General features: G+C 70.2%; 438 protein-coding genes, 6 pseudogenes and 1 riboswitch (2 of these 445 running past the window's edge). Of the genes and pseudogenes, 225 read left to right on the top strand and 219 right to left on the bottom strand.

The window, feature by feature from the left end:
* The 4 genes in view from ACIBG8_RS02835 to narI are tightly spaced (at most 1 nt apart) and all read left to right on the top strand, a layout consistent with a single transcriptional unit that may run on beyond the window.
* On the top strand, positions 1–2,309 hold the 3' portion of the coding sequence (locus ACIBG8_RS02835) for a nitrate reductase subunit alpha (protein ID WP_397340749.1). 1,231 nt of this gene lie to the left of the window's left edge; only the last 2,309 of its 3,540 coding nucleotides appear in the window; its start codon lies beyond the left edge, outside the window; it ends in the stop codon at positions 2,307–2,309.
* 1 nt (position 2,310) lies between these two features.
* A complete protein-coding gene (narH, locus tag ACIBG8_RS02830) occupies positions 2,311–3,912 on the top strand; it encodes a nitrate reductase subunit beta (protein WP_397343886.1) in 1,602 nt (533 codons plus the stop codon).
* Complete coding sequence (narJ, locus tag ACIBG8_RS02825; protein WP_397340748.1) at positions 3,909–4,460, top strand: nitrate reductase molybdenum cofactor assembly chaperone; 552 nt, start codon at positions 3,909–3,911, stop codon at positions 4,458–4,460. Before narH ends, narJ begins: the two co-directional genes overlap by 4 nt.
* Positions 4,457–5,185: a respiratory nitrate reductase subunit gamma gene (gene narI / locus ACIBG8_RS02820; RefSeq protein ID WP_397340747.1), complete on the top strand. Its 729-nt coding sequence runs from the start codon at positions 4,457–4,459 to the stop codon at positions 5,183–5,185. Before narJ ends, narI begins: the two co-directional genes overlap by 4 nt.
* Here the strand turns inward: narI and ACIBG8_RS02815 are convergent.
* From ACIBG8_RS02815 to ACIBG8_RS02795, 5 genes are all read right to left on the bottom strand, one after another.
* Positions 5,148–6,608 carry a glycosyltransferase family 39 protein gene (locus ACIBG8_RS02815; protein WP_397340746.1) on the bottom strand — a complete coding sequence of 487 codons (1,461 nt, stop codon included), beginning with the start codon at positions 6,606–6,608 and terminating at the stop codon, positions 5,148–5,150. The genes narI and ACIBG8_RS02815 overlap by 38 nt on opposite strands.
* Positions 6,605–7,936 (bottom strand): CDP-glycerol glycerophosphotransferase family protein, encoded by a 1,332-nt coding sequence (locus ACIBG8_RS02810; RefSeq protein WP_397340745.1) that lies wholly within the window; start codon positions 7,934–7,936, stop codon positions 6,605–6,607. Before ACIBG8_RS02810 ends, ACIBG8_RS02815 begins: the two co-directional genes overlap by 4 nt.
* Positions 7,937–7,996: 60 nt before the next feature.
* A complete protein-coding gene (locus ACIBG8_RS02805; RefSeq protein WP_397340744.1) occupies positions 7,997–8,170 on the bottom strand; it encodes a hypothetical protein in 174 nt (57 codons plus the stop codon).
* 163 nt (positions 8,171–8,333) lie between these two features.
* A complete protein-coding gene (locus ACIBG8_RS02800; protein WP_397340743.1) occupies positions 8,334–11,771 on the bottom strand; it encodes a CDP-glycerol glycerophosphotransferase family protein in 3,438 nt (1,145 codons plus the stop codon).
* 11 nt (positions 11,772–11,782) lie between these two features.
* Positions 11,783–12,928 (bottom strand): glycosyltransferase, encoded by a 1,146-nt coding sequence (locus ACIBG8_RS02795; protein ID WP_397340742.1) that lies wholly within the window; start codon positions 12,926–12,928, stop codon positions 11,783–11,785.
* 157 nt (positions 12,929–13,085) lie between these two features.
* On the opposite strand from ACIBG8_RS02795, the gene ACIBG8_RS02790 reads away from it, so the two are divergent.
* Together ACIBG8_RS02790 and ACIBG8_RS02785 are read left to right on the top strand one after the other, a co-directional pair.
* Entirely contained in the window at positions 13,086–13,826 is a 741-nt protein-coding gene (locus tag ACIBG8_RS02790) for a hypothetical protein (RefSeq protein ID WP_397340741.1), read from the top strand.
* The gene (locus ACIBG8_RS02785; protein WP_397340740.1) at positions 13,823–16,156 is read left to right on the top strand and encodes a stealth conserved region 3 domain-containing protein; all 2,334 of its coding nucleotides are present in this window, start codon (positions 13,823–13,825) and stop codon (positions 16,154–16,156) included. Before ACIBG8_RS02790 ends, ACIBG8_RS02785 begins: the two co-directional genes overlap by 4 nt.
* Here ACIBG8_RS02785 and ACIBG8_RS02780 read toward each other — a convergent pair.
* From ACIBG8_RS02780 to ACIBG8_RS02770, 3 genes are all read right to left on the bottom strand, one after another.
* Positions 16,144–16,347, bottom strand: coding sequence for a hypothetical protein (locus ACIBG8_RS02780; RefSeq protein ID WP_397340739.1), 204 nt, complete (start codon positions 16,345–16,347; stop codon positions 16,144–16,146). The genes ACIBG8_RS02785 and ACIBG8_RS02780 overlap by 13 nt on opposite strands.
* Positions 16,348–16,381: 34 nt before the next feature.
* On the bottom strand, positions 16,382–17,023 hold the full coding sequence (locus ACIBG8_RS02775; protein WP_397340738.1) for a response regulator: 642 nt from the start codon (positions 17,021–17,023) through the stop codon (positions 16,382–16,384).
* Between the two features lie 67 nt (positions 17,024–17,090).
* The gene (locus tag ACIBG8_RS02770) at positions 17,091–18,182 is read right to left on the bottom strand and encodes a sensor histidine kinase (protein WP_397340737.1); all 1,092 of its coding nucleotides are present in this window, start codon (positions 18,180–18,182) and stop codon (positions 17,091–17,093) included.
* 113 nt (positions 18,183–18,295) lie between these two features.
* Between ACIBG8_RS02770 and ACIBG8_RS02765 the strand changes: the two genes are divergently transcribed.
* Entirely contained in the window at positions 18,296–19,270 is a 975-nt protein-coding gene (locus ACIBG8_RS02765; RefSeq protein ID WP_397340736.1) for a DUF418 domain-containing protein, read from the top strand.
* Here ACIBG8_RS02765 and ACIBG8_RS02760 read toward each other — a convergent pair.
* The 3 genes from ACIBG8_RS02760 to ACIBG8_RS02750 form a co-directional block, all read right to left on the bottom strand.
* The gene (locus ACIBG8_RS02760; RefSeq protein WP_397340735.1) at positions 19,212–20,138 is read right to left on the bottom strand and encodes an AraC family transcriptional regulator; all 927 of its coding nucleotides are present in this window, start codon (positions 20,136–20,138) and stop codon (positions 19,212–19,214) included. The genes ACIBG8_RS02765 and ACIBG8_RS02760 overlap by 59 nt on opposite strands.
* An 8-nt stretch (positions 20,139–20,146) precedes the next feature.
* Entirely contained in the window at positions 20,147–21,070 is a 924-nt protein-coding gene (locus tag ACIBG8_RS02755; RefSeq protein WP_397340734.1) for an NADP-dependent oxidoreductase, read from the bottom strand.
* Between the two features lie 93 nt (positions 21,071–21,163).
* Complete coding sequence (locus ACIBG8_RS02750) at positions 21,164–22,138, bottom strand: hypothetical protein (protein WP_397340732.1); 975 nt, start codon at positions 22,136–22,138, stop codon at positions 21,164–21,166.
* Between the two features lie 55 nt (positions 22,139–22,193).
* Between ACIBG8_RS02750 and ACIBG8_RS02745 the strand changes: the two genes are divergently transcribed.
* Positions 22,194–22,769, top strand: a complete 576-nt coding sequence (locus ACIBG8_RS02745) for a TetR/AcrR family transcriptional regulator (RefSeq protein WP_397340731.1) — start codon at positions 22,194–22,196, stop codon at positions 22,767–22,769.
* Here ACIBG8_RS02745 and gnd read toward each other — a convergent pair.
* From gnd to ACIBG8_RS02720, 5 genes are read right to left on the bottom strand one after another with little or no spacing between them, the layout of a single operon-like run.
* The gene (gene gnd, locus ACIBG8_RS02740; protein ID WP_397343885.1) at positions 22,766–23,776 is read right to left on the bottom strand and encodes a phosphogluconate dehydrogenase (NAD(+)-dependent, decarboxylating); all 1,011 of its coding nucleotides are present in this window, start codon (positions 23,774–23,776) and stop codon (positions 22,766–22,768) included. The two genes, ACIBG8_RS02745 and gnd, sit on opposite strands and share 4 nt — an antisense overlap.
* A 21-nt stretch (positions 23,777–23,797) precedes the next feature.
* Complete coding sequence (locus ACIBG8_RS02735; RefSeq protein ID WP_397340730.1) at positions 23,798–24,427, bottom strand: alpha-ketoglutarate-dependent dioxygenase AlkB family protein; 630 nt, start codon at positions 24,425–24,427, stop codon at positions 23,798–23,800.
* Positions 24,424–24,972, bottom strand: a complete 549-nt coding sequence (locus tag ACIBG8_RS02730) for a hypothetical protein (RefSeq protein ID WP_397340729.1) — start codon at positions 24,970–24,972, stop codon at positions 24,424–24,426. The genes ACIBG8_RS02735 and ACIBG8_RS02730 overlap by 4 nt, the downstream gene beginning before the upstream one ends.
* The gene (locus ACIBG8_RS02725) at positions 24,972–25,652 is read right to left on the bottom strand and encodes a 2OG-Fe(II) oxygenase (RefSeq protein ID WP_397340728.1); all 681 of its coding nucleotides are present in this window, start codon (positions 25,650–25,652) and stop codon (positions 24,972–24,974) included. The genes ACIBG8_RS02730 and ACIBG8_RS02725 overlap by 1 nt, the downstream gene beginning before the upstream one ends.
* The gene (locus ACIBG8_RS02720) at positions 25,649–26,125 is read right to left on the bottom strand and encodes a methylated-DNA--[protein]-cysteine S-methyltransferase (protein WP_397340727.1); all 477 of its coding nucleotides are present in this window, start codon (positions 26,123–26,125) and stop codon (positions 25,649–25,651) included. Before ACIBG8_RS02720 ends, ACIBG8_RS02725 begins: the two co-directional genes overlap by 4 nt.
* Before the next feature lie 156 nt (positions 26,126–26,281).
* On the opposite strand from ACIBG8_RS02720, the gene ACIBG8_RS02715 reads away from it, so the two are divergent.
* A complete protein-coding gene (locus ACIBG8_RS02715) occupies positions 26,282–27,967 on the top strand; it encodes an alcohol dehydrogenase catalytic domain-containing protein (protein ID WP_397340726.1) in 1,686 nt (561 codons plus the stop codon).
* Here ACIBG8_RS02715 and ACIBG8_RS02710 read toward each other — a convergent pair.
* Together ACIBG8_RS02710 and ACIBG8_RS02705 are read right to left on the bottom strand one after the other, a co-directional pair.
* On the bottom strand, positions 27,883–28,359 hold the full coding sequence (locus tag ACIBG8_RS02710; RefSeq protein ID WP_397340725.1) for a hemerythrin domain-containing protein: 477 nt from the start codon (positions 28,357–28,359) through the stop codon (positions 27,883–27,885). The genes ACIBG8_RS02715 and ACIBG8_RS02710 overlap by 85 nt on opposite strands.
* A 93-nt stretch (positions 28,360–28,452) precedes the next feature.
* Positions 28,453–30,828 (bottom strand): ATP-binding protein, encoded by a 2,376-nt coding sequence (locus ACIBG8_RS02705; protein ID WP_397340724.1) that lies wholly within the window; start codon positions 30,826–30,828, stop codon positions 28,453–28,455.
* A gap of 79 nt (positions 30,829–30,907) precedes the next feature.
* On the opposite strand from ACIBG8_RS02705, the gene ACIBG8_RS02700 reads away from it, so the two are divergent.
* The 3 genes from ACIBG8_RS02700 to ACIBG8_RS02690 all read left to right on the top strand — a co-directional run bounded on the left by ACIBG8_RS02700 (position 30,908) and on the right by ACIBG8_RS02690 (position 33,814).
* Positions 30,908–31,951, top strand: a complete 1,044-nt coding sequence (locus ACIBG8_RS02700) for a hypothetical protein (RefSeq protein ID WP_397340723.1) — start codon at positions 30,908–30,910, stop codon at positions 31,949–31,951.
* Between the two features lie 64 nt (positions 31,952–32,015).
* Entirely contained in the window at positions 32,016–32,675 is a 660-nt protein-coding gene (locus ACIBG8_RS02695) for a dihydrofolate reductase family protein (protein ID WP_397340722.1), read from the top strand.
* Positions 32,672–33,814: an alpha-amylase family glycosyl hydrolase gene (locus tag ACIBG8_RS02690; protein WP_397340721.1), complete on the top strand. Its 1,143-nt coding sequence runs from the start codon at positions 32,672–32,674 to the stop codon at positions 33,812–33,814. The genes ACIBG8_RS02695 and ACIBG8_RS02690 overlap by 4 nt, the downstream gene beginning before the upstream one ends.
* Here ACIBG8_RS02690 and ACIBG8_RS02685 read toward each other — a convergent pair.
* Positions 33,785–34,438 carry a TetR family transcriptional regulator gene (locus ACIBG8_RS02685; RefSeq protein WP_397340720.1) on the bottom strand — a complete coding sequence of 218 codons (654 nt, stop codon included), beginning with the start codon at positions 34,436–34,438 and terminating at the stop codon, positions 33,785–33,787. The two genes, ACIBG8_RS02690 and ACIBG8_RS02685, sit on opposite strands and share 30 nt — an antisense overlap.
* 87 nt (positions 34,439–34,525) lie before the next feature.
* Here ACIBG8_RS02685 and ACIBG8_RS02680 point away from each other — a divergent pair, with 87 nt between their 5' ends.
* The 5 genes from ACIBG8_RS02680 to ACIBG8_RS02660 are packed head-to-tail and all read left to right on the top strand — an operon-like array spanning position 34,526 to position 41,502.
* Positions 34,526–35,671 carry an FAD-dependent monooxygenase gene (locus ACIBG8_RS02680; protein WP_397340719.1) on the top strand — a complete coding sequence of 382 codons (1,146 nt, stop codon included), beginning with the start codon at positions 34,526–34,528 and terminating at the stop codon, positions 35,669–35,671.
* 9 nt (positions 35,672–35,680) lie between these two features.
* Positions 35,681–36,325, top strand: a complete 645-nt coding sequence (locus tag ACIBG8_RS02675; RefSeq protein ID WP_397340718.1) for a GNAT family N-acetyltransferase — start codon at positions 35,681–35,683, stop codon at positions 36,323–36,325.
* 15 nt (positions 36,326–36,340) lie between these two features.
* Positions 36,341–37,273, top strand: a complete 933-nt coding sequence (gene pip / locus ACIBG8_RS02670; protein WP_397340717.1) for a prolyl aminopeptidase — start codon at positions 36,341–36,343, stop codon at positions 37,271–37,273.
* A 59-nt stretch (positions 37,274–37,332) separates the two neighbouring features.
* A complete protein-coding gene (locus ACIBG8_RS02665) occupies positions 37,333–38,313 on the top strand; it encodes an NAD-dependent epimerase/dehydratase family protein (RefSeq protein WP_397340716.1) in 981 nt (326 codons plus the stop codon).
* A gap of 48 nt (positions 38,314–38,361) precedes the next feature.
* Positions 38,362–41,502 (top strand): ATP-binding protein, encoded by a 3,141-nt coding sequence (locus ACIBG8_RS02660; protein WP_397340715.1) that lies wholly within the window; start codon positions 38,362–38,364, stop codon positions 41,500–41,502.
* Here the strand turns inward: ACIBG8_RS02660 and ACIBG8_RS02655 are convergent.
* The 3 genes from ACIBG8_RS02655 to ACIBG8_RS02645 all read right to left on the bottom strand — a co-directional run bounded on the left by ACIBG8_RS02655 (position 41,484) and on the right by ACIBG8_RS02645 (position 44,147).
* The gene (locus ACIBG8_RS02655; protein WP_397340714.1) at positions 41,484–42,317 is read right to left on the bottom strand and encodes an ABC transporter permease; all 834 of its coding nucleotides are present in this window, start codon (positions 42,315–42,317) and stop codon (positions 41,484–41,486) included. The genes ACIBG8_RS02660 and ACIBG8_RS02655 overlap by 19 nt on opposite strands.
* Positions 42,314–43,318: an ATP-binding cassette domain-containing protein gene (locus ACIBG8_RS02650; RefSeq protein ID WP_397340712.1), complete on the bottom strand. Its 1,005-nt coding sequence runs from the start codon at positions 43,316–43,318 to the stop codon at positions 42,314–42,316. Before ACIBG8_RS02650 ends, ACIBG8_RS02655 begins: the two co-directional genes overlap by 4 nt.
* Positions 43,319–43,586: 268 nt before the next feature.
* Positions 43,587–44,147, bottom strand: coding sequence for a TetR/AcrR family transcriptional regulator (locus ACIBG8_RS02645; RefSeq protein ID WP_397340711.1), 561 nt, complete (start codon positions 44,145–44,147; stop codon positions 43,587–43,589).
* A 75-nt stretch (positions 44,148–44,222) separates the two neighbouring features.
* Here ACIBG8_RS02645 and ACIBG8_RS02640 point away from each other — a divergent pair, with 75 nt between their 5' ends.
* Positions 44,223–45,380: a cytochrome P450 gene (locus tag ACIBG8_RS02640; RefSeq protein ID WP_397340710.1), complete on the top strand. Its 1,158-nt coding sequence runs from the start codon at positions 44,223–44,225 to the stop codon at positions 45,378–45,380.
* Here ACIBG8_RS02640 and ACIBG8_RS02635 read toward each other — a convergent pair.
* Entirely contained in the window at positions 45,355–46,848 is a 1,494-nt protein-coding gene (locus ACIBG8_RS02635; protein ID WP_397340708.1) for an aminotransferase class V-fold PLP-dependent enzyme, read from the bottom strand. The two genes, ACIBG8_RS02640 and ACIBG8_RS02635, sit on opposite strands and share 26 nt — an antisense overlap.
* Positions 46,848–47,486 carry a TetR family transcriptional regulator gene (locus ACIBG8_RS02630; RefSeq protein WP_397340707.1) on the bottom strand — a complete coding sequence of 213 codons (639 nt, stop codon included), beginning with the start codon at positions 47,484–47,486 and terminating at the stop codon, positions 46,848–46,850. The genes ACIBG8_RS02635 and ACIBG8_RS02630 overlap by 1 nt, the downstream gene beginning before the upstream one ends.
* A gap of 97 nt (positions 47,487–47,583) precedes the next feature.
* Here ACIBG8_RS02630 and ACIBG8_RS02625 point away from each other — a divergent pair, with 97 nt between their 5' ends.
* From ACIBG8_RS02625 to ACIBG8_RS02595, 7 genes are all read left to right on the top strand, one after another.
* On the top strand, positions 47,584–48,498 hold the full coding sequence (locus ACIBG8_RS02625) for an NADP-dependent oxidoreductase (protein WP_397340706.1): 915 nt from the start codon (positions 47,584–47,586) through the stop codon (positions 48,496–48,498).
* Positions 48,495–48,899, top strand: coding sequence for a PPOX class F420-dependent oxidoreductase (locus tag ACIBG8_RS02620; RefSeq protein WP_397340705.1), 405 nt, complete (start codon positions 48,495–48,497; stop codon positions 48,897–48,899). Before ACIBG8_RS02625 ends, ACIBG8_RS02620 begins: the two co-directional genes overlap by 4 nt.
* Positions 48,900–48,986: 87 nt before the next feature.
* On the top strand, positions 48,987–50,195 hold the full coding sequence (locus ACIBG8_RS02615; RefSeq protein ID WP_397340704.1) for a hypothetical protein: 1,209 nt from the start codon (positions 48,987–48,989) through the stop codon (positions 50,193–50,195).
* 18 nt (positions 50,196–50,213) lie between these two features.
* On the top strand, positions 50,214–50,666 hold the full coding sequence (locus ACIBG8_RS02610) for a hypothetical protein (protein WP_397340703.1): 453 nt from the start codon (positions 50,214–50,216) through the stop codon (positions 50,664–50,666).
* 107 nt (positions 50,667–50,773) lie between these two features.
* Positions 50,774–51,097, top strand: coding sequence for a hypothetical protein (locus tag ACIBG8_RS02605; protein WP_397340702.1), 324 nt, complete (start codon positions 50,774–50,776; stop codon positions 51,095–51,097).
* Between the two features lie 270 nt (positions 51,098–51,367).
* Positions 51,368–52,279: a serine hydrolase domain-containing protein gene (locus tag ACIBG8_RS02600; protein WP_397340701.1), complete on the top strand. Its 912-nt coding sequence runs from the start codon at positions 51,368–51,370 to the stop codon at positions 52,277–52,279.
* Positions 52,280–52,284: 5 nt separating this feature from the next.
* Positions 52,285–52,650 (top strand): hypothetical protein, encoded by a 366-nt coding sequence (locus ACIBG8_RS02595; protein ID WP_397340700.1) that lies wholly within the window; start codon positions 52,285–52,287, stop codon positions 52,648–52,650.
* Here the strand turns inward: ACIBG8_RS02595 and ACIBG8_RS02590 are convergent.
* Positions 52,647–53,168 (bottom strand): dihydrofolate reductase family protein, encoded by a 522-nt coding sequence (locus ACIBG8_RS02590; RefSeq protein ID WP_397340699.1) that lies wholly within the window; start codon positions 53,166–53,168, stop codon positions 52,647–52,649. The two genes, ACIBG8_RS02595 and ACIBG8_RS02590, sit on opposite strands and share 4 nt — an antisense overlap.
* An 82-nt stretch (positions 53,169–53,250) precedes the next feature.
* Here ACIBG8_RS02590 and ACIBG8_RS02585 point away from each other — a divergent pair, with 82 nt between their 5' ends.
* Entirely contained in the window at positions 53,251–54,162 is a 912-nt protein-coding gene (locus ACIBG8_RS02585) for a LysR family transcriptional regulator (RefSeq protein WP_397340698.1), read from the top strand.
* Positions 54,163–54,169: 7 nt separating this feature from the next.
* On the opposite strand, the gene ACIBG8_RS02580 is transcribed toward ACIBG8_RS02585, so the two are convergent.
* The 4 genes from ACIBG8_RS02580 to ACIBG8_RS02565 form a co-directional block, all read right to left on the bottom strand.
* Positions 54,170–54,550, bottom strand: coding sequence for a CocE/NonD family hydrolase (locus ACIBG8_RS02580; RefSeq protein ID WP_397340697.1), 381 nt, complete (start codon positions 54,548–54,550; stop codon positions 54,170–54,172).
* Positions 54,547–54,780 (bottom strand): hypothetical protein, encoded by a 234-nt coding sequence (locus ACIBG8_RS02575; RefSeq protein ID WP_397340696.1) that lies wholly within the window; start codon positions 54,778–54,780, stop codon positions 54,547–54,549. Before ACIBG8_RS02575 ends, ACIBG8_RS02580 begins: the two co-directional genes overlap by 4 nt.
* Positions 54,781–54,835: 55 nt before the next feature.
* Positions 54,836–56,044, bottom strand: coding sequence for a serine hydrolase domain-containing protein (locus ACIBG8_RS02570; RefSeq protein WP_397340695.1), 1,209 nt, complete (start codon positions 56,042–56,044; stop codon positions 54,836–54,838).
* A 126-nt stretch (positions 56,045–56,170) separates the two neighbouring features.
* Positions 56,171–56,803, bottom strand: coding sequence for a hypothetical protein (locus ACIBG8_RS02565; protein WP_397340694.1), 633 nt, complete (start codon positions 56,801–56,803; stop codon positions 56,171–56,173).
* Positions 56,804–56,959: 156 nt separating this feature from the next.
* Between ACIBG8_RS02565 and ACIBG8_RS02560 the strand changes: the two genes are divergently transcribed.
* The 3 genes from ACIBG8_RS02560 (at position 56,960) to ACIBG8_RS02550 (ending at position 58,743) form a co-directional block, all read left to right on the top strand.
* Positions 56,960–57,505 carry a dihydrofolate reductase family protein gene (locus tag ACIBG8_RS02560; protein ID WP_397340693.1) on the top strand — a complete coding sequence of 182 codons (546 nt, stop codon included), beginning with the start codon at positions 56,960–56,962 and terminating at the stop codon, positions 57,503–57,505.
* Positions 57,506–57,587: 82 nt separating this feature from the next.
* Positions 57,588–57,956: a DUF1801 domain-containing protein gene (locus ACIBG8_RS02555; RefSeq protein ID WP_397340692.1), complete on the top strand. Its 369-nt coding sequence runs from the start codon at positions 57,588–57,590 to the stop codon at positions 57,954–57,956.
* Positions 57,957–57,966: 10 nt separating this feature from the next.
* Positions 57,967–58,743 carry an alpha/beta fold hydrolase gene (locus tag ACIBG8_RS02550; RefSeq protein WP_397340691.1) on the top strand — a complete coding sequence of 259 codons (777 nt, stop codon included), beginning with the start codon at positions 57,967–57,969 and terminating at the stop codon, positions 58,741–58,743.
* A gap of 47 nt (positions 58,744–58,790) precedes the next feature.
* Here the strand turns inward: ACIBG8_RS02550 and ACIBG8_RS02545 are convergent, their stop codons facing one another.
* Positions 58,791–60,020 (bottom strand): helix-turn-helix domain-containing protein, encoded by a 1,230-nt coding sequence (locus ACIBG8_RS02545; protein WP_397340690.1) that lies wholly within the window; start codon positions 60,018–60,020, stop codon positions 58,791–58,793.
* Positions 60,021–60,182: 162 nt separating this feature from the next.
* On the opposite strand from ACIBG8_RS02545, the gene ACIBG8_RS02540 reads away from it, so the two are divergent.
* A complete protein-coding gene (locus ACIBG8_RS02540) occupies positions 60,183–61,346 on the top strand; it encodes an alpha/beta hydrolase (RefSeq protein ID WP_397340689.1) in 1,164 nt (387 codons plus the stop codon).
* A gap of 11 nt (positions 61,347–61,357) precedes the next feature.
* On the opposite strand, the gene ACIBG8_RS02535 is transcribed toward ACIBG8_RS02540, so the two are convergent.
* The 4 genes from ACIBG8_RS02535 to ACIBG8_RS02520 form a co-directional block, all read right to left on the bottom strand.
* Positions 61,358–61,909 carry a methylated-DNA--[protein]-cysteine S-methyltransferase gene (locus tag ACIBG8_RS02535; protein WP_397340688.1) on the bottom strand — a complete coding sequence of 184 codons (552 nt, stop codon included), beginning with the start codon at positions 61,907–61,909 and terminating at the stop codon, positions 61,358–61,360.
* Between the two features lie 101 nt (positions 61,910–62,010).
* Positions 62,011–62,349 carry a hypothetical protein gene (locus ACIBG8_RS02530; protein ID WP_397340687.1) on the bottom strand — a complete coding sequence of 113 codons (339 nt, stop codon included), beginning with the start codon at positions 62,347–62,349 and terminating at the stop codon, positions 62,011–62,013.
* Positions 62,350–62,453: 104 nt separating this feature from the next.
* Positions 62,454–62,969 (bottom strand): MarR family winged helix-turn-helix transcriptional regulator, encoded by a 516-nt coding sequence (locus ACIBG8_RS02525; RefSeq protein ID WP_397340686.1) that lies wholly within the window; start codon positions 62,967–62,969, stop codon positions 62,454–62,456.
* Positions 62,970–62,988: 19 nt separating this feature from the next.
* Positions 62,989–64,137, bottom strand: coding sequence for a PP2C family protein-serine/threonine phosphatase (locus ACIBG8_RS02520; RefSeq protein ID WP_397340685.1), 1,149 nt, complete (start codon positions 64,135–64,137; stop codon positions 62,989–62,991).
* A 113-nt stretch (positions 64,138–64,250) separates the two neighbouring features.
* Here ACIBG8_RS02520 and ACIBG8_RS02515 point away from each other — a divergent pair, with 113 nt between their 5' ends.
* From ACIBG8_RS02515 to ACIBG8_RS02505, 3 genes are all read left to right on the top strand, one after another.
* Positions 64,251–68,456, top strand: coding sequence for a HAMP domain-containing protein (locus ACIBG8_RS02515; protein WP_397340684.1), 4,206 nt, complete (start codon positions 64,251–64,253; stop codon positions 68,454–68,456).
* Positions 68,457–68,476: 20 nt separating this feature from the next.
* Positions 68,477–70,771 (top strand): SpoIIE family protein phosphatase, encoded by a 2,295-nt coding sequence (locus tag ACIBG8_RS02510; RefSeq protein WP_397340683.1) that lies wholly within the window; start codon positions 68,477–68,479, stop codon positions 70,769–70,771.
* A 100-nt stretch (positions 70,772–70,871) separates the two neighbouring features.
* On the top strand, positions 70,872–71,264 hold the full coding sequence (locus ACIBG8_RS02505; RefSeq protein WP_397340682.1) for a hypothetical protein: 393 nt from the start codon (positions 70,872–70,874) through the stop codon (positions 71,262–71,264).
* 578 nt (positions 71,265–71,842) lie between these two features.
* Here ACIBG8_RS02505 and ACIBG8_RS02500 read toward each other — a convergent pair.
* The gene (locus tag ACIBG8_RS02500; RefSeq protein ID WP_397340681.1) at positions 71,843–73,354 is read right to left on the bottom strand and encodes a family 16 glycosylhydrolase; all 1,512 of its coding nucleotides are present in this window, start codon (positions 73,352–73,354) and stop codon (positions 71,843–71,845) included.
* Positions 73,351–75,345, bottom strand: a complete 1,995-nt coding sequence (locus ACIBG8_RS02495) for a DUF5107 domain-containing protein (RefSeq protein ID WP_397340680.1) — start codon at positions 75,343–75,345, stop codon at positions 73,351–73,353. The genes ACIBG8_RS02500 and ACIBG8_RS02495 overlap by 4 nt, the downstream gene beginning before the upstream one ends.
* A 137-nt stretch (positions 75,346–75,482) precedes the next feature.
* Here ACIBG8_RS02495 and ACIBG8_RS02490 point away from each other — a divergent pair, with 137 nt between their 5' ends.
* The 4 genes from ACIBG8_RS02490 to ACIBG8_RS02475 are packed head-to-tail and all read left to right on the top strand — an operon-like array spanning position 75,483 to position 80,610.
* Positions 75,483–76,799, top strand: coding sequence for an ABC transporter substrate-binding protein (locus ACIBG8_RS02490; RefSeq protein WP_397340679.1), 1,317 nt, complete (start codon positions 75,483–75,485; stop codon positions 76,797–76,799).
* 4 nt (positions 76,800–76,803) lie between these two features.
* Positions 76,804–77,691: a carbohydrate ABC transporter permease gene (locus ACIBG8_RS02485; protein ID WP_397340678.1), complete on the top strand. Its 888-nt coding sequence runs from the start codon at positions 76,804–76,806 to the stop codon at positions 77,689–77,691.
* The gene (locus ACIBG8_RS02480) at positions 77,672–78,517 is read left to right on the top strand and encodes a carbohydrate ABC transporter permease (protein WP_397340677.1); all 846 of its coding nucleotides are present in this window, start codon (positions 77,672–77,674) and stop codon (positions 78,515–78,517) included. Before ACIBG8_RS02485 ends, ACIBG8_RS02480 begins: the two co-directional genes overlap by 20 nt.
* Entirely contained in the window at positions 78,514–80,610 is a 2,097-nt protein-coding gene (locus tag ACIBG8_RS02475) for an alkaline phosphatase family protein (RefSeq protein ID WP_397340676.1), read from the top strand. The genes ACIBG8_RS02480 and ACIBG8_RS02475 overlap by 4 nt, the downstream gene beginning before the upstream one ends.
* On the opposite strand, the gene ACIBG8_RS02470 is transcribed toward ACIBG8_RS02475, so the two are convergent.
* The 3 genes from ACIBG8_RS02470 to ACIBG8_RS02460 form a co-directional block, all read right to left on the bottom strand.
* Complete coding sequence (locus tag ACIBG8_RS02470) at positions 80,583–81,284, bottom strand: GntR family transcriptional regulator (protein ID WP_397340675.1); 702 nt, start codon at positions 81,282–81,284, stop codon at positions 80,583–80,585. The genes ACIBG8_RS02475 and ACIBG8_RS02470 overlap by 28 nt on opposite strands.
* A 260-nt stretch (positions 81,285–81,544) precedes the next feature.
* Complete coding sequence (locus ACIBG8_RS02465) at positions 81,545–82,132, bottom strand: hypothetical protein (RefSeq protein WP_397340674.1); 588 nt, start codon at positions 82,130–82,132, stop codon at positions 81,545–81,547.
* 1,265 nt (positions 82,133–83,397) lie between these two features.
* Entirely contained in the window at positions 83,398–83,826 is a 429-nt protein-coding gene (locus tag ACIBG8_RS02460; protein WP_397340673.1) for a hypothetical protein, read from the bottom strand.
* A gap of 38 nt (positions 83,827–83,864) precedes the next feature.
* Between ACIBG8_RS02460 and ACIBG8_RS02455 the strand changes: the two are divergent.
* A pseudogene (locus ACIBG8_RS02455) lies at positions 83,865–84,098 on the top strand (cupin domain-containing protein); the annotation flags it as partial.
* Between the two features lie 640 nt (positions 84,099–84,738).
* Complete coding sequence (locus ACIBG8_RS02450) at positions 84,739–85,158, top strand: ATP-binding protein (RefSeq protein ID WP_397340672.1); 420 nt, start codon at positions 84,739–84,741, stop codon at positions 85,156–85,158.
* Here ACIBG8_RS02450 and ACIBG8_RS02445 read toward each other — a convergent pair.
* A complete protein-coding gene (locus ACIBG8_RS02445) occupies positions 85,109–86,071 on the bottom strand; it encodes a LysR family transcriptional regulator (RefSeq protein ID WP_397340671.1) in 963 nt (320 codons plus the stop codon). The genes ACIBG8_RS02450 and ACIBG8_RS02445 overlap by 50 nt on opposite strands.
* 347 nt (positions 86,072–86,418) lie before the next feature.
* Between ACIBG8_RS02445 and ACIBG8_RS02440 the strand changes: the two genes are divergently transcribed.
* Entirely contained in the window at positions 86,419–87,129 is a 711-nt protein-coding gene (locus ACIBG8_RS02440; RefSeq protein WP_397340670.1) for a DUF6328 family protein, read from the top strand.
* A gap of 159 nt (positions 87,130–87,288) precedes the next feature.
* Here the strand turns inward: ACIBG8_RS02440 and ACIBG8_RS02435 are convergent, their stop codons facing one another.
* Positions 87,289–87,600 (bottom strand): UBP-type zinc finger domain-containing protein, encoded by a 312-nt coding sequence (locus ACIBG8_RS02435; RefSeq protein ID WP_397340668.1) that lies wholly within the window; start codon positions 87,598–87,600, stop codon positions 87,289–87,291.
* A gap of 238 nt (positions 87,601–87,838) precedes the next feature.
* Between ACIBG8_RS02435 and ACIBG8_RS02430 the strand changes: the two genes are divergently transcribed.
* The 4 genes from ACIBG8_RS02430 to ACIBG8_RS02415 are packed head-to-tail and all read left to right on the top strand — an operon-like array spanning position 87,839 to position 89,224.
* Entirely contained in the window at positions 87,839–88,366 is a 528-nt protein-coding gene (locus tag ACIBG8_RS02430; RefSeq protein ID WP_397340667.1) for a hypothetical protein, read from the top strand.
* Positions 88,367–88,372: 6 nt separating this feature from the next.
* The gene (locus tag ACIBG8_RS02425) at positions 88,373–88,726 is read left to right on the top strand and encodes a hypothetical protein (protein ID WP_397340666.1); all 354 of its coding nucleotides are present in this window, start codon (positions 88,373–88,375) and stop codon (positions 88,724–88,726) included.
* A gap of 4 nt (positions 88,727–88,730) precedes the next feature.
* Positions 88,731–88,901: a hypothetical protein gene (locus tag ACIBG8_RS02420; protein ID WP_397340665.1), complete on the top strand. Its 171-nt coding sequence runs from the start codon at positions 88,731–88,733 to the stop codon at positions 88,899–88,901.
* Positions 88,838–89,224 carry an STAS domain-containing protein gene (locus ACIBG8_RS02415; protein ID WP_397340664.1) on the top strand — a complete coding sequence of 129 codons (387 nt, stop codon included), beginning with the start codon at positions 88,838–88,840 and terminating at the stop codon, positions 89,222–89,224. Before ACIBG8_RS02420 ends, ACIBG8_RS02415 begins: the two co-directional genes overlap by 64 nt.
* Here the strand turns inward: ACIBG8_RS02415 and ACIBG8_RS02410 are convergent.
* Complete coding sequence (locus ACIBG8_RS02410) at positions 89,191–89,598, bottom strand: universal stress protein (protein ID WP_397340663.1); 408 nt, start codon at positions 89,596–89,598, stop codon at positions 89,191–89,193. The two genes, ACIBG8_RS02415 and ACIBG8_RS02410, sit on opposite strands and share 34 nt — an antisense overlap.
* 56 nt (positions 89,599–89,654) lie before the next feature.
* Here ACIBG8_RS02410 and ACIBG8_RS02405 point away from each other — a divergent pair, with 56 nt between their 5' ends.
* Both ACIBG8_RS02405 and ACIBG8_RS02400 read left to right on the top strand, forming a co-directional pair.
* A complete protein-coding gene (locus ACIBG8_RS02405; protein ID WP_397340662.1) occupies positions 89,655–90,581 on the top strand; it encodes a serine/threonine-protein kinase in 927 nt (308 codons plus the stop codon).
* 68 nt (positions 90,582–90,649) lie between these two features.
* Entirely contained in the window at positions 90,650–90,805 is a 156-nt protein-coding gene (locus ACIBG8_RS02400; protein ID WP_397340661.1) for a hypothetical protein, read from the top strand.
* On the opposite strand, the gene ACIBG8_RS02395 is transcribed toward ACIBG8_RS02400, so the two are convergent.
* Both ACIBG8_RS02395 and ACIBG8_RS02390 read right to left on the bottom strand, forming a co-directional pair.
* The gene (locus ACIBG8_RS02395; RefSeq protein ID WP_397340660.1) at positions 90,777–91,091 is read right to left on the bottom strand and encodes a hypothetical protein; all 315 of its coding nucleotides are present in this window, start codon (positions 91,089–91,091) and stop codon (positions 90,777–90,779) included. The two genes, ACIBG8_RS02400 and ACIBG8_RS02395, sit on opposite strands and share 29 nt — an antisense overlap.
* A 401-nt stretch (positions 91,092–91,492) precedes the next feature.
* Positions 91,493–91,777, bottom strand: coding sequence for a hypothetical protein (locus ACIBG8_RS02390; protein ID WP_397340659.1), 285 nt, complete (start codon positions 91,775–91,777; stop codon positions 91,493–91,495).
* A gap of 502 nt (positions 91,778–92,279) precedes the next feature.
* Between ACIBG8_RS02390 and ACIBG8_RS02385 the strand changes: the two genes are divergently transcribed.
* The gene (locus ACIBG8_RS02385) at positions 92,280–92,648 is read left to right on the top strand and encodes an STAS domain-containing protein (RefSeq protein ID WP_397340658.1); all 369 of its coding nucleotides are present in this window, start codon (positions 92,280–92,282) and stop codon (positions 92,646–92,648) included.
* 167 nt (positions 92,649–92,815) lie between these two features.
* On the opposite strand, the gene ACIBG8_RS02380 is transcribed toward ACIBG8_RS02385, so the two are convergent.
* Complete coding sequence (locus tag ACIBG8_RS02380) at positions 92,816–93,229, bottom strand: helix-turn-helix domain-containing protein (protein ID WP_397340657.1); 414 nt, start codon at positions 93,227–93,229, stop codon at positions 92,816–92,818.
* Between the two features lie 43 nt (positions 93,230–93,272).
* Here ACIBG8_RS02380 and ACIBG8_RS02375 point away from each other — a divergent pair, with 43 nt between their 5' ends.
* Positions 93,273–94,538, top strand: coding sequence for an MFS transporter (locus ACIBG8_RS02375; protein ID WP_397340656.1), 1,266 nt, complete (start codon positions 93,273–93,275; stop codon positions 94,536–94,538).
* Here the strand turns inward: ACIBG8_RS02375 and ACIBG8_RS02370 are convergent.
* Positions 94,477–95,670, bottom strand: a complete 1,194-nt coding sequence (locus ACIBG8_RS02370; protein WP_397340654.1) for an RNA polymerase sigma factor — start codon at positions 95,668–95,670, stop codon at positions 94,477–94,479. The genes ACIBG8_RS02375 and ACIBG8_RS02370 overlap by 62 nt on opposite strands.
* Positions 95,667–95,996, bottom strand: coding sequence for a YciI family protein (locus tag ACIBG8_RS02365; RefSeq protein WP_397340653.1), 330 nt, complete (start codon positions 95,994–95,996; stop codon positions 95,667–95,669). The genes ACIBG8_RS02370 and ACIBG8_RS02365 overlap by 4 nt, the downstream gene beginning before the upstream one ends.
* A 79-nt stretch (positions 95,997–96,075) precedes the next feature.
* Here ACIBG8_RS02365 and ligD point away from each other — a divergent pair, with 79 nt between their 5' ends.
* Together ligD and ACIBG8_RS02355 are read left to right on the top strand one after the other, a co-directional pair.
* Complete coding sequence (gene ligD, locus ACIBG8_RS02360) at positions 96,076–97,008, top strand: non-homologous end-joining DNA ligase (protein WP_397340651.1); 933 nt, start codon at positions 96,076–96,078, stop codon at positions 97,006–97,008.
* Positions 97,009–97,065: 57 nt separating this feature from the next.
* Positions 97,066–98,262 carry an MFS transporter gene (locus tag ACIBG8_RS02355; RefSeq protein WP_397340650.1) on the top strand — a complete coding sequence of 399 codons (1,197 nt, stop codon included), beginning with the start codon at positions 97,066–97,068 and terminating at the stop codon, positions 98,260–98,262.
* Here the strand turns inward: ACIBG8_RS02355 and ACIBG8_RS02350 are convergent.
* The gene (locus tag ACIBG8_RS02350) at positions 98,177–99,127 is read right to left on the bottom strand and encodes a zinc-binding alcohol dehydrogenase family protein (RefSeq protein WP_397340648.1); all 951 of its coding nucleotides are present in this window, start codon (positions 99,125–99,127) and stop codon (positions 98,177–98,179) included. The two genes, ACIBG8_RS02355 and ACIBG8_RS02350, sit on opposite strands and share 86 nt — an antisense overlap.
* A 64-nt stretch (positions 99,128–99,191) precedes the next feature.
* Between ACIBG8_RS02350 and ACIBG8_RS02345 the strand changes: the two genes are divergently transcribed.
* The 3 genes from ACIBG8_RS02345 (at position 99,192) to ACIBG8_RS02335 (ending at position 101,197) form a co-directional block, all read left to right on the top strand.
* Positions 99,192–99,797 carry a TetR/AcrR family transcriptional regulator gene (locus ACIBG8_RS02345; RefSeq protein WP_397340646.1) on the top strand — a complete coding sequence of 202 codons (606 nt, stop codon included), beginning with the start codon at positions 99,192–99,194 and terminating at the stop codon, positions 99,795–99,797.
* 39 nt (positions 99,798–99,836) lie between these two features.
* Entirely contained in the window at positions 99,837–100,505 is a 669-nt protein-coding gene (locus tag ACIBG8_RS02340) for a winged helix-turn-helix transcriptional regulator (RefSeq protein ID WP_397340645.1), read from the top strand.
* A gap of 254 nt (positions 100,506–100,759) precedes the next feature.
* Complete coding sequence (locus tag ACIBG8_RS02335; RefSeq protein WP_397340644.1) at positions 100,760–101,197, top strand: ester cyclase; 438 nt, start codon at positions 100,760–100,762, stop codon at positions 101,195–101,197.
* Between the two features lie 26 nt (positions 101,198–101,223).
* Here ACIBG8_RS02335 and ACIBG8_RS02330 read toward each other — a convergent pair whose 3' ends face one another.
* From ACIBG8_RS02330 to ACIBG8_RS02310, 5 genes are read right to left on the bottom strand one after another with little or no spacing between them, the layout of a single operon-like run.
* Positions 101,224–102,288 carry a DUF917 domain-containing protein gene (locus ACIBG8_RS02330; protein ID WP_397340643.1) on the bottom strand — a complete coding sequence of 355 codons (1,065 nt, stop codon included), beginning with the start codon at positions 102,286–102,288 and terminating at the stop codon, positions 101,224–101,226.
* On the bottom strand, positions 102,281–103,798 hold the full coding sequence (locus ACIBG8_RS02325; protein WP_397340642.1) for a hydantoinase/oxoprolinase N-terminal domain-containing protein: 1,518 nt from the start codon (positions 103,796–103,798) through the stop codon (positions 102,281–102,283). The genes ACIBG8_RS02330 and ACIBG8_RS02325 overlap by 8 nt, the downstream gene beginning before the upstream one ends.
* 20 nt (positions 103,799–103,818) lie before the next feature.
* Positions 103,819–105,138, bottom strand: a complete 1,320-nt coding sequence (locus tag ACIBG8_RS02320; protein ID WP_397340641.1) for a purine-cytosine permease family protein — start codon at positions 105,136–105,138, stop codon at positions 103,819–103,821.
* Positions 105,139–105,166: 28 nt separating this feature from the next.
* Positions 105,167–106,465 carry a hydantoinase/oxoprolinase N-terminal domain-containing protein gene (locus tag ACIBG8_RS02315; RefSeq protein ID WP_397340639.1) on the bottom strand — a complete coding sequence of 433 codons (1,299 nt, stop codon included), beginning with the start codon at positions 106,463–106,465 and terminating at the stop codon, positions 105,167–105,169.
* Positions 106,462–107,496 carry a DUF917 domain-containing protein gene (locus ACIBG8_RS02310; protein WP_397340638.1) on the bottom strand — a complete coding sequence of 345 codons (1,035 nt, stop codon included), beginning with the start codon at positions 107,494–107,496 and terminating at the stop codon, positions 106,462–106,464. The genes ACIBG8_RS02315 and ACIBG8_RS02310 overlap by 4 nt, the downstream gene beginning before the upstream one ends.
* A 103-nt stretch (positions 107,497–107,599) precedes the next feature.
* Between ACIBG8_RS02310 and ACIBG8_RS02305 the strand changes: the two genes are divergently transcribed.
* Both ACIBG8_RS02305 and ACIBG8_RS02300 read left to right on the top strand, forming a co-directional pair.
* On the top strand, positions 107,600–108,862 hold the full coding sequence (locus tag ACIBG8_RS02305; RefSeq protein WP_397340637.1) for a PucR family transcriptional regulator: 1,263 nt from the start codon (positions 107,600–107,602) through the stop codon (positions 108,860–108,862).
* A gap of 72 nt (positions 108,863–108,934) precedes the next feature.
* Complete coding sequence (locus ACIBG8_RS02300) at positions 108,935–109,363, top strand: DUF6194 family protein (RefSeq protein WP_397340635.1); 429 nt, start codon at positions 108,935–108,937, stop codon at positions 109,361–109,363.
* Here the strand turns inward: ACIBG8_RS02300 and ACIBG8_RS02295 are convergent.
* The gene (locus tag ACIBG8_RS02295) at positions 109,360–110,301 is read right to left on the bottom strand and encodes an adenosine deaminase (protein WP_397340634.1); all 942 of its coding nucleotides are present in this window, start codon (positions 110,299–110,301) and stop codon (positions 109,360–109,362) included. The genes ACIBG8_RS02300 and ACIBG8_RS02295 overlap by 4 nt on opposite strands.
* Positions 110,302–111,213: pseudogene (locus tag ACIBG8_RS02290) on the bottom strand (RNA polymerase sigma factor); the annotation flags it as partial. It lies immediately after the preceding gene.
* Between the two features lie 143 nt (positions 111,214–111,356).
* Here ACIBG8_RS02290 and ACIBG8_RS02285 point away from each other — a divergent pair.
* Positions 111,357–111,956, top strand: coding sequence for a TetR/AcrR family transcriptional regulator (locus ACIBG8_RS02285; protein WP_397340633.1), 600 nt, complete (start codon positions 111,357–111,359; stop codon positions 111,954–111,956).
* Between the two features lie 407 nt (positions 111,957–112,363).
* On the opposite strand, the gene ACIBG8_RS02280 is transcribed toward ACIBG8_RS02285, so the two are convergent.
* The gene (locus ACIBG8_RS02280) at positions 112,364–112,927 is read right to left on the bottom strand and encodes a dihydrofolate reductase family protein (protein WP_397340632.1); all 564 of its coding nucleotides are present in this window, start codon (positions 112,925–112,927) and stop codon (positions 112,364–112,366) included.
* Position 112,928: 1 nt separating this feature from the next.
* A complete protein-coding gene (locus ACIBG8_RS02275; protein ID WP_397340631.1) occupies positions 112,929–113,510 on the bottom strand; it encodes a dihydrofolate reductase family protein in 582 nt (193 codons plus the stop codon).
* Between the two features lie 110 nt (positions 113,511–113,620).
* A riboswitch (TPP riboswitch) is annotated at positions 113,621–113,719 on the top strand.
* On the opposite strand from ACIBG8_RS02275, the gene tenA reads away from it, so the two are divergent.
* Positions 113,707–114,369, top strand: coding sequence for a thiaminase II (tenA, locus tag ACIBG8_RS02270; RefSeq protein WP_397340630.1), 663 nt, complete (start codon positions 113,707–113,709; stop codon positions 114,367–114,369). It overlaps the preceding riboswitch by 13 nt.
* Before the next feature lie 55 nt (positions 114,370–114,424).
* On the opposite strand, the gene ACIBG8_RS02265 is transcribed toward tenA, so the two are convergent.
* From ACIBG8_RS02265 to ACIBG8_RS02250, 4 genes are read right to left on the bottom strand one after another with little or no spacing between them, the layout of a single operon-like run.
* Positions 114,425–114,745 carry a hypothetical protein gene (locus ACIBG8_RS02265; protein ID WP_397340629.1) on the bottom strand — a complete coding sequence of 107 codons (321 nt, stop codon included), beginning with the start codon at positions 114,743–114,745 and terminating at the stop codon, positions 114,425–114,427.
* The gene (locus tag ACIBG8_RS02260; RefSeq protein WP_397340628.1) at positions 114,712–115,797 is read right to left on the bottom strand and encodes a winged helix DNA-binding domain-containing protein; all 1,086 of its coding nucleotides are present in this window, start codon (positions 115,795–115,797) and stop codon (positions 114,712–114,714) included. The genes ACIBG8_RS02265 and ACIBG8_RS02260 overlap by 34 nt, the downstream gene beginning before the upstream one ends.
* Positions 115,798–115,806: 9 nt before the next feature.
* A complete protein-coding gene (locus ACIBG8_RS02255; RefSeq protein ID WP_397340627.1) occupies positions 115,807–117,237 on the bottom strand; it encodes a wax ester/triacylglycerol synthase family O-acyltransferase in 1,431 nt (476 codons plus the stop codon).
* Positions 117,238–117,268: 31 nt separating this feature from the next.
* Positions 117,269–118,315: a winged helix DNA-binding domain-containing protein gene (locus ACIBG8_RS02250; protein ID WP_397340626.1), complete on the bottom strand. Its 1,047-nt coding sequence runs from the start codon at positions 118,313–118,315 to the stop codon at positions 117,269–117,271.
* A 9-nt stretch (positions 118,316–118,324) separates the two neighbouring features.
* Between ACIBG8_RS02250 and ACIBG8_RS02245 the strand changes: the two genes are divergently transcribed.
* Positions 118,325–119,512 (top strand): cysteine desulfurase-like protein, encoded by a 1,188-nt coding sequence (locus ACIBG8_RS02245; protein ID WP_397340625.1) that lies wholly within the window; start codon positions 118,325–118,327, stop codon positions 119,510–119,512.
* Here ACIBG8_RS02245 and ACIBG8_RS02240 read toward each other — a convergent pair.
* Positions 119,484–120,167, bottom strand: a complete 684-nt coding sequence (locus tag ACIBG8_RS02240; RefSeq protein WP_397340624.1) for an alpha/beta fold hydrolase — start codon at positions 120,165–120,167, stop codon at positions 119,484–119,486. The genes ACIBG8_RS02245 and ACIBG8_RS02240 overlap by 29 nt on opposite strands.
* A 62-nt stretch (positions 120,168–120,229) precedes the next feature.
* Here ACIBG8_RS02240 and ACIBG8_RS02235 point away from each other — a divergent pair, with 62 nt between their 5' ends.
* The gene (locus ACIBG8_RS02235) at positions 120,230–121,168 is read left to right on the top strand and encodes a tyrosine-type recombinase/integrase (protein WP_397340623.1); all 939 of its coding nucleotides are present in this window, start codon (positions 120,230–120,232) and stop codon (positions 121,166–121,168) included.
* Here the strand turns inward: ACIBG8_RS02235 and ACIBG8_RS02230 are convergent.
* Complete coding sequence (locus ACIBG8_RS02230) at positions 121,137–122,060, bottom strand: AraC family transcriptional regulator (protein ID WP_397340622.1); 924 nt, start codon at positions 122,058–122,060, stop codon at positions 121,137–121,139. The two genes, ACIBG8_RS02235 and ACIBG8_RS02230, sit on opposite strands and share 32 nt — an antisense overlap.
* Positions 122,061–122,130: 70 nt before the next feature.
* On the opposite strand from ACIBG8_RS02230, the gene ACIBG8_RS02225 reads away from it, so the two are divergent.
* The 12 genes from ACIBG8_RS02225 (at position 122,131) to ACIBG8_RS02170 (ending at position 131,821) form a co-directional block, all read left to right on the top strand.
* Positions 122,131–122,931 carry an SDR family oxidoreductase gene (locus ACIBG8_RS02225; RefSeq protein ID WP_397340621.1) on the top strand — a complete coding sequence of 267 codons (801 nt, stop codon included), beginning with the start codon at positions 122,131–122,133 and terminating at the stop codon, positions 122,929–122,931.
* Positions 122,928–123,275 carry a nuclear transport factor 2 family protein gene (locus ACIBG8_RS02220; RefSeq protein ID WP_397340620.1) on the top strand — a complete coding sequence of 116 codons (348 nt, stop codon included), beginning with the start codon at positions 122,928–122,930 and terminating at the stop codon, positions 123,273–123,275. Before ACIBG8_RS02225 ends, ACIBG8_RS02220 begins: the two co-directional genes overlap by 4 nt.
* Before the next feature lie 63 nt (positions 123,276–123,338).
* On the top strand, positions 123,339–125,423 hold the full coding sequence (locus ACIBG8_RS02215; RefSeq protein ID WP_397340619.1) for a CHAT domain-containing protein: 2,085 nt from the start codon (positions 123,339–123,341) through the stop codon (positions 125,421–125,423).
* 3 nt (positions 125,424–125,426) lie between these two features.
* Positions 125,427–125,876 carry a hypothetical protein gene (locus ACIBG8_RS02210; RefSeq protein WP_397340618.1) on the top strand — a complete coding sequence of 150 codons (450 nt, stop codon included), beginning with the start codon at positions 125,427–125,429 and terminating at the stop codon, positions 125,874–125,876.
* A gap of 137 nt (positions 125,877–126,013) precedes the next feature.
* Positions 126,014–126,214 (top strand): hypothetical protein, encoded by a 201-nt coding sequence (locus ACIBG8_RS02205; RefSeq protein ID WP_397340617.1) that lies wholly within the window; start codon positions 126,014–126,016, stop codon positions 126,212–126,214.
* Positions 126,215–126,278: 64 nt separating this feature from the next.
* On the top strand, positions 126,279–126,614 hold the full coding sequence (locus ACIBG8_RS02200) for a YciI family protein (protein ID WP_397340615.1): 336 nt from the start codon (positions 126,279–126,281) through the stop codon (positions 126,612–126,614).
* A complete protein-coding gene (locus tag ACIBG8_RS02195) occupies positions 126,611–126,985 on the top strand; it encodes a YciI family protein (protein ID WP_397340614.1) in 375 nt (124 codons plus the stop codon). The genes ACIBG8_RS02200 and ACIBG8_RS02195 overlap by 4 nt, the downstream gene beginning before the upstream one ends.
* Positions 126,982–128,163 carry an RNA polymerase sigma factor gene (locus ACIBG8_RS02190; RefSeq protein ID WP_397340613.1) on the top strand — a complete coding sequence of 394 codons (1,182 nt, stop codon included), beginning with the start codon at positions 126,982–126,984 and terminating at the stop codon, positions 128,161–128,163. The genes ACIBG8_RS02195 and ACIBG8_RS02190 overlap by 4 nt, the downstream gene beginning before the upstream one ends.
* Before the next feature lie 40 nt (positions 128,164–128,203).
* Positions 128,204–128,683: a hypothetical protein gene (locus ACIBG8_RS02185; protein ID WP_397340612.1), complete on the top strand. Its 480-nt coding sequence runs from the start codon at positions 128,204–128,206 to the stop codon at positions 128,681–128,683.
* Positions 128,616–129,200, top strand: a complete 585-nt coding sequence (locus ACIBG8_RS02180; RefSeq protein WP_397340611.1) for an NUDIX hydrolase — start codon at positions 128,616–128,618, stop codon at positions 129,198–129,200. The genes ACIBG8_RS02185 and ACIBG8_RS02180 overlap by 68 nt, the downstream gene beginning before the upstream one ends.
* A gap of 310 nt (positions 129,201–129,510) precedes the next feature.
* Complete coding sequence (locus tag ACIBG8_RS02175) at positions 129,511–130,170, top strand: lysophospholipid acyltransferase family protein (protein ID WP_397340610.1); 660 nt, start codon at positions 129,511–129,513, stop codon at positions 130,168–130,170.
* Positions 130,171–130,219: 49 nt separating this feature from the next.
* On the top strand, positions 130,220–131,821 hold the full coding sequence (locus ACIBG8_RS02170) for a penicillin-binding transpeptidase domain-containing protein (RefSeq protein ID WP_397340609.1): 1,602 nt from the start codon (positions 130,220–130,222) through the stop codon (positions 131,819–131,821).
* On the opposite strand, the gene ACIBG8_RS02165 is transcribed toward ACIBG8_RS02170, so the two are convergent.
* Positions 131,808–132,383 carry a TetR/AcrR family transcriptional regulator gene (locus ACIBG8_RS02165; protein WP_397340608.1) on the bottom strand — a complete coding sequence of 192 codons (576 nt, stop codon included), beginning with the start codon at positions 132,381–132,383 and terminating at the stop codon, positions 131,808–131,810. The genes ACIBG8_RS02170 and ACIBG8_RS02165 overlap by 14 nt on opposite strands.
* Before the next feature lie 83 nt (positions 132,384–132,466).
* Between ACIBG8_RS02165 and ACIBG8_RS02160 the strand changes: the two genes are divergently transcribed.
* Positions 132,467–133,897, top strand: a complete 1,431-nt coding sequence (locus tag ACIBG8_RS02160) for an MDR family MFS transporter (protein ID WP_397340607.1) — start codon at positions 132,467–132,469, stop codon at positions 133,895–133,897.
* On the opposite strand, the gene ACIBG8_RS02155 is transcribed toward ACIBG8_RS02160, so the two are convergent.
* On the bottom strand, positions 133,849–134,436 hold the full coding sequence (locus tag ACIBG8_RS02155) for a TetR/AcrR family transcriptional regulator (RefSeq protein ID WP_397340606.1): 588 nt from the start codon (positions 134,434–134,436) through the stop codon (positions 133,849–133,851). The two genes, ACIBG8_RS02160 and ACIBG8_RS02155, sit on opposite strands and share 49 nt — an antisense overlap.
* Positions 134,437–134,493: 57 nt before the next feature.
* On the opposite strand from ACIBG8_RS02155, the gene ACIBG8_RS02150 reads away from it, so the two are divergent.
* Positions 134,494–135,591, top strand: a complete 1,098-nt coding sequence (locus ACIBG8_RS02150; RefSeq protein WP_397340605.1) for a DUF5685 family protein — start codon at positions 134,494–134,496, stop codon at positions 135,589–135,591.
* Positions 135,592–135,606: 15 nt separating this feature from the next.
* On the opposite strand, the gene ACIBG8_RS02145 is transcribed toward ACIBG8_RS02150, so the two are convergent.
* A complete protein-coding gene (locus tag ACIBG8_RS02145; RefSeq protein WP_397340604.1) occupies positions 135,607–135,894 on the bottom strand; it encodes a DUF3040 domain-containing protein in 288 nt (95 codons plus the stop codon).
* A 132-nt stretch (positions 135,895–136,026) separates the two neighbouring features.
* On the opposite strand from ACIBG8_RS02145, the gene ACIBG8_RS02140 reads away from it, so the two are divergent.
* Positions 136,027–137,040, top strand: a complete 1,014-nt coding sequence (locus tag ACIBG8_RS02140; protein ID WP_397343884.1) for an Rv2578c family radical SAM protein — start codon at positions 136,027–136,029, stop codon at positions 137,038–137,040.
* Positions 137,041–137,055: 15 nt separating this feature from the next.
* Complete coding sequence (locus ACIBG8_RS02135) at positions 137,056–137,340, top strand: DUF4287 domain-containing protein (protein ID WP_397340603.1); 285 nt, start codon at positions 137,056–137,058, stop codon at positions 137,338–137,340.
* Between the two features lies 1 nt (position 137,341).
* Here ACIBG8_RS02135 and ACIBG8_RS02130 read toward each other — a convergent pair whose 3' ends face one another.
* Positions 137,342–138,238, bottom strand: a complete 897-nt coding sequence (locus ACIBG8_RS02130; RefSeq protein WP_397340602.1) for an MBL fold metallo-hydrolase — start codon at positions 138,236–138,238, stop codon at positions 137,342–137,344.
* A 92-nt stretch (positions 138,239–138,330) separates the two neighbouring features.
* Here ACIBG8_RS02130 and ACIBG8_RS02125 point away from each other — a divergent pair, with 92 nt between their 5' ends.
* From ACIBG8_RS02125 to ACIBG8_RS02110, 4 genes are all read left to right on the top strand, one after another.
* Positions 138,331–139,179, top strand: a complete 849-nt coding sequence (locus ACIBG8_RS02125) for a Scr1 family TA system antitoxin-like transcriptional regulator (protein WP_397340601.1) — start codon at positions 138,331–138,333, stop codon at positions 139,177–139,179.
* Between the two features lie 49 nt (positions 139,180–139,228).
* Positions 139,229–139,621 carry a hypothetical protein gene (locus ACIBG8_RS02120; RefSeq protein WP_397340600.1) on the top strand — a complete coding sequence of 131 codons (393 nt, stop codon included), beginning with the start codon at positions 139,229–139,231 and terminating at the stop codon, positions 139,619–139,621.
* A 279-nt stretch (positions 139,622–139,900) separates the two neighbouring features.
* Positions 139,901–142,990 carry a PDZ domain-containing protein gene (locus tag ACIBG8_RS02115; protein WP_397340599.1) on the top strand — a complete coding sequence of 1,030 codons (3,090 nt, stop codon included), beginning with the start codon at positions 139,901–139,903 and terminating at the stop codon, positions 142,988–142,990.
* A 153-nt stretch (positions 142,991–143,143) separates the two neighbouring features.
* A complete protein-coding gene (locus ACIBG8_RS02110; RefSeq protein ID WP_397340598.1) occupies positions 143,144–144,421 on the top strand; it encodes a glycosyltransferase family 4 protein in 1,278 nt (425 codons plus the stop codon).
* Here ACIBG8_RS02110 and ACIBG8_RS02105 read toward each other — a convergent pair.
* Positions 144,384–145,301, bottom strand: a complete 918-nt coding sequence (locus tag ACIBG8_RS02105; protein WP_397340597.1) for a S1C family serine protease — start codon at positions 145,299–145,301, stop codon at positions 144,384–144,386. The two genes, ACIBG8_RS02110 and ACIBG8_RS02105, sit on opposite strands and share 38 nt — an antisense overlap.
* Positions 145,302–145,409: 108 nt before the next feature.
* On the opposite strand from ACIBG8_RS02105, the gene ACIBG8_RS02100 reads away from it, so the two are divergent.
* Together ACIBG8_RS02100 and ACIBG8_RS02095 are read left to right on the top strand one after the other, a co-directional pair.
* Positions 145,410–146,120: an HNH endonuclease family protein gene (locus ACIBG8_RS02100; RefSeq protein WP_397340596.1), complete on the top strand. Its 711-nt coding sequence runs from the start codon at positions 145,410–145,412 to the stop codon at positions 146,118–146,120.
* Complete coding sequence (locus ACIBG8_RS02095; protein ID WP_397340595.1) at positions 146,111–146,392, top strand: hypothetical protein; 282 nt, start codon at positions 146,111–146,113, stop codon at positions 146,390–146,392. Before ACIBG8_RS02100 ends, ACIBG8_RS02095 begins: the two co-directional genes overlap by 10 nt.
* Here ACIBG8_RS02095 and ACIBG8_RS02090 read toward each other — a convergent pair.
* Positions 146,389–147,207 carry a GDSL-type esterase/lipase family protein gene (locus tag ACIBG8_RS02090; RefSeq protein WP_397340594.1) on the bottom strand — a complete coding sequence of 273 codons (819 nt, stop codon included), beginning with the start codon at positions 147,205–147,207 and terminating at the stop codon, positions 146,389–146,391. The two genes, ACIBG8_RS02095 and ACIBG8_RS02090, sit on opposite strands and share 4 nt — an antisense overlap.
* 185 nt (positions 147,208–147,392) lie before the next feature.
* On the opposite strand from ACIBG8_RS02090, the gene ACIBG8_RS02085 reads away from it, so the two are divergent.
* The gene (locus ACIBG8_RS02085; RefSeq protein WP_397340592.1) at positions 147,393–148,622 is read left to right on the top strand and encodes an isochorismate synthase MenF; all 1,230 of its coding nucleotides are present in this window, start codon (positions 147,393–147,395) and stop codon (positions 148,620–148,622) included.
* On the opposite strand, the gene ACIBG8_RS02080 is transcribed toward ACIBG8_RS02085, so the two are convergent.
* Entirely contained in the window at positions 148,597–149,235 is a 639-nt protein-coding gene (locus tag ACIBG8_RS02080; protein WP_397340591.1) for a YigZ family protein, read from the bottom strand. The genes ACIBG8_RS02085 and ACIBG8_RS02080 overlap by 26 nt on opposite strands.
* Positions 149,236–149,329: 94 nt before the next feature.
* Between ACIBG8_RS02080 and ACIBG8_RS02075 the strand changes: the two genes are divergently transcribed.
* Entirely contained in the window at positions 149,330–150,529 is a 1,200-nt protein-coding gene (locus ACIBG8_RS02075; RefSeq protein WP_397340589.1) for a serine hydrolase domain-containing protein, read from the top strand.
* On the opposite strand, the gene ACIBG8_RS02070 is transcribed toward ACIBG8_RS02075, so the two are convergent.
* Genes ACIBG8_RS02070 through ACIBG8_RS02055 form a run of 4 tightly spaced genes read right to left on the bottom strand, consistent with a single transcriptional unit; the run spans position 150,514 to position 154,221 of the window.
* Positions 150,514–151,404, bottom strand: coding sequence for a TauD/TfdA dioxygenase family protein (locus ACIBG8_RS02070; RefSeq protein WP_397340588.1), 891 nt, complete (start codon positions 151,402–151,404; stop codon positions 150,514–150,516). The genes ACIBG8_RS02075 and ACIBG8_RS02070 overlap by 16 nt on opposite strands.
* Positions 151,405–151,454: 50 nt before the next feature.
* A complete protein-coding gene (locus ACIBG8_RS02065) occupies positions 151,455–152,213 on the bottom strand; it encodes an ATP-binding cassette domain-containing protein (protein WP_397340587.1) in 759 nt (252 codons plus the stop codon).
* Entirely contained in the window at positions 152,210–153,211 is a 1,002-nt protein-coding gene (locus tag ACIBG8_RS02060; RefSeq protein ID WP_397340586.1) for an ABC transporter permease, read from the bottom strand. Before ACIBG8_RS02060 ends, ACIBG8_RS02065 begins: the two co-directional genes overlap by 4 nt.
* A 26-nt stretch (positions 153,212–153,237) precedes the next feature.
* Complete coding sequence (locus ACIBG8_RS02055) at positions 153,238–154,221, bottom strand: sugar ABC transporter substrate-binding protein (RefSeq protein ID WP_397340585.1); 984 nt, start codon at positions 154,219–154,221, stop codon at positions 153,238–153,240.
* 135 nt (positions 154,222–154,356) lie between these two features.
* Between ACIBG8_RS02055 and ACIBG8_RS02050 the strand changes: the two genes are divergently transcribed.
* A complete protein-coding gene (locus tag ACIBG8_RS02050; RefSeq protein ID WP_397340583.1) occupies positions 154,357–155,589 on the top strand; it encodes a phytase in 1,233 nt (410 codons plus the stop codon).
* Positions 155,590–155,624: 35 nt separating this feature from the next.
* Positions 155,625–156,260 carry a TetR/AcrR family transcriptional regulator gene (locus ACIBG8_RS02045; protein ID WP_397340582.1) on the top strand — a complete coding sequence of 212 codons (636 nt, stop codon included), beginning with the start codon at positions 155,625–155,627 and terminating at the stop codon, positions 156,258–156,260.
* On the opposite strand, the gene ACIBG8_RS02040 is transcribed toward ACIBG8_RS02045, so the two are convergent.
* From ACIBG8_RS02040 to ACIBG8_RS01990, 11 genes are all read right to left on the bottom strand, one after another.
* On the bottom strand, positions 156,249–157,019 hold the full coding sequence (locus ACIBG8_RS02040) for an HAD family hydrolase (RefSeq protein ID WP_397340581.1): 771 nt from the start codon (positions 157,017–157,019) through the stop codon (positions 156,249–156,251). The genes ACIBG8_RS02045 and ACIBG8_RS02040 overlap by 12 nt on opposite strands.
* On the bottom strand, positions 157,016–157,783 hold the full coding sequence (locus ACIBG8_RS02035) for an inositol monophosphatase family protein (protein WP_397340580.1): 768 nt from the start codon (positions 157,781–157,783) through the stop codon (positions 157,016–157,018). Before ACIBG8_RS02035 ends, ACIBG8_RS02040 begins: the two co-directional genes overlap by 4 nt.
* On the bottom strand, positions 157,780–158,523 hold the full coding sequence (locus tag ACIBG8_RS02030) for an HAD family hydrolase (protein ID WP_397340579.1): 744 nt from the start codon (positions 158,521–158,523) through the stop codon (positions 157,780–157,782). The genes ACIBG8_RS02035 and ACIBG8_RS02030 overlap by 4 nt, the downstream gene beginning before the upstream one ends.
* A complete protein-coding gene (locus ACIBG8_RS02025; protein ID WP_397340578.1) occupies positions 158,520–159,470 on the bottom strand; it encodes an ABC transporter ATP-binding protein in 951 nt (316 codons plus the stop codon). The genes ACIBG8_RS02030 and ACIBG8_RS02025 overlap by 4 nt, the downstream gene beginning before the upstream one ends.
* A gap of 56 nt (positions 159,471–159,526) precedes the next feature.
* Positions 159,527–161,356 (bottom strand): ABC transporter permease, encoded by a 1,830-nt coding sequence (locus tag ACIBG8_RS02020; RefSeq protein ID WP_397340577.1) that lies wholly within the window; start codon positions 161,354–161,356, stop codon positions 159,527–159,529.
* Between the two features lie 62 nt (positions 161,357–161,418).
* Positions 161,419–162,078 (bottom strand): DUF47 domain-containing protein, encoded by a 660-nt coding sequence (locus ACIBG8_RS02015; protein WP_397340576.1) that lies wholly within the window; start codon positions 162,076–162,078, stop codon positions 161,419–161,421.
* Positions 162,079–162,457: 379 nt separating this feature from the next.
* Positions 162,458–163,366: an inorganic phosphate transporter gene (locus ACIBG8_RS02010; RefSeq protein ID WP_397340574.1), complete on the bottom strand. Its 909-nt coding sequence runs from the start codon at positions 163,364–163,366 to the stop codon at positions 162,458–162,460.
* The gene (locus ACIBG8_RS02005) at positions 163,366–164,505 is read right to left on the bottom strand and encodes an ABC transporter substrate-binding protein (RefSeq protein ID WP_397340573.1); all 1,140 of its coding nucleotides are present in this window, start codon (positions 164,503–164,505) and stop codon (positions 163,366–163,368) included. The genes ACIBG8_RS02010 and ACIBG8_RS02005 overlap by 1 nt, the downstream gene beginning before the upstream one ends.
* A gap of 620 nt (positions 164,506–165,125) precedes the next feature.
* Complete coding sequence (locus tag ACIBG8_RS02000; protein ID WP_397340572.1) at positions 165,126–165,983, bottom strand: phosphotransferase; 858 nt, start codon at positions 165,981–165,983, stop codon at positions 165,126–165,128.
* A gap of 213 nt (positions 165,984–166,196) precedes the next feature.
* Entirely contained in the window at positions 166,197–166,847 is a 651-nt protein-coding gene (locus ACIBG8_RS01995; protein WP_397340571.1) for a response regulator, read from the bottom strand.
* A 167-nt stretch (positions 166,848–167,014) separates the two neighbouring features.
* Complete coding sequence (locus ACIBG8_RS01990; RefSeq protein ID WP_397340569.1) at positions 167,015–168,781, bottom strand: sensor histidine kinase; 1,767 nt, start codon at positions 168,779–168,781, stop codon at positions 167,015–167,017.
* Between the two features lie 134 nt (positions 168,782–168,915).
* On the opposite strand from ACIBG8_RS01990, the gene ACIBG8_RS01985 reads away from it, so the two are divergent.
* The 5 genes from ACIBG8_RS01985 to ACIBG8_RS01965 all read left to right on the top strand — a co-directional run bounded on the left by ACIBG8_RS01985 (position 168,916) and on the right by ACIBG8_RS01965 (position 173,986).
* The gene (locus ACIBG8_RS01985; RefSeq protein ID WP_397340568.1) at positions 168,916–169,833 is read left to right on the top strand and encodes an ATP-binding cassette domain-containing protein; all 918 of its coding nucleotides are present in this window, start codon (positions 168,916–168,918) and stop codon (positions 169,831–169,833) included.
* Positions 169,830–171,386 (top strand): ABC transporter permease subunit, encoded by a 1,557-nt coding sequence (locus ACIBG8_RS01980; protein ID WP_397340567.1) that lies wholly within the window; start codon positions 169,830–169,832, stop codon positions 171,384–171,386. Before ACIBG8_RS01985 ends, ACIBG8_RS01980 begins: the two co-directional genes overlap by 4 nt.
* On the top strand, positions 171,383–172,243 hold the full coding sequence (locus ACIBG8_RS01975; protein WP_397340566.1) for an ABC transporter permease: 861 nt from the start codon (positions 171,383–171,385) through the stop codon (positions 172,241–172,243). The genes ACIBG8_RS01980 and ACIBG8_RS01975 overlap by 4 nt, the downstream gene beginning before the upstream one ends.
* A 332-nt stretch (positions 172,244–172,575) precedes the next feature.
* Positions 172,576–173,391, top strand: a complete 816-nt coding sequence (locus tag ACIBG8_RS01970; RefSeq protein ID WP_397340565.1) for a class I SAM-dependent methyltransferase — start codon at positions 172,576–172,578, stop codon at positions 173,389–173,391.
* Positions 173,392–173,770: 379 nt separating this feature from the next.
* On the top strand, positions 173,771–173,986 hold the full coding sequence (locus ACIBG8_RS01965; protein WP_397340564.1) for a hypothetical protein: 216 nt from the start codon (positions 173,771–173,773) through the stop codon (positions 173,984–173,986).
* Between the two features lie 39 nt (positions 173,987–174,025).
* Here ACIBG8_RS01965 and ACIBG8_RS01960 read toward each other — a convergent pair whose 3' ends face one another.
* Positions 174,026–174,643 (bottom strand): GntR family transcriptional regulator, encoded by a 618-nt coding sequence (locus ACIBG8_RS01960; RefSeq protein ID WP_397340563.1) that lies wholly within the window; start codon positions 174,641–174,643, stop codon positions 174,026–174,028.
* A gap of 32 nt (positions 174,644–174,675) precedes the next feature.
* Here ACIBG8_RS01960 and ACIBG8_RS01955 point away from each other — a divergent pair, with 32 nt between their 5' ends.
* From ACIBG8_RS01955 to ACIBG8_RS01945, 3 genes are all read left to right on the top strand, one after another.
* On the top strand, positions 174,676–175,863 hold the full coding sequence (locus ACIBG8_RS01955) for a CaiB/BaiF CoA transferase family protein (protein WP_397343883.1): 1,188 nt from the start codon (positions 174,676–174,678) through the stop codon (positions 175,861–175,863).
* Positions 175,860–176,687 carry an HpcH/HpaI aldolase/citrate lyase family protein gene (locus tag ACIBG8_RS01950; protein WP_397340562.1) on the top strand — a complete coding sequence of 276 codons (828 nt, stop codon included), beginning with the start codon at positions 175,860–175,862 and terminating at the stop codon, positions 176,685–176,687. Before ACIBG8_RS01955 ends, ACIBG8_RS01950 begins: the two co-directional genes overlap by 4 nt.
* Positions 176,688–177,123: 436 nt before the next feature.
* The gene (locus tag ACIBG8_RS01945) at positions 177,124–177,864 is read left to right on the top strand and encodes a GntR family transcriptional regulator (protein ID WP_397340561.1); all 741 of its coding nucleotides are present in this window, start codon (positions 177,124–177,126) and stop codon (positions 177,862–177,864) included.
* A gap of 80 nt (positions 177,865–177,944) precedes the next feature.
* Here the strand turns inward: ACIBG8_RS01945 and ACIBG8_RS01940 are convergent, their stop codons facing one another.
* Together ACIBG8_RS01940 and ACIBG8_RS01935 are read right to left on the bottom strand one after the other, a co-directional pair.
* Entirely contained in the window at positions 177,945–178,577 is a 633-nt protein-coding gene (locus tag ACIBG8_RS01940; RefSeq protein WP_397340560.1) for a DedA family protein, read from the bottom strand.
* Between the two features lie 9 nt (positions 178,578–178,586).
* Positions 178,587–179,006, bottom strand: a pseudogene (locus ACIBG8_RS01935) (substrate-binding domain-containing protein); the annotation flags it as partial.
* Between the two features lie 77 nt (positions 179,007–179,083).
* On the opposite strand from ACIBG8_RS01935, the gene ACIBG8_RS01930 reads away from it, so the two are divergent.
* Both ACIBG8_RS01930 and ACIBG8_RS01925 read left to right on the top strand, forming a co-directional pair.
* Complete coding sequence (locus ACIBG8_RS01930; RefSeq protein ID WP_397340559.1) at positions 179,084–179,767, top strand: beta-L-arabinofuranosidase domain-containing protein; 684 nt, start codon at positions 179,084–179,086, stop codon at positions 179,765–179,767.
* Complete coding sequence (locus ACIBG8_RS01925) at positions 179,764–179,868, top strand: hypothetical protein (RefSeq protein ID WP_397340558.1); 105 nt, start codon at positions 179,764–179,766, stop codon at positions 179,866–179,868. The genes ACIBG8_RS01930 and ACIBG8_RS01925 overlap by 4 nt, the downstream gene beginning before the upstream one ends.
* Before the next feature lie 9 nt (positions 179,869–179,877).
* Here ACIBG8_RS01925 and ACIBG8_RS01920 read toward each other — a convergent pair whose 3' ends face one another.
* On the bottom strand, positions 179,878–180,354 hold the full coding sequence (locus ACIBG8_RS01920; protein WP_397340557.1) for a hypothetical protein: 477 nt from the start codon (positions 180,352–180,354) through the stop codon (positions 179,878–179,880).
* Positions 180,355–180,782: 428 nt separating this feature from the next.
* On the bottom strand, positions 180,783–181,532 hold the full coding sequence (locus ACIBG8_RS01915) for a hypothetical protein (protein ID WP_397340556.1): 750 nt from the start codon (positions 181,530–181,532) through the stop codon (positions 180,783–180,785).
* Positions 181,533–181,730: 198 nt separating this feature from the next.
* Here ACIBG8_RS01915 and ACIBG8_RS01910 point away from each other — a divergent pair, with 198 nt between their 5' ends.
* From ACIBG8_RS01910 to ACIBG8_RS01900, 3 genes are read left to right on the top strand one after another with little or no spacing between them, the layout of a single operon-like run.
* Positions 181,731–182,210, top strand: coding sequence for an RNA polymerase sigma factor (locus ACIBG8_RS01910; RefSeq protein ID WP_397340555.1), 480 nt, complete (start codon positions 181,731–181,733; stop codon positions 182,208–182,210).
* The gene (locus ACIBG8_RS01905) at positions 182,207–183,121 is read left to right on the top strand and encodes a YbgA family protein (protein WP_397340554.1); all 915 of its coding nucleotides are present in this window, start codon (positions 182,207–182,209) and stop codon (positions 183,119–183,121) included. Before ACIBG8_RS01910 ends, ACIBG8_RS01905 begins: the two co-directional genes overlap by 4 nt.
* A gap of 3 nt (positions 183,122–183,124) precedes the next feature.
* A complete protein-coding gene (locus ACIBG8_RS01900; RefSeq protein ID WP_397340553.1) occupies positions 183,125–184,579 on the top strand; it encodes an SDR family oxidoreductase in 1,455 nt (484 codons plus the stop codon).
* On the opposite strand, the gene ACIBG8_RS01895 is transcribed toward ACIBG8_RS01900, so the two are convergent.
* Entirely contained in the window at positions 184,560–185,450 is an 891-nt protein-coding gene (locus ACIBG8_RS01895) for a MerR family transcriptional regulator (protein ID WP_397340552.1), read from the bottom strand. The genes ACIBG8_RS01900 and ACIBG8_RS01895 overlap by 20 nt on opposite strands.
* A 69-nt stretch (positions 185,451–185,519) precedes the next feature.
* Here ACIBG8_RS01895 and ACIBG8_RS01890 point away from each other — a divergent pair, with 69 nt between their 5' ends.
* Positions 185,520–186,755: a cryptochrome/photolyase family protein gene (locus ACIBG8_RS01890; protein ID WP_397340551.1), complete on the top strand. Its 1,236-nt coding sequence runs from the start codon at positions 185,520–185,522 to the stop codon at positions 186,753–186,755.
* Here ACIBG8_RS01890 and ACIBG8_RS01885 read toward each other — a convergent pair.
* Positions 186,728–187,267, bottom strand: a complete 540-nt coding sequence (locus ACIBG8_RS01885) for a helix-turn-helix domain-containing protein (protein WP_397340550.1) — start codon at positions 187,265–187,267, stop codon at positions 186,728–186,730. The genes ACIBG8_RS01890 and ACIBG8_RS01885 overlap by 28 nt on opposite strands.
* Before the next feature lie 57 nt (positions 187,268–187,324).
* On the opposite strand from ACIBG8_RS01885, the gene ACIBG8_RS01880 reads away from it, so the two are divergent.
* Genes ACIBG8_RS01880 through ACIBG8_RS01870 form a run of 3 tightly spaced genes read left to right on the top strand, consistent with a single transcriptional unit; the run spans position 187,325 to position 190,155 of the window.
* Complete coding sequence (locus ACIBG8_RS01880) at positions 187,325–188,104, top strand: alpha/beta fold hydrolase (protein WP_397340549.1); 780 nt, start codon at positions 187,325–187,327, stop codon at positions 188,102–188,104.
* 34 nt (positions 188,105–188,138) lie between these two features.
* A complete protein-coding gene (locus ACIBG8_RS01875) occupies positions 188,139–189,653 on the top strand; it encodes an OmpA family protein (RefSeq protein WP_397340548.1) in 1,515 nt (504 codons plus the stop codon).
* Between the two features lie 52 nt (positions 189,654–189,705).
* Positions 189,706–190,155, top strand: coding sequence for a VOC family protein (locus ACIBG8_RS01870; protein WP_397340547.1), 450 nt, complete (start codon positions 189,706–189,708; stop codon positions 190,153–190,155).
* 1 nt (position 190,156) lies between these two features.
* Here ACIBG8_RS01870 and ACIBG8_RS01865 read toward each other — a convergent pair whose 3' ends face one another.
* From ACIBG8_RS01865 to ACIBG8_RS01845, 5 genes are read right to left on the bottom strand one after another with little or no spacing between them, the layout of a single operon-like run.
* A complete protein-coding gene (locus ACIBG8_RS01865; RefSeq protein ID WP_397340546.1) occupies positions 190,157–190,921 on the bottom strand; it encodes a DUF1295 domain-containing protein in 765 nt (254 codons plus the stop codon).
* Positions 190,921–192,090 carry a class I SAM-dependent methyltransferase gene (locus ACIBG8_RS01860; RefSeq protein ID WP_397340544.1) on the bottom strand — a complete coding sequence of 390 codons (1,170 nt, stop codon included), beginning with the start codon at positions 192,088–192,090 and terminating at the stop codon, positions 190,921–190,923. Before ACIBG8_RS01860 ends, ACIBG8_RS01865 begins: the two co-directional genes overlap by 1 nt.
* On the bottom strand, positions 192,087–193,304 hold the full coding sequence (locus ACIBG8_RS01855; protein WP_397340543.1) for a class I SAM-dependent methyltransferase: 1,218 nt from the start codon (positions 193,302–193,304) through the stop codon (positions 192,087–192,089). The genes ACIBG8_RS01860 and ACIBG8_RS01855 overlap by 4 nt, the downstream gene beginning before the upstream one ends.
* The gene (locus ACIBG8_RS01850) at positions 193,301–193,900 is read right to left on the bottom strand and encodes a DUF1365 domain-containing protein (RefSeq protein WP_397340542.1); all 600 of its coding nucleotides are present in this window, start codon (positions 193,898–193,900) and stop codon (positions 193,301–193,303) included. The genes ACIBG8_RS01855 and ACIBG8_RS01850 overlap by 4 nt, the downstream gene beginning before the upstream one ends.
* Positions 193,897–195,105, bottom strand: a complete 1,209-nt coding sequence (locus tag ACIBG8_RS01845) for an NAD(P)/FAD-dependent oxidoreductase (protein WP_397340541.1) — start codon at positions 195,103–195,105, stop codon at positions 193,897–193,899. Before ACIBG8_RS01845 ends, ACIBG8_RS01850 begins: the two co-directional genes overlap by 4 nt.
* 174 nt (positions 195,106–195,279) lie before the next feature.
* On the opposite strand from ACIBG8_RS01845, the gene ACIBG8_RS01840 reads away from it, so the two are divergent.
* On the top strand, positions 195,280–196,629 hold the full coding sequence (locus tag ACIBG8_RS01840) for a carbohydrate-binding protein (RefSeq protein ID WP_397340540.1): 1,350 nt from the start codon (positions 195,280–195,282) through the stop codon (positions 196,627–196,629).
* A gap of 103 nt (positions 196,630–196,732) precedes the next feature.
* Here the strand turns inward: ACIBG8_RS01840 and ACIBG8_RS01835 are convergent, their stop codons facing one another.
* Positions 196,733–197,266: a hypothetical protein gene (locus tag ACIBG8_RS01835; protein ID WP_397340538.1), complete on the bottom strand. Its 534-nt coding sequence runs from the start codon at positions 197,264–197,266 to the stop codon at positions 196,733–196,735.
* 335 nt (positions 197,267–197,601) lie between these two features.
* Here ACIBG8_RS01835 and ACIBG8_RS01830 point away from each other — a divergent pair, with 335 nt between their 5' ends.
* The 3 genes from ACIBG8_RS01830 to ACIBG8_RS01820 all read left to right on the top strand — a co-directional run bounded on the left by ACIBG8_RS01830 (position 197,602) and on the right by ACIBG8_RS01820 (position 199,002).
* On the top strand, positions 197,602–198,066 hold the full coding sequence (locus ACIBG8_RS01830; RefSeq protein WP_397340537.1) for a DUF2871 domain-containing protein: 465 nt from the start codon (positions 197,602–197,604) through the stop codon (positions 198,064–198,066).
* Between the two features lie 119 nt (positions 198,067–198,185).
* Positions 198,186–198,539, top strand: coding sequence for a DoxX family protein (locus tag ACIBG8_RS01825; protein WP_397340536.1), 354 nt, complete (start codon positions 198,186–198,188; stop codon positions 198,537–198,539).
* A 40-nt stretch (positions 198,540–198,579) separates the two neighbouring features.
* On the top strand, positions 198,580–199,002 hold the full coding sequence (locus tag ACIBG8_RS01820; protein WP_397340535.1) for a DUF4267 domain-containing protein: 423 nt from the start codon (positions 198,580–198,582) through the stop codon (positions 199,000–199,002).
* 66 nt (positions 199,003–199,068) lie between these two features.
* Here ACIBG8_RS01820 and ACIBG8_RS01815 read toward each other — a convergent pair whose 3' ends face one another.
* Positions 199,069–199,791: an SDR family oxidoreductase gene (locus ACIBG8_RS01815; RefSeq protein WP_397340534.1), complete on the bottom strand. Its 723-nt coding sequence runs from the start codon at positions 199,789–199,791 to the stop codon at positions 199,069–199,071.
* 82 nt (positions 199,792–199,873) lie between these two features.
* On the opposite strand from ACIBG8_RS01815, the gene ACIBG8_RS01810 reads away from it, so the two are divergent.
* Positions 199,874–200,437 (top strand): TetR/AcrR family transcriptional regulator, encoded by a 564-nt coding sequence (locus ACIBG8_RS01810; protein ID WP_397340533.1) that lies wholly within the window; start codon positions 199,874–199,876, stop codon positions 200,435–200,437.
* A gap of 393 nt (positions 200,438–200,830) precedes the next feature.
* On the opposite strand, the gene ACIBG8_RS01805 is transcribed toward ACIBG8_RS01810, so the two are convergent.
* Entirely contained in the window at positions 200,831–202,087 is a 1,257-nt protein-coding gene (locus ACIBG8_RS01805) for an MFS transporter (RefSeq protein ID WP_397340532.1), read from the bottom strand.
* 229 nt (positions 202,088–202,316) lie between these two features.
* On the opposite strand from ACIBG8_RS01805, the gene ACIBG8_RS01800 reads away from it, so the two are divergent.
* Positions 202,317–203,204, top strand: a complete 888-nt coding sequence (locus ACIBG8_RS01800; protein ID WP_397340531.1) for a LysR family transcriptional regulator — start codon at positions 202,317–202,319, stop codon at positions 203,202–203,204.
* Positions 203,205–203,528: 324 nt separating this feature from the next.
* Here ACIBG8_RS01800 and ACIBG8_RS01795 read toward each other — a convergent pair whose 3' ends face one another.
* Complete coding sequence (locus ACIBG8_RS01795) at positions 203,529–203,990, bottom strand: MarR family winged helix-turn-helix transcriptional regulator (protein WP_397340530.1); 462 nt, start codon at positions 203,988–203,990, stop codon at positions 203,529–203,531.
* 183 nt (positions 203,991–204,173) lie between these two features.
* On the opposite strand from ACIBG8_RS01795, the gene ACIBG8_RS01790 reads away from it, so the two are divergent.
* The 4 genes from ACIBG8_RS01790 (at position 204,174) to ACIBG8_RS01775 (ending at position 207,613) form a co-directional block, all read left to right on the top strand.
* Positions 204,174–204,611, top strand: coding sequence for an SgcJ/EcaC family oxidoreductase (locus ACIBG8_RS01790; protein ID WP_397340529.1), 438 nt, complete (start codon positions 204,174–204,176; stop codon positions 204,609–204,611).
* Between the two features lies 1 nt (position 204,612).
* A complete protein-coding gene (locus ACIBG8_RS01785; RefSeq protein ID WP_397340528.1) occupies positions 204,613–205,227 on the top strand; it encodes an NAD(P)-dependent oxidoreductase in 615 nt (204 codons plus the stop codon).
* Between the two features lie 117 nt (positions 205,228–205,344).
* Positions 205,345–206,511, top strand: a complete 1,167-nt coding sequence (locus tag ACIBG8_RS01780; protein WP_397340527.1) for an MFS transporter — start codon at positions 205,345–205,347, stop codon at positions 206,509–206,511.
* 439 nt (positions 206,512–206,950) lie between these two features.
* The gene (locus ACIBG8_RS01775; protein WP_397340526.1) at positions 206,951–207,613 is read left to right on the top strand and encodes a DUF4097 family beta strand repeat-containing protein; all 663 of its coding nucleotides are present in this window, start codon (positions 206,951–206,953) and stop codon (positions 207,611–207,613) included.
* 122 nt (positions 207,614–207,735) lie between these two features.
* Here the strand turns inward: ACIBG8_RS01775 and ACIBG8_RS01770 are convergent, their stop codons facing one another.
* Complete coding sequence (locus tag ACIBG8_RS01770) at positions 207,736–208,023, bottom strand: hypothetical protein (RefSeq protein ID WP_397340525.1); 288 nt, start codon at positions 208,021–208,023, stop codon at positions 207,736–207,738.
* Positions 208,024–208,347: 324 nt separating this feature from the next.
* Between ACIBG8_RS01770 and ACIBG8_RS01765 the strand changes: the two genes are divergently transcribed.
* Positions 208,348–208,629 (top strand): putative quinol monooxygenase, encoded by a 282-nt coding sequence (locus tag ACIBG8_RS01765; protein ID WP_397340524.1) that lies wholly within the window; start codon positions 208,348–208,350, stop codon positions 208,627–208,629.
* A gap of 513 nt (positions 208,630–209,142) precedes the next feature.
* On the opposite strand, the gene ACIBG8_RS01760 is transcribed toward ACIBG8_RS01765, so the two are convergent.
* The gene (locus tag ACIBG8_RS01760; RefSeq protein ID WP_397340523.1) at positions 209,143–210,288 is read right to left on the bottom strand and encodes a DUF3500 domain-containing protein; all 1,146 of its coding nucleotides are present in this window, start codon (positions 210,286–210,288) and stop codon (positions 209,143–209,145) included.
* A 137-nt stretch (positions 210,289–210,425) separates the two neighbouring features.
* Here ACIBG8_RS01760 and ACIBG8_RS01755 point away from each other — a divergent pair, with 137 nt between their 5' ends.
* Positions 210,426–210,911: a hypothetical protein gene (locus ACIBG8_RS01755; RefSeq protein WP_397340522.1), complete on the top strand. Its 486-nt coding sequence runs from the start codon at positions 210,426–210,428 to the stop codon at positions 210,909–210,911.
* Here the strand turns inward: ACIBG8_RS01755 and ACIBG8_RS01750 are convergent.
* A complete protein-coding gene (locus ACIBG8_RS01750) occupies positions 210,904–211,875 on the bottom strand; it encodes a GlxA family transcriptional regulator (protein ID WP_397340521.1) in 972 nt (323 codons plus the stop codon). The genes ACIBG8_RS01755 and ACIBG8_RS01750 overlap by 8 nt on opposite strands.
* A gap of 72 nt (positions 211,876–211,947) precedes the next feature.
* On the opposite strand from ACIBG8_RS01750, the gene ACIBG8_RS01745 reads away from it, so the two are divergent.
* Positions 211,948–212,595, top strand: coding sequence for an HD domain-containing protein (locus ACIBG8_RS01745; protein ID WP_397340520.1), 648 nt, complete (start codon positions 211,948–211,950; stop codon positions 212,593–212,595).
* Between the two features lie 448 nt (positions 212,596–213,043).
* Here the strand turns inward: ACIBG8_RS01745 and ACIBG8_RS01740 are convergent, their stop codons facing one another.
* Positions 213,044–213,934: a LysR family transcriptional regulator gene (locus tag ACIBG8_RS01740; RefSeq protein WP_397340519.1), complete on the bottom strand. Its 891-nt coding sequence runs from the start codon at positions 213,932–213,934 to the stop codon at positions 213,044–213,046.
* Between the two features lie 131 nt (positions 213,935–214,065).
* Here ACIBG8_RS01740 and ACIBG8_RS01735 point away from each other — a divergent pair, with 131 nt between their 5' ends.
* Together ACIBG8_RS01735 and ACIBG8_RS01730 are read left to right on the top strand one after the other, a co-directional pair.
* Positions 214,066–215,568, top strand: a complete 1,503-nt coding sequence (locus tag ACIBG8_RS01735; RefSeq protein WP_397340518.1) for an FAD-dependent monooxygenase — start codon at positions 214,066–214,068, stop codon at positions 215,566–215,568.
* On the top strand, positions 215,538–216,167 hold the full coding sequence (locus tag ACIBG8_RS01730) for a TetR/AcrR family transcriptional regulator (protein ID WP_397340516.1): 630 nt from the start codon (positions 215,538–215,540) through the stop codon (positions 216,165–216,167). The genes ACIBG8_RS01735 and ACIBG8_RS01730 overlap by 31 nt, the downstream gene beginning before the upstream one ends.
* Here ACIBG8_RS01730 and ACIBG8_RS01725 read toward each other — a convergent pair.
* From ACIBG8_RS01725 to ACIBG8_RS01710, 4 genes and pseudogenes are all read right to left on the bottom strand, one after another.
* Positions 216,122–216,406, bottom strand: a complete 285-nt coding sequence (locus tag ACIBG8_RS01725; RefSeq protein WP_397340515.1) for a DinB family protein — start codon at positions 216,404–216,406, stop codon at positions 216,122–216,124. The genes ACIBG8_RS01730 and ACIBG8_RS01725 overlap by 46 nt on opposite strands.
* Before the next feature lie 40 nt (positions 216,407–216,446).
* Positions 216,447–216,722, bottom strand: a pseudogene (locus ACIBG8_RS01720) (DinB family protein); the annotation flags it as partial.
* Between the two features lie 160 nt (positions 216,723–216,882).
* Complete coding sequence (locus tag ACIBG8_RS01715; protein ID WP_397340514.1) at positions 216,883–218,337, bottom strand: trypsin-like serine protease; 1,455 nt, start codon at positions 218,335–218,337, stop codon at positions 216,883–216,885.
* A complete protein-coding gene (locus ACIBG8_RS01710; RefSeq protein ID WP_397340513.1) occupies positions 218,334–219,884 on the bottom strand; it encodes a S8 family serine peptidase in 1,551 nt (516 codons plus the stop codon). The genes ACIBG8_RS01715 and ACIBG8_RS01710 overlap by 4 nt, the downstream gene beginning before the upstream one ends.
* Positions 219,885–220,104: 220 nt before the next feature.
* Between ACIBG8_RS01710 and ACIBG8_RS01705 the strand changes: the two genes are divergently transcribed.
* Positions 220,105–222,930 carry an ATP-binding protein gene (locus tag ACIBG8_RS01705; protein ID WP_397340512.1) on the top strand — a complete coding sequence of 942 codons (2,826 nt, stop codon included), beginning with the start codon at positions 220,105–220,107 and terminating at the stop codon, positions 222,928–222,930.
* Position 222,931: 1 nt separating this feature from the next.
* Here the strand turns inward: ACIBG8_RS01705 and ACIBG8_RS01700 are convergent, their stop codons facing one another.
* Positions 222,932–223,384, bottom strand: a complete 453-nt coding sequence (locus tag ACIBG8_RS01700) for a MarR family winged helix-turn-helix transcriptional regulator (RefSeq protein ID WP_397340511.1) — start codon at positions 223,382–223,384, stop codon at positions 222,932–222,934.
* Between the two features lie 62 nt (positions 223,385–223,446).
* On the opposite strand from ACIBG8_RS01700, the gene ACIBG8_RS01695 reads away from it, so the two are divergent.
* Positions 223,447–223,815, top strand: a complete 369-nt coding sequence (locus ACIBG8_RS01695) for a VOC family protein (protein WP_397340510.1) — start codon at positions 223,447–223,449, stop codon at positions 223,813–223,815.
* A 9-nt stretch (positions 223,816–223,824) separates the two neighbouring features.
* Here ACIBG8_RS01695 and ACIBG8_RS01690 read toward each other — a convergent pair whose 3' ends face one another.
* Both ACIBG8_RS01690 and ACIBG8_RS01685 read right to left on the bottom strand, forming a co-directional pair.
* A complete protein-coding gene (locus tag ACIBG8_RS01690) occupies positions 223,825–224,739 on the bottom strand; it encodes a formylglycine-generating enzyme family protein (RefSeq protein WP_397340509.1) in 915 nt (304 codons plus the stop codon).
* Positions 224,723–226,270, bottom strand: a complete 1,548-nt coding sequence (locus ACIBG8_RS01685; RefSeq protein WP_397340508.1) for an arylsulfatase — start codon at positions 226,268–226,270, stop codon at positions 224,723–224,725. Before ACIBG8_RS01685 ends, ACIBG8_RS01690 begins: the two co-directional genes overlap by 17 nt.
* 89 nt (positions 226,271–226,359) lie before the next feature.
* On the opposite strand from ACIBG8_RS01685, the gene ACIBG8_RS01680 reads away from it, so the two are divergent.
* Positions 226,360–227,235 (top strand): HAD family hydrolase, encoded by an 876-nt coding sequence (locus ACIBG8_RS01680; protein ID WP_397340507.1) that lies wholly within the window; start codon positions 226,360–226,362, stop codon positions 227,233–227,235.
* 2 nt (positions 227,236–227,237) lie between these two features.
* Here the strand turns inward: ACIBG8_RS01680 and ACIBG8_RS01675 are convergent, their stop codons facing one another.
* A complete protein-coding gene (locus tag ACIBG8_RS01675) occupies positions 227,238–227,666 on the bottom strand; it encodes an STAS domain-containing protein (RefSeq protein ID WP_397340506.1) in 429 nt (142 codons plus the stop codon).
* Positions 227,667–227,812: 146 nt separating this feature from the next.
* Between ACIBG8_RS01675 and ACIBG8_RS01670 the strand changes: the two genes are divergently transcribed.
* Complete coding sequence (locus ACIBG8_RS01670) at positions 227,813–228,133, top strand: helix-turn-helix transcriptional regulator (RefSeq protein ID WP_397340505.1); 321 nt, start codon at positions 227,813–227,815, stop codon at positions 228,131–228,133.
* Positions 228,134–228,163: 30 nt separating this feature from the next.
* Positions 228,164–228,397: a DUF4235 domain-containing protein gene (locus tag ACIBG8_RS01665; protein ID WP_397340504.1), complete on the top strand. Its 234-nt coding sequence runs from the start codon at positions 228,164–228,166 to the stop codon at positions 228,395–228,397.
* A gap of 27 nt (positions 228,398–228,424) precedes the next feature.
* Here the strand turns inward: ACIBG8_RS01665 and ACIBG8_RS01660 are convergent, their stop codons facing one another.
* Complete coding sequence (locus tag ACIBG8_RS01660; RefSeq protein ID WP_397340503.1) at positions 228,425–229,378, bottom strand: LLM class F420-dependent oxidoreductase; 954 nt, start codon at positions 229,376–229,378, stop codon at positions 228,425–228,427.
* Between the two features lie 118 nt (positions 229,379–229,496).
* On the opposite strand from ACIBG8_RS01660, the gene ACIBG8_RS01655 reads away from it, so the two are divergent.
* Positions 229,497–229,757 (top strand): hypothetical protein, encoded by a 261-nt coding sequence (locus ACIBG8_RS01655; RefSeq protein ID WP_397340502.1) that lies wholly within the window; start codon positions 229,497–229,499, stop codon positions 229,755–229,757.
* Between the two features lie 17 nt (positions 229,758–229,774).
* Here ACIBG8_RS01655 and ACIBG8_RS01650 read toward each other — a convergent pair whose 3' ends face one another.
* Together ACIBG8_RS01650 and ACIBG8_RS01645 are read right to left on the bottom strand one after the other, a co-directional pair.
* Entirely contained in the window at positions 229,775–230,191 is a 417-nt protein-coding gene (locus ACIBG8_RS01650) for a CBS domain-containing protein (RefSeq protein WP_397340501.1), read from the bottom strand.
* A 487-nt stretch (positions 230,192–230,678) separates the two neighbouring features.
* On the bottom strand, positions 230,679–233,108 hold the full coding sequence (locus tag ACIBG8_RS01645; RefSeq protein ID WP_397340500.1) for a penicillin acylase family protein: 2,430 nt from the start codon (positions 233,106–233,108) through the stop codon (positions 230,679–230,681).
* A 270-nt stretch (positions 233,109–233,378) separates the two neighbouring features.
* Between ACIBG8_RS01645 and ACIBG8_RS01640 the strand changes: the two genes are divergently transcribed.
* From ACIBG8_RS01640 to ACIBG8_RS01625, 4 genes are all read left to right on the top strand, one after another.
* Positions 233,379–233,978 carry a TetR/AcrR family transcriptional regulator gene (locus ACIBG8_RS01640; protein ID WP_397340499.1) on the top strand — a complete coding sequence of 200 codons (600 nt, stop codon included), beginning with the start codon at positions 233,379–233,381 and terminating at the stop codon, positions 233,976–233,978.
* Complete coding sequence (locus ACIBG8_RS01635) at positions 233,969–234,460, top strand: cupin domain-containing protein (RefSeq protein ID WP_397340498.1); 492 nt, start codon at positions 233,969–233,971, stop codon at positions 234,458–234,460. The genes ACIBG8_RS01640 and ACIBG8_RS01635 overlap by 10 nt, the downstream gene beginning before the upstream one ends.
* A gap of 78 nt (positions 234,461–234,538) precedes the next feature.
* Positions 234,539–234,748 carry a hypothetical protein gene (locus ACIBG8_RS01630; protein ID WP_397340497.1) on the top strand — a complete coding sequence of 70 codons (210 nt, stop codon included), beginning with the start codon at positions 234,539–234,541 and terminating at the stop codon, positions 234,746–234,748.
* Positions 234,745–235,452, top strand: coding sequence for an anti-sigma factor domain-containing protein (locus tag ACIBG8_RS01625; RefSeq protein ID WP_397340496.1), 708 nt, complete (start codon positions 234,745–234,747; stop codon positions 235,450–235,452). The genes ACIBG8_RS01630 and ACIBG8_RS01625 overlap by 4 nt, the downstream gene beginning before the upstream one ends.
* Before the next feature lie 36 nt (positions 235,453–235,488).
* Here the strand turns inward: ACIBG8_RS01625 and ACIBG8_RS01620 are convergent, their stop codons facing one another.
* Positions 235,489–236,424 (bottom strand): hypothetical protein, encoded by a 936-nt coding sequence (locus ACIBG8_RS01620; protein ID WP_397340495.1) that lies wholly within the window; start codon positions 236,422–236,424, stop codon positions 235,489–235,491.
* Between the two features lie 462 nt (positions 236,425–236,886).
* Here ACIBG8_RS01620 and ACIBG8_RS01615 point away from each other — a divergent pair, with 462 nt between their 5' ends.
* From ACIBG8_RS01615 to ACIBG8_RS01600, 4 genes are read left to right on the top strand one after another with little or no spacing between them, the layout of a single operon-like run.
* A complete protein-coding gene (locus ACIBG8_RS01615) occupies positions 236,887–237,027 on the top strand; it encodes a hypothetical protein (protein WP_397340494.1) in 141 nt (46 codons plus the stop codon).
* A gap of 15 nt (positions 237,028–237,042) precedes the next feature.
* Positions 237,043–237,231, top strand: coding sequence for a hypothetical protein (locus ACIBG8_RS01610; RefSeq protein WP_397340493.1), 189 nt, complete (start codon positions 237,043–237,045; stop codon positions 237,229–237,231).
* A gap of 12 nt (positions 237,232–237,243) precedes the next feature.
* Complete coding sequence (locus ACIBG8_RS01605; protein WP_397340492.1) at positions 237,244–237,687, top strand: MarR family winged helix-turn-helix transcriptional regulator; 444 nt, start codon at positions 237,244–237,246, stop codon at positions 237,685–237,687.
* A complete protein-coding gene (locus tag ACIBG8_RS01600) occupies positions 237,684–238,574 on the top strand; it encodes a hypothetical protein (RefSeq protein ID WP_397340491.1) in 891 nt (296 codons plus the stop codon). The genes ACIBG8_RS01605 and ACIBG8_RS01600 overlap by 4 nt, the downstream gene beginning before the upstream one ends.
* A 77-nt stretch (positions 238,575–238,651) precedes the next feature.
* Here the strand turns inward: ACIBG8_RS01600 and ACIBG8_RS01595 are convergent, their stop codons facing one another.
* On the bottom strand, positions 238,652–239,008 hold the full coding sequence (locus ACIBG8_RS01595; protein ID WP_397340490.1) for a PRC-barrel domain containing protein: 357 nt from the start codon (positions 239,006–239,008) through the stop codon (positions 238,652–238,654).
* A 58-nt stretch (positions 239,009–239,066) separates the two neighbouring features.
* On the bottom strand, positions 239,067–239,537 hold the full coding sequence (locus ACIBG8_RS01590) for a hemerythrin domain-containing protein (protein WP_397340489.1): 471 nt from the start codon (positions 239,535–239,537) through the stop codon (positions 239,067–239,069).
* 123 nt (positions 239,538–239,660) lie between these two features.
* On the opposite strand from ACIBG8_RS01590, the gene ACIBG8_RS01585 reads away from it, so the two are divergent.
* Together ACIBG8_RS01585 and ACIBG8_RS01580 are read left to right on the top strand one after the other, a co-directional pair.
* Complete coding sequence (locus tag ACIBG8_RS01585; protein WP_397340488.1) at positions 239,661–239,936, top strand: GlsB/YeaQ/YmgE family stress response membrane protein; 276 nt, start codon at positions 239,661–239,663, stop codon at positions 239,934–239,936.
* A 19-nt stretch (positions 239,937–239,955) separates the two neighbouring features.
* The gene (locus ACIBG8_RS01580) at positions 239,956–241,083 is read left to right on the top strand and encodes an aromatic acid exporter family protein (RefSeq protein WP_397340487.1); all 1,128 of its coding nucleotides are present in this window, start codon (positions 239,956–239,958) and stop codon (positions 241,081–241,083) included.
* On the opposite strand, the gene ACIBG8_RS01575 is transcribed toward ACIBG8_RS01580, so the two are convergent.
* A complete protein-coding gene (locus tag ACIBG8_RS01575; protein ID WP_397340486.1) occupies positions 241,058–241,426 on the bottom strand; it encodes a M28 family metallopeptidase in 369 nt (122 codons plus the stop codon). The two genes, ACIBG8_RS01580 and ACIBG8_RS01575, sit on opposite strands and share 26 nt — an antisense overlap.
* Positions 241,363–242,427 carry a M20/M25/M40 family metallo-hydrolase gene (locus tag ACIBG8_RS01570; RefSeq protein WP_397340485.1) on the bottom strand — a complete coding sequence of 355 codons (1,065 nt, stop codon included), beginning with the start codon at positions 242,425–242,427 and terminating at the stop codon, positions 241,363–241,365. Before ACIBG8_RS01570 ends, ACIBG8_RS01575 begins: the two co-directional genes overlap by 64 nt.
* Before the next feature lie 143 nt (positions 242,428–242,570).
* Between ACIBG8_RS01570 and ACIBG8_RS01565 the strand changes: the two genes are divergently transcribed.
* A complete protein-coding gene (locus ACIBG8_RS01565; protein ID WP_397340484.1) occupies positions 242,571–242,774 on the top strand; it encodes a hypothetical protein in 204 nt (67 codons plus the stop codon).
* On the opposite strand, the gene ACIBG8_RS01560 is transcribed toward ACIBG8_RS01565, so the two are convergent.
* Entirely contained in the window at positions 242,757–243,587 is an 831-nt protein-coding gene (locus tag ACIBG8_RS01560; protein ID WP_397340483.1) for a hypothetical protein, read from the bottom strand. The two genes, ACIBG8_RS01565 and ACIBG8_RS01560, sit on opposite strands and share 18 nt — an antisense overlap.
* 98 nt (positions 243,588–243,685) lie before the next feature.
* On the opposite strand from ACIBG8_RS01560, the gene ACIBG8_RS01555 reads away from it, so the two are divergent.
* The 3 genes from ACIBG8_RS01555 (at position 243,686) to ACIBG8_RS01545 (ending at position 245,056) form a co-directional block, all read left to right on the top strand.
* The gene (locus tag ACIBG8_RS01555) at positions 243,686–244,069 is read left to right on the top strand and encodes a hypothetical protein (RefSeq protein WP_397340482.1); all 384 of its coding nucleotides are present in this window, start codon (positions 243,686–243,688) and stop codon (positions 244,067–244,069) included.
* An 83-nt stretch (positions 244,070–244,152) separates the two neighbouring features.
* A complete protein-coding gene (locus ACIBG8_RS01550; RefSeq protein WP_397340481.1) occupies positions 244,153–244,764 on the top strand; it encodes a DUF6766 family protein in 612 nt (203 codons plus the stop codon).
* Between the two features lie 40 nt (positions 244,765–244,804).
* Entirely contained in the window at positions 244,805–245,056 is a 252-nt protein-coding gene (locus ACIBG8_RS01545) for a WhiB family transcriptional regulator (protein ID WP_397340480.1), read from the top strand.
* Here the strand turns inward: ACIBG8_RS01545 and ACIBG8_RS01540 are convergent.
* Complete coding sequence (locus ACIBG8_RS01540) at positions 245,053–245,883, bottom strand: alpha/beta fold hydrolase (protein ID WP_397340479.1); 831 nt, start codon at positions 245,881–245,883, stop codon at positions 245,053–245,055. The two genes, ACIBG8_RS01545 and ACIBG8_RS01540, sit on opposite strands and share 4 nt — an antisense overlap.
* A 64-nt stretch (positions 245,884–245,947) precedes the next feature.
* Here ACIBG8_RS01540 and ACIBG8_RS01535 point away from each other — a divergent pair, with 64 nt between their 5' ends.
* The 3 genes from ACIBG8_RS01535 (at position 245,948) to ACIBG8_RS01525 (ending at position 249,333) form a co-directional block, all read left to right on the top strand.
* Positions 245,948–246,898 carry a DNA topoisomerase IB gene (locus ACIBG8_RS01535; RefSeq protein WP_397340478.1) on the top strand — a complete coding sequence of 317 codons (951 nt, stop codon included), beginning with the start codon at positions 245,948–245,950 and terminating at the stop codon, positions 246,896–246,898.
* Between the two features lie 387 nt (positions 246,899–247,285).
* Positions 247,286–248,275 (top strand): aldo/keto reductase, encoded by a 990-nt coding sequence (locus tag ACIBG8_RS01530; protein ID WP_397340477.1) that lies wholly within the window; start codon positions 247,286–247,288, stop codon positions 248,273–248,275.
* A 473-nt stretch (positions 248,276–248,748) separates the two neighbouring features.
* A complete protein-coding gene (locus ACIBG8_RS01525; protein ID WP_397340476.1) occupies positions 248,749–249,333 on the top strand; it encodes a TetR family transcriptional regulator in 585 nt (194 codons plus the stop codon).
* A gap of 360 nt (positions 249,334–249,693) precedes the next feature.
* On the opposite strand, the gene ACIBG8_RS01520 is transcribed toward ACIBG8_RS01525, so the two are convergent.
* The 7 genes from ACIBG8_RS01520 to ACIBG8_RS01490 all read right to left on the bottom strand — a co-directional run bounded on the left by ACIBG8_RS01520 (position 249,694) and on the right by ACIBG8_RS01490 (position 255,162).
* Positions 249,694–250,176 carry an SRPBCC family protein gene (locus ACIBG8_RS01520; RefSeq protein ID WP_397340475.1) on the bottom strand — a complete coding sequence of 161 codons (483 nt, stop codon included), beginning with the start codon at positions 250,174–250,176 and terminating at the stop codon, positions 249,694–249,696.
* A gap of 280 nt (positions 250,177–250,456) precedes the next feature.
* Positions 250,457–251,155: a hypothetical protein gene (locus ACIBG8_RS01515; protein ID WP_397340474.1), complete on the bottom strand. Its 699-nt coding sequence runs from the start codon at positions 251,153–251,155 to the stop codon at positions 250,457–250,459.
* Positions 251,139–251,756: a TetR/AcrR family transcriptional regulator gene (locus tag ACIBG8_RS01510; RefSeq protein ID WP_397340473.1), complete on the bottom strand. Its 618-nt coding sequence runs from the start codon at positions 251,754–251,756 to the stop codon at positions 251,139–251,141. The genes ACIBG8_RS01515 and ACIBG8_RS01510 overlap by 17 nt, the downstream gene beginning before the upstream one ends.
* 20 nt (positions 251,757–251,776) lie before the next feature.
* Positions 251,777–252,199 (bottom strand): YkvA family protein, encoded by a 423-nt coding sequence (locus ACIBG8_RS01505; RefSeq protein WP_397340472.1) that lies wholly within the window; start codon positions 252,197–252,199, stop codon positions 251,777–251,779.
* A 292-nt stretch (positions 252,200–252,491) separates the two neighbouring features.
* On the bottom strand, positions 252,492–253,253 hold the full coding sequence (locus tag ACIBG8_RS01500; RefSeq protein ID WP_397340471.1) for a TSUP family transporter: 762 nt from the start codon (positions 253,251–253,253) through the stop codon (positions 252,492–252,494).
* A gap of 707 nt (positions 253,254–253,960) precedes the next feature.
* The gene (locus ACIBG8_RS01495; protein WP_397340469.1) at positions 253,961–254,584 is read right to left on the bottom strand and encodes an ATP-dependent Clp protease proteolytic subunit; all 624 of its coding nucleotides are present in this window, start codon (positions 254,582–254,584) and stop codon (positions 253,961–253,963) included.
* Complete coding sequence (locus tag ACIBG8_RS01490) at positions 254,581–255,162, bottom strand: ClpP family protease (RefSeq protein ID WP_397340468.1); 582 nt, start codon at positions 255,160–255,162, stop codon at positions 254,581–254,583. Before ACIBG8_RS01490 ends, ACIBG8_RS01495 begins: the two co-directional genes overlap by 4 nt.
* A gap of 137 nt (positions 255,163–255,299) precedes the next feature.
* On the opposite strand from ACIBG8_RS01490, the gene ACIBG8_RS01485 reads away from it, so the two are divergent.
* Together ACIBG8_RS01485 and ACIBG8_RS01480 are read left to right on the top strand one after the other, a co-directional pair.
* Positions 255,300–256,478 carry a sensor histidine kinase gene (locus ACIBG8_RS01485; protein ID WP_397340467.1) on the top strand — a complete coding sequence of 393 codons (1,179 nt, stop codon included), beginning with the start codon at positions 255,300–255,302 and terminating at the stop codon, positions 256,476–256,478.
* The gene (locus tag ACIBG8_RS01480; RefSeq protein ID WP_397340466.1) at positions 256,475–257,113 is read left to right on the top strand and encodes a response regulator; all 639 of its coding nucleotides are present in this window, start codon (positions 256,475–256,477) and stop codon (positions 257,111–257,113) included. Before ACIBG8_RS01485 ends, ACIBG8_RS01480 begins: the two co-directional genes overlap by 4 nt.
* Here the strand turns inward: ACIBG8_RS01480 and ACIBG8_RS01475 are convergent.
* Positions 257,083–258,183, bottom strand: a complete 1,101-nt coding sequence (locus ACIBG8_RS01475) for a LuxR C-terminal-related transcriptional regulator (protein ID WP_397340465.1) — start codon at positions 258,181–258,183, stop codon at positions 257,083–257,085. The two genes, ACIBG8_RS01480 and ACIBG8_RS01475, sit on opposite strands and share 31 nt — an antisense overlap.
* 88 nt (positions 258,184–258,271) lie before the next feature.
* Between ACIBG8_RS01475 and ACIBG8_RS01470 the strand changes: the two genes are divergently transcribed.
* Complete coding sequence (locus ACIBG8_RS01470; RefSeq protein WP_397340464.1) at positions 258,272–259,636, top strand: FAD/NAD(P)-binding protein; 1,365 nt, start codon at positions 258,272–258,274, stop codon at positions 259,634–259,636.
* On the opposite strand, the gene ACIBG8_RS01465 is transcribed toward ACIBG8_RS01470, so the two are convergent.
* Together ACIBG8_RS01465 and ACIBG8_RS01460 are read right to left on the bottom strand one after the other, a co-directional pair.
* Positions 259,633–260,484 carry a DUF2268 domain-containing protein gene (locus ACIBG8_RS01465; protein ID WP_397340463.1) on the bottom strand — a complete coding sequence of 284 codons (852 nt, stop codon included), beginning with the start codon at positions 260,482–260,484 and terminating at the stop codon, positions 259,633–259,635. The genes ACIBG8_RS01470 and ACIBG8_RS01465 overlap by 4 nt on opposite strands.
* A gap of 34 nt (positions 260,485–260,518) precedes the next feature.
* Complete coding sequence (locus ACIBG8_RS01460) at positions 260,519–261,259, bottom strand: hypothetical protein (RefSeq protein ID WP_397340462.1); 741 nt, start codon at positions 261,257–261,259, stop codon at positions 260,519–260,521.
* 66 nt (positions 261,260–261,325) lie between these two features.
* On the opposite strand from ACIBG8_RS01460, the gene ACIBG8_RS01455 reads away from it, so the two are divergent.
* From ACIBG8_RS01455 to ACIBG8_RS01415, 9 genes are all read left to right on the top strand, one after another.
* A complete protein-coding gene (locus ACIBG8_RS01455) occupies positions 261,326–262,327 on the top strand; it encodes an AAA family ATPase (protein ID WP_397340461.1) in 1,002 nt (333 codons plus the stop codon).
* On the top strand, positions 262,327–263,259 hold the full coding sequence (locus ACIBG8_RS01450) for a DUF58 domain-containing protein (protein ID WP_397340460.1): 933 nt from the start codon (positions 262,327–262,329) through the stop codon (positions 263,257–263,259). Before ACIBG8_RS01455 ends, ACIBG8_RS01450 begins: the two co-directional genes overlap by 1 nt.
* Positions 263,256–264,203, top strand: coding sequence for a VWA domain-containing protein (locus ACIBG8_RS01445; RefSeq protein WP_397340459.1), 948 nt, complete (start codon positions 263,256–263,258; stop codon positions 264,201–264,203). The genes ACIBG8_RS01450 and ACIBG8_RS01445 overlap by 4 nt, the downstream gene beginning before the upstream one ends.
* 11 nt (positions 264,204–264,214) lie before the next feature.
* A complete protein-coding gene (locus ACIBG8_RS01440; protein WP_397340458.1) occupies positions 264,215–264,805 on the top strand; it encodes a class I SAM-dependent methyltransferase in 591 nt (196 codons plus the stop codon).
* Positions 264,802–265,341, top strand: a complete 540-nt coding sequence (locus ACIBG8_RS01435) for a TrmH family RNA methyltransferase (protein WP_397340457.1) — start codon at positions 264,802–264,804, stop codon at positions 265,339–265,341. Before ACIBG8_RS01440 ends, ACIBG8_RS01435 begins: the two co-directional genes overlap by 4 nt.
* 48 nt (positions 265,342–265,389) lie before the next feature.
* Positions 265,390–266,190 carry a glycerophosphodiester phosphodiesterase gene (locus ACIBG8_RS01430; RefSeq protein WP_397340456.1) on the top strand — a complete coding sequence of 267 codons (801 nt, stop codon included), beginning with the start codon at positions 265,390–265,392 and terminating at the stop codon, positions 266,188–266,190.
* Positions 266,191–267,624 (top strand): MFS transporter, encoded by a 1,434-nt coding sequence (locus tag ACIBG8_RS01425; protein ID WP_397340454.1) that lies wholly within the window; start codon positions 266,191–266,193, stop codon positions 267,622–267,624.
* A gap of 171 nt (positions 267,625–267,795) precedes the next feature.
* Positions 267,796–268,386, top strand: a complete 591-nt coding sequence (locus ACIBG8_RS01420; protein ID WP_397340453.1) for a hypothetical protein — start codon at positions 267,796–267,798, stop codon at positions 268,384–268,386.
* A gap of 106 nt (positions 268,387–268,492) precedes the next feature.
* On the top strand, positions 268,493–268,837 hold the full coding sequence (locus ACIBG8_RS01415; protein ID WP_397340452.1) for an RNA polymerase-binding protein RbpA: 345 nt from the start codon (positions 268,493–268,495) through the stop codon (positions 268,835–268,837).
* A 177-nt stretch (positions 268,838–269,014) separates the two neighbouring features.
* Here the strand turns inward: ACIBG8_RS01415 and ACIBG8_RS01410 are convergent, their stop codons facing one another.
* The 4 genes from ACIBG8_RS01410 to ACIBG8_RS01395 form a co-directional block, all read right to left on the bottom strand.
* Positions 269,015–269,494 carry an FxsA family protein gene (locus tag ACIBG8_RS01410; protein WP_397340450.1) on the bottom strand — a complete coding sequence of 160 codons (480 nt, stop codon included), beginning with the start codon at positions 269,492–269,494 and terminating at the stop codon, positions 269,015–269,017.
* Positions 269,495–269,766: 272 nt separating this feature from the next.
* Positions 269,767–270,513 (bottom strand): polyprenol monophosphomannose synthase, encoded by a 747-nt coding sequence (locus ACIBG8_RS01405; RefSeq protein ID WP_397340449.1) that lies wholly within the window; start codon positions 270,511–270,513, stop codon positions 269,767–269,769.
* 2 nt (positions 270,514–270,515) lie between these two features.
* The gene (gene lnt, locus ACIBG8_RS01400; RefSeq protein WP_397340447.1) at positions 270,516–272,957 is read right to left on the bottom strand and encodes an apolipoprotein N-acyltransferase; all 2,442 of its coding nucleotides are present in this window, start codon (positions 272,955–272,957) and stop codon (positions 270,516–270,518) included.
* 596 nt (positions 272,958–273,553) lie between these two features.
* Positions 273,554–275,833 (bottom strand): HelD family protein, encoded by a 2,280-nt coding sequence (locus ACIBG8_RS01395; protein WP_397340445.1) that lies wholly within the window; start codon positions 275,831–275,833, stop codon positions 273,554–273,556.
* 220 nt (positions 275,834–276,053) lie between these two features.
* Here ACIBG8_RS01395 and ACIBG8_RS01390 point away from each other — a divergent pair, with 220 nt between their 5' ends.
* Genes ACIBG8_RS01390 through ACIBG8_RS01365 form a run of 6 tightly spaced genes read left to right on the top strand, consistent with a single transcriptional unit; the run spans position 276,054 to position 282,669 of the window.
* The gene (locus ACIBG8_RS01390) at positions 276,054–277,253 is read left to right on the top strand and encodes an ROK family protein (protein WP_397340443.1); all 1,200 of its coding nucleotides are present in this window, start codon (positions 276,054–276,056) and stop codon (positions 277,251–277,253) included.
* Between the two features lie 13 nt (positions 277,254–277,266).
* On the top strand, positions 277,267–278,610 hold the full coding sequence (locus ACIBG8_RS01385) for an ABC transporter substrate-binding protein (RefSeq protein ID WP_397340442.1): 1,344 nt from the start codon (positions 277,267–277,269) through the stop codon (positions 278,608–278,610).
* Between the two features lie 6 nt (positions 278,611–278,616).
* Complete coding sequence (locus ACIBG8_RS01380; RefSeq protein WP_397340440.1) at positions 278,617–279,555, top strand: carbohydrate ABC transporter permease; 939 nt, start codon at positions 278,617–278,619, stop codon at positions 279,553–279,555.
* Positions 279,552–280,439, top strand: a complete 888-nt coding sequence (locus tag ACIBG8_RS01375) for a carbohydrate ABC transporter permease (RefSeq protein ID WP_397340439.1) — start codon at positions 279,552–279,554, stop codon at positions 280,437–280,439. The genes ACIBG8_RS01380 and ACIBG8_RS01375 overlap by 4 nt, the downstream gene beginning before the upstream one ends.
* On the top strand, positions 280,436–281,695 hold the full coding sequence (locus ACIBG8_RS01370; RefSeq protein WP_397340437.1) for a 6-phospho-beta-glucosidase: 1,260 nt from the start codon (positions 280,436–280,438) through the stop codon (positions 281,693–281,695). Before ACIBG8_RS01375 ends, ACIBG8_RS01370 begins: the two co-directional genes overlap by 4 nt.
* Positions 281,695–282,669 carry an N-acetylglucosamine kinase gene (locus ACIBG8_RS01365; protein ID WP_397340435.1) on the top strand — a complete coding sequence of 325 codons (975 nt, stop codon included), beginning with the start codon at positions 281,695–281,697 and terminating at the stop codon, positions 282,667–282,669. Before ACIBG8_RS01370 ends, ACIBG8_RS01365 begins: the two co-directional genes overlap by 1 nt.
* Here ACIBG8_RS01365 and ACIBG8_RS01360 read toward each other — a convergent pair.
* The 3 genes from ACIBG8_RS01360 to ACIBG8_RS01350 form a co-directional block, all read right to left on the bottom strand.
* Positions 282,648–283,106: an Lrp/AsnC family transcriptional regulator gene (locus tag ACIBG8_RS01360; protein WP_397340434.1), complete on the bottom strand. Its 459-nt coding sequence runs from the start codon at positions 283,104–283,106 to the stop codon at positions 282,648–282,650. The genes ACIBG8_RS01365 and ACIBG8_RS01360 overlap by 22 nt on opposite strands.
* A 23-nt stretch (positions 283,107–283,129) precedes the next feature.
* Positions 283,130–283,714 carry a GTP-binding protein gene (locus ACIBG8_RS01355; RefSeq protein ID WP_397340433.1) on the bottom strand — a complete coding sequence of 195 codons (585 nt, stop codon included), beginning with the start codon at positions 283,712–283,714 and terminating at the stop codon, positions 283,130–283,132.
* Between the two features lie 205 nt (positions 283,715–283,919).
* Positions 283,920–284,546 carry a hypothetical protein gene (locus tag ACIBG8_RS01350; RefSeq protein ID WP_397340432.1) on the bottom strand — a complete coding sequence of 209 codons (627 nt, stop codon included), beginning with the start codon at positions 284,544–284,546 and terminating at the stop codon, positions 283,920–283,922.
* A gap of 136 nt (positions 284,547–284,682) precedes the next feature.
* Here ACIBG8_RS01350 and ACIBG8_RS01345 point away from each other — a divergent pair, with 136 nt between their 5' ends.
* Complete coding sequence (locus ACIBG8_RS01345) at positions 284,683–286,590, top strand: LamG-like jellyroll fold domain-containing protein (protein ID WP_397340431.1); 1,908 nt, start codon at positions 284,683–284,685, stop codon at positions 286,588–286,590.
* Positions 286,591–286,633: 43 nt separating this feature from the next.
* On the opposite strand, the gene ACIBG8_RS01340 is transcribed toward ACIBG8_RS01345, so the two are convergent.
* On the bottom strand, positions 286,634–287,767 hold the full coding sequence (locus tag ACIBG8_RS01340) for a M24 family metallopeptidase (RefSeq protein WP_397340430.1): 1,134 nt from the start codon (positions 287,765–287,767) through the stop codon (positions 286,634–286,636).
* A gap of 171 nt (positions 287,768–287,938) precedes the next feature.
* Here ACIBG8_RS01340 and ACIBG8_RS01335 point away from each other — a divergent pair, with 171 nt between their 5' ends.
* The 3 genes from ACIBG8_RS01335 to ACIBG8_RS01325 all read left to right on the top strand — a co-directional run bounded on the left by ACIBG8_RS01335 (position 287,939) and on the right by ACIBG8_RS01325 (position 292,529).
* Entirely contained in the window at positions 287,939–289,138 is a 1,200-nt protein-coding gene (locus ACIBG8_RS01335; protein ID WP_397340429.1) for a PP2C family protein-serine/threonine phosphatase, read from the top strand.
* Positions 289,139–289,587: 449 nt separating this feature from the next.
* Complete coding sequence (locus ACIBG8_RS01330) at positions 289,588–290,490, top strand: 5'-3' exonuclease H3TH domain-containing protein (protein WP_397343882.1); 903 nt, start codon at positions 289,588–289,590, stop codon at positions 290,488–290,490.
* Positions 290,491–291,092: 602 nt separating this feature from the next.
* Positions 291,093–292,529 (top strand): RNB domain-containing ribonuclease, encoded by a 1,437-nt coding sequence (locus ACIBG8_RS01325; protein WP_397340428.1) that lies wholly within the window; start codon positions 291,093–291,095, stop codon positions 292,527–292,529.
* A 179-nt stretch (positions 292,530–292,708) separates the two neighbouring features.
* Here the strand turns inward: ACIBG8_RS01325 and ACIBG8_RS01320 are convergent, their stop codons facing one another.
* Together ACIBG8_RS01320 and ACIBG8_RS01315 are read right to left on the bottom strand one after the other, a co-directional pair.
* On the bottom strand, positions 292,709–292,879 hold the full coding sequence (locus ACIBG8_RS01320; RefSeq protein WP_397340427.1) for a hypothetical protein: 171 nt from the start codon (positions 292,877–292,879) through the stop codon (positions 292,709–292,711).
* Positions 292,880–293,053: 174 nt separating this feature from the next.
* The gene (locus ACIBG8_RS01315) at positions 293,054–294,430 is read right to left on the bottom strand and encodes an MFS transporter (protein ID WP_397340426.1); all 1,377 of its coding nucleotides are present in this window, start codon (positions 294,428–294,430) and stop codon (positions 293,054–293,056) included.
* Between ACIBG8_RS01315 and ACIBG8_RS01310 the strand changes: the two genes are divergently transcribed.
* Together ACIBG8_RS01310 and ACIBG8_RS01305 are read left to right on the top strand one after the other, a co-directional pair.
* The gene (locus ACIBG8_RS01310) at positions 294,429–295,142 is read left to right on the top strand and encodes an HAD-IA family hydrolase (protein WP_397340425.1); all 714 of its coding nucleotides are present in this window, start codon (positions 294,429–294,431) and stop codon (positions 295,140–295,142) included. The two genes, ACIBG8_RS01315 and ACIBG8_RS01310, sit on opposite strands and share 2 nt — an antisense overlap.
* 92 nt (positions 295,143–295,234) lie before the next feature.
* Positions 295,235–295,612 carry a nuclear transport factor 2 family protein gene (locus ACIBG8_RS01305; protein WP_397340424.1) on the top strand — a complete coding sequence of 126 codons (378 nt, stop codon included), beginning with the start codon at positions 295,235–295,237 and terminating at the stop codon, positions 295,610–295,612.
* 529 nt (positions 295,613–296,141) lie between these two features.
* Here ACIBG8_RS01305 and ACIBG8_RS01300 read toward each other — a convergent pair.
* Positions 296,142–298,871 carry a DEAD/DEAH box helicase gene (locus ACIBG8_RS01300; protein ID WP_397340423.1) on the bottom strand — a complete coding sequence of 910 codons (2,730 nt, stop codon included), beginning with the start codon at positions 298,869–298,871 and terminating at the stop codon, positions 296,142–296,144.
* A 12-nt stretch (positions 298,872–298,883) separates the two neighbouring features.
* Complete coding sequence (locus ACIBG8_RS01295) at positions 298,884–299,513, bottom strand: TetR/AcrR family transcriptional regulator (RefSeq protein ID WP_397340422.1); 630 nt, start codon at positions 299,511–299,513, stop codon at positions 298,884–298,886.
* 62 nt (positions 299,514–299,575) lie between these two features.
* Between ACIBG8_RS01295 and ACIBG8_RS01290 the strand changes: the two genes are divergently transcribed.
* Positions 299,576–300,970, top strand: coding sequence for an MFS transporter (locus ACIBG8_RS01290; RefSeq protein ID WP_397340421.1), 1,395 nt, complete (start codon positions 299,576–299,578; stop codon positions 300,968–300,970).
* On the opposite strand, the gene ACIBG8_RS01285 is transcribed toward ACIBG8_RS01290, so the two are convergent.
* The 6 genes from ACIBG8_RS01285 to ACIBG8_RS01260 form a co-directional block, all read right to left on the bottom strand.
* Positions 300,963–301,838 carry a YegS/Rv2252/BmrU family lipid kinase gene (locus ACIBG8_RS01285; RefSeq protein ID WP_397340420.1) on the bottom strand — a complete coding sequence of 292 codons (876 nt, stop codon included), beginning with the start codon at positions 301,836–301,838 and terminating at the stop codon, positions 300,963–300,965. The genes ACIBG8_RS01290 and ACIBG8_RS01285 overlap by 8 nt on opposite strands.
* A 16-nt stretch (positions 301,839–301,854) precedes the next feature.
* Entirely contained in the window at positions 301,855–302,733 is an 879-nt protein-coding gene (gene tatC, locus ACIBG8_RS01280; RefSeq protein ID WP_397340419.1) for a twin-arginine translocase subunit TatC, read from the bottom strand.
* Positions 302,734–302,763: 30 nt separating this feature from the next.
* A complete protein-coding gene (gene tatA, locus ACIBG8_RS01275; protein ID WP_397340418.1) occupies positions 302,764–303,084 on the bottom strand; it encodes a Sec-independent protein translocase subunit TatA in 321 nt (106 codons plus the stop codon).
* A 65-nt stretch (positions 303,085–303,149) separates the two neighbouring features.
* Positions 303,150–303,338 (bottom strand): hypothetical protein, encoded by a 189-nt coding sequence (locus ACIBG8_RS01270; RefSeq protein WP_397340417.1) that lies wholly within the window; start codon positions 303,336–303,338, stop codon positions 303,150–303,152.
* Positions 303,335–304,297, bottom strand: coding sequence for a helix-turn-helix transcriptional regulator (locus tag ACIBG8_RS01265; protein WP_397340416.1), 963 nt, complete (start codon positions 304,295–304,297; stop codon positions 303,335–303,337). The genes ACIBG8_RS01270 and ACIBG8_RS01265 overlap by 4 nt, the downstream gene beginning before the upstream one ends.
* On the bottom strand, positions 304,294–305,238 hold the full coding sequence (locus ACIBG8_RS01260; RefSeq protein ID WP_397340415.1) for a helix-turn-helix transcriptional regulator: 945 nt from the start codon (positions 305,236–305,238) through the stop codon (positions 304,294–304,296). The genes ACIBG8_RS01265 and ACIBG8_RS01260 overlap by 4 nt, the downstream gene beginning before the upstream one ends.
* 39 nt (positions 305,239–305,277) lie before the next feature.
* On the opposite strand from ACIBG8_RS01260, the gene ACIBG8_RS01255 reads away from it, so the two are divergent.
* Both ACIBG8_RS01255 and ACIBG8_RS01250 read left to right on the top strand, forming a co-directional pair.
* Positions 305,278–306,336 (top strand): DUF3866 family protein, encoded by a 1,059-nt coding sequence (locus ACIBG8_RS01255; protein ID WP_397340414.1) that lies wholly within the window; start codon positions 305,278–305,280, stop codon positions 306,334–306,336.
* 57 nt (positions 306,337–306,393) lie between these two features.
* The gene (locus ACIBG8_RS01250; protein ID WP_397340413.1) at positions 306,394–307,536 is read left to right on the top strand and encodes a monooxygenase; all 1,143 of its coding nucleotides are present in this window, start codon (positions 306,394–306,396) and stop codon (positions 307,534–307,536) included.
* Here the strand turns inward: ACIBG8_RS01250 and ACIBG8_RS01245 are convergent.
* The 3 genes from ACIBG8_RS01245 to ACIBG8_RS01235 are packed head-to-tail and all read right to left on the bottom strand — an operon-like array spanning position 307,470 to position 309,844.
* Positions 307,470–307,961 (bottom strand): DUF3291 domain-containing protein, encoded by a 492-nt coding sequence (locus tag ACIBG8_RS01245; RefSeq protein ID WP_397340412.1) that lies wholly within the window; start codon positions 307,959–307,961, stop codon positions 307,470–307,472. The two genes, ACIBG8_RS01250 and ACIBG8_RS01245, sit on opposite strands and share 67 nt — an antisense overlap.
* Positions 307,962–307,973: 12 nt before the next feature.
* On the bottom strand, positions 307,974–308,615 hold the full coding sequence (locus ACIBG8_RS01240; protein WP_397340411.1) for a helix-turn-helix transcriptional regulator: 642 nt from the start codon (positions 308,613–308,615) through the stop codon (positions 307,974–307,976).
* Between the two features lie 17 nt (positions 308,616–308,632).
* Positions 308,633–309,844 carry a hypothetical protein gene (locus ACIBG8_RS01235; RefSeq protein ID WP_397340410.1) on the bottom strand — a complete coding sequence of 404 codons (1,212 nt, stop codon included), beginning with the start codon at positions 309,842–309,844 and terminating at the stop codon, positions 308,633–308,635.
* Positions 309,845–310,092: 248 nt separating this feature from the next.
* On the opposite strand from ACIBG8_RS01235, the gene ACIBG8_RS01230 reads away from it, so the two are divergent.
* Both ACIBG8_RS01230 and ACIBG8_RS01225 read left to right on the top strand, forming a co-directional pair.
* Positions 310,093–311,427 carry a protein kinase gene (locus ACIBG8_RS01230; protein ID WP_397340409.1) on the top strand — a complete coding sequence of 445 codons (1,335 nt, stop codon included), beginning with the start codon at positions 310,093–310,095 and terminating at the stop codon, positions 311,425–311,427.
* Between the two features lie 3 nt (positions 311,428–311,430).
* Complete coding sequence (locus ACIBG8_RS01225; protein ID WP_397340408.1) at positions 311,431–314,472, top strand: choice-of-anchor D domain-containing protein; 3,042 nt, start codon at positions 311,431–311,433, stop codon at positions 314,470–314,472.
* Here ACIBG8_RS01225 and ACIBG8_RS01220 read toward each other — a convergent pair.
* The 6 genes from ACIBG8_RS01220 to prcB form a co-directional block, all read right to left on the bottom strand.
* Positions 314,466–315,350: an FKBP-type peptidyl-prolyl cis-trans isomerase gene (locus ACIBG8_RS01220; protein WP_397340407.1), complete on the bottom strand. Its 885-nt coding sequence runs from the start codon at positions 315,348–315,350 to the stop codon at positions 314,466–314,468. The two genes, ACIBG8_RS01225 and ACIBG8_RS01220, sit on opposite strands and share 7 nt — an antisense overlap.
* 75 nt (positions 315,351–315,425) lie before the next feature.
* The gene (locus tag ACIBG8_RS01215) at positions 315,426–316,349 is read right to left on the bottom strand and encodes an FKBP-type peptidyl-prolyl cis-trans isomerase (RefSeq protein ID WP_397340406.1); all 924 of its coding nucleotides are present in this window, start codon (positions 316,347–316,349) and stop codon (positions 315,426–315,428) included.
* Positions 316,350–316,427: 78 nt separating this feature from the next.
* On the bottom strand, positions 316,428–317,786 hold the full coding sequence (gene pafA, locus ACIBG8_RS01210; protein ID WP_397340405.1) for a Pup--protein ligase: 1,359 nt from the start codon (positions 317,784–317,786) through the stop codon (positions 316,428–316,430).
* Positions 317,787–318,171: 385 nt separating this feature from the next.
* Positions 318,172–318,693 (bottom strand): hypothetical protein, encoded by a 522-nt coding sequence (locus tag ACIBG8_RS01205; protein ID WP_397340404.1) that lies wholly within the window; start codon positions 318,691–318,693, stop codon positions 318,172–318,174.
* 73 nt (positions 318,694–318,766) lie between these two features.
* Complete coding sequence (prcA, locus tag ACIBG8_RS01200; protein ID WP_397340403.1) at positions 318,767–319,546, bottom strand: proteasome subunit alpha; 780 nt, start codon at positions 319,544–319,546, stop codon at positions 318,767–318,769.
* Between the two features lie 20 nt (positions 319,547–319,566).
* The gene (gene prcB / locus ACIBG8_RS01195) at positions 319,567–320,430 is read right to left on the bottom strand and encodes a proteasome subunit beta (RefSeq protein WP_397340402.1); all 864 of its coding nucleotides are present in this window, start codon (positions 320,428–320,430) and stop codon (positions 319,567–319,569) included.
* Between the two features lie 227 nt (positions 320,431–320,657).
* Here prcB and ACIBG8_RS01190 point away from each other — a divergent pair, with 227 nt between their 5' ends.
* Genes ACIBG8_RS01190 through ACIBG8_RS01170 form a run of 5 tightly spaced genes read left to right on the top strand, consistent with a single transcriptional unit; the run spans position 320,658 to position 325,869 of the window.
* On the top strand, positions 320,658–322,025 hold the full coding sequence (locus tag ACIBG8_RS01190; protein ID WP_397340401.1) for an extracellular solute-binding protein: 1,368 nt from the start codon (positions 320,658–320,660) through the stop codon (positions 322,023–322,025).
* Positions 322,026–322,035: 10 nt separating this feature from the next.
* A complete protein-coding gene (locus tag ACIBG8_RS01185) occupies positions 322,036–322,968 on the top strand; it encodes a carbohydrate ABC transporter permease (protein WP_397340400.1) in 933 nt (310 codons plus the stop codon).
* The gene (locus ACIBG8_RS01180) at positions 322,965–323,783 is read left to right on the top strand and encodes a carbohydrate ABC transporter permease (protein ID WP_397340399.1); all 819 of its coding nucleotides are present in this window, start codon (positions 322,965–322,967) and stop codon (positions 323,781–323,783) included. Before ACIBG8_RS01185 ends, ACIBG8_RS01180 begins: the two co-directional genes overlap by 4 nt.
* Positions 323,780–324,823 (top strand): ABC transporter ATP-binding protein, encoded by a 1,044-nt coding sequence (locus tag ACIBG8_RS01175; RefSeq protein WP_397340398.1) that lies wholly within the window; start codon positions 323,780–323,782, stop codon positions 324,821–324,823. Before ACIBG8_RS01180 ends, ACIBG8_RS01175 begins: the two co-directional genes overlap by 4 nt.
* A gap of 11 nt (positions 324,824–324,834) precedes the next feature.
* Complete coding sequence (locus ACIBG8_RS01170; RefSeq protein ID WP_397340397.1) at positions 324,835–325,869, top strand: DNA polymerase IV; 1,035 nt, start codon at positions 324,835–324,837, stop codon at positions 325,867–325,869.
* On the opposite strand, the gene ACIBG8_RS01165 is transcribed toward ACIBG8_RS01170, so the two are convergent.
* Together ACIBG8_RS01165 and ACIBG8_RS01160 are read right to left on the bottom strand one after the other, a co-directional pair.
* On the bottom strand, positions 325,842–326,510 hold the full coding sequence (locus tag ACIBG8_RS01165) for an endonuclease VII domain-containing protein (protein WP_397340396.1): 669 nt from the start codon (positions 326,508–326,510) through the stop codon (positions 325,842–325,844). The genes ACIBG8_RS01170 and ACIBG8_RS01165 overlap by 28 nt on opposite strands.
* Before the next feature lie 350 nt (positions 326,511–326,860).
* A complete protein-coding gene (locus ACIBG8_RS01160; protein WP_397340395.1) occupies positions 326,861–327,070 on the bottom strand; it encodes a ubiquitin-like protein Pup in 210 nt (69 codons plus the stop codon).
* A gap of 148 nt (positions 327,071–327,218) precedes the next feature.
* Here ACIBG8_RS01160 and ACIBG8_RS01155 point away from each other — a divergent pair, with 148 nt between their 5' ends.
* Positions 327,219–327,623, top strand: coding sequence for a hypothetical protein (locus tag ACIBG8_RS01155; protein ID WP_397340394.1), 405 nt, complete (start codon positions 327,219–327,221; stop codon positions 327,621–327,623).
* 125 nt (positions 327,624–327,748) lie between these two features.
* Positions 327,749–328,621, top strand: coding sequence for a serine/threonine-protein kinase (locus tag ACIBG8_RS01150; protein ID WP_397340393.1), 873 nt, complete (start codon positions 327,749–327,751; stop codon positions 328,619–328,621).
* Between the two features lie 44 nt (positions 328,622–328,665).
* Here ACIBG8_RS01150 and dop read toward each other — a convergent pair whose 3' ends face one another.
* The 3 genes from dop to lysA form a co-directional block, all read right to left on the bottom strand.
* On the bottom strand, positions 328,666–330,177 hold the full coding sequence (gene dop / locus ACIBG8_RS01145; RefSeq protein ID WP_397340392.1) for a depupylase/deamidase Dop: 1,512 nt from the start codon (positions 330,175–330,177) through the stop codon (positions 328,666–328,668).
* 96 nt (positions 330,178–330,273) lie between these two features.
* Entirely contained in the window at positions 330,274–331,419 is a 1,146-nt protein-coding gene (locus ACIBG8_RS01140) for an acyltransferase family protein (RefSeq protein WP_397340391.1), read from the bottom strand.
* Positions 331,420–331,458: 39 nt separating this feature from the next.
* Positions 331,459–332,694, bottom strand: coding sequence for a diaminopimelate decarboxylase (gene lysA, locus ACIBG8_RS01135; protein ID WP_397340390.1), 1,236 nt, complete (start codon positions 332,692–332,694; stop codon positions 331,459–331,461).
* Positions 332,695–332,816: 122 nt separating this feature from the next.
* On the opposite strand from lysA, the gene ACIBG8_RS01130 reads away from it, so the two are divergent.
* Both ACIBG8_RS01130 and ACIBG8_RS01125 read left to right on the top strand, forming a co-directional pair.
* Positions 332,817–334,376, top strand: coding sequence for an amidohydrolase family protein (locus tag ACIBG8_RS01130; protein ID WP_397340389.1), 1,560 nt, complete (start codon positions 332,817–332,819; stop codon positions 334,374–334,376).
* Positions 334,373–335,077, top strand: a complete 705-nt coding sequence (locus ACIBG8_RS01125) for a serine hydrolase (RefSeq protein ID WP_397340388.1) — start codon at positions 334,373–334,375, stop codon at positions 335,075–335,077. Before ACIBG8_RS01130 ends, ACIBG8_RS01125 begins: the two co-directional genes overlap by 4 nt.
* On the opposite strand, the gene ACIBG8_RS01120 is transcribed toward ACIBG8_RS01125, so the two are convergent.
* The 3 genes from ACIBG8_RS01120 to ACIBG8_RS01110 all read right to left on the bottom strand — a co-directional run bounded on the left by ACIBG8_RS01120 (position 335,045) and on the right by ACIBG8_RS01110 (position 338,835).
* A complete protein-coding gene (locus tag ACIBG8_RS01120) occupies positions 335,045–335,968 on the bottom strand; it encodes a LysR family transcriptional regulator (RefSeq protein WP_397340386.1) in 924 nt (307 codons plus the stop codon). The two genes, ACIBG8_RS01125 and ACIBG8_RS01120, sit on opposite strands and share 33 nt — an antisense overlap.
* A 47-nt stretch (positions 335,969–336,015) precedes the next feature.
* Positions 336,016–337,779 carry a proteasome ATPase gene (gene arc, locus ACIBG8_RS01115; protein WP_397340385.1) on the bottom strand — a complete coding sequence of 588 codons (1,764 nt, stop codon included), beginning with the start codon at positions 337,777–337,779 and terminating at the stop codon, positions 336,016–336,018.
* Between the two features lie 204 nt (positions 337,780–337,983).
* Positions 337,984–338,835, bottom strand: a complete 852-nt coding sequence (locus ACIBG8_RS01110) for a tRNA (adenine-N1)-methyltransferase (protein WP_397340384.1) — start codon at positions 338,833–338,835, stop codon at positions 337,984–337,986.
* Positions 338,836–339,135: 300 nt separating this feature from the next.
* Between ACIBG8_RS01110 and ACIBG8_RS01105 the strand changes: the two genes are divergently transcribed.
* Both ACIBG8_RS01105 and ACIBG8_RS01100 read left to right on the top strand, forming a co-directional pair.
* On the top strand, positions 339,136–340,233 hold the full coding sequence (locus tag ACIBG8_RS01105) for a GNAT family N-acetyltransferase (protein WP_397340383.1): 1,098 nt from the start codon (positions 339,136–339,138) through the stop codon (positions 340,231–340,233).
* A 118-nt stretch (positions 340,234–340,351) separates the two neighbouring features.
* Positions 340,352–340,834 (top strand): hypothetical protein, encoded by a 483-nt coding sequence (locus tag ACIBG8_RS01100; RefSeq protein WP_397340382.1) that lies wholly within the window; start codon positions 340,352–340,354, stop codon positions 340,832–340,834.
* Positions 340,835–340,999: 165 nt separating this feature from the next.
* Here ACIBG8_RS01100 and ACIBG8_RS01095 read toward each other — a convergent pair whose 3' ends face one another.
* Both ACIBG8_RS01095 and ACIBG8_RS01090 read right to left on the bottom strand, forming a co-directional pair.
* Positions 341,000–341,353, bottom strand: a complete 354-nt coding sequence (locus ACIBG8_RS01095; protein WP_397340381.1) for a hypothetical protein — start codon at positions 341,351–341,353, stop codon at positions 341,000–341,002.
* An 8-nt stretch (positions 341,354–341,361) separates the two neighbouring features.
* Positions 341,362–342,390: a DUF4145 domain-containing protein gene (locus tag ACIBG8_RS01090; RefSeq protein WP_397340380.1), complete on the bottom strand. Its 1,029-nt coding sequence runs from the start codon at positions 342,388–342,390 to the stop codon at positions 341,362–341,364.
* A 142-nt stretch (positions 342,391–342,532) separates the two neighbouring features.
* Between ACIBG8_RS01090 and ACIBG8_RS01085 the strand changes: the two genes are divergently transcribed.
* On the top strand, positions 342,533–345,133 hold the full coding sequence (locus ACIBG8_RS01085; RefSeq protein WP_397340379.1) for an AAA family ATPase: 2,601 nt from the start codon (positions 342,533–342,535) through the stop codon (positions 345,131–345,133).
* A gap of 127 nt (positions 345,134–345,260) precedes the next feature.
* Here ACIBG8_RS01085 and ACIBG8_RS01080 read toward each other — a convergent pair whose 3' ends face one another.
* Both ACIBG8_RS01080 and ACIBG8_RS01075 read right to left on the bottom strand, forming a co-directional pair.
* Positions 345,261–346,757: an FHA domain-containing protein gene (locus ACIBG8_RS01080; RefSeq protein ID WP_397340378.1), complete on the bottom strand. Its 1,497-nt coding sequence runs from the start codon at positions 346,755–346,757 to the stop codon at positions 345,261–345,263.
* A gap of 169 nt (positions 346,758–346,926) precedes the next feature.
* Positions 346,927–348,054, bottom strand: coding sequence for a site-2 protease family protein (locus ACIBG8_RS01075; RefSeq protein WP_397340377.1), 1,128 nt, complete (start codon positions 348,052–348,054; stop codon positions 346,927–346,929).
* Positions 348,055–348,170: 116 nt separating this feature from the next.
* Here ACIBG8_RS01075 and ACIBG8_RS01070 point away from each other — a divergent pair, with 116 nt between their 5' ends.
* Complete coding sequence (locus ACIBG8_RS01070) at positions 348,171–349,031, top strand: RecB family exonuclease (RefSeq protein WP_397340376.1); 861 nt, start codon at positions 348,171–348,173, stop codon at positions 349,029–349,031.
* Positions 349,032–349,068: 37 nt separating this feature from the next.
* On the opposite strand, the gene ACIBG8_RS01065 is transcribed toward ACIBG8_RS01070, so the two are convergent.
* Positions 349,069–349,461 carry a hypothetical protein gene (locus ACIBG8_RS01065; protein ID WP_397340375.1) on the bottom strand — a complete coding sequence of 131 codons (393 nt, stop codon included), beginning with the start codon at positions 349,459–349,461 and terminating at the stop codon, positions 349,069–349,071.
* 193 nt (positions 349,462–349,654) lie between these two features.
* Between ACIBG8_RS01065 and ACIBG8_RS01060 the strand changes: the two genes are divergently transcribed.
* Complete coding sequence (locus tag ACIBG8_RS01060; RefSeq protein ID WP_397340374.1) at positions 349,655–350,800, top strand: sensor histidine kinase; 1,146 nt, start codon at positions 349,655–349,657, stop codon at positions 350,798–350,800.
* Positions 350,797–351,480 carry a response regulator gene (locus ACIBG8_RS01055; protein ID WP_397340373.1) on the top strand — a complete coding sequence of 228 codons (684 nt, stop codon included), beginning with the start codon at positions 350,797–350,799 and terminating at the stop codon, positions 351,478–351,480. The genes ACIBG8_RS01060 and ACIBG8_RS01055 overlap by 4 nt, the downstream gene beginning before the upstream one ends.
* A 48-nt stretch (positions 351,481–351,528) precedes the next feature.
* Here the strand turns inward: ACIBG8_RS01055 and ACIBG8_RS01050 are convergent, their stop codons facing one another.
* The 6 genes from ACIBG8_RS01050 to ACIBG8_RS01025 form a co-directional block, all read right to left on the bottom strand.
* A complete protein-coding gene (locus ACIBG8_RS01050; protein WP_397343881.1) occupies positions 351,529–352,515 on the bottom strand; it encodes an ABC transporter ATP-binding protein in 987 nt (328 codons plus the stop codon).
* A gap of 38 nt (positions 352,516–352,553) precedes the next feature.
* Entirely contained in the window at positions 352,554–353,582 is a 1,029-nt protein-coding gene (locus tag ACIBG8_RS01045) for an ABC transporter ATP-binding protein (RefSeq protein ID WP_397340372.1), read from the bottom strand.
* On the bottom strand, positions 353,579–354,592 hold the full coding sequence (locus ACIBG8_RS01040) for an ABC transporter permease (RefSeq protein WP_397340371.1): 1,014 nt from the start codon (positions 354,590–354,592) through the stop codon (positions 353,579–353,581). Before ACIBG8_RS01040 ends, ACIBG8_RS01045 begins: the two co-directional genes overlap by 4 nt.
* An 80-nt stretch (positions 354,593–354,672) precedes the next feature.
* On the bottom strand, positions 354,673–356,400 hold the full coding sequence (locus ACIBG8_RS01035; protein WP_397340370.1) for an ABC transporter substrate-binding protein: 1,728 nt from the start codon (positions 356,398–356,400) through the stop codon (positions 354,673–354,675).
* A 101-nt stretch (positions 356,401–356,501) separates the two neighbouring features.
* Complete coding sequence (locus tag ACIBG8_RS01030) at positions 356,502–357,497, bottom strand: ABC transporter permease (RefSeq protein WP_397340369.1); 996 nt, start codon at positions 357,495–357,497, stop codon at positions 356,502–356,504.
* 315 nt (positions 357,498–357,812) lie between these two features.
* Complete coding sequence (locus tag ACIBG8_RS01025; RefSeq protein ID WP_397340368.1) at positions 357,813–358,304, bottom strand: cellulose synthase; 492 nt, start codon at positions 358,302–358,304, stop codon at positions 357,813–357,815.
* Positions 358,305–358,353: 49 nt separating this feature from the next.
* On the opposite strand from ACIBG8_RS01025, the gene ACIBG8_RS01020 reads away from it, so the two are divergent.
* Positions 358,354–358,539 carry a hypothetical protein gene (locus ACIBG8_RS01020; RefSeq protein ID WP_397340367.1) on the top strand — a complete coding sequence of 62 codons (186 nt, stop codon included), beginning with the start codon at positions 358,354–358,356 and terminating at the stop codon, positions 358,537–358,539.
* 182 nt (positions 358,540–358,721) lie between these two features.
* On the opposite strand, the gene ACIBG8_RS01015 is transcribed toward ACIBG8_RS01020, so the two are convergent.
* Complete coding sequence (locus tag ACIBG8_RS01015; protein WP_397340366.1) at positions 358,722–359,369, bottom strand: HAD family hydrolase; 648 nt, start codon at positions 359,367–359,369, stop codon at positions 358,722–358,724.
* A 720-nt stretch (positions 359,370–360,089) separates the two neighbouring features.
* Positions 360,090–363,554 (bottom strand): methionine synthase, encoded by a 3,465-nt coding sequence (metH, locus tag ACIBG8_RS01010; RefSeq protein ID WP_397340365.1) that lies wholly within the window; start codon positions 363,552–363,554, stop codon positions 360,090–360,092.
* 69 nt (positions 363,555–363,623) lie between these two features.
* On the opposite strand from metH, the gene ACIBG8_RS01005 reads away from it, so the two are divergent.
* From ACIBG8_RS01005 to ACIBG8_RS00995, 3 genes are all read left to right on the top strand, one after another.
* The gene (locus tag ACIBG8_RS01005) at positions 363,624–364,082 is read left to right on the top strand and encodes a universal stress protein (RefSeq protein ID WP_397340364.1); all 459 of its coding nucleotides are present in this window, start codon (positions 363,624–363,626) and stop codon (positions 364,080–364,082) included.
* A 152-nt stretch (positions 364,083–364,234) separates the two neighbouring features.
* Positions 364,235–365,089, top strand: a complete 855-nt coding sequence (locus ACIBG8_RS01000) for a PAC2 family protein (RefSeq protein WP_397340363.1) — start codon at positions 364,235–364,237, stop codon at positions 365,087–365,089.
* A gap of 396 nt (positions 365,090–365,485) precedes the next feature.
* The gene (locus ACIBG8_RS00995; protein WP_397340362.1) at positions 365,486–365,830 is read left to right on the top strand and encodes a hypothetical protein; all 345 of its coding nucleotides are present in this window, start codon (positions 365,486–365,488) and stop codon (positions 365,828–365,830) included.
* A gap of 400 nt (positions 365,831–366,230) precedes the next feature.
* On the opposite strand, the gene ACIBG8_RS00990 is transcribed toward ACIBG8_RS00995, so the two are convergent.
* The 7 genes from ACIBG8_RS00990 to ACIBG8_RS00960 all read right to left on the bottom strand — a co-directional run bounded on the left by ACIBG8_RS00990 (position 366,231) and on the right by ACIBG8_RS00960 (position 376,157).
* Entirely contained in the window at positions 366,231–366,959 is a 729-nt protein-coding gene (locus tag ACIBG8_RS00990; RefSeq protein WP_397340361.1) for a sirohydrochlorin chelatase, read from the bottom strand.
* Between the two features lie 404 nt (positions 366,960–367,363).
* Positions 367,364–368,503 (bottom strand): uroporphyrinogen-III synthase, encoded by a 1,140-nt coding sequence (locus tag ACIBG8_RS00985; RefSeq protein ID WP_397340360.1) that lies wholly within the window; start codon positions 368,501–368,503, stop codon positions 367,364–367,366.
* An 11-nt stretch (positions 368,504–368,514) separates the two neighbouring features.
* Positions 368,515–368,853, bottom strand: coding sequence for a nitrite reductase small subunit NirD (nirD, locus tag ACIBG8_RS00980; protein WP_397340359.1), 339 nt, complete (start codon positions 368,851–368,853; stop codon positions 368,515–368,517).
* Positions 368,850–371,294 (bottom strand): nitrite reductase large subunit NirB, encoded by a 2,445-nt coding sequence (gene nirB, locus ACIBG8_RS00975; protein WP_397340358.1) that lies wholly within the window; start codon positions 371,292–371,294, stop codon positions 368,850–368,852. The genes nirD and nirB overlap by 4 nt, the downstream gene beginning before the upstream one ends.
* Positions 371,291–372,688: an FAD-dependent oxidoreductase gene (locus ACIBG8_RS00970; protein WP_397340357.1), complete on the bottom strand. Its 1,398-nt coding sequence runs from the start codon at positions 372,686–372,688 to the stop codon at positions 371,291–371,293. Before ACIBG8_RS00970 ends, nirB begins: the two co-directional genes overlap by 4 nt.
* The gene (locus ACIBG8_RS00965; protein ID WP_397340356.1) at positions 372,685–374,676 is read right to left on the bottom strand and encodes a molybdopterin oxidoreductase family protein; all 1,992 of its coding nucleotides are present in this window, start codon (positions 374,674–374,676) and stop codon (positions 372,685–372,687) included. The genes ACIBG8_RS00970 and ACIBG8_RS00965 overlap by 4 nt, the downstream gene beginning before the upstream one ends.
* A gap of 206 nt (positions 374,677–374,882) precedes the next feature.
* Positions 374,883–376,157, bottom strand: coding sequence for an MFS transporter (locus ACIBG8_RS00960; RefSeq protein ID WP_397340355.1), 1,275 nt, complete (start codon positions 376,155–376,157; stop codon positions 374,883–374,885).
* A 209-nt stretch (positions 376,158–376,366) separates the two neighbouring features.
* Between ACIBG8_RS00960 and ACIBG8_RS00955 the strand changes: the two genes are divergently transcribed.
* Complete coding sequence (locus tag ACIBG8_RS00955) at positions 376,367–376,840, top strand: peptide deformylase (RefSeq protein WP_397340354.1); 474 nt, start codon at positions 376,367–376,369, stop codon at positions 376,838–376,840.
* A gap of 2 nt (positions 376,841–376,842) precedes the next feature.
* On the opposite strand, the gene ACIBG8_RS00950 is transcribed toward ACIBG8_RS00955, so the two are convergent.
* Complete coding sequence (locus tag ACIBG8_RS00950; RefSeq protein ID WP_397340353.1) at positions 376,843–377,448, bottom strand: D-glycero-alpha-D-manno-heptose-1,7-bisphosphate 7-phosphatase; 606 nt, start codon at positions 377,446–377,448, stop codon at positions 376,843–376,845.
* A 131-nt stretch (positions 377,449–377,579) separates the two neighbouring features.
* On the opposite strand from ACIBG8_RS00950, the gene ACIBG8_RS00945 reads away from it, so the two are divergent.
* Positions 377,580–378,770 (top strand): glycosyltransferase, encoded by a 1,191-nt coding sequence (locus tag ACIBG8_RS00945; protein ID WP_397340352.1) that lies wholly within the window; start codon positions 377,580–377,582, stop codon positions 378,768–378,770.
* On the opposite strand, the gene mshC is transcribed toward ACIBG8_RS00945, so the two are convergent.
* The 5 genes from mshC to ACIBG8_RS00920 all read right to left on the bottom strand — a co-directional run bounded on the left by mshC (position 378,760) and on the right by ACIBG8_RS00920 (position 382,764).
* Positions 378,760–379,989: a cysteine--1-D-myo-inosityl 2-amino-2-deoxy-alpha-D-glucopyranoside ligase gene (mshC, locus tag ACIBG8_RS00940; RefSeq protein ID WP_397340351.1), complete on the bottom strand. Its 1,230-nt coding sequence runs from the start codon at positions 379,987–379,989 to the stop codon at positions 378,760–378,762. The two genes, ACIBG8_RS00945 and mshC, sit on opposite strands and share 11 nt — an antisense overlap.
* Positions 379,990–380,023: 34 nt before the next feature.
* Positions 380,024–380,677, bottom strand: a complete 654-nt coding sequence (locus ACIBG8_RS00935; RefSeq protein WP_397340350.1) for an NRDE family protein — start codon at positions 380,675–380,677, stop codon at positions 380,024–380,026.
* 13 nt (positions 380,678–380,690) lie between these two features.
* Complete coding sequence (locus ACIBG8_RS00930) at positions 380,691–381,455, bottom strand: SCO1664 family protein (RefSeq protein ID WP_397340349.1); 765 nt, start codon at positions 381,453–381,455, stop codon at positions 380,691–380,693.
* Positions 381,456–381,519: 64 nt separating this feature from the next.
* On the bottom strand, positions 381,520–382,068 hold the full coding sequence (locus ACIBG8_RS00925; protein WP_397340348.1) for a DUF3090 domain-containing protein: 549 nt from the start codon (positions 382,066–382,068) through the stop codon (positions 381,520–381,522).
* A 9-nt stretch (positions 382,069–382,077) separates the two neighbouring features.
* On the bottom strand, positions 382,078–382,764 hold the full coding sequence (locus tag ACIBG8_RS00920) for a histidine phosphatase family protein (RefSeq protein ID WP_397340347.1): 687 nt from the start codon (positions 382,762–382,764) through the stop codon (positions 382,078–382,080).
* A gap of 114 nt (positions 382,765–382,878) precedes the next feature.
* Between ACIBG8_RS00920 and ACIBG8_RS00915 the strand changes: the two genes are divergently transcribed.
* Positions 382,879–383,817: an aldo/keto reductase gene (locus tag ACIBG8_RS00915; protein ID WP_397340346.1), complete on the top strand. Its 939-nt coding sequence runs from the start codon at positions 382,879–382,881 to the stop codon at positions 383,815–383,817.
* A gap of 108 nt (positions 383,818–383,925) precedes the next feature.
* Positions 383,926–384,759 (top strand): hypothetical protein, encoded by an 834-nt coding sequence (locus ACIBG8_RS00910; RefSeq protein WP_397340345.1) that lies wholly within the window; start codon positions 383,926–383,928, stop codon positions 384,757–384,759.
* A 185-nt stretch (positions 384,760–384,944) separates the two neighbouring features.
* Here ACIBG8_RS00910 and fabI read toward each other — a convergent pair whose 3' ends face one another.
* Together fabI and fabG are read right to left on the bottom strand one after the other, a co-directional pair.
* A complete protein-coding gene (gene fabI, locus ACIBG8_RS00905; RefSeq protein ID WP_397340344.1) occupies positions 384,945–385,709 on the bottom strand; it encodes an enoyl-ACP reductase FabI in 765 nt (254 codons plus the stop codon).
* 2 nt (positions 385,710–385,711) lie between these two features.
* Positions 385,712–386,407, bottom strand: coding sequence for a 3-oxoacyl-ACP reductase FabG (gene fabG, locus ACIBG8_RS00900; protein WP_397340343.1), 696 nt, complete (start codon positions 386,405–386,407; stop codon positions 385,712–385,714).
* Positions 386,408–386,484: 77 nt separating this feature from the next.
* Between fabG and ACIBG8_RS00895 the strand changes: the two genes are divergently transcribed.
* Positions 386,485–387,978 (top strand): TldD/PmbA family protein, encoded by a 1,494-nt coding sequence (locus ACIBG8_RS00895; protein WP_397340342.1) that lies wholly within the window; start codon positions 386,485–386,487, stop codon positions 387,976–387,978.
* Between the two features lie 2 nt (positions 387,979–387,980).
* Complete coding sequence (locus ACIBG8_RS00890) at positions 387,981–389,351, top strand: metallopeptidase TldD-related protein (protein ID WP_397343880.1); 1,371 nt, start codon at positions 387,981–387,983, stop codon at positions 389,349–389,351.
* Here ACIBG8_RS00890 and ACIBG8_RS00885 read toward each other — a convergent pair.
* Both ACIBG8_RS00885 and ACIBG8_RS00880 read right to left on the bottom strand, forming a co-directional pair.
* Positions 389,335–390,333 (bottom strand): carcinine hydrolase/isopenicillin-N N-acyltransferase family protein, encoded by a 999-nt coding sequence (locus ACIBG8_RS00885; protein WP_397340341.1) that lies wholly within the window; start codon positions 390,331–390,333, stop codon positions 389,335–389,337. The genes ACIBG8_RS00890 and ACIBG8_RS00885 overlap by 17 nt on opposite strands.
* A 14-nt stretch (positions 390,334–390,347) precedes the next feature.
* Positions 390,348–390,560 carry a dodecin gene (locus tag ACIBG8_RS00880; RefSeq protein ID WP_397340339.1) on the bottom strand — a complete coding sequence of 71 codons (213 nt, stop codon included), beginning with the start codon at positions 390,558–390,560 and terminating at the stop codon, positions 390,348–390,350.
* 89 nt (positions 390,561–390,649) lie between these two features.
* Here ACIBG8_RS00880 and ACIBG8_RS00875 point away from each other — a divergent pair, with 89 nt between their 5' ends.
* On the top strand, positions 390,650–390,973 hold the full coding sequence (locus ACIBG8_RS00875; protein ID WP_397340337.1) for a DUF3099 domain-containing protein: 324 nt from the start codon (positions 390,650–390,652) through the stop codon (positions 390,971–390,973).
* 299 nt (positions 390,974–391,272) lie between these two features.
* Here the strand turns inward: ACIBG8_RS00875 and ACIBG8_RS00870 are convergent, their stop codons facing one another.
* The 4 genes from ACIBG8_RS00870 to ACIBG8_RS00855 form a co-directional block, all read right to left on the bottom strand.
* The gene (locus ACIBG8_RS00870) at positions 391,273–392,052 is read right to left on the bottom strand and encodes an NTP transferase domain-containing protein (RefSeq protein ID WP_397340336.1); all 780 of its coding nucleotides are present in this window, start codon (positions 392,050–392,052) and stop codon (positions 391,273–391,275) included.
* Between the two features lie 4 nt (positions 392,053–392,056).
* Positions 392,057–393,046 (bottom strand): GTP 3',8-cyclase MoaA, encoded by a 990-nt coding sequence (gene moaA / locus ACIBG8_RS00865; RefSeq protein WP_397340335.1) that lies wholly within the window; start codon positions 393,044–393,046, stop codon positions 392,057–392,059.
* 119 nt (positions 393,047–393,165) lie between these two features.
* Complete coding sequence (locus ACIBG8_RS00860; RefSeq protein ID WP_397340334.1) at positions 393,166–393,837, bottom strand: response regulator; 672 nt, start codon at positions 393,835–393,837, stop codon at positions 393,166–393,168.
* Positions 393,834–394,931, bottom strand: coding sequence for a sensor histidine kinase (locus tag ACIBG8_RS00855; RefSeq protein WP_397340333.1), 1,098 nt, complete (start codon positions 394,929–394,931; stop codon positions 393,834–393,836). The genes ACIBG8_RS00860 and ACIBG8_RS00855 overlap by 4 nt, the downstream gene beginning before the upstream one ends.
* A gap of 196 nt (positions 394,932–395,127) precedes the next feature.
* On the opposite strand from ACIBG8_RS00855, the gene ACIBG8_RS00850 reads away from it, so the two are divergent.
* From ACIBG8_RS00850 to ACIBG8_RS00835, 4 genes are all read left to right on the top strand, one after another.
* Complete coding sequence (locus ACIBG8_RS00850) at positions 395,128–397,389, top strand: MMPL family transporter (protein ID WP_397340332.1); 2,262 nt, start codon at positions 395,128–395,130, stop codon at positions 397,387–397,389.
* A 59-nt stretch (positions 397,390–397,448) separates the two neighbouring features.
* The gene (locus ACIBG8_RS00845; RefSeq protein WP_397340331.1) at positions 397,449–398,606 is read left to right on the top strand and encodes an RtcB family protein; all 1,158 of its coding nucleotides are present in this window, start codon (positions 397,449–397,451) and stop codon (positions 398,604–398,606) included.
* Positions 398,607–398,901: 295 nt separating this feature from the next.
* Positions 398,902–399,960: a LacI family DNA-binding transcriptional regulator gene (locus ACIBG8_RS00840; RefSeq protein WP_397340330.1), complete on the top strand. Its 1,059-nt coding sequence runs from the start codon at positions 398,902–398,904 to the stop codon at positions 399,958–399,960.
* Between the two features lie 206 nt (positions 399,961–400,166).
* Positions 400,167–400,370 carry a hypothetical protein gene (locus tag ACIBG8_RS00835; RefSeq protein ID WP_397340329.1) on the top strand — a complete coding sequence of 68 codons (204 nt, stop codon included), beginning with the start codon at positions 400,167–400,169 and terminating at the stop codon, positions 400,368–400,370.
* Here ACIBG8_RS00835 and ACIBG8_RS00830 read toward each other — a convergent pair.
* Positions 400,354–401,559 carry a hypothetical protein gene (locus ACIBG8_RS00830; protein WP_397340328.1) on the bottom strand — a complete coding sequence of 402 codons (1,206 nt, stop codon included), beginning with the start codon at positions 401,557–401,559 and terminating at the stop codon, positions 400,354–400,356. The genes ACIBG8_RS00835 and ACIBG8_RS00830 overlap by 17 nt on opposite strands.
* A 62-nt stretch (positions 401,560–401,621) precedes the next feature.
* Here ACIBG8_RS00830 and ACIBG8_RS00825 point away from each other — a divergent pair, with 62 nt between their 5' ends.
* From ACIBG8_RS00825 to ACIBG8_RS00805, 5 genes and pseudogenes are all read left to right on the top strand, one after another.
* Positions 401,622–402,701, top strand: coding sequence for an alpha/beta hydrolase family protein (locus ACIBG8_RS00825; RefSeq protein WP_397340327.1), 1,080 nt, complete (start codon positions 401,622–401,624; stop codon positions 402,699–402,701).
* A 380-nt stretch (positions 402,702–403,081) separates the two neighbouring features.
* Positions 403,082–403,594 (top strand): annotated as a pseudogene (locus tag ACIBG8_RS00820) (NAD(P)-dependent oxidoreductase); the annotation flags it as partial.
* A 33-nt stretch (positions 403,595–403,627) separates the two neighbouring features.
* Complete coding sequence (locus ACIBG8_RS00815; protein WP_397343879.1) at positions 403,628–404,041, top strand: NAD-binding protein; 414 nt, start codon at positions 403,628–403,630, stop codon at positions 404,039–404,041.
* Between the two features lie 313 nt (positions 404,042–404,354).
* Entirely contained in the window at positions 404,355–405,572 is a 1,218-nt protein-coding gene (locus ACIBG8_RS00810; protein WP_397340326.1) for a M24 family metallopeptidase, read from the top strand.
* Between the two features lie 47 nt (positions 405,573–405,619).
* Positions 405,620–407,029: an NAD-dependent succinate-semialdehyde dehydrogenase gene (locus ACIBG8_RS00805; protein WP_397340325.1), complete on the top strand. Its 1,410-nt coding sequence runs from the start codon at positions 405,620–405,622 to the stop codon at positions 407,027–407,029.
* On the opposite strand, the gene ACIBG8_RS00800 is transcribed toward ACIBG8_RS00805, so the two are convergent.
* The gene (locus tag ACIBG8_RS00800) at positions 407,019–407,639 is read right to left on the bottom strand and encodes a GntR family transcriptional regulator (protein WP_397340324.1); all 621 of its coding nucleotides are present in this window, start codon (positions 407,637–407,639) and stop codon (positions 407,019–407,021) included. The two genes, ACIBG8_RS00805 and ACIBG8_RS00800, sit on opposite strands and share 11 nt — an antisense overlap.
* Complete coding sequence (locus ACIBG8_RS00795) at positions 407,629–408,117, bottom strand: VOC family protein (RefSeq protein WP_397340323.1); 489 nt, start codon at positions 408,115–408,117, stop codon at positions 407,629–407,631. The genes ACIBG8_RS00800 and ACIBG8_RS00795 overlap by 11 nt, the downstream gene beginning before the upstream one ends.
* A 109-nt stretch (positions 408,118–408,226) precedes the next feature.
* Between ACIBG8_RS00795 and ACIBG8_RS00790 the strand changes: the two genes are divergently transcribed.
* The 11 genes from ACIBG8_RS00790 to ACIBG8_RS00740 all read left to right on the top strand — a co-directional run bounded on the left by ACIBG8_RS00790 (position 408,227) and on the right by ACIBG8_RS00740 (position 418,155).
* Positions 408,227–410,386, top strand: a complete 2,160-nt coding sequence (locus tag ACIBG8_RS00790) for a thiamine pyrophosphate-dependent enzyme (RefSeq protein ID WP_397340322.1) — start codon at positions 408,227–408,229, stop codon at positions 410,384–410,386.
* 1 nt (position 410,387) lies between these two features.
* Positions 410,388–411,530 (top strand): 2-oxo acid dehydrogenase subunit E2, encoded by a 1,143-nt coding sequence (locus ACIBG8_RS00785; RefSeq protein WP_397340321.1) that lies wholly within the window; start codon positions 410,388–410,390, stop codon positions 411,528–411,530.
* 64 nt (positions 411,531–411,594) lie between these two features.
* On the top strand, positions 411,595–412,116 hold the full coding sequence (locus tag ACIBG8_RS00780; protein ID WP_397340320.1) for a flavin reductase family protein: 522 nt from the start codon (positions 411,595–411,597) through the stop codon (positions 412,114–412,116).
* A gap of 108 nt (positions 412,117–412,224) precedes the next feature.
* Positions 412,225–413,283: an LLM class flavin-dependent oxidoreductase gene (locus ACIBG8_RS00775; protein WP_397340319.1), complete on the top strand. Its 1,059-nt coding sequence runs from the start codon at positions 412,225–412,227 to the stop codon at positions 413,281–413,283.
* A gap of 12 nt (positions 413,284–413,295) precedes the next feature.
* A complete protein-coding gene (locus ACIBG8_RS00770; protein WP_397340318.1) occupies positions 413,296–413,787 on the top strand; it encodes a DoxX family protein in 492 nt (163 codons plus the stop codon).
* Positions 413,784–414,545, top strand: coding sequence for an ABC transporter permease (locus ACIBG8_RS00765; RefSeq protein WP_397340317.1), 762 nt, complete (start codon positions 413,784–413,786; stop codon positions 414,543–414,545). Before ACIBG8_RS00770 ends, ACIBG8_RS00765 begins: the two co-directional genes overlap by 4 nt.
* The gene (locus ACIBG8_RS00760; RefSeq protein WP_397340316.1) at positions 414,542–415,315 is read left to right on the top strand and encodes an ABC transporter permease; all 774 of its coding nucleotides are present in this window, start codon (positions 414,542–414,544) and stop codon (positions 415,313–415,315) included. Before ACIBG8_RS00765 ends, ACIBG8_RS00760 begins: the two co-directional genes overlap by 4 nt.
* A complete protein-coding gene (locus ACIBG8_RS00755; protein ID WP_397340315.1) occupies positions 415,312–416,085 on the top strand; it encodes an ABC transporter ATP-binding protein in 774 nt (257 codons plus the stop codon). Before ACIBG8_RS00760 ends, ACIBG8_RS00755 begins: the two co-directional genes overlap by 4 nt.
* Positions 416,082–417,023: an ABC transporter substrate-binding protein gene (locus ACIBG8_RS00750; protein WP_397340314.1), complete on the top strand. Its 942-nt coding sequence runs from the start codon at positions 416,082–416,084 to the stop codon at positions 417,021–417,023. Before ACIBG8_RS00755 ends, ACIBG8_RS00750 begins: the two co-directional genes overlap by 4 nt.
* A gap of 14 nt (positions 417,024–417,037) precedes the next feature.
* Positions 417,038–417,460, top strand: a complete 423-nt coding sequence (locus ACIBG8_RS00745) for an ester cyclase (RefSeq protein WP_397340313.1) — start codon at positions 417,038–417,040, stop codon at positions 417,458–417,460.
* A complete protein-coding gene (locus ACIBG8_RS00740) occupies positions 417,457–418,155 on the top strand; it encodes a Crp/Fnr family transcriptional regulator (RefSeq protein ID WP_397340312.1) in 699 nt (232 codons plus the stop codon). Before ACIBG8_RS00745 ends, ACIBG8_RS00740 begins: the two co-directional genes overlap by 4 nt.
* A gap of 662 nt (positions 418,156–418,817) precedes the next feature.
* Here ACIBG8_RS00740 and ACIBG8_RS00735 read toward each other — a convergent pair.
* The 3 genes from ACIBG8_RS00735 to ACIBG8_RS00725 form a co-directional block, all read right to left on the bottom strand.
* Positions 418,818–419,303 carry a hypothetical protein gene (locus tag ACIBG8_RS00735; RefSeq protein ID WP_397340311.1) on the bottom strand — a complete coding sequence of 162 codons (486 nt, stop codon included), beginning with the start codon at positions 419,301–419,303 and terminating at the stop codon, positions 418,818–418,820.
* 150 nt (positions 419,304–419,453) lie between these two features.
* The gene (locus ACIBG8_RS00730) at positions 419,454–420,473 is read right to left on the bottom strand and encodes a hypothetical protein (protein WP_397340310.1); all 1,020 of its coding nucleotides are present in this window, start codon (positions 420,471–420,473) and stop codon (positions 419,454–419,456) included.
* Positions 420,474–420,540: 67 nt separating this feature from the next.
* Complete coding sequence (locus tag ACIBG8_RS00725; protein WP_397340309.1) at positions 420,541–422,376, bottom strand: AMP-dependent synthetase/ligase; 1,836 nt, start codon at positions 422,374–422,376, stop codon at positions 420,541–420,543.
* Between the two features lie 149 nt (positions 422,377–422,525).
* Here ACIBG8_RS00725 and ACIBG8_RS00720 point away from each other — a divergent pair, with 149 nt between their 5' ends.
* Genes ACIBG8_RS00720 through ACIBG8_RS00710 form a run of 3 tightly spaced genes read left to right on the top strand, consistent with a single transcriptional unit; the run spans position 422,526 to position 425,634 of the window.
* Entirely contained in the window at positions 422,526–423,986 is a 1,461-nt protein-coding gene (locus ACIBG8_RS00720; protein ID WP_397340308.1) for a peptide MFS transporter, read from the top strand.
* Between the two features lie 6 nt (positions 423,987–423,992).
* Positions 423,993–424,601: a trimeric intracellular cation channel family protein gene (locus tag ACIBG8_RS00715; protein WP_397340307.1), complete on the top strand. Its 609-nt coding sequence runs from the start codon at positions 423,993–423,995 to the stop codon at positions 424,599–424,601.
* 10 nt (positions 424,602–424,611) lie between these two features.
* The gene (locus tag ACIBG8_RS00710; RefSeq protein WP_397340306.1) at positions 424,612–425,634 is read left to right on the top strand and encodes a class I SAM-dependent methyltransferase; all 1,023 of its coding nucleotides are present in this window, start codon (positions 424,612–424,614) and stop codon (positions 425,632–425,634) included.
* Here ACIBG8_RS00710 and ACIBG8_RS00705 read toward each other — a convergent pair.
* A complete protein-coding gene (locus ACIBG8_RS00705) occupies positions 425,624–427,054 on the bottom strand; it encodes a PLP-dependent aminotransferase family protein (protein WP_397340305.1) in 1,431 nt (476 codons plus the stop codon). The genes ACIBG8_RS00710 and ACIBG8_RS00705 overlap by 11 nt on opposite strands.
* Positions 427,055–427,114: 60 nt before the next feature.
* On the opposite strand from ACIBG8_RS00705, the gene ACIBG8_RS00700 reads away from it, so the two are divergent.
* Positions 427,115–427,714, top strand: a complete 600-nt coding sequence (locus ACIBG8_RS00700; RefSeq protein ID WP_397340304.1) for a YitT family protein — start codon at positions 427,115–427,117, stop codon at positions 427,712–427,714.
* A gap of 376 nt (positions 427,715–428,090) precedes the next feature.
* Positions 428,091–429,848, top strand: coding sequence for a glycoside hydrolase family 15 protein (locus tag ACIBG8_RS00695; protein ID WP_397340303.1), 1,758 nt, complete (start codon positions 428,091–428,093; stop codon positions 429,846–429,848).
* Here the strand turns inward: ACIBG8_RS00695 and ACIBG8_RS00690 are convergent.
* Complete coding sequence (locus ACIBG8_RS00690; protein ID WP_397340302.1) at positions 429,845–432,439, bottom strand: DUF6493 family protein; 2,595 nt, start codon at positions 432,437–432,439, stop codon at positions 429,845–429,847. The genes ACIBG8_RS00695 and ACIBG8_RS00690 overlap by 4 nt on opposite strands.
* A gap of 118 nt (positions 432,440–432,557) precedes the next feature.
* Here ACIBG8_RS00690 and ACIBG8_RS00685 point away from each other — a divergent pair, with 118 nt between their 5' ends.
* On the top strand, positions 432,558–434,714 hold the full coding sequence (locus tag ACIBG8_RS00685) for a S41 family peptidase (protein WP_397340301.1): 2,157 nt from the start codon (positions 432,558–432,560) through the stop codon (positions 434,712–434,714).
* A gap of 65 nt (positions 434,715–434,779) precedes the next feature.
* The gene (locus ACIBG8_RS00680) at positions 434,780–435,277 is read left to right on the top strand and encodes a hypothetical protein (protein ID WP_397340300.1); all 498 of its coding nucleotides are present in this window, start codon (positions 434,780–434,782) and stop codon (positions 435,275–435,277) included.
* Between the two features lie 13 nt (positions 435,278–435,290).
* Here ACIBG8_RS00680 and ACIBG8_RS00675 read toward each other — a convergent pair.
* Positions 435,291–436,385, bottom strand: a pseudogene (locus ACIBG8_RS00675) (MFS transporter); the annotation flags it as partial.
* Positions 436,386–436,477: 92 nt separating this feature from the next.
* Between ACIBG8_RS00675 and ACIBG8_RS00670 the strand changes: the two are divergent.
* Positions 436,478–437,026: a CGNR zinc finger domain-containing protein gene (locus ACIBG8_RS00670; protein ID WP_397340299.1), complete on the top strand. Its 549-nt coding sequence runs from the start codon at positions 436,478–436,480 to the stop codon at positions 437,024–437,026.
* Here the strand turns inward: ACIBG8_RS00670 and ACIBG8_RS00665 are convergent.
* From ACIBG8_RS00665 to ACIBG8_RS00655, 3 genes are read right to left on the bottom strand one after another with little or no spacing between them, the layout of a single operon-like run.
* The gene (locus ACIBG8_RS00665) at positions 437,023–437,886 is read right to left on the bottom strand and encodes a hypothetical protein (RefSeq protein ID WP_397340298.1); all 864 of its coding nucleotides are present in this window, start codon (positions 437,884–437,886) and stop codon (positions 437,023–437,025) included. The two genes, ACIBG8_RS00670 and ACIBG8_RS00665, sit on opposite strands and share 4 nt — an antisense overlap.
* Before the next feature lie 42 nt (positions 437,887–437,928).
* Positions 437,929–438,810 carry an LD-carboxypeptidase gene (locus ACIBG8_RS00660; protein WP_397340297.1) on the bottom strand — a complete coding sequence of 294 codons (882 nt, stop codon included), beginning with the start codon at positions 438,808–438,810 and terminating at the stop codon, positions 437,929–437,931.
* Entirely contained in the window at positions 438,797–439,507 is a 711-nt protein-coding gene (locus ACIBG8_RS00655) for an SIR2 family NAD-dependent protein deacylase (RefSeq protein WP_397340296.1), read from the bottom strand. The genes ACIBG8_RS00660 and ACIBG8_RS00655 overlap by 14 nt, the downstream gene beginning before the upstream one ends.
* Positions 439,508–439,537: 30 nt before the next feature.
* Here ACIBG8_RS00655 and ACIBG8_RS00650 point away from each other — a divergent pair, with 30 nt between their 5' ends.
* Entirely contained in the window at positions 439,538–440,419 is an 882-nt protein-coding gene (locus ACIBG8_RS00650) for a sulfotransferase family protein (RefSeq protein WP_397340295.1), read from the top strand.
* Here the strand turns inward: ACIBG8_RS00650 and ACIBG8_RS00645 are convergent.
* The 4 genes from ACIBG8_RS00645 to ACIBG8_RS00630 form a co-directional block, all read right to left on the bottom strand.
* Positions 440,394–442,277, bottom strand: a complete 1,884-nt coding sequence (locus tag ACIBG8_RS00645; protein ID WP_397340293.1) for an ABC transporter ATP-binding protein — start codon at positions 442,275–442,277, stop codon at positions 440,394–440,396. The genes ACIBG8_RS00650 and ACIBG8_RS00645 overlap by 26 nt on opposite strands.
* Positions 442,278–442,316: 39 nt before the next feature.
* A complete protein-coding gene (locus ACIBG8_RS00640) occupies positions 442,317–443,126 on the bottom strand; it encodes an enoyl-CoA hydratase/isomerase family protein (protein ID WP_397340292.1) in 810 nt (269 codons plus the stop codon).
* A gap of 137 nt (positions 443,127–443,263) precedes the next feature.
* Positions 443,264–443,479: a helix-turn-helix domain-containing protein gene (locus tag ACIBG8_RS00635; RefSeq protein ID WP_397340291.1), complete on the bottom strand. Its 216-nt coding sequence runs from the start codon at positions 443,477–443,479 to the stop codon at positions 443,264–443,266.
* A 113-nt stretch (positions 443,480–443,592) separates the two neighbouring features.
* A complete protein-coding gene (locus ACIBG8_RS00630) occupies positions 443,593–445,191 on the bottom strand; it encodes an ABC-F family ATP-binding cassette domain-containing protein (RefSeq protein WP_397340290.1) in 1,599 nt (532 codons plus the stop codon).
* A 551-nt stretch (positions 445,192–445,742) separates the two neighbouring features.
* On the opposite strand from ACIBG8_RS00630, the gene ACIBG8_RS00625 reads away from it, so the two are divergent.
* Positions 445,743–446,957, top strand: coding sequence for a right-handed parallel beta-helix repeat-containing protein (locus tag ACIBG8_RS00625; protein WP_397340289.1), 1,215 nt, complete (start codon positions 445,743–445,745; stop codon positions 446,955–446,957).
* 21 nt (positions 446,958–446,978) lie between these two features.
* Here the strand turns inward: ACIBG8_RS00625 and ACIBG8_RS00620 are convergent, their stop codons facing one another.
* On the bottom strand, positions 446,979–448,318 hold the 3' portion of the coding sequence (locus ACIBG8_RS00620; protein ID WP_397340288.1) for an N-acetylmuramoyl-L-alanine amidase. 130 nt of this gene lie beyond the right edge of the window; only the last 1,340 of its 1,470 coding nucleotides appear in the window; its start codon lies beyond the right edge, outside the window — the gene reads right to left on this strand; its stop codon occupies positions 446,979–446,981.

Below are 448,318 nucleotides of genomic sequence, written 5' to 3'. Positions count from 1 at the left end.
ACCCCCTGCTGAGCCTGTACGGCGGGCAGTCCGTGCCGGTCGACCTCGCCAGGTTCGACGAGGGGCCCGGCAGCACGCGCCGGGGCGTGCCCGTCAGGGAGGTCGGCGGGCACCTGGTGACCACGGTGTTCGACCTCATGCTCGCCCAGTACGGCGTCGGCCGGGAGGGGCTGCCCGGGACGTGGCCGAGCGGCTACGACGACCCGGCCGAGCCGTACACCCCCGCCTGGCAGGAGCCGATCACCGGCGTGCGCGCCGCCGACGTCGTCAGGATCGCCAGGGAGTTCGCGCGGACGGCCGAGGAGACCGAGGGCCGGTGCATGGTCGTCATGGGCGCCGGGACCGCGCAGTGGTTCCACGGCGACACGATCTACCGGGCGTTCCTGACGCTGCTGCTGCTGACCGGGTGCCAGGGGCGCAACGGCGGCGGCTGGGCGCACTACGTGGGCCAGGAGAAGTGCCGGCCGCTGACCGGCTGGGCGCAGCTCGCCGGTGGGCTGGACTGGTCGCGGCCGACCCGGCAGATCCCCGGCACCCCGTTCTGGTACCTGCACACCGACCAGTGGCGCTACGACACCTTCGACGCGGGCGACCTCTGCTCCCCCGTCGGCGAAGGCGCGTTCGACGGGGTGCACACCGCTGACCTGGTGGCGCAGTCGGTGCGCAACGGATGGATGCCGATGGCGCCCGCCTTCGACCGCAACCCCCTGGAGCTGGGCGAGGCCGAGGACCCCGTGGCCTTCACCCGCGAGGAGCTGCGCGCGGGCCGGTTGAAGTACGCGGCGGAGCAGCCGGACGACCCGCGCAACTGGCCGCGCTGCCTGACCGTCTGGCGTTCCAACCTGCTGGGCTCCTCGGCCAAGGGCAACGAGTACTTCCTGCACCACCTCCTGGGCGCCGGCTCCAACCTGCCCGACCCGAGCCCGGAGGCGGTGGAGGGCAAGCTCGACCTGCTGCTCACCCTCGACTTCCGGATGACCTCGACCACGCTGTTCTCCGACATCGTGCTGCCGGCCGCGACCTGGTACGAGAAGCACGACCTGTCCTCCACCGACATGCACCCCTTCGTGCACGCCTTCAACCCGGCGATCAGCCCGCCGTGGGAGACCAGGACCGACTTCACCGCGTTCCACTCCATCGCGACCGCCTTCAGCGAGCTGGCCGGTCCGCATCTGGGGACGCGCAGGGACGTGGTGGCCCTGCCGTACCAGCACGACACCCCTGGGGAGACGGCCCAGCCGGGCGGGCGGGGGCCCGCCGGTCACGTGGAGCCGAACCTGGCCGTGGTCGAGCGCGACTACGGCGCGATCGCCGACAAGATGGCCGCGCTGGGGCCGCTGGCCGAGCAGGCCGGGATGCCGGTCAAGGGGCTCGCCTTCCACCCGGACGAGGAGATCGACTGGCTGGCGCAGCGCAACGGGACGGCCGCCCTGGGCGTCGCCAGGGGACGGCCGCTGCTGGACACCGACGCCAAGGCGTGCGAGGCGATCCTCGCCCTGTCCGGCACCACGAACGGGCGGCTGGCCGGTCAGGGCTTCGCGCAGCTCGCCGAGCGCACGGGGACCGACATGTCGGCGCTGGCGCACGGCGACCACCGCATCGTCTTCGCCGACACCCAGGCGGGGCCGACGCCGGTGGCCACCAGCCCGGAATGGTCGGGCAAGGAGGCGCACGACCGGCGCTACTCGCCCTTCACGATCAACGTCGAGCACGACAAGCCGTGGCACACGCTGACCGGGCGCATGCACTTCTTCCTCGACCACGACTGGATGCACGAGTACGGCGAGGCGCTGCCGGTCTACCGGCCCCCGCTGGACATGGGGCTGCTGTTCGGCGAGGGCCCGGAGGAGGGCGCGGTGTTCGTGCGCTACCTCACCCCGCACTCGAAGTGGTCGATCCACTCCGAGTACCAGGACAATCTGATCATGCTGACCCTGTCGCGGGGCGGCCCGACGATCTGGATGTCCGTCCAGGACGCAGCCGCGATCGGGGTGGCGGACAACGACTGGATCGAGGCGCACAACCGCAACGGCGTGGTGGTGGCGCGGGCGATCGTCTCCCACAAGATGCCGCGCGGGACCGTGTACATGTACCACGTGCAGGAGCGGGTGGTGGACGTGCCGCTGACCGAGCGGACCGGGCGGCGCGGCGGCATCCACAACTCGCTGACCAGGGTGCTCATCAAGCCGACCCACCTGATCGGCGGCTACGCCCAGCTCTGCTTCGGCTTCAACTACCTCGGCCCCACCGGCAACCAGCGCGACGAGATCACCGTGATCCGCCGCAGGTCCCAGGATGTGGAGTACTGACATGCGGGTGATGGCGCAGATCGCCATGGTGATGAACCTCGACAAGTGCATCGGCTGCCACACGTGCTCGGTCACCTGCAAGCAGACGTGGACCAACAGGACCGGCGTGGAGTACGTCTGGTTCAACAACGTCGAGACCCGCCCGGGGCAGGGCTATCCGCGCAGGTACGAGGACCAGGACAGGTGGCGCGGCGGCTGGAAGCTGGACCGGAGGGGCAGGCTGCGGCTGCGGGCGGGCGGTCCGCTGCGCAAGCTGATGACCATCTTCGCCAACCCCCTCCAGCCGACGATCCAGGACTACTACGAGCCCTGGACCTACGACTACGAGAACCTCACCACCGCTCCCCTGAGCGACAACATCCCGGTCGCCCCGCCCCGGTCGCTCATCACCGGCAAGCGCACCAAGGTGGGGTGGAGCGCCAACTGGGACGACAACCTGGGCGGCGGCCCCGAGCTGGCCAGGCGGGACCCGCTGGTGGAGAAGGTCGGGGAGAAGGTCAAGCTCGACTTCGAGCGGGCCTTCATGTTCTACCTGCCGCGCATCTGCGAGCACTGCGTCAACCCGGCCTGCGTGGCCTCCTGCCCGTCCGGCGCCCTGTACAAGCGGACCGAGGACGGGATCGTGCTGGTCGACCAGGACCAGTGCCGAGGCTGGCGCATGTGCGTGACCGGTTGTCCGTACAAGAAGATCTACTTCAACCACAAGACCGGCAAGGCCGAGAAGTGCACGTTCTGCTACCCGCGCATCGAGGTCGGGCTGCCGACCGTCTGCTCGGAGACGTGCGTGGGACGGCTGCGCTACCTCGGCGTCATGCTCTACGACGCCGACCGGGTCACCGAGGTGGCGTCGGTGCCCGACGACAAGGACCTCTACGAGGCCCAGCTGTCGCTCTTCCTCGACCCGGACGACCCGGAGGTGGTCGCTGCTGCGACGGCGAACGGCATCCCGGACGAGTGGCTGGAGGCGGCGCGCCGGTCGCCGGTGCGCGAGCTGATCACCCGGTTCCGGGTGGCGCTGCCGCTGCACCCGGAGTTCCGCACGCTGCCGATGGTCTGGTACATCCCGCCGCTCTCGCCCGTCGTGGAGGCGCTGACCGAGACCGGGCACGACGGCGAGGACGCGGACAACCTGTTCGGCGCGATCGAGGCGCTGCGCATCCCGGTGGAGTACCTGGCCGAGCTGTTCACCGCCGGTGACCCGGAGCCGGTCACCGCGTCGCTGCGCAAGCTGGCCGCGATGCGGGCGCACATGCGCGACGTCAACCTCGGCCGCGAGCCGGAGCCCGACCGGGAGATCGACGACATGTACCGGCTGCTGGCGCTGGCCAGGTACGAGGACCGGTACGTGATCCCGACGACCTACTCCGCCACGCCTGGCTCGATCGAGGAGATCGGCTGCAGCCTCGACTACGACGGCGGGCCAGGCATGAGCGGCCCCTTCGGCGAGGCGTCGGGCAAGCCGGTGCCGGTCTCCATCGAGACCTTCCACTCGCTCAAGCAGCGGCAGACCAGCGAGGACGTCACTCACCAGCGGAGGAACCTGTTGAACTGGGACGGCAAGGGCGCGCCCGATCACCTCTTCCCGAAGAAGGACGAGTCATGAGCGCGATCGTGTGGCAGGCGGGCGCGCACCTGCTCGCCTATCCGGACGAGCGGTTCTGGGGGCGGCTGCCGATGATCCGCGACGTGGCGCAGCCGCATTTCGGCGCGTTCCTGGACCAGGCCGACGAGCTGGGCGCTGGCGAGCTGGCCGCGCAGTACGTGGAGACCTTCGACCTCAAGCGCCGGTGCTGCCTCTACCTCACCTACTACACCGACGGCGACACCCGGCAGCGGGGCGAGTCGCTGGCCCGGCTGAAGGGGCGCTTCCGTGCGGCGGGCTGGGAGCTGTGCGAGGACGAGTTGCCCGACTTCCTGCCGGTGGTGCTGGAGTTCGCCGCGCTCGACCCGTCAGGCGCCGAGGTCCTGCGCGAGCACCGGGCCGGGCTGGAGCTGCTGCGTACGGCGCTGCACGAGTGCGGCTCGCCGTACGCCTCGGTGATCGACGTGATCTGCGGGACCCTGCCCAGGGTCACCGACGCCGAGCTGCGGGCGGCGGCGCGGCTGGCCGAGCAGGGGCCGCCGGCCGAGTCGGTGGGAGCTTACACATGACCTGGGCAGAGACCGCGTTCTGGGTCGTCGCGCCGTATCTGACGCTGGCCGTCTTCGTCGGCGGGCTGATCTGGCGGCACCGCTACGACAGGTTCGGCTGGACCACGCGCTCCTCCGAGCTCTACGAGAAGCGGCTGCTGCGGATCGCCTCGCCGCTGTTCCACTACGGGCTGCTGGCCGTCATCGCGGGGCACGTGATCGGCCTGTTCATCCCGGAGAGCTGGACCGATGCCGTCGGGATCTCCGACCGGCTCTACCACGCGATCGCCCTGGTCACCGGGGGCATCGCCGGTCTGTGCACGCTCATCGGCGTCGCCCTGCTGATCTACCGCCGCCGCACCACGGGCCCGGTCTTCATGGCGACCACGCGCAACGACAAGCTCATGTACGTCTTCCTGATCGCCGCCATCCTGGCCGGGCTGTCGACCACGCTGCTGAGCTTCTTCACCCACGAGACCGACTACCGGCTGACCGTCTCGCCGTGGTTCCGCTCCCTGTTCGTCCTGCAGCCCGACGCCGCGGCCATGAGCGCCGCCGGTCTGGACTTCAAGGTCCACGTCTGCGTCGCGATGGCGCTGATCTGCCTGTTTCCCTTCACCCGGCTGGTCCACGCGCTGTCGGCGCCCATCGGGTACCTCTTCCGGCCGCCGATCGTCTACCGCAGCAGGGAGAAGACGGCCGGGCAGGCTACCCGCGAACCGCGCCGGGGCTGGGGCGAACCATGAGCGTGAGCCGCATGCGTTTGCCCGGCCAGCGTCCTTGAACCGAGGTCAGGCCCGCCGCGCGCAGCAGCCTGATGCGCTGTTGCGCCAGCTCGCGCACCTGGGCGTTGCCGTTGAAGCGGCGGATCACCCAGACGCGGTCCGTCGCCGGGAGCCTGGCAGCGAGGGCCGCCTGGCCCACCTCGCGGCCGTGCAGGGTGCCGGTGCGGGCGCCGTCCGCGCGTAGCGCCAGGTCGCGCAGGCCGGTGAAGGCCTGCGGGTAAGCGCCGGCCAGGGCGCGCATCCCGGCGGGGAACACCAGGAAGCCGTCGCCGTCGCGGGCGTGCTGCTCCAGGGCCGCGACGGCCGGGGTCACGTCGTGCCACTTGCTGTCCGCCCGGCGCAGACCGGGCTGTACGGCCAGCGTCAGGGCCAGCAGAGCCACGCCCGCGCCGACGCCCATCGCCCTGGGCGGGGAGGCCAGCCCGGCGGCCACCAGCAGCGCCACCGCGGGCACGCACACCAGCAGGTAGCGGCCGACGAACATGGGCTCGACCAGGGAGACCGCGGCCAGGAGGACGGGCGGGAGCACCGCCCACGGGAGCGCCACCGCCACCAGCTCGCCGCGACGGCACCTGAGCCCCCAGGCCGCGACGGCGCCCGCGAGGAGCACCGACACCGTGCCGCCGGTCAGCCCCTGCGCCGACGACCACAACCGCGCCGCGTCCAGCTCGGGGATCCAGGCGACCGCGGACCGCTGCGTGACCGCCACCCCGATCAGGGGCGACAACACCAGGAGCGCAGCGCCGACCGTGACCGTCCAGCGGATCAGGTGACGGCGCTGGAGCAGGACCGTGACCAGGTGGGCGGCCAGGAGCAGCAGCGCGAACACGTGCAACGCGCCCAGCGCCACGATCGCCAGGCCGTACCAGGCGAACCAGCCAGGAGCCCCTGACCGCACCGCGCGCACGAGCGCCCACGTGGCGGCCACGGCGACCGCGGCGACGAGGGCGTAGGAGCGGGCTTCCAGGGCGTACTGGCTGACCACCGGCGTGAGAGCGTAGGCCGGCCCGGCCAGCAGCCCGGTCACGCCACCGGCCAGCGCGCGCCCGAGCCCGGCCACCAGCGCCGCGGCCACCACCGTGGCCAGGACGGACGGCAACCGCATCGCGACCGGGCCGAACCCGACGACCTCGCCCACGCCGTGCATCACCACGTAGTAGAAGCCGTGCACCGCGTCGACGTGCGCGAGCAGGTGCCTGATCTGGCCGAGCGACCGCCCAGCCACGTCGACCGTGACCAGCTCGTCGGTCCACAGCGACGGCCCGCCGGTCCCCCACAGCCCGAGCGCCAGCGCCACCAGCGCGGGCAGCCCGAGCACCGTCAGCCGCCCCGGCGACCTGCGGGTGGACCGTGCGTCCTGGCGCGACGGCGCGGTCTGGATCACGGGGCGAAGAAGCGCTCGGTGATCTCCTTGGCCGCGCTCCCCCGCTCGTGCTCGCCGTACTTCTCGACCAGCCTCCGTCGTGCCGGACGGTAGAGATCCCCCGTACGGCGGGCGTCGCGGACGGCGGCGGCCAGCGACTCAGCGTCCCGCACCACGGGCCCCGGCGGGTCGTCGAGCACGTCCACGTAGGCGATCCGCCGGGAAACAGGCGTGTACAGCACGACCGGCCGGTCCAGCAGCAGGAAGTCGAACAGCAGCGGCCCGACCCCGGTGACCAGCACGTCCGTGAGCCTGAGCAGGCTCGTCACGTCGTGCACCGCCAGGGCGTCGAAGTCGAGCACGGTGAACCCGGGGCCGGGAGCGGGCACCGGGACGCCCACGCAGAGGACGACCGTGTTGCCCGGAGCCAGCCCGAGGTGCGCGGCGAGCCGGTCCACCCGGTCCAGCGCCTCCCCCGACACCAGCAGGTCGTTGCGCGGGTTTCCCACCGGAAGCGGCTCCGCCCTGGCGCGCAGCGCCGCCTTCAGCGTCTCCGCCTCGTGCCCCGACCCGGCCACGAGGAAGTCGTAGCGGTTGACCGCCCGCCGCAGCCTGGCCTTGGCGGCGCGGGTGGCCAGCTTGGTCTCCGGGGCGTCGAAGCCCACGTAGTCGCAGGCCGTACCCGGCGGGGTGTAGATGGAGGTGGTGGCCAGCCGTTTGGCCAGCTCCTCGGGGAAGCCGTGGTCGTCGACCCAGTACTCGGCCCGCGCCAGTGCCAGGTAGTAGCCCCACGAGCCCCGACGTACCAGCGTGGCGTCCTTGGGGAACCCCGCGGGGCTGGTGGCGTACGACCAGGTGGCCCGCACCGGGTGGCCGCTCGCGCGGATCTGCTCGTAGACGGCGCGCGGGCTGCCGCCGTACACCGCGCCCTGCCCGCTCTCGAACACGACGCTGCCCCTGCGCACCGGCAGCCGCATCAACAGCCGGTGGTACACCGCCGTCCTGAACCTGCTGTCGTCGTCCGGCGCGGGATCGGGCGGCGCGGCCGGGCTCACGAGCAGGCGGTGCGGGAGGTCCACGGACGTGGCGGGCCGCGACTCCAGCAGGGAGGAGCGGCGGTAGAGCAGCCCAGACACCACGTCGGCGCCCGTCCGCTCGGCCGCGCCGAGCAGCGTCATGCACGCGTGCCGGTCCAGCTCCTGCCCCGCCTCCAGGAGGAGCACGTAGGGACCGGCGTCACTCAGGTCGTCGACCACCGTGACGCCCCCGAGCGTCTGCCCGGCCACCGACCGGAGCGTGCGCTCGCGCGCCTGTCCCGCCGGCCCGCTGACGATCACCGAGACTTCCACGCCACTATCTTGCGTAGCCGGCGCCCTGACCGTAACGCACCACTTCGCGGCCTTGTCGGGTCATGCCAGCGACTTGACCTCGTCCAGGACGACGGGCTCGGGCTCAGGCTCGGCACAGCGGCCCTGGCAGAAGCCGTTGGCCACGATCAGCCGCCCGCGGGCCACGCTGTAGGAGCCGGGCGGGGACGGTGTCACGACGCCCTGACAGGTCGGGCACAGATCGGTGTGGGTCATGCCGCCCTCCGTGAGCCGGCTGAAAAGGTCGGCACCTGCCCCAGAGGGACCCCCTCCCTCATGAGGCAGGGGCCGCACCCCCGAATACGGCGGGCATCGCCCGCCGCCACGACACAGCATAGAGTGTCCATTCGGACACGCGCAGTGTTTTCAAGCCTCCCGTTCACACCCCCGGGAACAGGAGCCGGTCCACCACCCGGGCGGCGGCCCCGCCGTCGTCGTGCGGGCAGAACGTGCGGGCGAACGCGGCCAGCTTCTCCGCCGAGGCCGCGGCGACCGCGTCGAGGTCGAGCAGCGCGTCGACGAGCTCGTCCGACGTACGGAGCACCGGCCCCGGCGCCCCCGCTACCAGGTCGTAGGCCAGCCCGCGCACGTCCCCCGAATACGCCTCCAGGTCGGGCGCGAAGAGCAGGATCGGCTTGCCCAGCCCGGCGAAGTCGCACATGGCCGAGGAGTAGTCGGTGACGAAGGCGTCCGCCGCGAGGAACAGCTCCCCGATGTCCGGAAATCTGGTGACATCACGCACGAACGCCTCGCATCCCGCCGGGATCGGCGCGTTCAGCAGGTGGTGGCGGCGCAGCAGCAGCACGGTGTCCTGGCCCAGCACGGCCGCGGCGCGCTCCAGGTCGAGGCCCAGCCGGTGGGCGCGCAGCCCCTCCCCGGCGGTCTGCAGGTGGTCGCGCCAGGTGGGCGCGTACAGCACGGCCCGCTGGTCGTCTCGCAGGCCCAGGAGCGCGCGGACGCGGGCCCGCACCCGGTCGTTGCCGGGGCGGTGGAGCAGGTCGTTGCGCGGGTAGCCGTACTCGAGCACCTCGCCCTCGAAGCGGAAGGCGCGGCGCATGACCTCGGTGCTGAACGGGTTCTGGGTCAGCAGGACGTCCCAGCGCGACACGTCGTCGGCCAGCTCGCGCCGCCGCTGGTCGCGGCGCTCCATGCGGGACCAGTTCATGTCGAACCCGACGCTCTTGATCGGGGTGCCGTGCCAGGTCTGCACGTAGGTCTGGCCGGGGCGCTTGCGGTAGGTGGTGGGCTGGGCCACGTTGTTGACCACGATCGAGGCGGCGGCGGTCACCTCGAGGTACTCGCGGCTGTGCCGTACCACGGTGCTGCCGCCATCGGGCAGGTGGAAGGGCTGGTCGCCGGTGACCCAGACCAGCTCGTGCCCGGTGTCGCGGCGGCGGAACTCCTCGTACAGGGCCTTGGGGTTGCAGGAGTACTGCCAGCCGAAGAAGCTCTCGAAGACGACCAGCTCGCGGCCGGGGCGGGCCAGGAACGCGGGGTAGTCGCGCTCGCGCAGCAGCCGCTGGGCGTAGGGGCCGCGCTCGTCGTCGGGCAGCGCCCGGCGCGCGGTGACGTGCAGCGACTCGCCGCCACGGGAGGGCCAGACCCGGTACTCGAAGCCCGACGCGCGGTGTGCGGGTGGCAGGTCGGCGAGCAGCTCGCGGGTGGGGGTGAGCATGCTGGTACGGCCCGGCCCGTCGACCCCCACCAGGTCCCAGGTGCCGCACGCCAGCGGCAGCGCCCCGGCGAGCGTGACCACCTCGGCCAGGTCGAGCGCGGCTTCGAACCGCGACCCCGCCCAGGTGATCGGGAAGTCGTGCACGACCCCGGTACGCCGGCGGCGGGCCTCGACGCGGCCGGGGCGCTCCTGCTCGGCTCCGCCGTACTCGCCCGAGATGACCAGGCGGTCGCCCTCCCAGCCCACGCGGTGGGCCAGCAGGCGGGGCGGTCCTGCGGCCAGGGTGGCGTTGCCGTGCCTGGTCCTGGTCAGCACGAGCCCGCCCTTGCCGGAGTCGGCGAAGTCGTCGGTCACCGCGACCCTGACCTTCGACTCGCCGGAGCGCACCCACAGGTCCCAGTGCAGCCGGTCGGGCGAGGTGAGGGCGTCGAGCGGCAACCGGCAGCGGTAGGTCTTCTCGCCGGACTTCTCCACCGGCAGCTCGACGGAGGTGCCGCGCTCCCGGCAGGTCAGAACGACGGTTTCCTGCGCGGAGTTCGCCCAGACGGTGATCTCGTCCGGGCCGTGCCCGGTCACCAGGGCGGCGACCGGGCGGAAGCGTACGACCACCCCCCGGTCGTCGGTCTGTACGGCCTGCACCCGGGTCTTGCCGAACAGCGTGCGGAACCTCGGCCACTGCGCGGCGGGACCGCAGCGGGTGACGGGCCCGCTGAGCTTGAGCCTGCCCACGCGCACGGTGGCGTGCAGCTTCCAGTCGGCCTTGCGCCAGCCGGGCACCGACCTGAGCGCCGCCGGGTCGATCTCGACCTCGAACCCGGACCCGTCGTAGCAGGCGGCCGCCTGCCCGGAGTTGGCGGTCACCTCGGGCCTGGCCGTCCTGCGCACCCGCAGCCGGTGCTTGCGCAGCCGCGTTCCGCTGTGCTGCAACCACAGCTCGATGCGGTCGTCCAGGCTCATGTCCAGGCCAGGGATGTAAGCGTGGCCGCTGAGGCGGATGGCCGGGCCGTCCCAGGTGATCTCGTCGATCTGGGCGTGCGGCCGCAGCTCGGCCGTCATGTCGTAGACGGCTGCGGGAACCGGGCGGTCGGGGTCGTCGCGGAAGGGGTGACCGGCGTACCAGCGCCTGCGCAGCAGCCCCGCCGTACGCGCCGGGGCCACCGGCAGGCCGGTGCGCTCGTACTCCCGCACGGCGATGAGGTCGTCCACGCGGTGCTCGCTGACGAGGTGGTACTTCAGCCGCTGCAACGACGGCAGGCGGGCCAGCAACTTCCCGTCGATCTCCCGCAGGTAGCCGCTGACGAGCGTGCAGAGCAGGTCGCGGAACTCCTCGTCGCCCTCCTCGACCACGTTGATGAAGATCATCAGGTCGTTGGCGAGGGTCAGCAGGTCGTAGCGCCCCTTGAGCGCGGGCGCGCGCCGCCCCAGGAACCGGGAGACGGCCTGCACGGAGGAGATGCGGTCGCGCAGGTTGGACGCCTCGGTGCGGCGCTGCGTGATCGACAGCTCGCCCGACTCCCTGCGCCGGTAGTGGTAGACGACGTCGCGCAGCACGTCCACGCCGGTGGCCAGCACGTGGGCTGGCAGCGTGACCGGCGCGTCCTCGTAGGCCCCTGTCGGGAAGGCGAAGGCGTGCGCGTCCCAGAACGAGCGGCGGAACACCTTGTTCCAGGCGGTCCTGTCGTTCAACAGCTCCGGGTCGCGGGAGACGTGCGTGCCCGTCCTGGTGGTCCTGAAGGCGTCGCCGTAGAAGGAGGCCCGCGAGGAGCGGGCCGAGTCGAAGGTGAGCACCGCGCCGGTCACCAGGTCGGAGCCGGACCGCTCCAGCGTGCCGACCATGCGCTCGTAGGCGTTGGGCGCCACCACGTCGTCGCTGTCGGCGAACGCGAGGTACTCGCCGCCCGCGTGCCTGACGCCGGTGTTGCGCGCCGGGCCGAGTCCCTGGTTCTCCTGGGTGACCAGCCTGAAGCGCGGGTCGCGGGTGGCGTAGGTCTTGGCGATCACCGCGCTGCCGTCCATCGACCCGTCGTCGACCATGACGACCTCCAGGTCGGCGAGGCTCTGCCCGGCCAGGGAGTCGAGACACGCCGCGAAGTCCGCTTCCACGTTGTAGAAGGGGACGACGACGCTGAGCTTGGGCGACATGCATCTGCCTTTCAGCGGTCGAGGAGGGTGAACAGCTCTTCCCAGCGGTCGGCGACGAGGTCGGGCGCGAAGCGCTGCACGGACTCGCGGGCGGCGGCGCCCATCTTGTGGCGCAGCTCCGCGTCGCCCATCAGGCGGCCCAGGGCTTCGGCGAAGGCGACGGTGTCGCCGTGCGGCACGATCAGGCCGTCCACGTCGTGGGTGATCAGCTCGCGGATGCCGGGGGCGACGTCGAACGCCACGCACGGCACGCCGTACGCCATGGCTTCGAGGATCACCATCGGGAAACCCTCCTCGCGGGAGGTGAGCGCGAAGATCGAACCGCCGCACAGCGCGGACTCGAGGTCGCTCGTGGGGTCGCGCCAGTCCACCGAGTCGGTCAGGCCGAGCTCGGCGGTGAGCTTGCGCAGCCAGCGGGCTTCCCTGCCGCCGGACTTGTCCGCGCCGTAGACGCGCAGCGACCAGTCGCCGCGCCGCGTCTTCGACCAGGCGTCGAGGAGCAGGTCCTGGCCCTTGTCGTAGTCGAGGCGGCCCAGCCGTACCACCACGGGCTCGTCGAGCTCGGCGTAGCGATTCGGCACGACGTGCAGCGGGTTGGGGACGAAGTCGGCGTTGCCCATGCCGTCGCGGGCGAACGCGTCGGCGTCCTCCCGCGTCAGGGCGAGGAACCGGTGCGCGTCGGCGAAGTGGTGCATGACCCGCTCGTACCGCCCGGCCAGGCGGCACGCGTCGTACGACTCGTGCACCATGCCGATCACCTTGAGGTGGGCGGGCAGCGCGCGCCGCACCCATTCCATGGCCCAGACCTCGGCCACGATGACCACCCCGCCAGGCCGCCCCTGCTCCAGGATCGCCGCCAGGCGCTCGACGCCCTTCCATCGTTCCTCGCGCAGGCGGCGTTCCCGCCGGCTCAGCCGTTCGAGCACGCCGTCCGGCTCCCACTGCCCGGCCGGGTAGCGCTGGTGCAGCACGGTGGTCTCGTAGGGGAAGGCGTCGCCGTGGTCGTGCATGAGCTTCGGATGCCTGACGCCTATCAGGTGCACCCGGTGACCACGCTGCGTGAACAGCCGGGCCATGTAGTGCACCCAGGTCTGCACGCCGCCGAGCGTCTCGTAGGTGTTGCAGACCAGGAACAGATCCTTGCTCTCTCGCGCCACACGCCCTGACATACCAGGCATGACGGCCGTCACTAACCCCGACATACGGCAAGCCTGCGTAAAAGGACGCCGAATCGTCCGGCCGCCTGGTTACACTCCGTGATCAGTTTCGATCGGAGGTGCGCTCATCGACCGGCTGAAGACACTGATCCTGCGGGTGACGCCTGGGGCCGTGGCCGACGCGCTGGTCCTGCACGGCGCGACGCTCAACGTCCGGGTACGGCTGCCGCGCTCCGGCGCGGTCGAGTCCGCGCAGTTGCTGATGGACGGGCGCGCCGCCGAGCTCCATCGGCGGGACGGGCGGCTGACCGGAGCGCTGCGGCTGCCCACCGCCGACGCGCCGTCGCGGCACCGGCTGGTGTTGCGGGTGGTGACCTCGGACGGGCGTACCCGCGAGCGTCCGGTGCGCGCGCCGTTCACGTCGGCGTCGGCGCGGTGCCCGGTCACCGGGGTGCGGTTCACGCTCGGGGCAGCGCCGTTCGGGGGGTTGCGGATCTCGTCCAAGCCGTCGGAGCCCTGCGCGCAGGTGACGGGGGTGGTGACGGGATGGACCGGGGTCACCGTGTCGGGCCGCCTGATCGGGCTGGCCGACCCTTGCGGGGCTCGGGTGGAACTGTCGTCCGAGGGGGCTCGCCGTCGGCTGCCCGTTTCCGTGCTCGGCGGGCGGTTCCGGTTGACCGTGCCGGCCGAGGTGCTCGGGGAGGGGAGCTGGCGGCTGACGCTGGTCACCGACGTCGGGCCGCGGTTGCCGATCGGGCGGCACGTGGACGATCCCGCGGTGCGGTACCCGGCGCGGCTGGTCGCGGTCGGGCCTGGGCGGTTGGTACGGATCCAGCCGCATTACTCGGAGCGGGGCCGCCTGCTGCTGTCGTGCTCGGATCATGAGGAAACCGCTTGAAGATCTGCTATCTCATGACGACCGGGTCCTCGTGGGAACGCGTCGTCCTGGACCAGCTCGGCGGTCTGGGTGTCGAGGTGGTGACTGCCGCCGAGGGCGCTGACCTGCTGGTCACCGCTTCGCCGGACGCCCTTGCCGTTTCCGGTGAGATGGTGCGTGTGCACCACTGCGACCTGGTGCCCGGGTCCGGCGCGTTGGAGAGGTTGGTGCGGGTCGACGCGGTCGTCACCACGTCCCTTTCCGCCGCCACGTGGCTGACCGATTCGCTGGGGCCCGCTTCGCCGGTCGTGGCTCCGCTCGCGCGGCGGCAGGAGCGTGGGCCGGGGCTGCGGTCGTCGCTGACGGCGCCGGTCGTGTCGGTGTCCGGCCGGGCGGAGCCCGGCCTGCGGGCCTTCGGGTTGGTCGCCGAGCGGTTCCCCGACTGGAGCCTCCAGGTGTACGCCGAGGGGGCGGCCAGGCGGGAGGCCCTTCGGCTGGTGGACGCGTTGGGGCTGCACGACCAGGTGTTCGTGTCCGCGCCGACGTCGTGCCTGGCGAAGTCGAGCGTGCACGTGGTGCTCGACGGGCTGGCTGAGCAGGCGCTCGACGCGGGGGTGCCGGTGGTGGGGTACGCGCGGCCCGAGTTGGAGGAGCTGGTACGGCACGACGTCAACGGGCGCCTCGTGGCGGAGGGGGACGTGTCCGCGCTGGCCGGGGAGCTCGCCGCGCTCATGGCGGACGAGACGACCCGAGTGAGGCTCGGCTCGGCCGACCAGGCTCACGCCTCCCTTGGCTCTGCGGGCGATCGCCTCATGGAGTTCTACGAGCGGCTGCATGCAGAGCGCGCCCAGCTCATCGCGGCGCGAACTGTCCGCCTGGCAGCGCACGCCGATCGGGCTGTAGGCGCTTTCGTCCCAGCGGCGGCCGCTCTGCCTGCGGTCGGCGGGTCGCGGAGGGCGTCGCGCGAGGTCCTTGTGCGTGACGATCTGGGGCCCTTTGACGTGGCGCGGTTCAATCGCGATGCCGTCATCGGCGCGCTGCGTGACGCGGGCGTGCCGTACCTGACAGTGCCCGACCCCGGGCTCAGGCAGCGGGTCGCCGTCACGGAGCCGCACCACGCGGACGCCGTCGCGGCCGTCGCCCGCCTTGCGGGGATGCGTGCGCAGCCCATCAAGCCCGCTCCTGGGACGCCGCCCTCGGGACGGGCAAGGGACGTCGGTGGGTGGCCTGCGCCGGGTGGGCTGCGGCTCTTCCACGTCGTGGCGCCTGCTGTACGGACCGTTGAGTATGGTGCGGACTGTGCCTGTGACCTGGAGTTCTGGACCGCCACCGAGGGCGGCTGGAAGTCGACGCGGCCTACCAGGCTCGGATCGGTCATTCCTGCCGACGCAGTGACCGACCTGCCGTTCGCCGACGAGGTGACCTTTCCCATCGACGCCGTCTACACCTGGGTCGACGGCTCGGATCCCGCCTGGCTGGCGCGCAAAGCAGCCACAGGCCTCGCTCCCAGCAATGCGGACGGCGGGCCGGGCCGCTATGCCAGCCGCGACGAGCTGCGTTACTCCCTCCGCTCCCTCGCCATGCACGCCCCGTGGATCCGTACGATCTGGCTGGTCACCGACCGGCAGACGCCCGCCTGGCTGGACACCGCGCACCCAGGGGTGCGGGTGGTGGACCACCGCGACATCTTCGACGACCCCGGCGCGCTGCCCACCTTCAACTCCCACGCCATCGAGACCCGGCTCCACCACATCGACGGGCTCGCCGAGCATTTCCTCTACCTCAACGACGACTTCTTCCTCGGCAGACCGCTCACGCCCGGCCACTTCTTCCACCCCAACGGCCTGACCAAGATCTTCCCGTCGTCCACCACGATCCCGCCCACACCCAGGTCCGGCACCGACCCCACGTGGACAGCGGCGGCGAAGAACAACAGGGCGCTCATCGAGCGGGAGTTCGGCCGCACCTTCGCCCGCGCCTTCAAGCACGCCCCCTACGCCCTGCGCCGCAGCGTGCTGAGGGAGCTGGAGGAACGGTTCCCGCAGGAGATCGCCGCCACCTCGCGCAGCAGGTTCCGCTCGGTACGCGACGTGTCGCTGGTCTCGTCGCTCTACCACTACTACGCGCTGTGCACGGGCCGGGCGACGATCGCGGAGCTGTCGGTGGACACCGTGCCGCTCAGCGACGGTGACGCGCTGGCCCCGCTCACCCGGCTGCTGACCCTGCGCGACCGAGACACTTTCTGCCTCAACGACATGGCCTCAGGCGACCTCAGCGAGGAGGACAAGGCCAGGGTCGTGCACGGCTTCCTGGCGGGCTACCTGCCCATCCGCAGCCCCTACGAGAGGTAGCCCGCCTTGCGCAGCAGCACCGCGCGTTCGCGGGCGCTGGCGCCAACCCGGTCGGGATCCCACGGCGGGTCCCCGAAGTCGCCGGTGTAGCGGGCGAGCGCGCTGACGATCCGCGCGGGCTCGATCCGCCAGACGGCCAGCCGGGCGGTCTCGGTCGGCGTGGTCAGAGCTGGCCGGTCCGCTCGCGCCACGTTCTCCTTCGCGTCCTGGGCCTGTCTCGACCTCTCACCCCAAGGTCGAACGGCGCAGCCGCGGATCGACACCCCGGTTCCCCCAGATCCAGGCGGCGATCTCGACGCGGTTGCGTGCGCCGAGCTTGGCCATGATGGCGGCGACGTGTCCCTTGACGGTGCTCAGCGAGATGCTCAGCTCGTCGGCGATCTCGTCGTTGGTGCGGCCGCCGGCCAGGGCGCGGGCGACCTCGCTCTCCCTGCCGGACAGCAGGGCGTGGCGGCGCAGCAGCCTGGTGGTGACCGCCGGGGACACCAGCGCCTGACCGGCGACGGCCGCGCGCACCGCCTCGACCAGCAGGCGGGGACCCGCGTCCTTGAGGATGAACCCGCTCGCCCCGCCCTGCAGCGCGCCGTAGACGTAGGCGTCGAGGTCGAACGTGGTGACCACGACCACGCGCAGCGGGTCCTCGACGTGCGGCCCGGCGAGGGCGTTGGTCACCTCGATGCCGTCCATTCCGGGCATCTCCACGTCGACCAGGCACACGTCGGGGCGCAGCTGCCGGGCCAACTCGACCGCCCGCACCCCGTCGGCCGCCTCGCCGACGACCTGGATGTCGGGTTGGTCCTCCAGGATGATGCGGAGGCTGGCGCGGATCATCGCCTGGTCATCGGCCACGAGCACCCTGATGGTCACGGCAGCAACCCCCTGGCGCTCACGGCAGCAACCCCTCCGGCGCTCACGGCAGCGATCCCTTGTGCGCTCACGGCAGCGGCACTGACGCGTGTACGGCCCAGCCACCTTCAGGTCGCGGCCCAGCGACCAGCGTCCCTCCGAGCGCCTCGACCCGCTCCCGCATCCCCAACACCCCGAAACCACCCCGCTCACGCAGCCCGTGAGCGCCACGCGCCTCAAGCCGCTCGCGCAGGCCACCACGTCGCGACGGTCGGGGCTCCGCGTCGTCGACGACCTCCACCACCACGGCGTCCCCGTCCTGGGTCACCGTTACCTCGACCGATGCCGCGTGCGAGGCGTGGCGCGCGACGTTGGTCAGGGACTCCCGCACCACCCGGTAGACGGTGCCCGTCACCTCGGGCGGCCAGTCGCGACCGTCCCCGGCCCTCAGCAGGACAGGCAGCCCGTCGAACCGCCCGACCAGGTCTTCGAGCCGCTCAGGCCGGACCGGCGCATCGTCACGCAGCAGACCGACGAGCGTGCGCATGGCGGACAGCGCTTCAGAGCCCGCGTTCTCGATGCCGTCCAGCGACCCGTCCACCTCCTCAGGCCGCCGGCGCGCCAGCACCCGGGTGGCCTGCGACTGCAGCACGATCCCGGAGACGTGATGCGCCACGACGTCGTGCAACTCCCGGGCGAGCTGGAGCCGCTCCTCCCGCCGCACCGTGTCCGCCAGGTGCTCCCGGCGCAACGCGAGCAGCCGCAACGCCACCCCGGTCCCCACGCCACCCACCCAGGCCACGCCGTTCGGCACCGTCATCGAGGAAGGCACCGCGACCATCACGAGCCCGAAGACCCCGACGGCGGCAGCCGTACGGACAGGAAGGACACGGACGGCCGAGCCGATGAGCACCGACAGGGCCAGCGCCATCCCCGGCCCAGGCTCGGCGGGAAGGTGGGCGAGCCACGCCGTGGCAATGGCCGCGCACGCGACGGCGAGCCCGCAGAACGCCGCCCACGCCCGGTTCCGCCCACGCAGCAGGGCCAGCACGCACACCACGGAACCCGCCGCGCAGTCGAGCACCCAGTAGCCGGGCCCCCAGCTGATCGCGATGCGCCACGCCGTGAAGGCGAGCACGGCGGCGAAGACGACGGCCAGAGCCCACTCCCGATGACGCACGCCGTACACGCTAGAAGATCGCGGACGCGGGCTGTACCGGCCGAAAGTACGGTCTCGAACCGTGCTTTCGACCCGTTACGCCGAGGAGCCGGAGCCGCCCAGGATGAGGCCCCATGAGAAACGAGACCTCCCGCAGGATCGGCGCCCTCGACGTGGTGCGCGGCTTCGCCCTGTGCGGGATCCTGGTGGCCAACGTGAAGCCGATCAGCAACCTCAGCGGCATCGTCATAGCGCCGGACACGCGAGGGCAGGACCTGACCGGATTACTGGTCTACGACCGGTTCTTCCCCATCTTCGCGCTGATGTTCGGCATCGGCTTCGCCCTGATGGTCAGGTCGGGCCGCGACCGGGTGGCGCTGCTGCGCAGGCTGCTCGTGCTGCTGGCGATCGGGCTGGCGCACATGTTCCTGCTGTGGCGCGGCGACGTGCTCACCTACTACGCCGTCTTCGGGCTGATCGCGCTGCTGCCGTCGTCATGGTTGCCGCGCTGGGCGGTGGCGGTCCTCGCGGGCGTCACCGGGGTCGTGACGCTGCTGTTCAGCGGCGGGTACGTGCTCGCGCTGCCGCTGATGCTCGCCGGTGCGGCGCTCGTCAGGTACGGGGTGATCGACCGGATCGAGACCTCCGTGCGCGGGCTCTGGATCACCGGGCTGGCCTTCGCGGCCGCCACCGTCCCGGCCGTGTGGGCGCAGGTCACCCTGTCGTCGAACCTGGTCTTCCCGGTGGCCGGGATACTCACCGCAGGCGTCTACGTGTGCGCCCTGCTGCTCCTGCTCAGGACGCCGCTCGGCACCCTGCTGCGCGGCTTCTTCGCGCCGCTCGGCCGGATGGCGCTGACCAACTACCTCGGCGCGACGGTCCTGGTGCTGGCCGCCGCGCACGCGCACGGCCACCCCGAGACGTGGTCGTGGACCGCGGTGCTCGTGCTGTCCGCCGCGGTCCTCGCCGTCCAGTGGGCCTTCTCCACGCTGTGGCTGCGCCACTTCCGCTTCGGCCCGCTGGAGTGGCTGTGGCGCTGGGCGACCTGGCTCAGCCGGCCGTCGCTGCGCGTCGATAGCCACCGGGAGCCTGGCCGTACTCTCGCTTGAACGCCTTGGCGAACGCGAACTCCGAGCTGTACCCGGCCCGCGTGGCCACCGTCCCCAGCGGCGCGTCCGACTCGCGCAGCAACCTGGCCGCCGTCGTCATCCGCCACCGCGTCAGGTACGCCATGGGCGGCTCGCCGACCAGCAGGTTGAACCGCCGCGCGAACGCCGCCCTGGACAGACCGGACCGTACGGCGAGCGACTCGACCGACCACTGCGCCGACGGATCCTCGTGGATCGCCGACAGCGCCGGCGCGACCGCCGGGTCGGTGAGCGCCGCCGCCCAGCCCTCGGCCTCCCCGCTGGGCCTGCTCTCCAGCCAGGCGCGCAGGATGTACAGCAGCAGCGAGTCGATCAGCGTCGGCACGATGCCCTCGGAGCCGATGCGCGGGTTCTCCAGCTCGATCCCGAGCAGGTGGACGGCCGCGCTCAGCTCGGGGTTGCGCCCCTGCCGGGTGGTCAGGTGGATCACCTCGGGCAGCTGGCGCACCAGCGGGTGCGGCCTGGCCTGGTCCAGGTGGTAGTTGCCGCACAGCAGGCTCGTCAGCGGCCCGTCCTCGCCGAGCCGCATCGCGCCGATGGGCGGGGCGATGGTGTAGCGCTCCGGTCCCGGCACCACGCACGGCGTGTCCGGCAGGTCGGCCAGGGTGTAGCCGCAGCTGTCGCGCAGGAACACCACGTCGCCGGTGCTCAGCGGGATGGGCTGCGCCCCCTCGGCGGGCACCAGCCAGCACGAGCCGTACAGCACCACGTGGAACCCGGCGCCCGCCACCGGGGGCAGCCGCAGCCCCCAGGGCGCGCGGCCGTCGGTGCGGATCGAGATCGGCCGCCCGGTCCGCATCGACTCCAGCGCCTCGCTCAGGATGTCCATGCCGTGTTTTATACCGTCAGCACGAGCTTGCCCTGGACCTGGCCCGCGTCCAGCACCTCGTGCGCGCGCGCCACGTCCTCGAACGCGAACGTCGCCTCGACGTGGGGGCGCAGCTTCCCCGCGTCGGCGAGCTCGGCGATCGCCTCAAGAGCGGCGTAGTCGGGCTCGACGGACACCCCGGCGAAGCGCCGCCCCGCCGCCTCGACCTTGGCGGCCAGCTCGGCGTTCCAGTGCTCCATGAGCGAGACGAGCACCCCGCCGGGCTTGAGTACGGCCAGCGAACGCTCGCCGTCGGCGTTGGCGTCGAGGACCACGTCGACGTCGCTCACCACCTCGGTGAAGTCGGCGTTCCGGTAGTCGATCACCTCGTCGGCGCCGAGCCCCTTGACGAAGTCGTGCCGACCGGCGCTGGCCAGCGCGATCACGTAGGCGCCGCGCGCCTTGGCGATCTGCACGGCCAGGTGGCCGACGCCGCCGGCCGCCCGGCTGATCAGCACCCGGTCGCCTGGCCCCACCTGGGCCAGGTCGACCAAACCCTGCCAGGCGGTCAGCGCGGCCAGCGGCAGCGCCGCCGCCTCCACGTGGTCGAGCGAGGCGGGCTTGCGCGCCACCTGCCGCGACGGCGTGGCCACGTACTCGGCGTAGCCGGAGGCCGCGCGGGGGAAGAACGGCATGCCGTACACCTCCTCCCCCACCTTGTAGCGGGCGCCGGGGCCCGTCTCCACCACGACGCCGGAGATGTCCCAGCCGATGGCGAAGGGCGGCTCGCCCAGCAGCGGGTAGGCGCCTGACCTGACGGCGGCGTCGACGGGGTTCAGCCCGGTGGCGCGCACCTGGATGACGACCTCGCCCGACAGCGGGGTGGGGCGCTCGGTCTCGACGATCTCCAGGACGTCGGGGCCGCCAAAGCTGTTCTGCGTGATTGCTCTCATGCATTCGACAGTAGAGAGCTCGGGCGAGCGGCTGAATGCCCTGGCGTCTCGCTTTCATATCCGAGCGTCTTGCCGCCGAGCCCTCTGGGACAACTACCGGTAGAGGTCGGCCAGCGCGGCGAAGGCCGCCTTCGGCTGCCAGGACAGGTCGTCGTACACCTTGACCACCCCGTAGCTCGACCGGTCCAGGTCGTCGCGCGGCTCGGCGCGGTGCGGCAGGTGGTAACCGGCGAAGGTGTTGGCGAACGTGTACGCGACACCCTCCCAGGCGAAGACCGCGTACACCTCGCGCAGGTAGGTCGCCTGCTCCTCCTCGTCGCGCGGGTAGTCGCCGTCCAGGCGCAGCGGCGTGCCGCCGTCCCACTCGACGATCATCCCGCCGCGCGCGCCCAGATCGCCCGCGCCGCTGAAGGTCGCGCTGCCGAACTCGGTGATCGCGACCGGCTTGCCCTGCTCGACGAGGGTACGGACGGCCCCCTCGAAGAGGTGCGCGATCTCGGCGGCCCGGTAGAAGTCCACGGAGACGATGTCGAACAGGCTCCAGTCGACCCCCTCGAACGGGATCGACGCGTAGGTGACCAGCCCGTGGAACCGCTCACGCACGGCCGGGATCGTCTCGGCGAAGAAGGCGTTGATGGCGGCGGGCACGCCCCCGATCGCGGCGCGCAGGGTTCGCGGGTCGTTGAGGAGTTCGAGCCGCTCGGCGACCGTCGCCCCGGGCAGGAATCCGGCGCTGAGGATGCTCAGCTCCGCCCCCGCCACGAAGACGACGTCGGCGCCGTCCTTTCGCAGCCGCTCCGCCCGCTCCGCGCAGTCGAGCAGGAGCTCGTCGCCCACATGGTCGCAGGTGAACGGCCCGAGCCAGACCGCCAGCCCCGCCTCGGCCGCGAGCCTTCCTGCCAGCTCCAGCCGCTCCGGCTCGGTGCCGGTCACCCGGACGGTGTCGCAGTGCAGCTCCTCCCGGATGACGCGCATCTCGCGCGCCACCACCTCGGGGTCGAAGACGTCCCGGGTGCTCGAACCCGAGTTGACGTAGCCGGTGTCATAGGTGATGCCTTTACCTCGCATGGCACGGACTTTAAGGTACGACTCGTACCTTATGCAAGCCGGTAGGCTGAGGGGCATGGCCGAGAACCGGCGGCGCGGAGCGGCCCTGGAAGAGGCGATCCTCCGCGCGGCCCGCGACGAGCTGGGCGAGTCCGGATACGCCGGGCTGACCATGGACCGGGTCGCCAAGCGCGCGGGCACGAACAAGAACGCCATCTACCGCCGCTGGCCCAACAGGGCCGCGCTGGGCGTGGCCGCCTACGGCCAGTTCCTGGTGGAGGAGACGCGGATCCCCGACACGGGGCTGCTCCGCGACGACGTGCTCGCGCTGCTGCGCGGCGCCAACAGCCACCTGTCCTCACCGGCCGGCGACATCCTGCGCGGCCTGCTGTCCGGCCTCGGCGACGACCCCGAGCTGCGTGAGCGGCTGTACGCCAAGGCGGGCGACGGCGGCGCCGACCTGTGGCTGGCGGTCCTGGAGCGCGCGGTCGCCAGGGGCGAGGCCAGGCCCTCCGCGCTGCACCCCCGGGTGGCGACCGTCGCGATCGTGCTGCTGCGCAACGAGTTCGTCACCCGCGGCGTGCCGTCCGTGCCGGACGAGGTGCTGGTGGAGATCGTGGACGAGGTGTACCTGCCGCTCGTGCGCGCCTAGTGCTTCTTCTCGTCGTGCCCGCCGAACTCCTTGCGCTGCGCCGACTGCACCTTCCCGGCGAAGGCGTCGGATCCCTGCGAGGCGAACCTGCTGTAGAGCGCGGCGGTGAGCACGGGCGTGGGCACGCCCTCGTCGATGGCCGCGATGCTGGTCCAGCGCCCCTCGCCGGAGTCCGACACCCGGCCGGTGAACGCGCCGAGCGACGGGTCGGCGTGCAGGGCGGCCGCGGTCAGGTCGAGCAGCCACGAGCCGATGACGCTGCCCCGCCGCCACACCTCGGCGACCTCGGCCAGGTCGATGCCGTCGTAGCCGTAGTACTGCGGCTCGCGCAGCGGCGCCGTCTCGGCGTCCGCCTCGCGCTGGTGCAGGCCGGCGCCCGCGCCGCGCAGCACGTTGAGCCCCTCGGCGTAGGCGGCCATCATGGCGTACTCGATGCCGTTGTGGACCATCTTCACGAAGTGCCCGGCCCCGGCCGGGCCGCAGTGCAGGTACCCCTGCTCGGCGGCGGACGGCTCGCCTTCCCTGCCCGGCGTACGGCCGGCGGAGGCGACACCGGGGGCGAGCGCCGACAGGACCGGTTCGACGACGCGCACCGCGTCGGTGTCGCCGCCGACCATGAGGCAGTAGCCGCGGTCCTTGCCCCACACGCCGCCGCTGGTGCCGCAGTCGAGGTAGTGCAGGCCGCGCGCGGACGCCGCAGCCGCCCGGTCGACGTCGTCGCGGTAGTAGGAGTTGCCTCCGTCCACGATGATGTCACCCTGCGTGAGCAGGGTCATGAGCGTCTCGGCCGTCTGCCCGGTCACCGCGGCCGGCAGCATCATCCACACGACGCGCGGCCCGTCGAGCTGCGCGACCAGCGCCTCGAGGGAGTCCGCACCCGCGGCGCCCTCGGCCTCCAGCTGTTTCACCGCCTCGGCCGACCTGTCGAACACCACGCACTCGTGCCCGGCGCCCATGATCCTGCGGACCATGTTCGCGCCCATCCGGCCCAGCCCCACCATGCCCATTTTCACATCGGGATTATTACCCTAAGTGAGTCCAGTAACCCGCATGGTGATATTCAGCCTGCCGCTGGACAGACCGGTCTCCGGGTTTCCGGTGCCCGGGTAGACCTTCGGGACGCCGTGGAAGGCGAAGCGCGAGGGTCCGCCGAAGACGAACAGGTCGCCGGAGTCGAGGCGCAGATCGGTGTACGGCCTGCTCCTGGTCTCGGTGTTGCCGAAGCGGAACAGGCAGCTGTCGCCGATGCTGAGCGACACCACCGGCGCGTCCGACTTCTCGTCCTTGTCCTGGTGCATGCCCATCCTGGCGTCGCCGTCGTAGAAGTTGATCAGCGCGGTGTCCGGGGTGTAGTCGCCAGGCTCGCCGTACGCGGCAGTGAGGGCACGGCGGCCCAGATCGCCCATCCAGCCGGGGAAGTCGGCCACCCGCTCGCCGTTCACGTCGCCCGCCGTGCGGGTGTAGCGGTAGGGCTGCCAGTGCCAGCCGACGCACACCGTCTGCACCGACATGACGCCGCCGCGCGGCAGCACGGTGTGCCTGATCGGCACGGGTCCGCGCGCCCATTCCCGGCACGCGGCCACCAGCTCGCGCTGCTCGGCCATGTCCAGCCAGCCGGGCACGTGCACCGCGCCCGGCGCGATCTCCAGCGGCGTCACAGCAGGTAGGTCCTCTCCTCGTCCCAGTCCGTGCCCTGGCGCAGGCGCTCGGCCATCCGCTTCCACCCTTCGTGCGGCGCGGCCACCACCCAGGCGTCCGGCGCTCCTGCGGCGAAGCGGGTGGCCTGCCGCAGCCAGGAGGCGGCCGTCTCCGGCCAGTCCACCACGGCCAGCACGGTGCCGCCGCGCCGCTCCCAGTCCTCGGCGAAGCGCCTGGCCCGCTCGACCGAGGCCGGGTCGCGGCCGTGGCCGACGGTGACCGTCCCGATCCCGGCCTCGACCAGGCGTTCTGTCAGTGTCATGTGCTCCCTCCAGAGGTTGTACGCCGCGGGCAGGCACACCGCGCACGGCCGGTATCCGGCGGCGACGGCGGTGGCCTCGTCGGCGAAGAAGACCCGCTGCGCCACGTAGCCGCCGCGGGCGAGGGCACGCAGCGCGGACGGGCAGTCCAGCCTGCCGTACAGCCGCCCGCGCCGGTGCCCGCCCAGCGTGCCCGGCCTTTCGCTCTCGTACGGCACGCCGTCCCGTCCGACCAGGACGAACATCAGGCCGCGTCGTGGAAGACCAGCCCCAGCGTGTGCCTGCGCCCCGAGCGCACGGCGCTGACGCCGTGGCGCACCGGGGACGCCGACCATCCGCGCGCCGAGCGGACCGGCCGGTCCCTGGTGGTGAAGACCAGGCCGTGCCCCCGCTGGAGCATGGTCACCGTGCCCCTGGACTGGGCCCGCGGGCGCTGCTCCACCAGCAGGAACTCGCCGCCGGTGTAGTCGGCGCCCGGCTCGTCCAGGCCGATCACGACCTGCAGCGGGAAGACCAGGTCGCCGTAGAGGTCGCGGTGCAGGGCGTTCCAGTCGCCCTCCTGGTAGCGCAGCAGGATCGGGGTCGGCTTGACCTGCCCCGCCGCGTGGCACATCTCCAGCCATTCCGGCAGGGTGTCCGGCCACGGCGCCGGCCTGCCGAGCTTGGCCGCCCAGTCGCGGGCGACCGGCAGCAGCAGCGGGTAGAGCGTCTCGCGCAGCCGCTGCACCGGCTCGGGGAAGGGACCGGCGAAGTAGCGGTACTGCCCAGAGCCGAACCGGTAGCGCGCCATGTCGATCGTCGAGCGGAACAGGCGTACCTCGTCGTACAGCCCGGCGATCTCCTTGCACTCCCGCTCGGTCAGCAGCTGCGGCGTGACCGCGCACCCGTACTCGTTGAGCTCGTCGACGAGCGCGGGCGTGATCATGCGAACAGGGGCTGGAGCGCCCCTTCGAGGGTGAGCAGGGAACGCTTGCGCTCCAGCCCGCCCGCGTAGCCGGTCAGCGCGCCGTCCGCGCCGATCACCCGGTGGCACGGGCGCACCACCAGCAGCGGGTTGGCGCCGATCGCGGCGCCGACCGCGCGGATGCGGTCGCGCGGCGCCCCGATCCTGGCGGCGAGCGCGCCGTAGGTGGTGGTCGTGCCGTACGGGATCGCGTCGACGGCGGCCCAGACGCGGCGCTGGAACTCGGTGCCGCTGGGGAGGACGTCGAGGTCGAACGTGGTCCTGCCGCCCGCGAAGTAGGCGGTCAGCTGCTCCCTGGCCGCGGCGAACGCGGCCGGGTCGTACGGGCCTTCCGCACGGCTCTCGTCGAAGGTCACCGACGTCAGCGCGACGCCGTCGCCGGTCAGGTACAGCGCTCCGACGGGGCTGTCTACTGTGGTGTGAACGGTCATCATGCGTATCACGCTAGTCCTGGCCAGAGCGGATGACCGGCGGGAATCGGACGTCTCATCGGGGGCGTGGACGAACGCGTATTTTCGCGAGATTCCGCAGCATGGAGCATCGTGCAGGGCGCTCCTACCGTTGAGCTCGACTCTACGGAAGGAAAGCTGATGCGCGTTCTGGTTACCGGTGCGACGGGTACCGTCGGCCGCCAGGTGATGACCGATCTGCGGGCCGCCGGGGTGGAGGTGACGGGACTCTCCCGCTCGGGCCCGGTGCGCGGGGATCTGGCCGATCCGGCGTCGTTGCGGGTGGAGGCGGACGCGGTGTTCCTCGTCTGGCCGTTCGCCACCGTGGACGGGCTGGCCGAGGCGCTCGACGCGCTGCCCGCCGGGCGGATCGTCTACCTGTCGTCCGCTGCGGCGCGGCCGCACGAGGTGGCGGCCGAGCGGCTGATCGCGGCCTCAGGGCGGCCCTGGACGGTGTTGCGCCCGCACGTCTTCGCCGCCAACGCGCGGCGCTGGGCGGCTGCGATCCGCGCCGGCGGGGTCGTGCGCGAGCCGTACGGCCAGGCCTCGACGGCCCCGGTGCACGAGAAGGACATCGCCGCGCTCGCCGTGCGCGCCCTGCTGGAGGACGGGCACGACGGGCGGACCTACGAGCTGACCGGGCCGGACTCGCTCACCCAGGCCGAGCAGGTGCGGATCATCGGCGAGGTCGTGGGGCGTCCGGCGCGCTGGGAGGAGGGTTCCGTGGAGGAGGCGCGGGAGCGGATGCTGGCGATGGGGTGGCCGGCCGACGAGATCCTCGCCGCGCAGGAGGCGCTGACCCTGCGGCCAGCGCCCGTGCTCGGTGCGGCCGTGCACTCGTTCCGTTCGTGGGTGGCTTCGCACGCGCACCTGTTCCTCGGTGTGGCTGGGGCCGCGCGTTTCCACGGGTACGGCGAGCCGGTCGTGTACGAGGAGGTGCCGATGCCCGTCGGCGAGGTGCTCGTCAAGGTGGCTGCGACGTCGTTCAACGCGTCGGAGACCGCCCTGTGGTCCGGGGCGCTGCGTGACGTGCTGCCGCTGGCCCTGCCGTACACGGTGGGGTGGGACGTCTCCGGCACGGTCGTCGAGACCGGGCCCGGGGTGACCGCGTGGGCGGTGGGCGACCGGGTGATCGGGCGGGTGGACGCGGGCGGGACGGCGGCCGAGTACGTCGCCGTGCCCGCCGACCTGCTGGTGGCCGCGCCGGCGTCCATCCCGCTGGCGGACGCCGCCGCGCTGCCCGTGGCGGGGCTGACCGCGTGGCAGGCGGTCGTCGAGCACGGGCGGGTGCGGGCCGGGGAGCGGGTCCTGATCAACGGGGCCGGTGGGGGCGTGGGCGGCTTCGCCGTACAGCTGGCCAGGCGGGCGGGGGCGCACGTGATCGCCACGGCGGGCCCGCGCAGTGCGGCGGCGGTCCGTGCGCTGGGGGCGGACGAGGTGGTCGACTACACCACGACGCCGCTGCCCTACGGCGTGGACCTCGTGATCAACCTGGCCCCGGTTTCCGAGGAGGCGGCCGCCGAGCTGGGCACCCTCGGCGACCGTACGGTCACCGTCGCCACGCCCGTGCCCGGCGGCACCCACTTCGTCGCACGCAACGACACCGCACAGCTCGCCCGCCTCGTCGCGCTGGTCGACGCGGGCTCGCTGGTGGTGGACGTCTCGGAACGCCTGCCGATGACCTCGATCGGCGAGGTGTACGACAGGGCCCTCGCCGGGCAGGTGCGCGGCAAGATCGTGCTTCAGTCGGTTCTCAGGAACTCCGGAGTGCCCTCGCCCGGCAGGTCGAGCGCGTTGAGCGCGGCGAAGATGGTGCGCTCCTCGTAGGCGAAGTGCGACTCCATGATCGCGGCCAGGCCGTCGAGCTCGCGGCGGACCTTGCCGACGTCGTCCGGTCCATCCAGGATCGTCTCCATCCTGGCGAGGATGCCGGAGATGAGGTCGTGGTCCTGCATGAGGCGGTCGATCGTGGGGCGCAGCTCGGGGAACTGCTCGGCCAGTGCGGGGAAGGGTCCGCCGTCCTCGCCGGTGTGGTGCCTGGTGAGTGCCTGGCAGAAGGTCAGGCAGTGCGCCTGGAGCGGTTGGGGGCGGTCCGCCGCGCCGTCCAGGTAGGCGTCCAGGTCGTCCCTGAGCCTGGCGAGCTCCTCGCGGAGCCATTGGTGAACTTCGATCAGTTGGTTGCCGAACGCCGTGTGGCGGCCGTTGTCTTGCACGTACATCCTTGGGGTTTCCACGCCTCCATGCCCGCGACGGTCTCTTTGCCGGGTGCACGCGACGCTGATCGTGGATTTCACCAAAGTTGCCGGATTCCGTCAACCCAGGCCCGCTGCCGCGGCGAGTTCTGCGGCCGCGGTGCGGGCGTAGGCGGCGGACCAGCTCGTGGGCTCCCCGGCGGACGCCCTGGCGACCAGGGTGGCGGCGTGCGCGAAGTCGCCGGTGGCCAGCGCGACGCGAGCGTCGACGAAGGCGGCGAACGTCTCGCTGGGTGCGGTGCTCTTCGGACCGGCTGCCGCGCGGGCTCGGGCGCGCCACTGGCGGAAGGCGGCGTCGTCGCCGCGCAGCCCGTGGACCAGGGCGACAGCGGAGGCCGCCGGGGCGAGCCAGGCGGCGACCGGGGCGCCCGAGTTCTGCCAGGCCTGCCACATGGGGGCGGCCTGCTCCAACGCCTCGTCGAACCGGCCGAGCAGCACCAGCGGCACGATCAGCTTCGCCGCCGACCGGTAGGGGTGGGCGCCGAGCAGGTCGTCTCCGGCGATCTCCTCGGCGGTCCTCAGCGCGGCCTGGAGGTCTCCGGCGCCGAGGGCGCAGAGCCAGGCGACGTGGTAGCAGTCGAGGATCTCGGCTGCCGCCGCTGGATGGCGGCGATCCACCAGGTCGAGCAGCGTCAGCCGTTCGGTGGCGATCCTGTGCGCCTCGCCGAACCGTCCTGCCCGCAGGGCGAGCGTGCCCGGTCCGTCCAGGGCGGCGCAGAGCAGCAGCGGGTCGCCGGTGGCGCGGGCCGCCTCGACGGCGGCGTCGGCCAGGGCGGGCTCCCTGGTGTGGCACGCCCTGGCCGCCGCGAGGTGGGCCGCCACTTCGGGTGTTGCCAGCGCCGTTGCCTGGTCGAGCAGGTCGGTCAGCCGCTGAGGCGGGATCGGGTTGGGGAAGCCTGAGGCGAAGCGGTGCGCGGTGACAACCGCCTGCGCGAGCGCGACCGCCTGGGCCTGCCGATCGCCCGCGATCTTCGCCTGGTCGGCGGCCTCCAGCAGCAGGTCGTAGGAGCGGTGGGCGAGCCCTACCGCGTAGACGGCCTGGGAGGCGGTGCGCAGATCCTCCGCCGCCTCCCCGGCCGTGGTGGCTCGCCGAGCGGCCTCGGTGAAGTGCTCCAACGCCTCCGTGACCAGCCGTCGCGCGTAGGTGAGCCGCCCGAGCTCCCTGGCGAGCCGATGCGGCAACTCCCCCGGCCCAGGGGGCGCGTTGCGCAGGGCGGCACGCAGGTCATCGAGGTCGGCGCCCCACGTCGTGCTCTCCGCAGCGCTGACCGCCCAGCGCAGGTGCAGGTGCCGGACCTCGTCCAGGTCCTCGCCGAGCTGGTCGAAGGCATAGGCCCGTACGGTCTCCAGCAACCGCCAGCCCCGCGCCTCCCGCACGACGAGGCTCTTGTCCACCAGCCTCCCCAGCACATCGGGCCCGGACAGGTTCGGAGCGATGGCGCGGGTGGCGGTGAGGTCGAAGGGACCGGAGAAGACGGCCAGGCGGGGGAAGAGCGCGCGTTCGTCCGGGTCGAGCAGCGCGTGGCTCCACCCGATCACCGCGCGCAACGACCGGTGCCGCTCGTCGGCGTGCCGTCCGCCCGCGAGCAGCCGCAGGCTGTCGTCCAGAGCCGCCAGCAGCCCGTCGGCGCCCAGCGACGCGCAGCGGGCGGCGGCCAGCTCGATGGCCAGCGGCATCCCGTCCAGCCGGGCGCAGATCTCGGCGACCACCGCGGAAGGCGCGGAGAAACCCGGATCGGCGGTCCTGGCGCGGTCGGCGAACAGGGCTTCCGCGTCGGAGGACAGCGGCAGCGGCGAGATCGGGACCACGTGCTCGCCGGGCAGACCGAGGCGCTCCCTGCTCGTGGTCAGCAACGTCGCGCCGGGACACGCGGCCAGGATCCGGTCGGCGAGCGACGCGACGGAGTCGAGCACGTGCTCGCAGTTGTCCAGGACCAGCACATGCCGCTCCGACCCGAGCGCCGACGCCACGGTCTCCTCCAGCGAGAGCCCCGCCTGCTCGCCGAGCCCGAGCGCGGTCGCGACCGCCCTGGTCACCTGGCCCTCGCGCACCGGGACGAGGTCCACGAAAGCCGCATCAGGAGCGACGGAGGCCGCCAGCCGCGTCTTGCCCACCCCGCCAGGCCCGGTCAGGGTCACCAGCCGCCCAGGCTGGAGCATGGCCTGGACGGCGTCGCGTTCGTGAGCCCGCCCGACGAACCCGGTGCGCCACGTCGGCGGCCCGCTCACCCGGGCGGGCGCCCGCTCGCGCCGTCTCGCGATGGCGGCCAGCGCGCGCCGGTCGGCCACGCCGTACTTGCGCAGCAGCGACGACACGTGGTTCTCGACGGTACGCACGGAGATGCCCAGCCGCCCGGCGATCTGCACGTTGGACAGGTGCTCGTCGAGCAGGGCCATGACCTCTGCCTCGCGCGGCGACACCGGTTCCGTGCTCACCTCGCATATCCGACCACAAAACGTCACTGAGTGGTGGGCACGGATACGCGGGAAGGGGGCGGAAAAGATACTGAGCGTTATGACAGGTGGAGTGCTGAACGAGGCGTATGAGCGGTTTCACGGCACCGGCCCGGAGTGGGGCGAGGACCAGCTGACCAACCACGGCCCGATGGCGGTGGAGGTGCTGGTACGGCGGGGCCGCGCGGACCGGGTGTCCGGCTGGGTGGCGAGCTATATCGGCAGGCTGGACGAGCTGCCCGGCCGTACCGCAGAGATCGTGGACTGGCGGGAGGCGCTCGGCGACGGGCGGCGGATCGGCGACTGGACCGCGTTCTTCACCCGCGAGCTGGCAGAACGCCCCTGGCGCGAGGTGCTCGCGGTCTGGTGGGCGCGGCTGCTGCCCGGCGTGCTGGCGGGCACCACGCACGGGGTGATCAGGGTCGGGCACGTGGTGCGCGCCCTGCTGGCCGGAGCGGAGAGCCCGGCGACGCTGGACGAGCTGGCGCACGGCCTGGCCTTCTGGGCGGCGCGCTCGCGCGGGGTGCCGATGGTCGGCGACCCTGCCGGGGTGCTCGACCCGCACGCGGCGATGGACGCCCTGCCGCGCGTGACCGTCCAGTCGGGCAACGTGGCCGGCAGGATGGCCCAGCTCACGGGGCTGGACGGATGGGACAGCACGGTGACCGGGCTGCGTCCCGCCGCGACCGCCGACGAGATCCGTACCCGGCTGGCCGACCTGGTGGCGGCGGCCACGCTGCGTTACCTGAAGTACGGGCACGGCTCGCCCGTGCTGCTGGTGCACACGGCGACCGCGCCCAACGCGGTGCTGCACTCGCTGCCCGCGCTGCCGTTCGAGCTGTGGGCGCCGAGCCTGACCGCGATCTGGACCACCAGCGCCGCGGTCTTCTCCGCCTACGCGCCGCCGGAGGCGGCCCCGGACGAGATCCTCCCGGCGCCGCCGTCCGACGCGGACGGCGTGGCCGACGTGCTGGAACGGGCGATCGCCCACGCGGACGAGCACGTCATCAAGTTCACCGACACCGCGGCCGAGGTCTACACGAGGACCGGCGACCCCGGAGCGCTGGCTGCGGCCGTACGGGTGGGTCAGCTGATCCGGCCGTAAGGGCAGCGGAAGGAAACCGTAAGGGCCGCCGGGCACTGTGGAGGCACAAGCGAAGGAGAACATCATGGAACTCAGCGTCAACACCTTTGTCAGCCTCGACGGCGTCATGCAGGGCCCCGGCGGCCTGGAAGAGGACCAGAGCAACAGCTTCGACCGCGGCGGCTGGCTCGTCCCCCACGCGGCCGACGGCCAGCTCGACCCGGTCGACGGCTGGTTCAGGAAGGCCGACGCGATCCTGCTGGGCCGCAACACCTTCGACATGATGCGCGCCTACTGGTCGCAGGTCATCGACGAGCCGGACAACATCGTCGCGACCGCGCTCAACACCTGGCAGAAGTACGTGGTCAGCGACACCCTGTCCGACGAGGACGCGGCCTGGGGCAAGACCACGGTGCTGCGCGGCGACGTCGTCGAGCAGGTGCGCGCGCTCAAGGCCCAGCCGGGCGGCGAGCTGCAGGTGCACGGGAGCTGGCAGCTCGCCCGCACCCTGCACGACGCCGGGCTGGTCGACGTCTACCGGCTGATCCAGTTCCCCGTCGTGGTGGGCGAGGGCAAGCGGCTGTTCGCCGAGGGCGCGATCCCCTCCACCTACAAGATCACCGAGGCCGAGGTGCTGACCGGAGGCTCTGGCGTGGTGTCCCTCACCCTGCGCCAGGACCGGTTCGGTACGGCGGGCAGTGGCACGTTCGCCGTGGAAGGCGGCCAGGAGACAATCGTTTCATGACGATCTGGTGGCACGTGTACCCGCTGGGCTTCCTGGGCGCCGAGCGGGAGGCGCTGCCGCCCGGCACTCCCCCGGTGCACCGGCTGCCCACGCTGGTCAACTGGCTCGATCACCTGGTCGACCTCGGCTGTGACGGGCTGGCGCTGGGCCCGGTGTTCGCGTCGGAGACCCACGGCTACGACACCGTCGACCACTTCACCGTCGACAGCAGGCTCGGCACCGAGGAGGACCTCGTCCACCTGGTCGCCGAGGCGTCGCGTCGCGGGGTGAAGGTGCTGCTCGACGGCGTGTTCAACCACGTGGGGCGGAGCTTTCCCCGGCTGGAGGAGCTCGGCGCGCCCGGCCTGCCGGTCTTCGAGGGGCACGACCGGCTGGTCACCCTCGACCACTCCTCCCCCGCCGTGACCGGCTACGTGACCGAGGTCATGACGTACTGGCTGGAGCGCGGCGTGGCGGGCTGGCGGCTGGACGCCGCCTACACCGTGCCCCTGGCGTTCTGGCACGCGGTGACCGCGCGGGTGCGGGCCCGCTTTCCCGGCGCGTGGCTGGTGGGCGAGGTGATCCACGGCGACTACGCCGCCTACGTCGCCAAGGGCGGGCTCGACTCCGTCACCCAGTACGAGCTGTGGAAGGCCATCTGGAGCTCGCTCAACGACCGCAACCTGTTCGAGCTGGCCTGGGCGCTGAAGCGGCACGACACGATGCTGGAGACGTTCGCGCCGATGACGTTCGTCGGCAACCACGACGTGACCAGGATCGCCAGCCAGCTCGACGACCCGAGGTTCGTCGAGCACGCGCTGGTCATCCTGCTGACCGTGGGCGGCGTGCCGTCCCTCTACGCGGGCGACGAGCTGGGCATGACCGGGGTCAAGGAGCACCGGGCGGGCGGCGACGACGCGATCAGGCCCGCCTTCCCCGAACGCCCTGGTCCGACGGGTCCGCTGTTCGACCTGCACCGGGAGCTCATCGCGCTGCGCAGGCAGAACCCCTGGCTGGAGCGTGCCTCCGCTGCGGTGACCGAGCTGCGCAACGACTTCATGGCCTACACCGTGGGCGACCGGCTGTCCGTGACGCTCGACCTCGCCTCCGGCGCCTGGCGCGTCACCGTCTCAGAAGTAACGATACAGAGTCGCACGTGAGACACCGAGGATCTCGGCGATCTCGGCGGCCGTGCGACCGCCCTCCTCGCGCATCCGCCTGGCCTGGGCGACCATCTCCGGCGTCATCGCGGACGGCCGCCCGGCCTTGCCGGGTTCCAGCAGGCGCCGGGCGCCGTCGAGGATGTGGGTGCGCAGCTCGTCCGTCGGCGCGTCCGTCAGCACGATGACCGGGTCGCTCAGCACCGCCACCACCTGGATGGCGCGCACCTGCTCGGCCAGCGACGGCGACTCCCCCGCGACCAGCTCGTTGGCCCTGAACATCATCGCCATCCACCGCTGGTAGACCGGCTCCTGCGCGACGGCGGCGAGGTTCCTGGTGACCAGGCTCAGCAGCTCGCGGTGGCTCAGGTAGACCTCGACCAGCGACTCCACCGCCTCCCACCGGGTCGACAGCCGGGCCAGCGCCGCCTCCATGTCCTCCAGCAGCGGCGTCATCAGCGTGGCCAGGATGTCGGCCTTGGTGGGGAAGTGATACAGGACCGCGGTCTTGGTCAGCCCGAGCTCCTCCGCGATCTCCCTGATCGACGTGGCCTGCCAGCCCTGGCGCGCGAACAGCTCCTGGGCGGTCCGCAGGATCCGCGCTCTGGTCCCCTTGTCGGTCACCCTCGAAATTCTAGCCTTGCCTGACCGATGGTCAGGGGTTTACCCTTCACTCACTGACCGATGGTCAGTTTCTGAAGGGAGAACACCATGGACATCCTCATCTCGGGTGCGGGCATCGCCGGGTCGACGCTCGCCTACTGGCTGGCCAGGAACGGCATGCGCCCCACCGTCGTCGAGCGCGCCTCCGGCCAGCGCTCCAGCGGCAACCCGGTGGACGTCAGGGACGAGGCGGTGCCGGTCGCCGAGCGCATGGGCCTCATGCCGCGCCTGCGCGAGGCGAGCACCGGCGTCACCGGCCTGCGCTTCGTCAACGCACGGGGCCGCCGCGTCGGCGGCGTCAACATGCGGGCCATGCAGCGGGCCTCGGGCAAGACGGAGGTCGAGGTGCCGCGCGCCGACCTGGCCAGGATCCTGCTGGAGGCGAACGCGGACGACTCCGAGTTCGTCTACGGCGACTCGATCGCCACCCTGGCCCAGGACGGCGGTGGCGTCGACGTCACCTTCGAGAAGGGCGCGCAGCGCCGGTTCGACCTGGTCATCGGCGCGGACGGCCTGCACTCCGTCACCCGCAAGCTCGCCTTCGGCCCGGAAACGGACTTCATCCACCACCTGGGGCTGTACGTCGCGACCCTCCCCATCCCCGGCGAGCTGGGCCTGGGCAAGGAGGTCGTCATGTACAACACACCAGGACGGCTGGCCTCCCTGCACCCGTCGCGCGGCAGGGCGCTCGCGGCGTTCATCTTCAGGCGGCGGGCAGAGCCCGGCTTCGACCACCGCGACGTCGAGCTGCACAAGCGGATGGTGACCAGCGCCTACGCCGGGGACGGCTGGCGGGTGCCCGAGCTGCTCGACCACGTGCGGGCGGCGGACGACCTCTACTTCGACTCCGTCTCCCAGGTACGGCTGGCGCAGTGGCACCGCGGCCGGGTCGGACTGCTGGGAGACGCGGCGTCGTCCGTCTCACTGTTCGGAGACGGCTCCAGCATGGCGATGGCCGGTGCGATGACGCTGGCCGAGGAGCTGGCCGCCGGTCTCGACGGGGCGTTCGCCCGGTACGAGGCCAGGCACCGGGTGCTGGTGGACCCCAAGCACGCGGGTGTGGCACAGGCGTCCACGATGGTGGTGCCCGCGACCCGGGGCGGCGTGGCCGTGCGGAACCTGGTCAGCAACGCCTGGCCCGCGGTCGCGGCAGCTAGCTGGCTGCGCGGCCGTCTCACCCCCAGTGTGGTTTGATCCGGACCTATGAGGATGAGCGAGCCGCTGCCCGAGCTGATCAGGCGGTGGCAGGCGGGCTGGGGGCTGGCCAGGGGGCTGCCGCCGGCCGAGGAGTCCGGCGGCGCCCTGCACGTGCGGTTCGGGCTGCCGCGCCGGCGGATGGAGAGCATCGTGCTCGACCTGGACGCGCTGCCCGCGCTGGCGGCCGGGGTCTTCGCCGCCGACCGGCCTGACTGGCTGACCGTGATCACCACCGACCTCGGCGCGGCGGTCGAGGCCGTGGAGGCTGCGGGGCTGCGGGTCATGGACGACTCGGAGAGCTTCATGGGGATCGCGCTCGACGCGCACCCGGTCCGCGTGGCGGCTCCGCCGTACAAGCTGGTCGTCAGCACGGACGGGCCGGTGAGCAGGGCCGAGGTGTGGGCGGGCGAGCTGGCGGCGTACGGGACCGTCGCGGTGGCCGGGCGGGACGCGGTCGCGCACGACATCGCCACCGTGCCAGAGCACCGCAGGCGCGGGCTGGCGGCGGTCGTGATGAGCGCGCTGGCCGCGCAGGCGGCCGGTCGGGGCGCCAAGACCGGGCTGCTGGTGGCCAGCGAGGAAGGTCGTCACCTTTATACGGCTCTGGGCTGGGAGCCGATCGCCGCGATGCTCGTGGCCTTCAAACCATGATCTACGGTTGACGGCATGTCTGAGCCCTACAACCACGGAATGCTGGACACCGGAGACGGCAACCTCATCTACTTCGAAGAGTGCGGCAACCCGGACGGCAAGCCCGTCCTGGTGGTCCACGGCGGGCCTGGATCGGGGTGCTCGGTCGGGATGCGGCGCGCGGCCGACGCCTCCCGCTTCCGCATCATCCTGTTCGACCAGCGCGGATGCGGGCGCAGCCGCCCGCACGCGAGCGACCCGTCCGTCGACATGTCGACCAACACCACCCACCACCTGCTGTCCGACATGGAGCTGCTGCGCGAGCACCTCGGGGTCGAGCGGTGGCTGCTGTACGGCGGGTCCTGGGGCTCCACGCTGATCCTCGCCTACGCCGAGCTGCACCCCGAGCGGGTCAGCGAGATCATCATCCCGAGCGTCACCATGACCAGGCCGTCGGAGACCGACTGGCTGTACAACGGCGTCGGCAGGTTCTTCCCCGAGGCGTGGGAGCGGTTCAGGGCCGGCGCGCCCGCGCACGAGCGCGACCTGGTCGCCGCGTACGCCAGGCTCATGGAGAGCCCCGACGCCGCGGTCAGGGACAAGGCCACGCACGACTGGCTGGCCTGGGAGGACGCGGTCATCTCCGCTGAGCCGAACGGCAAGCCGAACGCCTACAGCGACCGCCCGGCGGACGCCGCGGTGGCCTTCGTCCGGATCTGCGCGCACTACTTCGCCAACAACGCCTGGCTGGAGGACGGGATCCTCCTTCGCGAGGCGGACAAGCTGGCCGGAATCCCCGGCGTGCTCGTCCACGGCCGCCTGGACATGGGCGGCCCGGTGCGTACGGCCTGGGAGCTGGCCCAGGCGTGGCCGGACGCCGAGCTGGTGGTCATCGAGGACTCGGGACACACCGGGAGCAACGGCATGCGCGACGCGCTCGCCGAGGCGTTCGAGCGGTTCGCTCCGTAGAGCTACGCCCCTGGTGAACTCGGTGTTGGGTGATCGGCGGCCGGGCCAGGATGGGTGCCATGAGACTTCTCGTGCTCGGCGGCACGCATTTCGTTGGAAGGGCGGTCGTCGAGGCCGCGAAGGAGCGCGGTGACGAGGTGACCACGCTCAACCGCGGCACCAGCGCCCCCGCCGACATCACCGTCGACAGGACCGACCGCGCCGCCCTGGGCGCGGCGCTCGGCGACGGCACGTGGGACGCGGTGATCGACACCTGGAGCGGGGCGCCGAGCGTGATCCGCGACTCCGCCGAGCTGCTCGCCGACCGGGCCGGGCACTACGGGTACGTGTCCAGCAGGTCCGTCTACACGTGGCCGGTGCCGCTGGGCCTCGACGAGAGCGCGCCCGTCGTCGACGGCGACCCCGACGACACGGGCAGCTCCGACTACGCGATCGCCAAGCGCGGCGGCGAGCTCGCCGTGCTGCGGGCCTTCGGCGAGCGGGCTTTGCTGGCGCGGGCCGGTCTGGTCATCGGGCCGTACGAGAACATCGGGCGGCTGCCCTGGTGGTTGCGCAGGATCGAGCGCGGCGGTCAGGTCCTGGCTCCCGGGACGCCCGACCGGCCGTTGCAGTACCTCGACGCGCGCGACCTGGCCTCCTGGATGCTCTCCGCCGCTTCCGCCGGGCTCGGCGGGGCCTACAACGCGGTGAGCCGTCGCGGGCACACCACGATGGGCGAGCTGCTCGACCTGTGCGTGCGGGTCACGGGGTCGGACGCCTCGCTGGTGTGGGCGCCGCAGGGGCTGCTCGACGAGCTCGGCATCAGCCCCTGGGTGGAGCTGCCGATCTACCTGCCCGACGACGAGGAGTACGGCGGCATGCACGACGGCGACGTGTCGGCCGCCTTCGACGCGGGGCTGATGTGCCGGCCCGTGGCGGAGACGGTCGCGGACACGTGGGCGTGGCTGGGCCGCGAGGGCGACCCGAAGCTGCGCGCGGACCGGGCGAAGGTCGGGCTCGACCCGGACAAGGAGGCATCGGCCCTGGCCAAACTTGCCTGAGGGCCCGACGAAGCGGATCTTGCGTCCAGGTAACCGTAGGCTGGCTGCGTGCCTCTTGTGTTGACGCTTCTCGACGACGTGCGCTGGCGCGGCGCGCGCGTGATCGGTGATCGCGCGCAGTCCCTGCTGGCGGTCCTCGCGATGCGCGGCCGATCGGGCGCCACCGACGACCAGCTCGTCGAGGCGCTGTGGGGAGCCGAGCCACCGGCCAGACCGACGAAGGCGCTGCAGGTGGTGGTCTCCCGCACCCGCACGGCCACCTCGGCCGAAGCCCTCGTGCGTACGGCGAGCGGCTACCGCCTGGGGGTGCCCGCAGAAGAGGTGGACGCGCTGCTGCTCGCCACCCTGGTACGGCGGGCGAGGGCGGCGCTGGGCGACGGGGAGCTCACGGAGGCCCGCCGCCTCGCCGAGGAGGCGCTCCTCCTGGCGGCGAACGGCCTGGCCACAGCCGCGGGCGCGCTGGCCGACCTCCGCGCCGAGGCGGCAGGACACCTGGCCGTGGCGCGCCGGGTGCTGGCCGTGGCGCGGAGCAGGAGCGGCGATCACGAGGGTGCGCTGCCGCTGCTGGAGGAGGCGGCGGACGCTCGGGCGCACGACGAGGAAGTGATGGCGTGCCTGCTGCGCAGCGAGGCCGCGGTCCGCGGGGCAGCGGCGGCGCTGCAGCGCTACGAGGGCTACCGCGCCGACCTGGCCGACCACCTCGGCGCCGATCCTGGGCCGGAGCTCGCCCGGGTGCACGCCGGGCTGCTGGCCGCCGACCGGCCGGTGCGCGAAGGGCTCCTCTACGACGGTTCGTCGCTGCTCGGCCGCGACGACGACATCCGCGCGGTCGGCGCGCTGCTGGACACGAGCCGGGTGGTCTCCATCATCGGTCCCGGCGGGCTGGGCAAGACCCGGCTCGCGCACGTGGTCGGCAGGAACGCCACGCAGCCCGTCACGCACTTCATCGAGCTCGTCGGCGTGTCCTCGCCCGAGGGGGTCGTCGGCGAGGTCGGCTCCGCGCTCGGCGTCCGCGACTCCGTCAGCGGGCGCCGCACTCTCACCCCCGAGCAGCGGACGGACACCCGGGCCAGGATCGCCCAGCACCTCGACCGCGCCCCGTCCCTGCTGATCCTCGACAACTGCGAGCACGTGATCGGCGCCGTCGCCGACCTGGTCGCCTTCCTCACCGCCACGACCCGCGACCTGCGGGTGCTCACCACCTCCCGCGCTCCCCTCGCGATCGCGGCCGAGCAGGTCTACCCGCTGGCGGAGCTGGGCACGACCGACGGGGTCGAGCTGTTCCTGCAGAGGGCGAGGGCGGCGCGCCCCGGCGCCAGCGCGGCCAGGGAGGCGGTCGCCGACATCGTCACCCGGCTCGACGGGCTGCCGCTCGCGATCGAGCTGGCCGCGGCCAAGGTCCGGGTGATGTCGGTGGAGGAGATCGGCCGCCGCCTGGCCGACCGTTTCGCCCTGCTTCGCGGCGGTGATCGCAGCGCCCCCGACCGGCACCAGACGCTGCTGGCGGTCATCGACTGGTCGTGGAACCTGCTGGACGAGGCGGAACGGCGGGCGCTGCGGTGGCTGGCGCTCTTCGCCGACGGCTTCACGCTGGCCGCCGCCGAGCACGTGCTCGGCGGCGACGCTCTGCCCGCCGTACAGGCTCTGGCCGAGCAGTCGATGCTGAGCGTCCGCGAGACCGGTCACGGGCTTCGTTACCGGATGCTGGAGACCGTGCGGGAGTTCGGCCGGATGCGGCTGGCGGAGGCGGGCGAGGAGGCCGCCGCCCACGCGGCGCTGCGGGCGTGGGGGATCGACCACGTCGCGGCGAACTCCTCGGTGCTGCTCGGCCGGGACCAGTTCGCGTCGGTGGACGCGCTGGCCGCCGAGGAGGGCAACCTGTCAGAGCTGCTCCGCCAGGCGCTGGCCGAGTCCGACCGGGTGGCGATGGTCCACCTGCTGGGCGGCGTGGGCGGGCTGTGGTCCGTACGCGGTGACCACGCGCGGATCATCGCGCTCGGCGACGCGATCGTGGAGGCGTTCTCCGGCTGGTATCCGCCGCCGGAGCTCGAGGACGTCACCAGGACCGCCCTGCTGTGCACGCTGATGAACTTCCTCATCACCACCGACACCGCAGGAACCGGCCTGCTCGAACTGCTCGGCAGGCTGCCCGTTCACGACACGACGGACACCAGGATCGCGGCGATGGCCAGGGTCATGGTCGGCTCCCAGCCGCCGGAGCACGCCCTGTCCGGGCTCGCAAAGCTGAGCCGGAGCGCCGATCGCACCGAGGCGCTGATGGCCTCGCAGATGCAGGCCCATGTCCTGGAGAACGCCGGCGACGTCAGGGGGGCGATCGTGGCGAGCGAACGCGCTCTGCGGCTCATCGATGCGGACGACGGGCCATGGCTCGCGGCCACCCTGCACACCGTGCTCGCCCACCTGTCCAGGCAACTGGGCGACCGGGAGAGGGCGATCAGCCATGCACGCGCCGCCCTGCCGACCCTGACCCGGCTCGGTGCCACCGACGACGAGGCGCAGCTTCGCTCGGTGCTGCTGTCCGGCGCCCTGGCCGAGGGCGACCTGAAGGCCGCCGAGGCGGAACTCGAGAAGATCGCGAAGATCAGGGACCTGGGGACGTCGCTCGGCGGCTATACGGCGCTTCCCCAGTGGACCGCGGAGCTCGCCCTGGCCCGCGGCGAGATCGCCTCGGCCCTGGACCTCTACCGCCAGAACGTGTCGCGCTCGCGCGACATCCGCTTCGCCGGCTTCGTGCCGAACGGGCTGGAGCCCTGGATGATCTCCGCTGAGGCGCTCGCCCTGACCGCGCACGCCCTTCACGCCACGGAACCGGCCGACCTGGAGTACGGCGAGCGGCTGTTCCACGACTGGGGCACCGTACGGGTGCGGGCCATGCTGTCCAGCGGAGCCGCCTTCCTCGACTACCCGTTGTGCGGATCGATGTTCTTCGCCGTGGGCGCCTGGGGGTTGGTGCGCGGGGCCATGGCGCCGCGCGACGCGGTCGCCTTCCTGGTGCTGGCCGAGCGGTTCTCCTACAACCGCACCGCGCCCAGCATGGCCTTCGATCGGGTCGAGAAGCACGTCTCTCCGGAGCTGCTCGCCGAGGTTCGCGCCGAGTACGGCGAGCGAACCGGCCCGGACCTCCTGGAGGAGGCGCGGGCCCTCGCCGATCACATGTGGCGGCGGTAGCTGCGGACCGACAGCGGGGCGAAGATCGCGATCACCACCACGCCGGCGACCAGCGTCCAGGCCACCGCGCTGCTGACGACGGCGTTGTTGGCCAGGTCGCGGGCCGCCGTGACCAGGTGCGAGACCGGGTTGAACTTGACGAAGGTGGCGAGCCAGCCCGGCAGCGTCTCGACCGGGACGAACGCGTTGGACAGGAACGTCAGCGGGAACAGGATCATCATCGAGATGCCCTGCACGGCCTGGGCGCTCCTGGCGATCGTGCCGACCCAGGTGAAGACCCACGCCAGCGACCAGCCCGTGAAGATCGCCAGCAGGATCGCGGCGAGCACGCCCACCACGCCGCCGCCCGGACGGTAGCCCATCAGGATGCCCATGCCGAAGGTCAGCGTCGCGGCGATCGTGTAGCGCAGCAGGTCGGCCACCATCGGCCCGGCCAGCGGTGCGATCCTGGCGATGGGCACCGACTTGAACCTGTCGAACACGCCCTTCTCCAGGTCCTCACGCAGCTGCGTACCCGTGGCCATGCACGTGGTGAGCACGGTCTGGGCGAGGATGCCGGGGATCATCAGCGGCAGGTAGTTGCTCACGTTCCCGGCGATGGCGCCGCCGAAGATGTAGGCGAACATCGCGGTGAACAGGATGGGCTGCAGCGCGACGTCGAAGAACTGCTCGGGGTTGCGGCGCATCTTCATGAGCGCCCGCCAGGCCATCGTCAGCGTCTGGGCGAACGTCTCGCCGATCGAGACGTGCCGCCGCGCTGCCGCGACGCGATCTGCGGGCCGTACGGCTTCGCGTTCCATCAGTGTGGTGCTCATTGGTCCTCCGTGGTGGTTCCGTGGCCGGTCAGGGCGAGGAACACCTCGTCCAGGCTGGGCTTGTCGACGCTCACCGAGGACACCGACACCCCTGCGGTGCGCAGGGCGATCAGGACGTCGGCGGCCAGGTCGGCCTGTTCCAGGGCGACGTTGAGCCGGCCGCGCTCGGGGCTGAGCACCGGCTCGGTGCCGAGCACCCGGCGGACGATGTCCGCTGCGGTGGGCACCTGGCCCGGCTCGTGCAGCAGGAGCTGCAGGGTGGAGTTGCCGACCATGGTCTTCAGCTCGTCCGGGGTGCCCTGGGCCACCTTGCGGCCCTGGTCGATCACCGCGATCCGGTCGGCGAGCTGGTCGGCCTCGTCGAGGTACTGCGTGGTGAGCAGGACCGTGCATCCACCGGCGACGAGGCCGCGGATGGTGTCCCACATCTGGCCTCTGGTACGCGGGTCGAGGCCGGTGGTGGGCTCGTCGAGGAAGATCAGCGGGGGGCGGGTGATGAGGCTGGCGGCGAGGTCGAGCCTGCGCCGCATGCCGCCGGAGAACTGGGAGATCGGCTTGTCCGCTGCCTCTTCCAGACCGAACTGGCCCAGAAGTTCCACGGCGATCTTCTTGGCCCGCGGGGAGGCGACTCCCTGGAGACGGCCGAACAGCCAGAGGTTCTCACGCGCCGTCAGATTCTCGTCAACCGAGGCGTATTGCCCGGTGACGCCGACGAGCTGCCGGATCACGTGGGGAGCCTCCGCCACGTCGACCCCGAAGATCTCAGCCCGACCGGCGTCGATCTTGAGGAGGGTGGCGAGCATGCGCAGCATGGTGGTCTTGCCCGCGCCGTTGGGCCCGAGGACACCGAAGATCTCTCCGGTCCTTACCTCCAGGTCGATGCCGTCGACGGCCCGGTGCTCGCCGAACACCTTGACCAGCCCTTCGGCCCGGACGGCGAGGTCCGTATCATTCAGGGGACCCGTCCTGGGCCCGGCGTTGCCGATTTCAGTGATGCTCATGGGGCAACTGTCGCGGGTCCAGGTTTCACCACACCCTCGCCCCGGTTTCACCGCCCATCAGCCCAGTTTCGCCACGTGCTGAACGTCTTCGGGCGCGGGTGGCGCGCGGTCGAGGTCTGATCGCGAAGGGAAGACCGGCGAGCCCTCCCGTCGCAGGGCGCCCAAACACGACCTTCTCGTCAGGTGGGGGAACCCGAGCAGGGGTTCCCGGATACACCGTCGACTCGTCCTGGGCGATCCAGATCTGGTCCGGCGCGCCCTCGGGGCGCTAGGACGGCAGGGCGCTCTGGAGGACGCCCTCCACGAGCCGCCCGATCCGGTCGGCTGCCTGCTCGGGGTCGGGCTGCCCGGCGTCCAGCCAGGACATGACCGCCTCGATGATCACCGTGGGGATCAAATCGGCCGCCCACTCCAGCCACGGCCCCGGCGGGATGCGCCTGGCGAGGTTCTGCCGCGCGATCTCTCCCGATCCGGCGGTGAGGGCATCGGTCAGGTCGCGGAACTCCGGCTCCCTGGCGGCGTAGCGGAACAGGAGGCGAAAGCCGTCAGGATCGGCGGAGGCGGCGCGGAGCAGGGCCGGGAGGGCGTTCTCGTCGAACTCTCCCGTGCCGACCGTGTCAGCCAGTCGCACGCAGGCGCGATCGAGCACCGCACGGTACATGTCGGCTTTGGACTCGAAGTGGCGATAGAGGATCACTCGGGTGATCTCGGCCTCTCCGGCGACATCGTCGAGGCTGGTGGCGGTGTACCCGGCGCGAGCGAAGGCCCTGGTGGCGGCGTCGAGGATCTGCTCGCGTCGCTCGGCCCTGCGCATGCGCGTGACCGTCATCGCCCACCCCCTCTTGTCTACTACAAAGTCTACATATAGCTTTGTTTACGAGCGAGTATACAAACGGAGGAAGGCATGATCCCTCAACTGCCGTTCGAGCTCCCCGATCTCCTCGCACCCGCACCCCGGCTGCGCGAGCTCCAGGACCAAGGCGTGATCCACCGGGTCAGGACCCGTGTTGGACACGAAGCCTGGCTGGTCACGGGCTACGAGCAGGTCCGCGACCTGCTGGATGACGAACGCCTGGGCCGCGCCCACCGCGACCCGGACAACGCGGCCCGCTCCGGCGACTCGGTGCTGTTCGGCGGGCCGCTGGGCGACTTCGACACCGAGCAGGCCGACCACGCCCGGCTGCGCGCGCTGCTCCAGCCGCAGTTCTCGCCCAAGCGCATGCGTGCTTTCCGCCCGCGTGTGGAGGAGCTGACCACACAGCTCCTCGACCAGCTGACCTCGCCCGCCGACCTGCACGCGGGGCTGGCCCTGCCGCTGCCGATCCTGGTGATCTGCGAGCTGCTCGGCGTGCCGTACGAGGATCGTGACCAGTTCCGCGCCTGGTCAGAGGCGGTCGGTGACGTGACCGACCGCGAGCGGTCCGAGCGCGGGCTCGCCGACCTTTTCGGGTACGGCCAGCAGCTCGTCGCCCGCAAACGCGTCGAGCCCGGTGATGACTTCATCTCCCGGCTGTGTGCCGAAGGCATCGCCGACGACGAGGTCGCCATGTTGGCCATGGCGATGTTGTTCGCCGGGCACGAGACGACCGTGGTCGCCATCGGCTGGGGCGCCCTGTGGCTGCTGGCCCACCCCGACCAGCACCAGGCGCTGATCAAGGATCCCGAGCTGCTGGCCCCGGCGGTGGAGGAGATCCTCCGGGTCCCTGCCAGGGCCACCGGCGGGATCCCGCGCTACGCCCGCGAGGACATCGCGCTCGGCGGCGTCACGATCCGCGAGGGTGACCTGGTTCTGCTGGAGAACGGCGCCGCCAACCACGACGCCGCCGCCTTCCCCGACCCCGACCGGTTCGACATCGCCCGCCGCGATTCTGCGCATCTGACCTTCGGGCAGGGGGCTCGCTACTGCCTGGGCGCACCTCTGGCCCGCATCGAGCTGACCGCCGTGTTCTCCCAGCTCGTCCCGCGCTTCCCGGCGATGCGGCTGGCCGTACCCGTGGACGAGCTGCGGGTGCGGACGGACGTGCTGACCGGTGGGCTCATCGCGCTTCCTGTGGTGTGGTGACGGCCGCCCTGCTCGACGAGGTCAGACGCTCGGCGAGCAGCTTGGCCGCCCGGCGGATCTCGTGCTCGGTGGTCGAGCGGCCGAGGGTGAGCCGCAGCGCCCCCAGGGCGCGCTCGGGCGGCACTCCCATCGCGCTCAGGACGGCTGAGGGCGTGTCGGCTCCTTCGTGGCAGGCAGAGCCGGTGGATGCGGCGATCTCGGGTACGGCCGCGAGCAGGTCGCGGCCGCGGATGCCGTCGATGCTGACGTTCAGGGTGCCGGGCAGGCGGTCGGTTGGATGGCCGTTGAGGTGGACCCGGCCGGGGAGGAGGCGTTCCAGCTCGTGCTGGAGCAGGTCGCGGAGCCGTACGAGATCATCTCCCGGGCGGGCGAGCTCGGCTGCGGTGCCCAGTGCGACGGCGAGGGCGACGTTCTCGGTGCCGGACCGCAGGCCGCCCTCCTGGCCACCGCCGTGGATGATCGGGCGGAGCTGGGTTCCGGCGCGGACGTAGAGGGCGCCGATGCCCTTGGGGGCGTACATCTTGTGGCCGACCACGGTCAGCAGGTCGACGCCGAGCTCGTCCACGTCGATCGGGATCTTCCCCGCGGTCTGCGCGGCGTCGGTGTGGAACACCACGCCGTGCCGCCGGGCGATGGCGGCCAGCTCGCGGATGGGCTGGATCGTGCCGGTCTCGCTGTTGGCGTGCATGATCGACACCAGCAGCGTGCGCTCGTCCAGCGCCGCCTCCAGGTCGTCCGGGCTGACGCGGCCGTACTCGTCAACCGGCAGGTAGGTGGTGGTGATGCCCTGGTCTTCGAGGCTCCGGCAGGCTTGCAGGACGGCGGGGTGCTCGGTGGGCTGGGTCACGATGGTGCCGCCGCGCCGCCCGCGCAGGCCGCAGATGGCGAGGGTGTCGGCCTCGGAGCCGCCCGCGGTGAAGACGATCTCCTCGGGCCGGGCGCCGATGAGGTCGGCGACCTGGGTACGGCTGCGCTCCAGCGCCCGGTGCGGCTCGGCGGCGTAGGCGTGGCTGCTGGAGGGGTTGCCGAAGTGCTGGGTCAGGTACGGCAGGGCCGCCTGCAGCACTCGCGGATCGACGGGGGTGGTGGCGTTGTGGTCCAAGTAGATGGGTCTCGCCTGTTTCCAGGCCTGGAATCCGCCGATGACGTCGGTGGCGTTGCGCAGGCCGATCGCGCGCAGGGAGGCGGCGGCCAGGGAGGAGGAGTCACCCTGGTCGCAGATCACGATCCACGGGATGTCTTTCTCGGTGGCTTCCGGAAGGCGTTCGCCACTGGTGGGGTCCAGGCACCGTTCGAGGTCGTTGCGTTCGATGACGATGGCGCCGGGTAACTCGCCGTCGGTCTGCCGTTGGAGCTGCGTGCGGATGTCGACCAGGCGGGCGCCGTTGCGGGTGGCCTCGGCGGCTTCGGCTGGGGTGAGTCGGCGCAGCCCGGCGCGGGCGACGGCCAGGACGTCGTCGATGCTCATCAGACGGCTCCTTCACTTGAGCGTGCGAGCAGTGCAACGAGCTGGTCTCGGCACAGCTGCCGGTACTCCGGCGAATCGGGAGCCACGCCGAGGATGTCACGCACCAGGTGCGGCATCGCGACCGGTGCGAAAGCGACCATGTGCTCCAACAGCACGATGAACTCCGCGGACACGGAATCACTGAGCTCCCCGTCACGCTGGCGGGCGCGGATGCGGCGTGTCCCCTCCTCGACCCGCTCGCGCTGCGCCTGGTAGGCCTTCTCCGCTCCCTCGCCGGGACCGTCCCCCAGTGCCTGCCACACCACCAAGCGGGCCCAATCCAGGTGATCGAGGGTGGCGTCCAGGTACGCCTCCAGCGACTCGGCGAACGTGCCTCCTTCTGGGGTGAACCCGTCCTGCCGGTCGGACCAGCGGCGTCGGAGTTCGTCGAGCAGGCCCTGCTTGCCGCCGAAGTAATAGGCGATCAACTGCTGGTTGACCCCGGCGCGGGCGGCGATGCCTGCCGTACGTGCCCCCGAGTAGCCCTTCGCGCCGAACTCCGCCATGGCGGCGTCGAGGATCTTCTCCTGGGTTCGTTCGGCCGCGGCGTCGCGCTCGGTCCGGCCGCGGTGCCGGCGAGGCGCCTGAGAGTCAGTCACCGCGCCAGTACATCATCTAATTGTTTGATTGACAAATGTCATGTGTTTGATTGATGCTCGAACTCGTCCACGACGACGCCCGTGAAAGGAACGAGAGATGGCTAGAGCTGTGGTGTTCAGCGAGTACGGCGAGCCGGAGGTGCTGCGCCTCGTCGAGGTGGAGGATGCGCCTCTCGCCCCGCACGAGATCCGCATCCGGGTGAAGGCCGCCGGTGTGCAACCCTTCGACGCCGCCTACCGGCGGGGTATTTTCGCCCAGTATCAGCAGGCGGTGTTCCCTGCTCGGCTGGGCAACGAGGTCGCCGGGGTTGTCGATGCGGTCGGAAGCGACGTCACCGGGTTCGTGGCCGGGGACAGGGTCATCGCGTTCATGGACGCGCTTGGCTACGCCGAGGCCGTCGTGGTTCCTGCGGCGAACGCCGTACACATGCCAGCGACCATGCCCTGGGCGGAGGGCGGGGTGCTGTCGGCCAGCGGGCAGACCGCAGACACCGCCCTCGACGCGCTTGCCATCGCGGCCGGCGACCGCCTGTTGATCCATGCGGCGGCCGGTGGCGTGGGGTCGTTCGCGACGCAGCTCGCCGTGGCTCGTGGAGCCACGGTAGTCGGGACGGCCAGTGCGCGAAACCATGGTTATCTGGCTGACCTCGGCGCCATCCCGGTGGCCTATGGGCCGGGGCTCGCCGACCGGGTCAGAGAGCTCGTGCCCGACGGCATCACCGCTTCGCTGGACTGCATCGGCGGTGAGGCCAACGACGTCGCCGTGGAGCTGCTCGGCGGTCCTGATCGCGCTATCACCGTGGCGGACTGGCAGGCCGAGTCCCGGATCGGCGTGCGCAGGATCGGCACCGACCGCTCCGCCGTCCGGCTGTCCGATCTCGTCTCCCTGTACGAGAAGGGACGCCTGGTCGTGCCCGTCGGGAAGCAGTTCGCCCTCGATGAGGCAGCCCACGCGCACCGGGAGATCGAGACCGGCCATGCCCGGGGGAAGATCGTGCTGGTGACGTCGTGAGATTCACCGAGGGCGAGATCGCCTACATCTCCAGCCTTCGGCATGGACGGCTCGCCACCGTGGCGCCGGACGGCGGCCCCCAGGTCAACCCGGTGTCCTGCTACTACAACCCGGCGACGGACACCATCGACATCGGCGGGCACGCCATGGGGTCCAGCCGCAAGTACCGCAACGCCCAGGCCACTGCGCGGGCGGCCGTGGTGCTCGACGACATGCCCGGTGGCGTGGACAGCATCCGGTGCCGGGAGATCCGCGGCACCGCGGAGGCCATCGACACCCCGACCGACAGCGCGGCGCGTGTGCCGGGGCCGATCATCCGGATCCACCCGCGCCGGATCATCAGCTGGGGCATCGACCCACCACACCGCGCCCGCGGCGCACGATCCATCCCCCAAGGATGAGCCCAGCTCGGGGCACCGGCCGACGAGATCGAGCGTGAGGAGGAAGACTTACTCCAGGCATGATCATCCATCTGTATGATCATGCGCATGTTTGACTTATCCGGTCCCTGGGGGCGCGTGCTGGCGGGTACCCGGTTGCATCACGGGCCCGCGATGCAGTCGCTGGCCGTCGATCCGGCCACGCACGATCTGTTCGTCATCCAGCTCCGTGACCGCGACACGGCACCCGATGAGGGCAATCTGTGCGTGAACCGGGTGGACCGCCGTACCGGGCTGGTGCGGGACTGGATGCATCTGGACGGCTTCGGGCACGGCTACCAGATCGGTGCCCAGCACCTGGCGGGCCGTACCCATCTGTGGTCGGAGGCCGGGCCGGTGCGCAAGGGGTTCGGCACCAGGGTCACCCGCTTCCCCTTCCTGCCCGGCCAGAGCATCGACATGGGCGCGAGCGTCCTGCTGGCGCCCTTCAGCCCGGTGCCCGGCACGCTGGTCTGCGCGCCGACCGTGGATCCGGTCGGCAACTGGCTGACCATCCGCTACCGCACCACCGCCGGTCACTTCTACGCCCGCTACGCCATCGATCCGGCCACCGGCAAGCCCGCCGCCGCCCCTGCCGCCACGATCGCGCACCCGGAGGAGGTCGCCGGCACCTTCCAAGGGTTCGCCACCCTCGGCGACCTGCTCTACCTCTACACCGGCGACCCTTCCGACTCCTACGAGACCAGCAACACCCGCATCTCGACCGTTTCCTGGGCCGATCCCGGAGCTGCGCCCCGCATCACCCGCATCACGGCGCTGCCCGGACTGCCCTGGCGCGAGCCCGAGGGGTTGGCCCTGGAATCCGTCGGCGGGCGGGTCCAGCTCCTGTTCGGGCTCAACGGCGACGCCGACCGCGGCCGGGTGGCCAGCGTGTGCGTCTACACCTCCGACCCGCCCGTGCAGGGCGTGAAGGTCGTGGCCGGCTGGAGCCCGATCACCCCCGCCGACGGCGTCACCCCGCACACCGACCAGCGCGTGCCGCGGGCACGGCTGGTCAGCATCGGCGGCACCACCCAGCTGCAGCTGCGTGGTTCTCTCGGCTGCGATCTGGCAGCCGACGGCCCGATCGGGACGCTGCCGCCCTGGCTGACCCCCAGCCGCCCGGTGCGCGCCACCGTCCCGCGCAACATGACGTACGGCGTGGCCGCCTGCGAGGTGGAGGCGAACGCCGCCGGTGAGCTTTGGGCGTACGGCGCGACCGCGAGCAGCCGGGTGAGCTGGATCGACCTCGACTGCTTCGCCGCCCCCTGGGCCTGAACCCCTCCGGAGAACCCCATGAACCCGCCCAGCCGCCGCACGCTGCTGACCACCCTGCCCGTCGCCCTCGTTTCCTCCTCGACCGTCCTGGCCGCTCCTGCTTCAGCCGCCGCTTCGGAGGGGGTCGAGATCGTTGCCGGGTGGAAGCCGATCGTCCTGCGTACGGGTGTCACCCCGTTTCCCGGCGACGCGCCCCAGGCGCGCGCGGTACGCATCGCGGGCACGACCTTCCTGCAGTTGCGCGGTGGCGCGAACGTCTCCTTCACCGCCGACGCCGTGCTCGGCACGCTGCCCTCCGGGCTTGCCGTACCGAAGCTGACCAGAGGACTGTGCCCGCGCAACAACGTCAACGGACTGCTCGCCTGCCGGGTGGAGGCCGACCCCAAGGGGCAGCTCACCGTGCTGGGCGGCAACACCGTCACCAAGATCACCTGGGTTGCGCTGGACGGCTTCTCCTCCGTGCTCGCCTGACCCTCGAGGGGTGTCCCGTCTGGGACAGGCGGGGACCTGCGTGTGACCGCAGGTCAGCGGGTTCCGCACGGTGATGCATGTCCCTGCGCCCACCTGCGGGTGGCGGCGTGGGTGCCGGTCTCGGCGACGTGACCGGCACCCGCTCCTCTCCCGGAAGGCGATCGATCCCGATGAACAACCTGCTCGTCCTGGCCGGTATGTCCGCCGCGCGACGCGGAGCGATGACCGTGCTCGCGGGCTCCTACCGAGCCGTGGTCGCCGGGACGAACGGCCAGGTCGACGTCGCGGTCGATCCCGGACTTCGGGCCCTCGCCGTCCAGAGCTGGTACGGCGGCGTGCACACGGTGACCTGCCTGATCTCCCACCGGGTGACATGGAATCGCGGCTGTGGAGCGGAGACCGCCTCGGCCGTCCGGCGGGAGATCCGATGATCGTCCGGGTCACGGCCCGCTGAAAGAAGCTGCACTAAGGGGCTTTGCCGTGCTCGCCTCCTCCTCCATCGACAGCCTCCACCGCCTTCGTCGGCGCCATGGCGGGCGTGCTCGCAAGGCGGGCGCGCATGCGGCCGGCGAGCACCAGACCCTGGTCAACGCGTAGAAGCCGGTGTCAGCGACCGCGTCAGGACGGCAACAGCCCGGCATCAGAGCGGTCGGCCAAAGTTGCTTCTACCACCCCGACATGAAGCACTGAAGGAGCACATCATGACCATCACCCTCACCGACCAGGACAAGCTGACCCTCCGCCTCGCCGGTTGGGGCGCCGTGTCGCTGATGTCGGCCGCCGGTATCGCCGAGTCGGCCCACAAGGTCGCCACGCACGGTTCCATCGCGCTGACCTCGGCGACCGGTCTGGCCGGGCACGTGCTGTCGCAGGCGCCCAAGGGCGTGAAGTGGGGCAAGACCACGGCCGAGCTGGCCGACCAGGTGCTGCCCGCCCTGACCGCGAGCGTGAGCCTGCTCAACCAGCAGGACCCGGCCGAGGCCGCCAACTTCCGCAGCACCATCCTGGTCGCGATCGAGGCCCTCGGCCCGTACGCACCAGGGTCCGCCCAGCCCGACCATGGCCGAGATGATGCGCAAGATCACCGAGGCCCTCGACGCCGCCTGACCACACACCGAAGAAGAGGGATCATGAAGACCGTGATCAAGGTGCCGGTGCTCGCGCTCCTGGCCGGGGCTGCCGCCCCCGCCACGGCTGCTGCCGGGCCGGACCGCCCGGAGTTGCAGCAGGCCGCGCAGGCGTACGTCGATGCCGGTTTCTCCGGGATCCAGGTGCGCGTGCACGATGAGCGGGGTGACTGGACCGGCAGCGCCGGGGTGAGCAGGCTGGGCCAGCGCGCCAAGCCGTCGACGAACGGGCGGTTCTGGACGGGCAGCGTGGTCAAGCCGTTCACCGCGACGCTGGTGCTGCAACTGGTGGCCGAGGGCAAGGTCGCTCTGGACGCCCCGGCGGCCGACTACCTCCCCGACCTCGGGCTGGATCGGCGCATCACGGTGCGCATGCTGTTGCAGCACACCAGCGGGCTGTTCAACTACACCGGCGAAGGTCACCGGCCGCTCCTACGCCGAGCAGATGAAGCGGCGTATCCTGCGCCCTGCCCGCCAACCTGCTGACCCAGATGCGCGAACCCAACCCCACGATGGGCTACGGACTCGGGTTGTTCGTGCAGGACCTGGGTCCGGGCTGCGGCACGGTCTACCAGCACAACGGCAGCCCGCCACACGGCTACGGCACGCTGATGTACAGCTCACCCGACGGCACCAAGACGCTGACCGCCTCAGTGACCTGGATCGACGACGCGACCAGAGGCCCCGGCCAAGGACTTCCAGAAGCTCACCGACACCCTCGTCAAGCAGGTGTTCTGCTGACACGAGGCAGCCCAGGCCGCATGACTGAAGGAGCTCATCATGACCGTCGTTACGGGCGCCACGGGAAAGGTCGGCTGGTCCCGGAAGGCGTGCGCGCCGTCGCCGCCTTCCGCTAGATCGGGCGGTAGTCCAGCACCACGGAGCCGGAACTGAAGACGGTGGTCCCGGCGAGCGCCCAGGTCGTGACGGGCACGCCCTCCGGGAACAGGCGCCGACCGGCGCCCGCGACGACGGGGTTCACCAGCAGCCTGAGCTCGTCCAGGAGCCCATGCCCGATCAGGTGGTTGACCAGGGTGGCGCTGCCGTACACCAGCAGGTCCCTGCCGGGCTCCCGCCTGAGCCCGGCGACCCGGTCGGCGACGTCGCCCCTGAGCACGGCGCTGCTCCAGCCCGCGCCGCTCAGGGTCGTGGAGGCCACGTACTTGGGAATCGCGTTCATCCGGGCGGCGAAGTCACCCTCGTGCGCCCGCCACACCTTCGACATGGCGTCGTAGGTCCTGCGCCCCAGCAGCAGGGCCCGGCTGGCGAACAGCTGCCCCCGCTGGAATTTGTCCTCTTCCTCGTCCCAGAACGGTGTGAACTCCTCCACGACCCCGTCGATGGAGGTACGGACCACCGCGACGATCTTGCTCATCACCTCAGTCTCCAGCAATGCACAGAACCGAACAACACGACCTATTGGCACGATCTTTTAGCAGGGCTCAACGGAGGGACACGTGCTAGAACGACTTGAGCTGGAAGCCTTCCTCACCCTCGCCGAGGAACTGCATTTCGGGCACACGGCAGAACGCCTGCACCTGACCACCGGCCGGATCAGCCAGACCATCAAGAAGCTCGAGCGCCAGGTCGGGGCGCCCCTCTTCGAACGCACCAGCCGTGAGGTCCGCCTCACCGCTCTCGGACAGCAACTGCGCGACACCCTGCTCCCCGCCTACCAGCAGATCGGCGCCGGGCTGGAGCAGGCCGTCAGTGCCGCCCGCGGCATCACCGGCTCCCTGGGTGTCGGCTTCTCCGCCCTGTGGTCGGGCGACCTCGTCGTCAAGGCGGCCGACCTCTTCCGGGTCCGCCACCCCGACTGCGAGGTCCACATCCAGGAGGTGCCGCTCGGCGACCCGCTCGGGCCGCTGCGCAGCGGCAGGATCGACCTCCAGCTCACCGAGTTCCCCATCGACGAGCCCGACATCGCCGTCGGGCCCGTCGTCTTCTCCGAGCCTCGCGCGCTCATGGTGTCGGACGAGCATCCCTACGCCGCGCGTGAGACGGTCTCGCTGGAGGACCTCGCCGACACCGTCCTGCTGGCGATGACGGGAAACATCCCCGACTACTGGCTCGACTACCACTACCCGCGGGCGACGCCGTCGGGCCGGGCCATCCCGCACGGGCCCCCCATCACCTACTGGCAGGAGGTCCTCTCCCACATCAGCGTCGGCAAGGGCGTCTCGGTCGTCGCCGCCCGAGGTGCCCGCTACTACCCCAGGCCAGGGGTGACCTTCGTGCCCTTCAGCGACGCCCCGCCCATCGAGTACGGGCTGCTGTGGCGGGCGGGCGAGGACAACGCGCGCGTCCGGACGTTCATCCAGATCATCCGCGAGATCCACCCGCCCGCGCGCCGGAGCGGACGAAGGTGAGCTCAGGTCACGGGCGAGGGGCTGCGCCGGAGACGACGACGCCGATGGCGAGCCCGCCGATCATCCCGGTGCGCCCGGTGGTCCAGGAGGCTTTGACGGGAGGGCCCTTGTCGTCGATGGCGGTGGCGCGGCCGTTCAGCCAGTCGATGACCGCCTTGCCGCCCAGCACGTCGGACTTGCCGCCGGAGGTCGGGCAACCATCGGACAACCTGGTGCCGATCATGTCGACGGAGACGTACGCGTATCCGCGTGGCACGAAGTAGTTGTCGTAGAACAGCGGGAACTTCGTCAGGTTCCCGTCAGCGCCGTACTGCTTGTGGTCGAGCTCGAAGCCGACGCCGGGCTTGTCGAAGTACGGGCTCTCGTGCATGATCACCGGGACCTTCATCCGGCGCCGGACTCCTTCGGCCGGATGATGTCCACCCGGACCAGGTCCTTCTTGCCGTCGCCGTTACTGTCGACCGGCGACTCCACCTGGACGTGCTCGCGGATGGCGTAGGAGAAGACCGGCTGGGTGAGCCCGCCGGAGACGTCGGACGCGGCAGGAGCGGTGGCGATCACGAGTACGGTCGCGAGCGGGACTGCGGCGAGCAGCCCTCGCCGGCGTGCGTTTGACACGTATACCTCTTCCAGGCTCTTGCGGCGATCTTGTGGAGCACGTCGAGGCGCTCGGTTAGTCGATGGCCTGGAAGAGGGTGGTCCAGAAGTCGTGAATGAGACGGGCCGAGTTCGGTGCCGACATGCCGACCTGGGTGAGCAGGATCCCGACGAGCTGGTTGGCCGGGTCGGCGTAGGTGGAGGTGCCGGCGCCGCCGTCCCAGCCGAACTGGCCGATCGGCGCGTAGTCGCCGCGATGGGTGCGCACCGCCATGCCGAAGCCCCAGCCGCCGTGCTGGCCCTGGCCGTAGGAGAGGTGGACGTTGTTGACGGCCATGGCGTGGCGGGCGGCCTGCTGCTCGGGGGTGAGACGGTTGGTGGTCATGAGCTGTACGGCAGGCCGCGACAGGATGCGCCGGCCGTTGTGCGTCCCGTCGTTGAGCAGCATCTGGAAGTAGGCGTTGTAGTCGTCGGCGGTGGAGACCAGCCCACCACCGCTGCCCTGGAATGCCGGAGGGCTGCTCCAGCGCCCACCCTCGGCCTCGTCCCAGACGTGGAACTCCCCCGTCTGCGCGTCGGGGGCGTACAGGGTCGGCAGGCGGTCGAGCTGGCCGGCAGGCACGTGGAAGCCGGTGTCCTCCATGCCCAGCGGCTCGAGGATGCGCTCGCAGAGGAACGACTCGAACGACTGGCCGGTGACCCTGGCCACCAGCACGCTGAGAACGTCGTGGCTGATCTGGTACTGCCACACCTCACCCGGCTGGTACATCAGCGGGAGCGTGCCCAGGCGGCGGATCCACTCGTCAGGTCCGGGCATCGGCACCGGCAGGTCGGGGGTGAGCCCGTTCTCGAAGATCGCGCCCAGGATCGGCGTGCCCATGGCCGTCATGTCCATGCCGAGCCCGAAGGTGGAGGTCAGCAGGTCACGCACGGTGATCGGGCGTCGTGACGGCACGGTGTCGTCGAGCTCGCTGTCGATGCGCTTGAGCACCTGCCTGTTGGCCAGCTCGGGCAGCCACGCGTCGACCACGTCGTCCAGGCGCAGGCGGCACTCGTCCAGCAGGACCATCGCCGCCGCCATCGCGACGGGCTTGGTGGTGGAGGCCATCCGGAAGATCGTGTCCCGGCGCATCGGCGCGCCACCGTCGTGCCGCATCGTTCCCAGCGCCTCGACATGTGTCCGGCCGCCCCAGCCAACCAAGGCCACGAGTCCGGGAACGTGCCCGGACTCCACGTGTCGCGCCAGCACCTCACGCAGCTTCGCCGTGGAGAAGTTCTGTCCCATGGTCGATCTCCTTGCTCAACAGTGTTCGATTCCGTCGCCGAGACTGGCACCGATGCCGCCGTCCGTGCTCGCGCGACGTGCCTCCCACCGCGTTACGCAGCCCTCCGGCAGGCCGCTGACGTGCGGTTATACGGAGACGCTCAGCTGTCCCAGATGTGTCCCAGGTGGGACGCACACCTCGGGATCCGCGGTGCCGAGCAGGCGGAGTGCTTCGGACCTCCAGTGGCGAAGGCCGAGTGCGGTGGCCAGATCGAGGGCCTCATGCAGGCGGCGGATGGCCTCGTCGCGATCGCCGGCCACCAGGCAGGTCTCGCCGTACGGGATGAGGATCGGTATGGCCCGAGGCCGCTCACCCCTGCCCTGAGCGCGTGCGGCCTCCGCGACGTCGGTCAGGCTCAGCGCCTCCGCCATCCGATAACCCGTCGCCCTGGCGTGGGCCAGCGCCGTTCTGAAAAGGTCCATTGCACCTGCGGCGTCACCTTCGCCGAGCGCCACGGCGCCGAGCACGCGCAGCCCGATCGCCTCCAGATGCCGGTCGCCGATGTCCCGTGCCGCCTCGACCGCCTCTGTGGCGGCGTCGCGCGCCTGAGCGAACCGGCCGAGCTGGAGCAGGGTGTGACCGGTCCGCGCGCGCATCACCGCGTGGCTCTCCGCGGACAGCGAGGAGCTGCTCACGTGGATGGCGCGCTCGAGCTCGCGCAGACTACGCCCGGGCGCCTCCCGCACCTGCCGCAGACGCTCCGCCAGCTCGTCACTCACCGTTCCAACCCTCTCCGTAAATGTCCGATCCCGCGCGAAGCGGAGCCCCCTCATTGAGCGCGGCTAAACGCTCGTGGCGCGATCATGCGTTGATGAACCCCGCCCCGGCGCTGGATCGTAGAAGCACCTACCGGTGACCAGCTAAGGAGTGCTCGCATGACCGAAACCCGCGAGATCGTGGCGGGACTGTTCATCTCGCTGGACGGTGTGGTGGAGGCGCCGGAGACGTGGCATTTCCCCTACCTGAACGACGAGCTGGAAGCGGCCGTCGCCGACATGTACGCCGAAGCGGACACCCTGCTCCTGGGGCGGGCGACCTACGAATCCTTCGCCGCGGTCTGGCCGGATCTGGAGGATGAGCTGGCCGACCAGCTGAACGGCATGAGCAAGCTGGTCGCCTCCACCACCCTGGAGAAGGCCGGCTGGAACAACTCGACCGTCGTCGACGGCGACCTCACCACCGCGCTCAAGCAGCTTAAGCAGCAGCCGGGCGGAAAGATCGTCATCTCCGGCAGCATCAGCGTGGTTCGCGAGCTGCTGCAGGCAGGGCTCATCGACGAGCTGCGGCTGCTGGTGCACCCGATCGTGCTGGGTTCCGGGCAGCGGCTGTTCGCCGAGGGAGTCGGACAGGTGCCGCTCGCGCTCACCCGCTCGGTCACCTTCACCACCGGCGTACTGGATCTGAGCTACCAACCCGCATGACCCGGTTCCCGGCGGGCAGCGCGGCCGAGCCGTACTGTCCCGCGTCGACCATCCGGCTGATCACAGGCAGGAACTGACACCCATGGCCAAGTTCTCCTCCCTACAGGACTACCTCAACGCCCTGCCCGAGACCCAGCAGCAGATCACCGACGAACTCCTGCCGATCATCGAGGCCGCCCTCCCGGGAGCCGGCGCCCTCTACCAGGGGCACCCGGTGTGGAGCGCGGGCGACAAGCCCGGCCAATCCCCGATCTGCTACGTCAAGGCCTACGCCTCCTACGTGACCTTCGGCTTCTGGAAGGGCCAGTCGCTATCCGATCCGTCCGGTCGTCTCGACGCGGGAGGCCGGGGCATGGCCGGGGTCAAGCTGCGCTCCCCCGCCGACATCGACCCCGACCTGTTCTCGGACTGGCTGCACCAGGCCCGAGCCCTCGAAAACCAACCAACCTAAGGAATCACATATGAGTCTGCACACCGTCGTCTCCAGGGACGGCACCGAGATCGCCTACGACCGCTCCGGAAGCGGCCCCGCGATCATCATGATGGCCGCAGGACCGACCGACCGCTGGGCCCTGGCCGGGATCGCCGAGCTCCTCGCCAAGGACTTCACGGTCTTCAACTACGACCGCCGCGGCCGGGGAGACAGCGGCGACACCCCGCCCTACGCACCCGAGCGCGAGTACGAGGACCTCCAGGCGCTCATCACGGCGGCGGGCGGAAACGCCGGGGTCTACGGGTCTTCCGGCGGCGGAATCCTCGCACTCAAAGCCGCCCTGTGGGGCGCCGACATCGCCCGGCTCGCCGTATGGGAAGCACCGTTCATTCTCGAGGGCACCCGCCCACCGGTCCGCGCCGACTACCGGCAGAACCTGGAGCAACTCCTGGCCGAGGGCCGCCGCGGCGACATGCTCGACTCGTTCATGATCGACGCGGTCGGCATGCCGGCCGAGTTCGTCACTCCCATGCACGACATGCCCATGTGGCCCGGCATGGAACGCATCGCGCACACCCTGGTCTACGACTCGATCATCACCGGCGACTTCTCCATGCCCGAGGGACTGTCCGAGCTCACCGTGCCGACACTCGTCCTCGAGGGCGGCACGATGCCATGGATGACCCAGGGGGCCAAGGTGCTCGCCGAGACACTCCCGGACGCCGCCCTCAGGGTCCTCACCGGGCAGACCCACGACGTCCAACCGGCGGCCATCGCCCCGGTGCTTGCCGAGTACTTCGCCTAGTCCGGGACCGTCCCGCCCGAGCGGAAGATCAGGCGGGACGGTCGAGGTCAGGGATCAACCTGGGTACGTTCGTGGGACTGAGCCAGGGACTCGGCGGTGAGGCGCCAGATCTCGGCGGCGAGGTCGATGTTCGCCTCCTCCTGCGCCTGCTGCGCCAGAGCCTTCAGCCCGGCCAGCCCCTCCTTGTCCCGCCCGTCGGCGATGAGGAGCTGGTGGCGCAGGATCTCCAGCCGGGCCTGACCCCGATGGCTCATCCGCAGCTCGGCCGCATCGAGCCGGTCGAGCAGCTGCCTGGCCTGTTCCAGGTCCCCCCGCTGGAAGGCGATCTGCGCGCGCAGGGACATCACCGCCTGCTCCAGCGCGGGCGTGCCCGCGAAGGGGAGGGCGGGTTCGACGGCCTGCACGCAGGCCAGGGCGCGGTCGAGGTCGGGCGGCGACGTGCCCAGATGCAGGGCGGCGGCAGCGGTGCGCAGCCGTAGCCACAGGTCGAGGTTCTCCCGCCCGTCGAAGCGCTCCAGCGCCTCGTCTAGCATGGCGCCGGCGCGCTCGATGTCGCCCTGGGCGAACAGGACCGCGGCACCGGTCCATATCGCCTCGGCCCACAGAGTGTCGGTACGGCCGGCGACCAGCGCGGTCAGCTCGTCGGCGTGCGCTCGGGCGTCATGCATCCGGCCTGCCTCGCTTTCGGCTGAGACCAGCGCCAGCAGGGCACTCGCCCTGGCGTGCGTGGACAATCCTGCCTGTACGGCCTGCCGGTGCGCGGCCGTGGCCGCTTCCAGGGCGGCGGGGATGTCACCCAGCGACCGCAGGCAGCGGGCGAGCTGGGCCAGCGCCCGCACATTCAGCTCGGGCATGCGGATCTGCTCGCTGAGCTCGACCAGCTCGCGAAGATGGACGAGCTCCTCGGCATAGTCCAGGTGACGGCGGCGCCACTCGGCGATGCGCCACAGCGCCTGCCATCGCAGGAGCGGATCGTGCTCGTTGGTGACCTTGACGGCCTCGGCCAGCAGCTCGCCGGTGGCGTCGACGTCGAGGGAGGCGGCCAGGGTGAGGCTCTGGGCCAGCGAGGCGGTGGCGGGCTCGGCGAACTCGGCCGGGCTGATGCCGAGCCGGTCGGCGAGGTAGGTCACGGCTCGGTCCGTGGGTTGCCGCGCACCGGATTCCAGCCGCGACAGGTAGCCGGTCGACATGCCGTCACCGGCGAGGGCTGACTGCGACAGGCCGCGATCGGTACGCAGCTGGCGGAGCCGTAGGCCGAAGGAGGGCTGTTCCAGCACGTGCGCGCTCCCAGGAGTGGGCGGGTGGAGCCCGAGTCTACGCCGAATGGCAACTGCTTGCCAAATCATACCGTGGGTACGGCTGATGCTTGGCAAGCTATTGCCAAACTGGATTGCCATCTCTAGATTTCTTGGCAAGACGAACCCCATCCGGAGGTTTCCATGCCAGTCGGCTATCTGTTCACCGTGGCAATCGTCGCCATCGGCACCCTGTTCGCGTTACGGCCGCTGCCGTTCTTCACCCACCCGCTCGGCCGCGTGAGCTACTACTTCGGCCTGGCCGCCAACGAGCTGCCCTTCGCGGCCTTCTTCTACCTGCTGCTCCTGCCGACGACGCTGGCGATCACCGACGGTGACATCCAGTCGGCCGGCGGCTGGGCGGTCGTCGCCCTGGCCGCCGTGACCACAGTCGGGCTCGCGGTCATCGCCCGCCGCGCGCTGGGCGAGCGGCCCAGGATCGAGCGCGCCATGGCGGAGGGGCTGGGCGCCGACTGGCGCGACGCCATCGACGCCCAGAGGCTGCGCCGCCGTCCCCCATGGGCCCGCATCCTGTTCCTGCCCATCCTCAAGCGTCGCTGGGACGTCCGGCGCGTGGCCAACCTCTCGTACGGCCAGGCCGGCCGCCACAACCTGCTCGACCTCTACCACCACCGCTCAAGCCCGTCCGGCGCGCCCGTGCTGATCCACCTGCACGGCGGCGGCTACACCGGCGGCCACAAGAACAGCCAGTCACTCCCCCTGCTCTACCACCTCGCCAGCCGGGGCTGGGTGACCATCAGCGCCAACTACCGCCTCCGCCCCCACGCCCAGCACCCCGACCACGTGATCGACCTCAAGAAGATCATCGCCTGGGTGCGCGAGCACGCCCACGAGTACGGCGCCGACCCGTCGACCCTGTTCGTCGCGGGCAGCTCAGCGGGCGGGCACATAGCGGCTCTGGCCGCCCTCACCCCCAACAACCCCGCCTTCCAACCGGGCTTCGAGGACGTGGACACCTCCGTGACCGGCGCCATCTACCTGAACGGCTGGTACGGCGACTACTTCGGCCACGGCCCGGACTCCGAGCCGCTGACCCACCTGACGCCGGACGCACCGCCGTTCCTCATCGCCCACGGCGACCTGGACCCGCAGGTGCCCGTCGCCGACGCCCGGCATTTCGCCGACCGCCTCCGCCGGACCTCGTCCTCCCCCGTCGTCTACGCCGAGTTGCGCGGCGGCAACCACGCCTTCGACCTGTACCACTCGATCCGCTTCGAAGCGGTCATCGACGCGATCGAGGGTTTCACCGCCTGGGTGAGATCGCGCAGCAGGGTCAGCCAGCCCTAGCGGATCTCGCCTCAGAGTGGCCCTGTCCAGTCGAGGGTGGGCGCCAGGGAGCCTTCGAGCGTCAGCAGCCACCGCTTGGTCTCCATACCTAAGGCCCCGCCGCCGAATCCCCCCACCCCTGACGCGGCCACCACCCGGTGGCACGGCACCAGGAGCGACACCGGATTGGACGCCATGATCGAGCCCACCGCCTTGGCCGCGAAGGCATGCTGATCCGCATCCTCGGGGAACGCGCCACTGCGCGTGGCGAGTTCTCCGTACGTGATGGTCTGACCGAAGCCGACCTCGCGCCACAACGTCCGCAGGACCTTCCGCTGGACGTCGGAGGTGAGCCGCCAGTCGACGGGGAGGTCCACCTTGCGGAGGTGGCCGCGGAAGTAGCCGTTCAGGCATTCCAGCACCCGTACGGCCCGGCGGTCGTCAGCGGGGCGGGTGATCTCCACGCCGGAGGGGAACTCGGCGGCCATGTCCGAGCTGTAGGCGGCCGCCGCCACACCCTCGTCGGTCACGGCGACCCTCATCGGCCCCGTGGGCAGGGGCGTTTCGACGGTGAACCACATCATGTCGCCACATATCCTACGACGATCACCGCCGCGGGATGGCAACGCGTGAAGGGCTGGATGTACGCCAGACTGGCGTACATCCAGCCTCTAGAGCGATATGGCTATTCCTGGATCCTCCTGCACACGCCTCTCTCCCGGCCCGTGGCACTGGTGCCGGCCGCGTCGACGACGGCGATCTGGACGTCGAAGGGGCGGCCCACGACGCAGCCGACCCGCAGGACGGCGGAGTCGTTGAAGAAGGGCTGCGGTGCTCCGTTGACCGTCCACCTGATGCTGAACGGCGGCGTCCCGTCGACCGCCGCGGAGCAGACGACCAGCGCGGCGCCGGTGTCGCAGTCGAAGTACGAGAGGCCGGCCGTACTGCTGGCGAAGGCGGAAGGGGCTCCGGTGAACAGTCCTCCGGCCAGCAGCACGAGGGCGGCTAGGGTTCGTCGGCGCATCTGATCTCCTCATCGCGTGGACGCTGGTTGATGGTGAGCCGTCCCCGGCCGGACGATGTAGATGGTTCGCACACCAACCGGCCACGGATCACCGATTCCAGCTGTCAGGCGAGAAGGCGGCCCGCGATGGTCGTCCAGCTCTCGTCAGCCTCGTGGGAGCGCTGCTCGGTGACCCGATCCGCGGCCAACGTGAACGCGCGCAACCCCCGGAGCAGGGCCGCACGGGCAGTGGGCGGCATCTCGTCGATCACCTGGGCGAGATCGTCGCGGCGCTGCCCGCGCAACTCCTCGAGCAGCGCCTTGCCCGAGGCGGTGAGGTGGATGGTGATCTCCCGCCGATCATCGTGGGCGGCCGAGCGGCGCACCCATCCGGTGGCTTCCAGCCGGTCGCACAGGCGGCTCGCGGAGGACGGCTGCGCGCCCAGCGCCTCGCCGAGCCTGGCGAGGTTGACGTGCTGGTGGGACTCGATGCTGAGGAGCGCCTGGAGCTGGATGGAGGAGATCGCGGCCGCCGCTGAATGCCTGGAATGCGCCCAGACCGCGATCAGGGCGGCGGCGGCGCTCTCGACGGTCGCGCCGGTCGCGGGTTCGAGGTGACCGAGCTGCTGGTGGTCATTCATGCGGCAATCCAAGATCCTTTTACGAAAGGGCGGTCCAGTCCAGGCACACCACGACCGCGTCGTCGACGACGTCCACCCCTTTACGGAAATCCAGCATGCCACGAACCATCGACCGCACCGCTTCGTCGGCCGGTTGCAGCCGGGTGGATCTGACGGCCGCGCCCAGGGCCACCTGGCTGAACTCCACGCCTGCGGTGGATCGCGCCCCGTAGATCCCGTCGCTCACGATGACCAGCCGGTCTCCTGGTTGAAGGGTGACGGACTGCTCGGCGTAGGTGGTGCTGCCGAACATGCCGAGCGGGAGTTGCTGGTCCAGTTCGATGGTCTCGACGTCGGTGCCGCGCAGGCGCATCATGCGGGGTGAGCCTGCCTCGACGACGGACAGGACACCGGTGACGGCGTCGAAGCGGAGCAGCAGGGTCGACACGTGTTCGCGCCCGCCGTACTGCGCGTAGATCGCCTCGTCGGCGAGGCCCGCCTGCTCTTCCAGGTTCGCCCCAGAGCGGCGGGCGTTGCGCACCGCGGTCACGGCCAGCGTGGTGAGCAGTGCGGCGCGCATGCCCTCGCCCATGCCGTTGGTGATCGAGAGGTCCACCGAGTCCGGTGCGCAGCTCCAGTCGAAGTTGTCACCGTAGACGGCGTAGGCCGGCTCCAGCTGTCCGGCGACCCGGTAGCTGCCGCTCTGATGGCCGGATCCTGGCAGCAGCTCCCACTGTGCCTCCGCGGCCAGCGTCAACCGGGTCAGCCGCCGGGCCCGCTGGTAGCGGTCGGTCAGGCGGTCGGCGCCGCGCAGGACCTGCACCAGGGCGCAGGCCACGTCCTGGAATTCGCGAACCTCGTCGACCGTGGGCGGGGCGGGCAGGCGAACGCTGAGCACGCCGTACCGCTCGCCGTACGCCGCGACGGGAACATGAAGGGTGCCTTCGGCCTCCTCCCACTGCGCCTGCCGTGAAGTGAACGCGCGGCCCGCTGTGCTGGCGTCGATGCGGATCTCCGCGGGTGGCGGGTCCAGCACGGGCCGGAGCGCGACCAGCGCGTAGTCGGCGAGCAGAAGGTCCACGCCCTGAGCAGCGGTGTGGGCGATGAGCGCGTCACGAAGCGTTTCCGCCAGCGAGTACGGCGTAGCGGCTCGCATCGCCCGGTGGACCGCGTTCAGGTCGTTTGTCATGGCCACAGCCCGTTCCCCGATGGAAGGCAATTAGTCCGGCCGCACGCACGTGCGCTAGCCTCCGTGCCAACATATTTGTCGTATGACAACAATAGCCAGGAACGGAGCCACAGGTGACGAGCAGCCGGTCGAACACGCGACGGGTCGGAGATGCCGGTGAGCTCGAACTGCGCCAACTGCTGGCCGGGCTGACCGCCGTCAGGGACGGTGACTTCGGCACCCGGCTGCCCGGCGAGGCCGACGGCCTGCTCGGGGAGATCGCCCAGGTCTTCAACGGCATGGTCGACCAGCTCTCGCTGTTCACCTCGGAAGTGACCAGGGTGGCCAGGGAGGTGGGCACCGAGGGACGGCTGGGCGGCCAGGCCGACGTCCCCGGGGTCTCCGGCACGTGGAAGGACCTCACGGAATCCGTCAACGCGATGGCGGGCAACCTCACGGGCCAGGTGCGCAGCATCGCCGAGGTGACCACGGCAGTGGCCAAGGGCGACCTCAGCCAGAAGATCACCGTTGACGCTCGCGGCGAGATCCTGGAGCTGAAGAACACGGTCAACACGATGGTCGACCAGCTGTCGTCGTTCGCCGACGAGGTGACCCGAGTCGCCCGCGAGGTCGGCACCGAGGGCCAGCTCGGCGGCCAGGCCGACGTCAAGGGCGTCGCGGGCACCTGGCGGGACCTGACCGACTCGGTGAACTACATGGCGGGCAACCTCACCGCCCAGGTCAGGAACATCTCCCAGGTGGCGACCGCGGTGGCGCGCGGCGACCTCAGCCAGAAGATCACCGTATCGGCGCGCGGCGAGATCCTGGAGCTGAAGAACACCCTGAACACGATGGTCGACCAGCTGTCGTCGTTCGCCGACGAGGTGACCAGGGTCGCCCGCGAGGTCGGCACGGAAGGACGGCTGGGCGGCCAGGCCGACGTCAAGGGCGTCTCCGGCACGTGGAAGGCGCTGACCGAGTCGGTGAACGTCATGGCCGACAACCTCACGGCGCAGGTGCGCAGCATCGCCGAGGTCACCACCGCCGTCGCGAAGGGCGACCTGACGCAGAAGATCAGGGTGGACGCCCGCGGCGAGATCCTCGAGCTCAAGGAGACCATCAACACGATGGTCGACCAGCTCTCGGCCTTCGCCGACGAGGTGACCAGGGTGGCCCGCGAGGTCGGCACCGAAGGCCAGCTCGGCGGCCAGGCCACGGTCCGTGGCGTGTCCGGCACCTGGAAGGACCTGACCGACAACGTCAACTTCATGGCCTCCAACCTGACCAACCAGGTGCGCAGCATCGCCCAGGTGGCGACCGCCGTGGCCGTGGGCGACCTGTCCCAGAAGATCGTCGTCGAGGCCAAGGGCGAGGTGGCCGCGCTCGCACAGACGATCAACACGATGGTCGGCACGCTCGGCGCGTTCGCCGACGAGGTGACCAGGGTCGCCCGCGAGGTCGGCACCGAGGGCCAGCTCGGCGGCCAGGCCCGCGTGTCCAACGTCGCGGGCACCTGGAAGGACCTCACCGACAACGTCAACTCCATGGCCGACAACCTGACCAACCAGGTGCGCGGTATCGCGCAGGTCACCACGGCCGTGGCCAGGGGCGACCTCACCAGGAAGATCGACGTGGACGCCCGCGGCGAGATCCTGGAGCTGAAGACCACGATCAACACGATGGTCGACCAGCTGTCGTCCTTCGCCGCCGAGGTCACCAGGGTGGCCCGCGAGGTCGGCAGCGAGGGAAGGCTCGGCGGCCAGGCCGAGGTCGAGGGCGTGTCCGGCACCTGGAAGCGGCTCACGGAGAACGTCAACGAGCTGGCGGGCAACCTGACCCGCCAGGTGCGCGCCATCGCCGAGGTGACCAGCGCCGTCACCTCGGGCGATCTGACCCGCTCCATCACGGTCGACGCCTCCGGCGAAGTGTCCGAGCTCAAGGACAACATCAACTCGATGGTGAAGTCACTGCGCGAGACCACGAGGGCCAACCAGAACCAGGACTGGCTCAAGTCGAACCTGGCCAGGATGTCGGGTCTCATGCAGGGGCATCGCGACCTGGCCACGGTGGCCGAGCTGGTGATGAACGAGCTCGCGCCGCTGGTGACGGCCCAGTACGGCGCGTTCTTCCTGGCCGACGACGACGGGTTGCAGCTCATCAGCGCCTACGGCTATCCGGCCGGTGCGGCCGTCACCCGGTTCGGGATGGGCGAGTCGCTGGTCGGGCAGGCCGCTCGTACCCGTCGCACGATCGAGATGGACGACGTCCCGGCCGGCTACGTCAGGATCTCCTCGGGCCTCGGCGAGACCGTGCCCACCTCGCTCATCGTCCTGCCCATCGTGGTGGAGGAGCAGGTGCTCGGCGTGATCGAGCTGGCCTCGCTGTACGCGTTCACCCCGGTGCACCGCGCGTTCCTCGACCAGCTGATGGAGACGATCGGCGTCAACGTCAACACCATCGTCGCCAACGCCCGCACCGACGAGCTGCTGGTCGAGTCGCAGCGGCTGACCGCCGAGCTCCAGGCCCGCTCGGAGGAGCTGCAGAACCAGCAGGAGGAGCTGCGGCGCTCCAACGCCGAGCTGGAGGAGAAGGCGGCGCTGCTCGCCTCGCAGAACCAGGACATCGAGACGAAGAACCTGGAGATCGAGCAGGCCAGGCAGGAGCTGGAGGCCCGCGCCCAGCAGTTGTCGCTGGCGTCGAAGTACAAGAGCGAGTTCCTGGCCAACATGAGCCACGAGCTGCGGACGCCGCTGAACTCGCTGCTCATCCTCGCGCAGCTGCTGGCCCAGAACCCGACCCGCAACCTGACCGCCAAGCAGGTCGAGTACGCCGGGGTGATCCACTCGGCCGGATGGGACCTGCTGCAGCTGATCAATGACATCCTCGACCTGTCCAAGGTGGAGGCGGGCAAGATGGACATCAGTCCCGAGCGGGTGTCGCTGCGGCAGCTGTTCGACTACGTCGAGGCCACCTTCCGGCCGATGACCACGGACAAGAGCCTGGAGTTGCGCATCACGACGGCCCCCGGCGTACCGGAGGAGCTGCTCACCGACGACTCCCGGCTGCGCCAGGTGCTGCGCAACCTGCTGTCGAACGCGGTCAAGTTCACCGAGAGCGGCAGTGTCGAGCTGCGCATCGAACCGGTCTCCCGGTCGCAGCTTCCCGCCACGGTCAGGCCGTACGGCTCAGCCGTCGCCTTCCGCGTCATCGACACCGGCATCGGCATCGCCGAGCAGCAGCTGGAGGCCATCTTCGGCGCCTTCCAGCAGGCGGACGGCACGACCAGCCGCAAGTACGGTGGAACCGGCCTGGGCCTGTCCATCAGCAGGGAGATCGCCTACCTGCTCGGCGGCGCGATCACAGCGGAGAGTACGGCGGGCAGCGGCAGCACGTTCACGTTGTACCTACCGGTCGCCAGGCCCGACTTCACCGCCTCGGCGGTCGAGCCTGTGGCACCGTACGCGCTCGGCTCGGCCGCCGTGTTCCCCCCGCACCGGCGACTGCTGGTGGTGGAGACACGCTCGCGTGGCCTGCTGTCGGTGGTGGCGGAAAGCGTCCTCGCCGACCTGGCCCACCGTGACGTCGGCAGCGGCCCGGTGGAGGTCGCGACCGCCGCAGGCGCGGAGGAGGCCGCCGCCTCGCTGGCCGCAGAGCCCTGCCATTGCATCGTGCTCGACCTCGACATGCCGGCCAAGGCGACCTTCGCCCTGCTGGAGGCCATCGACGGGGACCCTGCCCTGCGCGGGGTGCCCGTGCTGGCCTACAGCAACTGGCGGATGGATCCGGCACAGGAGCAGCAGTTGCAGGCGCGGGCCGACTCCCAGCCCCTGGAGCTGCTGTCGAGCCTGGACGAGCTGCGCGAGCGCGTCGCCCTGCACCTGACGGCCGAGCAGCCCAGCGACGTCCTGCCGCTGGTCCGCACCGAGAAGGTGAGCGAACCCGCCGCCCGCGAGAAGAACGGCACGCTCGCCGGCCGTTGCGTGCTGGTGGTCGACGACGACACGCGGAACCTGTTCGCGCTGACCAGCATCCTGGAGATTCACGGCATGCGGGTCCTGCACGCCGAGGACGGGCGCAAGGGCATCGACACGCTGACGTCCCACCCCGAGATCGACATCGTGCTGATGGACGTGATGATGCCGGAGATGGACGGCTACACCGCGACCGCGGCGATCAGGGCGATGCCGGAGTACGCCGACCTCCCGGTCATCGCGGTCACCGCCAAGGCGATGCCGGGAGACCAGGAGAAGAGCCTGGCGTCGGGGGCGAGCGACTACGTCACCAAACCCGTGGACGCCGATCATCTGCTGGGGCTCATCCAGCGCTGGCTCACGGTCTAGCCGCTGACATGTCTGGATACGTGCCTACCACCACCATCGGCAGGATGGCGGCCACGATCGAGCGGCTCCGCGACCGGCTCGCCCGCGCGCAGCAGGCGGCAGAAGGGCGGGCGCTGATCGAGCTGGCCAAGGGCATCCTGGTGGAACGGCTGCACTGCGGCCCCACCGAGGCAGCGCAGCAGCTCGCCACGCTCGCCGACCTCGCCGGGCTTTCCCAGCTGGAGCTGGCCGCCGACCTGATCAACCAGGCCGCGCAGGACCGGGTGGCCGAGGTGGCCCGCGAGCTGCTCGCCGAGGATCGCCATGCGGCGGCGGTGCAGCTACGCGAGGCGGAGAGCGGCGTGCTGGGCGCACGCGACAGCCAGCGGGTGGCCGAGTCGCTGCTGGAGCACGCGCTGACCCCGCTCGGCGCCACCGCCGTCGCGCTGTGGTCGGCCGGGCAGGACGCCTCGCTCTCCCTGGTCGGCTTCGCCGGTCACAGCACCGAGGAGGCCAGGAGGTGGCGTTACGTGCCACCGGGCGTGGCCACGCCCGCCCGGCGGGCGCTCATGGAACGGAGAACGGTGTGGTTCGCCGATCTCGCGGAGTCCGGCCTGCCGTCCATCGGTCATCGCCAGGCCGTCCCCTCCGGCCGGGTGGTGGTGCCCGCCGGCACCGGCGGCCGCATCCTCGGCGTCCTGGAGATCAGCTGGCCGCACCCGCTGCAAGCGCAGCCCGCGCCGATCCACCGCCAGGTCGAGGCGCTGGCCGAGCTGTGCGCGCACACGCTGGAGGACTGCGCGGCCACGCCGTCCACCACGACCGAGCTGATCGAGCTGGTCGAGCTGGCCGACGCGCTCCCCGATCCCGCCCTGGTGCTGCGCCCCGAGCTGAACGCCGACGGGCTCCTGGCCGACTTCCGCATCCATCACATCAACGAGCGCTTCGCCGACCCCGTCGGGCGGCCCAGGACCGTGGTCGCCGGAGCCCTGCTGCTGGAGGCCTATCCGACGGCTGCCGAGGAGCACGGCCTGTTCGAGAAGGTCGAACGTGTCCACGCCACGGGCGAGGCGTTCCGCACCGAGCGGATGACGATCACCGCGGTGATCGACCACGTGCCGCTGACCAGCGTGGCCGACGTGAGCATCACCCGGCACGGCGACTGCGTGCTGCTGATCTGGCGCGTGCCCGATGAGTCGCTGCGCCTGGCCAGCCTGCTGCAGCACGCCCAGCGGCTCGGCCGGATCGGCGGGTTCGAGGAGGACGCCCAGACCGGCGAGGTCATCTGGAACAGCCAGCTCTACGAGCTGCACGGTCTGGAGCCGACGGAACGGCCGATCGCATTGGAGCTCCTGCGCGAGCGCGCGCACCCCGACGACGCCACCGCCATCGGCCGCTTCCTGCGCACCGTGCTCCACCATCGGCTGCCCGGCTCCACCACCTTCCGGCTGCGGCGTCCCGACGGCAGCACCCGGCACCTGCGCGTCGTCGCCGAGCCGATCTTCGACGCCGACGACCGGCTGCTCGCCGTACGAGGGGCCTACCAGGACATCTCCGCGCAGCACTGGACCGAGGTGGCGCTGGCCGCCACCCGCGACCAGCTCGCCCACTCCGAGCAGCAGGCGGTCGAGCGCAACCGGCTCACGCTGCAGCTCCAGCACGCCATCATGCCGCCTGCCCAGGGCCCGGTGGAGGCGCTCGGCCTCAGCATCGCCGTCCGCTACCGGCCTGCCGAGGAGGGCCACCTGGTCGGGGGCGACTGGTATGACACGGTGGTGCTCCCGTCCAAGAAGATCCTGCTGTCGGTCGGCGACGTCGCAGGGCACGGGATCGAAGCGGCCACCGGGATGGTCGTCCTGCGCAACGCCCTGCGCGGGCTCGCCGCGACCGGGGCGGGGCCGGCGCAGCTCATGGGGTGGCTCAACCTGGTCACCCACCACCTGACGGAACGCGTCACCGCGACTGCCATCTGCGCCCTGTACGACCCCGACACCCGCGTCCTGCGCTGGGCCAGGGCCGGCCACCTGCCGCCGGTGCTGGTGCGCGGTTCTGGGGCGGCGGAGTTGCCGATGATCGGCGGAATCATGCTCGGGGCGATCGCGGAGGCGGACTACGAGGAGGGGGCCGTGCAGCTGGAACGGGGTGACACGCTGTTCCTGTACACGGACGGCCTGATCGAACGGCGGGATGTTTCTCTGGAGCGGTCGCAGGAGCACCTGCTTGCGACGTTGAGGCGGTTGGACAGCAGTTTGGAACACAGCCTCGACCGGCTCCTGACCCACAGCAGCTCCGACACCGACGACGACACGTGCCTCATCGGGGTCGAGGTGCTCTGAGTAATGAGCCGAAGCTAACCTGCTGCGGCTCTGGTGCATAGCCACGATCACGAGACCGGCGCGGTGCGGACGGTCGGTCCCAACAGCTACGTTCAGGGACGTGTCGCACCTTGATCGAGTGGACGAGGCCACCTTCGCCGCCTGGAACCGGCTCGCTGTCCGGCTACGGGAAGATCTTGACGCGGCGGGTTTCGCATCGCTTGATCATGACTCAGCGACAGGAGTCAACGTGGAGGTGGACCCGGGTAACGATCCCGGCGGAGGGGTTTTCGTCTCTTGGGTCGTAGGCCCGGCGTTGCTGGAACAGATCCGGCAGCCCGTGCTCAGCGGCGACCTCCAGAGTCCGGCGATACGCCACCATCGTGTGATCAATGAGGCGATGGAACAGGCGCTGCGGGTGATCTTGCTCTCGGCAGGCCACCGCGTTGAGCCAGCGAATGACGAGTATCGTCCTCTCACCCTGAGGGTGATCACCGATCATGAACAGCTGTAGCGTAGGCGAGATGATCTTAGGACGCCGGGCTTGGTTACTAGAGCCAAGGGCGGTTCGGCTATCGCGGCGTTCGCCTGAGGCTGGCAAGCCTGCTGATCACCAGCAGGATCCAGGCGACGGCTCCGCATCTGTTCCCCGTTACGGCGGGCGGAGAGAAGCGACATCGACGCTGCCACGATCTGCATCCACCGACAGTGGGATGAGCACGGCCGCAGCCTCGGCCTGGTGGCACGGCCGTACCATCCTGATCTGCCGCGAAATGCTGTGGCCGCGCAGATGGTCGCCCGCGTCTACTACCCCACCGACGTCATCGGCTCGGTCCCGATCTCCACGGCGGCACGGCACCTGCGGTGGCCAGCGCTCCACCGTGAGGGGCTTATGTGTCTCGCTGTCCACCACCACACGTTCGCCCATCGGCGCCTGCAACTGGAGCGGTACCGGATGCGGATACCCCGTCAGCATCTGCCCTGCGCTCTCCCTATCAACCCCGGTCCTGCCTCACTGTGGTGATGTCGGTCGGTCAGGCTGGACGTACCACTGCTCTGCGCGGGGAGCCGCCGATCGTCCTGCCGGGCGAGTCAGGTTCTTGGCGTGAAGGCGTCGATGACGAGGTAGGTGCCGCTCTTCTTGACCACCTTGATCGTGTGGGAGCCCGCGGGCAGCCCAGTGACGCTGTACAGGGCCTGTTGAACCTGACGACTCGCAGCGGAGCCGTTCACGGTCTGCTTGAAGACACCGTCCAGGTAGACGTCGGCTTCACCGATATCGGTGTACTTCTCACCGATGTAGTCGACGCCCGTCCCGGTGAAGGTGAAGGAGGCCGAGTCGCCGTTGACGCTGCTGTAGTGCACGTCATCGCCGTAGTCGCCATAACCCCGGGCCGTACTCGTCCGCCACGTCCCGGCATAAGTGATCGCCGCGGAAGTGTCATTCGCGGTGACGGCCGTTGTCGTCGGCCGGAAGGCGTCGATGACGAGGTAGGTGCCGCTCTTCTTGACCACCTTGATCGTGTGGGAGCCCGCGGGCAGCCCAGTGACGCTGTAGAGAGCCTGTTGAACCTGACGACTCGCAGCGGAGCCGTTCACGGTCTGCTTGAAGACACCGTCCAGGTAGACGTCGGCTTCACCGATATCGGTGTTCTTCTCACCGATGTAGTCGATGCCGGTCCCGGTGAAGGTGTAGGACGCTGAGTCGCCGTTGACGCTGCTGTAGTGCACGTCATCGCCGTAGTCGCCATATCCGCGAGCTGTGCTGGTGCGCCACGTCCCTGAGTAGGTGATCGCCGAGGATGAGTCGTTGACCGTGGGGTCAGGAGCCGACACACCCTGCGTGACCTTGACGTTCTTGACGTCGACCGAGGTGGGCAGCGTCGTGCCGGGCTGGATGCAGCCGCCCCAGCTCGCGCACCCGCCCGCGCTGTTGTTGATGATGAGCCACATCGGCTCGCTCGGCACCGCCTTGGTGGTGGTGCACCGCTGCACGCCGTCGACGAGCCAGGTGAGCCTGCCTGGCTGCCAGTCGATGGCGTAGGTGTGATAGGCCTGCGACAGGTCGACGGTGTTGAACGTGCAGCTGGTCTTGTCTGCGGAGTTCTCGTTGTGCAGCGTCATCCAGTCGGTCTTGGACTGCTGGCTGCCGAGGATCTCGAAGATGTCGATCTCGGGCAGGACGGTGCTGTTGGCCATGTCCGCCTCGGTGAACGCCGTGGGCAGCATCCAGAACGCCGGCCACATCCCGGCCCCGCCGGAGACCTTCATGGTCGCCTCGACCTTGCCGTACAGCAGGCTGACCTTGCCGTAGGTGGAAACGTATCCGGCCCGGTAGGTGTGGTTGAGGTAGGAGGTCTTGGACAGGCCCAGGTGCAGCTCGCCGCCGCTGACCGTCACCTCGCCGGGGTGGGCGACGGAACCTTCCGCTGTCTGCCTGGTGAGGTAGTCCCAGAACCACTGACCGGAGTCGTTGGCGGTCCACACGCTGGTGTCCAGCGGCCCGTTGAACTCGTCGTCGATCAGCACGGTGTCGGCGGCTGCCGCCGTCGAAGGCGCCCAAAGAAGGCCCGCCAGGAGAAGCAGGGGTAAGAGACGTTTCATTCGCTCGCCATCCTGAAGTCGTAGTGGTGCGGGACGGGGTGTTCCTTGGCGATCCGCTCGCGCAGCACGTCGTCGGCCGGCACGCCTTCCGCCTTGGCGGCGCGCAGGGTGTGCAGGTCGAGCCACAGCCGGTTGAGGCTGGTGTCGCCCTCGCGCAGGTCCTCGACGTCGAAGTCCTGCTCAAGAATCGAGGCCACCGTGTCGAGCTCGCGCAGCGCGAGGGCGGCCTGGGCCTGCAGCAGCCGTATCCGCCCGTGCGTGCGAAGGTCGGCGGGCAGGGCGTTGAGTATGCGGCGGCAGTCCTTGGGGCGGTCGCCTGCCAGCAACGCGGTCGCGGCCTCCACGACCAGCGGGCGGCACTGCGGGGCCAGGCGGACGGCCGACAGGTAGCGGCGGCACGCCCCGCGCAGGTCGCCTTCGAGCAGGTCGAGAGCGGCCAGGTTACGGATGGCCCAGGCGTTGCGCTGCAACGTGACCGAGCGTTCCCAGCACTGGCGGGCGGCGCGTCGGTCCCCGGCGGCGAAGCGCAGGACGCCGAGGTGGAGCTGGGCGGCCCAGTTCACGAAGGACGGTAACCCGTCCAGGAGCGCCAGCCACTCCTCCTGGATCATGAAGCCGACCGGCGGTTCTGCGGGGTCGAGGCGGGGGAACCTGCCGGTGTTCAGCAGGTGGAGCCAGGGTTGCTGCGCAGCGCCGAGGGTGTCGTCGGGGAAGGGGGTGGCGGGGTCATCCGCGTCGCCGCGCAGGTGGCGGTCCAGAGCTCCCCAGCCGGAGCCGCGGTGCAGCATCTCCTCGGGCGGCAGGTCCGCCCAGGAGGCGCACCACTCCAGCGAGGCGTCCAGGTCGGGCTGGGGAAGCAACTCCTCCAGCGCCTGCTCGGCCGCCATGCGGGCGTCGTTCCACGAGGTCCCGTGCACCAGCGCGGGGTCGGCCTCGAGCAGCCCGTAGGCTTCCACCCAGGACCAGGAGCCGCCCGGCGGCATTGGCACGTATTCCAGCTGGGTGTCGGCCAGCCCCGCCTGGATCTCGATGTAGGGATGGCCCGGCTCGGACAGGAACTCCTGCCAGCGCCGCCCGCCCGGTCCGCTGCCCCAGAAGAAGAGCTTGCGTCCGCGCAGGCGTCCGGTGGAGGCCTGCACCAGCCCGCGCCCCTGGCCGTCGAGCGCGGCGATCCATTTGCGCCGGGCGGCGTTGGTGTCGAAGAAGTAGTCGGCGGCCAGCTCGCTGCGGGTGGCGTAGCTGCGGTCGACGCCGCCCGAGATGGGCGTGGTGACGTAGGTGACCTTGCGGTCGTAACCGATCTCCCAGGCGGCGTCGGCCGGAGCCAGGACCCGCAGGTCGTCCGTCTCGGGGACCGCGATGTTGGACCACCAGTACATCGGCGTCATCCGGCGGTGCGGGTTGCGGATGCGCACGTGCACGAACAGCACCGGTGAGCCGGGCGGCAGGTAGGCGTCGATCTGGAAGGGCACCTGGCGGATGCGCTCCCACTCGTACATCCGCAGCACAGGCACGCCGTCCGGCGTGGTCACCCGGGCGGCGTGCATGGGTGAGCAGGTCAGCGGCGAGTGACCGATCACGCCGATGTTCCACTCGACGCCACCGGAGAACCAGGCGTTGCGTGTGGCCAGGTTGGCCGGCTGGAAGACGGGGTTGCGCAGCAGCAACTCCCTGCCGGTCGGCTTGTGGATCAGTGACCACAGCCGCCCGCCGTACTCCAGCAGGAACGTCGCCTTCAGCATCTCGTTCTCCAGTACGGCCACCGCCAGCTCGGTCGGCTGCCGGTCTCTGGAGTAGCCGTCCTGGACCGGGTACGGCAGCGCCTGCTCGACCTGCCCGTAGCAGCTCCGGGCTGCCAGCTCCTCCACCGCGCAGCCGAAGTCCAGCCCCGTGTTGATCTCGCTGTCGCGAAACAGCGGTGGCAAGGGGTTGTCCTGACCGAGCGGCGCGGCGGGGACCAGCAGGCGATCAAGGCGTAGCGACGATTCCATGCAGGGAACTCCAGGTGCAAGAAACTGCTCAAAGCATTGGCGGTATAGGCAGGATTTAACCTGCGATCTCTTGACTAGACAAGTTCTTCACGACAAGAATCCACAGCAATTCACCCCCAAACCCCACGGAGCAGACAGTGCACTCCCTTTCACGGCCTGCGGGCCTCACCACGGTCGCCGCCCTGGCTCTGGGCCTCACCGCCTGTGGGACTTCCGAGCCGCCCGCTCCGGCCAAGGCCGGCGAGCCCGCGCCGCAGACAGTGGAGTACCTGTCGCAGTGGAATCCGCAGGACCCCGAGGCGCAGGTGTTCAACGCCGCCATCGAGGCCTTCCAGAAGGCCAACCCGACGATCACCGTCAAGGCCACCTACGCCGGGCGCAACAACGACGCGAAGATCCTCAACCAGATCAAGGCCGGGGACGCGCCCGACCTCATCGAGGGCGGTACGGCCCGGCTGAAGCAGTTCAAGCTGGAGCCGCTCGACGACCTGTACGCGATGAAGGTCTCCGGCGAGGACAAGACCGTGGCGGAGGTCATCCCCAGCGGGCTCAAGGCGCTCAACGCCGCAGAAGGCAAGGCCTACGCCCTGCCGTACGAATATGTCGTGCAGGGTCTGTGGTTCGACGACAAGCAGCTGACCAGCCGCAACCTGACCGCGCCGACGACCTGGGACGAGCTGATGGCCCAGGTGCCGGTGCTGGCCAAGGCCGGCGTCGCGCCGTTCCAGCAGGACGGCAGCGTGGCCGGCTACAACTTCTTCTGGTTCGCCGACCTGGTGACCCGCAACGTCGGCCAGGAGGGCATCGCGGCCGCCGCCAAGGACAGGACCGGCCAGACCTGGCTGGGCGAGGGATACAATAAGGCCGCCCAGCAACTGCTCGACCTGGTCAAGGCGGGCGGCTTCCAGCCGGGCTACGAGGGCACCACCTTCCCCGCCGGGCAGAACGCCTGGGCCAAGGGCAAGGGCGTCTACGCGCTCAACTTCTCCTGGATGCCCAAGGAGACCGACAAGGTCCGCCCTGACGGCTTCACGATGCGCTTCGTCCCGTTCCCGAACGTGGGCGGACCCGGCGACGGCATCGTCGAGGCCGACACCACCTCCTGGGTGATCCCCGAGGCGGCCAAGGACAAGGACGGCGCCAAGAAGTTCCTGGCCTTCCTGTACGGCAAGCAGTGGATGCAGCAGCTGTCCGACACCGCCAAGACGCTCACGCCGCGCACCGACGTGACGCCTCCGGCGCTGATGGCCGATGTCACCAAGCTCCTGGCCACCGACCCGAAGGTCATGCCGCGCCTGGGTGACCTGGAGCGCAACGCCCCGGCCGACTACGAGGCCAAGGTCATCGACCCGGTCTTCGGCGCGTTCTTCAAGAGCGTCGGCAAGCAGACGGCCGAGGACTTCGTGGCCAAGCTCGCCGGGGAGTCCAAGAAGTACTGGGACCAGCAGGACTGAGGACATGAAGCGAAGCAAGTGGGCCCCAGCGATCTTCATCGGCCCGGCGTTCCTGTGGTTGTGCGTGTTCTTCCTGGCCCCCATGGTGACGACGGTGTGGGTGTCGCTGACCAGCCAGCGGGCCGCCGACACCGAGACCGAGTTCGTCGGGCTGAAGAACTACCTCAAGCTCGCCCGGGACCCGTACTTCCTCAGCACCTTCTGGGCCATGCTCAAGATCCTCGTGATCGGCGGGATCGCGGTCTTCGCGCTGAGCTTCCTGTTCATGGTCGTGCTGCGCGAGATGCGCTGGAAGAAGTTCGCCCGCGGCGTCATGTTCGTGCCCTACATCGTCATTCCTGTCGCGCTGGCCATCATGTGGGGCGTCCTGCTCAACCCCGAGGACGGCCTGCTCAACTCCGCCCTCGACGCGGTCGGGCTGAAGGCGCTCGCCCAGGTGTGGCTCGGCCCCGACTGGATCTTCACCAGCATCATGGGCGGCCTCATCTGGATCAGCACCGGCTTCTACACCACGCTGCTGTTCGCCGGGGTCGACCGGATCCCGGCCACCTTCTACGAGGCCGCCCAGGTCGAGGGCGCCGGACGCTGGCAGCGCTTCAGGCACGTCACCATCCCCATGACCTGGGACGTGATCGGGACGGCCGCGGTGCTGTGGGTGATCGGCGCGATCAACACCTTCGGCTTCATCTTCGCCTTCAGCGGCGCCGGAGCCACCCCCGACCAGTCGACCTGGACCCCGGCCATCTACCTGTACATCGAGACGTTCGACCCGCTCAACGGCTCACTGCGCTACGGGTACGGCTGCGCCATCGCCGTCGTGCTCACCCTGCTGGTGAGCGTCAGCGTCCTGCTCGTGCGAAGGGTTTTCCGCCGTGAAGCGATCCAGTTCTAGGGTGCCCGAGGTGGGATTCGCCGCAGGACGGCTGTTCGTGTGGGCGTGGGTGCTGTTCACCGTCGGGCTCGGCGTCTGGATCCTGCTGGCCTCCTTCAAACAGGAGGGGGACGTCTTCACCTCGCCCTGGTCGATCCCCACCTCACCCAGGCTGCAGTCCTACGCCGACGCCGCCTCGATGTTCAACCTCCAGAGCGCCTTCCTCAACACGGTCTTCGTGGTGTCGGTCTCCACGATGCTGGTGGTGGCCCTGTCGGCCCCTGCCGCGTATGCCCTGGCCCGCTGGCGCTTCCGTGGCTCCGGCGGCATCACGTTCGTCTTCGCCACCGCCGTGGGCGTGCCGGTGCAGGTGCTGTTCGTCCCGATCTACCTCGCCTACAGCAAGCTCGGCCTGGTCAACAGCCTGTGGGGGCTCATTCTCATCTACGTCGGGATGAACATCCCCTTCGCCACCTTCATCCTGGTCGCCTTCTTCCGTTCCCTGCCCCACGACCTGGAGGAGGCCGCGGCGATCGACGGCGCCCGCACCTACCGGACGTTCTTCTCCATCATGCTGCCGCTGGCCAGACCCGGAATCTCGACCGCCGCGATCATCACCGCCATCGGGTTGTGGAACGAGTTCCTCGTCGCGCTGACCTTCATGAACGACGAGGACAAGTACACCCTCACGATCGGCCTGCTCAACCTGTACGGCAACATGCGCTACAACACCAACTGGACCGCGCTGTTCGCCGGCGTGGTCGTCTCCCTGGTGCCGCTGCTGGCCGTCTACGCCTGGCTGTCCAACCGCATCATCGAAGGCCTCACCGTGGGAAGCGGAAAATGATCACCCGACTGAGCGATCCGCTGCCCGTGCCCGTGCTGCCATGTGGGGTGAGCCGCAGAAAAGTCCTCCTGCTCGGGCTGGACGGCCTGCGCCCCGACCTGCTCGTGACCGCGCCGACGCTCGCCCGGCTGGTCGCCGAGGGATCGTTCGCCGTCTCCCCGCTCTACTGCTCCCCCGCCGGAGTCACCGGCTCCGGAGCGGGCTGGGCCACCGTACTGTCCGGCGTCTGGCCCGACCGCAACAACGTCCGCGACGGCAACATGATCTCCCAGCGCGCCCGCCGCTACCCCGACCTCCTGTCCCGCGCCAAGGCGCACGACCCCGCCCTGTCCACCCTCTCCATGGCCGCCTGGACCGCCGTCAACAGCAGGGAGTGGTACGGCGGGCCGCTCGTCTCCGACGCCGTGGACGTCCGCCTCAGCTTCGACGCGGACTCCGACGATCCCGACCAGGTCGACGCCGCCATCGCCGAGGTGCTGATCCGGGTGCTCACCGAGCAGGACCCCGACGCGCTGTTCGTACACTTCGGCTCCATCGACCTGGCCGGGCACTCTGGCGGCGCGTCCCTGCCCCGCTACCGGGCCGCGCTCATCGCCGTGGACGGCCACATCAGCCGCGCCCTGGAGGCGCTCGCCAGCCGATCGCCCCAGGAGGAGTGGCTCGTCCTCGTCACCAACGACCACGGCCACCGAGACCGCGGCACCACCCACAACGGCCCCTCGGCGGCGGAACGCGGCTGGTCCCTGCTCGCCTGCGGCCCCGGCATCCCCGCGGGCGTCGCCCGGCCGGACGTGCGGGCGGTCGACGTGCTGCCCACCTTCCTGCACCACCTCGGCGTACCCGTCGATCCCGCCTGGGGGCTGGACGGACGGGCGCTGCAGGAGGCCGTCCCGGCCGACGACTTCGACTCCCTGGTGCCTCTGCTCGATCCCCCCTTCGACCAGGTGTCGATACCACGCGGCACCTGCGGCGGGAGCACCTTCGTACCTCCCGAGGGATGGCAGACCGACGGCGGCTGGCGCTTCGTCACCGACCCCTACTGGACCGCCCAGGCCCGGCAACAGGGACGCGAAGCCTTCACCCACGCACGCGGCGTCTTCGCCGTCGCCTCCTCCGACGCGACCCTGGCATCTCCCGCCTACGACGTGTCCGGCCCCGTCACGGTCACCTTCGCCGCGCAGTACCGCCAGCACGGCGACGGTCGCGCCACGCTCACCGCCGCCTTCGACGGCGGCGCGGAACGCGAGCTCCTCACCTACGGCCCCGCGGTCCACGACCGCAACCACGGCACCGACCTCGCCAACCACCGCGAGCGCGTGGTCGTGGCCAGCCCGCCGGACGCCTCGACCATGGTGCTGCGCTGGCGGCTGGTCACCAGAGGCTCAGGCTGGCTGGCGATCGACGCCGTCCGAGTCCACCACGAGGTGCGCGCGCCCTTGGCGGTGACCCTGTCCACCTCGCTGCCGAACCCCGGTGAGACGGTCCACGTCCGCGCCACCCTGGACGGCGAGCTCACCTGTGACCTGCCCTGGCCGGTGAAACGGATCGCGGACGGCGAGTGGCTGCTGATGGTTCCCGCCGATGCCGTTCCGGGTCCCTGCGTCATTTCGGTCGCCGCGGGCGCGGAGGTCTGCGACCTTCCTCTCGCCGTACCGCACAGTGACGTGAATGCCGCACGCGACTGGATCGTCACCGGCCCGGAAGGCAACGCCGACGGCGAGGGCAGGACCTGGCCTGCCGAAGCGCTGACCCGCGCCGACGCCGTCCTCTGCTCGGGGCAGGGCATCCTGCTGAGCGGATCGGGCGAACGGCTCAGCCTGCTGGCCTCCAGCGCCTTCTTCCCCGGCGGCGGGCAGGGCGTCATCGCCTACGAGGACGGCACGCGCCAGCCGTACGACATCTTCATCCCCGTCTGGGACGACCCCGACCCGCCCCACCCGGTCGCCATCGACGGCCGCGGACGCAAGATCTACCGCATCGACATCCCCCTGCACGCGGGGCGGCCCGTCGCCGGGATCATCCTGCCCCGCTGCAGCGACAAACCCGTCTCCTACGCCCCGTCGCCCTACGTGTTCGACGCCGTGATCTCGTAGGACAGCTCCACCCGATCGCCGCGATAGACAGAACGGGCGTGCAGGACGTTCCTGCCCTCACCGTCGTAGGCGACGTGGTGCACCACGAGCGCGGCGGTGGAGGCGGGCACGTCCAGGAGTTGGGTGGCGTCGTGCGACATCGGAGCCGTCTCCACCCGCTGCCTGAACCCCGCCACCGCCACCCCCGCCCCAGCCATCCACACGGTCAGAGAACCGCCGAGCTGCTCCACGCTCGGCAGAACGGGGAACAGGGCGGTGGGCAGGTAGTCGGTGTAGAGCGCCAACGGCACGCCGTCCACCGTGACGAGCCGGCGCACCGCGAGGACCTCGGAGGCGGCCGGTACGGCCAGAGCCGCCGCGACCTCCCGATCAGCCGCTGCCAGCCCATGATCCAGCACCGTACGGACGACCGACCGGCCCTCCTCGCGCAGAGCCTCGGCATGGCTCACCAGACCGACACGCAAGCTCACCTTCGCCTGCGCCATCCGGGTCACCCGGCCCTGCGCGCGGTCGAGTTTGCCTTCCATCACCAGCTCGGACTGCGCCTTGCGCATCGTCACCCGGGACACGCCGAACACCTTGGCCAGCTCGACCTCGGACGGCAGCGCCTCGCCCTGCTCGAACCCCTCGATCCATCGGCTGAGCGCGGACTTCACCTGGAGATACTTCGGCACAGGAGGCACAGCCCGCCAATCCTCTCCCACATCGGATACTCCCCCAAGTCTCCCAGAGAACGGGCACAGCCTTATTGCAGTGGTCTGCGCGAGCGAGCCACGCCAGCCCGCTCGTCGAAGCCGGACTGTCCGGTGTCGTTGGTTCCTGACAGGACCTTCGCGACGCAGCAGCGCACCCTTGGGCCGCTCAGTCCTGAGCTCCATCGTCATGCACACAAATGGTCTGGCAAACCTGAGTTGGGCTGGTAACGCGGACCGAATCACGGACTTTTCGACGGGAGCCCAGAGACCCTCCGTATCGCGATCTCCACCCTGTTCGCGTGGTCGCCCGCATCCGCGAAAACTGCAGAGCTGTCCTGCGCCACCTTTCCGCGCCAACCACAAGCGCACGCCGCCACATACCTTCCGTCCTGGTCGGATTCCTCCACCCAGGCATGGTGTCTTCGACCGCGCGCCTGCCGTGTCATGCCGTACAAACCCATCACCAGCACTGCCACCGCGCCCCACAGGATGATCATCGCCACAGCGCCGGCCAATTCGGCCTGGCTGGGATCCCCCAGGGGAATAGCCTCCCTCCTGTGGGCCGCCTTCATCGACCAGGCGATCAAGGCCGCTCCGGAGACGGCCAGGGCCAGCGCGCCGGAGGCTGTCCGGCGTAGCTTTCTAGCCAGGAGCAAGATCGTGGGCACGGCCATGATGCTCATTCCAACCGCAGCACCCACTATGACGCGCCGCCAAACGTGTGGCTGGTCAGGGACCTGCTCCAACAGGATCAGAGGGATCACCCCCAGCATCAGGCTGCTGGCTGGGAATGCAATCCAGAAGTGCCGATCCAGGAAGTTGTCCATAAGATCGCCCATCTTGCCCATGCTGGGGAAACGGGTCGTGGACGCCAGCAGTTCCCTCGGGTCTGTCTAGACAACGGCTCTCGATTGGATGGTTCTCCTTGCGACCGGCCCCGCCCGGGCCTTGCGGCCAGATCGGACATCCGTTGAGCATCAAGCGAGCTGGCGCCAGCATGTAAGCCGCGCAGCAAGCGATGCGACAGTTCTCGGCTGAGGCAGTGAGGGCGCTTTAACGGGTCTGATAAATAGATTGGAGGTCAGGTGAAGCGAATTGGACGTAATTTCATTGTAGTGACGCTATTGACTTTCCCTTTGCTTCCTTCCTGCAGCACAGAAGGCCAGTCACTAAGTAGCTGCCAAAGGGAGGCGCGCAAACAGATCGCCCAACTCGAGCAGTTGGTGCCTAATCTACTTCCTGGGTCTATCGCCTCGACGGTAGAACAGGAGGATGCATGCGATTCTGCAGAAGGAGGTTCACTACACTTTAGAGCGAACCGATCAGCTACAGGCGATGAGATATTCGTGAATTTCCTTTCCCATGGATGGGGGCGGATAGATGTTCACGATAAGGAAGCGTGTTCGGATTGTATCGATGGCGTCACAAGGTCGCTGGATGGCGAGACAATCGACGTTACTCTCATGGACAGTCAGGACGGCTCGTTTTTCGAGGTCACGGCCGAGTTCAGAGTGCATTAGCGCCTGTATTTGGTGATCTCCATGTGCCGGGATGTCGGCAGCTCTGCTATGGCTGACGCCCGGCGCCGCGACGGTTAAGCTCTCCGCGCTCGAGCCTTGGTTGGCGGGCAGCTCCAGCTCCAGACCGGTGGCCTGCCGGGCTTAGAGTTGCCGAGTGGGCGCATTCCGTATCGGAGATCATCCAGATCTGCGTGGGAGAATCATGTCGGAGAGATCGCCGTCATGGATACATTTCGGAATAATCAAGATCACCCCTCACTTCGAATGTTGTTTTCAGGCCAAGAGCCCGAATTCGCCCACGCGCCAACCCTCTCCTGCCGTCATGCTTCCGGTGAACGGGCCTTGACAGCATCACCGAAGCCCCGCTGGGCGAATTGCGAGTCAAGGCACGCCATCGGGTGGGTCGGGATGACTTGCCATCAGCTGGCTTCATCGACTCCCAGAGCGTCAAGGGCGCTGGGGTCGTCGGCCTCGACAGCCCTGGATCCGCCAGCAGCAGGCTCGCATGCGGCCTCCGCTGCGGCGGGATCGAGCGTCCGCTGTGCGGCCGTTCAATAGCTGCGGCGGCAAGATCAGAGCTTGCCCGTGAAGGTGGTGGTGTTGTTACACAGGTGGGTGCCCGCAAGGCAGCGCCGAGCCTTGATCACTACCGTGTCTGCGCCCTGCTTGGCGGGGACGGAGAAGCCGAAATCTCTGCTGCCCTTCTTCCGGCCCGCCTCCACGCGGCCGCCGGTGCCGCCGACCCCCTTGCCCGCTTTGGAGAAGCTGACCTCGACGACCGCCGTCCACAGATCCCACTTGATGTCGTGCACAGTGCCCGAGGCTGCGGCGTAACCGTCACCGCACACTTTCCACATGTATTTGACGTAACCGTGCTTGGTGTTGAGCGTTCCCCCGCCGCCGGAGCAGCCCTGCGTGGCGGCTGTCGCCGGGGCGGGAGCCAGTGCGGTGAGAGCGACGGCGGCGGCGACGAGGGTCCTTAACCCGGAGATCTTTCGCATGATCGGCAGTCTAGGAATACCGCTTGCAACCCACTGTCATGCGCGGGCCGGGTGACCAGGTCCGCTCCCTTCGCCCAGCGGTTGCCGGGTTCCACATCGTCCTCCGGGGAACGTACTGGCTCCTCCCTTCGCAGGGCGAGCCGATCACCCTCGGGCCAGGCGGCGTGGCGTTCCTGCCGCGCGGATCGGCACACGGTCTGGCCGACGACCCCTCCACCTCTGTCAGCGACGAGACGTCGCCGGTGGTCATGCTCTGCGGCGCCTACGTCCTGGACGGACGCAGTACACCTTCGCCCATGCCTTCAAACGCCAGTACGGATCACCGCCCGGCAACTACCGACACCACGCCGTTTCAAGCACAGCACCCGCGTAGGGCCCTTCGCAGTTTGCCGACCAGCTGCACCCCTCTGCGGTCACCGCCCCGGCACAGCGCCGGCACCGCCCGTGAGGGGTGCGCAGCGACGGCAAACCCCGCCGCCGCCTGCCGTACCCCGTGCGATCAGCTCCCCGGATCGAACAACGCCATGATCGCCGACACCCTTCGCTCCGTAATGCGCCTCTTCATGACGGCCCGTATCGGGGACGGCTTGAAAGCGGCTGGCAGGCGGAGCTCCTCGGCGGCATGGAACAGCCTGCGGTTGCGAGCGCCTCCCGCAAGCCCGCCAACCGCTTCCGGCCCATGGGCGCGGGCGTCTACGTCATCGACGTCCTCACTGCTATCGGACCGTGACCACCACCAGTTGTGTCGCCAGACGAGTACGCGATCCGGGTCGAGGTCGTTGGCGGTGCGTCTGGCATGGTCGGTTGGGATGGTTAGCCTCCGCCCAGTGGGCAGGGGTCTAGCCTGCGTCCTCTGGCCACGAGTTGGCAGTTGCCTTTGACCGCCAGATGGGCGCCTGCAGGGGAGCCGTCATGACCATCAGCACCTACCGGCAATGGGAGATCACCTCCGAGCTGTCCGACGTGCGCCGCCACCTCCGTGGTCACGCCACCCGTTCCGGTCTGGGCGGCGAGCGGCTGGATGACCTGCTGGTGGCGGTCAACGAGGCGGCCAGCAACGTGCTGGAACACGGAGGAGGGCACGGCGTCGTGGCCAGCTGGTACGACGAGGCGTTCCTCACCGTCGAGATACGCGACACCGCTGGTGAGCTGACCTCGGCCGACACCCACCGCCGACGGCCCGCCAGGACCGCCACCCGTGGATACGGGCTGTGGTTGATGGGCCAGCTGTGCGACCACTTCACCATCCACCAGCAAACCGGTGGTTCACACGTGCGGCTGGTCATGGACCTTCGGGCAGGTGCACCGCACTCGTGGCAGGCGTGCGCGTAGCCGCCCCCGCCTCGGCGGTTTCCAGCCACCCGAGCCGACCGGCGAGATCTCTGGCGCTGTCAAGAACGGCGCCCACGTAGACGGACGGCTTGCCGGTACGCCACAGGAGCGACCACGGATAACTCGTCGCGGGCTCGACCACAGGCCGCCACGTGGTGCCAGGCCGGTTGGAGGTGCGGAAGGAGGAAGGGACACACAGCACACAACGGTGCTGGAGCACAAGGTCGGCGGCGGCTCGGCTACTCTCCACGGTCCCCTCATAGACGGTGGGCGAGAATCCGGCCGTACGGCACAGCTCAACGACGAACTGGTTGAACTCCGGCGTCTCAGCGTCCTCGCCCATCAGCAGCAGCTCACCCGCCAGCGCGGCGACGGCCACCCCATCCAGAGCGGCGAAAGGGTGATCGTCAGGCACCAACACCCCGAGCGGGTCGAGCCTGATCAGCTCGGAGGTCACGCCCGACGGGGTCTGTGACGATCGGCCGATCCCGATGTCCAGACGCCCGTCGGCCAACTGCCGGTACTGCTCGGGCGTGGACGCCTCGATCTGGTGGATCGTCAACTCCGGATGCTGACGCTGGACCTCACGCAGAACCTGCGGCATCGAGTCATAACCCGCGTCCACGATACCGACCCGCAGCGTGGGCGGGGCGGCAGCGGCATTACGCGCGGCATGCGTAGCCCGGCCCACCTGCGTAAGAATCTGCCGCGCTTCAACAAGGAACGCGGCACCCGCCGGAGTGAGGTCGACGTGATGGGTACTGCGATCCAGCAACCGAACACCGAGCTCACGCTCCAAACGCTGGATCTGCTGACTCAACGCGGACTGCACAATGTGCTCGCGGGCCGCGGCCCGGCCGAAATGCAGCTCCTCGGACAACGTCACGAAGTAGCGCAGCTGGCGCAACTCCATTGCCACCACCCCTTCCGAGCCGGGCGGCGTACGTGCGGACCGTCTATTTCTCACCCTAAGTCCTCGCGAGCGGGCGTTACTTGCTGGGCTTCGGCGTCTGGCAGTCGATCTTCGGGTTCATCCCGACGTAGTTGAGCGCGCCTGCCACGATCTCTTCGCCGTTTCCTTCTGCGGAACGGCTGGACCTGCCAGTCGGGGACCAGCACCGACCACAAGGCGCCTGAAACCCAATGTCCTCCCTGTCGCGACGCGGGGAAACAGGCAGGTGTCGGCCTGGTTATCACCGAAACTGATCAGCGGCGAACGCCCTTTCCTTCGCATGCCGTACGACATTGGCTGACGGGGTGATGGCTACCGGTAGCACCGACAAGGAGCGGGTGGATCGCGAGCTGTCCGAGCTCCTGCAGGGTCTGCGGGTCATGGTGACAGGGGTGCAGGTGCTGTTCGCCTTCCTGTTCGCGATGCCGTTCCAAGCTGGTTTCGCCAAGCTGGACACCTCGGGCCACTGGCTGGCCACGCTGTTCGGCGCGGCGGTGGCCCTGGCGGCCGAAGATGGCCGGGATCGAGTCGAGGGCGAACAGCACGTCGCAGACGGCGATGGCCACGATGACCATCGCCATCGGGGGCAGCACGCGCCGTCCGGCTTCCCGGACCGTCCAGGCGTTCCCGCGGTAGTCGGGGGTGGTCGGCAATACCCGTGCCTGCTGTCCGACCGGTACGGCGAAGCCGGTCATGATGACGCCGAAGACGAACAGGTTGTCGACCGACAAGCTGTACTCCGTCAGGTACCCGGCGAAGAACTGCACCGCCACCTCCACCCCGGCGGTCAGCCCCAGGCCAGTACCGAAGGCGACGGCCAGCGTGAGGTAGATGCCCACCCACACACCGGCACGCAGCGCGCTGGGGCGCCGTCCCGCCCGGCCATCAGGTCGACGACGATCACCGCGACGACTACAGCACCGGTGACCAGCCACGCCAACCACAAGACCTCAAACGACATCAGGGGCACGCGCTTGTGCGCGACGGCGCTCCATGCGGTGGTCGTCCAGCCCGGCTGATCGAACAGCCGGATCAGCCCGCCGAGGCGTCGATCTGACCGCGTTCGAGCCCGTGGCGGGCGCTGGTGGGATCGCTGTGGTGACCGTTGCCGGCTCTCGCCAGATGGGCGTGGGCAAGCCCCCGCGGCTGCCCACGCAGGCCTGCGCCGCGCCGAAAGTTCACACGGTTCGCCCGTGTACGTAGCACCATCGCCAGCTCGAACCTTCCTCGATCGAAGCCACCACCGGGTGGTCGGTCTCGTGGTAGTGCGCTTGGGCGTGGTTGCCTGGAGAGTCGTCGGAACAGGCCACCCACCCGCAGGTCAGGCAGGCCAGCAACCGCGTCCAGGCCCAGCCGAGGACCAGGCATTCCTTGCATTCGGGTCGTCCGCGTTCGACGACCATCAGCGTGTCGAGGTGATCGCAGCGCGGCGCCTGTCCATTCAGACCGGCCTGCCCTACTGCCCGCATGCCTTCTGCGTCCAGGGTCACGACGACCCCCTTACGGTGACAGCGACGCGAGATGCGCCGACTGATCTCACCTCCGAGTCAACGCGACTGGCGCATCAGCGGAAACACGCAATCCCAGCAAAGCCCATCGTCAGCGGCGATTGCCCACCGCGTCCGGTCATCTCCTGCGGCGATGAGCCTTGCTCGAAACGCCCGTATCCGCGAGGCCGGGGACGGCATTGACTGGAAGTGCCCGGATACCGAAGCGCAGGAGGCAGGCATGACCATCGTGATGTGGGTCATCGTGGCGGGCCTGGTGGCGATCGGCGGATACCTCCTCATCCAGAAGCGCCGCAGCGGCCTGCGGGAGCGGTTCGGCCCCGAGTACGACCGTACGGTGGCCGAACGCGACGACCGTGGGGTCGCGGAGAAGGAACTGCGTGCCCGCGAGAAGCGGTTCGGCACGCTCGACATCCGGCCGCTCGATCCCCAGTCCCGGCAGAACCACGTCAAGGCTTGGAACGAGGTCCAGGAGCACTTCGTGGACGCACCGGCCAAGGCGGTGAGCGAGGCCGACCAGCTGGTGACAGCCGTCATGGCCGAACGCGGCTACCCCGTCGAGGACTACGAGCAGCAGGTGGCCGACCTGTCGGTCACGCACGGCACCACTCTGGACCACTACCGGCAGGCCCACGCGATCAGCGGGCGCGCCGCCCGGGACGAGACGACCACCGAGGACCTGCGGCAGGCGATGCAGCACTACCGAGCCCTGTTCGACGACCTGCTCATCGACGACTCTGGAAGGTGACGCGCCATGGATATCCGAGACGACGAAAGCATCGTCGGTCAGGTTTCCGACCCGCCGCGGTACGCCGAGGTCACCGTACCCGCATCGCTGCTGGGTACCGACCCGGTCGAGCTGCGGGAACGCTGGCGTGATCTGCAGTCCACCTTCGTGGACGCCCCACGCGAGGCGGTTCAGCAGGCCGGCTCGATGCTGGATGAGGTGATGGCCTCCATGCGCGGCGCCCTCGAAGACCACACCCACGAGCTCCAGGACCGCTGGAAGAACGCCGGCCAGGGCGACACCGAGCAGCTGAGGACGATCCTGCGCTCCTACCGCGACGTCCTCCACAGGCTGCTGTCGCTCGACGAGTCCCCGAGGTAACCCCATGCTCGCCATCGCCGCAGCCGTCGTCTTCGGACTCGGCCTGCTCCTCGACCTGCTCAACGTCTCGCCCGCCGGGCTCGACGGCATCTTCTTCATGCTCCTCGGGCTGTGCCTGCTCGCCTTGCACCAGGCGGGCATCGGAACCGGCTGGCGGAAGCGAAGGAGGAACTGATCCATACCAACGAGACTGGTACGCGGGCAAAGCCGCGCATCACCCGACTCCGTGCCCCGCCGGGGCTGCGGATCGAGGGAGACCTCGACTATGGCGCACTGCCCGCCCTGACCCATGCGCTGGACTCCCTGCCGGGTGACAGCGACGTCGTTGTCGACCTGGCAGGAGTGACGTTCATCGACGTGGGCTGCCTGCGCGCCCTGGTGAACGCCGCCGAGCGCCTCGGCCTGAGGGTGCATTCCGCACCTCCGCCTGTGCGCCGCCTCCTCCACCTCACGGGCTGGCGCGTTCAGCGCACGATCAGTACGGAGCACTGGACGTGACGGCTCACCTTTTCCGTCGTGGTGCCCAGGAACTGCCCCCACGTCGCCGAATGCCCGTTGTGGCCGAGCACGATCAGATCGGCCTCGCGCTCCTCGACCGCGCGGATGAGTTCCTGAGCCACATGCCCGGTACGAGCCTCGGTGATCAGGCCGATGTCGTGTTCACCGGCGGAGGCGACCGCCGCCCGGAGCCACCGCTGACACGCCTGATCCTCGAAATGATGATCCTCGCCCAGAACGCCGGAGTAGTTCGGCAGGTGTTCCTGCACGGCGACGGCGATCAGCTCGGCCCGATCGCCCAGCGTGAGCGCCTCGGCCAGGGCTCGCCGCGCGCCGGGTGAATGGTCGTAGGCCACCACGATCCGGGTGAACATCCTGTCATCCTCTCCCCGCAGCGAGGATCGCGACAAGCACTCCTGGAAGGGGTCGTATGCCGGACGAGCGATTACTCGCCGGCCGCTATCGCCTGTTCGAGCCCTTGGGCAGAGGCGGGATGGGCACCGTCTGGCGCGGGCGCGACGAGTTGCTGCTCCGCGATGTCGCGATCAAGGAGGTGCCGCTCCCCTCAGGACCGGAGCGCACGATCGTGGCCGAGCGCACCCGGCGAGAGGCCCGCGCGGCGGCGCGGATCAGCCACCCCAACGTCACCACCGTGTACGACGTGGTCGAACGGGCCGGGCAGCCGTGGATCGTGCTGGAGCTTGTACGCTCCCTCACCCTGCGGCAAGTCATCGCCCAGGACGGGCCGCTGTCTCCCCGTACGGTCGCCAGGATCGGAATGTCCGTCCTCAAGGGCATCCGCGCGGCACACCTGGCCGGAGTCCTGCATCGCGACGTCAAGCCGGACAACATCCTGCTCACCGACACCGGCCGCGTGGTCCTGACCGACTTCGGCATCGCCACCATGGACAACGAAGACCCGCTGACCCAAACGGGGATTCTGACCGGAACGCCCGCCTACCTGGCCCCCGAGCGTGCCGCAGGACAGAGCGCCTGTCCTGAGTCGGACCTGTGGTCGCTGGGCGTGACCCTCTACACCGCGGTCGAAGGCCGGTCCCCCTTCCCCCGCCGCTCGACGATTCTCACGCTCGTGGCGGTGCTGAACTCACCGCCCGACCCGTTCCAGCGGGCAGGGCCGCTGGCAGGCGTCCTGACCGGCTTGCTGAGAAAGAACCCCGCCGAGCGCCTCGACGCGACTCGAGCAGGCGTGGAACTTCAGTACGTGGTCGACCTGTGGTCAGCCAGAGAGGACAGGACGCCGGCCGCGCCTACGCGCATCCTGCCGGAACCGACCTCGCCCTCCCTGCCCGGACTGCCTGCGGATCAGAGGGAGGGGCTGATGGCGGCGCCACGATGACAAGGCGCCTGGGCGAGGCGTAGATGCTGTGCCGTCCTGGCAAGCCTCGGAGATACGTCAGTGCAGCGGTGTTCCCCGCTGTCGCCTGCGACAACGGGATCCTTCAGATCACCGTGACCGCCGATCCGCCGGGCTTCGTCATGTCCGGGGCTCTGGACCTCAGCGGCCTTGCCGCCCTGGAAACCCTGCTGGAGGTCATGGACGACGGTCTTGGGGGAGCTTGACTTCATCGACGTGGGCGGGCTGCGGGTCCCGGTCATCGCGTCCCTCAACCAGAAACGCGCACCGCTCGGCAGCAGTGTGGGCGGCGATCAACACGCGCGCTCGTGCGGACGGCAAGCCGACCGCGCTCCCACTCCGCAGCGCCAGTGCGGACCGGGCAGTGATCGCCTTGCGCCACAGCAGCCTCCTGACGGCATTGCCGTACACCCAGGCAAGCACCGTTGCCAGCGCACCGTTCAGCCCGAAGAAGGTCGGCGCCGCGTTGAACACCGCCAGAGGCACGATCACGCCTTCGAGCAGCGAGGCACGGCCTGTGACACCAACGTCCGGACGCTACCGGCGTTCCCAGCAAGGTTTATCGATGGTTCTTCTCTGCCTCAATGGGGTCGGGAAGGCGACCGAGCCAAGCTCTCGCGCATCCGACGACTCCTGCCCCCGGCATAGCCTCACATCTCCACGCGGTCCCGTAGGTCCGGTGGACGGCACGCCTCAAACCACGTCGACGCCTGGGACAACACCCCGCGCCGTGCGCGTTGGCTGGTTCCGCGTCAAGAACCCCGGCGTGATCACCCCGCAGGCGACACCGCGGACACGAGCGCCCGGAAAACCAAGATAGCCCGCACCATGACGCGAGAATCTTCTCGCACGCCACAGCACAGGCCGAGCTATCACGATGCCGAGCTAACGAATTAGCTCTTGTCGCGGACTACGTCGTAGTCGGAGAACTCGATCGGGCCGTCACACAGCTTGGTCATCTGTGCGTTGAACCGGTCGGTCTCGGGCAGCTTGCTGTTCTTCTGAGCTTCCTGGAACGAGGAGAACTCGACGATCGCCACGTAGTGGTCCGGGCGGCTGAGGTGCTTCGCCATGACCTCACGCTTCACGGTGCGGGTGCTCTGCGTCTGGGTACGCCACTCGTTCATGAGCGTCTCGACTTCGCCGGCCCGCTTGGTGTTGAATTCTAGAATCTGCACAAAGCTCATAAGAGCCTCCTTTTTTTTCGGGTGATATTTCTATACAACACCATATACGAGCTGATTGCAAATGGATCGTCAAATTAATACGGCAAAGAGCGATTATTGGATCTCTTATTTTGGATAATTTCGAAGATTTAAAGCGGCCGGAGAATGGCTTGAATGTGCAGGTCAAGAGGCTAAAGGGGAGTCGCAATGGATCTGGACACGGTCCACGGAAATACAGGCGCCGAGATTTCGGCGCCCACGGCCCGCACGCATCGACTGGGACTACATATCCGGACAGGGGTGCAGGTGATGCGTTGGAGGCGTATGCTGCGTTGTGTGCCCGACTGATCGCTGAACGTGACAATCTGGTCATATCGGGTACGGATTTCGTTTGGTGATTCTCCTGTGCCGCCCGGACCTCGCGACACATCCGATGCAGAGCCGGGTACGGGTTCCTGGAAGGGTGCTCCCATCTGGCGCTGCGTGGTCTGCGATCCGGTGTGCGGGAGCGGCGATGGGCGCGGTGCAGGTGTCTGCCCGGAGACTGGACGACCGGTTGGTGGTCGCCGTGGTGGGTGAGCTGGACATCGTCGGCAAGCGGGCGCTGTGCGCGTGCGTTGCCAAGGGCCTCGACGCGGCGGTCGGACAGATCGTCCTCGACCTGAGCGGGGTGTCGTTCATGGATGCCCAGGGACTGTCGGCGCTGGTCATGAGCCGGGTTCGCGCACTGTCGCTGGACCGCGGCCTGGTGTTGGCCGGGGTGTCGGCGGCGGTGCGCCGGCTGCTGGAGATCACCCGGATGGAAGCCAGCTTCGAGTTGGCGCCGGACATAGACGAAGCCGAAAGCAGTTCCAACGGCCACGATCGCAGCACGCCGGACTGAGCAGCCACGCCGTACCCGCCAGAAGGCCAACGCCCGCGATGGTCGTGCGCTGGATCCGACGCGTCGCCCGAGCGGTTGGCTCCACGCCGCCTCACCCCTCCCCACCAGCGAGAAAGAGCGTTGAGGACGTGGAGAGTGTCGCTCCTCGGACACCACTGGATGCGGCCTCAGGGATGCGCCGCCACCAGGGTGAGTGCGTCGAGGAGGCGCTGCCAGTTGCGTTCTTCCAGGTCTTCGCGGCCCAGTGCCCGGCAGGCGCCCGCCAGTGCGTCGAGGAGCTGCTGCCCGGTCACGCCGTCCAGCCGCGCCACTTCGCGTCTGAACGCCCTGCTGCGGGAGAAGGCGATCAGTGACGGTGGTGGAGCTGGGCTGGTTGGGGGGTCGCCGAGGTCGATCATGAGTTGCGTGCCCAGCGCCCCGGCCAGCCGGTCCAGGGCGGACAGCGTCGGGTTGCCCCGGCCGTTTTCCAGGTTGGCGATGTACGGCACCGACAGCCCCGCCTCCTCGGCCACCGACGCCACCGTCCTGCCGAGCAGCGCCCTGCGTGCGCGCAGCCGCCTGCCGAGCTCTTCGTTGTCCATATCTTGACAGGATAGTGGAAGTACTCTCTATTCTCACAGAATCATGAGGGTTCTCCGTGTCCGGGATTTCCGGCTGCTCTGGATGGCCAGGCTGGTGGCGGGGGTTGGGGCTGGGCTGCTGGTCGTTGCCATTCCTGCGCACGTCTACGCCGTTACGGGGTCGGTGATGGCCACCGGGTTCACGCTGGCCGCCGAGTATCTGCCGGTGTTTCTGCTCGGTCCGTACGCGGGCGTATGGGCGGATCGCTGGGATCGGCGGAGGTTGATGATCGCCACCGATCTGGTCCATGTGGTCTCCGTCGCCGTGGTGCTGCTCGGGCGCACGCCGGACACCGTCTGGCTGGTCTACTTAGCGATGCTCGGGGAGGGTACGGCGGGCGTCCTGTTCAGGCCTGCCGCCCAGGCGCACACCCCGGCGGTGGTCGGGACCGGAGAACTGCTCAAAGACGCCAACACACTGAGTGCTTTCACCACCGGAGCCATCGGCCTGGCCGCTCCCCCGCTCGGCGGGCTGCTCTACGCGACGGCCGGGGCCGATGCGGTGGTGGGCGTGGCGATCGGGTGCTACCTGCTGTCGGCGCTGGCCCTTTCACGAACCCGGAGCCGCGCCAGCCCAGTGTCAGTACCGTCGCCCCTCTCCCGAACCCCAGGTCGCGCCCGCCATCTGTCGGCGCTCCTCTCACGAACCCGGGCCTCCGCCCGTGACCGGACCGTCCGGACAGCCCTCCAGCAGGCGCCCGCCACCAGGGTGTTGCTGGTCGTCAACGGGGTCTACTTGCTGGCCAACGCCGCCCTGACCGCGCTGCTCGTGCCGTTCGCGATCTCCCGGCTCGACGGAAGCACCGGGGTCGGCTACCTGCTGTCAGCGCTCGGCGCCGGGTTTCTGCTCGGCGCCCCCATCATCAGACACGTCCAGCTCTCCCTCAGGGCCGCGGTCAGCGGTGGGATGGCGTTGGTGGCAGCCGCATTCTTCGCCCTGTTCAACGCGCCGTCGCTCCTGCTCGCCCTCATAGCGGCAACCTTGGTGGGAATCCCCGGCGTAGGAGTGCTGGTGACCGTACAGACCTGGGTACAGAGGTCCACTCCGGGCGAGATTCTCGGCCGGGTGAGTGCGGTGTTCCTCACCGTCGAGGCGGCGGTCGCGTTGCTGGGGGCGCTCACCGGCCCACTGCTGGCCGAGGGCGCGGGGCTGACGGTCGCGCTCAACGCCGCATGCACCCTCACTTTGGGAGCAGCTGCGCTGGCGCTCAGGCTCCCCCGCCGAGCCTCGACGCCTTGGACAGCAGGTAACGCTGTTCAGGCAGACTAGTCGTACGGCGGGCCGCCAGCTCGAACGCCGCCCTCGCCGCCCCCAAGTCGCCCATCCGCTCCAGCAGATGCGCCCGCACCGCCTCCACCCGATGGTGCTCGGCAACCCGGTCATCGTCGGACAGCGAGGCGAGCAGGTCGAGCCCCGCCTGCGGCCCCTTGACCATCGCCAGCGCCACCGCATGGTTCAGCGTCACCATCGGACCGGGTGCGACGCGTTCGAGGAGCTGGTAAAGGGCGAGCACCTGCGCCCAGTCCGTGTCCTCCGACCGCGCTGCCTCGGAATGGACGGCGGCGATGGCGGCCTGCAGTTGGTAAGGGCCGAGCGGTGCCGTGGCCAGGGTCTCGGTGATGAGGGCTATGCCCTCGTCGATCAGCTCCCGGTTCCAGAGGGTGCGGTCCTGCTCGTCCAGCGGCACCAGCGCGCCGTCCGGCGTACTGCGGGCCGTACGGCGGGCGTCTGTGAGCAGCATGAGCGCCAGCAGCCCAGCCACCTCCCCGTCGTCGGGCAGCAACTTCCGCACCGCCCTGGTCAGCCGGATCGCCTCCCCGCTGAGCTCCACCCGCGCCAGCGACGGGCCCGAGGTGGCGGCGTAACCCTCGTTGAAGATCAGGTACAGCACCTGCAGCACCGATCGGCGATCCCCTGGGGTCAGCGAGGAGCCGCGGATCTTCTGCTTCGCGCGGCTGATGCGCTGGCCCATCGTCGCCTCGGGCACCAGGAACGCCTTGGCGATCTCGCCCGTCGTCAGGCCGCCCACGGCGCGCAGCGTCAGCGCCACCTGCGACGGCGGCGACAGCGCGGGATGGCAGCACAGGAACAGCAGCGTCAGCGTGTCGTCCTCGGCGGGGCCGAGCGGCGCCGGCGGCATGAGCGCCACGGTGACCTCGCGACGCCTGCGCGCCTCCTCGCTGCGCCACTGGTCGGTGGTGCGCCGCGCGGCCACGGTGATCAGCCAGCCGCGCGGGTTGTCCGGGATGCCCTGCTCGGGCCACTGCTGGGACGCGGCCAGCAACGCCTCCTGCACGGCGTCCTCGCACTCGTCGAAGTGCCCGAAGCGGCGTACGAGCGTGCCGAGCACCTGCGGCGCCAGCTCGCGCAGCAGGTCCTCGATGCGGGGCGTTTCCGTCACATCTCCATCCCGGCCTCGTCCATCAGCGGCCTGACCTCCAGTCCGCAGTAGCGGGCGTCTGGCCAGCGCAGAGCGATCTCCGTCGCCCGGTCGATGCTGTCACATTCCACGATAAGCGTGCCTGCCATGTACTCCTTGGACTCCACGAACGGCCCGTCGGTCACCGTCGTGCCCCTGACCGACCTGGCGGTGACGGGGTCGGCCAGCGCCTGCCCGCCGATGAGCTCGCCGTTCCCGGCCAACTCGGCGATGAGCCCGTCCACCTCCGCGCTCACCTCGGCGGGCACGAGCGATCCGTTGCTGTAGATCAGCAGCATGTATTTCATGTCCCTAGGTCGGAGCCGTTGCCGGGTTCTCGACATGCGCTTGGGCTGGGCTTGATCGGGTCGCGGGTACGCATCCGGCATGGGGCATCTGCCCGTCTACGCGCCGATGGTGGCGCAGCTGGGGCCGCTGCCCGGACCGGCCGAGCAAGAGGCGTGGGCCGTCGAGATGAAGTGGGACGGTGTGCGCTGCCTCGCCTACGCCGAGGACGGCGCGCTCCGTCTGCTCTCGCGCAACGGCAGGGACGTCACCCTGGCCTACCCGGAGCTGTATGCGCTGGCCGGGGCGGTGGGCGGGCACGACGTGGTGCTCGACGGGGAGATCGTGGCGTTCGACGAGGCCGGGCGGCCGTCCTTCGGCGCGCTGCAGCCTCGTATGCATCAGCGCAACACCGCCCGGGTGGCCGAGCTGGTGCGTACGGTGCCCGTCACGCTCCTGCTCTTCGACATCCTGCACGTCAACAACAGCCCGGCCGTCGACCTGCCCTACGTCCAGCGGCGTGACCTGCTGGAGTCGATCGTGCGGCCGGGGGCGCGCTGGCAGGTGCCCGCGTGGTTCCAGGGCCAGGCGGAGCAGGCGCTGGCCTCCAGCAGGCAGCTCGGGCTGGAGGGCGTGGTGTGCAAGCGCCTGACCTCCCCTTACCGCCCCGGGAGGCGAAGCGCCGAGTGGACGAAGGTGAAGAACTTCATCCATCAGGACGTCGTGGTGGGCGGGTGGAAGCCGGGCGAGGGGCGGCGCGCGGGCACGATCGGCTCGCTGCTGGTCGGTGTTCCCGGCAAAAGCGGGCTGACGTACGTGGGCAGCGTGGGAACGGGGTTCACCGACGCCACACTGGAAGACCTGCGTGTACGGCTGGCACCGCTGGCGAGGGCGACAAGCCCGTTCACCGACCAACCGCCGGTGGACCGGCCGCACTGGGTGGAGCCGGTGCTGGTCGGCGAGGTGCAGTACGCGGAGATGACCGGCGACGGCCGCCTGCGCCACCCGTCCTGGCGGGGGCTGCGCGCCGACTGACGGTGTGGTCGGGTTTCCGCCAGCTCATCCCCCCTTCCGGCTGGTGGGGTGGGGACCATGTTGAACTGGTTCGCCGTCGTATCCGTGGCGCTGGGGATCTTCTCCATCGTCACCACCGAGATCCTGCCCATCGGGCTCCTGACGTCCGTCGCCGCCGAGTTCGGCGTGTCCGACGGCGCGGCGGGCCTGACGATGACCGTCCCCGGCCTGGTCGCGGCGGTCGCCGCGCCCGTCTTCACGGTGGTGACGGCGCGGCTGGACCGGCGTTCCATGCTGGGCGCGCTGATGGCCGTGCTCGTCGTGGCCGACGTCATGGCGGCGCTCGCCCCGGCGTACTGGCTGGTGCTGGCGTCGCGGGTGCTGGTCGGCGTGGTGATCGGCGGGTTCTGGTCGATCGGCGCTGGGCTGGCCGGACGGCTGGTGCACGACCGGGCCGTCCCTGTGGCGACCGCGGTGATCTTCGCGGGGGTGCCGCTGGGGTCGGTGCTCGGGGTGCCCGCCGGGACGTGGATCGGGCATCTGGCCGGGTGGCGCGCGTCGTTCGTGGTGATGGCCGTCTTCACGGCGGTGGTGCTGGTGGCGCTGCTGGCGCTGGTGCCCCGGCTGCCCGCCGAGCAGGTGACCAGCCTGCGGGTGCTCGGTGTGTTGCTGCGCGGCTCCGCCGTACGGGCCGGGCTGTTGGTGACGTTCCTCATCGTCGTCGCCCATTTCGCCACCTACACCTACATCACCCCGTTCCTGGAGCGAGTCACCCATCTCGATCCCGGACTCGTCGGGACCTTCCTTCTCGTGTACGGCGCTGCCGGGGTAGCAGGCAACTTCCTGGCGGGGGCGACGATCCGCCGCTTCTTCGCCGCGACCTTCTGCGCCGCCGCCCTCCTGATCGCGGCGGCGACGCTGCTGCTGCCCGTGCTCGGCACCACCCCGGCGGGCGCCGCGGTGCTTCTCGTGTTGTGGGGCGTCGGCTACGGCGCGGTGCCCGCGTGCTCGCAGACGTGGTTCGCCAGGGCGGCGCCCGGCGCTGCCGAGGCGGGGACGGTGTTGTTCGTCTCGTCGTTCCAGGTGTCGCTGTCGGCCGGGGCGCTGGCGGGCGGCGTCGTGGCCGACGCCACCTCGCCTGCCACCCTCATGTTGTACGGCGGAGCCATCGCGCTGGTGGTGGCGTGGCTCACGGGATCAGGACGATCTTCCCTGTCACGCCGCGGCTCTCGACCAGGCGGTGCGCTTCTGCGGCGTCCGCGAGCGGGAGCGTGAGCCCGACCGCGGCCTTGGTGCGCCCGTCGGCCAGCCTGGCGAACACCTCCGGGTAGCGCACGGTGAACACCTCGGCGAACCACGCGGGCCCGCTGCATCCGACCAGCGTGGCACCCCTGCCGAGCAGGTCGTCTGGGGTGATCGCCGGGGCCTCGCCGCTGAGGCGGCCGTAGTACAGCATCCGGCCGGTGCCGGGAGTGAGCGCCTCGATCACCCCGCGCGCCGACGCTCCGCCGATCGACTCGAACGCCACGTCGATCGCGTCGCCCAGCTCCGCCGTCCAGCCGTCCTGCCGGTGGTCGATCACCACGTCGGCGCCGAGGCTCCTGGCGAGCTCCCGCTTGCCCTCGGCTCCGGCCGTGGCGAGGATCCGTCCTGCGCCGAACTCCCTGGCGAGCTGCAGCAGGTATCCGCCCACGTTGCTCGCCCCTGCTTCGACCAGCACCGTCTCCCCGCCACGCAGGGCCGCCTTGTGGATGAGCCCGAGCGCCACAGCGCCTGCCGCTCCTGCGGCGACCGCGTCGACGGCGCTGACTCCGGCGGGAATCGGCGCGGTCATCGCCACGGGCATCGCCGCGAACTCGGCGTACGCTCCCGCGCCGCCGGTGACACCGGCGACAGCCGTACCGACCAGGGCGGGATCGACCCCCTCCCCCACGGCCACCACCTGGCCGGCGGCCTCCACCCCGAGTACGGCGGGCAGCGGGATCGGGAGGATCCCGGCCCGCATGTGGGCCTCGACCACGCTGACCCCGATGGCCTCCGCGCGGACGACCACCTGCCCTGGCCCAGCCTCGGGCTCGGGCAGGTCGGTCAGGGTGAGCACCTCCGGTCCGCCGTGCTCGTGAACCATGATCGCGCGCATGTCGCCTCCCGCTTAAGTGAACCGTTGGTCAAGTTAATATATGGACCGCTGGTCAACTTTGTCCATGGGTCAGAATGACGGGATGGAGCGGAAGGAGCGGGCCGACGCGGCGCGCAACAGGCAGGCCATCCTGCAGGCGACCGAGGAGTTGCTGCGCTCCCATCCCCCTGAGCAGATCTCGGTCGAGCGGGTCGCGGCTGCGGCGGGGGTGGGTAAGGGGACGGTGTTCCACCGGTTCGGCAGCCGGATCGGGCTGATGCAGGAGCTGATGAACTCGCGCGCCCTGGCCCTGGAGGAGGCGACCCGCACCGGGCCGCCGCCGTTGGGGCCCGGTGCGCCTCCGCGCGAACGTCTCACCGCTTTTCTGGACGGCGTGGTGTCCCTGGCCGCGCGCAACGGCGGGTTGCTGGCGGCGCACGAGCACGCGCAGGCCACCAGGAAGCACAACACGGAGCCTCGGCAGGCGAACCCGATCTACGTGTTCTGGCACGGTCACGTGTCGGCGCTGCTCGCGGAGGCGAACCCGTCGCTCGACGCCGACCTGATAGCGCACCTCATCCTCGGCTCGTTGCACACCGAGCCGATCGCGACGCTGCTCCGGGCGGGCGACAGCGAGCGCCTGGCTTCCTGCTTCCGCCAGCTGGCCGACCGTCTTACCTCTGGTAGCTGAGCCTTCAGAAACAGGTAGCTGGGAATCTATGATGGTGAAGTGGGAACTTATCATCAGTACTGTGCCACGGCCAGGACGCTCGATCTCATCGGCGAGCGCTGGACCCTGCTGATCATCCGCGAGCTCCTGACCGGGCCGCGGCGGTTCGGTGACTTCCAGCAGAGCCTGCGGGGGCTGGGCACCGGGTTGCTGGCCGCTCGGTTGAAGCACCTCGAGCAGGAGGGGCTCGTGCACAAGGTCACGCTGCCCGCACCTGCCCGTACGCCTGCGTATGCGCTGACCGAGGCGGGGGAGGAGCTCGCCCCGGCGGTGCTGGCGTTGGCGCGGTGGGGGATGAAGTGGGCGCTCGGGGAGCGGCGGGACGGGGAGTTGTTCCATCCGGGGTGGGCGGTGCTGGGGTTGCGCGCGTGCTTCAACGCCGAGGCGGCGGAGGGGGTGCGGGCTACCTACGAGTTCCGGGTGGATGGGGAGGTGTTCCACGCGCGGGTGTCCGACGGGGCCATCGACACGGTGCATGGTCCTGCGCAGTATCCGGACGCGGTCATCGAGACGGACAGTGACACGTTTCTGAAGGTCAGCGCGGGCAAGGTGCAGCTTGCCGACCAGATCCACGAGGGGGCCGTCACGGCTACGGGCGACCCGGCGACGATCGCCCGGCTCCAGTCCCTCTTCCGCCTTCCGACGCCTCGATCCCGCATCCCTCAGTAGGCCCACATTGGCGCGCCCTGGTGGGCGACGGCGAGGCCCGATACGCGATGAACCCACCAGACGGGTGCGCTACGGCAGGTGTTTGCGCGGCAAGGGTTGGGGTGCGCGGGCGCGGGGCGTGGGGCGCGGGGTGCGTGGGGCGCGGGGTGCGGGCGGGCGGGGGTGCGGGCGGGCGGGGGTGCGGGACGTCACATTTCGAGGGGCTGTGTCGTCGTAACTAGCGAGACGTTGGTTTCACCCCGAGGAGAGGCGACATGTCGACAGCCCTGGAAGAGCGCAACAAGGCGACCTACCACCGCTTCCACGACGCCGTCAACAGCGGCGACCTGGAGGTCATCGCGAAGGCCATCGACGAGTACATCCATCCGGACGGGCGGTTCCACATGGCGGACGGCACCGCTGTCCCTGCGGTGCCGATCCAGAACCGCATCTGGGACGTGCTCCTGCGCGCATTCCCCGACATCCACGTGAAGGTCGAGGACCTGCTCGCCGACGGCGACAAGATCATCGCTAGGCAGACGGTCACCGGTACCAACACCGGTGAATACCGGGGCGCGCCGCCGACCGGGAAGTCCGTCACCTACAACGAGATCTTCATCGCCCGCCTCGCCGACGACCAGATCATCGAGCTCTGGGGAGTCGTCGATCTCTACGCGCAGTTGCAGCAGCTCGGCCTCATCAAGGCCCCATGACCGCCGCCGCGCACATCACCCAGCGGCTACACCCGGTGGCCCGCCAGCGGGTGGTAGTCGCAGTCGTAGCCGAAATACCGTGGCCCCGCCAGCTCCAACCCCCCAGGTGACCGCCACCGCGGGTCGCACGGCACGCCCAACACCGTGACCCGCAGCCCGTACCGCATCCCCTCGGTGGTCACCGGTTCGCCGGAGTCGGTGTCCAGGACGCAGATCAGGTCAGGCGTCGTCGCCACGATCGCCCCGTCCCGCCGCGCCAGCAGGTGCTCGTTCTGGAACGAGAGCTCCAGCTCCCCATCCCCGGAAAGCCGCGCCGACCCCCGCGCGAACCCCCCGGTGGTGCGCCGCTCCGCGTCCACCACCTTGCCGGAGAACAGCTCGACACCCCCCAGCACCTCCAGCGCCGCAAGGACCGGCGAGGTGTGAGCAGCGCGGGCCTGCCGTACGGCACGACCCAGCGAGAACGCGAGCGTCAGGGTCGCGGGCACGAGGCCGTCGCGCAGTTGCGACCCGCGCATCACCGTGTCCGCGCACGACACCTGGCACCCCATCTGCGTGCAGGCCGCCCGCGCGATGCGTTCCGCCCAGTGGTTGGACACCGCGTCCACGACCAGAGTGTTGCCCTTGTCGTCGGCCAGCGCCATCGGCGTGTTGCGCACCCCGATGAGCGTCGGCAACACCATCTGCGCCTCGGGGAACGCGCGCCCCATGGCGTCGCCGTCCACCAGCGGCAGCCCCGCCTGGGCCGCGGCCGCGATGGGGATCATCGAGTTCACCCCGCCCACCTCGATGGGCACGATGTGCGTGGCGCGCCGCCCGATCACGGCTTCGAGGGCGCGCAGCGCGGCGAGCTCCTCGGTCCCTGCTGGAAGCTTCTCCAGCAGCACGGTCGGTGCGCCCATCCCGGAGACGGGCACGACGGTCGCGTCGTCGGGCACCTCGTCGATGGACAGCAGCGGCACCGGCCCGTGCCGCCTGATCGCCTCGCGGGCCAGCAGCTTCCCGATGTACGGATCACCGCCGCCCCCGGTGCCGAGGATTCCGGCGCCGCGCGCCATGTCGTCGAGCACGTCGACGGTGATCTCACGCATTGATCTTCTCCAGGTCCAGGTCGCCGACGGCTTTGACTCTGATGCGTACGGCGTCGCCGGGCAGGTAGGCGAGCGGCACCTCCTCCACGTCCACGATCCGCACGCTCCCGTCGCGGGCGCCAGCCCGCTCGGCCCGCGCGACGGCCTCCGCCTTCGCGGCAGAGAGGACCGACTCGCGCGGCCCGGAGAAGACCCGGTCCACCTCCCCGCCCACCTGGGCGATGGCCGCCCCCACGGCGTTCGCCACCTCGAAGTGCTCAGGCCGCCGCACGTCCGCGAAGCCCGGCAGGTCACGCACCAGGATGCTCCCGCCGCCCACCAGCACGACGGGCAGCGGAGCCGAGGACGTGCGCATCCGGTCGACCGCCTCGGCGACCCGCTCCGCGATGACCTTCAAAGCCCCTTCGTACGGCACGCCGGACACGAGCGCCGGAGTCCCGATCACCGCGTGCCCGGCCGCGACGGCCAGGTCGGTGGCGGTCAGCGTGTGCCCGCCGAACACCAGCGCCTCAGACGTCAGCCGGTAGCCGACGCTGCGCGGCCCCGCCGTGCCATCCGGCGCGATGATCGACCCGCCACCGATCCCGATGGACAGCACGTCGGGGATGCGGAAGTTGGTCCGCACCTCGGCCACCAGCGCCTCCCCCGCCGCCTCGCGCGGGAACCCGCCCGCCAGGATGCCGACGTCAGTGGTGGTGCCGCCGATGTCGACGACCGCGCAGTCGCTCAACCCGGACAGGTAGGCGGCGCCGCGCATGGAGTTGGTCGGCCCGGACGCGAACGTCGCCACCGGGTAGCGCCTGGCGTGCGCGACGTCCATGAGCGTGCCGTCGTTCTGCGACAGGAACAGCGGCGCTTCGATGCCCGCCACCCGCAGCGCCTCGCCGAACGCGTCGATCGTGTGGTCGGCAAGCGGGCGCAGGGCGGCGTTCACGATCGTGGCGTTCTCCCTGGCCAGCAGCCCCACCCGGCCGATCTCGCTGGAGATCGACAGGTACACGTCCGGCCCGAGCTCCGCGCGCAGCAGAGCCGCCGCCTGCTCTTCGAACAAGGAGCTGACCGGGGAGAACACCGAGGAGATCGCGACCGAGCGCAGGCCGCGCCGCCGGATGTCGGCCGCCACCTCGCGCAGCTCGGCCGGGTCGAGCTCGGAGATGGGGGTGCCGTCGTACTCGTGGCCGCCGTGGCACAGGTAGACCGCGCCCTCGACGACCTCGCGCAGCCGTACCGGCCAGTCGACCATGGGCGGGAGGGCGGCGGTGGCGGGCAGGCCGAGGCGGACGGCTGCCACCGGCTCCAGGCGGGCCGCCTCGACCAGGGCGTTGACGAAGTGGGTCGTGCCGATCATCACGGCGGACACGTCCGTCGCGCCGAGCCCGGCCAGGGCCGCCGCGACGCCACCGGTGACGTCCTGGGTGGTGGGTGATTTGACGGTGGCCAGGATCTGGCCGTCGTCGCCGATGAGGGCAGCGTCGGTGTTGGTACCACCGACGTCGATGCCGATGCGCATGAGAAGGGGGAGGCTTTCTTCTAGGAGACGAGGGCGGGCTGCTCGACGGGCGTTTCGCGGGTGCCGCGCACCCAGCCGAGCTTGCCCGCCACGATGTAGGCCACACCGGCCAGGATGAGCGAGTTGAGCGCCGGGATGCCGACCCACTGGTAGTGGTCGCTGAGCCAGCCGACCAGGGCGGACGCCGCCCAGATCACCAGCGTGGCGGGCACCCAGGTGGGCTCGGTGTCCGGCAGCCTGCCGCTCTCGCGCGAGGCGTCGAGGGCGGGGCGCCAGCGGCGAACGACGAAGTACTCGGCGACCATGATGCCCGCGACGGGCGGGGTGACGACGCCGAGGATCATGAGGAAGTCGGTGAAGTGCTCCAGGATCCCGGCGGCGGCCAGGAGGCTGCCGAGCACGCCGATGCCGATGGTGACGGCGACCCGGTTGAGCTTGACGCCGATGGTGGCCTCGACCGCGTTGAGCAGGCCGAGCGCGGCGGAGTAGAGGTTCCAGTTGTTGATCTTCACGGTGGCGGAGATGAGCACGATGACGCCGATCACGCCGGAGGAGGCGGTGATGATCGCGATCACGTCGGACGACTTGACCGCGTAGGCCAGCAGCACGCCGGCCAGGCCGAGCACGTACTCGCCGAGCGAGATGCCGACGAGCGTCTGCTTGACCACGTCCCCGGTGTTGCGGTTGAACCTGGTCATGTCGGGCGTGGTGACCGCGCCGACGATGTAGGACCCGGCCACGATGGTGGCGCCGGTCGCGATCGTCATCGGCTCGCCGAACGGCGGCGAGGCCACGAGAGCGCTCAGATCGTGTCGTGAAATTTCAACCCACATCGCCCAGCCGGCCAGGCCCAGGAACGCGGGCACGGTGATGAACGCCGTCATGCCCATCGCCTTGAACCCCTTGATGACCAGCAGCGTCACCCCGAGCCCCGCGATCAGCGCCCACGACCACAGCGGCAGCATCGGCATGATCGCGTGCAGCCCGGCGGCGAACACCCCGGTCTGCACGCCGAACCAGCCGAACAGGCTGAGCGTGATGATGATGCCGATGATCGTGGAACCGTACCGGCCGAAACCGGTCCAGCGGGCCAGCATCGAGGTGGACAGACCCTCACGCATGCCGGCGATGCCGACGAAGATGCAGACCACCTCCAGGATCACCGATCCCAGGGTGAACGCCCAGAACGCGCCCCAGAACGACAGACCCGCGCCAAGGGTGGCGCCGAGCAGGAACTGGGTGAGGTCGGACAGCTGGCCGAAGCGTTGCACGGCCACGTTGAACCAGGAGTAGCGGGCGCTCTGCGGCACCCGCTCGAGGGGGTAGTCCTCGTCGACCATCGATGTGTCGCCTTTCAGGGGGGTGGTGTCACCAGCGCGAGGGCGGACCGGCCGCCCTGGCGCGGAGCTTGACGAAAGGTCCTGGGAGGTACGCCAGGGGCGTGTCGTCGGCCTCGAGGATCACGGTCTGCCGGGGATCGGCTCCGGCGCGTACGGCTGCCGCCCTGGCCTCCTCCATCACCGCGTCCATGGCAGGGGCCAGCCCGGCGCTGTCGGGCAGGCGGACGATGCGCTCGTAGTGGCCGCCCACCGGGCTGACGGCCGCGCCGATCGCGCCGGCCGCCAGCCCGTGCTCGGGGTGGATGCCCTGCGGCACGGCCTGCGCGCCGCCGCCCACGACGACGAGCGGCAGCCGGTCGGCGCCCGGCTGGAGCCGGTCCACGGCCTCGGCCAGTTCCGCGTCGTCGACGGGTCTGGCCACCTTGATCAGTCCGGGGATGCGGAAGCCGACGGGCACGCCGCCGAGATGCGCGCCGCCCACGGCCTCCTCCGGGAAGCCTCCTGCCAGCACGCCGACCCTGACCCGCCGTGCGCCGACGTCGGCGACCACGGCGTCCTCCAGCCCGGTCAGCGCGCCCGCGCCGCGCAGCACGCTGGCAGCGCCGCTGCCCAGGCTGAGCCCTGGATGCCTGGACAGGTGCTCCAGGCTCATCAGCGTGCCGTCGCCGCGGGTGACGAACACCGCGGCGCCGGGGCAGAGCGCGGCCAGCCCGCCCGCCACGCCCGCGGCGAAGCCGGACAGCGCGGCGTCGAGCACGGTGGCGTTCTCGCGTTCCAGCAGGCCGAGCGAGCCCAGGTCGGAGGACAGGGCGATCGGCAGGTGGCGCGCCTCGGCCCTGATGAGCTCGGCCGCCTCGTGCTCCTGCTCGGCGTCCAGCGGGGAGAACAGGCCGGTGACCGCGAACGCCTCGGCGGTGCCCGCCATGGACGCGGCGAAGCGGGAGACGGCAGCGCGGTCCAGCGGGGTCCAGTCGTCGCGTTCCAGCCCGCCGCCGCCGTCCACGATCTCCGCCCCGGCCAGGACCGCTTCGCGCAGGTCCGACGGCCAGCCGAACAGGGGGCGTACGGCTCGCGCCGAGTCGCCGCTGATCCGCAGCACGGCGACCCGGCGCAGCTCGCGCCGCCGGGTGACGGAGGTGGCGCTGCCGCGCAGGCCGACCGCGACCTGGGTGAGCTCGGCCGCGGGCAGCCGCTCCAGCGCGGCGCGCACGCTGGCCACGGGGGCGTCGGGCACGGAGGCGACCTTGACGGTGGCCAGGACGGTGCCCGCGTCGTCGAGCAGGGCAGCGTCGGTGTTGGTGGGGCCGACATCCACTCCGGCCTTCATGACGCCACCCCTGTTCCTGAAGTGGGGGTGCCCGTCCGGCAGGGGGTACCGGACGGGCTGGAGGGGGAGATCTCGGGCAGCCCGAAGGCCGCGGGTCCGGCCAGGCGCAGGCCGGCAGGGGTGTACCAGGCGGGGTCGCACTCCAGGCGCAGGACGCTGACGCGCAAGCCGTACCTGACCTGTTCTGCCTGCACCACCTCGGCGGTGCGGGTGTCGACGAGGGCGATGACGTCGGGCACGCACGCCAGGGCGCGCCCGTCCTCGAGCACAGCGAGGAACTCGCTGCCCGCCTCGATCCTGACGAGCCTGCCCTGGTCGGCGCCGAGTCCTTCGACGAGGATGCCGTCGGCGGCCTCGGCGATCTTCCCGGTGATCAGGGGGTCGGGCAGCTCGGTGCCCAGGCGCAGGGCGCGGGTGACCGAGCCGAGCGCGGTGGAGGTGGCGACCTGGTGGCCGCGCAGGACGTACTCGCTGGTGGCCACCTGGCCGCCGAACGCCTCCAGCGCGCCGCGTACCAGGCGCTCCAGCCAGCGGCCCGTGACGTGGTCGATGACGACGGTCCTGCCGCGCTCGTCGCACACCACCGCAGGGGTGGGCGCGATGCCGCGGAGCTGCATGATGGTCTGGTCCATGCCGGGGAAGGCGCGGCTCATCCCGTCGGCGTTGACGAGCGGCAGGCCCAGGCGGGCCGCCCACGCGACGGCCAGGCAGCCGTTGGCGCCGCCGATCTCGCTGGCCATCAGCGCGCCGACGCGCGTGCCGTACAACTCCTCGATCTTGCCGCGCAGGTGCACGGGCTCCTCGGTGCCGCCGACGCGCTCCGACATGACGGCGGAGGAGCCCGCCGTGCCGACCGGCATGACCAGCAGGCCGGGGTCGAGGTCGGCCGGCTGGACGACCCGGACGGGCCCGTGGTCCTCCAGCGCCTGCAGAGCCGCGGCGCGGGCGATCGTGACGGGCCCGCCGCCCCCGGAGCCGAGGACGGCGCAGCCTCGCGCGAACGCGGGGAGCGACTCGGTGTCGATGTCCACTCGCTCAGGCTATGAAGTCGCAGGTAAAGGACTTCTATGCCGTGAGCACCATTTTTCGGGATTGGTGTGCTGGTGGCACACTTGGGGGATGACGGGTGTGCGGTTGATCGAGAATCTGGGCGACATCGTGCGGCAGCCGCGCGGTTCCGTGCTGGTGCTGACCAGGGCCTGCTCGTCGACGGCCGCCGGATATCGGCTGGAGGTGGCGCTGCGCGACGCGGCCGCCGCGGGTGCCACGTCGCTGGTGCTGACCGCGCCCGTGGTGATCGGGCGGGCCGCTCGGGAGCTGGCCGAGCGGGTCGGCGTTTCCCTGCTGGAAGAAGACGGTGACCTGGCCGAGCTGGTGGTGTCGATCGAACGCTCGCTCGCGGGCGACGCATCGGACGCGCTGGCCAGGGCGACGCGGGCGGTGCGGGGCATCGGGCGGGCGGGGGGCGTCCCCGAGCGGATCGCCTCGCTGGTCGGTGAGGCCATGGGCGTTCCGGTCAGTGCCGACTTCACCGTGGAGGATCCGGGCGGGCATCTCGGGGCCGCCACGGCGATCGTGGTACGGCTTGCAGCCCTGGCCGCCGCCGCGGGGCCCGACGAGCTGCCCGGCCGGTCGCGCGCGCAGTTGCTGACCGAGCTGCTGGTCGCGCCGGAGGAGCAGGCGCAGGAGCTGGCCCCGCGGGCCAGGGCGCTCGGGCTGCCGGTGGACGACTGGCACGTGGTGGTGCGGTTCGAGCCGGTGATGGAGGAGGGGCCCGAGCGCTATGCGCTGCTGGACACCGTGGCTTCGCGGGCGTCCAGGGCGATGCGCTCGATGGTCGGGCCTTCCTGGAACGCGGCGCTTGCGGGGGACGCGCTGGTGGTGGTCCGTACCCAGGCTCGCGACCAGGGGCGGGCGGGGCTGCGTGAGGCCGTGCGGGAGGCGGGGCAACTGCTCGACCGGGTACGGCCGGCCGGTGCGGAGCTGCGGTGCGGGGTCTCGACGACGCACCAGGGCGTGCTCGGCCTGCGGACCTGCGCTTCTGAGGCTCGTACGGCGTTGCGCAGGGGGTCGTTGCCGCTGGCCACCTACGACCTGGCCGGGCTGGACCGCATGCTGGAGGAGTGGTACTCCTCCGACGCGGCGCAGCAGGCGGTGCGGGAGTTGCTGCAGCCGATCCTGGATCTGGGCGGGGAGCGGCCGGGGCGGCTGATCGCGATCCTGCGGGCTTATCTGGATCATCACGGCTCGCCTGCCAAGGCGGCGGAGGAGGTGCATCTGCACCGCAACGCGGTCGGGCGGAACATCCGGCGCATCGAGGAGCTGCTGCAGGCCGACCTGAGCGACCCGCAGCAGCGATTGGCCCTCCAGCTCGCCTGCCGCGCTGCCCGCATTTGAGGGTTTTTCGCGGCTTTGCTTGGCTTTTTCGGGCTAAGTCTCACTGGGTGGGTCAAAGATAAAATTGAGCAGGTGAACAGCGATGAGATGCACCTGTACATCACCCGGACCTTCGACGGGCTCAGGATCCTCGAGGCCCAGGACGACGTCTTCTACCTCTACGACCCCTCCGGCGACCTCCCGCCGTCGCGGCAGATGCCGTTCGTGACGATGGTGACCGGGGACCACTACGACACCGTCTCCCGGCTCGGCGAGCCGGGCGCCTACCGGCTCAACATCGGCCTGACCAAGGCCTCGTTCACCGCCAGGTACGGCGCGGCAGAGAACGTCGACCACGCGGAGCGCGACGTCCTCATGCCACACCCCGAATACGCCGGGCAGCACTGGGTGTGCGTCGTCAACCCCGGTCCCGCCACCCTGGACACCGTCAAGGAGCTGCTCGCCGAGGCACACGCTTTCGCCGCCCGCCGCTACGCCAACCACAAGGCGCGGCAGGTCTAACCGAGCCAGGCGTCGATCTCGGCGCGGATGCGGGCCTTGGTCGGCGCAGGGGCGAAGCTCGCGTCGACCGAGGCCCTGGCCAGCCCTGCCAGTACGGCGTCGCCGTACCCGAAGAGGGTTCTGGCGGTCTCGTACTCCGACACCAGCGACGTCTCGCCGTCGGTGTTGAGCGTCACCGTGAGCCCGGCGTCGATCAGCCGGGGCAGCGGGTGGTCCTGCGGCGCGGCGACCAGGCCCAGCAGGACGTTGGAGAACGGGCACACCTCCAGCGGCACATCCTTGACGTCCGCGACCAGCGAAGGGTCGTCCAGGACCCTGATGCCGTGGCCGATGCGCTCGGCGTGGCCGAGGGCGAGGGCCTCCCTGATGCTGTCCGGGCCCGCCGTCTCGCCCGCGTGGTGGACCAGGTGGAGCCCGGCGTCGCGGGCCGCGTCCAGCATGCCGGCGAACGGCGCCAGCGGGTGGCTCTCGTCGCCGGCCAGCCCGATGCCGATCACCTCGTCGTGCTTCTCCGCCAGCTTGAGGGTGTTCCAGGCGCGCTCTCCGGTACGGCGGCGCGAGTGGTCGAGCAGGAGCCGCACCTCGATGCCGTGCTCTTCCTGCCCCTCGGCCAGCCCCTCGATCACCGCGGCGAGCGGCATGCCGAGGTCGCCCAGGCGTTCCCCGTGCGCTGCGGCGGTGAAGGTGAGCTCGGCGTAGCGGGTGCCCTGCGCGGCCTCGTCCTGGCAGAACTCGCGGGCGATGCGGCGGAAGTGGTCAGGCTCGATGAGGCAGGAGCGCACCTGGGAGATGTGGTCGCCGAACTCCCTGAACCCCGCGAAGACGGGCGGGCGCGGCGGCACGTGGCCGCCGCCGATCTCCGCCAGCGTCGCAGGTCGCACCGTGCTTTCCAGGTGCACGTGCAGGTGGGCCTTCGGGAGGGATTGCAGGTTTTTCACTCAGTTAAGGTAATCCCGCAGCACTTGGGACCGTGACGGGTGCCTCAGCTTCGACATCGTCTTCGACTCGATCTGCCTGATGCGCTCGCGGGTTACGCCGTATACCTTTCCGATCTCGTCGAGCGTCATCGGCTGTCCGTCGTCCAGCCCGTAACGCATGGTGATGACACCGGCCTCGCGCTCGGTCAGCCCGGCCAGGATCGACCGCAACTGCTGCTGCAGCAGCGTGAACGCGACCGCCTCCGCCGGGGAGATGGCCTCGGTGTCCTCGATCAGGTCGCCCAGCTCGCTGTCGCCCTCCTCCCCCAGCGGCGTGTGCAGCGAGACCGGCTCGCGGCCGTAACGCTGCACCTCGACCACGCGCTCCGGCTCGAGGTCGCACTCGGCGGCCAGCTCCTCGGGCGTGGGGTCGCGGCCGAGGTCGATGGTCATCTTGCGCTGGGCGCGGGCCACCTTGTTGATGAGCTCGACCATGTGCACGGGGATGCGGATCGTGCGGGCCTGGTCGGCCATCGCGCGGGTGATGGCCTGCTTGATCCACCACGTGGCGTAGGTGGAGAACTTGAAGCCCAGGGCGTAGTCGAACTTCTCGATCGCCCTGATGAGGCCGAGGTTGCCCTCCTGGATGAGGTCGAGCAGCTGCATGCCGCGACCGCTGTAGCGCTTGGCGATGGAGACGACCAGGCGCAGGTTGGCCTGCAGCATGCGGTCCTTGGCCAGCGCGCCGTCCTGGGCGATCCATTCCAGATCCACCCTGAGCTGCGCGGTCATGGTCTCGTCCGCCACGTCCAGCTGCTCGCGGGCGAACAGGCCCGCCTCGATGCGCTTGGCCAGCTCGATCTCCTGCTCGGCCGTGAGCAGGGCGACCTTGCCGATGCCCTTGAGGTAGTCCTTGACCGAGTCGACCGTGGCAGCGGTCGTCTCTTCGTCGAGCGTGTCCACTCCTGGCATGAAGACCTTTCCAAACTTAGGTTGCGCCTAACTTTAGGTTGAGACTAGCTTGTAGTCAACCTAAAAACATGACCGACCTAAAAATCTGTGAGAGGGTAGGGGCTATGAGCATCGACACCTTGGGGCTGAGGGAACAGAAGAAGCGGGAGACCAGGCAGGCCATCTCCGACCACGCTACCCAACTGTTCATCGAGCGCGGCTTCGACAGGACGACGATCGCCGAGATCGCGACTGCCGCGAGAGTGGCGAAGATGACCGTCACCAATTACTTCCCCCGTAAGGAGGATCTAGCCCTCGACCACCACGAAGAGTTCGTGGACGGACTGGCGAAAACGGTCAGGGAACGCCCTTCCGGGCAGAGCCCGCTGGTGGCGCTACAGGAGGCTTACCTCGCGGCTGTGCGCGCGCAGGACCCGGTGGTGGGGTTCACGGGGCAGGCGTTCGCGCGGATGGTGGCCGACAGCCCGACGCTGCTGGCCCGGCTGCGCGACCTGCACGAGCAGCGGGAGGCGGCGCTGGCCGGGGAGCTGGGGGTGGAGTGGGCGGACTCGGTGGCGGCGCGGGTGGTGGCGGCGCAGCTCGCGGGGGTGGACCGGGTGTTGTTTCGTGAGGTGCAGGGGCGGACGTTGGAGGGGCAGAGCGCGGAGGAGATCGCGACCGCTATGCTCGAGATTGCCCAGCGGGCTTTCGGTTTGCTGGCGTAGGCGACCCGCGTGGGGGCGTCTGGGACCACAAGCAAGCCTCAGCACCCGCTCGGGACCACCAAGCCTCGGCGCCCACTCCGGACCACCCACAGACCGCAACGCCCGCTCGCGACCGCGGGCAGGCCTCAGCCCCCGCCCGGCCGAGCGGACAGCCCACCTTCGGGTGCTGTCGTTGGGTGCCTTTGTGGCGGTGCTCCGAACGGATGATGGTGGGCCACTCCCCGCGTGCGGGTGATGTCGTTGGGTGCCCGCGAAGCGGCACTCCGTGCGGGTGTGCTGATCGTCAGTGGCGGGTTCGGAGGAGGCGACCGGGTGGTGAGCCGCGTGCGGGCCGCCATCAGACCGCCGAACGACCCGCCCTGCGGGAAGCCGCCGCGACCCCTGGGGGTGCGGCGGCTTCGGTGGGGTCATCGGCGGATGCGGTAGCGCAGGTGGGTCGCGTCCCTGCCCTGGATGACGCGGACAGTCTCCAGCTCGACGTGCCCGACCCCCAGGTGCTCGAACAACCTCCGCCCCTCCCCCAGCAGCACCGGAACGAGGCTGATCTGGATCTCGTCGAGCAACCCGGCCCGCAGGCACCGCTGGGCCGTGCCCACGCCGTGGACCAGCACGTTCCGAGAACCCGCCGCGTCCCTGGCCCGCCGTACCGCCTCCTCCAGGTCGCCCAGGTACGTCACGTTGGGCCACTGGGCGAACTCGGGCGCGGGCCGGTGGCGGCTGAGGATGAAGATGGCGATCCCGTCGTGGTGATCCCCGCCCCACCCTCCCGCCGGTTCGAAGGTCCCCCGCCCGGCGAGCACCGACCCCGTGGTCAACGACTCGTCGACGACCTCGCGGTCAGGACCCTCGGCGTTCGAGAACCACGAGTGCAGCCGCTCCCCACCGTCACCCAGCCCGTTCTCCAGACTCTCGTTCGGCCCGGCGACGAAGCCGTCGAGGGACATCGACATGTAAAGGACGGTCGCGGCCATGTCAGCGGCGCACCTTGTACAGCAGGTGCAGGACGCGGTCGCCCTGGACGACCGTGTGCGCGTCCTCCAGCAGCAGCTGCGCGTTGCCGACCGACCCGAAGTAGCGCTTGCCCGACCCGAAGACGACCGGCACGACGTCCATCGCCACCTCGTCCACCAGCCCGAGCTCCAGCGCCTGCCCGCCGACCTCCCCCGCCGCCACGGAGACCGTACCCCCCGCGGCGAGCTCCTTGGCCTTGGCGACCGCCTTCGTCACGTCGTCGACGAAGTGGTAGGACGCCTCGGGGTGCCACCCCTCGGGCTTGGGCCGGTGCGAGACGACGACCACGTGCCCGCCGACGGGCGGGTTGCCCTCCCAGCCGTTCGTCATGTCGAACAGCCGCCGCCCGATCACCATCGCCCCCACGCTCTCCCAGATCGGCCTGATGTAGGCGGCGGACGCCGCCGACACCTTGCCGAACCCTTCGGCGGTGAGCGGGGTGTCGCCGCTGAAGTACCAGTCGAACAGCGGTCCCGGCTGGTCGTTGTCGTCGGCGATGAAGCCGTCGACGGACACGACGTTGGCCATGATCACGGTGCTCATTGCGTCTCCCAGGTGTTCTCGAGTGCTTTCACAGACGCGTCGGACGGAGCTCGCGCGGATCGACATTCACTCGCAGAAATTTTTCTCCCCATCGGAAACGGCTACAGTGGTCCACTGACGCGGGGTGCCCGGTATGTCCAGGGCTGAGATCACACCCGTTGAACCTGATCTAGTTCGGACTAGCGAAGGGACTGTCGTGTTCTCCGACGACGTCTGGGCCCGTACGGCCAAGCTGCTGCGCGCCATCCACGAGCACCCGTTCAACGCCGCCCTCGGCGACGGCACCCTCGACAGGGAGCGGTTCGCCTTCTACATCGTCCAGGACGCCCGCTACCTGGAGGCGTTCGCCAAGGCGCTGGCCACGGCGGCGGTGCGGGCGCAGGATCCCGACGAGGCGGCGTTCTGGGCGCAGAGCGCGCACGCCGCCATCGCGGCTGAGCGCACGCTGCACGCCGGATACATCGAGCAGTACGGTCTGACCGAGGCGGATCTGTCCGGCGTGGTGACCTCGCCGAGTGCGCTGGCCTACTCCTCCTGGTTGCAGGCTGTGGCGCTCAGTGCGCCCTATCCGGTGCTGGTCGCTGCTGTGTTGCCGTGTTTCTGGGTCTATCAGGACGTCGGACAGGCGCTGGTGTCGCGCAGCACGCCTGAGCATCCCTATCGGGCGTGGATCGAGACCTATGCGGATCCGGAGTTCGAGGCGGCCGTCACCCAGGCGCGGGCCATCGCCGACCGGCTGGCCACCTCCGAGCACGCGGACGCCATGGCCGAGGCGTTCGTGAAGGCCACCGAGTTCGAGTGGCTCTTCTGGGACAGCGCCTGGCGGCTGGAGCAGTGGCCGACCGCCCAGTGGCTCTAAGAACCCCTGGCAGAAAGACCCTGACCCCGAGAAGAGGTCTCTCCTCGTGAGGGGTCTAACGTTTGGTGAGGCTCTCGACGAAGGCGAGGGCCTCGGCCATGAAGGCGCGCCACTCCTCCTCCTGCGGCGAGGTGAAGGCCACCCACTCCTTCATCCGCCGCTTGCCCATCTCGACCGGCTCCGCCGTACCGTCGGAAAGCAGGGCGCGCGCCCGCTCCAGGGGCACCTTCACGATCAGGCGATCCCTGGAGCAGAAGGCGTAGAGCTTGCCGTTCACCGTCAGCCCCTCGTTGGCCAGGATGCGCCCCATGCTCACCTCCGGCTTCACCAGGTGCTCCTCGGCTAGGTCGTCGAAGAGCCGCTGGGCGTCTGCCATGTGATGCTCCCTCCCTCGAACCCGGCGAAGGCCAGCAGTCGCGCGCCCTCCTCCGCCAGATCAGCCGCCGCGGAGGCGCGAAGAGGGGCGAAGGGCTGCATGACCAGCGTGCCGTCCTTAAGGTCCCACATGCCACCGACAGTTCCGTCGACCAGGAACGTGGGGTAGACCATCGAGCCGACGCAGATCTGCTTGCGCTGCTCGGGCGTCATGAGCCGGGAGCGGTCGGCAAAGGCGACGACGAGATTGTCGAAGTAAGGCAGGAAGCGCACAGGCGCGTCCTCCTCACCGCTGGCCAGCGTCGCCGACGGAAGATCGACCAGGTCGCGGCCGGTCTCGTCGGTGTAGTGGCGCAGGTCCATGCCCGCCACCACCTCACGCAGCCTGGTCAACCCCGACCACATCTGGATGTCCATCACGCCGGCCGGGCCGTAGGTGGCCAGGTACCGCTCGATCAGCAGCTCCACCGGCGCCGACCATTCCAGTGGCCGCTCCAGCCACTCCTCCGCCAGCGTGAACGGGGTGGCGCCGCCCTTGTTCCAGGTGCCGTTGGGCGGGGTGTGCACCAGCGGCAACGTCATCTGCGCCGACCACCCCAGCGTCATCTTCTCCACGTCGGGCCACCGCTCGGCCAGCAGCGCGGCCAGCTGCGGCCTGGTCAGCGTGCGGCCGGACAGGTGCTTGCGAGCCAGCTCGGCCAGCTCCTCCAGGTCGACGGTGGCCGTGTCCTTGCCGAAGGCCGACTGCCTGGCGGCGCGCAGCCGCGTCTGCATCATCGGCCGCAACCACAGGTAGTCGTCGGCGGTGGCCAGGTGCTGGGTGCCGCGGATCAGCGAGGCGCGCACGACCCGCTTGCCGTACATCAACGAGGTGAGGTCGTCGTGGGTGAAGGAGTCCAGCCGGGTCCAGAGGCTGTAGTAGGGCGAGTTGGGCTCCTGGCCCTGGACGGCGACGAGCCGCTCGACCGCGGACAGCGGCGACAGGGAGGAGCGGGACAGGAGCAGCTGCCGCTCCAGCGTCGTGCGGTTGAGAACCCTCTGCGTGAGCACCATGGACAAAGGCTACGAGCCATCGCGGAAAGGTAGGTTCCGCAATTCGTCGAGCGCGTCGCGCAGGTGCGCGGTGATCTCCCACGCGTCGGGGATCATGGCCCGGTCGGTGACGACGCCCACGTCCAGGGAGCCGTCGTAGGAGAAGGCGGTGATGTTCATCCCGCCGCTCACGTCGGTGATCACCGAGACCGGGTAGTGGGTGAGCAGCCTGGCCCCGCACACGTACAGCGGGAACTGCGGGCCGGGCACGTTGGAGATCGCCACGTTGATCGGCCCCGAGGCCATCCCGACCAGCCCGAACGCCGAGCGTGATGCCAGCCCCATGAGCGCGGCGGGCATGGACTCGCTGAACTCGCGCAGCCACCGCGCCGGCGCCAGCGAGAACCGGTCCTTGATGCGCTGCATCGACTCCTGCACGTGCCGCAGCCGCTCGACCGGGTCCTCCAGGTGTACGGCCAGCGGCGCCGACATGATCGCCACCTGGTTGCCGTGCCCCTGGTCGCCCGCCGTACGCAGAGAGAACGGCACCCCGGCCACGAGCGGTTGGGCGGGCACCCCGCCGTGCGCTGCCAGCCAGCGCCGCAGCGCCCCCGCGCACACCGCCATCACCACGTCGTTGACCGTCACCCCGAACGCCTTGCGCACCTGCTTGATCTCGTCCAGCGGCAGCGACACGAACGCGAAGCGCCGGTGCCCGGAGATCGGCCCGGAGAACGGCGTCCTGGGCGCGGGCAGCGACGGTAACTCCGGCAGGTCGGGCGATCCGGCCAACCGCCGCGCCAGACCCGACACCAGGTGGCTGCCGGGCAGCATGGACACGACCGGGATCTCGTCCAGGTGGGGCATGGCCCGCGCGGCGAACCGGACGGCCTGGGCCGGGTTGGCGCTGAGCCGGATCAGCCCGCGCCCGACCATGGCCAGCGCGCTGGGCGGCGGCTCGTCCCTTTCCGGGTCGACAAGAGGGCGCGGCGCGGGCGAAGGCGTGACGTCGAGCAGCGCGGCCAGCACGTCGGCGCCGCCGATCCCGTCCACCGCCGCGTGGTGGATCTTGGTGTAGAGGCCCATGCGGCCGCCGGACAGCCCGTGGATGAGGTAGATCTCCCACAAAGGGTGCGCGCGGTCCAGGCGGCGGGCGTGCAGCCGGGAGACCTGGTCGGCGAGCTGCCGGTCGTCGCCCGGGGGCGGCAGCCCGATCTCGCGCACGTGGTAGTCGAGGTCGAGGTCGTCCTCCTGCTCCCAGTAGGGATGATCGAGGCCGAACGGCACCTCGGCGAGCTTTCTGCGCAGGGCGGGCACGTACGGCAGCCGCTCCTCCAGCAGGGCCTGGAGGTCGGCGCGGTTGAGGTCACCCTCCAGGATCGCCAGCCCGGCGATGTTGGCGACGTTGGTGGCGGTCTCGAAGTTCAGGAACTGGGCGTCCAGGGCGGTCAGCTGCGGCATGACACGTACCTCCGCCCCGAACAAACCAGACTCAGCCCACCACTTCAAGAGCGAAGGACGCCGCGTCGGGCTCGGCGAAGGCCAGCACGGCCAGCCCTTCCTCCTCCAGCGTCTTCAGTGGGGTGTCCACGAAGGGGGTGAGCTGCAGGGTCGCCTTCCTGGCCGTGCGCTTGATCTGCCAGGTGCCCGCCACGAACCCGTCGACCAGGTAGGTGGCGCGCACGCGCAGGTTCTTGGTGGTGACCTCGCCCTTGTGCTCGTCGGCGATGATCCGCGAGCGATCGGCGTGCCCGAGGACCAGGGTGTCGAAGTCGGGCAGGAACCGCACCGGAGCCGGGACGTCCCCGTCCGGCCTGGGCGCGCCCGGCAGGTCGAACAGCTCGCGCCCGTCCGGACCCTTCACCCTTTCCAGCTCCATCCCGGACATGACCGCCTTGAGCCCCTTCAGCCCCGACCACGTCTGCGCGTCGGCCACGCTGGCCGGGCCGAAGGCGGCCAGGTACCGCTCCACCAGCGCCTCCGGCGTCCCCTCACGGAGCTCGACCCCGGGCAGGCCGAAGGCGGCGTCGCGCGGGAAGCTCCACCGGTCCTCGGTCGGCGCCATCACCAGCGGCGTCAGCATCCGTACGGCGAAGCCGAGCGCCCGGTCGTTGACGTCGGGGAACTCCTCCTGCAGCAGCGCGCGCAGCTCGTTGAAGGTGTGCGGGCGTACGGCCAGCAGCCGGTCGGCCGCCTCGATCACCGGGCCGGGATCCAGGTCGGGGAACCGCTGCGTGGCCGCCCCAGACAGAAGGGGCTGCAGCAGCGGTCTGAAGCCGGCGAAGTCGGCGGCCGTCATCAGGTGCAGCGTGCCGCGCCACGTCGTGGCCCGCACGATCTCGCCCTTCACCAGCGCCCCGTGCAGGTCGTCGCGGGCGAACCCGGCCAGCCGCGACCACACGCCCAGGTACGGCGGGCGCGGCTCCTGAGCCTGCAGCCCCGCCACCGCCCGCACCACCTCGGCGGGCGTCCCGTCGGCGCGCTCCAGCAGCAGCTGGCGGGCCAGGGTGGCACGGTTGAGATCCCTCAAGCTGAGCATCTGACAAGTATGCCTTTACCTCTTGATCGCATACGTGCCTCTTATCCCGCTCTGTCCGACGGCTACGCCTACCTCGACGGCGCGGCGGGCACCCAGACGCCCACCCCGGTGATCGAGGCGATCGCGGACGCCTACCGGCGCGGCATCGGCAACGTCACCGGCACCTTCCCCGCCAGCCACCGCTCGGACGCCATCGTGGCCGCGGCGAGAGCCGCGGTGGCCGACCTGGTCGGCGGCGCACCGGACGGGGTGATCTTCGGGCCGAACATGACGACGCTCACCTACCGCCTCTCCCGCGCCCTGGCCGGGCCAGAGGACGAGGTGGTGTTGTCGCGCCTGGACCACGACGCGAACGTGCGGCCGTGGGTGCAGACCGGCGCGACCGTGCGCTGGGCCGAGGTCGACACCGTCACCGGGGAGCTCCCCGTCAAGCAGTACGCGCGCCTGATCGGGCCGCGCACCCGCGTGGTCGCCGTCACGGCTGCCAGCAACATCCTCGGGACCCGGCCGGACGTGGCCGCCATCACCGCGCTCGCGCACGAGGCGGGCGCGCTGACCTACGTCGACGGGGTGCACGCCACCGCGCACGGCCCCGTCGACGTGCGGGCGCTGGGCGCCGATTTCTACGCGACCAGCGCCTACAAGTGGTCGGGCCCGCACATCGGCGCGGTCATCGCCGACCCGGCGCTGCTGGAAACCCTGAAGCCGGACAAGCTCGCCCCCTCGCCCGACACCGTGCCGGAACGGTTCGAGACCGGCACCGCCGCCTTCGCCGACCTGGCCGGGGTCACCGCGGCCGTCGACCACCTGGCCGGACTGCTCCCCGGCGAGGGAACGCGCCGAGAACGGCTACTGGCCTCGATGACCGCCGCCGAGGAACACGAGCAGTCGCTCTTCGCCGAGCTGCTGGACGGCCTGTCCACGCTGCCCCACGTCACGTTGTACGGCAAGCCCGCCCGGCGCACCGCGACCGCGTACTTCGCCGTCGCCGGGCACGCGCCGCGCCAGGTCGCCGAGCACCTGGCCGGGCGCGGGGTCAACGTGTGGAGCGGGCACAGCTACGCCTGGGAGCTGACCGGCGCGCTCGGCATCAGGGACGGCGGTGCCGTACGCGCCGGTCTTGTCCACTACAACGACCGCTCCGACGTGGAGCGGCTGCTGGAGGGGGTCAGATCCATCCCTCCAGGGAGGCCATGAAGCCGGGGAAGTCGTCGCGGTGGATGCAGTGGCCGGCGCCCTTGACCACGCGCACCTCGAAGCCGCGGCTCTCCAGGAGCTTGGCCTCCTCGGCGTTGACGGTGAAGCTGGGGTCGGCGATCTGGACCAGCGAGGGGACGATCGGCTTCTCCGGGACGTAGCTGCCCTTGATGCCGCCGAAGAACGCGACGTCGAACAGGGCGAACCCGGCCAGTTCCGCGTCGATGTCCGCCTGCGACCAGCGGGGGTTCATCGTGCGGACGCTGTCCTCGGTGGAGGTGGTGACCATCTGCCTCATGAACGCGGTCGCCTCAGCCGGGACGTTGTCGAGGCTGAAGCCGGGGTCGGAGTAGATCGCCTTCTTCGGCAGCAGCCGGTCGACGGCGAGGGACAGCGACAGCCCGCCGAGGGAGTGGCCGATCGCCACGTCGGCGCCCTGGGGAAGGGAGTCCACGAGGTCGTCGCCGAGGTGCTGGGGGGTGTAGTCGCCGCGCGGGCTCATGCCGTGCCCGCGCAGGTCGGGGGCGATGACGCGGTAGCCGCGTGAGAGGAGGTCGGCCTCCACGGCATGCCAGGTGCGGTGGTCGGACATCCCACCGTGGATGAGGATGGCGACCTTGTCGCCGTCTCCGCGCTCGTGCACATTCAGCTTCATGGGAGGATTATACGTATAACCGAATTTCCTTCTACCCCTCGGGAGAGGGATACGATCGGCGGGTGAGTCTGCCCGCGTTGCCCGTCGAGCCGGTCCGCGACCCGTACCACGTCTACCTCGACTCCCTGACCAGCCAGGAGTCGCGGCGCACGATGAAGGGGTGCCTCGACAGGATCGCGAAGATCCTCACCGGCGACGACCACGCCGTCGGCGAGGGCCAGCCGTGGCACCTGCTGCGCTACGAGCACACCGTGCGCATCAGGTCCATCCTCACCGAGCAGGGCTGGGCGCCCGCCTACGTCAACAAGCACCTCGTGGCGCTGCGCAGGGTGCTCAAGGAGTGCTGGCGGCTCGGGCAGACCAGCGCCGAGGAGTACGCCAGGGCGTCCGACCTCGCGCCCGTGCGCCAGACCAGGCTGCCCACCGGCCAGCACGTCCCCCCGGAGGTGGTCGGCGCCGCGCTCGCCGCCTGCGACGACAGCCCCCAGGGAGTACGGGACGCCGCGCTCATCGCCGCCCTCTACTCCACCGGCTGCCGCCGCGCCGAGATCGCCGGAATCGTCCTCGCCGACTACGACCCCGGCGCCCGCTCCCTCCGCGTGCGCGGCAAGCGCGACAAGGAGCGCATGGTCTACCTCAACACCGCCGCCATCGGCCTCCTCGAACGCTGGCTGGCCGTGCGCGGCCAGGGCCAGGGTCCGCTGTTCAACCCGGTCAGCAAGACCGCCAGGGTCCTGGAGCGCAAGCTCAGCGGCCAGGCCGTCTCCGACATCCTCGCCAGGCGGCTCGGCGAGGCGGGAGCGGCGAAGAAGACCGCGCACGACTTCCGCCGCACGTTCATCGGCGAGCTCCTCGACGCGGGCGTCGACCTGGCCACCGCGCAGGCGCTGGTCGGCCACTCCTCCCCCGCCACCACCGCGCGCTACGACAGGAGACCCGAGAAGACCAGGCGCGACGCGGTCGACCGCATCACGCTGCCCGCGGCCCGCCCGCTGCGCTGACCCGGCGGCGGAACTCGCCGGGCGGCGTGCCGTACCACGCCTTGAAGGCCAGGTGGAAGCCGACGGTGGAGCGGTAGCCGACCCGCTCGCTGATGCGCTCGTGCGCGAGCGCCGTCTCGGTCAGCAGCCGGGCCGCCTCCTGCATGCGCCGCGCGGTCAGGTGCCGCATCGGCGCCTCACCGACCAGCTCGCGGAAGGTCGCGGCGAAGGCCGAGCGCGACAGCCCCGCCTCGGCCGCCAGCGTCTCGACCGTCCACGGCTCGGCGAACCTGGTCTGTACGGCCAGCAGCGCCGCGCTCACCGCCGGGTGCCGCAGCGCGGCCAGCGACGTCTCCGCCATGCAGGCGCGCAACGCCAGCACGTAGACCAGCTCGAACGCGCGCAACGCCACGAGCTGCCCGCCCGGCTCCCTGGTCACCCACTCCCCCGCCAGATTCTCCAGCGTCTGGGTCAGCAGCGGCTGCGTGCCGGCGCGCACCACCAGCACCGGCGGCAGCGCCTGGTACAGCGGCGCGGTGGCCGCCCTGTCGTAGTGCAGCCCGCCGCAGAGCAACGTGGTCGCCGGTCCGGGCCCGCCGCGTTCCAGGGTGGTGACCTCGCCGGGCTGCCGCGCGGGCAGCAGCGACTCCAGCGGCACGCTGGGGCGGCCGGGCGCGTCGGCGAGCTGGTGCGCGGTGCCGTGCGGGAACAGCACCAGGTCGCCCGCCGCCAGCTCGACGGGGTCGTGTCCCGGCAGCTCGACGGTGCAGGTGCCGTCCTGGATGTAGTGCAGGATCGCGCAGTCCTCCTTGGCCCCGGCCACGCCCCAGGGGGCGCGCATCGACCAGCGGCTGTGGAAGACGCCGTGCAGCCGCATCGGTGCGAGCAGCTCGCTGAGCAGGTCACCGTCCACGGACGATCCTTAAGGTTTGGCGGATGTTGATTTATCGATCGTATCCAGCTTTTCTCGCGATAGTTGGGGCATGACGATTCTGGTGATGGGCGCCACGGGCGCACAGGGCGGTGCGGTGGCGCGACGGCTGGTCGCCGAGGGGCACAGCGTGCGCGGCTTCGGCCGCAGCGGGGAGGTGCCCGCAGGGGTGGAACCGGTCACCGGCCCGCTGGAGGCGGCGCTGGACGGGGTGAGCCACGTGTCGCTGGTGCTGCCGATGTTGCTGGAGCGCGCCGAGGTCGACCGCTGGGTGGAGATCGTCGCCGGGTCCGGGGTGCGGCGGGTGGTGTTCAACACCGCCAACCGCATCCCGCCGGCGGCCACGGACGTGGCGCTCTTCGAGAGCCGCCGCGCCGCCTCCGACGCGCTGCTGGCCTCCGGCGTCCCCACGGTGGTGCTCCGTCCGCCGGTGTATCTCGACAACCTGCGCGCGCCGTGGGTGGCCGGGCGGCTGGCCGCCGAGCGGGTTCTCAGCTACCCGCTGCCCGCCGACCTGCCGGTGGCCTGGATCAGCCACGACGACCTGGCCGCCGCCACCGTCGCCGCGCTGACCCGCGACGGCCTGGAGGACGATGTGCTCGACATCGGCGGCCCGGCGTCGCTCACCGGGCCACAACTGGCCGCCGCGTTCGGCGCCACCTACGAGGCCCAGGACGTGGCCGCCTTCCAGGAGGGGCTGACCCACGCGTTCGGCCCGGAGGTCGCCTCCGTGGTGGCCGCCACCTACCACTGGCTGGCCAAGCACGGCGGCGACCTGTACGAAACCGACCCGACGGCCGCCGAGCGGCTGGGCATCCGCTTCACCCCGGTCCACGAGTGGATCGCCGCGTGAGCGAGGCCGAGATCGTCCGCCACCACCGGGTGATCGAACGCTGGCTCACCGGCGCGGCCGACCCGTCGGAGTTCGCCGCCTTCGAGCGCGCGCACGCCCCGGGCTTCACGATGATCACCCCGGCCGGCCGTACCCTCAGCAGGGCCGAGGTCATGGAGTGGGTGCGCGGGGCGTACGGATCGGCGCCAGGGCTGCGCATCGAGATCACCGACGTGCGGACCGTGGTCCAGGAGGGGCCGCTCACGGTGTGCGTCTACCTGGAGTGGCAGTCGGGCGCGAGCCGTACCTCCACCGTCGTCCTCAGGGACGGGGTGAGCTGGGAGCACCTCCACGAGAGCGGCTAATCCGCTCGACAGCGCACGGTGTTCAGTGTGCAATGAGGTCCACGCTGCGAATGGACCGCTCCCGTGGACATCCTTTTCCGGCTCGACATCATCGAATCGGGCGCCGAGTGGGTGATCGACTGCAACACGCCGCTCGGCCGCTCCATCCTGCAGATCCCCGCACCGTTCACCGCAGCCCAGCTGGAGGCGGGGCTGGCGGGCATCGAGCGGAGCATCCTGCGCTCCTCGGCCCCGGTCATCATGCGCAGCGCCTCGGCGCACGAGCAGCAGGTGCGCGACTTCGGCCGGGCGCTGTCCACCGCGGTCATCAAGGACGACGTCGACCTGCTGTTCCGCCGCTGCTACGACCGGGCCAGGTCCGGTCAGCACACGATGCGGGTGCTGATCAACCCGGTCGGCGCGGGCATCGCGCGCATCCCGTGGGAGTTCACCCTCGACCCGATCTCCCGCGACGACTACCTGGCGCTGCGGGTGCCGATGGCCAGGTCGCCGCACCTGCTGCACGGCGTGGCCCCGCTGCGCGTCGACCCGCCGCTGCGGGTGCTGGGCGTGGTGGCCCGCCCTGCCGACCTGCCGCAGCTCGACGTCGACGCCGAGCGCCGCCGCATCTCCGCCGTGTTCGACCAGCTCAGCTCCGACCTGGTCAAGGTCACGTGGCTGGGCGGCGACCGGTGGAACGACCTGGCCGTGGCGCTGCGCAGCCAGCCGTGGCACGTGCTGCACTTCGTCGGGCACGGCGGCTTCGACGAGGCGGAGCAGACCGGCTATCTGGAGCTGTCCGACGACGCCGGCCAGTCGATGCGGCTGCCGGCCGCCGACCTGGCCAGGCTCGTGGCGGCCAACCAGAACCTGCGCCTGGTGGTGCTCAACGCCTGTGACTCGGCCGTGGCCGGGCGCGACGGCGGCGTCTTCTCCAGCACCGCTGCCAAGCTGATGCGCGAGGGCGTGCCCGCTGTGGTGGCCATGCAGTACGAGATCACCGACCCGGCCGCGCTGGCCTTCGCCTGCTCCTTCTACGAGGCCATCGCCCGCGGCCAGCAGGTCGACGTGGCCGTCACGCACGCGCGCGAGCAGGTCAAGATGACCCTGCACAGCCTGGAGTGGGCCACCCCCGTGCTGTTCCTGGCCTCGGAGGAGGCCTCGGTGTTCGTCCGGCCGGGGGACGTCGACGACGCGCTGCCCATGGGCTGGACCGGCCGGATCAAGGACGCGGTCACCGTCACCCAGCAGAGCCCCCTGCCTCCTCCCGCCGCGGCCAGGAAACCGGAGCCGGGTGCGCGGCTGCCTGGACCGCTCCTGCACGTCGCCTACGGCCCCGACGACCTCATCGCCGCCGCGGCTGCAGACGGGATGCTGCGCGTGGTCACCGCCCAGGGCCAGGAGCGCGCCACCTGCTCGCTGCCGTGGCAGGACCGCCCGGTCCGGGTCTCCTGGAGCCCGTGGCGCAGGCACCTGGCCACGCTGCACGAGAGCTCCACCGTCGTGGTGTGGGACCTGCAGACCGAGGTCCCCGTACGCATGCTGCCCTCCCCCGCCGGTTGGGCCAGGCACGCGCTGGCCTTCAGCCCCGACGGGCAGTGGCTGGCCGTGACCGGCTCCGACCTGACCGTGCGCGTGCACGACGCGCAGGGCGCCGAGGTGCTGCTCATCGCCGTGCAGCCGGCCATGCAGGGCGGCGGGCCCTGGCCGCTGCGCCCCACCCACCTGCCGCACCTGCGCTTCTCCCCCGACAGCGGGCAACTGCTCGTGGCGGCCGACGACGGCGTGGTGCGCCTGTTCGACAAGCGCGGCGTGCTGCAGCGCGACTGGCGCCACCCGCAGGCCGTCACCGCGCTCGCCGCGAGCAGCGAGATGGTCGTGGTGGGCTGCGCCGACGGCAGGACCAGGACGTGGACGTGGGAGGGCGAGCCGCACCTGCGCCTGCCGCCGCAGGGCCGCGTCAGGTTCGTCCGCGTCGCGCCGGACGGCCGGCGGGTCGCGCTGGTCGGCGACGACCGCAAGCTCATGGTGTGGAGCTCGGCCGGGCGGCTGCTGGCCGAGCGGCAACTGCCCGCGCAGGCGGTCGGGCTCGGTTTCGGCGCGGCCTCCGGCCAGGTCCTCGTCGCTTTGGAGAACGGCACGCTGCACGCCTTCGGCGCAAGGGAGTAGCCCATGGTCGACCTGGAGATCCACTGGCCCCAGCAGTTGCCGCCCGAGCCGCTCACCCAGGCGGTCGAGACGCTGCGCCGGGCGGGCATCGAGCCCACCTGCCGCCTGCAGCCGACCCGCAGGGGCGCGGCGGAGATGTCGGTGCTGGTGCTCATCGGCTCGACGGCGCTGGAGCCGCTGTTCAAGTCGATGGTGGACCGGCTCGCCGACGACGCCTACGACCTGATCAGGCGCCTGGTCGGCGGCCTGCTCGGCAGGCGGGCCGAGCCGCAGGCGCCGCAGAGCGTGGTCTTCGAGTCGACGGCGAACGGCACCCAGTTCGTCTTCACCTCCGGCCTGCCGGAGGAGGCCTTCAGGCAGGCGATCGGCCTCGACCCAGGCGAGGAGCCCGGCCGCTGGACGTGGGACGCGGGCAGCAAGCGCTGGGTGCGTTTCGAGAGGAGCAGCTCATGACCACCCCTCCGCCGCCGGACGACCAGTGGGGCTCGCGCGAGACCCCCTGGTCGCAGCCGGCCCCACCGCCACCCCCCTACGGCGGTATGCCTCCGGGTATGCCGCCTCAGCCTCCGCCGCCGACCTCGGGTACCCCCGTGTTGTCGATCATCGCTTTCGTGGCGGCCGCCATCGCGATCCTGTTCATCCCGATCCTGTTCGGGCTGGCCGGGATCGCGCTGGGCACCGTCGGCCACTTCAGGGGCGAGACCCTCGGCAAGTGGGCGGCGCTCACCTCCGGCGTCACCATGATCCTCGGAGTGTTCCTCGGTATCCTCATCGGCAGCATGAGCATCTGAGCGAAGGCTGTCGATTCCAGCGCGTGCCGCACGTCATGGCTGTGGAACGACAGGAGGGACACCGATGAAATACATGCTGCTCGTCATCGGAGACGAGGCGCCCTGGGTCAACGCGGGCGAGGAGGAACGCGCCCGCACCTACGCGGCCTGGGACGAGTACACCCGGATGCTCGTCGAGCGCGGGGCCAACCCGAGCGGCGAGGAGCTGGCCTACTCCGCCAGCGCGACCGTCGTCAGGAAGGACGGCGGCCGCTTCCTCATCACCGACGGGCCGTTCGCCGAGTCGGTGGAGCAGATCTCCGGCTACATGATGGTCGAGGCCAAGGACCTGGACGAGGCGATCGAGTTCGCCACGGCCATGCCCGCCGACTGCGAGATCAGGCCGGTGATGGAGCTGTGAAGTACGCACTGCTCCTCTACGGGGACGAGAAGGTCTGGGCAGAGGCCACGCCCGAGCAGGTCGCCGAGATGTACGCGGCCTACGACGCGTTCGGCAAGCTGCTGCGGGAGCGCGACGCCATCCTGGACGGCGACGCCCTCGAGACGCACGACACCGCGCTGACCCTGCGCAAGCGCGACGGGCAGGTGCTGCGCACCGACGGCCCGTTCGTGGAGACCGTCGAGCACCTGGGCGGCTACTACCTCGTCGAGGCCAGGGACCTGGATGAGGCGATCGAGTTCGCCAAGGCCTGCCCGGCGCCGATCGTGGAGGTGCGGCCCGTGGCGGTGTCGCCCGTGGTGGAATCGCCCGTGGTGGAGTCGCAGGTGTGAGTGACGCGGTCGAGCAGGCGTACCTGGAGCACTGGGCGCGCCTGCTCGCCCTGCTCACCGCCGAGCTGCGCGACCTCGACCTGGCCGAGGAGTCGCTGCAGGACGCCTTCACCGCAGCGGTGACCGCGTGGCCGCCGGTGCCGGCCAACCCGCCCGCCTGGCTGCTGACCGCCGCCCGCCGCCGGGCCGTCGACAGGCTCCGCCGTACGGCTGTCGCCCTGCGGAAGATGCCGCTGCTCATCGTCGAGGAGCCCGACGCCCACGAGGTCCAGGACGACCGGCTGCGGATGATCTTCACCTGCTGCCACCCGGCGCTGGCTCCCGAGGCGCGGGTGGCGCTCACGCTGCGCTGTGTCGGCGGGCTGACCACGCGGCAGATCGCGCGGCTGTTCCTGGTGAGCGAGGCGACGATGGCCGCCAGGATCACCAGGGCCAAGAAGAAGATCAGCGAGGCGGGCATCCCGTACCGCGTGCCGTCCGGTCCGGAGCTGGCCGAGCGGCGCGACGGCGTCCTGGCCGTCATCTACCTGATCTTCACCGAGGGCTACGCGGCCACCGAGGGCGACCGCATGATCACCGACGAGCTGGCGGGTGAGGCGATCGCGCTGGCCCGCATGGTGACCGAGCTGATGCCGGACGACACCGAGGCGGTGTCGCTGCTGGCGCTGATGATGCTGCACCACGCCCGCCGCGACGCCAGGACCGACCCGGACGGGAGGCTGGTACGGCTGGCGGAACAGGACCGGGCGTTGTGGCGGCACGACGAGATCGAAGCGGCCCTGGCCCTGCTGCGTCCAGGCCTGCCCGGCCCTTACCTGGTGCAGGCGGCCATCGCCGCCGAGCACGCGGCGGCCCCGAGCGCTCCTGAGACCGACTGGCCGTCGATCGCGCGGCTGTACGAGATGCTGGAGGCCATGACCGGCTCGGCCGTCGTGCGCCTCAACCGGGCCGTGGCCGTCGCTGAGGCGTTCGGTCCTGCGCGGGGGCTCGCGCTGCTGGAGGGGCTGGACGGTGCGCTGCCCCGCCACCACCTGCTGCCCGCCACCCGGGCGGAGCTGTTGCGGCGGTTGGGGCGGGTGGACGAGGCCGTGGAGGCGTACGGGAGGGCGCTGGCGCTGGTGGGCACTGCGCAGGAACGCGACTTCCTGCACACCCGGCGCGCGGAACTCACCCTCTGAGGGGAGGCGCTCGTCGCGGTGCTGCTCCTACGGTCGTGGCATGACCTCTCAGCGCCGGTGGCCCGCCTACGCGCTCGCCGCCCTCTTCCTGGCCTACGCGGCGGGCAAGGCCGCCTTCGCGTTGCAGCACCGGCTGGGTTTCCCCGGCGGGCCGCCCGCTCCTGCGGAGTACTTCATGGATCCGGCCTTCGCGCAGTGGATGGCGGCTGCCTCCGGCGTGCTGGGCGCGTGCGTCACCCTGGCCACGCTGGGCCGATGGGTTCCGAGACGGCTCATGCCGGCCGTACTGGCCGTGATGTTCCTCGCCGTGGGCGGCGGGGCGGGCATCATGATCGTGGACGGCTTCGTCGGGATCGGCATCGGCTGGCGGTGGTACCACGGCGTGGTCGGGGTCGTCGTCATCGCGCTGTTCGTGGAGACGGTGCGCTGCTACGTCGTGAGATCCTGGCCGCGTGATCCCCTCACGCGAGACCATCACCGCCAACCTGGCCGCCTTCGCGCGCGTCGAGGCGCCTCTTAGCGAGGGGCTGCGCCGTGCCGCCGTCACCGTGTGCATCCTTCTCGACAGCGGCGGCGTGCCGTACACGATGCTCATCCGCAGGGCCCCGCGGGGGCGCAACGCGGGCCAGTGGGCACTGCCGGGCGGGCGGCTGGACGAGGGCGAGGGGGCGGTCGAGGGGGCGCTGCGCGAGCTGGCCGAGGAGACGGGGGTGAGCGGGGTCACGGTGGCCGGGCTGCTGGACGACTTCGTGACCGACTCGGGGTTCGTCATCACTCCGGTGGTGGCGTTCGGCGGCACCCAAACCCCGCGCCGGGACCCGCGCGAGGTGGCCTCGATCCACCCAGTCCCGCTGGACCGCTTCCTGGCCCCGGGTGTGCCCCGCTGGAAGGGCGGGTTACTGCAGATGCCCCTGGGCCATTCCATCGTCGTCCACGCCCCGACCGGGGCGATCTTGTGGCAGTTCGCCGAGGTGGCGCTGCGCGGCCGCGAACTCCGCGTCTCGGATGTCACCCAACCCCACTGGACCAGGACCTAGCGGGTTTTGCCGGAACAAGGGGGCGTTTGACCTGCGGGTTTCGACGCTGTGCGAGCAGTCAAGACCAGAACGTGACCGCTTCTTGGAATACCAGGCTCCCAGACTCCATTAATATCGGTGAGGCCGCTGTGGCTGTGTCCCCCGGGCCGCAAATTACCGCCTTCACGGAATACCGTTCGGCTGGAGCCGTGTTGTGCATCTCGCCGAGGAGGCGACCACCACAGCGGCCTTAAGGCTCCCAGGCGCCCCACCAGAGGTGGGGCGCCTGCTTTATGGTGGGGTGCGCCGACCGACGATCCAGGAGAGCCTGTTGCTGTATCAGCTGGTGAAATTCGCCGCATCCCCGCTCGCGCAGGTGATGTGCCGTCCGCATATCTCCGGCGGGGCGAACGTGCCTAACAGGGGCGCGGCCATCCTGGCCGTCAACCACCTGTCGGTCATCGACTCCTTCCTCCTGCCCGCGCTGCTCCCACGGCACGTCACCTTCACCGCCAAGAGCGAGTACTTCTCCGGCAACCCGATCTCGCAGTGGTTCATGCGCCTGGGCGGCAGCCTGCCGATCGACCGCGAGAGCGCCACCTCCGCGCAGGCCATGCTCGACTCGGCCGCCGAGCTGCTGGAGCGCGGCGAGCTGTTCGGCATCCACCCCGAGGGCACCCGCTCCCCCGACGGCCGCCTCTACCGCGGCAAGATCGGCGTGGCCTGGCTGGCGCTGAAGACGGGCGCGCCGGTCCTGCCGGTGGCGCTGTCGGGCACGGAGAAGGTCATGCCGGTCGGCGCGAGTGTGCCCCGACCGGCGAAGGTGGGGATCGTGATCGGCGAGCCGATGACGTTCGACGGCGACTACAAGAACGCCCGTGACCGGCGCAGGGTCACCGACGAGATCATGCAGGCGATCCAGAAGCTGTCCGGTCAGGAGTATGTCCCGCAGTATGCCGCGAGCGTTAAGGCAAACCTGGACAATTCCTGATTTTTCACGACTATGCTCTGGGACCTGATCAACCAAGGGGGCTGAGCAGGTGGCGCGTGGGCGGACGATCGCGATCGTGTCCGGGGTGGGCGTGCTGGTGGTCGCCGCCGCCGGAGGGGGCGCCTGGTACCTGCTGCGTACCACGGGCAGTCCCACATCGGCGGCCCAGAGCTTCGTGACCGCCTGGCAGCAGTGGGACACCACCGCCATGGCGGCCACCCTGGCCTCCCCGCAGTCGCTCGCCCCCTACGACCAGATGCGCAAGGCCCTGGACGTCGAGGCGTTGTCCGTACGGCTGGGCCAGGTCAAGGAGGCCGACGGCACGGCCACCGCCCCCTTCGACGCCACGCTCAAGCTCAGGAACGTCGGCGAGTGGACCTACCAGGGCACCATCGACCTCAAGGTGGCCGAGCGCGCCTGGAAGGTCGACTGGAAGCCGGCCACGATGCACCCCTCGATGACCCCCGGCGCCTCCTGGGCGCTCAAGACGCGCTGGCCGGCGCGCGCCGAGATCACCGACTCCACCGGCGCCCGCATCGACGACGGCTCGGTCGGCGGCTCGGTGCAGCAGCTGGTCGGCATCCTGTCGAAGGCGACCAAGAAGGACGTCGCCAAGCTCGGCCCCTCCTACAAGGTCGGCCAGGCGGTCGGCCTCGGCGGGCTGCAGCAGACCTTCCAGAAGCGGCTGGCCGGCACCCCGGCCACCGAGATCCAGCTCGGCGAGGCCAAGCTCGGCACCATCGACGGCACCGACGGCAAGGCCGTCAAGACGACCCTCGACCCGAAGGTGCAGGCGGCGGCCGTCGCGGCCGTCAAGGACGTGGCCAAGCCCACCTCGCTGGTGGCCATCAAGCCCAGCACCGGCGAGATCCTGGCGGTGGTCAACAACGTGGGCGGCTGGAACCGGGCGCTGGACGGCCGCTACCCGCCTGGCTCCACCTTCAAGGCGGTCACCGCGATCGGGCTGCTGGCGGAGGGCGTCGAGCCTGAGCAGAAGGTGACCTGCCCGGTGTTCGCGAACGTCGGCGGGCTGAAGATCCGCAACTCCGACCACGAGACGTTCCCGTCGCTGAGCTTCTCCGACTCCTTCGCCCACTCGTGCAACACCACGTTCGCGCCGCTGGCCGCCGAGAAGCTGGGCGCCGACAAGCTGCTGAAGACGGCCGAGGCGGTCGGCTTCAACCAGCCGCTGAGCATCGGCGTGCCCGCCACCAAGGCCAGCTTCCCGCGCGCGGAGTCGGACGCCGAGCTGGCCGCCGAGTCGTTCGGCCAGGCCAGGATCACCGCCAGCCCGCTGTCGATCGCGTCGGTGGCCGCGGCCATCGCCGACGGCATGTGGCGGCCGCCGACGCTGGTGGAGGGGCTGACGCAGAAGACCGACCCGCAGGAGCTGCCCGCCGGGGTGAAGACGAAGCTGCACGCGATGATGTCGGCGGTGGTCACGAAGGGTACGGCCAGCTCGGCGGGGCTGCCGGCCGGCACGCGCGGCAAGACGGGCACGGCCGAGTTCGGCAGCGGCCCCAAGCTCGACACCCACGCCTGGTTCATGGGCTTCAGGGGCGACGTGGCGTTCGCGGTCGTCGTGGAGGGCGGCGGTGGCGGCGGCAAGGTGGCCGCCCCGGTCGCCGCGACGTTCCTCAAGGGCCTGTAGCGGCTTCCCAGCCCTTCTCCAGCAGGTCGAAGGCGCGCTCGATGCCCTCGCGGCCCTTGGCCAGATCGTTGGACTGCAGCGCGAAACGGGCCAGCGCCGCGCACAGCAGGTCATCGTGCGGAACGCCGATCTCGTCGGCGATCGCCCTCGCCAGGGCCGTCTCGTGGCGCATCCACATGCGCCTGCCGTACTCGTGAAGGGCGGGCGTGCTCTCGATCAGCCGGATGAAGGCCGCCTGTGCGGGCTCCTCCTGCGGCGACGGCTCGGTGAGCGCCAGCATCCTGGCGCGCAGCGCGGCGGGGATCGACTGGCCGGGTGACCGTTCGCGCACGGCCGAGACGAGTTCCTGCTCCACCGCCGAGTCGCGGTCGAAGACGAGCGACTCCTTGCTGGGGAAGTGCTTGAACAGCGTCGTGGTGGAGACGTCGGCGGCGTCGGCGACCTCCTTGACGCTCACCGCGTCGAAGCCGCGCTCCAGGAACAGCTTCAGCGCTGCGTCGGCCAGCGCCTGCCGGGTGGCCGCCTTCTTGCGCTCACGCCGTCCCACCGTCACATCGGTCATGCGCCCACCCTATCGCCCGAGGTGGCCTCAATCAAAAAGTTGTCTCGTTGCACTTTTTTAGTGAGTGTGCTTTTCTGTGGTCCATGACCCCAAGAACCATCCGCTTCACGCTGCTCGGCGTCATGCTCGCCATGCTGCTGGCCATGCTCGACAACGCCATCGTCGGCACCGCGATGCCGACGATCGTCGGCGACCTGGGCGGCCTGGCCCACATCTCCTGGGTGGTGACCGCCTACACGCTGGCCACCGCCGCAGCCACGCCCGTCTGGGGCAAGTTCGGCGACCTGCTGGGACGCAAGCGCGTCTTCCTCACCGCGGTCGGCGTCTTCCTGGCCGGATCCGTCCTGTCGGGCGCCGCGCAGACGATGGGCCAGCTCATCGCCTTCCGCGCGGTGCAGGGCCTGGGCGCGGGCGGCATCGCCGCGCTGGCCTTCGCCCTCATCGGCACCCTCGTCTCACCCCGCGAGCGCGGCCGCTACCAGGGCATGACCGCCACCGTCATGGCGGTGGGCACCATCGCGGGGCCGCTGCTCGGCGGCGTGGTCGCCGAGCACCTGGGCTGGCGGTGGGCGTTCTACGTCAACATCCCGCTCGGCCTGCTCGCCCTGGCGTGGTGCGCGATCATGCTCAAACTGCCCGCCACCCGCGCCAAGGCCGCCGTCGACTGGACCGGCATCGCCCTGATGACGGTGACCATATGCGCGATCGTGCTGGCCGCCACCTGGGCGGGCGCCGAGTACGCCTGGGGCTCCTGGCAGATCCTGTCCCTGGCCGCCGTCGCCGTAGTCGGGCTGGCGCTCTTCGTCGCCGCACAGCGGCGGGCCGCTGAGCCGGTGCTGCCGCTGCGCGTCTTCGCCGAGCGCAACTTCCGCCTGGCCTGCGTCATGGTGTTCTGCGCCGGGGTGGTCATGTTCGGCGCCACCCTCTACCTGCCGCTGTTCCAGCAGATCGTCCAGCACGCCTCGGCCACCAACTCCGGGCTGCTGCTCCTGCCGATGATGGTGCCGATCGCGCTGGTGTCCAACGTCGCGGGCAAGGTGATGTCCAGGACCGGCCGCTACAAGATCTTCCCGATCCTCGGCGCCGGGTTCCTGACCGTCGGCTGCGCGTTGCTGGCCACCATGGGCACCGCCACCTCGCCCGCCCTGACCGGCGCCTACAGCGCGCTGGTCGGCGTGGGACTGGGGTTCCTCATGCAGATGACGACGACGCTCGCCCAGAACAGCGTCGAGATGCGTGACCTCGGGGTGGCCTCTGCGGCGGTGACGCTGTTCCGCACCATCGGCGGGTCCCTGGGCGTGGCGGTGTTCGGCTCGCTGTTCACCCGCGCCACCGCCGGCGACCTGACCTCGCTGCAGGCGGTGGCGAACGGCACGCAGAACATCTTCCTGCTGGCCGCCGTGGCCTGCGCGGTCGCCTTCGTGGCCGCGCTGCTGGTCAGGGAGGTGCCGCTGCGCGGCGCGCCTCAGCCGGACAGCGCACGCACGAAGAGCGTGAGCACGTCGTCGGCGTAGCCGGTGGTCAACTCCCCCGTACGCAGCAGCCACCGGTAGTAGAACGGCCCGTACAGCACCTCGACCACCACGTCGAGGTCCACGTCCCGGCGCACCTGCCCCGCCTCCTGCGCCGCCGCCAACCGGCGCTTGACGGTGGCCAGCGTGGGGCGCAGCACCTGCTCCCGCATCCGCTCGCCCAGCGCCGGGTCGTCCTGGACGTCGGTGTTGAGCGCGCGGTAGGCGGCCTCGAAGTCCGGGTCGTTGAACTCTGCCACCGTGGCGTGCAGCACCAGCCGCAGGTCGGCGACGATGTCGCCGGTGTCGGGCAGCTCGCCGGGCGCGGCCGGGTTGAGCGCCAGGAAGGCGTCGAACACCACCGCCGCCTTCGACGGCCACCACCGGTAGATGGTCTGCTTGCCCACCCCGGCGCGCGCGGCGATCGCCTCGACGCTCACCCTGGCGTACCCGACCTCCTTGATCAGCTCGATCGCGGCGGCCAGGATGGCCTGGCGGGAGCGCTCGTTGCGCCGGGTCGGGTCGGGTGCCTTGTCGGTCATGCGGCGACTATACGAGGCGCAACGTCTCGTCTCCGCGCAGGGTGGCACACTGGGCCAATGTTCGGGATCGTCCGCCCCTGCCGGCATGGAATGTGCAGCGGGTTATTCAAGGAGTGGATGGCCCACCTGTGCGGCCTCTGCCTGACTTTGCGCGATGAGCACGGGCACGCGGCCCGGCTGGTCACCAACTACGACGGGCTGATCGTCTCGGTACTGGTCGAGGCGCAGAGCGTGGCAGCCGCCCCGCGCCGGCGCGCGTCTGCGTGCCTGCTGCGGGGACTGAAGGGCGCCGACGTGGTGCAGGCCGAGGGGGCGCGGCTGGCGGCGTCGGTGTCGCTGATCCTGGCCGCCGCCAAGGTCGGCGACCACGTGGCCGATCGGGACGGGATGTACGGCAGGCCGCTCGTCGGCGCGGCGGCCGGGTGGGTGGCGGCACGCTGGGCCAGGGCCGGATCGCGTACGGCTGCCGCGGTCGGCTTCGACCCCGGGGCGCTGACCGGGGCGGTGGCCCGGCAGTCCCGCCTGGAGTCCACGCCAGGAGTGGGGTTGCTCGACCTCACCGCCCCCACCGAGGCGGCGGTGTCCGCCGCCTTCGCGCACACCGCGGTACTCGCCGGGCGCCCGGCGAACCGGGCGCCGCTGGAGGAGATCGGCCGCCTGTTCGGACGGCTGGCGCACCTGCTGGACGCGGTCGAGGACCTCTCGGACGACCGCGCTTCCGGGCGCTACAACCCGCTCGACGCGACCGGCACCGACCTGGCGACCGCGCGGCGGCACTGCGACGACGCGCTGCTGGGGGTACGGCTGGCGGTGGCGGAACTGGAGCTGGAGCGGCGCAGGCTGGTGGAAGCGCTGCTGGTCAGGGAGCTCTCCCAGTCCGTCACCCGCACCTTCGCGACCACCCCTTCCACGGATCCCTCAGCCGACCCCGACGAGGAGACGCCGCGGCAAGATCCGGGACCGGGCGGGTTGCTCGGGCTCACCTGCGCCGCCGCGACCTGCTGCACCTGCGGCCTGTACCGCGCACCGTGGGACGAGGAGCGGGAAAAGGGCTGCCTGGGCCGCTGCGACTGCCCCGGATGCGACGGCTGCGACGGTTGTGATGGCTGCTGCGACTGCTGCCCCGACGGTTGCGACTGCGGCTGCGACTGCTGAGCACCGCAGGCGGGATCACAGGGCGAGGGCGGCGGCCTCGTGGCGGAGAACGAGGATGAGCAACGTGGCGACCAGGGTGGCGATGAGCAGCCAGCTGATCGCGATGATGACCGTGGAACGGCGTGGCCGGCGGCGGACCACGGGTTCGCCCTCGGCCCTGGCCTGGCGGCGGCGGTCGGACTCCTCGCTGCGGCGGACGCGGTCGTTGAACGACTCCAGCCGGGCGACGAGTCGCGGATCATCGTCGACGAGGTGCCGCTCGATCTGGGCCAGCATTCGCTCCTCGTCCTGCGACCAGGCCATGGTGCACCTCCGGAACGCAAGCTCTGTGCCGACGTTCTGCCCAACCATCAAGATCATTAGCCGTGTCATGGACAGGTAATTGCAACCTCTTTCCGGTTGCGATCATGATCGAACATGCGTTCTAATCATGGGATGCGCTGGGACAACCTCCGCCTGACCGAAGCGGGATCAGGGGATTTGCCGCTCTTCGGGGGAGCGGTCACGAGAACGTTTGACACGCCGGAATTCGCCGGAATGACGTTCTTCGAGATCCAGGCGCGTTCCATCATCAACAAGGTTCCTGGCGCCAGCCGCGTGCCGTTCACCCACACCATCAACCCCTACCGCGGGTGCGGCCACCGCTGCCTCTACTGCTTCGCCCGCAGCACGCACAAATATCTCGACATGGACGCCGGCCTCGACTTCGACTCCAAGATCGTGGTGAAGGTCAACGCGGGCGAGCTGGCACGCAAGGAGCTGGCCGCGCCGCGCTGGGGCGGCCACCACGTCGCCATGGGCAGCAACGTCGACTGCTACCAGCGCGCCGAGGGCCGCTACCGGCTGATGCGCCCCATCATCGAGGCGCTGCGCGACGCGGCCAACCCGTTCTCCATCCTCACCAAGGGCACGCTCATCCTGCGCGACCTCGACCTGCTGACCGAGGCGGCCGAGGTCACCGAGGTGGGCGCTGCGGTGTCGGTGGGCTTCCTCGACCCTGACGCGTGGCGTTCGGTGGAGCCTGGCACGCCCAACCCGATGCGCCGCCTGGAGGTGTGCGCCACGCTCAACGCCAGCGGCATCCCCTGCGGGGTGCTGATGGCGCCGATCCTGCCCTACCTGACCGACTCCCCCGACCAGTTGGAGCGCACGGTGCGGGCGATCGGGGAGGCGGGCGCCACCCACGTCTCCCCCATCGTGCTGCACCTGCGGCCCGGGGCCCGCGAGTGGTTCCTGGGGTGGCTGGGGCGCGAGCACCCGCGGCTGGTGCCGCGCTACCTGGAGCTGTACGGGCGCGGCGCCTACGCGCCGCGCGCCTACCAGGACCGCATCACCGCCACGATCCGCGACCTGGCCCATCGCCACGGCGTGGGCCGCTCCTCCTCTGCCGTCATCCGCCGCCTGCCCCCGAAGCCCCCACCGGGCCCCGAACAGTTGTCCCTTTTGTAGCGCTACGCTGCGAACATGTCTTTTCAGGCCTATCTGGACAACATCGAGACCAAGACCGGGCTCACCCCGCGGCAGTTCATCGCGCTGGCCCACGAACGCGGCTTCGACGACCCCGCCACGAAGGCGGGCACCATCATCGACTGGCTCAAGCAGGACTTCGACCTGGGCCGCGGGCACGCCATGGCGCTCGTCCACGTGATCAAGAAGGGCCCGGCGATCGACGCCAAGCACGTCGGCACCACCGGCCCGCACCGCGACGAGTCCGACACGCTCTGGCTGGACGGCAAGGACAACCGGTAGGTCAGTGGCGCAGGCGGAACCACCACGCGCGGGCCGCCTGCCAGAGCATGGCGAGCCTGCCGGGGCTGTTGTAGATGATGAAGTCGTCGAAGGCGTGGATGCCCCGCCGTTCCACCAGCGTGGCCGCCGCGTCGCGGACGGCCCGCAACCGGTCGAGGGACAGCTCCAGCGGCGGCTCGTCCGGCTGGTAGGTGGCGCCCATCGGGTAGTCGCGCCCCGGCCGCCGCGTCATCTCGATGTGGCAGCCCAGCACGTGCGTCACCGGCCTGGCCTCGGCGAAGGCCACCATGCGCTCCAAGGTCGCGACGAAGGCCGGGTAGTCGCGGGCGTACAGGCGTCCCGGGTAGACGGTGTCGCCGGTGAACAGCAGCCCGGTCCACCCGTCGTACACGGTGATCGCGCTGTCGTGATGGCCGGGGCTGCCGATGATCTCCAGCACGCGCCCGCCCAGGTCGAAGGTCACCACCTGGTCCGGCCACGCGGTGAAGCCGTAGAAGTCCTGGACCGCCGCCGCATCCACGCCCACGACCGTCGTCGCGGCGCGCCCGGCGAACTGGGCGTCGCCCGCGATGTGGTCGCCGTGCGCGTGGGTGTGCGCGACCACCAGTTCGTACCCTTCACGCGGGTGTACGGCCAGCCACTCGTCCACCAGCCGGTCCACGCACTCGCGCAGCGGGTAGGCGTCGCTGGCGCCGCTGTCCAGCAGCAGCGCCCTGGACTGGCCGAACATCAGGAACAGGAACGGCCCCTCGAAGTGCACCGTCTTGCTCTGCCGCAGCACGAAGGTGTGCGCGTCGTAGGCGTGTACCTGAATCGGCGGCTCGCCGTCCGCCCCGTGGATCCACCGCACCCGCAGGTCGCCGTCCACGGGGGCGCCTGTCACGAAGTCGATCGGCATACCCCACCACCCTAAGCCACGAAATTTACTGATACATGCGCCTTTAATGAGAAACGCCTGGCTAGAGCGGCTCGATCATGCACAATGACGCGGTGAGCCGAGAGGGTGCGGAGACGACGATCGCCCGGCGCCTGGCCTGCCTGCGCGCCGCCGCCGGGCTACGCCTGGACGAGGCCGCTGCCGCCGTGGGCTGTCAGCAGGCGGCCATCGCCCGCCTGGAGAGCGGCCGCGAAATGCTGTCCGAGCATGAGCTGGCCGCCCTGCTGACCCGGTACGGCGTGCACGACTGGTTCGCCCGCGAGCACGTCCTGGCCCTGGCGCGCGGCGCCCGCACGCCGGGCTGGTTCGACGCGGCCGACATCCCGCTGCCCCAGGCCGCGGCGCTGGCCCTGGAGGATCACGCCAGCCTCATCTACAGCTACGCGCCGCAGTTCATCCCGCCGCTGCTGCAGACCAGGGCGTACGCCGAGGCGGCCGTGCGCGCGGCCAGGCACCCGGGCGCCACCCCCGACCAGATCAGGCGCGGCGCCGACCAGGTGATGCGGCGCCAGGAGGTGCTGGACCGCACCGCGATGTGGGTGGTGCTCGACCAGCGCGCCCTGCTGGAGCAGCCGCTGGCCGGGGTGGAGGCGCGGGTGGCGCAGTTCGACGCGCTGATCGCGGCGGCCAAGGAGCGGCACATCACGCTGCAGATCGCCCGCTCCAGCACGGTGACGCACTACCTCTACCAGGGCGCGCCGTTCACGCTGCTGCGCTTTCCCGAGTCGCACCGCCCGGACGTGCTGGCGCTGCACCTGCTGCACGGGCCTTCGCTGGTCGGTGAGCGGCAGCAGGTGGAGGACTACCACGTCGCCTTCGCCCGGCTCTACATCTCCGCCCACCCCATCGACGCGACCGCCGACGTGCTGTCCGACCTGCGCCGGGCGGTGTGCGGGACATAGGGGTATCTACCCATTGGGCCGGGCCCGGAGGGGCGTCACACTGCCAAGGGTGACGCACACAAGACTTCTGGCGGCCGCCGCGTGCCTGGCCGCCCTCTGCGTGTCCGCCGCCCCGGCGCAGGCGGCGACCGGCTGGGGACCGATCAGCTCGCCGAACGGCGTCGCGACCGCCAAGGGCAAGGTCGTGACGCAGGACGAGGACAACTCCTTCCAGGCCACCCTCAAGAGGAACAAGCCCGGCTGCGCCTGGCTCGTCGTCGACGTGCGCGAGGACACCGCCGACTGGCACACACTGCGCTTCAGCCAGTGCGGGGCGGGCTCGCGCGACATCAGCAAGCTCTTCTACGAAGCCAACTGGATCAAGGTGCGGGTCTGCGACGGAACCGCCGCCAAGCCGGTGACCTGCACCCCGATGAAGACCCTCAGCCTGGGCGCCGTTTAACCACATGTCGGATTTGTCGTGCAAATGGGTATTAAGGCGTTTGGTGTCCGACGTTCGGGCGCCATGCCACACGGGGGGGAAACACCATGGCAGAGGCAAAGAAGAAACCCGCGGCCAAGTCCGGCAAGGCCAAGAAGACCGCGATCAAGACCACCAGAGCCGCCAAAGCAGCAAAGAAGCAGGCCCAGAAGCCGCCCGTCGAGTAGGACGGCTTCCGCACGCTGACATGATCGGACAGCCGGGTCCCACAGCCCGGCTGTCCGACGTTCGGAGCCAGCCATGCCTGCCTACCTGCGTTTTCCCGCCATCCACGGCGACCTCGTCGTCTTCACGGCGGAGGACGACCTGTGGAGCGTGCACGCCGACGGCGGCCGCGCCCACCGGCTGACCGCGGGCGTGGCCGAGGCCGGTTACCCCCGCTTCTCCCCCTCGGGCGCCGACCTGGCGTTCGTCGGCCGCGAGGAGGGCCCGGAAGAGGTCTACGTCATGCCGGCCGACGGCGGCGCGGCCCGCCGCCTCACCTTCCACGGCGCCCGCTGCACCGTCACCGGCTGGGACCCGCAGGGCCGCATCCTGTACGCCAGCGACGAGTGCCAGCCCTTCGAGGGCCGCAAGTGGCTGCACCGCGTCGCCCCCGGCGGCGTTCCGGAGCGCCTGCCGTACGGCCCGGCCAACAGCATCGCGCACGGGCCCGACCAGATGATCGTCCTGGGCCGCAACACCGCCGACCCCGCCCGCTGGAAGCGCTACCGCGGCGGCACCGTCGGCGACCTGTGGATCGACCGCACCGGCGAGGGCGCCTTCGAGCGCCTCATCCGCCTGCCGGGCAACCTGGCCGCCCCCTGCTGGGCGGCGCGCCGGGTGTTCTTCCTGTCCGACCACGAGGGCGTCGGCAACGTCTACTCCTGCACTCCGCAGGGCGACGACCTGCGCCGCCACACCCATCACCAGGACTTCTACGCGCGCAACCTGTCCAGCGACGGCGCCCGCCTCGTCTACCACGCCGGCGCCGACCTCTACCTGCTCGACCCGGACCGGGGGTCACGCGTGGTCGAGGTACGGCTGGCCAGCTCGCGCACCCAGCGCAACCGGCGCTTCGTCGACGCCGACGCCTACCTCGACAGCGCCACCCTCACCCCCGACGGCACCGCCCTGGCCGTCACCACCCGCGGCAAGGCCTACACCATGGCCCACTGGGAGGGACCTGTCCGCCAGCACGGCGCGCCCGACGGCGTGCGCTACCGCTGGCTCACCGACCTCGGCGACGACCGGCTCGTCGCCGCCGCCAGCGACGACAGCGACGAGGAGAAGCTCCTGCTCCTCGACGGCACCGTCCTCGGGCTGCTGGGCCGTACCACCGACCTGGTGCCAGACCCGGCGGGCCAGCGCCTGGCGCTGACCAACCACCGCGGCGAGCTGCACCTGCTCGACCTGGCCACCCGCCAGGCCACCCTCGTCGAGGCCAACCCGCACGGCCCGCCGGAGGACCCGGCCTGGTCGGCGGACGGCCAGTGGCTGGCCTACGCCAGCCCCCTGTCGGCCCAGCGCACCGCCATCAAGCTGCACCACCCGGCCACCGGGCAGACGGTCCTGGCCACCCAGCCGGTCCTCAAGGACACCCGGCCCGCCTTCGACCCGCAGGGCCGCTACCTGTACTTCATCGGCCAGCGCGCCTTCACCCCCGTCTACGACGCCCTGCAGTTCGACCTCGGCTTCCCCCTGGGCACCCGCCCCTACGCCATCGCGCTGCGCGCCGACGTCCCCGACCCGTTCCTGGCCCAGCCGCGCCCCCTGGACGTCAAGGACGACGAGGACGAGGAGGTGCCGCCCGTCACCGTCGACGTCGAGGGCCTCACCCGCCGCGTCACCGCCTTCCCGCTGCCGGAGGGCCGCTACGAGCGCCTGGCCGGGCTGAACGGCAAAGCCCTCATCCTGACCAGCCCCCTCGAGGCCGACGACGGCGTCCTGCACCTGTACGACTTCGACAAGCACAAGAACGAGACCTTCGCCGAGGGCGTCACCGACTTCCAGCTAGGCCGCGACCACAAGACTCTCCTCTACCGGGCGGGCGACCGGCTGCGCGTGCTCAAAGCCGGCGAAGTGCCTGACCACGACGACGACTCCCCTTCGCGGCAGAGCGGCTGGATCGACCTGAGCCGCATCAAGGTGTCGGTCTGCCCCGACGCCGAGTGGCGGCAGATGTTCCGCGAGGCGTGGCGGCTGCAGCGGGAGAACTTCTGGAGCCAGGACATGGCCGGCATCGACTGGAGCGCCGTCTACGACCGCTACCTGCCGCTCGTCGACCGCGTCACCACCAGGAGCGAGTTCTCCGACCTGCTGTGGGAACTGCACGGCGAGCTCGCCACCAGCCACGCCTACGAGTCCGGCGGCGAGTACCGGCCCGGCCCCGACTACGTGCAGGGCAAGCTCGGCGTCGACTGGCACTACGCCGACGGCCACTACCGCATCGGCGCCATCGTCACCGGCGACCCGTGGGACCCGGCGGCGACCTCGCCGCTCAACCGCCCCGGCGTCGACGTACGGCCGGGCGACATCGTCACCGCCATCGACGGCCACCCCATCGGCGCCGCCACCACCCCCAACGAACGCCTGGTCAACCAGGCGGGCCAGGAAGTCGAGCTGACCCTCAGACGCGGCCCGGACACCTTCACCGCCACCGTCAAGGCCATCGACGACGAGCAGCCGGGCCGCTACCGCGACTGGGTCAACCTCAACCGCCTGCACTGCCACACCCGCTCCGGCGGCGCCATCGGCTACCTGCACGTCCCCGACATGGGCACCGAGGGGTTCGCCGAGTTCCACCGCGGCTTCCTGGCCGAGTACGACCGCCAGGCGCTCATCGTCGACGTCCGCTTCAACGGCGGCGGCCACGTCTCGGCCCTACTGCTGGAGAAGCTCGCCCGCCGCCGCCTCGGCTACGACTACCCCCGCTGGGGCGACCCGGAGCCCTACCCGCCGGAGTCGCCGCGCGGCCCGCTGGTCGCCATCACCAACGAGTACGCCGGATCGGACGGCGACATCTTCAGCCACACCTTCAAGCTGCTGCGCCTGGGCCCGCTCGTCGGCAAGCGCACTTGGGGCGGCGTCATCGGCATCTGGCCGCGCCACCGCCTGGCCGACGGCACCCTCACCACCCAGCCCGAGTTCTCCTTCGCCTTCGACGACGTCGGCCACCGGGTCGAGAACTACGGCACCGACCCGGACATCGAGGTGGACATCACCCCGCAGGACTACGCGGCGGGCCTGGACACCCAGCTCGACACGGCCATCGACACCGCCCTTGACCTGCTGGCCCAGCACCCGCCGCACACCCCCAACCCAGCACGTCGCCCCAGAATGCAACCGTGATGATGTTTTGAGCGTCTAACGGGTGGAGTGCGGCCACGGGGACAGACGGCGTACTCCTGTATTGCGGGACAATGTGCCGGTGGTGAGTGTTCTCACCACCGGCCATGTGCGTTCGACTCGTTTCGGTGAAGGGGGCACTCGAAGGTGCGCGTAGTGGCACGTAAGGGGAAGGCCGCAGTCAGGCGTTTGTACCGATGGTGGACCAAACGCAGGCTCGACAAAGCGCCACCGCCCTCCACCCACCAGATCCGGATCCTGCTCCTGCACGCCAACGGGATGGGCGGCACCATCAGGACCGTGTTCAACCTGGCCGGGTACCTCGCCAAGGACCACGACGTCGAGATCGTCAGCATCCTGCGCGAGGCCGAGGAGCCGTTCTTCCCCATCGACCCGCGCGTCAAGTTCCGCTTCATCGACGACCGCCTCAAGCGCAAGTGGGGCATCAGCGCCTGGCTGTCGAAGATCCCCAGCAAGCTCATCCCGCCGGAGGAGTCGGCCTACCACCGCTTCAACCTGTGGACCGACATCAAGCTGGCCCGCTACATCCGCTCCCTGGACACCGGCGTCCTCATGGCCACCCGGCCGGGGCTCAACCTCGTCATGGCCCAGTTAACGCTGCCCAGCGTCATCACCATCGGCCAGGAGCACGTCGCCATCGCCACCCAGCCAGAGAGCATCCAGGCCTACATCAAGTGGCGCTACCGGCGGATGGACGCCCTGGTCACGCTGACCAAGGCCGACCTGCGCGACTACCGCAACACCCTGCCGCGCAAGCCCAGGAAGCTGACCCGCATCCCCAACGCGGTGCCGCCCATGACCGGCGACCAGGCCAAGCTGGACGCCAAGGTCGTCGTCGCGGTCGGCCGCCTCACCAGGATCAAGGGGTTCCACCGGCTGATCACCGCCTGGGAGACCGTCGCGGCAGCCCACCCCGACTGGAAGCTGCGCATCTTCGGCGCAGGGCCGCAGGAGGACAACCTGCGCACCCAGATCGCCGAGGCGGGGCTGCAGGACAAGGTCGAGCTGCCCGGCCCCACCTCCGACGTCGGCGCGGAACTGGCCAAGGCGTCGATCTTCGCGCTCAGCTCCCGCCACGAGGGCTTCCCGATGACGATCCTGGAGGCCATGGGCAAGGGGCTGGCCATCGTCAGCTTCAACAGCCCGCACGGCCCCAAGGAAATGATCACCGACGAGGTCGACGGGCTGCTGGTCAAGCCGCGCACCAACGCCAACCTCGCCACCGCCCTCATGCGCGTCATCGAGGACGAGGAGCTGCGCCACCGCCTGGCGGCCGGAGCCCTGGAGACCGCGGCCACCTACGACGTCGACGTCATCGGCGCGCAGTGGGACGCCCTGCTCGACGAGCTCCTCGCTCGCAGGAACGGCACCTACGTCAAACCCCAGCCGTCAGTTCCACCGGTTCGGCAATGACGTCCACCAGGGCGCCGTTGCGGAACACCGTGATCGGCAGCGGCCGCCCGATCGCATCGGCGAACATCAGCCGCTGAAGGCTCTGCGCGTCGCCCACCGGCGTACGCCCTGCGCTCAGCACCAGGTCGCCCGCTCGCAGCCCAGCACGGGCGGCAGGCGAGGCGGCCACGACCTCCACGACGCGCAACGCGCTGTCCTGCCCGGTACGGCGGCGCAACATCTCCGGCAGCGGCGCCGGCGAGGTCACCAGGCCCAGGAACGCCCGCCGTACCCGGCCGTCACGGATCAGCGCGGCGATGATCGAGCGCGTCGTGGAGTTCACCGGCACCGCCAGCCCCACCCCGACCCCGGCCACCGCCGTACTGATCCCGACCACCCGCGCGCTGGAGTCGGCCAGCGCTCCGCCCGAGTTGCCAGGGTTCAGGGCGGCGTCCGTCTGGATCACATCCTCGATCAGCCGTACGGCGGAGCCGGACCGGGCGGGTAACGAGCGCCCCAGCCCCGACACCACCCCTGCCGTGACGGAACCGGCCAGCCCGAGCGGGTTGCCCACCGCCACCACGAGCTGCCCCACCACCAGCGCGTCGCTGTCACCGAGGACGGCGGGCTCCGGCGTGGCCACCTGCGCCCTGATGACCGCCAGATCCGACAGCGGATCGCGCCCCACCACCTGGAAGTCACCCGAACTGCCGTCGGCGAACGCCACCGTCCCCGACCGCGACGACCCGACCACGTGCGCGTTGGTCAGCAGGAACCCGTCGGCGGTGAACACCACCGCGGACCCGCTCCCCCGCCCGGCCCGCACGCTGGCCACCTTCGGCAACAGCTCAGCGGCCACGGAGGAGACCACGCGAGAGTAGGCGTCGAGGGGATCCGCCATCGAAAACCTCCCTATGATTACACCATTACAACCCTAGCTCTCGAACGCGCTGGACGCGCCGGTGTCAAAGTCTGCGATAGCGGGAATTTACCCATCTGTGAGGCGCCATTGAGCACACGTGACGCGATCGCCCTCCTCGCCGGGGCCGTCCTGGTCGCCTCCCTCCTCGGCAACACCAACGCCGCTCCCAGCCAGGCCACCGCCGCCAACCCCCTCGCCAACGCCGACGGAACCGGGCGGGGTCTGGCCCCGATCACGAGCCGCGGGGACCGCGCGCGGGCGACCGACCTCATCAACGCCCTGTCCGTGCGGGCGATGGGCGGCAAGGACGGGTACGAGCGCACCCGTTACGGCGACAACTGGGCCGACACCGCCGGCGCTGTCCCCTACTCCCACAACGGCTGCAGGACCCGCGACGACCTGCTGGCCCGCGACGGCGACGACGTCGAACGCGCCGGATGCACCGTCACGTCCTTGCGCCTGACCGACCCGTACACCGGGCGCGTCATCCGGTGGCACAAGAGCAACGCCGACGAGATCCAGGTCGACCACGTGGTACCGTTGTCGTACGCGTGGCGCATGGGCGCAAACCGATGGCCCATGCCCAAACGCCTCAACTTCGCCAACGACCCGCTCAACCTGCTCCCGGTGTACGGCAACGCCAACGAGGCGAAGGACGGCTCGGGACCGGGCAGTTGGCTCCCGCCGCAGCGCACCATCCGCTGCGCCTACGCGGTCCGCTTCGCCCAGGTAGCCACCAAGTACCGCCTCCCGGTCACCCGGGCCGACAAGACCACTATGCTCGCGCAGTGCCGCTGATCCAGAAGTGCCTCGACGCCGCGGTCAGCGGCCCATATTTCGAGGAGTGGGAGTTCGAGACCCTCATCGGCTACACCCGCGACGAGATCGCGGCCTGGCCCGACGTCGACGCTCACGACGCCGTCAACAACGTCCTCAACATGCTGCTGATCTACCCACACGGCCACCGGCTCCCCGCCCCGGGCGAGGAGATCGCCATGGCCCTGACCCGGTGGCGCGGCGAGGACACCTTCGACGGCAGCGCGAAGGGCGGGTTCGACCGCCTGGCCTAGCGGTCTTCCGGGGACCAGTCGAATCCCTTGGCGAAGGTCTTTTCGGCGAGCAGTCGCTGGCCTTCGGCGTTGGGGTGGAAGAAGTCCCACTTGCTGATCTGGTCCAGGGTGAACGGATACGCGAACACCGCGCCGTCGTCGGTGCGGCAGCGCGGGCCGAAGTCGGCGCATGCCTCGGCGAACACCGCGTTGTAGTCGGCCAACCGTCCACGCACCCGCGCCCGCCGGTCCACGTCCTTGGCCTTCACCGAGGTCGGGTTGGCCAGCATCGTCTGGCAGATCTTCGCCACCGCCCAGAACGTCCGGGCGATCGGGTGGTCCTTCCCTGCCGCCCACAACCGGCGCATGTCTGGAATGGAGGCGACGAACACCCGGACCCCCGGCAACCCCACCCGCAACGCCGCGAAAGCCTCGTCCACCCGCCGCTGGAACACCGGGACCGGTGTCATCTGCTTCTCCGTCCGCACGCAGGCGTCCTGCGCCCCGATGAGGATCGTCACGTACCCCGCCTTGGCCGCGATCGCCCGCTCCACCTGCCCCATCAGGTCCGCGCTCGTCGCCCCCGGCGCGGCGAAGTTCAGGTTGTGCCCCTTCACCGACGGCCCCAGCTCGGCCAGCCGTACATAATGCGACCGCACCCCGGCGTTGTCCCCCGCCGACCACGACCGCGACGTGCACGACACGTACCACCCGCACGCGTTGAACCCGGCGCTGATCGAATCCCCCAGCGCCACCATCACCGAGGGCAACGGCTCAGCCGAAACGCCCGACCCCGACACGACCAGCACAGCAGCGACCATCAGGCGATCGATCATGGCCACCAAGGTAAAGCCGAGCACGCCCTCTCGACCTGCGCATGACCCACTGACTATCGTCTCTTGACACAACCCCTAGGACCGGGATGCCCTCTATACCGCCATATGTCCGGATCGGGGAGTGTGACCGACTCATCACCGGGGTCAAAGTCGAACGTGTTCAGTTCCCGCATAGAGTGTCTTGAGTGAGTGTCGCGCTCGGAAAAACCCGCCCACTGCCGGTTCGCACCACTACGGTCGGCGACCCCGGCAGTCTCCTCGCGTCCCTGCCCAAAACCGCGCCCTACGCGTGGATCAGGCACGGACAGGGGCTCGTCGGCTGGGGAGAGGCCGCGCGCGTAGCCGTACCCCCAGGACCCGACCGTTTCACCTGGGCACGCCAGTGGCTGGCCACCGTCTTCGCCGATGCCCACACCGACGACAACGTCCGCACCCCCGGCACCGGCCCCGTCGCCTTCGGCAGCTTCACCTTCGACGAGGACGCCCACGGCAGCGTCCTGGTCATCCCCCAGGCCATCCTCGCCCGCCGCGACGGCCAGGCCTGGCTCACCACCATCGGCGACACCCCGCTCGAGACCCACACCCCCATCACCACCCCCGGCTACATCAGCTACGGCGACGGCAGCCTCACCGCGCCCCAGTGGGAACACGTCGTCGCCCAGGCCGCGCGCCGCATCCGCGACGGCGAGCTCGAGAAGGTCGTCCTCGCCCGCGACCTCCTCGCCACCGCGGAACACCCCATCGACGTCCGGCTGCTCCTCGGCCGCCTCGCCACCCGCTACCCCGAGTGCTACACCTTCTCCGTCGCGGGCCTCATCGGCGCCACCCCGGAGCTCCTCATCCGCCGCACGGGCCAGCACATCGAGTCCCTCGTCCTGGCCGGAACCACCCCGCGCGGCACCAACCCCGCCGACGACATCGCCCGCGGCGCGGCCCTGTTCGCCTCCACCAAGGACCGGCACGAGCACGAGTGCGCCATCGCCTCCGTCCGCGAGGCGCTCACCCCGCTCTGCTCCACCCTGCACACCCCGGACGAACCGGAACTCCTCGTCCTGCCCAACGTCCAGCACCTCGCCAGCCCCGTCCAGGGCAGGCTCACCGACGGCGCCTCGGTGCTCGACGTCGTCGCCGCCATGCACCCCACGGCGGCCGTCGGCGGCACTCCCACCGACACCGCGATCAAGGTCATCCGCGAGATCGAGGGCATGGACCGCGCGGGCTACGCGGGCCCGGTCGGCTGGATCGACGCCAACGGCGACGGCGAATGGGGCATAGCGCTGCGCTCCGGCATCGTCGAGGGGAACACGGTGAGACTGTTCGCGGGCTGCGGCATCATGGGCGACTCCGACCCGGCCTCCGAGCTCGCCGAGGCGCAGGCGAAGTTCCGCGTCATGCAGTACGCCCTGGAGGGTTGAGAGCGGGTACGGCCAGCTCCTCGCCTTCGGAAACCCGCGCTCTCCCGGCCGTCTGCGTCGCCACCCAATCAGTAAATGTCGTGATATCTCCGGTGCTTACGGCCACCGCGAAGGTCACCTCGGCGGCGTAGGACACGTCGCGAACCTCGTACAAGACCCGCAGGTCGTTCTCCAGCCGCCCAGCCTGGTCGTGCGCCACCGAGACGCGCATCAACCGCGCGGGAACCATGCGGACCGGCATCGCGCGATCGAGGGTCTCCGTGACGGCTCCGCCGTACGCGCGAACCAGGCCGCCCGCCCCGAGCAGGACCCCGCCGAAGTAGCGGGTCACCACCGCCACCACATCGCTGAACCCCCGCCCGACCAGCGCCTGCACCATCGGCGTCCCCGCCGTTCCCCCGGGCTCGCCGTCGTCGTCGCCCTTCTGGATGCGCTCCCCGATCACGTAGGCGGTGCAGTTGTGCGTCGCCGAGGGATGCAGGCGTCGGCGTTCCGCGATGAACTCCGCCGCCGCCTCCACGCTCGACGCCGGCGCGATCGCGCACAGGAACCGCGACCGCCTGACCTCGCTCTCGTGCTCGACGAGGGTGGCGAGAGTGAGGTAGGGCTGCACCGTTTCAGGCTAGCGCCTTTACAAAGTAGATCAACGCCGGGATGTCTCCCTACGTACGACGACCGGGAACACCGGCTCGACCAGGATTTCCGTCATGAGAATCCAGATAGCGATCAGCGCGGCCGTACTCAGCTTGGTGGCAGCCACCCCGGCGCCCGCGCTTGCCTCCGGCTCCGATCCGGCCAAGCTGCAGTCCACCTTGGACGGCGTCCACCGCGCGGGGATGCCGGGCGCGTTCGCGGTGGTGCGCGACGGCGACCAGGTGTGGCGCGGCGCCTCCGGCGTGGCGGACGTCAGGACGCAACGCCCCGTCAAGCCCGGCATGCGGCACCGCGTGGGCAGCATCACCAAGACCTTCACGGCCGCGGCCGTCATGCAGCTGGTCGAGAAGGGACACGTCCAGCTCGACGCCCCGATCGCCCGCTACCTCCCGCAACTGGTACCGGGCGAGCGGGGCAGGAAGATCACGGTCAGGATGCTGCTCAACCACACCAGCGGCATCGCCGAGTACATCCCCTACGCGTTCCCCTCCATGATCAAGTACCCCTCCCTGCCGGACATGTCGCCCAAGAGCCTCGACGACAACCGCTTCAAGCACTTCCAGCCCGCCGAGCTCGTCAAGCTGGGGCTCGCGGCGCCCGCCGTCGGCAAGCCGGGCGGCTCGCCCGGTGTGTACGCCAACACCAACTACGTGATCCTCGGCCAGCTCATCGAGAAGGTGACCGGGACCAAGGCCGAGCGGTACATCACCGAGAACGTCATCGACCGCGCAGGGCTCCGGCACACCGAGTTCCCCACCGGGCCCCGCGTCAAGGGACCGCACTCGCGGCTGTACGAGTCGATGTTCGGCCTGATCGACCCGCCGCGCGACTACAGCGTCTACGACATGTCCTGGGCGGGGACGGGCGCCTCGCTGGTGTCGACCATGGACGATCTCAACCGCTTCTACGGCAAGCTGCTCGACGGTGAGATCGTCAGCCAGGCGTCGCTGGAGCAGATGCAGCAGGCCGTACCGGTCATCTCCCAGATCGGCGAGCGGATCGAGTGGGGACTCGGCCTGCTCAAGGTCGAGATCCCCGGGTGCGGCACCTTCTGGGGCGACGTCGGCTCGGTCTGGGGTGCGGAAACCATCTCCCTGACCCGCGCGGACGGCCGGCGCCAGCTGTCCGTCGCCCTGAACCTCGTCCGGTGGAACAAGCCAGACTCCTCGGGCAGGCCCCAGCCCCACCCCATCGACGCCGCACTGGAGACCTTCAAGCAGCAGGCGATCTGCGCGGATCAGGCGGCGAGGTAGTCGGAGACGTCCCCGGCGAGCGCCACGCTCTGCCTGCCGTCCACGCCGGCGGGCACGTCGCCCGCGACCGTGACCCGGTGCAGCCGCCTGGCCCCGGTGAAGTCGTGCACCACCCGGTGCTGCGTGGCCCTGTTGTCCCACACCGCCACGTCGCCCGGCGCCCAGCTCCACCGCACGGTGTGCTCCACCTGGGTCACGTGGTCCTGCACCAGCGCGATCAGCGCAGCGGACTGCGCGCCGGAGAACCCCGAGACGCGCCTGGCGAAGTCGCCCAGCAGGATCGAGCGCTCCCCCGTCTCCGGATGCACCCGCACCACCGGGTGCTCGGTCTCGTAGACGGTCGAGGCGAACACCTCGGCGTACTTCCTGGCCCGCTCGGGGTCCTCCGCGGTGGCCACCCTGGCGTAGTCGTACTGATTGGTGTGTACGGCACGCAATCCGTCCAGCAGCACCCGCAACGGGTCGGGCAGCGTCTCGTAGGCCGCCACCGTGTTCGCCCACAACGTGTCGCCACCCGCGGGCGGCACCTCGATCGCGCGCAGCACCGACGCCAGCGGCGGCCGCTCCACGAACGTCACGTCGGTGTGCCAGCGGTCCACCTTCTGGCCGTTGGAGTAGTCGAGGTCGAGGATGTGGTTCTGGCCGCTCAGCGCGGGGACGGTCGGGTGCGCGGTGGTGAGCGGGCCGAGCAGCCGCGCGAAGGCGACCTGCCCGGCCTCGTCGAGGCGCTCCTGGCCACGGAAGAAGATCACCTTGTGGCGGAGCAGGGCGTCACGGATCTGGCTGACGACGGACGCGTCCAGGTCGCCGGAGAGCTGCACTCCGCTGACCTGGACGCCGATACGGCCCGCTACGGGGGCAAAGGAAAGAGTCATGCCTAGGACGCTAAACCGCAATAACCCCTAAATCAAGTAGGAAATAGGGATTATTCGCGTTTGAGCTCGTGGGCGAGCTGCTCCAGCTCGGCGCCTCCCGCCATCTTCGCCGTCAGCTCCTCCAGCGCGATGTCGGCCTTGCCGTACTCGCCCAGGCTGGTCCCCCGGTTGAGCAGCAGGAACCGATCCCCCACCGGGTAGGCGTGGTGCGGGTTGTGGGTGATGAACACCACCCCCAGCCCCCGATCCCGCGCCCTGGCGATGTACCGCAGCACCACCCCGGCCTGCTTCACGCCCAGCGCGGAGGTCGGCTCGTCCAGGATCAGCACGCGCGCCCCGAAGTGCACCGCCCGCGCGATCGCCACCGACTGCCGCTCGCCGCCGGACAGCGTGCCCACCGGCTGGTCGACGTCGCGGATGTCGATACCCATCGCCCACAACTCCTCCCGCGCCACCTTCTTCGCCAGCGCCACGTCGAAGCGGCCGAAGGACTTGCGCGGCTCGGAGCCGAGGAAGAAGTTCCGCCAGACCGACATGAGCGGGATCATCGCCAGATCCTGGTAGACGGTGGCGATGCCCTGGTCGAGCGCCTCGCGCGGGCTGGAGAACCGCACCTCCTGCCCGTCGACGAGCAACGTTCCCGCGTCGTGCTGGTGCACCCCGGAAAGGATCTTGATCAGCGTCGACTTGCCCGCGCCGTTGTCGCCCAGCACGCACGTCACCTGACCGGCGGCCACGCCGAGCGACACCTCGCGCAGCGCCAGCACGCTGCCGAAGGTCTTGCCGATGTCGCGAGTCTCGAGGATCAATGTTTCACCTCTTCCGCGTAGCGCCGTACCAGGCGGTTGGCCAGGGTCGCCAGCAGCAGCATCGCGCCCAGGAAGAACTTGAACCAGTCTGCGTCCCAGCCCAGGAACACGATGCCCTTGTCGGCCATCCCGAAGATCACCGCGCCGATCGAGGCGCCGATGGCCGAGCCGTACCCGCCGGTCAGCAGGCACCCGCCGATCACGGCCGCGATGATGTAGATGAACTCCTGCCCGATGCCGATGTTGGCCTGCACGGAGGTGTACCGCAGCGCCGACATCGACCCGACCAGCCAGGCCGCGCCCGCCGTCGTCATGAACAGCGCGATCTTGGTGCGCGCTGCCGGGACCCCGACCGCGCGTGCCGCCTGATCGTTGCCGCCGACCGCGAAGATCCAGTTCCCTGCCCTGGTACGCATCAGCACGAACGTCGCCACCGCGGTGATCAGCAACCACCACAGGATCGCCACCCGGAAGCTCGACTCGCCCACCGAGCCGCCGAAGACCGCCCGCGCGCTCTCGTACCCCGAAGCCTTGCCCAGCCCGCTCACCTGCACGGTCCCGGTGAGCAGCTTCGTCACGCCCAGGTTGATCCCCTGCAGCATGAGGAACGTGCCCAGGGTGACGATGAAGCTCGGCAGCCGGGTGCGCGTCACCACCAGCCCGTTGAAGAACCCGATCGCCAGCGCCACCGCCAGCCCGATCAGCATCGCCACCCAGACGTTGACGCCGTACTTGGCGGCCAGCGTCACCAGCACCAGCCCGCTCGTGCCGGTCAGCACGCCGGCCGACAGGTCGAACTCGCCGCCGATCATCAGCAGCGCGACGGCCACCGCCATGATGCCCAGGGTGGCCGCCGGGTCGAGCCAGTTGGCGATGCCGCTCGGCGACCGGAACACCTCGGACTGGGTGGCGAAGAAGGAGAAGACCACGATCGCGCCGACGACCGCGCCCAGCTCGGGGCGGATGAGCAGGCGGCGCAGCCGTCCAACGGCGGCCACCCGCTCATCTTCGTGCACAGCGGTCGTCACCGGGTTCCGCTCTCGGCGAGCTTGGCGACCTGCTCGGCGTTGTCCTTGGTGACGAAGCCGGGGCCGGTGTTGACCGGCAGGCCGCCACCGACGGTGTTGAGGTTGTTCTTGTACAGGTACAGGAACGTGATCGGCAGCCAGCCCTGCAGGTACTGCTGCTGGTCGACGGCGAACAGGATCTCGCCGTTCTTGATCGCCGTCACCACGTCGCCGGACAGGTCGAACGTGGCCAGCTTGGCCTGCGAGCCCGCGTCCTTCAGCGACGGCAGCGAGGCCGTGGCCACGGCCGGGTTGAGCGCCAGGATGCCGTTGATGGACTTGTCCGCCTGCAGCTTCGCGGTGACCTTGGAGGTGACGTCGGACAGGTTGCTGACGTCGACCTGCAGCCGCTCGACCTGGCCGCCCAGCGTCGACTCAGCGCCCTTGCAGCGCTGGTCGAGGCCGATGTTGCCGGCCTCGTGGATGACGCACAGCAGCTTGGTGACGCCGGCCGCCTTCAGCTGCTCGCCCGCGCCCTTGCCCGCGACGTCCTCGGACTGGCCGACGTGGGTCAGCGCGCCGAAGGCCTTGGACTGGTCGAGCCCCGAGTTGATGGTGATCACCGGGATCTTGGCGGCGACGGCCTTGCCGATCGCCTCCTTGAGCGCGTCGGGGTTGGCCATGGAGACCACGATGCCGTCGACCTTCTGCGAGACCGCCTGGTCGATCAGCTGCGACTGCTTGGCCGGGTCGCCGTCGCCCTGGTAGGTGACGCTCACGCCGTACTGCTTGGCGGCCGCCTCGGCGCCGTTCTTCACCACGTCCCAGAAGGAGTCGCCGGGCGCCGCGTGGGTGATGACGGCGAAGTTCGCCGCGCTGCCCGCGGCGGGCTGGCTGCTGGCGGCGGGGGCACTGGCCGCGCCGGTCTGCTGGGGGGTTCCGGACGAACACCCGCCCAACGCCAAGGCCGCGAGCACGAGCACAATCGCAGAACGCTTCATCCGCCACCTCCGTGACCACAGGGATAGCCCCTGTTGTAATCCTCGATGACCTTCGCGTCAATATTTGTACAGACATACTGACTTACAATTGGATTTCGTCTTTATGTCCTGACATCTAGAGGTTATGTTGGCCTCATGCGACCCTTCTTACTCGCACTGACCCTGCTGCTCCCCTCCGCACAGGCCGACGACGTGGCCACCGTCACCGCCACCGTCGAGACGCCCGCCCTGTACGACGACGCCCAGGGCGGCAACGCCAACGGCGACGACCCCGCCATCTGGATCCACCCCACCCGCAGGTCCAAGAGCCTGGTCGTCGCGACGGCGAAGGAGGGCGGCCTGTACGTGTACGGGCTCGACGGCGCCGAGCGCCAGCACCTGCCCGCGCCTGCGCCGCCCGGCCCGGACGACGAGCCGGGCCGCTTCAACAACGTCGACCTGGTCTACGGCTTCCGCCTGTCGACCGGCGCCAAGGTCGACCTGGCCGTCGTCTCCGACCGGGGACGCGACCAGGTGCGCTTCTACGCGATCGGCGACCGGCTGACCGACGTCACCGACGCGGCCGTGCCGTACGTCTTCAACACCACCCAGCAGGAGGTCAACGAGGCCGAGACCGCCTACGGCCTGGCCACGTGGCAGGACAGTGCGGGCACGTTCGCCCTGGTCAGCAGGCGGCACACCACCTCGCTCGGCCTGCTGAAGCTCACCGCGACCGCGGGCGGCAAGGTCGGCTACACCCGCGTGCGCACCCTCGACCTGCCCTCCAGCTTCACCCTGCCCGACGGCACCTCCTGGCAGCCGTGCGACGAGCCGGGCGTGCAGCCGCAGATCGAGGGCATGGTCGTGGACGGCGACCGGGACGTGCTCTACGCCGCACAGGAGGACGTCGGCGTCTGGCGCCTGCGCGCCGACCTCACCGGCACGCCGGTCCTGATGGACAAGGTCAAGGAGTACGGCAGGCAGGACGTCTTCGACCCGGCCACCGAGGAGTGCACGCCGGGCCCCGACCGCGGGTTCGGCGGCAGGCATCTGGCCGCCGATGCCGAGGGCCTGACGATCTACTACGGTGACGATGGCGACGGCTACCTGCTGGCCTCCAGCCAGGGCGACGACACCTTCGCCGTCTACGAGCGGGAGGGGCGCAACGCCTATCTCGGGCAGTTCAGGGTCGGTCCAGGCCGGGTGGACGGCGCCGAGGTGAGCGACGGCTCCATGGTCACCAGCGTGGGGCTGGGCGACCGGTTCCCCGACGGGCTGCTGGTCGTGCACGACGGCGTGAACACCCCGGCGGACGGCGACCGGGAGAGCACCGGCTTCAAGTTCGTGGACTGGGACGACGTGGCCGACCCGCTCGACCTGGATTCGTAGAACGGAATTTTCTGTTCTGCATGTATGCTAGGAACATGACAGCTGCACCGATGAGCGGACGCAAGGCCCAGGCCGCGCGCAACGACGAACTGATCCTCGCCGCCGCCAGGGCGGTCTTCACCGCCGATCCCAGTGCGCCGATCTCCGCCGTGGCCGACAAGGCCGGGGTGGGGATCAGCGCACTGTATCGCCGCTACGGCAGCAAGGAGGCGCTGCTGCAGAAGCTGTGCGGCGACGGGCTGAAGCTGTACATCGTGGCGGCGGAGCGGGCCCTGGCCTCGACCGGCGACCCCTGGGAGGCTTTCGCCCAGTTCATGAAGGACGTCGTGGACTACGACACGAACTCGCTGACCATCGCCCTGGCCGGCACGTTCCAGCCCACCGAGGAGCTCTACCAGGACGCGACCCGCTCGGGCATGCTCGGCGCCGAGCTGTTCGCCCGGGTGTCCGCAGCGGGGGTGATCCGGCCGGGCGTCACCATGGAGGACATATCCGTGATCTTCGAGCAGCTGGCCTCGATCAAGCTGGGCGACGAGGACCGCATCGTGCAGCTGCGTCACCGCTATCTGGCCCTGCTGCTCGACGCCCTGCACATGCCGCCGGGCACGTCGGAGCTGCCCGGCCCGGCCCCCACGGAGGCCGAGCTCAGGCAGCGGTGGTCATCGTCCTAAGAGGTGGTCCACGAGGTCGGCGACGGCCCCGGTGGCGCAGGGGCCCACGATGAGGTCGGCGGCGGCGCGCACGTCCGCGTGGCCGTCACCCACCGCCACGCCCAGCCCGGCGGCGGCCAGCATGTCGAGGTCGTTGGGGTTGTCGCCGATCGCGGCCACCTGGTTCAGCGGCACCCCGCAGGCCTCGGTGAGCGCGCGGAGCGCGGCTCCCTTGGTGGCCCCTTCCGGCAGGACCTCCAGGTAGGTGGCCTCGGAGCGCACCAGCGTGGTCCCCTCGGGCGCGGGCGGCGCCCAGCCTTCGACCGCGCCGATGAGCATCACCTTGGTGACGTGCGCTGCGGGCACCACGTCCCACCCGGACACCGCGTGCAGCGTGATGCCGTCGCGCCTGGCGTACTCGCGCAGCTCGGGCACCTCGTCCACGACCAGCGCCTCCCCGTTGCAGAACGCCACGGGGAAGACGCCCTCGGGCAGCCCGGACACCACGGCGGGCCAGGCGGCGGACGGCAGGCAGCGCGCGTCGAGCACGGTGTCCGCGCGCAGGTCCACCGTCCTGGCGCCGTTGTAGAGGATCGCCGCGCCGGACAGCCCCAGCTCGTCGTAGTAGCGCCGCGCCGACCGCTCGCTGCGGCCGGTCGCGATCACCACCCGGCCGCCGGACGCGGCGAACCGCAGCAGGGCCTGCCTGCTGCGGTCCACCATGAGCAGGTCGCGGCCGACGAGCGTGCCGTCCAGGTCGGTGACGATCCACCCGATCACCGGCGCACCTCGGCCAGCGAGGAGGCGGCCAGGTCGAACCCGGCGACGTGCGCCAGGTAGTCGCCGCCCTCCAGGGGGTCTCCGACGTACACGCCGCCGGCCTGCCGTACGAGCAGGGCTCCGGCCGCCACGTCCCACGAACTGACCGACTGACCGTAGGCGACGTCGGCCCACCCGGCCGCCACGTGCGCCAGCTTGAGCGCCGCGCTCCCCGGGCGGCGGACGGCGGCGAAGGAGGTCAGCAGCTTGCCGTAGCGCAGCAGCACCTTCTCCCCCTCTGCGGCCAGCACGCGCGGCGTCGGGTAGCTGGTCAGCAGCATCGCCTCGCGGTCGCGGGTGGCTCCGGCGCTGCGCAGCGGCACGCCGTTGCACCACGCGCCGGTCGGCGAGGCGGTGAACTCGTCCTCGCGCACCGGGTCGTAGACCACCCCGGCGACCAGCTCGCCGTCGACCGCAGCGGCGATGGACACGCAGAAGAACGGCAGCCCGGCGGCGAAGTTGGCGGTGCCGTCGATGGGGTCGACATACCAGGTCACCGCGCCGGAACCCTGGACGCCACCTTCCTCCCCCACGATCACGCTGCCGGGGCAGGACGAGGTGATCACCTCGCGGATCGTCTCCTCGGCCGCCCTGTCGTGCTCGGTCACCGGGTCGTGGAAGTCGCGCTTGAGATCGACCGGCGGCCGCGACCTGAACGCCTTGCGCAGCCGGTCACCCACCGCCCGCGCGGCCTCCGAGGCGATCGCGGTCAGGTCGTCTGTCACGCTTCCTCCAGCAGTGTGATGAGCCCGAACCCGTCGTCGACGATCGCGTCGGGGCGTTGGCGCACTTCGTACGGCACCTTGTCCGTGCTCTTGGAGCGCATGAGGATCGTGGCGCCGACCCCGGCGCGCGCCCCGCACACGACGTCCCTGTCGTAGTTGTCGCCGACGTACCAGGCCTCGGCCGGGTCGACGCCGAGGGCGCGAGTGGCGATCCAGATCATCTCCGGGTTGGGTTTCCTGACGCCCACCTCGTCGCTGTAGACCTGCACGGCCACCTCCAGGCCGTGCGCGGTCATGAAGTCGCGGTGCACGGCGCCGCTCAGCGCGTTGCTCACCACCCCCACGACGATCCCCGACGTACGGCAGGCAGCCAGGAGTTCCGTGATGCCCGGCCGTACCTCGCGGTCCTGGCGCAACTCCCCCATGAGCTTGCACAGCGCCGTGGCCTCGGCCATCACCAGCTCCCTGGGCGCCCGCGGCCAGTCGGCCGCCACGAAGTCGCCCCAGAACCGCCGGTGCGTCATCTCCTCCGGCGCGTAGGGCCTGGACATGGCGTCCTTCCAGCACCGGTCGGCGGCGACCCCCGCGCGCAGGTCGAGCTCCACCTCCTGCGCGGACAGGCCGTCGAACCCGGCGTTCACCAGCCGGGCGTGCACGTCCTTGGCCAGCTCGGCGGCCCAGGTCGGCCGTTTGACGGTCTGGACGAGCACGCCGCCGAAGTCGAGCAGGAGCGCCTTCACACGCGCCTGCCTTCCGCGTCGAAGAGGTGCAGCTCCTTGCGCGGCGCCCACAACCTCACCACGTCGCCCTGGCCGGCGGACGGCGGCGCGTAGGTGAGGGCGAACAGCTCCTCGTCGCCCACCCGCAGCCGCAACGTCCACGACGACCCGGCGGGCAGCACCGCCTCGACCAGCGCGTCGTGCTGCCAGGCGTCGTCCGGTGGATCGCCGATCCTCAGCGCCTCCGGTCTGATGCCGATCGTGCCCGGCGGGCCGGGGATGAGGTTCATCGGCGGGCTGCCGACGAACTCGGCGACGAACCGGTTGGCCGGGCGGGCGTACATCTCCATGGGCGAGGCGAGTTGCTGGAGCACGCCCGCCTCCATGACCGCCACGTCGGTCGCCATCGTCATCGCCTCCAGTTGGTCGTGCGTGACGAACACGATCGTCGCTCCGGACTCCTCGTGGATGCGCTTCAGCTCTGCGCGCATCTCCAGCCGCAGCCTGGCGTCGAGGTTGGACAAGGGTTCGTCGAGCAGCAGCACCGAGGGGTTGACGGCGAGCATGCGGGCCAGCGCGACGCGCTGCTGCTGGCCGCCGGAAAGCTGGGAGGGGTAGCGGTCCATGGCGTCCTCGACGTGGACCATCTTCAGCGCCGCCTCCGCCCTGGCCCGCCGTTCCGGCGCGGGGACCTTGCGCATGCGCAGGCCGAACTCGGTGTTGCCGCGCACGGTCAGGTGCGGCCAGAGCGCGTAGTTCTGGAAGACCAGCCCCATCTGCCGCTTCTCCGGCGGCACGTAGAGACCCTGCTCCACGGAGTCGAGCACCCGGTCGCCGACGGCGATCGTGCCGGCCGTCGGCTGCTCCAGACCGGCGATCATGCGCAGGGTGGTGGTCTTGCCGCATCCCGAGGGTCCCAGCAGGCACATGAAGGCGCCGTCCGGAATCACCAGATCCAGATTTTTCACGGCATAACCCGAGCCGTAACTCTTGGCCACACCTTTTAAGGAGATGTCGGGCATCTCTATCCTCCAAGACCCGAGGCGAGGCTGCTCTTGGTCAGCCGTTGCGCGAGGTAGGTCATCGTGAACGACACCGCGGCGATCATGAGGACGACCGCGTTGGCGAGCTGCGTGTAGCCGTAGTCGACGAGGTTGATGGACAGGGTGGTCAACAGCTGGGTGCCGGTCGTGGTGAGCATGATGACGATGCTCAGCTCCTTCAGCCCGGAGATGAACGGCAGCACCACCCCGGTGACCAGCGCGCCCTTCTGGATGGGGAAGACGATCAGCCGCATGCGCGACCACCACGACGCGCCGCAGATCTGCGCGGCCTCCTCCGGCTCGCGGCCGAGCTGCATCATCGCGGCGATGCCCGAGCGGGAGGAGTACGGCAAATGCGTCACGGCCATCACCATGACCAGCAGGATGGTCGTGCCGTACAACGCAGGCATCGGGCCGCGCGCCACGGCGAACAGCGACAGCGAGGCGGCGGCGAACGCGATCCCGGGGATCAGGTAGGGCAGGAACGACACCTGGCGCAGGAACGCTCCCATCCGCGGCGCCGTACCCCTGACCACCACATATCCGACGAGCAGCCCGACCACCCCGCAGATCAGCGCGGCGCTGCCGACGATGGCCAGGCTGTTCCAGGCGGCGTTCCACAACTCGCTCCCGCGCAGCACGCCGTGCGGGAACCCGACCGCGCCCGGCAGGCTGTCGGCCAGCCAGAAGTCGAGGGTGAAGTTGTCGGCCCGCCACACGCCAGGCGTGCGCATGACCGTGGACAGCGCCAGCGTGAGCACCGGCACCACGACGCTGACCAGCAGGACCATCCCGGCCGTTATGGCCGCGGGCCAGCGCCACCCGCGCAGGTCGGCCAGCCGGTCCATGGCGCCCTTGCCGCCGACGGTGACGAACCTGCGCTGCTCCCGCATCAGCCGCATGTCGCCCACGACCACCAGCACCCCGATGATCACGATGACGGTGGCCAGCACGGACGCCACGCCGGTGCTCCTGTCCCTGATCGACTGGTAGAGCCCGGTGGACAGCACCCGGTAGTCGGCGGGCAGCCCGAGGATGTACGGCGTGCCGAACGTGCCCAGCACCCGCCCCACCACCAGCAGCACCGCGCTGGACAGCGCGGGCAGCATGAGCGGCGCGGTGATGCGCCTCAGCACCGTCGCGCGTCCTGCGCCGAGGATGCGGGCGGAGTCCTCGAGCTGGGAGTCGATGCGCCGCAACGCGTTGCCGACCAGGAGGAACACGAACGGGTAGTAGTGCAGGCCGAGGGTGAAGATGATCGGCACCGCGCCGTAGGCCAGGCCGTCGGGGGTGCGGATCCCGGCCGCCTGCAGCACCCCGGCCTCGCCACCCGCCCGCTCGTTCTTGAACAGCGTCAGCCAGGCCAGCGAGAACGTCCAGGACGGCAGCATGTACGGCACGACCAGCGCGCCCGCCAGGAACTTGCGGAACGGGAGGTTGGTCCTGGTGACCAGCAACGCCGTACCGCCGCCGACGACCAGCGCGAACAGGACCGTGCCCAGGGCGACGACGACGGTGTTGAGCAGGGGCTCCCAGAAGAGCAGGCCGCTGATCTGGGAGCGGAAGACGCGCCACAGGTAGTAGCCGGTCCACTCGCCGGGCTGCTGCATGGCGTGCACCTGGTCGCCGAACTGCACGCGGAAGGCGTCGGAGATGACCGCGAACAGGGGGGCCACGACCAGGTAGAGGAGGATCACGACCAGGATGAGTCCCATGGCCGCGGTGGGTTCGTGGCGCAGGACGCGTAAGCGGTAGAGCAGCCTGCGCCTTCGCGCCGGCGGGGCGGGTGGCCGGTCGGTCACCGTCGTCATTCCGCTACTCCCATGATCGGTTCCTGTGCGTTTCACTGGGTCAGTGGCTCGTCTTCGCTGGGTCAGTGGCTTCTTTTGAGCATCGCGTCGGCCAGGGCGTCGGCGGCCTCGCCGAGCCTGCGGCCGACCGCGTCCAGACGGGCGAGCAGCTCGCGTCCGCGCAGCGCGTCCATCTCGAACGCGCCGTTGAACAGCTCGGCCAGCCCTGCCTGGTAGTGCTGGCGGACCCTGCTGCACGCCTTGCGCGCGGTCAGCACCGCGACGGTGACGCCGCCCGGGTCGTCGAGGATCATCAGGACGGCGGCGTCCAGCGCGTCGAGCCCGTCTCCTATCGCCCTGAGGACTGCCCGCGTGTCCTCGCCCTGGCTGCGCGGCTGGAACAGGTCGCTTTCCCTGACGTAGTCGCGCAGGTGGTCGAGCACGTCGTCGATGGAGCGGGACAGGCGGTAGAGGTCCTCGCGGTCGATCGGCGTGGCCAGCACGCCGCGCAGGGCCCGCACCAGGTCGGCGCGGGCGCGGTCGCCCTCGTGCTCGATCTCGGCCATGCGCGCCCTGGCCACCGCCCGGTCGGTCTGGCCGGAGGCGGCCTGTCCCGCGAGTACGGCTCCCGCCCTGGCCACGGAGATCTGCGCTCGCACCAGTTCCACGATGCGTGGCGCGGACCTGCCGCGCAAGTCGTCGAGGGCCCTGCGGAGGCGTCCACTTCCGGCCAACCTCCTCACGCCGCCACCTGCGCAAACAACCGAATCCCATTCACTTCACGCCCTGCCTGACCTTTGGTACGGCTGGCCCTACCTGTGGGACGAGCCCCTCTGACCACCGGCCACCCCTTAGGACGGACAGCCCAGACCGACGCCCGCCCCTTAGGACGGACGACCCCGATCGCGGCCCGCCCCTCAAGGCGGACGGCAGAGATCGCGGCCCGGACCATAGGGCGGACGGTCCAGATCGCGGCCCGGACCTTTCGGTCCACTGCCCGGACAGGCACTCGACCCGTGGGGCGCAGGGCCCGGATCGCCGTCGGGCCTTTTGGGCGGCAGGGCCACGTCGGCGTTCCCTGCTGGCGGGTCACCGTACGTGCTCGCACCCCACAACGGCGGGTCACCGTACCGCCAGGCCTGCCAGGGCGCCCAAAGCGGCGGCGGTGGGGAGGGTGAGCAGCCAAGCGAGCGCCAGGTTGAGCACCCCAGGCCACCGCACCCGACGCGCCCCATCGCTCGCCGCAGCCCCCACAGCCCCCGCCGACAGCGACTGCGTCATGCTCACCGGACTCCCGAGCGCCGAACTCCCCAGCACCGCAGCAGCCGCAGCCGTCTCCGCAGAGGCGATGTGCAAAGGACGCAACAACGCCAACCCCCGCCCGAGCCGATCCCCCACCCGCCACAAACTCCCCAGCGCCCCCACGCAGAACACGGCAGCCACCAGCACCAGCCACCCGGGCCCAAGCGCAGAAGTCCCCGGTCCGAGCGCCATACCGACCACCGCGAACATCTTCTGCCCATCGTTGATCGCATAAGCCGCACACTGCGCCCCATAGGCGAGCACATGCAGGCCGTACACCAATGACGGCGCACCAGGCATCCGCCGCGAACCAGCCCCGATGAGATAACCCAGCACAAGCCCGACAACCGGCGCCGCCACCCCCGCACCGAGCACTCCCAGAACCCCTGGCCACGAGACAGGAAGCCCCGCCCCGAGCGCCGCCCCGCTGATTCCACCGATCAGCGCGAGCGTCAGGCTGGTCGGCAGCCCGAGCCGGGTCAACGCGATCACCACGACCAGCGCCGCAGCCGCCCCGGCCAGGAACGGCGCGGGCCCGTCCAGCGTGGCCAGCCGCCGGGTGAACGCCTCGGCCACGCCGTACCCGATGAGCGGCGGCCCGCACACCAGCGCCGCTGGAAGGATCAGCCAGGCCCGCGAGCCGGGGAAGCGCAGCGCGAGGGCGACGAGCGCCGCGCCGTCGTTGGCGCCGCACACGAGGACGAAGGCAAGGGTGACGGCCCACGCCATCACCCGTGGTTGACGCGCCAGAAGTCCGACACGGTCTGCCGGTTCTGGAAATCGGCCAGGAGGCTGGCCGGGTCGGTCTGGAAGAGGTCCTTGGCCCAGTCGTTCAGCCCCTCGGGGGTGACGAGGGGCTTGATGCTGCTGTTGCCCGAGATGCCGCCCTCGGCGATCTCGTGCTTGACACCCTCTTCGGTCATGATGAAGTGCACGAACAGCTTGGCGGCATTGGGGTGCTTCGTCTTACCCGCGATAGCCGCATATTTCGGATAGCTGAAGCCAGTGAACGGCTGCATCCCCGTACAGGCCGCCTGGGCGTAACCCTTCTCCTGGTTGTTGCGGAACTTGGAGATCGACATGAACCCGATCTTCACGTCCTTGGCAGCAGGAGCCCCGACAGCCCCCGAAATATCCTCATCCGACCCCGTGAGAACCGGCTGGTTGGCGGCCAGCCGCTTGATCCACTCATCAGCCGCATTCTGTACGGCCTTGCCGTACTTGGCCTGATAGGCCGCCGCCAGCGCTGTTTCGCCATGCGCCTTGAGCTGCGTGAAGAACGACAGCACGGTCGGCTTGCCGAGCGGATCCTGCATGACCACCTTGCCCCGCCACTCAGGCTCGGTGAGATCCCAGACATTCTTCACAGGACACCCATTCGGCGACAACTTCGTGTTGTAGGCGAAGATCGTCGCCTTGGACAGCGCGAGCAGCGGGTTCTGGTTCTCCGCCGGAATCTGCGCAGCCAGGTCAGCCGGGATCCACGTGCTGACGATCTGCTGAGGCAGCAGCTGACCGACAAGCACGCCGCCGTCCTCGTACATGGTGGCGTCGATGGTCACATTGTCAGCCGCATGCTCCCGCGTCATCTTCTCCGCAGTCTCCGGCGAATCCGACTTCACGCCCTCCATGGGGATGCCGTATTTCGCGGTGAACGCCTTGGCCACGTCCTCGATGTCGCCGCTGGAGTCGTAGACGGTGACGCTGCCTTCGGCTTTGGCGGCTGCGATGAGCTTGTCGAGATCGAAGGCGCCGTCCTTGGACGCTTGAGGGACCGCGACCGGCGCTGGAGCCTGACCGCTCCCCGAGGGCGCACATGCGGCGACGGCCAGGACGGTAGTGGTCAGTACGGCGAGCGGGATGCGCATGGCGCGACTCCTTCAGAACATCAGGCCCCGACCGAGATGAACCGAGAATGAACAATCTATGAACATATGTCAAGACATACTGACCTTGAGATGAACAGAAGACACCTTGTCAGGACCCGTGTTTCGCTGCCCAACCCCACGCCCAACCTCTTACAAAGCAGCACAAACCCACCCCCTCGCCACGCAGCCGCTAGCCCACCCCTGGCCGACCCCTCGCCACACAGCCGCAAACCCACCCCTGGCCGACCCCTCGCCACACAGCCGCAAACCCACCCCTGGCCGACCCCTCGCCACACAGCACAAACCCGTCCCCGGCCAACCCATTGCTACACAGCCGCAAGCCCGTCCCCGGCCAACCCATTGCCACGCAGCCGCAAGCCCGTCCCTTGGCAAACGGTCCTCATCCCCCTGCGGACGGACACGAGGCTCCCTGGTCGGCCAACCTGATCCACGCAGCCGTCAATAGCTCTCGCTGGGTCGCCCGACACGGCGGGTGGCTGGCAGGGGTCCACTCGCCGACCAGCGGGGGAGGCCTCTTCCGGGGAACGGTGTCACCGGGTTTGTGAAACGACTTACCCGATGCCGATGAGATCGCCGTTGCCCCGGTCGCGAAGCAACCCCTACGGAGCGGTCAACGCGGTTTCGATCGCTGCGGCGTTTCGTTCCAGCCACGCCTCCTGCCGCTTGATCTCATCGCCGGCGCCCTCCTGCCACATCCGCGCCCAACCCCCGCCCTGCGTCTCGGCGATCTGCTTCATCGAGAACCACGCCCGCCTTGACCGCATCACGGCCACCTCGACGAGCCGGGAACGATCCGTATCCGTCATCCCGTAGGCGTCCGCGAGGATCCGGCAACGGCGCGGCACATCGACGCCCTGTAGCAGCGGATCAGCGTCGACGGGATCAACCAGCGGAGCCCAAGAGAGCATCGCGTTGCACACCTCGTCCACCCTGGAGACCGGCTTGGCCATGTCGAAGTCGATGAGCGCAACGGCCTCGCCGTCCCGGAACACGATGTTGTCAGGCGTGAAGTCCATGTGCCCGACCAACTCGACCGGGTAGGGCGGTGCGGGCGGCATGTCCGGCGGCACGGTGATCTCGCCGAGCCCCATGAAAGGCCGCACCCCATCGGGAAGGACGAAACCGGCGGCCGCGTCATCGTAGGCCCGGACGAGACGACCGACCGAAGCCAACCGCCCCTCGTCGGCGATCCACGCGGGCCTCGGCTGTCCGGCCACCTCGCCGGTGACGAACGTCAGCACCTCACGCCCGGCCGCGTCGATGCCGAGAAATCTCGGTGCACCCTCGAAGCCGACCATCTCCAGGTGGCGGAGCAGGGCATGGACGAGCGAAGCGTTGAAGCCGACCGGCCGCCGCACCGTGTCACCGACGCGCACGACGCCCTCGGTGACATCACCGCCGACCAGCGCGATCTCGGGCCCAGATTCAGGCGGTTCGACATAGGTGGCGGAGCTCAAAGCAATTCCCCTCTTCAATCCGACCGAGTGTCAGACCGTACTGCGGCACACAGGCATGATCGAGTGATTTCCTTGGCCACCTGCCAGAACTTCCCATCGCCGCCGTCCAGAGACTGCATGGCCATCGGCCCGGACTCATGTGCTCCAACCCCGAGCTACCCCGCCGCCCCTGAAGCCCTCGCGTCACCCCCGCCGCCCCCTGAAGCCCCCGCGTCACCCCCGCCGAGCCCGAGGAACTACCAGACCAGACTCGTACGCCGTGACCACCGCCTGCGTACGGTCCCGCAGCCCCAGCTTGTTCAGCACCCTGCTCACATGCGTCTTCACCGTCTCCTCCGTCACCGACAGCCGAACGGCGATCTCCGGATTCGACAACCCCTCAGCCACCAGCCGCAGCACCTGCGTCTCACGCGGCGTGAGCGCCTCAAGCTCAGCCGAAGGCACCGAAGCCGGACGAAGAGCAGCGAACTCACTGATCAACCGCCGAGTAACCGTAGGCGCCAGCAACGCCTCCCCCACCGCGATCACCCGCACCGCCTCGAACAACCGCTCAGCCGTAACGTCCTTCAGCAGAAACCCACTCGCCCCGGCCCGCAGCGCATCATAGATGTATTCATCCAGATCAAACGTAGTAAGGATCAACACCCGCGGCCCACCGGCGAGCTGCCGGGTCGCCTCGATCCCGTTCATCCCCGGCATCCGCACATCCATCAGCACGACATCCGGCGCCAATTCCCGGCACAGCCGTACCGCCTCCACCCCATCAGCCGCGGTCCCCACGACATCGAAGTCCGCCTGCGTGCCCAGCAACTCAGCGAACCCCGTACGGACCACCAGATGATCGTCGGCCACGACGATGCGCACCGCAGCGCTCACCCCACCCCTCACCGCCGTCCAGCACCCTCGTCAACCACACCCGAAACCACCCCGGGCCACCTTCACCATCCGCACGCTACGTCCACTCGCTACCCGAGGCCCGCCGCCCGCTCGCCATCCTCTGACGGCCCGAGTCTTCTCACGAGCACGCTCACTCACAACGCGGCCTCCCGCGGCGGCGGCGCTTCCGACCCACGCGGCGCTTCCGACCCACGCGGCGCTTCCGACCCGCGCGTAGTTTCCCGCGTGCGCATGGCACCTGGTAAGGACGTGGTTCCCGGCAGGATCGCCTCGATCATGAAGCCGCCGCCCTCCGCCGCCCCAGCGCGCAGCCTGCCGCCCACTGCCCCGGCCCGCTCCCGCATGCCGGTCAGCCCATGCCCCTCCACCACGCGATCCGGCTCACCGGTCCATGCCCGACCGTCCGCCACCCGCTCGCGCACGCCACCCGATCCATCACCCTCCACGGCCCGCTCGCGCATGCCACCCGATCCATCACGCTCCACCGCCTGCTCGCGTATGCCAGCCGATCCATCACCCTCCACCGCCTGCTCACGTATGCCAGCCGACCCCACGCCCCACTCGGGCCTACCCGTCACCCCGCGACCCCCCGCCACCCGATCACGCCGACCACCCTCCACCGCCGTCGCCACAGGTCCTGGCCCGTTGTCGCGGATGAGTAGGTGTAGTTCTTCGCCCGTGTAATGCAGCTCCACATCCACCGCCGCCCCCGGAGCGTGTCGCCGCGCGTTCGTGAGCGCCTCCTGCACGATCCGGTGCGCGGCCAGCTCCACCCCCGGGTCGAGCACCACGGGCACCCCGCGCAGGATGAGCCGCACCGCGCTCCCCGAAGCCTCACGCGACTCGTCCAGCAGGTCGTTCAGCTCCCTTAACCGCAGCCCGGGCTGCGGTTCGAGCTCCGCCCCCGAAGCGTCTTCCCGCAGCACGCCAAGCAGCCGCCGCATCTCCGTCAGCGCCGCGCGCGCGGTGTCCCCGATCGCGGACAGCCGTTCCGCCCCCTCCGGAGGCATCCCGGGTACGGCCAGCCGCGCCGTCTCCGCCTGCACCGCGACCATCGAAATGTGGTGCGCCACGACATCATGCAGCTCCCGCGCGATACGCGCCCGCTCCCCCCGCGCGGTGTGCTCGAGCAGGGTGCCCGCGATGACCTGGGTGGCGGCGCTGTTCTCCCTGGCCTCACCCCGCGCCCGCTGAGCAATCCCCGCAAAGGCCGCGGCCGGGGCCAAGCACGCCAGGAGCAGCATGAGCAGCCGCATCCCATCCCCCGACACCAGCGGCCCCTCTTCGGAACCCGACGGCTCCCCGACAACCGGCCCAATCGCCCTGGAACCCGGACCAGCCGACCCCGCCGATCCAGGCTCCCGCTGAGCCGTACCAGCGCTCGCGCCCGCCTGCCCCACAGACAGCAGGCCCGTTCCCAAGCCGGGGTCGTCCTGCTCCACGCCAGCGCCCTGACCACCGGTATACGGCACGGTGGAACTCACGCCCGCACCGTCCAATGCCACCACCGGAGCCAGCACCAGAAAGGGCACGGACACCAGTACGGCGAGCCGCTGCGACCCCGTCCGGCCGAGCACATAGCCAGAGACCAGCTGCGCCCCCACCCCCGCCACGGTGAGCGTCTGGAACGCCACGAGCGACACCACGATCGCCGCGAAGATCACCACAGCGGCGACCGCGGTCTGCGCGCGGATCAGTGCCAATGGCAGCGTCGTGGCCAGCCCGAGCAGCGCGAACACCAGCAGGAACAGCGGCCCGTCCTGCGTCCCCGCCTGCGGTGCGCGCAGCGCGTGCACGACGGCCTCGGCGACCGCCGCGACCGCCAGCCCCACACCTACTACCAGGGGCGCGTGCCTGCCCATGACAAGCCCGCGCCACCACCCTGCCCACGCTCGATGCACGCGACCATTGTGGCCGCCGAGGACGGCTCATACATCCCTCACAGGAGGGACCCCGAGTAGCTGACGCCAGCTACGCGAAAGATGGCTCCGCAGGGCGACGACCCGGCGCCCGCGCACGGCCTAGCCTTCCCGACATGCAGGCAACCATCGAGGTAGACGCGGTGCGCAAGCGCTTCGGCCGCACGCTCGCACTGGACGGCATGGCCTTCACCGTCACGCCCGGCCAGGTCACCGGTTTCGTGGGCCCCAACGGGGCGGGCAAATCCACCACGATGCGGGTGATCCTGGGTTTGGACGCGCCCGACGCGGGCCGCGCGCTCGTGGGCGGGCGACCGTACAGGAGCCTGAAAACCCCACTGAGCCACGTCGGCGCGCTGCTCGACGCGGCGGCGCTCCAGCCCAGCCGTACGGCGCGCAACCATCTCCTCTGGCTCGCCCACTCCCAGGGCATCGGCGCCTCCCGGGTGGACGAGGTGATCGAGCTGGTCGGGTTAGGGACAGCGGCCAGGCGCAGGGCGGGCGGCTTCTCGCTCGGCATGCGCCAGCGGCTCGGCATCGCGGTCGCGCTGCTCGGCGACCCGCCCGTCCTCATGCTCGACGAGCCGTTCAACGGCCTCGATCCCGACGGGATTCTGTGGATGCGCGGCTTTCTGCGCTCGCTGGCCACCGAGGGGCGTGCCGTACTGGTCTCCAGTCATCTGATGAGCGAGCTGGAAGGTACGGCCGGCCACCTGGTGGTGGTCGGGCGCGGCCGGGTCATCGCGGACACCAGCGTGGCCGAGCTGATCGCCGCCGCGTCCGGTGACCGGGTCACGTTGCGCACGACCGCGCGCGTGGAAGCCATGGAGGCTCTCGCCCGTGTCGGTGCCGTCGTGACCGTGACGGACCGCGAGTCGATCACGGTCTCTGGAGTGCCCTCGGAAGAGATCGTCAAGCTGCTGGGCGAGCAAGGCGTGCCGTTCTCCGAAGTCTCCGCCCACCGCGCCACGCTGGAGGCCGCTTACATGGATCTCACCAGGGACGCCGTCGAGTTCCACGGGGTGACAGGATGACCGCCGTCGCCCCCTACCGCTCCGCGGTTCGCCCGACGCGTGACAGGTTCTCCCATCTGGTGCGCGCCGAGTGGACCAAGTTCAGGACGGTGCGCGGCTGGGTGATCACCCTGTCGGCCGCCGCCCTGACCATCATCCTGCTCGGCGTCATGACCGCGACGGGCAACACCATGACCTGCAGCAAGGGCCCGGTCGAGGTTCCCTGCCCCGCCGCGCCCACGGGCCCGGGCGGCGAGGCCGTGACCGACAGGTTCTACTTCGTCCATCGCTCACTGACGGGCGACGGCGCCATCACAGCGCACATCTCCTCCATGTCGGGGCGAATCCGCCGCCCCGATCCTGAGGGCCTGATTCCCGGCATCGTCCCGTGGGCCAAGGCCGGTCTCATGGTCAAGAACGGCGTCCGCCAGGGCGCCGCCTACGCGGCCGTGATGGTCACGGCCAAGCACGGCGTGCGGATGCAACACAACTTCACCGAGGACACCGCCGGATCCGCCGGCGCGCTGCCCCGCTGGCTCCGCCTGGTGCGCTCCGGTGCGACGCTGACCGGCTACGAGTCACCCGACGGCGCCCAATGGACCAAGGTCAGTACGGTCACCCTCGCCGGATTGCCGCAGACCGTGGAGATAGGGATGTTCGCCGCCTCCCCTGGCGACCTGACGGTGACGCAGAGCGTCCTCGGCGCGACCTCGTCCGCCGGGCGCTTCGCCGAGGTCAGCGCCGTCTTCGACCAGGTCGGCGTGCAGGGTGGCGTCAGCGGTGGCACGTGGGCGCGCGACGATGTCGGCGTCGAGATGGAACTCGACGGCAAGACCCCGCATCACCCCGGTGGGCTCGTCCAGTCCGGCGACACGTTCACCCTGACCGGGGTCGGCGACATGGCTCCCGCGATGGAGGACGGCGGCGTGCGCGTGGAGTTCACGCTGACCGGCGCCGTCGTCGGGCTGATCATGGTGATCGTGGTGGCGGCCATGTTCGTCACCGTCGAATACCGGCGCGGCCTGATCAGGACCACCCTGCTCGCCAGCCCGCGGCGCGGCCGGGCACTCGTGGCCAAGGCCGTCGTGATCGGACTGGCCGCCTTCGCCGCCGGGCTGATCGGAGCCGGGGTGACCGTACCGTTGGGCAAGTCGATCATGCTGTCGAAAGGCACCCTCGTCAGCCCTGTGTCCGCGTTCACCGAGGTGCGGGTCATCGTCGGGTTCGCGGCGCTGCTGGCCGCCTTCGCGGTCCTGTCTCTGGGGCTGGGCGCGCTGTTCAGGCGGAGCGTGGTGGGGGTGACGGCGGCCATCGTGCTGATCGTCCTGCCGTACACGCTGGCGACGGTCTCCCTGCTGCCCACTGGGGCGTCGCAGTGGCTGACCAGGATCACCCCGGCTGCCGGCTTCGCCGTACTGCAGAGCATCCCCGAGTACGCCCACGTGCTCGGGCCCTATGCGCCGGCGACGGGCTACTACCCGCTGCCACCGTGGGGCGGTCTGGCTGTGGCGTGCGCATATGCAGGGCTGGCACTGACCCTCGCGACCCTCCGCCTCCGCAGGAGCGACGTATGAACGACCTCGCATCCCAGCCGCCAGGCGTGCCACACAACACTGCAGGCACGAAATCCTCTGTTGCAGCCGAGCCCACCTCGCCCTTCTCAGAAGGTCAGGCGAAACGACACCTGCACGCCGAATGGACCAAACTACGCACCCAGCCAGGCCTCGGGTGGCTACTTCTCGGTCTGATCGCCATCACCGTGGGAGCGAGTGTTACGGCCGCTGCCGTCATGACCTGCGCACCTACAGGTTGCACCCAGGACGCTGCCAGGATCAGCCTCTTCGGCGTGCAAGCGGGCCAGGTGCTGGTCACCATCCTGGCCGTGCTGGCGATCACCGGTGAGTACACCACAGGCATGATCCACACCACCCTCACCGCGATGCCTCGTCGCGGCATCGTCCTCGCGTCCAAGGCGGTTCTGATCACCGGCCTCACCGTCGTCGCGGGAACCATCGGCGTTCTGGCGTCCTTGCAGGCGGGCCGCCTCATCCTGCCTGGCAACGGCTTCCCCCTACTGTCCTTGACCGACGGCGCGACCCTGCGCGCGACCGTTGGCTCGATCCTCTACCTGGCGCTGATCGCCCTGCTCAGCATCGGTGTCGCCGCTGTCATCCGCGACTCGGCCGCGGCGATCGGCGCGGTGCTGGGGCTGCTCTACCTGCCGTCGGTCCTGCAACTACTGATCAAGAACCCGGAGTGGGAGCGGCTGGTGTGGAAGGTCTCACCGATGAGTTCGGGCCTCGCCATCCAGGCCACTACCGACGCATCCAAGCTGCCGTTGAGTCCTTGGGCGGGCCTGGGAGTACTCACCGCCTGGACCTTAGCCGCCTTACTGGGCGGCACCCTCCTGCTACGCCATCGCGACACCTGACCCATTACCGGGTGGCCCACCCGTCAACAACCTCAACCGTCAGCGCCGCCCATCAGCATCGCCGTGGCCGGTCCTCATCACACGAGCGCATCCAGCACTGCCCCGCTGATCCGTTTCCCGACGCGGGGATGAACGTCATCGCCAGTTGCTGGGCGAAGCCGTGGGCTCGGCGCAGGAGGCCCATCGCTCGAGAAACTGCTGACGCTGGATGCACGTCCGGCACCGACCATCGCTCGTGGTTGGAAGGAGCAGCGGAGGGCCACGGCCTGAGGGTTGGGTGCTCTTCCGTTGACGTGGGTCGGGGGTGCGTGAGTCGGCCTAGAGTCGGGTTCATGTCGAGAGTGCTGAGGATCTACGAGGAAGTAGCGGCCGACTACGACCAGGTCGGGCCTGCGTTCTACGAGGCCAACGGGCGTGAGCTGGTCAACCTGGTCGGCCTGCGGGCGGGTGATCGTGTGCTCGATGCCGGGTGTGGTCGGGGTGCCTGCCTCTTTCCTGCCGCCGACCTGGTGGGGCCCAGCGGGGAGGTGATCGGGGTGGATCTGAGTCCGGCGATGGTTGCCCTCGTGGGGGCTCAGGCTCAAGCCCGGACACCGGATGGAGGGCAGGGATTGGCGAATGTGCAGGTCGTGGTTGGCGATGCGCAGGCGCCCGACTTTCCGGCTGGTTCGTTCGACGTGGTGGTGTCTGGGTTCGTGTTGCGGCTGCTGCCGGATCCTCTTGCTGCGCTTCGGGCGTACGCGGAGTTGTTGCGGCCGGGTGGGCGGTTCGGGGCGACCATCTACGCGGCGACGTTTGGTGAGGGGTGGGGCGAGGTGCGGCGGGTGCTCTCGTCGTACATACCGTCGAAGGGCGTCGAGGTGGCGAGTCCGCTGGATCCGGCTTCGGGATTGGCTGGGTTGTTGGAGGGTGCTGGGTTCGGTGAGGTGTTGGTGGTGGATGAGCCGTTCGACATCTGGCTGGCGGATCCGGACGAGTGGTGGCGGTACATGTGGGCCAGCGGGTATCGAGGGATGATGGACGGCATCCCGGCTGCGGACCGGGAGAGGGCGGGAGTTGCCGCGAGGGCGGCGGCAGAGCGACTTCGCGAGCCGGACGGGCGCCTACGGCTACCGCAACAAGTCCGCTACGCCACGGCTACCCGCTAGATCCGACTACCCGCTGAACTCGTCACCTACCTGCTGAGCCCATCACGCTCACGCTGGCCACACACCAGCCCTACTGCGTGACGAGCGCGGGGGATGGGCGGGCGCATACGGGGCGCGGGATGACGGGGGCATGACCCACACATAAGGCACAAACGTGGGGCGGGCGTGGTGTGGCGACGTGAGGATTTCGAGGGCGTGGGGCATCACGGGTTGGCGGGCGTCGACCTCGCGAGGCGTGGCAGGTGTGAGCCTCGCGGGGTGGTGGCGGGCGTCGGCCTTGCGGGGTGGGGCGGGTGTGGGGGTGGGGTTAGACCGAAGTTGGTGGGGGCGGTACTTTTGGCGGTCGGCTGGGGTGGGTGGGGGTCTCTAGCTTGGGGATATGAGACGACTGCTGGGGATTGTGTTGGTTCTTCTGGGCGTGAGTGGGGCTATTGATCAGTTGGTTGGGCAGCCGTTCATGGGGGTGGTGCTCAACCTGTTCAACCGTCTGGTCGTTGAGCGGTTTGAGGTTTTTCAGGGGTATGAGGTTGTGGCGAATCTTGGGTTGGCTGCCATCGGGTGCCTCTTGCTTGTTGTCGCGCCTCGTCGGGTCTAGCGGATCCGACATGTGATCGTTGATGTCCCCGGCATCGGGTCACTGGCGGGTTGTGCGGTGGGTGGCGGCGGCCTGGATGTGGTTGATCATGGCGCGTTCGGCTGTTTCGGGGTCGTTCTGTTCCAATGCGTCCAGGATTTGGGCGTGGGCGGCCAGCTGCTCGGCAGCTACCTCGTCGTCCAGCCACAGTGAGGCGCCTGGGGGGACGGGGAAGGTGGCTCGGACGGCGCGGACATGGGCGCTCAGGAATGCTGGGCCGCCGATGTCGACGATGCGTTGGTGGAAAGCACGGCTCAGTTCGGCTCGGTCCGGTGCGGCGGCTGTGGTCATCTCCTCGTGCAGGGTGCGGAGGTTGGTCAGCTCTGCCGGAGTGATTCTGGTCGCGGCCAGGCGGGCGCCCAAACCCTCCAGTACGGCGCGCACGCCGTAGAACTCGGCCAGCGCGTCGTCGTGCAGATCGACCACGGTCGCCCCGTGGTGCGGCTCGTAGCTGATCAAGCGGTCCTTCTCCAGGCGTCGCAACGCCTCGCGCACGGGGGTTACCGACACGCCGAGGCGCTGCGCCACTGCTGCCGCTCGCAGCGCCGTACCCCCAGGAATGCGCGCTGAGCGGATCTCGTCGAGCAGCACGCCGTACACGTAGTCGGCTTTGCTCATAGGTGTCTGCACTTCTTATAAGTTATATGACTATGGGACCTCTTGCCGATATCCGGGTGATCGACGCCGCTACGCTGTTCGCCGGTCCGTCGGCCGCGATGATGCTGGGCGACTTCGGCGCCGATGTGATCAAGATCGAGCACCCCCGGCGCGGCGACCCCTCGCGCGGGCATGGCGCGTCGGTGGACGGGGTGGGGCTGTGGTGGAAGACGTTGTCGCGCAACAAGCGGACTGCGGCGATCGATCTCTCGCGCGAGGAGGGGCAGGATCTCCTGCGTCGCCTGGCCGAGCGGTCCGATGTGCTGGTGGAGAACTTCCGGCCTGGGACGCTGGAGCGGTGGGGGCTTTCGCCTGAGGCGTTGCTGGAGATCAATCCGCGGCTGATCGTCGCGCGGATGACGGGGTTCGGGCAGTTCGGGCCGATGTCCGGTCAGCCTGGGTTCGGGACGCTTGCTGAGGCGATGAGTGGGTTCGCCGCTATGACCGGCCAGCCTGACGGGCCGCCTACGTTGCCGCCGCTGGCTATGGCGGACGGGATCGCCGGTCTCGCCATGGCGTACGCGATCATGGTCGCGCTTCAGGACAGGGCGCAGACGGGCAGGGGGCAGGTGATCGACATGGCGATCATCGAGCCGATCCTCGGGCTGCTCGGACCGCAGATGACCGCGTACAAGGCGCTCGGTGTGGTGCCGCAGCGCACCGGTAACCGGTCGAGCAGTAACGCGCCGCGCAATACCTACCGCACGCGGGACGGGCGATGGCTGGCGATCTCGACGAGCGCGCAGACGATCGCCGAGCGCGTCGTCACCCTGGTCGGGCGCGCGGATCTGGTCGCGCAGCCGTGGTTCTCCAGCGGGCACGGGCGGGTGCAGCATGTGGACGAACTGGACGAGGCGGTCGGGTCGTGGATCGCGGCTCGGGACGCTGCGGAGGTGATCGCCCGGTTCGAGGAGGCTCAGGCGGCGATCGCTCCTATCTACGACGTGACGGACATCGCGAAGGATCCGCAGTATGAGGCGCTCGGGACGTTTGTGGAGCTGCCTGACGAGGAGCTCGGGTCGGTGACCGTACAGAATGTCATGTTCAGGCTGTCTGAGACTCCGGGTGAGGTGCGTTGGACTGGGCCTTCGCTGGGGCGGCACACCGATGAGGTGCTGACTGATCTGGGGTGTACGGCGGAGCAGATCGCGGCGCTGCGTGAGGCGGGGGTGGTGGCATGAGTGCGCCGTTGACCTGGCTTTATGTGCCTGGGGATCGGCCGGAACGGTTTTCCAAGGCGGTCGATTCCGGGGCCGATGTGGTGATCATCGACCTTGAGGATGCTGTTGCCGAGGCTGACAAGGAGCGGGCGCTTCGTAACGCCGTCGCGTTCTTGAAGGACGGCGCTGGGAAGGTTCCGGTGCATGTGCGGGTGAATGACCTGGCGACGGCGCGGGGGATGGCGGATCTGCGGGCGTTGGCGGATGCGCCGGGGCTGGATGCTGTGCGGTTGCCGAAGGTGGAGGCGGCGCACACGTTGGATCTGCTGGTGGATGTGTTCGCTGGGCGTCCTGTGTCGGCTTATGCGTTGCTGGAGTCGGCGCGGGGGGTTGCGCGGGCGCAGGAGATCGCGGCGCATCCTCGGGTGGCGGGGATCGCGCTCGGGGAGCAGGATCTGGCGGCTGAGCTGGGGATCAGCGATGAGTTCGCGTTCGCTTATCTGCGGATGCAGGCGGTGGTGGCGGCTGCTGCGGCTGGGCTTCCGGGGGTGCCTATGTCGGTGTATGCCAACGTCAGGGATGACGAGGGGTTGGCGGCGTCGTGTTTGCGGGGGCGGGCGCTTGGGTTGTTTGGGCGGACGGCTATTCATCCTCGGCAGATTCCGGTGATTCGGCGGGCATTTCGGCCGTCGGATGAGGAGGTGGCTCGGGCTCGGGAGGTTGTGGGGGCTTCTTCTGGGCGGGGGGCTGTGGCGTTGGCTGATGGGCGCTTCGTTGACGCGCCTATTGTCGCGCGTGCGCAAGCTGTTCTTCGGCTCGCTGAAGAGCTGTCAGACGAGGCCTGACCTTCAAGACCACGACCAAGAGGGAAAAGCGCCTCAAGGCGAGCGCAGGTTGGGCGCAGGTGAAGGGGATAGAAGCAGGCGGCGTGGGGCGTGGGGCCGCGCGCGAGGGTTGGCGCATGTGGCGTTGGCGCGGGATCGTGAGGGAGGTCGGCGCGGGACTGCGCCGGAGGATGGTGCGGGACCGCGCCTGGGGATGGCGCGAGGATGGTGCGGGGCCGCGCGGGAGGTCGGCGCGGGCGTTGGTGCGGGGCCGCTCGAGGTTGGCGCGGGTGTGGGCGGGGTTGGGCGCGGGGCCGCGCGCGAGGTTGATGCGGGGCGTTGATGGGGGGCGTGTGGGAGGTTGGGGTGGGGTTATGGCGTGTGTGGTTCGGGGGGTTGCCGTAAATACGGCGTGGAATATTTGTCAGGACATTCTGACCTCAGCTAACCTGATCACATGACCGCGAACCTGGCGATCGACCTGGACCGCTCCAGCCCCGTGCCGCTCTACTTCCAGGTGGCTGAGCAGATCGCCGAGGCGATCAGGCGGGGCGATCTCGCCCCCGGTTCCCGGCTCGACAACGAGATCCTGCTGGCTGACAAACTGGGCCTGTCGCGGCCGACCATTCGGCAGGCGATCCAGTACCTCGTGGACAAGGGGCTGCTCGTCCGCAAGCGCGGCGTCGGCACTCAGGTCGTGCATGGTCAGGTCAAGCGTAGCGTTGAGCTGACCAGCCTCTACGATGACCTGAGAAGAGCTGGTCAGGAGCCTGCGACGCATGTGCTGGCGCTGGAGCCGCGTCCGGTGGACGAGGAGATCGCCAAGATCCTCGCCGTCGAGCCGGGCACCCAGGCTCTCTATGTTGAACGGCTGCGCTTTGCTTCGGGTGAGCCGCTTGCCGTACTGCACAACTGGCTGCCTGTCGGGCTTGCGCCGCTCACGTCGGAGGGGCTTGAGGCGCGTGGCCTTTATGAGCTGCTGCGTTCTGCGGGGGTTCGGATGCGGGTCGCCAATCAGCGCATAGGGGCTCGTGCGGCTAGTGCGGCGGAGGCCAAGTTGCTGGATGAGCGCCGCGGTGCGCCTCTGCTCACGATGGTGCGCACCACCTATGACGACCAGGGCAGGGCGGTCGAGCACGGCTCGCACATATACCGGGCCTCGCTCTACTCTCTCGAAGTCACCCTTATCGAGCGCTAAAGGTCACGCCCAGAAGAGCGCGGAGGGCAGGCGGCGCTATAGGGCGAAATAGCGGGAGATAGGGGAAGGCTCCAAAAGCTTCACACGGCGCTGGAGGGGACCTCGTCGGCGGCCACCGCGCGGGCGGCGCGGCGTTTCACGTACCAGGTGGTGCAGATCCCGAACAGGACCGCCACCCCCAGCCCCACCCACGAGAACCCCTTGAGCCACTTCTCCGCGACCACCCCCAGGTAGTAGATCACCGCGGTCGTCCCGCCCGCCCAGGCGATCCCTCCGAGCACGTTCGCGACCAGGAACCGCCAGTACGGCATGTGCAAAGCCCCAGCCAGCGGCCCCGCCAGGATGCGCAGCAAGGCGATGAACCGCCCGAAGAACACGGTCCACATGCCGTACTTGTCGAAATAGTGCTCAGCCTTAGCGATATGCGCGGGCCCGAAATGCTTGGGAAAGCGCCGCCCCAGCCGATCGAACATCGGCCGCCCACCCTTACGCCCGATGGCGTACCCGATGGAGTCCCCCACGATCGCCCCCGTGCTCGCGCACACCCCCACCCAGACCGGGCTCACCACACCCTTGGCCGACAGCAGCGCCGCGCTGACCAGCACGATCTCACCGGGCAGCGGAATGCCCAGGCTCTCGATCCCGATCACCACGGCCACGAGCACGCAGATCCACACGGCCGGGATCGTCTGGAGCCAAGCATCGATATGCACCGAGACAGCCTAACCCCGCCCCGTCGAGTCGCGGATAACCAGTTCGCACGGCATGCGGTGGACGCCGGGCGTCGCCCTGCCGTCGATGGCGGCGAACAGGTGCTGAGCGGCCGTCCTGCCGAGCAGCTCCAGCTTCATGTCCACCGTGGTCAGCGCGGGCCGCGTCTCGGTGGAGAGCACCTCCCAGTTGTCGTAGCCCACCACCGCGATGTCGTCCGGGATGCGCCTGCCGCGCTCGCGCACCGCCTCGACCAGCCCGGCCGCGATCTGGTCGCTGCCGCAGAAGACCGCGTCCACGTCGGGGTGCGCCATGAGCAGCATCTCGGCCGCGTGCCTGCCCCACCGCTGCGACCACGTGCCGAACAACGTCTCCCCCACCTGCTCCACCCCGGATTCGGCCAGCGCCAGCCGTACCCCGGAAGCCCTGTCCCTCGCGGCCTGGTAGGGCTCCGGGGCTGCACCTGGCCACGGGCAAGGTCCGTTACGCCGACCTGGCGGAGCGGACGATGTTCAACGTCCTGGCCACGTCCACCGCGCTGGACGGGAGGTCGTTCTTCTACGCGAATCCGCTGCACGTCAGGGTGCCCGCCGCACCTTCGACGTCGCTCAACCAGGCGGCCGAGGGCGGGTTGCGCTCGCCGTGGTTCTCGGTGTCGTGCTGCCCGAACAACATCGCCCGCACGCTGGCCTCGCTGCCCGCGTATTTCGCGACCGGCACGGGGGCGGGCGTGCAGATCCACCAGTACGCCTCGGGCGAGATCCGCTGCGGCGACCAGGTCCTGGAGGTCGAGACGGGCTACCCGTGGTCGGGCGAGGTGCGCGTGCGGGCTTCTGGCTCCGGGCGGGTCTCCCTGCGGGTGCCGCCGTGGGCGTCCGGGGCGACCCTCGCGTACGGCGGCGCCGTACGCGTCGTCGGTCCGGGGTATGCGCACGTGGAGGTGGCGGCGGGCGGCACGGTCGTGCTCGATCTGCCGGTCGCGCCCCGGTGGACACTGCCCGACCGGCGGATCGACGCGGTGCGGGGCAGTGTGGCTGTCGAGCGGGGGACCCTGGTGTACTGCGCCGAGTCGGTGGGCGACGAGCCGCCGCTGGCCGACGTCTCGGTCCTGGCCTCTGAACCGGTGGATCGGGTGATGGAGGTGGACGTCAGGGCATCGCTAGCGGCGCCCGCCCTGCCGTCGTCCGGATGACCGTACAGGCCGGATCGGAGGTGACGTTGCGGCTGGTCCCCTACCACCGGTGGGGCAATCGCGGCCCGGCGACGATGCGCGTGTGGCTACCCCGCGCCTAGGTCACGCGGTCAGCCGCCGGCGCCCACGTTGTTGACGGGCGCGCCGTCCCCGGTGACCGGCAGGTCACCGCGTCGCACCGGGGGCGGCGACGGGGATGGCGTCCCCCTCACTTTGACGTTCCGTGCCCCCTCGACCGCCGCCTTCATCGTGGCCCTGTCCACGTCGCCAAGCTCGGCCGTCAGGCGAATGAAGTGGTCGCCGCGCACCGCCGTGTACTCCTGCCTTCCGCCGCCCGACCGGTACCACCCCGACCCGTCCGGCTCACAGGCGGTGTCGCGGTCGATGCGCAACTCCACCACCCTGCTGCCGCCGTCCGCGGTGTAGACGGCGCCGAACCCCTCATCGCCCACCACGCCGACGGACTGCTCGTTGAGGGTGAACCCGGGCAGCTCGACCAGGTAGATCAGGTCAGCCGCCACCCCCTGGCGGAGGGCCTGATCGATGGCGAGACTCTCGGTTCCGCAGCCGCGCATGCGTTCCTTCACTCACTCACTCTGCCGGAGAGCCCGCCCCCTGGGAAGATCAGTAAGCGTCAGGACAAGATTCCCGTCATCCTGAAGGGTCCCCCGCCCGTCGCGGCGCAGGGACTGCCCTGACAACCGACCGGGAACCACCGCGCGGGCAGGCTCACCTTGTCCGCTGAGGGGACGACCGGCTTCCTGGTACACCGACGGCCCGAGACCAAACCGAGCACAGCGACGATGGCGGCCGTGCGCGAACCGTTGTCCCTGTTGCTTGCCATGCCGACCTCTCCCGGTCACCGACGGGCCAGAATGGCGAGGATCATCGCGAACGCCACAACGGCAGCTCCAACGCCCCCGAACTCCCCCTCTTCAGCACTTCGTAGCAACGGGTCGAGGGTGTTGCATGCCGATCACCCCTGTCAACAACCAGGAGATTCGGGCGGACTTCACTAGTTCGCGCTGCTCAGCTCCAGTTTTTCGACGTTCAGATACTGGGCGGGGACCTGGTGGCCGATGGCGTAGAAGGGTTTCCCCGCGTTGTCCAGCTTGATGTCCCCGGACTCTCCGCCCCCGCTCCAATGCAGCACCGCCGTCCATGCGACCACAGCCTTCTGGCTCTTGGCGTGTAGAACGATGACCTCGGGCTCACTCATGCTCACCTTGTAAGGGAACGGCTCGGGAGGCTTCCCGGCAGCGTCCGGGACGGGAGTGGCGATCCGTGTCTTCGCGTCGAACTGGTAGTGCCGCTCCGGAATGCTCTCTCCGCACCCGGCGGGCTTGTCACTTCTGAGCCTGATGATCGAGCCCTCGATCTTGGTCTTTGCCGTCTGGACGATGGGCTTGATGTCGCGCAGGACGACAGCGTTCTCGTCCTTACCCGTGACCGTGAACCGGACGCCCGAGAAGTCCGTTTCCGGCTCGGCTCCCGCTTCAAGAAGAGCCTTCTCGGCCGACGCGTACCGGTCGGCGAGCGAGGCGTTCGCGGGTAACGCTCCCAACCTGTCCCGGACTCTCCGTAGAACGCTTTCGGCGGGTTCGGGCAGGTAGAACGACAGGCACGTGCTGTCGACAGCCTGCTTCTCGATCTCGATCGCGACATCGGGTTCGCGCGATTCGTTGAGCTTGGTGAAGATCTCCAGCCCGCCCTGCTGGATCCATCCGGCGAGTACTGCCACCACGACAGCGGAGACGCCGGTCACGACGGAAGGCCTCCGCCACCAGGGGCGTCGTTCCGTTGACGATGCATTCGGGGATTCGGACATTCTCCACCCTTGCCATCATGTGCGTCAGAGCAGGTTACTGATCATCACCTCGACTCTCGAGGTTCAACAGGTGCGCCGCATGCTCGAACTCTGGTTGAATAGGTTTTGAATAAGTTATCTCTGAGGAGGTGACCGATGGACGTGCTCGCCGAGTGCTACCGCACCCACGCCCCGATGGTCCGTGCCTACCTGCGCCGGATGGTCGCTCCGCAGGACCTCGACGACCTGACGCAGGTCGTCTTCACCGAGGTCTGGCGTTCCCGGCGTCGCTTCGACCCGGCGCGGAACCTGGAGTCGTGGATCCTGACCATCGCGCACCGCCGGGCCGTGGACCATCTGCGGATCCGTCGCCTGACCACCGTGTCCCTCGACGCGGTCGCGGACCCGGCCGGTCACGACGGGCGCGACGACGGGGAGGACCTGGCCAACCGCGACCTGGTCGGCCGGGCGCTCGAGCAGCTGCCGGACGCCCAGCGCCAGGCGATCGAGCTCGCCTACTGGGACGAGCTGAGCCAGCGCGAGATCGCCGAACGCCTGCACGTCCCCCTCGGCACGATCAAGGCCAGGACGGCGCGCGGCCTGCACCGCCTGCACACGCTGCTGGCGGCGTCATGACCAGGCCCAGGGTCGCGGTGTCGAGCTGCCTGCTCGGCGAGCCCGTCCGGTTCAACGGCGGCCACAGCCGCGACCGCTTCCTCGCCGGACTGCTCGACCCGTACGTCGACTGGGTGCCCATCTGCCCGGAGATGGAGATCGGCCTCGGCGCTCCCCGCGAGACGGTGCGCCTGGAGGTCGGGCCACGCCTGATGACCCGTACGACCCGCGTGGACCTCACCGACCGCATGACCACCCTCGCCCGCGAGCGCGCGGGCGGCCTGGTCGCCGACGGGTACGTCTTCAAGGCCAGGAGCCCGAGCTGCGGCATCCACGGCATCCCCCTCTACGGCCCGGAAGGGCAGCCGGTCGACCGGCGCAACCGCGGCATGTTCTCCGGCGCCGTCATGGACGCCCACCCGCTGCTGCCCGTGGAGGACGAGGGGCGGCTCAACGACGCGTTGCTGCGCGAGTCGTTCGTCGAGCGGGTCTTCGCCCACGCCCGGCTGCGCGAGCTCCTCGACGGCGGCAGTCGGCCGGGCGACCTGGTGGCCTTCCACACCAGGCACAAGATGCAGCTCCTCGCCCACGACCCCGAGCTGTACCGGCAGGCGGGCCGGATCGTGGCGGGAGGTCCGGGCGTCTACGCGGAGGTGTTCCAGCGCGCCCTGGCCAGGAAGGCCAGTCCCGGCAGGAACGTCAACGTGCTCCACCACTGCCTGGGCATGCTCGACCTCGACGCCGTCCGCACCGCCGACCTGCTCGCGGTGATCGACTCCTACAAGGCGGGCCTGGTGCCGCTCAGCGTGCCCACCACCCTGCTGCGCCACCACGCGCACGGGCAGAACGCCGGGTACGTGCGGGACCAGACCTTCTTCTCCCCCTATCCCGACACCCTCCGCCTGCGCAACCACACTCCAGCGGACGCGTGAGCCATGGCTGTCTGCCTGGTGACCGGCGCGACAGGATACATCGGCGGCCGGCTCGTGCCCGAACTGCTCGCCTACGGCCATCACGTGCGGTGCATGGTGCGGTCGCCGGCCCGGCTGCGTGACCTGCCGTGGGCCGGCCGTACCGAGATCGTGACCGCCGACGCCCTCGATCCCGTCGCCACGCGGTCCGCGCTGGACGGCGTCGAGGTCGCCTACTACCTGATCCACACCATGGGCGGAGGCGACGGCTTCGCCTCCTCCGACCGTGCCGCCGCCCGGACCTTCGCCGCGGCTGCCGAAGCGGCCGGAGTCCGCAGGATCATCTACCTGGGCGGCCTCTCCGACGGCGCGGAGCTGTCGCCGCACCTGAGCTCGCGGGCCGAGGTGGCGCGCATCTTCCTCGACTGCCGGGTGCCCGCCGTCGTCCTGCGCGCCGCTGTGATCATCGGATCGGGTTCCGCCTCCTTCGAGATGCTGCGCCAACTCACCGAGCGGCTCCCGGTGATGACCACTCCCCGCTGGGTGCACAGCCGTACGCAACCCATCGCCGTGCGCGACGTCCTGCGCTACCTTCGCGGCTGGGCCTCGGTCCCTGGAGAGGTCAACAGGACCTTCGACATCGGCGGCCCCGACGTGCTGACATATGCCGACATGATGCGCGGTTACGCGACAGCCGCCGGACTGCCGCGACGCCTGATCATCGCGGTGCCCCTGCTGAGCCCGTGGCTGTCCAGCCATTGGGTCGGCCTGGTCACGCCGGTGCCCGCCTCCATCGCGCGCCCGCTGGTGGAGTCCCTGCGCAACGAGACCGTGTGCCGCGAGCACGACGTCTCGGCCTACGTCCACGACCCGAAGGACGGCCTGATCGGCTTCACGCTCGCGGTCACGCTGGCGCTGCAGAAGATCAAGGAGGCCGATGTGGCGACCCGCTGGTCCTCGGCCTCGTCACCCGGCGCACCCAGCGACCCGCTGCCCACCGACCCCGACTGGGCGGGAGGCAGCCTCTACATCGATCGCCGCACCCTGGCCTGCGACGTCCCGCCGGAGGCCGTGTGGAAGGTCATCGAGGGCATCGGCGGGGACAACGGCTGGTACTCCCTTCCCGCCGCCTGGAAGGTGCGCGGCGCACTCGACAGGATCGTGGGCGGGGTGGGCCTGCGCCGGGGCCGGCGCGACCCGCAGAGGCTGCGGATCGGCGACTCCATCGACTTCTGGCGGGTGGAGGAGATCGAGCCGGGCCGCCTGCTGCGTCTGCGCGCCGAGATGCGGCTGCCCGGCCTGGCCTGGCTGGAGCTGAGCGTCCGTTGCGAGGGTGACCGTACCGTCTACGAGCAGCGGGCGATCTTCCACCCGCACGGGTTGCTGGGCCATCTCTACTGGCGGGCGCTCGCGCCGTTCCACGGGTTGATCTTCGGCAAGATGCCGCGCGCCATCGTGGTCAGCGCACGGTCCGCATGAGACGGGTCACGGCCGCGTCCAGCGAGTCCACGCGGGTCACCGTACGCGGGAGGCCGTTCCACCAGCCGGGGCCGCCGACCACGACCGGGCAGGGCGGGCGCAGCGCGGGCAGCGCCAGCAGCGGCGCCGGGTCGCCGGTCGACTCCTGCTGCGACCAGACGAAGACCGCGCAGGGCCCCAGCGTCCGCATCGCGTCGGCCAGGGCAGGGTACGGCGTGCGCGCGCCCAGCACGCGCGCCTCCACCCGCATCGCGGTGGACAGCACCGCGCCCAGGGCGTACACGGGCAGGCTGTGTTGTTCGTCCTCGGCGCAGGCCAGCAGCACGGGACGGTCGTTGACCGGCGCGGCAGGACGCTCCACCAGGCGGTGCAGCGCCGCCAGGACCCGGTCGGAGAACACGTGCTCGACCTCGACGCCCCCACCGGTACGCGCCTGACGTCCGCTGATCGTCTCGAAGACCGGCAGCACCAGGCCTTTCCACGTCCAGGCCACGCCGTGGCGGGCGATCGCGGCGGCCAGTCCCTCGTCCAGCACCCGGCTGTCGAGCATCGCCGCCGCCCTGGCCAGCATCGCGGCCGACGGCAGCGCCACGCCCGGCGCTTCGGCGGGCGGCGGCTCGGCCTCCACCGGCCTGCTGTCCAGGCGCAGCCGTAGCGCGGCGTGTGCTGCCTCGGCGGGCGGCATGCCCTCGTGGATCAGCCGGTTCATCTCGTGGAGGCGGCGGAGGTCCGTCCCGTCGTAGCGGCGGTGGCCGCCGGGGCTGCGCCTGCTCGGGCCTATGCCGTACCTGAGGTTCCAGGTGCGCAGCGTGGCGGCGGGCACGCCGAGGCGCCGGGCCACCGCCCCGATCCCGTACCCTTCCTCGCCCACGGCCCTATCTTCGCAAACCGCATCCCCACCGGTTGCAACTCTCCGCGCGGCGGCGACGAATACCTGGCTGTGGAGACGGTGATCGTGCTGTTCAACAGGGACCTGCGCGTCCACGACCACCCGGCGCTGAGCGCCGCGTGCGAGCGGGCCCGCCGGGTGCTGCCCCTTTTCGTGCTCGACCCCGGCGTGCCGCCGGGCCGGCGCGGCCCGTTCCTGGCCGCCTGCCTGGCCGACCTGCGCGAGTCGCTGCGGTCTCGTGGTGCGGACCTGGTCGTACGGCGGGGCGACGCCGTACGGGAAACCCTGCGCCTGGCCCGGGAGACCTCAGCCAGCGCGGTCTTCACCAGCGCGGACGTCAGCGAGCTGGCCAGGACCAGGCAGCGACGGCTGGCGGAGGGCATCGAGGTGCGCCGGTTCCCCGGCGTCACCGTGGTGCCGCCCGACCTGCTGCGCCCCAGCGGCGGCGGCGACCATTACCGCGTCTTCACCCCTTACTGGCGCGCCTGGCAGCAGGCCGCCCGTCGCGCCGTCCTGCCCGCTCCCCCGCGCGTGCCCTTCTTGCAGGGGATCGACCCCGGCGTGCTGCCCGACGCCGACCGGCGTGGCGGCGAGACCCTGGCCCGAGAACGGCTGCGCGCCTGGTCCGCGCGGCATCTGGCCCACTACGGCGAGGGGCACGACGACCTGGCCGGTGACACCACCTCCCGGCTGAGCCCGTACCTGCGCTTCGGCTGCCTGTCGCCGCTGGAGGTGTCCACCCTGGACAACGACGCCTTCACCAGGCAGCTGTGCTGGCGCGACTTCCACCACCAGGTCACCTTCGCCTTCCCGCGCATCAACCGGGACGACTACCGCCCGCGCGGGCACCAGTGGCGCGACGACGAGGAGGCGCTCCAGGCGTGGAAGGCCGGGCAGACCGGCGTCCCGATCGTCGACGCCGGGATGCGCCAGTTGCTCAGCGAGGGCTGGATGCACAACCGCGCCCGCCTCATCACGGCGTCCTACCTGGTCAAGCACCTGAGGATCGACTGGCGGCGGGGGGCGGCGCACTTCTTCGACCTGCTGCTGGACGGGGAGGTGGCCAACAACTTCGGGAACTGGCAGTGGGTGGCGGGCACCGGCAACGACACCCGCCCGAACCGCACGTTCAACCCGCTCCGCCAGGCCAGGCGCTTCGACCCGGAGGGGCGCTACGTCCGCGCCCACGTGCCAGAGCTGGCCGATGTCCCGGCCGCCCACGTGCACGAACCCTGGCACGCCCCCGCCCCCGTCCGCGCTTACCCACCCCCGCTGGTCCTCTTCTGATGGACGAGGGGGAGGAAGACCTCGTCCACGATCCAGGCGGGGTCCGGCTCGTCAGGCAGGGCGTGTTGCAGCAGGTCGATGGGGAGGCGCAGGATCCGCGGGCCGATCGTCGCCGGGTCGACGCCCGCTGAGGTGAGCGCCTGGGCCAGTTCCGCCGCCGCCTCGTCGGCCGCCCGGCGGCGCAGCACCGCGGTCAGCCTCGGGTCGAGGTCACCGGCGATCCGGAGCCCGCAGTGCTGGGCGGCCAGGCACCCCAGGATCGCCAGCGTGTCCGCCCGCAGGTCGCCGGTGCGGACCGGGTGGCCGAGCCGCGGGATCCGGGCTTCGAGCGCGGCGGCCACCAGCTCCGCCTTGCCCGGCCAACGGCGGTAGAGAACGGCCTTGCTGGTTCCCGCACGGGTCGCGACACCGGACATCGTGAACGCGTCGTAGCCGGTCTCGGCCAGCTCCGCCCAGGCGGCGTCCAGGATCGCCTGCACCAGCTCCGCACCGCGCCGCCTGCTTTCACCCACGAGCTCACGATACCCGGGGTAGCCTGCCATAAGAAACCATGAGTATCTTATGGAGGCATGGTGTTTGAGATCTTCCATCGGACCCGAGGGAACGGCCCGGTGCTGCTCCTGCTGCCGGGCGGGGACGGCGACGCCGACGTCACCGACGACCTGGCCGCCCACCTCCAGGACGCGTTCACCGTCGTCACCTTCGACCGCCGCGGGCTGTCCCGCAGCCCCAACGCGGGCGGGTCGCCGGGCCTGGACACCCATGCCGACGACGCGGCCGCCGTCCTCGAAGCCGTCACCGGCGAACCCGCCCTGGTGTTCGGGAGCAGCATCGGCGCGGTGATCGCCCTGGAACTGACGACCCGCCACCCCGGCCGGGTCCGTCTCGCCGTCGTCCACGAGCCGCCGCTCAGCGCGCTGCTGCCCGAGGAGGCTCGGGCCGAGCTGGTCCGCGACCAGCTGGCCGTCGAGGAGGCGCATCGCAGCGAGGGGGTGCTCCCGGCTTTGGGGCAGTTCGTACGGCTGGCGCGCCTCGACTTCTCCGACCGCGAGCCCGACGTACCCCTCACCCCGCCCGGCCCGCAACGCCTCGCCAACCTGGAGTTCTTCCTCACGCACGACGCTCCTGCCGTACGTCAATATCGTCCTGATGTGAACGCCCTGCGTGCGCAGGCCGCCAGGATCGTCCCTGCCGTCGGCGAGACCACCACCGGTCCTGTCGCACAGTCCGCGCATGCGCTGGCCGACGTGCTGGGCACGTCGGCGACGGTCCTGCCCGGCGGGCACAATGGCTGGGCGTTCCGCCCGCGCGCCGTCGCCGCCCACCTTCGCACGATATTTCTTGACTGATCACTTTCATTCCGGTCATGACACAATGCCCGGCATGCACAACCGGATCCTGGCCCTGACCGCCGTCGCCCTAACGGTCGCCGGATGCGCTCAGACGCCCTCTCCCCCTCCCTCAGCGGCTCCCCCGAGCTCCCCTGCTTCGTCTCCTTCGTCTGCGCCCAAGGCCCCTGCCGTGCTGGCCACCGTCCAGGGCACCGACAAGGAGAACTACAAGGCGGAACTCGTCGGGCTCAACCGCGTCGGCGGCAAGCATCTGGTCGTGCAGCTGCGCCTGTCCACCAGCACCGACGAGCCGCTGCACTGGCAGGCCCCGCTCGCCGACCCGATGCGCCCGCTGAAGTGGCGCTGGCCGTCCGGCATCGCCGTACTCGACGCTCCTGCCCACCGCTGGCTCATGCCGTACAAGCCCGCTGACGGCGAGTGCCTGTGCAGCGACACCGACCGCGACGGCCTCGACCCGATCATCCAGCCGGGCGAGTCGCTGACCGTCTTCGCGGTGCTGCCCGCGCCGTCCGGCAACCCGGCGACCACGACGATCGTGACGCCGATCGGCCCGCCGATGGTCGACGTCCCCATCAGCGACGAGCCGCCGACGCCGCCGCCCGGCCAGGAACTGCCCGACCCCGACGCGTCGCAGGTCGAGACCGTCAACCATCTCATCGAGACGCCGTCGCAGTCGCTCGACCGCACCGAGGAGACGACGGACGACGGCGCCGACCTCAAGGTCAGCCTGTCCTCCGACGTGCTGTTCGCGCTGAACAAGGCGACGCTCACGCCGCGCGCCCGCACGATGCTGGCCAGGGCGGCCAAGCTCATCGACACCTCGGAGGACACCACGATCCAGGTCGACGGGCACGCGGACTCCTCGGGCACGAACGCCATCAACGACCCGCTGTCGCGCCGGCGGGCGGAGGCGGTACGGCGGGCGCTCACGCCGCTGGTCACCCGCGAGGGGGTGACGTTCACGGCTCGCGGGTACGGCTCGCGCCGCCCGCTGTACAGCAACGACTCCGACGAGGGGCGGCGACGCAACCGCCGCGTGACGATCACCTTCGCCAAGCCCGCTGCGGCAGCGCCGGCCGCCACCACCTCCGCCTCCCCGCTGTCGGAGGGCGAGGGCACGTCGGCGACGGTGCGGGCGAAGGGCGTGCCGTTCGACCTGCAGGTGAAGACCTTCCAGCGGATGCCGGGCGACCTGGGCCTGCTCCGCTACACGATCACCAACCGGGGGGACGGCGAGGCGTGGTACCACGACCTCAACTGGGCGGCCGACTGGAACGCCTTCAAGTACCACGCGGCGACGAACATCCAGGTGACCGACCCTGCTGCCCGCCGCCTGTACCGCCCGGCCCGGGTGATCGTGGCCAAGGGGGAGGAACCGGGCACGTACTGCGCGTGCACGAGCACCTCGGGGGTGTCGCTGTCGGCGACGAACTTCGAGGCCGGCGAGACGAAGGAGTTCTGGTCCCTGTACGCCTTGCCACCCCAGGCGGACGCATTGACCGTCAAGGTGGCCACCTGGCCCGCCCTGCGCGTACCGCTCAACTGAGGGGCCAGGGGAAGGCGGCGAAACTGTCGTAGGCGCCCTGAAGGATGGGGTCATGGTTTCGTATCAGCTGGTCGTCGACTGCGCCGCCCCTGACCGGATGGCGCGTTTCTGGGCGGGCGCCCTGCGCTACTCGCTGGAGCAGCCGCCGGACGGTTTCGGCACGTGGCGGGAATACTGGCGGAGCGTCGGCGTGCCGGAGGACGAGCTGGGCGAGGGTGACGGCGCTGACAGCATCGTCGACCCGGAAGGCGACGGCCCGCGGATCTGGTTCCAGCAGGTGCCCGAGGGCAAGGTGGTCAAGAACCGGTTCCACTTCGACCTCAAGGTGGGCGGCAAGCGGGAGGACGTGCCGCTGGAGACCCGCAGGGCACGGGTGGACGCCGAGGTGGAGCACCTGGTCGGCGCGGGCGCGACCGTGGTGCGGGTGCTGTCGCAACCCGGCCTGGACCACTACGCGGTGGCGATGGCCGACCCGGAGGGCAACGAGTTCGACGTGGTGTAGGTCAGCGACGAGGCGGCCTGGGGAGGAAGCCGCTGGTCCGGCGGACGTACTCCGCGTATCCCGGCCGGGTTCTCGTCAGATGCTTCTCCAGCAGGGGTTTCCCGGTCTTGCCGGCCAGGAAGTACGTCATCACGACAGGCGACAGCACGGTCAGAACCCCTGGCCAGTGTTCCGCTGCGATGAGGAACAGGCCCCACCACACCACGGCGTCGCCGAAGTAGTTCGGATGCCGGGTGTATCGCCACAACCCGCTGTCCAGCACCTTCCCCCGGGAGTCCGGGTCGGCGCGGAAGCGGGCCAGCTGCCAGTCCCCCACCGCCTCGAAAAGGAACCCCGCCAGCCACACCAGCGCGCCCGCCACCCCCAGCCACCCGATCCCGCCGTCGCCGGTCATCGCCACCTGGATCGGCAGCGACACGAACAGCAGGATCACTCCCTGGGTGAGGTAGACCGTGCGGATCGCATAGGCCGTCCTGCTGCCGGGAGCCTTGCTCAGCATGCGCTCGTAGCGCGGGTCCTCCCCCTCGCGCAGGTTGCGCCGCCCGATGTGCAGCGCCAGCCGTACCCCCCAGATGACCGTCAGCGCCGCCAGCAGCACCCGCCTGGCGGGGTCGCCGGAGCCGAGCGCGAAGGACACGATGGCGACCAGCGAGAAGCCCAGGCCCCAGGCGACGTCGATCACCGAATGTTTGCCCGCACGCAACGCCACCGCGAGCGTCACCGCCAGCAGGACCACCATGGCGAGCGCGCTGGCGAAGAAGACCATCAGCGTCTCCTCAGGAGGATCTGGTGAATGTTCATCCTGCCCTGCTCGAACGCCAGGCCGCCACCCACGAGGTACAGCCGCCACACCCTGGCCCGTTCCTCGCCGACCAGCGCGACCGCCTCGGCGTACCGGGACTCGAACGTGTCGTACCAGGCCCGGACCGTGCGTACGTAGTGCTCGCCCATGGCCTCGGCGTGCGTGAAGACCAGCCCGGAGCCCTCCAGCAGCGCGATCGTCTCCCCCACCGGCCGCATGTGCATGTCGGGCGCGATGTAGGACTCGATGAACGGCCCGCCGCCCGGATGGCCGCCCTCGCGCGACATCTGCTGCACGAGGACCCCGCCGCCGGGCTGGACGAGCCGGTGCAGCGCGGCCGCGTAGGCCGGGTACCGGTCCTGGCCGACGTGCTCGCCCATCTCGATCGACGCGATCGCGTCGTAGGGCCCGTCGTCGACGTCGCGGTAGTCGCGCAGCTCGACCCGCACGTCCAGGCCCTGGGCGCGCTCCTCGATGTGGGCCTTCTGCGCGGCCGACAGCGTGACGCCCGTCGCGCGCACGCCGTACTCGCGGGCGGCGTGCAGCAGCAGCGACCCCCAGCCGCAGCCGACGTCGAGCAGCCGCATGCCGGGCCGGAGCCTGAGCTTGCCGCAGACCAGGTCGAGCTTGCGCCGCTGCGCCCGGTGCAGGGTGTCGCCCGGCTCGAACACGGCGCAGGAGTAGGCCATGGTCTCGTCGAGGATGAGCCGGTAGAAGGCGTTCGACAGGTCGTAGTGGTGGGAGATCGCGGCACGGTCCCTGGCTCGCGAGTGGCGGCGGCCGCGCAACCTGGCCTCGGACTCCGGCGCGGGCAGCGGCGGCCCGAGCGCGGGCCCGAGGCCTTTCAGCGCCCGTACGGCTCGCGCCCAGTCGACCCGCACCCGCCCGCCCGTGGCCCTGATCCGGCGCAGCCCGTCGGCGAGGTCGCCCTCGACGTCGAGCTCACCTGTGACGTACGCCCTGGCCAGGCCGAGCTCGCCGGGGTTCCACAGCAGGCGGCGCAGCGCGCGCGGGCTGCGCAGGACCACGGTCGGCGCGCCGTCCGGGCCGTGGGCGGCGCCGTCCCAGTCCCGTACGCGGAACGGCGGCCGGCCGCCGAAGACGGCCTCCACCATCGGGCCGAGCTGTCTCATGCGCCGCTCCTGTCGAGGGTGAGCTGCCAGACGTCGAGGTAGCCGGACCTGAACCCGGCCTCGGAGTAGGCCAGGTAGAGGGTCCACATGCGGTGGAAGATCTCGTCGAAGCCGAGGGCGGCGACGGCCGGGGCGCGCTCCTGGTAGCGCTCGCGCCACAACCGGAGCGTGGCCGCGTAGTGCTCGCGCATCGACAGCCTGTCGATGATCCGCAGCGGTCCGAGGTGCTGCTGGATGGCCGGGACGGAGGGGAGCATGCCGCCGGGGAAGATGTACTTCTGGACCCAGGTGTGGGTGCCGAGCGTGGCCCGCATGCGGTCGTGGGGCATGGTGATGGCCTGCAGCGCGACGCGTCCGCCCGGCGCGAGCCGTTCGTCGAGCGTGCGGAAGTAGGTGGGCCAGTAGTCCGCGCCGACGGCCTCGATCATCTCGACGCTGGCGATGGCGTCGTAGGAGCCGTCGATCTCGCGGTAGTCGCAGAGCCTGATGTCGATCCGGTCGGCGAGCCCGGCCGCCGCCGCCCGCTCGCGGGCCAGCTCCTGCTGCTCCTTCGACAGGGTGATGGACACGACGCGGGCGCCGCGCCTGGCCGCCCTGATCGCCAGCTCGCCCCAGCCGGTGCCGATCTCCAGCAGCCGGGTGCCGGGTCCGACCATGAGCTGGTAGAGCAGCCGGTCGATCTTGCGGCGCTGGGCGGCGGCGAGCGAGTCCCAGGTGGCGGTCGCCGGATCGGTGAACAGCGCGGCCGAGTAGGTCATGGTCTCGTCGAGGAACTCGGCGAACAGCTCGTTGGACAGGTCGTAGTGCCGGTGGATGTTGCGCCTGGCCCCCTCGACGGTGCCGCGGTCGCGCCGCGGCGCTCTCCTTACGGCCAGCGCGCGCAGCCGCTGCAGCGGCGCCGGGACCAGGGTGGCGAGCTCGGCGGCCATGACGGTGAGCACGCCGGGCAGGTCCTCAGCGTCCCAGTCACCGGCCATGTAGGACTCGCCGAAGCCGATGAGCCCGCCGGCGCCGACCCGGCGGAAGAACGCCTCCGGCCGGTGGACGCGCAGCGCGGGCCCCTGCGCCGGGGCGTCGCCGTACACCGCGTTGATGGGCAGCCGGCGCGCGACGCGGCGGAACAGCGCGCGGGCGATCGAGGCCCGTAGCCGGGCTCGGGGCACCGTTTCGACGTCGGGCCAGTGGCCCGTGTGGCGTTCCATCGTCGAGGTCATCGACTCCTCCTTCTGGGGACGACTTTCAGGCCGCGCAGGTAGAGGGCGATGCCCTGGCGGCGGATCCGGGCGCTGACCAGGAACGGCGCCAGCGGATGTTTGAGCGCCATGCGCAGCCGTCCCCACGCGGTGGCCTCCACGCGCTCTCCGCGTACGGTCGCCACGAACGGCGGGTGCCCCTCCCGGTGGAGCGTCACGCCCAGGGCCAGCCGCTCCCCCGGCAGTGGCAGCGCGAGCCGGTAGAAGCCGCTGACCTCGTTGAACGGCGAGACGTAGAAGACCTTCTCGACCTCGTTCTGACCGGGCATGAGCAGGTAGCGGTGGCGACCGCCGTAGGTGTTGCGCACCTCGGCGACCGTGCAGACGAGCACGCCCGCCAGGTGGCACCAGTACACGGTCAGCGGGTCGAACGCGTAGCCGAGCACGCGCGGCCCGGCCAGCCGTACGACGCGGTCGGCCCGCAGGCCGTACGCCTCCAGGAAGCCTGTTTCCTCCGGCGGGAGCTCGACCAGCCGCAGGTAGGAGCCGTATCGGAAGGCGTTGCGCAGCGGCGCGGACCGCACGTGGGTGATCGTGACGTCGTAGAGCGCGGTCACCAGCGGCCGCCCAGGGCCTCGGCGGCCCGTACACCCGAGCGGCAGCCGTCCTCGTGGAATCCCCAGCCGTGGTAGGCGCCCGCGAAGGCGAGCACCGGGGTGTTCAGGGAGGGCAGGCGCTGCTGGGCCGCGACCAGTTCCGGGGTGTAGATCGGGTGTTCGTAGACCATCCGGGCGATGACCCGCTCGTCGGGCACAGCGACGCCGAGGGAGACGAAGTGGTGCTGGGGCGAGTCGAGGCGTTGCAGCCGGTTCATGTCGTAGCTGACCTGGACGCGGTCGGCTGTGGCGGCGCAGTCGTCCATCCGGTAGTTCCAGGAGGCACGGGCCCGCCTCGCCCTGGGCAGGACGGACTGGTCGGTGTGGAGGGTGGCTTCGTTGCGCGAGTAGCGGATCGCGCCGAGCACGGCTCGTTCGTCGGGGGTGGGGCTGGCGAGCAGGCGTAGGGCCTGGTCGGGGTGGGTGGCGACGACGGCGGCCGAGAAGCGGTGGAGATCGCCGTCGGCCCGCAGCTCGACCCCGTCTGGTATCCGTCGCAGGCCGCTCACCGGGGCGAGGGTGCGGACGGCGGTGAGCGTCTTGGCGACGCGCTCGACGTAGGCGCGCGAGCCGCCGGTGACCGTACGCCATGGGGGTGACCCGCCGACGGACAGCATGCCGTGGTTGGCGAGGAACGCGAACAGGTAGCGCGCGGGGTAGCGCCCGGCGACCGAGGGGGCGCAGGACCAGACGGCCGCGACCAGCGGAGTCAGGAAATGTCGTACGAAGTAGGGCGAGAAGTCTGCGGCGAACTCGTCCAGTGGCCGGTCGTCTTCAAGGGCTCGAGCGGCTCGGTGGAACCTGGGGACGTCGGCGAGCATGCGCAGATGAGCCAGGCTCGGGGCGAGCAGCCCGGCGAGCCCCTTTCCTCCCGCGTACTCCAGGCCGCAGCCACCGCAGGAGACCGACATGCTCATGTCGGACTCCTGCGTCTGGACACCCAGCTCGCGGAACAGCCGGGTCAGGAGGGGGTAGGTGCGGTCGTTGTGCACGATGAAGCCGCTGTCCACCGCCAGCGCGCCCACGTCGTGGGTGTGCGCGTGCCCGCCCAGGCGGTCGTCGGCCTCGAACAGCGTGACGTCCGCGCTGCGCTGGAGCACGTAGGCCGCCGTCAGCCCGGCCACTCCGCTGCCGATGACCGCGACCGACCTTCTGGTTTCCGCCAACCTCGACCTCCCCGTCTCCTGGTGTATTCGGAGCGGGTGAGGCAACGGTTGGGTTTCCACCGAGCGGCAGGCAGGACTGGCCGGATATAACACGATGTTGGGGAGAAACGAAGGGTCCCTGGGCCTGTGGCACCGCTTGTACGTTGACGGCGTATCAAGCCACAGGGAGATCCCATGCTCCGCAGCAATGCCGCCTTAGCCGGCGTAGCCCTCACTCTCGCCCTGGCCGCCATACCGACCGTAGCCCTGGCCGCGCGGTCGGCGGCGCAGCCCGAATCCTTGTACGCACAAGCCCAGGCGAGAGCCGCGGCCGACCCAGAGCCGCCCGCCTCGCTCGTCGACAGCCTCACCCGCGACCTCGGCATCACCGGCGAGCAGGCCTCCGCCCGCCTGGTCAACGAGGCGGCGGCCGCCACGGTCGAACCGCAGGTACGCACCCTGCTCGGCGACTCCTTCGCCGGCGCCTGGGTCACCGGCGCCACCTCCGCCCTCGTGGTCGCGACCACCGACCCCGCCCAGGTGCCCGCGATCACCGCGGCCGGAGCCGAGGCCCGCGTCGTGCCCCACTCCCTGGCCGCGCTCGACGCCGCCAAGGCCCGCCTCGACAGCGCCAAGGGCGCCAGGCCGATCTTCGCCTGGTTCGTGGACCTGCCCAGCAACAGCGTCGTCGCCCTGACCCGCGACGCCGCCAAGGCCCAGCGGTACGTCGACGCGAGCGGCGCCGACAGGGCGCTGGTCCGCCTGCTGGTCTCCACAGAACGGCCGCGCGCCCTGTACGACATCCGCGGCGGTGACGCCTACTACATCGGCAGCGGCACCCGCTGCTCGGTGGGCTTCTCCATCACCCGCGGCACCACCAACGGCTTCGTCTCGGCCGGCCACTGCGCCGTCTCCTCGAACGTGAGCGGCTCCAACCGCGTCGCCCTCGGCACCTTCCAGGGCTCCTCGTTCCCGGGCAACGACTACTCGTGGGTCGCGGCCAACTCGCAGTGGATCGCCCGCGGCGTCGTCGTCCAGGGCGGTTCGACGGTGCCCGTCGCCGGGTCGACGGTCGCCGTCGTCGGGTCGTCGGTCTGCAGATCCGGCTCGACCACCGGCTGGCACTGCGGCACCGTACAGCAGCTCAACACCAGCGTGACGTACCAGGAGGGCACGGTCAGCGAGGTGACGCGCACCAGCGTGTGCGCCGAGCCTGGCGACTCCGGCGGCTCGTTCATCTCGGGCAGCCAGGCCCAGGGCGTCACGTCCGGCGGATCGGGCAACTGCTCGTCCGGTGGCACGACGTACTTCCAGCCGGTGAACGAGATCCTGCAGACGTACGGGCTGACGCTGGTCACCAACGGCGGCGGCCCGACGACCCCGCCGTCCTCGCCGCCGCCCGGTGGAACGTGGGCAGCCAACACGGCGTACGCCACGGGCGCGCAGGTGACGTACGGCGGGGCGACCTACCGGTGCATCCAGGGCCACACCTCGCAGGTGGGCTGGGAACCACCGAACGTCCCGGCCCTCTGGCAGCGCCTCTGACCCCCAGGCAGCAGCTCCACCGACCGACCCCCGGACGCACCACGGCGCCGGGGGTCGCCTGGCGTCCTGACACGGCTTCACCGGGGCCGACTGGCCTGCTCGGTCATCGAGATGAGTGAGGTGGCTCGGTGAGCGTGAGGATCGACTCGAGGACGGACTCCAGCGAGCGGGTGGCGTCGACGACCTCAACGCCCAGCGCCCGCATGCGCGCCTGGTAGTCCGGTAGCCAACGCCGCAGCAGGAGGCGGGTGTCACCGGTCCGGCCGAAGTCGTTCTCCCGTGACGGCTCATCGAGCCGCCGGAGCATCGTGGGCTCGTCGATCTCCAGCAGGATCACGCGGTCGAAACGATGAAGGAAGTCGGTTTCGTTGCTCGCGTTCCCGCACACGTACAGCCCCCGATCGGCGGCGCTCAGGAGCGTTTCCAGCCGGAGCGGGTCCCATTCCCACCGATGCCGGGTCAGCCAGCCCCAACCAGGCGCGGCCGGACGCTCGACGACCCGCCCCGCCTCATCGACGAACCGGGCCAGCAACGGATCGGCGTCCGCGTCGATCGCCGCCCTGCCGCGCAGGGTGAGCTCACCGGCCACCGCGGTCTTCCCCGATCCCGACCCTCCGGTGATCAGCACGGTCGTCATGGTGGTCACGCTAACGCGGGCGCCGAACGGCTCTCAACGGCTTTCACCCGCCACCCAACTCGCCTTGTGCCCGTACCCGAAGGCGATGTCACCGTCGCTGTGCCGCGCGTCCTTGCTTCGCAGCTTCTGATGGACATATCGGCCGGTAGTCGCGTCCTCGAGCTCGTCACGCCTGAGCCGCATGTGGCCAGATCCGCCCCCAGGCTGGCCGGATCGTGCCTTCAACTCGACACCTTCGATGCCGGATCGTGGAGGCGCGCAACGGCGCCACCCGGGGTGACGCGGCGGGCATCGCCCTCTCTTGCCCTTCAACCCCCTCAACCTTGGAGTCTTCCGTGAGAAAGATCTTGCGCGCCGCGCACATCTACATGATCATCGGTGTGGTCAGCGGGCTCTACTACCGCGAGCTCACCAAGCTGAACGACTTCACCGGCGAGACCCAGCTCGGCGTGGTCCACACGCACCTGCTCGCCCTCGGCATGCTGTTCTTCCTCATCGTGCTGGCCTTGGAGAAGCTGTTCACCATGACCGCCAGCAAGCTCTTCGGCTGGTTCTTCTGGATCTACAACGCCGGTCTCGCCCTGACCGTCGCCATGATGACCGTCCGCGGCTCCATGACGGTCCTCGGCGCCGAAGCCGGAGCCGCGATCACCGGCCTCGCCGGACTGGGACACATCATCCTGACCGTCGGCCTGATCCTGCTCTTCGTCACCCTCGGCAAGCGCATCCCCGCCAAAGGCGCCGCCGTCATCCAGATATCTCCCACAAAAATGCCCAGCCAGCAACGTGTGGACAGTTAAGTCACATGAAGTACGTAACCCGCCATGTCTGGCATCACCTCACATTTCCGGCAGCTGTTTCGTCGGTCTGCTGAAACCGGGCCGCAGGGCCCGGAGTAACGACCACCCTGGAGGGCCTCATGTTCGCCGCTTACGCGACGATCACCATCTTCGCCGCGCTGCTGTTCGGCAGCTCGTCGGTCATCTACCTGATCGGCCACGAGTTCCCGAAGGCCCAGCTGGACATGAAGGGCCTGCCGCGAGCGTGGGGACCCGTCCTGGGCACGATGCTGGCGTTGGGCTCCCTGGGACTGCTGGGCGGGTTTGTCATCCCCATGCTCGGGACCCTCGCCGCCTACAGCCTCGTACTGTACTTCACCGGCGCGCTCCTCGCCCACCTGCGCGTGGGCTCACGCAAGCTCGGCAACTGGTCCCTGTTCTTCGCCACTTCGGTGGCCGTACTGGGCGCGAACCTGCTCTACCACTGGTGGTGACCCACCACAGCCCCGACCCCCGTGCTGAAGGAGATCTTTGATGTCCACAAGACTGCTGTCCCCCACCGCGATCGGTACCGCCCTCGCTGTCGTCGGCGCCCTGTTCATCGGCTACATCGGGGTGAGCTACCTGCTGGCCCCCCAGTCCATGGCGCCCAACTTCGGCCTGCCGAGCTGGCCGAAAGGTGAGGGTTCGGGATTCCTCGCCGTCAAGGGAGTCCGGGACGTGGTGTCCGGCCTGGTGATCCTCGCGGTCCTGGTCACGGGCAACCGCCGCATCCTGGGGTGGGTCATGCTGGCCGTGGCGCTCACCCCGATCGGCGACATGTTCATCGTGCTGCTCTCCGGTGGGGAACCCGCCATCGCCCTCGGCGTACACGGCGCCACCGCCGCGGCCGTCATCCTCTCCGCCGGACTCCTCCTCGGCGGCTCCCGAACCCGCTCACCGCAACCCCTCACCTGACAGCCGCGCGATCTGCGGCCAGCGCCGCCCAGGTGGAGCGACTCCCCCACCTGGGCGCCCGGATCATCAGCCGGCGAGGGTCAGGCCGCCGTTGACCTCCACGACGGTGCCGGTCATGAAGCCGTTGGTGGCCGCCAGGACGACGGCCTGGGCGACCTCCTCCGCGCGGCCGACCCGGCCCACGGGCAGGGCTGCGCCGTACGCGTCGAACATTTCCTGGCGCTGCTCGGCGGGGAAGGCGTGCCACCACGGGGTGTCGATGACGCCCGGAGAGACGGCGTTGACCCGCAGCGGCGCAAGCTCCACCGCCAGCGGGGCGATCACCGCTTCCAGGGCGCCGTTCACGGCAGCCAGGCCCGCGGTGCCGGGCAGCGCCGCCCGAGCCGAGGAGGCGGTGATCAAGGTGGCCGAGCCGTCCTTGGCCATGTACGGCAAAGCCGCCTGCAGCACGCTCAGGTGCAGCCAGAACTTGGCCTCGAAAGCCTCACGCAGGTCGTTCAGATCCACAGTGGCAAGGGGCCCGGCGCCGGAGCCGCCGCTGAGCGCCAGCACGAGGTAGTCGATGCCGTCCTGCCCGGCTTCGGCGAGGAAGGCGCGCACCTGCTCGGGCGAGGAGGCGTCCAGGTGGCGGGCGCTGATCCCTTCCAGCGCGTCGGCGGCGCGCAGGCGCTGCTCGTCGCGTCCGGCGACCGTCACGCGGGCGCCCTGGGAAGCCAGGAGGGTGGCGGTGGCCAGGCCGATGCCGGAGGTGCCGCCGACGACGAGGGCGTGCCGTTCGGTGAAAGACATGGGAACAATCCTTTTGTCGAGACTCAATGTCTCGACAAGTATTGTCGAGACCCTTGGTCTCGTCAAGCGGTAGGGTGGACCCATGCAGACAGGACGCGCCCACACCGGACGCCGCCGCAACGAAGAGGCCAGGCGCGCCATCCTCGAGGCCGCCGTCGACCTGCTGAGCGGCGGGCCCGGCGACGGCACGGTGAGCGTCGACGCCATCGCGGCCGCCGCCGGGGTCGGCAAGCAGACGATCTACCGCTGGTGGCCGTCCAAGGGCGCCATGCTGCTGGACGCGCTGGCCGAGTACGCGGAAGCCGAGGTGCCCGCGCCCGACACCGGCACCCTGGCCGGTGACCTGGAGGCGTTCCTGACGGCCACCTTCCGCCTGGGCGCCAGGCCCGCCACCGCCGCCCTGCTACGGAAGATCGCCGCCGAGGCACAGCAGGACGAGCACACCGCGCAGCTCCTGCACGCCTTCGCCCAGCAGCGCCGCGCGGCCCTCATCGCACTGGCCAGGCGCGGCGCGGCCCCCGACCCCGAACTGCTGGCCGACCAGGCCTTCGGCGTGCTGTGGTACCAGCTGCTCATCCTCCACGCCCCACTGGAGGAGGAGGCGGCCCGCCGCCTGGCCCACGCCCTGGCCCACCAAGGCCACTAGCGTTCCGCGCCATAGACGTGCGCGACTTGATCGTGACAGGAGCAGAAGACTTCGTTGAACAGCGGCACTCGCAAAACTTCCACAGCGCCACGATCGACGGCCGGGACGGCACGCACGTCGCGCTGTTCCACGCGCAGTACCCGTTGGTCGCTTTCGTAGCCGACCGACGCCAGATGAGTTCCAGGACCCACCGGGCTGGGCAGCGGCTCCTCTCAACGACTTCGGTTTCACCGTCTTGAGCGCGTCACTGCTCCTGTCGCCGCCCGCGAAATGGGACACCACTGCCCTCCTCCCCGTGGAACGGACGCAAAACGAGCACTGGCGACCGGAGACCCTCGGCGCAACGCTCTTCACTCCTGGGATTGATGCGACCAGTCCCTCGCTCCGCGCCGTTCAGCGCGCCGGGACCTCGGCGGGTTGCTGCAGGGCGGCGCTGTGTAGTGCTGCCTCTACTCGGCGGTTGGTGGTCATGGTGGCTGTGACGGCGGTCATGGCCAGGAGCAGGCCGCCTGCGGCGTAGATCGGGGTGCGCAGGTCGTACGCGGTGGCCAGCCAGCCGCCCAGGAAGGCGCCGAACGGGGCTGCGCACATGGCGAGCATCCGGGAGGTGGAGGCGACCCGGCCGATCAGCTGCGCGGGGACGATCGCCTGCCGTAAAGAGGGACCGAGCACCATCGTGGCGCCCATACCCGCCCCGCAGACGGCGAGCGCGAGCCCGGCCAAGTACGGGTTCCGGGCGGCGGCGAGCCCCAGGATGGCAAGCCCCTCGACCGTGGCCGTGCAGGTCAGAGCGGTACCGGTGCCCAGGCGCCGACCGAGGAAGGAGGCAATGCCGGCGCCGAGCAGGCCGCCCGCGGCTTCCGCGGTGAGGAGCAGGCCGAAGCCGAAGGTGCCGATGCCGAGCCGTTCGTGCGCGAAGAGGGCCAAGACGGTCTCCACGGCGAGGAAGGCGACATTCCCTACCGCCGGACGGAGCGCGAGGCCGAGCAGTAATCGATCCCGGAAAACGTAGGAGGCTCCCGCCCGCGCTTGGCGGAGCAGAGACTCGCGGGCGCCGACGGTCGGCGGCGGTACGGCGGGCAGCGACCGAACGAGCAGCGCGGAGAACGCGAACGACACCGCGTCCGCGAGCAGCGGAACCGCCCGCCCGAGCGCGAGCAACGCACTCCCCGCCGGCGGCCCGGCGAAACCGGACGCGGCCGTCTGGGTGCCGCGCATGCGGGAGTTGGCGCGTTCGAGGAGCGCGGGGTCGCGGCCGAGCAGATCCGGCAGGTAGGCCGTGGCGGCCGTGTCGAAGAAGAGCCCGCCGAGGGCGAGCAGGAAGGCGACGGCCGCCAGCAGCGGAACGCTCAGCACGTCAAGGGCGGCCGCGGCCGCCGAGGCCAGGAGCAGGGCCGCACGCGCCGAGTCCGTGATCCACATCGTCCGGCGGCGCTCCCAGCGGTCCACCAGCGCACCGCCGAGCACGCCGAACAGCAGCCAGGGCAACGTCCCAGCGGCCGTGACGACGGCCAGCGCCAGCGGATCCCGCGTCATCGTCAACGCGATCAGCGGCAGCGCGGCATGGGTCACCCCGTCACCGAGCGAGGACACCGTCTGCGCGGTCCACAGCCGCCCGAACCCGGCCGGCAACTTGGCGACGACATTCACGCGGCGTCCCCCTCTGCTCGCCGCGCGAAGACCTCGCTCGTTGGACGGACCAACATGCTTGCTCCCCTAACACTTGGCGTCAGCATGGAAGGCATGCGGCCCGCTGGCTGACTGAGCTCCGAAAGGGATGTTTCGGATGGGCCCATCCTTGAGCTGCGACACTCGGGCATCAACGCCAAAGCTGACTACGATCCGATAAGTCGGACTTATGCATCAGGTAGGGGGCAGTGTGGAGCTTCGCGACATCGAGATCTTCCTGACCCTCGCCGAGGAGCTCCATTTCGGCCGTACCGCCGAGCGGCTGCACCTCACCCAAGCCCGCGTCAGCCAGGCGATCAAGAAGCAAGAGCGCCTCATCGGCGCCGCCCTGTTCGACCGCACCAGCAGAAGAGTGGCACTCACCGAAGTCGGCAGGCAGCTCTACACCGACCTCAAGCCGATACGACGCAGCCTCGACGAGAGCTTGGAGCGCGCCAAACTGGCCGCGAAAGGCAGGACCGACGTCCTGCACATCGGCATGATCTCCGCCAACGCCCTGGATCTGCGGCACTTCTGGGAGACCTTCCGTGCCCGCCATCGCCAGTGGGAGCTGCGCCTGCGTCACAACCCCTTCGTCGACGCCTTCGGTCCCCTGCGACGCAGGGAAATCGACCTGCTGATCTCATGGCTGCCGGTGGAGGAACCCGACCTCACCGTCGGGCCCGTGATCTTCACCGAGTCCCGTGTAATAGCGGTCTCGGCAGATCACGAGCTGGCGAGCGCAGGGCCGGTTCCCCTGGAGGTCCTGGGCAATTACACCGTCGCCGCCGGTCCCCGCCTCCCCGAGTACTGGGAGGACGCCTTCCATCCCTTCCGCACGCCCCGTGGCCGCCCGATCCCGCGCGAGGGCGTCGTGATGAACATGGACGAACTCAACACCCAGATCGCCACCGGCCAGGCCGTCCCCCTGCTCGGGGAGCACGCCAGCCGCTACTACGCCCGCCCCGACCTCGCCTACCTCCCCGTGACCGACGCACCGGCCTTGAGATGGGGTCTGGTCTGGCGCGACAACGAAGAAACCGCGCCCATCCGCGCCTTCGCCCAGGTCGTAAGGGATCTCGGAACTCGCGCGCTCTAGCCCGCTCCGGGGCTGCTCTGCCGTACGAGCTCGACAGTCAGTAGCCTTTGCACGTCTGTCCCTCGGCCGTCACGTTCCGAGCATCTGACCAGGTGACGGACATCGTCGCCGGTTTGTTCGCGGCCAGGGGGGTGATGCAGCTCAGACTCCCGTTCTGGTCGTTGCCTATGGTGTAGCCCTGGGACAGGGCGACAGTCCCGCGTAGGTCCGCGTCCAGGTCATCCATCGATTCGGGGGGCACTCCTGCCGATTATGTCGGAAGCATGGGACTTGACGCCGTCTGCGCACCTTGGCAGGACGATGTTCGCCGCGGTGTCCGGGCGCCTATTCGTCGGTCCGCAGGTGTTCTGCGGCTTCCTGGTAGGCGTCGGTCGCGCGGGCGAAGTAGTCGAACAGGACTCCTAGCTGGTCGGGTGAGTACCCGGCGAGGATCTCGCCGACCTTCTGCCGGGCGGGGGCCATGACCCGATCGAGCTCGGCGGGCTTGCCGATGGGCTCGACGATCACTTTGCGGCGGTCGCCCGGCGCGGGTGTGCGGCGGACGTAACCCGCCTCCTCCAGCCGGTCGATGAGGCGGGTGGTGGGACCGGTGGTCAGGCCGGTGCGCGTACCCAGCTCGCCGGGGGTCATCGGGCCTGCCAGCTCCAGGATGTTCAACGCGTACAGGTCCGTCGCGCCGAGACCGCAGGCTCGGGCGCTGGCGTGCCCGTGCAGCAGTACCGCGCTCAGGTAGCGGCGGTATGCGCGGCTGGCGTCCTCCCGAGCGCTTGACACTAGATCCTCCACGCCACGATCCCTTCTCCTAAGAAGCAACTTCCTTCAAGAAGCTATCACAGCGGGCGTCTCCCGGCCGCCCGAGCGTGCGACATGTTGACGTGGACCCCATCCACCTCTAATCTCTTCCTCAGAGCAGCTACATCTTCAACGAAGAAACTTCTTACACGAAGCTACTATGGAAGGGTCGCTGACATGAACGACATCACCGCCATCCACACCCTCCTGGAGCAGGCTCGCGACGCCTGGAACCGAGGCGACGGCGCGGCCTACGGGCAGACCTTCACGGCAGACGCCACCGACGTCACCTTCGTCGGCACCATCTACGTCGGCGCCAAGGAGATCGGCGACGCCCACCAGGCGCTGTTCGACAGCTTCCTCAAGGGCAGCAAGCTGCACATGGAGATCGTCGACATCCGCTTCTACGGCCCCGACACCGCCGTAGCCGTCACCCGCGGCGACGTCTTCAAAGGCAAGCCCAAGAAGCTCGGCAAAGTGCAGACCTACACGATCGTCCGCGACACCGACGGCCAGTGGCGGGTAGCCGCCATCCAGAAGACCAAGCGCCAAAGCCTGATGGAAGCCATCTCCTTCAAGTTCCAGCCCGCCACCAAGCCGAAGGCGAACCACTGACATGGCCACCATCGCCGTCATCGCCGCCACCGGCCGCACCGGACAGAACATCGTCCAGCAGGCCCTGGACGCCGGACACACCGTCACCGCCATCGCCCGCCGCCCCCTCGACCTCCAGCACCCCCGCCTCACCCACCAGAGCGCCGACGTCCTGACACCGGGATCGCTGCGGCTGACCGGCTACGACGCCGTCATCTCCGCGCTCGGCTCCACCGGCCGCCAACCCACTACCCTCTACTCCGCAGGCACCGCCGCGATCATCGCCGCGATGCCCCCCGCAGGGCGGCTCATCGTGCTCTCCTCGGCAGGGCTGGCCGTACCCGACAAAGCCGGACTCGCCACCCGGCTCCTCGGCAGGCTGCTCTACCGCCTCATGCGCCACCCCTACGACGACATGACCCGTATGGAAGCGCTCCTGGCCGCCTCCGACCTCGACTGGACCGCCATCCGCCCCACCGGACTCACCGACGACCCGGCCACCGGCAAGCCGCGGGTCTCGATCGGCGCCCGCCAGCGCGTCGGTCACCGTACCTCCCGCGCCGAACTGGCCGCCTACATCCTCGACCACCTCGACGACCCCGCCACCTACCGCACCGCCGTCGCCATCTCCTCGTGACGGGGCGCCGGCCGTACGTGAAGAATCGGTCGTCACGGACACTGGCCCATTTGCTGTTACATGGACACCTCTTGTCCCGTCCACGGAGGTGTCACGCGGCCGTTCTACATGTACGCCGTGCTCACCAACTCGTTGTTCCAGCGCGGCGTCTTCGTCCTCTTCCTTCTGCACCGAGGCTTCTCCGCCGAGCAGGTAGCCCTGCTGCAGACCCTGCTCTACCTGGTCAGCGGGCTTGCGGAGTTACCGACGGGAATCATCGCCGACCGCATCGGCAGGCGTGCCGGCATCGTCATCGGCCAGCTGCTGATTGCCGGATGCCTGCTCGGCCAGGTGGCGTTCGCCGACTACGGGGTGTTCGTGGCGCTGTTCATCGTGCAGGGCGTGGGCATGGCGTGTGTGTCCGGTTCGGACACCGCCTTGCTGTACGACCTGCTCGTGCGCCGTGGTGCGACGGCCGGGTACGTCAAGATCAGGTCCCGATTCACCATGCTCGGAACGGTCACCTCGGGCGCCGCCATCGTCCTCGGTGGCCAGCTGCAGCAGATTTCCTGGGGCGTCGTCTACGCCGGTTCTGCGGCGTGCCTCGTCCTGGCTGTGGTGGTGCTGATGTCGCGGGTGCCCGAGATCCGCGGCGCTGACGCGGTGGACGAGCAGCACGGCGACGCCACGGCATGGCGGGCGATGCTCCGGGTCGCCACGCCGGCGCTCGTGACGCTTGTCGTGGTGTCCGGATTGATGCATGCGACTTTGACGCCGTTCATCATCTTTACGCAGAAGACCCTCTCCGATCAGGGAGCGGGCACCGCATTGGTCAGCGTGGTCATATCGGTGGGATTCTTCGCCGGCGGGCTCACTCCCCTGCTGGCGGACCGCGCGAACCGGCGCATCGGGTACCGGGTCATCGTCCCGTTGTCTCTCCTGACGCTTGCCTTGGCGCTCGGCCTGAGCGGTCTCGGTCTTGTCTGGGTCAGGATTGCCGCGTTCCTGGCTTTGGTCGGGATTCCCGAGATCACCGCCGTGATCGTGGACAACGTGTTCAACGAGGCCGTGCCGTCGCGCCACCGGGCGAGTTTGCTGTCGATGATCACATTCGTGGAGTCGGCGCTCATCGGCGTCGGCTATCTCGTCCTCGGCGCGCTCATGGACGGGCTGGGCTCCAGCGCGGGCATGGGCACCTACGCCGCGGTCCCCTTGCTGGCATGCCTCCTGTGGCTCCCGGTCCTCTTCCGACGGGCACGGGTGACCACCGAGATCGAGAAACCCGCCGACCAGAAGGCATCCTGAGCAGCCCGTCCCGTTTGGGGTGCTCGCCTGCTGACTCCACGTTCGGCCTCGGCACCCGGCGACTCGCCCCACAGGGTACGGCGGCGCCGGAGCCGCGCCGCTTGGGAGCGCTCCCGCTGTTGCACCAGCCTGGAGGGCGACGTCCTCGCCGTACTGGTGCCCAGGGTCGCGGCCAGCAGTTCGAGAACGCGTCCTGTCCCGGCCCGCCGTACACAGGAAGCGCGGCCATCGCCGACCCGGCCAACCAGCTCACCGGACCCAGGCCGGGCTGTCCCTGCCGGATCCGGCATGGCTCATCCAGGACTTCTGGCCCCCTTCTACCAGGCCATCGACGGCTGACACCGAGACCGAGCGGCGACGTCAGGACGGCGACAGCCCGATATCAGAGCACCCGGCCATGGTTAACCCATCAAGCCGCAAGCACCAAGGAGTTTCCGACATGAGCACCTTCGCCACCCCCGCCCCCATCACCGTCGTCCTGAACATCCCCGCCGGCCGCGTCCAGTTCATCGCCACCGACAGGACCGACACCACCGTCGAGGTCCTGCCCGCCGACGCCGCCAAGAGCCGCGACGTCAAGGCCGCCGGACAGACCACAGTCGACTACACCGGCGGCGTGCTGCGCATCAAGACCGCGACGAAGAACCAGTACCTCGGCTCCACCGGAGCGGTCGAGGTGAAGGTCGCGCTGCCCACCGGCTCCCACATCCAGGCCAAGGCGGAGGCCGCCGAGCTCCAGACCACCGGCCGCCTGGGCGACGTCGCCTTCGAGGGCGCATACCGCCGGATCAAGGTGGCGGAAAGCGCGAGCCTGCACCTCGTCGCGACCGACGGCGACGTCGAGGTCGGCCGCCTGAGCGGCCCTGCGGAGATCACCACCGCGAGTGGCGACATCACGGTCGCCGAGGCCACCGGCGGCAAGGTCGTCCTGCGCACCCAGTCCGGCGACATCACGATCAGCGCCGCCAGCGGTGTCTCGGCCTCCCTGGACGCGGGCACCTCCAACGGCCGCATCACCAACGCCCTGACCAGCACCGGCGCCGTCGAGCTCGCCATCCACGCCACCACCTACAGCGGCAACATCACCGCCCGCAGCCTGTGAGCCGTACTTGCGATCCCGTCCCCCACCGAGGACATCCCATGGATCATGGGTCGGTCTGGTTCCGACTCCGGCAGTCTGCCTGCGCCGCAGGCAGACTGCCGGAACCAGGGGCGTACGCCCTGTCAGCAGCCGTTGTGGACCCAGTCGATCTTGGTGACGGTGACGCCCTTGTCGCCCGGAGTGGAGATGTTCTTCACGCCGCCCTGGGAGACGCAGGTGTCGCCGAACTCCGTGCCGCCACCGGGGATCCAGTAGTAGCTGACGATCACGTCGTCCTCGTACTCCGGGTTGCCGTTGTTGCGGAAGGACCGTACGCCGGAGTACTGCGTGGAGCCGTGGTCGTCCCAGTCCACACCTCGCCCGATACCGAACTTGTAGTCGGCCGAAGGTGCGTCGCGGCGGCTGTACATGCAGAAGTCACCCGCGGCACATCCGGCCGGCGGCGCTGGCGGTGGCACTGGCACTGGCGGGCGGTGTGGCCATAGGTTCGCTTTGGCGCCGATATGGCTCGCCCTGAAGGCTGGGATCTTCGCGGTGCGGCTGAGGGCCCAGCTCGGCCAGCTCTCCGAGAGTCGCTCGTTGGGCGCCCCCTCCTTGGCGTACAGGTGGAGTGGAGGCTTAGCTGCCTGGCGAGCACGTAGGGCCACACAAGACGATCACCCGCTTGGTGCGTGGAATTCGAGGAGGAATTCCTTGGTTGGGTGGTTCGCCTGATCGACTAAGGAGACGAACCCATGATTACTGCCGTTGCTCGGTTGCGTGCCCGTCCCGGCTATGAGGACCGAGTGCGCGAGCAGGCGCTTTCGCTTGTCGCGCCCACATTGGCCGAGCCTGGTTGCCTGTCCTACAGGCCCTATGTCGATCCACTGGATCCTGGCGCATGGCTGGTCTTCGAGGAGTGGGATGACCGCTCGTCTTTCGACAAGCATCTGACCAGCCCGCACATGGTTGAGGCCTTCGAGGCCGAGGCGGAGTTGCTTGATGGCCCTCCAACGCTGACCTTGGTTGAGGGGTAAGCAGTTCGGTGCCAGGCGTTGAACTGCCGGTTCGACCACGCGAACACCAGCGGCGGGGCGACGCCGTACCCAGAGGGGATCGAGAACCTGTGACGTGGCCACGCGTGGAATCCACCAGCGTGGCCACGCCTCAATCATCTACTCCCAGTCCCACTCGGGTGCACCCCAGCCCCAGTTAGGCAGCATCTCGACCTCCTCTCATCGTGGGTCTCACGATGCAGGCCCGCCCGCTGCCCAGGCTTGGACGAAATTGACCTATGCCCCCGTAGAAACACCAGGCTGAACGCGCTGCCCTACTCCTGAACTTGGACGCTTCGGGCCGACAACCCGATGGGATGGGACCACCGTGGAGCCTGTCTCGATGGTGGCCGCTGTTGGCGTGGTGTTGGTGGCGGGGATCGCTACGTGCTGGGGTGCGAGCAGGCTTCGGTTCGCCTAGGCGCCCTTCCCGCCGGAGTTCCCGCAGACTGCTGGGGCGTACGGCATGGCCGTGCGGGGTTCGGGAGGCCTAACTCAGTGAGGGGATGCCAGTTCGTTCAAGCCGAAGTCTGAGCGCAGGTCACGCCACACCGAATGGGCATGGTTGCCGTTGCGCTGGGATTGGTGGTACTCGACGAGGATGCCGGGACCTTGCACCCGGTAATAGTGCGGCTCGCCCTCGCCGGTGCTTCCCGCCCACGCGAAATGGACCTCGTCGAGCACGGAATCGAGATTGGCATCATGTATCGCGGCTATCTCCCGCGGAGCACGCCCGGTATAGCGACCGAGAAGACGCCGCAATAGGCGGCGTTGTTCTTCGTCCAAATTCCGAGCGTTAATGCCGTTGGGCGGAACAGTGATCGCCACCCGCGCATGGTCGGCCTCGGTGTATCCGCTTCCTGCTTCCGCCTGGCGGTCGATGTCGTTGACGAGTTCGTCCAGCGCCGGGTCAGCGAACGGCTTTCTCCACAGGTTCTGCATGTGAATCATCGTGTCGCCATGACAGACCTGCGGCCGGTTGCCGGAAACGATGTCCGACACCACCGACGGATGGAGAAGCGCCCGCTGAAATTGGTCGGTACGGAGTGTCCGCACCAATTCATGTGCCGCGTCCTCGACACCCTGCAGAGGGCGCAACGATCCTCCCAGCAACTCGGTCCTGGCCGGGTCGGCGCCAATGAAGCAGGGGGTCGTCGCAATAACCCTGCCCGCGATGATCACATTGTTCAGCGAGATGTGGTGGCCCCCGAACCGCCATGCCCAGACGCGATCTCCAGGACTGCCGAAGAGCCTGAGCCAGTAGAGACCCGGATCCCTGCCGCGCTGGCGGCCCAGCGAGGACCTCCATCCCTCAAGCTGGTCCAGGATGTTCTCCAGACCCATCACCATGGCGACGGTGGCAAAGCCTTCTGTCGACAGTCCGCTGGCCACCAACTGCATGGCCAGGCCTTGCTGATGGGCGCTTTGGTCACGGATGGCGAGTCCGCCATGATCCGTCGGCGTGTAGAACCAACGCAGCCGCTCCGTCTCCGCCGCCGGGTCCCGCGGAGAAGCCCATGCGGCCAGGCTCGACTGGTCGTTGTCCAGGGAGCTCAGCCAGGCAGTGGCGGCGCTGGCCATGGCGGCCGCCGCCTGCTCCCGCGCACGATTCACTGCATCAGGCACCGAGTCGCTGACCACACTGGCTCCCTCGCTCGCCGAGCTCCAGCCGTACGGCGCAGCGTTGCCCAAAGACTCTGGAACCAAAGGTCGCGCCAGCTCCGTTCTACTGCTAAACGAGTGCGCGGGCAGGGGGATTGACAGTGATTCTCAATGCTGTGGCGATCGGCTTGTCCGTACTGGCGCTGCTGAGTTCGGTCTACTTCGCCTTCCAGCAGGTGACATCCACGAAGCGCGCCAACTACGTTCCGGCGTATCTGACGTTGCTCGACGGCTTCCGGTCGCCGACGTTCCATCAACACCATCGGTACGTCGTTCAGCGGCTCGGTGTCGAACACGATCCCGATCTGGGTATATCCGGCCTGCCCGCAGAAGCCCAGGAAGCCGTTTACGACGTTGCCTTCTTCCTGCACAATTTTGTGATCCTGGAACGGCTCGGCATCATCGACGACCGCTACCTGACGACGCTCAACGACAGGGTCGTCCGTACCTGGCAGGCCATCGCTCCGTTCGTGCGCCGCGAACGCGAACTGGTCCCACTCCCCCACCTGCTGCAGATTCTTGAGGATCACGCCACGATGGTCGCCACGACCCCACCCGACGCGGGCCGAAGCCTGCTTCGCCCGAAAAGCAACGCTAAGTAGTTGTGGCTGGCGTTGAGTCGGCAGCCGTGGGCGGATGGAAGGTGTCCCGGTAGACGCTGGGCGGAACGCCGATGTGCTCTTTGAACAGGGTCCGGAAGTTGGCCGGGGTCCCCAAGCCGCAACGCCGCGCCACGCCGTCCACCGTGAGGTCGGAGGCCTCCAGCAGTTCCCGCGCTTGACTGAGCCTGGCCTCCAGCAGCCATCGCATCGGCGGCTGCCCGGTTTCGAGGTGGAAGCGGCGAATGAGGGTCCGACGTGACATGCCGGCCCGCCGTACCAGCTCGTCCACGGTCAGCGGCCGGTGCAGGTTGAGCAGGGCCCATTCCCGCAGTTGGGCCAGCCCACCGGAGCGGTCGGGCCGTACGGGCAGGTCGATGTACTGGGCCTGGCCGCCGCTGCGGTGCGGGGCGGTGACGAGCTCGCGGGCCCGCTGGTTGGCCGCGCGGGCCCCGAAGTCGCGGCGGATGAGATGCAGGCACAGATCCAGTCCCGCCGCGACCCCGGCCGATGTCAGGACCTCGCCCTCATCGACGTAGAGCACCTTCGGATCCACCGTGACCTGCGGATACCGCGTGGCCAGAGACGCCGCAAACTGCCAGTGGGTTGTGGCACGCCGCCCGTCCAGAAGACCGGCGGCGGCAAGGACGAAGGCACCCGTGCAGATCGACACCATACGGGCACCCCGGGCAGCCGCTGCCGCCAACGCGTCGCTGACCGCCGCGGAGGGCACGAGCGGTTCGGCCTGGCCGGGGACGATGACAGTGTCTGCGGACCGCAGGCACTCCAGCCCATACTCGGCGGACACCGCCGGACCGCCGTGCATCGGGACGAGTCCCGGCTTCTCGCCGCACATCGTCAGCCGGTACGGCCCGCCCTGCCAACTACCGAAGACCTGCAGGGGAATCCCCAGGTCCAACGCGAGGACGCCGGGCAAAGCCAGCACGACCGCGTGATGCAACGGCATGGCACGATCCTATCGCTGAATGGCACCCGTGCCACTCACGGCAGCGGCGTGCCCGCACCTACGGTCAAAGCCATGGACAACCTCATCCCAGCACTGCCCGACGGCCCAGTGGCCCGCCTTGCCGTCGAGCACGCCCGCTCGCGGGAGAGCGAGCCCGTCGCCAACCACAGCATCCGCACCTACGTGTTCGCCACCCTGCTCGCCGAGCACGAAGGGCTGGAGTCCGGCGCCGACTTCGACCGCGACCTCCCCTTCCACGCCTGTGTCCTGCACGACCTCGGCACCTCGCCGTCGGCCCCCGGCATGCAGCGCTTCGAGGTCGAAGGAGCCGACATGGCCGCCGAGTTCCTGACCGGGCACGGGTACGGCACGCCTGAGGTAGACGCGGTCTGGGAGGCTATAGCGCTCCACACGACACCCGGCATCGCCGAGCGCAAAGGAGCGCTGGCCTACCTCACCCGCCGCGGGGTGGGCGCGGACTTCGGCGTGGGGGTCGATTACGTGAGCGACGCCCAAGGCGAGGCCGTCCACCAGCGCTACCCCCGGCTCAACATGGCCACCGCCCTCGTCGACGACATCGTCCGGCACGCCGCCCGCTCCCCGCAAACCACCGCCCCCCGTAACACCCCCGCCGACATCCTCATGCGGGAACGTGGGCAACTCGGCACGGACCTGACGGCGATGGAACTCCAGGCGCACGCCTCCCGCTGGGGCGCATAGCCTTCACCGGCGCCTCCGCCCCACGCGGCCAGGCCGCCTCGAAGCACGCAGCAACGTCACCGTCGTTCGCGCCAGCCGATACGTCGTGGACGGTAACCTGCTCACCACCATGGGTGTCTCCGCCGGGATCGACGGTGCGCTGTCGCTCGTGGGCTGGCTCCACGGTCGCGACCACGCGCGGGCCGTCCGCCACGATCTCCAGTACGAGCCCGCGCCCACGTGCCTCTCGTCGGCCGACGGGCCAGGCCAATGCGAAGGTACCGGCCAGCAGCGTGCGACGCCGCGATTCCTTCACCGTCAATTCTGGTTGACCACCCTGTCATACGACCGTTTGATGAACGCCTCGGGGTAGCTGCCACGACAGGAACGCACCAGCCAAGAAGGGTACGGCCGTCTTGCTTCATGGTCGACTTAGGTGAGGTGTAGCCGTTCGCGACGTTCTCCTGGGCTACAGCTCCATGGTGCCCAGGTCGCGGACGACCTGAGCCAGCGCCCGGATCAGGTCGTTCTCCGCCTCGGCGCTCCACAGCAAGCCCCATCGGCCGAGCGGTGCGTCCTGGATGGGGATGTAGGTGACGTCAGGCCGGGCGTGGTAGCGGACGGCGTGTTGGTACTGGGGCATGATGGCCTCACCCGACGCCACGGTGAAGATGAGCTCGTCCCATGAGCTGATCGCCGGTCCATGGAAGACGGTACGGCCGCGCGGTGTGTAATAGGGGAGCGTGTGGTCCACCCACTGCTGGTGCTCCTGCCAGATGGGGCGGCAGGTCTGAAAATCGCCCAGCACCTCCAAAGAGACCGTGTCCCGCTCGGCCAGCCTGTGGTCGGCGGCCACCGCCATGACCCTGGGCTCGGTGAACAGGACGGGCCCGTTGACGATGCCGGGCTCCTCCAGCGGCAACCAGGCGACCAGCACGTCGAACGCCCCGGAGCGCAGAGCGGCGAGCGGGTCGTAGATGCCCTGATGCCGGATCTGCAGGAGCCATTCGGGATGGCGGGCGCGAAAGGCCTCCCAGAAGGGCCGCAGTTCGAGAGAGTTGCTCGCCATCATGCCGACCCGCAGTGCTGCGGTCTTGCCCTTCGCGGCCAGCTTGGCGCGCTCCAGCCCTTCGTCGAGGCTGCGCCGTACCGGTTTGAGGTCGGCGTAGAGCTGCCGCCCGATCTCGGTGAGTGCCACTCTTCTGCTGGTGCGTTCGAACAGGGCGGCGCCGATCAGGCGCTCTTGCTTCTTGATCGCCTGGCTGACGCGCCCCTGGGTGAGGTGCAGCCGTTCCGCGGTGCGGCCGAAGTGCAGTTCCTCGGCGAGGGTCAGGAAGATCTCGATGTCGCGAAGCTCCACACTGCCCCCTGCCTGACGCTTTAGTCCGATTTATCAGATCGTAGTGAGCAACGCAGGCCAAGGACGGTCACCTACGGATGGTGACGGAGGTCACTGTTCTACTTAATAATCGGTACCGTATCGTTTACTAAGTGACCGACAACGTACTCATCGCCGGCGCCGGCCCCACAGGCCTGGCCCTGGCCATTCACCTGACGCTCCACCACATCCCCGTCCGCGTCATCGACGGCGCCCCCGGCCCGGCCATCACCTCTCGCGCCCTGGGCCTCCAACCGCGTGGCGTCGAGGTCCTGGAACGCATCGGCGCGCTGGGCGACCTGCCGGAAAGGTCGCAGACCATGCTCAACATGTCCTACAACGAAGGATCCAAGACCGTGCTGCGGTTACACGTAGGCCAGGCCGCCGCCGTCATGCCGAAGCGAACGCTGCTGATCTCCCAGGCCGAGATCGAAGGCACGCTGCGGCAACGCCTGCGTGAACTCGGCGGCGACGTCGAGTGGGACACGCGACTGGTCGGGGCCCGCCAGGACGGCGCGGGTGTCACCGTCACCGCCCAGGCGGCCGATGGTACGCAGCAGCGCATCGAGACCGCCTGGCTGGTCGGCTGCGACGGCGCGCACAGCGTTGTGCGCAAACTCGCCGGTATCGGCTTCCCCGGCCGCAAGCTCATCCAGAACCTGCTGATGGTCGACGTCAAAGCCACCTGGCCCTACGACAGGAACGGCAGCACCACCTGGATGGACACCGGTCACATGCTGTCGGTGACCGCGCTGCCCGACGACACCTGGCGGGTGTTCTCGGAACCACCGTCGCCACCACCGGACGACCTGTCGGAAACCGAGATCACCGATCGCGTGCTGCGGGAGTTCTCCCGCCGCAGCGGGCTCGGGCTCGACACGGTCACCGAGGTCAAGTGGGCCTCGGAGTTCAGGATCCACCGCCGTCTCGCCGACAGCTACCGGCGCGGGAGGATCTTGCTGGCGGGCGACGCGGCGCACATCCAGAGCCCCACGGGCGGGCAGGGGCAGAACACCGGGCTCGGCGACGCGGAGAATCTCGCCTGGAAGCTGGTCCTGGTCGCCGGCGGTCGCGCCGACCAGCGACTGCTGGACACCTACGAAGGCGAACGGCGACCGCTGGCGGAAAAGGTGCTGAGGGCCACGAGTACGGCGGTGGGCATCATGCTGCCGGACACCCGGTGGAAGCGGCTGGTACGCGACAAGGTGGTCCTCCCCGCTGTCCGGCTGCCCGCCGTACAGCGGAAGCTTCTGCAGGTCTCCTCTCAGCTGGGCATCAGCTATCGGGGCGGGCCGCTGGCGCCGCGTTCGCACGGCGCGGGACCGCGCCCCGGCGACCGGATGCCGGACATCCGGTGCCGCCGTCGCGACGGCGGTGAGGTCACGCTCCACGCCGCGATCGAGGGCCGGTGGGCCGTCCTGTCGGGCGATGAGGGTGAGGCCGTACGGCACGCCGAGGCGGCGGCGGCCCAGCTCGGCGCCGACAACGTCATAGCTCTCATCACGGCCAACGAGGATGTGGTGCTGGTCCGCCCGGACGGGCACGTCGGTTGGCGTGGCAGCCCGGCACCAGACAAACTGACCGCATGGCTGAATCAGGTGCTGTGGCCGGCGTAGAACGCCACGGCCGCCCACGTGACCCGGGTAACGACGCCGCCATCCTGGAGGCGGCGCTCGACCTGTTGATCGAGCGCGGCGCCGCGGGCACCAGCATCGAGGCCGTCGCGCAGCGCGCCGGTGTGGCGAAACTGACCGTGTACCGGCGGTGGCGCTCCAAGGACGACCTGCTCATGGCCACGCTCGAACACGCCCGCGGCGCCGACCTGGACGCGCCACCGGCCGGGCGGAGCCTGGACGAGCTGGTCAGCTCCACCGCCGAACCCCTCAGCCAGCCCCGGTTCCGCATGTTGATGGCCCGGGTGATCGGGGCGTCGGTCGACTACCCAGACCTGGTGACCGCCTACCGCGCGCGCTACCTGCAGCCGCGGCTGGACACCCTGCCCGAGATCGCCCAGCGCGCCATCGACGCCGGTCAGCTGCCTGAGGGGACCGATCCCGCCCTCATCGCCGACATCCTGTCCAGCGCGATCGGATTCGTCCTGCTGCGTCAGGAGGAGATGACCGCAGCGGAGATCGAGGACCGGCTGCGGGCCCTGCTCCGGAGCATCGGCTACCAGGCGCCGGCCTCGAGGGCGGCGAGGTCGCGTACGGCGTAGCGGTGGTGCTCGGCCTCTTCCTTCAGCACCACCTTGAGGCAGCGGCGCACGACGTACTCCTGGTCGGGGTACGGGTCCGCCGGTTTACGGGCGCACACCCGGTCGAGCTCGGCCTCGGTGAGGCCGTCGATGACGCGACGCATCGTGGCCATGCGGGCGAGCCGTGGCGCGAGCACCTCGTCCAGTGTCGGGGTGGCTTCGAGGGTGAGCCCGAGTTTCGCCACCGCGTCGGGCGGCATCCCGCCATGCGGGAAGCCCAGCGGGTGGTACGGCGTTGCCGAGCCAGGCGTCGCCGGCGAACAGCAGGTGCCGATGGGTCTCGACGAACGACCACTCGCCGTCGACCCGCTCGTGCAGCTTGGCCTCGGGCAACAGCCTGGCGCGGTCGAGGGTCGCCGCCCACTGTGCCTCGATGGCGTGCCAGGCAGTCCGGTAGTCGTCGGGGGAAGCGGCCTCGCGGGCCAGCACGCGCGCGGGGTGGAGCCGGTCGAGCTCGGCTTCGACGTAGGCGGTCACGTCGACGTCGTTGACGACGACACGCTCGAAGGCGCCCATCGCGGCAGTCTTCCGCGCCCGCCCCTCCCGCGCCACCTTTGGGCACCCCGTTGAGAGGAGTCAGGAGCTCACCAAGAGGTGACGGCCACGAAGCGGCTGCCTTCGAGACATCCCCACGACGCGGGGCCGGGTCCGACCCGGCCCCGCGCCGTACCCTGCGTTATCTCCGTGCGATGGTGAGGGTGAAGTCCGCGCTACCGGACTTCCCGCCACCCGTCCCCGTGACCTTGATCTTGTACGTCCCCGGTGCGACAGAGAACGACGTGGTCAGGAACAACGTCGAGCTCCCCCCGGGGTTCACCGTCGCGGGCAGGAACTGGACCGTCACCCCGGCCGGGGCGCCGGACGCGGTGAGGGTGACCGGGCTGGTGGCGCCCGGCGCCTTGACGGTGGAGATGACCGAGAAGCCGGGCTGGATCGTCGCAGCGCTCGGCGACAGGCTGATGGTCAGGTCGCCCGGCTGGGTGCCGCCGACGGTCAGGGTGAGCGTGGTGGACCTGGTGCCCGAGCTGCCCGTCCCCGTCACCGTGATCTTGTGCTCCCCCGCCGGGGTGGTGGACGAGGTCTTCACGGTCAGCTTGGCGGTGCGACCAGCGGGGATCGACCTGGGCTGGAACACCGCTTCCGCACCGCTCGGCAGGCCCGAAGCGGACAGTTCCACAGATTCCGGAGAGTTGCCCGCGGTCGTGGTGACGTTGGTGGAGATGTAGCCGCCGGGATCCACCCGCACCGACGACGGGCTGACACCCAAGGTGAAGCCGCTCGGCGGCTGGTCCTCCTCGACCTTCTTCTTCACCCAGTCGCCCATGTCGTTGTCCAGGCGGCCGTAGACGCTGTACCACTTGAAGTCCGACCGGCTCCAGGACGCGACGCCGACGACCTTCCCGCCGACGATCAGCGGCCCGCCGCTGTCTCCGGGCAGGATGGTGATGTGCCCGTCGCCGTAGCCGGCGCAGATCATGGTCTCGGCCTTGAACCCGGCGCCGACGCCGGTACAGACCCGGGCGCCGTCCACGATCGGCAGCGTCGCCTTGTCCAGGGTGACGTCGGCCGGGCTGTCGTCGTGGGTCTTCTTGCCGTAGCCGAAGCCGAGGCCGTTGTCGCCGACCCTCCAGGCGCTGCCCGCGTCGGCCGAGGTGGCGAACGTGGCCCACTTCTCCTGCGGTACGGGGATGTCCTCGTTCGTGGTCACCACGGCCACGTCGTAGCCCTGGTCGAAGTTCACGTACTGGGGATGCTTGGCGTACTCCTTGACCGTCAGCCGCGTGCCCCCTCCGGCGTTGAGATCGTCCAGCCCGTACAGGAAGGACTTCATCCCGGCCGCGTCCGCGCAGTGCGCGGCGATGAGGATCTTGCGTTTGGCGATGACCGAGCCGGTGCAGCTCTGGCCCTGCGGGCGCGGGCCGCCCTCGCGTAACCCGGCGATGATCGCCGGGAACTCCGAGAGGGTGGCGTCCTGCCCGCCGTAGAACTTCGGCGACACGTCGCCGAGACCGGTCGGAACGGTGCCGCCCTCGTAGTTCGCCGCGGGGACGTCGGTGCCGGCCTGGGCGACACCGGTCACCCCGGACACGATCAGCGCGACGCCGGCGGCCGCGATCAGGATGCGCTTCATGGAGTCACCGTCCAGGCGTCGATCACGCCGGTGTCGTAGGTGTAGACGTCGGTCACGCGCAGCTTCCAGGTGCCGTTCTTCGTCTCGCCTGAGGCGTTGACCATGAAGACGGTGTGCACGCCCGTGGCCTCGCCCATGCCGCCGGACTTCTTGAGACCGAACACGGCGCCGGAGGGGCCGACCAGCTCGATCGCCAGGTCCGCTGTGAAGGTGTGGTTGATGTCGACCTTCACCGCGGTGGTCGCCGAGGCGTTGCCGGTGCAGCCGGTCACCGTCGCCGGGCTCTCCGCCGCGGCGCCCGCGTCCGGAATGGCCACGTCGGTGGCGTTGCTGCCCGCGGCGCAGGTGCCCCCGCCGCCGCCGATGAACTTGGTGTACAGCAGCTTGTTCGGCGTGCCGGACGGGAGGTCCGGGATCTTCCCGTCCGTCGCGTTGGCCACCAGCGCGTCACGCACCTGCTGCGGCGAATCACCCGGCTTCCACGTGCGGTACATCGCCGCGGCCCCCGCCACGTGCGGCGTTGCCATCGACGTGCCGGTCATGGTCGCCGTGCCGCCCTCACTCAGCGACAGCGACACGACGTTCTGCGCCGGGGCCGAGATGTCCACGCAGGTACCGTGGTTGGACCCGCTGTAGCGGGCGTCGCCGCCCTGGGAGGTGAGCGCGGTGCCGCCGACCGTGACGGCCTCAGGCACCCGCGCCGGGCTGACGTTGCAGGCGTCCTGGTTCTCGTTGCCCGCCGCCACCACGAACAGGTGCCCCTTGGCGGTGGCCGCCTTCAGCGCCTCGTCGCCGACTCCTGCGTTGTCCATCCGCAGGCTCATGTTGACGACGCTGTTGGGCGCGCCGTTGGCGGCGACCCACTCCATCGCCTGCACGGAGGCCGAGTCCGGTCCGGTGTTGCCGCAGTTGGTGCCCAGCGCGCGCAGCGCCACGAGCTTGACCTTCTTGGCCACGCCGTACGTCCTGCTGCCGATGGTGCCCGCCACGTGGTTGCCGTGGCCGAAGCAGTCGTTGCCGTTCTGGCCGTCGTCGATGAAGTCCGCGCCGACGCCGGCCCGGCCCTCGAACTCGGCGAAGTCCTTCTTGATCCCGGAGTCGATGATGTAGACGGTGGTGTTCGCTCCGTCCCCGTTCCACGCGTAGTTCTTGTCCAGCGGCGTGTCGCGCTGGTCGACCCGGTCCAGCCCCCATGTCGGGTTGGGCTGGTCGCCGGCCGTACTGGCGGTGCCGTCCTCGTAGACGGTGCGTACGGCCGGGTCGGCGGCCAGCCGCCGGGCCTGCTGCTCGGACATGGCGCGCACGGCGAACCCGTGGATCGTCGCGACGAACGTGGCCCTGAGGTCACCGCCGTACCTGCTCGCCAGGTTCGCGGAGGAGGTGCGGATCGCGGTGGGGTTCGCGTCCTTGAGCACCACGATGTAGCTGCCGGGGATGTGCTTCTTCGCCTGCACCACGTGCCCTGGCGGTGGCGCGGCGGCTGCGGCGGTGGTTGACCCGCCGGTCAATAACGCCGCGCCCACCAGGGCCGCGAAGATCTGCTTCATGCCGGTGTCCCTTCACGAGGGACGGGATAGGGGTACTTACGGGGTACTTGCATGAGGACTCCCAATCGCTGCGGCGGAAATACCGAGCCCACTCGGCGCTCACGATCACCCCTGGGCGAGTGCCGAACAATCGAGGTCCTGACGCGTAGGGGTACGTATTTATTGACCGCGTTCACTTACTAATCGCACGCACCACTGTGGCCGTACCTACGCTCAACGCATGAACCGCAGACGACCGGACATGGTCGGCCGGGACGCCGAATTGGCCACGCTGCTGAAGGTGGTGACCGGACCGCCGTCCTTGGCCTTCGTTGCGGGCGAGGCGGGCATCGGCAAGACCAGGCTGGTCCACACGCTCATCGCCGGCCTGCCCCAGAGCCGCCGCTGGGTGGCCGTCGGCAGTTGCCAGCCGGGCCCCGAACCCTTTCCGTACGGTCCCGTACTGGACTGCCTGCGCCGATGCGGTCCGCGACTGATCGGAGCCGAGCTGAACCCGGTCGTGGGCGCCGTCCGCCCCTACCTGCCGGAGATCGCGCACCTGCTCCCAGCGGCACCGGAACCGCTGGGTGAACCCAGCGCGGAACGGCACCGGTTCTTCCGCGGCGTCCGCGAACTGCTGTGCGCGCTCGGCACCTGCGTACTGATCATGGAGAACCTGCACTGGGCCGACGAGGGCACCCGGCACCTGCTGCGGTTCCTCCTCGCAGAACCACCGGACGGCCTGGCCCTGGTGCTCACCTACCGGCCGGAGGACCTGACCGACGGCGGGCCACTCGGCCTGGCCGCCACCCCCGACGGGGCCAGCACCGTGGCCCGGCTGTCCCTGTCCCCACTCGACCGCCGCGAGTTGCACGCCCTGGCGCTGGACATCCTGCCGGGCGTGGCCCTGGCCGCCACCTTCGTCACGGCCCTGCACGAACGCTCCGGCGGGATCCCCTACGTGGCCGAGGAAATCCTGCACGCCCTGGAGTCGGCGGCGCCCACGCCCGCGCACATCGACGCCGTGGACGTGCCCGCAGGGGTACTCGACACGACCGCGAGCCGCCTGGCCGCCCTGTCGGAGGACGCCGTGGCGCTGGTCCTGGCCGCGGCGGTCACCGACGCACCCGCGTCGGCGACCCTGCTGTCCCAGGTGGCCGGGCTGGACAGCGCCCGCACGCGGGTCGCGCTGGTGGAATCGCTACGCGGCAACATGCTGGTGCCTGCGGGTACCGGCAGCTACGGGTTCCGGCACGTTCTCGCCCGCCGCGCCGCCTACCAGCGCCTGACCGGACCGGAGAGCGAAGAACTGCACGTCCGCGCGATGCAGGCGTTACGCAAGGAACATCCGCTGCCGTACGCCCAGCTCGCCGAGCACGCCAGGTGCGCCGGGCGGCTCGTTGACTGGGTGTCGTACGGCGAAGCCGCGGCCGACGCCGCCTATTCCGCGGGTGACACGGACACCGCCACAGCGCTCCTGCGCCGGTTGCTGAACGAACCCGCGCTCGGGCCGTCCGACGTGGACCGGATCGCCGTGAAGTTCGCCCGAGCCGCACGCGCCGGGCTGGACCAGCGTGAGGCGACCGCGCTGCTGAGCAAGCTGATGGCCGACCCGCGGCTGTCGGCGGAGATCCGCGGCGAGATCCGCCTCAGCCTCGGCCTGCTCCTGGTCCGCGAGGAACGCGGGCTGGAAGCGGGCTGGATGGAGATCGAGCTCGCGGTCAACGAGCTGCGCGGCCGTCCGGAACTGGCGGCGCGCGGCATGAACGTGCTGGCCGAGCCGTACATCGGGACCAGGCCGATCGCGGAGAACCTGCGGTGGATGTCGCGGGCGGAGCAGGTGCTGGCCGACGCCACCGACCCGCAGCTGCGCGTCACCCTGCTCGCCAACGCCGTCGCCAACCGCGTGCACATCGGCGACCACGACGGCTGGGAACTGGCCAAGCAGCTGCCGGAACGGGTCGTCAGCGCGGCCGAGCACCGCGAGCTGGCCAGGGCGCACTGCAACCTGGCCGACGCGTGCTCGTGGACCGGCCACTACGACCTGGCGCGCACCCACCTGTCCATCGGGCTGCGCCTGGCGGCGGACTGCGACGCCGGTTACATCATGAGCGTCGGCCTCACGACCGAGCTGCGGCTCGACTGGTACGCGGGAACCTGGGCGCACCTCACCGGCAAAGCGGCCGCCTACCTGAACTCCTACTCCGAGCTGTTGCCGGTGACCACCGAGCTGGAGCTGGTGCTGGCGTGGCTGTCGGTGGCCCGCGGCGAATGGGAGACCGCGCTCGCGCACTTCGACAACACCGGCGTGCGCAACCCGGCCAACGCGATCACCCCGGTGGCGCTGTCCGCGCACGCCGGGATGATCAGGATGCACCTGTCCCGCGAGGACACCGACGCGGCCGTCGCCGAGGCCGGTACCGGGCTCGAACTGCTGCGCGCCAAGGGGGTGTGGTCCTGGGCCGGCGAACTCGTGCCCGCCGCGGTGACCGCGCTGTGCCAGGCCGGGCTGACCGGCCAGGCGGAGGACCTGCTCGCCGAGCTGCGCGCGCAGATCGACGGACGCGACGCGCCGGGCGCGGCGGCCGCGGTGAACGCCTGCCTCGGCGACATCGCCGCCGCCAGGAGCGCGCTGGCCGAGGCCATCGACCATTACGCGTCAGCGCAGCGGGCCTGCGCCCGGCTGCCCGCGCCCTACCAGGTGGCGCTGCTCGCGGAGAAGGAGGCGCTGTGCCGGTTACGGCTGGAGCAGCCGGACGCCACCGACGCGCTCACCGAGCTGGCCGAGACCTTCGACGGGCTCGGCGCCACCAGGGACGCGGCGCGTTGCCGTCATGTGCTGCGGGACAACGGATCGGCCGCCCAGTCCCGGCGGGGGCGGCGCGGGTACGGCAACGAGCTGTCGCCGCGGGAGCGGGACGTGGCTCGGCTGCTGGCGGGTAACCGTACCAACCGGGAGATCGCCGAGGTGCTGTTCCTGTCCAAGCGGACGGTCGAGCAGCATGTGGCCAGCGTGCTGCGGAAGCTCAGGGTGACGTCCCGGCACGACCTGGTCGAGCCTGACTGAGTTATGCGCCCTCGCTGTCGTCGCGCAGGGAATGGATCATGCCGCGCAGGATCCGGAGCGCGTCCGACCGCTCGGCCTCGGTCATGCCGGACAGCATCCTGACCTCGACGGACCGGACGGCCACGGTCGCCTTCGCGAGGCTGCGCCGGCCGCGGGGCGTGAGCCGCGTGGGGAGGGCCTTCCCGACGGGCGCCTCAGCCGGCCTGGTCACGTAGCCGTCTCGCTCCAGGGCCTGGAGCAGCACGTTCATCGACTGCCGTGTCACGAAGGCGCCGCGCGCGAGCTCGGAGTTCGACAGGCCGGGTCGCTGGGCCAGCAGTTCGAGGCAGGAGTAGTGCGTGATGCTCATCCCGAGCGGCCGCAACACCTCCTCCATGGCGGCGCGGAGCGCGCTCGACGCCTCCTTGAGCAGGTAGCCCAGTGACGTTTCCAGGTCGACACCGTTTTGCGTCATGTCAGTATTCTGACATAGGTTGAGCTGTGTCAGAAAACTGACACAAAGGAAGGAGTATCGTCATGCCCGTCACCGGCCCCGACTTCATCTCGCTCCAGGTGGGCGACCTCGACGCTTCGCAGGCGTTCTACGAGCAGTACCTCGGGCTCGTCCGCTCCCAGGCCGGGCCTCCGCACGCGGTCGTCTTCGAGACGGAGCCGATCGCGTTCGCGCTCCGCGACGTCGTGCCCGGCACCGATCTCGCCTCCGCGGCCCGGCCCGGGATCGGTGCCGCGATCTGGCTCCACGCCACGGACGTCCAGGCCATCCACGACGCTCTCACCGCTGACGGTCACACGATCGTCTCAGCACCGATCGACGGCCCCTTCGGCCGGACCTTCACCTTCGCCGACCCGGACGGCTACCACGTCACCCTCCACGACCGCGCCTGACTGGATGATCTACGCCTCGTGAGTTCTGCGGACGCAGCGGAAGCCGATGTGGCTCATCCCGGTGTCGATCATCTGCGGGCGGCGGGCCCCAGGCCGGTAACGCCTGCAGTAGCTGTCGGCGCACAGGTGGGATCCGCCCTTGATGACCTTGCGCGGGATGCGGAACTGCGGTTGCGCCGGGTCGTAGCTGTCCTCGACGCTGCCGCCGCGCGGGTTGCGCGGCGCGCAGCAGGGCTGGTCGTCATGCCGTTGTTCGGTGTACCAGTCCGCGGTCCATTCCCAGACATTTCCCGCCATGTCGTGCAGGCCGTACCCGTTGGCGGGAAAGGAGCCCACGGCTGAGGTCGTGCCGTACCCGCGCTCCGCCCGCCAGGGAAAGTCGCCGTGCCAGTAGTTGGCCAGCCGCTGTCCCGGTTGCTCGGGTTCGTGACCCCAGGTGAACGGCGCGCCGTCGAGGCCGCCGCGCGCGGCGTACTCCCACTCGGCCTCGGTGGGCAGCGCCAGCCCCGCCCAGCGGGCGTAGGCCTCCGCGTCCTCGTAGGCCACGTGGACCACGGGGTGGTCCTCGGTCCGCCTGCCGTACGGCTGGCGCCAGGACGCGCCGGGCACCCACGCCCACCACTGGCTCAGGTGGCGCAGGTCGACCGGGCCCGAGGTCGGCTGGAACACCATCGAACCGGGCACGAGGTTCTCCGGCGCGGCCCCGGGGAAGTCGGCCGGGTCCAGCGGCCGCTCGGCCACGGTCACGTAGCCGGTCGCGGCGACGAACGCCGCGAACGCCGCGTTCGTCACCGGGTGGGGGTCGATCCAGAACCCGTCCACGGCAACGGCCCGGACGGGGGCCTCCTCCGGATAGTGGTCGTTCGACCCCATCTGGAACAGGCCCCCGGGAATCCACGTCAGCGCGTCAGTTGTGAGTGCCACTACCGTGTTCCGCCATCTTGGCCAGAGCGTCGTCGATGGTGAAGGACGCCGCCTTCTGCGCCGGTGGATACTCGGCGAACGTCTTGGCGAACTCGACCGCGATCTTCTGCGCCAGGAACGTCAGGTACCCCTTGGACATGAACCAGTCCCAGTAGGTGTTGGAGGTTTTGTCTGCGCGCTCGAACGGGTCGGTGCGCAGGTTGTAGATCTTGGGGATGCGCAGCACGGTGAACGGGTCCGCCCACAGCTCCAGCGTGCCCTCGGTGCGCTGCTCCATGAACACGAACTTCCAGTTGTCGTAGCGCAGCGCGACCAGGTTGCCGTCGTCGTCGAAGTAGATGAACCCCTCGCGCGGGCTCCTGTCCACCTCGCCGGTCAGGTAGGGCAGCAGGTTGTAGCCGTCGATGTGGTTCCTGAACGTCTTGCCCGCCGCCTGGTGGCCCTTGAGCAGCTTCTCCTTGACGTCCGGCTCCCCCGCGGCCGCCAGGAACGTCGGCAGCCAGTCGTGGTGCTGGACGATCTCGTTCGACACCACCCCCGCCGGGATCTTCCCCGGCCAGCGGATCACCAGCGGGACGCGGAACGCGCCCTCCCAGTTGGTGTCCTTCTCGCTGCGGAACGGCGTCATCGCCCCGTCCGGCCAGGTGTTCATGTGCGGGCCGTTGTCGGTGCCGTACATGACGATCGTGTTCTCGGCCAGGCCGAGCTCGTCCAGGTGCGCGAGCACGTCGCCGACGTTGCGGTCATGGTCGATCATCGTGTCGTGGTACGGCGACTGCCAGCGGCCCGCTTGGCCGAGACTTTCAGGCTTCGTGTGCGTACGCAGATGCATGTGCGTGGTGTTGAACCACACGAAGAACGGCGTGCCGGCCTCGCTCTGGCGGGAGATGAAGTCCTTGGTCGCCTCGGTGAACTCGTCGTCGCAGGTCTCCATGCGCTTGCGGGTCAGCGGGCCGGTGTCCTCGATCGTCTGCTTGCCGACCCGCCCGAACCTGGGGTCCTCGGTCGGGTCGTCGACGTCGGTCGCCTTGCACCGCAGCACGCCGCGCGGCTTGAACTGCGCGTGGAAGCCGGGGAACTCGCTCTCCTTGGGGTAGTCGGGGTCCTCCGGGTCCTCCTCGGCGTTGAGGTGGTAGAGGCTACCGAAGAACTCGTCGAACCCGTGCACCGTCGGCAGGTACTCGTTGCGGTCACCCAGGTGGTTCTTGCCGAAGTGGCCGGTGGCGTAGCCGTGGTTCTTCAACAGCTCGGCGATCGTCACGTCCTCGGCCTGCAGGCCGACCTCGGCACCGGGCATCCCGACCTTGGTCAGGCCGGTGCGGAAGCCGCTCTGTCCGGTGATGAAGGAGGCGCGGCCCGCCGTACAGGACTGCTCGCCGTACGAGTCGGTGAAGCGCATGCCCTCCTCGGCGAGCCGGTCGATGTTGGGGGTGCGGTAGCCCATCAGGCCGTCGCTGTAGCAGCTCAGATTGGTGATCCCGATGTCGTCGCCCCAGATCACCAGGATGTTGGGCTTCTCGCTCTGCGTCACCGTGCGTTCCTCCCCTGTCGTGCGCCAAGGGAAGATCAAGCCCGGTGTATCACTCGTTTGACCTGCGTTTATCGGGAGACGAGCACCTTATGGAATTTCTCGCATCGTGGCGTGACACACCTACCAGGGCCGCGATCACCTCGTTCGTGGAGTCGCTGACCCTTCCCGGCGAGGAGCGGGTCGCGGTCTTCGACAACGACGGGACGCTGTGGTGCGAGAAGCCGATCCCGATCCAGCTCGACTTCAACCTGCGCCGGTTCGCCGAGCAGGCGGAGCAGGATCCGGGCCTGCGCTCGCGGCAGCCGTGGAAAGCGGCCTACACCAAGGACTTCGCGTGGCTCAACGAGGCGGTGGTCAAGCACTACAACGGCGACGACACCGACCTCGGGGTTCTCGCGAAGGGTGTCGAGCAGGCCTTCACCGGCGTCACCGTGCAGGACTACGCCAAGGCCGTGACCAGGTTCTTCGCCGAGGCCACCCATCCGACGCTGCGCAAGCCGTACAGCCAGTGCGTCTACCAGCCGATGATCGAGCTCCTGCGCTACCTGGAGGCCAACGGTTTCGCCACCTACATCGCCTCGGCGGGTGACCGGGACTTCATGCGGCCCATCGCTCAGACCTTCTACGGCATCCCGCCCGAGCGCGTCATCGGCAGCAGCATCGCCCTGACCTACCGGGACGGGGAGGTGGTTTACAAGGATCGGGTGGAGTTCTTCGACGACGGGCCGGAGAAGCCGCCGCGCATCTGGAGCAGGCTGGGGCGGCGGCCGGTGATCAGCGTGGGCAACTCCAACGGGGACGTGCCCATGTGGGAGTTCGGCGACGGTCTGGGGCTGTTGCTGCACCACGACGACGCCGAACGCGAGTTCGCCTACGACACGGGGGCGGAGAAGGCCCTGGCCCAGGACTGGACCGTGATCAGCATCAAGGACGACTGGACGACGGTCTTCCCCGGCAGCGTCTGACCTCAGCGGGGGACAGCGTGGGGATCGATCAGGTCGGCGGCCGCCATCGCCTCGTCGAGCGTGTCATAGGTGTTCAGCACCTGGAGAGCGCCGGTGATCTCCAGCACGCGCACCACGCGCTCGTGCGGAGCGGCCAGATGCAGCTTGGTGCCGTGGCTGTCGGCGCGGTGGTTCTGCTCGATGAGCACGTACAGGCCGGAGCTGTCCATGAAGGACACCCCGGCCAGCTCCAGCACCAGCGGGAGCTCGGGCCGCCGATGTTCGCGCTGGATGTAGGCGGCGAGGTCGCCGGCGTTGGAGGCGTCCAACTCACCCGACACGGTCATCAGGATGCCGCCGGGCAAAGGCCGGCAGGTCACCCACAGCGGGCTCACGCCGACCCGGTCGGCGGCCAGGTTTTCACGATGGTAGCCATGCACATGTTCAGACATCGCAATACCCGCCCCCCTCGGCCGGGATGGGAATCTGGCTCAGCGGAACCATAAAGCCTGAAGCATGTTACCTGAAATACTTTTCCTATAAACCCGGAGGAAGGTAACCAAATCGACACTGCCCGGTACCTGGCAGACTCGGAACCGTGAACGCTGCGCAGCCTCCGGCCTGGACCTTCCTCACCCACCACGCCCGCGTGCTGCTGGAGATCGCCCGCAACCCCGAGGTACGGCTGCGCGAGATAGCCTCCTGGATCGGGATCACCGAGCGCACCGTGCAGAGCATCGTCAACGACCTGCACGAGGCCAACTACGTCACCCGCGAACGCGTCGGCCGCCACAACCGCTACACGCTCAACGTCGACCAGCACTTCCGGTATCCCACCGAAGCCGGCATCCCCATCGGCCACCTGCTCGCCATGTTCACCGATCGAGACCTCCCCCAGGATGAGCTGCTGGATGACTAGCCCGGCGCCGCGCGGGTAGACGCGTGCACCATGAATGAGACGATGGCGAAACCAGCAAGGATGGTGGGAGGCGTGCTTGGCGGCCTCGTCGCCGGGACCATCTTCAAGCAGGTGTGGAAGGTCGCTTCAGGCAAGCCGGAACCGCCGCGGGCGGACTCGACCCGGTACGGCTGGGGCGAGGTCCTGGTCGCCGCGGCGCTCCAGGGCGCCATCTTCGGCGTGGTCAAGGCCACCATCGAGCGCGCCTCGGCCCACGACGAGTGACCCATTCCACGCGATCGAGCGGTGCTCCTACCGCAGCTCGGGCAGGACCTTGGTGGCGTAGAACTCGAAGAAGGCGTCCTGGTCGGGGCCGATCTGGCTGATGTGGATCTCGTCGAAGCCCGCGTCCACGTAAGCCTTGATCGCTTGGAGGTGCTCGTCGGGGTCGGGACCGCATGGCGAGCCCTTGGCCGCCTCCTGCGGCGTGACCATCTGGGCCAGCTCCTCGAAATGCCTGGGCAGCGGCAGGAGCTGGGACGCCTCGCCCACGATGCCCTGGGTGGGCCACAACCGGTGGACGGTGGCCTGGCCCTGCTCCTGGTCGGGCGCGTGGCACACCTTCAGCCCGCCCTGCACCGGCTTCCCCGCGCCGCCCGCCTTGCGGAAGCGTTCCACCAGCTCCGCGCTGGGACCCGTGCAGATGTAGCCGTCGGCGATCCGCCCGGCCAGTTCCACCGACTTCTCCCCGAACCCCGACATGTAGACCGGCGGCGGCTGGTCGGGCAGCGTGTACAGGCGGGCGGTGTCCACGGTGTAGTGCTCGCCGCGGTGGGTGACCAGCTCGCCGGCCCACAGCCGCCGCATCAGGGCGACCGCCTCCTCCAGCATGTCCAGGCGCTCGGCCGCCGGTGGCCAGCGCGAGTCCACGATGTGCTCGTTCAGCGCCTCACCCGTGCCGACGCCCAGCCGGAACCGGCCGCCGGCGAGTACCGCGCTGGTGGCCGCGGCCTGGGCGATGACCGCCGGGTGGATCCTGACCAGCGGGCAGGTGACCGCGGTCGTGATCGGCAGGGAGACGACCTGCGAGAGCGCGCCGATCACCGACCAGACGAACGAGCTCTGCCCTTGCTCGTCCAGCCATGGGTGGTAGTGGTCGGAGATCCACAGGCTCTCGAAGCCGGCCTGCTCGGCGAGCTTCGCCTGCCGTACCAGCTCTTCCGGGCTGTGTTCCTCGCTTGACAGGAAATATCCAAACGTGGTCATCGGCTCCTCCTTCCGGAGTCCCATACCCGGCTGACCAGGATGAAACTGCAGTTTGCGGGCCGGTGGAGGGGTAGACGAGCATCTGACCCGCTGCTGAGAATCCGCCCTGGAGGGGATCATGGGAGCCGAACAGAACCAGCCAGAAGGAGTGACGCCCGCCGGTCAGCCCGAGGTCAGGACCACACCTCGCGATGTGGTCCACCTCAGACTCGGCTCGTTCGCCTTGGTCGGGATAGTCGTCATCGGCGCGCTCGGACTTCTGGCCGGGATCACCTGGCTCAGCGTCGTCATGGCGGTGCTGGCCGTGGTGGTGGTCGTCGACATGGTCCTGGCCCTGCGCCGCCAGTCCCGCGCCAGGGGCACCACCGAAGCGGGCTAGGCCTTGGTGATCGGTCTTCAGTCGCTGGTGAGCGCGTCCAGCAGGTCGCCGACCGGGGAGTCGGGCAGCGCGCGGCAGACGTCGGCCAGCGCGACCATGCCGACGAGCGACTGGCCGTCGATGACCGGGAGGCGGCGGACCTTGTGGGTGGCCATCGTGCGCAGGATCTCGCGCGCGTCGTCGTCGGCGCCGATGGTGAAGGGCTTGCCCTGGGCCAGCTCGCCGGCCAGGCAGGACTTGGGGTCCTTGCCCTTGGCGAGCACCTTGACGACGATGTCGCGGTCGGTGAGCATGCCCTTGAGCCGGTCGTCGTTGCCGCAGATGGGCAGCGAGCCGACGTCGAGGCGAGCCATCTTCTCGGCGGCCTCGACCACGCTCTCGTCGACGTTCACGCATTCGGCGTTGGGCGTCATGATCTCTCTTGCGGTTGGCATGAGGTCTCCTCTGGTCGGGAGCCGCCCTTCTACCCCCGTTCCGTCCAAGTACGCGAACCCTGGTTCCACCTGGCATGTACGGCGGTGCCCACGCCTCGGTCCACCGCCCCCGTCGAGCGCTGCGACCCCCTCGTCATCTCGGTGAACAACCCGCGCATGAGGTTGACCCTCTCGCGGTGACCGGCATCTTGCCCGAGCACTGTCCCCCTCGCTCGACCGCCACCCAGCGTCGGAGTAGGAAGAGCTGGGGTTCTGTCCGGTCGGACTGTCCCGAAGCTGCCGCGCGGTCAGCCCCTCCACCTGCTCGGTGAACGTATGCACCTGGCAGGCGAGGTCGTCGCAGATCAACCGGCGAGCCTCCGACTCGACCTTGGACCGGCCGGCCCGCGCATGACAGGTCATGCAATCGCCGCCGACACCGCTCGTCTCGACGGTGAGAGCCCACCAAGGTGGCGCCTCGGTGGGCTCGGTCATCCGGACGGGGACGCTAGCGCTCGTAGACGTACTCGACGCGCAGCCCGGGCGAGGTGAGGATGTCCTTCTCGCAGAACCTCCCCCTCAGGGTGCGTTCCGCAGAAAAGAGCTCGGTCTGGTCGCTGTAGTGCGGGGAGTTCGGGTTGGGGGACTGCGAGAAGCTCAGGAGCGTACGGGCCACCGGGCAGCGGCTGCCGTCGAACCCGACTGCCTGGAGGTAACTGGTGCCCATGGCCACCTCGGTGTAGCCGCCTGACCGGTCGTCCCACACCGGCTCGGTCTTGTTCCACACGCCCAGGGACTCCGTACCTCCGGGTACGGGGATGCGCTTGCCGTTCCGGACGACGACCTGGTGGTCACCCAGCAGCGCGTCCAGTGCGATGCCCGAGGCCCGCAACTCGCCGACCGCGTCGGCCAGGGACTGCGCGAAGGCGGGCAGGCCGGTGTTGAGCGTGTTCGGGGTCCGGGCCGGGTCGTCCTTGGAGAACGGGACCCGCCACAACTGCGCGGCGGGCACGGCCACGATCATCCTCCGCCAGAAGCGGTCGAAGAGCAGTGCGCCCTTGCTGTCGGTGTTGGCGGTCCTGTCCCATCCGGCGAGCACCTGGCAGGCCTGCGACACCTCGACCGCCTTGCCGTCGCTGCCGGTCGCCGTACCGCCGGGAAGTTCCGAGCAGGCGCGCGCGGCGTCGTCGGCGGCCAGGTCGCCCGCCGTCACGCGGTTGGCGAACTGCTGCTTCAGCAGGTCGTCGACGGTCAGCCCGCCGCGCTCCGCCATGGCTTTGACGTCCGCGACTCCGCCGCGCGTACGCAGCGAGCGAGGCGTGTTGACGTCACCGAAGACCCGAGGGTAGCCGGTGATCGGCCGGTCGAGGTTGGCGAGCCAGGCGCTGTTGTTGGAGTTCACGGCGTAGGGCGCGTTCTTCAGGGTCGGCATCGCGGACGGTCCGAAGATCCCGGGCTGTACGGCGCCGGGGTCCTTGCCGAGATCGCACTCGCCGCGCGAGCCGTCGAGCACCGCGAGGCCGGTGGCGGGGTAGATCTGCTGCCCGAGCGGGGTGGAGCAGCGCCCGGTGACGTCGTCGGTGATCCGGGGCACCACCTGCGACTGCGTGAACACGCTGTGACCCTCCGCGTCCGCCGCGATGGTGTTGACCCACGGCATGCCCTGGGTACGGTCGACGGCGTCGAGGAGCTCGTCCACGCTGCGGGCCTTGCCGTACCCGAGCACAGTGTCCACCATCCGCAGGTTGGCCGCGTTCGGGTCGTTGAAGGCGTAGGCGGACGACGAGGTCCAGGGCAGCGCCAGCGTTCCGAGCGAGGTGATGACGGGTCCGTAGCGCGTCCACCACTGGGTGCTCTTCACCTCGGTCATGCGCCCGTCTTCACCGCGCACCGGCACGGTGACGGTGCGGCGGGTCATCTGCTCGGCCTTGCCGTCCACCAGGTAGGAGGTCGGGTCCGAGGGGGCGAGCTTGAGCTCGTAGAGACTGAACGACACGCCCGTGGCGACGGTGAGGCTCCAGGCGACGCGAGCGTTGTGCCCGACCTGGATCACCGGGAAGCCGAGCAGGGTGCCTCCGGCCACGTTGAGTTCGCCGGGGATGGTCGTCTGCGACTGCCAGAAGCGGCGCCCCCCGTGCCAGGGGTAGTGCGGGTTGCCGAGAAGAAGCCCGCGCCCGTTCGCCGTCGTGGAACCGCTGAAGGCGACCGCGTTCGAGCCCCGGTCGGTGTTGTCGGCCGAGAGGAACTCACGCGCCGCCCGCGCCTGATCGTCGGCGCCGGCCGTACGGGCCGCTTGGGCTGAGGCGCCGGGCGGTTGGGCGGCGGTGATGCCGTCCACAACGCGGCCCTGGCCGCCGAGCACGGCGAGGGCGTACGCGCGCCGGGCCACGTCCAGCTCCGTCACCGGGCGGACCCAGTCGGCGCCGCGGCAGGCCGGATCGGTGATGCGGTTCTGGCGCAGCCAGGCGTTGTAGCCCGCCGCCCAGCCGCGCATCAGGTCCTTGGCCTGACGGCTGAGGCCGGCCGGAGCGGGCTGGGCGAGGAGCTTCTCCACGCTGCCCTCGTCGCGTACGCCGCGGAAGTACAGGTCGCTCGCGAGGTTGGTGGACGCCGCGGACATCGCCTCGTCGCGCTGTCCGTCCGCCCCGAAGTGGCGCGACCGCTCGCCCTGGACGGTGACGAACCCGTTGGCGAGCTCACACACCTGGTCGGTGGCCTGGGCCCAGCCGACGCCGAAGCCGAGGTTCGGATAGTCCTTGGCGAGGATATGGGGTATGCCGTACTCGGTGTAGCGGATGGTGGCGGACAGACGGCCGTGTGAGGGCCGGTCCGTGTACCCCGGGTCGGCCCTGGCGGACTGCTGCGGCAGTGTGGCGGTGACGCTCAGTAACGCGGCACCGGTCAGTGCGAGGCGTCGTAGGAAGTGGTGGTTGGCCACAGATCCCTCCTAAGGGGGCGGCGATCTGATCGATGGGTCAAAAGCCTCGACGGCATCCTGCCCAAGGCGCTGAAGTCTCATGGCCGTCGAGCCGCCGATCTTTACAGGGCGAAACGGTCCATGTGGATGCGCCCTGGTCTACCTGCGAGGCGACGTTCTCGCCGCCGGTGATGATCATCGCCTTCGGCATTACGAAACAAGAGTTGCGTAATTGCGGGAGACAGGTGTAGCTTTTATTTCGCTACCCAGGTAGCGGAAAAGGAGGCCCCGATGGCACCCCGTGGACGACCGCGTGACGCCCAGGTGGACGAGCGCGTGCTGCGCATCGCCGCCGCCCTGATCTTCGAGCGCGGCTACGCGGGCATGTCCATCGACGAGGTCGCCGAACAGGCGGGCGTGGCCAAGACCACGCTGTACCGCCGCTGGCCGACCAAGGACCACCTGGCCGTCGCGGTGGTGGCACGGCTGCAGGAGGACGACGAGATCACCGACACCGGTGACATCCGCGTCGACCTCGTCAACTACCTGGACAAGATCGCCGCAGGGCTCAACCGCATGCGCCTGGCGGGCCACAACCAGACCCCCTCGGCCGGGGTGGTCGGCGAGCTGGTGGCCGCCGCCGCCAAGCACGACGACATCGGCCGCCTCACCCGCGAGCAGTACGGCAGGCGCAACGCCATCGCGCTCGCCCTCATCGAGCGAGCCCGCCTGCGCGGCGAGCTACGCGCGGACCTGGACGCCGAGGCGCTGTTCGACCAGCTCGCCGGCGCCCTCTACTACCGAGTCATCATCACCGGAGCGCCCGTCGACCGAGCCTACGCAGAGCGGCTCGTCGCCAGCGCCCTCGAAGGGAACCTGACATGTCACTGATCGTGGAAACCGCCATCGTCCGCGAGGTCGACGCCGAGACCATCGTCTCCCCCAGCGCCACCGGACGGCTGCTGCTCGACTCCAGCCACACCGGCGGCGCGCTGAGCACCATCAGGATGACCCTCACCGAGGGTGCCGACGGCGCCGTCCCCCACCACCACGCCACCTCCACCGAGCTGTTCTACATCCTGGACGGCAAGGCCCGCGTCCTGTCCGGAGAGGAGATCGTCACCCTGGAGAAGGGCGACGTGGCGGCCGTACCCCCCATGACCCCCCACGCCTTCGCCGCCGCCCCCGGCCACACCGCCGACCTGCTCATCATCGTCGCCCCCGGCATCCAGCGCTTCGACTACTTCCGCCTGCTCGACCGCCTCCGCAGGGGCGAGGCCACCCTCGAGGAGCTGCTGGCCTCCCAGGAGCTGTACGACAACCACTTCCTCAACAGCCCCGCCTGGACCCACGACCGCCGGCAAGCACAGTGAACCGGCGAAGCCGAGCAGATAACGAAGGGTGAGGACGACACACCCATCCGTTACGTGCCGGGCTCCGAATAGCCCGGTGTGAGGGACCTTGAGCTGAAACAACCCGCGGGAGAGTTCCTGCGCCTGGTCGGCCAAGGTGATCAGCGGGCCTTCGCCCGCCCGTACGAGCACGAACGCGGCAGCGCTCGCGTGGACCGGGCGGTCGAGGGCAAACAGGAGCAAGAGCGGGTACGGCGCCGCCTGGACCGGCTGCACCAGGCCTACCCCGTGCTGGGGGTGGCGACGTGAACGACACCGTGCACACGCTGTCGGGCGCCTACGCGCTGGACGCCCTGCCGCCCGACGAGCTGCGCGCCTTCGAACGGCACCTGACCCGCTGCCCGGACTGCGAGAGCGAGGTCGGCACCCTAAGGGAGACCGCGGCCCGGCTGGCGCTGGCAGCGGCCGAGCGGCCGCCACCCCAGCTCAAGACCAACGTGCTGGCCCAGATCCGCGAGCAACGCCAGCTCCCCCCGAAGGGGCCCATCCCCGTCGCCCACCGGCCCGGCAGGCAACGTGAGGTCGCGGCAGCGGCCCTGCTCGTGGCCGCGGCCGTCCTAGGTGTCCTGCTGACCCGCGCCAACACCGACCTCGACCTGGGCAGGGAACGCGAGCAGGCCATCGCCGCCGTCCTGGCCGCCCCGGACGCCAGACGGGTGTCGACGTCGATCGAGGGCGCGCGAGCGACCGCCATCTTCTCCTGGGCGTCCGGCGAGCTGGTCTTCGCCGCCCCGGACCTACCGGCGCTTCCCGCCTCCCAGGACTACCAGCTCTGGGCCATCGAGCCGGGCGGGATCCGCTCAGCGGGCCTGGTCCCCCGCGACCCGGCGCCCGTGCTGGCCGGTGCTCTCCAGCCAGGCGACCGGCTCGGCATCACCATCGAGCCGCGCGGCGGATCGGAGCAACCGACCACGCCCCCGCTCGCCGTACTGACCCTGCCTGACCCCGCTTAGGTTCCGTGCCTCTGTGCCGGCCAGTCCCGGCCGTTTCTACGGTTCCCCGGCGCCGATCCACTGATCGGGCCCGGGCTCCAGCATCACCGCGGCACGCGCCCATTGATCGCTGAACTGATCCCGGAGCTGGTCGAGGATGGCCTCATCCGACTCCGACCACTGCACGGGCTCGGTGATCGGGGCGCTCAACGGCACAGGTCGCGCCCGCCCCCGCACGCTGGCGCCGCTGAGCTTGGCGATCGCATCCGGGTGCCCGGTTTCGGCAGCGAGCCGGAAGAAGAAGCGCGCGACGCTGCTCTTGGCGGACCCGTCGGCCTCCAGGAGGCAGCCATGGCGGTAGGCGAGGGCGGCAGCCTCGGTACGCAGGTCCGGACTGTCGCGCAGCGCCGCGGCCTCGGCGTGACCGGCGGCGACCGCCCGGCACAACCATTCCCGGCTGTCGTGACCCCAGCCCCGCAACACGGTGAGCAGGGCGAGGTGGAAACACGCCTCGCCGTCCCCGCCCAAGGCCAACTGCGCCAGGTGCGCGGCGACACGGCCGTGATGGTCGAGGTAGCACCGGATCGTCTCCGTGGCGGTCAGCCGATCGACGGTACTCACCTCGGGTACGGGTGCCGAGACGGGCCCAACCGCTTCCGAGCAGGCCGGGCCGGAGTTTCTGGCGCGCTGCCAGCGCGCCTTCCACTCCGCCACCTGTACCGGGCCCAGGTCCAGGCGCACCTGACGGGCAGCCTCATGGCAGGTCTCCACGAAGGAGATCACCCAGGCCCAGGACGGCACGCCGACGCGCTTGCCCTTGAGGATCTCCTGGGTGGTGCTCGACGCGAGGAGACGACGGGCCCGCACGCCGTCCGGCAGCGGGTGCCGCGACAGTTTCTCCAGCTCGGACAGCGACGGGCTACTGGCTTGCTCCCGTAGCTCGTTGAGCTGGCCGATAAAGGCGCGATGCGCAGCACTGTGCTCATGGGTCATCACTGATAACCAGATCCGTGATCTTTTGATGGGAGGGGATGTCACTGGCGTGATTGGAGATGTCCGCGAATCGTGACAAGAGACATGCTGCCACCGAAGCTAGGCAAACCGCCTGCCGATCAATCATTCGGGATCCTTCGATCCAACCCCGATCGGTTCCGCGAAACACCGTCCGACCGATCCCGGCCGATCACAGCTGTTTCCGGAGGACATCGAACGATGTCGAAGGAACGCCGCCGTCCGGTGGTGCGTTCTGCCCATCACGTTCGGGATCGTCCGATCACGTTTGACTCGCTGGCGGCCCTGCCGAGGCAGGGGCATCGTGATCGCCGTAGCGCCCCCTCCCCAACCTCCGAAGGGCCACCGATGCAGTGCCATGCCACCTCCGCCGCCCCGTCCTGCCCAGCTGGTCCCCGGCCCAGCGGATGCTGGCACCCCGACTGCCCCTGCGACGCCGAGGAGATGGCCGGCTACATGGTGATGATCTGGGCGCTGCGGAGCGGCCGGGTCCCGCTCGCACCCCCGTTCGAGCAGTTCACCGCCGAAGAACTGATCACGTTCTGGGCCGACGACCTGACGGCGTCCGACGACAACCCCCTGTGAAAGACGAGGCTTCCGGTGTTCTCCCTCCCCGCGCTGTTCACCCTGCTGGCCACCCTCGTGACGGCCTCGATCGCCTGCGCGCTCACTCTGGCCGCCAGCGGAGCCTGGCCCGCCGCGCTGCTCAGCGGAGGCGCGGTCGGCGCGGCCACCCTGGGCACCGTACCCAGGCTCATCAACAAGGACCGTCCCGACGACGAAGGGTGACACCGGGGAGACGTGAGTCGCCGCGCTTCCGATGCCATCGGGTCAGCCCTCTACGGCCTGGCCACCAGAGCCGTGAGGCGCCTTCCCCGCGACATGAGCCTGACGTCCGCCGCCACCTTGGCCACACTGGACAAGACCGGCCCGCGGCGGATCACCGATCTGGCGGTCGCCGAGGGCGTCACCCAGCCCGCGATGACCGTCCTGGTCCGGGTGATGGAGGAATCCGGGCTGGTCGAGCGGAAGGGCGATCCGTCCGACAAGCGGGTCACGCTGGTGTGCCTGACCGAGGCCGGCGCGTCGTACGTCCGGGCGCGGCGCCAGGCGGGCGTCGAGGCGTACGCGCGGTTGATCGACGAACTCACCGGTGACGAGGTCGAGGCCTTGGCGGCGGCCCTTCCTGCGCTGCTGCGTCTGGCGGAGCTCGAAAGCCGCGCCCGGCAGGAGTCGGACCGGTGACTGCCCTGACACGTTCCGAGGCACGTCTGCTGGTGCCCGCGCTGATGTTCATCGCCCTGCTCAGCGGCGCCGTCGCCACACCCGTCCTCGGCCGCCTGGGGGCCGGTCCGCACCGGCGGGCCGCGATTCTCGCCACGCTGGCGATCGTCGTCGTCGGCAGCGCGCTCACCGTGCTGCCGCTGCCGTTCGCCTGGCTGCTCGTGGGCAGAGCGGCCCAAGGCGTCGGGCTCGCCGTCGCCCTCGTGACGGCCTGGCGCTCCATGCCCGCGGCGCCCGAGGGCCGCTCCGCTCACGTGAGCGTGGCCGGTGCGCTCCGCCTGGCCGGTGGACTGCTCCTCGTCCTGTTCCTGGCCGGCGAGGGGAGCCTGTGGACCGGGCACCTCGCCGTGGCGGTGGCCCTTGCCTGCGCCGCCGTACTCCTGCTCACGCTCATCACCCGCTACGCGCAGGCGCCGCACAGCGCCGGCTACGGGTTCGGGCTGACCACCTTCGTGGCGGGGCTGGTCCTCATCCCGTTCTCCGTGCTGGGGTTCGTCGCCGGCAAGCTCACGCCGCGGGTCCGGACGCGGATCGACGGCCCCCTGCTCCTGGCCGGCAGCGCCGCCATGCCCGGCGTCATCCTCGCCGTCACGCCCAGGAGCGAGACGTCGAGCGCTATGAGCTTCAACTACGTCGTCCGCAGCGTCGGGTACTCCCTGGGCAGCGCCGTCGGCGGTCTGGTCCTGGCCTACGGAACCACCACGGGCCGCCTGTCCCCGGACGACGGCGCCTACACGACCGCGGCGCTGGTCGGCGTCGCCGCGATGGCGGTCACGGCGATGACCAGCCTCGCCCTGGCATCCCGGCGCCCACGCGAGACGAATCCGGTCACGGCCCCAGCCGATTGATCGAAGCCGTCCGACCTGGACGCGCGGGCGGCTTGCCGTACCTGGGCAAGGCCACACCGCGCGCGGGATCGCCGGTACTACCTCGGGTCGCCGGGCAGACGGCCGTAGTAGCCGCCGACCTGGTCGCGGTAGCCGCTGTCCCGGTAGGTGTCCTTGTCGAACTCGGGCGCGTCCTTGATCTCTGCCTTGGTGCGCGCGAGGTGGACCTTACGTTCCTGCGGGTCGATCTGGGTGACGGTACCGGCGGGCAGGACCCGCTTCTTGCCGAAGATCCAGGGACCGGTGTCGACGACGATGTAACTGTCGCCCACCACGTGACTGGCCTCGTCGACCGAGCCGATGGACCCGTCGGTGGCTTCGACGTCGAAGCCGACGATGTCCAGGCTGTCGTCGCCGTGGACGCCGGAGTTGTAGGACCACATGTCGCTTGCCAAGATTTCCTCCTGTGAGGGTGGAGAACAGGACTCACCCACCCTGCCCCGCTCTCAGCGGCTAAACAGCGCTCGGGATGTCGAGGGGGTCGTTGGGGGCGTCGGCCTTGGCTTTGGCCATCTGCTCGCCCAGCTCCCGCAGCCGCGCCCGGCCCATGGCGGCGCGCACCTTGGGGAACCACTCCTTCTCCTCCTCCTCGACGTGGTGGCGGACGTTCTCCATCAGGACGGTCATCTTGGCGACGTAACGCTCGTCGGCCGGGTCGAGGTTCTTGAGCTCCGAGAGCATCCAGACGACGACGTGATGTTCCTCCACGCTCTCCAGGACGTGGTCGACGGTGTCGGGGGCTCCGGCGCGGGCGGCGGGGTAGAAGAGGTTCTCCTCGATGTAGGTGTGGGTGGTCAGCTCCTCGACGACCTGGGCGACGATCTTCTGCTTCTCCTTGTAGGCCTTGGGGCCGGCCTTCTCGAACTGCTTGAACAGCTTCTCGACGGTCTTGTGGTCGTCCTTGAGCAAGACGATGGCGTCCATGGCGGTTCTCCTCCGATGGTTGGCAGGCAGGCGCACTACCCGGCGAACCTGCCTTGACACCCAGGTGTGCGAGCGCCTCCGAGGGGCAGGTGGGGATTCCCGTTGCTGAGCAAGGAGCAGGAAATGACCGTCACGGGCATCATCACCGCCATCGTCATCGGCGCCATCATCGGCGCGCTGGGCCGCCTGGTCGTCCCGGGCAAGCAGAACATCCCCATCTGGCTGACCATCGTGGTCGGCATCGTGGCCGCCTTCATCGGCACCGCGATCGCCGGCGCGTTCGGCGCCGCGGAGACCAAGGGCATCGACTGGATCGAGCTCCTGCTGCAGGTCGCCGTCGCCGCCGTCGGCGTCATCGTCACGGTCAGCCTGTACGGCAGGCGCGGCATACGCCGCTAACCCGCACGTGCGCCGCGGTATGCGCCTGCTGCGGCGCGAACTCACCTACTTCCGTGCCCAGCTCACCGCCCTCGCGGAACCCGGCTCGCGCCAGCGCCTCGAACTGCTCCAGATCGCCAAGGCCACCCTGGCAGCGGTTCTGGCCTGGCTGCTGGCCGGGATCCTCCTGGCGCACGAGAGCCTGTGGATCGCCCCGGCCACCGCCGTCATCATGGTGCACGCGACGGTCTACCAGACGCTCACCAACGGGCTGCGCAAGGTCGCCGCGGTGGCCGCCGGTGTCATCCTGGCCGGCGGCATCGGGCACCTGATGGGCCTGACGGCGCTCAGCCTGGCCCTGGTCATCCCGCCCGCCCTGGTCGCCTCCCGCTGGCACCGCATGGGCAGGCACGGCACCGACCTGGCCACCACCGCCGTGCTCCTGCTGTCCTTCGGCGCCGGTTCCCAGGACCGCTACCTCGCCTCCTACGTGCTGGCCACCGCCGTCGGCGCCCTGTGCGGGGCGGCGGTCAACACCCTGTTATGGCCGCCGCTCTACCGCAGCCGGCCGTACGTCGCCCTGCAACGGCTGGGCAGGCGCGCCGCCGTACTGCTCCACGACGTGGCCACCGCCGTCGAGCGGCCCTGGGACCTGAGCGAGCTGCCCGACTTCGACCGCGGCGCCCAGCGCCTCGACGAGCAACTGACCATCGCCGGTACGGCTGTCGCCGACGGCAAGGAGAGCCGCCGCTACAACCTGCGCCGCCTGACCAGCCCGGCAACCGTCGACCACGGGCCGGCGCTGGCCGCCATGGCCACGATCGCCCAGCACGTCCACACCATCATCCGCGCTCTGACCCATCTGGATCCCGAGCACGTCAGCGACGAGTACGCCCGCGACTACGCGCAGCTGCTGCACCTGCTCGCCGACCTCATCGGCGCCCGGGTCGACGACCCGGACGACGTCGGCGCGCAGCGCGAACTCCACCAGCGCGCCCACGCCCAGACCGTCCGCATCCACCGGCAGATGAGCACCGAGATCCGGAACGGGGACGTCGACCACCCCGACGGCTGGGCCGTCAGCGGCAGCCTCCTCACCGAGGCTGAACACCTCCTCACCCTCCTGGAGCCGACTCAAGGGGTCAGCTTGCGGGGACCGGGAAGCTGACCGGGCTGCGATGCCCCTGCCTGTCGATGGCGCGGACGCCGAACTGGACGTTGTCCTTGGACATGCCCTCCACGGTGAAGCTGGTGACATTTCCGACAAGGCGGGAATCGGTCCAGGTCGGTTCCGTCGTGGCGCGCCAGACCACCTCGTACCCCGAAATATCGGGTTCCGGGTTGGCGTCCCACCGCAGATCGGTGTCGTTGGTGAGCCGCGTGGTCACGATCGCCGTGTTGCGCGGAGCGCGCGGGCCGCGGGCCAGCGCCGCCAGCGCCGCCACGTTCACCTGCGCCACCCGGGCCACGTAGTCGAACTCCACGAACCGCGCCAGATCACCGAACTGCACGCCGTTCTCGACCCGGACGTCCTGGTGCTGGTGCGCGTAGTCCTCGTGGACCTCGGTGAATCGCACCGCGGCGAACCCCTGCTGCAGGAACGGGATCTGGTCGCCGCCGCGCAGGTACCGGTCACGGCGGTTGTACGGCCTGGCCTCGAAGGAAGGCACGTAGGTCCGCGCCGTCTCGGTGACGAAGCGGCCGAGCTGCCGCGACACCCCGTCGCTCTCGCCGCCGACCGCCTGGCGCACGGCGGCCTGGGCCGGGGTCTCGGAGGTGGGTACGCCTTCGGAGAACACCCGGACGGCGCGCGGATCGCGGCCGTTCTCCCCTCGGCGCTGCCCACGATGTCGTTGGTGAACATGCCCTGGACGTCGACGTTGTTCTGCTTGGCGAGCGCCGCGTAGTGCGCGGAGCCGTACAACCCCTGCTCCTCACCCGCCACGGCCATGAACACCACGGTCGCGTCGAACGGGTGGGCGGCCATGACCCTGGCGGCCTCGATGGCGACCGCCACGCCCGAGGCGTCGTCGTCGGCGCCGGGCGCGTCGCAGGTGGCGTCCATGACGTCGGTGCAGCGCGAGTCGTAGTGACCGCTGACCACGTAGGTGCGGCCCGCCGACTCGGCCTGGGTGCCGCGCAGGGTCGCGACCACGTTGGTGATCACCGTCGGCTGCGGGATGCGCGGCGAGACCGGCTGGGTGAACGCCCGCTTCTCGACGGTCATCCGGCCGCCCGAGGTCGCGGCGATCCGGGAGAACTCGTCGTAGATCCAGTCCCGGGCGGCGCCGACGCCGCGGGCCGGGTCGTCCTGGCTGGACAGCGTGTGGCGGGTGCCGAACGAGGCGAGCTTGGCGATGGTCCTGCTGATGTTCCCGGCGTCGACCCGGCGGACCATCTGCTCGATCTCCCGGTCCTTGGGGGGTACGGCGGAGCTGGGCGGGGACAGGACGCCGGTCAGCAGGACGGCGGCCGTCACGGGTAACAGGAAACGGGTGGGTTGCAGTGCCATTGCGCACGGCTCCTCTCCGGCGAGGGCAGGCAACACCGCCACCGTACGGCCGGGCCGTACACCCGAACAGGCCCGAACGTTAGGCCGCACCCAGCGAGGGCAGTGTGCCGTCCGCGAAGTCCCGTGACCGGAAGGGCCTCCCCATGACCACTCCCCTGCGCCACGACACTCACGTCAGGATCAGGTCGTTCCTCCTGATCTTCCTGTTCGTCCTCGCCGCCCTGGGCCTCGTCGCCAACGACGGAGGTGTCGCGTCCATCGCCCTGCTCCTGGCCCTGCTGACGATCGTGGACATCTCGCTCGACGCGTTCGAGCGCCAGGCCAGACGGTCAGGAAGAGTCCGCTGACGAGACCGTCCTCCCCTGGAGGGCGCGCCGGAAGTCGTGCGCCGAGTCCGCGGGAAGGACCGACAGCGCGGCCGATCTCCGTACGGCCAGCAGGCCGTCGAAGCCTTCCCGCGCGGCGGCCGCCGCGCCCCTGTCGATCTCGGCGACGAGCGGGGTGACGAGGTCGCGGTCGAGGATCGCGGCGGTGTCCATGATGAGGTGGATGTCGGCGGTGTCCAGGTACAGCAGCTTCGCGCGGCATTCACCCCAGCTCGCCGTACCCTCAGGACGTTCTGCCACGTGCCACGCGGTCACCCGGTCGGGGAACCGTTCCGCCTGGTCGTGCAGCGCGGTCCCGGCGCCGTCGACGTCGCCCAGGTCCAGGGCGAGCACGTGCGCGGTGGTGTGCGTGACCAGCGCCTCGACGCAGGCGCGGACCTCGTCGGGGTTTCCCGCGACGAGGAGTCCTGCGGTGACGGTCAGATCCGCGGTCTCCACGCGCTGTCGTTCGTGGACGAGGCCCGCGTCGTCGAGCCGGTTGGCGGCCAGCGTCCCGTCCCAGAGGCGCTGGGCGTGCATCATGTCCTCCTGGACGGCGCCTCGCTGCTCGGGATCGCCGGAGAAGCCGAGCCCGTCCGCCGGATTCGCCTCGGCAGCCCGGGTGGGCCGGTCGTGCTGCTTGCCGGAGTGCTGCGTTGACGGGGCGAGATCGGTGTCGCGCCCGGTCCCGGAGACGCCCGCGATGCCATCCGCTGATGGGGTTTTCGGCGATTCATCGGTGACCGCGGAGATCGGGATGGATCGGACCGTCGGCCATACGGTGAATGTCGTCATGGTCATCTCCTCCAGATAGGACCTGCTTTCACCCCCGCTGCCCGGGTGTGGCGGAGCAAACCCATGTTTTGGCTGGTGAGGGAGGGAAGTGGAGGGAGGTGAGGCGATCGTCGACAGTCCTAACCGCGCTTCTCGCGCTGCTCGTGGCGGGTTGCGCGTCAGCGGATCCCGGGCCGGCGCGGGTGGCGGGCGCGTTCTCCGTCGCCGTGGACCACGGCCGGTGGGAGCAGGCGTGCGGGCTGCTGTCGCAGCAGGCCCGCGACGGGGTGGAGACCGGAGGCCGGACGTGCGCTTCCGCGCTCGAGGAGCTGCGCCTGCCGGGCGGGGCGCCCAGGGAGGCGCGGGTCTTCGGTGACGAGGCCCAGGTACGGCTGGCCGGGGACACCGTGTTCCTGCACCGGTTCGGCGACCTGTGGCGCGTGCACGCCGCCGGGTGCGAGCCACGCGCCGGCCTGCCGTACAGGTGCGAGATCGGGGGGTGAACGGTGAAGATCATGTTCGTGGCGACGGTGGTGATCATCGGACTGGGGCTGATCTACATGATCGCCATCGGGGTGCTGGGCCGATGAGGCGCTTCGTCCGCGGCAACGCGCTGAGCCTGTTCTTCCTGTCCGGATTCCTGATCACCCTGGTGGGGCAGTCGGTCGCCGGGACGGCCGACCACAACGCCCGGCAACTCGCCGAGGGCGGCTCTGCGGTGTCGTGGGTGGCGTACGTGACCTCCTCCGACTTCGCCGTCGACGTGGCCGAGAACTGGCAGTCGGAGTACCTGCAGTTCCTGCTGTTCATCATGGCCACCGTGTGGTTCGTGCAGCGGGGCTCGCCGGAGTCGAAGAAGCCCGGGGAGGAGGGCCGCGGCCGTGCGAGGGGGCTTTACGCGAACTCGCTCGGGCTGGTCATGGGGCTGATCTTCCTGCTGTCGTGGCTGGCCCAGTCGATCGCGGGCACGGTCGCCTACGACAACGAGCGCCTGGCCCAGATGCTGGATCCGGTCGGCTGGGGTGGGTATGTGACGTCGGCCGACTTCTGGAACAGGACGCTGCAGAACTGGCAGTCCGAGCTGCTGGCCGTCCTGTCCATGGTGGTGTTCACCATCTACCTGCGGCAGGCCGGTTCGCCGGAGTCCAAGCCGGTGGACGCCCCCGGTTCCAGGTGTGCCGAGCGCCCTGACGGGTAGCCCAGGGCGAACCAGAACACGTCTCTCCCCGAGGATCATCGTGTCGTCCCACTCCACCGCATGGTTCGGCGAGGCCGCCTGCCTCGACGAGGAACCTGAGCTGTTCTTCCCCCTCACCGACAGAGGACCGGGACACGTTCAGTACGAACGGGCGAAGACCGTCTGCCGCCGCTGCCCGGTGCGGGCCGAATGCCTGGAGTTCGCGGTGCGCACCCGGCAGGAGCACGGCGTCTGGGGCGGCACCGACCCCACGGAACGCAGCTCCCGGCGCAGCGCTGTACGCGGTCGTTAACCGGCTTTGAAGAAGCGGCGCAGGTGCTCGGCCAGGTCTTCCGGGGCCTCCTCTGCCATGTGGTGCCCCGAGTCGATCCGTTCGCCGCGCACGTCGTCGGCCCATGACCGCCAGATCGCGAGCGGGTCACCGTACAGCTCCTCCATGTCGTCCCGGCCCGCCCAGAGGAACAGCACCGGGCAGGTGATGCGCCGGCCCTCCTCGCGGTCGGCGTCATCCGCCGCACGGTCGACGCCCAGCCCCGCCCGGTAGTCCTCGCACATGGCGTGCACGGTTGCCGGATCATGGATGGCGTTGCGGTAGTCCTCGTACGCCTCGGCGCCCATTTCCTCCGGGGTTCCGCGATACCAGGCGTCCGGGTCGGCGTTGATGAGGGGTTCTGCCGGTTTGGCTGTCTGGCCGAGGAAGAACCAGTGCCACCACCGCGCCGCGAAACGCGCGTCGGCTCGCGCGAGCGCCTCGCCGATCGGCACCCCGTCGAGTACGGCCAGCCGCGTGATCGCCGCCGGGTTGTCCAAGGCCAGGCGTTGTGCCACGTAGCAGCCCCGATCGTGGGCCTGGGGCGCGCGCATCACGGCGAGGGCGTCCCTGGCCATCGCCCGCTTGGAGTACGGCTCGTGGTCGTCGGTGGTGGGTGGTTTGGCGGAGCGGCCGTATCCGCGCAGGTCGGGGCAGACGATCGTGAAGTCCTGGGCCAGCAGGGGGGCCAGCCGGTGCCAGGTGGCATGCGTGCGCGGATGGCCGTGGAGAAGGAGGACCGGGGGGCCGGAGCCTCCGTGCCGTACCTCCTCCGTGGGCACTGACTCTGTCGCGAAGCCTTCGAACATCCTCCCCACCTGCCCACGGAATGAGCCTGATCTCCTCGGGTAGGCACGGTTCATGGGGGCGACGATGGACTTGCGGCGCAGCACGCCGGACGAGCCGGGCATCACGCGTCGGCGCCGCGGTCGCGGGTTCAGCTACCACTTTCCCGACGGCCGCAAGGTCAGGGACCTGCGGATCCTGGCCAGGATCAGGGCGCTGGCGATCCCTCCCGCCTGGCGCGAGGTGTGGATCTGCCGCACGGCCGACGGGCATCTACAGGCGGTGGGCACCGACGACGCCGGGCGGCGGCAGTACCGCTACCACGACGTGTGGCGCGCCGAGCAGGATCGGCTCAAGTTCGACCGGGTCGTGGAGATGGCGGGGCGGCTGCCGGACTTCCGGAGGCGGGTGGACGAGCACCTGGCCCAGCGCGGTCTGACCCGCGAGCGGGTGCTGGCCGCCGCGGCGCGCATGCTCGACCTGGGGCTGTTCCGGGTGGGCGGCGCGGAGTACGACTCCTTCGGCCTGGCCACGCTCAGAACGGAGCACGTCACCTGCACCGGCGACGACGTGGTGTGCTGTTACGAGGCCAAGGGCGGCAAGGAGCAGGAGATCCGGATCACCGACCCGCAGGTGCGCAAGGTCGTCACCGCCCTCCTGCGTGCGGACGAGGACGGCGGGGAGCTGCTGCGCTACCGCAACGGGTCGGGCTGGTCCGACGTGCGCAGCGAGGACATCAACGACTACCTGCGCGACGTGCTGGGGGGCGAGGTGTCGGCGAAGGACTTCCGCACGTGGCACGCCACGGTCCAGGCGGCGGTCATCCTGGCCCGCGCTCCCCGCGCGAGGGGCAGGACGGGGCGGCGGCGTGCCGTGCGCGAGGCGATGGAGGAGGTCGCCGACCTGCTGGGCAACACGCCCGCGGTCGCTCGGGCCTCGTACGTCGATCCGCGGGTCATCGACGCCTACGAGCACGGCCGCACGGTGTCGGCGGGCCGATCGGTGGAGCATGATGTCATTCGCTTGCTGGGCGGCTGAACACTTTGTGCTTCGTCGTTGGTCAGACCTGGGCCATGTCCGGCGGATCGCACGGCCAGGGTACGGCTCGAGCGGAGCCGCTCCATGCGGGAAGCCGGGCTCCCCCATGGACCCCGGTCGATTTCGACCTTCGTCGGCTGAAGCGGCTCGCCCATACGCCTCGCGGTCACTTGGGCTCAGCCTCCCAGGCGACTCCTTGACGCTCGACGAGCTGCTGGCGCACTGGCTCAACCCGAGAACAGTGATCGCTGAAGGCAGCGAATCACGTTGCCGTCGCCTGGGGTCAGCGGGGATATCGCTAGGCCCCTGCGTGTCTTTGGACAACCGAGAGCTGTTTATGGACTGACAGATTTTGAAATCTGTCAGTCCATATGCCATAGTTGCCCTATGAGAACCCTTGGAACCACAGGACCCCAGGTGTCAGCGCTCGGACTCGGATGCATGGGCATGTCCGACCTCTACGGCCCCGCAGACGAAGCGGAGTCCGTCGCCACCATCCACGCCGCCCTCGACGCGGGCATCACGCTCCTCGACACCGGCGACTTCTACGGCATGGGCCACAACGAGCTGCTCATCCACGACGCACTCAAGACCCGCGACCGCGACAACGTGCAGATCAGCGTGAAGTTCGGCGCCCAGCGCGACTACGAGGGCAACTGGCTCGGCTACGACGGCCGCCCGAACGCGATCAAGACCGCGCTCGCCTACACCCTTCGCCGCCTCCGCACCGACCACGTGGACATCTACCGCATCGCCCGCCTGGACCCCGACGTCCCCATCGAGGAGACCATCGGCGCCATGTCCGAGCTGGTGGACAAGGGGCAGATCCGCCACATCGGCCTCTCCGAGGTCGGCGCCGACACCATCAGGCGCGCGCACGCCGTACACCCCATCAGCGACCTGCAGATCGAATACTCGCTGCTCTCCCGCGACATCGAGCCGGAGATCCTCCCCACCTGCCGCGAGCTCGGCATCGGCATCACCGCGTACGGCGTGCTGTCCCGCGGCCTGCTCAGCGGCCACTGGACCCAGGACCGCCAGCTCGCGGCCGGCGACTTCCGCGCGTACAGCCCCCGCTTCTCGGGCGACAACCTCCAGCACAACCTCACGCTGGTCGAGTCCCTGGGCGAGGTGGCCAAGGCCAAGAACGCCACGATCGCGCAGGTGGCGATCGCGTGGGTGCTCGCCCAGGGCGACGACATCGTCCCGCTGATCGGCGCCCGCCGTCGCGACCGCCTCACGGAGGCACTGGGCGCGCTCGACCTGCACCTCACCGCGGAGGACTTGGCTGGCATCGAGTCCGCCCTCCCGGCGGGCGCAGCCGCCGGAACCCGCTACGCCGCCGCGCAGCTCGCCCACATGGACAGCGCCAAGTAACCCACCGCCATGCCCGCACGGACAGTGCCAAAGCAACCCACCGCGATGCCTGTCAACCCCTACTCCGCGTTCGCACAGCACCTGGACTCAGAAGAGCAACGTGCGCGAAGGGGCCCAGGGCTGCACACCCGGGGCAGCGCGTCCGGCGCAGGAGTGTGTCTGTGTGCGGCAACGCCGTGTGCCCGCGCTCAGCCGCACGCGAGGTTGCACGTCCGAGAGCGGCAGCGCCCGCTCGCCTGTACACGGGGTTACGAGTCTGCGTGTGATCGAGCTCAGCCGTACAGAGCGTTGCGTGTCTGGGGCGGCAGCGCTGTGTGATCGCGCTCAGCCGTACACGGGGTTGTGTGTCTGCGCGTGGCGGCGCTGTGTGATCGCGCTCAGCCGTACACGCGGTTCTGTGTTGGCGGTGGCGCGCGGGGTGGGGTGGTCGGTGCGTGGAGGACGGGGTGTTGACAGATGACAGAATCTTTCACATGACAGACGGCGTCTTGACTTCCGAGCAGATCCTCACGACCGCTGAGGAGGTCTTGCGGCGGTTCGGGCCTGCCAAGACGACGGTCGTGGACGTCGCGCGGGCGTTGAGTGTCAGCCACGGGAGCGTCTATCGCCACTTTCCCAGCAAAGCGGCGCTGCGGGAGGCGGTTACTCAGCGTTGGCTCGATCAGGCGCAGGGGCCGCTGACGACGATCGTCAATGAGCAGGGGCCTGCGGTCGCGCGGTTGCACAACTGGTTGGCGGTGCTGTTCGCGGCCAAGCGGAAGAAGGCGCTCGACGATCCTGAGCTGTTCGCGACGTACATGGTTCTCGTCAGTGAGGCCAGTGATGTGATCGAGCGGCACGTCGGGGAGCTGGTCGGGCAGATCGAGCGGATCATCGCCGATGGGGTGCGTCGGCGCGAGTTCGACGTGGTGGAGACGGGGGCGGCGGCTCGAGCGGTGTTCGATGCGATGGTCAGGTTCCACAATCCCGTGCATGCGGCGGAGTGGTCGGAGCCGGGGATCGAGGAGGCGTTCGACGCGGTTTGGTCGTTGGTGCTTTCCGGGCTCGCGCGTCGCTGAGCGCTCGGATGACCGGCGGGCGCTCGTCGTACTGAGCCCGCGTCCTCGCGCTGAGCGCGGGTCGTCTCACTGAGCGGGCGCTCGTCGCACTGAGCTCGCGTCGTCGCACTGAGCTCGCGTCGTCGCACTGAGCTCGCGTCGTCGCACTGAGCTCGCGTCGTCGCACTGAGCTCGCGTCGTCGCACTGAGCAGGCGCTCGTCGCACTGAGCGGGAGTTTCCGGATGCCGAGCGGGGCTCGTCGCTGAGCTCGCGTCGTCGCACTGAGCGGACGCTCGTCGCACTGAGCGGGAGTTCCGGATGCCGAGCGGGCAAGCGGGCGGTGCGCTACCGGACGAAGGGGCCGCGGAGTCAGCGTGTGCTCACGAAGACCTGGGTGACTGGGCGTTGAAGGCGGCTTCGGTGGTGTGCTTCAGGTATTGGTTGCGGGTTTCTATGAGCTTCGTCATGTAGCGCTTCAGGATGAGCCTCTCGGCGATCCTTCCGAGCACCCCCGCGGGGGCGGTGAAGGCGACGATGTCGTGCATGGTCGTCCCGCCGTTTCCGTCGTCGGCGAAGTAGTGCTCGTGGCGCCAGCGCCGGAACGGGCCCTTCACCTGCTCGTCCACGAAGAACGACGGTGGTTCGCAGGCGCTGATCGTGGAGGTCATGTGCCAGTACACGCCGAAATGGCGGGCTCGCCAGGTCACCTGGTCGTTCAGCGTCATGTGTCCGTACGTGACCCCGCCCACCGCTCGTTCGGCGGTCTTGCCCATGGACTCGGTGTGAGCCTCCACCGAGAGCGACGCCTTGAAGACCTGCTCCGGCTGTGCGGCTATGTGCGTACGGACCTCGAATCGCGTCACGAAACCACCCTATTCACCCCAAGTCCTTCCAGATCGAGGAGGGGCAGGTGGTCGATCATGAGGCGTCGGTATGAGGCGAGAGGCTGCATGGCTACCCGGTGGCGAGCCGTAGAAAGGGGCTTTGGGGTGAGCCAGGTGGCCGCTTCTCGGCCCGATCAGGTCAGGTAGATACGGCCAGATCATGCCAGGTGGTTGTGTCACTGCACTATCAGGCCAGGTGGCAGCGTCACTGCGCGATCGGGCATCGTGGGACCGCCGTCGGCACTGGCCAGGTGGTCCTTCAGCTCTCGATCGCGGAATGCGCGACCCGGCTTCGTCTCCACATCGTCGCGCCAAGGGCGATGCTCCACAGCTGCACCACGATCGACACCAGCGCGCCGTACAACAAAGCCCCAGGAAACAGCGTCGGCTGGAACAGCAGCGCGCCCGCCGCGACCGCGGTCAGCGCGCCGATCGCCACCGCGCTCCACCCCAGCCACCCCGCATACCCGTCGCGGCCGAGCGCGTAACCGAGGAGGATCAGCGTCACCCCCCACAGGATGATGATCGACGTCAGCGACGTGCCGCGCAGGATGGCGAACGCCGTGTGCGCGACGAGTTCGAGGCCCGCCTGGTCGGCGGGCGCGGCGTTGGCGTAGGTGTGGGCGAGGTCCTGGCCGGTGACGCCGTCGATGGTGAAGTCGGTGATGAAGATCGCGGCGCCGATGAGGGTGGCCGCTCTGGCGAGCCGTCCGGAGAGTACGGCGAGCGGATCGGACAGCGTGCCCGTCAGCGCGACGACCCCGCCCGCCCACAGCAGAACGCCGGCGATCGTCCCGAGGTGCACACCGGCGTAGAAGGGGTGATGCGCGATGAAGCGCAGCGCAGCGGGTGCGTCGGCGGCGGGCAGGTCGCCGTGCGCGAGGCGGAACCCGCACACCGCGACCGCTCCGACGGTGATGGCGATCGCGCCGAGCCGCAGGTCAGGTCGGTAATCCATGATGATCACTCCCATATCCAGCCAGGCCGCCTTCGAGCAGGTCGAGCGCGCGGGAGAAAGCGTCGGCGACGCCGCCCTCCACCGGATCCGTCTCGAACCCGGCGCGCAACGCGCCCACGAGGGCGACGGCCACGATGAACGGTTCAGGAGCCGCGCCGCCCGCCTGCTCCGCCAGCACCTCGGTCAGGGCGCGTTCGTACCGAACGGTCATGGCCTGCTGGTGCAGCAGCAGCGTGGGGCTGGCGTTGACCATCCGGCGGAACGCGGCCCGAGCGTCGCTCGGATGCCCCTCCCCCATCCGGTCGGCCATTTCGGCCAGGGCTTTTCGCATGGCCTGCAGCGCGGACTGTCCCGGTGGCCGTTGGCGCAGGGCATCGACCAGGCCGTCGAGCACGGTTTCGTCGTCGTCGAAGACCAGGTGGGCCTTTGTCGGGAAGTAGTTGTAGATGGTCTTCTCGGACACCTCGCAGGCCTCGGCGATCTGCACGACGGTGATCCGGTCGAAACCGTGCTCGGTGAACAGCGTGCGCGCCGTGTCGCCGATCAGGCGGCGGGTGCGCTGCTTCCTGCGCTCGTTCAGTCCGGCCATGCGCGGTCTCATTTGTTACAGTCTCTGAAAACTTACAGGCCCTGTAAAGGGAGTCCGGTCAACCTGCACAGGGCGGCGAAGCCGTCGTCCGTTCCTGGCCAATGACGTCGTACGGCGGGCAGCCCGGCTCGGCGCACCACCGAACGCAGGACGAAGGTCACGATGATCGCGTCGTCTGCGTAGCCGAGGACGGGGATGAAGTCGGGGATGAGGTCGATGGGGAGGGCGAGGTAGGCGAGCAGCAGCGCCAGCCGTACCCGGACACCTCGGGGAAGGTCGCGGTCGGCGGCCAGGCGGCGGATCAGGCGCAGGACGTCGGGCAGCAGCCGCAGCGCCTCGCGGAGCAGGGTGCCACGGGGGCGGATCACGGCGAGGGCGGCGATGAGCACGAGCCAGGCGACCAGCAACGCGACGGCGACCCCGATCAGCAGATCCCAGCCCCAGGATCCGGTCATGTGGTTTCGCTTCTGGGTCGCGCGTCACCTGTCACGCGTGGATCGTATCCACCCGCCGCGCCCCCACCCGCGTGCATGGATGGGCCTTTGAACCTGAGCGCACCCCGAAATGATGTCCAAGGAAGGGCCGGGCTGAGAAGGGACAGCTCACGTGGGGGCGACAAGTGGCAAGCCCTCGCGGGGCGCGGGGCGCGAGGCGCGGGGTGTGGGGCGCGGGGTGTGGGGCGCGGGGTGTGGGGCGCGGGGCGCGGGGTGATCAAGGGAAGGAGGGAGGGAACTGCTGGTTCCGGGGTTAGACGAATTGGAGCCAGGCTAGGCGGGTGACCATGGCTAGGACTACGCAGACCAGGACGATCCTTACGAAGCTGGTGCCGCGTTTCAGGGCCATTCGGGCGCCAATCTGGGCGCCTGCAATGTTGCATACCGCCATGCCCAGGCCGAGGGTCCACATGACGTGGCCTTGGAGGCCGAAGACCACCAATGCGCCCAGGTTCGTGCCGGTGTTGATGATTTTGGAGGTGGCGGAGGCGTGGACGAAGTCGAGGCCGAGGATGGTCGTGAAGGCGATGATCAGGAAGGTGCCTGTGCCTGGGCCCATGATGCCGTCGTAGAACGCTATCGCTACGCCGGTCACGGTGATCGTGGTGATGATGCGGGCGCGGGTTCGTAGGTGGGGGTGGGGGATGGCGCCCAGGGACGGTCTCAGGGTTACGAATGCTGCCACTGCCACCAGGATGACCATCACTACGGGGCGCAGCACGTTCGCTGAGATTGCTGCTGCGGCGGAGGCGCCCAGGCCTGCGCTGAGTACGGCCAGCGCACCGGCTGGGAGGGCGACCTGTTTGTCGACCTTGGTGGTGCGGGCGTAGGTGACGGCGGCGGAAGCCGTACCGAAGATGGAGGCGAACTTGTTGGTCGCCATCGCCTGCACCGGTGGGACACCGGCCACCATGAGGGCGGGTAGCTGCACGAGACCGCCGCCGCCGACCACGGCGTCGATCCATCCCGCGCCTGCTGCTGCCGCCAGAAGGACCACAAGCTGTTCCAGCGACACGCCACTCCCCCGCGTTGGCCTCCTGGGCGGGCAAGAGCGTATATGCACGCCTATAGCGGGACTTGACCCGGCCCCGGGGTCGCCCATCACAACCCCAGGACCGGGAGCTCTCCGGTAACCCCCGCTCGGCACAGGCTGCCCTCACGTCTGTACGGCTGCCGCCAGGTCGGGGCCCCACCCGCGCTTCCGCCCATACGTCACGCCCACTCGGACAGGCACACCCCGACATATGGGCGTGCCGATGACCGAGCGCGCCAACCGGCGACCGTGCCTGATGTGTGGGCAGGCAGGTCATACGTCCAGGCGTGCGGAAGGGTTGGCGCGCCTGCGGGTGGGCTTGCCGGGGCAAGGGAGGGCGGACCAGCCGATGGACGGGCGGGCCGACGGACGGGTGGAGGGCCGCCCTCACGGGCCCAACCCCTCACGGGCCCAACCCCTCACGGGCCCAACCCCTCACGGGCCCAACCCACTCCACACCGACAGGAGGGCTGGGCGAGAGGGCGGTTGGGCCGGAGGGCGGGTGGACCGGCCGACGGGCGGGCAGACCGACGGGGGTGGAGGGCCGCCCGCGCGGGTCCAACCCCCACACCGCACGGGCAGGAGGGCTGGGCGAGAGGGCAGGTGGACCAGCCGACGGGCGAGTGCGCCGATGAGTGGAGCAGGCTCGCCCGTACCAGCCCAACCGCACGGACAACCTGTGGAAGGGGTCAGCCGGTCCTGGTCAGTGTGCGTTTTCTGCTGGCGAAGACGTCGTCGATCAGGTTGTACGTGCGAGCCTGTTCCGCCGTCATGATGCGGTCACGCTCGATGTCCTTCCTGATCTCCCCCGCCGCCCGCCCCGTGTGCCGAGCCAGCAACTCCTCCTGCTGGTCCCGCATCCGCAGGATCTCGCGCGCGTGGATCTCCAGGTCGCTCGACTGCCCCCGCCCGCCCTCGGCGTGCGGCTGGTGCAGCAACACCCGGGCGTGCGGCAACGCCCCCCGCTTCCCCGGCGCCCCCGCCGCCAGCAACACCGCAGCCGCAGAAGCCGCCTCCCCGATGCACACCGTGTTCACCTCGGGCCTGATGAACTGCATCGTGTCGTAGATGGCCGTCATCGCGGTGAACGAGCCACCCGGCGAGTTGATGTACAGGTGCACGTCCTGGTCGGGGTCGATGGACTCCAAGGTGAGCAGCTGTGCCATCACGTCGTTGGCCGACGTGTCGTCGATCGGCACCCCGAGGAAGATGATGCGGTCCTCGAACAGCTTGTTGTACGGCGTCATCTCCTTCACGCCGAACGACGTGCGCTCGACGAAGGACGGCAGCACGTAACGAGCCTCCATGCTCATCTCACCCCCGCCACACTCGCCGCGGTGCTCACCACGTGGTCGACGAAGCCGTACTCCAGCGCCTCCTGCGCGGTGAACCACGCGTCGCGGTCGGAGTCCGCCTCGATGCGCTCCAGCGGCTGCCCCGTGTGCTGGGCGATCAGCTGGGCCATCAGCTTCTTGGTGTAGAGCAGCGACTCGGCCTGGATCTGGATGTCGCTGGCCGTACCGCCGATGCCGCCGAGCGGCTGGTGCATCACGATGCGGGCGTGCGGCAGCGCGTAACGCTTGCCCGGCGCCCCGGCGCTCAGCAGGAACTGCCCCATGGAGGCCGCGAACCCCATCGCCACGGTCGCCACGTCGCACGGAACGAACTGCATCATGTCGAACAGCGCCATCCCGGCGAACACGGAACCGCCAGGGGAATTGATGTAAAGCGTAATGTCTCGGTCCGGGTCGTCGGCGGCCAGCAATAGCAGCTCACCGCAGATCCTGTTGCAAATCTCGTCATCGACCTCCTGGCCGAGCACGACGATTCTTTCTTTCAGCAAACGCTGGCTGACCTGCTCTGGCCACGCCTGCCGTGCGGTATCCACCATGAGGCGCCTTTCTCTCGAAGGTATTCCCCGACGCTAGACCCAACCCGCGCCAATTGAGTCGGGTTTTCGCCTGGAGCGCATTTCACTAAAGGCTTATTACTCCAATAGTGAAATTTCCTGGACGTATGATCGTGGATGTGAGAGTGCTCTTCAGGCGCTGGGCGGGCCTGATCCTCGGCGGCGCGCTGCTGATGCCGTACATGATGGCCGGGGTCCTGATCGCCGGTGTCTCCAACGGCGGCGACCTGCTGCTGCCCATGCAGGTGCCGATCTACCTGGCATCCATTCCGGTCATCGCGCTGACCGGGCTGTTCCTGCCGGTGCGCGCGTTCGAGGTGAGCGCGGCGCAGGGCCTGTTCGGGGCGCAGGTGGAGCCCCCGCGCACGAAGCGGACCTGGCAGGAGCGCCGCCGCACCTCCGCCTGGTTCACCCTCCACCTGGCGATCGGCGGCCTGGTCAGCGGCTTCACGCTGGCGATCGTGCCGTTCGCGATATGGACCTGGACGCTGCCCTTCTTCGGCAATCCCAGCGGCGTCACCGGCACCCACATCGACCCGGGACTCGGCGCGCTGCCCTGGTCGCTGGCCGGGCTCGCGTTCCTGGTGCTGCTGACCTTCATGGCGGCGGGCGGGGGACTCCTGCTGGCCAAGACCGCGCCCCGCCTGCTGGGGCCGACCCCGGCGGAACGGCTGGCGGCAGCGGAGGACCAGGCCCGTACGCTGGCGGAACGCAACAGGCTCGCCCGCGAGCTGCACGACTCGGTGGGCCACGCCCTGAGCGTCGTCACCCTGCAGGCAGCGGCGGCCGGACGGATCCTGGACCGCAAGGAGGACCCCGACCCCACGGTCAGAGGCGCGCTGACGGCCATCGAGCAGTCGGCCAGGTCGGCACTGGAGGACCTCGACCACGTGCTGGGCGTTCTTCGTGAAGGCGACGGCACCAGGCAGCCGCAGGCCACGCTCGCCGATCTCGACGCGCTCATCACCTCCTCGGGCGCTGAGGTGATCACCGACATCAGCGATCTGTCCCCCGTGCCCGCCGTGGTTTCGCGGGAGGCGTACCGCATCGTCCAGGAGGCGCTCACCAACGCCATCAAGCACGGCGAGGGCCCGGTCAGGCTGGCGGCAGCCGTACGGGGAGAAGACCTCGAACTGCAGGTCAGCAACCGTACGGCGGGCGCGAACGGGCACGGCGGCGGGCGCGGGATCCACGGTATGCGCGAGCGGGTGCGGCTGCTGCGCGGCGACCTCGAAGCGGGCCAGGCCGACGGTCAGTGGATGGTGTCGGTACGGCTGCCGCTACGGTCGGGGTCATGACGATACGCGTGGTGATCGCCGACGACGAGGACCTCATCCGCGCCGGGCTGCGCATCATCATCGACGCCGAGCCCGGCCTGGAGGTGGTGGGCGAGGCGTCCGACGGCGCCGAGGTCCTGCCCGTGGTGCGGACCCAGCGGCCGGACGTGGTGCTCATGGACGTGCGGATGCCGAGGGTGGACGGCATCCAGGCGACCAGGCAGCTGATGGCGCTGGACGACCCGCCGACGGTGCTGGTGGTGACCACGTTCGAGAACGACGACTACGTCTACGACGCGTTGCTGGCCGGGGCGGGCGGTTTCCTGCTCAAGCGCACCAAGCCCGACGATCTGGTGCAGGCCATCAGGCTGGTGGCGGCGGGCGACTCGCTGCTGTTCCCGGCCGCGATCAGATCCCTGGCGGCCCGCCGAGAAAAGACCATAAATCCGCATATCCGGCGTCTGACCGACCGCGAGGGCGACGTGCTGCGCCTGATGGCCAAGGGCCTGTCCAACGGCGAGATCGCCGCGGAGCTGGTGGTCAGCCAGGAGACGGTCAAGACCCACGTGGGCAACGTCCTGTCCAAACTGTCCGCCCGCGACCGCACCCAGGCCGTCATCAAAGCCTACGAATCCGGCTTCGTCACCACCTCCTGACCGACCGCGAAACGACCGACCGCGGACAGACCTACCGCGGACAGACCGACCGCGTACAGGCGGGCCACCAGCTCGCCCCTGCTGGACACCCGGACCTTCCCGAAGACCGCCTTGATGTGGTCGCGCACGGTGTGCGGGGAGATGAACAACCGCCCGGCGATCTCCCCGGTGGTCATGCCCAGCGCGACCAGCTGGGTGATCTCCAGCTCGCGCGGCGACAGCTCGTACGCCTCGGCGACGATGACCGCCACGTCCGACGTGGCCGCGGGCTCGATGACCAGGACGATCGGCCCGGACGACCCGCCGGGCCCGCTCAGGCTGGAGGCGTGGCACACCAGCCACCGCCCGTCGACCGTGCGGATGCGCACGCGCGCGGAGACGGACGAAGGGGTGAAGCGGGCCTGGAGGGCGGCGGTGACGATCCAGATGGGCAGGCGCACCCCCAGGGCGGTGCTCGCGTACGGGCCGTCCGGGAGTCGCGCCAGATAGTGGCGAGCCTCCTCGTTGATCGACGTCGCCTCTCCTGACGGGTCGAACAGGACGAGACCGGGCCCGGGAGCATCCGGCAGCGACCGCGCCTCCGCGCGCCGGGCGAAGGACCGCAGGCGTACGGCCAGCGGCGCGGACAGCCCGGCGACGAACTCCAGCTCCTCAGCCCCGAAAGGTGCCTGGAAGCGGAAGAGGCTGACCACCCCCCACGGCCGCCGCCCCGTGCGCAGGACCGCGCGCAGTTCCAGGTTCTCTCCCTGCCAGGGGCGGCCAGGCCCGTGCCCCACGCGGGCGGCGGGCACCGCGGCGCGGGCCAGGTCGCGGAAGGGGACGGAGTTCTCCCCCAGGATCTCGCTCTCCCAGTAGGCCGCGCAGTGCTCGCCGCCGCCGAGGTTCTCCACCCGCATCGGCGCGGTGACCAGCCCCGTCTCGGGGTCGGTGGCCGACCACACCGCCGCGTCGAACGCCACGACCCGCCGCAGCCGCGCCGAGGTGACGGCGAACAGCTCGTCGGCGTCATCCGCCCGTTCGGCCGAGGACAGCACTTCGGTACGGCGCCGCCGTACAGCAGGAGAAGGCACGCCCCCACCCTGCCTGCTCGCCGGCCGCCACGCGCACCCCCCAGATGAGGGATGGGCCAGGTCCACGGCGGCGGCCAGCCTCTCCCTCATGAGAATCGCCATCATCGGAGGCGGGGCGGCCGCCGTCGCCCTGCTCGACTCCCTCGCCCGGCTGGACGCGCTGCCGGGCTCCGTCACCGTGTTCGAGCCGTCCACGCAGCTGTGGCGCGGCCGGCCGTACGGGCCAGATCTCGACGTCGTGCGGGTGAACGCGCCGCCCGCGATCATGTCGATCCGCCACGGGGACCAGGGGCACTACGCGCGCTGGCTCGGCGAGCGGGCGGCCGCGCACCTCGACGGGCGCCTCGGTGAGCCGCTGGTCCCGCGCGCGCTCTACGGCGAGTACCTGCGGCAGACCGCAGAGGAGGCCGCCGCCCGGCTGCCGCTGGACGTGCGGCGCGGCCGGGTCACCGCGGTGGAGCGGCGCGGCGGCGAGGTGGTGCTGCGTACGGAGGACGGCCACGGGCAGGCCGTGGACCGCGTGGTGCTGTGCGTCGGCAGCGGGACCCCGCGCGACCTCTTCGGCCTGTCGGGCGTGCCCGGGTACGTCGCGGACCCCTACCCGCTCGCGCGCACCCTGCCTGGAGTGCCGCGGGAGAGCGCGGTCGCGGTGATCGGCAGCGGGCTGACGGCGGTCGACGTGGTCGTCTCCCTCGCGGCCTCTGGCCATACGGGCCCGATCGCCCTGATGTCGCGCAGCGGCGTCCTGCCGCACGTGTGGCAGCGGCCCGTCAGGTACGAGTCCCGGCACCTGACGGCCGCCAACCTGCGCGGCGCCCGCACGACGAGGGATCTCGCCGACCTGATGCGTGCGGAGCTGGACGGCCTGGGCGAGGACTTCGACGCCTTCGCAGCCGACCTGCTGGCCACGTCCTGGGAAGATCCAGGGGTACGGCTGCGCCGCCAGCTCGCCGCGATCGACGCCCCCGAGCTGGGGCGACGGATCCTGCAGCAGGCGGCGCACACCCTCGGCCCGCTCGCCTGGAGCGTGCTGACCGACCGCACCGAGTGGACCGGGGAGCATCGCCGTACGGCCGTCAGCGTCAGCTCGCCGATGGTCCCGGTGAACGCCGTCGAGGTGGACCGCCTGCTGGAGCGCGGGCAGCTCACCCTCGTCCGCGGCCTGCGCACGGTCGAGCCCGGCTTCCGCATCCGGACCGCGGGCGGCGGCCTGCGCGCCGACGTCGTGATCAACGCGGTCAACCCGCCGCCGCACTCGGTGCCCCCGGCCGCCGCGCCCCTGGTCGCGTCGCTGCTGGCCACGGGCCTGGCGACGGCGAACCCCGCGGGCGGCCTGGACGTGCCCTCCGGCGCTCCCCTGCACGTCGTGGGCGACCTCGCGGCGGGCGGGACCTTCGTGACATCCAGCGTCCCGGCCATCGCCGCCACCGCCCAGGCCCTCTTCTGCGGCTAGACGGTCACGAGCATCTCGGCGGCAGGCAGCGCCGTACAGTCCACGGCTGACTTTCCCGAGGCTGCCAGGTACTTGTCCACCAGGTGCAACCCCACCGCGTATCCCGACATATCCGGAATGCCGCGAGGCTGCCCGCCGAACCGCACCGCGGCGGTGTCGCCCAGCACGAACCCCGGCGTGTTCTGCATCCCCTGCAGCCCGATGTCCGCCATCGTCAGCTCGAAAGCCCGGTCGAACTCGGCCCCCGTCACCCGCGAGGACCACGGCCCCATGGCCGACGGCCCAGCCAGCTCCCGCACGAAGGCCTCGGCCAGCCCCTCGGCCATCACGTGCTCCCCCACCGTCACCGTCGCCGGATCCCACACCACGCTGCGGAACCGTACGTTGTGGTGGAACTCGTGCACCGCGCAGTAGGCGATCCTGCCGATGTTCTCCTCCGTCGGCCAGGCGACCACGTACAGCCACTCCCCCGACCCGCCCATGCCGTAATAACCCCCGGTGACGTCCATGAGGTAGGCGTCGTCCGGATTGCCCAGCACGAACATCACCTGCAGCCGCTCCGGCTGCGGAAAGTCACCCAGCAGCGCCGAGGCCGACGACAGCGCCGACGAGATCTGCCCCAGCAGATCCACCGAAACCAGCCGCTCCACGGCCTCCAGGTACCGCGGGTCCTCCCGGTCGACGCGGAACCCGCCCCCCATGTGGTGCAGGTCGACGCCGTCGCCCGGCATCGGTATGGCCGAACGCATCGGCTCCAGCATGGCCCGCACCTTCGACGGCCGCTCCTCCAGCGGCCCCGACAGCAACTCGGCCATCGCGGACAGGGTGTCGTGAACGATGAACTCCATGAAAAGGACGCTAGAGCCTCACGTCACGTGAGGCTCAAATCGAACCGTCCTCGCTGCTCTCGTCCCCCGACGTCGGCCCGGGCGAGCCGGAACCGCTCTGGGTCGGCGACGGCGACGGCGTGGGCTCCTGCGGCTCCGGCGTGACCGGCGTCGGCGGCGGCGTCGGGATCACCACCGTCGGCGGCAGCGGCCTGGGCTGCGGCTCGCTCTCGTCCCTGCCCAGCATCAGCAGGATCGCGATCAGCGCCCCCAGGATCAGCAGGATCGCCAGCGCCACGGCCGCGATCGCCACCCGCCGCGCCGTCTCGGTCAGCGGCGGCCGCGGCTTGGGCGGCCCAGGCAGCGCCGGAGCCCGGTCGGTCAGCCAGTAGGGGACGAAGTCCGGGCCGTGCGCCTGCCCGATCAGCGTCCCGCCCACCATGACCGGCTCCAGGAACCGCTCGGCGCCCGCCCGGCCCGGCGTGTAGGCGACGGCGACCCACGGGGCCTGGCCCAGGTCGGCGGCCACCACGTCGTCCAGCACCGCCGTACGGGAGCGCATCCACCTGCGCACCCCCACGGGCATGGCGGCCTCGACCGCCGTCACGAAGCGGTCGCGCGCCGCGCCGTCCAGCGCCGCGCCCCGCGTCAGCACCGCCACGGACACTGCGCGCCCGTCGGGAGCCTGCCCGAGATACACGAATCCGGCGGCCGCCACCTGCAGGCGCGCCTGGATCACGAACGGCCCGAGCTGGGGCGGATCGCCGTACTGCAGCGGACTTGGCACAGCCGTCATGTAAACACATGTTCCCCAACGGCGCGCCGGATGCACGTTTGCTGCGTGTTTGGTGGAATGGCAACCATGAGCGTCGCCGAACAGTTGCCCAGCGGAACGGACGCGGCCGTGCTGCGTCAGACCCTCGACGAGGTCCGGCGCGTCATCGTCGGACAGGACCACATGGTCGAGCGGCTCGTCGTCGCCCTCCTCGCCCGCGGTCACTGCCTGCTCGAAGGCGTGCCAGGCGTGGCCAAGACGCTGGCCGCCTCCACCCTGGCCACCGTCGTGGGCGGCAGCTTCGCCCGCATCCAGTTCACCCCCGACCTGGTCCCCAGCGACATCGTCGGCACCCGCGTCTTCCATCCCTCAAGCGAGCAGTTCGACGTCGAGCTCGGCCCCGTCTTCGTCAACTTCCTGCTCGCCGACGAGATCAACCGCGCCCCCGCCAAGGTCCAGTCGGCGCTGCTGGAGGTCATGGCCGAGCGCCAGGTGACCCTGGCGGGCATCACCCACCCGCTGCCCAGGCCGTTCATCGTGCTCGCCACCCAGAACCCGATCGAGTCCGAGGGCGTCTACCCGCTGCCCGAGGTGCAGCGCGACCGCTTCCTGTTCCGCGTCCGGGTCCCGCACCCCAGCGCCCACGAGGAGCTGGAGATCCTGCACCGGATGAGCGTCGCCCCGCCCGTCCCCGAGCCCGTCCTCGACCCCGACCGGCTCATCGCCCTGCAGACCCAGGCAGAACAGGTCTCGGTGCACCAGCTCGTCGCCGACTACGTCGTACGGCTCGTCATGTCGACCCGCTCGCCCGCCGAGTACGGCATCCCCGACCTCGCCGAGACCATCGAGATCGGCGTCAGCCCCCGCGCCACCCTCGGCCTCGTCTCGGCGGGACGGGCCCTCGCGCTGCTGCGCGGGCGCGACTACCTGCTCCCCGACGACGTGCGCGACGTCGCCGTCGACGTCATGGGACACCGCCTCATGCTCACCTTCGACGCCCTCGCCGACGGCGTCGACCCCGACCAGGTGGTGCGCCAGATCCTGCACGCCGTACCCCCGCCTCTCGTCGTCTGGAACCAGAACCGGTGATGAGCTCGGCCGAGCAGGTCCTGCGGCGGCTGGAACTGCTCGTCACCCGCCGCCTCGACGGCCTCATGCACGGCGCCCACCAGGGCCTCATCCCGGGACCCGGCAGCGAGGCCGGGGACAGCCGCGTCTACGTCCCCGGCGAGGACGACGTGCGCCGCATGGACTGGGCCGTCACCGCCCGCACCACCGTCCCCCACGTGCGCGACCTGGTCGCCGACCGCGAACTGGAGACCTGGGCGCTGGCCGACCTGTCGCCCAGCATGGACTTCGGCACGGCGGACACCGACAAACGCGACCTGGTCGTCTCCGCCGTCGGCGCGATCGGGTTCCTGTCCAGCCGCATGGGCGACCGGTTCGGCGCGCTCGTCCTGCACGACGAGTTCGTGCACCGCATGCCGGCGCGCACCGGGCGCCCGGCGCTCTACGGGCTGCTCAACTCCCTCATCGCCGCGCCGCGCGGGCGTGCCGTACCCGACGCCCCCGACCTGGCGGAAGGCATCGACGTGCTGGCCGCCACGCGCACGCGGCGCGGGCTGCGCGTCGTCGTCTCCGACTTCCTCGACGCCCACCCCAGCCTCGACCCGGAAGCGGAACGCCCCTGGGAACGGCCGATCAGGCGGCTGTCGGCCAGGCACCAGGTCCTCGCCGTCGAGGTGATCGACCCGAGAGAGTTGGATTTGCCCGATGTGGGGACAGTTGCGTTCGCCGACCCCGAGAGCGGGAACGTACGCGAGGTGCACCTTTCTCCATCGGTACGGCAGGCCTACGCCGACGCCGCCGCCCTGCAGCGCGAGGGCACCAGGGCCGCGCTGCGCCGGGCCGGCGTCGCGCACCTGGTGCTCCGTACCGACCGTGACTGGGTCTTCGACATCGCCCAGTTCACCCTCCGCCAGCGTCGCATGGCCCACGTGAGCCGGAGGGCAACCCGTTGACTTTCCTCGCGCCAGGCTGGTTGTGGCTGTTCGCGCTCGTCGCGCTCGTCGTGGCGGGGTATGTCGCCGCGCAGTTCCTGCGCCGCCGCTACACCGTGCGCTTCACCAACCTGGCCCTGCTCACCCTGGTCGCCCCCTCGGGACCCGGCTGGCGCAGGCACGTCGCCCCCGTGCTGTTCCTCGTCATGATGAGCCTGCTCGTCATCGGCGCCGCCCGCCCCGCCGACCAGGTCAGGGTGCCGCGCGACCGCGCCACCATCATGATCGCCCTGGACGTGTCGCTGTCCATGGAGGCCGACGACGTCCAGCCCGACCGCATCACCGCCGCCAAGAACGCCGCCCAGGTGTTCGCCAAGAGCCTGCCCGACCGCTTCAACGTCGGCCTCGTCTCCTTCGCCAGGTCGGCGAACGTCGTCATCTCCCCCACCACCGACCACCAGGCCGTCGTCACCGCCATCGGCAACCTCACCACCAGGCCGGGCACCGCGATCGGCGAGGCGGTGTTCAACTCCCTCGACTCCATCCGCTCCTTCGACCAGCAGGCCGCCACCGACCCGCCACCCGCCGCGATCGTGCTGCTGTCTGACGGCGACAACACCTCGGGCCGCTCGGTCAACGAGGCCATCGACGCGGCCACCCAGGCGCGCGTCCCGGTCTCGACGATCGCGTACGGCACGCAGGAGGGCACGGTCACCATCGACGGCCGCCCGGTGAACGTCCCGGTCAACAAGGCCACGCTGCAGTCCCTGTCCGACGGCACCACCGGCCGGGCGTACACCGCCGAGTCGGGCAGCGAGCTGCGCGAGGTCTACGAGCAGATCGGCACGTCGCTCGGCTACAAGCTGGTCAACCAGGAGATCAGCCAGTGGTTCATCGTGGCCGCGATCTTCATCGGGCTGCTGGTGGCGAGCGCCGCTGTCCTGCTGGGGTCGCGGATCCCGTAACGTTTTCCCACGTGGCCCACTACTTCGAGGAGCAGCCGAGTACGGCGAGCAAGCCGTCCAGCGTCGATCTCGTGCTGCCCGATCTGCACCTGCGGCTGGAGACCGACCGGGGCACCTTCTCGCCCGAGCGGATCGATCTCGGCACCCGGATCCTGCTGGAGAGCGTGCCCCGGCCGCCGCAGGAGGGGGACCTGCTCGACCTGGGCTGCGGCTACGGCCCGATCGCCCTGACGATGGCCTCCCGGGCCCCGGAGGCGACCGTGTGGGCCGTGGACGTGAACCGCCGCAGCCTGGACCTGACCGAGCGAAACGCCCAGGCTGCCCGCCTTTACAAAGTACGTCCGTTTCACATCGATGAGATACCCGATGACCCGAAATTTCGCGTCATCTGGTCCAATCCCGCGATCCGAATCGGCAAACCGGCGATGCACGCCATGCTCACCCGCTGGCTCAACCGCCTGACCGACGACGGCGAGGCGTTTCTCGTCGTCCAGAAGCACCTCGGCTCGGACTCCCTGCACAAATGGCTCAACGAGCAGGGCTGGCAAGCCACCCGCCACACATCCAGAGCCGCCTACCGCATCCTGAAGGTGACCAGATGAGAAAGCAGCTGCGCCCGACTGACGTCAAGCGGCTCAACCGCACCTGGCGGCGCAACACCGAGAACCGCCTGTCGCTGATCCTGGAGTCGGTGACCGGCCCGTTCAACGTCGGGTCGATCTTCCGCAGCGCCGCCGCGTTCGGCGTCGACCAGATCTGGCTCGCCGGCAACGCCACTCCCCCCACCAACCCCAAAGCGGGCAAGACGGCGCTCGGCACCGAGCGCCTCGTCACCTGGCACGAGGCGGTCCCCGCGCTCGACGCGGTCAAGGCCGCCAAGGACGACGGCTACGTGGTGCTCGCCATCGAGCTGACTGCGGAAGCCGTACCCCTGCACAGGGCCGACTTCGAGCGCGACGTCTGCCTGGTGGTCGGCAGCGAGGACCACGGCTGCTCCCCCGCCGTGCTCGACGCCGTCGACGGCGTCTGCTACATCCCGCAGGTCGGGCGGGTGGGGTCGTTCAACGTCTCGGTGGCCGCCGCCATCGCCCTGGCCGAGGCTCGCCGCCAGGAATGGGCGAAGTTGCCCGATCTGTAACCCATCTGTTCCTGACGCGCCCCACTCACGGAAGGCATACTCACGCTCGTGTTCAGCCGCCGCTTCTCCTTTCTCGACCACGCAGGACCGCTGGCCTTCGCCCATCGCGGCGGCGCGATGGAAGGCGCGGAGAACACCACGGCCGCCTTCGAGCGCGCGGTGGACCTGGGGTACGAGTACCTCGAGACCGACGCGCACGCCACCTCGGACGGCGTCCTGCTCGCGTTCCACGACCACACCCTCGACCGCGTGACCGACCGGCGCGGCCGCGTCGCCGAGCTGCCCTACTCCGTCGTACGGCAGGCCCGCATCGGCGGCGTGCACGAGATCCCCCTGCTGGAGGACCTGCTCGGCAGCTGGCCCTCGGTGAGGTTCAACATCGACGTGAAGGAGGCGGGCACGATCGGCCCGCTGGCCTCGGCGATCAAGCGCACGAACGCCTACGACCGGATCTGCCTGACGTCCTTCTCCGACGAGCGGCTGCTGCGCGCCCGAGCGGCGATGGGGCGCGAGGTCTGCTCGGCGCTCGGCCCGCGCGGCGTCGCCGCGCTCAGGACGGCCGCGGCGACCTCGTCGTACGGCAGGCTGTTCGCGAGGCTGGCCCGCGCCGGGATCCCCTGCGCGCAGGTGCCCGTGGGCTTCCGCGGGCTGCGCGTCACCACCCGTGCTCTGGTGCGTACGGCGCACGCCCTGGGCATGCAGGTGCACGTCTGGACGGTGAACGACCCCGCACGCATGAACCAGCTGCTCGACCTCGGCGTCGACGGCATCATGACCGACAACATCTCCGGCCTGCGCGACGTCCTCGACCGGCGCGGCCTATGGAACCCTGGACAGATGGCGGCTTAGATGACCACCCCCGCACCCCCCGCGGTCTTCGACGAGTCACCTGCGGCGCGCAAGCGCGAGCAGCGCGGCTGGTATTTCTACGACTGGGCCAACTCGGCCTTCCCCACCACCGTCCTGACGGTGTTCCTGGGCCCCTACCTGACGACGATCGCCGAGTCCGCCGCCTGCGCGAAGGACTTCGCGGGGGTCGCCAACTGCACCGCCACCTTCGACACGCTGGTCGCGCAGAACCCAGCGCTGGGCTACGTCGACGTGCTGGGCCTGTCGATGCGGCCCAGCGCGTTCTACCCCTTCGTCATCGGGGTCGCGGCGGCCGTGCAGGTCGTGCTGATGCTGATCGCGGGCGCGATCGCCGACCACACCGGGCGCAAGAAGCAGATCATGGGCACGTTCGCCTACATAGGCGCGGCGGCCACGGTCGGCATGTGGTTCGTCGCCGACGGCCGCTACATGCTGGGCGGCTGGCTGTACATCGTCGCCAGCGTCTCGTTCGCCTGCGCGTTCGTGGTCTACAACTCCTTCCTGCCGGAGATCGCGACGCCCGACGAGCGTGACCGGGTGTCCACGACCGGCTGGGGCTTCGGCTATCTGGGCGGCTTCCTGCTGCTGCTGGTCAACCTCGGCACCTACCAGTTCCGCGCCAAGCTGGGTATCAGCGAGGGCGACGCCGTGCGGCTGGCATTGTCGTCGGCGGGCCTGTGGTGGGCCGGGTTCACGATCATCCCGCTGGTACGGCTGCGCAACAGGCACGCGGTGCCGCGCGGCAGGGAGAGCACAGGGCGCGCGGTCATCGGCAGCTTCGCGCAGCTGGGCCGGACGATCAAGGAGCTGTTCACCCGCTACCCGCTGACCCTGCTGTTCCTGGTGACGTACCTGCTCTACAACGACGGCGTGCAGACCGTCATCTCCTTCTCCGCCACCTACGCCAGCCAAGAACTCGGCCTCAGCAAGGACATCCAGATCCTGGCGATCCTCATGGTCCAGTTCGTCGCCTTCTTCGGCGCACTCTTGCTGGGTCGCCTCGCGCGCTCATTTGGGGCCAAACGAGTCGTCCTGTTGTCGTTGGTGGGCTGGACGGCTGTCGTGATCGTTGCCTACTTCCTGCCCAAGGGGTCGGCCGTGGCGTTCTTCGCGCTCGGGTTCGCCATCGCGATCGTCATGGGCGGCACCCAGTCGCTGTCGCGCTCGCTGTTCTCCCACGTGATCCCGAAGGGCAAGGAGGCGGAGTACTACAGCCTCTACGAGATCAGCGACAAGGGCTCGACGATGCTCGGCTCCTTCACCCTGTCGCTGGCGCTGCAGGCCACCAACAGCTACCGGATCGCGATCGTCTCGCTCGTCGTCTTCTTCATCCTGGGCGGCGTCATGCTCGCCATGATCAACCTGCCCAAGGTCATCAGGGCAGCGGGCAACGAGGTGCCCGACAAGATCTGAACGGCATCGCGGCCGTCGCCCTGCTGCGCGAACGGCTGCCGCGATGCCGCATGAACCATCCTCACCTCAAGAGCCCGACGGAGCCAAGCCCGCCGGGCTCTCCTCTTGACACCACCGCTCCCTTTCGAGAGCATTGCTCTCACAACAGAGCAATGCACCACAGGAGTAGTCGTGAACCGTTCCCCCCTCGCCGCTGTGGCCCTGGCCGTCGCGGGTGTCCTGTTCTTCCTCTATCCCGCGATCCGTCCCTCCACCGACACGGCGGCGACCCTGGCGTCCATGCCGTGGGTGCTCGGCCACCTGTTCGCGATGATCGGCTTCATCCTCGTCAGCCTGGCCGTCCTGGCCCTGTACGTCCGCCTGCAGGACCGCCTGGCCCTGCGCGCCACCGTGGTCACCTGGATCGGCGCCGGGCTCACCCTGCCCTACTACGGGGCCGAGGACTTTGGGCTCAACGTGATCGCCAAGCACGTGCCCAACGCGATGGAACTGGCCGAGGAGTTCCGCTACGGGCCGATCGCGATGTCGATGTTCGCCGCGGGCCTGCTGCTGCTCGGCGTCGGCACGGTCATGGCCGCCGTGGTCGTGTGGCGCTCAGGGGTGCTCGCCAAGTGGAGCTGGACGCCGCTGGCGCTGGGATTCGCGCTGTTCATCCCGCAGTTCTTCGGCCCGTATTCGCTGCGGATCGCCCACGGCGCGCTGATCGCCATCGGGGGCCTGTGGGCGGCTTTCGAGATGATGCGCGCACCTCGTGCCAAGTAACGCGATTGGATCACCCCACAGGTGGGAATCCCACAACGGTATCAAGCGTTAGACACCGTGGGAGACAGACCCCCAACGTCGGGGGCCCTGTAGGAGGCATTAAGACATGGGCGAGCGCGCGCTTCGTGGCACCCGGCTCGGGGCAACCAGCTACGAGAACGACCGTAACACGGATCTGGCCCCGCGCCAGGAGGTGTCCTACACCTGTTCCAAGGGTCATCGCTTCGAGGTCCCGCTTGCCGCAGAGGCTGAAATCCCGGCTACGTGGGAGTGCCGCATGTGCGGCGCGACCGCTGTCCGGGTGGACGGCGAACTGCCGGAGGCGAAGAAGGCGAAGCCCCCGAGGACGCACTGGGACATGCTTCTGGAGCGGAGGTCCATCGAGGACCTGGAAGAGGTGCTCAACGAGAGGCTGGCCGTCCTTCGGGCCCAGCGTCGCAAGAGCGCCTGACATTCTTCACGGTGCGACGGCGCCCCGGACCTCAGGGTCCGGGGCGCCGTTGTGCTTTTGGGGGTACGGCGGAGCCAGGAGACAGCCACCCGCCGACGTGAGCGGGCGACCGTCCATCATGGAACGCCTGGCTCACGGGCAGCTCGCCGTTACCTCGGGGCGTGCAGCCGCCCCGAGCTAGTTGCTTCGCGGGACGTCGTCGCGGATGACCTCGCCGTGAACGACGCGGCCGTGCGGGTCCTGCTGGGGTTGCTGCTGGATCAGGTTCGCGTACGGCGAAGCCGCCGTGAGCGTGCGCACCTTCCGCGCGAAGAACCACGAGGCGAGCTTCCGCATCATCGGCCGCGTGAACGGCAGCACGCACAGGAACCCGAGCACGTCCGTCAGGAACCCCGGCGTGAGCAGCAGCGCGCCGCCCACCAGGATCAGCCCGCCGTCGGCGAGCTCCCTGTCGGGCATGCGCCCGTCCTGCAGCGCCGTCTGCAGGTTGCGCCACGCCCTGCGCCCCTCACGGCGCACGATCCACGCGCCCAGCAGGCTGTCGGCCAGCAGCAGCGCCACCGTGGGCCAGCCGCCGATCACCGAGCCCACCTGGATGAGCAGCCAGATCTCCAGGACGGGAACCACCAGGAAGGCCAGGAAAAGCAGGAGCCGCATCATTGCCTCATTCGCGCGTCAGCCGTACGCCATGTCCAACGTACTGCGCGCCTGCGACGTTCCACACGTCTCCACACCGCGTGCCGGCCATTCCCGGTGGCCTCGCCGTTCAGCCCGTGCAGGGCCTGCGGGGGGTGGTTCGCCCCCACCCGACGCCGGGGGTGGAGGGGTCGGTGATCAGCTGCCTCTGTCTGCCGATGAACGGCCATCTGTTCACACCGTGGTTATATGGCCGGTTGCTAGCCGTAGGGTTGCGGTTCGCTTGCGTGACGTCAGTGACGCTGGCGGCGCAAACGGGCAGGAAGCCCCGTGACCCCCCAAACCGTCACCCGCCACAGCGCCTCGGTGATGATCTTGCGGCTCATCTTGCTGTGCCCGATCGTGCGCTCCACGAACGTGATCGGCACCTCGGCGATCCGCAGCCCGTTGCGCGCCGTACGCAGGGTGAGGTCGACCTGGAAGCAGTAGCCCTGCGACTCCACGTCGGACAGCCCGATCTTCTCCAGCGTCGCCGCGCGGTAGGCGCGGAAGCCCGCCGTCGCGTCGCGCACCGGGAGCCCCAGCATCAGCCGCACGTACACGTTGGCGCCCCTGGACAGGAACTCGCGCGACGCGGGCCAGTTGACCACCTTGCCGCCGGGCACCCACCGCGACCCGATCGCCAGGTCGGCGCCCTCGCCCAGCGCCTCGAGCAGCTTGGGCAGCTCCTCCGGCTGGTGGGAGCCGTCGGCGTCCATCTCGACGAGCACCTCGTAGCCCTCGTGCATCGCCCAGCGGAACGCGTCGATGTAGGCCGCGCCGAGGCCCTGCTTCCCCGGACGGTGCAGCACGTGGATGTGGTCGTCGGCGGCGGCGAGCTCGTCGGCGATCTGCCCTGTGCCGTCGGGGCTGCTGTCGTCGGCGACCAGCAGGTGCGCTTCGGGCAGCGCGGCGCGCACGCGGGCGGCGATCAGCGGCAGGTTCTCCCGCTCGTTGTAGGTGGGGACGACCACGAGCACCCGGCCCGGCATCTGCTCCATGTTCAGTCGTTCCTCACCGATTCGTCGCGACGCCTGCCGCGCCACGCGGCGGCACCCACCGCCGCTGCTCCCACCAGTATCAGTGCCCACTCGGGAGCCTGACCCACCTGGGTGGCAATGGTGGCCTCTGTCCGGACGGGCACCTTGACCACGTTCATGTCGGCCACGCGTTCCTTCGTCTGCCAGGCGACCTTACCGTCCGGGGTCACGTAGGCCGAGATGCCGGTCGTCGCGGCGGTGACGACGGCGCGGTTGTGCTCGACGGCGCGCAGCTTGGACATGGCGAGCTGCTGCGGCGGCAGGTTCGTCAGGGCGTAAGTGGCGTTGTTGGTCTGCACCACGAGCGGGGTGCCGCCGGCCTTGACCGTGCCGCGGACGATGCCGTCGAAGGCGACCTCGTAGCAGTTGACCGCGCCGATGGTCACCGGGCCCATCCTGAGCGTGCCGTCCTTGGTGCCGGGGACGGACTGCCTGCCGACCAGCCTGGCGCGTTCGAACAGGGCGAGCACGAGATCCTGGAACGGGGTGAACTCCCCGAACGGGACGAGTTGCTGCTTGTCGTAGTAGGCGCCCGGACCGGTCGCCGGGTCCCAGACGAGGCTGCGGGTGGCGCGGTGCTGGTCACCGATCGCGACGACGGCGCCTACCAGCGTGGGGACGCCGACGTCCTTGACGGAGGCGTCGATGGTGTCGCGGGCGAACGCGTCGCGGTAGGGGTCAATGTCGGTGGAGTTCTCCGGCAGGACCACGATGTCGGGTTTGAGCAGCTTGCCGTCGCGGGCCGCCTGGGCGAGGGCGTGGGTCTCCCTGGCGTGGTTGTTGAGCACGACGGCCGGCTCCTCGCCGAGCGCGTACATGCCCTCGCCGGGGACGTTGCCCTGCACGATGCCGACGTTGACGTTCCGGCCCTCGTCACCCGGCCTGGGTACGGCGAGCGCCAGCAACGGCACCACCAGCGCCAGGCCAGCAGGCACCACCGCATGCCACGCCCACCCAGCCGCCCCGCCCGCCCCGACGAGACCCGCTCCGGCGTGGCCCCCCGTGGCGTCGCCCGCTGTGGCATGGCCCGCTGTAGCGCCCGCTCCCGCGTGACCAGCTGCCGCGCCCGCTCCGGCGAGGCCCGCTGCCGCGCCCGCTCCGGCGAGGCCCGCTGCTCCGGCGAGGCCCCCGGTCACTCCCGCGTCTGCTCCGGCGAGGCCCGCTGTCGCCGCGCTTACTTCCCCATCACCCTTCGCCGCTTCGGTTGCCCCAATAACGGGACTCGTCTGAGGGGTTTTGCGGGAGACCCGGATGGGCTGAGGGGCTTGGAGAAGGCGGAGTACGGCCATGGCCAGCAGGGCGCCGGACAGGGTGACGGCGAACGACACCAGCGGTGCGCCGCCGAGCGCCGCGTAGGAGGTGAAGGCCGACTCGCCCTGGCTGAAGGCGACCCGCGCCCACGGGAAGCCGCCGACCGGGAAGACGCTGCGTCCCCACTCCATCGCCACCCACAGCGCGCCGAACCACACCGGCCACCAGCGCAGCCGGAACACCGGCGCGGCGCAGGCGGCCATGGCGGCGTAGAACAGGCTGGAGACGGCCACGAGGCCGACCCAGGCGTCGTCGCCGATGGGACGCACCCAGGACAGGGTGGGGAACAGGAACACGGCGGCGGCCAGGTAACCGAGCCAGGCGGCGCGGCGGGGGCGGCAGCCGTACAGGGAGATGACGATCAGGGTGATGCCGAGGGGGGCGCACCACCACCAGTCGAGCGGGGGGAAGGCGAGGTAGAGCAGCAACCCTCCAGCCGCGGCGGCCACGATTCTGCCCAGCAGCTTGGCCCGGGACTCGCGGCCGGGCGAGGTGGCACGCGCGGTGACCCCACCGGGAACCGCCCCGCCACCGCCGGGCAGGCCGCCGAGGGAGGTCTCACCGCCGGCGACAGCGCCTTCAGAGGGCGCGATCGCACCATCGGGGAAAGCATGATTGGGGGCCGAGTCGTTAGAGGCCGCGACGTCGTTGGGGGCCAAGTCGCCAAGGGGCGTCTCGGTGGTGGCCGCTCCGGCGCCAAGCGCCCCGTCGGAGGGCATGCCGTCGGAGGGGGCGCCGTCGGGGAACACGTCCTTGGAGGCCACTTCGGCGTCGAGAGCCCCATCGGAGGGCGTCCCGTCGGAGGGCGTCCCGTCGAGGGAAGCGTCCATGAGAGCCACGTCGCCAGGCGACACGGCGTCCAGGGACGCGTCCCTGGAGGCGTCAAGCGCGCCATTGGGGGGCGGGCCGCCGAGGGAAGCGTCCTTTGCGGGCGCGGCGTCGGGGGAAGCGTCCTTGGGAGGCGCGGCGCCAACGGGGGCGCTGGCAGGAGACGTGGCGGCGGCCGGGTCCGGGGTGTCGTCGGTGGGCGTGGTGGGGTTCCCTAGTGGCGGTATGCCCGTCTGCTCCTGCACCACGACCGGGGTTCTCCTCACGCACTCGCACGTCTGCTTGCGCAAACGCTACCGCCCCCCGCGCGCGAAAAGCGCGGTGACGCGTGCGGCGGAACCCTGGAAACGATCAAGGAATGCACGGAAGGGGCGACCCCCGGCAGACGGATGCCGGCGGGCCACCCCCGCGTGTTACTCATGGTCGAGTCTCAACCGCCCCCGCCGAGGTCACCGTCGTGACCGTCGGGCGGAGCGCCGGCGAAGCGCTCTTCCTCGGGTGATCCGTGGCACGGGAGCGGGAAGAGGGCCAGGAAACCCTTCGGACCGGACCCGTCTCGTCGGCGGCGAGCGCGGAGTTCCGTTGTCTACTGGGCTTCCTGGCCCGTCCCGGGTCCAACCCCCCGCCCGGTTGGGGTGCCCCGACTCGACGGACCGACGGCCCTGCACCTGGCTGTGTGGACAGAGTCACACTCTGTCACGGACGCAGGATCCGACGATGTCAGAGACGGCCAACCGGCCAAGTCCCGTGCTGGACTGCGCAGCAAACTACCGACTCCAACTCAGATGTCAACCGTGCCCCGACCAGCGCAAATTTCAAGTTTTCGCAGCTAGGACATGCTCGGCACACGGCTCCAAAGGGGTTATGTCGTCTGATGTCCCCGTGGTTGCAGGGACTCCAGACACGCCGGTAGAGCGCCGTCGAAGACTACCCCGAGCCGCTGCGTGGCCCGGGTCAAAGCCACATACAAGTCGCTCAGACCGCGCGGAGACTCCGAGATGATCAGGTCAGGTGAGGCCACGATCACCGAGTCGAACTCCAGCCCCTTGGCGTCCGTCACCCCCAGCACGGCCACAGGAGCGTCCAGAGCGGCCGCTCCCGGCCCCGCGACCGCCCCCTCGACCGAGGCGGTCACCACGGCTCCCAGCTCCTCCAGCTTCGACTCAGGGACGATCACGACGGTCCTGCCGCCGTCCACGAGCTCCGCCTTGACCAGCTCGGGCAGGTCGGCCAGCGGCGCGCTCCACGGGACCGCCCCGCTCTCGCGCACCGACAGCGGCGCCTCCAGCTCCGGGTCGATCGCGGCCAGCACGTCGGCCGCGACCGCCATCAGCTCCACAGGAGTGCGGTAGTTGATGGTGAGCCGCTCCTGGCGCCAGCGCCCGGCGACGTAGGGGTCGAGGACCTGGCCCCACGAGCGGGCGCCGGCCGCCGAGCCGGTCTGGGCGATGTCGCCCACGATCGTCATCGACCTGGTCGGGTTGCGCCGCATGACGGCCCGCCAGGCCATCGGCGACAGCTCCTGCGCCTCGTCCACGATCACGTGGCCATAGGCCCAGGTACGGTCACCCGCCGCGCGTTCCGCCGTGGTCAGGTACGGCGTGTCGCCGCGGTGGCGTTCGGCGAGCCGTTCGGCCTCCATGACGTCCGACAGGCCCGTGAGTTCGAGGACCTCGCGGGCGTAGGCGACCTCGCGCTCGCGCTCGCTCTCCTCGGCCTGGCGCGCGGCGGCCAGCTCCTCCTCCGCCTGCATGGCGGTGGCGCGCAGCACCTGCTCGTCGATGTCGCCGAGCAGCTCGGCAGCCTCGTCGAGCAGCGGCACGTCGGACTCGGTCCACGCCCCGCCGGTGCGGAGCAGGAGCGCGCGCTCCTGGCGCGTCAGCGCGGCGCCCGCGTGGTCGAGCCGTTCCGCCGAGCCGTACAGGCCCATGAGCAGGCGCTGGGGCGTCAGGTAGGGCCACAGGCGGTTGAGCGCGGTCTTGACGACCGGCTCGGTGCGCAGGTCCTCGCGCAGGTCGGCCAGCTCGTCGTCGTCGATGAGCCCGCGGCCGAGCTTCTTGGCCGCCTGCCTGGCCAGCGCGTTGAGAATCGACCGGACGAAGACGGCGCGCGCCTGGTTGTGGCTGCGGCGCGAGCGGATCGCCTTGTTCCTGGCGTTCTCCATCATCTGCCGGTCGACGGTCAGCGTGTAGCGGCCCAGCGGCAGCTCGATCGCCTGGCGCGGCACCCGCTGGCGGTCGCGTACGGCTCGCGCGATCACCTCGGCCATCCGCGCGTCGCCCTTGATCGCCGCGACCTCCGGCCGCTCGCGCGCGGTGGCCTTGACCCCGGGGAACAGCTCCCCCACGGTCGACAGCAGCACGTCGGTCTCGCCCAGCGAGGGCAGCACCTGCTCGATGTAGCGCAGGAACGTGAGGTTGGGCCCCAGGATGAGCACGCCCCGCCGCTCCAGCTTGTCGCGGTGGGTGTAGAGCAGGTAGGCGGCCCTGTGCAGCGCGACGACGGTCTTGCCGGTGCCCGGCCCGCCCTGCACGACGAGGACGCCGTTGAGGTCGGCGCGGATGACGCGGTCCTGCTCGCCCTGGATGGTGGCCACGATGTCGCGCATGCGGCCGGTGCGCTTCTCGTCGAGGGCGGCCAGCAGCGCTGCCTCGCCGTTCAGCGTGGCGATGTCGGCCTCGGTCAGCCCGTCGAGGTCGAGCAGGTCGTCGTCGACGCCGGTGACCGAGCGCCCCTTGGTCTGCAGGTGGCGACGGCGGGTGACGCCCATCGGCGAGGCCGGGGTGGCGCGGTAGAACGGCTGGGCGACGGGCGCGCGCCAGTCGATGAGCAGCCGCTCCTGCTCGTCGTCGGCCAGGCCGATCTTGCCGATGTAGAGGCGGTCCTGCCCCTCGGCGGGCTCGGCGAGGTCGAGGCGGCCGAAGGCCAGGCCGCGTTCCACGGCCCAGAGCCTGGCCAGCCTGACGGCGTACATCTCGGCGAAGGAGTCGCGCTCCGACCTGTTCTGCATCGTGCCGACAGCGCCGGTGGCCAGCACGTCCTTGAGCTGCTTCTGGGTGCGCTCGCGCAGCACGTCGAGGCGCTCGTACAGCCTGGTGACGTAGTCCTGCTCCTTGACAAGCTCGGTTTGACGGGAAGCCATCGGTCCATTAGTCTTGGTGTTAATGGGACACTCCGGGCCATTCTGCTAGTTGCTACGACAAACCATGACACTAGCACGCTCGTTGAGACACTCACATCTTCTCTTGCTCTGAAGACGGTTACGTCTTGGTTTCGCTACTTGACCTGCACCCCCCGGACTCCATACGTTCACCCTCAAGAAGTTAGGAAAGTTTCCTAACTCCTGAGCAAGGAGTGAACCAGTGAACGGTCCGACGCCGGGGACGCCAAGCCTGCTTCGCGCGATCAACGACCGCGCCGCCCTGCAGGCGCTCCTGGAGCGGGGACCGCTGACCCGTCCCGAGATCGGTACCCTCACGGGCCTGTCCAAACCCACAGCATCGCAGCTCCTGGCCCGGTTGCAAGAGGCCGGGCTGGTCGTGCTGGACGGCATCCGCGAGGGCATGCCCGGCCGTACCGCCGAGGTCTACCGCATCAACCCGGCAGCGGCGCACGTGGGCGCGCTCGACGTGACCCCCGACCGCATCGAGGCCAGCGTCGCCGACATCACCGGCACCGTCGTGGGCACCTACGTGCTGCCGACCCCGCGCCGCGGTGGCGGCGAGCTGGTCGAACGGCTGCGCGCGGCCCTGGACGGCGCCAACACCCCGGGCGCCCGGCTGCGCCAGGTCGTCATCGGCGTGCAGGCGGCCATCGACCCCTCCACGGGCAGGCTCGGGTACGCCACGGCCAAGGACATGCCGGGCTGGCAGATCCCCGCCCTGGTGCCCACGCTCAGCGACGGGCTCGGCATCCCCGTGGCGGTCGAGAACAACGTCAACCTGGTGGCGCTGGCCGAGCAGGCGCACGGCGCCGCCCAGGGCACCTCCGACTTCGTGCTGCTGTGGGCCGACGAGGGCATCGGCTCGGCCATCGTGCTGGGCGGGCGCATGCACCGCGGCGCGACCGGCGGCGCGGGCGAGGTCGGATACATGCCGACCCCCGGAGCGCCGACCGCGCGCGAGGCCGGGCGCTACGCCAACCACGGCTACCAGGCGCTCACCGGCGGCCCCGCCGTACTCAAACTGCTGCGTTCCTACGGCGTGCGCGGCACCGACTTCCGCCAGGCGATCGCCAACGCGGTCAACGCGGCGGAGCGCACCGGGACCAAGGCGGACGACGCCAGGGCCGGGCTGCGCGACATCGCCGCGCGCATCGCGGTGGGACTGGCCGCCATCACCTCGGTCATCGATCCAGGACTCGTCGTGCTGACCGGCGGCATCGTGCTGACCGGCGGCGAGACGCTGCGTGAGCTCGTCGAACACGAGCTGCACGCGCTCACCATCCCCAGGCCGCAGGTGCGGCTGTCGACCGTCGAGGGCAACCCCGTCCTGGCCGGCGCGCTCGACCTAGCCCTCGACACGACCCGTGACGAGGTTTTCAGCTCAACCGTTCCATCTTGAGGAGGCACCCCCCGTGCGCTTCGTTCCCCTAGCAGTCGCCGGCCTGTTGGCCCTGACCGCGTGCACAGCCGGCGCCCCCAAGGACGCGCCGCCCTCGCTGGGCGCCCAGCCGAAACCGTCGGGCAGCGCCTCAGCCGCACTGCCCGCCACGACGCTGGAGCTGTGGCACGGCTTCAGCACCGACACCGAGATCAAGGCGTTCACCGACGTCGTCAACGGCTTCAACAAGAAGTTCCCGCAGATCACCGTCAAGCTGCGCAAGGGCGTGCAGGACGAGAACATCACGCAGGCCATCCGCTCGGGCAAGGTGCCCGACGTAGCGGTCTCCTTCACCACCGACAGCGTCGCCCAGTGGTGCAAGAGCGGAGCGTTCCAGGACCTGACCGCGGTCATCAAGCAGGACGGCATCGACCTGTCGGTGATCCCGCAGGTGGCCCGCGACTACACCGAGTACAACGGCGTGCGCTGCATGATGCCGCTGCTCACCGACGCCTACGGCTTCTACTACAACAAGAAGCTGATGAAGGGCGCCGAGCCGCCCAAGACGCTGACCGAGCTGACGGAGCTGACCAAGAAGCTCACCGTCCGCGACCCGGACGGCACGATCAAGGTGGCCGGCTTCATCCCCAGCTTCACCTACTACGAGAACACCCCCGCGCACATGGCGCCCATGGTCGGCGCCAAGTGGCTCAACGACGACGGCACCTCGGCCATCGGCTCCGACCCCGCCTGGCAGCAGCTGCTGAAGTGGCAGAAGGAACTGGTCGACTGGTACGGCTTCGCCAACCTGGAGAAGTTCCGCAAGGGCCTGGGTGACGAGTGGGGCTCCGACCACCCGTTCTACAAGGACAAGGTGGCGATGATCATCGATGGCGAGTGGCGCACCGCCATGATCGCCAACGACTCCAAGGCCAAGGGGCTCGACTACGGCACCTCGCCGATGCCGGTCGCCGACGACAAGCCCGACCAGTACGGCGCCGGCTTCACCCAGGGCACCGTGGTGGGCGTGCCCAAGGGCGCCAAGAACCCGCAGGCCGCCTGGGAGCTCATCAAGTACCTGACCACCGACACCGAAGCCCTGGTGACGCTGGCCAACGCGCTGCACAACGTGCCCACGACGAAGGCGGCGGCCGACTCGCCCGACCTGGTCAAGGACGAGAAGTTCCAGACCTTCCTCGACATCTTCAACCACCCCAAGACGGTGACGCTGCCCTCCAGCATCAACAGCGTCTTCAACCAGGAGAGCTTCGCCCAGTTCCTGGAGGCGTGGGAGAAGGGGTCGGCCAAGGACCTGAACGCCGGGCTGACCGGCGTGGACAAGCGCATCAACGACCGGCTGAAGCTGTCGGGGAGCTGATCTTCGATGGCATCATCCCACGCCGCGCCGCCCCGCTGGCGGCGCGGCGAGGGCCCGCGCGCCCTCCTGTGGCTGTCCCCGTGGCTGATCGGGTTCGTGGTCTTCCTGGCCTACCCGCTCATCTCCACGGTCTACTACGCCTTCACGAACTATGACCTGTTCACCCTGGAGTGGGTGGGCATGGCCAACTGGGAGTACATCTTCCAGGACGAGATGACCTGGAACGCCGCCAAGAACACGCTGTGGCTGGTGGTCTTCATGGTCCCGGCCACGGTGGTCTTCTCCCTGGTGGTGGCGCAGGTCCTCACCCGGGTCAAGGCCGGCGCGGGCATCCTGCGGACGATCTTCTACCTGCCCTCGCTGGTGCCGATGGCGGCGGGCACGATCGCGTTCGTCTTCCTGCTGAACCCGTCGACCGGCCCGGTCAACACGGTGCTGAGCTGGGTGGGCATCTCAGGTCCCGACTGGTTCGGCGACCCGACGTGGTCCAAGCCGTCGCTGACGCTGCTGAGCCTGTGGAGCTGCGGCCAGCTCGCGGTGATCTTCCTGGCCGCGCTGCTGGACGTGCCCAAGCACCTGTACGAGGCCGCCTCGATCGACGGGGCGGGCGCCTGGCGCCAGTTCCGCAGCATCACGCTGCCGACGATCGCGCCGGTGCTCATGTTCTCCTTCGTCACCAACATCATCTACTCGCTGCAGTACTTCACCCAGGCGATGATCGCCTCGCGGGTGGCCTCGGGCTCGACGGACTCGGCCGGCAGCACCTTCACTCCGGGCTACCCGGAGCAGTCGCTGCTGACCCTGCCCCAGGTGCTGTTCCACGACGGTTTCCGCGACTCGAAGATGGGCCTGGCCTCGGTGCTGGCCATCATCCTGTTCGTCATCTCGATGGTCTTCACCGTGATCCTGCTGCGCCAGTTCCGCCGTGCCGAGGAGGGCGCATGAGCACGTTGACCGCCGTCCCGGTCCCCGTCCGTCCCCGGACGACCGCGCGCAGGGCCAGAGGCAGGAAGACGCTCTACTGGATCGCGACGCACTCGCTGGCCATCGTGCTGGCGATCATCTTCGTCGCGCCCATCGTGTTCGTCTTCCTGACCGCGCTGATGACCGACGAGCAGGCGCTCACCAGCCAGCTGTGGCCGCAGACCTGGAACTGGGAGAACTTCGTCACGGTCTTCGCCAAGTCGGAGCTGCTGCGCTGGGTGTGGAACACCTTCTTCTACGCCGGGCTGGGCACGATCTTCACGCTGCTGTCGTCTGTGCCGGTGGCCTACGCGCTGTCGCGGTTCCGCTTCCGCGGGCGCAGGCTGGCCTTCCTGCTGGTCATCACCATGATGATGCTCCCGCCGCAGGTCATCGCCGTGCCGATCTACACGCTGTGGGCGCGGCTGGACCTGACGGGCACGCTGTGGCCGCTGATCCTGCCGATGTTGTTCGGCGACGCGTTCACGATCTTCCTGCTGCGCCAGTTCCTCATCACCATCCCCCGCGACTACACCGACGCGGCCAGGGTGGACGGCTGCTCCGACTTCAAGACGCTCATCAGGGTCATCCTGCCGATGGCCAAGCCGGCCATCGCCGCCGTGGCGCTGTTCCAGTTCTTCTACTGCTGGAACGACTACTACGGCCCCCTGCTGTACGTCCAGACGGCCGACGAGGGCGACTGGACGCTCTCTCTGGGCCTGGCGACCTTCAAGGCGCTGCACAGCGTGCAGTGGAACCTCACCATGGCCGCCACCCTGCTGGTGACGGCGCCGGTGATCATCATCTTCTTCTTCGCCCAGCGAGTGTTCATCGAGGGCGTCACGTTGACAGGAGTAAAGGGTTGAAACTCGCCGTTGTCGGGGGCGGCTCGACGTATACGCCGGAGCTGATCGACGGATTCGCGCGGCTGAGCGACGAGCTGCCGCTCACCGAGATCTCCCTCATAGATCCCGATATTTCGCGTCTTGAGTTGGTCGCGGGCATGGCCCGCAGGATGCTCGCCAGGGCCGGTCACCCGGCCCGGGTGGTCGCCACCTCCTCGGTGGAGGAGGGCGTGGCCGGGGCGCAGGCCGTCCTGCTGCAGCTGCGGGTCGGCGGGCAGGCGGCGCGCAACGTCGACGAGACGCTGCCGCTTCAGTGCGGCTGCGTCGGCCAGGAGACGACCGGCGCCGGAGGCCTGGCCAAGGCACTGCGCACGGTGCCCCTGGTGCTGGACATCGCCGAGAAGGTCAGGCGGCACGCGCCGGACGCCTGGATCGTCGACTTCACCAACCCCGTGGGCATCGTCACCAGGGCGCTGCTGGACGCCGGGCACCGGGCCATCGGCCTGTGCAACGTGGCCATCGGCTTCCAGCGGCGCTGGGCCGCGAGCCTGGGCGTCACCCCGGACCGCGTCCAGCTCGGGCACGTCGGGCTCAACCACCTCACGTGGGAGCGCTCCGTCCTGCTCGACGGCGTCGACGTGCTGCCCAGGATCATCGCCGAGGGCGGCCAGGAGATCGCCGACTCCCTCGGCCTGCCCCTGGCGCTGATCGAGCGGCTGGGCGTGGTGCCCTCCTACTACCTGCGCTACTTCTACGCCCACGACCAGGTCGTGCAGGAGCAGCGCACCAAGCCGTCGCGCGCGGCCGAGGTGGCCGAGATGGAGACGCGCCTGCTGGAGATGTACGCCGACCCCGCCGTCGACACCAAGCCGGAGCTGCTGGAGCAGCGCGGCGGCGCCTTCTACTCCGAGGCGGCGGTGGCGCTGGTCGCCTCGCTGCTCGGCGACCGGGGCGACACCCAGATCGTCAACCTGCGCAACGACGGCACGCTGCCGTTCCTGGCCGACGAGGCGGTGATCGAGGTCCCGGCGACGATCACAGCGGCGGGAGCCGTACCGCTGCCTGTGGCTCCTCTGGAGCCGCTCTACGCCGGTCTGGTCGCGCACGTGTCCTGCTACGAGCAGCTCGCGCTTGACGCGGCGATCAACGGGGGCGCGCGCCGCGTGCAGGACGCGCTGCTGGCGCACCCGCTGATCGGCCAGGAGGCCACGGCCGACGAGCTGACCCGCCTGCTGCTGGAGGCCAACAGCCGTTACCTGCCGTGGACGGTGGCGTAGTGCGCACTCTGCTGGCCGTCGACGGCGGCAACAGCAAGACCGACGTCGCGCTGGTGGCCGAGGACGGAACGGTCCTGGCCACCGCGCGCGGCGGCGGGTTCATGCCGCAGAGCGCGGGCGTCGGCGCGGCCGTCGACGTCGTCCACGACCTCGTACGGCAGGCGCTCGGTCCTGGCGCCGAGCCCGTCTACGCCGACCACATGTCCGCCTACCTGGCGGGGGCCGACCTGCCCGTGGAGGAGGACGCGCTGCGCGAGGAGTTCGAGGCGCGCGGCTTCGCCAGGCACGTGACGGTGGGCAACGACACCTTCGCCCTGCTCTACGCGGGCGCCTCGGGCCCGTGGGGCGTGGCCGTGGTGTGCGGGGCCGGCATCAACGCGGTCGGCGTCTCCCCCACCGGCCAGGTGGCGCGCTTTCCCGCGCTGGGCAGGATGAGCGGCGACTTCGGCGGCGGGCTCGGGCTCGGCGAGGAGGCGCTCTGGCACGCCGTACGCGCCGAGGACGGGCGCGGACCGCAGACCGCGCTCACCGAGGTGGTCAAGGCCCACTTCGGCGCCTCCTCGGTCGAGCAGGTCGTCCTCGACGTGCACTTCGGCGAGATCGACGAGGCGCGCCTGGCGGAACTGACCCCGGCCCTGCTGGCAGTGGCTTCATCCGGCGACGCGGTGGCTCGCCGGGTGGTCGCGCAGCAGGCGGAGGAGATCACGACCATGGCCGAGGTGTGCCTGCGCCGCCTCGACCTGCTGGACACCCCGACCGAGGTGGTGCTCGGCGGCGGGGTGCTGCGGGCCAGGAACCCGCTGCTCAGCAGCCTGCTGGAGGCCACGTTCGCGGCGCGCGCGCCGCAGGCCAAGCTGGTGGTGGCCGACGCGCCGCCGATCCTCGGATCGGCGCTCAGCGGCCTGGAACGCATGGGCGCGGCCCCCGAGGCCCTGGACCGGCTGCGCGCCTACTACTCGGTCTCCTTGCCCTGAATCTCGGGCGCCCTGTGCTCGTAGGGGGTGCTCAGGACGACGGTGGTGCGGGTGGAGACGTTGGCGGCCGCGCGGATCTGCTGCAGCAGGTCCTCCAGGTCGTACGGCGAGCCCACCCGGACCTTGAGTATGTAACTCTCGTCCCCGGCCACGCTGTGGCACGCCTCGATCTCGGTGAGGTGCGACAGCCGGTCGGGGGCGTCGTCGGGCGCCGCGGGGTCGATCGGCTTGATCGACACGAACGCGGTGAGCGGCAGCCCGATCGCGTCGTAGTCGATCACCGCGGTGTAGCCGCGCACGACGCCGCGCTTCTCCAGCCTGCGCACCCGCTGGTGCACGGCCGACACCGACAGCCCGGTCTCCCTGGCCAGGTCGGTGAAGCTCATCCGGCCGTCCTTCGCCAGAAGCGTGACGATGCGGCGGTCGATCTCCTCCATCGGTCAAAGCTACCGGGAGATGGTCACGAGGAGGTTCCGACGGCCTGGGCGCCGCGCCGCATCGCGTGTTCGACCAGCGCGATGAGCACCTCCTTGCTGGAGTCGCGCCGGCGCGCGTCACACAGCACGATGGGGATCTCCGGCTCCAGCCCCAGCGCGGTGCGCACGTCGCCGACGCTGACCGAGCGGTCGCCGTCGAAGCAGTTGAGCGCGACCACGAAGGGCGTGTGGTGGCGCTCGAAGTAGTCCACGGCCGGGAAGCAGTCGGCCAGCCGCCTGGTGTCGGCCAGCACGACCGCACCGAGCGCGCCCAGGGCCAGCTCGTCCCAGACGAACCAGAACCGCTCCTGCCCGGGCGTGCCGAACAGGTAGAGGGTGTAGTCGTCGCGGATCGAGATGCGGCCGAAGTCCATGGCGACCGTGGTCAGCTTCTTGGCCTCGACGCCCGTCAGGTCGTCCAGGCGCAGCCCGCGGTCGGTGAGCGTCTCCTCGGTCCTGAGCGGCCGTATCTCCGACACCGCCCCGACCATCGTCGTCTTGCCCACGCCGAAGCCACCGGCGATCAAGATCTTGATCGCGGTCGGCAACCGCCAGCGGTCGAGGTTCATCGAGCACCGCCCTGGTACGTTATTGCGCAGGCGAGACGTCACTTTTGTCAGCGGATCTGTAAAGATGCCGAGAATCTCTCACATCGCTCCGCCCCGCACCGAGACACCCTAGCAATGCGACATATTTCACTCAAGACACGACTTGCCCCAGGAACCCCTATATCCCGGTTTGTCGTAAATTTTCTCGCTTGAGTCAGGAGTTGTGTCAGTCCGCGATGTAGCTGATGGACTGGACGGCGTAGCCGGCGGCCTTGGTGCCGCGCACGTGCATGAACATCGCGCCGCCCTCGTAGGAGTAGGCGCAGGAGTAGCCCTTGGTCTCCTTGGAGCAGCCCTGGAAGAAGTGCTCCACGCCCTGCGGGTCGTACTTCACCTTGAACAGCTTCTTGACCGCCGCCTCCGAGGCCGCCTCCAGGCCGCGGTAGCGGTCGCTCTGCTGCCAGGCCTTGAACAGGTACTTGGCGGCCTGCGAGGGCTTGGTGAGGTGGCGGGACTCGTAGACCTTCACGACCTTCGGCCCCGACACGATCATCAGGATGCCGTTCAGCCCGCCGGGCACCTTGACGCTGGTGTGCACGAAGCGGCAGACCTTGCCGGCGCAGCCGGCGAACTTGTCGGGGGCGCGGTAGACGTAGGCGAAGATCGTGTCGACCGCGGCGGGGGTGGCGACCTTGGACGCGCCGAGCTTGTCCTGCGCGAGCCAGGCCTCGAAGAGCTTGTTCGCCGTCTTGGCGGGTGCGGCCTGCTGCTGCGCTGAGGCAGGGGCCGACGTGAGAAGCAGCGCGGCGCCGGCCGCGAACGCGGCTCCGCCGATCATCAGTCGTGTGGACACGGCACGACCGTAGGGGCGGCGGGTTGCACGCAGATTGACCGCGGCTTGCACCCGGCGCGCCGATCCTTTCGCCGGAATATAGGTCGCGTATAGCCGCATCGCCCATGCTCACTGCCATCGCAAGGAAAGGAGCACCATGGTGCGAATACGTCAGTGGGCAGCGGCCGCCTGCCTGCTCGTCGTGGCATCGCCGCTGTCGGGGCAACAGCAGGCGATGGCCGACGACGGCCTCGTGGCCGCGTACGGCTTCGAGGGGAGCGCGGCCGACGCCTCGGGCAACGGCAACAACGGGGTCACCTCCAGGACGGCCTGGGTGGACGGGAAGTACGGCAGGGCCGTCGCGCTCGAGGCCGACGACAGCCAGGTGTCCGTGAAGAACTCACCGTCCCTCCAGCTCACCACGGGCATGACGGTCGAGGCCTGGGTCAATCCCACGGGCATCAGTGGCTCCAGCGTCTCGCTGTCGAAGAACATGTCCTACGGCCTGTACACCTCGGTCACGCCGTCGGGAACGGTGCGCATCGGCACGACCTACCAGAGCACGGTCCCGGATGCCCGGCCTCGGATGCCGATCAACGTGTGGACCCACCTCGCCGTCACCCACGACGGCCAGGTCCTGCGCCTCTACATCAACGGCGCACTCGCGTCGGAGAAGGCGGCGCCGGGCGCGATCGCCGTCTCCACCTCCCCGCTGGTCTTCTCCCGCTCAAGCCGCGTCGCCACGTGGAAGGGCAGGCTGGACGAGGTCCGCGTCTACAACGTGGCGCTCGGCCAGGACCGGATCCAGGCCGACATGGCCACCCCGGTCGTGGCGGACACCGCCCTGGACGCGCCGCCGTCCGCACCCGGCGGGTTCACGGCCGCCCCGGTCGACTTCGGCAAGGCCGCTCTGTCCTGGCAGCCCGCCACCGACGACCACGCGGTCACCGGTTACCAGGTGCACCGCTCGGCCACGCCGGGCTTCACCCCCGGCGTGTTGACACTGCTCGCGACCGTGACCTCGACCTCCTACGCCGACAAGCTCACCGCGGCGGGTGCCTACTACTACCAGGTGCGCGCACTGGACACCTCGGTGCAGGCCGGACCCTCCGCGCCCGAGCAGCGGGTCCAGGTGTCCGAGCCCGACGAGCCGCCGTCCGCGCCCGCCGGGCAGTGGGTGACGGGCCACACCGGGTGGGTGGACGTGCAGTGGGACGCGGCCTGGGACGACCGTGGCGTGACCCGGATGGAGGTGCACCGCTCGACCCAGCCGGACTTCACGCCGTCGGCGGCGACCCTGGTGGCCACACCCAGCCGCGACACCTACTCCTACGTCGAGACGGTGACCGAGCCGGGCACCTACTACTACCGGGTACGCGCGGTGGACACCGCGGGGCAAACAGGGGCCTCCGCGATCACCGCCGTGCAGGTGACGGCCGCACCCGACCAGGCGAGGACGCTGTCGGCCGCGTTCGGGATGAACGAAGGCTGGGGCGATTCCGCCTCGGACTCCTCCGGCAACGGAAACTACCTGAACGTGTCGTCGCTGTTCTCGTGGACTTCGGGGAAGTTCGGCCGCGGGATCGCCTTCCCCGACAACGCGGACACCGGCCTCGGCTCCGGCCATACGGCCTCGCTGGGCGCCGACACCAGGATGACGATGTCCGCCTGGGTGTATCCCACGGTGGACGACGGCACGAACAGCCTGGCGATCCGCCGCTGGGTGGGGGCCGGCTGGCTGGAACTGGACCCGGTCAGCTCCTACACCGGCTCGTGCGCGCACGGCTACAGCGGTTCCACCGGCAACCCGACCTGCGTCCCGACGGCACTTCCGCTCAACACGTGGAGCCATGTGGCGGTCAGCACGGACGGCTCGGTGATCGTCCTCTACGTCAACGGGGAACCGGTCAAGGCCGGTAGATACAGCGCGGCCGATCTGAGCGGCGCGACCGGTCAGCTCGCCCTGGACGGGCACTTCCGGGGGAAGGTCGACGAGCTGCGCACCTACAGCGCCGCTCTCACGCCCGCGCAGATCAAGGCGGACATGAACACGCCCATCGGTTAGACGGAGAAGGCCACCTGGAGCGGGTCCAGGTGGCCTTCCCTTTTTAGACGATCACCAGGTCGCGGGTGGTGTTGTTGAGACGCTCGCCCCCGGTGTCCGTGCAGACCAGGATGTCCTCGATGCGTGCCCCGTGCTTGCCCGCCAGGTAGATGCCCGGCTCGACGGAGAAGGCGAAACCGGGCTCCATCGGCTCGGTGTTGCCCGACACGATGTACGGCTCCTCGTGGGTCTCGATGCCGATCCCGTGCCCGGTGCGGTGGATGAAGTGGTCACCGTACCCCGCCTGGGCGATCACCTCGCGGGCTGCCGCGTCGATCGACTCGCACGACACGCCCGGCCGTACGGCTTCGCAGGCGGCGTCCTGGGCGGCCTGAAGCACCTGGAAATACTCCTTGTACTCCGCGGGCGGCTCGCCGATGCAGTAGTTGCGGGTGGAGTCCGAGCAGTAGCCGCTGTGGAACTGGCCGCCGATGTCGACCACGACCGGCTCGCCCGCCTGGATCACCCGGTCGGACAGCTCGTGGTGCGGGCTGGCGCCGTTCGGGCCGCTCGCGACGATCACGAAGTCGACCGTGGCGTGCCCGGCGGCCAGGATGGCGTCGTGGATGTCACGGCCCACCTCGCGCTCGGTACGGCCGGCCCGCAGGAACTGCGGCACCTGCCGGTGCACGGCGTCGATCGCCTCGCCCGCCTCGCGCAGCGCGTCCACCTCCACGGCGGACTTTCGCATGCGCAGCTCGCGCAGCACCGTCCCGGCCAGCACCTGCTCGGCCTCCGGCATCGCGGCGCGGAAACGCAGCGAGGCCATCGCCCACATGCGGTCGGCCAGGCCCACCGTGGCGACCCTGCCGAGCCTCCTGGCGACCAGGTCGTACGGATCGTCCGTCTCGTCCCAGGCCACGAACTCCACGCCGAGCCGCGCCGCAGGAGAAGCCTGCGCCGCGGGAAGCTCCAGGCGTGGCACCATGAGGTACGACTCGCCGGCGGCCGGCACCACGAGACACGTCAACCGCTCGAGCGGCAGCGCCTCGTAACCGGTGACGTAGCGAAGATCGGGGCCAGGGGTGAGCAGGAGCGCGTCGAGGCCCGCCTTCGCGGTAGCCTCCTGCACAGCGGCCAGACGGGACACGGGATAAAGGTCTGAGGACGTCACAGGCCCAAATCTACTCCGCGCCATGCAGGCAAAATCCACGAAAAGGTCTCACAACACGGCAAGCCATCGCTACACTCCGTTCAAGGACGATCACGTAGTGTTGGGTCAATTGTCCCGTTCGAACATGTTTGAGAGTTGAGACTTATGGTCGGCGTCGTGGGCGGCCATCAGCCACCCCTTCGAGCCAAGGAGCCGATGACGGCAGCGGAGCTCGTCCAGCAGCTGACCGAGCAGCTGGACCGGCGCGAGGCCCTGGCGGCGCAGCTCGGCCATGCCCAGCGCCTGGGCAACATGGGGTGGGCCGAATGGAACCTCAGGACCGGGGAGGCGGTGTGGTCCGACCATGTCTACGTGATCTTCGGGCGTGACCGGTCGGACGGTCCCATCAGCCTGCCCGACCTGGCCGCCTACGTGGAGCCGTGCGACCTGGGGGCGCTCGACCAACTCCTGTGGTCCGTCGTGCAGGGCGTCGAGCCGGTGCAGGCGGAGTTCCGCATCAGGCGCACCGGGGAGGTGCGCAACCTGCGGATCGTGCTGGAGCCGCTCATCGGGCCAGGCGGGCCCACCGGCGTGCACGGGGTGGTCCAGGACATCACCGGGCGGCGGCGCGCCGAGCGGATCATGTCCGAGTCGCGCCGTCAGCTCCTGGAGGCGCGCGAGCGGGCGGCCGAGGAGCGGCACGTCATGCTGGCGCTGCGCGAGGCGATCCTGCCTGAGCCGGTCGGCTGCATGGACCTGCCGCACACCAGGATCGCGGTGCGTTACGTGCCGGCGGAGAAGACGGCCAACCTGGGGGGCGACTGGTTCGAGGCGGCGGCGCTGCCCGGGGGGCAGGTGCTGCTGGCGATCGGGGACGTGTCGGGACACGGGCTGCCCGCGATCGCGCACATGGCGCAGCTACGGCACGCGCTCATCGGGCTCACGATGACGGGGCAGCCGGCGGACCAGTTGCTGACGTGGCTGAACGAGCTGGTGATGCACCGGCTGGAGGAGACGACGGCCACGGCGGTGATCGGGCACCTGGATCCGGCGACGAAGGTGTTCACCTGGAGCCAGGCGGGGCATCTGGCGCCGATCCTGGTCCGTGACGGTACGGCGACGCAGCTCGAGCCGCCCAAGGGCGTGTTGCTCGGTGCCACCTGCGACCAGCCTTACCGGTTGTCCACGATCCACCTGCGGGACGACGACCTGTTGCTGCTGTTCACCGACGGGTTGGTGGAGCGGCGGACGCGGGATCTGGACGAGGGGCTAGATCTGGTGGCTCGGGCGGCTCGGGACGTGCCGTTGCACGATCTGGAGGCGGGGCTGGACCGGCTGCTGGCCGACATCGGCGGCCCCAACCCCGAGGACGACGCCTGCCTCCTGGCGGTTGGCATCCTGGGCAACACCCCCTAACCCGCACACCGGGTGGGCCACAGAGCGCGTGGCAAGCGGCCCACCCACGCCCTATCACCACCCAGCGGCCCACCACCGCCCCACCACGGGGCGGCCCACCACCGCCCCACCACGGGGCGGCCGACCCACACCCCACCACCGCAACCCACCCCACGCCCCACCACCAAGCGGCCCACCCACGCCCACGTCCCCCACGGGGCGACCAACCACCCCGGGGCCCGTCCAGCCACCAGTGGGGTGTGACAACCCACCACCACGCCTCCTGGCAACAGCGCAGCACCCGCCATGGGCGCATGACCCCCCGCCTTGAGGCTCCCTCGGCGGCGCCCAGCCACCACCGCGCCTCAGGCGTCTGCCCGCTTGGCGGCACCCTTGCGACCACAGACAGGGCTGACGGCGGGGGAAGCTGGGAGTCTGTCGGTGCGGAGTGCGACCATGGGCGGGTGCTGATGATTCTCGACACCCCGTCGCTCTACTTCCGCGCCTACTACGGCATCCCGGAGTCGATGACCGCCCCCGACGGCATGCCGGTCAACGCCGTGCGCGGGCTCATCGACATGATCGCCACCCTCGTGCGCGACCACCACCCGTCCGAGCTGGTCGCCACCATGGACGCCGACTGGCGCCCCGCCTTCCGCGTGGACGCCATCCCCACCTACAAGGCGCACCGAGTGGCGTTCGGCAACACCGAGGAGGTGCCCGACACGCTGGTGCCGCAGATCCCGGTGATCGAGCAGGTCCTCGACGCCGTGGGCATCGCGCGCATGGAGGCGGCCGGTTACGAGGCGGACGACGTCATCGGCACCCTGACCGCCCGCTCGACCGGCGCCGTCGACATCGTGACCGGCGACCGCGACCTGTTCCAGCTCGTCGACGACGCCCGCCCGGTCCGCGTCCTCTACACCGCCCGCGGGATCCGCAACCTGCAGATCGTCGACGAGGCGTTCGTGACGGCCAAGTACGGCATCCCTGGGCGTTCCTACGCGGACTTCGCCACCCTGCGCGGCGACCCGAGTGACGGCCTCCCGGGCGTGGCAGGGGTCGGCGAGAAGACCGCCGCGGCCCTGATCACCCGTTTCGGCTCCCTGGACGCCCTGCTGACCGCTCTGGACGACGGCACCACCGAGGGTTTCCCAGCGGGCGCCCGCACCAAGCTGGCCGCCTCCCGCGACTACCTGCGCGTGGCCCCGAAGGTGGTCGAGGTAGCTCCCGACGCCCCGCTGCCCGCCACGGACCTGACCCTGCCCGCCAAGCCGGTGGACCCGGAGTCCCTGGTGAGCCTCGCCGACCGCTACGACCTCAACAGCCCGCTCAACCGCCTCCTCACCACCCTCACCAAACACGCCACCTGACCCCACCCACCCGGACCACAGCGCCACCCGCCTGCCCCACCACGCCGCCCGCTCGGCCACCCCGCCCATTGCCCGGCCTCCACCTGCCGCGCCGCCCAGTCCCACCCAAACGCCAAGTCACGCGCCCTGACCCCGCCACCCAGTTCCGCCCCAACACCGGATCACACGCCTGACCACACCGCCAGCGTGTGGCCTCCGGCCCCCTGAGCGGCGCGTGCCCTTGAGGCGCTGGCACGCGTGAGGTGGCGGCGACGCGCGCATGGCAGCGCGCCCCCGAATGGCGTGCGCCCGATAGGAGGCCCAGCCCGCGAGACCTGCAGCCCCATGAGACGTCCGGCCCCGAAAGACGGGAGGGCCCATGAGACGGGCGGCCCCGTGAGACGGGCGGCCCCGTGAGACGTCCAGCCCCGTGAGACGGGCGGGCCCCGTAAGACGGCGGGTCCCGTAAGACGGGTGGGCCGGTGGGCGTGGGGTGAGCGGGTCCTGGAAATGTCCTCAGCCCCGTGCGGCGAGACGGCGTTTCCTCTCGCCTGCCAGAGAGACGAAGAAGGCTTTTGCTCACCGGGACGGATCGGTGAGGCGGGGAGGGATAGGTTGATCGGGTGTCGCATACGAACATCCGGGTCCCAGGCGAGGTGCCGCCGCGGCTCGATGACGGGTTCGAGAAGATCAGGCGCGAGCTCAAACTCCCTGAAGAGTTCCCGCGCGCCGTCCTCGACGAGGCCGACTGGATGGCTGAGGGCGGCGGCGCCGAGGTCGCCCGCCACGACCTGACCGAGCTGCCCTTCGTCACCATCGACCCCCCAGGCTCGATGGACCTCGACCAGGCCGTCTGCATCGAGCCCCTCCACGGTGGCTACCGCGTCTGGTACGCCATCGCCGACGTGGGCGCGTTCGTACGGCCCGCAGGCGCGATCGACGCCGAGGCACGCACCAGGGGCGAGACCGTCTACCTCCCCGACGGCAAGGTGCCCCTGCACCCCAAGGTCCTGTCGGAGGGCGCCGCCAGCCTCCTCCCCGGCGCGGAACGCCCCGCCGCCGTCTGGCGCATCGACCTGGACGCCGACGGCCGCACGGTCGGCGTCGACGTCCAGCGGGCACTGGTGCGCAGCCGCGAGCGCCTCGACTACGCCTACGTCCAGGCCGCCGTCGACACCGGCACCGCCGACGGCACCCTGCGCCTGCTGGCCGAGGTCGGCGAGCTCAGGCTGGGCCTGGAGCGCGAGCGCGGCGGCGTCACCCTGCCGACCCCGGAGCAGGAGGTCGTCCACGACGAGGGCGGCTACCGGATCGAATACCGGGTGCCGCTCCCGTCCGAGGCGTGGAACGCGCAGATCTCCCTGCTCACCGGCATGGCGGCCGCCTCGATGATGCTCGACGCCGAGATCGGGGTGCTGCGGATCCTGCCGCCGCCCCAGCCGGGCGACCTGGCCAAGGTGCGCCGGGTGGCCGCGGCGCTGGACGTGCCGTGGCCGGACGGCGCCACCTACGGCGCGGTGGTGCACGATCTCGATCCGAAGATCCCGCAGCAGGCGGCGTTCCTGCACGAGTCGAAGGTGCTGCTGCGCGGCTCCGGCTACGTGGCGTTCAACGGCGCGCCGCCGCCGCTGGCCGACCACGCGGCGGTGGCCGCGCCGTACGCGCACGTGACGGCGCCGCTGCGGCGCCTGGTGGACCGGTTCGCGACCGAGGTGTGCCTGGCGATCGCGGCGGGCGAACCGGTGCCCGAGCCCATCCAGGCGGCGCTCGCGACGCTGCCGGAGATCATGCAGTCCACGGGACGGCGGGCCGGGGCGGTCGAGCGGGCGAGCGTGGACCTGGTGGAGGCGTTCCTGCTGCGCGACCGGGTGGGGCAGACGTTCGACGCGGTGGTCATCGACGTCGACGACAAACGGCAGGGCGGCCAGGTCCAGCTGACCGACCCCGCCGTGATCGCCCGCTGCGACGGCCAGCTCCCGTTGGGCGAGCAGGTGACGGTACGGCTGGCCCAGGCGGACCTGTCCACCAGAGAGATCCGCTTCACCCTGGGAAGTGGTTGACGGGCGATGTAGCGGCGGGCACCACGTCAGACTGCGTGCCATGACGCACGAAGGGCCACCCACGTCGGCGGGTGGCTGTCTGCTGGCGCGAGCCGTACCCCCTGATTGTGCTTTTTATGGATATATCGCCGGGGGCCGCGCACGGATCGGGGGTTGCCGTGCGCGGCCCGGTTCCGGAGCTACTTCTTCAGCGGACTCCAGCCCGCGCCGACCCCCATCAGGTGCAGCGCGACGCACAGCAGGCCCGCGGTGCCGAGGGTGGCGACGGTGACCACCCCGCCGACGGCGATGCCGGCGATCTCGAAGACGAGTGCGAGCAGGAACAGCAGGGCGGCGATGACGGCGAACATCTCAACCTCCAGGGGATGCCGGACGTCGAGCTCCGTGGGGGGCGGGCCTCAGCGGGGTGCGTCCGAGGGGTAGTAACAGGCTTCCGACTAGGGGATGTCCGCTGAGATCACCGAGGAAACTGACCTTGAGGTGACGTTGCGTGGACCTGTCGCGACAGCGCATTGACCGGGCGGTCAGTTTAGGGCTACGGCCCGCTCCCGCTGCGCCGTCACCAGCCACGCGCAGGCCGCCGCCACCACCAGCAGCCCGGCCAGCACCGCCATCACCCGCCCCAGCCCGTCCGCCGACCCGGGCGCGCCGAAGTAGACGCTGCCCAGCCCGGCCACGCTCGTGACGCCCGCCAGCAGCGGCCCGGTGGAGTTCAGCGCCGAGATCGCCGAGGCCAGCCGCGGCTCCACCAGCGCCGCGATCCGCGCGATCAGCGGGCTGTATCCGGCGGCGTGCCCGGCCCCCGCCGCCATGAGCAGCGGCACCGTCGCGGCGGTCGTCCAGGTGGTACGGCTGAGCAGCACGACGGCCCCGCCAGCCGCCGCGAACGCGAGCGGGCCCGCCACGGGCAGCGCCCGGTGGGTCCAGGCGGGCCAGCGGGTCCAGGTGAGGCTGAGCAGCGCGAACCCCAGCGCATACGGGACGAACGCCACGCCTGCCGCCAGTGGCGACATCTCCAGCGACGACTGCAGGTGCAGGGTCAGCGTCAGCAGGAAGCCGGTGTAGCAGCCCATGACGATCCAGCAGGCGGCCAGCCCCGGCTTGACTCCGCGCGGGCGCAGCGCCGCCAGGTCGAGCAGCGGCTGCCTGCCCCGGGCGCCGAGCCGCCGCTCCCAGGCCAGGAACGCCGCCAGCAGGCAGCCTCCTCCCGCGAGCGCCGTCCACGCCCACAGCGGCCAGCCGTACTCCGGGCCGAACACCAGCGCGGTGACGATCCCGACCATGGCCAGGGTGAGGACGGCGACGCCGCCCACGTCCAGGCGCGGACGCTCGCCGGAAGGAGCTTTGGGCAGTACCCGCGCCCCCAGGACGAGCAGCACCGCCCCGACGGGCACGTTGATGAGGAACGCGGGCCGCCAGCCCAGCCCGGTGACCACCAGTCCCCCGACGATCTGGCCGAGCGCCACGCCCAGCGCCAGGACCATGCCGTAGAGGCCGATGGCGCGGCGGCGCGCCTCGCCCTGCCAGAGCAGCTGGATGAGCGAGAACACCTGCGGCAGCAGCATGGCCGCGCCGACCGCCTGCAGCACCCGCGCGGCGACCAGCAGGGGTGCGGTGGGCGCGAGCCCGCACAGCAGCGAGGCGAGCGTGAACCAGGCCAGACCGGACAGGAACATGCGCCGATGCCCGAACACGTCGCCCAGCCTGGCGCAGGTGACCAGCAGGACGCCGGTGGTGAGCAGGTAGCCGGACACGATGAGCTGGACGGCCGCGCCGCCCGCGCCGAGCTCGGCGCGGATGGTCTGGGCGGCGACGGAGACGATCGAGCCGTCCATGGAGGCCATGGTCTGGCCGGTGAGCAGCACGGCCAGCATGGGGCCCGTGGAAAGCTTGACGGTCATGAACCCCGATCCTCGGCTGCCCGGTTCCGCCCGTCTTGAAGATTCTTGCGGCGGGGTGATGTTCGACTTCTCCGGAACGCTGATGCGTACGGAGTCCACCTCGGAGTGGTTACGCGGCGTCGGGGCTTCGGAGTCCCAGGTGCTGGCCTGGGCGGGGCCGCTGGAGTCCGTCGGCGCGATGCCCGGTGGTGGCGCTCCCGCCGAGGTGCCCGCGCACCTGGCGCAGGTCTGGCGCGACCGCGACCTGACCGCCGAGCACCACCGCGCCTGCTACACCGCCCTGGCCCGCCTGGTGGTCCCTGAAGCACTCGCCGAAGCCCTTTACAACCGTTCCTGTACGCCGGAGGCCTGGCGTCCTTATCCCGACGCCCTGCCCACCCTGCGGGAGCTCCGGCGCCGGGGGTTGCGGGTGGCGGTGGTGAGCAACATCGGATGGGACCTGCGAGCACTACTGGCCCTGCACGGACTGGCTGATTTTGTCGACGTGTTCGTGCTCTCCTACGAGGTGGGGATAGAGAAGCCGGATCCGCGGATCTTCCAGCTGGCCTGCGACAAGCTCGGCCTTCCGCCGGGCGAGGTCCTGATGGTCGGCGACGACCGCCGCGCCGACGGCGGCGCGGCAGCCCTGGGCTGCCCGGTCTATTTCGTCGACCACCTCCCCGCCACCGCCCGCCCCGACGCACTGCGCCAGATCCTCACGTGGGGCATCTAACCCCAGCGACACCGCAACCAGTCGACCGTCGCTCGCCGCGAGCTCGGCTCACGGCCGACCGCGTTTCGCGAAGCGACTGGTATTACTGGCATATGCAGGAAGAGACCGCGCGGTCCGCGATCGACACGTTCCTCTCCGCGTTCAACGCCTCGGACGACAGCTATGTGACTGCGCTGCTCTCCCAGGCCCTGACCTCGGACGTGGTCTTCTGGGGGCCGTTGGGCCGCAGCGAAGGGATCGAGGCGGTCGAGCGGTTCGTGCTGGACATCCGGCGCCACCCGGCGGGGACCGGCACGATGGTGCGCTGCTCGGCGGTGGACATGCCTGACGAGTGGGCCCGGTACCAGTGGGTCTTCACCACGCCGGATGGAGGTCCCCGGCTGGCGGGAACGGACGTCGTCCATCTGCGGCGGAGCCTCATCGACCAGATCATCGTCTTCGCGGGGGAGATCGAGCCGCCCGCCTCCTAAGTCATCCTTCTCTGGCGCCGCCCTCCTCCTGAACCGGCCCGCCCGGGGCTGCGGTTCGCGGTTGGTCAGGCCGCGGTGTTGAGTGGGCGTCCGCCCAAGCGGATGCCCTTCTCTCTGCGGATGCGGGCTTTGGCGTTGCGCCAATCGCGCCGCCGGGTCCTCACCCGATCCAGCCAACCAGCAGCCAGCGAGCAGTTTCCTGCGTCACGCCGTGAGATGAATGTGCTCCGCATGCAGCCCTGAGCGGCTCTGGACGGCCATCTCGGCGGCCTGCCACCTCGTCCCGCGCCTCACCCGCGTCAACAGCCCCCACCCCTACAGCGAGACAGCAAGGGTCGCTCTTTTCCCAACCTCCAAGATGGACGGACGGGCACTGCCAGAGGTCGCCCGCCACTGCAGGACCAGGGGCGGGCGGGTGGGCGGGCGGAGGGCGGGCAGGCGGGTGGGATGGGCGTGGGAGGGAGGTGGGTGGGGTGGGCGTGGGAGGGAGACAGGTCAGGGTGAGGTTGGGAGGGAGGTGGGGTGGGGGTTAGGTGAGGGAGGAGTAGGCGACGACGCCTCTGCGTAGGGAGTCCATGGCCTTGCCCGCTGTCTGCTTGACCTTGCTGCCGTTCGGGGCCGCGTTGGAGAGCTGGCCCAGCAAGTCCATCAGCTGCTTCACCCACCGCACGAAGTCCCCCGCCGCCAGCTCAGAGCCGTTCACTCCGTCCGTCAGCACGGCGTCCAGTGTGTGGCCCTTGGCCCACCGGAAGGCCGCCCACGCGAAGCCCAGATCGGGCTCTCGGATGATGGAAAGGCCGTTGTCCTGTTCGATGCCTTCCAGTTCCCCCCACAGTCGCACCATCGCCGTCAAAGCCTCCTGGGCCCGCCCGGCGGGGATCTTGGGGCGCCGCGCGTCGTCCGCCTGCCGGGACTCGAAGACCAGGGCCGACACGCACGCGGCCAGCTCCGCCGGGTCGAGCTCGTCCCACAGGCCGCCACGCAGGCACTCCGCGGTCAGCAGGTCCAGTTCCGTGTACAACCGTCCGAGGCGGCGGCCCTCGTCGGTGACGGTCTCGCCGTCCAGGTAGCCGAGCTGGTCGAGCACCCCGCACACCTTGTCGAACGTCCGCGAGATGACGTGCGAGCGGCTCTCCACCCGCCGCCGCAGCCCCTCGGTCTCCCGCAGCAGCTTGTAGTAGCGCTCCGCCCACCGCGCGTGGTCCTCGCGCTCGTCGCACCCGTGGCACGGGTGCTGGCGGATCTGCCGCCGCAACTCCAGGATCTCGTCGTCCTCCACCGCGTGGTCGCGGGCGCGCGGCGGCTTGCCGAGGTCGCGGTCGCCGATCTTGGCCAGCAGCGTGGAGACGAGGTTGGCGCGCTCCTTGGGCGAGCGGCTGTTGAAGTTCTTGGGGATGCGCAGCTTCTCCAGGGGCTCCACCGGCACGGGGAAGTCGGCCGGGTCGAGCTTCTTGACCTGCTTGCCGATCGTCAGCACGAGCGGGTTGGGGCCGTGCCCGCGCGGGTTGAGCCCGGGGTCGAGCACGATGGCAAGCCCGGCGCGCCTGCCGCCGGGCACGCGGATGACGTCGCCTGGCTTCAGGGACTCCAGCGACCGCGTCGCCGCGGCCCTGCGTGAGGCGCCGCGCTGCTTGGACAGCTCCGTCTCGCGGTCGGACAGGCGGCGGCGCAGCTCGGCGTAGGCGGGGAAGTCACCCAGGTGGCAGGTCATCGCCTCCTGGTAGCCCTCCAGCGCCTCCTCGTGCTTGCGCAGCTGCTTGGCCAGCCCCACGACGGCCCGGTCGGCCTGGAACTGCGCGAAGGACGCCTCCAGCAGCGTCTTGGCGCGCTCGCGGCCGAACTGGCCGACCAGGTTGACGGCCATGTTGTAGGAGGGCTGGAAGCTGGAGCGCAGCGGGTAGGTGCGGGTGCCCGCCAGCCCTGCGACGGCGACCGGGTCCATGCCGGGCTGCCAGACGACGACGGCGTGGCCCTCGACGTCGATGCCGCGCCGCCCGGCCCGCCCGGTGAGCTGGGTGTACTCGCCGGGGGTGAGGTCGGCGTGCATCTCGCCGTTCCACTTGTCGAGCTTCTCGATCACCACGGAGCGGGCCGGCATGTTGATGCCCAGGGCCAGGGTCTCGGTGGCGAAGACGGCCTTGACCAGGCCGCGGGTGAACAGCTCCTCGACGACCTCCTTGAACGCCGGGAGCATGCCCGCGTGGTGCGCCGCCAGGCCGCGCTCCAGGCAGTCGCGCCACTCGAGGTAACCGAGGACGGCGAGGTCCTCGTCGGGCAGGTGCGCGGTGCGCTCGTCGACGATCTGGCGGATCTCGTGCTGCTCGCGCTCGGTGGTGAGCCTGATGCCGGCGAACAGGCAGGCCATGACGGCCGCGTCGCAGCCGGCGCGGGAGAAGATGAAGGTGATGGCGGGCAGCAGGCCCTCGGAGTCGAGCTTGTCGATCACCGCGGCGCGGTCCGGCGGGCGGCTGCGCTGCGGCCTGCCGTACCCCCGCCTGCCCCTGCCGCCGGCCAGGCGCTCCTCGTCGCGTGCGATGCGCATCAGGGCCGGGTTGATGTGGCCGCTCTGGTCGAAGTCCTCGGTGACGAACAGGTCGTAGATGCGGTTGCCGACCATCATGTGCTGCCACAGCGGCACCGGGCGGTGCTCGTCGACGATCACCGTGGTGTCGCCGCGCACCTCGCCGATCCACTCGCCGAACTCCTCGGCGTTGCTGACCGTCGCCGACAGCGCCACCAGCCTGACCGATTCCGGCAGGTGGATGATGACCTCTTCCCAGACCGCGCCGCGGAAGCGGTCGGCCAGGTAGTGCACCTCGTCCATGACGACGAAGCCGAGCCCGCCGAGCGTGGCCGAGCCCGCGTAGAGCATGTTGCGCAGCACCTCGGTGGTCATGACCACGATGGGCGCGTCGCCGTTCACGCTGTTGTCGCCGGTGAGCAGCCCGACCTTGGCGGTGCCGTACCGCTTGACCAGGTCGTTGTACTTCTGGTTGGACAGCGCCTTGATCGGGGTGGTGTAGAAGCATTTCTGCCCCTGCTCCAGCGCCAGGTGCACGGCGAACTCGCCGACGACCGTCTTGCCCGATCCGGTGGGCGCGGCCACGAGCACCCCGTCGCCCGCCTCCAGCGCCCGGCAGGCGTCGAGCTGGAAGTCGTCGAGCGTGAAGTCGTAGAGGCCGCGGAACGACTTCAGCGCGAGACCGTCGTTTCCGAGCTTCTCACGGAAGGCCGCGTAGCGTTCCGCTGGCGTTGTCATACCGTCAGCCTATTAGCCCTCGCGGGTCAGGTAGTCGCCCAGCCCGCTCTCCAGGAGGCCGAACCCGAGGTCGGCCTTGGCCACCGCAGCCGGGTATGCCTCGTCGGCCGAGGCGCCCAGGAAGACGGCGCGGCTGTTCTCGATCTGCAGGGTGCGCCACAGCCCCATGATCTGGCTGGCCGCGACGCGGGCACGCAGATCGCCGGGCGACTCCTTCTCCAGCTCCACCGCCAGGCGCTCCTCGGCGGCCAGCTGGAAGCGGTAGATCCGGGCGACCAGTGCGGGAGTGTTCCTGACCACGTCCATGACCTGCAGGAACACCGGATCGTCGAGCAGGCCGCTCTCCGGCGAGCGGGCCGCGAGCCGTTCGAGGAAGACCCGGTGGGCCGCGCGCACCACGGACTCCCCGGGAAGGCGGCTGGTGACCATCTCGGCCGCGTCGCCGACGTGCTCCTCGATCGGGCCGAAGACCAGGTCCTCCTTGGAGGGGAAGTAGTTGAACACGGTCATCTTGGAGACCTGCGCCCGCTCGGCGATCTCCAGGACGGACACGGCGTCGAATCCGCGCTCGGCGAACATCTCCATCGCCACGCGGTAGATCAGCTGCTTGGTCTGCAGCTTCTTCTGCTCCCGTAGTCCCACGTCAATCACTGTATCAGGTCGAAGAATTGACTAAGTCGAAATTTTGACCCAGTCTAAAAAGCATGACGGACAAGCAGAAGAAGATCGCCATGGTGGGGATCATGCTCACGCTGATCCTGGCGATCCTCGACCAGAACATCGTCTCCACCGCCTCCCTCTCCATCGCCGCCGACCTCGACCCGGTGCACGGCCTGACGCTCATGCCGTGGCTGATCACCGTGTACGCCCTGGCGGCCACGGCCGCCCTCCCCCTGTACGGCAAGCTGTGCGACGTCTACGGCGCCAAGCGCGTCTACCTGGCGGCCGTCGGGCTCTTCCTGTTCGGCTCGGCGCTCTGCGGCGTGGCCCAGGACCTGCCGCAGCTCATCGCCTGCCGCACGGTGCAGGGCCTGGGCGGCGGCGGCCTCATGGCCGTCACCCTCGTCGTGGCCGCCCAGCTCATGCCGGCTGAACGGCGCGGCAGCGCGGGCGGCGTCGGCGGCCTCATGGCCGGGCTCGGCATGGTCGCGGGACCGCTGATCGGCGGCCTGTTCACCGACCACCTCGGCTGGCGCTGGATCTTCTACGTCAACCTGCCCGTCGGCCTGTTCGTCCTGGTCTCGGGCGCGCTGGCGATCAAGCTGGAGGACGGCGGGCAGGCGCGCCGCATCGACTACCTCGGCGCCGCCCTGGCCGCGGCGGGCGCGAGCGTGCTGCTGCTGGTCGTGGAGTGGGGCGGCAAGACCTACGCCTGGGACTCCGCGACGATCCTCGCCATGATCGCGCTCGACGTGGCGCTGGTGGCCGGGTTCGTCTGGCGCCAGGCCACGGCCGCCGAGCCGATCCTGCCGCCCGAGCTGCTGCGCAACGCGGTGGTGCGGGTGGTGCTGCCGCTGCAGGTGCTCACCGGGCTCGGCATGGCCGGTTCGATCTTCTACACCATCGTCTACCTGCAGACCGTCATGGCCGTGCACCCGACAGACTCGGGCCTCTACCTCATCCCGATGGCAGCGGGCATGGTCGTGTCCGGCACCGTCTCCGGGATGATGATCAACCGGGGTTCGCGGGCGAAGCCGTTCCTGCTGTCGGGGTTCGCCTTCATCGCGGTCTCGCTGTTCCTGCTCGGCCTCATGGGTACGGCCGGCTCCGTGCTCACCATCGGGTTCGACCTGCTCGTGCTCGGCCTCGGGTTCGGCCAGGTGCTCGGCATCGCCATCCTCATGGCGCAGAACGCCGTGCCGCTGTCGGCGCTCGGCACCGCCACGACCGCGGTGCGCTTCGCCCAGACGCTCGGCATGGCGCTCGGCACCGCGATCTTCGGCGTCGTGCTCAACCGGGTGGTCGGCGCGGACCGCGGCGTCGAGGCGTTCGCGGGCGGCACGCACGCGGTCTTCTGGACGGCCGCCGCCGTCATGCTGGCGACGCTCCTGCTCGGCACGCTGCTCAGGGAGGAGCGGCAATCGGCGCCCGTCAGCTGAGGACCTGCAGCGCTCCCGGCACGATCTCGCAGGTCACCGGCGTCGGGCCGATACGTTCGCCGTCGGCGTACGCGACGGTGTCCAGCGCCTCCAGCAGCACGGTCCTGGCCCGCCGTACGGTCACCGCCGGGTGGGTGACGTGGGTGCCGCGGAAGACGCGCGGGAAGGTGCGCAGGAACGCCCCCTTGGACACCGCGCCGAGGATCATGACCTCCAGCAGCCCGTCGTCGGGCTCGGCGTCCGGGCAGACCAGCATGCCCGCGCCGTAGGAGCGGGTGTTGCCGACCGCGACCAGCATCGCCTCCCGCTCGATCACCTCCTCGCCGTCCAGGGTGATCCGGAAGGCGATCGGCTCGAAGTCCTTCAACTCCCGTACGGTGGCCAGCAGGTATTTGGCCATCCCCGGCGGCCAGGTCATGGCGTTGGCCCGCTCGTTGACCCGCGAGTCGAACCCGCAGCACACCACCCCGGCGAACCACTCCCCCGCCATGCGGGCCGCGTCGATCACCCGCGGCTTGCCGCGCAGCACCACGTCGGCGGCGGCCAGGGTGTCCTTGCACGGCAGCCCGAGGGCGGCGGCGATGTCGTTGCCGGTGCCCGCCGGGATGATGCCCAGCGGGACGTCGGTGCCCGCCACGGCCTGCGTGGCCAGGTGCACCAGGCCGTCGCCGCCGAAGGCGACCAGCGCGTCGGGGCGCTCGGCGACCGCGGTGCAGGCGCGGGCCAGGGCGTCGGCCGCGTCGTCGCCGACGATCACCGTCACCTCGGCGCCGCCGGCGCGCAGGCGGCGCACGACGGGGTCGAGCAGGCGCAGGGTCCGGCCGCCGCGGGCGGCCGGGTTGACGAGCAGGGCGAGTTCAGCGGGCACGCCCGGAACTTATCCCCTAACGCTTGTCGTCGTCGAGCGGTGAGTCGTCGAGGTCGAGCGGGGAGTCGTCCATCGCCAGCGGCGAGGCCTCGTCGTCGTCGAGCCCCGAGTAGTCCTCCTCCTGCGGCAACCGGCGCTCGCGCAGGAACATGAACAGCTCGGCCGCGGCGAACAGCACGATCATGGGGGCGGCCAGCGCCATCATGGTGATCGGGTCGCCGCCCGGGGTGACCACGGCGCCGAACACGAACATGAGGAAGATCACCATGCGGCGGTGCTTCTTGACCGTCGCGTGCTTCAGCACCCCGATGATGTTGAGCATCACCAGCAGCAGCGGCAGCTCGAACGACACACCGAAGATCAACAGCATGATCAGCACGTAGCTGATGTACTCGTCGATCTGGATGATGGCCACGGTGTCGGCCGGCGCGAAGCCCAGCAGGATGCCGAGGCTGGTGTCCATGATGACGTAGGCCAGCACGGCGCCCAGCGCGAACAGCGGGACGGCCAGGCCCAGGAAGACGAAGGCGTAGCGCTTCTCGTTGCGGTAGAGCGCCGGGGTGACGAAGGCCCAGATCTGGTAGAGCCAGACCGGCGCCGAGATCAGCAGGCCGATGCCGACCGCGACCTTCAGCGTGACGAAGAAGGACTGGAAGATGCCGCCCGTGGCCAGCGAGCACTCACCGGGCCGCAACTGCTGGGCAGCGGCGGTCTGGCAGAAGGGCTCCTTGAGGAAGGCCCACACCGGGTCGAAGAGGAAGAAACCCACAATGACGCCGACGGTCAGCGCGACCACCGCGATGAGCAGCCTGTTGCGCAGCTCGCGCAGGTGCTCCATCAGGGGCATGCGCCCGTCGTCGTCCGCGGCCTGGCTCGACCGTTTGAGCAGCGCCATTCAGCAGTCCTGGGGTGGTGAGGTGGCGGGTCAGGCGTTGTTCTTGTTGGCCGACTCCGCGCGCAGCCTGGCGGCCTGGGCCTCCAGCAGCGCGGCCTGCTCCTCAGCCGTCGGCGCAGGGGTGGCGGGGAGCTGGGCGGCCGGCGGGGCGGGCGCGGGCTGCGCGGTCGCCGTCGTGGCCGTCACGGTCGAGGGGTCGTCGTCGTCGTCGCGCAGCTTGGTCGCCTCAGCCTTGAAGATGCGCAGCGACCTGCCGATACCCCTGGCGGCATCGGGCAGCTTCTTGGCGCCGAACAGCAGCACCAAGGCGACGATGATCAAGATGATTTCGCCGGTTCCCAAGTTGGGCATGAGACATCCTTAAGCTGAGCGAAGTGCAACCTCAGGCACGATCGTACGCTGCCCGGGCCCCAGACTCATCCCTCCGACGCCCCGTTCGTCGCAATTCGGGCATGCAAAGCTTTCTCCTGCGGCGCGATCCTGGCCCTGGCCTGGGCGATCTCCCTGCTCAGGCCGTTGGCCGCGCGCAGCACCCGCGCGGTCAGCACCGCGAGCACGACCAGACCGGCGAAGGCCACGGCGACCGCCACGAAGATCCACGTCATGGCATGCGAGCGTACAGGGCCAGGGCGCGGTCGGCCTCCTCGCGCACCCGCCCGGCCATCGCCTCAGGCGTCACGACCCGCCCGGTGTCGCCCAGGCGCAGCGCCAGCTTGACGATCCAGTCCTCGTCGCGGGCGCGCAGCGTGATGCGCAGCCGCCCGTCGCCCAGCTCGTCGACCCGCTCAGAAGGGTAGTACTCGGCCACCCAGCGGCCCGCCGCGCTCACCTCCAGCTCGACCAGTTCGTCGGTCGGCGAGGGGCGGAACACCCCCTGGGTCACGTCGATCGGCTCGGCGTCGGCCGGCGGGTCGGCCGGCACGTCGAGCACCTCCACACTGAGCATCCGGTCCAGGCGGAACAGCCGCATCGCCTCGGCCCGGTAGCACCAGCCCTCCAGGTAGGTGCGGCCGTCGGCCACCACCAGCCTGGTCGGGTCGACCTCGCGCGGCGTCACCTCGTCGCGTCCCGGCACGTAGTAGCGCAGCGACAGGCGGCGCTTCCTGGTCAGCCCGTCACGCACCCGGGGCAGCGCGTCCGGCGCCGCGTCGACGTCCACGGCCACCTGGCTGCTGACCGCCGCCGCTCCCGCGCCCGCCGCCTGCTCCAGCTTGGCCACGACCCGCGACAGCGCGTCGCCGTCGGAGCCGACGTCGGGCATGGCGGCCAGCATGCGCAGCGCCACCAGCAGCGCGCTGGCCTCGTCGATGCCCAGGCGCAGCGGGCGGGCTATGGTGTCGGCGTTGTCGATGACGATCTCGCCGCCGTCCCAGGAGACGTCGATGAGGTCGCCAGGGGTGTGGCCGGGCAGGCCGCACATCCACACGAGCTGCAGGTCGTCGATGAGCTGCTTCTCGCTCAGCCCGAACACCTCGGCCACCTCGCCGACCTGCGCCCCGGGGTGGGACATCAGGTACGGCACCAGCGCCAGCAGCCTCGGCAGCCGATCGGCTGAACCACTCACGTCAACGCCCCCTTCAACCTGCGGATCACGGCCTCGCGCGCGTCGGGCGGGTCGAGCACCTGGACGTCGGCGCCGAGCGAGGCCAGCCACCCGGCCAGCCGTTCCGGGTCGCCGAAGACCAGCTCGACGGTGTCCCAGCCGTCGGCGCCCTCGCGCACCTCGGCCGCCAGCTGGCGCAGGCCCTCGCCCGTGCCCTGCCGTACGCGCAGGGTGGCCGTGCGCTCCTCGAGCGGCTCGTCGGGGAAGGCGACCATCTCCCGCAGGTCGACGCCGTCGGGCACCTGCACGGCGCCCGCCTTGCCGACCGTGGCCACCTGGCCCAGGATGCGGCTGAGGCGGAAGGCGCGCGGCGCGTCGCGGCCCTGGTCGAACCCGGCGAGGTACCAGCGGCCGCGCCTGCTGACCACGCCCCAGGGCTCGACCGTACGGCTGCGCACGTTCTCGCTGCCCGCGCTGCGGTAGTCGAAGCGCACCACGCGCCGGTCGCGCACCGCCTCCCACAACGCGGGGAAGGCCGGGTCGCGGGTGTCGACGCGCAGCTCCAGCGCGCCGACCTCCTGGTGGGTCTCGATGCCGCCCGCGCGCAGCTTCAGCAGCGCCCCGGACGCGGCGTCGGCCAGGCTGGCGCGCTGCCACACCTGCGCCGCCAGGCCCAGCACGGCCGCCTCGTCGGGCTCCAGGGTGATCTCGGGCAGCTCGTAGGACTCGCGCTCGATGCGGTAGCCGGGCTCGTCCTCCCACGGGTCGCGCACGACGTCGATGGGGATGCCGATCTCGCGCAGCTCGTTCTTGTCGCGCTCGAACATGCGCTGGAACGCCTCGTCGCTGTGCCGGTCGTAGCCGGGCACCGCCTCGCGGATCTGCTCGGCCGACAGGGGACGGCGGGTGGCGAGCAGGCAGATCACAAGATTGAGCAACCGCTCGGTCTTACGGCGTGACATCTGCCTCTCTCCTCCTGCGTTCGACGCTACCCTGCCCTGGTGATCAGATGGCGCAAGGGCGAGGTGGTGCGGATCCGGCGCGAGTGGCCGGGAGCGATGGAACTCGACGTCGCCCTGCCCGAGGGACAGATCAGGGCGCTGGCCTATCCCCCGCTGGTGGGCAGCCCTGAAGTCGGCGACGACGTGCTGCTCAACACGACCGCACTCGCGATGGGTCTCGGTACGGGAGGTTACGCCATGGTGGTGGCTTACCCGAACAGATTGCCGGAAGATCCGGCCGGCCCTGGACACCTGGTGAAGGCGAGATACACCCCGATGCAGGCCACGGTGCTGGGCGCGGACGAGCAGGACTCCCCCTACCACGAGGTGCTGCGCGAGGCGGACTCGGTCGAGGGCATGCCGGTCGTGGTGGCCGACCTGCACTCGGCGCTGACGCCGATCCTGTGCGGGATGGACCGCTCGGTGCGCGCCGTCTACGTGATGCTGGACGGCGGGGCGCTGCCCGCGTGGTTCTCCATGGCCTGCGCGCAACTGCGCGAGCTCGGCTGGCTGGCCGGGGTGGTCACAGTGGGGCAGGCGTTCGGCGGCGACGTCGAGGCGGTCACCACCCACACCGGGCTGCTGGCGGCCAAGCACGTGCTGAACGCCGACGTGGCGATCGTCACGCAGGGGCCGGGCAACCTGGGCACGGGCACGAAGTGGGGCTTCTCCGGCGTCTCGGCCGGGGAGGCGGTCAACGCCGCAGCCGTGCTGCGCGGGCGGCCGGTGGCGGCGCTGCGGGTCAGCGAGGGCGACCTGCGCGAGCGGCACATCGGGGTCTCGCACCACTCGCTGACCGCCTACGGGCGGGTGGCGCTGGCGCCCGCGCAGGTCCCGGTGCCCGAGCTGCCCGGCGCGTTCGGCGAGCGGGTGCGCGACCAGGCCGAGCTGCTGGCCGTACGGCATGAGCTGGTGTCGGTGCCGGTGGACGGCCTGCACGAGGCGCTACTGGAGTGCCCCGTGCGGATGTCGACGATGGGGCGCGGCCTGGAGGAGGACCTGGCCTACTTCCTCACCTCGGCCGCCGCCGGGCGGCACGCCCTCACCCTTCTGGACTAGGCCCCTTTCCGACCTGAGAGGGACGCGTGCGGGCGGCTCGTGCGGGAGCCTGGAACGATGAAGCGAACGCCGCTCGTGCTCGCCCTGATCGCCGCCCTGGCCGCCGGTTGCGGGGGCGCCGCCACCACGGCAGCGCCGGCCGCCCAGCACTCGGGCATGCACGGAAAGGCAGCGACCGTCCCGGCCGCCGCGCCCCTGCGCCAGGGTGAGGAGTTCGTCACCCTGAAGATGCCGCAGCCATACACGACCAAGCCGCCCAACGGCGGCACGGACGAGTACCGGTGCTTCCTGATCGATCCCAAGATCACGGCGGCGGACACGTACCTCATGGGCACCCAGTTCGCCGCCCAGAACGGCGACGTGGTGCACCACGCGATCCTCTACCGGCTCGACGCGGGCAAGGTCGCCGAGGCCCAGGCCACCGACGCCGCCGCGCCGGGCGAGGGGTGGGGATGCTTCGGCGACGCGGGTGTCGGCGACGCCGACTGGATCGGCCACTGGGCGCCGGGCACCAGCGAGGTGCTGCTCGACCCGAAGCTCGGCTACCCCATGCCCGCGGGCAGCGCGCTGATCATGCAGGTGCACTACAGCACGCTGGCCCTGGCCCAGGGCCAGGTGGCGGGTCCCGACCAGTCGAGCGTGCGGATGCGCCTGGCGCACGGGCCGCACAAGGCGCTGCTCACGGCCCTGTTCCAGGCGCCGATCGAGCTGCCGTGCACGGCGCGGGAGAAGGGCGCGCTGTGCGACAGGAAGGCGGCCATCGCGGACGTCGGGCGCCGGTTCGCCGACGACGCGGAGCAGCGGACGGAGCAACTGCTGCAGTTCTGCTCGGGAGGCAAGGCGGCGCCCGGTCCGACGCAGCACTGTGACCACCAGATCGAGGGCCCGTCCACCCTCTACGCGATGGCCGGGCACATGCACCTGCTGGGCCGGGCGATCAAGGTGGAGCTCAACCCGGGCAAGCCGGGCGGCCAGACGCTGCTCGACGTACCCGAGTACAACTTCGACAACCAGGCGCTGCAGCCGCTGCCCGAGCCGGTGACGCTGAAGAAGGGCGACGTCGTCAGGGTCACCTGCACGCACGACGCCGGGCTGCGCGCCCAGCTTCCGCTGCTGGCCAAGCTGCCGCCGCGCTACGTCGTCTGGGGCGAGGGCACCCAGGACGAGATGTGCCTGGGCATCGCGGTGGCTTCGTCGTAGAACTCCTTGAACGTGAACGCCTCGGGGCCGGGCCCCTCGGCCTTGAGGCGTTCCAGGCGCGCCATGCCCTCGTCCAGGGTGGGCAGCTCGCCCTCCTCGACCCACCACATCACGCTGTACGGCTGCGCCATGTGCAGGAACCACTCCCTGCGGCGCTGCAGGACGGCCAGGTGGGCGCTCTTGTAGACGAAGTTCCACAGCGTGTCGCGCGACTCCCAGACCGAGAAGTTGATCACCAGGTGGTCGCCGTAGTCGTGCTGGACGGTGGCCGTGGGGTCGCTCTCGCTCTCCTTGAGCCGCCAGACGAAGCCGGGGGCTGCGTCGGAGAGCAGGTTGACGGGTTCGAGGTTGGCGACGAAGTCGGCGAGCTCTGGGGTGTCGAGGGGCGCGCGGAGGTGCGCCACGTTCAGCTGGGCGAGATGCATGGCTCTACTATGTCAATGATCGTTGTTTTTAGAAAGGGTCACGCAGCATTCGTCCGGTCTCGGGTCGAGTTCCGCCTCCGCCGGGTCGTGGCCGGCGCCCTCCAGCAGGCCCTGGCACAGGGCCAGGTTCATGGAGCAGACCAGCAGCGGATGGCGTTCCGCCAGCGCGTGGAACGGGCAGTTGCGCAACCTGATGCGGTCGCCCTCCTCGTACGGCTCGTAGCCCCTGGCGGCAAGCTCCTGCACGACGGTGCCGTTGAGCTCACGGCCCAGGCGCTCGCCCGCCTTCCTCGCGGCCTTCTCCGCCTGCTCGTCGCCGCCCAGCAGGTCGACCACGTCGGCCAGCAGCGTGGCCATGGCCGGGTAGTCGCGCGGCGGCAGGCTGAACGAGCGCTCCACCCGCGCCCTGCTGTACACCTTCGCCGGGCGGCCCGACCCAGGGCCCTTCTTGGCCGGGGCGCGGAAGCCGCTCTCCAGGAGTCCAGCGTCGACGAGCTTGTCCAGGTGGAAGGCGGCCAGCGTGCGGGAGATGCCCGCCGCCTCCGCCGCCTCGGCCCTGCCCACCGCCCGGCGGCTGCGGGCGACCAGGTCGTAGAGGCTGCGCCGTACCGGGTCCTGCAGCTCGGACAGGGCCTCGAGGTCATCGCCGCTCACACCGGGAGTCTAGGCGGTCACCGGCACGCCCAGCGGACCAGCTCGGGGCAGCTCTCCACGTAGCCGAGGAAGCTGTCGTCGGTCATCGGCCACCAGTCAGGCTCCAGGCCGATCCTCGCCACCAGGGCCACGGCCGCGACCGCTGAGACCAGGGTGAGCAGCCAGACCAGGAACCCGCCCTTGGCGCCCTTGTGGTCGTGGCGGACCTTGCTGGCTGCGGCGGTGGAGCTCAGGAGGGCGTAGGCGAGGGCGGTGTAGCGGGGCAGGGTGATCTCCACCTGCAGGTCGTTGGGGAAGGCCAGGGCCAGGATGGCTCCGGCCCCGGTGGCGAGGGCCAGGAAGGTGGCCTGCTGGAGGGCGCGCAAGACGCCGACCAGCGGGGCTCCGAGCAGGACCGACAGGGCCGCCGCCACCCGCCTTCCCGGCGTCCAGTCCCGCTTGGTCGTGGTGAAGGGGAGGATCGCGACGGTGGCCGCGCCGTACAAGGCTGCGGCCAGCATGATCGCGGCGGCTCCCGCCACAGGGAAGACGGCCACCAGGGGCGGGGCCAGGACGGCTGCCGCCAGCAGGAGGAGGCCCGTCCAGGAGAGCGCCTTCGCGCGAACGACGTCGGTGGGCTGCGCGGCCCGCTGTGTGTAGGAGGCGGTTGGCGCGCTGGCCCTGTAGGGCTCACCACTCAGTTCGGCCAGGAGGTGGGCGGCGGAGTGGGTCGCCGCCTTGGCCACCAGGTCCTTCAGGGGAGGCGCGAGCTCGCCGCCCCCGGCGTACGTGACGATCTCCGCCCAGGCGAGGACGTCGGCCGCCGGGTCGGTGGTTGTGCCGAGCCACGCCTCAAGGCCGATCACGGCCCTGCCGTCGTTCACCCGCACGGCGTCGGGCGTCAGGTGGCCGAGCGTGAACCCCTCGGCGTGACAGGCCGCGACCGCCCTCAGGACGTCCGTGGCGACGACCGTCAGAGCCTCCACCGGCAGCGGCTCCTCGGTCAGCGGGACGCCGGGGACGGGGGTCGTGACGATGTACGGCTCCGCCGCAGACAGATCCGCGCCGAGCACCTCCACCAGATGCGGGATCCGGCCGCGCCGCAACGCCTGGACGGCCCGCGCCTGGACGTGCCTGGCAGCGGGATCCAGGAAGCGCACCAGCACCTCGTTCCCGTCGGCCGCGACCGCACGCGCGGCCGCTGCGGGCCGATCCTCAGGGTCGACCACGCGGTATGGGCCGACCCACATGCGCCGCTCCACGTGTCCGCCGGTGGCCCCGATCCGATCCCAGTACAGCGCCCCTCCCCGCGCCCGGCAAGGCCTGGCTTTCCGCGAGCGCGCGCGTACACTGTGTGCTGATCCCATGGAGGCGCCATGGTGGCGGTGTCCCCTCTCGCTCCCAGCGATCCGCCCAGGCTCGGGCCGTACCACCTGCTCGGACGCCTGGGCTCCGGCGGCCAGGCGGTCGTCTACCTGGGCCTGACACCTGCGGGGCCTTGGGTGACAAGGCGCGCGAGGCGCTGGTGCGCGAGGCCAGGGCGGCGCTGCGGGTCGCCAGGTTCTGTACGGCGAGCGTCCTGGCCATCGACCTCGACGGCGACCAGCCGTACATCGTCAGCGAGTTCGTCGACGGGCCCTCCCTGCACAGCCTGGTCCGCACCGGCGGGCCGTTCACCGCCTCCCAGGCCCTGCACCGGCTGGCCGTCGGCATGGCGACCGCGCTGACGGCGATCCATCGGGCCGGGATCGTGCACCGGGACTTCAAACCGGCCAACGTGCTGGTCGGGCCGGACGGTCCCCGGGTGATCGACTTCGGGATCGCGCGGATCCTGGACGCCACCCACTCCTCCACCGATCAGTTCATGGGCACCGCCCCCTACATGGCGCCCGAGCAGATCCACGGGTCCAAGGTGGGGCCCGAGGCGGACGTGTTCGCGTGGGGGTCGACGGTGACGTTCGCGGCGTCCGGGCGGCCGCCGTTCGGGCAGGACGCGGTTCCGGCGATCGTCAACCGGGTGTTGCACGGTGAGCCGGATCTTTCCGGGGTGCCGGTGGGGTTGCGCGAGGTGGTGGGGGCCTGCCTGGACAAGCATCCTGACCGGCGGCCTTCGGCGCAGGAGGTGTTGCTGGAGTTGCTGACGGCTCCGGGGGACGCGCCTGCCGAGGTGTCTGCGGCGTTGCTGTCGGGGTCGGCGCAGGCTTCCCTGGTACGGCACGCACCCCCGCCCCCTCCCTCGACACAGGCGAACACCACCATCTCTGCCCACCCCCTCCCCACCCCAGGCAGAACCCTCGCCTATCCCCCGCAGGAGAGCGCGCAATGGCGGGGCATGCCGCCGGGATCCGCCCCAGGCGGCACGGCGGCGCCGGACTCACGACAGGCGGAGGCGCGAGGGGCAGCGACCTCGGAAGGTTCGGGGGCGCAGGGGGCAATGGCCGCGCGATGGGGCGTTCCGGGTGCGGAAGGGCAGGGGGGCGCGCCGGATGGGGCGGGGGCTTACTGGGGCGGCCAGGGGTGGGCGGACCAAGGATCGGGCCCGCCCGGGATGGACTCGCGGGGAGTGCGGTGGTCTCCTGGAGAGGGGGAGTTGGTTGGGCGGTTACCGGCGATCCGGCCTAGTGGGGGCTTCTACGTGATTCCTGCCGTCGTCATGCCTGTCGCGGTGCTGGTCTGGCTGGTCGTGGCCAGCCCGGTGGGGCACGCGGCGGCTCTCGTGCTGTTCGCCGGATCGGTGGTCACGGCGGCCTGGGTGGCAGTGGCCAGAGGGGCGGCGCGGAGGCGGCGGCGGCTGGCCGGGGCGCTGGTGTTCCGCGACCAGCGGCAGGCGTGACCCGTGGCGTACACCTGGGCGCCCTGGTCGCGCACCGACACCCCTGGGCTCGCGCGCCGCATCCTCCCCGAGGCCGGACGCTACCTGCGGCTCGACCTGCCGCTCCCCCGTGACGCCACCCCCAAGGAGCGGCGGGAGGCGCTCGACGCGGTCCTGGGAGCGGTGCGGGCGGAGCGGTTGCGGTTCGACGCGGTTCCCGTGGACACGGCGCTGGTGCAGGTACGGTCGCCCGGGGAGGTCATGGACGGGCACGCCACCCCGCTCGACGTCGCGGCGTTGCTGTGCGGGGCGTGTGCGGGGGCCGGGCTGCTGGCCGTACTCGCGGTGGCGGTCAGGGGGGCGCCGGTGGTGCTGGTGGGGCTGACGCGCGGGATCGGCGAGTGGGCGGCGGTGCCGCTGTTCGCCGAGGGCGTCTCGCGGGACGAGGCGGCGATCCGTGCCCTGTCCGGCGCTTATGCGGTGGTCGACCCCCTGGACCTCCTGTCAGGCGTCCCGGCCCGCCGCGTGACCGACCCTCCAGAATGCTTCCCTGTTGAGCGCCCCGACGCCCCTCGCGGGCCTGCCGGAAGCGACCCCTCCACACCCCAGGGACCTGACGGAAGCGCCGGGCGGGTGGGTGACCGGCGGGGGCATCCTCGGGGGGTGCCCGGCTGGCGGGTGGGGGACTTTCGCGGGGCCCGTGAGCGGACCGACGGGTTCCCCGCCGGTTTCGAGCTGCTGTTCGCCGTCGACGTCGCCACCGAGTGGTGCGCGCGCGGCGTGGAGCCGCTGCGGCTGTCCGGGCACGACGACATCGTCGTCGCGAACGGCCAGGCCGTGTCCCTCACCGACCCCATCCCCAAGCCGGCGGTCCCCCTGGTGCGCCCGCTGGCCCGGCCGGTGCGGGCGACGTTCCCCCGTGACCGGGCGTTCGTCGGCAGGACGCGGGAGCTGGCCGTACTAAGGGCCGCCCTCGCCCCGGGCGCGGTCGTCACGCTGGCCGGCCCCCCGGGCTCAGGGCGTACGGCGGTGCTGCGCGAGCTGGCCCACAACGCATCCGGCGAGGACTTCCCCGACGGTGTCGTCTGCCTCGACGGCTCGGGCGACCTGCTGTTCGACCTGTTCCAGGTGTTCTACGCCACCGACCGCCCCTACCGCCCCTCCCCCCACGAGCTGGCCTGGTACCTGGCCGGGCTGCGCGCGCTCGTCCTGGTCGACGACGCAGAACTCCCCCGCGCCCACCAGGACCGCCTGCTGCACGACCTGCCTGGTCTGGCGCTCGTCCTGGCCACGACGGTCCCCGACACCGGCGGCATCGTCGTCACCCTCCCGCCCCTCGGCGCCCACGACGCGGCGGAGCTGTTCGCCGCCAGGCTGGGCAGGCGGCTCGACGACCGCGAGAACGCCGCGGCCGCAGCCGCCTGGCGTGACGTCGGCGGCCACCCAGCCGCGCTCGCCGCGGCGGCCGAGCACCTGCGGGCCGGCGAGCCGGGCTCGGGGCCACGGCACGTGGCGACCGTCTTCCACCGCCTGCCGCCGCCCCAGCGCGACGTCCTGGCGCTCCTGGCCGCGCTCGAGGTCCCGGTCGCTGCCGACCACCTGAGTGCCGCGCTGGGGACGGCGTGCCACGAGGCCCTCTGGGCGCTGATGGAACGCGGGCTGGTCGACGGCGGGCCGCTGCGCTTCCGCGCCACGCCGTACGTCTGCGCCGCCCTCGCGCCCGAGATCAACGCCAGGGTCTGGCACGAGCGCATGCTCGGCCACCTCGCCGTGTGGATCGAGCTCAACGCCGGCGACAGGGACCGGGTGCTGGCCGACCAGGCGCTGCTGGTCAGGATGGCGGTCTGGAGCGACAGGGCCGGGTACGGCGAGCGGGCCGTCGCGCTGCTGCGCGCGGTGGAGGACAGCCTCGTGCTGTCCGGGCGCTGGGAGACCGCCGGCCGCGTCGCCCTGATCGCGGGCGGGGCGGCGATCCCGGCCCTGGCCCTCGCGCAACTTCTCGAAGCGGGTGCGAGCGCGGCGACCGGCCCGGCGAGCGTCTCAGGCGTGGCCGGTGGGACGGGACTGTCGGACGCGGCGTCCTCGGCGGGCCCCGGAATGTCCGGCTCGTCCGGCGGCGCGTCCTCAGCGGCGTCCAGCGGGAGCGCGGGCGGGGCCGGCGGGGGCGCGGCCGGAGGGTCGCTCGTCACCGGCAAGACGCTGGTCGCCTGCGTCACGGCGACCACCCTGGCGACCGGCGGCCTCACCGGGACCGTGCAGGCGCAGACCTCGTTCAAGGAACGTTCCCAGGTGTCCGGCGCCGTGAGCGCACCGCGCGAGCTGTCCTTCGGCCGCGTGGCGCTCGGCTGGAACCGCGAGAAGACCATCACCCTCACCAACGTCGGCCCGGCGCCGCTGACCCTGTCCCCCAAGGTCGCCAGCCAGGACTTCTCCGTGGTCGGCGGCACCTGCACGACCGGCGCCGTCCGCCCCGGCGACCCCTGCACGCTGCGGCTGCGCTTCCAGCCAGCACGGGCGGGCACCCGCGCCGCGAGCCTGTACGCCGGGCAGGCCGTGGTCGCGCTGTCGGGCAAGGGCCTGCCGACCCTGGCCACCGGACAGCTCACCGGCACCTACCGGCTGGCCAAGGTCGCCTACTCCTGCCGGATCCCCGAGGCCCCGCCCGAGATGTGCGCGGCCATCAAGCAGGAGGTGCAGGCGGAGCTGCAGCGGGAGGTCGCCTCCGCCCCGCCGATACCGATCCGCCAGGTCGTGCCCTGCGCGGGCACGAAGTGCGCCTACCGGGTGGACGACCCGTGGTGGGGCACCTTCACCATCCACCCCTACACGCTGGGCGGCTACGTCGTGCTCGACTCAGGGCTGCAGGCCGACGTGCAAGACCAGGTCGACCAGATGGCGCGCAACCTGGGATCGAACGCCCAGGTGCAGGTCACCAGCGTCTCGGCCCGGCTGGTCGTGCGCCGCGGCGCACCCAGGATTGTGGTGTCCGCCGCGATGACCGCCCTGGTGTCCGGCCGCACCCTGCACAGCCAGGAGAGCTACACCTACGACTTCACGCGTCAGTAGGCGGCCAGCACGTCCACGACGAAGATCAGCGTGTCGTCGCCCTTGATGCCCGCCGCGGGATGCCCGGCCGCGCCGTACGCGGAAGAGGGCGGCGCGATGATCGCGACCCTGCTGCCCACCGGGACGCCGACCAGCGCCTTGTCCCACGCCTTGATGACGCTGCCGTCACCGATCTTGAAGGCTCTGGGCTGGCCGGAGGTCCAGGTGGAGTCGAAGACGCGGCGCCCGGCCCAGACCGCGCCCTCGTACTGCGTCACCAGCAGCTGTCCCGCCTCCGTCCTGGGTCCCGCGCCCTTGGCGAGCACCTTGGAGGCGAAACGCGGCGGCGCCGCCGTACCCGGAATGACGATCTTGGGCCGGGAGCCGCCCACCCGGACCCCGGCCAGCGAGCCGCCACCGCCCACGGAAGCGCCTTTGGGGTGGGTGCCGAGGATGTCGACCACGTAGAACAGGTCGTCGGAGGCGCCGATGCCGCGCGGCGGGTTGGCGCCGAACCCCTCGCCCGGCGGGATCGCCGCGATCACCCGGCTGCCGACCTTGCGCCCGCGCAGCGCCTTGTCCAGGCCGGGCAGCAGCGAGCCGACGGGGAAGGCGGCCGGGGTGCCCCGGTTGAAGCTGGAGTCGACGAGGCGGTTCTCCTCGCCGTCCCAGATGTGCGCGGTGTACTGCACGATGGCCAGGTCGCCGGTGCGCAGCTGCGTCCCCTTGCCCGAGGTCAGCTCGTCGATCTGCAGCGTGTCAGCGGGCTCGCCGCCGGGGAAGACGATCGTGGGTTTGGCGCCGAACGCGCCGCCGACCTTCAGGTCGAGGTCCTGCCCCTGGGCGCCGGTGCAGGCGGCCAGGAGCAGCAGGGGTAACAGCACAGCGAGCGGCCGCATCGGCGTCCTTCCCCAGGAACGACTGTGGCCCGGCGAACCGGGCCACGTGATGCTATCGCCTTATCAGAACAGGTGTCAGTAAGCCGCGAGTACGTCCACGGTGAAGACCAGCGTGCTGTTGGCCGGGATGCCGCCGTTGGCCTGCGCGCCGTAGCCGAGCTCCGGCGGGATCACCAGCAGCAGGCGGCTGCCGACGGTGGCGCCGTTGAGCGCCTGGTCCCAGCCCTTGATGACCTGGACCTCCGCGGTGCCGATGCCCTGGACGGTGAACGGCTCGCCGCCCCAGCTGGAGTCGAACTGCTTGTCGGTGCCCCAGATCTTGCCCGTGTAGTGCACGACCGCGCTCTGGCCCTTCTTCACCGCCGGGCCGGTGCCCTTGATGATCGTCTTGTTGACGAACTCCTTGGGCGCCTTCTCGTCGGTCTTGGTGGTGAGCTTGGGCGCCTCGGTGCCGCCCGGGTTCTCCACCTTCACGCCCTTGACGCCGGGGTCGGTCGCGGTGCCCACGGCCGCCTTGGGCAGCGTGGAGACCGGGTCGATCACGAACACCTTCGGCTTGGAGGTGTCCGTACCCTGCTTCTTGGCGTTCTCCTGCTCTTCCTTGGTGTAGCTGTCCTGCGCCACCACCGCCATGAACCGGCCGCCCAGCTTCGTCTTGGCGAAGCCGTCCACCATGACCTTCGGCATGTTGTCGCTGATCTGGATGGGCTCGGGCTTCTTCGCGGTGTAGGTGGTGCCTTCCTTCTTGTTGTCCTTGCCGTCCCACGTCCACACGGTCAGGTTGACGAAGACGGTGTCGCCCTTGGCCAGCGCCGCCCCGGACCCGGCGTTGAGCACCTGGTAGGACGACTTGGCCGCCGGGTCACCGGTGGGGAAGGTGACCTGGGGCTCGGCGCCGGCGGCTCCCGCGACCTTCAGGCCGCCGGCGTCGGTGCTGCCACCGCATGCGGCAGCGAAAAGCAAAGGAACAGCGGCCAGTACGGCCAGGCGGCGGCGCATGGAGATCCTTCGGAGACAGACGGGTAGGGTTCGCGCCACACTACCGGAGATCGATGTAGGCCCGAGGTAAACGGGCTTTCACATTCCGGCGATGAGCTTGTCCACCCTCTCGTCGACGCTGCGGAAGGGATCCTTGCACAGCACGGTGCGCTGAGCCTGATCGTTCAGCTTCAGGTGAACCCAGTCGACGGTGAAGTCGCGCCGCTTCTCCTGCGCCTTGCGGATGAACTCCCCGCGCAGCCGGGCGCGGGTCGTCTGCGGCGGCACCGACTTGGCCTCGAAGATCTTCAGGTCGGACGCCACCCGCTCCACCGCGCCGCGCTTCTGCAGCAGGTAGAACAGCCCCCTGCGGCGGTGCACGTCGTGGTAGGCGAGGTCGAGCTGCGCGACGCGGGGCGAGGACAGCGGCAGGTCGTACTTCTTGCGGTACCGCTCGATGAGCTGATATTTCGTGACCCAGTCAATCTCGCGGGAGACCAGGTCGAGGTTGCCCGTCTCGACCGCGTGCAGCGTGCGCTCCCACAGCTCCAGCACCCGCCGAGCGACCGGGTCGCCGCCGCGGCGGTCGACGAAGTCCTTGGCCTTGGACAGGTATTCCTGCTGGATCTCCAGCGACGACGCCTCGCGCCCGTTGGCCAGCCGTACCCGCCGCCTGCCGGTCATGTCGTGGGAGACCTCGCGGATGGCCCTGATCGGGTTCTCCAGCGACAGGTCGCGCATGACGGTGCCCGCCTCGATCATGCGCAGCACCAGGTCGGTGGCGCCGACCTTGAGCAGCATCGTGGTCTCGCTCATGTTGGAGTCGCCGACGATGACGTGCAGGCGGCGGAACCGCTCGGCGTCGGCGTGCGGCTCGTCGCGGGTGTTGATGATCGGCCTGGACCGGGTGGTGGCGCTGGAAACGCCCTCCCAGATGTGCTCGGCGCGCTGGGAGACGCAGTAGACGGCGCCGCGCGGGGTCTGCAGCACCTTGCCGGCGCCGCAGATGATCTGGCGGGTGACCAGGAAGGGGATCAGCACGTCGGCCAGGCGGCCGAACTCGCCGTGCCTGCCGACCAGGTAGTTCTCGTGGCAGCCGTAGGAGTTGCCGGCGGAGTCGGTGTTGTTCTTGAACAGGTAGATGTCGCCGGCGATGCCCTCTTCGCGCAGCCGTTTCTCCGCGTCGACGAGCAGGCCTTCGAGGATGCGCTCGCCCGCCTTGTCGTGGGTGACGAGTTCGATGACGTTGTCACACTCTGGTGTTGCGTACTCGGGGTGGCTGCCCACGTCGAGGTACAGACGTGCGCCGTTGCGGAGGAAGACGTTGCTCGATCGGCCCCAGGACACGACTCGGCGGAAGAGATAGCGGGCGACCTCGTCCGGTGACAGCCTGCGCTGCCCGCGGAAGGTGCAGGTCACGCCGTACTCGTTCTCCAGCCCGAAGATGCGACGATCCATCACCTCACACTAGTTCCCCCGGTAGGCCAGCGGGAGAGATCTTGCACGGGTTTTCGGATATACGGACAGTCGCGAGCGCCGAACGGTGAGTTTCCAAGCGAAAAGGCCTTCTTGCCGGTACGGCGGAGCCGCGGAACACGCCACCCGCCGCACGTGGCCAAGCCCCCAGGGAGGGTGACGCTCACCGAGCGGACGTGGCAGGCCACCGCAACGAACCCCGCACTCCCCCGAGGCGGTAACCCCTTCGGCGCTTCCCTGGCGTTGTTACGGCGACCGGCCCGAGCGCCCGAATGGCGCACGGGCCGCGGGCGGTGCGGGGCTACGGCGGGCGGTGGTCCCCCTGGCTCGCCGTACCCCCAAAGGCTTGTAAGGCCCGTGAAGATGCCTAGGGGTGCCAGATCTCCTGGACTTGGACGATCTTGCCCTTGTAGACCGTGATCAGCGAGGCCACGCGGTTGGCGTTGTGGCGCTTGATCAGGGCGGCGCGGCTGCAGCGCTTGTTGCCCAGCCCCGTCTTGCGGTTGACCGTCATCGCCGACATGTCGGCCTTGCAGCCATAGGCGCTCAGGAAGATGACGTCCTTCGCGATCGGCGACGCGTAAGCCATCACGTCACCCTCCGGCGGCCCCTCGAAGCTGCCCTCGTAGTCCACGCCCTTCTTCCACTTGATCGGCGCGTACTCAGCCGTCCCCGACCGCACCAGCGTGATCCACCCGCGCAGGATGCCGTTGTGGCGCGTGCTGATGCCCTTGGTGAAGTCGTGCTTCGGGTCGGCCTGGAACGTCGTCCCGAACGGCGCGGGCGCCTTGTACTTCGGGAACGCCGTGGCGGAAGCGGAAGCGGCGCCGGAGACCAGCGCGGTGGCCGCGGCGGCGCCGGCGACGAGGGCACGTACAGAGTTTTTCACACGGTCTTGGATGTCCTGCGGGCCCGCCCGGTTCACGTGATGCTCGTCACACCACCGGAGCGGGCCCCGGATGCTACAGCGGGCCGGACCCGTCGTCGATGTCCCCGTCGGGCCCCGTGGGAGGCGCCGTGGGCGCGTCGTCGGAGGAGGCGGCCGGGGCGGGAGCGGGCGCGCCGCCGTTGATCAGCCGGTCCAGGCGGGGGCCGGCCAGGCGCTGGAACTTGCGGTGCTCGCGGTTGCGGTCCAGCACCGCCACCTCGAGCTGGTTCACCGGCGGACGCTCGCCACCCGGCTCGGTCAGCGCGGTCAGCGCCGCGCCGAGCGCGTCGGCCAGCGGCATCGCGTCGCGGTAGGCCTCCTTCAGCCGCGTCGCGACCGCCTCGGCCTGCCCGCCCATGGCGGCGAAGCCGTGCTCGTCGAACACCGACCCGTCGAACGTCAACCGGTAGATGGCGTCGCCCTCGGGCCCGTCACCCACCTCGGCCACCACGACCTCCACCTCGAGCGACTTGATCGACTCGGTGAAGATGCGGCCCAGGTTGGAGGCGTAGAGGTTGGCCAGCCCCCGGCCGGTCACATCGCTGCGGTCGTAGGTGTATCCGTTGATGTCGGCATAGCGGATGCCACCGAGCCGCAGTTCCTCGAACTCGTTGTAACGCCCGACCGCGGCGAACCCGATGCGGTCGTAGATCTCGCTGATCTTGTGCAGCGCCCGCGACGGGTTGGGCGCCACGAACAGGATGCCGTCGGCGTACTGCAGCACGACGACGCTGCGGCCGCGCGCGATCCCCTTGCGCGCGTAGTCGGCCTTGTCCCGCATGATCTGCTCAGGGGAGGCATATCCAAAAGGCATGGACACCGGCGTGATCCTTTCTAGCTCAGCGGGGCGATCGGGCCGTCGGGGGCGATCATCCGGGCGTCCAGCATGCGCTGCACGTAACCGGCGACCTCCTCGTCCGACAGGCGGCGGAAGCCGTCGGCGTCGATCACGCCGACGATGGGCCAGATCTTCCTGGACACGTCGGGCCCGCCGGTCGCCGAGTCGTCGTCGGCGGCGTCGTACAGCGCCTGGATCAGCGCCATCGCCAGCTGGTCGGCCGTGAAGTCGTCCCGGTAGAGCTTCTTCAGCGCGCCCCGCGCGAAGATCGAGCCCGAGCCGATCGCGTCGAACTTCTCCCGCTCGTACGGCCCGCCGGCCACGTCGTAGCTGAAGATGCGCCCCGCGTCGCGGTCGGGGTCGTAGGCGGCGAACAGCGGCACCACCACCAGCCCCTGCATCGCCATCGCCAGGTTGCCGCGGATCATCGTGGCCAGCCTGTTGGCCTTGCCGGCCACCGACAGCGTGCGCCCCTCCATCTTCTCGTAGTGCTCAAGCTCCACCCGGTAGAGCCGGGCCATCTCGATGCCGGTGCTCGCGGTGCCCGCGATGCCCATGCACGAGTAGTCGTCGGTCCTGAACACCTTCTCCACATCGCGCTGGGAGATGATGTTGCCCGAGGTCGCCCGCCGGTCCCCCGCCATGATCACGCCGCCCTGGAACGTCGCCGCGACGATCGTCGTCGCGTGCGGCACCTGGTCGCCTATCGGGGTGGCCAGAACCTCGCGACGGTGGGGCAGCAACTCCGGCGCGTACGAACCGACGAACTCGGTGAACGAGGAGTTTCCAGAGTTCTGGAAAAACCGGTCCGTCAAGCCCGCGGGTAGGTCCCTATGTGTTGCCACGCGACTCCCTCCCATACATCACGTTCGATAGGCCGACCCTACTCATGTTGCGTCGCTGCATGCACTTCCCACGATCCGCTCACCGCGAACCTCGATCATCTTGGCGATCCTCCCGATCGCGGCCCTGCGGGCCCCAGAACTGACCTCGCGGGGTTCACCAGATCGTTTCTTTACGCCCCGCGGGGGTCGTGCGATTGTCGATATGTCTGCACGTCCTCAACGCTCGCGTCCAGGAGGCCGTTATGCGACTCCCCCGCCGACCTGCAGCGATCGCGGCCCTCGCCGCCCTGGCCCTGACCTCCTGCGGCACGGGCGCACCTGCCGGCAGCGAGGGCGTCACGCTGACCATCGCCGCCAACTCCATCTCCGGCGGCAAGAACTCCGGCACCGCCGACTGGATCAAGCAGTGGGTGATCCCCGAGTTCGAGAAGACCCACAAGAACGTCAAGGTCCTCTTCCAGCCCAGCGGCGTCGACGACGAGCAGTACAAGCAGAAGATCGCCCTCGACCTGAAGTCGAGGACCGGCGCCGACGTCATCGCCGTCGACGGCATCTGGGTCGGCGAGTTCGCCCAGGCCGGCTACCTCAAACCGCTGTCGGAGGTGGGCGGGGCGGCCGTCGACGCGTGGGAGGGCTGGAACCAGATCCCGCAGGCCGTGCAGGGGCTCGGCATCTTCGACGGCAAGAAGTACGGCATCCCGCTCGGCACCGACGGCCGCGTCCTGTTCTACAACAAGGAGCTGTTCAAGAAGGCCGGGCTGCCCGAGACGTGGCAGCCGAAGAGCTGGCAGGAGATCATCGACGCGGGCACGGCGCTGAAGAAGCTGCCCGGCGTCATCCCGCTGCAGATCAACGCCGGGACCGCCATGGGCGAGGCCACCACCATGCAGGGCGCGCTGCCGCTGCTCGCCGGCGCGGGAGCCGAGATCTACACCCAGGGCAAGTGGGCGGGCGCCTCCCAGGCCACCAAGGACATGCTGGGCTTCTACCAGCAGATCTACGGCGGCAGCGGGCTCGGCGACCCCAAGCTGCAGCAGGAGGCCAAGGGACGCGACAAGTCCTTCGCCCAGTTCGCCGCCGGCAAGATCGCCGTCCTGGGCGAGAGCGACTACTTCTGGCGTTCGGTGATCGAACCCAAGGCCGGGGTGGCGCCCATGCCCAACCGCGACGCCGCCGTCGGCTACGCCAAGATCCCCGCCAAGCAGCCCGGCGCGGGGATCCGGGGGCAGGACTTCGTCTCCATGTCCGGCGGCGCCGTACGGGTGCTGAACCCCTTCTCCAAGAACCCCGCGATGGCGTGGGAGCTGCTGTCGTTCATGCACTCGGCCGCCGCCACCAAGTCCGAACTGGCCGGTCAGGTGCGCATCAGCGCACGCAAGGACGTCAACGACGAGGTGCTGGCCTCCGACCCGATGCTGAAGTTCATCGCCGACGAGGTGCTGCCCATCACCGCCTACCGGCCGCCGCTGGCCGTCTACCCGCAGGTCTCCACCGCCCTGCAGGAGGCCACGGCCGACATCGTCAGCGGCAAGACCCCCGACGAAGCAGCCACCGCCTACCAGACCAAGCTGGAAGGACTGGTCGGTGGCTCGGCCAACGTCGCCGGGTGAGGGAGCGCCGGTGTCTCGACTGAGGACCGGAGAGACGAGGGAAGACCGCGATCCGCAGGATCGCCGTGATACTGACGCGGCAGGGCTCGGGCGGGTCAGGGCGGTCGGGTTCGTCCTGCCCGCCCTGGTCCTCATCGGGGTCTTCCTCGTCTTCCCCGCGCTCTGGACCATCTACCTCGGCCTGACCGACTACCGCCTCACCGGCCTGGCCGCCGCCAACCCCGCCTTCGTCGGTACGGACAACTACGCCAAGGCGCTCGGCGACCCCCGGTTCCAGACCTCGCTCTGGCTCACCCTGCTCTACGTCGGCGGCTCGGCCGTCCTCGGCCAGGCGGGGCTCGGTTTCACCCTCGCCTGGGTCCTGCGCAGCCGTACCGGGCTCGTGCGCCGCGTCGTCGAAGGCGTTGTCCTGCTGTCCTGGATCCTGCCCAGCACCGTCGTCGGCTTCCTGTGGTTCGCCCTGCTCGACCGCGACGAGGGCACGCTCAACGCCCTCCTCCACACCCCGGGCTTCGCCTGGCTGCTCGACTACCCGCTGCTGTCCATCGTGATCTTCAACACCTGGCGCGGCACCGCCTTCTCGATGATGCTCTACTCCGCCGCCCTGGAGAACGTGCCGCCCTCCCACCTGGAGACCGCCCGCCTGGCCGGAGCCGGGGTGCTGCAGCAGTTACGCGACGTCGTCCTCCCGCTCATCCGCCGCCACATCCTGACCAACCTGCTGCTCATCAGCCTGTGGACGTTCAACGACTTCACCCCGTTCGTCCTCACCGGCGGCGGCCCCGAACACCGCTCGGAGATCCTGCCGATCTACGTCTACGACGTGGCCCTGCGCAACGGCGCGCTCGGCGTCGGCGCAGCCGTCTCCTTCCTCATCCTGCTCATCAACCTCGTCATCGCCCTGGCGTACCTGCGCCTGCTCGGACGCCGGAGGGCCGCGTGATCCGCCACGTGCTCGGCCGGCTCGCCTCCACCGCCTTCATCGCCGTCGTCGTCGGCTTCTTCACCCTGCCCATGCTGTGGCTGGCCGCCGCCCCCTTCGACGCCACCCCGACGATCAGCACCTCCATCCCCGAGTTCACGCTCGGCAACTTCTCGGCGATCCTGGAGAACCCCTACGCGGTCGGCTCGATCGTCAACTCCGTCATCCAGGCAGGAGGGGCAGCCGCGCTGGTCGTCGTCCTGGCCTCGCTGGCCGCCTACGCCCTGTCCAGAGTCCGCATCCCCGGCCGCGACCTGCTGCTCTACCTGCTGCTCCTGCTGTCGTCCGTCGTCACAGGCACCGCGGCCATGGTGCCGATCTTCGAACTGGCCACCAGGCTGTCGCTCATCGACACCCACCTCGGCGTGATCCTCGTCGTCTCCGGCGGCCTGCTCCCCGCCGCGATCTTCATACTCAAGGACTTCATGGACGAGACGCCCACCTCCTACGAGGAGTCCGCCCGCGTCTTCGGCGCCTCCTCGCTGCAGATCCTGCGCCACATCGTCGTCCCCCTCGTACGGCCCGGCCTGGCCACCATCGCCGTGTGGGCGCTGGCCAGCGTGTGGGGCGGGTTCCTGTTCCAGTTCATCCTGCTGCGCGACCCGGACAAGCTGCCCGGCGCCGTCATCCTCTACACCCTCTACACCGAGGGCGGCGCGCCCAGGCTGGAGCTCATCTCCACCTTCTCGCTGCTCTACTCCCTGCCGGTCGTCCTCATGTACCTGTTCGTCGCCAAGCGGTACGGCTTCCGCTTCCACGGGGGGATCAAACGGTGATATCTCTGCACGGGCTCACCAAGGTCTTCCCCGGCGGGGTGCACGCGCTCGACGGCATCGACCTGACCGTCGCCGACGGCGAGTTCTTCGCCCTGCTCGGCCCGTCAGGATGCGGCAAGACCACGCTCCTGCGCACCATCGCGGGCCTGGAAACCCCCACGTCAGGAACCATCCGGATCAACGAGCAGGACGTCACCACGCTGCCGCCGGGACGCCGCGACGTCGCCATGGTCTTCCAGGACTACGCGATCTTCCCCCACATGAACGTCACCGACAACATCGCCTACCCCCTGCGCATCAAGAAGGTCCCGCGCGCAGAACGCACCACCAAAGCCGCCGACGTCGCCGCCACCCTCAGCCTCACCGAACTCCTCCACAGACGCCCGGGACAGCTCTCCGGCGGCCAGCAGCAACGCGTCGCCCTCGCCCGCGCCATCGCCTGCCACCCCACCGTCTTCCTCTTCGACGAACCCCTGTCCAACCTCGACGCCCGCCTCCGCCTCGAAGCCCGCACCTTCCTCAAACGCCTCCAGCGCGACCTCGCCGTCACCACCGTCTTCGTCACCCACGACCAGGCAGAAGCCCTCGCCCTCGCCGACCGCATCGCCGTCATGTCCCAAGGGCGGATGATCCAGGTCGGCACCCCCTCCGACATCTTCCAGCGCCCCGCCACCACCTTCGTGGCCTCCTTCATCGGCTCCACCCCGATGAACCTCCTGCCAGGCACCGTCACCGGCGGCGCCCTCCACGTCGCAGGAGCCGTCCTGCCCACCACCCTCCCCGACGGCCAGGACATCCTGTACGGCGTGCGGCCCGAATACACCGACCTGTCCACCACGGAACGCCCCGACGCCTTCCCCGGCACCGTCGCCGTCCTCGAGAACCTCGGCACCGCCACCCTCGTCACCCTGGAAACCGACTCCCGCTTCATCCAGGTCGTCGTCCCAGAAGGCGCGGAACCGCCGCTCGGCACACCCGGCTGGGCCGTACCACGCCAGAACCGGGCCCTGCTCTACCACGACGGGCAGCTCATCAGCTGATACTGGACAGCATGTGGGTGATGCACCTCGACCTCGACCAGTTCATCGCGGCCGTCGAGATCCTCCGCGACCCCTCGCTGCGCGGCAGGCCCGTCGTCGTCGGCGGCGACGGCGACCCCAACCGGCCGCGCCAGGTCGTCGCCACCGCCACCTACGAAGCCCGCGCGCACGGCGTGCGCTCCGGCATGCCCCTGCGCACCGCGCTCGGCCGCTGCCCCGACGCCGTCTTCCTGCCCTCCGACCCGCCCGCCTACGAAGCGGCCTCGGAACGCGTCATGGACGTCCTGCGCGCCTTCCCCATCACCGTCGAAGTCTGGGGCTGGGACGAAGCGTTCCTGGGCGCCGACACCGACGACCCCTTCGCGCTGGCCGCCGCCCTGCAGCAGGCCGTCCACGCCAAAACCGGCCTCACCTGCTCCGTCGGCATCGGCGACAACAAACACCAGGCCAAACTCGCCTCAGCCATGGCCAAACCCGCCGGAATCCACCGCCTCACCAGCGCCGACTGGGCCACCACCATGAACGACCGCCCCACAGAAGCCCTCTGGGGCATCGGCGCCAAAATCGCCAGAAAGCTCGCCGACCTGGGCCTCCACACCGTGGCCGACCTGGCCGCAGCCGACCCAGCGACGCTCGCCGCCCGCTTCGGCCCCACCAACGGCCCCTGGTACCGCTACCTCGCCCTCGGCAAAGGCGAAACCACCGTCACCGACATCCCCTGGGTGCCACGCGGCCGCAGCCACGAAACCACCTTCGAACACAACCTCACCGACGACGAAACCCTGCTCGCCCACCTGACCACGCTGGCCGAACAACTCGCCAGGGAAGCGGCGGCGGAGGGCCGGGAGATCACCCGGGTCACGGTCAAAGTCCGCTACGCCCCCTTCATCACCATGACCCGGCAGACCACCCTGCCCACCCCCACCACCGACCCGGCGACCATCACCGACGCCGCCCAGGCCGCCTACGCCCGCTTCACCCCCACCAGACCCGTACGACTCCTCGGCGTCGCCGTCGACTACACCATGGACGCCTCATCCAGATAGGCGTACCAAAGCGCATCCTCAGCGCTCGCCAACGCCACCAGCTCCTCCACCGGCAGCGCCTCCTCCACCACCACCGGCTCCAGATACGCCAGCGCCCGCCACACCACCGCAGGATCGTCACGGAACTGACCGATCCCCGTGTTGCACGGCAGACACAACGCCTTGCGCACCGCGCCCGTGTCATGGCAGTGATCCACGTGCTCCGGCTCGGCAGACCAGCACACGGCACACAAGCCGAGCTGCTCCTCCACCATCCGCTCCACCTCGTCGTCCCCGATCCGGTAACGCTGGGAGAGGTGGTAGCGACGGGTCGGCGCCTGCGACCTGGTCCGCTGCTCCGGGAGAATCACGAAGTCGGGACGGTAGTCCACGCCGTCGAGATAGAGCGCGGCCAGCTCCAGGCTCGCCAGACAGTCCTGGAAGTGCCCCAGACCGTTGTTGCAGTTGAAACAGAGAATGCCACGCACCTGGCCGGTGGCGTGGCTGTGATCGACGAAGGTACCGGGGACGGCACGGCAGATCGCACAGAGCCCACCCTGCTGGGCGAGCATCCGCTCAAAGTCGTCCTCGGTGATCCCGTAACGGAGTTTGAGCTTGTAGTTACGGTCGCTGCCATGATTCCTGATGACAATCTCCCGCATCGCGGCCGTGTGACACGGACGGCAGTAGCTTGTTAGCCCATCACGGGTCGACCGGTTACTCCCGAATGCCTCTTTCTGCTTGATCTCGGCACAGCGCGGGCAGTACTTGTGGCCCTCGGGGACCTCTACCCGCTCGCGAACCGTCTTACCTTGCTCTGTCTTGCGCTTGCGGTAACTCTGTGTTGACCGAACCCGAAAGCAGGCCTTGCAGTACCGCGCAAGCCCATCAGTCATGCGCTTGTTCAGCCCGAACTCCGAGACCGGCCTGGTCTCCCCACAGTCCGAACAGAACTTGAACCCCTCCGGCGTTTCCGCCCGCTCTGACCTCATTTCGATGTCCGTTTTATACCCTACTGACCGCCTTTTTGCACATAACTCCTGACAAATTCCTCTGCGTTCTCTTCGAGAACTTCGTCGATTTCGTCCAGAATTGCGTCGACATCGTCCGTGAGCTTCTCCTGCCGCTCCTGGACGTCGGGAGCCGCCGATGCCTCGGTCTCCTCGACCTCGCTCTCGCGACGGCCCGCCTGCTTCTGGCCGCCGGTGTCCTTGCCTGCCATGTCCTACCTCCACGGTGGGGGACTGCCTCTGACTCATATCTTCCCCGAACCGAGCGACATTTCGCGCCGATCGTCCCGCGATCTTCACGGGTTGACAAGATAGCGCCACTATCCAATGCTGGAACCCCGACCCCACAGGAGGTTCGCCATGTCACCCGCAAGCCTCAGCACCGCAGGTGTGCTCCTCATCACAGTCCCAGCCGTCGCCTTCGGCGGCATTTCCCTGCTCTCGTTCCTCATGCGGAACGTCCCGGGCTACCTCGACAACCCCGTCCGCCGCGGCCTCTGGCGCGCCGGACACGCGCACGCGGGCGTGCTCGTCCTCTTCAGCCTCGTCGCCATGCTCTACATCGACCAGGCCGACCTCTCCGAGACCCTCAAGAGCCTCGCCCGCACCACGATCGTGGCCGCGCCGATCCTCATGCCCCTCGGCTTCTTCCTCTCGGTCGCCCGCCCGGCGGACACCAAGCCCAACCGCCTGATCTGGCTCACGTTCGCCGGCGGCGTCTCGCTGGCCGTGGGCACGCTCACGCTGGGCATCGGGCTGGTGTGAGGACGGCGCTGCGCAATCGTTATGGCAGAAAGGCGACGCTGTCCGTGATCGGCCATGCATTCGGCTGATGGCTCCGGTTTCCCGCCCCAGAATGGGCAGTCCAGGACGACAGGGGCGGGTGATGGATGAAGCGGAGCTCTTCACGGCTGATCGGGGGCCGGTACGCGTTGGCCGAGCCGGTGGCCGACGGCGCCACGGGTGTGCTGTGGCGGGCGTACGACGGTTTGCTGCGGCGGGACGTCGCGGTCAAGGAGGTGCGGCCGCGCCTGCTCGAGGACGGGCGCGGGCTGCGTGAGGCCAGGACGCGGGCGTTGCGCGAGGCGCGTTCCGCCGCACGGCTGAACCATCGGGCGATCATCGCGGTGCACGATCTGGTGGAGGAGGAGGGGCGGCTCTGGATCGTGATGGAGCGCCTGGAGGCGTTGTCGTTGTCGGAGACGGTGGGGCATCTGGGGTCGTTGCCGGTGCATTGGGCGGCGTGGATCGGGTTCCAGTTGCTGGGTGGGTTGCGTCATGCTCACGGTGAGGGCGTGCTGCATCGGGACATCCGGCCGGGGACGATCCTGCTGACGGGTGATCGGGTGGTGTTGTCGGAGTTCGGGATCGCGGCGTTGAACGGGGAGTCGTCGCTGACGATGCCGGTGAGTCCGGCGTTCGTGGCGCCGGAGCGGTTGCGCGGGCAGGCGGCGACGCCGTCGGCTGATCTGTGGTCGTTCGGGGCGTGTTTGTATTTCGCGGTGGAGGGGCGGGCGCCTGAGCCGTCGGAGGCGGGGTTGTCGGTGTTGAACTCGGAGCCTCGGGCGGCGACGCGGGCGGGGGCGTTGGGGCCGGTGTTGCGCGGGTTGCTGCATCGGAGCCCGGCGCAGCGGCTGACGGCCGATCATGCGGGGCGGTTGCTGACGCAGGTGTTGCGCGGTGAGGGCGTGTCGGTGTCGTCGCGTGGCCTGCCGCGTCTGCCGGTGGCGATGCGTCCCCCGGAGGACGCCTTTACGTTGTAGATCAAAAGAGGGGGTACGGCGGAGCCGTACCCCCTCGTGAAGGCTTATTCGCCGGTGAGGGCGGCGACCAGGTCGGCGGCGGTGCGGCAGCGGTCGAAGAGCTCGCCGACGTGGGCCTTGGTGCCGCGCAGGGGTTCGAGGGTGGGGACGCGTTGCAGGGACTCGCGGCCCGGGATGTCGAAGATGACCGAGTCCCAGGAGGCGGCGGCGACGGACTCGCTGTATTGGCGCAGGCAGCGTCCGCGGAAGTAGGCGCGGGTGTCGTTGGGCGGGTTCTCGACGGCGCGCTGGACCTCGTCCTCGGTGACCAGCCGTTGCATGCGCCCGCGGGCGACGAGCCGGTTGTAGAGGCCGCGGTCGGGGCGGATGTCGGAGTATTGCAGGTCGACCAGTTGCAGGCGGGGGTGGGACCAGGCGAGGCCGTCGCGGGTGCGGTAGCCCTCGAGGAGTTCCAGCTTGGCGACCCAGTCGAGTTCGCGCGACAGCTGCATGGGGTCTTCTGCGAGGCGGGTGAGCACGGACTCCCAGCGGTCCAGGACGTCCTTGTTCATCTCCTCGTTGGCGGTGCCGCGCTCCTCGACGTACTTGCGCGCCTGTTCGAGGTATTCCATCTGCAGCTGGACGGCGGTCATCTTGCGGCCGTCGCGCATGGAGATCTCGTAGCGGCAGGTGGGGTCGTGGGAGACGGCGCGCAGGGCCTGGACGGGGTTGTCGACGGCGAGGTCGCGGGTGAGGAATCCGTCCTCGATCATGGCGAGGACGAGCGCGGTCGACCCGAGCTTCAGGTATGTCGAAATTTCCGACATGTTGGCGTCGCCGATGATGACGTGCAGCCGCCGGTACTTCTCCGGGTCGGCGTGCGGCTCGTCGCGGGTGTTGATGATCGGCCGCTTGAGCGTCGTCTCCAGCCCGACCTCGACCTCGAAGAAGTCGGCGCGCTGGCTGATCTGGAAGCCCTCGCTGCGCGAGTCCTGCCCGATGCCGACCTTGCCGGCGCCGGTGACGACCTGCCGGGAGACGAAGAACGGCGTCAGGTGGCGGACGATGTCGGCGAACGGCGTGGCCCGGCGCATGAGGTAGTTCTCGTGGCAGCCGTAGGAGGCGCCCTTGGCGTCGGTGTTGTTCTTGTAGAGCTGGATGGGCGCGTTGGTGGGGATGGCCGAGGCGCGTACCGCCGCGTCGTACATCACCCGCTCCCCCGCCTTGTCCCAGATGACGGTGGCGCGGGGGTTGGTGCACTCCGGGGTGGAGTATTCGGGGTGGGCGTGGTCGACGTAGAGCCTGGCGCCGTTGGTGAGGATGACGTTGGCGAGGCCGAGGTCCTCGTCGGTGAGCTGGGTGGGGTCGGCGACCTCGCGGGCGAGATCGAAGCCGCGCGCGTCGCGCAGCGGGTTCTCCTCTTCGAAGTCCCAGCGCGCTCGGCGCGCCCTGGCCGCCGAGGCCGCCAGGTAGGCGTTCACCACCTGCGAGGAGGTCACCATCGCGTTGGCGCCTGGCTGACCTGGTACGGAGATGCCGTACTCGGTCTCGATGCCCATCACCCGACGCACCGTCATGCGCACCTCTCGTCGTCCGGCCAACAAGTCCGGTCTGTCTATCCGCCGTTTATATGCCCGAGCCTATGCCCTTCACAGCGCCTCAAGGCCACAGAGTTATGGCACCGCAGCCTTTTGAGGGTGGATGAATGCCTCTGGAGGGGTCTGTGGGGTTCTGCGGGGCTTGAGGAGCTGCTGGATGGGACGTTCGGCGCAGGAATAGACAACGTAGGACAGGATCAGCGCGGCGAGGGTGACGACGAGCGCGGTGAGCCAGGGCGGCAGGTGCCCGGTGAGGACGGGGATGAGGGCGATGGCGACGATGGAGTGGAACAGGTAGAGCGGGTAGGTGGTGCCGCCCAGCGCGGTCAGCACCCGGGAGCTCGGCATCCTGATGAGCCCGAGGGCGACCAGCGCCATGGCCAGGAAGATCAGCGTGACGGTGACGATGACGGCGGTGTCGGTGACCGGCATGTTCTTGAACCCGACGGCCTTGATCCGCCCGTGCACCCGTTCGAGCGCGCTGTGCAGGGACAGTGCCCAGGCGGCGACGGTGAACAGCCACGGCAGCAGGGCCGAGCCGTACCTGTGGATGAGGAACAGGGCCATCCCGGCCACGAAGTAGGGCGCGTAGCGGGGCATGACGATCTCGCCGAGCAGCTTGGGGAGCTGGACGTCGTAGAGGATCGGCAGCCATTCGACGGCGGCCGCGGCCGCCAGCCAGACGCCCATGAAGGCGAGGACGCGGTTGTAGGTGACGCCGATCAGCACGAGGACGGCCATGAGCAGGTAGAAGCGCAGCTCGGCCCAGAGCGACCAGTAGACGCCGCTGGCGTCGGTCACGCCGAAGGCGCGTTGCGCCATGGTGGCGTTGACGAGGTACTCCCCCACCGACAGCTTCGGGTCGCCGGGTTTGGCGCCGAGCAGGCCGTACAGCCCCGCCGTGGCGGCCAGGCTGAGCCAGTAGGCGGGGTAGAGCCGCACGAGCCTGGAGCGGGCGAAGCCGCCGAGGCCCTTGCCCCACACGGTCATCAGGATGACGAAGCCGCTGATGACGAAGAACAGCTCCACGCCGAGGATCCCGAGCCCCGCGACGGGCGCGAGGAGCGGGAACAGCTCGGCGGGCCTGGCGCCCCACACCGAGTTGAAGGCGATGAAGTAGTGGAAGGACAGCACGGCCAGGGCCGCGACGAAGCGCAGCAGGTCGAGTTCTGCGAGCCGGCCGTCGCCCCGAGCGTGCCGCGGCCGGGAGGGAGCATGCACGCCCCTTGGACGTCACTTCTGTCCCATTGGTTCCCTTGTTCAACAGTAGAGGCGCAGGAGGTCCTCTTCGGTCTCGCGGCGGACGATGGTCCTGGCCAGGCCGTCGCGGACGGCGATGACGGGCGGGCGCGGCACGTGGTTGTAGTTGCTGGCCATGGAGCGCTGGTAGGCGCCGGAGACGGGCACGGCGATGAGGTCGCCCGGTTGGAGGTCGGCGGGCAGGGCGATGTCGCGGACGAGGATGTCGCCGCTCTCGCAGTGCTTGCCGACGACGGTGACCGTCCGCTCCGGCGCGTCCGAGGCCCGCGAGGCCAGCACGGCGGTGTACGGCGAGCCGTACATGGCGGGCCGCGGGTTGTCGCTCATGCCGCCGTCGACGCTGACGTGGGCTGCCTTGACGGTGCCGACCTCGTAGAGGGCGACGGTGGACGGCCCGGCGATGGACCGTCCCGGTTCGACGGCCAGGCGCAGCCCGCCGGTCTCCTTCTCGAGGACGGTCACCAGCTCTGCCGGGGTGGGCGCCGGGTCGGAGGGGCGGTAGGCGACGCCGAGCCCGCCCCCGAGGTCGAGCCGCGTGACGCCGCACTCGGCGGCGAAGGCCGCCATCCTGGCCGCCGCCTGGGCGAACCCGTCGAGGGCGGTGAGCTGGGAGCCGATGTGGGAGTGCAGGCCGTGCAGCTCCAGCGAGGGTTCGTCGCGGACGCGGCGTACGGCACGCGCGGCGTCGCCCCTGGCCAGGGAGAAGCCGAACTTGGAGTCGTCGCCGCCGGTGGCGATGGACTTGTGGGTGGCCGCCTCGACGCCGGGGGTGACGCGGATCATGACCTGCTGGACGATGCCGAGCTCGGTGGCGAGGGCGGCCAGGCGGGTGAGTTCGGTGAGGGAGTCGGCGACGACGCAGCCGATGCCCCATTCCAGGGCGCGGCGCAGCTCGGCGGGCGACTTGTTGTTGCCGTGGAAGACGACGCGCTCGGGCGGCATGCCGCCGGCCTGGGCGACGGCGAGCTCTCCTCCGGTGCACACGTCGAGGGACAGGCCGAGCTCGTCGAGCCAGCGGACGATCTCGGGGCAGAGGAAGGCCTTGCCGCCGTAGTGGACGTCGCCGCCGGGCAGCGCGTCGAGCCAGGTCTGGCAGCGGGCGCGGAAGTCGGCCTCGTCGAGGAGGTAGGCGGGGGTGCCGTGCTCGTGGGCGAGCTGGCGGACGCCGACGCCGCCGAGGTGCAGCTCGCCGCCGGTCCAGGTGGCGGTGCGCGGCCACACGGTGTCGAAGGTCATGATCAGGAATCGTAGGGAATCTTCTCGCGGGTCCGACTGGAGCATCGACGGATTCGTTGCTCAGAACCGTAAGCATTCATCTTCGGTGGGCTCGCGCGAGGCGCTCGGTCAGGATGGCGATCATGTTGTTGATCACGGGCGGGTTGCTGGCTGACGGGACGGGGGCGGCGTTACGGCCCGCCGACGTGGTGGTGGAGGACGGGCGGATCCGGGTGCTGCCCCCGGGCACGCCGGTGGACGCGGAGGTCCTGGACGCCAGGGGGCTCGTGGTGGCGCCGGGGTTCATCGACGTGCACACGCATTCTGACGCGGCCTCGCTCCTGGGGGTGGAGGAGCTCGCGGCGGCGCCGGTGCGGATGGGGGTGACGACCGAGATCTGCGGCAACTGCGGGTCCGGGCTGTTTCCCGCGCTGCCCGAGCGGATCCCGGAGATGCGGGGTTCCAGCAAGGCGGGCTTCGGCGGCGAGGTGCCGATTTTTCAGGATTTTTCGGGGTTCGCCGAGGCTCATGGCCGGGTGCCGCGCTCCAACCATCTGAGCTCCCTGGTGGGGCATGGCACGTTGCGTGCCGGGGTGGTGGGGTATGCCGACCGGGCGGCTTCGCCGTACGAGCTGGGGGTCATGGGGGGCCTGCTGGACGACGCCCTGGCCGCGGGCGCGGCGGGGCTGTCGACCGGGCTGATCTACACGCCGGGCACCTACGGCGACACGGCGGAGGTGGTGGCGCTGGCCAAGGTCGCCGCCAGGTACGGCAGGCCGTACGTCACGCACCTGCGCGACGAGATGGCGCGCGTCGAGGAGGCCCTGGAGGAGGCCGTCGAGATCGCCCGCGGCAGCGGCGCCGCCCTGCACATCTCGCACCACAAGACGGCGGGAAAGCACGCCTGGGGCAGGACGGAACGCACCCTGGCCAGGATCGCCGCCCTGCGCGCGAGCGGCATGGACGTCACCTGCGACGTCTACCCCTACACGGAGGCCTCCACGTCGCTGTCGGCGATGTTGCCGCCGTGGGCGAACGAGGGCGGCATGCCCGCGCTGCTGCGCCGCCTGGAGGACCGCGGCCAGCGGGCCAGGATGCGCGCGGCCATCGCGGACGGCGTGCCCGGCTGGGAGAACACCGTCGGCAACGGCGGCTGGGACCGCATCTCGGTGGCCTGCGCGAGCCGCAGCCCGCACACGGAGGGGTCGACCATCCAGGAGCTGGGCGGGGATCCCGTCGACACCGTGGCGGAGCTGCTGCTGGCCGAGCGCGGCGAGGTGACGATCATCAGCCATTCAATGCGCGAGGACGACGTGTGCCGGGTCCTGTCCAGCGACTTCTGCATGATCGGCTCCGACGGGGTGCCCAAGCCGGGCCACCCGCACCCGCGCCTGGCCGGGACCTTCCCCCGGGTGCTCGGCCGTTACGTGCGCGAGCAGGGGCTCCTCACGCTGGAGCAGGCGGTGCACAGGATGACCGGGATGGCCGCCGCCAGGTTCGGGCTGGGCGGGCGCGGCGTGGTGCGCGACGGGGCGCACGGCGACCTGGTGGTGTTCGACCCGGCGACGATCGCCGACGGCGCCACCTATGCTGAGCCGTTGCTGCCGCCGGTCGGGCTGCGCGCGGTCGTGACGGCCGGGCGGGTCGTGGTGCGCGACGGCACGCTGACCGAGGCCAGGCCGGGAAGGATCGTCACCCCATGAAGCTCGCCGTGTGCGCGGGGGACCTGCGCAGCAACGAGGACCTCGAACTGCCCCTGGCCAGCGTCGGCAAGCTCCTGCTGCTGGCCGAGGTGGCGATGGGCGCCGACCTGTCCGCGCGGATCACCCTGCTGGAGGAGGACTTCTGCGGCGGTTCCGGGCTGCTGCCGGTGCTGACGGCCAGGGAGTGGACCGTCGGAGACCTGGCGGTGCTGACGGCCTCGGTGAGCGACAACACCGCCACGAACGCGTTGCTGCGCCACGTGGGCCTGGGCCGGGTCAACGCGGCGGCCGCCGCGCTGGGGCTGCGCCGTACGAGGCTGCTGGACCGGATCAGGGAGCCGCGCGGGCCCGAGCACCCGCCGACGTTCGCGCTCGGCACGGCCAGGGAGCTGGCCGGGTTCGCCGCGCTGCTCAAGGGGAGCGAGCCGTGGCAGGTACGGCTGCGCGGCTGGATGCTGGCCAACACCGACCACGGCCTGGTGCCCGCCCTGGTCAGGCACGATCCGGAGAGCGGCTGGGTGGCCAACAAGACGGGCACCGACGACGGCGTCAGGGCCGACGTGGGCCTCATGGGCGGCCTCCCCTACGCGGTGCTCGCCGCCGGCCCGCCGGGCTCCGACGAGGACCTGGTGCGTGCCGTACGGCAGGCGGGTCTGGAGATCGCCGCGCTAGCGCAGGGCGGGGTCCATGGAGGTGCGTAGCTGCGCCGCCGCGGTGCGCAGGTAGGCGACGAAGGAGCGGGAGGCGGGGTTGGGGTTGGTGGGCCGCTGCGCCACCCCGATCCTGCGGAACAGGTGCGGCGTCTGCAGCCGCCTGATCTGCACCCCGGTGACGCCCTGCAGCCCGAGGCTGGGCACGAGCGCCACCCCGAGCCCGGCCCTGACCAGGCCGATCGTCACCTCGTAGTGGTCGCTACGGCAGCGGATCTGCGGCGTGAACCCCTCGATGGCCGCGGCCCGCTCCAGGGTGGAGACGGGGTGCTCGGCGCCGAACGTGGTGATCCACGGCTCGTCCTTCAGGTCGGCCAGCCGTACCTTGGGCCGCATCCCCGCCGGGTGCCCGCCGGGGACCACGAGCAGTTGCGGCTCCTCGAACAGCGGCAGCACCTCCACGCCCTCGGGGCACTTCCACGGGTCGAGGGCGTGCTCGAACACCACCAGCACGTCCAGCGCGCCCCGTTCGAGGTCCTGGAGCAGCTCGTACGGCTGGCCCTCCACGAGGTCGAGCGCCACCGCCGGGTAGCGGGCGGCGAACCGCGACAGCGCCAGCGGCAGCAGCCGATAGCCCGCCGAGGCGAAGAACCCGATGCGCAGCTGCCCGGCGTCGACCCTGGCCTGCGCCAGGAGGTCCTTCTCCGCCGTCTCCAGGATGTCCATGACCTCCTGGGCCCTGATGGCCAGCCGTCTGCCCGCCTCGGTCAGGCGCAGGCTCTGCGCGCCGCGCTCGACGAGGCCGACGCCCGCCTCGTCCTCCAGCCTGGTCAGCTGGTGGGAGACGGCGGACGGCGACAGCTTGAGGTTGCGTGCCGCGCCGGCGATGGAGCCGGTGCGGAAGACCTCGAGGATGACGCGCAGGCGGTTGGAACTGAGCACAGGGCAAGCGTAAGGGCCCCGCTTCCGCGAGGCCCTTATGCGTATTGCTACAGGTACTGGCCGGTGTTGGCCACTGTGTCTATGCTGCGGCCGGCCTCGGAGCCCGTCTTGCCGGAGACCAGCGTGCGGATGTAGACGATCCGCTCGCCCTTCTTGCCGGAGATGCGCGCCCAGTCGTCGGGGTTGGTGGTGTTGGGCAGGTCCTCGTTCTCGGAGAACTCGTCCACGCAGGCCGCCAGCAGGTGCTGCACCCGCAGGCCCTTCTGCCCGGTCTCGAGGAACTGCTTGATCGCCATCTTCTTGGCCCGGTCCACGATGTTCTGGATCATGGCGCCGGAGTTGAAGTCCTTGAAGTAGAGGACTTCCTTGTCGCCGTTGGCGTAGGTCACCTCGAGGAAGCGGTTCTCCTCGCTCTCGGTGTACATGCGCTCGACGGCGGCCTGGATCATGCCGTGCACGGCGCCCTCGCGGGAGTCTTCGTGCTCCTTGAGGTCGTCGGGGTGCAGCGGCAGCTCGGCGATGAGGTACTTGGAGAAGATGTCCTTGGCCGCCTCGGCGTCCGGCCGCTCGATCTTGATCTTGACGTCCAGGCGGCCTGGCCGCAGGATCGCCGGGTCGATCATGTCCTCGCGGTTGGAGGCGCCGATGACGATGACGTTCTCCAGGCCCTCGACACCGTCGATCTCGCTGAGCAGCTGCGGGACGATGGTGTTCTCGACGTCGGACGACACGCCGGATCCGCGGGTGCGGAAGATCGAGTCCATCTCGTCGAAGAACACGATCACCGGGGTGCCCTCTGAGGCCTTCTCACGGGCTCGCTGGAAGACCAGGCGGATGTGCCGCTCGGTCTCGCCGACGTACTTGTTGAGCAGCTCCGGGCCCTTGATGTTGAGGAAGAAGCTCTTGCCCGACTGTCCGGTCTTCTCCGCGACCTGCTTGGCCAGGGAGTTGGCGACGGCCTTGGCGATGAGCGTCTTGCCGCACCCGGGCGGGCCGTACAGCAGCACGCCCTTGGGGGGACGGAGTTTGTGCTCGCGGAACAGGTCGGCGTGCAGGTAGGGCAGCTCGATGGCGTCCCTGATCTGCTCGATCTGCCGCATGAGGCCACCGATCTCCTCGTAGGAGATGTCGGGGACCTCTTCGAGCACCAGCTCTTCGACTTCTGACTTGGGGATGCGCTCGTAGACGTAGCCGGAGCGGGGCTCCAGCAGCAACGAGTCGCCTGCGCGGATCGGCTGGTCGAGCAGCGACTCGGCCAGGCGGACGACCCTTTCCTCGTCGGCGTGCGAGATGACCAGGGCGCGCTGCCCGTCTTCGAGCAGCTCCTTGAGCATCACGATCTCGCCGAGCTCTTCGTAGCCGAGGGCCTCGACGATGTTCAGGGCCTCGTTGAGCATGACCTCCTGGCCACGCCTGAGCCCGTCCACGTCGACGGCCGGGCTGACGTTGACCCGGAGTTTGCGGCCGCCGGTGAAGACCTCCACCGTGCCGTCTTCCCTGGCCTCGAGGAAGACGCCGAAACCGGACGGCGGCTGCGCCAACCGGTCGACTTCCTCCTTGAGGGCGACGATCTGGTCCCTGGCCTCCTTGAGCGTGGACACGAGCCGTTCGTTCTGGCTGGTTACCGCAGCCAGATTGGCCTGTGCCTCGTGGAGGCGCTCTTCGAGGACCCTGGCCTGACGGGGTGACTCCGCCAGTTTCCGACGCAGCGCAGTGATCTCTTCCTGGAGGAAGGAGACCTGTGTTGAAAGATCTGCGACCTCCCGTTCGCGCTGCGCGGCTCGAGCCTCAGCATCATCGCGAGCTGCCACGCCCCGTCACCTCCTTCCCAGTCGAGAGCGACTACTTAGGACCTTACCCATCTCCCGGCTTTCCGCTACCTGCCCGGAAAGTGTTCGTACAGTGACGTTAAGTATTTGGTGAATAATCCCTATTAGTGCGTTTAGTCCTAGCAGCATATGAACACGGTGATCTGTTCCCGTGTCACGCACCAACGCACCACCGTGGCTGAATTGTCATACTTCCTCGGTGCTTCCCTTCGGACGTCTGCGGCGTGGCGGAGGAGTCACCCCGTCCGCCATGCGGCGGGCTGTGACGAGGAAACCGGTGTGGCCGACCATGCGGTGATCGGGCCGGACAGCCAGTCCTTCGACATGCCAGTCGCGAGACAGGGTCTCCCACGCGTGGGGCTCGGTGAAACTCCCGTGCTCCCTGATGCATTCCACCGTCTTCGACATCTGGGTGGTCGTGGCGACGTAACAGCAGATCACCCCGCCGGGGGTGAGCGCCTTGGCCGCGGCGTCGACGCACTCCCAGGGGGCGAGCATGTCGAGGATGACGCGGTCCACGTCGGTCTCGTCGATGGAGTCGACCAGGTCGCCGACGACCAGGCGCCAGGTGTCGTCCATGGGGCCGCCGTAGAACTTCTCCACGTTGGTCCTGGCCACGTCGGCGAAGTCCTGGCGGCGCTCGTAGGAGGTGAGCTTGCCCTCGGGGCCCACGGCGCGCAGGAGGAAGCAGGTGAGCGCGCCTGAGCCTACGCCGGCCTCGATCACCCGGGCGCCGGGGAAGATGTCGGCCATGCCGACGATCTGGGCGGCGTCCTTGGGGTAGATCACGGCGGCGCCGCGGGGCATGGACAGCGTGTAGTCCTGCAGGAGGTGCCTGAAGGCCAGGTATTGAGTCCCGCTCGCCGACCGCACCACCGACCCTTCTGGCTGGCCGATGAGGTCGCTGTGCGGGATCGCACCCTTGTGGGTGTGGAAGACGCCGTCGACCTTGAGCGTGATGGTATGGCGCTTGTTCTTGGGGTCGGTGAGCTGCACCTGATCCCCGGGCTGGAACGGCCCGTGCCTGCGGAAACCCATGGCAGAAAGGCTAGAGGCAGTTCGGCGCACTACGTACCACCCGGCAGGGTTCCCCTCCACGCGAACACCCGCCCTCTCGCGACGTCCCATCGCTGGTGCTCATGGGAGCGCTTGTGAGGGTCACGGGCGTCTGCGGGTCGAGAGCCTCCACCAAAGGGCGAGGTCTCGGGGCGCGCCGTAGCCGTGAAGGCCACCAGGGCGGTGGCGGGAGATGAGTCGTGGGGTCGAGAGTCGGCGGTCAGGGCAGGGGGTTGGGGTTTCGACTCGCGGGGGGCTGGGAGGGCTTGATAGCAATGGACCATGTTTCCCCGCGAAGTGATCGCCACCGGCTCCCTGGTTCTCCGCCCGCCCGCCCCGCACGACGCGGACGCGATCATCCGGGCCAACGCCGACCCCGTGACGCGGCGCTTCCTGACCCTCCTCCCCGTGCCCTACACCCTCGACGACGCCCACGACTACCTCAAGCTCGCCGAGGCCAAATGGGCCAACGGCGGCGCCGAGTTCACCATCACCGACGCCACGACGGGCGAGTACCTGGGCACCGTGGGGGTCCAGCCCCCCGACCGGTGGGGCTCGCTGGAGATCGGTTACGCGCTGGCCCCCTGGGCGCGCGGCAAGGGTGTGGCCACGGCAGCGGTGCGCGCGGTGACGCAGTGGGCGTTCGACCACGGCGTCCACCGCGTGGTGCTGATCGCCGAGGTGGAGAACGTTCCCAGCCTGAAGGTCGCCTACGGCGCGGGTTTCGTCCAGGAGGGCGTCCAGCGCGAGGCGAAGGTGCTGCGTGACGGCCGCAGGGCCGACTGGGTGGTGTTCGCCAGGCTGGCCACCGACGCGGGCCTGGCGTCCGCGCCGTACCTGCCCGTCTTCGACGAGCTCACCGACGGCGTCGTACGGCTGGAGCCGATCACGGCGGCCGACTCCGGCGACTTCTACGCGATGCTGCAGGACCCGGTCGTGGACAGGTACCGCTTCGGCCCCGCTCCCACGGAGGCCGACATCGAGCGCCGCTGCCGCTACACCGGCTACTGGTGGGTGTCCGGCCAGCGGATCGAACTGGCGGTGCGGGACGCCGGCAGTGGCGCGTTCGCCGGGCATCTGCAGCTGATGCAGGTGGTGCAGGCGCTGGATCAGGCGATGGTGGGCTATTCGCTGGTGCCGGAGTTCCGCGGCAAGGGGTTCATGACGCGGGCCGTCCGGCTCCTGGTGGACTGGGCGTTCGACAACACCTCGCTGCACCGGATCCTGGCGGGCACGGACGCGTCCAACACCGCCTCGCACCAGGTGCTGGAGCGGGCCGGGTTCGAGCGGGTGGCGACGCACCGGGAGCTGTTCCCCCAGCCGGACGGCTCGTGGACCGACGACGTGGAATGGCTACGCCTTCGTCCCCAGAAGGGGTGAGAAATCCGAATTTCCGGTTGAGGTATGGCCAAGGGCGGTCCAGGGGGTGATACTCCGAGTCACCGCCTCTGTGAGGCCTGTGATCGTCCAGGCCGCCGCCTCCGCCTGTGGGACACCTATGACCATCGCCTGCGTCGATGAGCTCATCGACACCTTCGCGTGCCTGAACGCCGAGGAGCTGCGCGCCCGCCTCGCCGGTTCCGCCGCCGTCCTGGCGGCTGTGCCGTACGCGGGGTTCGTGGCGGTGGATCCGCTGCAGGAGCAGGCGTCGCTGGCGCACGTGCACGGTCCTTCGCGCGATCCGCTGCGGGTGCGCGGGTGGCTGGCGCACTCGGGGGTGCTGAAGACGCTGGCGACCTCGTCCGATCCGGTGGCGCTGCCGTGGGATCCGGCGTGCGGCGAGCCTGGGTTCCTGGCGGTGCCGGTGCCGCTGGCCACGTTCGACGGGGCGTTCCTGTGGGTGGCCGGACGGCCGTTCGACGACGGGGACGAGCATCTGCTGGGGCGCTTCGCGGTGGCGTGCGGCCGGGCGATGGAGGCGGCGCAGGGCCTGGAGGCGGCGATCCGCCTATTGCGCGGGGTCCACGCCTTCCGCTGCTAGGACAGCCGCCTCCGCGCCTTCGCCCTGACCTTGGGCGACGACGTGGAAGCCTGATCGACGGCCCCCTTGCGGAACCCGCGGAGATCGCCGCGCTGGTGGCGCTGGTGGCCAGCCCCTGGGGCGCCTCCGTCGAGTGCGCCAACCCACCGTCAACTGACCGCCCGCTCAGTCCTTGGCGGCGTGCAGGGCCTCGCGCAGCAGGGTGTCGACCTGGCGGACGACCAGGTCCACGTCGATCTCGCCGCGCAGGTCGAGCTCGGTGACCCGCTGGCCCACACGCAGCTTCAGCGCCACGTCGCTCCCCCGCATCCGCAGCCAGAACTCCACCGTCTTGGCCAGCGCCAGCACCTGAGGCTCGGTCTCGACGCCGACCAGCAGCGCGGGCTGCTGCCCGAGACGGCCGGGCTGCGGCGTGCCGTACGAGAAGTCGAGCGAGCCGCGCAGGACGTCGACGTCGGACAGCCACTCGCGCAGCGAGTGCAACTGGTCGGCGTGGCCTTCGATGGCGACGACGGGCATGGAGGTCCTCACTTCACGATGGCGGCCAGCCTGGCCGAGGTGATCCTGATCAGGTCGGCCGGGTCCAGTTCGAGTTCGAGCCCGTGCCTGCCGCTGGAGACATAAACACTGTCGGCCCCGGCCGCCGCGGTGTCCAGGACGGAGGGCAGGTACGGCAGGGCCAGCGGGCTGAGGATGTCGGCGGCGAGGGTGTCGCTGATGCGCACCACGTCGGCCCTGGTCGCGATCCTGGCGGCGCGCTCGCCGAACGCCCTGGCCAGCGCCGGTTCGTCGATCTCCTGCTCGACGGGCGCTATGGCCAGCACGGCGTGCTCGCCGAGGTAGAGGATGACCGCCTTGAGCATGCGCGCGGGCGGGATCCCGAGCCCGGCGGCGACGGCGGAGCGGGATTTCGTCCGGCCGGGCTCGTGCGGATACGGGTGGAGTGCGAATGAGACGTGGTATTTGCGAAGAATCCGGATTGCGGTGGTTTCCTGCTCGACATCCGCCGTTTCCCGCCCCGGCCGCCGATCCTTAATCCTGGCGAATTTCGTTTTAAGTACGTAGATATACTCAACCAGCGCTTCGGTGAGGGTGACGAGGTCGGCCGCCTCGTCTTTGGTGAGCTTGTCCCCCAGGTGCACGCCCATGTTGCCGAACTCGCGCAACTCCTCCACCAGCCCGGCCATCCACCCATCGATCACCTGGTCGCGGCGCAGCCTGCCGAGCGCGTGGTAGAGGGTCCTGCCGGTGATGCCGTGGTCGGCGCAGATCGCCTCCAGCACCCGCCGCACGTGCAGGGCGGCAGCGGCGGTGGAACCGGTGCGCGCGCAGGCCCTGGCGTCCACGAGCTCCGCCATGACGAGCGCGGGAACCCCGTCGGCCAGGTCCCGGCCGACCGTCGGCCACAACACGGGAGCGGGTCTGGCGGGCAGGTCCTCGGGGTCGGCGTCCGGCCCCACCTCGCCCGACAGCAGCAGCAACGCCTGGCGGCAACTCTGGCAGACGGCCAGCGAATAGGGTCGCAATTCGACCGGCAGAAAAGTCTTGTGCGGCATGTCCGCTTCGCGCGCGAGCGCCTGCCGATCGCAGTTAGGGCAATCGACGTCGAATTTCGCCCCCCATCGTGCCACAGAGGCAAGATATTCGATCACATTTTGCGCAGCAAGGGCGTAATCTCCCCTCTAGGAGGAGGGGCGCATGAAAAGCTGGCCGTTCGCCGGGCGCAGGCAGGAACTCGACCATCTCGTCCGGCTCGCGCGCGACCCCACCTCGCAGGGCGTCCTCATCGCAGGTCCGGCCGGATACGGCAAGACCAGGCTGGCCGCCGAGGTCCTGACGCACTTCCGCCAGGACAAGGTCACCGTGCTGCGCATCCAGGCCACCCAGGCGGGCAGCAGCGTCCCCAACGCCGCCCTGGCCGACCTCATCCCCCGCCACCACCCGCCGCACCTGGCCAGCACGCTGCGCTGGGCGGGCGAGGAACTGCTCGCCCACGCCCGCGGCCGGGTGCTGGTGCTGGCCGTGGACGACGCCCACCTGCTCGACAGCCACTCGGCCGAGGTGATCGCCTCGCTCGTGCGCGCGGGCCAGGCGCGGTTGGTCGGCACGTTCCGCACCTTCGAGCCCTGCCCCGACTCGGTGACGAGACTGTGGCGCGACGGCCAGGTCAGGCGTTACGACGTGGACCCGCTCAGCGAGGGCGACATCACCGCCGTTCTGACCGCCGCGCTGGGCGGCCCGCCGGACGACGCGACGGTGCGCCGGCTGGCCGAGATCACCGAGGGCAACGCGCTGTTCCTGTTCGAGGTGGTGACGGCCGCGACCGCCGGTGGAGCGCTCCACGCGATCCAGGGGGTGTGGAAACTGACCGGCGACCCGCCGCTGGCGCCGCGGCTGGTCGACCTCATCCACGAGCGCATCGGGGCGCTGTCGGGCGAGCTGAAGGACGTGCTGGAATACACGGCGCTGGCCGAGCCGATCGGGGCGCGGACGCTGTCGGCGCTGTGCTCGGAGCCCGCCGTACTCGAAGCGGAGGAGCGCGGGCTGATCAGGGTCGCCGTCGACGGGCGGCGCGAGGTGGCCACGCTGGGCCACCCGCTGTACGGGGAGGTGGCCAGAGAGCGCTGCCCGGAGCTGCGCCGCAGGCGCAGGCACGCCGACCTGGTGGCCGCGCTGGAGCGCACCGGGCTGCGCCGCAGGGACGACACGCTGCGCGCCACGGTGTGGCGGCTCGCCGGTGGGCTCGGCGCGGCCCCTGAGCCGCTGCTGGCCGCCTGCAGGCTGGCGTGGGCGGCTCACGACTACCCCCTGGCGATCAAGCTGGGAGAGGCCGCTCTGGCGGCCGGAGGGGGTACGGCTGCCGCCATCCAGCTCGCCACGCTGCTCGACTACGCCCAGCAGCCCGACCGGGCCAGGGCGGTGCTGGACGCGACGGCCGAGCCGGTCGACGAGCCGTCGATCACGCGGCTGGCGCTGGCCAAGGCGAACAACCTGGCCTGGGGCATGGACTGCCTCGGCGACGCCTTGGACCTGCTGGCGTCGAAGGAGAAGGAGCTGACGTCGGCGCCGCTGAGGCGGCAGCTGGCCGTACGGCGCCTGAGCCTGACCGCGTCGGCAGCCAGGCCCGCCGACGCGATCCGCCTGGCCGAGGACCTCCTCACCTCCGAGGCGGGACCGCGGGCGCAGGCGCTCAGCTCCCACGCCCTCGCCCTCTGTTACGCCGGGCGCACCGAACGGGCCGTCGCCCTCGTGCGCGAGGCCCTCGACGCGGCTCCGGCCTGGCGTGACGAGATCCCGGCGCTGATCTCGCCCCTGCACTCCACGTGGGCCCTGTGCGGCTATTTCTCCGGCGACCTGGGGGTCATGGACCAGGCCATCGCGTCCATGCGCGCCGAGGTCGCCGGCCAGCGCGGATGGTCGCGCGGCGAGGGCAGCCTGGCGCTGGCCCGTGGCCACGCGGCGACCCTGCGTGGGCAGCTCGGGGCGGCGCTGCTGATCCTGCACGCCCCGGCCAACCACGAGACGGCGCTGACGGTGGGCGGCTGCATGGGCGCCTACGCGGCCGTGCAGGCGCTGCGCGGGGAGGCGATCGCGGCCAGGCAGACCCTGGAGGCGTCGCTGGCGCGCAACAGGGCGACGTGGACCGGGTTCATGAAGTGGGTGACGCTGACCCGGGTGTGGATCGCCGCCGCCTCGGGCGACGTGGCCAGGGCGGTGGAGCTGGCCGAGGCGGCCGCTGCCGAGTGCCGGGAGTCCGGGCTGGCCGGGTTCGAGATGGTGGCCCTGCACGACCTGGTACGGCTCGGCGCCCCGGCCACCGCCGTGCGGCGGCTGGAGGAGCTGCGCGAGGTCCAGGACGGTCCCCGGGTACGGCTGGCCGCCCTGCACGCGCGGGCGCTGGCCGAGGGGGACGCGGCGGGGCTGCTGGAGGCGTCGTCGGGGTTCGACGCGCTGGGGCTGCGGCTGTTCGCGGCCGAGGCGGCGGCGCAGGCGGCGGCGCTGCTGCGCAGGCTCAAGGGCGACCGGGCGGCGCGGGCGGCTGCCACGGAGGCGTGGTCACTGGCCGGCGCCTGCCAGGGGCCGGACACCCCGGCGTTGCGCGGGCTGGCGCACCCGGAGCTGACGGACAGGGAGCTGCAGGTCGCCCACCTGACGGCCGAGGGGCTCACGCACCGGGAGATCTCCCAGCGCCTGGGCATCGCCATGCGCACCGCCATGAACCACCGCAACCAGGCTTACTGGAAGCTGGGCGTGAACAGCCCGGCCGAACTCGCCAAGGCCCTGACCCGCTTCCAGTAACGCTTCCCGCGCCGTCGCCGCGGCGGCAGGCGTGTGCGACCGGCCACGGTCGGCGGGTGGGGGGTTCCGCGCTCCGCCGTACCCCCAAAAAGAGGGAAAGCGCCGCACGGGGAAAAACCCCCGGAAACTAGCGTTGTGGTTCGAAGCGCATCGTTCGGGAGACGCCGATGCGGACCGTCGTCCCCGGCGCGATGGTGACCGGCTCGTTCGGCGGGATGTCGTAGAAGTTCGGGTCCCCCGGCGGCTGGATCTGGGTGCCGTTGACCGAGCCGAGGTCGACCAGGTTCACGTCCCACCCGTCCAGCGCCACCCGCAGGTGCCGCCGCGACACCGACCCGTCAGGGCTGGTGACCTTCGCCGGGCGCGCCGACCCGCCGGTCACCTCAGGCGCCCGCTCGGGGTCGCGCCCCAGCAGGTAGTCGGCCTCCAGCGGCAACGCGGCCCCGTCGTCCAGCACGAGGACCCCGAGGGACGGCCTGGGCCCCTTGTAAGGCACCAGGGTGCGCTGCACGAGTGCGATCCCGCAGGTCGCGCAGTAGGGCAGGCGCGGGTCGTTGAAGTGGTCGTTCTTGCAGTCGACGCCGTAGACCATGGGCCGCTGGTCCTGCTCGCCCTGCGGTTCGAACGGGCTGGACGGCTGGGGCTCGAAGGGCCCGTGGTCGGGCGCGGTGCCGTTGCCACCCTGATGAGGCTCCTCGTACGGCGGCACGGCCGACAGCGGGCCGGAGGCGGGACCTCCAGGGCCGAGGTGCGGGATCGGCTCGGACGGCGGCCCCTGGCGTACCTCGTGCGGGTGCTGCTGGTGCGGCCCGGACTGCGGCGGCGGGCCGGGCTGCTGGAACGGCCCCGGCTGGGGCCCGGACGGCGGGCCCTGCAGCGGGTAGGGCGCCGGGTTGACCGGAGGCTGCTCGACCACCGGCTCCTGGCGTGGGGGCACCAGGTCGGGGTCGATGTGGAAGGCCGTGTTGGGCATCTCGCTGGTCAGCGGCCGATCCTGGAGCTGCGGCTGACGCTCCTGAGGCTGGCGTTCCTGCGGCTGACGCTCCTGAGGCTGGCGTTCCTGCGGCTGACGTTCCCGCGGCTGGCGCTCCTGGGGCTGCTGGCGGTCGCCCGTCAGTGGCCTCAGCGGCACCGGCGCCGGTGGCGGCGCGGACTCGGTGAGGTCGCACAGGATGCCGCCGCCCACGACGACACCCCCGTCGAGCCGCACGGCGGGGTGTGCCTGACCCGCCCCTGGCAGGCTCAGCTCCACACGCCGCACGGGCCCGCTCACCAGCCGGTCGGCCCAGGTCAGCGAGTCACTGCCGGACAGACGCAGCTCACCGTCACCGGCTGCGACGACCGCGGTGGCGGAACCGCTCACGAGTACGGCGACGCCGTCCCCCACGGGCCCGGCCACGGCGCACGAGGCCGGGTCGCCCGTCATGGTGCGGGCGAGCACCTGCGCTGCCCGCCTGGCCAGCGCCCTGCCGTCACCGCCGGAGGCCGCGGTCTCGCGGAGCGCCTCCAGCAGGTCGGCACCGGCGGCGTCGGCCGCGTCACACACCAGCAGCAGGCCGCCCATGTGGGCGACCAGCCCGTTGCCAGGAAGCGGACGAACCACCCCGATGCCCAGGTCTGTCACTGAAATCTCCTCCCCGGAACGCCGGCCGTCCTACCAGCCTTACGCATACCCACGCTGCAGCCGCTCGCACACTATCGGCCTGTCTCCCACGTCCACGAATCGCCTGTTGAAAAGGCTGATCACTGCCAAAACACTAGTCCTGGCGCGCCCGTAAGACGAGTGGGACAAATCAGACGCCGATGAAGAGCCGGTTCACGTCCGACGTGGCGAGCACGCCGTAGATCTCGCCACCGCGCTCGACCAGCAGATACTCCCCCGCCGGCGCCTCGCGCATGGCGTCGATGAGCGCCTCGCCCGTGAGGTCCGCCGCGAGCACCATGGACGGTTCCAGCGACTTGGCCAGCGAGCCGGCCGACACCCACGGCCGCCGGTGCTCGGGGGTGGCCTGCACGGCCGCCTCGTTGACGATGGCGACCGGGTGCCCCTCGTGGTCGACGACCACCATCGCGCCCGCGTGCTTCTCCGCCGCCTGGCGCAGCGCCTCGGCCAGCGGCGTCTCGGCGGTGACCGGGATCGCCCTGCGCGCCAGCGTACGGGCGTTGACCTGCGGGATGCGGGCGCGGACCTTGGCCACGCGCAGCGACTGGGTGGCGCCCATCCAGATGAAGATCGCCAGCACCACCGACCACAACATGGTCGGGTGGAGCTGCTGACCGCTCATCGTGGACAGCGCGAACGGCACGACCACCATGACGACGGCCAGCGCCCTGCCGACCCAGGCGGCGACGATGGTGCCCTGGCCCGGGTCGCGGGTGACCTTCCAGACGCCGGCCCGCAGCATCCTGCCGCCGTCGAGCGGCAGGCCGGGGAGCAGGTTGAAGACGCCGACGATGAGGTTGGACACCCACAGCTGCTTGACCAGCATCTCCGGCACGTCGCCGCCGTTGACGACGAACAGGTCGGCGACGAAGCCGATGCCGGCCAGGCCCAGCGACAGCGCCGGGCCGACCGCCGCGACGGCGAACTCCTTGCCCGGGGTCGGCGGTTCCTTCTCGATCTCGGAGACGCCGCCCAGGAGGTAGATGGTGATGCGCCGCACCGGCAGGCCGTAGGCCTTGGCCAGCACGCTGTGGGCCAGCTCGTGCAGCAGGACGGAGACGTAGAGGAGCACGGCGAAGGCGAACGCCACGGCGTAGGCGCCGAGGTCGTCCATGCCGGGGAGGCGGAACACGTCCTTGAAGCTGAAGGTGATGAAAGCCGCGATGATGAACCACGTCCACGAGACGTAGATCGGGATGCCGAAGGGGCTGCCCATGCGGAAACCGGAGAACTGCTGCCGCGGTGCCTGGTCGCTCACCGGTGTTTCACCACTCCTCGAACGTGGGGCTGACTGCCCTTGATGCTACGCGCCTGATCGCGCGACTCTCCTTCCACGGCACCATTCTGTCGGGGTCTTCACCTACAGTGCGGAGCATGACGTTGACCGAGCCCGTGATCATCGGAGCGCTTTCCCCCTCCCGGGCGGGTGATTTCATGACCTGCCCCCTGCTCTACCGGTTCAGGGTCATCGACCAGCTGCCGGAGAAGCCGTCGCAGGCGGCGGTGCGGGGCACGGTCGTCCACGCGGTGCTCGAGCGGCTCTACGACCTTCCTGCCCCGCGGCGCTCCGTCGAAGCGGCCCTCGGCCTGCTGGAGCCGCAGTGGGAGCGGCTGCTGGCCGACGACCCCGCCTATGCCGACATGTTCGCCGACGACGCCGAGCAGGCGGCCTGGCTGGCGCAGGCGCGGGGGATGCTGGAGCGCTATTTCACGCTGGAGGACCCGACACGGCTGGAGCCCGCCGAGCGGGAGCTCTACGTGGAGGCGGTGCTGGACGGCGGGCTGATGCTGCGCGGCTACGTGGACCGGCTGGACGTGGCGCCGACGGGCGAGGTGCGGGTGGTCGACTACAAGACGGGCAGCGCGCCCGGGCCTGATTTCGAGGCCAAGGCGTTGTTCCAGATGAAGTTCTACGCGCTGGTGTTGTGGCGGTTGCGGGGCACGGTGCCGCGGTTGTTGCAGCTGGTGTATCTGGGCGGGGGCGGCGAGGTGTTGCGTTACGCCCCGGACGAGGCCGACCTGCTGGCCACGGAGCGCAAGGTGCGCGCGTTGTGGGCGGCGATCGAGCGTTCTCTGGAGACGGGCGAGTGGCGGGCGCGGCCGAGCCGGTTGTGCGACTGGTGCGACCATCACGCGGTGTGCCCGGAGTTCGGCGGCACGCCCCCACCGGTCCCGGACCGCCAGCCCGGCGACACGGTGCGCAGCAACCGCCGGGCGGCGACAGACGAGCTCTGAGGCGGTACGGCGGAGCCCAACGGCCCCGCCGCACCCGCTACTCGGTCACCGGCCTGACGATCCCGTGGTGGGCCAGCAGCAGATCGACACCCCTGCGGGTCTCCTGCCCCTCGCTGCGGAGCTCGCCAACCTCGCTGCGGAGCTCACTGACCTCACCGCGCAACTCGCCGACCTCACCACGAAGCCCTCCGACCTCACCGCGCAGCTCACCGACCTCACTGCGGAGTCCGCTAACCTCGCCGCGGGTCTCCTGCCCTTCCCTGCGCAACTCGCCCACCTCCCGGCGGGTCTCGTCGCTGACCTCGCGCAGGTGAGCGACGTCGGTCGACAGCGTGGTCAACCGCTCTTTGATCTCCTCCATGTCCTTGCCTGTCTCGAACGCGAACGACTCCAGGGCCCGGAATCGCTCGACGGAGGTCTTGGTGTTCATGTGTTCCTTCCCCTACCGTCGGCGGTAGGGACCTGGGTGTTATCGCCACTCAGGTCCCGTCTTCAGATGAGGCTAGCCGAGCGGAGCCCGAGAGACCTGTGCGCATTCAGCACACACTGATCCTCGGATGAGGAGGCGGGATTCCTCCCAGAGGAGGAGGAATCGGGCTCTCACCTGGTCATACATTGAAGCGGTGCGCATTGATCGCCCCCAGCTTCTCGACGCGGCCCTGGCCGCCGTCCTTGCCGTGGGCTCAGGCGTCGCCCTGGCGTACTCCGGCTCCCCCCTCCCCGTCACCCTGCTCACCGTCCTCGCCTGCCTCCCCGTGGCCGTGCGCCGCCGCTGGCCCCTGGGCGCGTTCACCGCGAACATCGTCCTCGGCCTGCTCCTGGCCGCCCTCGGCCAGGATCCCGGCACCACGGGCACGGCCACCCTGATCCTGCTCTACACCGCCGCCGCCTACCGGGGCCTCGCCGTCGCGCTGGGCGCCCTGCTGCTGTCCTTCGTCGCCTACACCCTGAACGCCGCGATCTCGCTGCCCGACCAGGTGACGCTGTCCGACCACGTGATCGTCGTCATCGTGCTCGCCGCCGTCTGGGGCACCGGCCGCAGCCTCCGTCTGCGCCGCGCCTACCTCGACGAGCTCAAGGACCGCGCCACCCGCCTGGAAAGGGCCAGGGACGCCGACACCAGGGCGGCCAAGGCCGAGGAACGCGCCAGGATCGCCAGGGAACTGCACGACGTGGTGGCCCACCACGTGAGCGTGATGACCGTGCAGGCGGCAGCGGCGCGCAAGGTGCTGGCGAGCGACCCGGCCCTGGCCGACGAGGCGCTGTCGGCGATCGAGAACACCGGCCGCATGGCGATGAACGAGATGCGGAACATGGTCGGCGTCCTGCGCACGGACGGCGGCTACCCGGCCGAGCGCGGGCCGCAGCCGGGCATGCACGACCTGCCGGCGCTGGTGGAGCAGATGCGGGAGGCGGGGTTGTCGGCGCGGCTGTCGGTGGAGGGCGTGCCCGGCGCGATCCCCGCCGGGGTGGACCTGGCGGCCTACCGGCTGGTCCAGGAGGGGCTGACCAACACCCTGCGGCACGCGGGCGCCGGGGCTGCCGCGGTGGTGACCGTACGGCATGAGCCGCGTGAGCTGGACGTCCGGGTCGAGGACGACGGACGGGTCCCGAGCCAAGCGCAACAAACGGGGAAGGATCGGGTGGGGCACGGCTTGGTGGGCATTCGTGAGCGAGTTGCCCTCTATGGTGGAATCCTCAAGGCCGGGCCGCGCCCAGGGGGCGGTTTCGAGGTGCAGGCAAGGTTCCCGCTGAAGGACGGACAATGACGATCAGAGTGCTGCTGGTGGACGACCAGCCGCTGCTGCGTACGGGGTTCCGCCTGATCCTGGAGGCCGAACCGGACATCACCGTCGTCGGCCAGGCGGGCGACGGCAAGGACGCGCAGGAGCAGACGAGGGCATTGCTGCCCGACGTGGTGCTGATGGACATCCGCATGCCGGGTGTCGACGGCATCGAGGCGACGCGCCGCATCGTGCGCGACGCCGTGTCGGGGGCGCACGTGCCGAAGGTACTGGTCCTGACCACGTTCGACCTGGACGAGTACATCGTGGAGGCGCTGCGATCCGGCGCGTCGGGCTTCCTGCTGAAGGACGTGCCGCCGGACGAGCTGGTGCACGCGATCAGGGTGGTGGCGGCGGGCGACGCGATCGTGGCGCCGAGCGTGACGAAACGGCTGCTGGACCGGTTCGCGGCGAAGCTGCCCTCGGCGTACGAGCAGACGACTCCCGCGCGGCTGGACCGGCTGACGGAGCGGGAGCTGGAGGTGCTCAAGCTGATCGCCAAGGGCATGTCCAACGCGGAGATCGCGGCGAAGCTGGTGGTCAGCGAGACGACGGTGAAGACCCACGTGGGCAACGTCCTCACCAAGCTGGGCCTGCGCGACCGCGTCCAGGCGGTCGTCCTGGCCTACGAGTCGGGCCTCGCGACTCCTGGGGCCCTTTCTTAGGGGTAGGGACAGCCACCCGCCGACGTGGGCGAGCGGCTGTCCTTCATGTCACGCCTCGGAGGTGGTGGGGGCGGGCTGCTCGGCGGCGGCCGGGGCGTTCTCCGGGAAGTGGCAGGCGACCTGGTGTCCCGTGGCCAGTTCGAGCAGCGGCGGCTCGACCGTCTTGCAGACCTCCTGCGCCTTCCAGCACCGGGTGTGGAAGCGGCAGGCGGGCGGCGGGTTGAGCGGGCTGGGCACGTCACCCGTGAGCCGGATGCGCTCCTTGTCCCTGCGCGCCTTCGGGTCGGGCACCGGCACGGCCGACATCAGCGCGTTCGTGTAGGGGTGCATCGGCGACCCGTACAGCGACTTGCGGTCAGCGACCTCGACGATCTTGCCGAGGTACATGACCGCGACCCGGTCGCTGATGTGCCGCACCACCGACAGGTCGTGCGCGATGACCACGTAGGTCAGGTCGAGCTCGTTCTGCAGGTCCTCCAGCAGGTTGACCACCTGCGCCTGGATCGACACGTCGAGCGCGGACACCGGCTCGTCGGCGATGATCAGCTTGGGCTTGAGCGCGAGCGTGCGGGCGATGCCGATGCGCTGGCGCTGCCCGCCGGAGAACTCGTGCGGGTAGCGGTTGTAGTGCTCAGGGTTGAGCCCGACGAGCTTGAGGATGTCCTGGACGGCCTTCTTGGTGCCGCCCTCCGGCTGGACGCCCTGGATGCGGAACGGCGCCCCGACGATCGCGCCGACGGTGTGGCGCGGGTTGAGCGACGAGTAGGGGTCCTGGAAGATCATCTGCATGTCCGTGCGCAGGGGCCTGAGCTTGCCCTGCGACATGTGGCTGATGTCCTGGCCCTCGAAGGTGACCGTGCCGCCGGTGGGCTCCAGCAGCCTGGTGACCAGGCGGCCGGTGGTCGACTTGCCGCAGCCGGACTCGCCGACCAGGCCGAGCGTCTCGCCCTTGAACACGTCGAAGGAGATGCCGTCGACCGCCTTGACGGCGCCGACCTGCCGCTTCAGCAGTCCAGTGGTGATCGGGAAGTGCATCTGCAGGTCCCGCACCGACAGCAGCGGCTCTGTTTCGCTCACGACGTCTCCAGCACTGGCTTGATCTCGGTCTCCCACAACGTATGCCGCTCGTCCCTGCTCATGTGACACCGGACCAGGTGGCCGCCCTTGGTCTCCAGGAGCTCGGGCACCTCGCTGCTCGACCGGCCGCCGGTGCGGTCGGTGTAGGGGCAGCGGGGGTGGAAGGCGCAGCCTGACGGGACGTTGATGAGCGACGGCGGCGTGCCCTTGATCGGCAGCAGCCGCTCGGTGCGCTCTCTGTCCAGGCGGGGCATGGAGCCGAGCAGGCCCCAGGTGTAGGGGTGTTCCGGCTCGTAGAAGACGTCTTCCGCGCTGCCGTACTCGATGCACTTGCCGCCGTACATCACCAGGATGTCGTCGGACAGCTCGGCGACGACGCCGAGGTCGTGGGTGATGATGATGAGCGCGGAGTTGAACTCGCGCTGCAGGTCACGCATCAGGTCGAGGATCTGCGCCTGGACCGTCACGTCGAGCGCGGTGGTCGGCTCGTCGGCGATCAGCAGCTCGGGGTCGCACGACAGCGCCATGGCGATCATGGCGCGCTGGCGCATGCCGCCGGAGAACTGGTGCGGGTAGTCGTCGACGCGGCGGCTGGGCTCGGGGATGCCGACCCTGCCGAGCATGTCGACGGCGTGCTTGTGCGCCACCTTCTTGGTGACGTCGTGGTGGATCCGGTAGGCCTCGACGATCTGGGCGCCGACCGTGTAGTAGGGGTGCATGGCCGACAGCGGATCCTGGAAGATCATCGCCATCTTCTTGCCGCGCAGCTGCCGCACGTGCTCGTTGCTGGCGCCGATCAGCTCCTCGCCGTCCAGCCAGATCTCGCCGGTGAGCTTGGCGTGGCCGCCCTTGTGCAGGCCGAGGATGCCCAGGCTGGTCACGGACTTGCCGGAGCCGGACTCGCCGACGATGCCGAGCGTCTTGCCGCGCTCGAGCTCGAAGGAGAGCCCGTCGACCGAGCGGACGAGGCCGTCCTCGGTCGGGAAGTGGATCTTGAGGTCCTTGACTTCGAGAAACGCGCTCATCCCAGCCTCACCCTCGGGTCGACCACCGCGTAGAGAAGGTCGACGACCAGGTTGGCCGTCACCACGAACAGCGCGGCCAGGAGCGTGACCCCCATGACGGCCGGCAGGTCGTTGTTGGAGATGGAGTCGACGGCGTAACGGCCGAGGCCGTTGAGGGAGAAGGTCGACTCGGTGAGTACGGCGCCGCCCATCAGCAGGCCGAAGTCGAGGCCGAACACGGTGACCAGCGGCGTGAGCGCGGCCCTGAGCCCGTGCTTGACGACGACCTTGCGCTCGACCAGGCCCTTGGCCCTGGCGGTGCGGATGTAGTCCTCGCCCATGGTCTCCAGCATGCCCGCTCTGGTGAGCCGGGCGTACGTGGCCGCGAACAGCAGGGCCAGCGTGATCCAGGGCAAGATCAGGTTATAAGCCCATTGCCCCGGATTGATCGTGATATCCGTCCATGCCCCGCCCGGAGCCGTCCAGCCCAATCCGTAGCTGAAGACGACGAGCGAGATCATGCCGGTGAAGAAGATCGGGAGTGACACACCGGCCAGTGCCACACCCATGGCCGCTCGGTCGAAGAAGCTGCCGCGTCTCAGCGCGGACAGCACGCCGGTCGCGACGCCGCCCAGCGCCCACAGCACGGCCGCGCCCAGGGCGAGCGACAGCGTCACCCTGGAGCGGTCGAGCATGTTGGGCCACACGGGCTGCTGGTTGATGAAGGAATAGCCGAAGCACGGCGCAGGGCACTGCTCCACCGAGGTACCGGTGTCGTAGGTAGTGCCTGCCACGACGCCCTTGATGAAGCGTCCGTACTGCACGGCGATCGGGTCGTAGAACCCGAGTCGCCCGGCGACGAGCTTGATGGTCTCGTCCGTGGCTGTGCGCCCGACGTACCGGGCCGCGAACCCCTCCGGTGTGGCGCCCGCAAGGCGCGGCACCAGGAAGAAGATCGCGAAGGTGACCATGCTGACGATCAGCAGCATCGCCGCCGCGCCGATCACGCGCCTGATGATGTATGTGCCCACTGTGCCTCGGCTCCGGCCCCCGTCCTCTTGTGGAGGACGGGGACCTGCGCCTTCACCCGCCTATCTCGGTGTGGTCTGACTTACTGCTGGACGCCCATGCCGACGTAGTCGTACATCTGCTGGGAGTCGCTGATGAACACGTTGGTCGCGCCCTTGGGCCGGATGAACAGCGTCTTGGCGTACACGACGGGCAGCGTGACGGCGTTCTCCATGACCTTCATGTCGATCTGCGACCACAGGTCCGCACGCTTGGCGGCGTCCGGCTCGGCCTTGATCTGGTCGATCATCTTGTCGACTTCCGGCATCTTGACGGACAGGTTGTAGTTACCTGCCGCGCGGATGTCCCGGCTGTCGGTGATGGCCTGCATGAAGCCGTAGGTGTCGGGGTAGTCCGAACCCCAGCCGTTGATGGCGATGCCGATGTTGTTTTCCTTGACGTAGGCCGGCTTGCCCGCGTAGAGCGCGAAGTAGTCGTCCTGTGGGAAGGGCTTGAGCGTCAGCTTGATGCCGACCTTGGCCAGCGACTGCTGGAGCGACTCGGCGGCCGCCTTCTCCTTGGTGCGCTCGGTGCGGTAGGAGATGTTGGTCTCGAACCCGTCGGGCTTGCCACAGGCCTTCAGCGCGGCCTTGGCCTTCTCGATGTCACCCTTGTCGTCAGCCGTCTTGTAGAGCTCGATCGGCTTGTAGCCCGCCATGGTCTTGGGAACCATGCCGGTCGCGATCTCGCCACCGGTCTCGCCGCCGTACGCGCGGAAGAGGCTGGTGCGGTCGGCCGCGAACTCGACGGCCTTGCGGCACTCGATGTTCGTGAAGGGCTCGACGTCCGGGATGATCGACATGTACCACAGGCGCTGCAGGGACGGGTTGTCCGTCCTGGCCTTCAGCGCCGGGTCGCCCATGACCTTGGGCAGCGCGGCGGCGCCGATGCCCAGACCGTCGATGGCCGCCTGGACGTCACCGTTGATGATGCGGTTGTCGAGGTCGTCGGCGTTGACCTTGACCTGGACCTCGATCTTGTCCGGCAGCGCCGGGCGGTTCGGGTCGGTCGCGGCGTCCCAGTTCTCGTTGCGGACGAGCGTGAAGCCCTTGCCGACCTCGTTGGTCTCGAACTTGTAGGGGCCCGTCGAGATGACGTGCTCCTGGTACTTCGTGCCGGTGTCCTTGTCCTTGGGGACAGGCATCGTCATCGGCATCTGCATGATGTAGTCGAACAGGCCGAACGGCTGGTTCAGGTGGAAGACGATCGTCTGGTCGTCAGGAGTCGAGATCGCCGAGGAGATGTCGGCGTCCTTGTCCTTCATTCCGCCCTTGTAGCCCTTGGGCCAGGAGAGCAGCGCGTTGAGGTAGGTCGGCCCGTTCGGGAAGACCTCCTTGTCGTAGGAGCGCGCCACGGCGTAGGCGACGTCCTTGGAGGTGACCGGCGTGCCGTCCTCGAACTTGACGCCCTTGCGCAGGGTGTAGGTCCAGGTCTTGGCGTCGTCGCTGGCCTTGCCCAGGCTCTCGGCCAGGTCGGGGACCAGCGTGTTGCCGTCGGCGCCGGGCGCGGACTTGAACATCAGCAGCGCGCGCCCGTAGAGGCGGGCGAAGTTGAGCGAGTAGCCGTAGTACGTGTTGCCGGGGTCGAGGCTGTCCCAGTCGGCCGTGTTGGCCAGCTTGAGCGTGCCGCCCTTCTTGTCGGACGGGTTGTAGATCTTGCCGACCGCGGCGTCCGCCTCACCCTGTGCGGCGGGCGCTGCCGCGCCCGAGGACTGAGTGCCCTGACCAGGGGTCTGCGTGGCGTTGCCACCGCAGGCCGCGAGACCGAGCACCAGTGCCGCACCCAGTGCGGTGGTGATTATCGATTTTCTTCTCATCAAGGTGTCGCACCCCTTTGGGTTGGAAGCTGGAGAAAGGGAGTCGAGGGGGCCGTTCAGCGCTTGCCGCGCGGGTCGAGCGCGTCACGCAGGCCGTCACCGAAGAGGTTGAAGGCCAGAACGGTGATGAAGATCGCCAGTCCGGGGAAGACCATGAAGTGCGGGATCGTGTAGAACCGCGCCGCGTCGGACAGCATGCCGCCCCAGGTCGGGGTGGGCGGGCGCACACCGACGCCGAGGAAGGACAGCGCGGCCTCGAACAGGATGTTCGCCGGGATCAGCAGCGTCGAGTAGATGAGGATCGGCGCCACGAGGTTGGGCAGCAGTTCGCGGAAGATGATGTACGGCCCGCGGGCGCCCAGGCTCCTGGCGGCGTCGACGAACTCACGTTCGCGCAGCGACAGCGTCTGCCCTCGGATGATGCGCCCGAGGTAGGGCCAGTTGAAGAACCCGATGATGAAGATCAGCACTCCGACGCGGAGCGTGTCGCCCGACAGGCCGAAGCCCTGGTCGGGGATGACGCCGGCCAGCGCCAGCGCGAACACCAGGATGGGGAAGGCCAGGAAGACGTCCATGGCCCGGCCGATCAGGGTGTCCACCCAGCCGCCGAAGTAGCCGGCGATGACGCCGAGCACGGTGCCGATGATCACCGAGAGCATCGTGGCGAGGAAGGCGATCAGCAGCGAGATCCGCGCGCCGTAGACGACGCGGCTGAACAGGTCGCGGCCGTTGACGGGCTCGAGACCGAACAGGTAGTCCCAGCTCATGCCGCCGAAGGCGCCCTTGGGTGCCATGGTCCTGCCGTCGACCAGGTCCTCGTGGTATTCCAGCGGGTCGTGACCGAACCACTTGACGAGGAGCGGCGCGAAGATCGCCACCAGGATGAGGAAGATGATGACGGCGGCGCCGGCCATCGCGACGCGGTCGCGCTTGAGCCTGCGCCACGCGATCTGGCCGAGCGAGCGGCCTTCGATCGCCTTGCCCTCGCCTTCGAGCACCAGCTCCGGCTCTGCCGTGGTGGCAGATTCCGGGACATCCAGCGGGGCGGTCATGCGATCGCCTCCGCCCCTGTGCTCAGGGGCGAGTCGTGCGGCCCTGCGGCCGTGGTACTGCGCATGGTGTTCTGCCCCCTGGGTTCCAGACGACGTCGTCCGTTACTCGCGATTCCCGATCAGGGTAATCGCTCCCTTATCGCTGTGACCGCGTTCACGGCCTCAGGAGGCAGAATCTATGGCCTGAGCTGGTATGACCAGTCCCTTGGGGCCCTATGTGGCTCAACTGTGATTGACGCGAAACGGATTCGTATCGATCTTGACCCGAATATCTACGCGTAGTTCCGGTTGCGTCTCGGAACTGTGACACAGCACTTAGCTGATGCCACGCTTCTTCAGGATGTCCTCGATGTCGGAAAAATCATCGTCGTTCGTCCTCGACTTGGGCGGCGCGACAGCAGGCTTTCCCGCAGGCTGCTGAACGGGTCGCGCAGGCGCCGCTCTGCCCGGCTTGTCGGCCGCTGGGGCTGCTGGGGCGGCTGTGATCGCGTCGGCTCTGGCGAGCTTGCGCGCGCGCATGACGCCGGACACGACGAACAACACCACCGACAGCCCGGTCACGGCGACGCCCGCCCAGACGACCGGGTTGAACACCAGGCTCGTCACGAAGCCCACGATGGTGCTTCCGACGACCCACAGGGCGCTGAGCGCTCCGGTGAGCAGGGCGGCCACGGGCAGCAGGGACCAGGCGGCCAGCCGCATTCCCGCCGCGGCGCCCCGGCGTCTGAACGCCAGGAAGCTGAACACGAGCCCCACGGCGGTGAGCCCGCCACAGATCGGCAACCAGGTGATCGATTCAAATGGCATGTTCTGCTCCCGTTCGGCTTTATCCCCATCCTGGCACGCGGGAACGCGCGTGGCGCTCCTCCCAGAGAACGACCCGACCCTGATGTCCGTGCCCGTGGTGGCTGAGGTTTTTCTGGGGGTACGGCTGGCGCCGGGGGACACGCCACCCACCGACCGTGGCTGGGCTCCGTCCAGGGAGACGCTCACCGAGCGGCGACGGCGGGCCGCCGTCACGGCCCAGGGATCCGCCCCGTGAGGCCCTCGGGGAACCCCTTAGGGGCTACACGGAGTGTCGGCCGGGGTGGAGGGGATGGCCGGGGGGTTCCGTGCGATGTTGCGGCGGCCCGCCACGTGGGCCTGGAGTGGCGTGGGGCCGCGGAGCCCGGCCACGGTCGGCGCGTGGCTGTCCCCTGGCGCCAGCCGTACAAGAAAAGGGTGTTACTGGGCGGGGAGGAGGGCGCGGAGGTCGGCCGGGGTGACCTCGGTGAGGGAGGAGACGACGAGGCGGCCCGGGGCGGGGGCGATCGGCAGGAGGCTGGGGACGGCCACCACCGCGCACCCGGCTGCCGTGCCCGCCGCCACCCCGTTCGGCGAGTCCTCCAGCACCACGCACCGCACCGGCGACACGTCCAGCCTGGACGCGGCCGTCAGGTAGGGCTCGGGGTCGGGCTTGGTGCGCGTGACGTCGTCGGCGGTGACGATCGTGTCGAAGCGGTGGCGTCCCACGTGGGTCAGGATCGCCTCGGCGATCTCCTTGATGGACGACGTGACCAGCCCTACCGGCACCCCCTTCGCGCGCAGCGCCTCCAGGAGTTCGAGCGCGCCCGGCATGGCCACGACGCCGTGGGTGAGGCGCTCGACCATGCCGTCGATCATCCAGGTGCGCAGGGTGCGCGGGGAGACGGAGGAGCCGGAGACGTCGAGCATGTAGGCGACGGTGCGCTCCATGGAGCCGCCGACCAGGTGCGTCTGGTGCTCGGGCGTCCATTCGCCGCCGAGACGGTCCATGACCACCGTCTCGATCTCCAGCCAGACCTTTTCCGTGTCGACGAGGAGACCGTCCATGTCGAAGAAGACCGCTTCCATGCATCCCCCAGAGGTGACGTCGCCGGGGCCGCTGTGGTGGCGGTCCCGGCTGTGGGCAAGGGTCAACGGGGTACGGCCCGCGGACATTCCCCGGCTCGGCGCCGGGGGGAAGGTAGATCCTTCCCCCTCCCCCACCCCCTCACACCCCCGCCTGCCCACCCTCCCGCCCCTGGTCCTGCTGGGGCTGACGACCTCTGGCAGTTGCCGTCAGTGCGTGGTGCTGCAAGAACTCCAGCAGAATGATCTCTTTTGGCCCCGACCTCCACTGTTGCCGCAACCAGGGCAGGTAGGGACGGCCGTCGTAACCGTGGAAGACCGACGAGAGGGTAGACCAAGCCGTCGGGACTCACTTGTGGGGATCTCTGCCCAGGCAACCGGCCGATGTCCCTCACTCCATCGCGCTGGCACAGGCTCCCCACATGCCCCGGCAAGCACAGCAGCCTCAGCCAAGCGCCGCCCCGTCACACAAGCCGAGGGCCCTCCACGCCACCACCCGTTGGTCGTAGCGAGGCGGCCACAGGCACTTGGACTTGGCACGAGCGGGGCACTGCGCGGCGTTCATAAAACGCCTGCAGTGCCATGACCGCGCGCGGACGGTCACTGCCAGAGGTCGCCAGCCACTGCAGGACCAGGGGCGGGCGGGTGGGCGGGCGGGTGGGCGGGCGGTGGGTGGGCAGGTGGGTGAGGAGAGTAAGGGGCGGGGAGGCGGGAGGAGGGGGGCTAGACGTTGAAGTACTTGGCCTCGGGGTGGTGGGTGATCAGGGCGGAGGTGGCCTGTTCCGGGTGGAGTTGGAACTCCTCCGACAGCGATACCCCGATGCGCGCCGGGTCCAGAAGGTCGAAGAGTTGCACCTGGTCCTCCAGGTTCGGGCACGCGGGGTAGCCGAACGAATAACGGCATCCCCGGATGTTGACCTTGAGCATGTCGTCCAACGACTCCTCGCCGCCTATGGACAGCTCTGAGCGGACTCTCGCGTGCCAGTACTCGGCCAACGCCTCCGTCAGCTGCACAGAAAGCCCGTGCAACTCCAGGTAGTCCCGGTAAGCGTCCTTGGCGAAGAGTTCGGCCGTCGCCTCCGAGATACGCCCGCCCATCGTCGCCACCTGGAACCCGACCACGTCGACCTCCCCCGAGTCCTTCGACCGGAAGAAGTCCGACAGGCACAGATGCCGGTCCCGCCGCTGCCGCGGGAAGGTGAAGCGGGTGCGTTCGTTGCCCGCCTCGTCCAGGATGATCAGGTTGTCGCCGTCGCTCACGCACGGGAAGTAGCCGTAGACCACGGCCGCCTCCAGCAGCCCCTCGGTCTGCATGCGCTCCAGCCAAATGCGCAGCCTCGGCCGCCCCTCCGTCTCCACGAGCTCCTCGTACGAGGGACCCTCGCCGCCGCGCGCCGCCTTCAGGCCCCACTGGCCCATGAAGGTGGCGCGTTCGTCGAGGAACGCCGCGTACTCGGCCAGCGGGATGCCCTTGACGATGCGGTCACCGTAGAAGGGCGCGACGGGCACCGGGTTGTCGGCGGCCACGTCCGAGCGGGCGGGCAGGTCCTCGACGCGGGTGCGTTCGAGCACAGCGCCGGTCTTGACGCGGCGCTCGCGCAGCGGCGGCAGCGTCGCCCCGGCCACGCCGCGCTTGACGGCCATGAAGGAGTCCATGAGCCGCAGGCCCTCGAAGGCGTCGCGGGCGTAGCGGACCTCGCCGGAGAACAGCTCGGCCAGGTCCTGCTCGACGTAGGCACGGGTGAGCGCGGCGCCGCCCAGCAGGACGGGGAACCGTTCCGCTATGCCTCTGGAGTTCATCTCCTCCAGGTTTTCCTTCATGATGACCGTCGACTTCACCAGCAGCCCGGACATGCCGATGACGTCGGCCCGCTTCTCCTCGGCGGCTTCGAGGATCGCGCTGACGGGCTGCTTGATGCCGAGGTTGACGACCTCGTAGCCGTTGTTGGACAGGATGATGTCGACGAGGTTCTTGCCGATGTCGTGGACGTCGCCCTTGACGGTGGCCAGCACGATGCGGCCCTTGGTCTCGCCCTCGACGCGGTCCATGTGGGGTTCGAGGTAGGCGACGGCGGTCTTCATGACCTCGGCCGACTGCAGGACGAACGGCAGCTGCATCTGGCCGGAGCCGAACAGCTCGCCGACCGTCTTCATGCCGTCGAGCAGCACCTCGTTGATGATCTCGAGCGCCGGGCGCTGCCCGAGGGCGTCGTCGAGGTCGGCCTCCAGGCCCTTCTTCTCGCCGTCGATGATGCGGTGCTTGAGCCGCTCCCACAGCGGCATCGCGGCGAGCTCCTCCGCCTTGCCCGCGCGTACGGCTGCCGCGTCGACGCCGAAGAACAGGTCCATGAACCGCTGCAGCGGGTCGTATCCCTCGCGGCGGCGGTCGTAGACCATGTCGAGCGCGACCTGGCGCTGCTCGTCGGGGATGCGCGCCATCGGCACGATCTTGGAGGCGTGCACGATCGCGGAGTCGAGCCCGGCGTTGACGCACTCGTTGAGGAAGACGGAGTTGAGCACCATGCGGGCGGCCGGGTTGAGGCCGAAGGAGATGTTGGACAGGCCGAGCGTGGTCTGCACCTTGGGGTAGCGGCGCTTGAGCTCGCGGATGGCCTCGATGGTCTCCAGGCCGTCGCGGCGGGTCTCCTCCTGGCCGGTGGCGATGGGGAAGGTCAGGCAGTCGACGATGATGTCGTCGACCTTCATGCCCCAGTTGCCGGTGAGGTCGTCGATGAGGCGGGAGGCGACGCGCACCTTCCAGTCGGCGGTGCGCGCCTGGCCCTCCTCGTCGATGGTGAGGGCGACCACGGCTGCGCCGTGCTCGCTGACCAGGCGCATGATCTTCTGGAAGCGGCTGTCCGGGCCGTCGCCGTCCTCGTAGTTGACCGAGTTGACGGCGGCGCGGCCGCCGAGCATCTCCAGGCCCGCCTGGAGCACGCCGGGCTCGGTGGAGTCGAGCATGATCGGCAGGGTGGAGGCGGTGGCGAAGCGGAACGCCAGCTCCTTCATGTCGGCCACGCCGTCCCTGCCGACGTAGTCGACGCACAGGTCGAGCATGTGGGCGCCGTCGCGGGCCTGGTCGCGGGCCATCTCGACGCAGTCGTCCCAGCGGCCGTCGAGCATCGCCTCGCGGAAGGCCTTGGAGCCGTTGGTGTTGCAGCGCTCGCCGATGGCCAGGTAGGAGGTGTCCTGGCGGAACGGAACGGTCTGGTACAGCGAAGAGGCGCCCGGCTCCGGGTGCGGGCGCCTCGTGACGGGCTGCTTTCCGCGTACCCGTTCGACGACCTGCCGCAGGTGCTCGGGCGTGGTGCCGCAGCAACCGCCGACCAGGCCCAGGCCGTAGTCGCGGGTGAAGGTCTCGTGGGCTCCCGCGAGCTCGTCCGGCGACAGCGGGTAGTAGGCGCCGTCGGAGGTGAGGACGGGCAGGCCCGCGTTGGGCATGCAGGACAGCATCAGCCTGCTGTGCTTGGCGAGGTAGCGCAGGTGCTCGCTCATCTCGGCCGGGCCGGTCGCGCAGTTGAGGCCGACCAGGTCGACGCCGAGCGGTTCGATGGCGGTGAGCGCGGCGCCGATCTCGGAGCCGAGCAGCATGGCGCCGTTGGTCTCGATGGTGACCTGGGCGATGATCGGCACGTCGCGGCCCGCGTCGGCGATGGCCCGCTTGGAGCCGATGACGGCGGCCTTGACCTGCAGCAGGTCCTGACAGGTCTCGATGATGAGCGCGTCCGCGCCACCGGCGATCAGGCCCGCCGCGTTGTCGCGGTAGGCGTCGCGCAGGGTGGCGAACGGCAGGTGGCCCAGGGTCGGCAGCTTGGTGCCGGGGCCCATGGAGCCCAGGACGTAACGCGGGTGGTCGGGGGTGGACCAGTGGTCGGCCTGCTCGCGGGCGATCCTGGCGCCCGCCTCCGAGTATTCGAAGACGCGGTCGCCGATGTCGTATTCGGCCAGCGCGGCCAGGTTGGCGCCGAAGGTGTTGGTCTCGACCGCGTCGACGCCGACGGCGAAATAGGCGTCGTGGACGCCGCGCACGATGTCGGGGCGGGTGACGTTCAGCACTTCGTTGCAACCCTCGTAGCCCTCGAAGTCGTCGAGGGTGGGGTCCTGGGCCTGCAGCATCGTCCCCATGGCTCCGTCGGCCACCAGGACGCGCCGGGACAGGGCTTCGCGGAAGGACGGGGAGCTGTTCATGACCCCGATCCTATCGGGCGCTACCCTGCTTCCAAGCAATTGCACAAAGCGTCCAATTAGGGGAATCCCATGGCGTACAGCACCGTATTAGTCGGCACTGACGGCTCCTCTTCCTCCTTCAAAGCGGTCTCCGCCGCGGCCTCTCTGGCGGGCGCGACGGGCGCCAGGCTGGTGCTCGCCTGCGCGTACGTCCCCATGCGCGAGAGCGAGCGCGCGGCGGCCGCCGACCGGCTGGGCGACCTGGCCTACAAGGTCAGCGGGTCCACCCCGGCCGACGACGCGCTGCGCGTGGCCAGGGAACACGCGGTGGCGGCCGGGGCGACCGACGTCGTGCTCGCCGCCGAGCAGGGGGACGCGGTGGACGTCCTGGTCTCGCTGGCCGAGCGGCACCGGGCGGACCTGCTGGTGGTGGGCAACCGCGGGCTCAACAGCCTGGCCGGGCGCCTGCTCGGCTCGGTCCCGTCCAACGTTTCCCACCGCGCGGGCTGCGACGTGCTCATCGTGCGCACGACCCCGGACGGCCGCTGACGAGCCTTCTCCCGTACGGCTGAGCCGTACGGGAGAAAGCTCGCGCGCGTCATGCCGAGTTACGCGTACGGCGGAGCCCGGTGGAGATCGGTGACGTGACAGCCTCCTCACCGCATAGGCTTAGCGACGACGACAGCGAGAGGAGGCGGCGCGTGATCGAGCTCGAAGGGCTCCCCGAGCTCGTCCATCCGGTGCTCATCGCCGCGTTCGAGGGGTGGAACGACGCGGGTGAGGCGTCGAGCGGCGTCATCGCCCACCTCGAAGGCGAGTGGAAGGCAGAGCCGCTGGTCGCGCTGGACCCGGAAGACTATTACGACTTCCAGGTCACGCGTCCGATCGTGGAGATGGGCGACGGGCTGACCCGTTCGATCGTCTGGCCGACGACGCGGCTGTCGCTGGTGCGCCAGCCCGGCGTCGAGCGCGACGTGGTGCTGCTGCGCGGCATCGAGCCGAACATGCGCTGGCGCTCCTTCTGCGACGAGATCGTGGCGGTCTGCCACGAGCTGGGCATCGAGCTGGCCGTGATGCTGGGCGCGCTGCTCAACGACTCCCCGCACACCAGGCCGGTGCCGATCCTGGGTTCCGCGACCGACGAGGGCCTGGCCCGGTCGATCAACCTGGAGCTGAGCCGCTACGAGGGGCCGACGGGCATCGTGGGGGTGCTGCAGCACGCTTTCGGCACCGCCGGGCTGCGCGCGCTGTCGCTGTGGGCGTCCGTGCCGCACTACGTCGCCCAGCCGCCCAACCCGAAGGCGACCCTGGCCCTGCTGCGCAGGATCGAGGACATCCTGGAGATCCCGATGCCGCTGGGCGACCTCGTCGAGGAGTCGCGCGCGTGGGAGCACGGCGTCGACGAGCTGGCCTCGCAGGACACCGAGGTGGCCGAGTACGTCAAGGAGCTCGAGGAGCGCAAGGACGCGGCCGAGCTGCCCGAGGCGAGCGGCGACGCGATCGCGGCCGAGTTCGAGCGTTATCTGCGACGCAGGGACACCGATACTGACAGCTGATATTCAGCTGGGTATTGCCACATTTCGTTGGCGTTCCGGGTAATAATCGGGGATTCGAACGGCATTGCGGCAAGTTGGAACGCCAACTCGCAACGATTCCATAACCAGGAGAAACACGGCTTCGTAAACATCGGCGAATGCGCTCGGTGCCACGTTGAACCTACCCATGTGACTGCGCACGTTAGGCCAACCATGGCAACCTCCCATCTCGACCCGCACCAGAGAAGCCAGGAAACCAGGCGGCGGGTTCTGGAAATGGCCGTATCGCTCCGCGAGGACCGCACCGGCGGGCCCGTGGACCATTTCCTCGCCCTGCTGCAGGACCGGCTTCCACTCTGGCTCCGGATACTCCACGATCTGTCGCACCTGGCCGGAAAAGGGAGGGTAAATGATAATTTGCTGCCCATTGCGCGGGCGGGGATCGACTACTACCTGGAGGTCCAGTCGGCTGCGTTGCCCGCCTTCACCTCGCCTTCGGTGACCGTACGGTTCCGCGAGGCGATGCGCGGGAACGGGCTGGGGCCGATGGCGGAGATTGTTCCGCTGGCGGACTACCTGCGGGCGGAACAGCGGCTGGGCCGGGTCGGGGCGTCGGTGGACCCCGAGGCGAGCGCGCGGCTGTTGCTGGCGGGGTGTTTCCGGCACGCGTATGACGAGATGTTCCTGGGGATGTCGGTGTCGCGCGACGAGTCGGCCGAGCAGATCGTCCGCGAACTCCGCCTCGAATCCCCGGCCACCTGACCCACCCCGGCTCTGAGGTGTAGCTGCAGGCCCCGCACCGCATCCGCGAGGCCCTGCACCGCGCCCGGAGATCCACTGTCACGCCCTCATGGCGACCTCCCCGGAGGCCGCCAGCCGCTTGGCGGCGCCCTCGGAGGCCGTCGGTGGCTTGGCGACGCCTCGGAGGCGCCGTCGGTCGCTTGGCCGCGCCCTCGGAGGGGGTTGGTCGCTTGGCGACGCCCTCAGAGGGCGTTGGTCGCTGGGCGGCGCCGCGGGACCGTCGTGTCGCGCCTGCGAGGTCCCTGCACCGCCCCCGCGGAGCCCCCTGGCCACTCTGTTGGGGTTCCTCCCACGCTCCGAGGCCCTTCGCGCAGCCTCCTGGCGGCTTGGCCGCACGCTTGAAGGGCGGTGGGCCTGACCTTCATGGGGTCACGCAGGTCCTGGTGAGTTCGCGGGTGGGTTGGTGAGTGGCTTCGTCGTGGCGGGTCCAGATCAGGGTGGCCACGTCCGGGTCGGCGCCCAGGGGTGGGGTGACCAGGTCGGCGGTCGCCGTCTCCAGGCGAGTCTGGAAGAAGCCCGGAGCGAGCAGATACGACGCGATCACCACGCGGGCGGCCGGGCTGGATCGGGCGCGTTCCATGGCGTCGGGCACCGTGGGGGTCCCGGCTGAGGCGAAGGCGGCCGTGACCGGTCTTGCCAGCCGTACGGCGAGCAGACGCGCTGCGGCGCGGACGTCTGCGAGGGCGGCCGGGTCAGACGAGCCTGCCGCGCCCAGGATCACCGTGTCCGTGGCTTTCAGTCCTGCGCGGAACAGGGTGTGGGACAGGGCGTCGGCTAGTAGCGGGTGGGGGCCGAGGGGGCGGGCCACCACGGCGTCGGGGCGGGTGGCGGCGATCACTTCCGGGAGGTCGATGTGGACGTGGTAGCCACCGGCCAGCAGCAGCGGCACCACGGTCACCGGGCCGTCGATCGTGGGGAGGAGGTCGGCCAGGAGGGGGCGGCTGATCTCGAGGTAGGCGAGCTCTACGCGGGTGGCTGGGCGCTGGCGTCGCACCAGATGGGTGAGGGCGCGCAACGTCTCCTCCCCCTGAGGGCTCCGCGTCCCGTGCGCGACCATCACCAACGTCCCCGCCTCCCGGTCGAGCCCCATGACGGTCTCCCCGGACGAGCCCCTGAGGGCGGAAGGCGGCTTAGGGGCGGGGGTTTGCCTGGGAGTGGGCCCTTGTGGGTGGTGGCGGTCCTGGTGAGGGGAAGAGGGCTGGGCGAGGTGGGGCAGAGCATGAGGGGCGTCCGCGTGCGGTGACGTGGGCGAAGTGGGGGTCGGGGGCGGGACCACGGCTGAGGTTGGGGGCGGAGTGGAGATCAGGGCTGGGGTGGGGCTGAGGCTTGGGGGTGGGGCGGAGATCAGAGCTGGAGTGGGGCTTGGGGCTGGGGTGGGGCTTGGGGGTGAGGCAGAGGTCCGGGGTGGGGTTGAGGTGGGCGGCGGGGTTGAGGTTGGGGTTGAGGTGGGCGGCGGGAGTAGGGCGGGGGTTGAAACTGTCGGGTGGGTGGGGGTCATGGGGTGTCGCGGGTGCAGGCGAGGCGGTAGCCGCGCTTCACGACCGTCTCCACGATGCCCGAAGGCCCCAAAGCCCTCCGCAACCGCGTCACCGCCATCTCCACCGCGTGCTCCGCCGAGTCCCTCGAAGGGCTCCCAGGCAGCACCATGCGCAGTTCCGACCGCGCCACCACGTGCCCCGGCCGGTCGGCGAGGCGCTTGAGGACGGCCATCGGCGCAGGAGGCAACGGCTTGAGCTCCCCGTCCACCACCACCGCGTGCCCGCGAATCTCCAGCCCGTGCCCCCCGGCCACCAGCCGCGTGACGCTGAACTCCGGCAGGTGCCTGGCGAGCGTCCTGGCCAGCGCCCCCAACCGCGCCCGTTCCGGCTGTACGGCGGGCACCCCGCGCGCCAGCAGCGGCCCTGCCGTGACCGGCCCCACGCACGCCGCCACCACCCGCGTGGAGAACGCCGTGACCAGCGCCTCCTCCAACCCCTCCGCCCGCGCCGCGTTCAGCATCGCCAGCACGGCCGGCGCGCTGGTGAACGCCACCGCGTCCACCCCACCGGAGATCGTCTGGCTGATCAGCCGCCGCAGCGGCGAGACGTCCCGGTATGGGAGCCACCGATAGACGGGCACCTCGATCACCTCGGCCCCCGCCTCGCGCAGGGACGCGACGAACCCCGTCAGCGGCTCCCCGTGCAGCTGGACCGCGATGCGCCGCCCGTGCAGGTTCTGGGCCAGGAGGTATTGCTTGACCTCCTCGCACGACTCGGTGGCCGGGGTCCAGTGGTCGTTGAGCCCGGCGGCGCGCACCGCGCCACGGGCCTTGGGCCCGCGGGTGAGCAGCCGCGCCCGGGTGAGGTGGTCGGCCAGGTCGACCGACAGCCCCCACCCCTCGGCGGCGGCCATCCAGCCGCGGAACCCCACCCCGGTGGTGATCACCACGTCGTCGATCGGGCCCTTGAGGCTGAGCCGGGTGGCGGCGAGCAGGTCGCCGTCCTCGGCGAGCGGCACGAGCCTGATGGCCGGCGCGCTCACGACGCGCGCTCCGCGCCGCTCCAGCAGGGCGCAGAACTCCTCGCGCCGCCGGGTGGCCGTCACACCCACGGTGAAGCCCGCCAGGGCGTCAGGGGCCGTTTCAGGAGATGTCATGACATCTGCGCTCACGCGCCAACCTCCACAAGTCCCCGGTCCACACGGACCGGATATATCGGTACGGCAAGCGCCGGGTCGTCCAGGCACACACCGGTGATCAGCGAGTAGACCTGCTTGTGCATGGGCGAGGCCACGGTCGGCTCGCCGTTCCTGCTGCCGACGATGCCGCGCGACATGACGTAGGCCCCGCTGTAGGGGTCGCGGTTGCCCACGGCGTACACATGTCCTGAAAAATCACGGAAAATCGCGACCTGCTGGCCGTCGACCAGCGCGCAGACCCCGCTCTCCGGCAGTAACCGCGCGTAGTCGCACACCACGGTCCAGCCGAGCGTGTCGATGATGCTCATGAGCGAGCCACCTCCAGAGGAAGAAGGACGGGTTTGATCTGGTCGCGGGAGGTCTCGAAGGCGATCGACGGGTCAGGTGTGCCCGGCGCGTTGACGAAGCTGACGAACCGCGAGAGCTTCTCCGGGTCCTCCAGCGTCGCCCGCCACTCGTCGGCGTAACCGCCCACGTGCCGGTCCATCTGCGCCTCCAGCTCGCCGCACAACCCCAGCGAGTCGTCGACGATCACCGAGCGCAGGTAGTCGAGCCCGCCGTCGAGCGACTCCAGCCAGGCCGCGGTCCGCTGCAGCCGGTCGGCCGTGCGGATGTAGAACATGAGGAACCGGTCGATGACCCGGATCAGCTCGTCGGTCGGGACGTCGGAGACGAGCAGGTCGGCGTGGCGGGGCTTGAAGCCGCCGTTGCCGCCGACGTAGAGGTTCCAGCCGTGCTCGGTGGCGATGATGCCGAAGTCCTTCGACCTGGCCTCGGCGCACTCGCGGGCGCATCCGGACACGGCCGACTTGAGCTTGTGCGGCGAGCGCAGCCCCCGGTAACGCAGCTCCAGCGCGATGGCGAGCCCGACGGAGTCCTGCACGCCGTACCTGCACCAGGTGGACCCGACGCACGACTTGACCGTGCGCAGCGCCTTGCCGTACGCGTGCCCCGACTCGAACCCGGCCTCGACCAGCCGTTTCCAGATGAGCGGCAGTTGCTCGACGCGGGCGCCGAACAGGTCGATCCGCTGCCCGCCGGTGATCTTGGTGTAGAGGCCGAAGTCGCGGGCGACCTCGCCGATGACGATGAGCTTGTCCGGGGTGATCTCGCCGCCGGGAATGCGGGGAACGACGGAGTAGGTGCCGTTCTTCTGGATGTTGGCCAGGAACCGGTCGTTGGTGTCCTGCAGCGCGGCCAGCTCGCCGGACAGCACGTGCTCGCCGCGCAGCGAGGCCAGGATCGAGGCGACGGCCGGTTTGCAGATGTCGCACCCGCGCCCGTGCCCGAACCCCTCGATCAGCGACGAGAAGGTGGTGATGCCGCGCACCTGGACGATGTCGAACAGTTCAGCCCGCGAATAGGCGAAGTGCTCGCACAGCGCCTTGCTGAGCTCGACCCCCGCGCCCTCCAGCAACGTCTTCAGCATGGGCAGGCAGCTGCCGCACGTGGTCCCGGCGCGGGTGCACTTCTTGACCGCGGGCACGTTGGTGAGGCCTTCGGCGGCGATCGCGGTGCGGATCGTCCCGGCGCTGACGTTGTTACACGAGCACACCTGCGCCTCGTCCGGCAGGTCGAGCTGGACGCCGGAGCCGGTGAACAGCAGGTCGGACGGCGCGGCCGGGAGCGGTTTGCCGACGAAGGGCCGCAGGGTGGCGTACGGCGAGGCGTCACCGACGCAGATGCCGCCGAGCAGCGTCTTGGCGTCGTCGCTGATGAACAGCCGCTTGTAGACGCCAGCGACGGGGTCCATGTAGGTGACGTCGAGCGCGCCGCTCATCGCGCCGAACTGCGCCACCTCGACGCCGAGCAGCTTGAGCTTGGTCGACAGGTCCGCGCCGTCGAACGACGACGGCCCGCCGAGGATCCGGTCGGCGGCCACCTCGGCCATGGCGAAGCAGGGGGCGACCAGCCCGTAGATCGAGCCGCCGACGAGCGCGCACTCGCCGATGGCGTAGACGGACGGGTCGGAGGTGCGCAGGCCCGAGTCCGTGACGATGCCGCCGCGCTCGCCGACCTCCAGGCCCGAGGCCCTGGCCAGCTCGTCGCGCGGCCTGATGCCCGCGGAGAACACCACGACCTGCGCGTCGATGAGCGTGCCGTCCGGCTTGAGCAGCCCGGTCACCCGGCCGTCCTCGACACGGATCTCCTTGACGCCGGCCCCGGCGTGCACGCTCAGCCCGAGGCGTTCGATCTGGCCGCGCAGGACGGCGCCGCCGCCCTCGTCGACCTGGCGCGGCATCAGCCAGGGACTCATCTCCACGATGTGGGTGTTCAGCCCGAGCCCGCGCAACGCGTCGGCCGCTTCGAGGCCGAGCAGCCCGCCGCCGACCACCACTCCCTCGGTCGCGTCACGGGAAGCGGCCCTGATGGCGTCGAGGTCGGAGATGGTCCGGTAGACGAAGGCGTGGGACGCCCCCGGCACCGGCGGCACGAACGGCGCGGACCCGGTGGCCAGGACCAGCACGTCGTAGGGCTCCACGTGGCCGTCCGCGGTGGTGACGGTCTTGAGAGCCCGGTCGACGGCCGCCACCCGGCTGTCCAGACGCACCACGGCGCCGGGTATTTCGGGGTAGGTGAGGTCCACGCCCGCCTCGGTCAGGTAGGACGTGAGCGCCACCCGGTCGTAGGCGGGCCGCGGCTCCTCCCCCAGCACCGTCACGCGCCCGGAGAATCCGCGCGCCACCAGCGTCTCCACGAACCGGTGCGCGGTGGGGCCGAACCCCACCACGACGACACGTCGCGTCATGCCGACACCCCCTCCTGCTCGCACAGCCAGCCGACGATGCCCTCGACCGCGTCGCGGCAGGTGCCGCACCCGGTCGTGGCCCGCGTGGCGGCTGCGACGGCCGCGACGTCGCGCGCGCCCGCCTCCCAGCACGCCCTGATCTGGCCCTTGGTCACGTTGTTGCACTGGCACACCCGGGCCGCGTCCGGCATCCGGACAGGGCTGTCGGCCACCGGCGCCCCCGCCAGGCCGGGGAACAGCAGCCCGGCGCGGTCACCCGGCACGGGACCGCCCCGGTCGAACAGCTGGGTCAGCTCTCCCACGGCGTCGCTCGCGCCCAGGACGATCGCCCCGACGAGCCGTCCGTCGCGGATGACGAGCTTGCGGTAGGTGCCGCGGGCCCGGTGGCTGAACCGCACCACCTCGGCCTGGTCCTCGGTCAGGTGCGTCTCGCCCATCGCGGCCAGCTCGACGCTCTTGGCCTTGAGCCTGGTGACCAGGCGGGAGCCGCGATACAGCGCCTTCCCACCGGTGATGACACCCGCCGCGACCGCGGCCTGCTCCCAGGCGGGGGCGACCAGGCCGTAGACGGTGCCGTCGTGTTCCGCGCACTCGCCGATGGCGAAGATCGACGGGTCGGAGGTGCGCATCTCGTCGTCCACGACGACGCCCCGCCGTACGGCCAGGCCCGCCTCGGCTGCCAGGCCGGTCACCGGGCGCACGCCGCAGGCCAGCACCACCAGCTCGCCGGGCACCAGCTCGCCGTCGGCCAGCCGTACCCCCGAGCCTTGGACGATCTCGGTGACGTTCACCCCGGTACGGATCTCCACGCCGAGCCCGCCGAGCGTCTCGCCGAGCACCAGCCCGGCCTCGGCGTCGAGCTGGCGCTCCATGAGGTGGCCCGCCAGGTGCAGGAGCGTGACGGGCAGGCCGCGCCCGGCCAGCCCGCGCGCCGCCTCGATGCCGAGCAGCCCGCCGCCCACCACGACAGCGCCGCGCGCGGTGCGGGCGGCGTCCATGATCTGGCGGCAGTCGTCCAGCGTGCGGAAGGCCACCGCGTGCTCCGCCCCCGGGATGGGCGGGACGACCGCTGCGCTGCCGGTGGCCAGGACCAGCGTGTCGTACGGCTCGCGCCGCCCGTCGGCCGTCGTGACCGTCCTGGCCTCGCGGTCGATGCCGACCACCTCGGCGCCGAGCACGGCGGTGACACCGTGCTCGGCGTACCACGAGGGGTCGAGCAGCCGTACCTGGTCGGGCCCCGAGCTCCCGGCCAGGACGTTGGAGAGCAGCACCCGGTTGTAGGGCTGCCAGTTCTCCGCGCCGAGCACGGTGATCCCGAGGTCGGGCGCCAGCGCCCGCGCCTCGCTGACCAGCCGCGCCCCTGCCATGCCGTTGCCGACGACGACCATCTTCATGCGACGCGCTCCACTCTGACGGCGCACACCTTGAACTCGGGCATGCGGGAGACGGGGTCGAGCGCCGGGTTGGTGAGCCGGTTGGCTCCCTCCCAGTGGAACGGCATGAACACGGTGTCGCGCCTGATGGCGTCGCTGATCCTGGCGACGCCGGTGGTGTCGCCTCTGCGGCTGGTGACCCTGACCTGGTCGCCCGGCGCGATGCTGAGGTGCTCGGCCAGCGAGGGGTGCAGCTCGACGAACGGCTCGGGCGAGGCGTCCATGAGCGGCGCGATCCTGCGGGTCTGGGCGCCGCTCTGGTAGTGGGCCAGGACCCGGCCGGTGGTCAGGTAGACGGGGTAGTCGTCGTCGGGCTCCTCGGCGGGTGGCCGGTGCTCGACGGGGACGAACCTGGCGAGCCCATCGGGGGTGGCGAACCTCTCCAGGAAGGTCCGCGGCGTCCCGGGGTGGGAAATTTCGGGACAGGGCCAGTGGAGGCCGTCCGTGGCGAGCCGCTCGTAGGTGAGGCCCGCGTAGTCGGCCGGCCCTCCGGCGCTCGCCCTGCGCAGCTCCTCGAAGACGGCGCGCGGCGCCGCGTCCCAGTCGTGTCCGAGCCGTACGGCCAGGCCGGTGATCACGTCGAGGTCGCTCCTGACCTCGGGCGGCGGCGCGAGGGCCTTGCGGCGCAGCACCACACGGCCTTCGAGGTTGGTCATGGTGCCGTCCTCCTCCGCCCACTGCGTGACGGGGAAGACGACGTCGGCCAGCGCGGCGGTCTCCGACATGACGATGTCGCAGACCACCAGCAGGTCCAGCGCGCGCAGCCGCTCGGTGACCGAGCCTGAGCGCGGCGCGGAGACGACGGGGTTGGAGCCGAACAGCAGCAGCGCCTTCGGCCCGCCGTCCGCGCCCAGCGCGTCGAGCAGCTCGTAGGCGGAACGTCCCGCGCCGGGCAGCGAGTCCGGGGAGACGCCCCAGACGCCCGCCACGTGGGCGCGCGCCGCCGGGTCGTCGATCCTGCGGTAGCCGGGCAGCTGGTCGGCCTTCTGGCCGTGCTCCCTGCCGCCCTGCCCGTTGCCCTGCCCGGTGACGCAGCCGTAGCCGGAGCCCGGCGTGCCGGGCAGGCCGAGGGTGAGGGCGAGGTTGATGAACGCGGTGACGGTGTCGGTGCCCTTGGCGTGCTGCTCGGCGCCGCGCCCGGTGAGGATGACCGCCTTATGGGCATTTTTCAGCATGTGTACGGCGGTGCGCATGCGAGCCACCGGCACCCCGGTCACCCGCTCCACCCGCTCGGGCCACCACGACGTCACCGACGTTCGAACCGCTTCGAATCCGGTCGTCCTTGCCGCCACGTAGTCCGCGTCGACGCCTCCTTCGGCGATCACCAGGTGCAGGAGCCCCAGCGCCAGCGCCAGGTCGGTGCCCGGAGCGGGCTGCAGGTGCAGGGCGGCGAGCTTGGCGGTCGCCGTCCTGCGCGGGTCGATGACGATCAGCCCGTCCAGGGGCAGCCTGCGCACCAGCGGCGGCATCGTCTCGGCGACGTTGCCGCCGGCCAGCAGCACGACGTCGGCGTCCGCCAGGTCGGCGATCGGCAATGGGAGGCCGCGGTCCATGCCGAACGCCCGGTTGGAGGCGGCGGCCGCCGAGGACATGCAGAAGCGGCCGTTGTAGTCGATCTGGCTGGTGCCCAGGGCGACCCTGGCGAACTTGCCCAGCAGGTAGGCCTTCTCGTTGGTCAGCCCGCCGCCGCCGAAGACCGCGACGCTGTCGGCGCCGTGCTCGCGCTTGAGGGCGGCGAGCCGTTCCGCGACGTGGTCGAGCGCGGTGTCCCACGTGACGGCCTCGCCGTACAGGAGGGGGGTGGTCAGGCGGTCGGCGCTGGTCAGCAGTTCCGCGGCCGTCCAGCCCTTCTGGCACAGGCCGCTCGGGGTGGCCTCGACGGTGACCCCCCGCTCGCCCGGCGTGAGACGCATGCCGCACTGCAGGGCGCAGTACGGGCAGTGCGTCATCACAGGGACGCGATCGGATAGTGAGGTCACATGGTCGATCGTGCTTTTGGGTGGTTTCACCCTTGGGTCCCTTCTGTTACTGCTGTGCTAACAGCCGCTCACTGCCGCTGTGAGGGTTACACCGGAGCGAACCCGACGCAGCGAGCGGAGTGGACGGCCGAGGAACGAGGCTGGCCGCGGAGCGAGTGAGGAGGGTGAGCGACCAATCAGACTCGTGCGTGGGCCAGGCTCGGGCCCACCGCGCGGACGTAGCACCACCACGTCAGGGCGAAGCAGGCGACGTAGAACAGGGCGAAGGCGGCCAGCGCCGAGGCCGGGCTGCCGGTCGAGGCGAAGGACATGCCGAACGCCCGGTTGATGAGGAAGCCGCCGAAAGCGCCGATCGCCGAGATGATCCCGATGGCCGCCGACGCCTGCTTCTTGCCGGTGGCCGCGTCGGGCGCGGTGGCCAGGAAGATGGCCGGGATCATCCGGTAGGTCGAGCCGTTGCCGATGCCCGCGGTCACGAACAGCAGCTGGAAGGCCAGGAAGAACAGCCAGAAGTTGCCCGAGGAGACCCCGAGCCAGACGAGCCCCACCCCGCCGCCCATCGCGGCGAAGTTCCACAGCGTCACGGGCGCGCCGCCCATCCGGTCGGACAGCCAGCCGCCGATCGGCCGGATCAGCGAGCCGAGCATCGGCCCCACGAAGGCGACGGCCGCCCACGGCGAGCCGGGGAACAGGCTCTTGGACAGCAGCGGGAACGCGGTGGAGTAGCCGATGAACGAGCCGAACGTGCCGATGTAGAGGAACGACATGATCCACGTCTGCGCCTTGCCCGCGACCGCGATCTGCTCGCGCGGCGAGGCCTTGGCGCCGGTCAGGTTGTCCATGAACAGCCACGCGCACACCGCGGCCACGACGATGAACGGCACCCAGAACCACCCGGCGGCCGCCAGCCCGAGCCCGCCGATCACCAGCGGCATGACGAGCTGCACCGAGCTGACCCCGATGTTGCCGCCCGCCGCGTTGAGTCCGAGCGCCGAGCCCTGCCTGGCCTGCGGGTAGAAGTAGGTGATGTTGGCCATGCTGGAGGCGAAGTTGCCGCCGCCGAACCCGGCCGTCGCGGCGATCACCAGGAACAGCCAGTACGGCGTGCCCGGGTTGCCGACCGCCACGCCCAGCAGGATCGCCGGGATGAGCAGCAGCAGCGCGCTGACCACGGTGAAGTTGCGCCCGCCGAACCTGGCGGGACCGAAGGTGTACGGCAGGCGCAGGGCCGAGCCGACGAGGTTGGGCAGCGCCACAAGCCAGAACAGCTGGTCGGTGGTGAAGGAGTAGTTGCCCATCTTGGCGGCGACGATGGACCACAGGGTCCAGACGGTGAACCCGAGGTGCTCGGCGAGGATGGAGAAGATCAGGTTGCGCCTGGCGACCTTCTTCCCGGTGCTCGCCCAGAAGGCCTGGTCGTCGGGGCGCCAGTCGGCGATCCACTTCGTCATGGTTTCTCCTACGTCGGGGGATATCCGAAACGTAGGAGGCGCTGGTTACGCACATTGACGTTGTGTGACCGTGCGTCGGTTACAGCCGTCGCACCGCCGTAACAGGCAAAGCATCTGTATCACCCGCGCAACACGGATTTAACAGAGATTGGCCACCCAGTAGGTGGGGAATCCTCTCTCGGGACGTCGCGACGTATCGGGGAGTTGCGTTGGCTGAGACGATTCGCTCTTTCGGTGATCCGGTGCTGCGCTCTGTCGCCGACCCGGTCAAGGACTTCGACAAGGAACTGCGCGCCCTGGTCAGGTCGCTGACCCTGACCATGCGCGCCAAACCCGGCCGGGCCGGGCTGGCCGCTCCGCAGATCGGCGTGCCGGTGCGGGTGCTCGTCTACTCCTATGACGGCGCCGAGGGGCACCTGGTGAACCCGGTGCTGGAGCTGTCGCAGCGCCGGATCGTGGCCGACGAGGCGTGCCTGTCAGCGCCGGGACTGTGGTGGCCACTGGAACGGTCCTTCATGGTCACGGCGCGTGGCCGTGACATGCACGGCAAGCAGAAGACGGTGCGCGCGCTCGGCGTGCTGGCCAGGGTGCTGCAGCACGAGGCCGACCACCTCGACGGCGTGCTGTTCAGCGACCACCTTCCGGCCGAGGAGCAACGGCGCTTCCTCAGCACCGTCCCCTAGGTCTACCAGCGGCTCCAGCCGACGACCTGGGCCTGATCCATGAGGCCGGTGAACGAGTGCCTGGTCAGCGTCACGCCGTAGTCGAGTGGGTCGACCCGGTCGACGGCGTCGGTCAGGCTGCCCGCCACCTCGCGGGCCGCCTCGACCTCCTCGCGCCGCGTCTGCCAGGTCGGCACCAGGATGCCCCGCGCCCCCGCCGCCCTGGCCGCCGCCATGTCGCTGCCCGCGTCGCCGATGACCACGCAGTCGAACGGGCTCACGTGCAGGGTGTCCGCCGCGCGCAGCACCAGGCCGGGCGCGGGATTGCGGCAGCCGCAGCCGTCGCCCTCGGCGTGCACGCAGATGGCCCACGCGTCGAACGGGCCGAGCAGCTCCTCCACCCGCGTGTTGACCTCGTGCAGCTCGTCCGGGCTCACCCTGCCGCGGGCCACCCCCGGCTGGTTCGTGATGACCGCGACCTGCACGCCGGCGCGGCGCATCCGGGTGAGCGCCTCCTGCGCGCCCGGCATGGGTTCGACCTGGGACGGGTCCGCGTTGTCCGCCACGTTCTCGATGAGGGTGCCGTCCCTGTGGAACAGGACCGCCGCCGCCGGATGACGAGTGAACACCTCAACTACCTCCTCGCAGGCCTCGCACCGGCTGCCCGGGCCGCCGTGTTTGAAACGCGCCTGGTTCGGTAGTCGAGGGTTCCCCGTCCCCTGAGCCCTGGCTCGCCCATGTCTCGAGGGAGTTGATCTAGATGAAGATCGATCTGGTTTCCGAGCACGCGGATCCGCTGGCGGCGATCGGCGGCGCCGACGCGGGCGGGCAGAACGTTCACGTCGCCGCGCTGGCCGCCGCCCTCGCCGCGCGCGGGCACGACGTCGTCGTGCACACCAGGCGCAGCTCGCCCGAGCAGCGCCCGACGCCCCTGGCGCCCGGGGCCGTGCTGGAGTACGTCGACGCCGGGCCCGCCGTACCACTGGAGAAGGACGCGCTGGCGCCGCACATGCCCGCCTTCGCCGTACGGCTGGCCGAGCGGTGGGCGGCGCGCCGCCCCGACGTCGTGCACGCCCACTTCTGGATGAGCGGACTCGCCGCGCTCACCGCGGCCGACGGCGTGCCCGTCGTGCAGACCTTCCACGCCCTGGGCGCCGTCAAGCGGCGCTGGCAGGGCCAGGCCGACGCCAGCCCGCCCGGCAGGATCGCCGCAGAGCGCGAGATCGGGCGGCGGGCCAGGCTGGTGCTGGCCACGTGCACGGACGAGGTGCACGAGCTGCGCGCCCTGGGCGTGCCCGAGGAGCGGGTGGAGATCGTGCCCTGCGGCGTCGACGTGGACACCTTCCACCCGGGCGGCCCCGTCACCGAGCGGCCGATCGGCCGCCACCGGGTGCTCAGCATCGGCCGCCTGGTGCCGCGCAAGGGCGTCGACACGCTGGTGCGGGCCGTACGCGACCTGCCGGACGTGGAGGTGATCATCGCGGGCGGCTCGCCGGACGACGAGGAGGCCTTACGGCTGCGCCACCTGGCCGGCGCCTACGGCCTGTCCGACCGGGTGCGCGTGGTCGGCAGCGTGGCGCGCGCGCAGGTGCCCGCGCTGATGCGCTCGGCCGACGTGGTCGTGTCCGTCCCCTGGTACGAGCCGTTCGGCATGGTGCCGCTGGAGGCGATGGCCTGCGGCGTCCCGGTGATCGCCACGGCGGTCGGCGGGCACCTCGACACCGTGGCCGGGTGCGGGGTGCTCGTGCCGCCGCGCCGGCCCGAGGCGCTGGCCAGGGCGCTGCGCGACCTGCTGGACCACCCGGCCCGCCGGGCCGCCATCGCCGAGCGCAGCGCCCGCAGGGCGCACGGCGAGTACGGCTGGCGGCGCATCGCCGAGCGCACGGAGGCCGTCTACAAGCAGGTGGTCGCGGGCCGCTTCGCCCCGGCGGTCAGGTGCTTCAGAGCTTGACGCCCAGCAGCGCGTCGGTGAGCGCGCGCAACAGGGTGGGACGTTCCATCCTGGCCCGCCTGGTGGTGGAGGCCGTGTCCAGGGCCACCTTCGCCCACGCGTCGATCGCCGCCAGCGCGCCCGGCGCGTCGAGGTCGTCGGCCAGGCGCTCGCGCACCTGCTCCAGCAGCGGGTTGACCGGCGGCGCAGCCTCCAGGGCGAGCGCCTCGCGCCAGCGTCCCAGCCGCAGCTCGGCCTGGGCGAGCTGGATGGGGGTGTACTCCCAGTCCTCGCGGTAGTGGTGGGCCAGCAGCACCAGCCGCACGGCCATCGGGTCGTGGTCGGCGCGCAGCCGGGAGACGAAGACGAGGTTGCCCTTCGACTTCGACATCTTCTCGCCGTCCAGCGCGACCATGCCGGCGTGGGTGTAGAAGCGGGCGAACGGCCACTCTCCGGTCGCCGCCAGCCCCTCGGAGGCGCCGCACTCGTGATGCGGGAAGATCAGGTCGGTCCCGCCGCCCGCCACGTCGAACCCGGCGCCCAGGTGGTCCAGCGCGATCGCGGTGCACTCGATGTGCCAGCCGGGCCGTCCCCTGCCCAGGGGGCTGTCCCATGCGGGCTCGCCCGGCCGCTCGGCGCGCCACAGCAGCCAGTCGAGCGGGTCGCGCTTGCCCGGCCGGTCGGGGTCGCCCCCGCGCTCGGCGGACAGCGCCAGCATCTCCTGTTCGGAGTAGCCGGAGATCTCGCCGAACTTGGGCGCTGAGGCGCGGCTGAAGTACACGTCGCCGTCGAGCGTGTAGGTGTGCCCCTCCAGGCTTCTGACCAGGTCGGCGACGCGCTCGACCACCTCGGTCACGCCGATGTAGTCGCGCGGCGGCAGGATGCGCAGCGCCTCCATGTCGGTGCGGAACAGCTCGATCTCGCGCTCGGCGAGGTCCTGCCAGGCGATGCCGGTCTGCTCGGCGCGCTCCAGCAGCGGGTCGTCGACGTCGGTGGCGTTCTGCGTGTAGTGCACCTCGTGCCCCATGTCCTGCCACACGCGGCCGACCAGGTCGAAGGCGAGGTAGGTGTTGGCGTGCCCGAGGTGGGTGGCGTCGTACGGGGTGATGCCGCAGACGTACATGCGCGCGGTGGGACCGGGATCGGTCTGCCTGACCCGGCCTGAGGCGGTGTCGTAGAGGCGCAGCGGCACGCTCTCGCCGGGAAGCCTGGGCATGTTCGGGGCAGACCACGATCTCATACTTTGAGCCTATCCATCCGCTGGGGTCACTCCATCAGCGGATGGCGCGCCACCCGCTGAAGTCCTCGAACTCATAACCGACGCCATCCATTCCCAGGGTGAGCAGCGTGACCGACGACGAGGCGTAGACGCGCCCGTCGGGCAGCTCGTGCCTGATGATCAACGCGGACGGGTCGCTGGACGGCGCGTCGGCGGTGAGCCCGTGCCAGTCCTGCGCCGCGGCGAACCTGGGCGCCTGGGCGATGGTGCGCGGGTCGTCCGGGTCGAGGCCGCTGTTGACGATGACGCTCACGCCCTCGGGCAGTACGGCTTCGCTCAGCCGTACCCCGTCCCAGGACCACAGCCGGGTGCCCTCAGGGGTGGCCAGCAGCAGGTGGAAGGGGTCGTAGCGCGTGAGGTCCACGTCCGGGAGGCTCCCCGAGGCCACCGCGCGCAGCGGCAGGTCGCCCCGGGAGATCTTGGTCTGCTCGGGCGCCGGGGTGCCCCGCCCGTTGAGCAGGGCGGCGGCGGTGCGCTTCGCCCGGTCGACCGCCAGCCAGGTGCCGCCCGCCTTGAGGTCGCGCCCGCCGACCACCCCGGGGTATTCGGGCCAGTACTCGCCAGGACCCTCCCAGGGCCGATCGACGAGCTCCTCCCGCACGCCCATGAGGGTCAGCGGCTCGCCCGTCTTCACGATCACCATGCACATAGGACAAACGCTATTAGATCGGCGGCCACGGGATCGCCGGCCAGTCCTCTGAGGGGTAGGGGTGGGTGCCGGTGTCGAGCAGCCGCCGCACCCGCATCCAGGTCGCCTCCACCTCGGCCAGCGTGAGCAGCTCGCGCAGCCTGCGCCCGAGCGAGCCCGACTCGAGCTCGCGCTCCAGCTTGGCCAGCACCGCGACCGCGTCGCGCGGCAGCGTACGGCCGCGCCACTGCCAGAGCACCGTGCGCAGCTTGTCCTCTGCGGAGAAGCACACGCCGTGGTCGACGCCGTAGACGTGCCCGTCGGGCTGGGGCAGCAGGTGGCCGCCCTTGCGGTCGGCGTTGTTGACGACGGCGTCGAAGACGGCCATCCGGCGCAGCGCCGGGTGGCGGCTGCGCACCAGGGCCATCAGGTCGACCTCGGCCTCGGTGTCGATCCAGAGCTGGCACATGCCGGGGCCGAACGGGCCGTCGCGGTGCACGGTCGGCGGCACGATGCGCCACCCGGTGGCCTGCGACACCTCGAACGCGGCGACCTCCCGGGCGGCCAGCGTGCCGTCGGGGAAGTCCCAGAGCGGGCGCTCGCCGCGCACCGGCTTGTAGACGCACGCGGCGCGCTGGGCACCGAGCGTGATGGAGCAGTAGAGGGTCATGTTGGTGGCTTCGACCAGGCGGCCGGCGACCTCCAGCTTGCCGTCGCGCAGCAGTCTGAGCGCGCTGTCGTCGTCGATGACGGGCGCCGGGGCCTGGCTCAGCGCAGGCTCGCTCTCCGGCGCGCTCATCCAGCGCCCCGATCGGTCACGACGATCCACACGGATCTCGCGCGCCGCTGTGTCACGACGATCCTCACGAAGCGACCTCACCCCCGCGGTATCCGTTGAGCCGGACGCAGATGTGCCCCGCCGCGTCCAGCGGCTGCCCGCACAGCGGGCACGGCGGCCGGCCGGCCGCCACAAGTCGTAGTGCGCGCTGCGAGAAGGCCCTGGCCACCCCGGCGGTGATGCGCACGCGCAGGACGGCGGGCTCCGGCCCTTCGAAGTCGTCCTCGTCGACGATCTCCTGGGCCTCGATGACCACCTTGGCGTCTTCCTCGTCCCAGCCGAGCGCCATCGTGCCGACCCGGAACTCCTCGTCGATCGGCTGCTCGAGCGGGCCGTTGTCGGCCAGGTCGGCTGGTGCCAGGGCGGGAACGTGCGCGGTGCCGCCGCTCTTGCGCAGGACCTCGTCGAGCAGCTCGTCGAGCCTGCCCGCGAGCGCTTCCACCTGCAGTTTCTCCAGCGCCACCGTGGTCAGTCTGCCCTCGGCCCTGGCCTGCAGAAAGAAGGCTCGCGCCCCCGGTTGCCCCAAGGCACCGGCCACGAACCGATCTGGTGGGTCGTAGTCGAAGACCGGCATACGCTGACCTTACGTGGTCCCGGGTCCACCGCCGACGGCGGCATCGCTCCCGGTGATGTTTTCTCCCCCGTCTTTCTCCCCCGAATCCTCGGACAGCTTCAAATCCCCCATATCGTTAACCCTGAGAACAAAGGGGCGAATGGGGGTATAGCGAATCACGGTCAGGGCCGCTGGATCAGCAGTAATGCGCTGAAACTGATCGAGATGGAGCCCCAGGGCATCCGCGACGATGGCCTTGATCACGTCTCCGTGGCTGCACGCGAGGTAGACAGCCTTCTCCCCCAGGAGTGCATTCCAGTCCCTGACGGCCTTCACCGCGCGGTGCTGCATGTCCGCCAGCGCCTCGCCGCCGGGGAAGACGGCGGCGCTCGGATGCGCCTGGACGACCTGCCACAGCGGTTCCTTGGCCAGTTCGTTCAGCGGCCGTCCCGTCCAGTCGCCGTAGCCGCACTCGCCGAACCGCTCGTCGGTCTGGACCTCCACCTCCCGCCCCTCGGCCACGGCCGCGGCGGTCTCCTGGCACCGCTCCAGGGGGCTGGACACGATCGCGTCGAGCCGCACGCCCGCGATCCGCTGGGCCAGCGCCTTGGCCTGCGCCTGGCCAGCCTCGCTCAGATGCACCCCCGGCGTCCATCCCGCCAGCACCGGTCCGGTCATATGGGTCAAGCCGTGTCGAGCCAGTAGCAACGTGGTCACACCAGACACCCTACGCAAGCGATCGCTTCACGGGCGGCTCCGCCGTACCCGGGCGAAGACGTGACCCGCCGCCTACCGGAGTTTTGGACAAGGGACCGGTAATCTGGCCAGATCATGGAGCAGCGCTATGTGGGGCGGAGCGGCCTGTCGGTGTCCCGTCTCGGACTCGGCACGATGACCTGGGGGCGTGACACCGACGCCGAAGACGCGGCGGCGCAGCTGCGGACGTTCGTCGAGGCGGGCGGCACGCTCGTCGACACGGCCGACGTCTACACGGGCGGCGACGCGGAACGGCTGCTCGGGCGGCTCGTCAGGGACACCGTCCCCCGCTCCGAGCTCGTCATCTCCACCAAGGCCGTGGTCACCCCCATGGGGCGCAGGCCGCGCGACGCCTCCAGGCGGCACCTCATCGCCGCCGTCGACGCCTCGCTGGCCAGGCTCGGCGTCGACTACGTGGACCTGTGGCAGCTGCACACCTTCGACCCCGAGGTGCCGCTGGAGGAGACCCTCGCGGCGCTCGACGCGATCGTCACCTCCGGCCGCGCCGTCTACGCCGGGGTGTGCGACTACACCGGCTGGCAGCTCGCCGCGGCGGCCGTCGCCCAGCGCGGTAAGATCCCGATCACCTCGGCGCAGGCGGAATACTCGCTGCTGGCCCGCGAGCCCGAGCGGGAGCTGCTGCCCGCAGCCGACCACGTGGGCGCGGGCGTGCTGGCCTGGTCGCCGCTGGGCAGAGGGGTGCTGACCGGCAAATACCGGACGGGCATCCCGGCGGACTCGCGCGCCGCGACGCCGCATTTCGCCGACTTCGTCCGCCCCTACCTGGACGAGCGGTCCCGGCGGGTGGTCGAGTCGGTGATGACGGCGGCCGACGGGCTGGGCGCCTCGCCGCTGGCGGTGGCGCTGTCCTGGGTGCGCGACCAGCCGGGGGTGGCCTCGGCGATCGTCGGTGCGCGCACCCACGCGCAACTCGGCGGGGTGCTGCTGGCGGAGGATCTGGTGCTGCCCAGGGAGATCCGCGAGGCGCTCGACGATGTCTCGTCAACCGAATGAGAGTCCCTTTCGCGTATCACTAATCGATACCGAATCGCAACTTTGCGCCGAATTCGGCCGCGTGTCCATCAAGATTTCGAGCGGCGGACGACGACAGGAGGGGGAGGAATGCGGAGCAGGGCCGCGATCTCGGCAGGATTCCTGGCGCTCGCACTGGCCGCGATCCCCCTCGGCGCCGCGCCCGCTTCGGCGCAGGTCAGCGACTGCTCGCGCGGCGGAGGCTTACTGGGCGGGGTGACCAGCGGGCTGTGCCAGATCGTGGACGGGGTGACCGACGCCGTCGACGGGCTGACAGGCGACGCGACCAAACCGGTCACCGACCAGGTCGACTCGACCACGGGCAAGGTGCTCGACCCGGTGGGCCAGGTGGCGCCCACGGCCCACCCGAGCCCGTCGCAGTCGGGCAAGAAACCCTCCCCCGCCGCCTCGTCCCCCGATCCGCTGCTGCCCGACGGGCTGGACGACGTGTGCCTGCCGGTGCTGGCCTGCGGTGACCAGAGCGTGCTCGGCACGCTGACCGACCAGGACCCGGTGCCGACCGAGCCGGGGCGGCGCGCCACGCCGACCGCCTCGCCCACGCCGACGGCCTCGCGGGAGGCTGAGGTGACGGCCGAGCCGACCGACCAGCCGCCGAACCATCCGCAGCTCATGGAGACGGTGACCGCGACGATCGCCGACGAGCCGACGGCGGACACCGACGAGCCGCACATCGACCTGCTGTGGCCGAACCCGCTGTCGGAGCGGCTGGCGGGGCAGATGCGCGACAAGGAGGTCGTGCGGCCGAGCGCGCCGGACAACGACGCGATCGGGACGGCGCTGACGGCGGCGCTCCTGGCCTCGGCGATCCTGGCCAGCCGCATCATCCAGCAACGCCGCCGCCGCGCCGACGCGGCCAGCATTCCCTTCGACCCGTTGCGTCCTGGTCGTCACAGACTTGCTTAAGGGCCTTTAGGGGTACGGCGGAGCCCCAACATCGCCCGACCTGCCCTTCCCAGGACCGCTTCGGCGCTTCTCTCCCCGTCGTAACGGCGGGACGTGGGAACGCACGGTGAGCGTGCTCCTGGAAGGAGCCCGGCCGTGGTCGGCGGGTGGGGTGTCCCTCGGCTCCGCCGTACCCTATGAAGGGTTTATGCACCGATGGCGTGTACGCCGCCGTCGACGTGGACGATCTCGCCCGTCGTGGCGGGGAACCAGTCGGACAGCAGCGCCAGGCAAGCCTTCGCCGCAGGCTCGGTGTCGTTGATGTCCCAGCCCAGCGGCGCCTTCTCCGGCCAGCTGTCCTCGAACTCCTTGAACCCCGGGATCGACTTCGCGGCCATCGTACGCAACGGCCCAGCCGCCACCAGGTTGACCCGGATCCCGTGCTTGCCCAGGTCCCGCGCCAGGTACCGGTTGCACGACTCCAGCCCCGCCTTGGCCACGCCCATCCAGTCGTAGACCGGCCACGCCTTGCTCGCGTCGAAGTCGAGCCCCACCACGGCCCCGCCCGCCTTCATCAGCGGCAGGCACGCCACAGCGAGCGACTTGTACGAGTACGTGGAGGTGTGCACCGCGGTGGCGACGTCCTCCCACGAGGTGTTGAGGAAGTTGCCGCCCAGCGCCGTCTGCGGCGCGAAGCCGATCGCGTGCACGACCCCGTCGAGCCCGTCGAGGTGCTCGCTCACCCGGTCGGCCAGCGTGCCGAGCTGCTCGGTGGAGGTGACGTCGAGCTCCAGCACCGGCGGCGGCTCGGGCAGCCGCTTGGCGATGCGCTCGACCAGGCTGAGCCGCCCGTAGCCGGTCAGGACGATCTGGGCGCCCTCCTGCTGGGCCAGCTTGGCCACGGAGAAGGCGATGGAGGCGTCGGTGAGGACGCCGGTGATCAGCAGCCGCTTGCCTTCGAGGATTCCCATGTTCAGTGCCCCATTCCGAGTCCGCCGTCGACGGGGATCACTGCCCCGGTGATGTAGGAGGCGTCGTCGCCCGCCAGGAACTTCACGACGCGTGCGATCTCGCCGGGGGCCGCCTGCCTGCCCAGCGGGATGTTCTTGATGATCTCGGCGCCGTCGAGCTCGGCCGTCATGTCGGTCTCGACGAAGCCGGGGGCCACGACGTTGACCGTGATGCCGCGCGAGCCGTACTCGCGCGCCAGCGAGCGTCCGAAGCCGACCAGCCCCGCCTTGGAGGCGGCGTAGTTGGACTGCCCCGCCTGGCCCGACAGGCCGACGACGGAGGAGATGAGGATGATGCGGCCGCGCTTGAGCTTCATCATGGGCCTGATCGCGCGCTTGGCGACGCGGTAGGCGCCGGTGAGGTTGGCGTCGATGACGTCGGTGAAGGTCTCCTCCTTCATCATCGCCAGCAGCGTGTCCTTGGTGATGCCCGCGTTGGACACGAGCACCTCGACGGGACCCTGCTCCGCCTCGACCTTGGCGAAGGCCGCGTCGACCTCGTCGGAGCTGGTGACGTCGCAGCGGACGCCGAACAACCCCTCCGGGGGCTCTCCTGAGCGGTAGGTGACGGCGACGTTGTCGCCTGCCGCGGCGAGTTCGCGGGCGATCGCGAGGCCGATGCCGCGATTGCCTCCTGTGACGAGTACTGAGCGTGCCATGGCACCTGACGCTATCTCCTACCGGCCGGTATGCCCTTGTCCGGGTCGGACAAGATCACAGGGTTAGGATCGTCGACATGGGACAGATCGATCCTGAATTCCGCGCGCTGCCGCTCAGGCAGCTGGCCGACGCGGCGCTGCAGCGCGCCCGCGACCTGGGCGCCGAGCATGCCGACTTCCGCCTCGAGCGCGTCAGGTCGGAGACGCTGAGCCTCTACGACGCCAGGCTCGAGGGTTCCATGGACGCCGACGACCTGGGCTACGCGGTCCGGGTCGTGAAGGGCGGCACGTGGGGGTTCGCCGCGGGCTCCGAGCTGACCCCCGAGGCCGCCGTGAAGGTCGCCGAGCAGGCGGTCAGGGTGGCCGAGGTGAGCGCGCCGATCAACAGGGAGCCGATCGAGCTCGCCCCGGAACCGGTCCACTCCGACCTCACCTGGGTGTCGCCCTACGAGATCGACCCGTTCTCCGTCCCCGCCGCTGAGAAGGTGGCGCTGCTGGCCGAGTGGTCTGCCGGGCTGCTGAAGGGCGCCGACCACGCGAGCGCCCGCCTGCTGCAGGTCAAGGAGCAGAAGTTCTACGCCGACAGCGCGGGCACGAGCACCACCCAGCAGCGGGTGCGCGTCCACCCCGAGCTGAACGTGATGAAGGCGTCGGCCACCGGGTTCGACGACATGTCGACGATCGCCCCTCCGGTGGGCCGCGGCTACGAGTACCTCACCGGCTCCCACTGGGACTGGGCGGCCGAGCTGGCCCAGCTCCCCGAGCTGCTGGCGGAGAAGCTGGCCGCGCCCAGCGTCGAGGCGGGCGACCACGACCTGGTGATCCACCCGTCCAACCTGTGGCTGACCATCCACGAGTCGATCGGGCACGCCACCGAGCTCGACCGGGCGCTCGGCTACGAGGCCGCCTACGCGGGCACCTCCTTCGCCACGTTCGACCAGCTGAACTCGCTGGTCTACGGCTCCCCGGTGATGAACGTGACGGGTGACCGTACGGTCGAGCACGGGCTGGCCACGGTCGGGTTCGACGACGAGGGTGTGGCCGGGCAGAGCTTCGACATCGTGAAGGACGGCGTCCTGGTCGGCTACCAGCTCGACCGGCGCATGGCGCTGCTCAAGGGGTTCGGGCGCTCCAACGGGTGCGCGTTCGCCGACTCCCCCGGGCACACGCCGATCCAGCGCATGGCCAACGTCTCGCTGAAGCCCGCCGAGAACGGGCCCTCCACCGACGAGCTCGTCTCGCGGGTGGAGCGCGGCCTCTACATCGTCGGCGACAAGAGCTGGTCGATCGACATGCAGCGCTACAACTTCCAGTTCACCGGGCAGCGCGCCTACCGCATCGTCGACGGCGCGCTGGCCGGGCAGGTGCGCGACTTCGCCTACCAGGCGACGACCACCGACTTCTGGGGGTCGATGGAGGCGGTCGGCGGCCCGCAGACCTACGTCCTGGGCGGCGCGTTCAACTGCGGAAAGGGCCAGCCCGGCCAGGTCGCCCCGGTCAGCCACGGCTGCCCGACGGCGCTCTTCCGCGGCGTCCGTATCCTCAACACGGTGCAGGAGGGTGGCAAGTGATGATGGGGCCCCAGGAGATGGTGGAGCGGGCTCTCGAGCTCTCCACCGCCGACGACTGCGTCGTCATCGTCGACCACGACTCGACCGCCAACCTGCGCTTCGCCGGCAACACGCTGACCACCAACGGCGTCAGCCAGTCCACCAGACTCACGGTCATCTCGATCGTGGGCGGCGCCACCGGGGTGGTGTCGCGCACCTCGGTGCGCGACGAGCAGTTCCCCGACGTGGTGGCCGCCGCCGACGCGGCCGCGCGCGAGGCGCAGCCGGCCGAGGACGCCATGCCGCTGGTCGAGGGCGGCGTCCCGTCGGCGCACTGGGCCTACCCGGTCTTCCCGACCGACATCGGGGTCTTCTCCGGTTTCGCTCCCGCCCTGGGCGAGAGCTTCGCCGCCGCCGAGGCCGGGGGCAGGAGGTTGTACGGCTTCGCCGAGCACCTGCTCACCTCCACCTTCGTAGGCACCTCCGCCGGGGTGCGGCTGCGCCACGACCAGCCGACCGGCCGCCTGGAGCTCAACGCCAAGTCGGCCGACCTGAAGCGCTCGGCGTGGACGGGCGTGGCCACCCGCGACTTCACCGACGTGGACGTCGCCGCGCTCGACGCGTCGCTGAGCACCCGCCTGGAGTGGGCCAAGAACCGCATCGACCTGCCCGCCGGGCGCTACGAGACGATCCTGCCGCCCTCGGCCGTCGCCGACCTGCTCATCTACACCTACTGGAACGCCGGCGCCAGGGACGCGCTCGACGGCCGCACCGTCTTCGCCAAGCAGGGCGGCGGCACCCGCGTCGGCGAGCGGCTGGCCGAGCTGCCCGTCACGCTGTCCGGCGACCCGTGGGCCGAGGGTGTCGAGTGCGCGCCGTTCGTGATCGCGCACGCCTCGGGCCGCACCCAGTCGGTGTTCGACAACGGGCTGCCGCTGGCGCCGACCGACTGGCTGTCCGGCGGCACGCTGACCTCGCTGCTGCAGACCAGGCACTCGGCCGGGCAGAGCGGGCTGCCGCTGACGCCGGGCATCGACAACCTGATCATGCGCGGCCCGGACGGCGGGCGCTCGCTGGAGGAGATGGTCGCGGCGACCGAGCGCGGCCTCCTCGTCACCTGCCTGTGGTACATCCGGCAGGTCGACCCGCAGACGCTGCTGCTGACCGGGCTGACCCGCGACGGCGTCTACCTGGTCGAGGGCGGCGAGGTCGTCGGCGAGGTGAACAACTTCCGCTTCAACGAGAGCCCGGTGGACCTGCTCGGGCGCATCACCGAGGTGGGGGCGAGCGAGCAGACGCTGCCGCGGGAGTGGAACGACTACTTCACCCGCACGATCATGCCCGCCGTGCGGGTGCCCGACTTCAACATGTCGACGGTCAGCCAGGCGAGCTGAGCGTCAGGGTGCGCACCGTGCCCCACTTCTGACCGGTGACGAGCCTGGCCGTGCCCGCTTCGAGGTCGTAGACGACCGACCAGCGGGTGTGCGCCTGCGCGACGCTCTCCAGCAGGGCCAGGCCGTCCGCCTTGGTGCCGAGGTTCTCGGCCAGGGTGCGGTAGCGCCGGTCGTCGAGGCGGCGCGCCCTGCTGGTGCCCGCCATGGTGAAGTTGGTGAGCACGTTGTCGTCGATGACGTGCATCTTTCCCGCGGTGTACTCCACCACGACCGACTTCCCCGACCTGTCCGCCAGCAGGTAGTGGATCTGCGGGCCGTCGGCGGAGAACTCGATGTTGTAGGTGCGCAGCAGCGCGACGGCCTCGTCGACGTTGGCGGCGCGGTCCAGCATGAGGCGGATGGCGCGGACGCTGCCGACGGTCTTGCGCGCGGGGTCCTTGGCGGGCAGCTCGGCGGTGGGCACCGCGGCCATGCCGACGGCCAGGCCCTTCTCGTTCATGCCGTCGAAGGGGATGAGCACGGCGTGCGCGAGCCGGCGCCGGTCGTCCGGGCTGTTCAGGTCGGGCGGGGTGCTCCGGTCGAGCACGTAGGAGATGTCGGCGAGCGACAGCGAGGCGTAGCCGCCGGGCGGGCTGGCGTGCACGACCATCGCCGGGTTGGGCTGCCAGTCGAAGTTGCGGCCGAGCTCGTGGCCGCGGTGGAACAGCGAGCAGGCCCAGGCGTCGTCCTTGCGCGCCAGCTCCGCGTCGGTGAGCGGGGCCTCGGCGTCGTAGCCGCCGCTGAAGGTCATCTCGTACAGGGGCAGGTCGTCGAGGCGCTTGACGCTGCCCGCCGTACGGGCGACGTCCTGCGCGGTCTGCACGAGCAGGCCCTTCTGGGGCGCCGTCGCCGCCTTGGGCGGCGGCGGCTGGGCCGAGCAGGACGTCAGGGCCGGTACGGCCAGCGTCAGGGCGGCCAGGACGGCGGCTAAGCGGCGCGGCATGCCCAGAGTGTCCCCTATGAGTCCTCCAGGCGGAAGCCGACCTTCATCCCCACCTGGTAGTGGGCGACCTCGCCGCCGTCGATGTGGCCGCGGATCTCGGTGACCTCGAACCAGTCGAGGTGGCGCAGCGTCTGCGAGGCCCTGCGGATGCCGTTGCGTATGGCCTGGTCGAGGTTCTCCCCCGACGTCCCGACTATCTCGGTCACCCGATACGTTCTGTCCGTCATGTTGTCCTCCCTTACCCGAAGGCCATGATCGCATGACCGGGCGTTCCGCGCCCGGGCCCGATCACCGGCCGCCCCCTTGGAGGTCTACGGTGGATTATGTGAAGGGCCGACGCAGGAATCAGGTCGTCCATCAGGTGACGGACGCCCAGCCCTCGCTGTCCGAGGACATCGGCCGACGCGAGAAGAGCTACCTGATCAAGATGGGGATCCGCACGATCTGCCTGATCCTGGCGGTGGTGGTGCCCCTCCCCTGGCCGTACCGGCTGCTGTTCATCGCCGGAGCCGTCTTTTTGCCATACATAGCCGTAATCGGGGCCAATGAGAGAAGTAAGGATGCCCCGCCTCCTACCTTTCAGAGCCCTGAAGCTAACCAAAGCGAGATACCACTCCACCGACGCGAGATCGGGTCGTGACTAAGTCTTGACGCATCCCACGGGTTGTAGGTGTACGCTTTAGACAAGCGCTCCGGTCCCCCGTCGGAGTGCTGGTGCCGGCGTTCCGGGCCCCCGTCGGAACGCCGATGAAGCGACGCCGGGTGGTTTGCCCCCGTAACCACCCGGCGTCGCCCTTTTCCCAGGACTTTTCCTGGACGCCGCGTCTCATAGCGGATCTCCGAGAACGGATAGGGCTTCTTTCCCGAAATCGTTTACAGCCATCCCTGAGTGAAATTCACAGCAAATCCTCAGGTTTGACTTTCTGCGGTAACTGCAGGTCAGCCGTCGGTCAGGGTCTCGGTCGTCGCGCGTTCCCAGTTGTGCGCCAGCGTGGTCAGCCGGGCCACCGCGTCCTCGGGCGCGGTGCCCGCGCCCTGGGCCAGACCGAGCAGGTACGCCGTGAGCGGTGCGGCCGGCCTGGCCACCCCGTGCGCCACCTCCTTGGTCAGGTCGAGGATCACGTCCCTGTCCACCCGCGCGGGGTCGACGCCGAGCTCCTTGCAGGCCAGCGCGGTCCATTCGGTCAGAACGTTCATGTGGGCCTCCTCCAGGTCGTCCATCGTGTCGCAGTCGAACCAGGCGCGTCCCGGCAGCGCCCGCCGTACGGGGTCGAGCGGTCCGAGCAGGCCGTGCAGCGAGTTGCCCGGGTAGCCGTCCAGGGCGCCCCTGAGCTCGGCCGCGGGCCAGACGCTGGTCAGCCACTGCTCGCGGCCGTCGTCGTCGATCAGGACGGCCTTGCCGGCGGCCCTCAGTTCCTTCACGTGCTCCGTACGCAGAAAGGGGAGGTCCGCCGCGAGCAGGACCACCTGCGGAGCCTCGACCAGGGCCAGCCCGGCCCTGAGCGCGGGCACCGGACCGCCTCCCGGAGGGTCCTCGCGGGTCGTCGTGACGCCGGGGAGCCCGGTGTCCGGGCCGACGACGATCACCCGGCCGGCGTCGGGGACCGCGGCGATCACGTGCTCCAGGAGCGTCCTGCCGCCGACGCGGAGAGCGGGCTTGTCGGCGCCGCCCATCCGACGGGCCGCTCCCCCGGCGAGGACGACCGCGTCGTAGGACACGGGGTTAACCGCCGATCGCCGACATCGGGCGGGCCGGCTGGAGGAAGCTCGGGTCGTCGATGCCGTGCCCGGCGCGCTTGCCCTTGACCGCGACGACCCAGCGCTCGGCCAGCTCGTCGTCGGACGCGCCGGCGCGCATGGCCGCCTTCAGGTCCGACTCCTCGGTGGCGAACAGGCAGTTGCGCACCTGGCCGTCGGCGGTCAGGCGGACCCGGTCGCACGCGCCGCAGAACGGGCGGGTCACCGACCCGATCACGCCCACGCGCCCTGGACCGCCGTCGACGGTGAACCGCTCGGCCGGGGCGCTGCCGCGCTCCTCGGTGTCGTCCGGCGCCAGGTCGAAGTCGGCGGACAGCAGCGCCAGGATCTCGTCGGCCGTCACCATGTCGGCGCGGCTCCAGCCGTGCTGGGCGTCCAGCGGCATCTGCTCGATGAAGCGCAGCTCGTACGCCTTGTCCAGGCAGAACCGCAGCAGCGCCGAGGCCTCCGCCTCGTTGATGCCGCGCATGAGGACCGCGTTGACCTTCACCGGCCGCAGCCCCGCCTCGTGCGCGGCGGCGAGGCCGTCGATGACGTCCTCGAAGCGGTCGCGGTGGGCCAGGCGCTTGAACGTGTCGCGGTCGAGCGTGTCGAGGGAGACGTTGACCCGGTCGAGCCCGGCCTCCTTGAGGGGTACGGCGAGCTTGGCCAGGCCGATGCCGTTGGAGGTGATCGACACCTGTGGCCGGGGCTCCAGGGCCGTGGTGCGCTGGACGATGTCGACCAGCTCGCGGCGCAGCAGCGGCTCGCCGCCGGTGTAGCGGACCTCGGTGATGCCGAGCCGTTCCACCCCGATGGTGACCAGGCGGACGATCTCGTCGGCGGTGAGCAGCTGGGCGTTGGGCAGCCAGTCGAGGCCCTCGGGGGGCATGCAGTAGGTGCAGCGCAGGTTGCACTTGTCCGTGAGGGACACCCGCAGATCAGTCGCCACCCGTCCGAACGAGTCTCGCAGCATGGGCGTCACCTCCTAGTGGATCGTTTCAGGGCCAGCCTACGGCGCTACGGCGGCGCGCCCCAAAACCAAGGTTTTACCCACCAACAACACCGGCTTGGCCGGTCTGCTTCCTTGGCGGATCATCCAATCCGATCCGGTCGAGCGGTGACCAGGCCGGATTCGTAGGCCGCGATGACCGCCTGGGCGCGGTCGCGGACGGCCAGCTTGTCGAAGATGCTGGTGATGTAGTTCTTGACGGTGGACAGGCTGAGGTCCAGGGCGCCGGAGATCTCGGTGTTGTCGAGCCCGGTCGCCATCAGCCGCCACACCTCGACCTCGCGGGGCGTGAGCTCGGCCGTGCCAGCGGGGGCCGGCGGCGCGGCGTGCGGTGCCCGGACGTAGGTGGAGATCAGCCGGGTGAGCAGGCGCGGGGCGACCGCGGCTTCGCCCGCGTGTACGGTGCGGATCGCGGCGCTCAGCTCCTCCGGGGTGCTGTCCTTCGGCAGGAATCCGTAGGCTCCGGCGCGCAGGGCGCCCACGAGGTACTCGTCCATGTCGAAGGTGCTGAGGGCCAGGACCTTGGAGCCTGGCACGGTGGCGGCGAGCTCCCTGGTCGCGGCGACGCCGTCGAGGACGGGCATGCGGATGTCCATCACCACGACGTCGGGGCGCAGCCGCTGGGCGAGGGTGACGGCCTGCGCGCCGTCCTCGGCCTCGCCCACCACCTCGAAGTCCGGGTCCGGGGAGAGGATCAGCGACAGGCCCCGCCGTACCAGCAGCTGGTCGTCCACGATCAGGACCCTGATGCTCATCGTGCCGCCATCTCGTGCAGCGGAAGGTCGGCCACCACGGCGAACCCGCCACCTGCCTGCGGGCCGGCCGTGAGGGTGCCTCCGTGCAGGGCGACGCGCTCGCGCATGCCGACCAGGCCGTAACCGCCCGTGCCCGGCGGCGGTGCGCTCTGGCCGTCGTCCGTCACCTCGATGGTCACGTGGTCCTCTCCGTAGGTCAGCTGGACGGACGCGCGGGCGGGCCCGGCGTGCTTGCGTGCGTTGGTGAGCGCCTCCTGGGCGATCCTGAACACCGTGAGGCCCACGGTCGGCGGCAGCGGGCGGCGGGTTCCGTGGACGCCGAGCTCGGTCGGCAGCCCGGCGCGGCGGGACTCCTCCACCAGGCGGTCCAGGTCGTCGGCGCCGGGCTGGGGCTGCGACGGCGCGTCCCCCGGTGCGTCGTCGCCGTCGCGCAGGACGTCGAGGAGTTGCCGCATCTCGCGCAGCGCGAGCCGTCCTGAGGACTCCAGGGTGACCAGGGCGTCGCGGGCGACCTCGGGTTCCGCGAGGTTGGCCCTGGCTCCCCCGGCCATCAGCTGCATGGTCGTGATGTGGTGGGCCACGATGTCGTGCAGCTCCCTGGCGATGCGGCGGCGTTCCTCGGCCACCGCGCGGTCGGCGAGGAGCGTGCGGTTGGCCGCCACCTCCCGCTGGTAGCGGTTGATCGCCATTGCGGCGGCCACGACGACCAGGGTGGTGAGGGGCGCGATGACGGCGTCCTGGCCGCTGCTCTCGCCCAGCAGCGTCACCGCGAGCGTCGCGGCTGCCGCGAGCGCCGTCACCCGGCCGGAGCAGGCTCGCGCGACCGAGTACAGGGCGACCACCAGGACGGCGCCGAAGTGCCTGGGCAGCGGCACGACCAGGGTGGCCGTCGCGTCGAGGACCAGAACGGCGGCGAGCGCCGCCAGCGGGTGGTGGCGGCGGGCGAGCAGCGGCAGGGCGGTCAGCGTGACGAGGAGGAACCCGGCCACGCTCACGGCGTGACGGCCGTCGGGGGCGTTGAAGAACACGTAGCTGAGCAGGTTCAGCACGCAGGCCCCGCCGGTCACGAGCGCGTCGTTACGGGTCCACGGCATGTCTGATTTCCCCCTGTTCCAGCCCCGATCCAGGGTGGCACAGCGGCGGGGGTGACCAGGACCAGGGGCCTGGTCCTGGCCCATGGGGCAGGCCTCAGGGCCCCGGTACGGATCATCCGCTGCCAGGAGGTTCGCCGCCTCCCGCGCTGATGGTCTGGAGACGTCCGCATTTCATGCTCGTACGCCGGAGGACCATGTGATCCGCGCCCTGACCGGATACTCCACCAGACGCCCCTGGAGGGTCATCGCCCTGTGGGTGGTGCTGGGGGTGGCGCTCAGCGCCCTGACCCCGATGTTGTTCGACCGCGTCACCCAGAACCAGGCCGGGGACTTCCTGCCGCCGAGCTACGACTCCGCCGCCGCCCTGCGGATCGCCGAGGAGCGGTTCGGGGCGAACCCGGACGCCACCACGGTGACGGTGCTCGTCGCGCGCGCCGACGGCGTCGCGCTCACCGCCGCCGACCGGCAGCGGGTCGAGGCCGAGGCGGCGAAGCTGGGCAAGCGCCGGGTGGTCATGCCCAGGGAGGACGACGGGCCGCAGCAGTTCCTCGTCCCGGACCGCTCCCAGACGCCGCGCGTCGCCCCGGCGATGACGGCGCCCGACCGGAGTTTCGAGCTGCTCTCCGTCGAGCTGGTCGGGAACCGTACGGACAAGGGGGTCCAGGGGGTCTACCGCGCCTTCCGCGATTCAGCCAGGACGCAGTTCGCCGAGGCGGGCATGCGGACCGGTTTCACCGGGGCGCTGGCCGACACCGTCGACACCGTCGACTCGCGCAAGCTCGTCACGAACGTGGCGAGCGGCCTCATCATGGGGCTCATCATCCTGCTCAATGTGCTGGTGTTCCGCAGCGTGCTGGCCGCCCTGCTGCCGCTGCTCGCGGTCGCCCTGATCGGCTTCGTGGCGGCTGGCGCCGTCGCGGTCGCCGCGATGCTCACCGGGCTCAAGCTCGACGCGGGCACGCCGGGGCTGATCAACGTGGTGTTGTTCGGCATCGGCATCGACTACCTGCTGTTCCTGCTGTTCCGTTTCCGCGAGGAGCTGCGGGCCAGGCCCACGCAGCCCGCCCGCGAGGTGGCCGCCCAGGTCTCCGGCCGGGTGGGCACCGCGATCACCTCTGCCGCGCTGACCATCGTGGCCGCGTTCGCCACGCTGGGGCTGGCGACGTTCGGGCAGTTCCGCTCGATGGGGCCGGCGATCGCCGTCGCGGTGCTGGTGATGCTGCTCGGCAGCCTCACCCTGATGCCCGCGCTGCTCGCGGCGGCCGGGCGCAAGATGTTCTGGCCCTCCCGATCCGCCGGGTCCGGTTCCCCGCGCCTGGGAGCGCTGGTCACGCGGCGGCCGGTGGCGATGCTGGCCGCCTCCGTCGCCGTGCTCGGCGCGCTGGCCGCGGGGCTGGTCGGCATCCGCATGGACTACGGCCAGGGCGGCTCGGGTGCGCGGACCCCCGCCGCGGCCACCGCGGCCGAGATCTCCCGTACGCTTCCGGCCGGTGTGTCCGACCCGACGAGCGTCTTCGTCACCGGGAACCTCACCTCCGACGGGCTCGACGGCCTGTCCCAGGCGCTCGCCAAGGTCAAAGGTGTGGGCCAGGTCGCACCTGCCGTCCTGAGCAAGGACCACGGCGCCGCCAGGATCGACGTCTACCCTCACGCGGACCCGCAGAGCCAGCAGGCGCGCGACCTGGCCTCGGGACCGATCCGGGCGGCGGTCGCCCGGCACGCGCCCGCCGGGACGGCGGCACACGTGGGCGGGACTCCGGCGATCGTCGCCGACATGTCGGCCGCGGTCGAGCGCGACCTGAGGATCGTGTTCCCGGTGGCGGCCGGGCTGATCGCGCTGATCCTGCTGCTGCTCCTGCGCAGCCTGCTCGCGCCGGTGATCCTCATGCTGACCGTCGGGCTCGCCTTCGCCGCCACGCTCGGCGCCGCCACCCTGCTGTTCCAGCACGGGCTCGGCGCGCCTGGCGTGAACTTCGCCCTGCCGCTGGTGCTGTTCCTGTTCGTGGTGGCGCTGGGCACCGACTACAACATCCTGGTCACCGACCGGATCCGGGAGGAGATGCAGAAGCCGGGTACGGCTCGCGCCGCCGTGGCCCGCGCCGTCCAGCACACGGCTCCGGCCGTCGCGACGGCGGGGGCGGTGCTGGCCGCCACGTTCGCCAGCCTCGTCACGTCTCCGGGCAACGAGCAGATGGCTTTCGCGATGACGCTCGGCATCCTGTTGTCGGCGCTCGTGGTGTCGCTGGTGCTGGTCCCCGCCCTCGCCACCCTCCTCGGCCGAGCCCTGTGGTGGCCCCTCCGCCCTCGGGCTCACGAACCCCACTCCCACGACCGAACCCGACCGGAACCCGCGCGGGGTCACGGATCTCACCCCGAGTCCCGCTCACACGACCGAACCCAGCCGGAACCCGCGCGGGGTCACGGATCCCTCCCCGAGTCCCATATGCGGATAAAATGAGTGGGATTTCCTTCCTGGTAACGCCAGACTGATCAACAACCAGTAAGGAGATTCTTCTAATGTCGCCGAACCAGCCCGCACCTAACCTGCTGTCGTGGGCCAGCGAGATCGACGAAGGCGCGATCATGCAGGCCGCACGTGCCGCACGCCTGCCGTTCGTCTCTGGCCACGTCGCTCTTATGCCCGACGCGCATGTCGGAATCGGCGCAACCGTCGGCTCGGTTATTCCGACCGAGAATGCGATTATCCCCGCCGCCGTAGGCGTCGATATCGGCTGCGGAATGGTCGCGACGGAAACCGATCTCACCGCCGCCGATCTCCCCGACACCCTGGCCGCGCTCATGCCCATGGTCGAGCACCGCATTCCGGCGGGTGTCGGCAAGGGCCACTCCGACCCGTCGATGGACCGCGCCCTGGGCGACCTCGGACTCCCCCACACCGACCTGAATCCTCGGCTCACCAAGAAGGTCGGCGACCAGTTCGGGACGCTCGGATCCGGCAACCACTTCGTCGAGGTGTGCCTCGACGAGCGGGACCGCGTGTGGACCGTGCTGCACTCGGGCTCGCGCGGCATCGGCAACCAGCTCGCCACGATGCACATCGTGGGGGCGAAGAAGCTGATGAAGAAGCAGGAGATCGGCCTGGAGGACCCTGACCTGGCATACCTGGTCCAGAGCACTCCGGAGTTCACCGCTTACATCGAGGACATGCTGTGGTCGCAGCGTTACGCGATGGCCTCGCGGGCGCGGATGGACAAGGTGCTGATCAACGCCCTGTTCCGCGTCGTGGGCAAGGGGCGGCGGGTGCGCACGATCAACTGCCACCACAACTTCACCCAGCAGGAGACCCATTACGGCAAGTCCCTGTGGATCACCCGTAAGGGCGCCATCAAGGCGGACGTCGGAGACGAGGGCGTGATTCCCGGCTCGATGGGGACGCAGTCGTACATCGTGCGGGGGCGGGGGAACGCGGAGTCGTACAACTCGTGCTCGCACGGGGCTGGGCGGCGCATGTCCCGTACCAAGGCCAAGCGGGAGCTGTCGGCGGATTCGCTCACCCGGGCGATGGGCGGCCGCACGTGGAACTCGGACCGGGCGGCGTCGCTTGTGGACGAGCACCCTGATGCGTACAAGTCGATCGACCAGGTAATGGCGGACCAGAAGGACCTGGTGGAGATCCAGCACACGCTGCGCCAGATCTTCAACTACAAGGGCTGACACAACCCGGGACGCCCCAGCCGTTTTGGCCGGGGCGTCCTTTCACGTTTCGGCTTTCGCCTCTCCTGTTGTCGCTTTTCCTTGTCGCTTTCCGCTGAGCTCTCGAACGGGGAATTACCTACAGGGCTGAGCTTCCTCTGACCCGGACGCGACACAGGAATCCCAGACGGCCTGGTGGGAATCACCGGCCGGTGTCCAAGACCGCCTCCGGACCTGTGGCGAGCCCTTTGCCCCGGCGGGGAGGCGCTACGCTGATGATCGATCGCTGCGATACCGCCGGGAAGGAGTCAGGCCGATGACGCGTGAGCGTCCTTCCGTCCCGACCCTGCGTGACGTCGCCGATGCGGTGGGGGTTCACGCCACGACGGTGTCCCGGGCGCTCAATCCGAAGACCCGGTCGCAGGTGGGCGCCGAGACGGTCAAGCGGATCATGAAGGCGGCCGACTCGCTCGGCTACCGGCCCAACCCGATCGCCCGCAGTCTCAAGACGTCCAGGTCGGCGACGGTGGGGCTGGTCATCCCCGATCTCACCAACCCGTTGTTCCCGCCGATCGTGCGCGGGGCGGAGGCGGTGCTGGAGGCGGCTGGGTACAGTGCGCTGATCGTCAACACCGACAGCGACCTGGTGCGGGAGCGTGCGCGGGTCGAGTCGTTGCGGTCGCGGCAGGTCGAGGGGTTCATCATCGCGACCGCGTTGCTCGACCATCCGCTCCTTCGTGAGCTGCACGAGCAGGGTGCTCGGATGGTCCTGGTCAATCGCAAGGTGGAGACGTTGCAGATCCCCAGCGTCGTGTCTGACGACGCGGACGGGATCGCGCAGGCGGTGCGCCATCTGGTGGAGCTGGGGCACGTGCGCATCGCGCATCTGGCCGGGCCACGCACCACGTCGACGGGGCTGTTGCGGGCTCGGGCGTTCCGGCATGCCGTACAGGACCATGACCTGCCCGCGGACCCTTCGCTCATCGTCGAGTGCACGGGGTGGAACGAGGCGGCGGGGGCGCGGGCGCTGGCCGGGCTGTTGGACGGGGGGAACGCGTTCACGGCGGTCGTGGCGGGCAACGACCTCATCGCGTTGGGGTGTTATGACGTGCTCGCCGAGCGGGGGCTGTCGTGTCCTGGGGATCTGAGCGTGGTGGGGTTCAACGACATCCCGTTCCTGGACAAGTTGCGCACGCCGCTGACGACGGTGCGGTTGCCGCACGTGGATCTGGGGGCTGAGGCGGCGCGGATGCTGATCGAGAGCATCGAGGACTCGGGGTATCGGCCGCGCTCACTGCTCCTGCCCGCAACCCTGACCGTCCGCGCCTCCACCACCCGACCGCACACGGGCCAACCTTCACGTACGGCCCGCTGACCGTACGCACCCGTACGGGCCTCTGCCCGCACGCACCCCTACGAACCTCTGACCGTACACATGCATGCGGCCCGCCGAGCATACGCAGCCGTACGGCACGGCCGACCATACGCAGGCGGACGTCACTGTTGACCTATACGCAGGCGGAGGGGTTCTGAGTGACCATACGCACTCGTACGGCTCGCTGAGCATACGTAGGCGTATGGATGGCCCGGTGGGCATACGCGCCCGTATGGCCGACGGGGCCGGTGCCGACGAGCGCTGAGCGGTCGGCGGGCGGTCGGCGGGCGGTCGGCGGGGCGGTCGGTCGGCGGGCGGTCGGCGGGCGGTCGGCGGGCGGTCGGCGGGCGGGCGGCGGGCGGTCGGCGGGCGGGCGGTCGGCGGGCGGTGGGGTCAGGGGTGGGGTGTGATGAGGCCGTTCGATGGGTCGAGGGCCGCGGTCAGTCTGTCGTCGGGGTGGTAGCGGCGGCGTAGGGCCAGGACGGTGTGCATCGCGGTGGGGTCGACCCTCCCGTCCCGTACCAGGCCCTCGTGGGGGTTGGTGAGGTGGCGCACGTATCTGGTGGCAAGGTGTTTGGGCAGGCCTGTCTCCTGCTCGGCTACCTCGTTCACTTCGCCGGAGAGGATCAGGTCGGTGGTGGCGATCAGCGCCTTGGCCAGGGCTGATACCAGCGGCTTTGGCGCTCCTGCTGTTGCGAGGACGGTTCCCAGGTATGGGCCGCAGTGGTCGGCCACTCCTGCCAGGCGGGTCGCTCCTGCATCCTCGGCGCGGAGGTCGTTGCCTGCGTTGAGCATCGTTATGTCGCATCGTCCTGCCAGCAGTGCGTCCAGGCGCATGGGCGTTGAGCCCAGGGCGGTGACCTGGTAGTCGGTGCGGCTCAGACCCAGCGTCTCCATCAGGACGTAGGCGGCGAAGGCGAACCCGGAGTTGGGTACGTCCACGCCGAGTGTCAGGCCGGGGCGCATGATCGGTGGGGATGTGGAGAGCTCGGGAGAGGCGTAGAGGGCCAGGCCGAGGCCGCGGTCTACGGCACTGAGGATCCGGACGTCCGCCTGGATGGCGGGGTTGTGCGGGTGGTTCGGCGAACCGGTGAACGACCCGTCCGGCACCCCTGCGCGGCCGATGAACGATCCGTCCGACACCTCTCCACGGCCCGTGAACGATGCGTCCGGCTGCTCTGGGCCGCTGGTGGATACCCCGTCCAACATCTCTCCGCCGCCAGCGCTTGATGCGCCCGGCAACTCCGTGGCGCCCGCCAGCGTCCCGTCCAGCAGCTGCGTGCCGCCGGTCAGCACCTCGTCCGGCAGCAGCGCGCCGGTGGTGGACGCTCTATTCAACATCACTCCGCCGCCGGTAAACGACCCGTTCGGCAGCTCTGCGCCGCCGGTGAAGCGGTGGTTGAGCACGTTGTCCGGGCTGGTCAGGGCGGCGTCCAGGCGGCCGTCCAGTAACGCGGCGAACTGGGCGGGTGAGGAGGGGACGGGGACCTCCTCCACCGACAGGTCGTACTCCTTCAACAGGCCGACGCGTCTGGCGACTCGGATGAGTACCGAGGGGCTGAAGACGCCGATGTGCAGTCGATTGCATTCCGTTGACATAGCCAAGATCTAACTCCATGATTCAGGCGTTCGCAATCGATTGCGGAACGGAAAGGGAGACCATGGATGCCCGGCTCACCACCGCGATAGCCACCTGGGGTCCGCGCTTCACCGCCAACGGTGTGAGCCTCGCCGACTTCCAGCGGATCACCAACGGGCTCCAGCACTGGGGTCAGTGGTGTGCCGCCTGGTCTGAGGTGGCTGCCGAGCATTCCGGGCTGGGGCATGACGCGCTGGCCGCTCGTCGTCACGTGTCCGCGGGCGAGCATCTGGCCAGGGCGGCGCTCTACTACCACTACGCCAAGTTCGTCTTCGTCGAGGATCGCGCGCAGATGCGCCGGGCTCACGACAGTGCGGTGCGGTGTCTCAACGCGGCTCTGCCGTACCTCCGTCCGCGTGGGCGTCGGGTGGAGATGCCCTTCGGCAGGGGCACGCTGGTCGGGGTGTTGCGGTTGCCGGAGCGGGGGCAGGCGCCGTTCCCCGTGGTGGTGCTGGTCGCCGGGCTGGACTCGGCCAAGGAGGAGATGCGGGCGCACGAGGCGCCTTTCCTGGCTCGTGGGGTGGCCACGTTCAGCGTCGACGGGCCCGGTCAGGGTGAGGCTGAGTATGACCTGCCGATTCGGGGGGACTGGTCGGGGCCCGGGCTCGCGATCGTGGATGCGCTTTCGGCGCTGCCGGAGATCGATGCTCGGCGGATCGCGGTGTGGGGGGTCAGTCTGGGTGGTTACTACGCGTGCAGGATCGCTGCGGCGCTGGGGCACCGGGTGCGGGCCTGCGTCACGCTGGGCGGGCCGTACGACTACGGGGACTGCTGGCCGGGGCTGCCTGATCTGACCAGGCAGGCGTTCACGGTGCGCTCTGGGGCGCGGTCGCAGGACGAGGCTGCCGGGATCGCGGGCACGTTGAGCCTGGCGGGGGTGGCTGGGGAGATCCGGGCGCCGCTGCTGATCGTCTTCGGGCGGCAGGATCGTCTCTTTCCGTGGAAGCAGGCGGAACGGCTGGCCGCCACTGCGGGTGGGGAGGTCGAGCTGCTGATGCTGGAGGGCGGCAACCACGGCTGCGCCAACCTCGTGCCCTGGCATCAGCCGTATACGGCGGACTGGGTCGCGCACCACCTGACCCGGCAGGGGGCGTTCACGTGAGGACGGCACGGAGCACCCGCGCGAGCACGCACGTGAGGGAGGTACGGAGCACCCGCGTGAGCACGCACGTGAGGACCGCAAGGAGCGCCTGTGTGAGCGCGCACGCGAGGGCGCACACACCGGGGCGCACGCGAGGGCGCGCACACGTGAGGGCGTGCACGTGAGGGCGCGCACACGTGAGGGCGTGCACGTGAGGGCGCGCACACGTGAGGGCGTGCACGTGAGGGCGGCGAGGTGCACCCGCGTGAGTTCAACACGTGAGGACCGCAAAGAGCACCCGCGTAAGGGCAGGGCGGGAGGACCGCAACGAGCACCCGGGTGAGGGCGGGGCGGGAGGAGCGCAACGAGCGTCCGGGTGAGCACGACACGCGAGGACCGCGAAGAGCACGGCAAGGAGAACCCATGCGAGCACGACAAGGAGCACATCTATGAGCACACCGATGAAGGTCGGTTGGATAGGCACGGGCCGGATGGGGCTGGCCATGGCGCGGCGGTTGGCGCGTGCGGGAGTGGAGCTGGCCGCGTGGAACCGTACGCGGGCCAAGGCGGAGCCGCTGACCATGGAAGGCGCCACGGTTGTCGAGGAGATCGCCGAGCTGCGCGGCTGTGACGTCGTCTTCACCATGGTCTCCATGTCGGGAGACCTGGAGCAGGTGCTCGGCGAGTTGCTGGCCGACCCCGAGCGGCTGCCGGGGATCGTGGTGGACTGTTCCACGATCTCCATGGAGGCTTCGGCGGCGATCAGACTGGACTGTCCAGTACCGTTCCTCGCCGCCCCGGTCAGTGGGAACGCCAAGGTCGTCGAGGCGGGCGGGCTGACCATGGTGGTCTCCGGGCCGGCGGACGCCTATGACAGGGTGTCGCGGCTGCTGGAGATCATCGGCAGGTCGGCGACGTACGCGGGCGAGGGCGAGGCGGCCCGGCTGGTGAAGATCGCGCACAACCTGATGCTCGGGGTGGTCACGCAGACCATGGCTGAGATCACGGTGCTGGCGGAGAAGGGCGGCGTGCCTCGTCATGCGTTCCTGGAGTTTCTCAACAACAGCGTGATGGGGTCGGTTTTCACTCGCTATAAGAGTCCGGCGTTCGTCAACCTCGACTACACGCCCACCTTCACTCCCACGCTGCTGCGCAAGGACTTCGACCTGGGGCTGGCGGCAGCGCGCCGGTTGGACGTGCCGATGCCGGTCACTTCGCTCACCGCGCAGCTCGTGCAGGCCAGTGTCGGGTCGGGTCGGGTGGAGGAGGACTTCGCGATCCTGCTCGACCTGCAGGCGGCGGCCTCGGGCATCGAGCTGAAGCCGGAGAACGTGACGGTGGACGACGGGCTGAGCACATGAGGGCCCCCGCCGCCGCCAGGCCCATGACGGTGGGCGTGGTGAGGCCGCCTACCTCCCCCGGACACGACGACCTGGGTGCCGTGAAGCAGTCAACCGCCCTCGGACACGACCGGCAGGGCTCCGCGAGACCGGGCGCTATGAAAGCGGGCGCCGCAAGGGCGAGCGCCGGGAGGCAGGGCGCCGTGAGACAAGGCGCCGTGAAAGCGGGCGCCGCAAGGGCGAGCGCCGGGAGGCAGAGCGGCGCAAGGCAGGGCGCCCCAATGCAGGGCGGCGCGAGGCGGCCGACTGCCGCCATGCGTGAGGGGCTGGGGGCGTGAGGCCGCCTGCTGCGCCCGGGCACATGGCGGTGGACTACGAGCGGCGGGTCGACTTCGATCGGCTGCGCGCCTACCGCCTCGCCCGAGCGCAGAAAGCCCTGCAGGCCAGCGACTGCGCCGCCTTCCTGCTCTTCGACTTCTACAACATCCGCTACGTCACCCAGACCTGGATCGGCGGCGCGCTGGGCGACAAGATGACCCGCTACGCCCTGCTCACCAGGGACGGCCAGGTCCGCCTCTGGGACTTCGGCTCGGCGGCCCGCCACCACCGCCTCCACAGCCCCTGGCTCGACCCCGCCAACTGCCACGCGGGCATGCTCGGCCTCCGTGGCGCGATCGCCCCGACGGCCGGGCTCATGCGCGACGCCGTCAGCGAGATCAAGGAGCTGACCGGCGGCCCGCTAGGGGTGGACATCGTGGAGCCGCCGTTCCTGTTCGAGCTGGAACGGCAGGGCCTGCGGGTCATGGACGCCCAGCAGCACATGCTCGACGCCCGCCAGATCAAGTCACCCGACGAGATCATGCTGTTGTCCCAGGCCGCCGCCATGGTTGACGGTGTATACCAGGACATCGTCGAGGCGCTCAAGCCCGGGATCCGCGAGAACGAGATCGTCGCCCTGGCCGCCAAACGGCTGTACGAGATGGGTTCCGACCAGGTCGAGGCGATCAACGCGGTCAGCGGCGAGCGGTGCAACCCGCACCCGCACAACTTCTCCGACCGCCTCATCCGCCCAGGCGACCAGGCGTTCTTCGACATCATCCATTCCTTCAACGGCTACAGGACCTGCTACTACCGCACCTTCGCCGTCGGCAGCGCGACCGCGTCCCAGCGCGACGCCTACAGCAAGGCGCGCGAGTGGATGGACGCCTCGATCGCCATGATCAAGCCGGGGGTGGGCACCGACCAGGTGGCCGCCGTCTGGCCCGAGGCGACGGCGTTCGGGTTCGCCGACGAGATGGCCGCGTTCGGCCTGCAGTTCGGCCACGGGCTCGGGCTGGGGCTGCACGAGCGGCCGATCATCTCCCGGCTGACGAGCATGCGCGAGCCGGTCGAGCTGCTGCCCGGCATGGTCTTCGCGCTGGAGACCTACTGCCCGGCCGACGACGGGGTGTCCGGCGCCCGCATCGAGGAGGAGGTCGTCGTCACCGAGGACGGCGCCCAGATCCTCACCCTGTTCCCCGCCCAGGACCTGATCATCGCAAACCCGTATTAAGTGGCCGACCCCCTGCAAAGTCGCCAACCCCTACTGAGAGGCGCCCTATGCTCTACATCGACGGCCGAGAGGTCCCGGCGGTGGACGGTGGCTGCTTCGCCGTACACGATCCAGCCACCGGCGACGTGGTCGGCGAGGTAGCCGACGGCACAGAAGCCGACGCCATCCTCGCGGTGGACGCGGCACAACGCGCGGCCGAGGCGTGGGCCGCCACCCCGCCCAGGGAGCGCGGCGAGATCCTGCGCCGCGCCTTCGAGCTGATGACCGACCGCGCCGAGGACCTCGCGCGCCTGATCACCCTGGAGAACGGCAAGGCGAAAGACGACGCGCGCGGCGAGGTCGCCTACGCGGCCGAGTTCTTCCGCTGGTACGCCGAGGAGTCCGTCAGGGCCTTCGGCGAGCTGGCCACGGCCCCGGCGGGCACCCACCGCCTCCTGGTGCTGCGCCAGCCCGTGGGCGTCTGCGTGCTGGTGACCCCGTGGAACTTCCCCGCGGCCATGGCGACCAGGAAGATCGGCCCCGCCCTGGCCGCCGGTTGCACGGTCGTGCTCAAACCGGCGAGCGACACCCCGCTGACCGCGCTGGCGATCGCCAGGCTCCTCACCGAGGCGGGCGTCCCGGACGGCGTGGTGAACGTGGTCACCTCGCGCCGCTCCGGCGCCGTCGTGTCGGCGATGCTGCACGACCCGCGCGTGCGTAAGCTGTCGTTCACCGGTTCCACCGAGGTGGGCCGCCTGCTGCTGCGCGAGGCGGCCGACCAGGTGGTCAACACCTCGATGGAGCTGGGCGGCAACGCCCCCTTCCTCGTCTTCGCCGACGCCGACCTGGAAGCGGCGCTGGACGGCGCGATGGTGGCCAAGATGCGCAACGGCGGCGAGGCGTGCACGGCGGCCAACCGCTTCTACGTGGAGGCGCCGATCGCCGAGGAGTTCGCCGCCGGGCTGGCCGAGCGCATGGCCGCGCTGGTGGTGGGCCCGGGGAGCGATCCCGGCACGCAGGTCGGCCCGCTGATCAACGAGCGGGCGGCGGCCAAGGTCGGCGAGCTGGTGGAGGCCGCCGTGGCCGACGGGGCCAAGGTGCTGACCGGCGGGTCGGCGCACGGCTGCTACTACCAGCCGACCGTCCTGACCGGCGTACGGCCCGGCTCGCCGATCCTGGCCGAGGAGATCTTCGGCCCCGTGGCGCCGATCGTCGTCTTCGACGGCGAGGACGAGGCGGTACGGCAGGCCAACGACACCGAGTACGGCCTGGTCGCCTACGTCTACACCGCCGACCTGGCCCGTGGGCTGCGGGTCGGCGAGCGGCTGGAGTCCGGCATGATCGGGCTCAACCGCGGCCTGGTCAGCGATCCTGCCGCGCCGTTCGGCGGGGTGAAGCAGAGCGGCGTGGGCCGCGAGGGCGGGCACGAGGGCCTGCTCGACTACCTGGAGACGAAATACGTGGCGCTCAGCTGGTGAACGCCAGCCGGGTCCTGCGGATGTGCCCGGCCAGGTGCATCTCGGCGTCCTCCGCGTCGCCCCTGACCAGGGCGTCGATGATCAGCCGGTGCTCGGCGTCGACCACCCAGCGCCGGTCGGGCCCGGTCAGCCGCATGTAGGTCCTGCGGTGGTGTTGCGTGACGTTCCACAGGCGCAGCACCACCGCGTTCAGCTGCGCCGTACGGCACGCGCTGTAGCTGAGCAGGTGGAACTCGCGGTCCAGGTCGAGGAAGGTCTCCACGTCCGGCCCCTCCTCGATGCGGTCCTGGAGCGCGGCCATCCGCCGCAGGTCGTCCTGCGTCAGGTACGGCAGGCTCTCGGCCAGCGCGAGCGGCTCCAGCCGTTCGCGCATCCGGTAGATCGTCTGGACCTCATGGGCGTCGAGGCAGGGCACCCGCGCGCTCCTGTTGCTCCGCAGCTCGACCAGCCCCTCCGCCTCCAGCATCCGCAGCGCCTCGCGGACCGGCAGGCGGCTGACGCCGTGGCGCGCCGCGACGTCCTCCTGCCCGATCCGCTCCCCCGGCGCCAGCTCGCCGCGCAGGATCGCCGTGCGCAGGTGGGTGGCGATGCGCGCGCTCTCAACGGTCACGGAAGAACGCCTTCCCTCCGGGGTAGGAGACCAGCTCGAACTGCATCCCCCAGGGCGCGAGGAAATACACCCAGCGCTGCCCCTCGCTCGGGCCCCTGCTGGTCGTGGGATCGCCGAGCACCCGCACGCCGCGCTCCCGCAGGTAGGCGACGGCCGCGTCGAGGTCCTCGACGTAGAGGGCGACGTGGTGTCCGCCGACGTCGCTGTTCCTCGGTACGGCGGAGCCCTGGTCCGGCGCCTCGTAGGCGAAGACCTCGAAGACCGCCTGGTCGCCGCAGCGGAAGAAGTGCAGCCTGCGCATGACGGCCCGGGGGTGCACGCCGAGGTGCTCGGCCATCCAGTCGTCAGAGGACGAGGCGTAGGGCCCGAGCGCGTAGAGGTACTCGCAGCCGAGCACGTCGACGAGGAACCGGGTGGCCTCGTCCAGGTCGGGGACGGTGAAGCCGATGTGGTCGAGCCTGGTCAGTCCGGGGAGCATGGGATCCAGAACCTCTCATCACCGCGTCATTCAGACGGATAAATCTAGATATTGGATCCATTGTGTGTCACGCTCAGCCCGTTACGCAATCGATTGCGTGGAGACTCTCATGACTCAACATCACCGGCTGGAACCGTCGGCCCCCTGGGTCGAGGTCGTGGCCACCCAGGAGGACTGGGACGCAGCCGACCCCGCGCTGCTGACGACCATGCTGAGCCACCTGGTGCTCATCAGGACCTTCGAGGAGTACGTGCTCGACCTGGCCAGGGAGGGGCTGGTGCACGGCCCGGCCCACTCCAGCATCGGCCAGGAGGGCGGCGCCGTCGGCTCCGTCCTCGCCCTGGCGGCGGGCGACACCGTCAACGGCTCGCACCGCGGCCACCACCAGTTCCTCGCCAAGGTGCTCGCCCACGTCGAACCCAAGGGCATCGACCCCCGATCCCCCTACTCCGACCAGGTACGCGCCGTCCTGCTGCGCGGGCTGGCCGAGATCTGCGGCCTGGACCGCGGCTTCAGCCACGGCAGGGGCGGCTCGATGCACCTGCAGTGGAACGAGGCCGGCGCGATCGGGACGAACGCCATCGTGGGCGGCGGCGTCCCGCTGGCCGCCGGGTCGGCGTGGGCGCACCGGCAGGCGGGCACGGACGCCGTCGCGGTGACCTACTTCGGCGACGGCGCGATCAACATCGGCTCGACGCTGGAGACCTTCAACCTGGCCGCCGCCTGGAAGCTCCCGCTGTGCTTCTTCATCGAGAACAACCGCTACGCCGTCTCGACCAGCGTCGAGGAGGCCACCGGCGAGCCCCGGCTGTCCGCGCGCGGCCCCGGCTTCGGCATCGCGAGCTGGAAGGTCGACGGGATGGATCCGCTGGCCGTACACCTGGCCATGCGCGAAGCGCTGGCCCACCTGCGCTCGGGCGGCGGCCCCGCGGTGGTCGAGGCGGACGTCTACCGGTTCTTCCACCAGAACGGCCCCTTTCCCGGCAGCGCCTTCGGATACCGCAGCAAGGAGGAGGAACGGCACTGGCGCGCCCGCGACCCCCTCACGCAGGTCTCCGGCCACCTGGTGCGGCGCGGGCTGCTGGCCCAGGAGGAGGTCGAGGCATGCGTGGCGCGGGCGCGGGCGCTGATGGCGTCGCTGAGCGAGGAACTGCTCGAACCCGTCCCCGGGGACAAGGACGGCAAGCGGCGGATCAAGCCGGAAGAGTGGCCAGACCCGGCCTTCGCCGACGTCGGCGTGCGCGGCGACCTGAGCGAGTTCGCCGATGCCCGGTTCGCCTTCCAGGGCACGCTGGGCGAGCAGCGGTTCATCGACGCCGTCGCCGCGGTCATGGCGCGCCGCATGGAGACCGATCCCACGGTCGTGGTGATGGGCGAGGACGTGCACCGGCTCAACGGCGGCACCAACGGCGCGACCAAGGGCCTGGGCGAGGCGTTTCCCGGCCGGGTGCTCGGCACCCCGATCAGCGAGAACGCCTTCACCGGGCTCGGCGGCGGCATCGCGCTGGACGGGCGGTTCACCCCGGTCGTGGAGTTCATGTACGCGGACTTCATGTGGGTGGCCGCCGACCAGCTGTTCAACCAGATCGGCAAGGCCAGGCACATGTTCGGCGGCGCGGGGCGCGTGCCGTTCGTGCTGCGCAGCAAGGTCGCGATGGGCACGGGGTACGGCTCGCAGCACTCGATGGACCCCGCCGGGATCTTCGCCACGGCCCCCGGGTGGCGCATCGTGGCCCCCTCGACGCCCTACGACTACGTGGGCCTGATGAACAGCGCGCTGCGCTGCCAGGACCCGGTCGTCGTGCTGGAACACGTCGACCTTTACACGAGCACGGGCGAGGGGCCGTCGGGCGATCTCGACTACTGCCTGCCCGTGGGCCGGGCGGCCGTGCGCAGGACCGGCTCGGCACTCACCGTCATCACCTACCTGGCGATGACGCACTACGTCCTGGGCGCCCTGGGCGACGTGGACGCCGAGGTGATCGACCTGCGCTGGCTCGACCGGGCCAGCCTCGACTGGGACACCATCGGGGCGAGCGTCAGGAAGACCGGCAGGGTCCTGCTGGCCGAGCAGGGGCCGCCGGGCACCTCCTACGGCGGCTGGCTGGCCGACGAGATCCAGCGCCGCTTCTTCGACTGGCTCGACCGGCCGGTCGAGCGGCTCACCGGCGGCGAGGCCTCGCCCAGCATCAGCAAGGTGCTGGAGCGGGCGGCCATCGCCCAGGGCGAGGAGGTAGCCGCCAAGCTAGCCGAGATCGGAGGGGTCTGACATGGCCGAACTTCTGCGCATGCCCGAGGTGGCCGCGGGGGCGGCGGAAGCCGTACTGCAGAGCTGGAACCTCGGGGAGAACGTCGCGTTCGCCGCCGGTGACGTCATCGCCACGGTGGAGACGGAGAAGGCGGTGGTCGAGGTGGAGGCTGACCGGCCCGGCGCGGTCCTGAAGGTGCTCGTGGCGGCGGGCTCGGCCGTGGAGGTGGGGGTGCCCATCGCGGTCGTGGGCGAGCCGGGCGAGCGGGTGGACGACGCCGTGCTGGCGGGGCTCGGGCTCACGGCTCCCCCGCCGACCAGCGTTCCTGTACGTCGGGACGTACCGGACCCGCCGCGGATCTTCACGAGCCCGCTGGCCCGGCGGCTGGCCAGGGAGGCGGGCATCCCGCTGGAGGAGATCCGAGGCACCGGGCCCAACGGCAGGATCGTCCGCAAGGACGTGACGGAAGCCGCGGCACGCCGTTCGGAAAGGCCCGTGGGCCACGTCGACGTGCCGCACTCCCGCATCAGGCGCGTCACCGCCGCCCGCCTCACCGAGAGCAAGCGCGAGGCCCCCCACTTCTACCTGCGCGGCACCGCCAGGGTCGACGCCCTGCTCACCCTGCGCAGCCAGCTCGACATCAAGGTCTCACTCAACGACCTGGTGCTCAAGGCGGCCGCCCGAGCCCACACCCTGGTCCCCGACATGAACGTGACCTGGGCCCAGGAGGCCGTCAGGAGGTACTCCACCGTCGACCTGGCCGTGGCCGTGGCGACGCCCCAGGGCCTGCTCACCCCGGTGCTGCGCGGCGTGGACGGCATGACGGTCGGCGCCGTGTCCGCCGCCGTCCAGGACTTCGCCGCACGCGCCAGAGCGGGGACGCTGCGCCAGGAGGAGCTGCAGGGCGGCACCCTGACGGTCACCAACCTCGGGATGTACGGGACCGAGGAGTTCGCCGCGATCATCAACCCGCCGCACGCCGCCATCATGGCCGTCGGCGCGGCCCGCCAGGAGCCTGTGGTGGTGGACGGCGAGGTGCGGGTGGCGACCGTCATGCGGGTGACGCTGTCGGTGGACCACCGCCCGGTGGACGGCGTCGTCGCGGCCGAGTGGATGCGCGCCTTCGTCGCGACGGTCGAGAACCCCGTCCGGATGCTGGCCTGACCCTGGTGTTGGAAGCTCCACAAACGATTGCGGGAGCCCGTGCCCACTTCTCACCATGGCTGTCATGCGAAATGACAGCATCGGCCCCGACCTGTTCAGGTCGCTCGCCGGCTCCCTCCCGACCGGGGTCACCGTGATCACCGCCATGGACGCCGCCAGGCGGCCGGTGGGCATGACCTCGGGCGCGGTGTGCGGGTTGTCCCGCACGCCTCCCCTGCTGCTCGCCTGCGTCGGCAAGAGCTCCAGGACGTTGCCGTCGATCCTGCGCAGCGGCGGTTTCTGCGTCAACGTCCTGGACGGCGGCTCGGCCTGGCTCTCCGACCGGTTCGCCGGCACCTCCGACGACAAGTTCGACGGCGTCCCCTGGCGCCCCTCCCGCAACGGGGCCCCCGTCCTGACCGAGGGGGTGGTCGCGCACGCCGTGTGCGAGGTGTTCTCCACGGTCGACGGCGGCGACCACCTCATCGTGGTCGGGCTGGTCGTGGACGGCGAGCTCCACGACGACGAGGGCGCCCCGCTGGTGTACCACCGCCGCCGCTACGCCGCGTTTCCGGGGTCGAAATCGATTTCGGCTCACAACGGCTGAAGCGGCGACGTTAAGAACTCCACATCACCCTTGACCCCCGCGCTTCCCAGCGCGGACACTGCTCGACAAGTCGAAATCGATTGCGAACGGCTTCGGAATGAGGTCCCCATGCGGTTCTCCATCTACTTGAACGCCCAGACCCCCGGCCCGCAGGAGGACGTGGGCATCATCCAGACCTTGGCCAGGCAGGCCGTCGAAGCCACCCGCGCCGGATTCCACGGCGTCGTGCTCACCGAGCACCATTTCTCCGGATACAACACCTACGGCGACAACTTCATGTTCGCCGCCCACCTGGCCTCGCAGGTGCCGCCGGGGACCAAGTTCTCCCTGGCCGTCGCCGTGCCGCCGCTGCACAACCCGATGCGGCTGGCCCAGCAGTGCAACCTGCTCGACATCCTGACCGGCGGCGAGCTGATCGTCGGCTTCGCGGCGGGCGGCTCGCCCCTGGAGTACGCGGGAATGGGCCGCGACCCTGGCGAGCGGCACGCGCAGATGGCGCACAACCTGGAGATCCTGGAGGCGGCCCTGGCCAAGAAGCCAGAGGATCCCCCGCTGGAGTGGGAGACCGCGTTCGAGCACGGCACCCTGCACACCCGCATCATGCCGAGCGCCTTCCACCGCCAGTCCCCCGCCTTCGCCCGCGCCACGCAGAGCGACTCCGGCGCCGAGTGGGCGGGGAAGAAGGGCTGGTACCTGTTCTCCGCCAGGGAGAAGCCGCAGGCGCTGGCCGGTCGGTGGCGGCTGTACAAGCAGGCGCTGCGCGCGGCGCACGCCGAGGAGGTCGTCCAGGACAGGCTCGACTGGAGCATGGTGCAGAAGCAGGTCTACCTCGCCGACACCAGCGAGAGGGCCGAGGCCGAGATCCGCGAGCGGCTCGTGCTGATGGCCGACAACCAGCGCCGCAGCTTCGGCCACGTCAAGGACCTGCGCGACGCCGCCCACCTCAAGAGCGTCGTGGGCGTCTCCCCGCAGAACCCCGACGAGTTCCTCGACCACGCCATGCTCATCGGCGACCCGGCCTCGGTGCGCGAGCAGATCCGCGAGTACGAGGCGGCCGGGATCAGGCACATGGCCATGCTGTTCAACTTCGGCTTCATGACGCCGGAGACCGCCGACCGGTCGATGCGGCTGTTCATCGACGAAGTCCTTCCCGCCTTCACCGGCTGAGCGAGGCCGGTCATGGACATCGGACTCCTGGTCATCAGGCTCGCCGTCGGGCTCATCATGGCCTACCACGGCACGGAGAAGCTGTTCGGCTGGTGGGGCGCGGACGGGCTGCGCGGCGCCGCCGGGTTCTTCGGCCGCATGGGCTACCGGCCGCCGCTGCTCATCGCGCTCGTCGCCGGGCTGTCGGAGACGACCGGCGGGCTGCTGCTCGCGGCGGGGGCGCTGACGCCGCTGGCGGTGCTCATCCTCATGGGCACGTTCGCCAACATCATGATCCTGCACCTGCCCAACGGGCTCAGCCGCAGGAACAACGGGTTCGAGTACGAGCTCGTCCTGGCCTCGGCCACCGCGTGCCTGGCCTTCACCGGCCCTGGGGCGCTCGCCGCCGACCGGCTGCTGCCCTTCTCCCCGACCGGCTGGGTGTGGGGGACGGCGCTGGTGGCCGCCGGGCTGCTGGCCGGAGCCGTCGTGTCGGCGACCAGGAGCCGCCAGGTGACCGGATGAAGCTCGTGGTCAGAGGGGTCGTCGGAGCGGCCGTCGTGTCGCTGGCCTTCGAGGTCTTCGCCAGGCTGGAGATCATCGACGTCCGGCTGCTGCCGCCCGCGACCGTCATCCTGCCCCGCGCGCTGGGCCTGCTGGCCGACCCCGCGTTCCTGGGTGAGATGTGGGCGACCCTGTCCTCGGTACTGCTCGGCGTGGCGGTCGCCGCCGGGCTGGCCGTACCCCTGGGGCTGGTCCTGGGCAGCTACCGGCACGCGGCCCTGGCGTTCACCCCGATCATCGACTCGCTCCGCTCGGTGCCGGGCATCGCGATCATCCCGCTGCTGGTCCTGGTCATGGGCCAGGGGTTGCAGATGAAGGTGACGATCGTGGCGTTCGTCGCGATCTGGCCGCTGCTGTTCAACACGATGTACGGCGTGCGTGCCGTCGACCGGGTCGCCATCGAGACGGCGCGCAGCTTCCGCATCCCGGCGCTGATGACCTGGCGGCGGGTGGTCCTGCCCAGCGCGTTGCCGCTCATGCTGACCGGGCTGCGGCTGGCCCTGGCCACCGGGCTCACCGTCGGCATCGCCACCGAGATCGCGGTCGGCACGCACGACGGGATCGGCTACGTCATCCTGCGCGCCAGCTACGGCGGTTTCAACGCCGACACCGTCTTCGCCGCCGTCACCCTCGCCGGGGTGCTCGGCTACCTCCTCAACTGGCTGACCGTGGCGGCCAGCGCCCGGCTCGTGGCCTGGGACACCAGGAGCGCCTCATGACGTCCTTCCTGCTGCGGCTGTGTCCCGTCGGGCTGGCCGTACTCCTGTGGGAGTGGGTCACGCTGAGCGCCGGCTCGCCGTTCTTCCCGACGCCGTACGACATCGCGGTGCGCGCGGCTCAGCTCTGGTTCAGCAGCCCGCTGCTGACCGAGCGGTTCTGGCTCGACGCCGGCCCGAGCCTGGCCAGGGCGCTGGCGGGCTGGCTGGCCGGGGCGCTCATCGGGGTGGCGATCGGGCTGGCCGCCGGTCAGTGGCGGGCGGCGGCGGGTTACATCGACCCGCCCGTGCAGTTCCTGCGCTCGCTGCCCAAGCCGGCGATCGTCCCGCTCTTCCTGCTCGTCTTCGGCGCGGGCGACGTGATGCGGGTCGGGCTGATCACCTTCGGGTGCGTCTGGCCGGTGCTGCTCAACACGCTGCAGGGTGTGCGCTCGGTCGACCCGACCTACCTGGACACCGCGCGCGCCTTCCACATCCCGGCCGCCCGCCGGGTGGTGCGCGTCGTCATCCCCGCGGCGCTGCCGCAGATCGTCGCCGGGATGCGGGTGACGCTGAGCCTGTCGCTGATCCTCATGGTGCTGTCGGAGTGGCTGCTGGCCGACGACGGGCTGGGGCACTTCCTCATCACCGCCCAGCGGACCTTCGAGATCCTCGACGTCTGGGCGGCCGTCGTGCTCCTGGGGCTGATCGGATACCTGCTCAACGTCGCCTTCCTGGCCGTCGAGAAGCGCGTCCTGCGCTGGCACCACCACATCTCCCAAGGAGCCTCATGAGCACCCTTGAGGTCGACGGCCTCACCAAGGTCTACGGCACGGGCGCCACCGCGTTGTCGTCCATCTCCTTCGAGGTCAGGAAGGGGGAACTGCTGTCGATCGTGGGCCCGTCGGGCTGCGGCAAGACCACGCTGCTGAAGTGCGTGTCCGGCCTGGTGGCGCCGACGAGCGGAGCCGTACGGCTGCTCGGCAGGGCGGTCGACGGGGTGCCAGAAGGCCTGGCGGTCGTCTTCCAGGACTACAGCAGGTCCCTGTTCCCCTGGATGCGGGTCGCCCAGAACGTCGAGTTCCCGCTGCTGACGCTGCCGCTGAGCAGGCAGGAGCGGGCCGAGCGGGTGGAGGAGTCGCTGGCCGCGGTCGGGCTGGCCGACAAGGGCGGACGTTACCCGTGGCAGCTGTCCGGCGGCATGCAGCAGCGCGTCGCCATCGCCAGGGCGCTGGCCTACCGGCCGCGCGTGCTGCTGATGGACGAGCCGTTCGCCTCCGTCGACGCCCAGACCCGCTCGGGGCTGGAGGACCTGACCAGGCGGGTGCACCTGGAGTTCGACATGACCATCCTGTTCGTCACGCACGACATCGACGAGTCGGTCTACCTGGCCGACCGGCTGATCGTGCTGCGCGCCTCGCCGGGGTCCGTGCTCACCGAGCTCGTCATCGACCTGCCCGGCGTGCGCGACCAGGTCTCCACCAAGCAACTTCCTTCCTTCGTACGGCAGCGCAGCCTCGTCGCGCAGCACATCCGCAATGCGGCTTCCCGGGAGAACGTATGAAACTCCGTACCTGCCTGCTCTTACTGGCCCTGGGCGCGTCCGGGTGCGGCGGCGCGCAGCCGTCCTCCGGCCCGACCGTGATCACCATCAGCAATCCGGCGAACGTGAGCAACGTGCCGCTGCACCTGGCGATGGACAAGGGGTTCTTCGCCGCCGAGGGCCTGCAGGTCAAGGCCGACGTCGACCTCGGGTCGGGCAGCACGGTGGAGTCCGTCGTCGGCGGCCAGGTCGACATGGCCTGGAGCAACCTGGTGAGCTCGCTGACCGCCTACAGCAAGGGGCTCGGCGTCAAGCTGGTGGCGATCACCGACACCGCGGTGTCGGGCTCCCAGCAGGTGCTGGTGGGCAAGGACTCGACCGCCAGGAGCCTGGCCGACCTGAAGGGCAAGAAGCTCGCGGTCCTGTCCCCCGCCACGGTCTGCATCCTGAACGTGCGCTCGGCGCTGAAGGCGCAGGGGCTACCGGTGGACCTCATCCAGTTCACCCCGGTCGCGCCGCCGGAGCACGCCAACGTGCTCGAGGGCGGGGAGGTCGCGGCGACCTGCACCAGCGACCCGTTTCGCTCGCTCATGATCGAGAAGCTCGGGGCGAGGTCGATCTACGACACCTCCTCGGGGGAGCTCCAGGGGTACGCCGTGGGCGGATACATCGTCTCGGCGGAGTTCGCCCAGAAGAACGCCAAGGCGCTGGCCGGGTTCCAGCGGGCGCTGCTCAAGGCCACGCAGTACGCCAACGCCCACCCGGACGAGGTCAGGACCTCCCTGCCCAAGTTCACCACGATCAAGGCGGAGATCGCCGGGAAGGTGATCATCAACAAGTACCTGGAGACCGCCGACGTGACAGCGCTCAAGCCCGAGGTGCAGCGCATAGCCGACGCGATGCAGGCGTACGGCCTGGCCGACAAGCCCATCAACCTGTCCGGATATTTCCTGAACTAGAGCGGAGCGTGCTCATGCTGGTGGGAACCCCTTCCCCCGACGGCCACACCGAGGAGGAACTGCGCAACCTGGAGACCATCCGGCGGCTGCGCGGCGTCCCGGCCGCCCGCAGGCGGGAGTTCATGACGCGGGACGTGGTGATCCACCGGCACGGCATGGCGCACCTGGGCGCGCTGAGGGGCGTCGGCTACGACCCGGACGGCATCGCCGACCGGGTGGACCACATCGAGGACATGGTGGCCAAGGGCGACCGCGTGTGGGCGGTGTGGACCATCCGCGGCACCCACACCGGGCCGCTGTTCGGCGCCGCGCCCACCGGCCGCCCCCTGGAGGTCCTGGAGGTGGGCATCTGGCGGCTGGTCGACGGCAAGGTGGCCGAGGCGTGGTTCTTCGCCGACGAGTACGCCCTGGCCCGGGCGCTGGGGATCACGCCATGAGCCTGCTGTCCACGCCGCTGCTGAACGGCCTGCCGGACGAGACCGTGGCCGCGTTCCTCACCCGGGTGAGCTACCACACCCACCCGCGAGGCTCGCGGGTGTTCTCCGAGGGCGATCCCGGCGACCGGGTGCTGATCCTGCTGTCCGGCAAGGTCAAGGTCACCAGGTCGGGGCCGGTGCTGCTCACCATGGTCGGGCCTGGCGAGCTGCTCGGCGAGCTCTGCCTCTTCGACGCCTCACCGCGCCAGGCCACGGCGACAGCCGTACAGGAAGGGGACCTTTGCTCGATCCCCGCTCCCGCGATGCTGGCCTGGCTGGAGGCGCACCCGTGTGCTTCTCTGCGGATGATGCGGCTGCTGGCCGAGCGGGTGCGGACGATGAACGACCGCTTCGAGGACGCGTCGGGGGTCGACGTGGCCACGCGGGTCGCGCGGGTGCTGGTCGAGCAGGGCGGCCGGTTCGGGCGGGCCACGCGGGTGGGGGTGCGCATCAGGCTCGACCTCAGCCAGGACGACCTCGCCCACCACGTCAGGGCGTCGCGGGAACGCGTCAACCAGATCCTGGGCGACTTCTCCCGGAGGGGGTGGATCAGGCGGGACGGGGCGGAACTGGTCGTCTTGGACGGGCAGCGCCTCACCGGCCGGGCCCGATACCGCCCGGAATCCGCCCGGCGCCGTCCTACCCTCCCCCAGTGATCACCCAATCACCATCCTCGACTGGCAGCGCTTGAAACCTTGGACGGTCGCCAGGGCAACCCTGAGCGACGTTTCCTGGCACGTGATCGTCATATGGGGCCGCCCCTCGCACACCGAGGCGGCCGCCCTGCGCTTCCTCACCGAGGACCTGTCCCCGGCCTGGCTCCCTTCGTCGTGGCCTCCTCACCCGACCTCGTGGTGTTGCAGGACCTGCCGTTGGATCACCGGCCCGCTTGGGGTGAGTTGTCGGATCCCGGCCCGTCCCTGGCCCTCAGCAACGGCGACCCGGAGGCCAACAACGTCCTCGTCCACCCGACGGGGGCTGCGGACCCGCGCCTCATCGACTTCGAGTTCGCCGGATACACCCACGCCCTGTCATTCTCCCTCCGGGATGCCGTGGGTCAGGGTGGTGCGGTAGGTCGCGCCGAAAGATGGGTCCACCGACAGCTGGCGCTTGTTGAGGCCGACAGAGCCTCATCGGTGAGCAGCGCGGGAAGGTGGCCAGCCAACAGCGGACGCGAGCTGCCAGAAGTGGTCAGCCACAGCGGGAGCAAGGGCGGGCGGGCGGAGGGCGGGCGGGTGGGGCTCGTCGGTGTGGGTGGGGAATGGGGAACGCCCGGTCCCCGTGTGTGGGGAGCCGGGCGTTCTTTAGCCGCGGGGGGCTAGTGGCGGATGACCTTGACCCAGTCGGTGCCCTCGCTCGGTGCCAGGTGGCGGGAGCCCTCGAAGACGGCGCGCCACGTGCCCGAGGTGTACGCGGGAACGTCGGTGGAGAAACGGCCACCGCGGTTCGTCTTCAGGGTGTCGACGTACTCCCACTTGCCGGACCCGTCAGGCTGGAAGAGGATCACGATCCGCTTCCACCCGAGGCGGTGCCACTTCTCGGAGTCCTTGCAGTAGTCGGCGTGGTGCACGGAGACGAAGCCGTTGATGTAGTCCTCGTCGCACTGCACGGACAGCTTGCCGCCCAGGTGCAGGGTCCGGCCCTCGCGCACCGGGTTCGGGTCCGCCTGGAGCTGCAGGCTGGTGCTGCCACCGTCGAAGTCAGGGTCGGCCGGCTCCGCCGCCATGGCCGGCGCCACAGCGGTGGCGAGCACCGAGGCGCCCAGGGCCGCCGCAGCGACTCCGGCAGCGAGTCGTCGCATCATGGAAAACTTCCTCTCCCCGTCGAGAGCGCGCCCCAACGCAGAGCGCACCTAAGGCCAATGACGCGTAAGAGTAAAGAATTGTTGCCACTAAAAAGATCACAGTTCGGCAACAGCCATGATTCCCGGTGGGATAAGTCCTGATTTATACGGTTATCGACCGATTCGCCATGGGGTGGTTAGGTCGGTTGCGTAGTGGTTTGTTCCGGGGTATCGGACGCGCCAGTATCCCTTTGCGCGGCCCTGGATCGTCGTCATGAAGCGTCCGGAACCTCGGGTCACCGCCGTCCCGACCTCTGTCCAGGATGCCGTCTGCGCGGCGCGGTAGAGGATCTCCAGGCGCTGCCTGGGGAACGGCGCGTAGGCGCGGTAGCCCTCCGGGTCGACCCGGCTGAGCTCTCCGCGCAGCCGTACGGCTCGCGCGCCCTTGACCTTGTCGGCGCGCACCGAGCTCAGCTGCGTCTCGCGCCGCAGGTAGAACGTGGAGTGCTCGGTGACGGTCCGCCCGTCGGCGTCCGCCGCGGTGGCGGTGATCGTCCATGCGCCCGAGGGGTAGTAGCGGTTGAGCCCGCGCGCGGGGAGGAACCGCCAGGTCTCCCAGCCCTCCCCGCCCAACCGTGCGGGATAGGAGACGGACCATCCGTCATCCTGTACGGCGGAGCTGCCCGGAGAGGCGACCTCGACGGCGCTGGGCAGGGGCGAGGCGAAAGCAGGTGAAGGCGAGGCAGGACCAGGCGTGGCGGCACCAGGCGAAGACGCGACCGCGCCCGGCGAGGGCGGCGGAGACACAGGCGGCATGACCGCTGGAGAAGACACAGAAGGAGACACAGAAGGGGACGCGGAAGGAGTCGCCGAAGGTGTGGGTGGTTCCACGGGGACCGGGCCGAAGGTCTTGCCGCCCTCCACCGGCTCCACGTGCGCCGCAGACTTGGGCGGCGAGCCCGGTTCCACCTTGATCGTCACCCCGTCGCGCCCGGAAGCCCCCCTGGCCACCACGTCGATCACCAGCCGGACCGACCCCGTGGCCCTGACCACGGGATTCTCCGGACGGACGAGGATCTCCTTGATCGCGAGCCCACCCGCAGGAGCGCGCGAACCCAGAGCGTAGGACAGCGGCAGGGGCACCGTGAGCGCCCCCGCCGCGAGCGAAGCGAGAAGAACTCTGTGGGTCATGATCGAGACGGTAGGAAGCGTCCGGTAATGCCCAGGGACACGACACACGCCCCGGTTGGCAAAAGCGTCAGCCGTACAACCCGTCGATCACGTCCGCGTACTTGGCGTGGATCACCCGCCGCTTGAGCTTGAGGCTGGGCGTGAGCTCCTCGGTCTCCGCCGTCCACTCGGACCCGAGCACCGCCCACTTCTTGACCTGCTGCACCTGCGCCAGCTTCCCGTTGGCCGCCTCCACCGCCGCGCCGACGGCCTTGAGCACGTCGGGGTGCTGGGCGAGTTCGGCCAGCGAGCCGTACGTGATCCCCTGCGCCTGCGCCCACCCGGGCGCCACCTCCGCGTCGAGGGTCAGGACCGCCACCGGGTACGGCCGGCCGTCGCCGTAGGCGAGCGCCTGCCCGATGAGCGGGTACTCCTTGAGGAAGGCCTCGATCATCGCGGGCGACATGTTCTCGCCGCCCGCGGTGATGATGAGCTCCTTCTTGCGGTCGACGACGGAGACGAACCCGTCGTCGTCGATGGAGCCGATGTCGCCGGTGTGCAGCCACCCGTCGGCGTCGATCAGCGCCGCGGTCTCCTCGGCGCGGTTGAGGTAGCCGTGGGTGTTGAGCGGGCTGCGGGTGAGGATCTCGCCGTCCTCGGCGATCCGCACCTCGACGCCGGGTTCCGCCCTGCCGCAGGTGCCGAGCTTGTAGGAGACGGGGCTGTTGCCGGTGAAGGCGCCGGTTGTCTCGGTCATGCCGTACACGTCGATGACCTTCATGCCGAGCCCGGCGAAGAACTTCTGCACCTCGGCGGGGAACGGCGCGGCGCCGGTGGCGGTCCACTCGGCCCGGTCGAAGCCGATCATGCCGCGGATGATCGACAGCAGCGCCGCGTCCGCCGCGTCATAGGCAGCCTGTACGGCGGGCGTCACGACATGCCCGAACTGCGACCCCTCCACGTAGGCGAGCCCCGCCGCCATGGCCTGCCGTACGTTGTCCTGCTGCTCCTCCGGCTGGGAGGCGAGCAGCGCCTGGAGTTTGGCCATCATCTTCTCCCACACGCGCGGCACGCCGAAGAACATCATCGGCTTGACCTGCGCGAGCGTCGGCCCGAGGTTGGCCAGGTCGGTGCAGAAGTGCACGTGGGAGATCTTGACGAGCGGCAGGTAGAGGCTCAGGACGCGCTCGGCGATGTGGGCGTAGGTGAGGTAGGAGATCTGCGTGCCGTGGACGGGCAGCGAGGTGAGCCGGTCGGTGGAGGCGACCTCGTAGAAGACGTTCGCGTGGGTCAGCGGCACGCCCTTGGGCATGCCCGTGGTGCCCGAGGTGTACAGGACGGTGAGCACGTCGCCGGGGGCGACGGCGCGCCAGCGGGCGTCGGTCCCCGCCGGGTCCACCGCGAGGCGCTCCCTGCCGAGCGCGAGGAAGTCGGACCAGCTCATGAAGCGTTCGTCGCCCTCGGGCGCGTCCTCCAGCATGATGATCCTGCGCACGCCCGGCAGGTCGCCCAGGACCGGCTCCCAGCGGGCCAGCTCCTTGGCCCCGCCGAGCACGACGTAGCGGGCCTGCACGTCGGCGGCGACGAAGGCGATCTGGTCGGGCGCGAACGTCGCGTAGACCGAGCAGGGCAGGCCGCCCGCGTGCACGGCGCCGAGGTCGGCCAGCACGTGCTCGCTCCTGTTGACCATCATCAGCGCCACGGCCTCGCCGGGCTCCAGGCCGATCGCGGCGAACGCGGCGGCGATCTCCAGGGCGCGCTGCCTGGCCTCGGCGTAACTCAGCGTGCTCCATCCGCCCTCGACGGGGTCGGAGTAGGCGGGCGAGTCGGGGTGTTCCTCCGCGATCTGTCTGAGCTGCTCGCAGACGGTCCGGCCGGAGATCTCTTCCTCGATCTCGGCCCGTACTCCAAGGACATCGGCCATAGCGCGCCCTCCAGTCAGTGCTCACTTGCACAGGTGGCATGCATCGCACCACATCGCGTTATCTCCCGACAAGGCCTGCACAGTGACAACCGTCTCTGATCACGTAGAGTGATCAATCACATGCGGATCGTGTTATCGGGGGCGTTGTGATGAAGACGGGTGAGAAGACCTTCTTCGGCCATCCATGGGGCCTGGCCACGCTGTTCAGCACCGAGATGTGGGAGCGCTTCAGCTATTACGGCATGCGCGCCATTCTGGTGCTGTTCCTCACCGCGCCCGCGGCGCGCGACGGGATGGGGCTGTCGGACACCACGGCCGCCGGCATCTACGGCGTCTACGTCGGCTCGGTCTACCTGACCGCCCTGGTCGGCGGCTGGGTGGCCGACCGGATCCTGGGAGCGCGCAGAACCGTCCTGTGGGGCGGCGTGGTCATCATGTCCGGCCACATCAGCATGGCCATCCCGTCCAACGGGGCGACGGTGTGGCTGGGCCTGATCCTCATCGCGCTGGGCAGCGGCCTGCTCAAGCCGAACATCTCCACGATGGTCGGCGAGCTCTACCGCCAGGACGCCGACCAGCGCAGAGACGCCGGTTTCGCGCTGTTCTACATGGGCGTCAACCTCGGCGCGTTCCTCGGCATCCTGTTCGTCCCGATGATCGCGCCCGCCGACGGCGACACGTGGCACAGGGGTTTCAGCCTCGCCGCGATCGGCATGGCGCTGGGCCTGGTGCAGTACGTGCTGGGCAGGAAGTCGCTGCGGGGCGCGGGCGACCGGGCCGAGCACCGGCTGACCCCCGAGGAGTCCTCACGGTTCAAGAAGGCCACGATCGGCGGCGCGGTGGCCGTGGTGGTCGTGCTGGCGGTGTGGGGGTGGAGCGGAACGTTCACCCTCGACCGGTTCACCCTGGCCTTCACGATCGTGTGCGCCGTGGTGCCGATCGCCTACTTCGCCTTCCTGTTCAGGTCGAGCGAGGTCACCCCGCAGGAGCGGGTCAAGCTGCGCGCCTACGTCTGGCTGTTCCTGGCGGCGGCGATCTTCTGGATGATCTACGACCAGGCCGGCAGCGCGCTGACGCTGTTCGCCAAGGACAGCACGGACCTCACCGTGTTCGGCATCAGCATCGACCCCGGCCAGGTCTCCAACGTCAACTCCGTGGCCATCATCGCCCTGTCGCCCGTCTTCTCCGTGCTCTGGAACAGGTACGGCGACCGCATCAGCATCCCGTTCCGCTTCGCGATCGCGCTGGTGTTCGTCGGCGCGAGCTTCGTGGTGATGTCGCTGGCCGCGGGCCAGGCCTCCACCGGGGTGAAGGTGTCGATCCTGTGGCTGACGGCCACCTACCTGATCCAGACGCTCGGCGAGCTGTGCCTGAGCCCGGTGGGCCTGTCGGTGACCAACAAGCTGGCACCGAAGGCGTTCCTGAGCCAGATGATGGGCGTCTGGTTCCTGGCCACCGCGCTCGGCGACTCGGTGGGCGGGCAGATGTACAAGCTCACCACCGTGGTCTCGCTGCCGATGTACTTCCTGAGCCTGGCCCTGTCCGCGATCGTCGCCGGGCTCTTCATGATGGTGTTCATCAGGAGGCTCCGGACGCTCATGGGAGACTAGTCCCTCGTGTCGGAACTGCTGGATCTCGTCGGAATCTTCGTCTTCGCCCTGAGTGGCGGTCTCATGGGCGTGCGCAAACGCCTCGACATCGTCGGCATCGCCGTACTCGCCGAGATGACCGCGCTCGGCGGCGGTGTCGTCCGCGACCTCATTCTCAACCTCAGGCCCGCGGCGTTCGAGAGCATCGGCTACGTGGTGGTGCCGATCGTGGCGACGGTGATCGTGTTCTTCTGGCACCCGCACGTGCAGCGGCTCATGCCGTTCATCCTCGTGCTGGACGCGGCGGGTCTCGGGCTGTTCTGCGCGGTCGGCACGGACAAGGCGCTCGCGTTCGGGCTGACGCCGCTGCACGCGACGCTGCTGGGCGTCACCACGGCGGTCGGCGGCGGCGTGCTGCGCGACCTGCTGGCCGGGGAGATCCCGACGCTGCTCTACGACCGCCAGCTCTACGCGCTGCCCGCCGCGCTCGGCTCGGCCACGATGGCCGCCCTGTACGCCGTCGACCTGCACGGCTGGCCCGCGATCCTGACGTCGGCGGTGATCGCCTTCGGGCTGCGGATCCTGGCCATGCGGTACGGCTGGCGCGCCCCCCTCGCCAACGGGATGAACGACTAGATTTGCCGGTATGACCCTCGCCGACCGGCTTTCCGACGCCGTCCTGCACACCTTGGAGCTCAGCCACGTGTGGCTCGGCGCCGAACTCGGGCTCTACGCGGCGCTGCGCGAGCTGGGCCCGTCGACACCCGCCGAGCTGGCCGCCCGCGCGGGCATCGCGGAGCGTTACGCGCGCGAGTGGCTGGAGCAGCAGGCCGTCGCGGCGGTCCTGGTCGCGGAGGACGGGCGTTTCAGCCTGCCCGGCGAGCACGCCGAGGTGCTGCTCGATCCGGACAGCCTGCTCCACCGGGTCCCGGCCGCCTACAACGCGCTCGACGTGGTGCGCGCGCTCCCCCTGGTGCGCGAGGCGTTCAGGTCCGGCGCGGGCGTCCCCGCCTCCGCGTACGGCGAGCAGGGCGGCAACGGGGCGGGCGACGAGAACCGCCCCGAGTACCTGCACCACCTGGCGGCCGAGTGGCTGCCAGCGCTGCCCGACGTGCACGCCAGGCTGACCGCCGGGGCCAGGGTCGCCGACCTGGGCTGCGGCACCGGCTGGTCGAGCATCGCGATCGCCCGCGGCTACCCGCTGACCAGCGTCGACGGCATCGACCTGGACCCGGTCTCCATCGCGCAGGCCCAGGCGAACGCGGCCGGTCTGGGCGACCGGGTCACCTTCCGCGCGGGCGACGCCGCCACCCTGGAGGGCGACTACGACCTGGTCTGCGTGCTGGAGTGCCTGCACGACATGGCCGACCCGGTGTCGGTGCTCCGCACGGCGAAGAGCCAGGTGGCGGCCGACGGCGTGGTGCTGGTGATGGAGGAGCGGGTCGCCGAGGAGTTCACCGCGCCCGGCGACCGGGTGGAGCGGGCGCACTACGCGTGGAGCGCGGTGATGTGCCTGCCGGCGAGCCTGGTCGAGCAGCCGTCCGCCGCGATCGGCACCTGCATCAGGCCCTCAACCGTGCGGGCGCTGGGCCTGGAGGCCGGGTTCTCGGCGGTCGAGCTGCTGCCGATCGAGCATGACTCGTGGCTGTTCTACCGGTTCACACCGTAGGGATGAGCGATGCGCCCGTCGGCCTGGGACCGACGGGACCGCGGCGGCGCGCCTCGGCGATCTTGGCGACCCCCTCGGCCAGCACCTGCGGCGGCTGCGTGAACGGCAGGCGCAGGTAGCCCTCCAGCGCGCCGTCGACGCCGAACCACGGGCCGGGCGCCAGCCGTACCCCGTGATGGGCCGCCGCCTCGGCGAGCGGGGTGGCGCCGCCGCGGTCGAGCCTGATCCACAGGGTGCCGCCGCCGCGCGGGACGCTGAAGCTCCACTCCGGCAGGTGCTCGCGCAGCGCGGCGACGAGCGCGTCGCGCGAGGCGCGCAGCGTACGGCTCCGCTCCGCCCTGGTCTGCGCGAACTCGTCGAAGAGCCTGGCCACGACGAGCTGCTCCAGCACCGGGCTGGCGATGTCGACGGCCGACCGCTGGACCGCCAGGCGGCGGGCCAGCGCCGCCGTGGTCCGTACCCACCCGATGCGCAGCCCGCCCCACCACAGCTTGGACGCCGAGCCGATGCTGATCACCCGGCTGTCGGTGTCGAAGGCGGCCATCGCGGCGGTGCGCGGCACCTCGTCCATGGCCAGTTCCGCCCAGGTCTCGTCGATGAGCAGGATGGTGTCGCTCCGCCTGGCCTCGCCGACGATGGCGGCGCGGGTGGCGTCGTCCATGAGCGCGCCGGTGGGGTTGTTGAAGTCGGGCATGAGGTAGGCCATCCGGGCGCCTGACTGGCGCATGGCGGCCGACACCAGGTCGAGCTGCCAGCCCTCCTGCGAGATGCCGACCGGGACGATCCTGGCGCCGTGCTGGCGGGCCACGTCGATCGCGTGCGGGTAGGTCGGCGACTCCACGATCACCGGGTCGCCCTGGCCGACGAGCAGGCTCATGACGAGCTGGATGGCGTGCTGGGAGCCGGTGGTGACGAGGATCTGCTCGGGCCTGGTGGCCAGGCCGCGCTCGGTGTAGCGGGCGGCGATGCGCTCGCGCAGGTGCGGCAGGCCCATCGGGTCGTAGCCGGTGCCCATGGCGTAGCGGGGCACGTCCTCGACGGCGGCGACCATGGCGGGCTGGAGGCGGGAGGTGGCGGGCGGGGCGGCGCAGTGCAGTTGCAGCAGGCCGTCGTCGTCGACGGACAGCCAGGGGTTGTCGGAGGTGGTCGCCGGGTCGGGGAGGCTGGTCCAGCTGCCCGAGCCCTGGCGGCTGCCGAGGTAGCCCTGCTCGCGGAGCTGGTCGTAGGCGGCGGTCACGGTGGTGCGGCTGACCTGGAGGGTCTCGGCGAGGTGGCGCTCGGCGGGCATCCTGACGTGGACGGGGATCTGGCCGTCTCTGATGAGGCCGCGTACGGCTTGCGCCAGGGCGCGGTAGTAGGGCCTGGCGGTGCGGTCGACGTCGAGCAACCTGGCGATCTGGGTGGCCGTCAAATGCCTCATAAGGCCACTTTTCATGATTGGCCCTGTTAATGCAAACCACTGCGCTGCCAGGGTGGTCTCATGACTGAACTCGCCATGCCGTCCCTTGGGTCGCTTTCTTCCCGACTTATCCGCCTTTATGGTGGTTTGGCGCTCTATGGGGCTGGGATCGGGCTTCAGGTGGAGTCCGGGCTGGGCAACGATCCGTGGGACGTCTTCCACCAGGGGGTCGGCCTGCGCCTCGGGGTGTCGATCGGGACGGTCATCATCGGGGTGGGGGCGCTGGTGTTGCTGCTGTGGATCCCGCTGCGGCAGAAGCCCGGCCTGGGGACCCTCAGCAACGTGGTCTTCCTCGGGCTCTTCGCCGACGCGGCCATCTGGGTGCTTCCCACGCCTTCCGGGGTGTTGAGCTGGGTCTATCTGGTCGGCGCCGTGGTGGCGATCGCGCTGGCCACGGTGCTGTACATCGGAGCCGGGATGGGCCCTGGGCCGCGTGACGGGCTGATGACGGGGCTGATGAGGCTGGGGTTGTCGGTACGGCTGGGCCGGTTCCTCATCGAGATCACCGTGCTCGCGGCGGGGTGGCTGCTGGGGGGCACGGTCGGGATCGGCACGCTGGTCTTCGCGCTGGCCATCGGCCCCCTCACCCAACTCTTCACCCGCTGGTTCCCCCTCACCTGACCGCGTGTTCCCCGAGCCAAAGAAGAACCGCAGGGAAGCCCCCTGGGGCCTCCTCCCCCAGATCTCCCTCACGGCCTCCGACCCCCGAGGTCTCCCCACCCCGGAGTTCCTCGGACCGCACGGACCGCACGGACCTGGGCGACCCAGGGATCTTGGGGACCGAGGGGCCACGGGATCCGTGAGGCCATGCGGCCCGTGCGGCCCGGCCCCTGACGCCGTGAAGCCCGGCCCGTGACGCCGCGAGGTCCGCGAGGTCCTTGAAGAGACGCCCACCTTCGCTGGGCCTGATGACGTGATCGCACGGTTGTGTCATTTCATGACGCGACATGATCTGACGCAACCGTGTGATCGCCTTACGCCCTGTTAGCGTCGGTCCATGCGGATCGAGGACTACGCCCTCATCGGGGACATGCAGTCAGCCGCCCTCGTAGGGCGCGACGGCTCCATAGACTGGCTCTGCCTGCCCAGGTTCGACTCCCCCGCCTGCTTCGCCGCCCTCCTGGGCACCGACCGCAACGGCCACTGGTGGCTGGGCCCCACCGGCAGAAGACCCGCCGACCGCCGAAGCTACCGCGAAGGCACGCTCATCCTCGAGAGCGAGTGGGACACGCCGACGGGCACCGTACGGATCATCGACTTCATGCCACCCAGGGACAAGAACCCCGACGTGGTGCGCATCGTCGAGGGCGTGTCCGGCACCGTGGAGATGTCCACCCAGCTCAGGGTCCGCTTCGACTACGGCCGCATCGTCCCGTGGGTGCGCCGCACCGACGGCCACCTGCAGGCCATCGGCGGCCCGGACTCGATCTGGCTGCACTCCCCCATTCCCCTCAAGGGCGGCGACTACGCCCATGTCGCGACTTTTCATGTCAAGGCGGGTGAGCGGATCCCCTTCGTCTACACCTGGCACCCCTCCCACGAGCCCATGCCCCGCCAGATCTCCGCCGAGAAGCAGCTCGACGAGACCGAGGCCATGTGGGCCGACTGGGTGGCCAAGTGCACCTACCAGGGCCCCTACCGCGAGGCCGTGGTCCGTTCGCTCATCACGCTCAAGGCGCTCACCTACGAGCCGACCGGCGGCATCGTCGCCGCCCCCACCACCTCGGTGCCCGAGGACATCGGCGGCGTGCGCAACTGGGACTACCGGTTCTGCTGGCTCCGCGACGCCACCATGACGCTCGACGCGCTCATCGGCAACGGCTACACCGAGGAGGCCCAGGCGTGGCGCATGTGGCTGCTGCGCGCGATCGCCGGGCGGCCGCAGGACCTGCAGATCATGTACGGCGTGGGCGGCGAGCGGCGCCTGCCGGAGATGGAGCTGGGCTGGCTCGCCGGCTACGAGGACTCCAGGCCGGTGCGCATCGGCAACGGCGCGGTGGACCAGTTGCAGCTCGACGTGTACGGCGAGGTGATGAACTGCCTCTACCTGTCGCGCACCTCGGGCCTGGCGGCCGACGACCGCGCGTGGGCGATCCAGCGCGAGATGCTCGACTACGTCGAGGAGCACTGGGACGAGCCCGACGAGGGCCTGTGGGAGGTGCGCGGGCCGCGCAGGCATTTCACGCATTCCAAGGTGATGTGCTGGGTGGCGATGGACCGCGCCATCAAGCAGGTGGAACGCTTCGGACGGCCGGGCCCCGTCGACCGGTGGCGCGCGGTGCGGGACCAGATCCACGCCGAGATCTGCGACAAGGGCTACGACGCGGCACGCAACACCTTCACCCAGTCGTACGGCTCCTCAGAGCTGGACGCCTCCCTGCTGCTCATCCCCATCGTGGGCTTCCTCCCGCCCGACGACCCGATGGTGACGGGCACCGTGGAGGCCATCGAACGCGAGCTGATGTCCGACGACTTCGTCCTGCGCTATCCGGTGGCCGAGGACAACGCGGTGGACGGCTTGCCGGGCGGCGAGGGCGCGTTCCTGGCGTGCAGCTTCTGGCTCGTCCAGGTCATGGCCATGCAGGGCAGGCGTGAGGAGGCCGTGACCCTCTTCGAACGCCTGCTGTCCCTGCGCAACGACGTGGGGTTGCTGGCCGAGGAGTACGACCCCCGCTACGCCCGCCTGGTGGGCAACTTCCCGCAGGCCTTCAGCCACGTCCCCCTCATCGAAGCCGCCCGCGCCCTCAGCCGCTAACCCGCGCTCAGCACCTGCTGAAGCCGCCGGGCCTCCTCGACCACACGACTGCTCCCCCGGCGCGCCGCCAGCCCGGCCAGCCGGGAGACGTCCCCGCGCGCCCCGGAGAGCTCCGCAGCCGCCGCGGCCACGGCCAGCAACTCACCGAGCCCCGCCACCGGCTTCTCCCCGCCCTCGGGCAGCAACCGCGGCAGCGCCTCGGCCAGCGCCGCCCACACGAGGCCGTGCGCGCCGCTCGCCGTCGCCTCGTCGAGCACCGCGGTGACCCTGTTGAGCTTGACCGTCCCGAGCCCGACGAGCTCCGCGACGGCCCACCCCAGGTCGGCGGCCGGAGCGTCGCCACGCGCCGCCAGGGTGACCAGAGCGTCGACGGCCCACGCCCGCTGCGCGGGCAGCCGGTGCCCCATCCCCACGGTCAGCGCGCAGCCGAGGGCGGCCCCAACCGGGCCTTCGCCGTGCACCAGGGCCGCGAGGGTTTCGACCTGGCCGTCCGTGCTGTCGAGGCTGGCGGGCAGGCACTCGAGGAGGTGAGCGGCTACGACTTCACGATGGGAGGGCAGAATGGACGGCCACCACCCCAGCTGATCAGAGTAGGCGGGATAACCCGACCTCGGTTCCAGCGCGCAGAGCATGGCGAGGAGCGGGGGCAGCGCGGCGTCCGGCGTCATCCGCGCGTGTACCTCGCGGAGGTCGGCCTGCTCGGTGGTGTAGTAGGTGAGCGAGGCAGGACGCCGGACGGTCTCGGTCGCCACGATCACCTCGGGATCGGGCAGCCCGCCGTCACGCAGCCACGCGGCGAGCTTCAGGCGCTGGGGAGCGGCGATCTCCCGGGGAAGCCGCAGCAGCGCCTGCTGGAGGTCGACGGGGAGAGGTGCTGTCCCTCCCAGCCGCTCGAGCCTGTCGATCAGCGTCGCGGGGTCGACGTGGCCGGTGGGCTCGGTCGGCGTGGCGAGGAGCGTGGGCAGGGTGGCACCGCTCTCGAACAGCGCGATGACCTCTTGGAAACGCCGCTGGAGGAAGACGTCGAGCGCCCGGTCCGGCTGCTGCGGCTCGTCCGCGAGAGCGGCGGTCAATGCTCTGCTGGCGTCAGGGGAGGCGATCGCGACGGCGCAGCGCACGAGCAGCGGACGCGGCTCGGAGTCCATTCCCGACCTGCCGATGCCCGATGCGAACGGGCCCTGCCAGTTCTTCAGCCACCATGGACGCAGCGCATCGACCACGGACGCGCGGTCGCGATGGGAGAGTTCCACCAACCCTTGCAGGACCCGCTCGTACTGCGTGGGCTCGTCCGGCCACCGAATCCCCTCCAGCTCGTAGGCCAGTTCGTCAGGTGAGGCGATCGGCGGCCGCAGCGCGGGCAGCGGCTGGGCGACGGGCGCTCCCACGGTCAGCGGCGCTGCCCGCACCGCCCGCACGGTTCCGAAGGCGGCCTCGATTTCCGCGCGCGGCCCGTCGGGCAGTGTGGCCGCGGCCTCCCGCACCGCCCGCGCCGTCTCCCCCGAGGCGTGGGCGGCCAGCTGGACGGCCAGCCGTACCGCCCGGTCGCGCAACGCGGGCTTGTCCTGACCGAACACCGAGGCCAGGGCGGGCAGCGCGCCGTCCGCCCTGGCCGGCGCCGCCTTGGCCATCCACTGCAGCGCCTGCGTCACGTACTTCTTCTCCGTACGGAACACCAGCGCCTGAACGGCCTCAGCGAACAAGCTGTCGTCGACGAGGCCCGCCGCGTCGGCACGGCGCAGCTCGTCGGCGGCGAGCTGCACCACGGGGGAAGCCGCGGCGGGCAGGAGCCTGACGAAGTCACGCACGGGGATCTCGGCCAGCTCAGCTCTCATGGCTTTCCAGAGGGACACGAACGGGCTGAGCTCGGCCGCCTGACCGCCCAGGATGAACCGCTCCACGCACCCGTCGAGCAGGGTCCCGCGCGGCAGCCGTCCCGCTTCGGCCAGCGCGACGAGCTCGCCCGCGATGGTGGTCTCGTGATGCCAGGTGAGCGCCGCCGCCACTCCCTGCGCGTGGAACAGGCGGGGGACCATGACGTCGAGCAGCGGGTCGGCGGCCACCGCACCCGCCTGACCGCTCATGTACATGCGGCCCGTCAGGTGCCAGATCCACCCGGCGGTGAAGGCGTCGTTGTCCGGCGGCTCGATGCCGGTGGCGTGGATCAGGTCGGCCGCCAGTTCCCAGCCGGGGATACCGTGCTCCGCCAGCCACCAGCCCGCCTCGGAAGACGGGCGCAGCCGTTCCACCAGGCGGACGGCGAGGTCCGCGCGCCACTCCGCCGACCGTCGTTCCAGCACGGGCAGGAGGTGCGAGGCGTCGGACCTGCGACCGGCGAGCCCGCGGCGGTTCAGCCACCCGGCCACCTGTGCCGCGCCGCCGAAGCAGGCGGCTCCGGCGAGGCGGAGCCCCGTCGCGCGGTCGTCGTCCAGCCAGCGCCACCAGGCGTCCGCTGCGAGCCGCTCGGCCAGGAGGCCGGGCAGTTCCCCGGCCACCTCCTTCCTGTCCTGGTCGGTCAGCCCGTCCAGGATCTTGACCAGGCCCTTGGTGTCGCTGGATTCCAGGCGCTCGACGACTTCCCGCCACGGGTTCACACGTGCTCCTTGATCTTGGGGTGGGCGGGACATTACCGGTGAGGTCCGACAATCTTGCTGGCCGGCGTAGGTAGGGGCTACTCATGCTGGGATGCGGAAATAGGCGCATCGTGGCTGGATGACCGACAAGACGCTCATCGACTTCATGAACGAGGCTGATGCCGATCTCAGCCTCGCCGAGCGCCGGCTCATCGTGAACCAGGCGCTGCTGATGATCGAGCAGAACTACGTGCACCTGCCGCTGAAGGTGACCGCGCACGGCGTGAGCCCCCTGCACCGGCTGCGTGCCGTACAGGCCCGCCTGTCCAGGGTCACGGACAACACCATGGGACCCGAGCGGGACTTCCACGCCGAGCTGCTGGAGATCTTCCACTCGCTGCGCGACCTGCACACCAACTACCTGCTGCCACGGCCGTTCGCTGACGTCACCGCCTACCTGCCGTTCCTCATCGAGGAGGCCGACGGCAGGTTCGTGGTGACGGCGCTGCCCGACTGGTACCGGCCGCCGAAGAGCGCGACCGGGTTCGAGCCCGGCGTGATGGTGACGCACTGGAACGACATCCCGATCCGCAGGGCGGTCGAGCTCAACGCCGCCAGATACGCGGGCAGCAACTCGGCCGCCCGCTTCGCCCGCGGCCTCGACTCCCTGACGGTGCGGCCGCTGATCAAGCACCTGCCGCCGTACGAGGAGCACGTCACCCTTCGCTACGTCACCCCGGGCGGCCAGGAGGACACGATCACCGAGGACTGGCGGGTCGCGGTCAACCCGCGCCTGCCCGACGCCGACGAGGCGAACGAGGTCGCCGTCGCCGCCGCGCTCGACCTGCACGCCGAGCTGCTCGGCCGGGTCAAGGAGGCGCTGTTCGCCCCGGCTGAACGCGCGGCGGACGAGATCGAGGTGCGGCCGGAGTTCGCCAAGGTGTTCCGCGCCAGGAAGGTGAGCACGGCCTCGGGCGAGTTCGGCCACCTGCGCGTGTGGACGTTCCACGTCGAGAACGCCGCCCGGTTCGTCAACGAGGTCATCAGGCTCATCGGGCTGCTGCCGCAGAACGGCCTGATCGTCGACGTGCGCGGCAACGGCGGCGGCCTGGCCCCTGCGGCCGAGGGCATGCTGCAGCTCCTGACACCGAACCGGATCGAGCCGCAGCCGACGCAGTTCCTCAACAGCCCGCTCAACCTGCGCCTGGTCGCCAAGCACGGCGGCAAGACCAAGGGGCTGATCGACCTGCAGCCGTGGTACGCCTCCATGGAGCAGTCGGCCGAGACCGGCGACGTGTTCTCGGCCTCCTTCCCGATCACCTCGGCCGCCTTCGCCAACGCCGTCGGGCAGCGCTACCACGGCCCGGTCGTGCTGGTCGTCGACGCCCGCTGCTACTCGGCCACCGACCTGTTCGCCGCCGGTTTCCAGGACCACGCCATCGGCAAGGTCCTCGGCACCGACCCGGTCACCGGCGCGGGCGGCGCCAACGTCTGGACGCACCAGCTCCTGACGACCCTGCACGACCACGAGGACGCGGGCGGGGCCTCGCCGTACCGGTCACTGCCCGCGGGGACGGGCATGCGGGTCGCGGTACGGCGTTCGCTGCGCGTCGGTCCGTCGGCTGGGACGCCGGTCGAGGAGCTGGGCGTGCGCGCCGACGTCACGCACAAGCTGACCAGGCGCGACGTGCTGTCCGGCAACGTCGACCTGCTGGAGGCGGCGGGCGCGCTGCTCAAGGCGGAGCCGGTGCGCAGGCTGGAGCTGCTGTCGGCCGCCGCCGTGGACGACGCGCTCGTCGTACGGCTCGCCGTCCAGGGCTTCGACCAGCTCGACGCGTACGCCGACGGCCGCCCGTGGGCCTCGCAGGCGGTGGCCGGCCAGGAGGTCACCGTACGGCTGGCCGGTGCGCTGGGCGCCAGGCGGCTGCGGTTCGAGGGCTACCGGGTGGAGGGCGCGGCCAGGAAGCTGGTCGCGCACCTGCAACTGAGCGCCGAGGCGGCGGTGAGCGGCGATGAGCCGCACCGCAACGCCTTCGACTTCGACGAGAGCGGCGCGGTGGAGGTGCCCGACCTGATCGGGCTCGGGCAGAACCAGGCCTTCGGGTTCCTGGCCGGGCTCGGACTGCGGGGGCGCACGGTGTTCACGCCGTCGAGCGAGGAGTTCGGCGGGACCGTGGTGACGCAGGATCCGGCCGGTGGGATGCTCATCGACCCGCCGGGTCCTGTCGTGCTGGGCATCGGCGCGCCGCCGGTCGTCTTCAAGCCGCCGGAGCCGGCCACGCCCCTTCCGGAATAAATCCTTGCATTGGATAGCTCAACTATCTATCTTAGATAGGACAGCTATCCAATGGAGGGGTTCGCATGGAACTCGTCATCGTCCTCGTCGCGGGGCTGCTCGCCTTCCGGCTCGCCGGACGGCTCGGCGTCACCAGGTTCGGCACCTGGCGGGCGAGCGCCGCGCACGCGCTGGCCGTCATGGTGGTCATGGCGGCGAGCGCGCACTTCGTGCCCGCCGGGGTCACCGTCATGCCCAACCACGCCGACCTGGTCCGCATGGTTCCGCCGTTCGTGCCGCTGCCCGACCTCGTGGTCTACCTCACCGGCGTCCTGGAGCTGATGGGCGCCGCCGGGCTCGTGCTGGCCACGACCCGCAGGGCCGCCGCGTTGTGCCTGGCCGCGCTGTTCGTGGCGCTGCTGCCCGCCAACATCTACGCGGCCGTGTCCGGCGCGGAGTTCAACGGCGGGGAGGCGACGCCGCTGTGGCTGCGGATCCCCGAGCAGGCGCTGTACATCGGGGTGGCGCTGTGGGTGGCCGCTGCTCCCGCTCGCGCTCGTCGCCTCGCCGCAGTGCGTACCTGACGGCGGGCGCCTGCACGGCGGCCATGAGCAGGCAGGCGGCGGCAGTCACCGCCCACATCCCGGCCGGGCCGAGCCGGGCGAGGAGCTGGGTGGCCGTGATGGGTGCGAGCATCGTGGCCACCCCCCAGCACAGGCCGTAGACCGACAGGTACCTGCCGCGCGCCGGGACCGGCGCGAGCCCGGCGACGACGGCCTGCGGCCGTCCGGCCATGAGCGCGTCGCCCACGCTCCACACCACGGTCCAGGCGATGAGCGCGGGCAGCGAGGCGGACACCGCATATCCGGCCAGCCCGGCGGCCATGAGCAACGCACCCCAGGTCAGCGCGACGGTGGCGCGCTGGACGCGCAGGAACGGCTGGCAGGCGACGATCGTGACGGCGGACACCGCCAGCAGCACGCCCGCGTCGGCCGCCTCCAGGCCCGCGCCCGCCAGGGCCAGCGGCAGCGCCACGACCACCTGCATGTAGACGGTCGCGAACAGCGTGCCGCACGCGAGCATCACCAGCAGCGCCCGATCCCGCCACACCCCCGCGGGCCCCTCCTCGGCCTTCTCCCGTACGGCGGGGCGGCCAGGAGGCAGCGCCAGCCGTACCACGAGCGCGCACGCCAGGCAGCTCAGCGCGTCGGCCACGAACAACCACCGCAGGTCCCACCGCCCCACCGTGGCCGCGATCAGCCCGGCCCCCAGACCGGCCGCCGCCAGGGCCGCGTTGAACAGGCTGTACGCCCTGGGCCTGTCCTCCGGCCCCACCGCGTCGGCGACCATCGCCTGGCTGGGGGGCTCGTAGATCTCGAAGGCCAGCCCCAGCAGGACCGCGAACACCGCGGCCATCGCCACCGACCCGGACGCCGCGATGCCGATCTGGGCCGCCGCGCATCCGGCCAGCCCGAGCACGATCGTCGTGCGCCTGCCGATGCGGTCGGCCAGGTAGCCGCCGAGCAGCCGCGACGGGATCGTCGCCAGCCCGAACGCGGCCGAGATCAGCCCCGCCTGCTGCGGCGAAGCGCCGAACCCGGCGCTCAGCAGCACGGTCAGGAAGGACAGCGAGAACGCGCCGAGCCTGTTGACCGCCCGCGCCACGATCAGCAGGCGCACTTCGCGTGGCATCCAGGCACCTCCGTGACCAACGAAACTGATATCGTTGGTCACGGACACTACGACTCGAAGGAGTGACCAGTCAAGTGATGTTCGATAGTCACGTGACGATACTTCTGGACGCCACGGTCGCGATCGTCAACGCCCTCACCGACGGCGAGGCGCACGGTAAGCCCTACCTCGCGCCCCGCGGCGAGGCGCTGCCCCCCGCCGTCATCGCGGCGCTGCCGCCGCGCCCGGAGCGGGTCGTGCCGCAGGAGGAAGCCGAGTACTTCGCGCGGGCGGCGCACAGGATGCGGCAGGTGTTCGAGACCGTCGAGGCACAGGACGTCGACAGGGCGGCGGAGCTGGTGAACGCGCTCCTGCTCGACACCGGGGCCAGGCCGCAGCTCGACCGGGCGCCGGGCGAGCCGTGGCAGCTGCACTTCCACGGCGCCGACGACTCGCTGGCCGTGGGGTGGACCGCCGGGTGCGCGACCGCGCTGGCGCTGGCGGTGGGCAGCGCGCTGGCCGGGCGGCTCGGGGTGTGCCAGGCGAGCCAGTGCGACCGGGTGTTCGTGGACGGCTCGCGCAACGGCGTGCGCACGTTCTGCTCGCCGTCCTGCCAGAGCCGCACCAAAGCGGCGGCCTTCCGCGCCAGGCAGAAGGGCTAGACCGCCAGCCGGGCCAGGACCTGGGCGAACTCCGGGGGCGGGGCGACGACGAGGCGGGTCTGGCCGTCCTGCAACACCAGGTCGGCCTTGATGAGCGTCAGCCGTCCCTCGTGCCACCAGTAGACCTGCGAGCTCAGCCCCTCGGTCTTCACCGCGTAGATGCGCATCCGCTCGATGGCCCGCACCACGCCGATGCCGTCCACCGGATGCACGACGAGCGTCTGCGGGTCGGGCAGCGCGACCAGCACCCCGTCGGAAGGCACGGGGAGGTACGCCTCCAGCCACCGCAGGTGCGTCGCGGCCGACGGCGACAGGCCGCTGAGCCGCCACGCGGGCGTCCCGGCCAGGTCGGCGGCCTCCACGGTGAGCTTCTCGTCCTGCCGCACGTTGGCGACGGCCAGCTCCAGCGCCTGCCCGGACGGGATCGGCCAGCACCCGGCCTCCTCGGGCCGCACCGGCCGGGAGCCGACGGTGAGCAGCTCGACGAGGTCGCCGTTGAGGTGGCGGCCGACGACGCGGGTCAGGTCGGCGACGTCGTCGACGGCCTCCACGCGGGTACGCAGCAGAGCCTTGACCTGGTCCAGGTCGCACACGTCGAGCAGGTCGTCGGCTGCGGCCACGGCGTGGGCCAGGTGCTCGGAAACCAGCATCGGCCAGTCCTCGCGCGCCCTGCGTCCCGCCTCGCGGCGGAGCCCGGCGAGCCGTACGAGGATGTCGCGCGAGCCGCCCAGGGTGAGCGAACCACCGTCGGGGGCGAAGGCGCAGGTATAACCGAGGGAGTCGGCGACCAGGGAGAGCAGGGAGTCGAGATCGACGTCTTCGATCGGCCTGCGTGAGGGCTCACGCCCGAAGAACTTCACGCGCCATGTCCCCTCTGTCGGATTCGTCCCTATGCGCGCCTCCTAGAGTGCCCCCTCCCCGTCGCGGAGCCGACCAGATAGGGAGCACGATTCGGTATCGATAACCCCAAGAGCCCCAAGCCACACACTGAGGTGTGGTGTGCCGTGACCGACCGGGAGCCCCGCCAGAATCGGCACTCCGAGCGGCACGAGCCGGTCGCGGAGCACGGGCAGCGGGTCGCCGCACTCCTCCCACGAACCGAGCGCGATTCCGGCCACGTCGTCCAGCGCTCCGGTCTGCAGGAGCTGGGTCAGCATGCGGTCGACGCGGTACGGCTCCTCCCCGATTTCCTCCAAGAACACGATTTTTCCGGCGAAGCTCGGCTGGTAGCGGGTGCCGCAGAGCGACGCCAGCAACGACAGGTTCCCGCCGGCGACCACACCCTCGGCCCGGCCGGGCGACAGGACCAGCGAGCCGGGCACGGGCAGCGGGTCGTCGAAGAGGGCGGCACGCAGGTGTTCCCACGTCCGCGGCTCGTCGCAGAACGGTTCGTAGGCGGGCATCGGCCCGTGCAGCGTGGGCAGCCCGAGCTCCGTCCCCCACACGTGGTGCAGCGCGGTGACGTCGGAGTAGCCGATCAGCGTCTTGGGCCCCGCCGCGCGCATCGCGTCGAAGTCCAGCAGGTCGAGCAGCCTGGCCGAGCCGTACCCGCCCCTGGAGCAGAACACGGCGGAGACCGCCGGGTCGCACCACGCGGACTGCAGGTCGGCGGCGCGCGCCGCGTCGGAGCCTGCCAGGTAGTCGAGGGTCTGGCGGGCCATGACGTTCTCGCCCAGCACCACCTTCAGGCCCAGCGCCTCCAGCGCGCGCACGCCGTTGCGCAGCCGTGCGGCGTTCGGCGGTCCTGACGGGGAGACGACGGCGACGGTGTCACCTGGCCTCATCGATCAACTCCTTGACGAGCGCGGGCAGTGCCTGGCCGATGGGCTGGTCGATGACCAGGTCGGCGTGGGCATCGTACGGCGTGGCCTGGGCGTTCATGACGACCAGGGCGGCCCCCGCGTCCAGCGCCTCAGCGCAGAGCGAGGCGGCCGGCTGCACGGTCAGTGACGTGCCGACGGCCAGGAACAGGTCGCACTCGCGGGCGGCCGAGATCGCCTCGCGCAGCACGGCGGGACGCAGCGACTGGCCGAAGGAGATGGTCGCCGCCTTCTGGATGCCGCCGCAGTCGAGGCACTCCGGGTCGTCCTGGTTCCGGTCGAGCACCTCGCGCATCGGCGTGCGCAGCCCGCAGGAGACGCACTCGACCTGGAAGATCGTGCCGTGCAGCTCGATGACCTGCGAGCTGCCCGCGCGCTGGTGCAGCTCGTCGATGTTCTGGGTGATGATCGCCCGCAGCAGCCCGGCGCGCTCCAGCTCGACCAGCGCGCGATGGCCCTCGTTGGGCTCGGCGCGCCACGCCGGATGCTCTCTCCTGCTGATCCAGGAACGCCGGCGCACGTCCGGGTCGGCCAGGTAGTTCTGCAGCGTGAAAAGCTGCTGGGCGGCGGGATCTTTGGTCCACACCCCCTGTGGCCCGCGGAAGTCGGGAATTCCCGAGTCGGTGCTGATGCCGGCTCCGGTCAGGACCGTCACATTCACGCCGCAAACGGTGTCACACTTACCTCACCTATGCGACCTCCGCCCCACATCCTCGTGGTCAACGGCATCAAGGTCCGCAGGCCGGTGTTCTTGCTCGGTGCCCCGCACTCCGGCGCGGACCTGCTGGCGCGTGCCCTGAAACGCTCGCCCGGGTTCCACGTGACGATGGGCAGGTCGTGCGTGGCGCACGTCGTCTACGCCTTCGCCCGCCGCCCGTCGATCACCAAGGGCACCGGCGCCGCGCGGGTGCTGCGCGACGCGATGGCCGAGTCGTGGCAGGTGTGGCCGGGGGCGTGCGGCGAGTGCGCGGACGCCTGCCGCGAGGCGGGCGGGGTCACAGGCAAGGGCCCGTGCGTCTCCACGGGTACGGTGACCCGCTTCGGCGACGCCAGCTCCGACCTCATCTACAGCGCCTCCGTGCTGCTGCAGGCGTTCCCCGACGCCCGGTTCGTCCAGCTCATCCGCGACGGGCGCGACGTCGCCGCCGACATGCTGGCCGACCCCGCGTGCCTGGCGTGGTTCAAGCCGGTGATGTTGTCCGAGGACACCGAGTTCCCCAACCCCTTCCTCGGCGTGAAGCGCGACGAGCACCGCGACCAGTGGAAGGGCATGGCGACGGCGGGCAAGTGCGCGTTGCGCTGGCGCAGCGCGGTCCGCCTGTCCGCGCAGCTGCGGCGGGACCTGCCCGACGACCAGTTGCTGACCCTGCGTTACGAGGACCTGGTGCTCAAGCCGACCGACGCGGTCGCGGCGCTGTCGAGCTTCCTGGAGACCCGGGTGTCGAAGGTCGCGTTGTACGGCAGGCGCACCCCGAGGGTGGGCTCGTGGCGGGCCAGGCTCAGGGGCGACGACCTGCAGATGATCGAGAAGGTGGCCCGCGAGGAGCTCACGCGCCTGGGCTACTCGAACTGAACTGGGTGCGGTAGAGCTCGGCGTAGATCTCGCCCCTGGCCAGCAGCTCGTCGTGGCCGCCGCGTTCGGCGATGCGGCCGTCCTGGACGACCAGGATCTCGTCGGCCTCCCTGATCGTGGACAGCCGGTGCGCGATGACCAGCGAGGTGCGCCCGGCCAGCGCTGTCTTCAGCGCCTGCTGCACGGCTGCCTCGGACTCGGAGTCCAGGTGGGCGGTGGCCTCGTCGAGGACGACCACGCGCGGGGCCTTCAGCAGCAGTCTGGCCAGGGCCAGGCGCTGCTTCTCGCCGCCGGACAGGCGGTAGCCGCGGTCGCCGACGACGGTGTCGAGCTGGTCGGGCAGGCCTTCGATGAGGTCGGCGATCTGCGCGGCGCGCAGCGCGTCCCAGATCTCCCCCTCGGTGGCGTCCGGCCTGGCGTAGCGCAGGTTGGCGCCGATGGTGTCGTGGAACAGGTGCGCGTCCTGCATGACCACGCCGACGGTGTCACGCAGCGAGGCCAGCGTGGCGTCACGCACGTCGAGGCCGTTGATCCGCACCGCGCCCTCGTTGGCGTCGTACAGCCGCGAGACCAGCGAGGTGATCGTCGTCTTGCCCGCGCCGGACGGTCCGACCAGGGCGATGAGCTGGCCGGGGCGGGCGGTGAAGGAGACGCCCTTGAGCACCGGGTGCGACTGGCCGGTGTCCTGGCGGGCGATCGACTCCAGCGAGGCCAGCGACACCTCCTCGGCCGCCGGGTAGCGGAAGCGCACGTCGTCGAAGGTGATCGAGACCGGGCCTTCAGGGACGTCCACGGCGTCGGGCTTCTCGGCGACCATGGGCTTGAGGTCGAGCACCTCGAAGACCCGGTCGAAGCTCACCAAAGCGGTCATCACGTCGACGTGCACGTTGGACAGCGAGGTCAGCGGGCCGTACAGGCGCATCAGCAGCGCGGCCAGCGCCACCAGCGTGCCCAGCTCGAACACGTTCTGCACGGCCAGCACGCCGCCGATGCCGTAGACCAGCGCGGTGGCCAGCGCCGCGACCAGGCCCAGCGCCGTACGGAACACCATGCCGTACATGCCGACCGTCACGCCGATGTCGCGCACCCTGGCCGCCCGGCCGCCGAAGTTGTCGGCCTCCTCCTCCGGCCTGCCGTACAGCTTGGCGACCATCGCGCCCGCCACGTTGAACCGCTCGGTCATCACCGAGCTCATCTCGGCATCGAGCTGCATCTGCTCGCGGGTGTAGGCCGACATGCGGCGGCCGACGTACTTGGCGGGGATGATGAAGATCGGCAGCAGCACCAGCGACACCAGCGTGACCTGCCACGACAGCACCAGCATCGCGCCGAGCACGAGCACCAGGCTGACCACGTTGGACACCACCGACGACAGGGTGCTGGTCAGCGCCCGCTGCGCGCCGATCACGTCGGAGTTGAGCCGGGAGACCAGCGCGCCGGTCTGGGCGCGCATGAAGAACGCCACCGGCATGCGCTGCACGTGGTCGAACACCTCGGTGCGCAGGTTGTAGATCAGCCCCTCGCCGATGCGCGAGGAGAACCACCGCTGCGCCAGGCCCAGACCCGCGTCCAGCAGCGCGAGGACCGCGATCGCCACCGCCAGGCCGATCACGACCCCGGTGTCCTTGGCCAGGATGCCGTTGTCGATGATCGCCTTCATCAGCAGCGGGTTGGCGATCACGATGACCGCGCCCGCCACGACGAGCAACAGGAACGCGACGATCTGCCCGGCGAACGGCTTGGCGTAGCCGGAGATGCGCTTCACCGTGCCCTTGGTCAGGCGTTGTTGCATGACGGACTCGTCACGTCGCAGCGAGCGCATCGCCTGGGGGCCGAAGCCCCCTCCCATCATCGCCATGGTCAGTGCAGCGTAGCCTGATGTTCGGCCATTCCCTGCTCAGCCAGAGGCGAACAGCGCCCTGATCCGCGCCGCCTGCTCCTTGCGCTCGGCCGCACACTGCTCCTCCAGGGTGCGCTCGCGCGCTCCCTGGAGCAGTCGCTTGGTCGCCGTCGCCGCGTCCCTGTTGGTCGAGAGCAGCTCGGCGATCTTGTCCTGTACGGCTTGCGCCAGCTCGGTTCGTGCGACGACCCGCTCCGCGAGACCCAGGCGGAACGCCTCCTCCGCGCCCACGATCCGTGCGGTCAGGCAGATGTCGATGGCCTTGGCCGTACCGACCAGGTCCACCAGCGGCTTGGTTCCCGTCAGATCGGGCACCAGGCCGAGTGCGGGCTCTTTCATGCAGAACCTGACGTCGTCGGCGACGATCCGCAGGTCACAGGCGAGCGCCAGCTGAAAACCGGCGCCAATGGCGTGCCCATGCACTGCGGCGATGGACACGATCTCCGGCCGGCGCAACCACGTGAAGCCCTGCTGGGCGCGCGCGATGCGCTCGTCGAACGTGTCGTTGTCGGCAGCCGCGGCCGAGCTGAACGAGCCCTGCCCCGGCACCCCCTCGGGCGTGAACATCCGCAGGTCGATCCCTGCCGAGAAGGACGGTCCCTCACCTTGCACCACGACGACTCTCACCTGCTCAGGCAGGTTGTCACCTATGCGGGCCAGGGCCGACCAGGTCGCGAACGTTTGTGCGTTGCGCTTTTCCGGCCGGTCCAGCGTGATCGTCGCGATCTCACCGTCCACCTCGAAGCGCAGGCCTGCCTCCGTCTCGGAGAAGCCTGCCGCTCTCCCCCCAAGCACCGCGTCTGCCATTGCCCGCTCCCCTGCGCCGTCGCTGAATCGTCGCGCCCGAGCCTACCCACTCCACAGAATGAAGTTCTAGGCGGGCTCGGACGCGACGCTGCGACTGAACGGAGACGAGCGGCTGCGGACGCGCGTTCCGAGGCGGCTCAGCGCTTGGACTTGCCTCTGGTCGCCCCACCGCGCCCGCGCAGAGCCACGCCGGACTCGCTCAGGATGCGGTGGATGAACCCGTAGGACCGGCCGGTCGAAGCGGCCAGCGCCCGGATGCTCTCACCCGAGGCGTAGCGCTTCTTGAGATCGCCTGCCAGTTTTTCGCGGTCGGCCCCGGTCACCCGGGTGCCTTTCTTCAGAGTCTCGGCCACGAGTACCTCCTGTAGTGCCAGACTTCCGCAGCGTTACTCCGCCATGATCAGTCATTTCAGCGGGATCGGCTACCTACTCCATGGGAAAAGATCCGTACCCACTCAAATTAAGATCAGGCGAGTGCCACAAGATCGGAAAATTCAGCACTCCATGTGTCTTCAGTTCCGTCTGGTAGCAAGATCACCCTATCCGGTGAAAGTGCGTCAACGGCACCCTCGTCATGCGTGACCAGGACGATTGCTCCTGAATAGGACCTCAACGCGCTCAGAACCTGCTCGCGGCTGACCGGGTCGAGGTTGTTCGTGGGCTCGTCGAGCAGGAGCACATTGGCGCTCGAAAGGACCAGGATCGCCAGTGCCAGCCGGGTTTTCTCGCCACCTGACAGGACGCCGGCGGGCTTGTCGGAGTCGTCGCCGGTGAAGAGGAACGAGCCGAGCACCTTGCGGAGTTCGGTGTCGGTGAACTCGCCGCCGGCCGAGCGCATGTTCTCCAGGAGCGTGCGGTCGGGGTCGAGGGTCTCGTGCTCCTGGGCGTAGTAGCCGATCTTCAGGCCGTGTCCCGGCTTGATCTCGCCGGTGTCCGGCTCCTCGATTCCGGCCAGCAGCCGGAGCAGCGTGGTCTTGCCAGCGCCGTTCAGGCCGAGGATCACGACGCGGTGACCTCGGTCGATGGCCACGTCGACGTCAGTGAAGATCTCCAGCGAGCCGTACGACTTGGACAGGCCCTCGGCCATGAGCGGCGTCCTGCCGCAGGGCAGCGGGTCGGGGAAGCGCAGCTTGGCGACCTTGTCGGCCTTGCGCTCCTCCTCGGTGCCCGCCAGGAGGCGGTTGGCGCGGCGCATCATGTCCTGCGCGGCCTTGGCCTTGGTGGCCTTGGCGCGCATCTTGTCCGCCTGCGACAACAGCGCGCCCGCCTGCTTTTCCGCGTTGGCGCGCTCGCGCTTTCTGCGCTTCTCGTCGCTCTCGCGCTGGGCCAGATAGGTCTTCCAGCCGACGTTGTAGGTGTCGATCACGGTGCGGTTGGCGTCGAGGTGCAGGACCTTGTTGACCGTCGCTTCAAGAAGGTCGACATCGTGGCTGATGATCACCAAGCCGCCCTGATGTGATCGCAAAAAATCACGAAGCCACCCGATTGAGTCTGCATCGAGGTGGTTTGTCGGCTCGTCAAGCAGGAGAGTTTCCGCTCCGGAGAAGAGAATGCGCGCCAATTCCACGCGCCTTCTCTGGCCGCCGGAAAGCGTTTGCAGGGGCTGTCCGAGGACCCGGTCGGGCAGGCCGAGGCTGGAGGCGATCGAGGCGGCCTCGGACTCGGCCGCGTAGCCGCCGAGGACGTGCATCTGGTCTTCGAGCCTGCCGTACTGCTTGATCGCCTTGTCCTTGGTGCGCTGGTCGGCGCTGGACATGCCTTGCTCGGCCTCGCGCAGCTTGCGCAGGACCTCGTCGAGGCCGCGGGCGGACAGGATGCGGTCGCGGGCCAGGATGGACAGGTCGCCCTGCCTGGGGTCCTGGGGGAGGTAGCCGACGCTGCCGCTGGTGGTGACCGTACCGGCGGCGGGGATGCCCTCACCGGCGAGCACCTTGGTCAGCGTGGTCTTGCCCGCGCCGTTGCGGCCGACGAGGCCGATCTTGTCGCCGGGGTTGACGCGGAAGGAGGCACTCTCGATGAGCAGGCGGGAGCCTGCGCGCAGTTCGATCTCACTGGCGATGATCATGGTGGGACGGACACTCCCGGGTAGGAAACTAGGTGGTGGGCGCACGTGCGGGCGGCCGATCAATCGGGAGTGCGCATATCTCCAGTCTACGGCGGATCACCCCATCACCCGCCTGCCCTTTCTTTCCTCCACCCCGCCTGCCCCTCCCCCTTCCACACCCACCTCCCCTTCCTCCCCCCACACACCTCCTCTTCCTATCCACCCACGCCCGCCTGCCCGCCCTCCGCCCGCCCACCCGCCCGCCCCCGCTCCTGCTGTGGCTGGCCCTCGCAGGCAGTTTCCGTCCGTCCTACAGACCGTCGAGTGAGGCCGATCGCGGGTGTTGACCAGCCCCCCGTCGGGCGCTCGGTAGCGAAGGATGTTGGAGGTGGCGGCGGGGCGTTGGGTGGTCGTAGATCGTGTTCGGTCGGTCACTGGGTGGATCGCACTGGCGAAGATCGGGAGAAGTGCGCGGCGGTTCATGATCCCTGGCAGGATGATCACCGCCGGTCTAGGGGGATCGGTCTTCGGGGGACGGGGGACGTCTCCTGCGAACCAGGAAGGACGCCGCCATGCGTCGTTTACCAACCGCCCTGCTCGCCTCAGCCGCCGTCCTGGCCGCCACAGGCCTGGCGGTCACCACGCTCGCCGCGCCGGCCAACGCCAACCGCGTCGACGCCACCTGCACCAACGCCGCCGGTGACGCCGCCGTGCTCCAGGCCGCGATCGACTCCTCCAAAGAGGGCGACGAGGTCGTCTTCAAGGGCCCGTGCCTGCTCACCGCCACGCTCAGCCTCCCGCCCCGCCGTACCTATCGCGGCGACGGGAAGATGGGCACCTTCATCAAGCAGGCCGACGGCGCCAACCTGCCCGCCATGCTCGCCTCGGAAGGCTGGGTGAAGAACGCCGAGACCAGCGACGACACCATCCGCATCGAGCGGATGACCCTCGACGGCAACCGCGACGCCAACACCGGCACCGTGGGCCTGATGCTGCGCGCCTGGAACGCCCGGGTGTACGACATGGACATCTACGGGGCCCCGTCCGACGGGATCCGCATCAGCAACCCGTCCCAGAACGGCACGCTGCTGCGTAACACCATGGTGAACAGCGTCATCAGCGACGTCGACATCGAGGGTTCCGCCGAGGCGGGCATCAGGGTCGTCGACCCGGGCAACTCGGTCACCGACTGGACGCTGCAGCGCGCCTGGATCGGGTTCAACGGCACCAACGCCATCCAGATGGACAACGCGGCCGGCTGGACGCTGAGCGAGCTGCACCTGTACGCGACGCCGAAGAACGCCATCGACGCGCACCGCTGCTTCGGCACCTCCATCAGCAACAACTACATCGAGGACTTCGGCGCGGAGAGCACCAAGGACCAGACCTACTACGGCATCCGCTGCGACCTGCAGGGTGACGCCGCCACCACGATCACCGGCAACAGGATCCACAAGTTCCTGCCGCCGCCGAACGGCTTCGCCGAGCTGAAGCAGGCCTTCAGGGAGCGCAGGGCGCCGGTCGAGCGGAAGGTCGCGGCCACCGGCCCGCTGCCCGACGGCGTGAACTTCGTCTACATGGCGCTGGACAACGTCAACTACGGCTGGGGCCACGCGGCGATCTCGGGCAACACGATCGTCGGGCACGGCACGAAGCAGGAGACGGGCATCCAGCTCAAGAAGGGCGAGGGCGAGAAGATGAGCGTCGCCTCGGCGGGCAACCTCGTCGACGGCGCCGGGGTGCCGATCTCGATCGGACCGGGCGTCAAGTACACCCGAGGGTACTGACACCCGGCCCGGTCACGGGAGTTACAGGCGGGTGAGGCGGACGGCGTCGGCTATGACGTAGCCGGTGCCGGCCGTCCACCTGCTCACGCCGACGATGTTCTGGTCGCCGGCGTTGAGCGAGAAGTTCCCGATGCTCTTCCAGCTGCCCCCGCCGGAGCGCTGGTCGACGTAGACGGTCTGGTTGCCGCTCGAGGTGGCCACGATGTACGGGGCCGAGCTGTTGTAGCCGGGGTCGGCGGGGTGCCAGACCTCGACGCGGTAGGTGCCCGCGCTGGGCAGGTTGGCGCGGAACCACGCCGGGTCGCTGGCCGCGACCGGGTTGGCGAAGCGGTAGTCGGCGCCGTAGCGCTGCCCGGAGTAGGCCGAGGTGCCCCAGTTGGCGCTCGCGGTGAACGCGCCCGAGTTGTCCACCGTGGTCGACCAGGTGCCGCCGCCACCACCGGTGACGTAGTTCATGTAGGTGGTCCAGTTCCAGTTCGGACCCGGGTCGGTGTGGTCGGCGCCGGGCACCTCGAAGTGACCGATGATGTGCGAGCGGTCCTTGGGGATGCCGTACTTGTCGCAGATGGCCTTGGTCAGCGCCGCCGACGAGCGGTACATGGCGTCGGTGAACCAGGACGCGTCGTTGACGTAGCCCTCGTGCTCGATGCCGATGGACCTGGTGTTGTAGGTCCAGTTGCCGGCGTGCCAGGCGATGTCCTTCTCGCGCACCATCTGGGTGATCGCGCCGTCGGAGGAACGCACCACGTAGTGCGCGGAGACCTGGGCGCTGGGGTTCTGGAACCAGGAGATGGTCCCGGCGTAGGAGCCCTGGGTCACGTGGATGACGACCCGGTCGATGGCGTAGCTGGAGGGACGGCTGGAGGCGGTGTAGTTGCTGGAGCTGGCCGCCACCCAGGAGGCGTTCGGGTAGTCGGGGCTGGCGGCGAGCAGGTCGCGGGTCGCGGCGAACGAGCCGCGGTCGGCGGTGACCTCGCGGGGCGCGACCTTCATGCCGCGCGCCTTGAAGCCGAGGCCGAGCAGCTCGTAGACGGTGTCCGCGTACAGGCGGGCGAGCTCGGGCGAGCTGGCGTTGCCGTACTTGGCGACGGCCTGGTACCAGCGGCCGGCGTCCTTCCTGGCGCTCTCGTCGAGGCCCAGCTCGTCCGCCAGGGAGCGCAGTACGGCGGCGCCGCCCAGGATGTTGGCCGCGGTGTCGGTCTGCAGCCGGTCCACGGGCAGGCCGGTGAGCTCGGCTGCCTTCTCCAGCGTGTGCGTGGTGGGGTTGGTGACCAGGTGCATGACGCCGTAGCCGCCGCTGGCGCTGGGCTTGCCGTCATGGCCGTCGAGGTGGGTTTCCGCGTACGCCAGGGCGGCCAGCA

It is taken from the genome of Nonomuraea sp. NPDC050556 (genome assembly GCF_044457355.1).
In the GTDB taxonomy this organism is placed as follows: Bacteria; Actinomycetota; Actinomycetes; order Streptosporangiales; family Streptosporangiaceae; genus Nonomuraea.
This window is presented reverse-complemented; position numbering and strand designations above follow the sequence as displayed.

Bases quoted from the DNA above. Each gene is read 5' to 3' on its own strand.
- narH (WP_397343886.1), top strand. From the start codon at position 2,311: ATGCGGGTGATGGCGCAGATCGCCATGGTGATGAACCTCGACAAGTGC.
- narJ (WP_397340748.1), top strand. From the start codon at position 3,909: ATGAGCGCGATCGTGTGGCAGGCGGGCGCGCACCTGCTCGCCTATCCG.
- narI (WP_397340747.1), top strand. From the start codon at position 4,457: ATGACCTGGGCAGAGACCGCGTTCTGGGTCGTCGCGCCGTATCTGACG.
- ACIBG8_RS02805 (WP_397340744.1), bottom strand. From the start codon at position 8,170: ATGACCCACACCGATCTGTGCCCGACCTGTCAGGGCGTCGTGACACCG.
- ACIBG8_RS02800 (WP_397340743.1), bottom strand. From the start codon at position 11,771: ATGTCGCCCAAGCTCAGCGTCGTCGTCCCCTTCTACAACGTGGAAGCG.
- ACIBG8_RS02765 (WP_397340736.1), top strand. From the start codon at position 18,296: ATGAGAAACGAGACCTCCCGCAGGATCGGCGCCCTCGACGTGGTGCGC.
- ACIBG8_RS02760 (WP_397340735.1), bottom strand. From the start codon at position 20,138: ATGGACATCCTGAGCGAGGCGCTGGAGTCGATGCGGACCGGGCGGCCG.
- ACIBG8_RS02755 (WP_397340734.1), bottom strand. From the start codon at position 21,070: ATGAGAGCAATCACGCAGAACAGCTTTGGCGGCCCCGACGTCCTGGAG.
- ACIBG8_RS02750 (WP_397340732.1), bottom strand. From the start codon at position 22,138: ATGCGAGGTAAAGGCATCACCTATGACACCGGCTACGTCAACTCGGGT.
- ACIBG8_RS02745 (WP_397340731.1), top strand. From the start codon at position 22,194: ATGGCCGAGAACCGGCGGCGCGGAGCGGCCCTGGAAGAGGCGATCCTC.
- gnd (WP_397343885.1), bottom strand. From the start codon at position 23,776: ATGGGCATGGTGGGGCTGGGCCGGATGGGCGCGAACATGGTCCGCAGG.
- ACIBG8_RS02730 (WP_397340729.1), bottom strand. From the start codon at position 24,972: ATGTTCGTCCTGGTCGGACGGGACGGCGTGCCGTACGAGAGCGAAAGG.
- ACIBG8_RS02725 (WP_397340728.1), bottom strand. From the start codon at position 25,652: ATGATCACGCCCGCGCTCGTCGACGAGCTCAACGAGTACGGGTGCGCG.
- ACIBG8_RS02720 (WP_397340727.1), bottom strand. From the start codon at position 26,125: ATGATGACCGTTCACACCACAGTAGACAGCCCCGTCGGAGCGCTGTAC.
- ACIBG8_RS02715 (WP_397340726.1), top strand. From the start codon at position 26,282: ATGCGCGTTCTGGTTACCGGTGCGACGGGTACCGTCGGCCGCCAGGTG.
- ACIBG8_RS02710 (WP_397340725.1), bottom strand. From the start codon at position 28,359: ATGTACGTGCAAGACAACGGCCGCCACACGGCGTTCGGCAACCAACTG.
- ACIBG8_RS02700 (WP_397340723.1), top strand. From the start codon at position 30,908: ATGACAGGTGGAGTGCTGAACGAGGCGTATGAGCGGTTTCACGGCACC.
- ACIBG8_RS02695 (WP_397340722.1), top strand. From the start codon at position 32,016: ATGGAACTCAGCGTCAACACCTTTGTCAGCCTCGACGGCGTCATGCAG.
- ACIBG8_RS02690 (WP_397340721.1), top strand. From the start codon at position 32,672: ATGACGATCTGGTGGCACGTGTACCCGCTGGGCTTCCTGGGCGCCGAG.
- ACIBG8_RS02680 (WP_397340719.1), top strand. From the start codon at position 34,526: ATGGACATCCTCATCTCGGGTGCGGGCATCGCCGGGTCGACGCTCGCC.
- ACIBG8_RS02675 (WP_397340718.1), top strand. From the start codon at position 35,681: ATGAGGATGAGCGAGCCGCTGCCCGAGCTGATCAGGCGGTGGCAGGCG.
- pip (WP_397340717.1), top strand. From the start codon at position 36,341: ATGTCTGAGCCCTACAACCACGGAATGCTGGACACCGGAGACGGCAAC.
- ACIBG8_RS02665 (WP_397340716.1), top strand. From the start codon at position 37,333: ATGAGACTTCTCGTGCTCGGCGGCACGCATTTCGTTGGAAGGGCGGTC.
- ACIBG8_RS02655 (WP_397340714.1), bottom strand. From the start codon at position 42,317: ATGAGCACCACACTGATGGAACGCGAAGCCGTACGGCCCGCAGATCGC.
- ACIBG8_RS02650 (WP_397340712.1), bottom strand. From the start codon at position 43,318: ATGAGCATCACTGAAATCGGCAACGCCGGGCCCAGGACGGGTCCCCTG.
- ACIBG8_RS02645 (WP_397340711.1), bottom strand. From the start codon at position 44,147: ATGACGGTCACGCGCATGCGCAGGGCCGAGCGACGCGAGCAGATCCTC.
- ACIBG8_RS02640 (WP_397340710.1), top strand. From the start codon at position 44,223: ATGATCCCTCAACTGCCGTTCGAGCTCCCCGATCTCCTCGCACCCGCA.
- ACIBG8_RS02635 (WP_397340708.1), bottom strand. From the start codon at position 46,848: ATGAGCATCGACGACGTCCTGGCCGTCGCCCGCGCCGGGCTGCGCCGA.
- ACIBG8_RS02625 (WP_397340706.1), top strand. From the start codon at position 47,584: ATGGCTAGAGCTGTGGTGTTCAGCGAGTACGGCGAGCCGGAGGTGCTG.
- ACIBG8_RS02615 (WP_397340704.1), top strand. From the start codon at position 48,987: ATGTTTGACTTATCCGGTCCCTGGGGGCGCGTGCTGGCGGGTACCCGG.
- ACIBG8_RS02610 (WP_397340703.1), top strand. From the start codon at position 50,214: ATGAACCCGCCCAGCCGCCGCACGCTGCTGACCACCCTGCCCGTCGCC.
- ACIBG8_RS02600 (WP_397340701.1), top strand. From the start codon at position 51,368: ATGACCATCACCCTCACCGACCAGGACAAGCTGACCCTCCGCCTCGCC.
- ACIBG8_RS02595 (WP_397340700.1), top strand. From the start codon at position 52,285: ATGCGCGAACCCAACCCCACGATGGGCTACGGACTCGGGTTGTTCGTG.
- ACIBG8_RS02590 (WP_397340699.1), bottom strand. From the start codon at position 53,168: ATGAGCAAGATCGTCGCGGTGGTCCGTACCTCCATCGACGGGGTCGTG.
- ACIBG8_RS02580 (WP_397340697.1), bottom strand. From the start codon at position 54,550: ATGAAGGTCCCGGTGATCATGCACGAGAGCCCGTACTTCGACAAGCCC.
- ACIBG8_RS02570 (WP_397340695.1), bottom strand. From the start codon at position 56,044: ATGGGACAGAACTTCTCCACGGCGAAGCTGCGTGAGGTGCTGGCGCGA.
- ACIBG8_RS02560 (WP_397340693.1), top strand. From the start codon at position 56,960: ATGACCGAAACCCGCGAGATCGTGGCGGGACTGTTCATCTCGCTGGAC.
- ACIBG8_RS02555 (WP_397340692.1), top strand. From the start codon at position 57,588: ATGGCCAAGTTCTCCTCCCTACAGGACTACCTCAACGCCCTGCCCGAG.
- ACIBG8_RS02550 (WP_397340691.1), top strand. From the start codon at position 57,967: ATGAGTCTGCACACCGTCGTCTCCAGGGACGGCACCGAGATCGCCTAC.
- ACIBG8_RS02540 (WP_397340689.1), top strand. From the start codon at position 60,183: ATGCCAGTCGGCTATCTGTTCACCGTGGCAATCGTCGCCATCGGCACC.
- ACIBG8_RS02535 (WP_397340688.1), bottom strand. From the start codon at position 61,909: ATGATGTGGTTCACCGTCGAAACGCCCCTGCCCACGGGGCCGATGAGG.
- ACIBG8_RS02530 (WP_397340687.1), bottom strand. From the start codon at position 62,349: ATGCGCCGACGAACCCTAGCCGCCCTCGTGCTGCTGGCCGGAGGACTG.
- ACIBG8_RS02525 (WP_397340686.1), bottom strand. From the start codon at position 62,969: ATGAATGACCACCAGCAGCTCGGTCACCTCGAACCCGCGACCGGCGCG.
- ACIBG8_RS02520 (WP_397340685.1), bottom strand. From the start codon at position 64,137: ATGACAAACGACCTGAACGCGGTCCACCGGGCGATGCGAGCCGCTACG.
- ACIBG8_RS02500 (WP_397340681.1), bottom strand. From the start codon at position 73,354: ATGAAACGTCTCTTACCCCTGCTTCTCCTGGCGGGCCTTCTTTGGGCG.
- ACIBG8_RS02495 (WP_397340680.1), bottom strand. From the start codon at position 75,345: ATGGAATCGTCGCTACGCCTTGATCGCCTGCTGGTCCCCGCCGCGCCG.
- ACIBG8_RS02485 (WP_397340678.1), top strand. From the start codon at position 76,804: ATGAAGCGAAGCAAGTGGGCCCCAGCGATCTTCATCGGCCCGGCGTTC.
- ACIBG8_RS02475 (WP_397340676.1), top strand. From the start codon at position 78,514: ATGATCACCCGACTGAGCGATCCGCTGCCCGTGCCCGTGCTGCCATGT.
- ACIBG8_RS02465 (WP_397340674.1), bottom strand. From the start codon at position 82,132: ATGGACAACTTCCTGGATCGGCACTTCTGGATTGCATTCCCAGCCAGC.
- ACIBG8_RS02460 (WP_397340673.1), bottom strand. From the start codon at position 83,826: ATGCGAAAGATCTCCGGGTTAAGGACCCTCGTCGCCGCCGCCGTCGCT.
- ACIBG8_RS02450 (WP_397340672.1), top strand. From the start codon at position 84,739: ATGACCATCAGCACCTACCGGCAATGGGAGATCACCTCCGAGCTGTCC.
- ACIBG8_RS02445 (WP_397340671.1), bottom strand. From the start codon at position 86,071: ATGGAGTTGCGCCAGCTGCGCTACTTCGTGACGTTGTCCGAGGAGCTG.
- ACIBG8_RS02440 (WP_397340670.1), top strand. From the start codon at position 86,419: ATGGCTACCGGTAGCACCGACAAGGAGCGGGTGGATCGCGAGCTGTCC.
- ACIBG8_RS02430 (WP_397340667.1), top strand. From the start codon at position 87,839: ATGACCATCGTGATGTGGGTCATCGTGGCGGGCCTGGTGGCGATCGGC.
- ACIBG8_RS02425 (WP_397340666.1), top strand. From the start codon at position 88,373: ATGGATATCCGAGACGACGAAAGCATCGTCGGTCAGGTTTCCGACCCG.
- ACIBG8_RS02420 (WP_397340665.1), top strand. From the start codon at position 88,731: ATGCTCGCCATCGCCGCAGCCGTCGTCTTCGGACTCGGCCTGCTCCTC.
- ACIBG8_RS02410 (WP_397340663.1), bottom strand. From the start codon at position 89,598: ATGTTCACCCGGATCGTGGTGGCCTACGACCATTCACCCGGCGCGCGG.
- ACIBG8_RS02405 (WP_397340662.1), top strand. From the start codon at position 89,655: ATGCCGGACGAGCGATTACTCGCCGGCCGCTATCGCCTGTTCGAGCCC.
- ACIBG8_RS02385 (WP_397340658.1), top strand. From the start codon at position 92,280: ATGGGCGCGGTGCAGGTGTCTGCCCGGAGACTGGACGACCGGTTGGTG.
- ACIBG8_RS02380 (WP_397340657.1), bottom strand. From the start codon at position 93,229: ATGGACAACGAAGAGCTCGGCAGGCGGCTGCGCGCACGCAGGGCGCTG.
- ACIBG8_RS02375 (WP_397340656.1), top strand. From the start codon at position 93,273: ATGAGGGTTCTCCGTGTCCGGGATTTCCGGCTGCTCTGGATGGCCAGG.
- ACIBG8_RS02365 (WP_397340653.1), bottom strand. From the start codon at position 95,996: ATGAAATACATGCTGCTGATCTACAGCAACGGATCGCTCGTGCCCGCC.
- ligD (WP_397340651.1), top strand. From the start codon at position 96,076: ATGGGGCATCTGCCCGTCTACGCGCCGATGGTGGCGCAGCTGGGGCCG.
- ACIBG8_RS02355 (WP_397340650.1), top strand. From the start codon at position 97,066: ATGTTGAACTGGTTCGCCGTCGTATCCGTGGCGCTGGGGATCTTCTCC.
- ACIBG8_RS02350 (WP_397340648.1), bottom strand. From the start codon at position 99,127: ATGCGCGCGATCATGGTTCACGAGCACGGCGGACCGGAGGTGCTCACC.
- ACIBG8_RS02345 (WP_397340646.1), top strand. From the start codon at position 99,192: ATGGGTCAGAATGACGGGATGGAGCGGAAGGAGCGGGCCGACGCGGCG.
- ACIBG8_RS02335 (WP_397340644.1), top strand. From the start codon at position 100,760: ATGTCGACAGCCCTGGAAGAGCGCAACAAGGCGACCTACCACCGCTTC.
- ACIBG8_RS02330 (WP_397340643.1), bottom strand. From the start codon at position 102,288: ATGCGTGAGATCACCGTCGACGTGCTCGACGACATGGCGCGCGGCGCC.
- ACIBG8_RS02325 (WP_397340642.1), bottom strand. From the start codon at position 103,798: ATGCGCATCGGCATCGACGTCGGTGGTACCAACACCGACGCTGCCCTC.
- ACIBG8_RS02320 (WP_397340641.1), bottom strand. From the start codon at position 105,138: ATGGTCGACGAGGACTACCCCCTCGAGCGGGTGCCGCAGAGCGCCCGC.
- ACIBG8_RS02315 (WP_397340639.1), bottom strand. From the start codon at position 106,465: ATGAAGGCCGGAGTGGATGTCGGCCCCACCAACACCGACGCTGCCCTG.
- ACIBG8_RS02285 (WP_397340633.1), top strand. From the start codon at position 111,357: ATGAGCATCGACACCTTGGGGCTGAGGGAACAGAAGAAGCGGGAGACC.
- ACIBG8_RS02280 (WP_397340632.1), bottom strand. From the start codon at position 112,927: ATGGCCGCGACCGTCCTTTACATGTCGATGTCCCTCGACGGCTTCGTC.
- ACIBG8_RS02275 (WP_397340631.1), bottom strand. From the start codon at position 113,510: ATGAGCACCGTGATCATGGCCAACGTCGTGTCCGTCGACGGCTTCATC.
- ACIBG8_RS02265 (WP_397340629.1), bottom strand. From the start codon at position 114,745: ATGGCAGACGCCCAGCGGCTCTTCGACGACCTAGCCGAGGAGCACCTG.
- ACIBG8_RS02260 (WP_397340628.1), bottom strand. From the start codon at position 115,797: ATGGTGCTCACGCAGAGGGTTCTCAACCGCACGACGCTGGAGCGGCAG.
- ACIBG8_RS02255 (WP_397340627.1), bottom strand. From the start codon at position 117,237: ATGCCGCAGCTGACCGCCCTGGACGCCCAGTTCCTGAACTTCGAGACC.
- ACIBG8_RS02250 (WP_397340626.1), bottom strand. From the start codon at position 118,315: ATGCTCAGCTTGAGGGATCTCAACCGTGCCACCCTGGCCCGCCAGCTG.
- ACIBG8_RS02245 (WP_397340625.1), top strand. From the start codon at position 118,325: ATGCCTTTACCTCTTGATCGCATACGTGCCTCTTATCCCGCTCTGTCC.
- ACIBG8_RS02240 (WP_397340624.1), bottom strand. From the start codon at position 120,167: ATGAAGCTGAATGTGCACGAGCGCGGAGACGGCGACAAGGTCGCCATC.
- ACIBG8_RS02225 (WP_397340621.1), top strand. From the start codon at position 122,131: ATGACGATTCTGGTGATGGGCGCCACGGGCGCACAGGGCGGTGCGGTG.
- ACIBG8_RS02210 (WP_397340618.1), top strand. From the start codon at position 125,427: ATGGTCGACCTGGAGATCCACTGGCCCCAGCAGTTGCCGCCCGAGCCG.
- ACIBG8_RS02200 (WP_397340615.1), top strand. From the start codon at position 126,279: ATGAAATACATGCTGCTCGTCATCGGAGACGAGGCGCCCTGGGTCAAC.
- ACIBG8_RS02185 (WP_397340612.1), top strand. From the start codon at position 128,204: ATGACCTCTCAGCGCCGGTGGCCCGCCTACGCGCTCGCCGCCCTCTTC.
- ACIBG8_RS02165 (WP_397340608.1), bottom strand. From the start codon at position 132,383: ATGACCGATGTGACGGTGGGACGGCGTGAGCGCAAGAAGGCGGCCACC.
- ACIBG8_RS02160 (WP_397340607.1), top strand. From the start codon at position 132,467: ATGACCCCAAGAACCATCCGCTTCACGCTGCTCGGCGTCATGCTCGCC.
- ACIBG8_RS02155 (WP_397340606.1), bottom strand. From the start codon at position 134,436: ATGACCGACAAGGCACCCGACCCGACCCGGCGCAACGAGCGCTCCCGC.
- ACIBG8_RS02150 (WP_397340605.1), top strand. From the start codon at position 134,494: ATGTTCGGGATCGTCCGCCCCTGCCGGCATGGAATGTGCAGCGGGTTA.
- ACIBG8_RS02145 (WP_397340604.1), bottom strand. From the start codon at position 135,894: ATGGCCTGGTCGCAGGACGAGGAGCGAATGCTGGCCCAGATCGAGCGG.
- ACIBG8_RS02140 (WP_397343884.1), top strand. From the start codon at position 136,027: ATGCGCTGGGACAACCTCCGCCTGACCGAAGCGGGATCAGGGGATTTG.
- ACIBG8_RS02135 (WP_397340603.1), top strand. From the start codon at position 137,056: ATGTCTTTTCAGGCCTATCTGGACAACATCGAGACCAAGACCGGGCTC.
- ACIBG8_RS02130 (WP_397340602.1), bottom strand. From the start codon at position 138,238: ATGCCGATCGACTTCGTGACAGGCGCCCCCGTGGACGGCGACCTGCGG.
- ACIBG8_RS02115 (WP_397340599.1), top strand. From the start codon at position 139,901: ATGCCTGCCTACCTGCGTTTTCCCGCCATCCACGGCGACCTCGTCGTC.
- ACIBG8_RS02105 (WP_397340597.1), bottom strand. From the start codon at position 145,301: ATGGCGGATCCCCTCGACGCCTACTCTCGCGTGGTCTCCTCCGTGGCC.
- ACIBG8_RS02090 (WP_397340594.1), bottom strand. From the start codon at position 147,207: ATGATCGATCGCCTGATGGTCGCTGCTGTGCTGGTCGTGTCGGGGTCG.
- ACIBG8_RS02075 (WP_397340589.1), top strand. From the start codon at position 149,330: ATGAGAATCCAGATAGCGATCAGCGCGGCCGTACTCAGCTTGGTGGCA.
- ACIBG8_RS02070 (WP_397340588.1), bottom strand. From the start codon at position 151,404: ATGACTCTTTCCTTTGCCCCCGTAGCGGGCCGTATCGGCGTCCAGGTC.
- ACIBG8_RS02055 (WP_397340585.1), bottom strand. From the start codon at position 154,221: ATGAAGCGTTCTGCGATTGTGCTCGTGCTCGCGGCCTTGGCGTTGGGC.
- ACIBG8_RS02050 (WP_397340583.1), top strand. From the start codon at position 154,357: ATGCGACCCTTCTTACTCGCACTGACCCTGCTGCTCCCCTCCGCACAG.
- ACIBG8_RS02045 (WP_397340582.1), top strand. From the start codon at position 155,625: ATGACAGCTGCACCGATGAGCGGACGCAAGGCCCAGGCCGCGCGCAAC.
- ACIBG8_RS02020 (WP_397340577.1), bottom strand. From the start codon at position 161,356: ATGACGACGGTGACCGACCGGCCACCCGCCCCGCCGGCGCGAAGGCGC.
- ACIBG8_RS02010 (WP_397340574.1), bottom strand. From the start codon at position 163,366: ATGGCGTGGGCCGTCACCCTTGCCTTCGTCCTCGTGTGCGGCGCCAAC.
- ACIBG8_RS02005 (WP_397340573.1), bottom strand. From the start codon at position 164,505: ATGCGCATCCCGCTCGCCGTACTGACCACTACCGTCCTGGCCGTCGCC.
- ACIBG8_RS01985 (WP_397340568.1), top strand. From the start codon at position 168,916: ATGCAGGCAACCATCGAGGTAGACGCGGTGCGCAAGCGCTTCGGCCGC.
- ACIBG8_RS01980 (WP_397340567.1), top strand. From the start codon at position 169,830: ATGACCGCCGTCGCCCCCTACCGCTCCGCGGTTCGCCCGACGCGTGAC.
- ACIBG8_RS01975 (WP_397340566.1), top strand. From the start codon at position 171,383: ATGAACGACCTCGCATCCCAGCCGCCAGGCGTGCCACACAACACTGCA.
- ACIBG8_RS01970 (WP_397340565.1), top strand. From the start codon at position 172,576: ATGTCGAGAGTGCTGAGGATCTACGAGGAAGTAGCGGCCGACTACGAC.
- ACIBG8_RS01965 (WP_397340564.1), top strand. From the start codon at position 173,771: ATGAGACGACTGCTGGGGATTGTGTTGGTTCTTCTGGGCGTGAGTGGG.
- ACIBG8_RS01960 (WP_397340563.1), bottom strand. From the start codon at position 174,643: ATGAGCAAAGCCGACTACGTGTACGGCGTGCTGCTCGACGAGATCCGC.
- ACIBG8_RS01955 (WP_397343883.1), top strand. From the start codon at position 174,676: ATGGGACCTCTTGCCGATATCCGGGTGATCGACGCCGCTACGCTGTTC.
- ACIBG8_RS01950 (WP_397340562.1), top strand. From the start codon at position 175,860: ATGAGTGCGCCGTTGACCTGGCTTTATGTGCCTGGGGATCGGCCGGAA.
- ACIBG8_RS01945 (WP_397340561.1), top strand. From the start codon at position 177,124: ATGACCGCGAACCTGGCGATCGACCTGGACCGCTCCAGCCCCGTGCCG.
- ACIBG8_RS01930 (WP_397340559.1), top strand. From the start codon at position 179,084: ATGTTCAACGTCCTGGCCACGTCCACCGCGCTGGACGGGAGGTCGTTC.
- ACIBG8_RS01925 (WP_397340558.1), top strand. From the start codon at position 179,764: ATGACCGTACAGGCCGGATCGGAGGTGACGTTGCGGCTGGTCCCCTAC.
- ACIBG8_RS01910 (WP_397340555.1), top strand. From the start codon at position 181,731: ATGGACGTGCTCGCCGAGTGCTACCGCACCCACGCCCCGATGGTCCGT.
- ACIBG8_RS01905 (WP_397340554.1), top strand. From the start codon at position 182,207: ATGACCAGGCCCAGGGTCGCGGTGTCGAGCTGCCTGCTCGGCGAGCCC.
- ACIBG8_RS01900 (WP_397340553.1), top strand. From the start codon at position 183,125: ATGGCTGTCTGCCTGGTGACCGGCGCGACAGGATACATCGGCGGCCGG.
- ACIBG8_RS01880 (WP_397340549.1), top strand. From the start codon at position 187,325: ATGGTGTTTGAGATCTTCCATCGGACCCGAGGGAACGGCCCGGTGCTG.
- ACIBG8_RS01875 (WP_397340548.1), top strand. From the start codon at position 188,139: ATGCACAACCGGATCCTGGCCCTGACCGCCGTCGCCCTAACGGTCGCC.
- ACIBG8_RS01870 (WP_397340547.1), top strand. From the start codon at position 189,706: ATGGTTTCGTATCAGCTGGTCGTCGACTGCGCCGCCCCTGACCGGATG.
- ACIBG8_RS01865 (WP_397340546.1), bottom strand. From the start codon at position 190,921: ATGGTCTTCTTCGCCAGCGCGCTCGCCATGGTGGTCCTGCTGGCGGTG.
- ACIBG8_RS01860 (WP_397340544.1), bottom strand. From the start codon at position 192,090: ATGAGACAGCTCGGCCCGATGGTGGAGGCCGTCTTCGGCGGCCGGCCG.
- ACIBG8_RS01855 (WP_397340543.1), bottom strand. From the start codon at position 193,304: ATGACCTCGACGATGGAACGCCACACGGGCCACTGGCCCGACGTCGAA.
- ACIBG8_RS01840 (WP_397340540.1), top strand. From the start codon at position 195,280: ATGCTCCGCAGCAATGCCGCCTTAGCCGGCGTAGCCCTCACTCTCGCC.
- ACIBG8_RS01835 (WP_397340538.1), bottom strand. From the start codon at position 197,266: ATGACGACCGTGCTGATCACCGGAGGGTCGGGATCGGGGAAGACCGCG.
- ACIBG8_RS01825 (WP_397340536.1), top strand. From the start codon at position 198,186: ATGTTCGCCGCTTACGCGACGATCACCATCTTCGCCGCGCTGCTGTTC.
- ACIBG8_RS01820 (WP_397340535.1), top strand. From the start codon at position 198,580: ATGTCCACAAGACTGCTGTCCCCCACCGCGATCGGTACCGCCCTCGCT.
- ACIBG8_RS01815 (WP_397340534.1), bottom strand. From the start codon at position 199,791: ATGTCTTTCACCGAACGGCACGCCCTCGTCGTCGGCGGCACCTCCGGC.
- ACIBG8_RS01810 (WP_397340533.1), top strand. From the start codon at position 199,874: ATGCAGACAGGACGCGCCCACACCGGACGCCGCCGCAACGAAGAGGCC.
- ACIBG8_RS01790 (WP_397340529.1), top strand. From the start codon at position 204,174: ATGAACGACATCACCGCCATCCACACCCTCCTGGAGCAGGCTCGCGAC.
- ACIBG8_RS01785 (WP_397340528.1), top strand. From the start codon at position 204,613: ATGGCCACCATCGCCGTCATCGCCGCCACCGGCCGCACCGGACAGAAC.
- ACIBG8_RS01775 (WP_397340526.1), top strand. From the start codon at position 206,951: ATGAGCACCTTCGCCACCCCCGCCCCCATCACCGTCGTCCTGAACATC.
- ACIBG8_RS01770 (WP_397340525.1), bottom strand. From the start codon at position 208,023: ATGTACAGCCGCCGCGACGCACCTTCGGCCGACTACAAGTTCGGTATC.
- ACIBG8_RS01765 (WP_397340524.1), top strand. From the start codon at position 208,348: ATGATTACTGCCGTTGCTCGGTTGCGTGCCCGTCCCGGCTATGAGGAC.
- ACIBG8_RS01750 (WP_397340521.1), bottom strand. From the start codon at position 211,875: ATGCCGTTGCATCACGCGGTCGTGCTGGCTTTGCCCGGCGTCCTCGCG.
- ACIBG8_RS01745 (WP_397340520.1), top strand. From the start codon at position 211,948: ATGGACAACCTCATCCCAGCACTGCCCGACGGCCCAGTGGCCCGCCTT.
- ACIBG8_RS01730 (WP_397340516.1), top strand. From the start codon at position 215,538: ATGGCTGAATCAGGTGCTGTGGCCGGCGTAGAACGCCACGGCCGCCCA.
- ACIBG8_RS01725 (WP_397340515.1), bottom strand. From the start codon at position 216,406: ATGCCGCCCGACGCGGTGGCGAAACTCGGGCTCACCCTCGAAGCCACC.
- ACIBG8_RS01715 (WP_397340514.1), bottom strand. From the start codon at position 218,337: ATGAAGCGCATCCTGATCGCGGCCGCCGGCGTCGCGCTGATCGTGTCC.
- ACIBG8_RS01710 (WP_397340513.1), bottom strand. From the start codon at position 219,884: ATGAAGCAGATCTTCGCGGCCCTGGTGGGCGCGGCGTTATTGACCGGC.
- ACIBG8_RS01705 (WP_397340512.1), top strand. From the start codon at position 220,105: ATGAACCGCAGACGACCGGACATGGTCGGCCGGGACGCCGAATTGGCC.
- ACIBG8_RS01700 (WP_397340511.1), bottom strand. From the start codon at position 223,384: ATGACGCAAAACGGTGTCGACCTGGAAACGTCACTGGGCTACCTGCTC.
- ACIBG8_RS01695 (WP_397340510.1), top strand. From the start codon at position 223,447: ATGCCCGTCACCGGCCCCGACTTCATCTCGCTCCAGGTGGGCGACCTC.
- ACIBG8_RS01680 (WP_397340507.1), top strand. From the start codon at position 226,360: ATGGAATTTCTCGCATCGTGGCGTGACACACCTACCAGGGCCGCGATC.
- ACIBG8_RS01675 (WP_397340506.1), bottom strand. From the start codon at position 227,666: ATGTCTGAACATGTGCATGGCTACCATCGTGAAAACCTGGCCGCCGAC.
- ACIBG8_RS01665 (WP_397340504.1), top strand. From the start codon at position 228,164: ATGAATGAGACGATGGCGAAACCAGCAAGGATGGTGGGAGGCGTGCTT.
- ACIBG8_RS01660 (WP_397340503.1), bottom strand. From the start codon at position 229,378: ATGACCACGTTTGGATATTTCCTGTCAAGCGAGGAACACAGCCCGGAA.
- ACIBG8_RS01655 (WP_397340502.1), top strand. From the start codon at position 229,497: ATGGGAGCCGAACAGAACCAGCCAGAAGGAGTGACGCCCGCCGGTCAG.
- ACIBG8_RS01650 (WP_397340501.1), bottom strand. From the start codon at position 230,191: ATGCCAACCGCAAGAGAGATCATGACGCCCAACGCCGAATGCGTGAAC.
- ACIBG8_RS01640 (WP_397340499.1), top strand. From the start codon at position 233,379: ATGGCACCCCGTGGACGACCGCGTGACGCCCAGGTGGACGAGCGCGTG.
- ACIBG8_RS01635 (WP_397340498.1), top strand. From the start codon at position 233,969: ATGTCACTGATCGTGGAAACCGCCATCGTCCGCGAGGTCGACGCCGAG.
- ACIBG8_RS01620 (WP_397340495.1), bottom strand. From the start codon at position 236,424: ATGACCCATGAGCACAGTGCTGCGCATCGCGCCTTTATCGGCCAGCTC.
- ACIBG8_RS01615 (WP_397340494.1), top strand. From the start codon at position 236,887: ATGGCCGGCTACATGGTGATGATCTGGGCGCTGCGGAGCGGCCGGGTC.
- ACIBG8_RS01590 (WP_397340489.1), bottom strand. From the start codon at position 239,537: ATGGACGCCATCGTCTTGCTCAAGGACGACCACAAGACCGTCGAGAAG.
- ACIBG8_RS01585 (WP_397340488.1), top strand. From the start codon at position 239,661: ATGACCGTCACGGGCATCATCACCGCCATCGTCATCGGCGCCATCATC.
- ACIBG8_RS01580 (WP_397340487.1), top strand. From the start codon at position 239,956: ATGCGCCTGCTGCGGCGCGAACTCACCTACTTCCGTGCCCAGCTCACC.
- ACIBG8_RS01570 (WP_397340485.1), bottom strand. From the start codon at position 242,427: ATGGCACTGCAACCCACCCGTTTCCTGTTACCCGTGACGGCCGCCGTC.
- ACIBG8_RS01565 (WP_397340484.1), top strand. From the start codon at position 242,571: ATGACCACTCCCCTGCGCCACGACACTCACGTCAGGATCAGGTCGTTC.
- ACIBG8_RS01560 (WP_397340483.1), bottom strand. From the start codon at position 243,587: ATGACGACATTCACCGTATGGCCGACGGTCCGATCCATCCCGATCTCC.
- ACIBG8_RS01550 (WP_397340481.1), top strand. From the start codon at position 244,153: ATGAGGCGCTTCGTCCGCGGCAACGCGCTGAGCCTGTTCTTCCTGTCC.
- ACIBG8_RS01540 (WP_397340479.1), bottom strand. From the start codon at position 245,883: ATGTTCGAAGGCTTCGCGACAGAGTCAGTGCCCACGGAGGAGGTACGG.
- ACIBG8_RS01535 (WP_397340478.1), top strand. From the start codon at position 245,948: ATGGACTTGCGGCGCAGCACGCCGGACGAGCCGGGCATCACGCGTCGG.
- ACIBG8_RS01530 (WP_397340477.1), top strand. From the start codon at position 247,286: ATGAGAACCCTTGGAACCACAGGACCCCAGGTGTCAGCGCTCGGACTC.
- ACIBG8_RS01525 (WP_397340476.1), top strand. From the start codon at position 248,749: ATGACAGACGGCGTCTTGACTTCCGAGCAGATCCTCACGACCGCTGAG.
- ACIBG8_RS01515 (WP_397340474.1), bottom strand. From the start codon at position 251,155: ATGGATTACCGACCTGACCTGCGGCTCGGCGCGATCGCCATCACCGTC.
- ACIBG8_RS01510 (WP_397340473.1), bottom strand. From the start codon at position 251,756: ATGAGACCGCGCATGGCCGGACTGAACGAGCGCAGGAAGCAGCGCACC.
- ACIBG8_RS01505 (WP_397340472.1), bottom strand. From the start codon at position 252,199: ATGACCGGATCCTGGGGCTGGGATCTGCTGATCGGGGTCGCCGTCGCG.
- ACIBG8_RS01495 (WP_397340469.1), bottom strand. From the start codon at position 254,584: ATGAGCATGGAGGCTCGTTACGTGCTGCCGTCCTTCGTCGAGCGCACG.
- ACIBG8_RS01490 (WP_397340468.1), bottom strand. From the start codon at position 255,162: ATGGTGGATACCGCACGGCAGGCGTGGCCAGAGCAGGTCAGCCAGCGT.
- ACIBG8_RS01480 (WP_397340466.1), top strand. From the start codon at position 256,475: ATGACGATACGCGTGGTGATCGCCGACGACGAGGACCTCATCCGCGCC.
- ACIBG8_RS01470 (WP_397340464.1), top strand. From the start codon at position 258,272: ATGAGAATCGCCATCATCGGAGGCGGGGCGGCCGCCGTCGCCCTGCTC.
- ACIBG8_RS01465 (WP_397340463.1), bottom strand. From the start codon at position 260,484: ATGGAGTTCATCGTTCACGACACCCTGTCCGCGATGGCCGAGTTGCTG.
- ACIBG8_RS01460 (WP_397340462.1), bottom strand. From the start codon at position 261,259: ATGACGGCTGTGCCAAGTCCGCTGCAGTACGGCGATCCGCCCCAGCTC.
- ACIBG8_RS01455 (WP_397340461.1), top strand. From the start codon at position 261,326: ATGAGCGTCGCCGAACAGTTGCCCAGCGGAACGGACGCGGCCGTGCTG.
- ACIBG8_RS01450 (WP_397340460.1), top strand. From the start codon at position 262,327: ATGAGCTCGGCCGAGCAGGTCCTGCGGCGGCTGGAACTGCTCGTCACC.
- ACIBG8_RS01435 (WP_397340457.1), top strand. From the start codon at position 264,802: ATGAGAAAGCAGCTGCGCCCGACTGACGTCAAGCGGCTCAACCGCACC.
- ACIBG8_RS01425 (WP_397340454.1), top strand. From the start codon at position 266,191: ATGACCACCCCCGCACCCCCCGCGGTCTTCGACGAGTCACCTGCGGCG.
- ACIBG8_RS01415 (WP_397340452.1), top strand. From the start codon at position 268,493: ATGGGCGAGCGCGCGCTTCGTGGCACCCGGCTCGGGGCAACCAGCTAC.
- ACIBG8_RS01410 (WP_397340450.1), bottom strand. From the start codon at position 269,494: ATGCGGCTCCTGCTTTTCCTGGCCTTCCTGGTGGTTCCCGTCCTGGAG.
- ACIBG8_RS01405 (WP_397340449.1), bottom strand. From the start codon at position 270,513: ATGGAGCAGATGCCGGGCCGGGTGCTCGTGGTCGTCCCCACCTACAAC.
- ACIBG8_RS01395 (WP_397340445.1), bottom strand. From the start codon at position 275,833: ATGGCTTCCCGTCAAACCGAGCTTGTCAAGGAGCAGGACTACGTCACC.
- ACIBG8_RS01380 (WP_397340440.1), top strand. From the start codon at position 278,617: ATGGCATCATCCCACGCCGCGCCGCCCCGCTGGCGGCGCGGCGAGGGC.
- ACIBG8_RS01375 (WP_397340439.1), top strand. From the start codon at position 279,552: ATGAGCACGTTGACCGCCGTCCCGGTCCCCGTCCGTCCCCGGACGACC.
- ACIBG8_RS01360 (WP_397340434.1), bottom strand. From the start codon at position 283,106: ATGGAGGAGATCGACCGCCGCATCGTCACGCTTCTGGCGAAGGACGGC.
- ACIBG8_RS01355 (WP_397340433.1), bottom strand. From the start codon at position 283,714: ATGAACCTCGACCGCTGGCGGTTGCCGACCGCGATCAAGATCTTGATC.
- ACIBG8_RS01345 (WP_397340431.1), top strand. From the start codon at position 284,683: ATGGTGCGAATACGTCAGTGGGCAGCGGCCGCCTGCCTGCTCGTCGTG.
- ACIBG8_RS01340 (WP_397340430.1), bottom strand. From the start codon at position 287,767: ATGGCGCGGAGTAGATTTGGGCCTGTGACGTCCTCAGACCTTTATCCC.
- ACIBG8_RS01335 (WP_397340429.1), top strand. From the start codon at position 287,939: ATGACGGCAGCGGAGCTCGTCCAGCAGCTGACCGAGCAGCTGGACCGG.
- ACIBG8_RS01330 (WP_397343882.1), top strand. From the start codon at position 289,588: ATGATTCTCGACACCCCGTCGCTCTACTTCCGCGCCTACTACGGCATC.
- ACIBG8_RS01320 (WP_397340427.1), bottom strand. From the start codon at position 292,879: ATGTTCGCCGTCATCGCCGCCCTGCTGTTCCTGCTCGCACTCGTCTTC.
- ACIBG8_RS01310 (WP_397340425.1), top strand. From the start codon at position 294,429: ATGAACCCCGATCCTCGGCTGCCCGGTTCCGCCCGTCTTGAAGATTCT.
- ACIBG8_RS01315 (WP_397340426.1), bottom strand. From the start codon at position 294,430: ATGACCGTCAAGCTTTCCACGGGCCCCATGCTGGCCGTGCTGCTCACC.
- ACIBG8_RS01305 (WP_397340424.1), top strand. From the start codon at position 295,235: ATGCAGGAAGAGACCGCGCGGTCCGCGATCGACACGTTCCTCTCCGCG.
- ACIBG8_RS01300 (WP_397340423.1), bottom strand. From the start codon at position 298,871: ATGACAACGCCAGCGGAACGCTACGCGGCCTTCCGTGAGAAGCTCGGA.
- ACIBG8_RS01290 (WP_397340421.1), top strand. From the start codon at position 299,576: ATGACGGACAAGCAGAAGAAGATCGCCATGGTGGGGATCATGCTCACG.
- tatC (WP_397340419.1), bottom strand. From the start codon at position 302,733: ATGGCGCTGCTCAAACGGTCGAGCCAGGCCGCGGACGACGACGGGCGC.
- tatA (WP_397340418.1), bottom strand. From the start codon at position 303,084: ATGCCCAACTTGGGAACCGGCGAAATCATCTTGATCATCGTCGCCTTG.
- ACIBG8_RS01270 (WP_397340417.1), bottom strand. From the start codon at position 303,338: ATGACGTGGATCTTCGTGGCGGTCGCCGTGGCCTTCGCCGGTCTGGTC.
- ACIBG8_RS01260 (WP_397340415.1), bottom strand. From the start codon at position 305,238: ATGTCACGCCGTAAGACCGAGCGGTTGCTCAATCTTGTGATCTGCCTG.
- ACIBG8_RS01250 (WP_397340413.1), top strand. From the start codon at position 306,394: ATGAAGCGAACGCCGCTCGTGCTCGCCCTGATCGCCGCCCTGGCCGCC.
- ACIBG8_RS01245 (WP_397340412.1), bottom strand. From the start codon at position 307,961: ATGCATCTCGCCCAGCTGAACGTGGCGCACCTCCGCGCGCCCCTCGAC.
- ACIBG8_RS01235 (WP_397340410.1), bottom strand. From the start codon at position 309,844: ATGTGGGTCGGCCCATACCGCGTGGTCGACCCTGAGGATCGGCCCGCA.
- ACIBG8_RS01220 (WP_397340407.1), bottom strand. From the start codon at position 315,350: ATGCGGCCGCTCGCTGTGCTGTTACCCCTGCTGCTCCTGGCCGCCTGC.
- ACIBG8_RS01215 (WP_397340406.1), bottom strand. From the start codon at position 316,349: ATGCGCCGCCGCCTGGCCGTACTGGCCGCTGTTCCTTTGCTTTTCGCT.
- pafA (WP_397340405.1), bottom strand. From the start codon at position 317,786: ATGGATCGTCGCATCTTCGGGCTGGAGAACGAGTACGGCGTGACCTGC.
- prcA (WP_397340403.1), bottom strand. From the start codon at position 319,546: ATGCCTTTTGGATATGCCTCCCCTGAGCAGATCATGCGGGACAAGGCC.
- prcB (WP_397340402.1), bottom strand. From the start codon at position 320,430: ATGGGAGGGAGTCGCGTGGCAACACATAGGGACCTACCCGCGGGCTTG.
- ACIBG8_RS01190 (WP_397340401.1), top strand. From the start codon at position 320,658: ATGCGACTCCCCCGCCGACCTGCAGCGATCGCGGCCCTCGCCGCCCTG.
- ACIBG8_RS01170 (WP_397340397.1), top strand. From the start codon at position 324,835: ATGTGGGTGATGCACCTCGACCTCGACCAGTTCATCGCGGCCGTCGAG.
- ACIBG8_RS01165 (WP_397340396.1), bottom strand. From the start codon at position 326,510: ATGCGGGAGATTGTCATCAGGAATCATGGCAGCGACCGTAACTACAAG.
- ACIBG8_RS01160 (WP_397340395.1), bottom strand. From the start codon at position 327,070: ATGGCAGGCAAGGACACCGGCGGCCAGAAGCAGGCGGGCCGTCGCGAG.
- ACIBG8_RS01155 (WP_397340394.1), top strand. From the start codon at position 327,219: ATGTCACCCGCAAGCCTCAGCACCGCAGGTGTGCTCCTCATCACAGTC.
- ACIBG8_RS01150 (WP_397340393.1), top strand. From the start codon at position 327,749: ATGAAGCGGAGCTCTTCACGGCTGATCGGGGGCCGGTACGCGTTGGCC.
- dop (WP_397340392.1), bottom strand. From the start codon at position 330,177: ATGACGGTGCGTCGGGTGATGGGCATCGAGACCGAGTACGGCATCTCC.
- lysA (WP_397340390.1), bottom strand. From the start codon at position 332,694: ATGACCTTCGACACCGTGTGGCCGCGCACCGCCACCTGGACCGGCGGC.
- ACIBG8_RS01130 (WP_397340389.1), top strand. From the start codon at position 332,817: ATGTTGTTGATCACGGGCGGGTTGCTGGCTGACGGGACGGGGGCGGCG.
- ACIBG8_RS01125 (WP_397340388.1), top strand. From the start codon at position 334,373: ATGAAGCTCGCCGTGTGCGCGGGGGACCTGCGCAGCAACGAGGACCTC.
- ACIBG8_RS01110 (WP_397340384.1), bottom strand. From the start codon at position 338,835: ATGGGTTTCCGCAGGCACGGGCCGTTCCAGCCCGGGGATCAGGTGCAG.
- ACIBG8_RS01105 (WP_397340383.1), top strand. From the start codon at position 339,136: ATGTTTCCCCGCGAAGTGATCGCCACCGGCTCCCTGGTTCTCCGCCCG.
- ACIBG8_RS01100 (WP_397340382.1), top strand. From the start codon at position 340,352: ATGACCATCGCCTGCGTCGATGAGCTCATCGACACCTTCGCGTGCCTG.
- ACIBG8_RS01095 (WP_397340381.1), bottom strand. From the start codon at position 341,353: ATGCCCGTCGTCGCCATCGAAGGCCACGCCGACCAGTTGCACTCGCTG.
- ACIBG8_RS01090 (WP_397340380.1), bottom strand. From the start codon at position 342,390: ATGCCGCACAAGACTTTTCTGCCGGTCGAATTGCGACCCTATTCGCTG.
- ACIBG8_RS01085 (WP_397340379.1), top strand. From the start codon at position 342,533: ATGAAAAGCTGGCCGTTCGCCGGGCGCAGGCAGGAACTCGACCATCTC.
- ACIBG8_RS01070 (WP_397340376.1), top strand. From the start codon at position 348,171: ATGACGTTGACCGAGCCCGTGATCATCGGAGCGCTTTCCCCCTCCCGG.
- ACIBG8_RS01065 (WP_397340375.1), bottom strand. From the start codon at position 349,461: ATGAACACCAAGACCTCCGTCGAGCGATTCCGGGCCCTGGAGTCGTTC.
- ACIBG8_RS01055 (WP_397340373.1), top strand. From the start codon at position 350,797: ATGACGATCAGAGTGCTGCTGGTGGACGACCAGCCGCTGCTGCGTACG.
- ACIBG8_RS01050 (WP_397343881.1), bottom strand. From the start codon at position 352,515: ATGCACTTCCCGATCACCACTGGACTGCTGAAGCGGCAGGTCGGCGCC.
- ACIBG8_RS01045 (WP_397340372.1), bottom strand. From the start codon at position 353,582: ATGAGCGCGTTTCTCGAAGTCAAGGACCTCAAGATCCACTTCCCGACC.
- ACIBG8_RS01030 (WP_397340369.1), bottom strand. From the start codon at position 357,497: ATGACCGCCCCGCTGGATGTCCCGGAATCTGCCACCACGGCAGAGCCG.
- ACIBG8_RS01025 (WP_397340368.1), bottom strand. From the start codon at position 358,304: ATGCCATTTGAATCGATCACCTGGTTGCCGATCTGTGGCGGGCTCACC.
- ACIBG8_RS01015 (WP_397340366.1), bottom strand. From the start codon at position 359,369: ATGGAAGCGGTCTTCTTCGACATGGACGGTCTCCTCGTCGACACGGAA.
- metH (WP_397340365.1), bottom strand. From the start codon at position 363,554: ATGAACAGCTCCCCGTCCTTCCGCGAAGCCCTGTCCCGGCGCGTCCTG.
- ACIBG8_RS01005 (WP_397340364.1), top strand. From the start codon at position 363,624: ATGGCGTACAGCACCGTATTAGTCGGCACTGACGGCTCCTCTTCCTCC.
- ACIBG8_RS00990 (WP_397340361.1), bottom strand. From the start codon at position 366,959: ATGGGGCTCGACCGGGAGGCGGGGACGTTGGTGATGGTCGCGCACGGG.
- ACIBG8_RS00985 (WP_397340360.1), bottom strand. From the start codon at position 368,503: ATGACATCTCCTGAAACGGCCCCTGACGCCCTGGCGGGCTTCACCGTG.
- nirD (WP_397340359.1), bottom strand. From the start codon at position 368,853: ATGAGCATCATCGACACGCTCGGCTGGACCGTGGTGTGCGACTACGCG.
- nirB (WP_397340358.1), bottom strand. From the start codon at position 371,294: ATGACGCGACGTGTCGTCGTGGTGGGGTTCGGCCCCACCGCGCACCGG.
- ACIBG8_RS00970 (WP_397340357.1), bottom strand. From the start codon at position 372,688: ATGAAGATGGTCGTCGTCGGCAACGGCATGGCAGGGGCGCGGCTGGTC.
- ACIBG8_RS00965 (WP_397340356.1), bottom strand. From the start codon at position 374,676: ATGACGCACTGCCCGTACTGCGCCCTGCAGTGCGGCATGCGTCTCACG.
- ACIBG8_RS00960 (WP_397340355.1), bottom strand. From the start codon at position 376,157: ATGACGAAGTGGATCGCCGACTGGCGCCCCGACGACCAGGCCTTCTGG.
- ACIBG8_RS00945 (WP_397340352.1), top strand. From the start codon at position 377,580: ATGAAGATCGATCTGGTTTCCGAGCACGCGGATCCGCTGGCGGCGATC.
- mshC (WP_397340351.1), bottom strand. From the start codon at position 379,989: ATGAGATCGTGGTCTGCCCCGAACATGCCCAGGCTTCCCGGCGAGAGC.
- ACIBG8_RS00935 (WP_397340350.1), bottom strand. From the start codon at position 380,677: ATGTGCATGGTGATCGTGAAGACGGGCGAGCCGCTGACCCTCATGGGC.
- ACIBG8_RS00930 (WP_397340349.1), bottom strand. From the start codon at position 381,455: ATGAGCGCGCCGGAGAGCGAGCCTGCGCTGAGCCAGGCCCCGGCGCCC.
- ACIBG8_RS00925 (WP_397340348.1), bottom strand. From the start codon at position 382,068: ATGCCGGTCTTCGACTACGACCCACCAGATCGGTTCGTGGCCGGTGCC.
- ACIBG8_RS00915 (WP_397340346.1), top strand. From the start codon at position 382,879: ATGGAGCAGCGCTATGTGGGGCGGAGCGGCCTGTCGGTGTCCCGTCTC.
- ACIBG8_RS00910 (WP_397340345.1), top strand. From the start codon at position 383,926: ATGCGGAGCAGGGCCGCGATCTCGGCAGGATTCCTGGCGCTCGCACTG.
- fabI (WP_397340344.1), bottom strand. From the start codon at position 385,709: ATGGGAATCCTCGAAGGCAAGCGGCTGCTGATCACCGGCGTCCTCACC.
- fabG (WP_397340343.1), bottom strand. From the start codon at position 386,407: ATGGCACGCTCAGTACTCGTCACAGGAGGCAATCGCGGCATCGGCCTC.
- ACIBG8_RS00895 (WP_397340342.1), top strand. From the start codon at position 386,485: ATGGGACAGATCGATCCTGAATTCCGCGCGCTGCCGCTCAGGCAGCTG.
- ACIBG8_RS00890 (WP_397343880.1), top strand. From the start codon at position 387,981: ATGGGGCCCCAGGAGATGGTGGAGCGGGCTCTCGAGCTCTCCACCGCC.
- ACIBG8_RS00885 (WP_397340341.1), bottom strand. From the start codon at position 390,333: ATGCCGCGCCGCTTAGCCGCCGTCCTGGCCGCCCTGACGCTGGCCGTA.
- ACIBG8_RS00880 (WP_397340339.1), bottom strand. From the start codon at position 390,560: ATGACGGACAGAACGTATCGGGTGACCGAGATAGTCGGGACGTCGGGG.
- moaA (WP_397340335.1), bottom strand. From the start codon at position 393,046: ATGCTGCGAGACTCGTTCGGACGGGTGGCGACTGATCTGCGGGTGTCC.
- ACIBG8_RS00860 (WP_397340334.1), bottom strand. From the start codon at position 393,837: ATGAGCATCAGGGTCCTGATCGTGGACGACCAGCTGCTGGTACGGCGG.
- ACIBG8_RS00855 (WP_397340333.1), bottom strand. From the start codon at position 394,931: ATGCCGTGGACCCGTAACGACGCGCTCGTGACCGGCGGGGCCTGCGTG.
- ACIBG8_RS00845 (WP_397340331.1), top strand. From the start codon at position 397,449: ATGTCGCCGAACCAGCCCGCACCTAACCTGCTGTCGTGGGCCAGCGAG.
- ACIBG8_RS00840 (WP_397340330.1), top strand. From the start codon at position 398,902: ATGACGCGTGAGCGTCCTTCCGTCCCGACCCTGCGTGACGTCGCCGAT.
- ACIBG8_RS00835 (WP_397340329.1), top strand. From the start codon at position 400,167: ATGGCCCGGTGGGCATACGCGCCCGTATGGCCGACGGGGCCGGTGCCG.
- ACIBG8_RS00830 (WP_397340328.1), bottom strand. From the start codon at position 401,559: ATGTCAACGGAATGCAATCGACTGCACATCGGCGTCTTCAGCCCCTCG.
- ACIBG8_RS00825 (WP_397340327.1), top strand. From the start codon at position 401,622: ATGGATGCCCGGCTCACCACCGCGATAGCCACCTGGGGTCCGCGCTTC.
- ACIBG8_RS00805 (WP_397340325.1), top strand. From the start codon at position 405,620: ATGCTCTACATCGACGGCCGAGAGGTCCCGGCGGTGGACGGTGGCTGC.
- ACIBG8_RS00795 (WP_397340323.1), bottom strand. From the start codon at position 408,117: ATGCTCCCCGGACTGACCAGGCTCGACCACATCGGCTTCACCGTCCCC.
- ACIBG8_RS00790 (WP_397340322.1), top strand. From the start codon at position 408,227: ATGACTCAACATCACCGGCTGGAACCGTCGGCCCCCTGGGTCGAGGTC.
- ACIBG8_RS00785 (WP_397340321.1), top strand. From the start codon at position 410,388: ATGGCCGAACTTCTGCGCATGCCCGAGGTGGCCGCGGGGGCGGCGGAA.
- ACIBG8_RS00780 (WP_397340320.1), top strand. From the start codon at position 411,595: ATGCGAAATGACAGCATCGGCCCCGACCTGTTCAGGTCGCTCGCCGGC.
- ACIBG8_RS00775 (WP_397340319.1), top strand. From the start codon at position 412,225: ATGCGGTTCTCCATCTACTTGAACGCCCAGACCCCCGGCCCGCAGGAG.
- ACIBG8_RS00770 (WP_397340318.1), top strand. From the start codon at position 413,296: ATGGACATCGGACTCCTGGTCATCAGGCTCGCCGTCGGGCTCATCATG.
- ACIBG8_RS00765 (WP_397340317.1), top strand. From the start codon at position 413,784: ATGAAGCTCGTGGTCAGAGGGGTCGTCGGAGCGGCCGTCGTGTCGCTG.
- ACIBG8_RS00760 (WP_397340316.1), top strand. From the start codon at position 414,542: ATGACGTCCTTCCTGCTGCGGCTGTGTCCCGTCGGGCTGGCCGTACTC.
- ACIBG8_RS00755 (WP_397340315.1), top strand. From the start codon at position 415,312: ATGAGCACCCTTGAGGTCGACGGCCTCACCAAGGTCTACGGCACGGGC.
- ACIBG8_RS00750 (WP_397340314.1), top strand. From the start codon at position 416,082: ATGAAACTCCGTACCTGCCTGCTCTTACTGGCCCTGGGCGCGTCCGGG.
- ACIBG8_RS00745 (WP_397340313.1), top strand. From the start codon at position 417,038: ATGCTGGTGGGAACCCCTTCCCCCGACGGCCACACCGAGGAGGAACTG.
- ACIBG8_RS00740 (WP_397340312.1), top strand. From the start codon at position 417,457: ATGAGCCTGCTGTCCACGCCGCTGCTGAACGGCCTGCCGGACGAGACC.
- ACIBG8_RS00735 (WP_397340311.1), bottom strand. From the start codon at position 419,303: ATGATGCGACGACTCGCTGCCGGAGTCGCTGCGGCGGCCCTGGGCGCC.
- ACIBG8_RS00730 (WP_397340310.1), bottom strand. From the start codon at position 420,473: ATGACCCACAGAGTTCTTCTCGCTTCGCTCGCGGCGGGGGCGCTCACG.
- ACIBG8_RS00725 (WP_397340309.1), bottom strand. From the start codon at position 422,376: ATGGCCGATGTCCTTGGAGTACGGGCCGAGATCGAGGAAGAGATCTCC.
- ACIBG8_RS00720 (WP_397340308.1), top strand. From the start codon at position 422,526: ATGAAGACGGGTGAGAAGACCTTCTTCGGCCATCCATGGGGCCTGGCC.
- ACIBG8_RS00710 (WP_397340306.1), top strand. From the start codon at position 424,612: ATGACCCTCGCCGACCGGCTTTCCGACGCCGTCCTGCACACCTTGGAG.
- ACIBG8_RS00705 (WP_397340305.1), bottom strand. From the start codon at position 427,054: ATGAGGCATTTGACGGCCACCCAGATCGCCAGGTTGCTCGACGTCGAC.
- ACIBG8_RS00700 (WP_397340304.1), top strand. From the start codon at position 427,115: ATGACTGAACTCGCCATGCCGTCCCTTGGGTCGCTTTCTTCCCGACTT.
- ACIBG8_RS00695 (WP_397340303.1), top strand. From the start codon at position 428,091: ATGCGGATCGAGGACTACGCCCTCATCGGGGACATGCAGTCAGCCGCC.
- ACIBG8_RS00685 (WP_397340301.1), top strand. From the start codon at position 432,558: ATGACCGACAAGACGCTCATCGACTTCATGAACGAGGCTGATGCCGAT.
- ACIBG8_RS00680 (WP_397340300.1), top strand. From the start codon at position 434,780: ATGGAACTCGTCATCGTCCTCGTCGCGGGGCTGCTCGCCTTCCGGCTC.
- ACIBG8_RS00660 (WP_397340297.1), bottom strand. From the start codon at position 438,810: ATGAGGCCAGGTGACACCGTCGCCGTCGTCTCCCCGTCAGGACCGCCG.
- ACIBG8_RS00650 (WP_397340295.1), top strand. From the start codon at position 439,538: ATGCGACCTCCGCCCCACATCCTCGTGGTCAACGGCATCAAGGTCCGC.
- ACIBG8_RS00645 (WP_397340293.1), bottom strand. From the start codon at position 442,277: ATGGCGATGATGGGAGGGGGCTTCGGCCCCCAGGCGATGCGCTCGCTG.
- ACIBG8_RS00640 (WP_397340292.1), bottom strand. From the start codon at position 443,126: ATGGCAGACGCGGTGCTTGGGGGGAGAGCGGCAGGCTTCTCCGAGACG.
- ACIBG8_RS00630 (WP_397340290.1), bottom strand. From the start codon at position 445,191: ATGATCATCGCCAGTGAGATCGAACTGCGCGCAGGCTCCCGCCTGCTC.
- ACIBG8_RS00625 (WP_397340289.1), top strand. From the start codon at position 445,743: ATGCGTCGTTTACCAACCGCCCTGCTCGCCTCAGCCGCCGTCCTGGCC.